At 70.3% G+C, this 461,373-nt stretch carries 349 protein-coding genes, 7 tRNA genes, 1 other RNA gene and 6 pseudogenes (2 of these 363 only partly in view); 186 read left to right on the forward strand and 177 right to left on the reverse strand.

Features of this window, described 5'->3' with window-relative positions:
- Together IPL40_02800 and IPL40_02805 are read left to right on the forward strand one after the other, a co-directional pair.
- A protein-coding gene (locus IPL40_02800; protein MBK8480095.1) for a protein kinase crosses the window boundary here: on the forward strand, positions 1-337 show its 3' portion. Its footprint begins 2,147 nt before the window's first position; only the last 337 of its 2,484 coding nucleotides appear in the window; its start codon lies beyond the left edge, outside the window; the stop codon is at positions 335-337.
- Positions 338-344: 7 nt separating this feature from the next.
- Positions 345-1,355: an RluA family pseudouridine synthase gene (locus IPL40_02805; GenBank protein MBK8480096.1), complete on the forward strand. Its 1,011-nt coding sequence runs from the start codon at positions 345-347 to the stop codon at positions 1,353-1,355.
- Here IPL40_02805 and IPL40_02810 read toward each other — a convergent pair.
- The gene (locus IPL40_02810; GenBank protein ID MBK8480097.1) at positions 1,290-3,392 is read right to left on the reverse strand and encodes a S9 family peptidase; all 2,103 of its coding nucleotides are present in this window, start codon (positions 3,390-3,392) and stop codon (positions 1,290-1,292) included. The two genes, IPL40_02805 and IPL40_02810, sit on opposite strands and share 66 nt — an antisense overlap.
- On the opposite strand from IPL40_02810, the gene IPL40_02815 reads away from it, so the two are divergent.
- Entirely contained in the window at positions 3,340-4,539 is a 1,200-nt protein-coding gene (locus tag IPL40_02815) for a TonB family protein (protein MBK8480098.1), read from the forward strand. The genes IPL40_02810 and IPL40_02815 overlap by 53 nt on opposite strands.
- 190 nt (positions 4,540-4,729) lie before the next feature.
- On the opposite strand, the gene gcvPB is transcribed toward IPL40_02815, so the two are convergent.
- Genes gcvPB through gcvT form a run of 4 tightly spaced genes read right to left on the reverse strand, consistent with a single transcriptional unit; the run spans position 4,730 to position 9,241 of the window.
- Entirely contained in the window at positions 4,730-6,226 is a 1,497-nt protein-coding gene (gcvPB, locus tag IPL40_02820; GenBank protein ID MBK8480099.1) for an aminomethyl-transferring glycine dehydrogenase subunit GcvPB, read from the reverse strand.
- The gene (gene gcvPA, locus IPL40_02825; protein MBK8480100.1) at positions 6,223-7,656 is read right to left on the reverse strand and encodes an aminomethyl-transferring glycine dehydrogenase subunit GcvPA; all 1,434 of its coding nucleotides are present in this window, start codon (positions 7,654-7,656) and stop codon (positions 6,223-6,225) included. Before gcvPA ends, gcvPB begins: the two co-directional genes overlap by 4 nt.
- 32 nt (positions 7,657-7,688) lie before the next feature.
- Positions 7,689-8,081, reverse strand: coding sequence for a glycine cleavage system protein GcvH (gene gcvH, locus IPL40_02830; protein ID MBK8480101.1), 393 nt, complete (start codon positions 8,079-8,081; stop codon positions 7,689-7,691).
- A 20-nt stretch (positions 8,082-8,101) separates the two neighbouring features.
- Positions 8,102-9,241, reverse strand: a complete 1,140-nt coding sequence (gcvT, locus tag IPL40_02835; protein ID MBK8480102.1) for a glycine cleavage system aminomethyltransferase GcvT — start codon at positions 9,239-9,241, stop codon at positions 8,102-8,104.
- A gap of 143 nt (positions 9,242-9,384) precedes the next feature.
- On the opposite strand from gcvT, the gene IPL40_02840 reads away from it, so the two are divergent.
- Both IPL40_02840 and dacB read left to right on the forward strand, forming a co-directional pair.
- Entirely contained in the window at positions 9,385-10,038 is a 654-nt protein-coding gene (locus IPL40_02840) for an NUDIX hydrolase (GenBank protein MBK8480103.1), read from the forward strand.
- 109 nt (positions 10,039-10,147) lie between these two features.
- Positions 10,148-11,626, forward strand: a complete 1,479-nt coding sequence (gene dacB / locus IPL40_02845) for a D-alanyl-D-alanine carboxypeptidase/D-alanyl-D-alanine-endopeptidase (GenBank protein ID MBK8480104.1) — start codon at positions 10,148-10,150, stop codon at positions 11,624-11,626.
- On the opposite strand, the gene IPL40_02850 is transcribed toward dacB, so the two are convergent.
- Positions 11,614-12,492 carry a decaprenyl-phosphate phosphoribosyltransferase gene (locus IPL40_02850; GenBank protein ID MBK8480105.1) on the reverse strand — a complete coding sequence of 293 codons (879 nt, stop codon included), beginning with the start codon at positions 12,490-12,492 and terminating at the stop codon, positions 11,614-11,616. The two genes, dacB and IPL40_02850, sit on opposite strands and share 13 nt — an antisense overlap.
- A gap of 291 nt (positions 12,493-12,783) precedes the next feature.
- On the opposite strand from IPL40_02850, the gene IPL40_02855 reads away from it, so the two are divergent.
- Entirely contained in the window at positions 12,784-14,469 is a 1,686-nt protein-coding gene (locus IPL40_02855) for a zinc-ribbon domain-containing protein (protein ID MBK8480106.1), read from the forward strand.
- A 116-nt stretch (positions 14,470-14,585) separates the two neighbouring features.
- On the opposite strand, the gene thiI is transcribed toward IPL40_02855, so the two are convergent.
- Entirely contained in the window at positions 14,586-15,800 is a 1,215-nt protein-coding gene (thiI, locus tag IPL40_02860) for a tRNA 4-thiouridine(8) synthase ThiI (GenBank protein MBK8480107.1), read from the reverse strand.
- Positions 15,797-16,945: a cysteine desulfurase gene (locus IPL40_02865; protein ID MBK8480108.1), complete on the reverse strand. Its 1,149-nt coding sequence runs from the start codon at positions 16,943-16,945 to the stop codon at positions 15,797-15,799. Before IPL40_02865 ends, thiI begins: the two co-directional genes overlap by 4 nt.
- 69 nt (positions 16,946-17,014) lie before the next feature.
- On the opposite strand from IPL40_02865, the gene hemW reads away from it, so the two are divergent.
- From hemW to IPL40_02915, 10 genes are all read left to right on the forward strand, one after another.
- Entirely contained in the window at positions 17,015-18,388 is a 1,374-nt protein-coding gene (hemW, locus tag IPL40_02870; GenBank protein ID MBK8480109.1) for a radical SAM family heme chaperone HemW, read from the forward strand.
- 41 nt (positions 18,389-18,429) lie between these two features.
- Positions 18,430-19,263: a nucleotide exchange factor GrpE gene (locus tag IPL40_02875; GenBank protein ID MBK8480110.1), complete on the forward strand. Its 834-nt coding sequence runs from the start codon at positions 18,430-18,432 to the stop codon at positions 19,261-19,263.
- 7 nt (positions 19,264-19,270) lie between these two features.
- Positions 19,271-21,115, forward strand: a complete 1,845-nt coding sequence (gene dnaK / locus IPL40_02880; GenBank protein MBK8480111.1) for a molecular chaperone DnaK — start codon at positions 19,271-19,273, stop codon at positions 21,113-21,115.
- Between the two features lie 41 nt (positions 21,116-21,156).
- Positions 21,157-22,239 carry a J domain-containing protein gene (locus IPL40_02885; GenBank protein ID MBK8480112.1) on the forward strand — a complete coding sequence of 361 codons (1,083 nt, stop codon included), beginning with the start codon at positions 21,157-21,159 and terminating at the stop codon, positions 22,237-22,239.
- Complete coding sequence (locus IPL40_02890; GenBank protein MBK8480113.1) at positions 22,229-23,179, forward strand: site-2 protease family protein; 951 nt, start codon at positions 22,229-22,231, stop codon at positions 23,177-23,179. The genes IPL40_02885 and IPL40_02890 overlap by 11 nt, the downstream gene beginning before the upstream one ends.
- A gap of 116 nt (positions 23,180-23,295) precedes the next feature.
- Positions 23,296-24,417: an HlyC/CorC family transporter gene (locus IPL40_02895; GenBank protein ID MBK8480114.1), complete on the forward strand. Its 1,122-nt coding sequence runs from the start codon at positions 23,296-23,298 to the stop codon at positions 24,415-24,417.
- The gene (locus tag IPL40_02900; protein MBK8480115.1) at positions 24,414-25,667 is read left to right on the forward strand and encodes an HlyC/CorC family transporter; all 1,254 of its coding nucleotides are present in this window, start codon (positions 24,414-24,416) and stop codon (positions 25,665-25,667) included. The genes IPL40_02895 and IPL40_02900 overlap by 4 nt, the downstream gene beginning before the upstream one ends.
- Before the next feature lie 76 nt (positions 25,668-25,743).
- The gene (gene larC, locus IPL40_02905; protein MBK8480116.1) at positions 25,744-27,027 is read left to right on the forward strand and encodes a nickel pincer cofactor biosynthesis protein LarC; all 1,284 of its coding nucleotides are present in this window, start codon (positions 25,744-25,746) and stop codon (positions 27,025-27,027) included.
- A complete protein-coding gene (locus IPL40_02910) occupies positions 27,027-28,685 on the forward strand; it encodes a PAS domain S-box protein (protein MBK8480117.1) in 1,659 nt (552 codons plus the stop codon). Before larC ends, IPL40_02910 begins: the two co-directional genes overlap by 1 nt.
- 27 nt (positions 28,686-28,712) lie before the next feature.
- Positions 28,713-28,973 carry a hypothetical protein gene (locus IPL40_02915; protein ID MBK8480118.1) on the forward strand — a complete coding sequence of 87 codons (261 nt, stop codon included), beginning with the start codon at positions 28,713-28,715 and terminating at the stop codon, positions 28,971-28,973.
- A 167-nt stretch (positions 28,974-29,140) separates the two neighbouring features.
- Here IPL40_02915 and IPL40_02920 read toward each other — a convergent pair whose 3' ends face one another.
- From IPL40_02920 to IPL40_02930, 3 genes are all read right to left on the reverse strand, one after another.
- Positions 29,141-30,406 carry a PEGA domain-containing protein gene (locus IPL40_02920; protein MBK8480119.1) on the reverse strand — a complete coding sequence of 422 codons (1,266 nt, stop codon included), beginning with the start codon at positions 30,404-30,406 and terminating at the stop codon, positions 29,141-29,143.
- 6 nt (positions 30,407-30,412) lie between these two features.
- The gene (locus IPL40_02925; GenBank protein ID MBK8480120.1) at positions 30,413-30,778 is read right to left on the reverse strand and encodes a hypothetical protein; all 366 of its coding nucleotides are present in this window, start codon (positions 30,776-30,778) and stop codon (positions 30,413-30,415) included.
- A gap of 104 nt (positions 30,779-30,882) precedes the next feature.
- The gene (locus IPL40_02930) at positions 30,883-31,326 is read right to left on the reverse strand and encodes a hypothetical protein (GenBank protein ID MBK8480121.1); all 444 of its coding nucleotides are present in this window, start codon (positions 31,324-31,326) and stop codon (positions 30,883-30,885) included.
- Positions 31,327-31,902: 576 nt separating this feature from the next.
- On the opposite strand from IPL40_02930, the gene IPL40_02935 reads away from it, so the two are divergent.
- From IPL40_02935 to IPL40_02970, 8 genes are all read left to right on the forward strand, one after another.
- Positions 31,903-32,172 carry a septum formation initiator family protein gene (locus IPL40_02935; GenBank protein MBK8480122.1) on the forward strand — a complete coding sequence of 90 codons (270 nt, stop codon included), beginning with the start codon at positions 31,903-31,905 and terminating at the stop codon, positions 32,170-32,172.
- Between the two features lie 18 nt (positions 32,173-32,190).
- Positions 32,191-34,479, forward strand: a complete 2,289-nt coding sequence (locus tag IPL40_02940) for a sensor domain-containing diguanylate cyclase (GenBank protein ID MBK8480123.1) — start codon at positions 32,191-32,193, stop codon at positions 34,477-34,479.
- Between the two features lie 110 nt (positions 34,480-34,589).
- Positions 34,590-35,588 (forward strand): tyrosine recombinase XerC, encoded by a 999-nt coding sequence (locus IPL40_02945; GenBank protein ID MBK8480124.1) that lies wholly within the window; start codon positions 34,590-34,592, stop codon positions 35,586-35,588.
- Positions 35,588-36,178: an ATP-dependent protease subunit HslV gene (hslV, locus tag IPL40_02950; protein MBK8480125.1), complete on the forward strand. Its 591-nt coding sequence runs from the start codon at positions 35,588-35,590 to the stop codon at positions 36,176-36,178. Before IPL40_02945 ends, hslV begins: the two co-directional genes overlap by 1 nt.
- Positions 36,179-36,198: 20 nt before the next feature.
- Positions 36,199-37,566 carry an ATP-dependent protease ATPase subunit HslU gene (gene hslU, locus IPL40_02955; GenBank protein ID MBK8480126.1) on the forward strand — a complete coding sequence of 456 codons (1,368 nt, stop codon included), beginning with the start codon at positions 36,199-36,201 and terminating at the stop codon, positions 37,564-37,566.
- 133 nt (positions 37,567-37,699) lie between these two features.
- Positions 37,700-39,301, forward strand: coding sequence for a DnaJ domain-containing protein (locus IPL40_02960; GenBank protein ID MBK8480127.1), 1,602 nt, complete (start codon positions 37,700-37,702; stop codon positions 39,299-39,301).
- A gap of 65 nt (positions 39,302-39,366) precedes the next feature.
- Positions 39,367-41,196, forward strand: coding sequence for a molecular chaperone DnaK (dnaK, locus tag IPL40_02965; GenBank protein ID MBK8480128.1), 1,830 nt, complete (start codon positions 39,367-39,369; stop codon positions 41,194-41,196).
- A gap of 213 nt (positions 41,197-41,409) precedes the next feature.
- The gene (locus tag IPL40_02970) at positions 41,410-42,393 is read left to right on the forward strand and encodes a hypothetical protein (GenBank protein ID MBK8480129.1); all 984 of its coding nucleotides are present in this window, start codon (positions 41,410-41,412) and stop codon (positions 42,391-42,393) included.
- Positions 42,394-42,503: 110 nt separating this feature from the next.
- On the opposite strand, the gene ysxC is transcribed toward IPL40_02970, so the two are convergent.
- On the reverse strand, positions 42,504-43,172 hold the full coding sequence (gene ysxC / locus IPL40_02975; protein ID MBK8480130.1) for a ribosome biogenesis GTP-binding protein YsxC: 669 nt from the start codon (positions 43,170-43,172) through the stop codon (positions 42,504-42,506).
- Positions 43,173-43,372: 200 nt separating this feature from the next.
- Here ysxC and IPL40_02980 point away from each other — a divergent pair, with 200 nt between their 5' ends.
- Positions 43,373-44,029 (forward strand): dephospho-CoA kinase, encoded by a 657-nt coding sequence (locus IPL40_02980; protein MBK8480131.1) that lies wholly within the window; start codon positions 43,373-43,375, stop codon positions 44,027-44,029.
- On the opposite strand, the gene IPL40_02985 is transcribed toward IPL40_02980, so the two are convergent.
- On the reverse strand, positions 44,026-44,508 hold the full coding sequence (locus tag IPL40_02985) for a GNAT family N-acetyltransferase (GenBank protein MBK8480132.1): 483 nt from the start codon (positions 44,506-44,508) through the stop codon (positions 44,026-44,028). The two genes, IPL40_02980 and IPL40_02985, sit on opposite strands and share 4 nt — an antisense overlap.
- A gap of 195 nt (positions 44,509-44,703) precedes the next feature.
- On the opposite strand from IPL40_02985, the gene IPL40_02990 reads away from it, so the two are divergent.
- From IPL40_02990 to IPL40_03025, 8 genes are all read left to right on the forward strand, one after another.
- Positions 44,704-45,042 (forward strand): P-II family nitrogen regulator, encoded by a 339-nt coding sequence (locus tag IPL40_02990; protein ID MBK8480133.1) that lies wholly within the window; start codon positions 44,704-44,706, stop codon positions 45,040-45,042.
- A gap of 184 nt (positions 45,043-45,226) precedes the next feature.
- Positions 45,227-46,096 carry a phosphatidylserine decarboxylase gene (gene psd / locus IPL40_02995; protein MBK8480134.1) on the forward strand — a complete coding sequence of 290 codons (870 nt, stop codon included), beginning with the start codon at positions 45,227-45,229 and terminating at the stop codon, positions 46,094-46,096.
- The gene (locus tag IPL40_03000; protein MBK8480135.1) at positions 46,093-47,556 is read left to right on the forward strand and encodes a methyltransferase domain-containing protein; all 1,464 of its coding nucleotides are present in this window, start codon (positions 46,093-46,095) and stop codon (positions 47,554-47,556) included. Before psd ends, IPL40_03000 begins: the two co-directional genes overlap by 4 nt.
- A 209-nt stretch (positions 47,557-47,765) precedes the next feature.
- A complete protein-coding gene (locus IPL40_03005) occupies positions 47,766-48,989 on the forward strand; it encodes a hypothetical protein (GenBank protein MBK8480136.1) in 1,224 nt (407 codons plus the stop codon).
- A 99-nt stretch (positions 48,990-49,088) separates the two neighbouring features.
- The gene (gene lpxK / locus IPL40_03010; GenBank protein ID MBK8480137.1) at positions 49,089-50,168 is read left to right on the forward strand and encodes a tetraacyldisaccharide 4'-kinase; all 1,080 of its coding nucleotides are present in this window, start codon (positions 49,089-49,091) and stop codon (positions 50,166-50,168) included.
- Between the two features lie 5 nt (positions 50,169-50,173).
- On the forward strand, positions 50,174-51,061 hold the full coding sequence (locus IPL40_03015) for a lysophospholipid acyltransferase family protein (protein ID MBK8480138.1): 888 nt from the start codon (positions 50,174-50,176) through the stop codon (positions 51,059-51,061).
- A gap of 503 nt (positions 51,062-51,564) precedes the next feature.
- On the forward strand, positions 51,565-52,728 hold the full coding sequence (locus IPL40_03020) for a sigma-70 family RNA polymerase sigma factor (GenBank protein MBK8480139.1): 1,164 nt from the start codon (positions 51,565-51,567) through the stop codon (positions 52,726-52,728).
- Between the two features lie 76 nt (positions 52,729-52,804).
- Positions 52,805-53,158 (forward strand): IPT/TIG domain-containing protein, encoded by a 354-nt coding sequence (locus IPL40_03025; protein ID MBK8480140.1) that lies wholly within the window; start codon positions 52,805-52,807, stop codon positions 53,156-53,158.
- A gap of 48 nt (positions 53,159-53,206) precedes the next feature.
- On the opposite strand, the gene IPL40_03030 is transcribed toward IPL40_03025, so the two are convergent.
- Both IPL40_03030 and IPL40_03035 read right to left on the reverse strand, forming a co-directional pair.
- A complete protein-coding gene (locus IPL40_03030) occupies positions 53,207-54,244 on the reverse strand; it encodes an FHA domain-containing protein (protein ID MBK8480141.1) in 1,038 nt (345 codons plus the stop codon).
- 24 nt (positions 54,245-54,268) lie between these two features.
- Entirely contained in the window at positions 54,269-55,069 is an 801-nt protein-coding gene (locus tag IPL40_03035) for an FHA domain-containing protein (protein ID MBK8480142.1), read from the reverse strand.
- A gap of 235 nt (positions 55,070-55,304) precedes the next feature.
- Here IPL40_03035 and hemN point away from each other — a divergent pair, with 235 nt between their 5' ends.
- Positions 55,305-56,759 (forward strand): oxygen-independent coproporphyrinogen III oxidase, encoded by a 1,455-nt coding sequence (gene hemN, locus IPL40_03040; GenBank protein MBK8480143.1) that lies wholly within the window; start codon positions 55,305-55,307, stop codon positions 56,757-56,759.
- 59 nt (positions 56,760-56,818) lie between these two features.
- Here hemN and IPL40_03045 read toward each other — a convergent pair whose 3' ends face one another.
- The 7 genes from IPL40_03045 to IPL40_03075 all read right to left on the reverse strand — a co-directional run bounded on the left by IPL40_03045 (position 56,819) and on the right by IPL40_03075 (position 65,783).
- Positions 56,819-58,258, reverse strand: coding sequence for a hypothetical protein (locus IPL40_03045; GenBank protein ID MBK8480144.1), 1,440 nt, complete (start codon positions 58,256-58,258; stop codon positions 56,819-56,821).
- 31 nt (positions 58,259-58,289) lie between these two features.
- A complete protein-coding gene (locus IPL40_03050) occupies positions 58,290-60,107 on the reverse strand; it encodes a glycosyltransferase family 39 protein (GenBank protein ID MBK8480145.1) in 1,818 nt (605 codons plus the stop codon).
- Entirely contained in the window at positions 60,104-61,042 is a 939-nt protein-coding gene (locus tag IPL40_03055) for a hypothetical protein (protein ID MBK8480146.1), read from the reverse strand. Before IPL40_03055 ends, IPL40_03050 begins: the two co-directional genes overlap by 4 nt.
- Positions 61,039-62,130 carry a flippase-like domain-containing protein gene (locus IPL40_03060; GenBank protein ID MBK8480147.1) on the reverse strand — a complete coding sequence of 364 codons (1,092 nt, stop codon included), beginning with the start codon at positions 62,128-62,130 and terminating at the stop codon, positions 61,039-61,041. The genes IPL40_03055 and IPL40_03060 overlap by 4 nt, the downstream gene beginning before the upstream one ends.
- Complete coding sequence (locus IPL40_03065) at positions 62,127-63,158, reverse strand: glycosyltransferase family 2 protein (protein ID MBK8480148.1); 1,032 nt, start codon at positions 63,156-63,158, stop codon at positions 62,127-62,129. The genes IPL40_03060 and IPL40_03065 overlap by 4 nt, the downstream gene beginning before the upstream one ends.
- A 69-nt stretch (positions 63,159-63,227) precedes the next feature.
- The gene (locus tag IPL40_03070; GenBank protein MBK8480149.1) at positions 63,228-63,986 is read right to left on the reverse strand and encodes a peptidyl-prolyl cis-trans isomerase; all 759 of its coding nucleotides are present in this window, start codon (positions 63,984-63,986) and stop codon (positions 63,228-63,230) included.
- Positions 63,987-64,175: 189 nt separating this feature from the next.
- The gene (locus tag IPL40_03075; GenBank protein ID MBK8480150.1) at positions 64,176-65,783 is read right to left on the reverse strand and encodes a hypothetical protein; all 1,608 of its coding nucleotides are present in this window, start codon (positions 65,781-65,783) and stop codon (positions 64,176-64,178) included.
- 715 nt (positions 65,784-66,498) lie between these two features.
- Here IPL40_03075 and IPL40_03080 point away from each other — a divergent pair.
- The 11 genes from IPL40_03080 to IPL40_03130 are packed head-to-tail and all read left to right on the forward strand — an operon-like array spanning position 66,499 to position 76,833.
- Positions 66,499-66,675 (forward strand): Flp family type IVb pilin, encoded by a 177-nt coding sequence (locus IPL40_03080; protein ID MBK8480151.1) that lies wholly within the window; start codon positions 66,499-66,501, stop codon positions 66,673-66,675.
- 26 nt (positions 66,676-66,701) lie between these two features.
- Entirely contained in the window at positions 66,702-67,208 is a 507-nt protein-coding gene (locus IPL40_03085; GenBank protein ID MBK8480152.1) for a pilus assembly protein, read from the forward strand.
- Between the two features lie 42 nt (positions 67,209-67,250).
- The gene (cpaB, locus tag IPL40_03090) at positions 67,251-68,240 is read left to right on the forward strand and encodes a Flp pilus assembly protein CpaB (GenBank protein MBK8480153.1); all 990 of its coding nucleotides are present in this window, start codon (positions 67,251-67,253) and stop codon (positions 68,238-68,240) included.
- A 19-nt stretch (positions 68,241-68,259) separates the two neighbouring features.
- Complete coding sequence (locus IPL40_03095) at positions 68,260-69,804, forward strand: type II and III secretion system protein family protein (protein MBK8480154.1); 1,545 nt, start codon at positions 68,260-68,262, stop codon at positions 69,802-69,804.
- Positions 69,801-71,027, forward strand: coding sequence for an AAA family ATPase (locus tag IPL40_03100; protein MBK8480155.1), 1,227 nt, complete (start codon positions 69,801-69,803; stop codon positions 71,025-71,027). Before IPL40_03095 ends, IPL40_03100 begins: the two co-directional genes overlap by 4 nt.
- A gap of 36 nt (positions 71,028-71,063) precedes the next feature.
- Positions 71,064-72,416, forward strand: coding sequence for a CpaF family protein (locus tag IPL40_03105; GenBank protein ID MBK8480156.1), 1,353 nt, complete (start codon positions 71,064-71,066; stop codon positions 72,414-72,416).
- The gene (locus IPL40_03110) at positions 72,413-73,360 is read left to right on the forward strand and encodes a type II secretion system F family protein (GenBank protein ID MBK8480157.1); all 948 of its coding nucleotides are present in this window, start codon (positions 72,413-72,415) and stop codon (positions 73,358-73,360) included. Before IPL40_03105 ends, IPL40_03110 begins: the two co-directional genes overlap by 4 nt.
- A gap of 6 nt (positions 73,361-73,366) precedes the next feature.
- On the forward strand, positions 73,367-74,257 hold the full coding sequence (locus tag IPL40_03115) for a type II secretion system F family protein (GenBank protein ID MBK8480158.1): 891 nt from the start codon (positions 73,367-73,369) through the stop codon (positions 74,255-74,257).
- A gap of 7 nt (positions 74,258-74,264) precedes the next feature.
- A complete protein-coding gene (locus IPL40_03120) occupies positions 74,265-75,221 on the forward strand; it encodes a tetratricopeptide repeat protein (protein ID MBK8480159.1) in 957 nt (318 codons plus the stop codon).
- A complete protein-coding gene (locus IPL40_03125; protein ID MBK8480160.1) occupies positions 75,221-75,475 on the forward strand; it encodes a hypothetical protein in 255 nt (84 codons plus the stop codon). The genes IPL40_03120 and IPL40_03125 overlap by 1 nt, the downstream gene beginning before the upstream one ends.
- A complete protein-coding gene (locus IPL40_03130) occupies positions 75,475-76,833 on the forward strand; it encodes a VWA domain-containing protein (GenBank protein ID MBK8480161.1) in 1,359 nt (452 codons plus the stop codon). The genes IPL40_03125 and IPL40_03130 overlap by 1 nt, the downstream gene beginning before the upstream one ends.
- A gap of 65 nt (positions 76,834-76,898) precedes the next feature.
- Here IPL40_03130 and IPL40_03135 read toward each other — a convergent pair whose 3' ends face one another.
- Positions 76,899-77,630 (reverse strand): superoxide dismutase, encoded by a 732-nt coding sequence (locus IPL40_03135; GenBank protein MBK8480162.1) that lies wholly within the window; start codon positions 77,628-77,630, stop codon positions 76,899-76,901.
- Positions 77,631-77,832: 202 nt separating this feature from the next.
- Here IPL40_03135 and IPL40_03140 point away from each other — a divergent pair, with 202 nt between their 5' ends.
- The 4 genes from IPL40_03140 to IPL40_03155 are packed head-to-tail and all read left to right on the forward strand — an operon-like array spanning position 77,833 to position 84,610.
- Positions 77,833-78,438, forward strand: coding sequence for a class I SAM-dependent methyltransferase (locus IPL40_03140; GenBank protein MBK8480163.1), 606 nt, complete (start codon positions 77,833-77,835; stop codon positions 78,436-78,438).
- Positions 78,439-81,252 carry a hypothetical protein gene (locus IPL40_03145; GenBank protein ID MBK8480164.1) on the forward strand — a complete coding sequence of 938 codons (2,814 nt, stop codon included), beginning with the start codon at positions 78,439-78,441 and terminating at the stop codon, positions 81,250-81,252.
- A complete protein-coding gene (locus IPL40_03150; protein MBK8480165.1) occupies positions 81,252-83,024 on the forward strand; it encodes a hypothetical protein in 1,773 nt (590 codons plus the stop codon). Before IPL40_03145 ends, IPL40_03150 begins: the two co-directional genes overlap by 1 nt.
- On the forward strand, positions 83,021-84,610 hold the full coding sequence (locus tag IPL40_03155; GenBank protein ID MBK8480166.1) for a DUF2029 domain-containing protein: 1,590 nt from the start codon (positions 83,021-83,023) through the stop codon (positions 84,608-84,610). The genes IPL40_03150 and IPL40_03155 overlap by 4 nt, the downstream gene beginning before the upstream one ends.
- A 49-nt stretch (positions 84,611-84,659) precedes the next feature.
- On the opposite strand, the gene IPL40_03160 is transcribed toward IPL40_03155, so the two are convergent.
- The gene (locus IPL40_03160; protein MBK8480167.1) at positions 84,660-85,211 is read right to left on the reverse strand and encodes a phosphatidylglycerophosphatase A; all 552 of its coding nucleotides are present in this window, start codon (positions 85,209-85,211) and stop codon (positions 84,660-84,662) included.
- 274 nt (positions 85,212-85,485) lie between these two features.
- On the opposite strand from IPL40_03160, the gene IPL40_03165 reads away from it, so the two are divergent.
- Positions 85,486-86,337: a 2-oxo acid dehydrogenase subunit E2 gene (locus IPL40_03165; protein MBK8480168.1), complete on the forward strand. Its 852-nt coding sequence runs from the start codon at positions 85,486-85,488 to the stop codon at positions 86,335-86,337.
- Positions 86,338-86,430: 93 nt separating this feature from the next.
- Positions 86,431-86,859, forward strand: a complete 429-nt coding sequence (locus IPL40_03170) for a DNA lyase (protein MBK8480169.1) — start codon at positions 86,431-86,433, stop codon at positions 86,857-86,859.
- Positions 86,860-86,960: 101 nt separating this feature from the next.
- Here the strand turns inward: IPL40_03170 and IPL40_03175 are convergent, their stop codons facing one another.
- The 6 genes from IPL40_03175 to IPL40_03200 form a co-directional block, all read right to left on the reverse strand.
- On the reverse strand, positions 86,961-87,551 hold the full coding sequence (locus tag IPL40_03175) for a helix-turn-helix domain-containing protein (GenBank protein MBK8480170.1): 591 nt from the start codon (positions 87,549-87,551) through the stop codon (positions 86,961-86,963).
- Positions 87,552-87,914: 363 nt separating this feature from the next.
- Complete coding sequence (locus tag IPL40_03180) at positions 87,915-89,513, reverse strand: PilZ domain-containing protein (GenBank protein ID MBK8480171.1); 1,599 nt, start codon at positions 89,511-89,513, stop codon at positions 87,915-87,917.
- 14 nt (positions 89,514-89,527) lie between these two features.
- Positions 89,528-90,097 carry a response regulator gene (locus IPL40_03185; GenBank protein MBK8480172.1) on the reverse strand — a complete coding sequence of 190 codons (570 nt, stop codon included), beginning with the start codon at positions 90,095-90,097 and terminating at the stop codon, positions 89,528-89,530.
- A 267-nt stretch (positions 90,098-90,364) separates the two neighbouring features.
- Positions 90,365-91,612 carry a hypothetical protein gene (locus tag IPL40_03190; protein ID MBK8480173.1) on the reverse strand — a complete coding sequence of 416 codons (1,248 nt, stop codon included), beginning with the start codon at positions 91,610-91,612 and terminating at the stop codon, positions 90,365-90,367.
- A 27-nt stretch (positions 91,613-91,639) separates the two neighbouring features.
- Positions 91,640-93,037 carry a sigma-54-dependent Fis family transcriptional regulator gene (locus IPL40_03195; protein MBK8480174.1) on the reverse strand — a complete coding sequence of 466 codons (1,398 nt, stop codon included), beginning with the start codon at positions 93,035-93,037 and terminating at the stop codon, positions 91,640-91,642.
- Positions 93,034-94,488: a HAMP domain-containing protein gene (locus tag IPL40_03200; GenBank protein MBK8480175.1), complete on the reverse strand. Its 1,455-nt coding sequence runs from the start codon at positions 94,486-94,488 to the stop codon at positions 93,034-93,036. The genes IPL40_03195 and IPL40_03200 overlap by 4 nt, the downstream gene beginning before the upstream one ends.
- A 301-nt stretch (positions 94,489-94,789) precedes the next feature.
- Between IPL40_03200 and IPL40_03205 the strand changes: the two genes are divergently transcribed.
- From IPL40_03205 to IPL40_03225, 5 genes are all read left to right on the forward strand, one after another.
- Complete coding sequence (locus IPL40_03205; GenBank protein MBK8480176.1) at positions 94,790-95,176, forward strand: cupredoxin domain-containing protein; 387 nt, start codon at positions 94,790-94,792, stop codon at positions 95,174-95,176.
- 39 nt (positions 95,177-95,215) lie between these two features.
- Positions 95,216-96,586, forward strand: a complete 1,371-nt coding sequence (locus tag IPL40_03210; protein ID MBK8480177.1) for a TolC family protein — start codon at positions 95,216-95,218, stop codon at positions 96,584-96,586.
- Positions 96,583-98,046 (forward strand): efflux RND transporter periplasmic adaptor subunit, encoded by a 1,464-nt coding sequence (locus IPL40_03215; GenBank protein ID MBK8480178.1) that lies wholly within the window; start codon positions 96,583-96,585, stop codon positions 98,044-98,046. The genes IPL40_03210 and IPL40_03215 overlap by 4 nt, the downstream gene beginning before the upstream one ends.
- A complete protein-coding gene (locus tag IPL40_03220; GenBank protein MBK8480179.1) occupies positions 98,043-101,387 on the forward strand; it encodes an efflux RND transporter permease subunit in 3,345 nt (1,114 codons plus the stop codon). The genes IPL40_03215 and IPL40_03220 overlap by 4 nt, the downstream gene beginning before the upstream one ends.
- Positions 101,388-101,450: 63 nt before the next feature.
- A complete protein-coding gene (locus tag IPL40_03225; GenBank protein ID MBK8480180.1) occupies positions 101,451-102,644 on the forward strand; it encodes a hypothetical protein in 1,194 nt (397 codons plus the stop codon).
- A gap of 15 nt (positions 102,645-102,659) precedes the next feature.
- Here IPL40_03225 and IPL40_03230 read toward each other — a convergent pair whose 3' ends face one another.
- Together IPL40_03230 and IPL40_03235 are read right to left on the reverse strand one after the other, a co-directional pair.
- A complete protein-coding gene (locus tag IPL40_03230) occupies positions 102,660-104,945 on the reverse strand; it encodes a VCBS repeat-containing protein (GenBank protein MBK8480181.1) in 2,286 nt (761 codons plus the stop codon).
- Positions 104,942-105,265 (reverse strand): hypothetical protein, encoded by a 324-nt coding sequence (locus IPL40_03235; GenBank protein ID MBK8480182.1) that lies wholly within the window; start codon positions 105,263-105,265, stop codon positions 104,942-104,944. Before IPL40_03235 ends, IPL40_03230 begins: the two co-directional genes overlap by 4 nt.
- Positions 105,266-105,440: 175 nt before the next feature.
- On the opposite strand from IPL40_03235, the gene IPL40_03240 reads away from it, so the two are divergent.
- The gene (locus tag IPL40_03240; GenBank protein MBK8480183.1) at positions 105,441-106,100 is read left to right on the forward strand and encodes a cob(I)yrinic acid a,c-diamide adenosyltransferase; all 660 of its coding nucleotides are present in this window, start codon (positions 105,441-105,443) and stop codon (positions 106,098-106,100) included.
- Here the strand turns inward: IPL40_03240 and IPL40_03245 are convergent.
- From IPL40_03245 to IPL40_03255, 3 genes are all read right to left on the reverse strand, one after another.
- Positions 106,087-106,977, reverse strand: coding sequence for a hypothetical protein (locus tag IPL40_03245; protein ID MBK8480184.1), 891 nt, complete (start codon positions 106,975-106,977; stop codon positions 106,087-106,089). The two genes, IPL40_03240 and IPL40_03245, sit on opposite strands and share 14 nt — an antisense overlap.
- A gap of 433 nt (positions 106,978-107,410) precedes the next feature.
- Positions 107,411-107,770, reverse strand: a complete 360-nt coding sequence (locus IPL40_03250) for a sulfite exporter TauE/SafE family protein (GenBank protein MBK8480185.1) — start codon at positions 107,768-107,770, stop codon at positions 107,411-107,413.
- A gap of 104 nt (positions 107,771-107,874) precedes the next feature.
- The gene (locus IPL40_03255; GenBank protein MBK8480186.1) at positions 107,875-109,116 is read right to left on the reverse strand and encodes an aminotransferase class V-fold PLP-dependent enzyme; all 1,242 of its coding nucleotides are present in this window, start codon (positions 109,114-109,116) and stop codon (positions 107,875-107,877) included.
- 219 nt (positions 109,117-109,335) lie between these two features.
- On the opposite strand from IPL40_03255, the gene IPL40_03260 reads away from it, so the two are divergent.
- The 6 genes from IPL40_03260 to IPL40_03285 all read left to right on the forward strand — a co-directional run bounded on the left by IPL40_03260 (position 109,336) and on the right by IPL40_03285 (position 115,448).
- The gene (locus IPL40_03260; protein MBK8480187.1) at positions 109,336-109,680 is read left to right on the forward strand and encodes a hypothetical protein; all 345 of its coding nucleotides are present in this window, start codon (positions 109,336-109,338) and stop codon (positions 109,678-109,680) included.
- 78 nt (positions 109,681-109,758) lie between these two features.
- A complete protein-coding gene (locus IPL40_03265; protein ID MBK8480188.1) occupies positions 109,759-110,409 on the forward strand; it encodes a MotA/TolQ/ExbB proton channel family protein in 651 nt (216 codons plus the stop codon).
- 1 nt (position 110,410) lies between these two features.
- Positions 110,411-110,839 carry a biopolymer transporter ExbD gene (locus IPL40_03270; GenBank protein ID MBK8480189.1) on the forward strand — a complete coding sequence of 143 codons (429 nt, stop codon included), beginning with the start codon at positions 110,411-110,413 and terminating at the stop codon, positions 110,837-110,839.
- A gap of 9 nt (positions 110,840-110,848) precedes the next feature.
- Entirely contained in the window at positions 110,849-111,658 is an 810-nt protein-coding gene (locus IPL40_03275) for an energy transducer TonB (GenBank protein ID MBK8480190.1), read from the forward strand.
- A gap of 29 nt (positions 111,659-111,687) precedes the next feature.
- Positions 111,688-114,387, forward strand: coding sequence for a TonB-dependent receptor (locus IPL40_03280; GenBank protein MBK8480191.1), 2,700 nt, complete (start codon positions 111,688-111,690; stop codon positions 114,385-114,387).
- Positions 114,387-115,448 carry a hypothetical protein gene (locus IPL40_03285; GenBank protein MBK8480192.1) on the forward strand — a complete coding sequence of 354 codons (1,062 nt, stop codon included), beginning with the start codon at positions 114,387-114,389 and terminating at the stop codon, positions 115,446-115,448. The genes IPL40_03280 and IPL40_03285 overlap by 1 nt, the downstream gene beginning before the upstream one ends.
- Positions 115,449-115,500: 52 nt before the next feature.
- Here the strand turns inward: IPL40_03285 and IPL40_03290 are convergent, their stop codons facing one another.
- On the reverse strand, positions 115,501-115,698 hold the full coding sequence (locus IPL40_03290; protein MBK8480193.1) for a hypothetical protein: 198 nt from the start codon (positions 115,696-115,698) through the stop codon (positions 115,501-115,503).
- A 500-nt stretch (positions 115,699-116,198) separates the two neighbouring features.
- Between IPL40_03290 and nrfH the strand changes: the two genes are divergently transcribed.
- Together nrfH and IPL40_03300 are read left to right on the forward strand one after the other, a co-directional pair.
- Positions 116,199-116,699 carry a cytochrome c nitrite reductase small subunit gene (gene nrfH, locus IPL40_03295; protein ID MBK8480194.1) on the forward strand — a complete coding sequence of 167 codons (501 nt, stop codon included), beginning with the start codon at positions 116,199-116,201 and terminating at the stop codon, positions 116,697-116,699.
- A gap of 12 nt (positions 116,700-116,711) precedes the next feature.
- Complete coding sequence (locus tag IPL40_03300) at positions 116,712-118,331, forward strand: ammonia-forming cytochrome c nitrite reductase subunit c552 (GenBank protein ID MBK8480195.1); 1,620 nt, start codon at positions 116,712-116,714, stop codon at positions 118,329-118,331.
- Between the two features lie 15 nt (positions 118,332-118,346).
- Here the strand turns inward: IPL40_03300 and metH are convergent, their stop codons facing one another.
- A complete protein-coding gene (gene metH, locus IPL40_03305) occupies positions 118,347-122,045 on the reverse strand; it encodes a methionine synthase (GenBank protein MBK8480196.1) in 3,699 nt (1,232 codons plus the stop codon).
- Positions 122,046-122,057: 12 nt separating this feature from the next.
- Positions 122,058-123,986, reverse strand: coding sequence for a permease (locus tag IPL40_03310; GenBank protein ID MBK8480197.1), 1,929 nt, complete (start codon positions 123,984-123,986; stop codon positions 122,058-122,060).
- A 261-nt stretch (positions 123,987-124,247) separates the two neighbouring features.
- Between IPL40_03310 and IPL40_03315 the strand changes: the two genes are divergently transcribed.
- Complete coding sequence (locus IPL40_03315) at positions 124,248-124,670, forward strand: hypothetical protein (protein MBK8480198.1); 423 nt, start codon at positions 124,248-124,250, stop codon at positions 124,668-124,670.
- 5 nt (positions 124,671-124,675) lie between these two features.
- Positions 124,676-126,505: a PEGA domain-containing protein gene (locus IPL40_03320; protein ID MBK8480199.1), complete on the forward strand. Its 1,830-nt coding sequence runs from the start codon at positions 124,676-124,678 to the stop codon at positions 126,503-126,505.
- Positions 126,506-126,550: 45 nt separating this feature from the next.
- Here IPL40_03320 and mtnA read toward each other — a convergent pair whose 3' ends face one another.
- Positions 126,551-127,669 carry an S-methyl-5-thioribose-1-phosphate isomerase gene (gene mtnA, locus IPL40_03325; GenBank protein MBK8480200.1) on the reverse strand — a complete coding sequence of 373 codons (1,119 nt, stop codon included), beginning with the start codon at positions 127,667-127,669 and terminating at the stop codon, positions 126,551-126,553.
- On the reverse strand, positions 127,663-128,409 hold the full coding sequence (locus IPL40_03330; GenBank protein ID MBK8480201.1) for a hypothetical protein: 747 nt from the start codon (positions 128,407-128,409) through the stop codon (positions 127,663-127,665). Before IPL40_03330 ends, mtnA begins: the two co-directional genes overlap by 7 nt.
- A 166-nt stretch (positions 128,410-128,575) precedes the next feature.
- Between IPL40_03330 and IPL40_03335 the strand changes: the two genes are divergently transcribed.
- Both IPL40_03335 and IPL40_03340 read left to right on the forward strand, forming a co-directional pair.
- A complete protein-coding gene (locus tag IPL40_03335; GenBank protein MBK8480202.1) occupies positions 128,576-129,337 on the forward strand; it encodes a hypothetical protein in 762 nt (253 codons plus the stop codon).
- Between the two features lie 312 nt (positions 129,338-129,649).
- Entirely contained in the window at positions 129,650-129,961 is a 312-nt protein-coding gene (locus IPL40_03340) for a hypothetical protein (protein MBK8480203.1), read from the forward strand.
- A gap of 108 nt (positions 129,962-130,069) precedes the next feature.
- Here the strand turns inward: IPL40_03340 and IPL40_03345 are convergent.
- Positions 130,070-130,141: transfer RNA gene (locus tag IPL40_03345), tRNA-Cys, on the reverse strand.
- Between the two features lie 200 nt (positions 130,142-130,341).
- Here IPL40_03345 and IPL40_03350 point away from each other — a divergent pair.
- Both IPL40_03350 and IPL40_03355 read left to right on the forward strand, forming a co-directional pair.
- Entirely contained in the window at positions 130,342-130,530 is a 189-nt protein-coding gene (locus IPL40_03350) for a hypothetical protein (GenBank protein MBK8480204.1), read from the forward strand.
- Positions 130,527-131,414: a UDP-3-O-acyl-N-acetylglucosamine deacetylase gene (locus IPL40_03355; protein ID MBK8480205.1), complete on the forward strand. Its 888-nt coding sequence runs from the start codon at positions 130,527-130,529 to the stop codon at positions 131,412-131,414. The genes IPL40_03350 and IPL40_03355 overlap by 4 nt, the downstream gene beginning before the upstream one ends.
- Positions 131,415-131,444: 30 nt before the next feature.
- Here the strand turns inward: IPL40_03355 and atpC are convergent, their stop codons facing one another.
- The 13 genes from atpC to IPL40_03420 form a co-directional block, all read right to left on the reverse strand.
- A complete protein-coding gene (atpC, locus tag IPL40_03360; protein MBK8480206.1) occupies positions 131,445-131,882 on the reverse strand; it encodes an ATP synthase F1 subunit epsilon in 438 nt (145 codons plus the stop codon).
- A 3-nt stretch (positions 131,883-131,885) separates the two neighbouring features.
- Positions 131,886-133,310: a F0F1 ATP synthase subunit beta gene (gene atpD, locus IPL40_03365; GenBank protein MBK8480207.1), complete on the reverse strand. Its 1,425-nt coding sequence runs from the start codon at positions 133,308-133,310 to the stop codon at positions 131,886-131,888.
- Between the two features lie 101 nt (positions 133,311-133,411).
- Entirely contained in the window at positions 133,412-134,278 is an 867-nt protein-coding gene (gene atpG, locus IPL40_03370; GenBank protein ID MBK8480208.1) for an ATP synthase F1 subunit gamma, read from the reverse strand.
- Between the two features lie 10 nt (positions 134,279-134,288).
- The gene (locus tag IPL40_03375; protein ID MBK8480209.1) at positions 134,289-135,833 is read right to left on the reverse strand and encodes a F0F1 ATP synthase subunit alpha; all 1,545 of its coding nucleotides are present in this window, start codon (positions 135,831-135,833) and stop codon (positions 134,289-134,291) included.
- A gap of 72 nt (positions 135,834-135,905) precedes the next feature.
- Positions 135,906-136,454, reverse strand: coding sequence for an ATP synthase F1 subunit delta (gene atpH / locus IPL40_03380; protein MBK8480210.1), 549 nt, complete (start codon positions 136,452-136,454; stop codon positions 135,906-135,908).
- On the reverse strand, positions 136,451-137,245 hold the full coding sequence (locus tag IPL40_03385; GenBank protein MBK8480211.1) for a hypothetical protein: 795 nt from the start codon (positions 137,243-137,245) through the stop codon (positions 136,451-136,453). The genes atpH and IPL40_03385 overlap by 4 nt, the downstream gene beginning before the upstream one ends.
- A gap of 41 nt (positions 137,246-137,286) precedes the next feature.
- Positions 137,287-137,763 (reverse strand): hypothetical protein, encoded by a 477-nt coding sequence (locus tag IPL40_03390; GenBank protein MBK8480212.1) that lies wholly within the window; start codon positions 137,761-137,763, stop codon positions 137,287-137,289.
- A 10-nt stretch (positions 137,764-137,773) separates the two neighbouring features.
- Positions 137,774-140,122: a protein kinase gene (locus tag IPL40_03395; GenBank protein MBK8480213.1), complete on the reverse strand. Its 2,349-nt coding sequence runs from the start codon at positions 140,120-140,122 to the stop codon at positions 137,774-137,776.
- A 152-nt stretch (positions 140,123-140,274) separates the two neighbouring features.
- Positions 140,275-141,462: a hypothetical protein gene (locus IPL40_03400; GenBank protein MBK8480214.1), complete on the reverse strand. Its 1,188-nt coding sequence runs from the start codon at positions 141,460-141,462 to the stop codon at positions 140,275-140,277.
- Positions 141,463-141,760: 298 nt separating this feature from the next.
- Positions 141,761-143,152: a sigma-54-dependent Fis family transcriptional regulator gene (locus IPL40_03405; GenBank protein MBK8480215.1), complete on the reverse strand. Its 1,392-nt coding sequence runs from the start codon at positions 143,150-143,152 to the stop codon at positions 141,761-141,763.
- 73 nt (positions 143,153-143,225) lie between these two features.
- Positions 143,226-144,620 carry a hypothetical protein gene (locus IPL40_03410; GenBank protein MBK8480216.1) on the reverse strand — a complete coding sequence of 465 codons (1,395 nt, stop codon included), beginning with the start codon at positions 144,618-144,620 and terminating at the stop codon, positions 143,226-143,228.
- A complete protein-coding gene (locus IPL40_03415; protein MBK8480217.1) occupies positions 144,620-146,116 on the reverse strand; it encodes a PEGA domain-containing protein in 1,497 nt (498 codons plus the stop codon). Before IPL40_03415 ends, IPL40_03410 begins: the two co-directional genes overlap by 1 nt.
- 835 nt (positions 146,117-146,951) lie before the next feature.
- A complete protein-coding gene (locus tag IPL40_03420) occupies positions 146,952-149,252 on the reverse strand; it encodes a GAF domain-containing protein (protein ID MBK8480218.1) in 2,301 nt (766 codons plus the stop codon).
- A gap of 144 nt (positions 149,253-149,396) precedes the next feature.
- Between IPL40_03420 and IPL40_03425 the strand changes: the two genes are divergently transcribed.
- The 7 genes from IPL40_03425 to IPL40_03455 all read left to right on the forward strand — a co-directional run bounded on the left by IPL40_03425 (position 149,397) and on the right by IPL40_03455 (position 160,210).
- Positions 149,397-151,169 (forward strand): hypothetical protein, encoded by a 1,773-nt coding sequence (locus IPL40_03425; GenBank protein MBK8480219.1) that lies wholly within the window; start codon positions 149,397-149,399, stop codon positions 151,167-151,169.
- Positions 151,166-152,758 (forward strand): 1-acyl-sn-glycerol-3-phosphate acyltransferase, encoded by a 1,593-nt coding sequence (locus IPL40_03430; protein MBK8480220.1) that lies wholly within the window; start codon positions 151,166-151,168, stop codon positions 152,756-152,758. Before IPL40_03425 ends, IPL40_03430 begins: the two co-directional genes overlap by 4 nt.
- 54 nt (positions 152,759-152,812) lie before the next feature.
- Positions 152,813-153,829 carry an NAD(P)-dependent glycerol-3-phosphate dehydrogenase gene (locus IPL40_03435; GenBank protein MBK8480221.1) on the forward strand — a complete coding sequence of 339 codons (1,017 nt, stop codon included), beginning with the start codon at positions 152,813-152,815 and terminating at the stop codon, positions 153,827-153,829.
- Entirely contained in the window at positions 153,826-154,827 is a 1,002-nt protein-coding gene (locus IPL40_03440; protein ID MBK8480222.1) for a hypothetical protein, read from the forward strand. The genes IPL40_03435 and IPL40_03440 overlap by 4 nt, the downstream gene beginning before the upstream one ends.
- Before the next feature lie 11 nt (positions 154,828-154,838).
- Positions 154,839-156,128, forward strand: coding sequence for a cystathionine gamma-synthase (metB, locus tag IPL40_03445; GenBank protein ID MBK8480223.1), 1,290 nt, complete (start codon positions 154,839-154,841; stop codon positions 156,126-156,128).
- Positions 156,129-156,141: 13 nt separating this feature from the next.
- Complete coding sequence (locus tag IPL40_03450; protein ID MBK8480224.1) at positions 156,142-157,635, forward strand: hypothetical protein; 1,494 nt, start codon at positions 156,142-156,144, stop codon at positions 157,633-157,635.
- A 121-nt stretch (positions 157,636-157,756) separates the two neighbouring features.
- Complete coding sequence (locus IPL40_03455) at positions 157,757-160,210, forward strand: EAL domain-containing protein (GenBank protein MBK8480225.1); 2,454 nt, start codon at positions 157,757-157,759, stop codon at positions 160,208-160,210.
- A 34-nt stretch (positions 160,211-160,244) separates the two neighbouring features.
- On the opposite strand, the pseudogene IPL40_03460 reads toward IPL40_03455, so the two are convergent.
- From IPL40_03460 to IPL40_03470, 3 genes and pseudogenes are all read right to left on the reverse strand, one after another.
- Positions 160,245-161,409 (reverse strand): annotated as a pseudogene (locus tag IPL40_03460) (thiolase family protein).
- A gap of 37 nt (positions 161,410-161,446) precedes the next feature.
- Positions 161,447-163,846, reverse strand: a complete 2,400-nt coding sequence (locus tag IPL40_03465) for a 3-hydroxyacyl-CoA dehydrogenase/enoyl-CoA hydratase family protein (protein MBK8480226.1) — start codon at positions 163,844-163,846, stop codon at positions 161,447-161,449.
- Between the two features lie 106 nt (positions 163,847-163,952).
- Positions 163,953-165,920 (reverse strand): ATP-dependent DNA helicase RecQ, encoded by a 1,968-nt coding sequence (locus tag IPL40_03470; GenBank protein ID MBK8480227.1) that lies wholly within the window; start codon positions 165,918-165,920, stop codon positions 163,953-163,955.
- A gap of 154 nt (positions 165,921-166,074) precedes the next feature.
- Between IPL40_03470 and IPL40_03475 the strand changes: the two genes are divergently transcribed.
- Positions 166,075-166,944 (forward strand): leucyl/phenylalanyl-tRNA--protein transferase, encoded by an 870-nt coding sequence (locus tag IPL40_03475; protein ID MBK8480228.1) that lies wholly within the window; start codon positions 166,075-166,077, stop codon positions 166,942-166,944.
- A gap of 468 nt (positions 166,945-167,412) precedes the next feature.
- Here IPL40_03475 and IPL40_03480 read toward each other — a convergent pair whose 3' ends face one another.
- The 4 genes from IPL40_03480 to def all read right to left on the reverse strand — a co-directional run bounded on the left by IPL40_03480 (position 167,413) and on the right by def (position 172,930).
- On the reverse strand, positions 167,413-167,628 hold the full coding sequence (locus IPL40_03480) for a Smr/MutS family protein (protein MBK8480229.1): 216 nt from the start codon (positions 167,626-167,628) through the stop codon (positions 167,413-167,415).
- Positions 167,556-169,907, reverse strand: coding sequence for an endonuclease MutS2 (locus IPL40_03485; protein ID MBK8480230.1), 2,352 nt, complete (start codon positions 169,905-169,907; stop codon positions 167,556-167,558). Before IPL40_03485 ends, IPL40_03480 begins: the two co-directional genes overlap by 73 nt.
- Complete coding sequence (locus IPL40_03490) at positions 169,904-172,324, reverse strand: protein kinase (protein ID MBK8480231.1); 2,421 nt, start codon at positions 172,322-172,324, stop codon at positions 169,904-169,906. The genes IPL40_03485 and IPL40_03490 overlap by 4 nt, the downstream gene beginning before the upstream one ends.
- An 84-nt stretch (positions 172,325-172,408) precedes the next feature.
- Positions 172,409-172,930 carry a peptide deformylase gene (gene def, locus IPL40_03495; protein ID MBK8480232.1) on the reverse strand — a complete coding sequence of 174 codons (522 nt, stop codon included), beginning with the start codon at positions 172,928-172,930 and terminating at the stop codon, positions 172,409-172,411.
- Between the two features lie 184 nt (positions 172,931-173,114).
- Here def and ribA point away from each other — a divergent pair.
- Positions 173,115-173,860 (forward strand): annotated as a pseudogene (ribA, locus tag IPL40_03500) (GTP cyclohydrolase II).
- Here ribA and IPL40_03505 read toward each other — a convergent pair.
- The 11 genes from IPL40_03505 to IPL40_03555 all read right to left on the reverse strand — a co-directional run bounded on the left by IPL40_03505 (position 173,839) and on the right by IPL40_03555 (position 188,411).
- Positions 173,839-174,417: a GTP cyclohydrolase I gene (locus IPL40_03505; protein MBK8480233.1), complete on the reverse strand. Its 579-nt coding sequence runs from the start codon at positions 174,415-174,417 to the stop codon at positions 173,839-173,841. The pseudogene ribA and the gene IPL40_03505 sit on opposite strands and share 22 nt — an antisense overlap.
- A 17-nt stretch (positions 174,418-174,434) precedes the next feature.
- The gene (locus IPL40_03510; GenBank protein ID MBK8480234.1) at positions 174,435-174,902 is read right to left on the reverse strand and encodes a hypothetical protein; all 468 of its coding nucleotides are present in this window, start codon (positions 174,900-174,902) and stop codon (positions 174,435-174,437) included.
- Entirely contained in the window at positions 174,899-176,278 is a 1,380-nt protein-coding gene (locus tag IPL40_03515) for a hypothetical protein (GenBank protein MBK8480235.1), read from the reverse strand. Before IPL40_03515 ends, IPL40_03510 begins: the two co-directional genes overlap by 4 nt.
- Before the next feature lie 30 nt (positions 176,279-176,308).
- Positions 176,309-178,468 (reverse strand): PPC domain-containing protein, encoded by a 2,160-nt coding sequence (locus tag IPL40_03520; GenBank protein ID MBK8480236.1) that lies wholly within the window; start codon positions 178,466-178,468, stop codon positions 176,309-176,311.
- 149 nt (positions 178,469-178,617) lie between these two features.
- Positions 178,618-180,990 (reverse strand): VWA domain-containing protein, encoded by a 2,373-nt coding sequence (locus tag IPL40_03525; protein MBK8480237.1) that lies wholly within the window; start codon positions 180,988-180,990, stop codon positions 178,618-178,620.
- Positions 180,987-182,948, reverse strand: a complete 1,962-nt coding sequence (locus IPL40_03530; GenBank protein MBK8480238.1) for a VWA domain-containing protein — start codon at positions 182,946-182,948, stop codon at positions 180,987-180,989. The genes IPL40_03525 and IPL40_03530 overlap by 4 nt, the downstream gene beginning before the upstream one ends.
- 340 nt (positions 182,949-183,288) lie before the next feature.
- Entirely contained in the window at positions 183,289-183,708 is a 420-nt protein-coding gene (locus tag IPL40_03535) for a hypothetical protein (GenBank protein MBK8480239.1), read from the reverse strand.
- The gene (locus IPL40_03540) at positions 183,656-184,591 is read right to left on the reverse strand and encodes a thrombospondin type 3 repeat-containing protein (protein ID MBK8480240.1); all 936 of its coding nucleotides are present in this window, start codon (positions 184,589-184,591) and stop codon (positions 183,656-183,658) included. The genes IPL40_03535 and IPL40_03540 overlap by 53 nt, the downstream gene beginning before the upstream one ends.
- Before the next feature lie 469 nt (positions 184,592-185,060).
- Positions 185,061-185,480: a hypothetical protein gene (locus IPL40_03545; protein MBK8480241.1), complete on the reverse strand. Its 420-nt coding sequence runs from the start codon at positions 185,478-185,480 to the stop codon at positions 185,061-185,063.
- Positions 185,477-186,361, reverse strand: a complete 885-nt coding sequence (locus IPL40_03550) for a thrombospondin type 3 repeat-containing protein (protein ID MBK8480242.1) — start codon at positions 186,359-186,361, stop codon at positions 185,477-185,479. Before IPL40_03550 ends, IPL40_03545 begins: the two co-directional genes overlap by 4 nt.
- Positions 186,362-186,707: 346 nt before the next feature.
- Positions 186,708-188,411, reverse strand: a complete 1,704-nt coding sequence (locus IPL40_03555) for a tetratricopeptide repeat protein (GenBank protein ID MBK8480243.1) — start codon at positions 188,409-188,411, stop codon at positions 186,708-186,710.
- A 265-nt stretch (positions 188,412-188,676) separates the two neighbouring features.
- Between IPL40_03555 and IPL40_03560 the strand changes: the two genes are divergently transcribed.
- The 3 genes from IPL40_03560 (at position 188,677) to IPL40_03570 (ending at position 190,474) form a co-directional block, all read left to right on the forward strand.
- A tRNA-Gln gene (locus IPL40_03560) sits at positions 188,677-188,747 on the forward strand.
- A gap of 23 nt (positions 188,748-188,770) precedes the next feature.
- Positions 188,771-188,842, forward strand: a tRNA-Glu gene (locus IPL40_03565).
- A gap of 180 nt (positions 188,843-189,022) precedes the next feature.
- Entirely contained in the window at positions 189,023-190,474 is a 1,452-nt protein-coding gene (locus IPL40_03570) for a hypothetical protein (protein MBK8480244.1), read from the forward strand.
- A 36-nt stretch (positions 190,475-190,510) separates the two neighbouring features.
- On the opposite strand, the gene sucD is transcribed toward IPL40_03570, so the two are convergent.
- From sucD to IPL40_03630, 12 genes and pseudogenes are all read right to left on the reverse strand, one after another.
- Positions 190,511-191,377: a succinate--CoA ligase subunit alpha gene (gene sucD / locus IPL40_03575; GenBank protein ID MBK8480245.1), complete on the reverse strand. Its 867-nt coding sequence runs from the start codon at positions 191,375-191,377 to the stop codon at positions 190,511-190,513.
- Positions 191,374-192,651, reverse strand: coding sequence for an ADP-forming succinate--CoA ligase subunit beta (gene sucC, locus IPL40_03580; protein ID MBK8480246.1), 1,278 nt, complete (start codon positions 192,649-192,651; stop codon positions 191,374-191,376). The genes sucD and sucC overlap by 4 nt, the downstream gene beginning before the upstream one ends.
- Positions 192,652-192,707: 56 nt before the next feature.
- Positions 192,708-193,643, reverse strand: coding sequence for a malate dehydrogenase (gene mdh / locus IPL40_03585; protein ID MBK8480247.1), 936 nt, complete (start codon positions 193,641-193,643; stop codon positions 192,708-192,710).
- A 50-nt stretch (positions 193,644-193,693) separates the two neighbouring features.
- A complete protein-coding gene (locus tag IPL40_03590) occupies positions 193,694-195,136 on the reverse strand; it encodes an NADP-dependent isocitrate dehydrogenase (GenBank protein MBK8480248.1) in 1,443 nt (480 codons plus the stop codon).
- Between the two features lie 267 nt (positions 195,137-195,403).
- On the reverse strand, positions 195,404-196,231 hold the full coding sequence (locus tag IPL40_03595; protein MBK8480249.1) for a tetratricopeptide repeat protein: 828 nt from the start codon (positions 196,229-196,231) through the stop codon (positions 195,404-195,406).
- 266 nt (positions 196,232-196,497) lie between these two features.
- Positions 196,498-198,099, reverse strand: coding sequence for an apolipoprotein N-acyltransferase (gene lnt / locus IPL40_03600; protein MBK8480250.1), 1,602 nt, complete (start codon positions 198,097-198,099; stop codon positions 196,498-196,500).
- Positions 198,096-199,055 carry a diacylglycerol kinase family lipid kinase gene (locus tag IPL40_03605; GenBank protein MBK8480251.1) on the reverse strand — a complete coding sequence of 320 codons (960 nt, stop codon included), beginning with the start codon at positions 199,053-199,055 and terminating at the stop codon, positions 198,096-198,098. Before IPL40_03605 ends, lnt begins: the two co-directional genes overlap by 4 nt.
- Positions 199,056-199,146: 91 nt before the next feature.
- Positions 199,147-200,145 (reverse strand): alpha-E domain-containing protein, encoded by a 999-nt coding sequence (locus tag IPL40_03610; GenBank protein ID MBK8480252.1) that lies wholly within the window; start codon positions 200,143-200,145, stop codon positions 199,147-199,149.
- A 79-nt stretch (positions 200,146-200,224) separates the two neighbouring features.
- Positions 200,225-201,670 (reverse strand): circularly permuted type 2 ATP-grasp protein, encoded by a 1,446-nt coding sequence (locus IPL40_03615; protein MBK8480253.1) that lies wholly within the window; start codon positions 201,668-201,670, stop codon positions 200,225-200,227.
- 395 nt (positions 201,671-202,065) lie between these two features.
- Positions 202,066-202,974: a transglutaminase family protein gene (locus tag IPL40_03620; protein MBK8480254.1), complete on the reverse strand. Its 909-nt coding sequence runs from the start codon at positions 202,972-202,974 to the stop codon at positions 202,066-202,068.
- Positions 202,971-205,574 carry a circularly permuted type 2 ATP-grasp protein gene (locus tag IPL40_03625; protein MBK8480255.1) on the reverse strand — a complete coding sequence of 868 codons (2,604 nt, stop codon included), beginning with the start codon at positions 205,572-205,574 and terminating at the stop codon, positions 202,971-202,973. The genes IPL40_03620 and IPL40_03625 overlap by 4 nt, the downstream gene beginning before the upstream one ends.
- A pseudogene (locus IPL40_03630) lies at positions 205,571-208,944 on the reverse strand (transglutaminase family protein). Before IPL40_03630 ends, IPL40_03625 begins: the two are co-directional and overlap by 4 nt.
- A gap of 251 nt (positions 208,945-209,195) precedes the next feature.
- On the opposite strand from IPL40_03630, the gene IPL40_03635 reads away from it, so the two are divergent.
- From IPL40_03635 to IPL40_03645, 3 genes are all read left to right on the forward strand, one after another.
- Positions 209,196-209,795: a hypothetical protein gene (locus IPL40_03635; protein ID MBK8480256.1), complete on the forward strand. Its 600-nt coding sequence runs from the start codon at positions 209,196-209,198 to the stop codon at positions 209,793-209,795.
- Complete coding sequence (locus IPL40_03640) at positions 209,795-210,850, forward strand: hypothetical protein (GenBank protein ID MBK8480257.1); 1,056 nt, start codon at positions 209,795-209,797, stop codon at positions 210,848-210,850. Before IPL40_03635 ends, IPL40_03640 begins: the two co-directional genes overlap by 1 nt.
- 134 nt (positions 210,851-210,984) lie before the next feature.
- Positions 210,985-212,418, forward strand: coding sequence for a hypothetical protein (locus tag IPL40_03645; GenBank protein MBK8480258.1), 1,434 nt, complete (start codon positions 210,985-210,987; stop codon positions 212,416-212,418).
- 188 nt (positions 212,419-212,606) lie between these two features.
- On the opposite strand, the gene IPL40_03650 is transcribed toward IPL40_03645, so the two are convergent.
- The 6 genes from IPL40_03650 to IPL40_03675 all read right to left on the reverse strand — a co-directional run bounded on the left by IPL40_03650 (position 212,607) and on the right by IPL40_03675 (position 222,696).
- Entirely contained in the window at positions 212,607-214,721 is a 2,115-nt protein-coding gene (locus IPL40_03650; GenBank protein ID MBK8480259.1) for a DUF3999 family protein, read from the reverse strand.
- Entirely contained in the window at positions 214,721-218,542 is a 3,822-nt protein-coding gene (locus IPL40_03655; GenBank protein ID MBK8480260.1) for a DUF2339 domain-containing protein, read from the reverse strand. The genes IPL40_03650 and IPL40_03655 overlap by 1 nt, the downstream gene beginning before the upstream one ends.
- Positions 218,543-218,739: 197 nt before the next feature.
- Positions 218,740-219,156, reverse strand: a complete 417-nt coding sequence (locus IPL40_03660) for a biotin/lipoyl-binding protein (GenBank protein ID MBK8480261.1) — start codon at positions 219,154-219,156, stop codon at positions 218,740-218,742.
- A gap of 98 nt (positions 219,157-219,254) precedes the next feature.
- Positions 219,255-219,611, reverse strand: coding sequence for a hypothetical protein (locus IPL40_03665; protein MBK8480262.1), 357 nt, complete (start codon positions 219,609-219,611; stop codon positions 219,255-219,257).
- Positions 219,608-221,152, reverse strand: coding sequence for an acyl-CoA carboxylase subunit beta (locus IPL40_03670; protein MBK8480263.1), 1,545 nt, complete (start codon positions 221,150-221,152; stop codon positions 219,608-219,610). The genes IPL40_03665 and IPL40_03670 overlap by 4 nt, the downstream gene beginning before the upstream one ends.
- 38 nt (positions 221,153-221,190) lie before the next feature.
- A complete protein-coding gene (locus tag IPL40_03675) occupies positions 221,191-222,696 on the reverse strand; it encodes a methylmalonyl-CoA carboxytransferase subunit 5S (GenBank protein ID MBK8480264.1) in 1,506 nt (501 codons plus the stop codon).
- Positions 222,697-222,844: 148 nt separating this feature from the next.
- On the opposite strand from IPL40_03675, the gene IPL40_03680 reads away from it, so the two are divergent.
- Positions 222,845-223,738, forward strand: a complete 894-nt coding sequence (locus IPL40_03680; protein MBK8480265.1) for a hypothetical protein — start codon at positions 222,845-222,847, stop codon at positions 223,736-223,738.
- Between the two features lie 99 nt (positions 223,739-223,837).
- On the opposite strand, the gene IPL40_03685 is transcribed toward IPL40_03680, so the two are convergent.
- Genes IPL40_03685 through IPL40_03695 form a run of 3 tightly spaced genes read right to left on the reverse strand, consistent with a single transcriptional unit; the run spans position 223,838 to position 226,290 of the window.
- Complete coding sequence (locus tag IPL40_03685; GenBank protein ID MBK8480266.1) at positions 223,838-224,377, reverse strand: hypothetical protein; 540 nt, start codon at positions 224,375-224,377, stop codon at positions 223,838-223,840.
- Positions 224,374-225,714: a hypothetical protein gene (locus tag IPL40_03690; GenBank protein ID MBK8480267.1), complete on the reverse strand. Its 1,341-nt coding sequence runs from the start codon at positions 225,712-225,714 to the stop codon at positions 224,374-224,376. Before IPL40_03690 ends, IPL40_03685 begins: the two co-directional genes overlap by 4 nt.
- Positions 225,715-225,747: 33 nt before the next feature.
- Positions 225,748-226,290 (reverse strand): YceI family protein, encoded by a 543-nt coding sequence (locus IPL40_03695; protein MBK8480268.1) that lies wholly within the window; start codon positions 226,288-226,290, stop codon positions 225,748-225,750.
- 258 nt (positions 226,291-226,548) lie between these two features.
- On the opposite strand from IPL40_03695, the gene IPL40_03700 reads away from it, so the two are divergent.
- Entirely contained in the window at positions 226,549-226,917 is a 369-nt protein-coding gene (locus IPL40_03700) for a hypothetical protein (GenBank protein MBK8480269.1), read from the forward strand.
- A 20-nt stretch (positions 226,918-226,937) separates the two neighbouring features.
- On the opposite strand, the gene IPL40_03705 is transcribed toward IPL40_03700, so the two are convergent.
- On the reverse strand, positions 226,938-229,109 hold the full coding sequence (locus IPL40_03705) for a glycosyltransferase family 39 protein (protein ID MBK8480270.1): 2,172 nt from the start codon (positions 229,107-229,109) through the stop codon (positions 226,938-226,940).
- Between the two features lie 176 nt (positions 229,110-229,285).
- On the opposite strand from IPL40_03705, the gene IPL40_03710 reads away from it, so the two are divergent.
- The 8 genes from IPL40_03710 to lpxB all read left to right on the forward strand — a co-directional run bounded on the left by IPL40_03710 (position 229,286) and on the right by lpxB (position 237,755).
- Entirely contained in the window at positions 229,286-230,302 is a 1,017-nt protein-coding gene (locus tag IPL40_03710) for a glycosyltransferase family 2 protein (GenBank protein ID MBK8480271.1), read from the forward strand.
- A 119-nt stretch (positions 230,303-230,421) separates the two neighbouring features.
- Positions 230,422-230,781 carry a GtrA family protein gene (locus IPL40_03715; GenBank protein ID MBK8480272.1) on the forward strand — a complete coding sequence of 120 codons (360 nt, stop codon included), beginning with the start codon at positions 230,422-230,424 and terminating at the stop codon, positions 230,779-230,781.
- Positions 230,782-231,063: 282 nt separating this feature from the next.
- Entirely contained in the window at positions 231,064-231,432 is a 369-nt protein-coding gene (gene yajC / locus IPL40_03720) for a preprotein translocase subunit YajC (GenBank protein ID MBK8480273.1), read from the forward strand.
- 95 nt (positions 231,433-231,527) lie between these two features.
- Positions 231,528-233,315 carry a protein translocase subunit SecD gene (gene secD, locus IPL40_03725; GenBank protein ID MBK8480274.1) on the forward strand — a complete coding sequence of 596 codons (1,788 nt, stop codon included), beginning with the start codon at positions 231,528-231,530 and terminating at the stop codon, positions 233,313-233,315.
- Between the two features lie 14 nt (positions 233,316-233,329).
- Positions 233,330-234,529, forward strand: coding sequence for a protein translocase subunit SecF (secF, locus tag IPL40_03730; protein MBK8480275.1), 1,200 nt, complete (start codon positions 233,330-233,332; stop codon positions 234,527-234,529).
- An 18-nt stretch (positions 234,530-234,547) separates the two neighbouring features.
- Positions 234,548-236,302 (forward strand): single-stranded-DNA-specific exonuclease RecJ, encoded by a 1,755-nt coding sequence (gene recJ, locus IPL40_03735; protein MBK8480276.1) that lies wholly within the window; start codon positions 234,548-234,550, stop codon positions 236,300-236,302.
- A gap of 11 nt (positions 236,303-236,313) precedes the next feature.
- Positions 236,314-236,646: a hypothetical protein gene (locus IPL40_03740; GenBank protein MBK8480277.1), complete on the forward strand. Its 333-nt coding sequence runs from the start codon at positions 236,314-236,316 to the stop codon at positions 236,644-236,646.
- Positions 236,643-237,755 (forward strand): lipid-A-disaccharide synthase, encoded by a 1,113-nt coding sequence (gene lpxB, locus IPL40_03745; GenBank protein ID MBK8480278.1) that lies wholly within the window; start codon positions 236,643-236,645, stop codon positions 237,753-237,755. The genes IPL40_03740 and lpxB overlap by 4 nt, the downstream gene beginning before the upstream one ends.
- Before the next feature lie 96 nt (positions 237,756-237,851).
- Here lpxB and IPL40_03750 read toward each other — a convergent pair whose 3' ends face one another.
- Positions 237,852-238,469 (reverse strand): PilZ domain-containing protein, encoded by a 618-nt coding sequence (locus IPL40_03750; GenBank protein MBK8480279.1) that lies wholly within the window; start codon positions 238,467-238,469, stop codon positions 237,852-237,854.
- A 259-nt stretch (positions 238,470-238,728) separates the two neighbouring features.
- Between IPL40_03750 and IPL40_03755 the strand changes: the two genes are divergently transcribed.
- From IPL40_03755 to IPL40_03770, 4 genes are read left to right on the forward strand one after another with little or no spacing between them, the layout of a single operon-like run.
- A complete protein-coding gene (locus tag IPL40_03755; protein MBK8480280.1) occupies positions 238,729-239,445 on the forward strand; it encodes a polyprenol monophosphomannose synthase in 717 nt (238 codons plus the stop codon).
- A gap of 1 nt (position 239,446) precedes the next feature.
- Positions 239,447-241,348, forward strand: coding sequence for an ABC transporter ATP-binding protein (locus IPL40_03760; protein MBK8480281.1), 1,902 nt, complete (start codon positions 239,447-239,449; stop codon positions 241,346-241,348).
- A gap of 46 nt (positions 241,349-241,394) precedes the next feature.
- The gene (locus tag IPL40_03765; protein MBK8480282.1) at positions 241,395-242,093 is read left to right on the forward strand and encodes a DUF374 domain-containing protein; all 699 of its coding nucleotides are present in this window, start codon (positions 241,395-241,397) and stop codon (positions 242,091-242,093) included.
- Positions 242,090-244,330 (forward strand): HEAT repeat domain-containing protein, encoded by a 2,241-nt coding sequence (locus tag IPL40_03770; GenBank protein MBK8480283.1) that lies wholly within the window; start codon positions 242,090-242,092, stop codon positions 244,328-244,330. The genes IPL40_03765 and IPL40_03770 overlap by 4 nt, the downstream gene beginning before the upstream one ends.
- Before the next feature lie 37 nt (positions 244,331-244,367).
- Here IPL40_03770 and IPL40_03775 read toward each other — a convergent pair whose 3' ends face one another.
- Positions 244,368-246,518 carry a FecR domain-containing protein gene (locus IPL40_03775; GenBank protein ID MBK8480284.1) on the reverse strand — a complete coding sequence of 717 codons (2,151 nt, stop codon included), beginning with the start codon at positions 246,516-246,518 and terminating at the stop codon, positions 244,368-244,370.
- Positions 246,519-246,682: 164 nt separating this feature from the next.
- Between IPL40_03775 and IPL40_03780 the strand changes: the two genes are divergently transcribed.
- Positions 246,683-247,786, forward strand: a complete 1,104-nt coding sequence (locus tag IPL40_03780; protein ID MBK8480285.1) for a CapA family protein — start codon at positions 246,683-246,685, stop codon at positions 247,784-247,786.
- A 1-nt stretch (position 247,787) separates the two neighbouring features.
- On the opposite strand, the gene IPL40_03785 is transcribed toward IPL40_03780, so the two are convergent.
- On the reverse strand, positions 247,788-249,338 hold the full coding sequence (locus IPL40_03785) for a carboxypeptidase regulatory-like domain-containing protein (protein MBK8480286.1): 1,551 nt from the start codon (positions 249,336-249,338) through the stop codon (positions 247,788-247,790).
- A 142-nt stretch (positions 249,339-249,480) separates the two neighbouring features.
- Here IPL40_03785 and IPL40_03790 point away from each other — a divergent pair, with 142 nt between their 5' ends.
- The 3 genes from IPL40_03790 (at position 249,481) to IPL40_03800 (ending at position 253,495) form a co-directional block, all read left to right on the forward strand.
- Positions 249,481-251,199 (forward strand): serine/threonine protein kinase, encoded by a 1,719-nt coding sequence (locus IPL40_03790; GenBank protein MBK8480287.1) that lies wholly within the window; start codon positions 249,481-249,483, stop codon positions 251,197-251,199.
- Positions 251,200-251,300: 101 nt separating this feature from the next.
- A complete protein-coding gene (locus IPL40_03795; GenBank protein MBK8480288.1) occupies positions 251,301-252,164 on the forward strand; it encodes an acetyl-CoA carboxylase carboxyltransferase subunit beta in 864 nt (287 codons plus the stop codon).
- An 80-nt stretch (positions 252,165-252,244) separates the two neighbouring features.
- Complete coding sequence (locus tag IPL40_03800) at positions 252,245-253,495, forward strand: bifunctional folylpolyglutamate synthase/dihydrofolate synthase (GenBank protein ID MBK8480289.1); 1,251 nt, start codon at positions 252,245-252,247, stop codon at positions 253,493-253,495.
- On the opposite strand, the gene IPL40_03805 is transcribed toward IPL40_03800, so the two are convergent.
- Both IPL40_03805 and IPL40_03810 read right to left on the reverse strand, forming a co-directional pair.
- A complete protein-coding gene (locus tag IPL40_03805) occupies positions 253,492-254,712 on the reverse strand; it encodes a homoserine O-acetyltransferase (protein MBK8480290.1) in 1,221 nt (406 codons plus the stop codon). The genes IPL40_03800 and IPL40_03805 overlap by 4 nt on opposite strands.
- Before the next feature lie 44 nt (positions 254,713-254,756).
- Complete coding sequence (locus IPL40_03810) at positions 254,757-256,073, reverse strand: O-acetylhomoserine aminocarboxypropyltransferase/cysteine synthase (GenBank protein ID MBK8480291.1); 1,317 nt, start codon at positions 256,071-256,073, stop codon at positions 254,757-254,759.
- A gap of 95 nt (positions 256,074-256,168) precedes the next feature.
- Between IPL40_03810 and IPL40_03815 the strand changes: the two genes are divergently transcribed.
- From IPL40_03815 to IPL40_03825, 3 genes are all read left to right on the forward strand, one after another.
- The gene (locus tag IPL40_03815; GenBank protein ID MBK8480292.1) at positions 256,169-258,292 is read left to right on the forward strand and encodes a hypothetical protein; all 2,124 of its coding nucleotides are present in this window, start codon (positions 256,169-256,171) and stop codon (positions 258,290-258,292) included.
- Between the two features lie 112 nt (positions 258,293-258,404).
- Positions 258,405-260,384 carry a hypothetical protein gene (locus tag IPL40_03820; GenBank protein ID MBK8480293.1) on the forward strand — a complete coding sequence of 660 codons (1,980 nt, stop codon included), beginning with the start codon at positions 258,405-258,407 and terminating at the stop codon, positions 260,382-260,384.
- 158 nt (positions 260,385-260,542) lie between these two features.
- A complete protein-coding gene (locus IPL40_03825; GenBank protein ID MBK8480294.1) occupies positions 260,543-263,401 on the forward strand; it encodes an MMPL family transporter in 2,859 nt (952 codons plus the stop codon).
- Between the two features lie 37 nt (positions 263,402-263,438).
- On the opposite strand, the gene IPL40_03830 is transcribed toward IPL40_03825, so the two are convergent.
- Complete coding sequence (locus tag IPL40_03830) at positions 263,439-266,123, reverse strand: hypothetical protein (GenBank protein MBK8480295.1); 2,685 nt, start codon at positions 266,121-266,123, stop codon at positions 263,439-263,441.
- Positions 266,124-266,279: 156 nt separating this feature from the next.
- Positions 266,280-266,822: a hypothetical protein gene (locus IPL40_03835; protein ID MBK8480296.1), complete on the reverse strand. Its 543-nt coding sequence runs from the start codon at positions 266,820-266,822 to the stop codon at positions 266,280-266,282.
- A 199-nt stretch (positions 266,823-267,021) separates the two neighbouring features.
- On the opposite strand from IPL40_03835, the gene IPL40_03840 reads away from it, so the two are divergent.
- Positions 267,022-267,591 (forward strand): DUF721 domain-containing protein, encoded by a 570-nt coding sequence (locus IPL40_03840; GenBank protein ID MBK8480297.1) that lies wholly within the window; start codon positions 267,022-267,024, stop codon positions 267,589-267,591.
- 32 nt (positions 267,592-267,623) lie between these two features.
- On the opposite strand, the gene IPL40_03845 is transcribed toward IPL40_03840, so the two are convergent.
- Complete coding sequence (locus IPL40_03845; GenBank protein ID MBK8480298.1) at positions 267,624-268,475, reverse strand: carbon-nitrogen hydrolase family protein; 852 nt, start codon at positions 268,473-268,475, stop codon at positions 267,624-267,626.
- A gap of 21 nt (positions 268,476-268,496) precedes the next feature.
- Positions 268,497-269,453 carry a 2-hydroxyacid dehydrogenase gene (locus IPL40_03850; protein MBK8480299.1) on the reverse strand — a complete coding sequence of 319 codons (957 nt, stop codon included), beginning with the start codon at positions 269,451-269,453 and terminating at the stop codon, positions 268,497-268,499.
- A 489-nt stretch (positions 269,454-269,942) separates the two neighbouring features.
- Between IPL40_03850 and IPL40_03855 the strand changes: the two genes are divergently transcribed.
- The 12 genes from IPL40_03855 to IPL40_03910 all read left to right on the forward strand — a co-directional run bounded on the left by IPL40_03855 (position 269,943) and on the right by IPL40_03910 (position 283,972).
- Positions 269,943-270,458: a ribosome maturation factor RimP gene (locus IPL40_03855; protein ID MBK8480300.1), complete on the forward strand. Its 516-nt coding sequence runs from the start codon at positions 269,943-269,945 to the stop codon at positions 270,456-270,458.
- 141 nt (positions 270,459-270,599) lie between these two features.
- The gene (gene nusA / locus IPL40_03860; GenBank protein ID MBK8480301.1) at positions 270,600-272,303 is read left to right on the forward strand and encodes a transcription termination/antitermination protein NusA; all 1,704 of its coding nucleotides are present in this window, start codon (positions 270,600-270,602) and stop codon (positions 272,301-272,303) included.
- 3 nt (positions 272,304-272,306) lie between these two features.
- Positions 272,307-272,837 carry a YlxR family protein gene (locus IPL40_03865; GenBank protein MBK8480302.1) on the forward strand — a complete coding sequence of 177 codons (531 nt, stop codon included), beginning with the start codon at positions 272,307-272,309 and terminating at the stop codon, positions 272,835-272,837.
- A 94-nt stretch (positions 272,838-272,931) separates the two neighbouring features.
- Positions 272,932-275,607 carry a translation initiation factor IF-2 gene (infB, locus tag IPL40_03870; GenBank protein ID MBK8480303.1) on the forward strand — a complete coding sequence of 892 codons (2,676 nt, stop codon included), beginning with the start codon at positions 272,932-272,934 and terminating at the stop codon, positions 275,605-275,607.
- Between the two features lie 44 nt (positions 275,608-275,651).
- Positions 275,652-275,990, forward strand: coding sequence for a DUF503 domain-containing protein (locus IPL40_03875; GenBank protein ID MBK8480304.1), 339 nt, complete (start codon positions 275,652-275,654; stop codon positions 275,988-275,990).
- The gene (gene rbfA / locus IPL40_03880; protein MBK8480305.1) at positions 275,983-277,314 is read left to right on the forward strand and encodes a 30S ribosome-binding factor RbfA; all 1,332 of its coding nucleotides are present in this window, start codon (positions 275,983-275,985) and stop codon (positions 277,312-277,314) included. The genes IPL40_03875 and rbfA overlap by 8 nt, the downstream gene beginning before the upstream one ends.
- Before the next feature lie 9 nt (positions 277,315-277,323).
- Complete coding sequence (truB, locus tag IPL40_03885) at positions 277,324-278,256, forward strand: tRNA pseudouridine(55) synthase TruB (protein ID MBK8480306.1); 933 nt, start codon at positions 277,324-277,326, stop codon at positions 278,254-278,256.
- A gap of 233 nt (positions 278,257-278,489) precedes the next feature.
- Positions 278,490-278,759 (forward strand): 30S ribosomal protein S15, encoded by a 270-nt coding sequence (rpsO, locus tag IPL40_03890; GenBank protein MBK8480307.1) that lies wholly within the window; start codon positions 278,490-278,492, stop codon positions 278,757-278,759.
- A 303-nt stretch (positions 278,760-279,062) separates the two neighbouring features.
- Complete coding sequence (locus IPL40_03895) at positions 279,063-281,156, forward strand: polyribonucleotide nucleotidyltransferase (GenBank protein MBK8480308.1); 2,094 nt, start codon at positions 279,063-279,065, stop codon at positions 281,154-281,156.
- Positions 281,157-281,173: 17 nt separating this feature from the next.
- A complete protein-coding gene (gene dut, locus IPL40_03900) occupies positions 281,174-281,665 on the forward strand; it encodes a dUTP diphosphatase (protein ID MBK8480309.1) in 492 nt (163 codons plus the stop codon).
- A 5-nt stretch (positions 281,666-281,670) separates the two neighbouring features.
- Entirely contained in the window at positions 281,671-283,017 is a 1,347-nt protein-coding gene (locus IPL40_03905; protein ID MBK8480310.1) for an adenylosuccinate lyase, read from the forward strand.
- A complete protein-coding gene (locus tag IPL40_03910) occupies positions 283,007-283,972 on the forward strand; it encodes a phosphoribosylaminoimidazolesuccinocarboxamide synthase (GenBank protein MBK8480311.1) in 966 nt (321 codons plus the stop codon). The genes IPL40_03905 and IPL40_03910 overlap by 11 nt, the downstream gene beginning before the upstream one ends.
- 45 nt (positions 283,973-284,017) lie before the next feature.
- On the opposite strand, the gene IPL40_03915 is transcribed toward IPL40_03910, so the two are convergent.
- Positions 284,018-285,616 (reverse strand): response regulator, encoded by a 1,599-nt coding sequence (locus IPL40_03915; GenBank protein ID MBK8480312.1) that lies wholly within the window; start codon positions 285,614-285,616, stop codon positions 284,018-284,020.
- A 73-nt stretch (positions 285,617-285,689) separates the two neighbouring features.
- A complete protein-coding gene (locus IPL40_03920) occupies positions 285,690-286,256 on the reverse strand; it encodes a heme NO-binding domain-containing protein (GenBank protein MBK8480313.1) in 567 nt (188 codons plus the stop codon).
- A 269-nt stretch (positions 286,257-286,525) separates the two neighbouring features.
- On the opposite strand from IPL40_03920, the pseudogene IPL40_03925 reads away from it, so the two are divergent.
- The 11 genes and pseudogenes from IPL40_03925 (at position 286,526) to IPL40_03975 (ending at position 300,142) form a co-directional block, all read left to right on the forward strand.
- Positions 286,526-287,955 (forward strand): annotated as a pseudogene (locus IPL40_03925) (amidophosphoribosyltransferase).
- Between the two features lie 11 nt (positions 287,956-287,966).
- Positions 287,967-289,086 (forward strand): peptide chain release factor 2 gene (gene prfB / locus IPL40_03930; GenBank protein ID MBK8480314.1). Its coding sequence is split into 2 segments (ribosomal slippage): positions 287,967-288,038 and positions 288,040-289,086, totalling 1,119 coding nucleotides; the frame shifts between segments, so codons are not numbered across the junction.
- A 60-nt stretch (positions 289,087-289,146) separates the two neighbouring features.
- Positions 289,147-290,811 (forward strand): lysine--tRNA ligase, encoded by a 1,665-nt coding sequence (lysS, locus tag IPL40_03935; GenBank protein ID MBK8480315.1) that lies wholly within the window; start codon positions 289,147-289,149, stop codon positions 290,809-290,811.
- Positions 290,792-292,513, forward strand: a complete 1,722-nt coding sequence (locus IPL40_03940; GenBank protein ID MBK8480316.1) for an ABC transporter permease — start codon at positions 290,792-290,794, stop codon at positions 292,511-292,513. The genes lysS and IPL40_03940 overlap by 20 nt, the downstream gene beginning before the upstream one ends.
- Before the next feature lie 349 nt (positions 292,514-292,862).
- On the forward strand, positions 292,863-293,591 hold the full coding sequence (locus IPL40_03945; protein ID MBK8480317.1) for an ABC transporter ATP-binding protein: 729 nt from the start codon (positions 292,863-292,865) through the stop codon (positions 293,589-293,591).
- Positions 293,592-293,658: 67 nt separating this feature from the next.
- Entirely contained in the window at positions 293,659-296,082 is a 2,424-nt protein-coding gene (bamA, locus tag IPL40_03950; protein ID MBK8480318.1) for an outer membrane protein assembly factor BamA, read from the forward strand.
- 43 nt (positions 296,083-296,125) lie between these two features.
- Entirely contained in the window at positions 296,126-296,644 is a 519-nt protein-coding gene (locus tag IPL40_03955) for an OmpH family outer membrane protein (protein MBK8480319.1), read from the forward strand.
- A gap of 7 nt (positions 296,645-296,651) precedes the next feature.
- Positions 296,652-297,755: a UDP-3-O-(3-hydroxymyristoyl)glucosamine N-acyltransferase gene (gene lpxD, locus IPL40_03960; protein MBK8480320.1), complete on the forward strand. Its 1,104-nt coding sequence runs from the start codon at positions 296,652-296,654 to the stop codon at positions 297,753-297,755.
- Entirely contained in the window at positions 297,742-298,176 is a 435-nt protein-coding gene (gene fabZ, locus IPL40_03965) for a 3-hydroxyacyl-ACP dehydratase FabZ (GenBank protein MBK8480321.1), read from the forward strand. The genes lpxD and fabZ overlap by 14 nt, the downstream gene beginning before the upstream one ends.
- 11 nt (positions 298,177-298,187) lie before the next feature.
- Positions 298,188-299,030, forward strand: a complete 843-nt coding sequence (gene lpxA / locus IPL40_03970; GenBank protein ID MBK8480322.1) for an acyl-ACP--UDP-N-acetylglucosamine O-acyltransferase — start codon at positions 298,188-298,190, stop codon at positions 299,028-299,030.
- Positions 299,027-300,142 (forward strand): hypothetical protein, encoded by a 1,116-nt coding sequence (locus tag IPL40_03975; protein ID MBK8480323.1) that lies wholly within the window; start codon positions 299,027-299,029, stop codon positions 300,140-300,142. Before lpxA ends, IPL40_03975 begins: the two co-directional genes overlap by 4 nt.
- Here IPL40_03975 and IPL40_03980 read toward each other — a convergent pair.
- A complete protein-coding gene (locus tag IPL40_03980; GenBank protein ID MBK8480324.1) occupies positions 300,058-300,330 on the reverse strand; it encodes a hypothetical protein in 273 nt (90 codons plus the stop codon). The two genes, IPL40_03975 and IPL40_03980, sit on opposite strands and share 85 nt — an antisense overlap.
- Before the next feature lie 149 nt (positions 300,331-300,479).
- Positions 300,480-302,858 (reverse strand): ATP-dependent Clp protease ATP-binding subunit, encoded by a 2,379-nt coding sequence (locus IPL40_03985; protein MBK8480325.1) that lies wholly within the window; start codon positions 302,856-302,858, stop codon positions 300,480-300,482.
- Between the two features lie 145 nt (positions 302,859-303,003).
- Here IPL40_03985 and IPL40_03990 point away from each other — a divergent pair, with 145 nt between their 5' ends.
- A complete protein-coding gene (locus IPL40_03990) occupies positions 303,004-303,735 on the forward strand; it encodes a metallophosphoesterase family protein (GenBank protein ID MBK8480326.1) in 732 nt (243 codons plus the stop codon).
- A 52-nt stretch (positions 303,736-303,787) separates the two neighbouring features.
- Here IPL40_03990 and IPL40_03995 read toward each other — a convergent pair whose 3' ends face one another.
- From IPL40_03995 to maf, 4 genes are all read right to left on the reverse strand, one after another.
- On the reverse strand, positions 303,788-306,022 hold the full coding sequence (locus IPL40_03995) for a transglycosylase domain-containing protein (GenBank protein ID MBK8480327.1): 2,235 nt from the start codon (positions 306,020-306,022) through the stop codon (positions 303,788-303,790).
- Positions 306,023-306,140: 118 nt separating this feature from the next.
- Positions 306,141-307,148, reverse strand: coding sequence for a D-alanine--D-alanine ligase (locus tag IPL40_04000; protein ID MBK8480328.1), 1,008 nt, complete (start codon positions 307,146-307,148; stop codon positions 306,141-306,143).
- Between the two features lie 124 nt (positions 307,149-307,272).
- Complete coding sequence (locus IPL40_04005) at positions 307,273-307,980, reverse strand: YggS family pyridoxal phosphate-dependent enzyme (protein MBK8480329.1); 708 nt, start codon at positions 307,978-307,980, stop codon at positions 307,273-307,275.
- Entirely contained in the window at positions 307,977-308,612 is a 636-nt protein-coding gene (maf, locus tag IPL40_04010; GenBank protein ID MBK8480330.1) for a septum formation protein Maf, read from the reverse strand. Before maf ends, IPL40_04005 begins: the two co-directional genes overlap by 4 nt.
- 227 nt (positions 308,613-308,839) lie before the next feature.
- Between maf and IPL40_04015 the strand changes: the two genes are divergently transcribed.
- From IPL40_04015 to IPL40_04045, 7 genes are all read left to right on the forward strand, one after another.
- Entirely contained in the window at positions 308,840-310,429 is a 1,590-nt protein-coding gene (locus tag IPL40_04015) for a lamin tail domain-containing protein (GenBank protein ID MBK8480331.1), read from the forward strand.
- Positions 310,430-310,591: 162 nt separating this feature from the next.
- Entirely contained in the window at positions 310,592-311,341 is a 750-nt protein-coding gene (locus IPL40_04020) for a YebC/PmpR family DNA-binding transcriptional regulator (protein MBK8480332.1), read from the forward strand.
- Between the two features lie 83 nt (positions 311,342-311,424).
- On the forward strand, positions 311,425-311,991 hold the full coding sequence (ruvC, locus tag IPL40_04025; GenBank protein ID MBK8480333.1) for a crossover junction endodeoxyribonuclease RuvC: 567 nt from the start codon (positions 311,425-311,427) through the stop codon (positions 311,989-311,991).
- A gap of 98 nt (positions 311,992-312,089) precedes the next feature.
- Positions 312,090-312,596 carry a Holliday junction branch migration protein RuvA gene (ruvA, locus tag IPL40_04030; GenBank protein ID MBK8480334.1) on the forward strand — a complete coding sequence of 169 codons (507 nt, stop codon included), beginning with the start codon at positions 312,090-312,092 and terminating at the stop codon, positions 312,594-312,596.
- 108 nt (positions 312,597-312,704) lie between these two features.
- Positions 312,705-313,745, forward strand: a complete 1,041-nt coding sequence (gene ruvB / locus IPL40_04035) for a Holliday junction branch migration DNA helicase RuvB (protein MBK8480335.1) — start codon at positions 312,705-312,707, stop codon at positions 313,743-313,745.
- Positions 313,742-314,362 carry a hypothetical protein gene (locus tag IPL40_04040; GenBank protein ID MBK8480336.1) on the forward strand — a complete coding sequence of 207 codons (621 nt, stop codon included), beginning with the start codon at positions 313,742-313,744 and terminating at the stop codon, positions 314,360-314,362. Before ruvB ends, IPL40_04040 begins: the two co-directional genes overlap by 4 nt.
- 28 nt (positions 314,363-314,390) lie before the next feature.
- Complete coding sequence (locus IPL40_04045; GenBank protein MBK8480337.1) at positions 314,391-315,962, forward strand: HEAT repeat domain-containing protein; 1,572 nt, start codon at positions 314,391-314,393, stop codon at positions 315,960-315,962.
- Positions 315,963-316,105: 143 nt separating this feature from the next.
- Here IPL40_04045 and IPL40_04050 read toward each other — a convergent pair whose 3' ends face one another.
- From IPL40_04050 to IPL40_04060, 3 genes are read right to left on the reverse strand one after another with little or no spacing between them, the layout of a single operon-like run.
- Complete coding sequence (locus IPL40_04050; protein MBK8480338.1) at positions 316,106-316,645, reverse strand: biopolymer transporter ExbD; 540 nt, start codon at positions 316,643-316,645, stop codon at positions 316,106-316,108.
- A complete protein-coding gene (locus IPL40_04055) occupies positions 316,645-317,262 on the reverse strand; it encodes a biopolymer transporter ExbD (GenBank protein ID MBK8480339.1) in 618 nt (205 codons plus the stop codon). The genes IPL40_04050 and IPL40_04055 overlap by 1 nt, the downstream gene beginning before the upstream one ends.
- Positions 317,263-317,300: 38 nt before the next feature.
- A complete protein-coding gene (locus tag IPL40_04060; GenBank protein ID MBK8480340.1) occupies positions 317,301-317,960 on the reverse strand; it encodes a MotA/TolQ/ExbB proton channel family protein in 660 nt (219 codons plus the stop codon).
- A gap of 770 nt (positions 317,961-318,730) precedes the next feature.
- Between IPL40_04060 and IPL40_04065 the strand changes: the two genes are divergently transcribed.
- From IPL40_04065 to IPL40_04080, 4 genes are all read left to right on the forward strand, one after another.
- Positions 318,731-319,567 (forward strand): MotA/TolQ/ExbB proton channel family protein, encoded by an 837-nt coding sequence (locus tag IPL40_04065; protein ID MBK8480341.1) that lies wholly within the window; start codon positions 318,731-318,733, stop codon positions 319,565-319,567.
- Between the two features lie 66 nt (positions 319,568-319,633).
- Positions 319,634-320,278 (forward strand): MotA/TolQ/ExbB proton channel family protein, encoded by a 645-nt coding sequence (locus tag IPL40_04070; GenBank protein MBK8480342.1) that lies wholly within the window; start codon positions 319,634-319,636, stop codon positions 320,276-320,278.
- 63 nt (positions 320,279-320,341) lie between these two features.
- Positions 320,342-320,830, forward strand: coding sequence for a biopolymer transporter ExbD (locus tag IPL40_04075; protein MBK8480343.1), 489 nt, complete (start codon positions 320,342-320,344; stop codon positions 320,828-320,830).
- Positions 320,831-320,846: 16 nt separating this feature from the next.
- Positions 320,847-322,148: a MotA/TolQ/ExbB proton channel family protein gene (locus tag IPL40_04080; GenBank protein MBK8480344.1), complete on the forward strand. Its 1,302-nt coding sequence runs from the start codon at positions 320,847-320,849 to the stop codon at positions 322,146-322,148.
- Positions 322,149-322,167: 19 nt separating this feature from the next.
- On the opposite strand, the gene IPL40_04085 is transcribed toward IPL40_04080, so the two are convergent.
- The 10 genes from IPL40_04085 to IPL40_04130 all read right to left on the reverse strand — a co-directional run bounded on the left by IPL40_04085 (position 322,168) and on the right by IPL40_04130 (position 330,900).
- The gene (locus tag IPL40_04085; GenBank protein MBK8480345.1) at positions 322,168-323,070 is read right to left on the reverse strand and encodes a diaminopimelate epimerase; all 903 of its coding nucleotides are present in this window, start codon (positions 323,068-323,070) and stop codon (positions 322,168-322,170) included.
- Between the two features lie 58 nt (positions 323,071-323,128).
- Positions 323,129-323,551 carry a preprotein translocase subunit SecG gene (secG, locus tag IPL40_04090; GenBank protein ID MBK8480346.1) on the reverse strand — a complete coding sequence of 141 codons (423 nt, stop codon included), beginning with the start codon at positions 323,549-323,551 and terminating at the stop codon, positions 323,129-323,131.
- A gap of 3 nt (positions 323,552-323,554) precedes the next feature.
- Positions 323,555-324,349: a triose-phosphate isomerase gene (locus tag IPL40_04095; GenBank protein ID MBK8480347.1), complete on the reverse strand. Its 795-nt coding sequence runs from the start codon at positions 324,347-324,349 to the stop codon at positions 323,555-323,557.
- Between the two features lie 14 nt (positions 324,350-324,363).
- A complete protein-coding gene (locus tag IPL40_04100; GenBank protein MBK8480348.1) occupies positions 324,364-325,560 on the reverse strand; it encodes a phosphoglycerate kinase in 1,197 nt (398 codons plus the stop codon).
- Entirely contained in the window at positions 325,560-326,573 is a 1,014-nt protein-coding gene (gene gap / locus IPL40_04105; protein ID MBK8480349.1) for a type I glyceraldehyde-3-phosphate dehydrogenase, read from the reverse strand. The genes IPL40_04100 and gap overlap by 1 nt, the downstream gene beginning before the upstream one ends.
- A gap of 377 nt (positions 326,574-326,950) precedes the next feature.
- Complete coding sequence (locus IPL40_04110; protein MBK8480350.1) at positions 326,951-327,151, reverse strand: hypothetical protein; 201 nt, start codon at positions 327,149-327,151, stop codon at positions 326,951-326,953.
- Between the two features lie 328 nt (positions 327,152-327,479).
- Complete coding sequence (locus IPL40_04115) at positions 327,480-327,830, reverse strand: PilZ domain-containing protein (protein MBK8480351.1); 351 nt, start codon at positions 327,828-327,830, stop codon at positions 327,480-327,482.
- Between the two features lie 76 nt (positions 327,831-327,906).
- Complete coding sequence (locus tag IPL40_04120; GenBank protein ID MBK8480352.1) at positions 327,907-328,578, reverse strand: hypothetical protein; 672 nt, start codon at positions 328,576-328,578, stop codon at positions 327,907-327,909.
- Between the two features lie 150 nt (positions 328,579-328,728).
- Positions 328,729-330,681 (reverse strand): response regulator, encoded by a 1,953-nt coding sequence (locus tag IPL40_04125; protein ID MBK8480353.1) that lies wholly within the window; start codon positions 330,679-330,681, stop codon positions 328,729-328,731.
- 15 nt (positions 330,682-330,696) lie between these two features.
- Entirely contained in the window at positions 330,697-330,900 is a 204-nt protein-coding gene (locus IPL40_04130; protein MBK8480354.1) for a TIGR04563 family protein, read from the reverse strand.
- 302 nt (positions 330,901-331,202) lie between these two features.
- On the opposite strand from IPL40_04130, the gene IPL40_04135 reads away from it, so the two are divergent.
- Positions 331,203-332,018 carry an endonuclease/exonuclease/phosphatase family protein gene (locus tag IPL40_04135; protein MBK8480355.1) on the forward strand — a complete coding sequence of 272 codons (816 nt, stop codon included), beginning with the start codon at positions 331,203-331,205 and terminating at the stop codon, positions 332,016-332,018.
- Positions 332,019-332,038: 20 nt separating this feature from the next.
- Here the strand turns inward: IPL40_04135 and IPL40_04140 are convergent, their stop codons facing one another.
- The 5 genes from IPL40_04140 to IPL40_04160 all read right to left on the reverse strand — a co-directional run bounded on the left by IPL40_04140 (position 332,039) and on the right by IPL40_04160 (position 342,183).
- Positions 332,039-333,691, reverse strand: coding sequence for a hypothetical protein (locus IPL40_04140; protein ID MBK8480356.1), 1,653 nt, complete (start codon positions 333,689-333,691; stop codon positions 332,039-332,041).
- A 59-nt stretch (positions 333,692-333,750) separates the two neighbouring features.
- On the reverse strand, positions 333,751-334,770 hold the full coding sequence (locus IPL40_04145) for a tetratricopeptide repeat protein (protein ID MBK8480357.1): 1,020 nt from the start codon (positions 334,768-334,770) through the stop codon (positions 333,751-333,753).
- Positions 334,771-334,894: 124 nt separating this feature from the next.
- Complete coding sequence (locus IPL40_04150) at positions 334,895-337,633, reverse strand: response regulator (GenBank protein MBK8480358.1); 2,739 nt, start codon at positions 337,631-337,633, stop codon at positions 334,895-334,897.
- A gap of 3 nt (positions 337,634-337,636) precedes the next feature.
- A complete protein-coding gene (locus tag IPL40_04155) occupies positions 337,637-339,973 on the reverse strand; it encodes an Rv1355c family protein (protein ID MBK8480359.1) in 2,337 nt (778 codons plus the stop codon).
- Positions 339,943-342,183 carry a PilZ domain-containing protein gene (locus IPL40_04160; protein MBK8480360.1) on the reverse strand — a complete coding sequence of 747 codons (2,241 nt, stop codon included), beginning with the start codon at positions 342,181-342,183 and terminating at the stop codon, positions 339,943-339,945. Before IPL40_04160 ends, IPL40_04155 begins: the two co-directional genes overlap by 31 nt.
- Before the next feature lie 694 nt (positions 342,184-342,877).
- Here IPL40_04160 and IPL40_04165 point away from each other — a divergent pair.
- Positions 342,878-343,132, forward strand: a pseudogene (locus tag IPL40_04165) (transposase).
- A 221-nt stretch (positions 343,133-343,353) separates the two neighbouring features.
- Here the strand turns inward: IPL40_04165 and IPL40_04170 are convergent.
- From IPL40_04170 to IPL40_04210, 9 genes are all read right to left on the reverse strand, one after another.
- Positions 343,354-343,641, reverse strand: coding sequence for a hypothetical protein (locus IPL40_04170; protein MBK8480361.1), 288 nt, complete (start codon positions 343,639-343,641; stop codon positions 343,354-343,356).
- 178 nt (positions 343,642-343,819) lie between these two features.
- Positions 343,820-344,725, reverse strand: coding sequence for a transposase (locus IPL40_04175; GenBank protein MBK8480362.1), 906 nt, complete (start codon positions 344,723-344,725; stop codon positions 343,820-343,822).
- 30 nt (positions 344,726-344,755) lie between these two features.
- The gene (locus tag IPL40_04180) at positions 344,756-344,992 is read right to left on the reverse strand and encodes a hypothetical protein (GenBank protein MBK8480363.1); all 237 of its coding nucleotides are present in this window, start codon (positions 344,990-344,992) and stop codon (positions 344,756-344,758) included.
- A 177-nt stretch (positions 344,993-345,169) separates the two neighbouring features.
- On the reverse strand, positions 345,170-348,220 hold the full coding sequence (locus IPL40_04185; GenBank protein ID MBK8480364.1) for a hypothetical protein: 3,051 nt from the start codon (positions 348,218-348,220) through the stop codon (positions 345,170-345,172).
- Positions 348,221-348,384: 164 nt separating this feature from the next.
- A complete protein-coding gene (locus IPL40_04190; GenBank protein ID MBK8480365.1) occupies positions 348,385-349,776 on the reverse strand; it encodes a sodium:glutamate symporter in 1,392 nt (463 codons plus the stop codon).
- Positions 349,777-349,892: 116 nt separating this feature from the next.
- Positions 349,893-349,965: transfer RNA gene (locus IPL40_04195), tRNA-Thr, on the reverse strand.
- A 129-nt stretch (positions 349,966-350,094) separates the two neighbouring features.
- Positions 350,095-352,839 carry a bifunctional acetate--CoA ligase family protein/GNAT family N-acetyltransferase gene (locus tag IPL40_04200; protein MBK8480366.1) on the reverse strand — a complete coding sequence of 915 codons (2,745 nt, stop codon included), beginning with the start codon at positions 352,837-352,839 and terminating at the stop codon, positions 350,095-350,097.
- 167 nt (positions 352,840-353,006) lie between these two features.
- The gene (gene thiC / locus IPL40_04205; GenBank protein MBK8480367.1) at positions 353,007-354,914 is read right to left on the reverse strand and encodes a phosphomethylpyrimidine synthase ThiC; all 1,908 of its coding nucleotides are present in this window, start codon (positions 354,912-354,914) and stop codon (positions 353,007-353,009) included.
- A 59-nt stretch (positions 354,915-354,973) separates the two neighbouring features.
- Positions 354,974-355,963, reverse strand: a complete 990-nt coding sequence (locus IPL40_04210) for a hypothetical protein (protein MBK8480368.1) — start codon at positions 355,961-355,963, stop codon at positions 354,974-354,976.
- Positions 355,964-356,177: 214 nt separating this feature from the next.
- Here IPL40_04210 and IPL40_04215 point away from each other — a divergent pair, with 214 nt between their 5' ends.
- The 3 genes from IPL40_04215 to IPL40_04225 all read left to right on the forward strand — a co-directional run bounded on the left by IPL40_04215 (position 356,178) and on the right by IPL40_04225 (position 365,037).
- On the forward strand, positions 356,178-357,305 hold the full coding sequence (locus tag IPL40_04215; GenBank protein ID MBK8480369.1) for a choice-of-anchor D domain-containing protein: 1,128 nt from the start codon (positions 356,178-356,180) through the stop codon (positions 357,303-357,305).
- The gene (locus IPL40_04220) at positions 357,275-362,431 is read left to right on the forward strand and encodes a choice-of-anchor D domain-containing protein (protein MBK8480370.1); all 5,157 of its coding nucleotides are present in this window, start codon (positions 357,275-357,277) and stop codon (positions 362,429-362,431) included. Before IPL40_04215 ends, IPL40_04220 begins: the two co-directional genes overlap by 31 nt.
- 80 nt (positions 362,432-362,511) lie before the next feature.
- On the forward strand, positions 362,512-365,037 hold the full coding sequence (locus IPL40_04225; protein MBK8480371.1) for an MMPL family transporter: 2,526 nt from the start codon (positions 362,512-362,514) through the stop codon (positions 365,035-365,037).
- 33 nt (positions 365,038-365,070) lie between these two features.
- On the opposite strand, the gene IPL40_04230 is transcribed toward IPL40_04225, so the two are convergent.
- Together IPL40_04230 and IPL40_04235 are read right to left on the reverse strand one after the other, a co-directional pair.
- Positions 365,071-366,867: a hypothetical protein gene (locus tag IPL40_04230; protein MBK8480372.1), complete on the reverse strand. Its 1,797-nt coding sequence runs from the start codon at positions 366,865-366,867 to the stop codon at positions 365,071-365,073.
- Complete coding sequence (locus tag IPL40_04235) at positions 366,864-368,669, reverse strand: peptidase U62 (protein ID MBK8480373.1); 1,806 nt, start codon at positions 368,667-368,669, stop codon at positions 366,864-366,866. The genes IPL40_04230 and IPL40_04235 overlap by 4 nt, the downstream gene beginning before the upstream one ends.
- 261 nt (positions 368,670-368,930) lie before the next feature.
- Between IPL40_04235 and IPL40_04240 the strand changes: the two genes are divergently transcribed.
- On the forward strand, positions 368,931-369,620 hold the full coding sequence (locus IPL40_04240; GenBank protein ID MBK8480374.1) for a sterol desaturase family protein: 690 nt from the start codon (positions 368,931-368,933) through the stop codon (positions 369,618-369,620).
- Positions 369,621-369,647: 27 nt separating this feature from the next.
- Here the strand turns inward: IPL40_04240 and IPL40_04245 are convergent, their stop codons facing one another.
- Positions 369,648-372,878 (reverse strand): hypothetical protein, encoded by a 3,231-nt coding sequence (locus IPL40_04245; GenBank protein ID MBK8480375.1) that lies wholly within the window; start codon positions 372,876-372,878, stop codon positions 369,648-369,650.
- A gap of 229 nt (positions 372,879-373,107) precedes the next feature.
- On the opposite strand from IPL40_04245, the gene IPL40_04250 reads away from it, so the two are divergent.
- Entirely contained in the window at positions 373,108-375,774 is a 2,667-nt protein-coding gene (locus tag IPL40_04250; GenBank protein ID MBK8480376.1) for an Hsp70 family protein, read from the forward strand.
- 78 nt (positions 375,775-375,852) lie between these two features.
- Here the strand turns inward: IPL40_04250 and amrS are convergent, their stop codons facing one another.
- Positions 375,853-376,932 carry an AmmeMemoRadiSam system radical SAM enzyme gene (gene amrS / locus IPL40_04255; protein ID MBK8480377.1) on the reverse strand — a complete coding sequence of 360 codons (1,080 nt, stop codon included), beginning with the start codon at positions 376,930-376,932 and terminating at the stop codon, positions 375,853-375,855.
- Between the two features lie 165 nt (positions 376,933-377,097).
- Here amrS and IPL40_04260 point away from each other — a divergent pair, with 165 nt between their 5' ends.
- The 10 genes from IPL40_04260 to IPL40_04305 all read left to right on the forward strand — a co-directional run bounded on the left by IPL40_04260 (position 377,098) and on the right by IPL40_04305 (position 391,205).
- Positions 377,098-378,858, forward strand: a complete 1,761-nt coding sequence (locus IPL40_04260) for a hypothetical protein (GenBank protein MBK8480378.1) — start codon at positions 377,098-377,100, stop codon at positions 378,856-378,858.
- A gap of 1,191 nt (positions 378,859-380,049) precedes the next feature.
- Positions 380,050-380,295, forward strand: coding sequence for a hypothetical protein (locus IPL40_04265; protein ID MBK8480379.1), 246 nt, complete (start codon positions 380,050-380,052; stop codon positions 380,293-380,295).
- Positions 380,296-380,426: 131 nt separating this feature from the next.
- A complete protein-coding gene (locus IPL40_04270) occupies positions 380,427-380,864 on the forward strand; it encodes a hypothetical protein (GenBank protein ID MBK8480380.1) in 438 nt (145 codons plus the stop codon).
- A 519-nt stretch (positions 380,865-381,383) separates the two neighbouring features.
- Positions 381,384-383,369, forward strand: a complete 1,986-nt coding sequence (locus tag IPL40_04275) for a hypothetical protein (protein ID MBK8480381.1) — start codon at positions 381,384-381,386, stop codon at positions 383,367-383,369.
- Positions 383,370-383,642: 273 nt separating this feature from the next.
- The gene (locus IPL40_04280; protein ID MBK8480382.1) at positions 383,643-384,503 is read left to right on the forward strand and encodes a lamin tail domain-containing protein; all 861 of its coding nucleotides are present in this window, start codon (positions 383,643-383,645) and stop codon (positions 384,501-384,503) included.
- Between the two features lie 189 nt (positions 384,504-384,692).
- Positions 384,693-385,442: a hypothetical protein gene (locus tag IPL40_04285; GenBank protein ID MBK8480383.1), complete on the forward strand. Its 750-nt coding sequence runs from the start codon at positions 384,693-384,695 to the stop codon at positions 385,440-385,442.
- Positions 385,405-387,018 (forward strand): hypothetical protein, encoded by a 1,614-nt coding sequence (locus IPL40_04290; protein ID MBK8480384.1) that lies wholly within the window; start codon positions 385,405-385,407, stop codon positions 387,016-387,018. The genes IPL40_04285 and IPL40_04290 overlap by 38 nt, the downstream gene beginning before the upstream one ends.
- Positions 387,019-387,021: 3 nt before the next feature.
- A complete protein-coding gene (locus IPL40_04295; protein ID MBK8480385.1) occupies positions 387,022-389,574 on the forward strand; it encodes an error-prone DNA polymerase in 2,553 nt (850 codons plus the stop codon).
- A 5-nt stretch (positions 389,575-389,579) separates the two neighbouring features.
- Positions 389,580-390,248, forward strand: coding sequence for a hypothetical protein (locus IPL40_04300; GenBank protein ID MBK8480386.1), 669 nt, complete (start codon positions 389,580-389,582; stop codon positions 390,246-390,248).
- Positions 390,249-390,380: 132 nt separating this feature from the next.
- Positions 390,381-391,205, forward strand: coding sequence for a PilZ domain-containing protein (locus tag IPL40_04305; protein ID MBK8480387.1), 825 nt, complete (start codon positions 390,381-390,383; stop codon positions 391,203-391,205).
- A gap of 37 nt (positions 391,206-391,242) precedes the next feature.
- Here IPL40_04305 and IPL40_04310 read toward each other — a convergent pair whose 3' ends face one another.
- The 3 genes from IPL40_04310 to IPL40_04320 all read right to left on the reverse strand — a co-directional run bounded on the left by IPL40_04310 (position 391,243) and on the right by IPL40_04320 (position 394,788).
- Complete coding sequence (locus IPL40_04310; GenBank protein ID MBK8480388.1) at positions 391,243-392,169, reverse strand: hypothetical protein; 927 nt, start codon at positions 392,167-392,169, stop codon at positions 391,243-391,245.
- 177 nt (positions 392,170-392,346) lie between these two features.
- Positions 392,347-393,624 carry an ATP-dependent 6-phosphofructokinase gene (locus IPL40_04315; GenBank protein ID MBK8480389.1) on the reverse strand — a complete coding sequence of 426 codons (1,278 nt, stop codon included), beginning with the start codon at positions 393,622-393,624 and terminating at the stop codon, positions 392,347-392,349.
- On the reverse strand, positions 393,625-394,788 hold the full coding sequence (locus IPL40_04320) for a PEGA domain-containing protein (GenBank protein ID MBK8480390.1): 1,164 nt from the start codon (positions 394,786-394,788) through the stop codon (positions 393,625-393,627).
- A 452-nt stretch (positions 394,789-395,240) separates the two neighbouring features.
- Here IPL40_04320 and IPL40_04325 point away from each other — a divergent pair, with 452 nt between their 5' ends.
- Complete coding sequence (locus IPL40_04325) at positions 395,241-398,210, forward strand: hypothetical protein (GenBank protein MBK8480391.1); 2,970 nt, start codon at positions 395,241-395,243, stop codon at positions 398,208-398,210.
- On the opposite strand, the gene cls is transcribed toward IPL40_04325, so the two are convergent.
- On the reverse strand, positions 398,196-399,644 hold the full coding sequence (cls, locus tag IPL40_04330; GenBank protein MBK8480392.1) for a cardiolipin synthase: 1,449 nt from the start codon (positions 399,642-399,644) through the stop codon (positions 398,196-398,198). The two genes, IPL40_04325 and cls, sit on opposite strands and share 15 nt — an antisense overlap.
- A gap of 165 nt (positions 399,645-399,809) precedes the next feature.
- A complete protein-coding gene (locus tag IPL40_04335) occupies positions 399,810-401,168 on the reverse strand; it encodes an FAD-dependent oxidoreductase (protein MBK8480393.1) in 1,359 nt (452 codons plus the stop codon).
- Between the two features lie 241 nt (positions 401,169-401,409).
- Here IPL40_04335 and IPL40_04340 point away from each other — a divergent pair, with 241 nt between their 5' ends.
- The 14 genes from IPL40_04340 (at position 401,410) to IPL40_04405 (ending at position 416,332) form a co-directional block, all read left to right on the forward strand.
- Positions 401,410-402,063, forward strand: a complete 654-nt coding sequence (locus IPL40_04340) for a CPBP family intramembrane metalloprotease (GenBank protein ID MBK8480394.1) — start codon at positions 401,410-401,412, stop codon at positions 402,061-402,063.
- Positions 402,060-403,022, forward strand: a complete 963-nt coding sequence (locus IPL40_04345; protein MBK8480395.1) for a biotin--[acetyl-CoA-carboxylase] ligase — start codon at positions 402,060-402,062, stop codon at positions 403,020-403,022. Before IPL40_04340 ends, IPL40_04345 begins: the two co-directional genes overlap by 4 nt.
- 148 nt (positions 403,023-403,170) lie before the next feature.
- On the forward strand, positions 403,171-405,171 hold the full coding sequence (gene dnaG, locus IPL40_04350; protein ID MBK8480396.1) for a DNA primase: 2,001 nt from the start codon (positions 403,171-403,173) through the stop codon (positions 405,169-405,171).
- Positions 405,158-407,296 (forward strand): RNA polymerase sigma factor RpoD, encoded by a 2,139-nt coding sequence (rpoD, locus tag IPL40_04355; GenBank protein ID MBK8480397.1) that lies wholly within the window; start codon positions 405,158-405,160, stop codon positions 407,294-407,296. The genes dnaG and rpoD overlap by 14 nt, the downstream gene beginning before the upstream one ends.
- Positions 407,297-407,484: 188 nt before the next feature.
- A tRNA-Ile gene (locus IPL40_04360) sits at positions 407,485-407,557 on the forward strand.
- 49 nt (positions 407,558-407,606) lie between these two features.
- Positions 407,607-408,392 carry a hypothetical protein gene (locus tag IPL40_04365; GenBank protein ID MBK8480398.1) on the forward strand — a complete coding sequence of 262 codons (786 nt, stop codon included), beginning with the start codon at positions 407,607-407,609 and terminating at the stop codon, positions 408,390-408,392.
- A 221-nt stretch (positions 408,393-408,613) separates the two neighbouring features.
- On the forward strand, positions 408,614-409,132 hold the full coding sequence (locus IPL40_04370; GenBank protein ID MBK8480399.1) for a 4-vinyl reductase: 519 nt from the start codon (positions 408,614-408,616) through the stop codon (positions 409,130-409,132).
- A gap of 72 nt (positions 409,133-409,204) precedes the next feature.
- Positions 409,205-409,579 carry a roadblock/LC7 domain-containing protein gene (locus tag IPL40_04375; protein ID MBK8480400.1) on the forward strand — a complete coding sequence of 125 codons (375 nt, stop codon included), beginning with the start codon at positions 409,205-409,207 and terminating at the stop codon, positions 409,577-409,579.
- Positions 409,580-409,586: 7 nt separating this feature from the next.
- Positions 409,587-410,213 (forward strand): OmpA family protein, encoded by a 627-nt coding sequence (locus tag IPL40_04380; protein ID MBK8480401.1) that lies wholly within the window; start codon positions 409,587-409,589, stop codon positions 410,211-410,213.
- 58 nt (positions 410,214-410,271) lie between these two features.
- Complete coding sequence (locus IPL40_04385) at positions 410,272-411,738, forward strand: hypothetical protein (protein ID MBK8480402.1); 1,467 nt, start codon at positions 410,272-410,274, stop codon at positions 411,736-411,738.
- 32 nt (positions 411,739-411,770) lie between these two features.
- Positions 411,771-413,444, forward strand: a complete 1,674-nt coding sequence (locus IPL40_04390) for a response regulator (GenBank protein ID MBK8480403.1) — start codon at positions 411,771-411,773, stop codon at positions 413,442-413,444.
- Positions 413,441-414,112: a HAMP domain-containing histidine kinase gene (locus IPL40_04395; GenBank protein MBK8480404.1), complete on the forward strand. Its 672-nt coding sequence runs from the start codon at positions 413,441-413,443 to the stop codon at positions 414,110-414,112. The genes IPL40_04390 and IPL40_04395 overlap by 4 nt, the downstream gene beginning before the upstream one ends.
- A gap of 3 nt (positions 414,113-414,115) precedes the next feature.
- Positions 414,116-415,048, forward strand: coding sequence for a DUF4388 domain-containing protein (locus IPL40_04400; GenBank protein ID MBK8480405.1), 933 nt, complete (start codon positions 414,116-414,118; stop codon positions 415,046-415,048).
- A 30-nt stretch (positions 415,049-415,078) separates the two neighbouring features.
- On the forward strand, positions 415,079-416,332 hold the full coding sequence (locus IPL40_04405; protein ID MBK8480406.1) for a serine/threonine protein kinase: 1,254 nt from the start codon (positions 415,079-415,081) through the stop codon (positions 416,330-416,332).
- A 22-nt stretch (positions 416,333-416,354) separates the two neighbouring features.
- Here the strand turns inward: IPL40_04405 and IPL40_04410 are convergent, their stop codons facing one another.
- Positions 416,355-419,441: a DUF3365 domain-containing protein gene (locus IPL40_04410; GenBank protein ID MBK8480407.1), complete on the reverse strand. Its 3,087-nt coding sequence runs from the start codon at positions 419,439-419,441 to the stop codon at positions 416,355-416,357.
- 140 nt (positions 419,442-419,581) lie between these two features.
- Between IPL40_04410 and rnpB the strand changes: the two genes are divergently transcribed.
- Positions 419,582-420,003: RNase P RNA component class A (gene rnpB, locus IPL40_04415), an RNA gene on the forward strand.
- Positions 420,004-420,057: 54 nt separating this feature from the next.
- Complete coding sequence (locus tag IPL40_04420; GenBank protein ID MBK8480408.1) at positions 420,058-420,552, forward strand: ferritin; 495 nt, start codon at positions 420,058-420,060, stop codon at positions 420,550-420,552.
- A gap of 69 nt (positions 420,553-420,621) precedes the next feature.
- Here IPL40_04420 and IPL40_04425 read toward each other — a convergent pair whose 3' ends face one another.
- The 11 genes from IPL40_04425 to IPL40_04475 form a co-directional block, all read right to left on the reverse strand.
- Positions 420,622-421,209 carry a cytochrome C oxidase subunit IV family protein gene (locus IPL40_04425; GenBank protein MBK8480409.1) on the reverse strand — a complete coding sequence of 196 codons (588 nt, stop codon included), beginning with the start codon at positions 421,207-421,209 and terminating at the stop codon, positions 420,622-420,624.
- Positions 421,210-421,259: 50 nt separating this feature from the next.
- Entirely contained in the window at positions 421,260-421,937 is a 678-nt protein-coding gene (locus IPL40_04430; protein MBK8480410.1) for a cytochrome c oxidase subunit 3, read from the reverse strand.
- Positions 421,938-422,224: 287 nt separating this feature from the next.
- Positions 422,225-423,919, reverse strand: a complete 1,695-nt coding sequence (gene ctaD, locus IPL40_04435; protein ID MBK8480411.1) for a cytochrome c oxidase subunit I — start codon at positions 423,917-423,919, stop codon at positions 422,225-422,227.
- A 13-nt stretch (positions 423,920-423,932) separates the two neighbouring features.
- Positions 423,933-424,913 (reverse strand): cytochrome c oxidase subunit II, encoded by a 981-nt coding sequence (coxB, locus tag IPL40_04440; protein MBK8480412.1) that lies wholly within the window; start codon positions 424,911-424,913, stop codon positions 423,933-423,935.
- Between the two features lie 11 nt (positions 424,914-424,924).
- Positions 424,925-425,359 carry a hypothetical protein gene (locus tag IPL40_04445; GenBank protein ID MBK8480413.1) on the reverse strand — a complete coding sequence of 145 codons (435 nt, stop codon included), beginning with the start codon at positions 425,357-425,359 and terminating at the stop codon, positions 424,925-424,927.
- Between the two features lie 10 nt (positions 425,360-425,369).
- A complete protein-coding gene (locus IPL40_04450) occupies positions 425,370-426,587 on the reverse strand; it encodes a quinol:cytochrome C oxidoreductase (GenBank protein ID MBK8480414.1) in 1,218 nt (405 codons plus the stop codon).
- Complete coding sequence (locus IPL40_04455; GenBank protein ID MBK8480415.1) at positions 426,584-427,255, reverse strand: cytochrome c; 672 nt, start codon at positions 427,253-427,255, stop codon at positions 426,584-426,586. Before IPL40_04455 ends, IPL40_04450 begins: the two co-directional genes overlap by 4 nt.
- Before the next feature lie 40 nt (positions 427,256-427,295).
- Positions 427,296-427,841, reverse strand: coding sequence for a DUF3341 domain-containing protein (locus IPL40_04460; protein ID MBK8480416.1), 546 nt, complete (start codon positions 427,839-427,841; stop codon positions 427,296-427,298).
- On the reverse strand, positions 427,834-429,321 hold the full coding sequence (nrfD, locus tag IPL40_04465; GenBank protein MBK8480417.1) for a polysulfide reductase NrfD: 1,488 nt from the start codon (positions 429,319-429,321) through the stop codon (positions 427,834-427,836). The genes IPL40_04460 and nrfD overlap by 8 nt, the downstream gene beginning before the upstream one ends.
- Before the next feature lie 29 nt (positions 429,322-429,350).
- Entirely contained in the window at positions 429,351-432,506 is a 3,156-nt protein-coding gene (locus tag IPL40_04470; GenBank protein ID MBK8480418.1) for a Fe-S-cluster-containing hydrogenase, read from the reverse strand.
- Positions 432,503-433,153: a cytochrome c3 family protein gene (locus tag IPL40_04475; protein ID MBK8480419.1), complete on the reverse strand. Its 651-nt coding sequence runs from the start codon at positions 433,151-433,153 to the stop codon at positions 432,503-432,505. The genes IPL40_04470 and IPL40_04475 overlap by 4 nt, the downstream gene beginning before the upstream one ends.
- 441 nt (positions 433,154-433,594) lie before the next feature.
- On the opposite strand from IPL40_04475, the gene IPL40_04480 reads away from it, so the two are divergent.
- Positions 433,595-434,716: a 3-deoxy-7-phosphoheptulonate synthase gene (locus IPL40_04480; protein MBK8480420.1), complete on the forward strand. Its 1,122-nt coding sequence runs from the start codon at positions 433,595-433,597 to the stop codon at positions 434,714-434,716.
- 441 nt (positions 434,717-435,157) lie between these two features.
- Positions 435,158-436,249 carry a hypothetical protein gene (locus tag IPL40_04485; protein MBK8480421.1) on the forward strand — a complete coding sequence of 364 codons (1,092 nt, stop codon included), beginning with the start codon at positions 435,158-435,160 and terminating at the stop codon, positions 436,247-436,249.
- 114 nt (positions 436,250-436,363) lie between these two features.
- On the opposite strand, the gene IPL40_04490 is transcribed toward IPL40_04485, so the two are convergent.
- The 9 genes and pseudogenes from IPL40_04490 to IPL40_04530 form a co-directional block, all read right to left on the reverse strand.
- Entirely contained in the window at positions 436,364-437,578 is a 1,215-nt protein-coding gene (locus IPL40_04490) for a YeeE/YedE family protein (protein MBK8480422.1), read from the reverse strand.
- A 3-nt stretch (positions 437,579-437,581) separates the two neighbouring features.
- Positions 437,582-438,118, reverse strand: a complete 537-nt coding sequence (locus tag IPL40_04495; protein ID MBK8480423.1) for a YeeE/YedE family protein — start codon at positions 438,116-438,118, stop codon at positions 437,582-437,584.
- Positions 438,119-438,120: 2 nt separating this feature from the next.
- Positions 438,121-441,150 (reverse strand): tetrathionate reductase family octaheme c-type cytochrome, encoded by a 3,030-nt coding sequence (locus IPL40_04500; GenBank protein ID MBK8480424.1) that lies wholly within the window; start codon positions 441,148-441,150, stop codon positions 438,121-438,123.
- 18 nt (positions 441,151-441,168) lie between these two features.
- Entirely contained in the window at positions 441,169-441,387 is a 219-nt protein-coding gene (locus tag IPL40_04505; protein MBK8480425.1) for a hypothetical protein, read from the reverse strand.
- Positions 441,388-441,646: 259 nt separating this feature from the next.
- Positions 441,647-442,406 (reverse strand): annotated as a pseudogene (locus IPL40_04510) (ABC transporter permease).
- Positions 442,403-443,341, reverse strand: coding sequence for an ABC transporter ATP-binding protein (locus IPL40_04515; GenBank protein MBK8480426.1), 939 nt, complete (start codon positions 443,339-443,341; stop codon positions 442,403-442,405). The pseudogene IPL40_04510 and the gene IPL40_04515 overlap by 4 nt, the downstream one beginning before the upstream one ends.
- A 153-nt stretch (positions 443,342-443,494) precedes the next feature.
- A tRNA-Ser gene (locus IPL40_04520) sits at positions 443,495-443,582 on the reverse strand.
- Positions 443,583-443,654: 72 nt separating this feature from the next.
- A complete protein-coding gene (locus IPL40_04525) occupies positions 443,655-444,347 on the reverse strand; it encodes an SCO family protein (GenBank protein MBK8480427.1) in 693 nt (230 codons plus the stop codon).
- The gene (locus tag IPL40_04530; GenBank protein ID MBK8480428.1) at positions 444,344-445,204 is read right to left on the reverse strand and encodes an ABC transporter permease; all 861 of its coding nucleotides are present in this window, start codon (positions 445,202-445,204) and stop codon (positions 444,344-444,346) included. Before IPL40_04530 ends, IPL40_04525 begins: the two co-directional genes overlap by 4 nt.
- An 88-nt stretch (positions 445,205-445,292) precedes the next feature.
- Here IPL40_04530 and rlmKL point away from each other — a divergent pair, with 88 nt between their 5' ends.
- Positions 445,293-447,542, forward strand: a complete 2,250-nt coding sequence (gene rlmKL / locus IPL40_04535) for a bifunctional 23S rRNA (guanine(2069)-N(7))-methyltransferase RlmK/23S rRNA (guanine(2445)-N(2))-methyltransferase RlmL (GenBank protein MBK8480429.1) — start codon at positions 445,293-445,295, stop codon at positions 447,540-447,542.
- Positions 447,543-447,575: 33 nt separating this feature from the next.
- On the opposite strand, the gene IPL40_04540 is transcribed toward rlmKL, so the two are convergent.
- Both IPL40_04540 and IPL40_04545 read right to left on the reverse strand, forming a co-directional pair.
- Positions 447,576-448,493, reverse strand: a complete 918-nt coding sequence (locus IPL40_04540) for an SDR family oxidoreductase (GenBank protein ID MBK8480430.1) — start codon at positions 448,491-448,493, stop codon at positions 447,576-447,578.
- Positions 448,486-449,031 (reverse strand): ACT domain-containing protein, encoded by a 546-nt coding sequence (locus IPL40_04545; GenBank protein ID MBK8480431.1) that lies wholly within the window; start codon positions 449,029-449,031, stop codon positions 448,486-448,488. Before IPL40_04545 ends, IPL40_04540 begins: the two co-directional genes overlap by 8 nt.
- Before the next feature lie 217 nt (positions 449,032-449,248).
- Between IPL40_04545 and udk the strand changes: the two genes are divergently transcribed.
- Together udk and IPL40_04555 are read left to right on the forward strand one after the other, a co-directional pair.
- Positions 449,249-449,857 (forward strand): uridine kinase, encoded by a 609-nt coding sequence (udk, locus tag IPL40_04550; GenBank protein MBK8480432.1) that lies wholly within the window; start codon positions 449,249-449,251, stop codon positions 449,855-449,857.
- Between the two features lie 138 nt (positions 449,858-449,995).
- Positions 449,996-450,070, forward strand: a tRNA-Val gene (locus IPL40_04555).
- An 89-nt stretch (positions 450,071-450,159) separates the two neighbouring features.
- Here IPL40_04555 and IPL40_04560 read toward each other — a convergent pair.
- The 7 genes from IPL40_04560 to IPL40_04590 form a co-directional block, all read right to left on the reverse strand.
- A complete protein-coding gene (locus IPL40_04560) occupies positions 450,160-450,801 on the reverse strand; it encodes a hypothetical protein (protein MBK8480433.1) in 642 nt (213 codons plus the stop codon).
- Positions 450,798-451,541: a hypothetical protein gene (locus IPL40_04565; GenBank protein ID MBK8480434.1), complete on the reverse strand. Its 744-nt coding sequence runs from the start codon at positions 451,539-451,541 to the stop codon at positions 450,798-450,800. The genes IPL40_04560 and IPL40_04565 overlap by 4 nt, the downstream gene beginning before the upstream one ends.
- Before the next feature lie 27 nt (positions 451,542-451,568).
- Positions 451,569-452,786: a thioredoxin family protein gene (locus IPL40_04570; protein ID MBK8480435.1), complete on the reverse strand. Its 1,218-nt coding sequence runs from the start codon at positions 452,784-452,786 to the stop codon at positions 451,569-451,571.
- Positions 452,787-452,791: 5 nt separating this feature from the next.
- On the reverse strand, positions 452,792-454,705 hold the full coding sequence (locus IPL40_04575) for a hypothetical protein (GenBank protein MBK8480436.1): 1,914 nt from the start codon (positions 454,703-454,705) through the stop codon (positions 452,792-452,794).
- Positions 454,706-454,764: 59 nt separating this feature from the next.
- Positions 454,765-456,042 carry a hypothetical protein gene (locus IPL40_04580; protein MBK8480437.1) on the reverse strand — a complete coding sequence of 426 codons (1,278 nt, stop codon included), beginning with the start codon at positions 456,040-456,042 and terminating at the stop codon, positions 454,765-454,767.
- Between the two features lie 76 nt (positions 456,043-456,118).
- Entirely contained in the window at positions 456,119-456,736 is a 618-nt protein-coding gene (locus IPL40_04585; protein ID MBK8480438.1) for an ABC transporter substrate-binding protein, read from the reverse strand.
- 152 nt (positions 456,737-456,888) lie between these two features.
- Complete coding sequence (locus tag IPL40_04590; protein MBK8480439.1) at positions 456,889-458,331, reverse strand: TolC family protein; 1,443 nt, start codon at positions 458,329-458,331, stop codon at positions 456,889-456,891.
- A gap of 163 nt (positions 458,332-458,494) precedes the next feature.
- Between IPL40_04590 and IPL40_04595 the strand changes: the two genes are divergently transcribed.
- The 4 genes from IPL40_04595 to IPL40_04610 form a co-directional block, all read left to right on the forward strand.
- Positions 458,495-458,719, forward strand: coding sequence for a hypothetical protein (locus IPL40_04595; GenBank protein MBK8480440.1), 225 nt, complete (start codon positions 458,495-458,497; stop codon positions 458,717-458,719).
- Between the two features lie 112 nt (positions 458,720-458,831).
- Positions 458,832-459,812, forward strand: coding sequence for a hypothetical protein (locus IPL40_04600; protein MBK8480441.1), 981 nt, complete (start codon positions 458,832-458,834; stop codon positions 459,810-459,812).
- Positions 459,813-459,860: 48 nt separating this feature from the next.
- Positions 459,861-461,000, forward strand: a complete 1,140-nt coding sequence (locus IPL40_04605; protein ID MBK8480442.1) for an NAD-dependent epimerase/dehydratase family protein — start codon at positions 459,861-459,863, stop codon at positions 460,998-461,000.
- Between the two features lie 77 nt (positions 461,001-461,077).
- Positions 461,078-461,373: the 5' portion of a YbjN domain-containing protein gene (locus tag IPL40_04610; protein ID MBK8480443.1), read on the forward strand. Its footprint extends 190 nt past the window's final position; 296 of the gene's 486 nt are visible here — the first part of the coding sequence; it begins with the start codon at positions 461,078-461,080; its stop codon lies beyond the right edge, outside the window.

Below are 461,373 nucleotides of genomic sequence, written 5' to 3' on the forward strand. Positions count from 1 at the left end.
GCTGCGGCTCGATCATGAGGACTTCTTGCCCTTCGAGCTGCCCGTTCGCGTCGCGGCTGGCCGCCAGATCGCCGTGCAGGCGGTGCTGCGCCGCCGCTCAGCCGAGAGCGTCGCCGCCTCACGCGAGGCGGTGTTGGTCGTCACCAGCGTGCAGCTCGGTACGGTCTACGTCGACGATCGCGCCGTCGGACAGACGCCGCGCCTCGAGCTGAGGCTGCCGGCCGGACGCTACAGCGTGCAGATTCACTATCCGGCGCTCGGCATCAAGACGTCGCAACGACGCGTCACGCTGCCCGCGCGGGCGCGGGTCAAGCTGCACTTCGATCCGACGCCCTAGATCCGTGGTGGAGACGATCGAGATCCGTTTCGTCGTGGCGCCGCAATACGCGGGCTGGCGCCTCGATCATTTCCTCAAGGCGCAGGTCCCCAGGCTCTCGCGCGCGCGAATCCAACGCATGATCGCGGCGCAGGCTGCGGGCGTCGGGCCGAGCCCCGGGGAGGCCACGGGACGCTGGCGTGCCGCGGCGCGCGTCCAGGCCGGTCAAGAGATCCGGCTGCTGCGGCCCGCACCGATCGAGCCGCCGGTGCCGCGTACCTTTGAGGTGCTGCACGAGGACGAGGCGCTGCTCGCCATCGCCAAGCCCGCCGGGCTGCCGATGCACGCGACGGCGCTCTACCACCGCAACACGCTGACGGCCCTGCTGCGCGAGCACTTCGGCGCTGAGGCGACGCCGCGGCTGGTCCATCGCCTCGATCGCGAGACCTCGGGGATCGTGCTCCTGGCGCGGACGCGCTCTGCTGAGATCGCCCTCAAAGGGCAGCTGGCGCGCCGACGGATGCATAAGGCCTACCTGGCGATCGTTCACGGCGACCCGGGGCCGAGCGGGGTCGTCGAGCTGCCGATCGGCGCCGACACGGTCGCGGGGATCCGCGTCAAGCGCGCCGTTGTCGCCGCGGGCCTGGCCTCCTGCACGCGCTTTCGCCGGCTGGCTCGTCGGGGTCCCTTCAGCCTGGTGGAGGCCATGCCGGAGACGGGCCGCCAGCATCAGATCCGCGTGCATCTGGCAGCGATCGGCGCGCCGGTCGTCGGCGACAAGCTCTACGGCCTCGATCCGCGCTGCCACCTGGAGTACCTCGAGACCGGGTGGACCGCGTCGCTCGCCGAGCGCCTGCTCCTGCCGCGCCAGGCCTTGCACGCGGCGTCGATCTGCTTCACGCACCCCGCCGATGGGGAGGTGCGGCAGCTCCGCTGTCCCCTGCCCGCCGATCTGGTGCAGTTCTGGCGCGGGTTACCCTTCGACGTGGTCGCCGACGTCGCGGCGCTGCAGCACCTGCTGATCGAGGAAGCGCTCTAGGTCGCGGTAGAAGCGGCGCAGCGTCGCGGGCTGACGGAAGCCATGTTCCTCGCCGGCGTAGAGGTGATACTCGCAGGGGATGCCGCGTCGGCGCAGCACGGCGGCGATCCGCTCCGATTGATCGGGCGGCACGACGCGGTCCTCGCTGCCCTGAAAGAGGATCAGCGCGTCCTCGATCCTTTCGGCGTGGTGGAGGGGCGAGCGCTGGCGGTAGCGCGCGGCCGTCGCCGGCAGCTCGCCGACCAGGCTGTCGAGATAGTGCGCCTCGAACTTATGCGTATCGGCGGTCAGCGCGAGCAGGTCCGAGACGCCGTAGAGGCAGACGCCGGCGGCGAAGCGGGCAGGGTGGGTGCAGAGCGTCTCCAGCACGGTGAAACCACCTGCGCTGCCGCCCATCACGACGATCCGCCGCGGATCGGCGAGGCCGGCGCCGACGAGGTACTCACGGGCGCCGAGGGTGTCCTCGACATCGACGACGCCCCAGCGGCCGTCGAGCGCCTGCTGATAGGCGCGGCCGTAGCCGCTGCTGCCGCGATGGTTCAGCTCGAGAAACACCCAGCCACGGGTGGCGAAGTACTGCGCGCGCGCATTGAACGTCGCCCCGCTCTGCGCCGTCGGGCCGCCGTGGATGCCGATGATCGCGGGCGGCAGCGCGCCGCTGGCGTCGTGGTGCTCGGCGCTGGTCGGCGTGTAGAGCAGCGCGTGGACCCGCAGGCCGTCGTCGGCCTGCCAGCTCAAGGGCTGGGCCTCGGCCAGCGCTGCTGCCGCAAGCGCTAGCCCGGTGCTCGGCCGCACGACCGCGGCATCCCCCCCGCGCCAGAGCAAAAGGCGCGGCGGGCTGCGCGACGACGCTGCCACCAGGGCCAAGGCGTCCGCGTGCGGAGCGGGTACCAAGGAGCTCACGGCGGTGTACGCCTCGAGGCCCGGCACGCGCGTGCCCTGGCCGCTCGCCAGGTCGATGCGCTCGACGCGCTGAAACCCGGCGTCATTGACCGCGGCGAGCGCGGACCTGCCGTCATGGGCGAAGCCCCAATGCCGCATCCCTTGGACCCAGGCGGGGGGCGCCAGCTCGTGGCGGAGGTGCGTGAGTTGGCGTTGGACGCCGCTCGAAAGCTCGTGCAGGTGCAGCTCGCTCCAGCCGCTGCTGTCGCTGACGAAGCCGAGGTAGCGCCCATCGGCTGAGAACTGGGGCTGCAGCACGCTGGCGCCCGGCCCGCCGGCGATCAGCTCACGGCGGACCACGGTCAGCGCCTCGCCGCTGCTTGCCAGCGTGGCGAGCAGCAGGCGGCTGCTCTGCCACGGCATGTTCGGATGGTCCCACTCGATCCAGGCGAGGCGTTGCCCATCCGGATGCCAAACGGGGTCCAGATAGAAGTCGGATCCGCTGACCAGCGGACGCGCTGTCTGCTGGCCGGCGGCGTCGACCAAGAGCAGCCGGTCGTCGCGGCCGTCATGGTGCACGTAGACGAGCCAGCGACCGTCGCGCGAGAGCGCGGGAGCGGCGCAGCTCCCTCCCGGTGGCGTCAGGGGCCGGGCGAGCGCCTGGCCGGCTGGTGCGCTGAAGAGCTGCCCGCCGCGATCGGCGAAGACGACGCGATCCGCCGCGACAGCCAGGGCGCCTCCGCCGTAGCCGACACGGCCGCGCACGTCGTGCGCCGCGCTGGTCAGCTCGCAGACTGGGCTCCGCCCGCCGAGCGTCGACATCAACACGCCGCGACCGTCGCGCGCCTCGACCCAGAAGAGCGTGCCCTCGTCGCTCCAGCGCAGCTCCTCGAGGCGTAGCGCACTGGCCAGCGCGTCGGCGTCGATCGGTGAGCGCCAGCGGCCGTAGGGGAGCTGTTGCATCGCGCGGCCGAGCATAGCGCCGCCGGCCGTGCACGACCAACCCCGGAGCGATCGGCGCGCGATCGGCGCGCGATCGGCGGGGCTGCGGGCATCGGGCAGTCCGCTGCGGTAGACTGAGGGCCTGTCGGAGCGCGCCGCGATGAACCAGCCTGGGACCGTGCAGCGCCGCGGGCGCGGCGTCTTGCTCTTCATCGGCATCTCGCTGCTGGCACATCTGCAGCTGGTGCTGGTGCTCGTGGTCGCCGCGACGCTCAACCCGGAGGGTTGCGGCGAAGAGACTCGCCAGCCACCGGCAGCCTTCGAGGTAGCGTTGGTGCCCGATTCCGAGGCGCTGTCGCGCGCGCGCCTGCGGGGTCTCCAGCGCAGCCTGCGCGAGCAGGAAGGGCGCGAGGAGCGCGAGGCGCGCCTGGTCGAGGGGCAGGTCGTCGAGCTGCCCAGACCGCGCGACGAGCAGCGCCCGGAGCGCGCCAAGTATCTCTCCGAGTACGACAGCAAGGTCGCGAAGGAGACCAGGGCGGCGCCGCGCCCGCCTGGGGCCGCGCGAAGGCCGAGCGCAGCAGCCTCGGAGCGCAGCGCAGCGCCCCGCGCCGCGCAGGGCGCGCGCAGCGGCCGCCCTGCGCCCCGATCACCCAGGGCGCCGCGGCTGGCGATGCGCAGCGCAGCGCAGCCCACGCCGCCGCAGGCGCGGGCCCCGGCGCTTTCCCCCCTGCAGGGCAGCGGCGTCGCGCCCGCCCCGCCTGCGGCGGCGAGCAGGGAGGGCCCGCTTGCCGTGACCCCTGCCGCTGCCGCCACCGCGGCGCCAGGCCAGCCGCGAGCGCCCGCGGATCGCGCGGCCGACCAGGGAGCGGCCGCGACGGGAGGGCTTGGACGCCTGATGGTCAGCGACCAGGAGATGTCGCGTGCGCTCGGGGGAGGCGCCAATGACGCCCTCAGCGATCTGGAGCAGGGCGAAGAGACGCTGCTCAATTCGCGCCGCTGGCGCTACGCGGGCTTCTTCAACCGGGTCAAGCAGCAGGTCGCGCAGAACTGGCATCCCGATCGCGTCTACCGCCGCCGCGACCCCACGGGCAACGTCTACGGCTTCAAGGATCGGTTGACGGTGCTGATCGTGACGCTGGATCCGCAGGGTGGGCTGCGCGACCTCAAGCTCGAGCAGCCCTCGGGCCTGGCGTTTCTCGACGAGGAGGCGATGAGCGCCTTTCGCTTGGCTCAACCCTTTCCGAATCCGCCGCGCGGTCTGGTCGACGACAAGAGCGGCCAGATCAGCTTCCGCTTCGGGTTCCTCTTCGAGCTGACGCGTCAGCCGAGCTTCCGCGTGCTGCGCTACAACGGCGGGTAGGTCGCGGCGCGCGTCGCCTTCCCTGCCGGCCCCCCGATGTGAGCGACCGCGCGCTATTCAAGGGTCTAGCTCAGGGGGATCTCGGGGTTCGACAGTCGCGTTCCGCTCTATCGTCTGGCGTTCCGCCCTATCGTCAATCCTCAGACGATTGACCGGCAGGAAGAGCCGCTCGATCGACCTGGTCGGTCCTCTAGGGCGTCTCTGGGTCCGGATCGGGCCGATAGCGCAGGCGCGGTTTGCGGGCGGCGCGGGCCTCATCGAGCCGACCCACGCCGGCCAGGTGCGGCGCGCTGCGCAGCAGGTCCGGACTGCTGTGCGCCTCCTCGACGATCGCGGCGAGCGCGGCGACGAAGGCATCGAGCGTCTCGGGCGCCTCGGTCTCGGTCGGTTCGACCATCAACGCGCCGGGCACGACCAAGGGGAAGTAGACCGTGGGGGGATGGAAGCCGTAGTCGATCAGCCGCTTCGCCAGGTCGACCGTGCTCAGCCCGAGTGGTCGCAGGTCGCGGTCCGAGGCCACGACCTCGTGCATGCAGTGTTGGGGATGCGGCACGTGGAGCAGCGCCCGAAGCTGCACCCGCAGGTAGTTGGCGTTCAACACCGCGAGCTCACTGACGCGGCTGAGCCCCTCGGCCCCATGCTCGCGCAAGTAGACCCAGGCGCGCAGCAGCACGAGGAAATTGCCCCAGAAGCTGCGCAGCCGGCCGATCGAGCGCGGGCGATCGTAGTCGAGGCGCAGCCGCTCGCCCACGCGCTCGACGGTGGGGATCGGGAGGAAGGGCTCGAGCGCCGCGCTCACGCCCACCGGGCCCGCGCCGGGCCCGCCGCCGCCATGGGGCGTGGCGAAGGTCTTGTGGAGATTGAAGTGCATCGCGTCGACGCCGATGTCGCCGGGCCGGAACTTTCCCATCACCGCGTTGAAGTTGGCCCCGTCCATGTACACCAGGCCGCCCGCGCGATGGACCATCTCGGCGATCTCGACGATATGCGTCTCGAAGAGGCCAAGCGTGTTGGGGTTGGTGATCATCAGCGCGGCGACCTCGTCGTCGAGCGCCGCGCGGACCGTCTCCGGCTCGAGAACGCCGCGCTCGGCGGAGGTGGGGAGCTCCAGCGCCGTGAAGCCGTTGAGCGTGCAGGTGGCGGGATTGGTGCCGTGCGCCGTGTCGGGGATCAGGACCTTGCGCCGCGCCTGCCCGCGGTCGGCGTGGTAGGCGCGGATCATCATCAGGCCGCAGAGCTCACCGTGCGCACCGGCGGCGGGCTGCAGCGTCACGCGCGAAAACCCGCCGAGCGCCTTGAGCATCTGCTCGAGCTCATGCAGCAGCAGCAGCGCACCCTGGAGCTGTTCCTCGGGCTGGTAGGGGTGCAGGTCGGCGAAGGCGGGCAGACCGGCGGCGAGGTCGGCGATCCGCGGGTTGTACTTCATCGTGCACGAGCCGAGCGGATACATCGCCGTATCGATGCTCATGTTCCACTGCGAGAGGCGCGTGTAATGGCGCACGACCTGCGGCTCGCTGACCTCGGGCAGCGCCGGTGGCTGGTCCCGCAGCAGCGCCGCGGGCCAAAGGGCCTGCAGGTCTACCGCTGGCACGTCGCAGGCCGGCAGGGAGGCACCGCTGCGACCAGGGTGGCCATAGGCGAAGATCGGTCGCTCGTGGTGCAGCAGACCGCTGAGGGGCTGGCTCATCGGCTGGCCTCGCGCAGCGCCGCCACCAGGCGGTCGATGTCTTGGCGTCGGTGCAGGTCGCTGATGCCGACGAGGAGCGTGGCGCGCTCGCGCTCGTCGAAGGCGCCGAGCGCGACGCCGGGGACGACCCCGTGTTGGTCGCTGGCATAGGCCACCAGCGCGGCCGCATCCCCGCCGGGAACGCGCACCGCGAACTCGTTGAAGAAGGGCGCGGGGAAGCGCATGGCGAAGCCCGGCAGCGCCGCGATGGCGCGTTGGGCATAGACCGCCTTGGCGAGGTTCAGCTGCGCCAGGCGCCGCAGCCCCTGGGGACCGAGCAGCGCCAGGTGGATCGTGAAGCGCAGCGCGATCAGCCCGTGGTTGGTGCAGATGTTCGAGGTGGCCTTGGCCCGCCGAATGTGCTGCTCGCGCGTCGAGAGCGTCAGCACGTAGCCGGTGCGCCCGTGGACGTCGACGGTCTCGCCGACCAGGCGACCCGGGAGCTGGCGCAGCGCCTTCGCGCCTGAGGCGCCGAAGAGGCCGACCCCGGGCCCGCCGCAGGAAGGTGGTCCGGCCAGTCCGAGACCCTCACCGACGACGATGTCCGCGCCCGCGCGACCCGGGGCCTGGAGCAGGCCGAGCGCGAGCGGTTCGGTGCAAAGCGCGACCAGCAAGGCACAGTGGTCATGCGCGGCCTTGGCGAGCGGGATCAGATCCTCGAGCACGCCGAAGAAGCTCGGCGTCTGGATCACCACGCAGGCCACATCGCGCGCCAGGCGAGCCTGCAGGCCGTCGAGATCGGTGGCGCCGGCAGCGTTAGACGGTAGCGACTCGAGCGCGACGTCGTCGCCGAGCCCCGAGAGGTAGCTGCGACAGGTCTGGAGATACTCTGGGTGGATCCCCGCCGAGATCAGAGCGCGTGGGCGGCCGGTGAGCCGGCGCGCCATCAGCAGCGCCTCGGCGGCGGCCGAGGCCCCGTCGTACATCGAGGCGTTGGCGTAGTCGCTGCCGAAGAGCTCACAGACGATGGTCTGGAACTCGAAGATCGCGGCCAGCGTGCCCTGGCTGACCTCGGCCTGATAGGGCGTGTAGGCGGTGGCGAACTCGCCGCGCGCCGCCAAGCTATCGACGGCGGCCGGAATGGCATGGCGTGGCAGTCCAGCGCCGATGAAGGGGAGGGGGCCCTCGTCGTCCGCCTCGCGCTGGTTGCCGAGCGCGCCGCCCGTCGCGCCGCTGGCGCCGCGGCCGAGGGTGCTGCTGACCGTGTTGCGTCGGCCGAGGCGCTGCAGCTCGCGGCGCAGCTCGGGCTCGCTCAGCGCTGGGGGCAGGTCGAGCGTGCCGCGAAAGCGCGCCGCCTCGGGGATGACGTCAAAGAGCGCCTCGAGGTCGGGGACGCCGATCGCCTGCAGCATCGCGCTGATCTGCTGCTCGGTATGGGGTAGGTCGCGCACTGGGTCGTCACCGGCAGCCGGAGGGCCGCACGCTAATGGGCAGTCTGAGCAGCGGCGAGCAGCGCCGTGTACGCCGCGGCGTCGAGTAGCTGCTCGAACTCCGCGCCGCTCGGCTCGAGGGCGATCATCCAGCCCTCGCCAAAGGGCGCGCTGTTGACCAGCTCCGGCTCGTCCTCCAGCCGCGGATTGATCGCGGCGACGCGCCCCGAGAGCGGGGCATAGAGCTCTGAGACCGACTTCACCGATTCGATCGTGCCGAAGGGCTGCCCGGCGCGGACCAGGTCTCCGACGGCCGGCAGCTCGACCAGCGTGATGTCGCCGAGCTGCTCGACGGCGAAGGCGGTGACGCCGATGGTCACGCGGCCTTCGTCGCGGCGCGCCCACTCATGGTCCTTGGTATAACGTCGATCGCTCGGGTTGGGCATCCGCTGCTCCTCCTCGCCGTTCACGGCTGGTGTGCGCCCGCGGACGATCGTGCCCCGGCGCGCAAGAAAGGACCCCTTACCACTTCGGCGACAATCGCCTTGCCGCGGGACTCGACCTGCAGCCGTTGGCCTGGCGCCGCGTGCGTCGTCGGCACATAGGCGAGCGCGATCGCCGTCTTCAGCGAGGGCGACATCGTGCCGCTGGTGACGGCGCCAATCCGCGCTCCGAGCGCCGTCTCGCCGCTGCCATCGTGGACGGGGTAGCCCGCGCGGGCGATGCCGCGCGAGCGCATGGTCAAGCCGACGAGCCGTCGCTTCAAACCCTGGCGCTGCTGCTCCAGGAGCGGCGCTCGGCCGATGAAGTCCTTCTGCGCGAGCTTGACGGTCCAGCCCAAGCCCGCCTCTAAGGGGGTGGTCGTCTCGTCGAGATCCTGCCCGTAGAGCAGCAGGCGGGCCTCCAAACGCAGCGTGTCGCGGGCGCCCAGGCCGCAGGGCTGAAGGTCGTGGGCGGCGCCCGCCTCGTGCAGGGCCGCCCAGAGACGCGGCGCCGCGTCGGCGCTGCAGAAGAGCTCTAGTCCATCCTCGCCGGTGTAGCCGGTGCGTGCAGCGATGCAGCTCGCGCCCGCGGCCTGCGCCGCGGCCAAGCGAAAGCGCGGGAGCGCGCTGAGGGCCGGTCCGGCCAGCGCAGACCACGTCGCCAGCGCTCGCGGCCCCTGCAGCGCCAGCAGGGCCCACTGCTCGCTCTCGTCCTCGACGCTGCAGTCCGCGCTGGCGTGGGCGCGGAACCAGTCCGCGTCCTTCTGCACGTTGGCGGCGTTGACGACGACCATCAGGTGGTCGGCACGCTGCCGATAGACCACGCAGTCATCGATCACGCCGCCCAGGGGGTTGCAGAGCGGGGTGTAGACGGCCTGGCCGTCGGCGGCGTCGGAAATCGTGTTGGTCGCCAGGCGCTCGATCGTGGCCAGCGCGCCCGGCCCACGGAGCACCAGCTCGCCCATATGGCTGACGTCGAAGAGCCCGACCGCTTGGCGCACGGCGAGGTGCTCGGCGACGATGCCGCGGTACTGCAGCGGCATCAGGTGTCCGGCGAAGGGCACCAGTCGCGCGCCGGCCTCGCGATGGGCGGTGATCAGCGGCGTGGTCTTGAGCTGGTCCATGCGGCAGAGACCGTCCGGGGCGACGCCGCCCACCGGCGATGCGACGGCATGCCAGCGACGCGACCGGCGGCGAGCATAGACGAACACCGAGCAGCGTCAAGAGTGGTCGCGCCGCGGCGGATGCGGTAACGATGCCCGGCACGATGAAGACGAATCAGCTGGACGTGAGCGCGAGCGAGACTCACGGCGCGGGGGGCTTCCTCGCCTTGCGCCGCTGCCGACTGCGGCATTGGGATGGGCAAGGCGCGGCCTCTCCGCCCTTCGTCATCGACGTCGTCGAGCGCTCGCTGGGTACGGATGCGGTGGTCGTGCTGCCCTTCGCGCGGCGGCCGGATCGCGTGTTGTTGCGGCGTGGCCTTCGTCCGGCCTTGCGCCTCGGTCGCGCGCAGGGCCTCTTGCGCGAGGGCACGGCGGCGCCGCTGCTGCAGCTCGAGGCGGTCGCGGGCGTGGTCGAGCGGGACGACAAAGGCGCAGTGGAGCTGCTGCGCCGCGCCGCGCTGGAGCTGCACGAGGAGGCGGGTCTGCAGGTAGCCGAGACAGCGCTGAGGCCGCTGGGACCGCCAGCCTTCCTCTCGCCGGGGCTGATGGCCGAGCGGATCTACTTCTTCGCGGTCGAAGCCGCGCTGACGGCGGAGCCCGCTTGCCCTCCGGCCGGCGATGGCAGCCCCTTCGAGCTCGGTGCCACGCTCGAGCTGCTCGAGCTCGACGAGGCGCTGGCGCGCTGTGGACGGGGTGAGATCGAGGATCTGAAGACCGAGTGTGCCCTGCGGCGGCTCGCCCAGTGGTTGGTGGGCTAGCGCGGTGGGGAAGGTCGGGCGGTGGCGCTGTCTCTGGCGCGGTTGGCGCGACGGCCGAGGGCCGGGAGCGGCGAGCGCGGGGCTCCGGTTAGCGCTGACGCTGGCGTGCGTGCTGGGCGCGACGGCCGGATCGGGGAGCGCGCTGCCCGCCGATGCCGAAGCGGCCGCTGGCGGAGCGGCGGGCGGGACGGCGCAGCTCGCGGCCCTGCTCGCCGATCGACGGCTCGGCGGCGCCAAGGTCGGCTTGCTCGCGGTCGACCTCGCCAGCGGCCGCGTGCTGGCCGAGCACGAGGCCGACGGTCCGTTGCTGGTGGCCTCGACGGTCAAGCTGATCACCGCGGCCGCGGCGTTGGACGTCCTCGGTCCCCACTATCGCTTTCGCACCGAGGTCTTTTCACTGCCGGTGGCGATCCGCGGCGGCGTCTTGACCGGCGATCTCTACCTCAAGGGCTTTGGTGATCCCTCGCTCGACGCGCCGGACCTCTGGCGCCTGGCCCGCCGCCTGCGCGCGCTCGGCCTCCGTCGGGTCCGTGGCGCTCTGGTCCTGGACGAGAGCTATTTCGACGCCTCGCCTCTGCCGCCGCTCTATGAAACGCGTGACACCGACGCCGCCTATCGCGCGGCGACGGGCGCCTTGAGCCTGCACGAGAACGCGGTGACGATTGGGGTGCGGCCGTCGGCGGTCGGTCAGCCCGTCGAGGTAACGCTGATTCCGGCCAGCGCCTATCTGCAGCTCGAGAACGGCGCCCTCACCGTGGGGCCGCCGCGGCGCAGCGCCCTGATCATAAGTGCGCGGTCGGCGCCCGACGGGACGGTGGTCAGCGTGCAAGGCGCGTTGCGGGCTGGTGCGCGCCCTGTCTGGACGCGTCGGCGCGTCGAGGATCCGGGCCTCTTCGTCGGCATCACCTTTCGCGAGCTCCTCGAGCGAGAAGGCATCCGCTTCGGTCGCTCGGCGCTGCGGCGTGGAGCGCTGCCACCACGAGCACGCCGGCTCCTCGTCCATCAATCCGTGCCCCTGAGCGACGTGATTCGGCGCATGAACAAGCGCAGCAGCAACCTAATCGCCGAGCAGCTCGTGCGCGTGCTGGGCGCCGAGGCCTCCGCTGTGCCAGGCACCTGGGCCGCTGGCCTGGCGGTGATCGAGCGTCACCTGGCGGCGGGCGGCCTGCGGCGCGGGAGCTATCAGCTAAAGAACGGTTCGGGGCTCTACGAGTCCGCGGTCTTTTCGCCGCGGCAGATCGTCTCCGTGCTCGCGGAGGCCTGGCGCAGCTTTCGCTGGGGACCCGAGTTCGTCGCCTCGCTGGCGATTGCCGGCGCCGATGGGACCCTCGCCCATCGTTTCGTCGGCAGCGACGCGGCGCATTGGGTGCGCGGCAAGACCGGCACGCTGGCCGACGTCGTGGCCCTCAGCGGCTACGGCGGCGAGGCCAGCGGTCAGTCGCCGATCGCCTTCAGCATCGTCTTCAACGGGCTCGCGAGCGATCGCGTGCGGGTCGCGCGGCGCGTCGCCGACGCGCTGGTTCAGGCGTTGCTGGCTGAGCAGCGCAGGGGTCCCGCGCCCGCGCAGCGGGGGCCTCAGGGCAGGTAGATGATCGCGGCGGTCGAGAGGCCCCAGAGCCCGGCATTGAGCAAGAAGGGCCAGTCGCGGAGCATCGCGTCGGTGGGGCTCTCGGCCTGGGTGTGGCGCCCGACGAGCTGCAGGAAGCGCAGGACGCCGAGGACGACGAAGGGGACCGTCCACAACAGCGTGCCGGCGCCGAAGAAGCGCTTCGTATGCGCGGAGACCGTATAGAGGGCGTAGCTCACGCAGGTCGCCGCCGCCAGCGCCCAGAGCAGCACCACGAGCGACGTCAGGTGGTAGCGCGCCAGCACCGGCCGTCGCGCCCCGGCCCGCTGCCGGTCGCCGGCATTGGCCAGCTCGTGCGCGCGCTTGCCGAAGCCGAGCAGGCAGGCCAGCACAAAGGTGCAGATCAGCAGCCAGGGCGACGCCACCACGGCGAGCGCCACCGCGCCCGCGAGGACGCGCAGCAGGAAGCCGGCGGCGATGCTGAGCACGTCGACGAAGGGCAGGTGCTTGAGATGCAGCGAGTAGGCCAGGTTGACGATCAGGTAGCCCGCGGCGCAGGCGAAGCAGGGGAGGCCCAGCAGCGCCGCGAGCGCGAGCGAGACGAGAATCAGCAGCGCGGCGGCCGTTTGCGCGGCGGCGAGCGGCAGGCGGCCAGACGCGATCGCCCGCAAGCGCTTGATCGGATGGGCGCGGTCGTTGTCGAGATCGAAGAGGTCGTTGATCAGATAGACGGCCCCCGAGAGCAGACAGAAGGCGAGGACCGCGAGCAGACTGCGGAGCAGCAAGGGTGGCGAGGTGAGCTGCTTGGAAAAGAGCAGTGGGGCCGCGACGAAGAGGTTCTTCGTCCACTGGTGCGGACGCAGCGAACTCAGGAGACCGACGACCATCAGACTAGCGCTTAGCGCCCGCTGCCACCGCTTGTCAACGGCGGGGCGGGCGGCGCCGTCTGCCACTTTTCAACGGCGGGGCGGGCGGCGCCGCCTGCCACTTTTCAACGGCGGGGCGGGCGGCGCCGCCCCTGCAGGTTGCTCGTGGCGCCGCTGCCACGCTGCCCGTGACGGCGGATCCCAGCGTCCGACTCGTGGCGCAGGCGCGGCGAGCGTGCGACACTCGGAGCCAATCGCGAGCAGGTTGACCGCGCGACCGCGGTCCGGCATCTTTGTAACGAAGAAGACAAGATGAAGTTTATCTGCGACCAGTGCAGCACGAAGTACTCGATCGCCGACGAGAAGGTTCGGCGAAAGGTTCTGAAGATCCGCTGCAAGAACTGCGGCAACATCATCGTGGTCCGCGATCCGACGCGCGGGACGGGCGCGCTGGCGGCCGTCCCGACGGAGGGCGGCAGAGCGCTCGACGAGGCGTTCCAGCAGGTCTTCAGCGAGTCACCGCCCGCGACGCGGTCCGTCACTGCGGCAGCGCAGCGATCGACCGCCGCCCGGGTGCCCACGCCCGCGCCCGCGCTCGTCGACGACCACGAGCGCGAGCCTGAAGACGACAACACCCGCATATCACTGCCCGGGGAATTGCGGCCCCATGAGGCGGCGATCGAGGACGAATGGTACCTGGCCGTCGATGGGCATCAGTTCGGGCCGATGTCCTTCGACGAACTCTGCCGCCGGGTCCGCCGCGGCGAGGCGCGCAGCGAAACCGGGGACGAGGCCTTTGTTTGGCGTGACGGCTTCGAGGACTGGATCGACGCCCATAGCGTCCCCGAGCTACGGCCCTTCGTGCCCCCGCGACCGCCCCCCCGCGGGCGCGGGTCGGGGCTGCTCCCGCTGCCGGCTGATCGCGATCGAAGCGGGGCTGCCGCCGGTTTGCCGGCCTTCGGCGACCCGCAGGTGTGGCCGGTGTCGGCCGCCTCGCTGGCTGTCTCCGCGCCGCCCGCGCGCATGCCAGCGGGGCGAGCAGCGGTTGGCGCTCGCGCCGCGTCGCCAACCGGGGAGGTCAGTGGCCCGGGCGTCTCTGAGGCCTTCTCACTCGAGGCGCTGGCTGCCCTCGGCTCGTCGGCGCCCGGCTTGGCGAGTGCCGGGCAGCAGCGCGTGGAACAGCGCCCTGAAAAGCACTATTCGGGGCAGCAGCCGATGGTTGGCGCCCCGGCGCCACAGCTCATGGCGCCGGCGCCCCTCGTCGCGCCGCCCCCGCCCCGTGTCTCGGGGTGGCTCAAGCTCGGCGTCGTGCTTTCCTTCGTGATTCTGATGCTCGGCGGGTCGGCCCTGGTCTATTTGCTCTTCTTCGACGCGCGCGACGCCAGCGGGCCTCGGGGGCTGGCCGGGATCGGGACGAATCGGCTCGGCGACCTCGACGCGGCCGACCTCGCAGGCCCCGATGCTGGTGTGGCTGCGGGCCTCGAGTTCGCGCCGGTGCAGGTCGGCCGCTCACGGGATCGTCCGGGGAGCGGCCGCGGCGGCTCGCCTGAGACGCCGGCCGAGCCGGTCGCGACCGCGAAGCCTGCGGCCCGCGAGCCGGACGACGGGATGACGCCCGAGCAGCGGCGACTGCTGGCCCTCTACGGCGAGAAGGACAACGGGGCGGTGCCGCGCACCGCGCGCGAGTCGAGCGCGACGCGCGGTCCGGCGCGCGACCTGACCGATCGCGAGATCCAGAAGGTGCTGGCGCAGCATCGCGGTCGCATTCAGAGCTGCTACGAGCGCGCCTCGAAGCGAGACTACTCGCTCGGCGAGCTGCGGGTGGACGCGACGGTCGACGTCGGTCCATCGGGGCGAGTGCGCACCGTCAGCCTCAAGGGCGTGGAGAGCGAGGTGCTCGTTGATTGCCTGCGTAGCACGCTACGACAGCTCGTCTTCAAGCCGATCGGTGGCGACGGCGCGACCTTGAGTATGCCCTTCATCTTTCGCGGCGCCTGACGCGCATGAGGCGATGCGCGCCCGCGCCCGGCCGAAAAGGTGCCATCGCTCCCAGCCGCCCGCCCGCTGCTCTCGGCGCCAGCCCGAGTCGCGCGCTAGCCAGCCCGAGTCGCGCGCTAGCCCGCCGGCAGGGCGCGATAGGTCTGCGCCTCGGCGGCGGCCTGCTCGATCAGCGGGGCGAGCGCGAGCGAGGCCTCGGCGGCCGCGGCGCGTTTGAGACTGACACGCGTCGCGGGGTGACGGGGCACGAAGAGCGAGCAGCAGTCGACATGAGGCTCGATCGAGATCTCGAAGCTGCCAAGCTGCTGGGCCAGCGCCACTGTTTCGTGCTTGTCGAAGCTGAGCAGCGGCCGCAACACCGGGAGCGCCGCGGCGTCCTCGACGCAGCAGAGGTTCTCAAGGGTCTGGCTCGCGACCTGACCGAGGTTGTCGCCGGTGACCAGTGCCCTGCAACCGCAGCGTTTGGCCACGGACGAGGCGATCCGCATCATCGCTCGGCGGTAGAGCACGACCAGTAGCTCCGCGTTCGCTTCGGCGTGAATGCGCTCCTGAATCGCCGTGAAGTGCACCAGGTGGAGCGTGACGGGTTGCTGCTGGCAAAGCGCCAGGCGCCGCGCGAGGCGTTGCACCTTGTCCTCGGCACGCGGTCCGGTATGCGGCGGCGAGTGGAAGTAGATCGCCTGGAGGGCGCACCCTCGCTTCTGCAGCAGGTGCCCGGCCACCGGAGAGTCGATGCCGCCGGAGAGCAGCAGGAGGACCTCGCCGGTGCTGCCGACGGGCAGGCCCCCGCCGCAGGGCAGCCGCTCGACGAAGACGAACGACTGCTCGCGACCGATCTCGACCCCGACGGTGACGTCCGGCGCATGGACGTCGACCGGTAGGCCGAAGGCACCGATGACCGCCGCGCCGATGTGGGCGCTGATCGCCGTCGAGGGCAGCGGGAAGCGTTTGTCACTGCGGCGCGTGGCGACCTTGAAGGATCGGATCGGGCGCTGCTGCAGCAGCCGGCCGATGGCCTCGACAGCGACGCCGGTCAGCGCCTCCAGCTCTGGAGCACAGGGGATCGCGGGGCTGAGCGAGGAGAAGCCGAACACGCGCTGCAAGGCGCTGATCGCGCGGGTCGCCGACGCCTGGGGCACGCGCGCGAAGCAGCGCCCCTGGGCGCGCTCGAGCGTGACGTTCGGCAGGACCGCCAGCGCGCGACGCGCGTTGCGCACCAAGAGCTGTTCGAAGTGATGGCGGTTGTCGCCCTTGAGGAAGATCTCGCCATGGCGCAGCACGATCAGCGCGTCGCTCGGGTTGGCGACTTCACCTTGCGGCGGAAGGTTCATGCTCGAGCCTCCTGAAGGACGCGGGTCAGCACGGCGCAGGCGTGAGTGAGCTGTTGCTCGTCGAGCCAGCGGTGGGGGGCCAGGCGCAGCACGCCATGGCTCATCGGCACCCCGAGGGCGGCGAGGACGTGGCTCTGCCGCGCGGCGCGTCCGCGCTGGCCGCAGGCCGATTGGCTCGACGCATAGACGCCCTCTTCGGCGAGGCGGTTGACCACCGTATCCGCCCGCAGGCCAGGCAGGGCCACCGCCGCGATGTGCGGGGCGCGACGCGATCGCTCGCCCAATGGGTAGGCTCCAGGCCGCGCCGCCAGCACCGTGTCCACCAGGCGATCGGTCGCGCCGCGCAGCAGGTCGGCGTTCCCCTTGCCCAGCTCGGCCGCGACCCCGAGCCCCACGATCCCTGGCACGTTCTCCGTGCCCGGGCGCCGGCCGTACTCCTGCTGTCCGCCGCCCCAGAGCGGGGCCAAGGTCACGCCGCGGGCCGCGACGAGGCAGCCCACGCCTTTGGGTCCGTGCAGCTTGTGACCGGAGAGCGCGAGCCAGTGCGCACCCAGCGCCGCGAGCCGCGTGGGAAGCACGCCGTACGACTGCACGGCGTCGACCAGCAGTCGGGCCTGGGGGTGGGTGCGGCGCAGCCGCGCGGCGATGGCCGCGACCGGCTGCACGATGCCGGTCTCGTTGTTGACGTGCATCACGCTGACGAGAAAGGTCTCGGGGCGAAGCAGGCTCGCGAAGCGATCAGGGTCGACGTAGCCGCCTGCCTCGACGGGAATCGTCTCGACAGTGTGTTCCTCGCGGCCCAGCAGCTCCGCGCTGCGCAGCACCGCCGCATGCTCGATCGCGCTGACCAGAACGTGGCCCGGGCGTGATCGCTGGCGCGCCGTGCCGAGCAATGCGAGCGCGATCGCTTCACTGCCGCCGCTGGTGAAGGTGACGCGCTCCGGCTCGACCTCGAGACGGGCCGCCACCCGCTCGCGCGCCAGGCGCAGCGCGCGTTCGGCCGCGAGGCCCAGCGCATGCGTGGACGAGGGGTTTCCCCAATGCTCCGTCAGCGCGTCGTGCATCGCGCGCACCACCAGCGTATCGGGTGCCGTGGTGGCGGCATTGTCGAGGTAGATCACGTCGGAGCGCGTCGCCGGCTGCATCGGCGCTGCCTATAGACCCGCCTCAGCGCAGGGTCAAGCCGATGCGCAACAGCCGATGCGCAACAGCCGATGCGCGGCCGGCCTTGGACCGAGCGCCGCACGGTGGTAGAGGGTGTGGAGGGTGATGCACGCGCCCGAGGGAGCGAGGCCGAAGGCAAGGAGCCGCAGCGGTTGGCCGCAGAGGGGCGAGGGATGGAGCAGGCTGCGTCGCACTTCGGCGTTTACGTCCACTATCCGCTCTGCCGTCGGCGCTGCGGTTACTGCGACTTCGCGGTCGTCGAGCAGCGCGACTTCCCGGCGGCGGCCTACACCGATCAGGTCTGCAGCGAGCTGCAAGCGCGCGCGGACGACTACCGCGCCGGAACCTTGCGCACGATCTATTTCGGCGGCGGAACGCCCTCGTTGTGGCCCGTGGAGCAGATCGCACGGGTCCTGGCGGCGATTCGCGGGAGTTTTCGCCTCGCGTCGGCGCTGGAGGTGACGCTGGAGGCGAATCCCGGCACGCTCGACGCGGCCCGACTTCGCGCCTGGCGCAGCGCGGGTGTCAATCGCCTCAGCCTCGGGCTGCAGTCGCTCGACGACGCTATGCTGCGGACACTCGGGCGCGACCACGATGCGGCCGAGGCGCGCGCTGCTCTGCGCGCGGCGCGCGACGCAGGCTTCGACAACCTCAGCTGTGACCTGATCTGCGGCGTCGGGGGACAGACCGTCGCCCATCACCTCGAGCAGATCGCTCTGCTGACGGCGCTGGCACCGGAGCACATCTCGCTCTACGCGCTGACGCTGGCGCGCGGGTCCACGCTCTGGCGCGCGGGGCTGCGCCCTGCGGAAGAGGATCGCGCTGCCGACCTGCTCGAGCGCGGGCGCGAGGCGCTGGCGGCGGCCGGCTATCCGCAGTACGAGGTGTCGAACTTCGGCCCCGTGGAGCGACGATCACGCCACAATGCCCTGGTCTGGGCGGGCCGCCCCTACCTCGGCTTGGGTGCGGCGGCGCATTCGCTGCAGCGCGTGGGCCCACGCCACCTGCGCCTGATCAACCCGCCCAGCTCGCGCTATCTCGGGGCGCGCTGCCTGCCCGCGGGCGCGCAGGGCAGCCCGGCCGTGGCGCAGGTGGCCGGCGCGCGCGTGCGGCTGCTGGAGCCCGAGACCGCACGCTTCGAGGTGATGCTGCTCGGGCTGCGCACCGTCGACGGCGTCACTCGCGCAGCGTATCGAGCGTACTTCGGCGCCGACCCCTTGGACGATTTCTCGGGCCCGCTGCAGGAGCTCGAGGGTCTCGGACTCGTGCGTATCGACGACGCGCGCGTCGCGCCGACGGCGCAGGGGATCTGGTTCGCCGACGAGCTCGCCTTGAGGTTGCTTCGTCCCGCTCGCGCCGCTCGGGCGGATCGCCGAACCCCTGCGCGCCGCGGGCGGCGGGTTGGTAAGCTTGGGGCCGAATGAGGCATTTTCGGCGGCTCGCGAGCCGTGGTAGAAGTAGGTGTATGCCAAACGATTCTGATTCCACTGCGACCGCGCGGCCGCCGGCTGAAGTTGTGAGCGCGGAGGTCGCCGCGGAGGCCTCGCCTGCCGATCCCCCCGACCCGCCCGCGGGCCTGGCTGGCGCGTCGCCGCCGGTCGATGACGCGCCCGCGGCGATCGCCCCTGAGCCTGCCCTTTCCGACGCTGCCGCCGCCGCGGCTGAGGCGGCGCCGCAGGCGGCTGCGGATCCCCTCGCTGCGCTGCAACAACAGCTGACGAAGACGAAGGATAGCTGGCTGCGCGCGGCCGCCGACCTCGAGAACTACCGGCGGCGGGCCCGTCGCGACCAGCTCGACGCGGTGAGGCGGGCCGAGAACGAGGTCGTGCTGCTCTTTCTTCCGGTGATGGATAACGTCGAGCGCGCGATCGGGCACGCCCTTCAGGCTGGCGGCGAGGCCAACACGGGCGCGCTCCTCGAGGGCGTGCGGATGGTCGAGCGGCAGTTCGCGGGCGTGCTGGCCCGCTTCGCTATCGAGGCGCAGTCCACCGTCGGTCAGCCCTTCGATCCACAGCACCACGAGGCGATTCAACAGCAGCCCTCGGAGCAGCCGCCGGGCACGGTCGTGGGCGAGTTGCAGAAGGGTTATCTGCGCGACGGCCGCCTCGTACGCCCGGCGCTGGTGGTGGTGTCGAGCGGCCCCGGCGTCGCGACTGCGGCGGTGAGCGAGTCGGCGCCCACCCCGAGCGACCTCAGCACCCCCGCAGCGGCGACCGCGGCAACGACTGAGGGTGGGGACGCAAATGCCGGCGCCGCTGTTGGCGCCGCAGCCACAGCGGGCGACGAAACGCCCGGGTAGGGGAACGATGGCAAGGGCGATTGGCATCGATCTCGGGACGACGAACTCCTGCGTGGCCGTCATGGACGGCAGCGACCCCGTCGTCATTCCGAACAGTGAGGGCAGCCGCACGACGCCGTCGATCGTCGCCTTCACGGAGAGCGGGGACCGGCTGGTTGGCCAGGTCGCCAAGCGCCAGGCGGTGACCAACCCCGAGAACACGATCACCGCGGTCAAGCGGCTGATCGGCCGCAAGCGCGAGGACGAGCAGGTGCACCGGATGCAGGAGGCCTGCCCCTACGCCATCGTCGCCGCTGACAATGGGGACGTGCGGGTGCGGGTGCGCGGGCGCGACTACGCGGCCCCGGAGATCTCCGCCATCGTCCTGACGCGGATGAAGGAGACGGCGGAGGCCTACTTGGGTGAGGAGGTCAGCGACGCCGTGCTGACTGTGCCCGCCTATTTCGACGACGCGCAGCGTCAGGCCACCAAGGACGCCGGACGGATCGCCGGGCTCAACGTCTTGCGGATCATCAACGAGCCGACCGCGGCGGCGCTGGCCTACGGGCTGCAGGACCGCGGTGCGCAGCGCGTGGTCGTCTACGATCTCGGCGGCGGCACCTTCGACGTCTCGCTGCTCGAGCTGCGCAGCGGGGTCTTCGAGGTCAAGGCGACGAGCGGCGACACCTTCCTCGGCGGGGAAGATTTCGACGCGCGGATCGTCAGCCACCTCGCCGAAGGCTTCCTGGCCGAGCATCAGATCGACCTGCGCCGCGATAAGATGGCGCTGCAGCGGCTGCGGGAGGCCGCCGAGAAGGCCAAGCACGAGCTCTCCGCCAGCCTCGAGACCGACATCAACCTGCCCTTCATCGCGGCCAGCGCCTCGGGGCAGCCCTTGCACCTGACGGGCTCCTTGACGCGGGGCAAGCTGGAATCGCTGACCGAGGACCTGATCGAGCGCACGGTGGGCCCCTGCGAAGAAGCGCTGCGCGACGCAAACCTGACCAAGGAAGCGATCGACGAGGTCATCTTGGTCGGCGGTCAGACGCGGATGCCGATGGTGCAGGAGCGCGTGGCGGCGCTCTTTGGCAAGCAAGCGAACCGCAAGGTCGACCCCGACGAGGTCGTGGCCCGCGGCGCGGCGATCCAGAGCGGCGTAATCCGGGGCGAGGTCGAGGAGGTCCTGCTGCTCGACGTCACGCCGCTGAGCCTCGGCGTCGAGACGGCGGGCGGCGTCTTCACGCGCCTGATTCCGCGCAACACGACGATCCCCACGCGCAAGACGGAGGTGTTCTCGACCGCGGTCGACAACCAGCCGCTCGTCAACGTCCACGTGCTGCAGGGCGAGCGCGAGATGGCGGGAGACAACAAGAGCCTGGCCTACTTCCAGCTCGAGGGCATTCCGCCAGCGCCGCGCGGCGTGCCGCAGATCCAGGTCACCTTCGATATCGACGCCAACGGCATCGTCAACGTTGGGGCGCGCGACCTCGGCACCGGGCGCGAGCAGACCGTGCGGGTGGTGCCGACCAGCGGACTGACCGAGAGCGAGATCGAACGGATGATCGGCGAGGCCGAGGAGCATCGCGAACAGGACCGCCGCAAGCGGGATGACGCCGAGCTGCGCGTCAACGCTGAGACCCTCGTCTACACGACCGAGGGGGCGATGCGCGAGTATGGCACCCTGCTCAGCGCCCAAGACCTCGAGGACATCCGCCAGGATCTCGAGCACTGTAAGCAGGTGCTCGAGCACGTCGGTGGCGAGGACGCGCTGCAGAAGGCGATGGAGCGGTTGCAGGATTCGTCCTATCGCTTCGCCGCTGTGATGTACGATGACGCGGGCGGCTCGGCCGGTGGACAGCAGGGCAAGCGCTGACGGCGGGCCGAGCGCGCGCGCCAAACGGCCGTTGAACCACCGTGAACGACCAGGTCGACTTCTATCAGGTGTTGGGGGTCCCGCGCACGGCGCCGATCGAACAGATCAAGGCGGCCTACCGCCGGCAGGCGCTTCGACACCACCCCGACAAGAACGCTGGTAGCCGCGAAGCCGAGGAGCGCTTCAAGCGCTGCAGCGAGGCTTTCTCCACCTTGACCGACGCGACGACGCGCGCGGCCTACGACGCGCGCCTCTGGAGCGAGCTCAGCCCCGCCGTGCTCGTCAGCGAGCTCTTCGCCGGGCTCACCGGCGGGCGCTGGCGTCGCCGTTCGGCAGGACGCGATCTTCGCCACGAGCTGCCCTTGACGCTCGAGCAGTGCGCGCTCGGCGGTCGACATCGGCTGAGCTTCTCTGTCGAGGGCGTCTGCGAACTCTGCGAGGGCTTCGGCGCGCCGACCGAGCAGCTCAGCCGCTGCAGCGACTGCGATGGTCGCGGGGAGTGGCGTGCGCCGGGCCTCCTGGCCCTGCCGCGGCCATGCCCCCACTGTGGCGGGCGTGGGCTGCGCAGCCAGAGCGCCTGCCGGCGCTGCGCGGGCGTCGGGGTCGTCGAGCTCTCGCGCACGATCGAGGTGCGCGTGCGCGCCGGTAGCGCCGACGGGGAGACGCTGACGCTCCTTGGCCAAGGCGAGCCGGGGCGCCACGGGGGTCGCGCGGGCGACCTCTACGTGATCGTGCGGACCTTGGCCCACACCCTGCTCACGCGTCGCGGTGACGATCTGATGCTCGACCTGCCCCTCGATCCGGCGGCCGCCGCCCTCGGTGATACCACCGACGTCCCGACCCTCGAGGGTGAGGTCCGGTTGCGGGTGCCGCCGGGGAGCCAGTCGGGCGAGGTCCTGCGGCTCGCCGGGCGCGGGATGCCGCGGAGCAGCGGCGGGCGCGGTGATCTGCTGGTGCGGGTGCAGGTCGAGACGCCCGTCGGGCTCACGGAGCCACAAGTCGCGCTCTGGACACGGCTCGCGCGCGCCGCCGAAGACAGGGCTAACTACCCGCGCACCCGCCGCTTCGGCGAGCGGCTGGAGCTGCTGCGCGCGCAGCGAGCGGAGGGGCGTGATGGTGGCTGAGCGACCGCCACCACGCTACCTGTTGCACCTCGGGCTCTTCCTCGGCACCTGCCTGACCACGACCTGGGCCGGTGCCAGCCAGGTCCACCCCGAGTTGAGCTGGTTCGCGCCGCGTCACGCGCTCCAGCTCTTGCCCTCCGGTCTCGCCTTTTCCAGCACCTTGATGGCGATCCTCTTGAGCCATGAGATGGGGCACTATGTGGCCGCCCGGGTCCACGGCGTTGCGGCCTCGCTGCCGCTCTTTCTCCCGCTTCCAGTGGGGCTCGTCGGCACCCTCGGTGCCGTGATCGCGCTGCCGCGGTCGGTAAGTGATCGCAACGCCTTGGTCGACATCGGTGCCGCGGGGCCCTTGGCGGGGTTGTTGGTCGCGCTGCCCCTGCTGGCCTACGGGATCCACCTCTCGCCGGTCGCGCCCTCGCAGCCCGGTGGGCTGGTCGAGGGCAACTCGATTCTCTACCTGCTGCTGAAGCTAGCCATCAAAGGTCGCATCCTGCCCGGTGGAGGGCTCGATGTGCAGCTCCATCCGGTCGCCTGGGCCGGCTGGGTCGGCCTGTTGGTGACGATGATCAACCTACTGCCGATCGGTCAGCTCGATGGCGGGCATATCGCCACGGCCTGGTTGGGCGAGCGCCAGGCGCGCTTGGCGCCATGGCTGCACCGCGCGTTGCTGCTCGTCGGCGCAGGCGCGGTGGCCTTTACGGCCTGGGAGCTTGCGCCACGCTGGCCCTTATCCGAGGCGCTCTTGGCTGCGCTCCCTGCCGGGATGCCCTGGTTGATTTGGTGGCTGCTGCTGACGGTGTTGCGGCGACTGGACGGTGGCCGTTACCATCCCCCGGTCGCCGGTGAGGCGCTGTCGCCCGGTCGCCAGCGGCTTTGCTGGGCGATGCTGGCGCTGCTGATGCTGATCGCGTCGCCGATTCCGCTGCGCATCGCGCCGTAGCGTGCGAGGACGTGCCGCGCAGGCGGCGCAGCGCGGATGCTGCGCGGGGCTGCCGTGCCCGGGCGGCGGAGGGGTTGCGCGGCGGCGCGGGCGCCCGCTGGGTTGGAGTCCGATCGTTGGGGGTGGTTGTGTTCGACGCTGAGACCGTGCTGCGGCTGGTGATCTTCGTGGCGCTGCTCGTGCTGTCGGGGTTCTTCGCCTCGGCCGAGACGGCCTTGTTCTCGATCAGCTCGGTGCAGCAGCTGCGCCTCGAGGAAGAGGGACATCCTGCCGCGTCGCGCCTGCGCCAGCTCTTGGCTCGCCCCCGCCGCTTGATCGCGACGATCTTCATCGGCAACGAGATGGTCAACGTGGGTGCCTCGGCGCTGATGGCAGCGCTGGCCAGCCGCTACCTCGAGGACCAGAACGAGGTCGTCGTCACGGTGGTATCGACGAGCATCTCGGTCATGCTGATCTTGCTCTTCGGCGAGATTGTCCCCAAGAACCTGGCGGCGCGCATCCCGGAGCGCTGGGCCCTCGCCAGCACACGGCCGATCGCCGCGATGGCGTTGGTGATGGCGCCGCTGCGGCTGGTGATCGAGCGCATCGCCGACGCCGTGGTCTACCTGGTCGGCGATCGCCAACGACCAGCAGGTCAACGCGCTGGCGTGAGCGAGGGCGAGTTTCGGGCGATGGTCGATGTGGTCAGCGCCGGCGGCGAGTTGGATCGTCGGGAAATGCAGTTGATCCACAACGTCTTCGACTTCGGCGAGCGTCGCGTGGCGGACGTCATGACGCCGGCGGCGCGGGTCTTTGCGCTGCCTGATGACCTCTCGCTGAGCGAGGTGATCGCGCGCGTGCGCGCCAACCGCTACAGCCGGATCCCCGTCTATCACGGCAGCCGCGATCGGGTAGTTGGCATCCTCTTGGCCAAAGACCTGATCCCCCCCTTGCACGCGCAGGATTTTGGGCCGCGCCTGCCCAGCGCCGGCCCTGACGAGCGGTCTCCGGCGTGGATGGTCGGGCTCCAGCGCTGGTTGCGGCCGCCGTATTTTGTGCCGCGCGCCACGAAGTGCGTCCAGCTCTTGCACGAGTTCCGCCGCCGCCGTGCCCATCAGGCGATCGTCGTCGACGAATACGGTCGCTTCTCCGGCCTGGTGACGATGGAGGATCTGCTGGAGGAGATGTTCGGCGAGATTCGCGACGAGAAGGAGATCGGACCACCGCGCGGCACCGCGCGCCCGATCAAGCGCTCATGACGCTGGGTGTCGCATTATGGATCGGCGCGATCTGCCTGCTCGCGGAGGGTCTCTTCTCCGGCGCCGAGCTGGCGCTGATCTCGGCCGATCGCGTCGTGCTACGTGGCTGGGCTGATCGCGGCGGGCGTCGCGGCAAGCTGGTGCGGCGCTTCCTCGAGGATCCGGGCCAGCTGATCTCGACCGCGCTCGTCGGCACCAACATCTGCGTCGTGCTCAGCACGGTCGTCGCGACCCTCGTGCTGCTGCAGCACTTCCCGCGGCGCGGCGAGCTGCTGTCCCTGCTCGTGATGACGCCCTTGGTCTTGGTCTTCGGCGAGATCGTGCCGAAGAGCGTGTTTCAGCACTACGCGGACCGTTGGGCGCCGCGCTTGATCTACCTGCTCTCGGTCTTCCGCCTCTTGTTCTTTCCGCTGGTGGCGCTGGGTAGCTGGATCACGCGCCAGCTCTTGCGGGTCGTGCGCCTCGATCAACAGCGCCTCTTCATGAGCCGAGACGAGCTGCGCCTGCTGATCACGCTGCCCAGCCGCGGGGGCCCCGACCGGATCACGGCCGATGAGCGGCAGATGATCAGTCGGATCTTCAAGTTCTCGACCCAGTCCGTCGCCGATGTGATGGTGCCGCTGAGTGGCGTGACGGCGCTGCCGCTCGCCGCCCCGCCCGGCGAGCTCGTGCGGGTCATGGCCGAGAAGCGGCACACTCGGATACCGCTCTACCGCGACCGCCTGGACCAGATCGAGGGCATCGTTCACTCCTTTGACGTGCTGCGCGCTGAGCCGGGGACCCCGCCCTCGGCGCTCTTTCGCCCCGCGATCTTTGTGCCCGAGAGTCAGCCCGCGGGCGATACGCTGGTGCGCTTGCAGCGGGAAGGGCAGGGCATGGCGGTGGTGGTCGACGAGTACGGCGGGGCCGTCGGCGTGGTGACGATCGAGGACCTGCTGGAGCAGGTCGTCGGCGAGATCGAGGACGAGCATGACCCGCGTCCGGTCGATCTGATTCGGCAGCTCGGGCCTGGGCATTATCGCGTCAGCGGGCGAGCGACCGTCGAGGCCTTCAACCAGCTCGCCCGCGCACAGCTCCCTGTCGGCCCCGACTACGAGAGCGTCGCTGGGCTCGTGCTCGACCGCTGCAAGACGATTCCGACGGCAGGGCAGCGGATTCAGGTCGCCGGAACGACGGTGATCGTGGTCAAGGCGACCGACCGCTCCGTCGAGGAGCTCGAGCTCGTCGTCGGGGCAAAGCCGGGGCGCTAGCGAGCCGGCGATCCATTGGGGCGGTCCACTGGGGAGCGAGCGAGGAGGGGAAGTGAGCGCAGCGGAGTCTCTTGCGGTGCCCGCATCAGCATGGCGCGGCCAGCAGCTCTATCTCGACTGCTTCAGCGGCATCGCGGGGGACATGTTCCTCGGCGCCATGCTCGATCTAGGGCTGCCGGAGGCTTGGCTGCGCCAGGAGCTGCAGCGGCTGCCGATCGACGGCTACCGGCTCGAGATCGCCCGGCGCTCGCATCATGGAATCGAGGGCTGCGATCTTCGGGTGGTGGTCGAGCAGGCGGGACCGCACCATCGCAGTTACCGTGAGCTACGCGAAATGATCGCGAGCGCGGGTTTTTCGGCAGGCGTTTGCGAGCGGGCGCTGGGGTTGCTCGCCCTCGTCGGCGCGGCCGAGGCTCGGGTGCACGGCATCGCGCTCGATCAGGTGGAGCTGCATGAGCTGGGCGCCGTCGACTCGCTGGTGGACCTCGTCGGCGCCGCCCTGGCGCTCGAGTATCTGCAGCCGGCGGCGGTCTCCTCTCGGGTGGTGCCGCTTGGCCACGGTTTCGTGCGCTCCGCGCATGGCAGCATGCCCGTGCCGGCTCCGGCCACCCTGGAGCTTCTCCGCGGCCTTCCGGTCGAGGATGGCGGCGTGGCCTTCGAGCTCTGCACGCCGACCGGGGCGGCGATCATCGCGGCGCTGGCGCCGCGCTTTGGTCCCTGTCCGCGGGGGCGCGTGTTGGCCGTCGGCTACGGTGCCGGGGATGCCAGCCTGCCGGACCGTCCCAATCACCTGCGCGCCATCGTTCTCAGCGAGGTGGGCGACCCGCTCCTGGGTGACCCGCTCCTGGGCGACCCGCTCCTGGGCGACCCTGCCTTGAGCGACCCTGCCTTGAGCGACCCTGCCTTGAGCGACCCTGTCGTGCTGCTCGAGGCCAACCTCGACGACATGCCTGCGGAGTGGTGCGGCTACCTGATGGAGCGGCTGCTGGGCGCCGGCGCGTGCGATGCGTGGTACACGCCGATCGTGATGAAGAAGGGTCGACCTGCGCTCACGGTCTCGGTGCTGGCTACCGCCGCGAGCCAGGCGGCCTTGAGCGGACTGCTGCTGACGGAATCGACCACGCTCGGTGTGCGCTACCACACGATGGGAAGACGCGCGCTGGAGCGCCGGCACGTGACGGTGAGCACGCGCTTCGGCGTACTGGGGATCAAGGAGGCGCTCGACGGCGGGCGGGTCGTCAACGCGGCGCCCGAGTTCGAGGATTGCCGGGCGGCTGCGGAGCAGCACCAGGTGGCGCTAAAAGAGGTTTATGCCGCCGCTGTCGCAGCGCACCAACAACAGGGGCAGACGGGGGCGTGATGGCGAGATCTCAGCAGGCTGGGCTGCCACGGGTTTCAGAGGCGTGCGCGCTGGTGCTGGTCGGCAGCGGACCGCTGATCGAGTCCGTCGCCGCAGTGCTGGCAGCGACGGACTGGAGCGTCGCGACGGCGAGCGAGCCGCGGGCCCTGGCTGAAGTGATCGGCGATCGCGCGAGCATCGTGTTGCTCGACGAGACTCAGCTCGCGGCCGTCCGGCGGCACCTCCGGGGCCGCAGCAGCAAGGCCGCGCCCGCCTTGCTGCTGCTCGTCGACAGACGGGTCGAGGCGACGCGGAGGCTACCTGCGGCCGCGCGCCTCGAGGAGGTGCTGTACTGGCCTAGCGAACCCGAGCTGCTCGACTGGCGGCTGAGGGCGCTCGGGGAGGCGCTGTTGGCCGAGCGCAGCGCCGCTGCGCTCGCGCAGCGCCTGGCGCTGCTGGCGGCGATCGCTGCGGCGGCTCGCTCCGACGAGGGCTTCCAGGAGGGAATCCACCGCCCGCTCGTGCAGCTCGCGGCTTGCACGGGAGCCCGCTGCGCGCGGGTGCTGGTGCCGGCGCGCGAGGCAGAGCGCTGTTACGTGGTCGGAAGCAGCCTCGATCCGAGCGCCAGCGATCGCCTCGGACGCTTGGCGACCGCGGCGGAGTGCAGGGCGGCGGTCGAGGCGGGGCAGGAGCTGCTTACAGGTCCAATCGACCTCGGGCCGCGACTGGCCTCGAGCGGCGGACAGCTCAAGCTCGCAGAGATGGGGCATCTGCTCGTCATGCCGCTGCGCCACGACGATGCGGTCCGGGGCGCGATCGAGCTGCAGTTCGTCGGCGACGCCGCGCTCAGCGAGGGCGCCCGCGAGATCGTGGGCCTCGCCGCCGCGATGATGGCTCCCTGGCTGGCGCAGGACCGGGCGTTGGGCGCCTTGGTTGCGGTCCGCGCGCCAGGGCGCCCGACGAGCGGTGAGCGCGCCGAGGCGCGCGCGCTCTCGGAGGAGCTGGCGCAAATGAAGCGTTTTCTCGATCAGCTGATCGACGCCAGCCCCGAGGCCATCGTCGCCTGCGACGAGGCTGGCGCGGTGACGCTGTTCAACAAGGCTGCCGAGTCACTCTTTGGGCTCTCGGCGCGACAGGTTACAGGTCGGTTGCCCTTCGATTTGCTCTTCCCCGAGGGCGTCGGCGCGAAGCTGCGCGAGCAGCTCGCCGGCAGCAGTGGTGCCGGTGGCGCAATCGAGCCGCTGCGCAGCGAGGTGATCGATGCCCAGCAGCTACGGGTTCCGGTACAGCTGACGGTCAGCGTCATGCCGCGAGCAGCCGGGGCGACCGGCTCGGTGGCCGTGATCAGCGACCTGCGTGAGCGTCTGCGCATCGAGCACGACCTCGTCCATGTGCGTGAGCGCCTGCTGGTCTCCGAGAAGCAAGCGCTGCTGGCAGAGCTGGCCGGGACGACCGCCCACGAGCTGAACCAGCCTCTGACCTCGGTGATGGGCTACGCTGAGCTGCTGCTGCGCCGCCTGCCGCCGCAGGACGTCAACCATCACGCCGCCGAGACAATCCTGGAGCAGGCCCAGCGAATGGCGGATATCGTCCGCAAGATCGGTCGGATCACGCGCTATGAAACCAAACCCTACGTCGGCGAGACGCAGATCCTCGACCTCGACCGCTCGACGGAGTAGCCGTCCGTCGGAGCGATGGGAGTGCAGATGAACGGACAAGCCCTACTGTCGGAGCTCGAGGGCCTGGCGCAGAAGCTCGAAGTCGAGGTGGTCTACGATCACTTCGCCGGCGACAGCGCGTCGGGGGGCGGGCTGTGCAAGGTCCGGGGGCGCTGGCGGGTGATGGTCGAACGCCACGCCTCACCGGCGGAGAAGGCGTCGGTCATCGCGCGCAGCCTAGGAGACTTCGACCTCGACGAGCACTTTGTCTCGCCCGCGGTGCGGCAGCTGATCGAGCGCCGCCGCTAGCGGAGCGATCAGCTGAAGTGGCGGGCGTGGAGCGAGAGTCGAGATCGGCGGCGCAGGGCCGTCGCCTCCCCCTCGGGCGACGACCGTAGCGTTGCGGTCTTGGCTGCTGGTGTCCCGCGCTCCAGCAGTGCCCCGAGGCAGCGTGGCGCTCGTCGGCGGCCTCGGCCTCAGTTGTCGATCGCGACGCAGCGAAACCCCGCGGGGCAGTTCTCGCCCTGCCGCGAAAGGGGCACGGCAATGGCGGTTGCCACGACGGCAGCGCCCGCGCCGATCGCTGTCCAGAACCACCAGCGACGATGGAACGCAGTCGCGGTCGCGGCCCGCGGCGGTGGTGGCTCGGGCGGCGCCTCGATTCGGCCATCGTAGGGCACGTTCGCGTAAAGCAGGTGGGCCAGCGTCGCCACCGCGCGCTGGTCGCGGCTGCCGAGCGGCAGCTTGACCTGATTGAGGCGCAGTCCGGAGCGCAGATCGTATAGATAGGCGCGCACCTCGAGCATCGAGCCGGGCAGCGGTCGAAGCTCGGCAAAGATGATCTGGTGCACAAAGAGCACGCGCCCCGCGTCGGCAACCGGCACCGGTGCCTTGGCTGCCCCGAGCTGGGTGCGGGCCTGAGCGATGGCCTGCTGCAGCAGCAAGTATTTCTCGCTGCGGCTCAGCGGCTGGACGAAGGTTTGCTGTTGCCGGGCATCGACGGTCGCGCGGCCGCCGGCGCGGACGAAGCCCGCCTTCTTGAAGGTGAGGTAGTGGTCGCCGACGGTCAGGCCGAAGGCAATTGTCGGGGTCACACCGACGAAGCGCCCGTCGACGTAGGCTTGGGCGCCCGGCGGCTGGCTATCGATCTGGAGGCCGCCGCGACCGAGGCGCTCGACAGCGGCGCGTGCCTGCTCGACGACTGGGATCATCTCCGCGGGGAACCGAGAGACGTCGTATTGGTGCTGGGGGCGCCAGACGAAGAGCCGTTGCAGGGCGGCGCGCGCGTCACGCTTGCGCCCGTCCTGGGCGAGCGCGACGCCCAGCCCCAACATGGCGTCCGCGAGTAGCTGCTTCTTGATGAAGGGCAGCACTGGAACGAGCGCTTCGACGGCCTCAGCGAGGCTGCTGGCCGCCGCCGCCGGGGGGCCCTCGGTGAGCAGGCGGAGGCCGCGCGCCGTGGCCTCCGCGGCCTCCGCGACGGCGCCTTGCGGCACCTCACCGGCGAACTCGGCGAGCAGGCTGTCGGCGTCACGCACCTCGAGGCGGCGGTTGGTCTGCAGCGCTGCCTGGAGCGCACGACTGAAGCGGCCCGTGTCCTTGGCCGAGATGCCGGCTGCGGGCAGCAAGAGCACGGTGACGCGGACGCGCGGCTCCGGCGGCGCGGCGCGCGCCAGCGAGACGCCGAGGGCGAAGGTCGCCGCCGCGGCGCAGCCCCAGCGCCCGATCGCGCCACAAGCCAAGGTGCGTTAGTCCTTTGCCCGCAGGCGCCCGACTTGGGCGGCCAGCGTGGGATCTTCGTCGAGGAGTCGCTGCAGTGCTTCGTGGAGCTTGGCCTGCGCCGCCGGTGGCAGCCCGGCCGTGCGCGTGCTGACCACCTTGTCGACCAACAGCCCGATCGCCTCGCGCCGTCCGATTTCGCCCGAGCGAATACGAGCCGCGATGCCCGCCCACTCGGCCCCGCGCGTCCCGGCCACCGGGTCCTGCGCCGTGGCGTGGCTCGCAAGCTGCTCCGCGAAGGGCCGCTCCGCTGGCCCGACCGCGCCGGCGGAAGGTGCGCGCACGGGCGGAAGCGGAGGCGTGGTGGGTGGTTTGGGACCGCCGATACGCATCATGATTGCCTCCACGACTCTTACCACTCACCGCGCGTCCGCACCATCCCGCTCGTCGTCGCGCCGGCCAGGGCTCTGCTGGGAGGGAGAGCGGCGAGGCTGGGACCTCAGGAGCGGATATTGCCGATCGCCGCTTTGGTGGTTTCGTGGCGCGCCTTCATCACGTTGGAGACCAACGCGATCTGGCGGCCTTCACGCTGGATCTGGTCCTGGAGGGCGAGGAGCTGCAGGTCATCGGTGACGCGGGACCCAAGCTGGCCGCCGCCGATGACGCCGACGCTGCCGAGGCTGCCCACGCTGCCCACGCTACCCACGCCACCTACGCTGCCCACGCCGCCGCCCGCGAGCGGCGTTCCGGCGCTGTCGAAGGCGGTCGCCGCGCCGACGGTATCGCTGCCCACGCGGCTGATGGCCGCCGAAAGCGTGGGCAGGCCGACCATCCGGGTGGCGGCCGCTGCCCCCGCGAGCAGCACCCGTGACCCCTCGGCGAGGGCGAGCTTGAAGCCCGAGGGCGTCGAGGGCGTCTGGCGTTCACGACGCCAATCGACCATTAGATTCTCCGTGCTTCCGCCGGTCGGAGAGGCACTGGCGGACCTCCCGCTGGCAAGGACGGTGTCGGAAAGAGCGCTGGCGCTTGGGATCGTGCTGGCCGGAACGGTGCTAGCCGAACTGCTGATCATTAGGCCGCTCATTTGCTTCCTCTCATTCGTTTGGCTCTCATTTGTCTGGCTCCTGTTGGCGTGACCGGCGGCATTATCGGCCGGTCGAGGCGCAGGTTGCGCCTGCGCTCTGCTCCTTGGTGCCGAAGAAAGGGGGGGGTGCGCCGGCGCGCCATCGCTGATGGCCTACGGCCTCCCACTTCACCCGACAGGAGTCAGTTTTTTTGCAGCCGCGGCCCGGTCCCTATAATCGACCGAGCGGCTTGGCCCGCTGTGGCCCGTTGCAGTAGGCGCAGCGACGGGGGCGGCGACGCGCGGGTGAGGAGCGGAGACGTGGCCCCAGTGGAGGACCCAGTGCTGGCCCCAACAGAGGACCCAGTGGTGGAAACGCAGGGCGTAGGGCGGAGAGCGGCGGGCCGCGCTGCACCTCGAGCGGAGCGAGGGGCGCGTCGAAGCGCTCGACGCTGGGTGTTGCGGCTCTCGCTCGCCGGGCTGCTTGCGGTGGCGCTCGGCTATGCGCCGCTGCCCTTTGCCGCCTCGGTCGGCGTCGGGCAGGTCCTGCAGCAGCGCCGGGAGTTGCGGGCGATCGTCGAGGGTAACGTCGAGCTCGCCGGCGAAAACCGCCGCCTCCTACGCGAGATTGAGCAGCTGCGCCGCGATCCGAGGGCCATCGAGCGCGCCGCACGGGACGATCTTGGCCTGGTCGGCACGACGGATCTCGTGCTTGAGCTCGAGTAACGAGCGGAGCTGGCAGTCGTGAGCTACCTGCTGATGGTGCTCGACAGCCTCTGGCGCCTGGTGCAGCGGCGACTCGCCTTGCTCGCCGCGTGCGCCGGCGTGCTCTTGCTCCACGCGGGGCACCTGGAGCCCGTGAGCCCCCTGGGTCCGCGCTGGCCGGCAATGGCGGCCCTCGCCGGTCTCGCCGCGGTGCTGGCCTGGCGCGTGCTCGCGGGCTGGCCCGGCCACGCTTCGCTCTTTTCGACCCAGCTCCAACGCGCCGAGCTCGGCCTGCTCCTCCTCGTCCTGGTGCATGCCCTGGTGCAGCTCGCTGGGGGACCGCGCTCGGCCGCGCAGCCCCTCGTCTACGTCAGCGTGATCTTCCTGGTCGGGTTCAATGCACGGCTGACGGCTGCAGTGCTGACGCTGGCCGCGCTCGGCCTCCAGGCTCTCCTCGCCGGCGCCTTCGAGGGGCAAGGTGCGGTCGTCTGGCGCGAGCTGCTCTGGCGCGAGGGCAGCGTCTTGGCGTTCGCGCTCGCCAGCAAGCTCTTCCTGCAGCTCGAGGTCGTGACGCGTCGCCGCGAGCATGAACGCCGACTGGCCGAAGAGGTGCGCGCCATGCGCGACGAGGCACGCGACTTCCGGCTGGTGCGCGCCTCCCTCTCCTCGGGTCAGGTCCAGGAGCGCCCGCAGGAGGAGGCCAAGCTGGCGCGCGGCGCGCTCGACTCGATACACCACTCGATGTACTTCGTCCTCGATTCGCTCAAGCGATCGCTCGATCTCCAGACCTGCATCTTGCTCTGGTTGGATGCCGGCGGGCGCCAGCTCCGGATCAAGGAGATGATCTCGGACAGCAACCTCGTGCAGGAGACGCCGATCCCCGCCGCGGTCGGCGCGCTGGGCGGTGTCGTCAAGAATCGCCTCATGATCAACCTGCGCTCGCCGCGGCTGGGGGTGCGCGGCGTGCCCTACTACAGCGGCGCCGAGCGCGTGGGTGCCTTCGCCGGTGTCCCGGTGCTGGAGAACGGCCACCTGCGTGGGGTGCTCTGCGCCGACCGACGGAGCGAGGCGCCCTTCACGCCGCAGGACGAGCAGCTCCTGTTGCAGGCGACCGAGCAGGTGTTGCGCGCGATTCAGACCGAGCGCGCCCTCGCGGCCGTCGAGCGCTCGAAGTACGAGCACGAGCGCTTTCATCGCGCATCGACGCTGCTCAACGCCGCGCTGACGCTCGAGCAGGTCTACGCCACCGCCTTCGCCGCGGCCCGCGAGGTCGCGCTCTTCGACTTGGCGGCGATCACGCTCTATGACCCGGAGCGCCGCAAGCACACCATCTGTCGCGTGGAGGAGACGAGCACCGCGCCGAAGAGCGAAGCGAGCGCTGAAACGCCGACTCGGGCAGCCAGTGGGAACGCGCGGCTGCAGGGGGTCGAGTTTGGCGAGAACACGGGCCTGGTGGCGATGGTGGTCAAGAACAAGCACTTCCTGCCGGCCGGCGGCGAGCTGCGTGAGGGCGAGATGCCCGTCTTCACGCGCAAGCTCGATCTTCGCGGCGTGCGCTCGTTGATCGTGATGCCCTTGATCGTCAAGGACCAGGCGGTGGGGACCTTCACGCTCGCCGCCAAGGCGCCGCAGCGCTATCCCAAGCATATGCGCGAGATGCTGGGCGTGATCACCAACCAGGTGGCCGTGGCGATCGAGAACGCGAAGATGTACGAGCGGATGGAGGAGCTGGCGACGACCGACGGGCTGACCGCGCTGCCCAACCACCGGACCTTCCAGGCGCGCTTCGCCGAGATGCTCGCGCGCGCCGAGCGCCATGGAAAGCCGGTTTCGCTGGTGCTGACCGACGTCGACAAGTTCAAGGGCATCAACGACACCTACGGCCATCCCGTCGGCGATGAGGTGCTGAGGCGCGTGGCCGCGACGCTGGCCGCGCACGCGCGCAAGGTCGATCTGGTGGCGCGCTATGGCGGCGAGGAGTTCGCCATCGTGCTCGAGGAGACCGGCAGCAGCGGCGCGCGCCTGCTCTGCGAGCGGGTGCGGCAGGCGATAGCGGACGAGGTGCTGGTGTCGGAGAAGGGCAACTTCGGGGTCACGATTTCGCTCGGCGTGGCGACCTATCCGGACGACGGCCTGCAGAAACAGCAGCTGATCGAGCGCGCCGACCAGGCGCTCTACCATGCCAAGCACGGCGGTCGTAATCGCACCGTCTGCCATGGGGACATGCGGCGTCCGGCGGCGCTGGGGCGCGCCAGCGCCGCGGAGCGCGGGGGTGTGACGGGGCCCGCGTCGGCGGAGGCGCTGCTGGCCAGCGGCGCCGCTCGCTGAGGGCGCCCCGAGCGCGGGGCCCCGCCGACAGGCGTGACAGTGTCGCTGAGCGTTGACATCGCGGGCCCGCCGACTTGCCGCCGACGGCTGGCGCTCGCTATGCTGCCGGCATGCGGCAGCAGATTGAGCACTTTCTCAGCAGCCTCGAGCACGAACGCCGCCTCTCGCCGCATACGGTGCGGGCCTATCGCAGCGACCTCGAGCAGTTCCTCGGCTTCGCGGAGGATCGCTTCGGCCGGCCGCTGACGCCGGCTGACTTCGACCTGCCTGCGCTGCGGGGCTTCGTCGCCGCGCTCTTTCCCACCTGCGACAGCGCGAGCGTCGCGCGCAAGCTGAGCTGCCTGCGCAGCCTGGGCGCCTATCTCGTGCGCCGGCGCTCGCGGGCGGACAATCCGGCCCGCTTGATCAGTCTGCCGAAGCGCCGTCAGGTGCTGCCCCGCGTGCTTGATGTCGACGAGACCTTTCGCCTGATCGACGCGGCGCGCGCCGATGGCGCGGCGGGCAGCCGTGACCATGCCCTCGTCGAGCTGCTCTATGGCAGCGGGGTGCGCGTGGCGGAGCTCTGCGCCGTCGACCTCTGCGATCTCGACCTCCCGCGCGACGAGCGGGCCCCCGGCGTGATGCGGGTGCGTCACGGCAAGGGCGACCGCGAGCGGCTGGTGCCCTTCGGCAGCGCCGCGCGGCGCGCGCTCGAGCTCTATCTGCAGCGGCGCGCCGAGCTCGGTCACGGCGCTCTGGGGGCGGCGTCGCCGGCGCTTTGGCTCAACAGCCGGGGCGGGCGGCTCGGTGTGCGCAGCGTCGCGCGGATCGTGGCGCGCGCGAGCCAGCAGGCGATGAACCGCACGCCGGCCAGCCCCCACACGCTCCGGCACTCCTGCGCCACCCATCTGCTCGACGCGGGGGCGGGCTTGCGGACGATCCAGGAGATCCTCGGGCATGCGAGCCTGCAGACCACGCAGCGCTATACGCATGTCAGTGTCGACCACCTGCTGGAGGTCTACGATCGCGCACACCCACGCGCGCGCCGGCCAGCGGGGCGAACGCAGGGAGCGACGACGAGGTTGCCCGCACTTGCAGCGGAGCCAGCGACGGCGCAGAGGAGGCGATGATGGGCAGGGTTGGGGGCATCCAGCGCGAGCGCGCGCGGCTAGAGGAGCGAGGTGGCCTGCGGATTCGCAGCACGACGGTGCTCGCGGTCAAGCACCAAGGGGCGGTGGTGCTCGCGGCCGACGGCCAGGTGACCCTCAACGGCACCGTGGTCAAGAACGGCGCGCGCAAGGTGCGGCGGCTGGGTGATGGTCGGGCACTCGCGGGGTTTGCCGGATCGGCAGCCGACGGCATCACGCTCCTCGAGCGCTTCGAGGCCAAGCTCGAGGCGTCGGATTACAACCTGCGACGTGCGGCGGTCGAGCTGGCGAAGGATTGGCGCACCGATAAGCTGTTGCGGCGCTTGGAGGCGCTGATGATCGTCGCCGATCGGGCCGACATCTTCCTGATCTCCGGCACCGGCGATGTGATCCAGCCTGACGACGGCGCGCTCGGTATCGGCTCCGGCGGCGCCTATGCGCTCGCCGCCGCGCGGGCGTTGATGCAGCACAGCACGCTCGGCGCGCGCGCCATCGCCGAGGCCGCGTTGGGCATCGCGGCCGGCATTTGTATCTACACCAACCACGAGCTGACCGTAGAGGAGCTGTCGTGAAGCCAGTCGAAGCGCCGCGCGTGGCCGAGCTGACGCCGCGCGCCATTGTCGCGCAACTTGATCGCTACATCATCGGCCAGCAGGAGGCGAAGCGCGCGGTGGCGATTGCGCTGCGCAACCGTTGGCGCCGCCAGCAGGTCCCCTTGCCGCTGCGCGACGAGATCTATCCGAAGAACATCATCATGATCGGGCCGACCGGCGTCGGTAAGACAGAGATCGCGCGCCGTCTGGCGCGCTTGGTCCAGGCGCCCTTCGTCAAGGTCGAGGCGACGAAGTTCACGGAGGTCGGCTACGTCGGTCGTGATGTCGAGTCGATCATTCGCGACCTGACGGAGATCGGCGTCAACATGGTCAAGGCCGAGGAGCGTGAGCGCGTGCGCGAGCGGGCACGGGAGCACGCCGAGCGCCGGCTCCTCGAGCTGCTGCTGCCGGATCCGCCAGCCCTTGCCCGTGGCGACGACCCGCCTGCCGCGGGCGCCCGCCCGGCCGACGCGTCCTCCGTCGCTCCCTCGCGCGAGCGCCTACGGGAGCTGCTGCGCGCGGGCAAGCTCGCTGAGCGCGAGGTCGAGATCGACGCGCAGGATCGCACGATGCCGGTGTTCGAGAACTTCAGCCAGGCCGGCATGGAGGAGATGGTCGTCAATATCTCGGACATGTTCGGCGGGGCCTTCCCGCGGCGGACCAAGCGCCGCCGCGTCAAGCTTCCGGAGGCGCTGCAGCTGCTGGAGGAGGAAGAGGCGAGCAAGCTGATCGACGGCGACCAGGTGGTCAAGGAGGCGATCGCGCGCGTCGAGAACGCCGGCTTGGTCTTCATCGATGAGATCGACAAGGTCACGGGGCGCCAGGGCGGTGGCGCGGGCGGCCCCGACGTCAGTCGCGAGGGCGTGCAACGCGACCTGCTTCCGGTGGTCGAGGGGTCGACGGTCAGCACCAAGTACGGTCCCGTGCGAACGGACCACATTCTCTTCATCGCCTCGGGCGCCTTCACCGTCGCCAAGCCCTCGGACCTGATTCCGGAGCTGCAGGGTCGTTTCCCGATACGCGTCGAGCTGAAGGCGCTGACCGAGGCCGACTTCGTGCGCATCCTCACCGAGCCGAAGAATGCGCTCTGCGCGCAATATGTCGCGCTGATGGCGGCCGAGCAGGTCGAGCTCGAGTTCCAGCCCGACGCGGTCGCCGAGGTGGCGCGAATCGCTGCCGAGGTCAATCGCGCGCTCGAGAACATCGGCGCGCGCAGGCTGCATACGGTGATCGAGAAGCTGCTCGACGAGCTGAGCTTCTCGGCGCCTGAGATCGGGCCGCAGCGGGTGCCGATCACCGGCGCCTACGTGCGCGAGCGGCTCGACCAGGTGCTGAGTCGGGAGGATCTCTCGCGCTTCATCCTCTAGCGCGAGCCGATCGCCGGGCCCTTGCTGGGCCCGCCCAGGATCGAGCGAAACGTGTACTGAGCGCGTAGCCCTGCGTTATAGTGCCGATCGTGTGTGGGGTGTGCAGGGATTCACGCCTTCGTAGGCAGGGTGGATGGACACGCAGGCCGATCCAATTGCCCGCAAAGACAGCCCGGTAGAGATCGCTCCGCGCCTCGACCTCTCGGCGGCGCGGCTGTCGGCGCAGGAGGGCTTCGTGCTCTCCCGGATCGCCGGCGAGACCACGATTCGTTTGCTCTGCGATGCGACCGGCCTCGGGGATGCGGCGACGGTCGCCGTGCTGCGCACGCTCTACGACAAGGGACTCGTCATCGTCGATGGCCAGCGGGCGAGGCCGGTTGCGCGGCCCCAACCCGCGGCGAAGGCGGCGGTGTCGCCCGAGGCAGTCAGCGCGGCGGTAGCGGTGAAGGAGCGCGTGGAGCTCGATCCGCGTGACCTGGCGGAGGTGGACGCTGAGGAGTCGCGCGGCATCGAGCTCAAGCGCGAGCTGCGGCTGCGCCTGAGGAGCGTGCGGCGGCGGCTCAAGGCGATGAGCTTCTTCGAGCTGCTCGGGTTAGCCCCCGAGGCTGACCTCAAGGCCCTCAGGCGGGCCTACTTCGAGCGCAGCAAGGAGTTCCATCCAGACCGCTACTACACCAAGAACCTCGGCCCCTACAAAGAGATGCTGGCCGAGATTTTCCGCCAGACCAAGGCTGCCTACGAGTACCTCCAGGATGACGACAAGCGCGCGGCCTACCGCGTGCTCGTGCTGGCTCAGCACGAAGAGGAGCAGCTCGAGCAGCAGGTGCGACGTCAGAGCGCCGAGGCGCTGGAGGCCGTGCCGACCGCGCCCGCAGCGGCGCAGTTCGGCGCGGCGCTTGGTGCCGAGGGCAGCGCCGAGCAGGCCGCCTCGCCGCGGGCAGAGCCGCTTCCGGTGGCCTCGCTCCCGCCGCGCGAGCGTCGCGCTACGGCAGGCCAGGCGCTCTTCCGGCGCCAGCTGCGCGAGCGACTCGGAACGGCGCCGATCCCCGTCGCGGCGCGATCGCCGACCGCGTCCTCTGGAGCGGGGGCCACCGGAGGCCCGGGGAGCGCTGCCGGTGAGCCCGTGCCTCCCGATAGCGCCGAGCGCGCGCTCCGTCGCGACCGCGATCAACTGCGGCAGCAGCGACATCGGCAGCAGCGCGTCGCCGGCACGCTGGGCGGTGCGAAGAATAAGGCGCAGGAGTACTTCGAGCAGGGGCTCAAGCAGCTCGAGGAGGGCAAGCTGCTCGCCGCGGCCGCAAGCCTCAAGTTGGCTGCGAGCTTCGACCCGGAGAACCTCGACTACCTTCGGCGCAGCGAGGCCGTGGGTCGGGAGGCGCGCGCGTCGACGGCCGACGGCTATTTCAAGCGCGCCTTGCTCGAGGAACAGGTCGGACGCACCGAGACGGCGGCGCTCTACTTCCAGCGAGCCGCCGACGCCTCCGGCGCGGCGCTCCACCTTCAGCGCGCGGCGGAGGGCTTCCTGTGGCTCGATGATTTGAAGAACGCAAGGGAATATGCTACCAAGGCGCTACAAGCTGAGCCAAATTCCGTTGATGCACGCATCGTGCTCGCGCGCGTGTTGCTGGCCGGTGGCCTCAAGCAGCACGCGCGTCGCGAGGTCGACCTCGCGCTGAAGATCGAGCCGGGCCACCCCGCGGCCAAGGAACTGTTGAAGCGTGTGAAGAAGGCCTGACCGCCGGGCGGGTCTCCAGCAGCGGCACGACAATGATCAACTCCAGTCAGTGAAACGGGAAGACGATGGAGAAGGTAATCGGTATCGATCTCGGCACGACGAACTCGTGCGTGGCCATCGTTGAGGATGGGGCGCCGACGGTGATCCCCAACCGGGGAGGCTATCGCACGACGCCCTCGATGGTGGCCTTGGCCGAGAACGGCAAGCGGCTCGTGGGGCACATTGCCAAGCGCCAGGCGATTACCAACGCCGAGAACACTGTCTACGCCGTGAAGCGTCTGATCGGACGCAAGTGGGCCGACGCCTCGGTGACCGCGGCGCGCGAGAGCGTGCCCTACAGCATCATCGAGGGGCCGCATAACGACGTCCGCATCGAGCTGCGCGAGAAGGTCTTCTCGGCGCCTGAGATCTCCGCCTACATCCTGCAAGAGATGAAGCTCGTCGCGCAGGAGTACCTCGGCGAGGACGTCCTCAAGGCTGTCGTTACCGTCCCAGCCTACTTCAACGATGGCCAGCGGCAGGCGACCAAGGACGCTGGACGGATCGCCGGGCTGGACGTCATCCGCATCATCAACGAACCGACCGCCGCAGCGCTGGCCTACGGCTTTGGCAAGAACCTGGAGCGCAAGGTCGCGATCTTCGACCTCGGCGGTGGGACCTTCGACATCTCGATCCTTGAGATCGGCAACGGCGTGTTCGAGGTGATCAGCACCGCCGGCGACACGCTGCTCGGCGGCGAAGACTTCGACCGGCGGATCATCGACTGGTTGGTCTTCGGCTTCGCCAAGGAGCATAAGATCGACCTGCGCAAGGACAAGATGGCGCTGCAGCGGCTGAAGGACGTCGCCGAGAAGGCGAAGTGCGAGCTGAGCGCCGTCAAAGAGACCGAGATCAACCTGCCCTTCATCATCAGCACCGCCAGCAACGAACCCCTGCATCTGCAGCGCACCTTGACCCGCGAGAAGCTCGATGAGCTGACCGTCGATCTCGTCGAGCGCACGATTCACATCTGCAAGAAGACGCTGCGAGAGGCCAATATCGATCGGTCGGAGCTGGAGGATGTGATTCTCGTCGGTGGCCAGACGCGCATGCCGAAGGTGCAGGAGATGGTCGCCGAGTTCTTCGGCCTCGATCCGTGCAAGGGCGTGCACCCCGACGAGGTGGTCGGGCTCGGCGCGGCGATCCAGGGCGCGGCGCTGCTCGAGGAGGACAGCGAGATGCTGCTGCTCGACGTGACGCCGCACTCGTTGGGCATCATGATCGTCGGCGGGCTCTTGCATAAGCTGATCGAGCAGAACACGACGGTGCCGACCAGCAAGAGCCATATCTTCACCACGATCAAGGACAACCAGACCTCGGTGAAGATCCTCGTGCTCCAGGGTGAGGCTGAGCGCGCCGAGGAGAACGAGCTGCTCGGCGAGTTCATCCTCACGGGGCTGCGACGTGCCCTCAAGGGCGAGGTCGAGATCGAGGTGACCTTCGAGATCAGCGCCGACGGCATCGTCGCTGTTCACGCGAAGGACCTCGAGACGGGGCAGCAGCAGAGCATCACCGTCACGGCGACGAGCGGCCTCACGGAGGACGAGATCCGACGCATGGTCGACGAGAACAAGGACTACTTGGTCGAGCTGCGTGATAACGAAGAGATCGAGCGCGAGAAGCAGGCGCTGCAGAAGGTCATCGACGAGGCGGAGCGACTCTTCCCCGACGTCGACGCGGTCATCGCGGGCAGCGATTTCGGCAAGGATGCCATGTCCAAGGCCCGCGTCGTGCTCGATCGCGCGAAGGGGGCGGTCGTGACGCGCGAGCGCAAGGCGATGAGCGAGGCGCGCGAGGCGCTTGATCGCACGCTCAACATGTTTCGGGGCGTCGTGTCGCGCAGCCGCGCCAGCTGAGGCTGTGGCCGGCTGAAGCTGGTCGGATAGCTCTTTGTTGCGTCTTTATTCGGAGGCCGTCGGCGCGATGCGTTGGCGTGGCAAAGCAGGCGAGCGCGGCGAGGGCGAGCCTCGCCGTCGTGCTTGGGGCCCACTGGTCTTGCCAGCGTGGCCCGCGCGCCACCTTCGCCGACTACTGCAGCCTGTCGGCGGCCAGAGCGTCACGAGGGACGCATGACTGACGGCCCGGCGAAGGCCGCGCGCCTCGTCGAAGAGGGGCTGCGGCTCTACAGCGCAGGTCGGATGGATCAAGCCTTGCGCTGCTGGCAGGAAGCCCTGCGCAGCGAGCCGCAGCATCAGCTGGCGCGCCAATACATCGATTATGTGGAGACGCACCGCCGGGCGCTCGACCAGGCCTTCGGCGGCGGCGGCGGCAGCGGCGCAAAGGGCAGCCCCGGCCCAGCGGCGCGGTCGCCGACCTCGGGCGCCGGCGCGCGTCGATCGGCGCCGGGCCTGCCACGGCTCCGCGTGCCGCCTGTGACCGTGGCTCCGCCCGAGCCGGAGCCCGCGTTTGGCGACGGACCAAACTACGAGCTGGCGACCGATGCCGCGACCCCGGCGACGATGGCGCCGCAGCGACGGACGGCGGAGCGCCTGCTGGTGGGGGCCAGCGATCCCGCTGCGCCGCTGGTGCTGGACTGGGGCGCCGATCTCCCGACCTGTGAGGTGCAACCGCACGACGAGGCGGCCCGTTTGGCGCGTGAATGGGTGGCGGAGGTCTCGGCTGGCGGGACGCCGGGCGGACGGGCGGTGGCGCCGGTGGCGCCGGTGGCGCCCGATGCGGCGAGCCCCGTCGAAGTCGCGCGGGCGCATGTCGCTGCGGGCGAGCTCGAGGCCGCCCTACCGATCTTGGAGGGTATCGCGGCGCAGGGCGCGGGCGACGCCGCCAGCGCTGAGCTGCTCGCGCGCTGTCGGCAGGAGCTGGTCCGCCAGTACGAGCGTGTGCTGGTGGACCTCCACGCCGTCCCCGCGTTGCAGGTGCCGCCGCAGCAGGTCCTGTGGCAGAAGCTCGACCATCGGGCCGGCTTCATCCTCTCGCGCGTCGATGGGGTGTTGAGCTACGAGGACATTCTCGATATCTCAGGCATGAGTCACTTCGAGGCCTGTCGTATCCTGGCGCAGCTCGTGGTTCAGGGCGTGATCGCGGCGTCGCGCTAGGTCGCCGACCGGCTGGCGCTAGGTTGGCGACTGGCTCGCCTGCGTTAACGCGCAGCCGCGGAGCCAATCGGCAGTCGCCAATAGGCAGTCGCCCGTGCGGGCACGCCCCTTCAGGCGGCGCCACCCGCGGTGCTGGCCCTCGTCTCGTCCGTCGCCGCCGCCGGCGCGGCGAGCTCGAGCTCGCGCAGCAGCACGCGGCGTAGCTCGGCGATGCTCTCCCGCAGGGTGACCGAGCAAGCCAGCGGTGGTCGTGGGAGCGAGAGCGCTCGTTGAGCCTGCGTGGCTGCGGCGAAGCGCTGGGCCTTGCTCAGCTTGTCCGCCTTGGTCAGGACCGTCAGCGTGCGGCGCTGCCGCAGGGCACACCACTCGAGCAGGTCGTGCTCCTCCTGCGCCGGCGCTCGACGAATATCGATCAGCAGCAGCACCAGGCTGAGCTGCGGACGCTCCTCGATGTAGGTCGAGATCAGGCCACCCCATTGCCCGCGCAGGCGTTGCGGTACACGTGCCCAGCCGTAGCCCGGCAGATCGACCAGATGAAAGCGGCGCTCGCGCAGCGCGAGCTGAACCGCGAAGTAGACGATCTGGCGCGTGCGGCCGGGCGTTCCTGAGCTGTGCGCCAGGCGATGTCGCCCGGTCAGCGCGTTGATCAGCGCGGACTTGCCGCAGTTGGAGCGGCCAGCGATGGCCACCTCTGGGAGCGCGCTATCGGGGAACTGGGCGGCCTTGCCGCAGGCGATGACGAAGTCAGCGGTCGTCGCGGGTGGTAGCGGATCAGTCATGTCGCGCGAACTCCGCGCCGGCGTCGCTGCGAGTCGCAGCGTCCACCGGTGGCGACGCGGACTGTCGCCGAGCTGCGCCACAAGGGCAAGGCTCTCGCGCTCGAGCGCCGCCGGCTGAGGCGCTGGCGGGTGACCGACCCCGACCGCGGATCGCAGCGTCCCGCGTCGCGACAGGAGCATTAGATCGACCGGCTGCTATGATGCGCGGCGTGGAAGACGGTGCCGCGCAGCGCGGATGGGCTCGGCCGTGGGTGATCGGCCTGACCGGTGGTATCGCCGCGGGCAAGAGCACCGTGGCGGCGATGCTGAGGGAGCTCGGCGCGGCTGTGGTCGACGCCGATGCGCTGGCGCACGACGTTGTGGCGCCGGGGACCGCGGTGTTCGCAGCGGTGGTCGGCGCCTTCGGGCGCGACGTCGTCGCCGCCTCGGGAGCGCTCGACCGCGCCGCGCTGGCGCAGCGTGTCTTCGGCGAGCCAGCTGCTCGGGGTCGGCTGGAGGCCATCGTGCACCCAGCCATCGCCCGGGCCGCCCGGGACGCGATCAGCGCGCTGGCGCGCCTGGGGGCGCGACGGGTGGTCTACGATGCCGCGTTGCTCGTAGAAACCGGACGCCACCGCGAGGTGGATCTGCTGATCGTGGTGGTGGCCGACGATCGGCGTCGCCTGCGGCGCTTGCGGCGCCGCGACGGCCTGGGCGCGGGCGCGGCAGCGGCGCGACTCGCGGCCCAGCTTCCGCAGCAGCAGAAACGAGCGCTGGCCGATTTCGTGATCGACAACTCCGGCGCGCGGCGCGCGACGCGGCGCCAGGTGCGAGCGCTGTGGACGGCGATCGAAGCGGCGACGGCGGCGCCGCCCTAAGGCAGTGGGCTCAGCTCGACGGTCAGCAGCAGCGCGTCGTCGCCGTCGGCGTAGTAGCCTCGCCTGTGCCCGACGATCGCGCCGCCCAGCGATTGATAGAGCGCGAGAGCGCCCTGCTTGCGCGCGCCAACCTCGAGCAGCAGACAGCGTCGCCCCGCCGCTCGGCCGCTCGCCAGCGCTCGTTCGAGCAGGGCGCGCGCGAGCCCCTCGCGCCGCCGCTCCGGGGCCACCGCAATCCGCTGCAGGTGCAGCTCATCGGCGACGTGCCAGAGCAGGCAATAGGCGAGGACCCCGGCGTGCCCTTGCGCGTCGTCGCCAGCGCCGAGGGCGACGAGGGTCTCGCTCAAGGGCCGCTCGAGCTCCGCGCGCCAGCTCTCGGCGTCCCAAGCTGGATCGAAGCAAAGGGCGTCGATGGCGGCGATGCCGACGACGTCGGAGGCCCTGCCACGGCGCACGAGGATGGGCGGCGTGGGGCTCATGCGCGGTGGGTTCCGTGCTGGGCGCGAAGCCTGGCAGCGGGTCGCGCGCCGCGGCGAGCCAAGGGCGCGGGCGTGAGGTTCGCTTGAAGCCGGCCGCGGGCCTTGGTATGAGATGGACAGCGCGGCAGCGCGCGGGTCGGCTCGGTGGGCGGGTGGAGCCGCTGCGGTGAGGCCGGCGAGAAAGCGAGAGCGACGGTGAAGAAGATCGAAGCGGTGGTGCGGCCCTTCAAGCTTGACGAGGTCAAAGAGAGCCTCAGCGATCTCGGCGTCCAGGGGATGACGGTAACTGAGGTCAAGGGCTTCGGGCGCACCGGCGGCAAGATGGAAGTCTATCGCGGATCGGCCTATGTCGTGGACTTCGTACCCAAGGTCAAGGTCGAGGTCGTGGTCGTCGACACGCTGGTCGCGCAGGTCGTCGAGGCGTTGATCGGCGCCGCGCGCACGGGCCGCATCGGGGACGGGAAGATCTTCGTCACGCCCGTCGAAGAGGCCGTGCGGATCCGTACGGGCGAGACCGGCGAGCAGGCGCTATAGCCGTCCCCACGAGCGCCCTGAGGGCCTTCGCCGAGGGCCAGGGCTCCGCGGCTTCCCGCTTCGGCGCCGCCGGGGGCGCCGCGCTCGGTTTTCGGCTTGGTTTGACCCCGCGCATCCACCTTCCTATAATGACTGGCCAATTCCTGGCGGATCCGGTCGGCGGGTGGCTGGTCTGAGCAATGCGATGAAGGACAACGGATCGGTACTTGCGGCGCTCTTGGAGCGCGCGCCGCTGGCCTTGTATACGCGCTTGCTCGGGCGGCTCGCGGCGATCCCGCTGCCGCCGCCGCTACGCCAGCCGATCTTGCGTCGCTTCGCCGCGCGGCTGGGCATCGACGCAGCGGAGGCTGAGCTGCCGCTCGATCAATATGCTTCAGTGGGCGAGTTCTTCGCACGGCGCCTGCGCGCGGGCGCGCGAGCCGTCGATCCCCGGGCGACGACCTTGGTCTCGCCGGTGGACGGCACGGTGACGGCCTGCGGTACGGTGCGGGGCTCCCGCCTGCTGCAGGCGAAGGGCATCGACTACGAGGTGTCCGAGCTGCTGGGCGACGCGCGCCTCGCTGCGCGCTTCGAGGGTGGCGTCTACCTCACGATCTACCTCCATCCACGCGACTACCATCGGATCCATGCGCCGGTCGCGGGATCGCTGCGGACGCTGCGGCGGATCGCCGGCGCGCTGCTGCCGGTACAGCATTGGGTGGTCGACCGCGTGCCTGGGCTCTTCGTGCGCAATGAGCGCCTGGTCTTCGAGCTGGCTGGGGCGCTCGGTCCGCTGGCCCTGGTCTGCGTCGGGGCTGCGGGCGTCGGCCTCATTACGACGACGGTGCCGGAGGGTCCCGGGTCGTTCACCGTCTTCACGCGACCGCTGGAGGTCGACAAAGGGCAGGAGCTGGCGGCCTTCCGCCTCGGCTCGACGGTGATCTTGTTGGCCGCTGCCGACCGGACGGGGCTGCTCGTGGCCCGTGGGGACGTCGTGCGGATGGGCCAGGCGGTCGCGCAGGGTGGCGTGGAGCCGAGCCCCGTGGCGGCGCCCGAGGAGCGAGCGCAACGATGACGAAGGGCGGCGATACCTTCGACGAGGGCGCGCCTCCCGTCGACCTCGGGTCGGCCGCCGTCGCCGCTGCCGAGCCCCTCGACCCGGTCAGCGAGCCCGACATCGTGGTGGACCTCCCGGGGACGTTGACGGCCCCGGCGGCGCTCGCCGGCGACTTGGAGGCGGGTGAAGAGCCTCGTGCGGAGGAGTTCGATGCCTCCCGCCGGATGGCGCTCCTGGTGGCCGCGCTGCACCGGCAGGGGTCGGAGGGGGAGGCGGCGTCAGTGCAGCAACTCGACGCGGCTGAGTCCGACGAGGTCGCGGGCGACGCCGACGTGGTGGCCCGCCCTGGGTTGGGGCTCGCCGAGCAGGAGCTCAGCGGCGACGACATGGAGGACATGGAGGACATGCCGACCCCTCCGCCCCTCCCGGAGCTCGAGCTCGATGCCAACCTCTCGCCCTGGGGCGTCGCGTCGCTCGGGGCGACGGCGGGGGAGGTGCGCCTCCCGCTCGCCGAGGCCCGGCTGGCGCAGGCTCCTGAGGATGGGGTCATCACCTCGGCGCCACCCGACTCGCTGCCTGGTGTCGCGCCGGACGACGCGCCCTTCCAGGGGCCTACTGCTGCCCCGCATGGAGCGGGCGCCGCCGAGCCGACGGCCGGCGGCCTAGCGCGCGAGGCGCAGCGTCGCAGCGAGCCGACCGCGCCGATTCGGGCGGCCGGGGCGCCCAGCAAGGCGTGGTTCGAGGTCATCTTCGACGAGGACTACCTGCGGACGCTACCGTCGCTGACGTCGGCCTCCACCCGCAGCGAGGTCGATTTCCTCGAGCGCGCCCTGCACCCCGCCAAGGAGGCGGAGATCATCGACCTCGGATGCGGCGTCGGTCGGCACGCGGTGGAGCTGGCATCCCGGGGCTACTCGAAGGTCACCGCCTTCGATCTCTCCCTGCCGCTGCTGATCCGCGGGGCGGACGAATCGCAGCGACGCGGCCTCAAGGTCAACTTCGTCCATGGCGACTTCCGCGAGATGGACCAGCAGGAAAAATTCGAGTGCGCTTACTGCCTGAACACCAGCTTCGGCTTCTTTGACGACGAAACGAACCGCCGGGTGCTGCAGTCGATGCGGCGAGCGTTGCGGGTTGGCGGACGGCTGCTGCTCGAGGTTGTCAATCGCGATTACATCAGCCGTGGCCTGCCTGCTCGCCTCGGCTGGGAGGGGGATGGCTGCCTGGTACTGGAGGAGGTTGATTTCAACTTCTACACCAGCCGACTGCATAACCGTCGCGCCGTGGTGTTCATGGACGGGCGCCATATCGAGCACGTGATCTCGATTCGCTGTTACAGCCTTCATGAGCTGGGCAAGCTGCTCCATCACGCCGGGTTTCGGGTGCTCGATGTTTCGGGCCACTGGGCCCATCGAGGGCGCTTCTTTGGCAACGACTCGGCGGCGCTGATCGTCCTCGCCGAGCGCCGCGGCGACTAGTCCGCTCGGCCGATGGAACCTCGCGCTGCGGAGCTGGACCCGGCGAGCACCGCTCCGGAGGAGTGCCCGCAGTGACTGAGGGTGACGGTGTGTTTGCTGCTGTGCGGGGCGCTGGAAACCCCAGCCGGCGGCAGCGCGCATGCGTGCGGACGATCGGCGCGCGGGTCGGGCGATGGGTGTACGAGGCTCTGTTCGGGTCGCTACTGCCCGTGTTCCTGCCGCTCCTGGCGCTCCACCCGCGCCTGCGTGGCGGCCTGGCGCAGCGGCTGGGCTGGGGTTGGCCCCCGCCGCCGGTTGATGGTCGGCCGGGGCCCGTCTGGTTTCACGGCGCCAGCGCCGGTGACCTCAGGGCCCTGCTGCCGCTGCTGCTGGGGCTACGCACCGGTGGCACGCGGGTCGTGGCCTCGTGCTTCACCCGCAGCGCCAGCGAGTTCCTCGGCGCGCAGGGCGATGCCGTGCCGCTGCTGCGCGCGCCGCTCGATTTGCGCTGGCCCGTGCGCCGGGCCCTCGACGCCATCGCGCCACGGCTGGTGGTGATCGAAGGCCTGGAGCTCTGGCCGACTTGGATCGCGGCTTGCGCCCAGCGCGGGATCGCCTGCGCGATCGTCAACGGGCGTATGTCTCCGCGCAGCCTGCGCTGGTACCGGCGCTTCGCGTTCCTCTTTCGCCCCCGCTTCGCTGCGCTCCGCCTGGTGGTGGCCGTGACCGCCGCAGATGCCGCGCGCTTCGTCGCCGCCGGCGTGCCGGCCGCACGCCTCCGCATCAACTCGAGCAGCAAGCACGCGGCCTGCGGTCCAGTCGCGCGCCTCGACCCTGCTCCCCCGCGGTCGCCGGGCGCCAACGGCGCGCAACGGCTGGTGCTCGGTAGTCTCCACCTCGCCGAGCTGAGACAGCTCCTTCCCGAGCTCGGGCGCTTGCTCAGCCGCTGGCCGCGCCTCGAGATCGATATCTTCCCGCGCTACGTGCATCAGACTGATCGGCTGCTGCGGCTGCTGAAGGCGAGCGGTCTGCCCTGCTCTCGCGCCGACCAAAGCAACCCGGGATCGTCGCGCGCGGGATCGTCGCGCGCGCGGGTCATCGTCGATGGCACGATGGGCAGGTTGGCCCGATGCTACCGCGGTGCGGTCGCTGCCTTCGTCGGCGGCAGCCTCGTGCCCCGTGGCGGCCACAACCTGATCGAACCGGCCGTGCACGGGGTGCCTGTCCTGCACGGGCCGCATGTCGAACACTGCGTGGCGGAGGCCGCGCTGCTGGCCAAACGCGGTGGGAGCACCCGGGTCGGTGACGCCGCGCACTTCGGGCAGGCTGTCGATCGCTTACTCCTCGACCCTGCGGTCGCCGAGCTGGCCGGGCGCGCGGCGCGCTCCGCCGCGCGACAGCTTCAGCTCGACGCCGAGCGGGTGGCGCTCGTGCTCGCGCCGCTGGTGCAGTAGATCGAGGGATCAGCCACCGTCATCGTGGCGGCGCCTGCACCCAGCTGCGGGGCTCCCTTCGACCCCCCTCAACGATCGCGAAGGATGGTGGGCCCGAGCATGTCACTTCCCTCGAGCGCGCCGTCGCCGCTGCTGGGCCTCCTGCGACCCCTGGGAGGCGTGCTTGGCGCCGTCAGCGCCCTGCGTCGCGCGGCCTATCGCAGCGGCTGGTGCGCTGCTCACGACGTCGGCGTGCCCGTGGTCTCGGTGGGGGCCTTGACCTGCGGCGGCAGCGGCAAGACGCCGATCGCGGCGTGGATCGCCGAGCGACTGCTGCGCGACGGGCTGCGCGTCGGGGTGGTGCTCGGGGGCTATCGCGGCGCGGCCGCAGGGCGGGTGCTTCGCGTCCGGGACGCGGAGGCCGGGGCCGCGCGCTGGTACGGTGACGAGCCGGTTTGGATGGCCCGTCGGCTGCCGCAGGCTGTCGTCGTGCGCGGGCCCGACAAGCGAGGCGCGGCCGCGCTCGCGGTCCGAGAGGGCGCGCAGGTGGTCGTGGTGGACGACGGCTTCCAGCACCTGCGCCTGCACCGTGCGCTCGACGTGGTGATGTTCGACGAGGATGGGCCCTCCCCGCCGATCCCCGCCGGTCGCGGCCGGGAGTGGGCCTGGAGCGCAGGGGCCGCGGGCCTGCGCTGGTGGCACGGGCGGGCCGGTGGGTCCCCGCAGGACTTCGACCGCTTCCGGCGAGGCAGGGGCGCTTCGTGCGCGATCGCCTCGCGCTATCAGCCGCAGGGCCTCGTCGGCCGTGACGGCGTGCTGCTGGGCCTCGCGACGCAGCTGCGAGGCGCGCGCGTGTTTGTCCTGGCCGGCGTCGCACGCCCCTGGGCCTTCCTCGCGTTGCTTCGGCGCTGTGGTGCCACGGTCGTCGGGCAGGCGCTGGCTCAGGACCACCGGCTCTGGCCGGCAAGGGCCTGGCGTCGAGCTGCGGCGTCGGGCGCGGACCTGCTCGTGTGCACGGAGAAGGACCTCGTGCGCGCAGAAATGTGGCCTGCCGCTGCGGCGCTCGTGGCGCTGCGCTGCGCGGTCGAGATCCTGTACGGTGAAGCGGCGGTGGAGCGGGCGCTGCGTCAATTGGTGAGCGCGCGCACCGAGGACGGGATTCTTGCGCAGGCGCCGCGCTGCGGCGTCGGGCGGAGCTGACTACGGTGTGGGGCGCGATCGCCTGGATGTGCTGCCGGCTCTCGCGGCGCGGGGCGGAACGGCTCGGCGCGCTGATCGGCGCGTTCTTCGGCGCCGGGTTGCGCTGGCGACGGGGCGTGGTGCTGGCGAACCTGCGCGCGGCCTTTCCGCAGCAGTCGCCGGCCGCGCTGCGCGCGCTGACGCGCGGCGTCTATGCTCATCTTGGGGCGGCCGCCGTCGCGCTCTTCCGACTGCCCCTGCTGACCCCGGGGGCCGCCGAGGCGCTGCTGGGTTCCGCGGCGCTCTTGGAGCTGCGCAGCCTGCTGGCGAACGGGCGTGGCGTCATCGTCCTCAGCGCTCATCTGGGGTATTGGGATCTGCTGGCCTGCGCTGCAGCCCAGGCTGGAATGCCGGTCAACGTGGTCACGCGGCGCTTGCGCGACGGCGGGCTCAATCGCTGGTGGATGGGTCAGCGCGCCAGCTGCGGCGTGCGCCTGTGGCCGGCGCGGGGCTCGGCCCTCGGCCTGGCGCAGTGCCTGCGGCGCGGTGAGATCGTGGCGATGGTCCTCGACCAGCATGAGCCCGGTGGTGCAGTGGTGCCCTTCTTCGGGCGGCCCGCGGCCACGCCCAGAGGCCTCGCTCAACTCGCGCGGCTGAGTGGCGCGCCGGTGGTGCCGGCCTTCCTCGTGCGCCGCGCTGCCGGTCCCGAAGTGGAGCTGCTTCCCCCGCTCCACTTCGCTTCGACGCCGGATCCCGCGGGTGCCGGTGGGCCAGCGACGCGCGAGGCGCGGCGACGCGCCGACGACTGTTTTACCGCTGAGCTGACGCGCATCCTCGAAGCGCAGGTGAGGCGGTTTCCCGACCAATGGTTTTGGGTCCACCGGCGCTGGAAGGTCCCCCTCGCGCCCGGCTGATCCCGCCCTTGCCCTGCGAGCATTAGATCCGATCGCCTGCGTGCAGCGTATGCCCCTGCATGCCGCTGGAGCGGCGGGGCAGTGGTTCCGCCGCGTTGGGCGCGCCCACGCGGGGACCCACGCGCCGCTCAGGAACGCGGAGGAATAGACAGCGTCTCGCGCTGGTTGGCCTTTCTGGGATAGGCAAAATGGTACCTGTATGGTCTGGTATGGGCTAGGGTGGGGGACCAGAGGGAACCATCATCGAGAGCAAGAGGCTCTTTCGGAGCTAGGCAATGGGCAGACAGGGAGAAAAGAGAAACCTCGTCGCCGCGAGTCGGGACGATGAATCCTCGCCGGATTTGGCGGTCGTCGGTGACTTCGAGGCAAGCGCCGCGCTCGAGTCCGAAGCCGAGGAGCCGCCAACGGAAGCGGCGCCGTCGCCTGAGCCGGGGGTCGCCCAGGCCCCCAGCCGTGTCGCGACACCCGCCTCGGAGAACTTCCTTGGACGATATTTCAAGGAGATGTCATCGCTTTCCGTGTTGAAACCTGAGGAGGAGCTTGAGGCCGCGCGGCGTATCGAGCACCTCGAGGTCGATCTCTGGGCCCATATCCTCAGCTGCCCCCTGGTCGTCGAGTCGGTGCTCGCGGCCGTCGAAGAGGCCCAGGCGCCCGGTGTTCAGATCGAAGGCGCCGTGGCGCTCCGCAGGGCCGCGCGAGCAGCCCGTGCCCCCGCCGTCTCGACGCTGGCGCGGCGGCGCTATGGCGACCTCGCCTACGCCGTCGGGCGGCGGCTGCACGACAGTGACGTCGATCGCCAGCTGCTCTTCGCCGTGCTCGCCGCGCTGCAGCAGGAGGCAGCACCGAGGGGCGCGAGCGCGCGGCCGCGGGCGCGCGGCGCAAGCCGCAGCAAGGCGCCACCGCGGGCGGTGCAAAACTACCTGCGCGAGGTCGACGACAAGTTCTCGCGCTCACAGCGGGCCCGCAACGAATTCGTCAAGGCCAACCTGCGTCTCGTCGTCAGCATCGCGCGTCGCTTCAACTATGGGCGGATGCCGCTGGGGGACCTGATCCAGGAAGGAAACATGGGGCTCATCAAGGCGGTGGAGCGCTTCGACTACCGGCGCGGCTACCGCTTCAGTACCTACGCGAGCTGGTGGATCCGCCACGCGATCAGTCGCGCGCTGGCCGATAAGGGGCGGGCGGTCCGCTTGCCCGTCCACATGGTCGATGCGCACCACAAGGTTTCGCGCACGCGGCGCGAGCTCAGCAGCAAACTGGGGCGGCAGCCGACGAGCGAGGAGATCGCGAAGGAGTCGGGAATCGCCTTCGATAAGGTCAGTCGGCTCGACAGCTATCTGATGGACCAGCCGGTGTCGCTCGACCGCGAGATCGGCGGTGACGACGGCAGGAAGTTCATCGACCTGATCCAGGACGAGGATGCGGTGTCGCCCTCGGAGAGCGTGATGCTGCAGACGATGAGCGCCCGCGTGCTCGAGCTGCTCAAGGAGCTCAAACCGATCGAGGCCGATATCCTGCGCCGCCGCTTCGGGTTGCTCGATGACCGGGAGCTGACCCTGAAGGAGATCGGAGAGGACTACAAACTCTCACGCGAGCGGATTCGGCAGCTCCAGGAGCAGGCCCTGGGCAAGATTCGCGTGGCGCTCGAGCGTCAAGACCTCTGCTGAGGGCAGCCGAGCATCGTGCTAGCATCGGGCTCCATTACCGTTTCCTCCGCCGTGGGGTGGGATGGGGAGGCCGACGATGCCGCTGTACTTCGCCTGCCGAAGGCCTCGCTTGGTGGTCTGCGGGGGACTGCTGCTGGGCTTGGCGGTGGTGGCCTGCGCCCCCGCGGCGACGCGCATCGAGCGGGCCGATCCGCCCTTTGGCAGCGTTGGTGGCAACGACGACGTGCTCCTGACCGGCAGCGGCTTCGCGGGAAGCGTGAGCGTTCAGTTCCATAAGCGGTCGGCGAAGACCGTAATCGTCGAGTCGAGCGAGCGAATTCGCGTCAAGACCCCTCCGGGGCCCGAGGGCCGCGTGGATGTCGTGCTCACCGATGAAGCTGGTCGGACCGTCGTGCTCCGGTCCGGCTTCACCTATCGCAAGGAACTCTGAGCGTCGCAGACTGGAGGCGGAACGACTGGGCGCGACGACTGGGCGCGACTAGGCGGTCTCGATGCGGAAGAGCTGCTGCCCGAGGAGCAGCAGCGTGCCGTAGGGCACCGTGCGTGGCGCGCGCAGCCGGATGAAGGTGCCGTTGGAGCTGCCGAGGTCCACGAGGCAAACGCGCCCGTCCTCGGTCAGCATCACCTTCGCGTGCATCGCGGAGACGTAACCGTCATCGGAAAAGAGGATGTCGCCGCGTTCGCGGCCGAGCGCCATTTCGTCGCCCATCAGCGGGAAGGCGCCCCCATCGCTAGCGGACCCCGTCAGCAAGCTGAGTCGGCCCCAGTAGCCGGGGTTGGGGCTGCCGAGCACCTCGGTGCCATCCGCTGTCGGCGCTGGCTCGCCGATGGCGTCGAAGCGCAGCAGCTCCTGCCCGACCCGGAAGATATCGCCGCTGCGCAGCCGCTCCTCGGCGACGATCCGGACAAAGACCCCATTCAGACTGCCGGTGTCCTCGACGAGGATCGCGGGTCCTTCGCGGTGCAGCCGCACGTGCTGCGGGCCGAGGTAGTGGTCGCCGGCGAAGGGCGGCCCCGAGTCGCGGCCGATCGTCACGCTGCTGGTCTTGAAGACGACGCTGTCGCCTTCGCTGCCGTCCGGCCGGATCAGCGCCAGGCGTCCGACCGAGCCGTTGGGCTCAGCGCCTTGGCTCGGGTCGGCCCCGGCCGCGCTGACGCGGCGCAAGCCCGGCGCCGAGGGGTGCCCGGCTGGCGCCGCGTGCAGTCGGGCGCCACAGCCGCCGCAGAAGGCGAAGGGGGCCGGGTTGGTCTGGCCACAGCCGGGGCAGGTCACCACGCGGCTCGCCTCCGCGACGAGCGGCGCTCCAGCTTGAGGCGCGCCCGCAGCAGGTGGCGCTCCAGTAGGTGGCGCTCCCGTAAGGGCGCTTGGCGTCAGCGGTGACTCGCCCGGCGGCAGCGTCGGCGCCTCTGCCTCGCCCCGCGTCAGCGGTGCAGCCTGCCCCAGCTCGGCACCACATCCGAGGCAGAAGCGGAAGTGAACCTGGTTGTCGCGACCGCACCGCGGACAGACGATCAAGGGAGCACTCCTTCGCCGCCGGCGTCAGGTGATCTCGACGCGCAGCAACTGCTGACCGAGAAATACGTAGTCGCCGTGGGTGAGCTGGTAGGGCTGATCGATGCGGACGAAGGTGCCGTTCTTCGAGCGCAGGTCAGTGAGGGTGTAGCCTTCGGCGTCGACAGCGATCGCAGCGTGGTGACCCGAGATGAAGGGGTCATCCGGGAAATTGATGTCGTTGCCCTCGCGGCCGAGGCTGACGCTCTGGGTCGGCGCCCGAAAGACCATGCCGACCGCGCCGCCGCGGAGGAGTTGTATCAACTTGAAGAAGCCCGGCCGTCGCGGGCTGGTATAGAGGTGGGTGCCTGCGGCATCCGTCTCGGCGTGGCCCTCGTTGGGGCTGATCTCGCCCAGCTCGATCAGCTGCTCCCCCACGAGCAGGCGGGTTCCGGGCTCGATGGGGACCGCGTCGTGAATGCGGACGAAGACGCCGTTGACGCTGCCTTCGTCGCGCACGCAGAGCACGCCGTCACGGTAGAAGAACGAGGCGTGGCAAGGTGAGAGGAAGGGGTCGTCGGGGAAGCGGATCTCCCCCTCGGCGCGCCCCGTCAGGTGTTCGTCGGCGTTGAGCAGATAGGAGACGCCGTCGAGTCCTTCGCCCTTGATCAGGATCAGCTTCGCGCGATTCGGTTGCTGCATCGCGCCGAAGTAGAGCGTGCGGGCGCCGGCCGCCGGCTCCTGCTGCGCCGGTGCGCCGCCCACGTTGGCGCCGCAGTTGCCGCAGAAGCGAAACCCCGGCGGGTTGTCGTGGCCGCAGCTCGGACAGGTCATGGGCGAATCACTCATGGCAGCGCTCGGAATCACTCAGCAGCAGGTTAGCGGACGGCAGTGTCCGGCTCCGGCCCAGTTGCCAGGCCAACCTTAACAGGACCCCAGGGCGCAGTTCAATATCGGGGTCCTGCGCGCTGCTGATCGTCGAAATCGCCCCGCTCGCTGGCTGTCACGCAAGTTGGGTGGCTCAGGTTGCCCCGCGGGCCGGTTCGGCTATGGTAGTCGCCTTCCTCCCCTGGAGTCGTGCTCGATGGCAGACGCAGAGTTCGCAGCAGCGCTTGGCGGGGATCCGCGCTCGTCAACGTGCTCGTCAACGTCGGCGAGCGGGCTTCCGATCGCGGATGAGCCCCTGATTCGGCGCATGGCCCGCCCTGGGCCGCGCTACACGAGCTATCCAACCGCGCCCGCCTGGCATGCCGAGGGCTTCGGCGCGCCAGAGTATGCGGAGCGTCTGGCGCAGGCCGAGCGCGAGGGAAGCGCTGCGCCGCTCTCGCTCTACCTGCATCTGCCCTTTTGCCGCGAGATGTGTCGCTACTGCGGCTGTAGCGTCGTCGTCACCGGGCAGTCGCAGAAGGTCGACCGGTACCTCGATTACCTGGCGCGCGAGATGGATCTGGTGACGGCGCATCTGCCGCGGCGGCGCCGCGTCGAGCAGCTGCACCTGGGTGGCGGGACGCCGACCTGGCTCGATCTGCGGCAGCTCGAGCGCTTGTGGCAGTTGATCGGCGCGCGTTTCTCGGTGGTCGATGGAGCGGAGCTCGCGCTCGAGGTCGATCCTCGGGTGACCAGCCCCGAACAGCTCGAGCTGCTGCGACGCTGCGGCTTCACCCGCGTCAGCATGGGCGTGCAGGACTTCACGCCGGAGGTGCAGGAGGCCATCGGACGCCATCAGAGCGTGGCGTTGACCGAGGCCCTCTACCGCGCTGCGCGCGCGCTCGGCTATCGCACGATCAACTTCGACCTGGTCTATGGACTACCGCGTCAGCGGCTCGAGACCTTCGCGACGACGCTGGACCAGGCGCTGCGCCTGCGGCCCGACCGGCTCGCCCTCTTCAGCTATGCGCATGTCCCGTGGATGCGGCCCCATCAACGCGCCATCGATGAGGGCGAGCTGCCTGACGCCGTCCAGAAGGTGCGCCTCTTCGAGCTGGCGCGCGGCAAGCTGCTGGCCGCCGGCTACGTACAGGTGGGGATGGACCACTTCGCGGTGCCCAGCGATGCCCTGGCGCAGGCGCGGCTGGTGCGCCGGCTGCATCGGAACTTCCAGGGATACATCACGCAGCCCAGCGGCGACACGCTGGCCTTTGGCATCACGGCGATCAGCGATGTGCAGGGCGCCTATGCGCAGAACGTCAAGCGGATCGCCGACTACTACCGGCAGATCGACGCTGGCGAGCTGCCGATCGAGCGCGGCTGCGCGCTGACGGCCGAGGATCTGCTGCGGCGCGACGTGATTCACGGGCTGATGTGCAACTTCGCCGTCGACCTGGGGCAGGTCGCGCGGGCCCACGGCTATCCCGAGGGTTATTTCGCCGCTGAGGTCGCGGGGCTCGACTGGGCCGAGGAGGCAGGGCTCCTGCGGCGCAGCGATCAGACGCTGGAGATCCTGCCGCTCGGGCAGCTCTTCGTGCGAAACGTGGCGATGGCCTTCGATGCCTATCTTCCCGCGCAGCAGGAGCGGCCGACCTTCTCGAGCACCGTCTGAGATGATCCTCGGCGCTGCCCGCGCGGGGCTCCGCCGCGCGCTGCAGGGGCGAGCCGGGCTCAGGGAACGGCGAGCAGATCGTCGTAGTAGAACGTCCCCGACATCCGAAAGAAGGTGATGGCGCCGAAGGTGTTGATCGCCACGGCCCAGAGGATCAGGGCCTTGGCCCGCGGGCCGAGGCGATAACCGCCGACGGCCAGGAGCATGATCAGGTAGACGGTGAAGTCGAGACTGAAGCGGAAGCCGAACTGCTGCCAGCCGCTGTTTTGGTAGAGCAGGTGCAGAATCAGAGGCAGCAGCGCGCTCAGATAGAGCGCCGGCTGCAGCGGAGAGCGGCGCTGCGGCCAGATCAGATAGGCGAAGATCGGCGTGACGAGGAAGATGCTGAGCCCGTGGTGACTGATCTGCACGAAGGGAGCGTGGGGGAGGATGCGCGGCAGCAGCACGAACAGGGCCGCGAGATTGCGCGAGAGAAAATGGTAATTGAAGAGCCCCCAGCGCTGGATCCGCTCGGTCCAACGCACGTTGAGGTAGGCGTGGCCGAACTCGAAGGGGCTGTCGAAGCGTAGGTAGTTCGCGACGCCAGCGACGCCAGCGATGGCGCAGGCAGGCAGCGCCGCGCGGAGCAGCGCACGGAGCGCGGCGGGGCGATCGAGCCGACGCCATAGGGCCACGGCGCGGACGGACCAGGAGCGCCGGGGGCCGACGAGGTCGTCGGCGCGATCAGGGTCGGCCTGTGGGCCATAGCGCCGCAGCACCTCGCCGACGATGAAGGGGAAGGCGAAGGGGATCGGCGCACGCGCGAGGAAGCCGAGTCCGAGCGCGAGCCCGGCCAGCGCCGGGCGGCGCGCGTCGAGCGCCGCGAGCGCATAGAGCGCGCTCAGCGCGGTGCCGACCATGTGCGCCATGTACCAGGTCTGGCCGATGACGGCGCTGTAGAAGTGGACGGTGCCAAAGGCGAAGAGCCCCGTCAGCCAGAGATTGTCGACCGTGCTTCGGCGGCTATGGCCGCGCTCCTGGAGCTGGCGCAGCAGCAGGTAGACCAAGACCGGATTGAGCGCGCCGAGCAGGACGTCGAAGAGCACGTCGTTGAAGAGCAGGCCCCAGAGCGCCACGAAGGGCATCAGCAGCACGGCCGGCAGCCAGGGGAACGACACATAGGAGACGCGCCGGCGCGAGCGGATCGCCTGCGGCGAAACGACGAGGCGCTGGCCGCGGGTGGTCTTGAAGCGGTGCGGGTCGCCGCCGGTTTGCAAGAAGACGCCGCGCAGCCGCCGTCCGTCGACCAGCGTCAGCTCGTCGAGCACCGCCCAATCCTCCTGATCCGGCGGCGCGCCGGCCAGCGACATGCGCCCATGCAGGAGATCCTGGGCCAGCACCACGTAGTGGATGTAGGGGCTGTGGCCCTTCAGGCGGCTGCCGCTGGCGGCCATGTAGACGAGCAGCGTGATCAGGTAGATCAACACGGGAAGCCGCTGGCGCTGCCACCAGCGACGCAACCCCGCCGAGCAGGCGCGCGGTGGCGCCGCTTCAGCGCGGGGCGGGGGGGATTGGGGCGTGGCTGGGCGCATATCGGCGGCGCTCATATACGCTGACGAGGGGCACACCGTCCAGCGCCAGCACCTCGCGCGGCGCAGGTCTGCCGTAGGCCTGCCAGATCCAGTAATCGTATTTGTTGAAGTGCAGCTCGTGAATCACCAGGGCATGGTCGGAGGCCGCGATCCCGGGCTGCTCCATCCCGGCGTCCTCGAGGTCCGGCCGCAGCAGCCCCGCCTGTTGATAGGCGCGATAGGCGTCGTGGCTGACGTCGTGGAGGTAGAGGCGCGATCGCGGCGGCAGATGCTCGTTGAGCCAGGGCAGCAGCGCGCGCGGCGCGTAGCCCCAGAACTGTCGGTTGAGGCCCAGATCCGCGGCGCCGGCCGTGCCGCCAGCGAGCGCGGTGTATTGGGAGAGGCCGAAGGGATGGGTCTGCGCGAGGTTGAGCGCGCCCGGGAGGGCGACGAGGAGCGGCAGCGCCCAGGTCAGCGGCGCCAGCGCCGGGTATGGGCGGCGCAGCGCGCGGCCTAGCGCGCCGAGCGCGAGGCCCGCGAAGAGCACCAGGAAGGGATAGGCAGGCAGCCAGTGCTTGGTCCCACCGAACTTCGGTGTCGTCGGCAGGGCGATCAGCAGCAGTGGGAAGAGCGCGTTGAGCGCGAGCAGCAGACCGGCGCGAGGGTTGAGCCCGCTCGCGGGGCGCAGCCAGCTGCGGCGCGCCGGGAAGCGCGAGTCGTCCGAAGCGCTGCCGCGGGGCTGGCGCAGCCAGCGACCGAAGGTGCAGTAGACCCAGGCGCGCAGCTGCAGCAGCGCTCCGCTGCAGGCGAGCGCGAGGGTCACCGCGGGCACGGTGAAGAGCGTCATTACAAAGGGGTAGCTCGCCGGCAGGGGTGGGCGGGCGAGGTTCCGACCGAGGAACTCGATGTTGTAATAGGCGTGGTGCAGGTGGAAGCCGACGTACTCGCGCAGGTGCGCCAGCGGCTCGAACCAGAGCCAGGGCCATAATCCGACGAAGAGCGCGGGCGCGAGCAACGCCATCGAGACGAACGCGATCGGCAGCCGCGGCAGCAAGAGCGGCCGCAACGAGCAGTCGGGGCGAACCACGACCAGGTAGTGCACGACCAGCAGCGGCGGGAGAAACCAGGCGTTATGCTTGCCCGCCAGCGCCAGCCCGAGCAGCAGGCCGGAGAGCAGGCCCCAGCCGGCGTGCTCCAGCCCGCGGTAGTAGGCGTAGACGACGAAGAGCCAGAGCGAGGCGATCGCGGCATCGAAGCAGGCGAGCTGCCCGTGAAAAAAGAGCCGGGGAAGCGTGAGGTAGAGCAGCGCGGCGCACAGGCCCGCCGTGCGGCTCTGCAGCCGCAGGCCAAAGAGGTAGAGCAGGGCTACGGCGGCGCCTGTGAGCAGCCAGGTCGGCAGGCGGAAGGCGTCGATCGCCGGCAGCAGGCCGGGCCCGCCGGCGTCGGCGCTCGGCGGCGGCCAGGGCAGGCGCCAGGCGCGCTCGTGGAAGAGGTGGTGCGAGAGCCCGAAGAGCGTCTTGAAGAGCGGCGGATGCTCGCGGTTCACGCCCCAGGCGCGCGTGATCGCGCCGGTGGTCAGCGCCTCCCGCTGCGTGCCCTTGGCGAGCCCATCGGCCAGCGCGCCGATCCAACGCGTGTAGCTCTGCGCCGCCTCGAAGTAGGTCGCTTCGTCGCGGGTGATGCCGACGGACCGCTGCGCCAGGCCGAGCGCGGCGACGCTGCCGACGAGCAGGCAGAGCGCCAGCAGGTAGTCGAGCGCGCGGGGCGTGCGGGGTGCGCGGTGCGGCCGGGTGGTCATTGCCGCGCCTCGACGTGAAAGCAGAAGCTGCGGTAGGCCTGATCAGGCGTGGTCAAGACGAAGTCCACCCGATGATTCACGCCGGCAAAGCGCCGCGTATCCGCAGTGAAGCGGGTCCAGGGCGCCGCGTTGGCGTGTTCGACGCTGGCCGTCAACTCGTCATCGACGAAGGTCTGCAGCAGGACGGGTGCGCGGCCGAGCTTGCGGCTGTCGAAGTCGTCGATGCCGGTATACCCGACGAGCGTGCGCCCAAGCGTGACGCCGCGGTAGGCGATGACGAGCTGCTCTCCGGCTCCCGGGTGCGCGTAGAGGCAGCGGTAGGGTTGGTGGTCGACCTCGGCGAGATGCGGCCCGACCCAGCGCCAGTCGGTGTCGGCGTCGCAGACGAAGCGCTCGCCGACGCGCGGGCAGGCGCGGCGGCCGGCGGGGCTCAGGCGCGCGACCGTCAAGGTCTGGCCCTTCTGCCGCAGCGCCGCTGACGTCGCCGCCGTGGTGAAATCGAAGAGCAGCCGCGCGGGCTGCGCGCTGACGAAGAGGCCAAGCTCGACGCGGCCAAAACGCCAGGCCTGCGCGGGCGCGCGCTGCGCGATCCAGCGATGCTGGGCGCCGCGCGTGCTGAGCTGCCAGACGCGGGCGAAGCGGTCGACATCGGAGAGCGTCGCTCCCTCGAGGTCGATCAGCTGGTCGAGCTTCGCGTAGGCCAGGGGTCGAACCCAGTCCGGTGCGACGAGCACCGGCTCGCCGCCGCGATGCAGGCGGCGCAGCGCGTCCGTCGCGGCCTGCCAATCAGCGGCGGGCGTGGCCTGCTCATGCTGTCGTCGCGTGGCGATCAGCTCCCAGGCCAGCAGGGCAACGAGGGCGAAGGCGAAGAGCAGCGAGGGGTGGGGCCAGCCCCGCGCCGAGGGGGCCGGATCAGCGCCTGAAGGCGCGCTCATCGGGCGACCTCGGGGTCGGTGGCATGGGGCGCGGCGCGTCGCAAGGTCCAGTCGAGCAGGAGCCAGGCTGGGACGGCCAGCAGCGCCGTGTAGATAAACGTCACGGCGGAGAAGGCGAAGCCCGTGGCGACGGCGAGCGGCGGCGGTAGGCCAACGAGCGCGAAGCCCAGCGCCCAGCCGGCCTCCAGTGGCCCGAAGGTCCCCACGCCGGCGATCGGCAGGAACCCGCTGACAGTAGACGCCGTGCCGCCGAGGATGGCCTGTGAGAGGGTGATCGACACGCCGAAGCCGCGCAGGATCACGAGCATGATGACGTAGTTGAGCAGCCAGTGCGCGACGGTCAGCCCAGTCTGGATGGCAATGACCCGCCGCGGCAGGCCGACATGGGCCTCGATCGCCCCGCGCAGGCGGGCCAGCAGCAGCTCACACCAAGGTCGCTCGGCGAGGCCGCTGCAGCGGGCGAGCCCGCCGATCCAACGCAGGCCGAGGCGAAGGAGCTGCGGCAGGGCGACGACCACCGCGCCGCCCGCGAGCGCGAGCGCGAGCGCGACCACGAGACCAACGCTGGCGCTGCCGCGGTAGATCGCTGGATGGAGCGCCAGGGTCACGCCAAAGACCACGACCACCACGGTGGCGTCGAGCAGCCGCAGCAGGACGAGCCCAAGCAGGCTCTCGCCCAGCCCCGCCGTGCGCGCGCGGCGCACGAGGAAGCCGAACGCCAGGTCGCCGGTGCGCAGCGGCATCACGCGGAGCAGCAGATTATGCAGCGCCGCGATGCAGAACATCGCCGGGAAGGGCGTGCGAGGGGCCAAGAGCACGAAGCGTGCGGTGCGCAGCGCGTAGAGCAGCACGATCAGCGCGAAGCCGAGCCCGAGCACACTCCAGCGCGCCTCACGGCGCAGCGCCGCGAGCTGCACCCAATCGACCCAATGCGAGAGCCCGGCGAAGATCAGGACCGTGATCGCCAGACCGACGAGCGCGCGCGCGGCGAAGCGCCAGCGGCCGGGGCGCGGCGCCAAGCGCGGAGGGGTGGCGCCGACTGGGGCCTCGCGCGCTGACACGGTCGAGGGCAGCGCCTGGACGGTCACGTCCCGGGCTCGGCCGGCGCCTGCTGCGGGACCGCGCCGCTGGCGGAGGGCTCGTGCAGGCAGGGCGCAGTCAGGCGCGGGGCAGCGTCGCCGTACTCGAGGCGACGTTGCCGCAGGAGGAGCTCCTCGAGCAGCTTGCGATTCGCCCCGATGAGATCGGCGAGCATCCCGAAGAGCAGCACCGTGAAGGCCAGCAGGAGTAACGTGGCCGCGAGGATCACCGACTGGATATGGCCCGCGGCGCCGGTGGCCGTGAGGTGGAAGTAGAGGAAGCGCAGGCCCAACGCCAGCCCTGGCAAGAAGAGCAGGGCGGCCACGCCGAGGAAGGCGCGCAGCGGGCGGTACATCGTGTAGATACGCAGAATCGTCGCCATCGATCGGCGCACGTACTGGGGAATGCTGCGAAAGAGGCGTGAGGCGCGGGTGCGTGGATTGGTCCCCACCGGCACCGAGCAGACCGCCAGATTGGCGTGGCCGGTCTGGATCAGCGTCTCTAGCGTGTAGGTGAACTCGTTGGTCACGAAGAGGCGCAGGGCGGCCTCGCGCGCATAGGCGCGAAAGCCGCTGGTGGCATCGGGGACGGCAGTATGCGAGGCCAGGCGCACGACCCAGCTGCCGAGGCGCTGCAGGCGCTTCTTCAGCGGCGAGAACGCCGCGACCTGTTGCACCTGCCGATCACCGACGACCACCTCGGCGCGGCCCTCGAGAATCGGCGCGATCAGCCGCGGGATGTCCGCCGCCAGGTATTGATTGTCGGCGTCGGTGTTGACGATCACGTCGGCGCCGAGGCGTAGGCAAGCGTCGATGCCAGCCATGAAGGCACGCGCCAGCCCGCGGTTCTGCGCGAAGCGCACGACGTGGTGCACCCCGCAGGCGCGCGCCACGTCGGCCGTGCCGTCGTGGCTGCCGTCGTCGATCACCAGATACTCGAGGCAGTCGATGCCCGGCAACGCGCGCGGCAACTCGGCGACGGTTTGCGCCAGGGTGTCGCGCTCGTTGAAACAGGGGATTTGAATGATCAGCTTCACGGCTCGGCGTAGCTCTCCCCGACTGACGTGACGCAGGTCGCCCCGCGACTGAGGCAGGTCTCCCGGCGACTAGCGCAGGACGCGCGCCCCGGTGAGGACGACGTCCTCCTGCGGGACATCCTGCGGGAAGGGACCCTTGGGGCCCGTCGCCAGCTTGGCGATCGCGTCGGCCACCGCCATCCCCTTCGTCACCCGGCCGAAGACGGCGTAACCCCAACCGCGCAAGCTCTTGTCGCGGTGGTTGAGGAAGGCGTTGTCCTTGACGTTGATGAAGAACTGCGCGCCGGCGCTATGGGGATCCGAGGTCCGCGCCATCGCGACCGTGCCGCGCTCGTTGCGCAGCCCGCTGTTGGCCTCGTTCTGGATTGGGGCGCGCGTCGGCTTCTCAGTGAACGAGGTGTCGAAACCGCCACCCTGGATCATGAAGCCGTCGATCACGCGGTGAAAGATCGTGCCGTCGTAGAAGCCGGCGCGGACGTACTCCGCAAAATTGGCCACCGTGCCCGGCGCCTTGTCGGCATAGAGTTCGATCGTGAGCTTTCCTCGCGTCGTGGTCAGCTCCACCTCGCGGGCCACGCCCGGCGGCGGCGGTGGTGCGGCGTTGGCCGGAGCGCCACCCGCTGTGGCCGCGGCTGCGGGGCCCTTCGCGGCAGCCACCTTTGCGGGGGTCGACGCGGCCTGCGCGACGGGAGTGGCCTGCCGGGCGCGAGGCGCCTCGGTGCCGGCGCTCGGTGGTTGATCCTTCTTGGTGCAGCCGGAGCCGGCCGTCGCCAGGAGCGAGCAGAGGGTCAGGAGCTGCAGTGGAATCCTGGGTAGGCTCTGGCGCATCGTGGCTCTCCTCCTTGCTTCCGCCCAGCTCAGCCTGAGGTCGGGCGGGCAGAGGCTAGCCATTCGGTAGGCGCGGCGCAAGCCCGCTCTGCGCCTGCTCTGCGCGCGTTGCTGGTGTGGCTCGCAGCAGGCTGGGTTGGGCACCCGGAGGGCGATCGGGGCGGGGGAGCTAGCGGCGGAGGATCCGCGCTACGGCTTCAGCCGCAGCCAGGCCTCGACGAGCGGGCGGGGCCCCTGGCTGGTGGGCAGCGCGACGCTGCTGGTGACCAACCCTTGGGCGATCCCCTGCGGCGCGAAGGCCGCCTGGAGGGGCAGGGCGCTGATGCCGTGCTCCGCCAGCGTCTGTAGCTCGCCCGCCTGCGTGCGACCATCGCCGTTGGCGTCGAGCCAGAGCTTCAGGCCGCCGAAGCCCGCGTCCTGCGCATCGACCAGGCCATCGCCCGTCCCGCCGTTAACCTCACGGTCGAGCTCGGCCAGCGCCGCGAAGCCGTCGCGACAGCGACCGTTGCCGCAGCGACCCACGTCGCCGAAGAGCTCCTGGACGGCGTTGATCCGGCCATCGTCATTGCGGTCGATCACGAGGAAGGCATCGCGCGGCCCGACCCAGCGCACCTGCTGCGGCCGCCCGCTGCCCAGGAGGTCGAAGGTCGCCCTGGGGGCTGCGCCCTCGGCCAGGCCGTCGCCGTCGAGATCGACGATCAGCGGGTCACCGCCGCCGCCACCGCCGCCGCCCGTGTCTGGTGGGACGCAGCGTCCGCCGGGCGACCAGGCTTCGAGCACCGCGGCTTCGAGCTGCCGCTGAAGAATCACGATCCGCTCGTCGATGCCGGCCGTGATGCCCTCGCGCCGGATCGTCTCGCCCTCCACCAGGCGGGGATTCACCAGGCTCAGGTCCGCGTTCTGGCACAGGCGGTTTGCGCTGACGAAGCGCTCGACGCTGCCGCGGGCGCGGGTCCGCATGCTGTCGGTGATGCGCCGCAGGTCCGTGCTACAGGTGCTGTTGACCTGCTCCAGGGCAGACGCCAGCTGCGCATCGGCGAGCGCCCAGCCCTGCTCGAGACCGAGCCGATAGGCCACGGCCTTGGCGTTGGTCTTGTCGTCGCACTGCGCCGCGGCGCGCAGCTCGTAGACCGCATAGGTGGCGGCCGCCGTGACGCCGCGCTGGGCACCCTCGACCTGCCAGGCCGTGACGAACGCCTGGGCCTGGTCGCTGAGGCAGGCGAAGCGCTCGCGCACGCTCTGCGCCACCGACTCCTCCGCGCTGGTGAGCTGATCCCTCGACTGGGCGACGGTGTCTTGGACCAGCCGCTCACAGCTCGTCCCTTCGACCTGCTCCGGCGCAAGCAGCGGGCAGTCGTAGTACTTCGAGAACTCCGACTGGGCGAGCAGCGCCAGGGAGATGCGGCCGAGCGGTTGCCGCAGCGCGGAGGTCATGGCGCCGCGCACGGGATCGGCGTTGGCCACCGTCCCGCCCGGCATCGGCGCACCGATGCGCTCGGCCGTGATCGAGGCGACGATCTGCGGGTCGATACCCTTATCCACCAGGCTCTGTTGCAGCGCGCCGATGAAGAGCGCCACGCCGCGCTCACGCCCCGTGGCGAGGCGCTCGTAGGAGCGCAGAATGGCGGTATAGGCCTCCGCCGCCGGGCTCGCTTCGAGCGGGTGTTGGCCCTGCGGGTCGGGGCTCAGCGCGGGGTCGGCCGCGTCCCTGTCGTCGGCGCCCGCACAGCCGAGGACGGGTAGCGCCGCAAGCAGCGCCAAACAAAGCCTTGAACCCGGTCGCGTGTAGCTGGGCATCCGTCTTCCCTCCATGCGATGGCCGGACCATCTGAGCGCTCATCTGTGAGCGCATTCGTTCTTCGGCCGCCCCACGCAGCCGACGCGCTTCCTATTTCGCACTCTGCCTTCTCACTCCGCATCGAAAGTGATGCATCGACCGTACCGACGACCGAAGTGCTCCGTGCCTCGTCCAATGAGACGATATCCCTTCAATTAGGTGTGGGGCCGTCGAGCGGGCACTGGGGGGTCGCGTACCGCCGAAACCCGAGGCTCAAGTGGTAGCGGCGCCGACCGGGGACCGCCGCTGGGTCGCGATAGACGCTAGAAATGAAAGAAAATACAAGGGCCTAGACTTGAAGTCAGCGGCCATGCGGATCCCCTGGGGGGTAGACCCCCTCCCTCCGGGGGACCGCCTCTCCACCGCCTTCGGGCGCATGGGCGACTCCGGCGGTGTCATCGAACCATCTGCATTTGCGCGGCATTCTTCGGACCGCGGCTGGCTCCTTGGCGCGCCGACGGCCCGCGCGCGGCCGCTTACCGATTCCCGCAGCGCGGATCGGCCGCGGCAGGCTTCGCAGCCAACCTGCCGTCGTGAAAGGGAATAGCCTTCCCGTCGACGCCCCAAAAGCGACCTGGTACAGTGGTTGCTGTCGCTGCTTCCCAACAGCAACCCGCCGCGATCGCCCAGTAAGCAGACGCGGTACAGTGGCCCGAGAGGCCGGAGGAGCGACCCATGAAGAGCCTAGTTGTCCGCCTGTGGAACGACGAGAGTGCAGTTTCCGCCACCGAATACGGCATCATCGCCTCAGTCATCGCCGTCGGTATCATCGCGGCGCTGGTGCTGCTCCGCAACAACCTGCGCACCCTCTTCAATCGCGTTTCTGGCACGGTGCAGAGCAGCGGCGGCTAGTAGCGCCTCCGGCTGGGCGCTGATGGATGGCGGGTGTGCCGCTGAGCGGGAGGCGGCTCGTTGCCGGTGCAGCGCAACGAGCCGCCACAGAGCGGAGGGAATCAGTGCGAGCCCGAAAACGCCATGGTGACCGTTCGGGGGAGCAGGGCGGGGCGGCGATCGAGTTTGCCCTCGTCCTGCCCCTCTTCCTCCTGCTCGTGGTTGCGATGCTCATTCTCGGTCAGATGTTGACGGTTCGCTCGGCGCTGGCCGGCGCCGTGTATAGCGCCGCCCGCACCTGCGCGCTGGCCCGCGATCCGAGCCAGGCCTGCGCCAACCGCGTCGTGACCAACAGGATGGGTTTCGTCGCCAATCAGGCGTGTGTTAGGCTGACCGTCGCGACGACCAATCCAGCCGAGCCGGGGTATCCTGCGGTCAATGCGTTCCAGGTCACCGCCACCTGCACGCAGCCGGGGGGCCTCGTCCAGGTGCTCCAGGCGCAGATTGGCGGGCAGCTGAATCAGGTCACCGCGCGCGCGGTGATGCCCTATTGAACCCCCTGGCGCTCGGCTGCGAGCGCGGAGTACGAGGCCAGCATGGCTCAGGTCACGACGCGCCGCGCTTCATCAGCAGCGACTGTCTTCTTCATGATCGCGGCCGTCGCCTGTGCGGCGGCCGCCGCCTGGGTGCTCTCGACGGTACTGGAGCGCAAGTACTCGGGCGATCCGGTTCAGTCGCTCGTCGTGGTCAAGTCGGCGCTGCCGGCGGGCCAAACCGTCGCTGCGGAGGCGCTGCGGCTCGCCGAGTGGCCGAAGAGCGCCATTCCTGACGGCGCCTTCAGCCGCATCGAGGATGCGCTGAAGGATGGGCGCGTGCCGCTGATTCCGCTCGTGCGGGGCGAGCCCTTGCTGCGCAGTCAGCTCTCCAAGGCCCACGCGGGCTTCGGGATCGCCGCCCTGATGGAGCGCGGTAAGCGCGCCGTCGCGGTGCCCTGCGCGGATCAGGTGACCCTCTCCCGGCTGGTCTACCCGGGCGCGCGGGTCGACGTCCTCAGCACCATCAACGACGAGGACGCCGAGGGGCATGCCTTGCTCAAGACCCGGGTCGTGCTGCAGGACGTCAAGGTGCTGGCGGTCGGGGAGGACATCGACCCCGTGACGATCGCCGCGCGACGGGCGAGCGCCGCGCGAAAGGATGACGACGCCGCGGCCGCTTCGACCCAGGACGACGCCGCTGCGGAGCGGCAGGCGCGGGGCGTCGTGACGCTGCTCGTGACGCCCGAGCAGGCCTCGATCCTCACCTTGGCCGCTCGTGACGGCCATCTCGACCTCTCGCTGCGCCATCCGGACGACCATGCTGAGGTGGTGACCAGCACCTTCAGCCGCCTGCGTTTCGCCGGGGACGAGCTGGACGCCGATCCCGAGGCCGCGCTATCGGGCGCGGGGCCTGGCGCCACCGGCGCGCGGGCGTCGGTGATTCAGCGCCGGCGTGCCAGCCCAAACACGGCCGCCGGGAGGGAGCGTCGCGGCGCGACGTTGCAGGAGAGTCCCGCGATTCGCATTCTGCGCAGCAGCGATGGACAGTAAATCTCGCCACGGAGAAGTCATGCCCTGCTCTTTCGCCGAGCCCTTCGCGCCCCGCCGGCAGCCTGAACTCGCGGCAGTCGCAACCACGCACGAGGCGCCGCGCCGGCGGAGACCTGCGTGGGCGCGCTGCCAGCTCCTGGTCGCCGCGCTGGCGCTTCTGCTAACCGAGACGGTGGCTTCGGGCGCGCCCCCGCTGGTGGTGCCTTTGCAGGACTCGAGGACGCTGCCCCTCTCAGCCGGGGTGGCGGAGATTAGCGTCTCCAGCGCCGATATCGCGGACGTCAAGGCGCTCGGTGGCGGCCGCCTGCTGGTCAACGGAAAGCGCCTCGGGCAGACACGGATCACGACCGTCGACCGCTCCGGCAACGTCGAGCATCACCTCGTCCAGGTCGTGCTGCCGGTCAACGAGCTGGCCGAGCGCTTGCGCGCGATCCTGCCCCGGCAGCGCATCGCCGTGCGCGCGGTCGGCAGCTCGCTCGCGCTGACCGGTGTCGTCGACGATGTGTTGGTTTCCCAACGCGCCGAGCGCATCGTGCAGGCGCACCTGGCGACGCTGGGCCTGGATCGCGAGCGGGCCTCGGTCCTGAACTTCCTCTCGATTCGGGGCAAGCAGCAGGTCCAGCTGCGGGTGAAGATCGCCGAGGTGTCTCGCACCGCGCTCCGTCAGATCGGTGTCAACGCCTGGTACCGTACGGCGGACCGTACGGGGGGATTGATGGCACCCGGTACGCAGCTCGGTGCGGCGCTGGCGCCCGATCTGGGCGAGACTGGCTCGGGACTTCAGATCGGGGGGGGGCAGAGTCCGGGCGCGGGACAGCTCTCCCCGCTGCCGCTGCTGACGCCGCCCTTCGCGACGGACGCCTTTGGCCTGCTCTTCGCCAGTCAGGACAGCTCGTCCTTCCCGCTGAGCATCGCCCTCAATCTCCTGCGCGGCAAAGGGATGGCTAAGGTGCTCTCCGAGCCGACGCTCGTCGCCTTCAGCGGCCAGAAGGCTGAATTCCTCGCTGGAGGCGAGTTCCCGGTGCCGATTCCGCAGGGGCTCGGCAACACGGGCATCGAGTTCAAGCGCTTCGGCGTGCAGCTCTCGTTCACGCCGACGGTGCTCGCAGATCATGCGATGCGCCTCAAGGTCGCCGTATCGGTCAGCGAGCGCGACCAGGGCAGCGCCGTGCTGATCCAGGGTACGAGCGTGCCGGGCCTCTCGACCCGCTTGGGCGAGACGACGGTGCAGCTGAAGAACGGGCAGAGCTTCGCCATCGCCGGGCTCTTGCAGGACAGGATCGAGAACAGCTCGAGTCGTGTGCCCCTGCTCGGCGATTTGCCGGTGATCGGCATGCTCTTTCGGCGCAATTCGTTTCGGCGCACGGAGACGGAGCTCGTGATTCTGGTGACCGCGAATCTCGTGCAGCCGCTGAAGGCCGGCGAGGTCCCTCCGCTGCCCGGCGAGGATGAGATCAGCGACCCGGGCGATGTACGCTTCTTCTTGCTCGGTGACATCGAGGTCAACAAGCGCATCAAGCTGAGCGGTCGCGGTGCCGCGGGACCGGTTGGATTCAATCCATGAAGCCGCCGGGGCGCGAGCCCAGCCGCCCGCTGGCCGTGCAGCCGGGCCTGGCCGGCGCCCCGCGGCCGCCCACCGGCGAGGCTCAGCGCGCGAATGTGCCCATGCGCCGCCCGGGCAACCTCGACCAGGTTCCGACGACCATTCTGCTCGAGCACGTGACGGGTCGCTCGCGCCAGGCGCGACGCGAGGTCAGCGCTCCTCTTCGCGCGGCGCCGCAAGAAGATGTCGTCAGGCGCAGCGCCGGCGGGCCCGAGCGCTTCGAACGCCCGCTTGCGGCGCCATTGACCGAGCAACAACCAAGCCCACTGGGACCCCGCGAAAGCGGCCACCACCAGCTAACGACGGTTCGCGCCAATCCCTACCAGACGGCGCAAGGTCAAGGAGCGCAGCCGGAGGCGGCAGCGACGCCGGCGATGCCAGTGGAAGCGCCCACGACCGCTGCGCGCGTCGGACAGGTCGTTGCCTTTTTCGCCACGCATGGCGGCACGGGCGCGACGACGCTGGCCTGCAACGGCGCCGCGGCGCTGGCCCGCCGGCAGCAGGCCACCTGCCTGGTCGACCTCGACCTTCAGCTCGGCGATGCCTTGACCGTGCTCGGCCTGGAGCCCAAGTGCGCGATGTCGCGGCTCGCCCACGAGATGGAGTCCTTCGACTGGGAGATGCTCGAGCCGATGCTGCCGCGCCACGGGTCGGGGCTGAGCGTCGTCTCGCAGGTCGGCAACCTCGAGGAGCTCGGCGAGCTGACCGTAGGCCGGATGCCGCAGGTGTTGCGCTACCTGCAAGGGCACTTCGCCTGCGTCGTCGTCGATGGTGTGCGCGACTTCGGCGATCACGCGCTGGCGACGCTCGACGTCGCCGATCGCGTGGTGCTGGTCGTCACCCAGGGTGTCTCGGCCGTGCGCGGCGCGTCGCGGCGACTGGCGATCTTTCGCCGCCTCGGCTACCCCGCGAGCAAGATCCAGATCGTCGTCAATCGCTACTCGCCGCGCCATCCGATCAGCCTTGCGGCCTTCACCGAGGCGCTCGGGCAGGCCCCCGTGGCGGTGATTCCAGAGGACGCCGCGACGGCGGGTCGAGCGGCCATGAAGGGGGCGCTCTTGCACGAGGTGGACGCTGGCGGTGCGGTCGATGGCGCGATCGAGGGGATGATTCACGGCCTGTTTGGCCTCGCCGCGCCGACGCGGCCCGTGGCCCGGCGTTGGTGGTCGCGCCGCCCCCGCTGAGCGGGGGTGGCGAGTTGAGGGGAGAGAGGTCCGCGGATGCGCATCTCGGAGCGAGTCAGTGGTCCGCCCAAGCCCGTGGCGGCGGCGCGCAGCGACGATCGGCTGGCCGAGGCCGGCGACCTCGATCCCCTACTCGAGCGCTTGCATGCCCAGGTCGTCGATCGCCTCGATATGACCCGCATCCGCGATCTCGACGCGGCGGGGCTGCGCGAGCGCATCGCGGCGCTCGTCGATCAGCTCCTGGCGCAGGCCGGGGTCGCGCTCTCTGATCGGCAGCGCACGCGCGTGGTCGGAGCGGTCGTCGACGAGATCATCGGCCTCGGGCCGCTGGAGCCGCTGCTCGCCGATCCCGCGGTCAGCGACATCCTCGTCAATACGGCGAGCAAGGTCTACATCGAGCGCAAGGGCGTGCTCGAGCTGACGCAGGTGCGCTTTCGCGACAACGCGCACCTGCTCAACACGATCAACCGCATCGTCGCCCGCGTCGGCCGCCGCATCGACGAGTCGTCTCCGATGGTCGATGCGCGCCTGCCCGACGGTTCGCGCGTCAATGCCGTGATCGGGCCGCTGGCGATCGATGGCCCCCTGCTCTGTATCCGGCGCTTCGGCACGGGGCCGGTGAAGGCGGCCGACCTGGTGCAGCGCGGCGCCCTCGACGAGGCGATGCTGCAGTACCTGCGCAGCGCGGTGCGGGCCAAGTGCAACGTGCTCGTCTCGGGCGGCACCGGCGCGGGCAAGACCACGCTGCTCAACGCGCTCTCGAGCTTCATCCCCGCGAGCGAGCGCATCTTGACGATCGAGGATGCGGCCGAGCTGCAGCTGCAGCAGGCGCACGTCGCGCGGCTCGAGACGCGTCCGCCGAACACCGAGGGTCGCGGTGAGATCAGCATTCGGGATCTCGTGCGCAATGCGTTGCGCATGCGCCCCGATCGCATCGTCGTCGGCGAGGTGCGCGCCGCCGAGGTGCTGGACATGATGCAGGCGATGAATACGGGCCATGAGGGCTCGATGACGACGATCCACGCCAACAGCGCGCAGGAGGCGACGACCCGCTTGATGGCGATGCTGGCGCTGGCGGGCACCCAGCTTGGCGAGCCGATGATGCGCCAGATGGTGGCCCGATCACTGCACCTGGTCGTCCACGTTGCGCGCTACATCGACGGTCAGCGCCGGGTGGCGATGATCGCCGAGGTCGTGGGATCGGACGACGCTGCCGTCAAGCTGCAGCCGGTCTTCGCCTTCGATCAGAGCGGAATCACCGCCACGGGCGCCGTCGTCGGCGCCTTCCGCGCGGTCGGCAGCAGCGCGCTCGGCGAGCGCTTCCGCGCCGCCGGCGCCGGCGCGCAGGGGAGTCGGCCCGCGCCCGCCGGCGAGGGGGCGCGTCGATGACCGCCTTGCGCATGCTCGCCATTCTCAGCGGGCTGGCGCTGCTCTTTCTCCTGCAAGCGGTCTTCTGGTGGCGGCGAAGCCTGCGCCAACGCCGCGCGGACGCGCTTCAGGAACAGCTTCGCCCACGCGAGTTCTCCCCGGCGCTGCCGGGGCAGAGGGCGGAGGAGGGGGGCGCGGGTTGGCTCGGTCGGCAGGATTGGGTCAAGCGCCTGGCGCCGGTGCTAGCGCAGGCGGGCATCGAGGCGTCGGCCGAGCGCTTCGTCTTCCGCGCGGCTGCTGCCCTGGTCGGCGTAATGCTTGTTGGATCGCTGATCGGTCGCGGCCCGGTCGCGGGCGTCCTGCTTGGGCTGATGACGGCGATCGGTGTTGGTGGCTACGTCGCCGCTCGGCGACGCTCGCGCCTGGCAGCCCTGGATGGCCAGCTCCCCCAGGCGCTCGATTTGATGGCCCTGAGCCTACGGGCCGGGCAGACCCTCGAGGGCGGGATTCGCCTGATCGGCGTCGAGACGGCAGACCCGCTCGGCGGCGAGCTACGCCGCTGCTACCACGAGTATGAGTTGGGTCGCCCGATCGAACAGGCGCTGGTGCAGATGGGTCAGCGGCTCGACGCCTCGCGCTCGCTCTCTACCTTCGTCGAGGCCGTGCTCGTGCTGAAACAGACTGGCGGCAACCTCGTCGAGGTGATCGACAAGATCGGGAGCACGCTGCGCGCCCAGGCCAGCTACGAGGCGCGCTTTCGTGCGCTGACCGCCGAAGGACGCCTCTCCGGCGTGATCTTGGCGGCGATGCCGTTGCTCGTCGTCGCCGGGGTGCTGCTCTCGGAGGGCTCCTATTTCGCGCCGCTCGTCGCGCGAGAAGGCGGACGCTGGTTTCTCGGGATCGCCGTGGTGCTTTGGGGCCTGGGAGTGTTCTGGATGTCGCGGCTGCTGCGACCGAGGGCCTAGAGAGAGATGCTGAACGAGCTCGTGATCGGCGGGACACTGGCGGCCTTTGCGCTGATCAGCCTGGCCCTTGCGGTCCGCGCGGTGCGTCGGCGAAGGGCGAGCCTTCCCTTCACTGATTCCTCCCCGGCCGAGCAGGTGCCCGCGACGCCGCTGGGGCAGCTCGGCGCTCGGCTGCGCCCCGCCGACGCGCACGAGCTCGGCGCGCTCAGATCGCGCCTCGCGCGCGCCGGGTTGCATAGCGAGGATGCCGTCGATCTCTACCTCAGCGTTCGCTTGCTGCTGTTGATCCTGCTCTTCATCGCCGTCCCCGTGGTCTTGTTTGCGCCCTTGAGCAACCTCGCGGTCAAGGTGCTGATCCTCGGCGCGCTGGTACTCTCGGTCGGCGTCGGACCCTCGATCTGGCTCGATGGTCGCACGAGGGAGCGCCTCTTCGCGCTGGGACGCACGTTGCCCTCGACCCTCGATCTGCTGGTGACCTGTCTTGACGCAGGGCTCAACCTCGAGCAGGGCCTGGCACGCGTCGTGGCGCGCGGGACGCAGCGCGGAGATATCTTGGCGCGCGAGTTGGGTATCGCGCTCGAGGAGATGCGCGCCGGGCTCTCGATGGGGGAGAGCTTTCGCCGGATGGCACAGCGCCTGGACCACCCCGATGTGCAGAACCTCGCCGCGTTGATCGGCCAGGCCAGCGCGCTCGGCGGCAACGTCTCTAGCGCCCTGAGGGCCCATGCCGAGGCGATGCGTGCGCAGCGGCTGGCCTTCCTCGAGGAGGAAGCGGGCAAGACCAACGCCAAGCTGACCCTTCCGCTCGTGCTCTGCCTGCTCGTGAGCATGCTGCTGATGCTCTTCGGGCCGGCGATTCTCGCGATCGCGAGCTTCTTCCAAGGGCAGGGGAGCTGATCAGTCGATGAACTCGTTTCGGGCCCTTGGACTGGTGGGATGCGCGCTGCTGCTCGGCGCGCTCGGCGCCTTTGGCTGTGCGACCGCTGCCGTGGCACCCGAGATTGGCCCGCCGTCGGCGATGAAGGCGGCCGACGTCGAGCAGGTCCAGCGCGCGATGGTGTGGCGGCTCGTCGAAGAGGGCGACTACGACCGAGCCCTGCCGCAGCTCCGCGGCTTGCTCGCCCAGTACCCACGCGATCCCGGGCTGCGGCTGCTGCTGGGCATCGTCTTGCGGGAGAAGCAGATGCACGGGCCGGCCCTGGCCGAGCTGAAGCTGGTCGTCCGCTGGCGTCCCGATAGCGCGCGGGCGCACGCCGCGCTCGGCGTCCTGCTCGATCAGCTCAGTCGCCACGACGAGGCCGAGCGGCATCACCGTCGCGCGGTGGCCCTGCGGCCGGGTGTGGCCGCGTACCACAACAACCTCGGCTTCTGTCTCTTCCTCAACCGCCGGCGTCCCGAGGCCAAGGAAGAGCTCGAGCTGGCGATCCGGCTCGATCCGACGCTGCGCCGCGCCTACAACAACCTCGGCTTCGTGCGCGGGCTCGATGACGACGAGGAAGAGGCGCTGCGCGCTTTTCGTCAGGCGGGCAGTCAGGCGATGGCCTGGACCAATATGGGCCTGGTGGCCGAGCTGCGCGGCCGCCCTCAACGGGCGCGGCTCTATTACGAGCGGGCGCTGCGGGAGCAGCCGGGTTTTTCCGCGGCGCAGCGCAATTTGCGCGCGCTCGAGCCCCAGGTCGACCGCAACGACGCGGCTGGGCCTTCCGGCGCGACGGTCCCTGCGGCTCTGCTCGGCGCCGAACCGGACGACAATGATCTCGAAGGCGCCGAGCCGGCCGTCGAAGGCGGCGCGACCTCCACTGCGGATCCGGCGCCGGCAACTGCGAAAACTCCCGCCGCGGGCGAGAAGGAGAAGCTCTAATGCTGCGAGTCGCTCTGTTGTTTGGCTTAGTGCTGGGCGCTTGTGCTGGCCCGCGCCACCTCAACCCGCGCACCGGCGAGGCCTACGCGGCTGCGGTCCAGCGGCAGGCGCGCATCGATAGCGAGGCGACGACCGTCGAGGCCACCGCGGAGGACGGTCAGGCGATCCTCGCGGGGATGCGCTCCGAGGGTGGCTCGGAGGGCGAGGCGAGGCAGCGCTCGGGCGGCCTTCAGCTCATGCCGCTGGCGCGCTGATGAACGCGGCGCGCCAGGGCGAGCAGGGCGGTATCGCGCTGATGACCGCGTTGATGCTCACGGTGCTCGTCGCCATGGGCGTCGCCGTGGTGCTCTTCGGCCAGCTCTCTTTTCACCGGCGCACCCTGCAGAGCGCCGCCGATGCCCTGGCGCTCGCCGCCGCCTATAGTCTCGAGCAGAATGGCCTGCCCTACAGGGCCCCGCGCGACGCCCTCCGTTTCGCCACCGCCAACAGCCAGCTCGCGCTCCGCCCGCAATTCGGCGCCCGCACAGAGAACTTGGCTAACAACGTGGCCGACGTCGACGTCGGGCTGAGGGCGACCTTCGACTTCGGCGCCAGGGTGCCGCTGCTCGATCGGATCTTTCAGATCAACGCCACGGCTCGAGCCCAGATCAACGTCGCGCGCTTCGGCACCGTCTGGCCGGCCGTGGTGATGGTCCTGGACGCTTCAGAGTCGATGCGCTACCCGATCCTGGCCGCCAACGGGCGTTCCGCCTTTCAGGTGATGCAGTCGGTGCTGACAGCCTATACGGCGCTGACGCTGCCGGTGCGCAACGGGTTGATCGTCTTCAGCGACGGCGTGACCCAGAACGTGGCGCCCTCGGCCGCCAACCTGAGCAACGCACGGGCGATCGGCAACGCCCTGACCGCTGCTGCGCCCAACGGGCGCACGAACGCTGCAGCCGCGTTGGACGCCGCCCGCGCCCAACTCGCCGGGATTGCCGGCGGGCATAACGCCGTGCTGATCTCCGACGGCGAGCCCACCCTGGGCGGCCCTTGTGCGCCGCACGCGGCCTGTCATTTCAATGCGGGGACGCAGGCCGGAGCCCGCTTGCGCGCCCGCGCCCAAGGGGCCGCGGCGATCTTCACCGTCGAGATCAGGCGCACCAACTACGCCACTCAGGCCTCCGACTTCCTGATCGGGGTCTCCGGGCTGCCCGGCAGCGCCGGCGGCGATGGTTCGATGCGCTACCTGGCGCAGGATACGCTGGGCATCACGATGTTCATCGCCGGGCTGACGCGTGCCATCTGCGCCTTCGGACCGCTCGTCCCTGGCGCTGGGGCACCCGCGAGCGCGCGTCGCCCGCGGGCCGTCACGCCGAACTTGCTCACACCGCGCCAGCGCGTCTTCACCTTCATCCGCCAGCCGAATGGCAACGAGGTCGCGGTGCCGCTGCTGGCGGACAATGACCGCGATCGCCATCCACGGGATCCCGGCTTCCAGTACTGGCGCGACGCCGTGCGCGGGGAGGATTGGGTCATCCTCACCGAGCGCTCCTGCCAATTCCTCGGGGGCGACGGGGCTCGGACGGTGGTCGTGCGCTGGGATGATGCGCAGCTCATCCCGAGCACCTGAGGCGGACCAGCTGAGGCCCCCCGCGGCTGCTCGCGGCGCGGGCGGGCCTCAGCGCGTGCCCCGGGTTAGCCGAGGTTCTCGGCCGCGAAATCCCAGTTGAGCCGCGTCTCGATCAGCGCCTTGACGTAGTCCGCGCGGCGGTTCTGGTAGTCGAGGTAGTAGGCGTGCTCCCACACGTCGATCGTCAGCAGCGGCTTGAGTCCCGCCGTCAGCGGCAGCTCGGCATTGCCAGTATGCGCGATGCTGAGCTTGCCCGCGGGGTCGGCCACCAGCCAGGCCCAGCCGCTACCAAACTGCCCGACGGCCGCGGCGGCGAGCTGCTCCGTGCAGGCCTCGCTGCTGCCGAAGGCCTCAGCGATGCGCTCGGCGAGCTTGCCCCGCGGCTTGCCGCCGCCCTTGGGCTTGAGGCTGCGCCAGTAGAAGGCATGGTTCCAGGCCTGCGCGGCGTTGTTGAAGATGGCCTGGTGCTTGGGCTGGCCCGCAGCCCCGCGGATGATCTTCTCGAGCGGCTGGTCCGCAAAGGGCGTGCCCGCGATCAGCTTGTTGAGGTTCGCGACGTAGGCCTGGTGGTGCTTGCCGTAGTGGACGCCCAGCGTGCGTGCGGAGATCACGGGGGCGAGCGCGCTCAGCGCGTAGGGCAAGGGCGCCTGGACGATCGCCGCCGCCCCGAGCGCCAGGCTCGGCGTGGCCAACGCAGCCAGCGCGGCGCCGGCGCCCGCCGCTGCCAGCAGCTCGCGCCGCGTAACGCCCTCGGCCCCCGTCTGCCTCGTCACTGGCGACCCTTCGTCATGTGCCATGGTGTTGCCTCCTGCCTTGCCGTGGGTTGGAGCGGTGACTCTAACGGCGCGCTGGACCAGCGGCAATGACGCGCTCGCGGCGTGACGCGCTCGCGGCCAGCGCGGGTGACCCTGCGTTGACAGCCGCGCGCGGGCTCTGTTAAGCGCTGCCCTGACCTCGTGGTCGGTTGGCCTCAAGCGCAGCTGCCGGGACCCCTACGCCATGCTCCAGGATCGCGGCATCATCGCCGGCAACGTCACGGATAAGTACAACAGCCGCAACCCGCTTGTGCGCCGGATGATGCGGGGCTTCCTCGCGGCCGTCGGCGAGTGCTACCGCCTGACCGGCGCGCAGAGCCTCCTCGAGGTCGGCTGCGGCGAGGGGGAGCTGCTGCGGCGGCTCGTGGCCCTAGAGCCCGCGCGCTGCGTCGGCACGGACTTCTCGCCGTTGATCCTGCGCGATGCTCGGCAGCGTCAGCCGCTGCTCGCCCTCGCCGCGCAGTCAGCGACGCGGCTCGGCTTCCCGAGGCGCAGCTTCGACCTCGTCGTCGCCTGCGAGGTCCTCGAGCATCTGCCTGATCCCGCCGCTGCCCTCGAGGAGCTGGCCCGCGTCAGCCGCCGCCACGTCCTGCTCAGCGTGCCGCGCGAACCGCTCTGGCGCGCGCTGAACCTCGCCCGCGGCGCCTACTGGCCCGCAGGCGGCAACACCCCGGGGCACGTGCAGCATTGGGGCACGGAGGGCTTCGTGCGCGAGGTCGGGCGGGTCCTGCAGGTGCGCCGTGTGCTGACGCCCCTGCCCTGGACGGTCGTCCTGGCCGAGGTGCCCTAGGTGGCCAGGCAGGCGGACGCAACGCTGCCGCCCGAGACCCCGGTTGCGGCCCGGCCGCGCTGGCTCGGCCCGGCGCTGGGGCTAGGCGCCGTGACGCTCGGGCTGGCGCTCGCCTGGCGTGCCGCGCTCTACGCGCTTCAGCTCGGCGGCATCGCGCTCCTGATCTGGGGCAGCTACGCGCTCTGGCTCGGCGTGGGCGCGCGCGTCGCCGAGGCGGACTTGGCGCGCTGCCGTGGGGCGCGCTGCCGTGGACGGCTCGCTGCGGCCTTGCCCTGGCTTGCGCTGATCGGCGTGGCGGCGGCGCTGCTCTGGCCCTGTCTGATCGGCCGCATGCCCTTGTCGGCGGATCATCCCGTGCACCTCACGCGCGCCTGGCACTTCGTGACGCGAATGCTGGCCCGGGGTCGGCTCAGCGGCTGGAGCGACCTGTGGTTCGCCGGCTGGCCCGCGGGCGAGGACTACCCGCCGCTCGGCGACTACCTGATCGGGGCGACCTACCTCGGGAGCGTGGGACTGCTGGGGTGGGAGGGGGCCTACGCGCTGGCCTTCTTGATCATGTTCGCTGGCTCGGCCTGCGCCATCTACGCCTTCGGCCGGATGCACTTCGGGCGCCTCGCCGGCTTTGTCGCTGCGCTCTGCTTCCTGCTCGACCGCGGGGCCTATCGCGAGGGTGGTTGGTCGTACACGGTTTGGTGGGGGGTCTGGCCGCAGGTCTTGTCGACGGCCTTCACCTTCGCCGCGCTCGCCGCGCTCGATCCCGTCTTGCGGCGCGGGCGCCCGCGCGACTTCGTCCTCGCCGCGTTCTGCACCGCGCTCGCCCTGCTCGCACATCCGGCCGCCGTGATCTGCTTCGGCCTCGGCGTGCCGGTCTACCTGCTGGTGCGCTCGCTCGATGCCGAGCTGCGCCCCGGCGCGGTCTTGACGCGCGCCCTCGCTGCGCTGGGCTTGGGCGCCGCCCTGGCAGCCTATTGGCTCTTGCCCTTCATGACCAAGGGCGCCTGGATGGCCCGTTACGGCGAGACCTGGAAGTCGCTGCCCGTGATGGCGCAGGACCTCTGGCGTGGCACGCTCTTCACCAACGGCACGCCGATCGTCGTCTGGCTCGGCGTCCTCGGCGGGCTGGTCGCTTTGCGGCGACGCCAGCTCGCCGGCGTCTTCCTGCTCGTCTGGGTCGCGGTGCTGCTCTTCCTGGCCTCGAGCACCGCCTTCGAGCGCCTCGACCTGCTCGCGCTCTCGCCGGCCTTCGGGCAGGTGCAGTTTCAGCGGCTCTCGATCCCCGCCAAGCTCTGCGTCTTTCTGCTGGCCGGCTATGCCGTGGCCACGCTCTTCGCGCGCGTCGGCCGGGCGCCGCTCCCAGTTCGCCAGCAGGTGGTGGGGCAGGGCGCTCTCTGGCGGCGCTGGGCCCTCGGCGCCGTCGCGGCGCTGGCCGCCGCGCCCTTCATCATGCCCTTGGCGCAGGCCTGGCGCAGCGCGCATGGCGCCGATCTCGGCCATCTGCGCACGCGCGCGTCGATCCCCGAGTGGGCCGACTACCAGCGCTTCCTCGCCTATAGCCGCGAGCTGGCGCGTAAGGAGCGCGGCTTCTTCCGCATCGCCTACGTCGCCGACTACAACGATCACTTCTTTTCGGCGGCGCCGCTGAGCAACGGCCTCCCGGCGCTGAAGCTCGGCTTCACGCCCTGCACGAACTTCATTCATAAGCCCGATCAGGCCGACCCCGAGCTCTACCGCGCGCTCTCCGTCAAGTACGTGGTCACGCGCGGGGCCGCGCCAGGGCCGCGCACGCGCCTGCTCGAGCGCTTCGGCCCGATCGCCGTCTACACCTTCGAGGACTACAGCGCGCGCCGCTGGACGCTGCAGGGGCCGGGCGTGGTGCGTGAGCTCGCCTTCGAGCCCGAGCGCGGTGGAGTGCGCCTGCAGGTCAGCGGAGCGGGGCCCTCGTCGCGGCTGATTCTTCATTTCTCCAACTATGCCAACTGGCGCGCCCGGCTCGTCGGCGGGCGGGCCTTGCCGATCACGACCGCTGGCCTCGCGCACCAGCCGATCTTCGTCGGCCTGCCCGCGCCCAATGGCACCATCGCCGTCGACTACGCCTGGCCGCTGGTCAATGGCCTCGGCTCGCTCTTGTCGTGGGGTGCGGTGGCGCTGCTGCTGGTGCTCGGGCTGCGCCCGCTGCGTCGGCGGGTCGCGGCGCGCTGGGGCGGGCCGCTGGCGCGCGCCGGGGCCGCGCTGGAAGCGCGCGGCGTCGTGCTGGTCCTCGGCGCGCTGGCCCTCGCGCTGGTCGGTCTGGGGGCGCGCGCGGCGCTGAGCGGGCGCGGCGCGCCGCCGATGCTACGCGAGCAGCTCGCGCTGGCACGCGTCGAGCTTCGCCCGCGGGACGGGGCTAGCGCGGAGGCCTGCGGCAAGACGCGCGTCGATCGCTTCCAATGTTCGCGCGGGAGCTGGAACTACGTGGGCCCGACGGCGGAGCGCGTGGGCGGCGAGTTGCGCCGCTGCATTTGGGCCCATCCGATCGACGGGGCCGGGCTGCGAATCGTCTTCCCTGGCGTGCGGCTCGGCCGCGCCGTCGTCGGCCATCATGGCCTCAGCGATGAGGCCGTCGCCTCGTTTCCGACCGGCGCGGCCGTGCGCCTCGGTCTGTGGGTCGACGGTGAGGCGGTGGCGACGCGCGAGCGCTCGAACGCTGTCGGCTGGGAGGCCTGGCGCGTGGATACGTCGCGTTGGGCGGGTCGGCGCGCTGAGCTGGCCTTCGAGGTCAGCGCCGCGGCCTCAGGCGGGCGCCACTACTGCTTCGCCGCGCAGCTCGAGCCCTAATGGCCCGCGCAGCCCCCCCCCACCCGAGCTCGCCCGCGAGCGGCAGCACCGGCTCGAGCGCAGCGGAGGCGACCTGCTGGTGGGCGGTTGGCGGCGCGCTGCTGGCGACGGTGGCGCTCTGGCTGCACGCGCGCTGGTACACCTTCGTCACCGACGACGCCTACATCACCTTTCGCTATAGCTGGAACCTCGCGACCCACGGCCAACCCGTCTTCAACCTCGGCGAGCGCGTCGAGGGCTACACCAACTTCCTCTGGATGTTGCTGCTGGCGCTTGGCCTCAGGCTCGGCGTCGCGCCGGAGCTCGTCGCGCGCGTCCTGGCGACGCTCGCGGCGACGGCGGTCTTGGGCTTGGTGGTCGCTTTGAGCCGCCTCTATCGCGGCGGGCGTGCCACGCCCTGGGACGCCCTCGGCGCGCTGTGGCTGGCCAGCGCCGCGCACTTCGCCGCCTGGTGCGGGGGCGGGCTGGAAACGCAGCTCTTCAGCGCGCTGGCGCTCGGCGGCATAGTGCTCTACGCCGCCGAGCTCGCGGCGCGACCGCGAGATCAGCCGCGGCGGGCGGTCGCGGGTGGGCTGCTCTTCGCGCTCGCGACCTTGACGCGGCCGGAGGGCGCGCTGCTCTGGGGTCTGACGAGCCTCCACCGGCTGGCCTGCAACCTCCGCGAGGAAGGGCGTCTGCGGCCGAGCCGCGCCGAGTGGTCGGGCGCCTTGGCCTTTCTGCTGCCCTGTGCCGCGTTCTTCGTCTGGCGTTGGCGCTACTATGGCTATCCGCTGCCCAATACCTTCTACGTCAAGGCGCAGGGCCAGACGCTCGTGATGCTGCGCCAGTGGGGCTGGCCCTACCTTCGCGACTTCTTCGGCGAGACCAAGCTCTGGTGCCTGGCACCGCTGCTCCTCGCCCTGCTAGCGCTGCGCTGGCGCGTCGTCGTCGCGCGGCGCGCAGGCCAGCGTGCGCGCGCCGACGAGCGTCCGGCTACAACGAGCTGCTGCGCGGCGCGCAGCGCGACCCCGGGCGGCGCCCTCGCGCCCTCGCGCTGGTGGAGCTACTGGGCGCTGCTGGTCGTCCCCTATGTCGGCTACATCGCGATGGTGGGCGGCGACTTCATGACGCTCGGTCGCTTCTTCGTCCCGCTCTTGCCGCTCTTCGCGCTGCTGGGCCAGGAGCTGCTGCGCGAGCTCTGCGATCGCCCGACGGCGAGCCAGGCGCGCGGCTGGCGCCCCGCGCGCGCCCTGCCGGTGATCGCTGGCGTGTTGGCGTTGAGCGCCTGGAACAGCGTCGGGCTCGCGCGGCAGAGTCGGGCGCCGTCGTACTATCGCTGGGGGCTCGACACGCCCGGCTATCTCGAGAAGTTCGCCGCCGACCGCATGATCATCGGGCGCTGGTTGCGAGCCCACCTGCCGGCGGACGCGCTGCTGGCGGCGGGAGGCGCCGGCTCGATCGCCTATGCCTCGCGCCTGCCGGTGCTCGACGCCTTTGGGCTCAACGACGCGTGGATCGCCCACCACGCGCCGATCAGCGGCACCCGGCCGGGTCATGCCAAGGCGGCGCCGCTGGACTACGTCCTGGAGCGCCGCGCCGACCTGATTTGCCACCTCGGCCATCACCAGGACCTGCCCTACCGCCCGGATGCGGCCGAGGAGCAGGCGTGGCGGGCGCGTGGCTACCACTGGATCTGCCTCGACCCGGGTTCGGGTTTGCGCCCGCGCTACTATTGCTGTCTCAAGCGGCTCGATCGCGAGCTCGGGCCCTTCCCCGCCGAGCTCGGCTCGTGACGATCCCCGCCCCCCGGCTGCGTCGTCTAGGGCGGCGGGAGCTGGTCGCCGCGCTGCCCGCCGCGCTCTGCTGGCTCGGCGCGGCGCTGGCGGCTGCGGGCGGCGCGCTGCACGTCGTCTTGCTCGGCACGGTGATCGCGCGGCGTATCGGCTATCCGCTCGACCTGGAGTGGATGGAGGGCGGCATGCTCTGCCACGCGCTGCGCGTGCTAGAGGGGCAGCCGATCTACGCGCCGCCCTCGGCCGACTTCATCCCGCACCTCTATACGCCCCTCTATCCCTGGGTCGTCGCGACCGTGGCGCGCTTCACGGGGCTGGGCTACGGCGTGGCCCGGGCCGTCTCGGTGGCCTCCTTCGTCGTCGCTTGCGCGCTGCTTGGGCGGACCGTGTGGCGCCATGCCGGTGGTCGCCTCTGGGGCGCCCTGTGGGCGCTGGCGGCGGTCGGTCTGGCGGCCTCGACCTTTCCGCTGACGGGCTCGTGGTACGACCTGGCGCGCAACGACTCGCTCCAGCTCGCCCTGATCACCGGCGCGCTGGTGCTGCTCGCCGAGCATGCGCCGAGCCGGCGCGCTGTGCTCGCGGCCGGCGGGTTGATGGGCTTGGCCTTTCTGGCCAAACAAACGGCGTTGATCTTTGTCTTGGCGTCGGGCGCGCTGCTGCTCTGGCGGGCGCCGCGGCGCTGGCCGCTCTACGTCGCCGCGGTCGGGCTGGTGGCCGGCGGCACGACCCTCTGGCTCCAGCACCGCACCGGGGGCTGGTTCTGGCGCTACGTCTTCGAGCTGCACCAGGGGCACGATGTCTACTGGACGCGCATCTGGCCGCAGAGCGAGGTCGCGCTCTTCAAGCGCTTCCCCGCGGTAGCCGTGCTGATCGGCGCGTGGGGTGCGGTCGCGCTGGCCAGACTGCTGATTCGAAGTCGGCGCGCGTCGCAGCGCGAGCGTCGCGGGGGCTGGTGGCTGGCGGTGGTCGCGACCGGGGTCGCCGCCGCGGCGATCGGCTTCGCGACGCAATGGGCCGAGACCAACGCCTACATCCCGGCGCTCTTCTTCGCCGCCCTCCTGGCCGGCCTCGCCGGCAGCGATCTGGTGCGTTGGGCCTGGCGCCGAGGCCGCGGTCGCTGGCTCGCGGCCGCGCTGGCGCTGGTCGTCGGCGGCGGCCTCGGCGGGCAGCTGATCCACCAGCGTTACCGCGTCGCCACGCAGCTCCCGACCGTGGCGGATTACGCGGCCTCTGGCGCCCTGCTGCGGCTGCTCGCGTCGGTCGGTGGGCCGGTGTTGATGCCCTATCATCCCTTCTACCCGCGCCTGGTCGGCCAACCCGCGCATTACCACCAGATGGGGACCAACGACGTGCTGCGCGCCGGGTGGCCCCTGCCGCCCGGGATCGCCGCGCGCGTTGCGCGGCGCAGCTACCGCGCGATCATCCTCGATCGCGGCCTCGACGATCGCTACGCCTTCGTGCTGCGGGACTACGAGGTCGCGCGGCAGCTCGTGCCGATGGAGTCGCCGGAGGTCGTCACCGGCTACCGCGTGCGCCCGAGCGTGCTGCTCGTGCCGCGGCGCGCGCCCGGAACGCAGGCGCCCTGACCCGCGGATCGCGCGGCCGACGCGGTCTTGGGGGCCGCCCTGCGATCGCTCAGCCTCGCCAGGGCGCCAGCCCGAGCCGGGCCAAGATCGCCAGCAGGGCGGCCCCGAGCAGGCCGGCCGCGAGATCGTCGAGCATCACCCCGAAGCCACCGGGTACGCGGCGGTCGAGCCAGCGAATCGGTGGCGGCTTGAGAATGTCGAGCAGGCGAAAGACGACGAAGCCGGCCAGCAGGGGCCCCCAGCGAGCGCGGTCGACGAGGGCGACCGTCAGCAAATAGCCGGCGACCTCGTCGATCACGATGCGTCCGCTGTCGTGAGTGCCCCAAGCGCGGTCGGCCACGCTCGCCGCCCAGGTCCCGACGACCGTGATCAGGAGCACGACCGCGAGGTAGGCGCCGAGCGTCAGGCCTGCGAGCCCGAAGGCGAGGGCGACGGCCAGCGCCGTGCCCCAGGTGCCCGGCGCCCAGGGCAGATAGCCCAGGCCAAGGCCGGTGGCGATCAGGCGCGCCAGGCACGAGACCCAGTTCGAGACCCAGCGCGAAATGCAGCTCCAAAGGCAGTTCGAAATGCAGTTGGAAAGGCGGGAGCTACGCGTCGTCATCGCTGATCCACTCCGAGGATTCGGCGCGCCCGTGGCCGCGTCTGCCGGCCGCGGGTTTCAGGTCCAGTGCTACCCGCGGCAGCGCGCCAGCCTACAACACCCAGGGCGCGACGGTAGCGGTCGAAGCTCGGCCAGCGGCAGCTTCGCCGCCGGGGCGCTCTGGCCTCCAGCGCGGTGCCCAGGGCAGGGGCGCGCGCGGCCCACTCCAGGCAGCGGGCGTGACCGGCTGGGTGATCGTGCGGCGCTCGCCAGCCGGGTCGGTTATCATCGCGCGATGCGCCTACCGCCTACCCGCGCGGCTACAACGAGGGACGCCTGCCGTCGTCTGGCCTTCCCCCCCGAGCGGCGCCTGGTGCTCGATAGCCTGCGGCTGGGTCGCCATAAGCCGATGATGCATGGGCTGTTGGAGCTCGACGTCACGCAGGCGCGCGCGCTCTTGGCGGCGCATCGCGAGCGCAGCGGCGAAGCGCTCTCGTTCACAGCGTTCGTCCTCGCCTGTCTCGGCCGAGCGGTGGTCACGCACCCGGAGGTCCATGCGCTTCGTGACGCCCTCGGCAGGGTGGTGATCTTCGAGGAGGCCGACGCGACCGCGATCGTCGAGATCGAGGTCGACGGGCGGCCCTTTCCCTTGGCCCACGTGCTGCGCGGGATCAACCGGCGCAGCGTCCGCGAGCTTCATGACGAGCTGCGGGCGGTAAAGGCCGCCGGCCTGCGGCTCGTCTCAGCGCGCCGGCGCCTCGGGCTGCGGCTCGCCCTGAGCGTGCCGGGCTGCTTGCGCAGGTTGGTCTATCGCGCCTTGCTCAGCTTCCCACGGCTGGCCAAGCGCTACACGGGAACGATGCTGGTGACGGCGGTCGGTCGGTTCAGTGGGGGCGCTGGCTGGGGCTTCAGCGCGCCAGGTCTCCACAACCTCTCGGTGGTCATCGGAGGCATTGCGTCGCGGCCCACCGCCACCAGCGGTGAGCCGGGGCCGCGCGCGGTGCTCTGCCTGACGGTGAGCGCCAACCACGAGCTGGTGGATGGCGCGCCCCTGGCGCGCTTCACGCGTGACTTCGCCCGTCGCCTCGAGGGCGCCGAGGGCCTGACCGAGGCCATCCAAGGAGACGGGCATGCCGAGCGAGGCTAGCGGGCGCTCGGGCGCGCAGGCGCTCGGGCTCGCTCAGGTCGGCCTGGCGCCGGCGCGCGAGCGTTGGCGCGCTCGCGCCGACCGGTAGGCCCGATGCGGCTCTGGTCGATCCATCCACGCTATTTGGATTCGCGCGGGCTCGTCGCCCTCTGGCGCGAGGGCCTGCTCGCGCGCGCCGTGCTCAGGGGCCTGACGCGCGGCTACCGACATCATCCGCAGCTCGAGCGCTTTCGCGCCCAACCCGATCCACTCGCCGCGATCGACTGCTACCTCGCGCGCGTGCTCGACGAGTCCCGCGCGCGCGGCTACGCCTTCGATGCCTCGAAGCTCTGCTACCAGCGCTGCCACCACGCCGCCCTGCCGCTGACCAACGGGCAGCTCGAGTACGAGTGGCAGCACCTGCTCGCCAAGCTCAAGACCCGTGATCCCCTCCGGTGGCAGCGCCAACGCCCGCTGCAGCCGAGCCAGCATCCATGCTTCCAGCTCGCGCCCGGCCCGGTCGCCGTCTGGGAGCGACGGTGAGCATAGTCGGGCGCGCCTGCGTGGCGGCCGCGGCTACGACGCTCGCACATGCGTGGCAATCCAGAGGCTATGAATGGCGCGCCGCGACACGACCATCGGCTTCAGCTCCGGGTGCGCGGGTCGTAGCTGGACGCGATTCCCTGGACGAGGGTAGTAGAGGCGAACGATCGGGCCCGTCTTCGCCACCTCGACGACGACGACGTCGCCCTCCTTGGCCTGGCCGCGATGCGCCGCGACCATGTCACCAACCTTGATGCCCTCGCTGGTGAGACCATCATCTGCGACGACGAAGATCTGATAGGCTGCGGGGCCCACCGCGCTCGGGTCCTCTTGCGCCGCCGTCGGGGCGATCCTCCGCCAGGCCCGCCTAATCCGGGTCTTCCGCGCGACGACGTTGCGGCGAGGCGGCCGACCATCAGCAGCAGCAGGCGTTCGACCTGAGTGCGATCCACGGGCGACGCTGCGCGATAGAGCGTGAGGATCTCCTCTTCGGCCTCGGTCAGGGCCGACGCGCCGTTCGCGGCGTCGGCCGCGCTGGTCGTCTCGTCGCCCATGAACCCACAGAGCGGGACATCCAGCGCGAAGGCGAGCTTGGTCAGCGCCGACACGCTGGGGTCGGTCTTTCCGGCCTCGATGCGGGAGAGCTGCGAGTGAACGATCCCCGCGCTACGCGCGAGCTCACGCTGACTCACTCCGAGCGACTGCCTGAGCTCACGGACCCGTCGCCCCAGACCCCGAGGCGTCAGGGGTGGTGCTGTTGGGTGTGGCATCCGCAACTCTTTCGGAGGGCGAAGAGGAGCGCGCATTTGTCATGCGCCGCGCGGCAGCAACCGATGCACCTCTCGCGTGGCGCCCGATCAACCTCTTCGCCGGCCGTCCAGAATAGCCCCGCGCGCTCGCAGTGTCGAGCACGCGCAGAATACGCGGCCCGGGCCGTCGCCGCCGGCTCTCCTAGCATCGATCGTGGCCCGGGCAAGCGGATGCAAGGGGAGGCGAGTCGGCCTGCGCTCGGCCCCTGGGGCCTGGCGTTCGCCCTGCCGACGACCTGGGCATGATCACATTTGCACGAGGCGTCGGATCAGCTCGCGGTGCTGCTTAGCGCCGCGGCCGCTGCCGTTCGCCGCGAATTGAATTCCGTATTGCGGAGTGCTCGCGTAGACGACCGTGCCGTCGAGGCCGACGGGCTCCGTCGCACCGGGAGCGGTAAAGCGAAGGTTGACGTTCGACCCGAGTGCGAGGTCCGCGGCAGCCACCAGCCGCGTCCCGCCGATGCTCAGGTCGCGAAGCGCTCCCTCTGCCGGTTCCCTCATCTCGAGCGCGCTCCATTGCACCGCGATGTCCACCGGCAACCTCACGTGTCGTCGTCGCGCCACCGCTAGGGCCTGGCTCCTGGCGAGGCGCAGCAGGAAGTCCCGTTTCGCTGCCTCCGTGTCGTCGAAGGCCACCAGACCACCCGCTCGAAGCGAGCGCTTCGTGCCGAGGGCGCGCCGTGCTACGATCTGACCTCGCACGAGGACGGGGTTGGGCAGCTCGCGGAAGTAGACGTCGGCGAGAATCGGCGTGCCGACCGCACAAGTCGCCAGCGTGGCGCAATGCACGCCCCCATGCTCCAGCGTCGCCTCATAGAGTTCGAGGAAGTGCTTTCCATTCCTCGGGCGCACCTTAACGATTTCCATCTCAGCCTCCAAGCGCTGAACGATCGCCGACAGGAGTCCGGGCACCGACTCTCGCCAAAGCGCCGGGTGGAGGGTGCGGCCGAAGCCGTTTCGCAGGCGGGGGGCAAAGTGCAAGCCGAGTCTGCCGCAGACGAGGCCTACGACGAGCGCTAGCGCCAGGGTGAACACGGTCGGCGGGCGCGACGGGCGGGTGGGCACCACAGCGGCGGTGACCACCCGGGCGCCTTGAGGGGTCCGCCGCGCGGCGCGCTCCTCGCCGCGCAAGGCCCCTACGACGCGCCAGCGACGCTGCGCATCCCCGAGCGCGCGCGCCAGCGCTTCGCGCTCCGAGACCCCACCCGCGGGGCGCTCGGGGCTCGGGCGCTGGGAGGCCTGCAGGGCCGCCCGGGCCTGCGCAACGGCGGCATGGGCCTGAGCGAAGCGCCGGTCGAGGAAGCGTGCCGCGCTCCGCTGAGTGGCGCGCGCCTGCTCGCGGCTGAGGCCGACGTAGGCGCTGGCGATGGCCCTCGCGATTCGGGCCGCCATGCCGGGCGTCGCATGCTCGACGGCGACCTCGACGCGCCCGGCGGTCTGGACGTCCGGGCGGCAGTCGATCCGCTCGGCCAGGGGCGCTGCTGCGCCGGCGACGCGATCAACGCCTGTTCGCCGTCGTGCCCATGGCTCTGACCAGCCGTCGCCCGGCTGGCCCTGGCGCAGCGCGCGAGCCGCGCGGCGCAGGACGGGCGCGCTGCAGGCAAGATAGGCCTGGGTGCTGACGTAGGTACTGGGGCGCGCGCCCTCCGGTCGATGGGGGCCTGAGCGCTCGGCGGACGCGCCCTGCGAACCCACGGACACGGTCGTCGAGGCGCGGTAGACCCGCGGCTGCAGCGCGGTCCAGGCGAGCGCAAGGCCCATCGCGCCGACGACGGCAGCCATGAGGAAGCGCCCGTGGCGGCGGGCGATCGAGAGCTCGGCGCGCAGCGTCGAGGTCAGTTCCATCGCTATTCCCATCGCTATTCCATCTCGTACCGGGCGAGCTCGGCCTCGATCTCGTCCACCAGGGTATCGAGATTGATCGCGTCGGAGCTGACGCAGATCGATCCCTTGGACGTGCGGTGGACCGCAGTGATGCCGGGATGCTCGACCTCGAGGGCGCGGAGCGCCTGCGACTGCCGCCGACTGACCTGGAGCAGGCGCCGGCTCTTGACGGCCAGGTTGCGAACGGTCAGGGCCTCTCGGATGGCCGCCGTGAACTCCGCCGTTGGGCAGGGCTTGGTCAGGTAGCGGAAGATGCGCCCGTCGTTGATTCCGCAGAGGGCGGACTCCAGGGTCGGATTGCCGGTCAGGAGGATGCGGACCGTTTCGGGCGAGGTCTGGCAGACCTCGGCCAGGAACTCCGATCCCGACATCTGGGGCATCCGCTCGTCGGAGACCACGACGTCGACCTGGTGCCGCTTGAGCAGCATCAGCGCTTGAGGGGCCGACGAGGACATCAGCACCCGATAGGACTCCCGAGCGAGGGCACGCCGTAGGACGTTGAGCATGCCGACTTCGTCGTCGACAAGGAGGATCGTGGGCGTCATAGTGCGCAACCCCCGAGTGTGGTAGCAGTGTCCGGACGAAGCAGAGCGCCTGCGCTTTGGCGAGCAGCGCCGTTGCACGTATGCACCACTGTGCCATAGGTGTTGCGTGTGAGCAACGATCGGCGCGGCGATCGGCGCGCCGATCGTTGCGCCGGTCAGCGATCACCGCTACGGCTCCAGGCGATGCTCCAGGCGATGGGGCGTTCCGGCTGCAGGCGGTGTGGCGAAGGGGCGTCGTCGCTGAGCGCAGGGTCTGCGCGGGCGCCCTCAACGTGCGGCGGTGAGCGCGTCGAGGGTGCCCAAGAACTCCGCCCAGGCGGGCTTCGCCGCGCCGCTCGCGAAGCTGAGCAGGCCCAACGAGGCGAGGGTCTCCTCGACCTTCGCGCCGAGCGCGGGAAAGCCTTCGGCCGCGTAGGCGTCACCGAAGGTCTTCGCCAGCGCGGGCGACCAGTCGACGAGCTGGAAGGCGAAGGCCGCGCGCAGGCTCGGCGCTGTCCGGAGGACCGTGCCCAGCTCGGCGAGAAAGCTGGCCTGGGCCGCGCCCGAGCTGCCAAGCACCGAGGGCGCGCGTCCAGCGGGGCAGCCGACCTCTTGGAGGACGAGGGGACGTCCGGCGGCGAGGGTCGTCATCGCCTTGACGTCGCTGGCGACGCTCCCAGGGGCGCGCAGCCGGTAGGCCTTGTCGAGGCAGTAGTAGTTGAAGGCGGCGAAGTCTCCGGCTGCGACGAGCGGGGCGAGGGCTGCGGCGTGACCGTCGTCGAGCGACCCCTGACGCAGGGTCATCGCCACCGCGACCTCGGGAAGGGCGTCACGAATCCGCGTGCGCGCCTTGGCGAGGAAGCCGAGGAGCGAGGCGGCCCAGGACCTGCCCGCCGCTGAGGTGGGGCTGGTGTCGTCGTAGAAGGTGTCCGGCTCATTGCCCACGCTGAGCGCGAAGACGCGATGCGTGGCGAGCAGCGGAAGGACCCTGTCGAGCAGCGCCGCGAAGCGGTCGACGATCAGCGGATCGTCGAAGGCGCGGCCGGCCGCCAGCGTGTACTGCGCTCCGGCCAGGTCGCTCGGTATCGAGAACCCGTCGCTGTCGACCGTTTCGATCAGCAGGTGCACGGCCTGCCCCTGGGCCGTGGCGGCCGCCAACGCTCGCTCGAGGACGGAGGTGTCGATCGTCGTCGCCGAGGGCTCGAGCTCGGCCCACGAGACATGCACCCGCGAGACCTGCATGCCGTGGGCGCGAGCCTCGGCAAGTCGCGCGTCGACGGCCGAGGCGGTGGCCGTGGGCAGGCTCTCGTAGGTCGGAAAGACGCCGAGATGGTTGCCCGGCGGCAGCCGCGGCAGCGCGTTAGCGAGCGCGCTGCCGTCGGCACCGGCGACCGCGTCCGGCCCGGTCGCCCGATCGGCGGCGCCGGCATCGCGCAGCCCCGCAGCGTCGCCTCGCGCTGGGGACGCCGATTCGAGCGACGAACAGCTCAGCGTGGAGGTGCCGGCGAGGAGCAGCAGCAGGCAAGAAAAGCGCATTGAAGCAGTCTCCTTCGAGGATCGCCCTCAGCCCAGGCCCTTGAAGTCCTCCGACCGTACACCATAGCGCTTGAGCAGGCGGTGGAGGCTTTCTCGCTCGACGCCGGCCCGCTCGGCGGCGCGCGTGACATTACCCTCGAACGCCCGCATCAACGCCGTCAAGTAGTCGCGAGAGACGCGCGCGCGCGCCGCGTCGAGCGCCTCGCGATAGGGCAGCGTGGCGAGGAGCTCGGCCGGCAGCGGACCCTCGTTCGCGCTGACCAGCTCAGGCGGCAAGTCACGCGCCTCGACGAGCGGGCCGGTTGCGACGGCCACCGCGCGCTCGAGGGCGTTCTCCAGCTCGCGCACGTTGCCGGGCCAGTCGTAGCCGGTGAGCGCGCGGAGGGCCTCTGGTGTCAGCCCGCTGAGCGCGCGGCGAACGGCGCGGGCATGCTTTCGCAGGAAGTGCGCCGCGAGCAGGGGAAGATCCTCGCGGCGCTCGCGCAGCGCGGGCATGCGCAGGGGGAAGACGTGCAGGCGGTAGAAGAGATCCTCGCGAAAGCGCCCGGCCTGCGCCTCGGCCTTGAGGTCGCGATGCGTGGCGGCGATCACGCGGACATCGATCTTGACCGCAGTGTTGTCGCCGACGCGGCGGATCTCGCGCTCCTGCAGCGCCCGGTTGAGCTTGACCTGCACGGGCAGCGGCAGCTCGCCGATCTCGTCGAGGAAGAGGGTCCCGCCGCGGGCCTCCTCGAAGAGACCGGTCTTGGCTCCGCTGGCGCCGGTGAAGGCGCCGCGGGCATGCCCAAAGAGCTCGCTCTCGACCAGCTCGGTGGGCAGCGCCCCACAGTTCACCGGGACGAAGGCGCGATCCTTACGCGCGCTCTGGTAGTGGATGGCCCTCGCCGCCAGCTCCTTGCCCGTGCCGGTCTCGCCGGTGAGCAACACTGTGATATCGAGCGCGGCCGCCTGCTCGAGCAGGCGATAGACGTCCTGCATCACGCGGCTCTTACCGACGAGGCTGTGGAAGGCATGGACTCCCTGCAGCGCCTTGCGCAGGCTCGCGGCCTGCTCCTTCAGCCGCTTGCGCTCGAGGGCGCGCGCGACGACGAAGGCGGCTGCGTCCGGATCGAAGGGCTTCTGCAGGTAGTCATAGGCGCCTTGCTTCATCGCCTCGACGGCGTCCTGCACCGAGGCGTAGGCGGTCATCATCACCACCTCGGTGGCGGGCGAGCGCGCCTTGCTGGCCTTGAGCACCGCGAAGCCGTCCGCTCCGGGCATCCTGAGGTCGGTGACGACGACATCGAAGTCCTGCACGAGGAGCAGCGCCAGCGCGCGACCGCCATCGGCGGCGGTGGTCAGGTCGTGCTCTTCGCCAAGGATCTTGGAGAAGAGCTTGAGCAGGTTCTCCTTGTCGTCGACGACCAGGATGCGGCCGCGGCTCATGCGGCACCTCCCTCTGGATGGCGGGGCACGCGCAGGCGGAAGCAGGTGCCCGCCGGGCCTGCGGGGTCGAGCGTGATCTCACCCCCATGGGCATGCGCGATCGCCTGGGAGACGGCCAGCCCGAGTCCCGTGCCCCGGGGCTTGGTCGTGAAGAAGGGCTGAAAGAGGCGCGCGCGCGCGGCGGCGTCGACGCCGCTCCCGGAGTCGACCACCAGGAGCTCCACCTGGTCGGCGCGCTCAGTGATCGAGAGCGCCACCTGGCCCGTCGGCCCCGCGGCCTCGATCGCGTTCTTGATCAGGTTGACCATCACCTGACGCAGCTTGGTGGCGTCGCCGCTCGCCCGGCCGTGGCCGTGGATCGCGACGCGCGCTGAGCCCGAGGGCTCCGACTCCGCCAGTCGCGTGGCGACGTCGTCGCAGAGCTCGCGCAGGTCGACGGCCTGCGGGCTGGGCGTCAGCGGTCGCGAGAGATCGAGGAGCCCGACGACGATCTCCTTGCAGCGCAGCGTCTCCTCCTCGATCACGCCGAGATCGTCGGCGAGGCTCCCCGCCGCCTGCTTCCTCAGCACCCGCGTGTAGCCGAGGATCACGCCCAGCGGATTGTTGATCTCGTGCGCGACCCCCGCGGCCAGCGCGCCGATGCCGGCGAGCCGCTCACTCTGGACCAGGCGCTTCTGATGCTCGCGGAGCGCGGTCGTCATCGCGTTGAACTGGTGCGCGAGCGCGCCAAACTCGTCCTCGGCGTCGATGTCGATGCGCGTCTCGAGGTCGCCGGAGGCCAGCCGCTCCGCGCCCTGCTGCAGCCGGGCGATCGGACGCGCCACGGAGCGCCCGATTGCCAGCCCGACCCAGGCGGCGACGAGCGGCGCCACGAGCAGGAAGAGCAGCGCCCAGCCAAAGGCCCGCCGCTCGACCACGCCGACGAAGGTCTGTAGCTCGGCGATCGACTGCTCGAAGCGACGGGTCAGGCGCTCGGTCCGCTCTTGAATGCGAGCCACGAGCCGCAGCACCGCGTGATGCTCCTGCTGGACGCGCGCCTCGTCGCCACCGACGACGTTGGGCAGGATCTGGTCGCGGAAGACGCTGTCGAGCTGGCCGGTGGCTTGATCGATCGCGTTGACCCAAGCTTGCTCGTCCGCCTGCTCGAGATGGCGGCGCATCTCCCGCGAGAGGCTCAGCACGCGGGCCCTGGCCTCGGCGTAGAGCGCGGCATGGCTCGCGTTGCCGATGATGATCGTGTGCGCGACGTGAGCGTATTGGTCGCGGACCGCGCTGGCGAGGTCGAGGGCCACGCGCATCCCTTCGACTCTGGCGCGGGTTCGCTCGAGGTCGCGGTGAATGCGCGTGATGCCGAGCAAGGCGAAGGACGAGGCCAGCGCGTAGAGCGCGATGAAGGCCGAGAACGCCAGGAAGAGCCGGCGGCCCGTGCCTGACCAGGTTCTGGGCCGCATCGGACCTCCAGCGCGTCGCTCGCGCGCGCCCAGTATCCCCCGCGACGCCGCTTGGCGGCGGCGGCGGGCTGTGGCGTAGCCGCCAAGGTTACAGTGTACCCGTCGCCGTCGTCGAGGCCTTGCAACCCAACGCTCAGCCTGGGTCAGGCCAAGGGCGTAAGCAAGCGCAATGAGGAGAGAAGAGGCGAGCCAGCGAGGATGGCGCGCCTGTTGCTTTGTGGCTTCCCCTGCCGGGTCTCGACCCGGCGCTGGTCTTCAATGAACGAATCCAAAGAAGGAAGAAGGAAGGGAGGCGAGGGTCATGCGCAGACCAAGGTGGTGCGTGGTGGTTGTGGTGCTGGCCATGGGCTACGCGGGGCTAAACGCGAGGGAGGGCGAAGCCAAGGCGCGGCCCGGTGAGGGCGCGGCGAGGAAAGGCCGTCAGCCTCAGGTCGTCGCGCTGACGGTCACCTCCGAGGGCTTCGTGCCGGCGCAGGTCAAGGCGAGCGCGGGTCGCCCGCTCGAGCTGGTGGTGACGCGGACGGTCGAGCGCACCTGCGCCAGCGACCTCGTGATCAAGGACTACGGCATCAATCGACCGCTACCGCTCAACCAGGCGGTGAGGGTCAGCTTTACGCCGACCAAGCCGGGCCGGATCCGATACGCCTGCGCGATGGACATGATCGCGGGGGTGATCGTTGTCGAGTAGGCGGCCTGGCCGCGCCGCCGGAGCCGAGAGGAGTCGCTGATGGCGCCGAAGACCGTCGCCGAGCACGCGCGCCCGTGGCTGCGCTCGCTCCTGCTGGCGCTGCCCTGGCTCCTCGGGGGCGCCGCCTGGGCGGGCGGGCCGGTCGTCTCCCCAGCGGGCGTCGCCCTCGAGGACGACCCGCTCCTGGCGGGCCTCATGCGCGAGGCGCTCGAGCGGCGTCCGGAGCTCGCCGAGCTGCGAGCGACGATTCGCGCGGAGGGCGAGCGTGTCCCGCAGAGTCGCGCGCTTCCCGACCCAGCGCTGGCGCTTGGCCTGCAGAACGACGGCTTTCGCAGCCTCCGCCTCGGGGAAGCACCGACCAGCTTTGTCAGCATCGCGGCCTCGCAGACCTTCCCCTGGTACGGCAAGCGCCGGCTCCGCGGGGAGGTGATCCTGCTCGGCACGCGCCAGGCAGAAGCTGAGCTGGGGCGCCTCCAGCTCTCGATCCGGGCCGAGGTCGCGCGCGCCTACGTCGACCTGCTGCTGGTGCGCGATCAGCTCGCTTTGCTCACCAAGGTCGAGGCGCTCTGGACCCAAGCCGCGGGGCTGGCTCGCGCCCTCTACGAGGTCGGCACGGCGGCGCAGACCGATCTGCTGCGGGCTCAGCTCGAGCGCAGCCGGTTGAGGCAGCGGCGCTGGGCGCTCGTGGCCGAGGACGCGCGCCGCGTCGTGGTCTTGAACCGCCTCCGCGGCCGCGCCCTGGGCGACGCCATCGGCACCGAGCGCTCGCTGGCCACCATCTCGGACCCGGTGCTGCAGGCGGACCGGAGCGCGTTCGAGGCGGCCGAGGACCGCAGCCCGGAGCTGCTGCGCTCGCGCTTGGCGCTGGCGAAGGCGGCCAAGCAGGTCGTCCTCGCGCAGAAGGACTGGCTCCCTGATCTGACCGTGAGCGCCGGCGTGATGCCGCGCGGAGGGAGCCTCGACCCGATGTGGCAGGTGGGCGTGGCCGTGCCGATTCCGCTCTGGGGGAGCAGCAAACAGCGGCGCGCGGTCGACGAGCAGCGAAGCAGAGAGGTGGCGGCCCGGCACAGTGACGACGCGACACGGCAGCTGCTGCGCCAGCGCGTCGCCGAACGCAATCGCTTGCTCGCGGCGCTGCTCGCGACCAACCGCCTCTACCGCTCCGGCCTGCTGGTCCTCTCGGAGACCACGGTGTCGAGCACGTTGGTGCAGTACCAGGTCGGCCGCGTCAGCTTCGCTGCGGTGCTCGAGGCGCTCGATGGCTATCTGAGCGACGTCAACAGCTTCTACGAGTCGCTCGCCGCCACCCAGCGCGTGGCGATCGCGCAGCGCGAGGTCAGTCTGGACGCCCCGGCCACCCTGGCCGCGAGCGGCATGCGGGGGCCGATAGCGCAGGGAGGGCAGCCATGAGCGCGCAGCGCGCGAGTCAGCGGGAGGGGGAGCCGCGGCGCGCTCGCGGCGCGGCGGCGAGGGCGGCGGCCGCGTCGCTGCTGCTGGCGCTTGGCGCGTCGCTCGGCGCTGTGACGGTCTGGCTGGCCATGCGCGAGCGTCCGAGCGCAAGGCCTGCAGCCGTCGCCGCCAAGAAGAATCCGCTCTTTCAATGCCCGATGCACCCCGCGATCACCGCCGACCATCCGAGCGACTGCCCGATCTGCGGCATGAAGCTGGTCGAGGTGAAGCCCGCCGTCTCGTCCGGAAGGGCGACGGCGCCACCCGCCGAGCGGAAGATCCGCTTCTACCGCTCGCCGATGGATCCGCGGCAAACCTCGCCGACGCCGCGCAAGGACGCGATGGGGATGGACTATCTCCCGGTCTACAGTGAGGAGGCGCCGGGAGCGGGGGTCGCGCCGGTCGCGGGCCTGGCGGGGGTGACGATCGACGCCGCGCGGCAGCAGCTGATCGGTCTGCGCACCGCGCCCGTCACCCGCGGCGCCGTGGCCGCGAGCTGGCGCACCGTCGGCCGCATCGAGCGCGATCCGACGCGCGTGCGCATGACCAACATCAAGGTCGAGGGCTACATCGAGCGCCTCTACGTCGACTTCGTCGGCCGCCCCGTGCGCAAGCACGAGCCGCTCTTTTCGCTCTACAGTCCCTCGCTGCTGGCGGCCGAGCACGAGTATCTCCTGGCTCTCCAGGCCAAGGAGGCGCTCAGCGCGGACGTTGCGCTGCGGCGGGACGGCGACACGTTGGTTGCTTCGGCGCGGCGCAAGCTCGAGCTCTGGGACGTGCCGCGCAGCGAGCTCGCGCGCCTCGAGCGGACGCGCGAGCCCTCGCAGACGCTGGTCTTCCTCTCGCCGATCGCCGGTGTCGTCACGGCGAAGAACGTCGTCGAGGGGGCGCGCGTGAATCCGGGCGACACACCCTACGAGATCACCGATCTCAGCGTCGTCTGGGTGATGGCCGACGCCTACGAGCTGGACTTGCCGCGCGTCAAGGTGGGCATGCCGGCGTCGCTCACGCTGCAGGCCTATCCCGAGCAGCGCTTCAAGGGGAGGGTCGCCTTCGTCGATCCCCTGCTCGACCCGCAGACGCGGACCGCCAAGGTCCACCTGCACTTCCCGACGCCGCAGCGACGGCTCAGGCCGGGAGGCTTCGGCGAGGTCGTGCTCGAGGGGTCGGCGCGCGAGGGCCTGCGGATCGCGCTCGATTCCGTCCTGCGCTCGGGCACGCGCGATGTGGTCTTCGTGGCGTTGGGCGACGGAAGGTTCGCGCCCCGGGAGGTGCAGCTCGGCGCGACGAGCGGCGCTCAGGTCGAGGTCGTGGCTGGTCTCGTGGAAGGCCAGCAGGTCGTGACGCGGGCCAACTTCCTCGTCGACTCCGAGTCGCAACTCCGCTCGGCCCTGGCCGCGCTCGGCGGAGCCGGACCGTGATCAAGCACCTGATCCGCTTCTCGGCGGAGAATAAGTACCTCGTCGTCGCGGGCACCCTCGTCGCGCTGGTCATCGCCTACTGGACGATGAACAACATTCCGCTCGACGCCTTGCCCGACCTCTCCGACACGCAGGTCATCGTCTACTCGCGCTGGGATCGCAGCCCCGACGTCCTCGAGGACCAGGTCACCTATCCGATCATCGCGTCGCTGCTCGGCGCGCCCAAGGTCAAGGCCATCCGCGGCTTCTCCGACTTCGGCTTCAGCTACGTCTATGTGATCTTCGAGGACGGCACGGACATCTACTGGGCTCGCACGCGCGTCCTCGAGTACCTGTCGAAGATCACCGCCCAGCTGCCAGCGGGGGTGAAGACCGAGCTCGGTCCGGACGCCACCAGCCTGGGCTGGGTCTTTCAGTACGCCCTGGTCGATCGCTCGGGCAAGAACGCCAGCGATGAGCTGCGCAGCTACCAGGATTGGTTCCTGCGCTATGCGGTGCAGAGCGTGCCGGGGGTGGCGGAGGTGGCGACGGTCGGTGGTCAGGTGCGGCAGTACCAGATCACCGTCAATCCCTCGAGCCTCGCGGCCTACAAGCTTCCGCTCGATCGGGTGATCGCGGCCGTACGCCAGGGAAACAATGACGTCGGCGGCCGTCTCGTCGAGCTCGCCGGACGCGAGTACATGGTGCGCGGGCGCGGCTACGTCAAGTCGATCGCCGATCTCGAGCAGTTGGTCCTCAAGACGGAGAATGGCACGCCGATCACCGTCAAGGACGTCGCCCGCGTCGCGCTCGGGCCGGAGCTGCGGCGGGGCATCGCCGACTATAACGGCGAGGGTGATGTGGTCGGCGGCATCGTCGTCATGCGCCAGGGCGAGAACGCGCTCAAGGTGATCGAGCGGGTCAAGGCGAAGCTCGATCAGCTCAAGCCCTCGCTGCCGGAGGGCGTCGAGCTGGTCACCACCTACGACCGCTCCGAGCTGATCGAGCGGACGATCCACACGGTCAAGAGCAAGCTGATCGAGGAGATGATCGTCGTCTCGCTGATCATCCTGCTCTTTCTCTGGCACATTCCGTCGGCGACGGTGCCGATCCTGACGATCCCGATCAGCGTGGCGCTGGCCTTCATCCCGCTGTACCTGATGGGCCTCAACGCGAACCTGATGTCGCTCGCCGGCATCGCGATCTCGATCGGTGTCCTCGTCGATGGGGCGATCGTCGAGGTCGAGAACGCCTATAACAAGATCTACCACTGGGAGGCGGGGGGGCGGAAAGGGGACTTCCACCAGGTGCGGCTCGCGGCGCTGCTGGAGGTCGGGCCCTCGGTCTTCTTCTCGCTGCTGGTGATCGCGGTGGCCTTCCTGCCGGTCTTCACGCTCGTTGACCAGGAGGGTCGGCTCTTCCGGCCGCTCGCCTATTCCAAGAACCTGGCGATGGCGATCGCCGCGCTGCTCGCGGTGACCCTCGACCCGGCGATGCGGATGCTCTTCGCGCGCTGCGACCCCTTCCGCTTCAGACCGCGGCCGCTGGCCTGGATCGCCACGCAGCTCTTCGTCGGCAAGTACTACTCCGAGGAGCGGCATCCGATCAGCATGCTGCTGCATCGGATCTACGAGCGACCCTGTCGCTTCGTCGTGCGGCACGCCAAGACCACGGTGGTCGCGAGCCTGCTCGTTGTCGTCGCCACCCTCCCGGTCTACTGGAAGCTGGGGTCCGAGTTCATGCCGCCGCTGCGCGAAGGATCGCTGCTCTACATGCCTTCTGCGGTGGCACCGGGGATGTCGGTGGCCGCGGCGCAGGCGGCGCTGCAGGTGCAGGATAAGCTGCTCGTGGCCTTCCCCGAGGTCGAGCGCGTCTTCGGCAAGGCGGGGCGCGCCAGCACCCCGACCGATCCCGCGCCCTTTTCGATGATGGAGACCACGATCCTGCTGAGGCCGGAGGCGCAGTGGCGCGAGCGCCCGCGCTGGTACTCGAGCTGGGCGCCCGAGTGGTTGAAGGGCGCGCTGCGGGCCTTCTGGCGCGATCGCATCAGCGAGGACGCCTTGATCGCCGAGATGAACGACGCGCTGCAGCTGCCGGGGATCAGCAACGCCTGGACGATGCCGATCAAGGGGCGGCTGGACATGCTCTCGACGGGCATCCGCACCCCCGTCGGCCTCAAGGTCAGCGGCGCTGATCTCAAGGTGGTGCAGAAGGTCGCGCTCGAGGTCGAGGCGGCGCTGCAGCAGGTGCCAGGGACGCGCAGCGTCTTCGCCGAGCGCGTCGCCGGTGGCTACTTCCTCGACTTCGTGCTCAAGCGCGAGCAGCTCGCGCGCTACAACCTCTCGGTCGACGCGGCCAACATGATGGTGATGACCGCGGTCGGTGGCGACAACCAGACCACGACCGTCGAGGGCCGGGAGCGCTATGGCGTCAACGTGCGCTACGCCAGAGCCTTTCGCGAGGACCTGCAGGCGCTCGAGCGCGTGTTGCTCCCCTTGCCCGATGGTCAGGGGCAGATCCCGATGCGCGCGATCGCCGACCTCCGGCTGGTCGAGGGTCCGTCGATGATCCGCGACGAGAACGGGCTGCTCAGCGGCTACGTCTACGTCGACTTCGACACCTCGAAGGTCGATGTCGGGCACTACGTGACCGAGGCGAAGCAGGCCGTGGCCGCCGCGGTGGCGCTGCCGACCGGCTACGCCCTGGCCTGGAGCGGTCAATACGAGAACATGATGCGCGTCAAGGAGCGCCTGCGGCTGATCCTGCCGCTGACGCTCGTGCTGATCTTCGCGCTGCTCTATATGAACACGAGGTCGAGCTTCAAGTCGGCGTTGGTGATGCTCGCCGTGCCCTTCTCGGCGGTGGGTGCGATCTGGCTGCTCTACGCGCTGGACTACAATGTCTCGATCGCGGTCTGGGTCGGGATGATCGCGCTGATGGGGCTGGACGCCGAGACCGGCGTCTTCATGCTGCTCTTCTTGGACCTCTCCCACGATGAGGCGCGGGCCCGCGGAGAGCTCAGGACCACGGGGGATCTGGTCGAAGCGATCATCCACGGGGCCGTCAAGCGCGTGCGCCCGAAGGCGATGACCGTGACGGCGGCCTTTATCGGCCTGCTGCCGATCATGTGGTCCACCGGGACGGGGGCCGACCTGATGAAGCGCGTGGCCGCCCCAATGGTCGGTGGGCTGGTGACCTCGTTCTTGATGGAGCTCCTGGTCTATCCGGCGATTTACTATCTCTGGCGGCGCAAGGAGGTCATCGAGGGGCCGCCGACCGCGGGGACGCCCGGCACGGGCGCAGCCGGCGATCGGTCGCTGGCGCCGAGCGCTGCCGCGGGGGCGGAGGCAGTGCCGGCCTAGGGCGCCCCCTCGGCGGGCCGCTGGCCCCAGGGCCAGGCCGTGGCCTCATGTTAGGATGCCGCGATGCTTCAGCGCTCCAGACCGGTCATGGCTGCATGCGCTGCGCTCTTCGTGCTCGCCTGCGGGCAGGGCGGGTCGCCGCTCCCCGATGGCGGCGGGGCGCCGGTCGTCGTCGACGGGAGCGTGACGAGCGCGCCGCGGCGCTATGCGCAGGTCGCGGTCGGCCAGGGCCACGGCTGTGCGATCGACGCCGATGGCGGCCTATGGTGCTTTGGCAGCAATGACTTCGGCCAGCTCGGTCTCGGCGACACGGTTGCACGGGCGCTGCCGACGCGCGTCGGCGACGCCTCCTGGTCTAGCGTCTCCTGTGGGCGATTTCATAGCTGCGCGATCCGATCCGACCGGTCCTTGTGGTGCTGGGGCGGGTCTGCCCTGGGCCAGGTGGGCGGCGGAGCACGAGAGGCCGCGCTCACGCCTGCGCCGCTGGGTTTCGAGGCGTCGACGGTCGAGGCCGGCGATTGGCATAGCTGCGCGATCGCCAGCGACGCGAGGCTGTGGTGTTGGGGCTTCAATGCCTTCGGACGGCTTGGCGATGGCTCTGAGGACGACGCGCTGCGTCCGGTGGCGATCGACGGTGGCCAGGCCTACCGCGCGATCAGCGCGGGTGGCTCCCATACCTGCGGCATCCGCGAGGACGGCACGCTTTGGTGCTGGGGCCTCAATGCGCAGGGCCAGCTCGGGCATGCCAGCGCCGAGACGTGTTCCATGGGCCGGAGCGACGCGCCTTGCTCGTTGCGCCCCGGCGTGACCTCGGCTGTCGGCGACTGGTTGAGCGTGGCGGCGGGTGCTGGGCATAGCTGCGGTCTGCGCGCCGGCCGGCGCGCAGCCTGCTGGGGCGATGGCGTCGACGGGCAGCTCGGTCTGGGCGCCCAGGTCACGCGGGCCTCGACGCCAGGCGAGTTGGGCGACGATTGGGCGGCGGTCGTCGCCGGTGGGTTTCATAGCTGCGGTCTGCGCCAGGATGGGACGCTCTGGTGTTGGGGTCGGCACGCGAGCGGGCAGCTCGGCGTGGGTGGCCTGGCGAGCGAGGCCTTCGCGCCGCTGCAGACCGGCTCCGAGAGCGCGTGGGAGGCGGTGGCCGCGGGAGCGTCGGGGTCCTGCGGCCTGCGCCAGGGAGGTGCGCTGTGGTGCTGGGGGCAGCTCGGCGCGTTCAGCGCGACCCTGCCAACCTACCGCAGCGAGGCCACCGATCGCTAGCGAGTCAACGGGCTGCTAAGGATTGCAGCCACCGCCCTCGAGGCCCTGTGGGTTCTTGGCAAAGCTGCCGCCGGAGCAGGGCTTGGCGCTCGTGTAGGCGCTTTGGAAGTGCTGATGCGCGCTGGCGTAGTTGCCCGCGTTGTAGGCAGTGAGGCCGGCGCTGAACTCCGTCTCGGCGGTGACCAGGGCGCTCGGATCGAGCGCGGTGAACCAGACGGTAACGTTGTCGAGGAAGAGGCGCGTGTTGTTCATCAGCGCGAAGGCGAGCTGCTGGCGCAAGCTGGTCGTGTTGGTCGCGGTGACGGCGCCGAGATCGCCGTCGGCGCTGCGGCAGGCGGGATAAACGCTGTCGAAGACGAGGTCGGGATACCAGACCAGACAGGTGCGGAGGTTGGCGATCGCGTTGTCCAGCCTGTTGTCTGCCGGGAACTGCCGCTCCAGCGCGATCGTCTGGTCGCGCACGCTGTTAATCCGGCACTCCCAGAAGAGGAAGGTCTCGGCGATCGGTGGCGGGCAGTCATTGACGACCGTATGAGGTCCGTTGTTGTCGAGGTAATTGCGCAGGGCGAGGGCCCCGTTGTCGGCGCGCTCGATCGCTGTCCGGTAGCTGCCCGCATCGAAGGCGGACTGCGACGAGGCGAGGGCTGCCAGCGCGGTGGTGATCGGCGCGATCGAGGAGCCGAGCACCGCGCCGGTGCGGTCGATGTACTGCTTGAACATCATCAGGCCGGTATAGGCCGTGCGCTCGATCAGCAGCGAGGGATTGCCGCTCCCTGCCAGCAGGTGAATCAGGGCCTGGCGCAGTCGGTCGATCGAGAGCTGGGGATTGCCGCGCAGGTACTCACGGTAGGCCAGATCCATGTCGTCGCGCGCGCTGCTGTAGTCCTTATCCTTCGTCGTGGCGAACGCATCGATGATCGCATGCTGGACGACGATGCAGGCGATCGCCGGATCGTTGCCGAGCGCGGCCTGGGCGTTGGAGCCCAGCGATCCCTTGTGGCTCGGCGATCCGCCGTAGGCGGTCCAGGACGCGCCCAGATAGGGCAGGTTGATCGCGAGCAGCTGCGGCGGAAACCAGGTACCCGTCACCATCTCGAGCCGGCCGTCGCCGTCGATGTCGCCCATCACGGGTGCCGGAAAGATCGCGCTATTCGCGTTGTCGTAGCGATCGAGCTCGGAGAAGGTCCCGCTCAGCACGACGACCTTGGAGAGCGTCGAGGCGACCACCTCGTAGGTCCCATTGCCGTCGATGTCGAGGAAGGCCGGAGTGCCCCAGCTCGCCGAGCCGAAGTCGAGTGAGCGAACGATCGACCCGTTGCTGCCCGCGAGCTGGTAGAGCTTGCCCTCCAGCGTCTGGGCGATGACGTTGGGCTTGCCGTCGCCCGTCACGTCCGCCGCAGAGGGACTGCTGAAGGAGAAGTCGACGCCGGCGATCGGCCTGCGCCAGAGCTGAGCGCCCGTGCTGCTGAAGGCCAGGATGGCGGCGCTCGTGCTTCCGCTCATCGAGGCGACGACCTCGAGCCGACCGTCGCCGTCGAGGTCGACGAGCACGGGTCCACTGTTGACGAAGTAGTTGCCGTAGGTGGAGTAGAGGTCCGGCACGCTCCACTGCTCGGTGCCGTTCTCGGCGTTGATGACGAAGATCCCGCCTTGGATCGCGCCACCGACCACCACCTCGAGCCTGCCGTCCTTGTCGATATCGGCGACGGCCGCGTGCCCGAGGATGCTGTCGCCGTGGGCGGCGTAGAGGTTATAGCTCCAGAGGGAGGCGCCGCTCGGTCCCTTCGATGCGTGAACGAGGCCGCCCCAGGTCGGCACGGCCAGGTCGGCAAAGCCATCGCCGTTGAGGTCGGCGACGGTCGGCCCGCCGTTGGTCATGGCCGGGAAGTAATAAGGACCGACCGAGAAGATCAGCTGCTTGTCCTTGTTGTAGACGTAGCAGTAGGCCTCCGGGCTGACCTCACAGAAGGCGATGTCCTTGAGGCCATCGCCGTCGAAATCGCCAAAGGCCGGGAAGCCGGCCAGCTCGCTGCCGGTCTTCAGCTCCCAGCGCAGCGAGCCGTCATGATTGAGCAGCACCAGCGACCCCTCGCCGGAGGTCGACTGCTCGACGGTGTAGGTTCCCCCGCGCAGGATGAAGGCGATCTCCATGCGACCGTCGCCATCGACGTCGCCGAGCGCCACCCCGTCGGGGCTGCCCGCGGCCGCTGTGGTCCAGCCCTCTGTGAGCACGGCGCCGCCAGCGAGCCGCGGGGGCGCGAGGAGCGCAAGGCCGACGAGCAGACCGAGCGCGCCTCTCATGGCGCCACCTGTCGACGGAGGGCCTCGCCGGTCAGCAGTCCCAAGGGCGGCGCAGGCTGGCCTGCAGGACCACGGGGCGGCTTCTTCAGCCGCGGATCATCAACGCAGACGATCTGGCGCGGCGTCAACGCCACGCAGACGGTTGGATCCGGACATTGGTCCTGGGTGATGCATGCCCCTGCGGGCAACTGCGACGCGCGCTCGATCCGCGCCACCCTCGCCGGGGCGCCTGGCCGATCGGAGCCGTCGCAGGCCGCCACGGCCAGGCAGGCGATCACGACGCACACGAGCACGACGCAGACGAGCCGCGCGGCCTTCAAGGAGGACCTCCGTTTATAAAGCAGATTACGAAGTCTAGCCGATACAAAACGCACAGGCCACGAAAAACTCGAGTTGAGCGCCTTTGTTCGTGGGCCAAACGCGCGATAGGCTGACTCGGCAGCGCGACGCCCTGCGCGTTGCGCGCGAGAGGCCGGAACGAGACCAGGAGGAGCTGTGGTGGCAGACCAAGAGCGCTTTGCGACGCCGCGGGTGGTGATCGGCCGCGTCTATACGCGCGGGGGTGATCAGGGCGAGACCTCGCTCGTCGGTGGTGAGCGAGTGCGCAAGAATTGCAGCCGCATCGCCGCCTACGGTGCGGTCGACGAGCTCAACGCCTTCTTCGGGGTGGCGCGCGTCGGCGTCGACGAGGCGCTGAGCAGCTACCCGGCGCTGGCAGCCTTGGCGGCGATCCTGCTGCGCGTGCAGCACGAGCTCTTCAACCTGGGGGCGATCCTCGCCACGCCGCCGGCGCAGGTGCGCGCGGACCAGGCGCGGATTCGCGCGGCGGAGGTCGAGCGGCTCGAGCAGGAGCTCGATGCCTCGCGCGCGACGCTGCCGACGCTGCGCTCCTTCGTGCTGCCGGGCGGCAGCCGGATCGGTGCGGCGCTGCATGTGTGCCGCACCGTTTGCCGCCGCGCCGAGCGCGCGTGCGTCACGCTGGCCGGCGAGGCCACGGTGGAGGCGGAGGCGTTGGCCTATCTCAATCGGCTCGGCGACGCGTGCTTCGTCTGGGGCCGTTGGGCGGATCAGGTGCAGGGTGTGGCCGAGACGCTCTGGGATCCCAACCAGGCGGCGTCATCGACGCAGGGTGAGCCGGAGGTCAGGGGTCCGTAGGGCCCTGGGGCTCGCCGCGCGCCAGGCGCGGCAGCTCGCGCAGCAGGAGAAAGCGCTCGAGCGCGTCGCGGTAGGCCGCGCGGCCGAAGTGCAGCAGGTGGCCGCCAGGAAACCAATGCAGCGCCGGCTGGCCCCAGTGCTCCCAGAGCGCCTCGGCGTGCGCTGGTGGCACGACGCGGTCGACTTGACCGGCGATCAACAGCACCTGCTCGCGGGGCACCAGCAGCCGGTGGGCCAGGGGCGCATGCGCCGCCATCAAGCGGCAGTGCGTGTCGAAGTCGAGACGCGCGCCATCGTCCGCGCCAGCGCGGACGGGAGGCGCCAGCGCCCAAAGCAGCGCGGTCAGGTCGGCGATCGGGAGGATCGGCACGACGAAACGCAGCTCTGGGGCCACCGAGGCCAGCACTGCCGCAGCATAGCCGCCGAGGCTGATGCCGATCACCCCGCCCTCCGCGGCGCGTTCGGCGCGATGGTGCGCCAGCAGCGCGCGCACCTCCCAGACGGTCTGGAGCATCGCCTCGTTCGTGCGGCTGATGCTCGCCGAGGGGTGGAGGCTGACGCTCGGTGGCACCCCCAGGGGGCGCCGCGGCCCATGGTAGGGGTGCACATAGAGGTAGACATCGAAGCCGAGGGCGTAGAGGCGTTGGGCGCCGAAGATCGCCGCTTCGAGCCGAAAGTGTCCGCCGCGCCAGCCGTGGAGGCAGATCAGGGCAGGGTGTCCCGCCGCGTCATGGCCGTAGCGCCGCGCGTAGGCGGTGGCGTTCTCCGGGTAGCGGCGCAGGAGGTCGAGCGCCGTCGGGCGCCGCGCCCCATCGTAGCTCGGGAACTGCAGGTCTTCGATCAGCCCGCCCGCGAGCCGCCGGCGCGTCACGCTCACGATCCGCGGCGCCGTGGGCAAGGGGAAGAGCGTCGCTGCTGCGCCCGCGGGGTCGCCGGCCGGCAGGGCCCAGGCGCTGGCGTGCCCATGGGCTGCACCGGGCAGCAGATCGGCGCGCGGCGGCGAGGGGCTGCGCCGACCGGTGGCGCGCTAGGGCCAGCACGAGACCGTCGGCGGCCTTGCCCAGCCGTGGGCGGAGACCCACGGCCCAGGGCGATCCGCCGACGCCGACCTCGCGCAAGGCGCGTGCACGTGCCAGGTAGCTGGCCTCATCGAGCGGCGGTTGGGTCACGGCGCCGAATCCCTCGTTTCCCGCCCTGCGGTGGCGGTCCCGTCACTCTCTTCCGTCGCATCGCGGTACCCTCGCGTCGGGGGGCGCGCTTGGCGTCTCGCTCGGCCTTTGACCCGGGCTGCGGCGCCTGCCTCGCTCTACTCAGAACAACAGCATCCTGACGCCAATCGCTGTCAACACCGCGCCGAAGACCCGCGTCAAGGTCGGATTCGAGAGCTGCGTGGCGACCCGGGCCCCGATCAGGCCGCCGAGCACGAAGCCGAGGCAGATGAAGGTCGCCATGCGCGGCTGCACGTAGCCCTGGCGGTAGTAGGTCCAGGCCGCCAGGATGCCGATCGGTGGCACGAGCACGGCGAGCGAGGTGCCCTGCGCCTGGTGCTGCGTGAGCCCGAAGAAATAGACCATCGCCGGCACGAGGACGATTCCGCCACCAACCCCCACCAGTCCGCTGGCGGCCCCGGCGGTCAGCCCGAGCAGCACCCAACCCATCATCTCCAGCATCGGCATTACCTCGCTACGCCGCGTCGCTACGCCGCGCTCATTGCCCGCGCTCATCGCCGCGGACACCACCCTAGCGCGGCTCGAGGGGGCTGCTAAGGCCCCTTTCAGGGCTCCCGGGTCGTCGGCAGCCCGGCGCCGTAGCCATCGACCACCACGCCTTCGGGGCCGCGGGCCACGGCCCGGACGATGGCCTCGACCAGCCGATCGATCTCGGCCTCGGTGTTGAACCAGCCGCAGGACGCGCGCAGCGCGAAGGGCGCGTGCGGCAGGGCGCGAATCACGATGCGCTCGCGGCGGGCGAGCTCGGCCGCGAGACCCCAGAGCCGCGGCGGCGAAAAGCTCGGTAGGTCGAAGGCGACGAGCTGGCTGGCCTGCGCGGCCGGCGTGATGATCTCGACGCCGGGCAGCGCAGCGAGGGCGGAGCGTGCGCGCGCGGCCAGCGCCGACGCCTGGACCCATGCGCGCTCGAGGCCGACCTCCTCGAGCAGCCAGCGCGCGCTGGCGCTGAAGCCGGCCAGCGCCGGTCGGTAGACCATCGCCGTCTCGAAGCGCTTGGCGCCCGCCTGTAGCTCGACGCCGCCGCGGTGGTCGTGGCGGCTAGCGCTGAAGTAGCTGGCGAAGGTTGGCTGCAGCGCCTCGAGGCGCGTGCGGCGGACGTAGAGGGCGCCGGTCCCCTCGGGGCCGCAGATCCATTTCTGGCCCGAGAGCGTGTAGTAGTCGACGCCGAGGGCGTGCACATCGAGGGGACGTGCGCCGCAGGTCTGGGCGCCATCGACGAGCACCGCAGCGCCCGCGTCATGGGCCAGCCGCGTCAGCGCGGCGAGCGGTAGCTCGGCGCCCGTGCCGTAGGCCACGTGCGAGAGCACGAGCAGCCGCGCAGGAGCTGCGGCGAGGGCCTGCGCGAGGGCCGCCAGCGCTGCTTCGCCCCGCCCGATCTCGACGAACGCGACCTCGACGCCATAGCGCGCGCGCAGCAGCCCGAGGGGGATCGTGACGGCGTCGTGCTCGAGGGTCGTGGTGAGGATGCGGTCGCCAGCGCGCCAGTCGTGGCCCGCGAGCACGATGTTGATCCCCTCGCTGGTGTGGTGCGTCAGCGCCACCTCGTCGCTATCGGCGCCGAGCAGCCGCGCCGACAGCGCGCGCGCGCGCGCGCGCTGGGCGAAGAAGGGCCCCCAGCTGTTGAGGTCGGCGCGGCCCTCCCGCAGCTCGCGGGCGGCCTCGCTGGCGCTGACGCGCGCGGCGACCCGCGGCAGCGGCCCGGCCGTCCCGCTGTTGAGGTAGACCTGCGCCGTCGCCGCGGGCAGCTCCTGCCGCAGCGTCTCCAGGGATCGCGTCGTGCTGATCATCGCCTGCTCCTGCATGCTGCCGAACGCGCGCTGTATAGCGCGCAGGCGCGGCGCCCGCGAGCCCAGCCTAGGCGAGCCCAGCAGCAGGCGAAGCCCAGCAGTGGCCGAGCCCAGCCCTAGGGGCTGCGCTGGCGCCGCCCAGGTCCGGCCCGGCGCCAGCGTGATCGGCGATGCCCTGGGGCTCGAAGCGGCGTATGATGCCCCCCATTGGAGCGACGCATGCAGCCGATCGCAACTCGGTCTTCGCTTGGTGGATCGCGCCGCTGGCCTCGCGTCGGCGCTTGGGTGCTCGCGGGGCTGCTCGGCGGCGCCTGCGGCCACGGCGCGCGCGGCAAGGCGGAGCCCGGATCCGACGCCGTCGAGCATGTTCGTGGCGGTCGGCGCGCCGGTCCCAAGCAGGGGGTCGTCGACGACGCGCCGCGCGCCGACGGCGACGAGCGGACCCCCTTCGGCGGCGATCGCTTCGGCCTCGGCGCCCAGCGCGTGCGCGAGGACCTCGCGCACGACCAGCACCATCGACGCAGGCGCGCGCGGGCCGCCGATGCCGGTCCTAGCGCGCGCTGAGCCCCGCCCCCGGGGTAGCAGAGCCCTTCACGCTCATGCATACTGCGCGCGGCCCGGTTGGCCGGAGGGGATGACCCTATGCTCACTGAGCGTCTGTTACGTCTGACGATCGCCGGCGGGAGCGAGTGGGTGATGGCGCTCTTGCTGGCGCTCTCGGTGATCTCGATCTCGGTCGTGGTCGAGCGCGCGCTCTTCTTTCGCCGCCGTCGCCGCCAGCTCGATCGCGTCGACCGCGCGCTCCTCCCGCTGCTCAGCGGTGCGGCCGGTGAGCAACTCCGCCAGGCGGTAGAGGAGCTGCAGGATCCGCTGCTGACGGTGGCGCTGGAGAGCGCGCGAACGCGGGATCCGGCCGATGCCGAGAAGATCGTCGCCAGCCTGCTCAGCCGCGAGCGCCTGGAGCTGGAGCGGCGCCTGACCTTCCTCGGCACGCTCGGCAATAACGCGCCCTTCATCGGGTTGTTCGGCACGGTGCTCGGCATCATTCGCGCCTTCAACGACCTGTCGGTCAGCACGCGCGCCGGCTCGAGTGCCGTGATGGCGGGGATCTCCGAGGCGCTGGTGGCGACGGCGATCGGCTTGTTCGTCGCGATCCCGGCGGTGATCGCCTTCAACTACTTCCAGCGGCAGGTCGACCGGCTGCTCTCGACCACCGAGGCGCTCTCGCAGGCGCTGCTGGCGAGCGCGCGCGACGTGGGTGCTGGCCTCGGCACCAGCTCACGGACGAGCTGAGATGGCTGGCGGTACGCTCAGGGGCGGCAATGGTCGGCGCATCATCAGCGAGATCAATGTCACGCCGCTCGTCGACATCATGCTGGTGCTGCTGATCATCTTCATGGTCACCGCGACCTACATCGTGCGGCAATCGCTCGAGGTCAGGTTGCCCGAGGCGGCCACCGCCGAGCCGACCAAGGTCACGCTGATCGCCGTGACGATGGACGCGCAGGGGCGCCTCGGTCTCAACGGCGAGCCCAGCAGCGAGGCGGCGGTACGGGCGCTGATTCGCCAGCAGCGTAGCCAGCGAGCCTCACTCGAGGCCGTGGTCGCCGCCGATCGCACGGTTCAACATGGGCGCGTCGTCGCGCTGATCGACCTGCTGCGGCAGGAGGGCGTGACCAAGCTGGCGATCAACGTGCTCAAGCGCGAAGACCCGCGTAGGTAGGGGTCGGGCATGCTTGAGATGGGCAGCCGCGGGCGCGGCGGCGGCAGCGGCGCCTGGCCACTGGCCGCGGGCAGCTCGATCTTGCTGCATCTCGGCCTCGCTGCGGGCCTCGCGCTGATGCCGCAGCAGCCGCCGGCGGAGCGGCGCGAGGCCTTCGAGCTGACCGAGCGCCAACTTCCGCCGCCGCCGAAGCCGGAAGCGCTGCCGCCCCCGCCCTTGCCGGCCGAGGCGCCGCCCGCCGAGGCGCCGCCCCCTGCGGTGAACCGACCGCGCCGGCGTCGGGCGCAGGAAGCGCCGCCACCCGCGCCGCCGCCGGGGCGACCCGAGGCAGTGGCGCCGCCGGCGCCGGATACGGGTCCGCGCACCTTCGGCATCGAGCTCGAGGGCCAGACGGCCGCGCCGACTGGCCTGGGCGTCGCCTTGCCCCGAGGGGATTCGCTGGCCGTGAGCCCCGCTTCGCGACGCGTCGGGCGCGGCAGCCCGGCGGGCAGGCCCGGCGGCACGGGCGTCGCGGGCGGAGCTGCTGAAGCCCCCGTGCCTCTGACGGCGGTCACGACGCTGCCGACGGTGCTCCAGCGCGCCCAGCCCGCTTATCCACAACAGCTCCGCGATCAGGGGATCGAGGGGCAGGTGGTGGTCGAGCTGCGCATTGACACGCGCGGACGGGTCAGCGCGGTGAAGGTGCTGCGGGGCCTGCACCCGCTGCTCGACCGCGAGGCGCTGGTCGCTGCGCGCGCCACGCGCTTCGCCCCCGCGCGCATCGGCACGCAGGCGGTGCCGGTGCAGATCGCCTATACGTTCACCTTTGTGCTCGACTGATCGACCCCATGGGATACAGGAGACGAGCATTGCACCCCCTCGCCACCGCACTCGCGCTGCTCGCCGGCTGCGGCGCAGGGCTGATCGCGCCGGGTCTTGCGGCCGCCCAGACCGACGTCAGCCGCGAGCAGCTCGTGCGCCGCGCGCCGCCGCAGCTGACCAAGGCGCCGGTGCTGCTGCGCTTCGTCGAGGCCGACTATCCCGCGCTGGCCCAGCAGCGCGGGCTGGCGGGGCCCGTCGCGCTCGAGGTGACGATCGACGCCGGAGGGCAGGTGACGACGGCGGCGGTGTTGAGCGCGCCCGATCCGAGTCTTGGTGCGGCAGCCCTCGCCGCGGTCCGCCGCTTCGTCTTTTCGCCCGCCGAGATCGACGGCCGGCCGGCGCCGCTGCGCCTGCGTTACGTCTATCGCTTCGTGCTGCAGGCGACCTTCGAGCCGCGCCTGCCGGCGTGGCTGAACGACCTTCCCGCTGGGTCGGGCGGGGCAGCGGCGGCTGCGCCTCGCGCGCCGGAGGTGGTCGTCGGGCGGGTGCGCGAGCAGGGCACGCGCTTGCCGCTGGCCGGCGCCGCGATCGCCTTGCCCGAGCTCGGCCTCGAGCTCCGCGCCGACGCGCGAGGCCGCTTTGGCGTGCCGCGCGTGGCGCCCGGCCTCTATCGCGTGCGGGCGGTTTCGCCGACGCACAAGCCCGAGACGGTGCTCGCTGCGGTCCGTCCGGGCGAGCAGACGACGATCAACTTCTACCTCGAGCCGCTCAACGACGATCCCTTCGTCACCGTGGTGCGCGGCGCCCGCCGCAAGACCAGCGTCTCGCGCGTCACGCTGGCCGGTCGCGAGCTGACGACCGTGCCCGGGACCTTCGGTGATCCCGTGCGCGTCGTGCAGAATCTCCCCGGACTGGCGCGCGCGCCCTACATCGCTGGCGCGCTGCTGATTCGCGGCGCCGCCCCCGAGGACTCCGGCACCTATCTCGACGGGATCGAGATCCCGCAGCTCTTTCACTTCCTCGGCGGGCCTTCTGTGCTCAATCCCGAGTTTATCGAGCGCGTCGACTACTATGCCGGCAACGCGGACGCCCGCTACGGGCGGCTGATCGCCGGCGTCGTCGACCTCAGCAGCCGGTCGACGCAGACGCGGCGCCTGCGCGGCGCGGTCGACGTCAACCTGCTCAACGCGGGGATCTTCCTCGCGACGCCCGTCAGCGAGCGCGTCAGTGTCGCCGCCGCCCTGCGTCGCTCCTATATCGACGCGCTCTTGCCGCCGATCCTCGCCGCGAGCAGCCGCAAGGCCACCACGGTGGTCCCCGTCTACTACGACTATCAGGGGCGCGTGGAGATCCGCCTGCGCGGCAGCGACCGCCTTTCCTTGCTCGCCTTTGGCTCCGATGATCAGCTCGATATTGCGACGAACGAGCCCGAGGACGACACGGCGATCAATTTCGACTCGAAGCTGCGCTTTCATCGCTTGGTGGCGAGCTGGCAGCATGCCTTCGCCGGCGGGCGCGGCAGCTCGCGGCTGCAGCCCTTCATCGGCGTCGATAGCGTCGGCTTCGGCGCGGGGAGCGCCCGCGTGAAGATTCTCAGCCTCGGCGGTGGCCTGCGCGAGGACGCCGAGCTGCGGCTGGCGCCGGGCGCGCTGCTGCGCTTCGGCGCCGACATCGCCTTGCGCCAGGCGTCGTTCGACGCGCAGATCCCGCTGCCGGCGCCTTATCGCAACCCCGCGGCGCCCGCGGGCGGCAACGAGGGTCCCGGTGGGGGCTCCGGGCTGACGGCCGAGGTCCAGCCGGTGCGCGTCGACCAGCTCCTCGGCAGCGTCGGTACCTACGTCGGTGCGGTGCTCGACCTCACCGGCCGCTTGCAGCTGCTGCCGAGCGCGCGCGTCGAGGCGTTCTTCTACTACGATCAGAACCTGCGGCTGGCCGTCGACCCGCGACTGACGGCGCGCTACCGACTCGATGCGGCGACGGTGCTCAAGGGCGGCGCCGGTCTCTACACCAAGGCGCCCGAGCCGCAGGAGTCGAACGCCTTCACCGGCAATCCGAACCTGGTGCTGGCCCACGCGGCCCAGTTCTCGGCGGGGGTCGAGCGCACGCTCTTTCGTCCCGAGATCCTCTTCGACGCCCAGGTCTATTTCAACTACCGCTACGACAACCCCGTGCCCACCGAGGAGGTGATCGTCGGCGCGGAGGGCGTGCGACCGCGGCGCTGGGTCAGCGATGGTGAGGGCTACTCCTACGGGCTGGAGCTCTTGCTCAAGCATGACGTCACGCGGCGCTTCTACGGCTGGGTCGCCTACACGCTGTCCTGGGCGCGACAGCAGCAGCTCGCCAGCGATCCCCCGGCGCGCTTCGTCTTCGATCAGCGCCACATCCTGACGCTGGTCGGCAGCTACCGCTTCGGGCGCGGCTGGGAGACGGGGTTGCGCTTCCGGCTGGTCAGCGGCCGGCCGCGCACGCCGGTATTGGGCGGGTTGCTCGACGGCGACGGCGGGTTCTATCGCCCGATCCTCGGCGCCGAGGGTGGCGCCGACGAGCCGCTCTTTCACCAGCTCGACCTGCGCGTGGAGAAGGGGTGGCTCTTCGACCTATGGCGCTTCTCTGTCTACCTCGACGTGCAGAACGTCTACAACGCTGAGAACCCGGAGGCGACGCTCTACGACTACCGCTTCCGGGAGGCCGGGCCCCTGCGCGGCCTGCCGCTGCTGCCAACGCTCGGCATCAAGGGGAGCTTCTGATGGGATCGCGCGCTGCGTGCCGGCGAAGGGGGATTGTGCTGGCGGGGGTGCTGGCGGGGGCGGGGTTGGCGGCCTGCACGCCCGACTTCGAGGAGCCCTGGGCCGTGCGCGATCTGCGTTTGCTGGCGCTGCAGGCGGAGCCGCCCGAGCTGCTCTACCGTGAGCTGCCACCTGAGCTGCTGAGCGCGGGCGACGGGGCGGCGCCCGTCGATCCGATTCGCCTGAGGGCATTGGCCGCCGACCCGCGCGAGCCCGGCCGCGAGGTGGAGTGGGAAATTTGGGCCTGCACGCCCGAGGCTAGCGGTTGCCGCGAGGCCGAGCGGCGCTGGCCCGTGGCGATCGACGCCGCGGGGCGCTGCCAGCCGCTCGCGGAGGATGCCGCGCCACCGCGCCAGCGCTCCCGGCTCGACGCCATCACCTGCGACTTCGTGCCGACGATTGCGTCGTTGTTGGCCAGCCTCGAGGCCGATCCCTACCGCGGCTTCGGCGGTCTGCCGCTGGTGGTCGAGCTGCGGCTCTTCGACGGGTCGCAGCTCGTGCCGGCCTTCAAGCGCCTGGTCTATACCGTGCCGCTGCCCTATTCGCCGGTACCCGCGGCCAAGCAGGCCAACCGCAATCCCGAGCTCGTCGCGATCGAGATCGACGGCGCGCGCTGGACACGCGATCGGCTGGCCACAGAACGGCCGCGCGTTGGGGCGGGCGCCGAGCGCGAGCTGCTGCCGATCGTGGCCGAGGGGGCCAAGGAGTCCTATCTCGTGTTGACGACGGGTGCGGCGGGCGAGCGGGCCGAACTCGGCGGCGATCCGCCGGTGCAAGAGCTCGAGGAGGCCCTCAGCTATGAGTTCTACGCGACCGCGGGCGAGCTGTCGCACGGCCGCACGGGAGGCCGCGGATCGACCTTCATCATCGACAAGAAGGTCGATGACCTGACCTCGAGGTGGACGGCACCCACGCCGGCGCCGAGCGCGACGCCGACCCTTTGGATCGTCGTCCGCGACGATCGCGGGGGATCGAGCTGGCTAAGCTTCAGCGTGGAGGTAGTGGCGAGCGCCGAGCAGTAGCGGCGGTCCCGATGATCCGATAATCATGTTCCGCCGCTAGCGTGCTGCGCTGCTACTTGCGGACCCACTCATGCGGGAAGTCCTTGTAGCCGCCCTTGCGCACCGGAAAGGCCTCGCCGGTCTTGTCCGCCACGTAGAACATGCCGCCGGGCACGCGCTTGACCATCCGTAGCTCCTCGCCGGTCTTGGGCGAGCGCACAACCAGACGCTGGTTGTCGCGGACAGCGGGATTGTTTTTTGAAACTGCCATGGGGCCTCTCCTCAAGGTGGCGCCGACGGCGCCACGCAGCGCCGCCGAGCTGGGGCATCTTCCACTACTCTTGCGCCCTGTCAAGGACGCGCGCGCAGGGAAGCGCGGGGGCGCTTCGTCCTCCCCGCCTCTCCCCCTCTCGTCCTCCCCCCCGACGAGGGCAGCCTTGCGGCTCGCCTTCGCTCGTGGCGCCTGATAGAAAGGGCCGGGAAGCGAGGCGTTGGCCGCTCGGTCGGAGGCGGGGTCGAGGGCCAGGCGCGGGAGCTGCCCGCTGAGCGAGCGATTAGGAGTCGTGTTGACGTCCCTCGGTCTTGCGTTCGAGCGCGCTCCGGACTCGATCCATGCGGCTCTCGTGGCGCGATGAGCGCAGGCTGCGCCTGCTGGTGGCCCTGGGACGAGCCCCTCGCGCTCCGGTCGCGTTCATCGCGTTCATCGCGCGGCGGCGGGTGGCGAGGCGAGGCGGGGTGCGGGCTGGGCGCCGTTGATCGCTGGGGCCTTCGATGAGCCGGCGTGCCATCACCGCGAGTGGGCTGACCCTCGCCATGCTCGCCGGCGCGCTGGGAGGGATCGGCGGCTTCACCTTTCGCTATGCGGAGGGGCTCTCCTATCTCAGCAACGACTCACGGGCCTGCACCAACTGTCACATCATGAACGAGCAGTTCGAGGCCTGGCGCAAGGGACCGCATCATGCGGTGGCGAGCTGCAACGATTGTCATGTGCCGCCGGAGTTCTTTGCGAAGTACCTGGCCAAGGGTCGCAACGGTTATCACCACTCGATGGGCTTCACCTTGCAGGCGGCCGCACCCGCCGATCCGGGGGCGCGTACGGTTTTCGAAGAGCCGATCCGGATCAAGCCGACCAATAGCCAGATTCTGCAAGACAACTGCCTGCGCTGTCACGGCGAGCTGGTGCATCAGCTCGTGCGCGGCAGCACCTCGGCAAAGAGCGCGGTGCGTTGTGTCCATTGCCATCGGGCGGTGGGGCACGGCGCCTACCGATAGGTGAGCGCGATGATGCAACGGACCTTCAAGCGCCGAATGCTCGCCTACGCCCTCGTGGCGGTAGCCACGGCTTTGGCCACCGCCGTCGTCGCGGCACTGCTGGTCAACATCTTCGAGCGCAAGCAGGAGGCCAAGAGCACCTTCCTCAAGCTGGTAGAGGTCGGTGAGGAGGACGTCGACCCGAAGCGATGGGGGGTGAACTGGCCGCGGCAGTACGACGGCTATCGCCGCACCGCCGAGCCGACGGCCACCAAGTACGGCGGTGGCATCGTGGGCGCCGAGGGGGGGATGCCGCCGGCAAAGGCGCTGCGCGACCCCTGGCTGCCGCGGGTCTTCGCGGGCTACCTCTTCGCGGTGGACTATCGCGATCGCCGCGGTCATGCGTTCATGCTGCAGGACCAGGCGGTCACCAAGCGCAACGTCCCCAGTGAGCACACGCAGTCGGGTAACTGCCTCCACTGCCACGCCTCGATCATGCCGCTCTATCGCCGCCTGGGTCGCGAAGCGCTGCCGCAGGCGGAGCCCGCCGAGCAGCTCCGGCGCGGTTTCGAACGGGTCGGCGCGATGGACTACTGGGAGGCCAAGAAGCTGCTCGCGGCGCTGCCGCAGGGCGCGCATCCGGTCTCCTGCGTCGACTGCCACAACCCCGAAACCATCGAGCTGCGGGTGACGCGACCAGGGTTCATTGCCGGGATCCAGAAGCTGGCGGCCTCCGCGGCCGCGGTGCCGCACCTGCCGAGCATCGAGCGTTGGCGTCGCGGCGACCGCGCGAAGCCCTATGACCCCAACGTCGACGGCACGCGCCAGGAGATGCGCTCCTTCGTCTGCGGGCAGTGTCACGTCGAGTACTACTGCGGCAAGGGCATGACGCTCTTCTTTCCCTGGGGCGAGGGTCTAAAGGTCGAGGCGATCGAGCGCAGCTACAACGCGCTGCAGGTGCACGGGCAGCGCTTCAAGGATTGGGTCCATGCGGAGACGGGCGTCGAGGTGCTGAAGGCGCAGCATCCGGAGTTCGAGGTCTGGAGCCAGGGGGTTCATGCGCGGAGCGGCGTCGCCTGCGCGGATTGCCATATGCCCTACAAGCGTGAGGGCGCGCTGAAGGTCTCTGAGCACTGGGTGCGCAGCCCGCTGCTCCAGATCAATCGCGCCTGCGAGACCTGCCACCCCTACGGGGAGGAAGAGCTGCGGCAGCGCGTTGAGGGGATTCAGGATCGGCACTATGCGCTGCTCAGCCGTGCCGGCGACGCCGCGGTGGCGATGCTGGACGCCTTCGCGGTCGGGCGCCAGGCGCACGCTGCGCGGCAGCGACCGCAGGCGTTGGCCGAGGCGCGCGCGGCGCTGGCGCAAACGCCAGCTTGGGCCGGGTTGAGCGCGGCGGAGCAGCAGAGCAGGATCGCCGCACAAGCAGAGCAATTGCTGCTGGCGCGCTGGCAGACGAAGGTCGCCGAGACGCCGCAGCTCAAGGCCTATGGCGAGCTGCAGCGCGCCGCGCAGTGGCGGCTCGACTTCGTGGCGGCAGAGAACTCGATGGGCTTTCACGCGCCACAGGAGCTGGCGCGGATCCTCGCCGAGTCGATCGACCTGTCGCGGCAGGCGCAGCTCCAGGCGGTCGCTGCCGGCGCGGGTCCCTAGCGCGCTTCGGGGTCCCTAGCGCGTTTCTGGGTCGTAGCCGAGGTTCGGCGCGAGCCAGCGCTCGGCGGTCTCGAGGCTGATGCCCTTGCGCGCGGCGTAGGCCACGAGCTGGTCGCGGCCGAGCTTGCCGACGGCGAAATAGCGCGCCTCGGGGTGTGCGAAATAGAGCCCACAGACGGCGGCCGCGGGCAGCATCGCGTAGCTCTCGGTCAGCGTGATGCCGGTGGCCTCTTCGACGCCGAGCAGCTCGAAGAGCGCGCGCTTCTCGGTATGGTCCGGGCAGGCCGGATAGCCCGGTGCCGGTCGGATGCCGCGGTAGCGCTCCTTGAGCAGCTCGGCTGGGCTGAGCCGCTCCTCCGCGCCATAGCCCCAGTCGCGGCGGGCGCGCTGGTGGAGCGCCTCGGCAAAGGCCTCGGCGAGGCGATCGGCGAGGGCCTTGGCGAGGATCGCCGTGTAGTCGTCGTGGGCGGCCTCCAGGCGCGCGACCAGGCTATCGACGCCGAGGCCCGCCGTGACGGCGAAGGCGCCGAGGTAGTCTTCGAGGCCGCTCTCACGCGGCGCGACGAAGTCGGCGAGGGCCAGGCAGCCGCGCGCCTTGTCGCGGGAGGCCTGTTGTCGGAGCGTGTGCAAGCGCAGCCGCTCCTCCCTGCGCGTGTCATCCGTGAAGATCACGATGTCATCGCCGTCGGCGCAAGCCGGGAAGAAGCCGTAGACGCCGCGGGCCTCGATCAGCGCCTCGTCGACGAGGCGTGAGAGGAAGCGCTGGGCTTGGGCGAAGAGGTCACGCGCGGCGGGCCCCGTCTGCGCGTGTTCGAGCAGGTCGGGGTAGACGCCGCGGAGCTCCCAGGCATGGAAGAAGGGCGTCCAGTCGATGTAATCGACGAGCGCCGCCAGTGGATAGGGCGCGAGCGAGCGCGTGCCGAGCCAGGCCGGACGGGCGCAGCTCCCTGGATCCCAAGCCACCGGAGCCCGCCTGGCGACGGCCTCGGCATAGGAGAGGAGGGCCGGCGCGGCGCTGCGCGCCTCGTGTTGGGTCCGAAGCTGCTCCTGCGAAGTCCGCGTCTCGGCGACGAAGGCACTGCGCTTGCTTTCGCTGAGCAGGGCTGCGACCACGCCGACCGCGCGCGAGGCATCGGCGACGTGCACGGTCGGGCCGGAGTAGCGTGGCGCGATCTTCACCGCGGTATGCGCGCGACTGGTCGTCGCCCCGCCGATAAGGAGCGGCACCGTCAGGCCGTTGCGCTGAAGCTCCCCGGCGACGTGGGTCATCTCGTCGAGCGAGGGAGTGATCAGCCCGCTGAGGCCGACGGCCTGCACGCCCTCGGCCGCCGCCCGCTCCAAGATCTTCGCCGTCGGCACCATCACGCCGAGATCGACCACCTGATAGCCGTTGCACTGGAGCACGACGCCGACGATGTTCTTGCCGATGTCGTGGACGTCGCCCTTGACCGTGGCCAGCAGGATCTTCGGGATCTGCTGGCGTGCTTCCGCGGGGCGTGCTCGCTCCTCCGCCTCCATCACGGGCTCGAGCTGGGCCACGGCCTGTTTCATCACGCGGGCGCTCTTCACCACCTGCGGCAGGAACATCTTGCCGCTGCCGAAGAGGTCGCCGACGGTGCGCATCCCGTCCATCAGCGGCCCCTCGATCACCGCCAGCGCGCTGCCGAAATGCTCCAGCGCCGCCGCGACGTCGCCCGGCAGGTGCTCGACCAGCCCGTGGACGAGGGCGTGGGCCAGGCGCTGGTCGATCGGCAGCGCGCGCCAGCTCTCCGTGCGCAGGGCCTCGGGTTGGCGGGCGCCGAGCGTCGCAGCGTGCGCGATCAGCCGCTCGGTGGCGTCAGGACGGCGGTTGAGCAGCACGTCCTCGACGTGGTCGCGCAGCGCGGCGGGCAGCTCGGTGTAGATCGCGAGCTGGCCCGCGTTGACGATCGCCAGGTCGAGGCCCGCCTGGCGCGCGTGAAAGAGAAAGACGGCGTGCATCGCCTCGCGCAGCAGGTCGTTGCCGCGGAAGGCGAAGGAGACGTTGCTGACGCCGGCCGAGACCTTGATGTTCGGCAGCTCGGTCTTGAGCTGCCGAGTCGCGGCGAAGAACGAGAGCGCGTAGTCCGCGTGCTCCTCGATCCCCGTGCCGACGGTCAGGACGTTGGGGTCGAAGCAGATGTCCTGCTCGGGGAACCCGACCTCGCGCGTCAGCAGGCCATGCGCGCGCCGCGCGATCGCCACGCGACGCTCGGTCGTGGTGGCCTGGCCGTCCTCGTCGAAGGCCATCACCACCACGGCCGCGCCGTAGCGCCGGATCAGCCGGGCCTGCTCGCAGAAGGTCGCCTCGCCCTCCTTGAGGCTGATCGAGTTGACGATGCCCTTGCCCTGCAGGCAGCGCAGGCCCGCCTCGAGCACGCTCCACCTGGAGCTGTCGATCATCACCGGGACGCGCGCGATGTCGGGCTCGACGCCGATCAGGTTGAGGAAGGTGGTCATCGCCTGTTCGGAGTCGAGCAGCGCCTCGTCCATGTTGACGTCGATCACGTTGGCGCCGGCCTCGACCTGCGCGCGCGCGACGGCCACGGCCTGGTCGAAGCGCCCCTGCTTGATCAGCCGGGCGAAGCGGCGCGAGCCGGTGACGTTGGTCCGCTCGCCGATCAGCGTCAGGTTGCTCTCGGGGCGCAGGGTCAAGGGCTCGAGGCCGGCGAGCTGGGTGTAGCGAGGCGCCTCCGGCAGGCGGCGCGGCGCGCAGTCGGCGACCGCGGCGGCGATCGCGGCGATGTGCGCGGGGCGGGTGCCGCAGCAGCCGCCGGCCAGGTTGAGCAAACCCTCACGCGCCAGCTCGCGCAGCACGCTCGCCATCTGCTCCGGGCTCTCGTCGTAGCCGCCGAAGGCGTTCGGCAGGCCGGCGTTCGGGTAGCAGGCGACGTGCGTGTCGGCGACGCGGGCGAGCGCCTCGACATGGGGGCGCATCTGCAGCGCGCCGAGCGCGCAGTTGAGCCCGACGGCGAGCGGGCGGGCGTGGGCGATCGAGATCCAGGCGGCCTCGAGCGTCTGGCCGGCGAGCGTCCGACCGCTGGCATCGATCACGGTCAGGGAGGCCAGCACGGGCACGCGCCGGCCCGTCGCGGCGAAGACCTGCTCGATCGCGAAGAGCGCGGCCTTGAGGTTCAGCGTATCGATGCTGGTCTCGGGCTGCAGCAGATCGACCCCTCCCTCGAGCAGGCCACGCACCTGCTCGGCGTAGGCGCTGACGAGCGCCGCGAAGGTGACGGCGCGGAGGGCCGGGTCGTTGACGTCGGGGGAGAGCGAGGCCGTGCGGTTCGTCGGCCCGATCGACCCGGCGACGAAGCGCGATCGCTCGGGCGACTGGCGCGCCACGGCGACGACGGCCCGCCGCGCGACCTGGGCGGCGGCGAAGTTGATCGCGTGGCTCTGGTGCTCCAGTCCGTAGTCAGCGAGCGAGATCGCCTGGGCGTTGAAGCTGTTGGTCTCGATGATGTCCGCGCCGGCCTCGAGGAAGCTGCGGTGGATCGCCTCGATCAACGCCGGCTGCGTCAGCACGAGGACGTCGTTGCAGCCCTTCAGCTCGCGCGGATGGTCGGCCAAGAGCGTGCCGCGGTAGGCAGCCTCGTCGAGACCGTGAGTTTGAATCATCGTGCCCATCGCGCCGTCGAGGACGAGGATGCGGCGGCGCAAGAGCTCGGCGATGGGAGATCGTTCGCTGGTCATCGGGGTGCTCGGTCAGTGTATATGCGGGTCGTTGCCGCGCGGCGCAAGCTCGGAATCGCCCTGGCAGCAGGCGTGATCGGCCTCCGCGGCGCCGGCGTGGGCGGCCGGCAGGCGGAGCTTGAGGCGCGCGGAGGCGGGGAGCGCTCGAAGCGGGTGGCCGCCCGCCGGGCTGGGCGCAGCGCCGCAGCAGGACGCTGCGCTCGCCGGCGCCGCGGAGGCCGGTGCCGCGGCGGCGAGCGCGGTTAGCCGCGCGAGGAAGCGCCGGGGGCCTTGTCGTAGCAATGAGGCGGCGTAGAGCAGCGCCAGCGCGCCGAGGGCGATCAGGTCGAGCGAACTCAGCGCCCCGTGACCCGCGTGGCTCGCCAGGGTCGTGGCCAGCGTGCGCGGCGCGGGCAGGAGATTGAGCAGCCAGCCCAACCCGAGGGCCAGCCCCGCCACGCTGAGCCCGAAGGTCACGGCGGCGCGGCGGCCATGGAGCTGGGTGAGCACGCCGAAGGTGCTGACGTTGGTGGCTGGCCCGGTCAGCAGGAAGGCGATCGCCGCGCCGGGCGAGACGCCCTTGGCCAGCAGCATCGCGACAATCGGGGTCGCGCCGCTCGCGCAGACGTAGCTGGGTACGCCGATCAACGCCAGCAGCGGGACATCGAGCCCACGCGGGAGCGCCGCGATCCAGCGTGCATCGATCAGCTGCGCGCCAAGCGCGGCGATGGCGAGGCCGAGCAGGATCCACGGCGCCGTGCCGTCGACCATCTCGCCGAAGCCGGTCGCCAGCGCGGCGCGCAGCCGCTCGCCCTGCGTCGCTGGTGCGGCGGATGAAACCTCGGGCAGCGTGACCGGGGCCGCGTCGGGGCCGAGCGTACGGCTGACGAGCCACGCGGCCGCGACCGCGACGATCGCGGCGCAGCCGATCCGCGCCAGCGCGAGATCGACGCCGAGCAAGGCGAAGGAGAGCAGGGCGGCATCGACGCCGATCTCAGGGGTCGCCACGAGGAAGGCCAGCGCTGCCGCGGTCGGCGCGCCGCGGCGCACCAGACCGCGATAGAGCGGGAGGACGCCGCAGGAGCAGATCGGCAGCGGCATCCCGAGCGTCACCCCCCGGATCGCCTGCTGCAGCGGCCGGCCGCGGCCGAGCCAGCTCACGCTGGCCGCCGGCAGGAAGCGCTCGAGCAACCCCGCGCCGAGATACGCCAGCAGCAGGGCCGGCGCGCTCTGGGCGGCCAAGCGCAGGAAGACCTGGGCCACGCCGTGGGGGTCGGGCGTCGCCGCCGCGCCGTGTTCGGCGACGAGCGTGTGCAGCCCCACCAGCAGGAGCACACCGGCGAGGGCGCCCGCCCCGGCTGCCAGCGTGCCCCGCGGCGACTCCGGGCCGCTGGGCTGGGTGCGATGCACCAGCACATGCAGGAGCGAGCCCGAGACGAGTCCCTCGAAGATCCCGACGAAGGGCAGGTCTCCTTGCAGCAGGGCGCCTGTGGCGATGAAGCCGACCAGCGTCGCCGCCGCCATGCTCGCAAGCACGGCGATCCGCACGGGCCGCCGGTAGGACGCGAGCAGCAGCCACAGCACGAGCCCGACCGGGAGGTTGTGCAGCGCGACCGCCAGGCCGAGCATCGCGCTGCGCGCCATCGCGGCGCCGTCGAAGACCGAGTGCAAGGCCAAACCCGCCAGGGCCAGGACGAGGGCGCCCGTGTGCGCTTGGTGGGCCGCGCGATGCATGCGGCGCTCGAGCCAGCTCGGCCCGAAGAACCCGGCGACGGCTGCGGCTGCGGCGCCCCAGCCCGCGTGGCTGAAGGCATCGGGCAGGCCGTGGAGGAGCACCAGACCACAGACGCCGACAAGGCTGAAGCCGTCGATGGCCCCTAGCATCGCTGGCCTGCGGCGGACGAAGCCGTGCACCAGGGGGCCGGCGACCAAGGCGAGCAGGCTGAGGAGGAGGGTGTACATGGCTCTCTCGTGGCCGGCGCGCCTCGCGGTTGGCGCGCGCGGAGCATAGCTGCGGCCGATAGCCTGCGCAACGCAGTGGCCTGCGCAACGCGGTCGCCTGCGCGATGGGGGCTCCGCGCGCGAACCACCGCTGGCCGTGTCTCCGGCGCCGGCGGCCACGAGCCGAGATAATGCGGCACCCCAAGGCGGGCACGCTGTGCTAGGTTCGGCGGCAGTTAGGGTTTATCGAGCGCCGCGCCCGTGGCGCAAGGAGGACAGCAAATGATCACAGTAACGCGTACAACCGGGTTGGTCTCCGTGGTGGCGGCTGCCGCCCTCGCCCTCGCGGCTTGCGCCCAGACGATCGCCGTCAATCGCTCGACGATCGTGCCGGGAGCGGTTGGCAAGCTGACGGTGGAGAAGGACGACAGCGGCAACGCCAAGGTCAAGCTCGAGGTCGAGCATCTGGCGCCTTCCACGCAGCTCTCGCCGCCGCGCGCCGCCTACGTCGTCTGGGCGCAGACGCGCGATGGGCGGGCCTTCATGCTGGGCCAGCTCAAGGTCGACGACGATTATAAGGGGGTCTTCGAGGGGACGGCGCCGGTCTCGCAGCTGCGCCTCATCGTTTCGGCCGAGGACTCCACCGCCGCGACGCAGCCGAGCAGCCAGGTGGTGCTGACGACTGATAACTTCGAGGCGGACTAGCCGCCATGCACGGACCATTTCTCGGTGGAGCGGTGGGGCGATCGCTCGTCGTGCTGCTCGCGCTCTTTGGGTCGTCGGCTGCTTGGGCCGCGCGAAGCGTCAGCGTGCGCGTGCGGACCGTGCCGCCTGGCGCGGTGATCTACGTCGGCACGCGGGCGGGCGGCGCCGTGGGCACGACCCCCACGCGGCTGCGTTTGCCCCGTGGGCCACACCTGCTGATCGCGGAGCTCGCAGGGTATGACCCCCTGGAGCAGGCGATCAGCGTCACGCGTCGCGACACCTTCACCTTCACGCTGGTGCGGAGCGTGCCGAAGGCGACGCTGCGTCTGTCCACGGCAGCGGGTGATCAGGCCGCCGGCGCGGCGCTGACGGTCAACGGCAAGCCGGAGGGTGGGCTGCCGAGCAGCTTGACCCTGGCGCCGGGCAATTACCTGGTCGCCGTCAGCAAGGCCGGCTTTCGACCGTGGCAGCAGTGGGTCACGCTCGGCAGCGGCGACGAACGCGCCTTGACCGTCACCCTCGAGGCGCTCGCGCCGCAGACGGGAACCCTGCTCGTCGCCACCAATGTCGCCGGGGCCCAGGTCCGCGTCGACGACCGGCTGGTGGGAGAGGCGCCGGCGCTCGTGGGAGACCTCACCGTCGGCACGCATGCTGTCTCGCTGCGCGCCGAGGGGCGCGCGGAGCAGCGCGCGTCAGTGATCATCGAGGCCGGAAAGACCACGAAGTCGGTCCTGAACTTCGAGCAGGTGCCGGTGGCGAAGACCGGAACGCTGCGGATCGTGACGGCTCAGCGCGGCATCGACATCTATGTCGACGGCGAGTTCCGAGGCAAGGCGCCGCTGACCCTGGCCGAGGTCGCGGAGGGGGCGCATGTGGTGATCGCCGAGCTGCCCGGTCATCAGACCGTCGAGCAGCGCGTGGTGCTGCCGGCCGGGCAGGTCTACGCCCTGCGCCTCGATCTTCAGCCCGCGGCCGTGACAGCGACGCCAGCGCCGGTGGTGCCCTCCGTGGATGGAGCCGTCGCCGCAGCGCCTGCAGCCCCGATGGCGGCGGCGGGGGTCCTTTCCTCGGACGCGGCGGCGACGGCCTCGACTCCCGCCACGGTCGGCCCTCCGGTGACGGCGATCCCGGCCCTTCAGGGTCCCGCGGGCGGCGCGCAGCTGGGGGCCGCAAATGAGGCAGATGAGAGCGACGAGCCGCGGCGGGTGCGCAGCCAATCCTCCTATGGCGCGCAGCTCGTCTCGCCACGGAACTTCACCGCCGACGTCTCGCTCGGGTTCCCCTACTGGGGCGAGGGGCGCCTGACCACGGGCGTCCTCAGTCGCGGCCACTATGGGATCGACGCCGGCGTCGAGCTGCGGTCGACGGGGGCCTTCACCGAGTTCGACGCGATGGCCAAGCTGCGCTTCCTCAACCACGAGGCCATCGCCGTCGCGGCGCTCGTCTCGTTGGGCGGGGGCGGCGGCCCCAAGGCGCGCAACACCTTCTTCCTCAACGCTGGGGTCGTCGCCTCGCTGATCTTCAAGCGGGTGCTGACCTTCAGCGGGCGGGTCTATGCCAACTTCTACACCGACCGGCATTGTCCCAGCTCGGCCAAGAGCGGTGAGCTCGGCTTGTGCGCCGTCGACGGCGCGCGCGACCGCGACGGGGGGGCGCGCCTGATGCTTTCAGGCGTGCTCGAGATCCCCGTGACGACAAACCTGGGAATCGTCGGCCTGGTCGAGGGGGCGCCCTTCCAGGCCCAGCGCAAGGCGTTTCGCGACGCCTACTCCAGCCTGATGTTCGACAGCGATCCGCGCCTCTACGGCCGGCTCGGCGTTTCCTTCAAGTTCTAACGCCGCGGCCACTGGCAACGCGGCGCATGGCGCCAAGACGCACCCTCAGAGCAGGGCGGCGATCGAGTCCTCCGTCGGTGGGGCCGCGACGCCCGCGTCGGTGATCAGCGCCGTAATGAGCTCGGCTGGGGTGACGTCGAAGGCCGGATTGCGGACGGCGACGCCGCGCGGTGCGAGCTGCTGCCCGGCCAGCGTGGTCACCTCGGCGGGTGAGCGTGTTTCAATCGGGATCGCTGCGCCGTTGAGGGTGGCGCGGTCGATGGTCGAGCGGGGCGCGGCGACGTAGAAGGGCAGGGCGTGCCGCTGGGCGAGCACGGCGACCATGTAGGTGCCGATCTTGTTGGCGACGTCGCCGTTGCGCGCCACGCGGTCGGCGCCGACGATGCAGCAGTCGATCTCGCCGCTCCGCATCAGGGCCCCCGCCATGTTGTCGCAGATCAGCGTCACCGGGATGCCGCTGCGTTGCAGCTCCCAGGCCGTCAGGCGCGCGCCCTGCAGCACGGGGCGGGTCTCGTCGGCGAAGACCTCGAGGCGCTTGCCTGCCTCGACCGCGGCTCGGATCACGCCGAGCGCCGTGCCGTAACCGCCCGTGGCCAGGGCTCCGGCGTTGCAGTGGGTCAGGACCCGCGCGCCGTCGGGGATCAGCGGGGCGCCATGCTGGCCGATCGCCCGGCAGGCGGCGAGGTCCTCGCGCCAGATCGCGAGCGCCTCGCGCTCCAGGGCTTCGCTCACCGCGCGCTTGCCCTCGGCGACGTGGCGCTCGAAGGCCCGCGTTTGCCGATCGAGGGCCCAGAAGAGATTGACGGCAGTCGGCCGTGAGGCCCGCAGCAGGGCTACCCCCTGCGCGAAGGCGTGGCGAAGGCCTGGCTGATCGCTCGGATAGGCGCGCGCGCCGGCGGCGAGGCCCAGCGCCGCGGCGCAGCCGATCGCGGGGGCCCCACGGACAACGAGCGAGCGGATCGCCTCGGCGACCTCGGCCTCGTCGCCGTAGCTGCGCCAGAGCTCCTCGCTGGGCAGGGCGCGCTGGTCCAGCAGCTCGAGCCTCCCCTCGCTCCAGCGCAGCGGCGAGAGCACCTCTTCCCAGAGCGCCTCCGAGGTGGGTGGTGACGAGATCTTGCCCTGGTCGAGGGCTGCTAGATCGGGGGGGAGAGCAGCGTTCACCATTCGGGGATCTCACCGGCCAGCAGCGCCTGCGGGCCGTCGATCAAGAACTGGCGCGCCCCGGCTGTGCCGAGGCGGCGCTGCAGCCAGGTCAGGCCAGCTTCGCAGTAGCGAAGGTCCGCGAGCCCGTGCGTGTCGCTGGTGAGGGCGTGAACGCGGCCTTCGAGCACGAGCCGCCGCGCGCGCGCGCGGGCGCCCCAGCCGCCGATGCCCCCGAGTGAGCCGAGATTAACCAGCAGGGCGGCCTTGCCGGCGAGCTCCGCCAGCCGTCCGCGATCGTCGGCCAGCTCGGGCCAGCGCTCGACGTGGGCGATGATCGGAAGGGATCCCCGCAGGCGCAGCTCGAAGAGCCGGTCTGCGAGCTGGGGGGGCAGCGCGTCGCGGGGAAACTCGACGAGGAAGGCCCGCGCGCCGGTGTAATGCGGTTGGGCCCGATCGGGGTGACGTGCAGCCAACAGCTCGTCCCACATGTTCTCAGCGGCGGGGTCGGCGATCACGGTCCTGCTGCCCGCTTCCGTCAGGGCCGCTCGCAGCGCTTCCGCGGCCGCGCCGCACTGCGCGCGGTCCGGCGTCCAGCGCCCAGCGTATTGATGCGGCGTCGGATGCAGGGTGGTGAAGCCGAGCCGCTCGAGGGCCTGCACGAGGGCTACAGCCTGATCGAGCGCCGTCGGGCCGTCGTCGAGCCCGGGCAGGATATGGCAGTGAAGATCAATCCAGCCCTGCTGCGCGTTAGCCTGAACCATGACGCGGGCGATTCTAACTGCGCGGGTCCGAGGCGCAAGCCTGCGTGAGGGATGAGCTTCGGTTCGCCGTGGCAGCCTGACTGGCGTTGGAGCCGTCCGCGAGATTATGCTAGACGACTGCGTTGGCGGTTGGCGCGGCCACGCCGAATAGAGAGGGCAGGCGAACATGGCGGAACGTGATCCGAACTCGGTGTTGTTTTCCCTGAAGGAGCTCCGGAAGATCGAAGAGCAGCGCACCGCGGAAGAGAAGCAGGCGGTCCAGGACCGGATCGATGCGGCGCGGCGGGCGAAGGAACAAGAGGAGCAGCAGCTCAAGGCGGCTGAAGCGCGCCAGCGGCAGGAGGAAGAGGCGCGGACGCAGCGCGAGCGGGAGGCGCGTGAGCGCGCCGCGCGTGACGAGCGCATCCAGGTCGCCGAGGCCGAGAACAGGGCGCGGATCGAGGCCGAGATGCGCCTGCAGCAGCACCGCGTCGTCGTCGAGGCGGAGGCGCAGGCCCGAGCGGGTGCCCACACCCTGCGGAAGATCGTGGTGACCGTCGTCGCGCTGGCCGTCGTGGTGGCGGTCGGCTTGGGCTACTTCCTCAAACAGAAGTCGGAGGAAAAGCAGCGCGCCGAGGCCGCGCAGCAGCGCATCGCCGAGGAGATCAAGGCGCTCAAGCAAGACTTCGAGCAGCGCCAGGCGGCCTTCGCGCGCGAGCAAGAACAGAGCGACGAGCGCGTCAAGGAGCTCGATGAGCGGCTGAAGAGCGCGAAAGACGTGGCGACCCGCGAGCTGCTGCGCAAGCAGCGCGCCGAGGAGCGGGATCGCGCGACCCAGCGCGCCGCGGCCCAGCGTGCCGCCGCGGATAACTACAGCCGCAGGGTCAGACAGGGGATCGGGGCCAGCGCCAGGAAGTGCCCGCCAAATGATCCCCTCTGTGGAATCTAGGCCCTGGCGCCGGGACCATTCGACCCCACCGCCGGCCCTTTGGCCCGCCCTCTCCAGGCCTCAGCCTCTAAGCGACTCCGCGCTGCCGAGCGCCTAGCCCCCCGGACCGTGGCAGCACTTGCTCCCGTCAGGCGCTTTCGACGCTGGAGGGAGGAGTAAAAGAACAACAATAGCGATGGCTTGTCAGTCACTCCCGAAGGGCGGGGCGCCGCCGCGCCTGGTCGAGCCTGGGACGCTGGGAGGGCGAGATGCTTGGCTTGGTTCTTGAAAGAAACGAGGGGCAAGAGAGACTTCGTCGTAGCAGGAGCCGACGTGGCTGTTTTTAGCGAGATCACCTGCGCCGCCTGCGATACCGTGCACCGCAGTCGGCGCGAATGGGCACGTGGCCCCATTCACTACGTCTACCGCTGCAAACACTGTGGGGCGTCGATTCAATTTTCGGTGGCGCAGCTCCGCTGGCGTTTCTATCCGACAGCTCAGACAGCCGGCCTGACGGCGGCACAGACCATGCCGCTGCCGCTGGAGACCATCGGCGGTGAGGTTGAGAGCGGGGGCGGTACCGCTGTCAGGCGCAAGTGGACGCGGCGCCCCACGCGTCGCGGCTTCGGTGCCGAAACGCTATGAGGCCTCTCGCTGGGGCTTCTCACTGGGGCTTCTCACTGAGCTGGCCGGCTCGCGGGGCCCTTCGGATGACTTGCCTAGGCCAGCTCCGCAAGAGCCTGGGAGGCTGGGAGGCGGCGACCAGAGTCGAACTGGTGCGTGGAGGTTTTGCAAACCTCTGCCTTACCACTTGGCTACGCCGCCAAAATCCACGAGCCAAAATCCACGAGCCCCTGGTCTAGCCTCGGATGCCTTGAGCCGTCAAGTTCCGATGCGCGCTCGGCGCTTTGCCCTGCGCACCCGCCTGGACAGGCTTTCTTCGGGCGTGCTACACGACCAGCTTCAGCCCAGCTTCATTCTACGAGCGCATCCCGCTTCAACTGCCGAAGCGGGGAGGGGGAGCGATGTCGTGCATGGGGGTGAAGGTCTTCTCGGCCACGAAGGCGCGAGACAGGGAGGAGCTCGGCGGCCGCGTCACAACCTGGTTGCGCGAGCACCCTGAGCTGACGGTCTTCGACAAGTCAGTCAGGCAGAGCTCCGACCGGGAGTTTCACTGCCTGACGATCACCGTCATGTTTAGAGATCGCGCCTGAGCGCGGGCGTCGCCAAGGCGACCTGGCCGCCAGCCGAGCGGCGCCTGCTACGTGCCACGCCTGTCTTCGCCGGCCTGGGGCTGCACGGAGCCGCGCCGGTGCGCGCCTGGGTCGAACCCGCGCGGCGCCCAGGGGCCGGAATCCTCGTGCGGCGCCTTGACCGACAGCCTCTCCGCGAGCTCCCGGCGACCTTCGAGCATGCCACGCCCGCGTTGGCGCAGACGCGCCTCGGCAGCGCCGATCACGGCGTTGCAACGATCGAGCATCTGCTCTCGGCGCTCTGCGGCTACGGCGTCTGGGATGCGGTGATCTGTGTCGACGGCCCCGAGCTGCCGATCCTCGACGGCAGCTCGAGCGTCTGGGCTGCGGCCTTGGTCGAGGCCTGCGCGCCGGAGCCCTTCCCGCGCGCGGGGCTCTCGTGGTCGGTGGCGCGCCCCTGGCAAGACCAACCCGGGCGGAGCCGCCTTCGCCTGACGCCCGCTCCCGTCGGGCGCATCTGCTGCGAGCTCGACCACGCGCATCCGGCCATCGGCAGGCAACAGGCGGCCTGGTCCGTCGGCGACGCCGCGGGCTACCTGGCGGAGATCGCCGCTGCGCGCACCTTTGGCTTTGCAGCCGACGCCGAGGCGCTGCGGCAGCGTGGCCTGGCGCGGGGCGCGGGGCTGCACTGCGTGCTGGTCTTCGATGAACGCGGCATTCTCAATCCGGAGGGCGAGCGGCTCGTCGGCGAGCCCGCGCGGCACAAGCTGCTCGACGCGATCGGTGATCTGGGGCTGCTCGGGGGCCCGCTGCGCGGCAAGGTCGAACTCAGCGGGTCGAGCCACCGCCATCTGCTGCTGGGCCTGCGCCGAGCAGTGGCAGCCGGGGTGCTGCGCCGCGACTGATGGGAGGAGCGCTGGCGCGGCCAGCCGCCGCTACCGGCGGGCGCCGCCGAGCCCGGCGACGGCGAGCTGAGCCTCGGCCCAGCGCACGCGGTCGAGCAGTTCCGCATACTCGGCAGCGCCTGGTTCGCTGGCGTTAGGCAAGGGCGCCGTCCACTGCCGCAGCGCGGCCTCGCCCTCGGCCAGCGCGTGTTGGGCGGCCTCGACATCGATTTGTTCCGCGCGCAGCGCGCGTTCGGTGACCACGAGCACGCTATCCTTCGCGCCGATCCGGGAGAAGCCAGGCCCGATCGCCAGCGCGGTCTCCTGCGTGCCGCAGCGAAAGGCGAACATCCCCGATCGCAGGGCCGCCAGCATCGGCCGATGGCCGGGCAGCACGCCGAATTCGCCGAGCGTGCCCGGGAGGCGCAGCTCCTCGACCGGCGTGTCCGCGATCGTGCCACTGGGGGTGACGAGCTCCAGCTGAAGCATCAGCTAGCCGCCCCCTTCTTGACGTAGGCGCTCGGCCTTGGCGCGGGCCTCGGCAAGGTCACCCACGTAGCGGAAGGCGTCGAGCGGCAGGTCGTCGCCTTCGCCGTCGACGATCGCCTTGAAGCCGCGGACCGTCTCGGTCACGTCGACCAAGCGCCCGGCCTGGCCGGTGAACTGCTCGGCGACGTGGAAGGGTTGGGAAAGGAAGAGCTGGAGGCGCTGGGCCCGTCGGACGGTCGTCTTATCCTCCTCCGAGAGCTCATCCATCCCGAGAATCGCGATGATGTCCTTGAGGTCCTTGTAGCGCTGCAGGACCTGCTGCACCCGTCGCGCCACCGTGTAATGCTCCACGCCGACGACATCGGGGCTGAGGTTGGTCGAGGTCGAGTCGAGCGGGTCGACCGCGGGGTAGATTCCCATCTCGGCGATCTGCCGCGAGAGCACGGTCGTGGCGTCGAGATGCGCGAAGGTGGTGGCCGCCGCCGGATCGGTCAGGTCGTCCGCGGGGACGTAGATGGCCTGGACGGAGGTGATCGAGCCGCGGTCGGTGGAGGTGATGCGTTCCTGCAGCGCGCCGAGGTCCGTCGCCAGCGTCGGCTGATAGCCGACCGCGCTTGGCATGCGCCCGAGCAGCGCCGAGACCTCGGAGTTGGCCTGCGTGAAGCGGAAGATGTTGTCGATGAAGAGCATCACGTCCTGCCCTTCTTCGTCGCGGAAGTACTCGGCGACGGTGAGGGCCGAAAGCCCGACGCGCGCGCGCGCGCCCGGCGGCTCGTTCATCTGGCCGTAGACCAGCGCGATCTTGTCGAGCACGCCGGCCTCTTGCATGTCACGCCAGAGGTCGTTGCCCTCGCGCGTCCGCTCGCCGACGCCGGCGAAGACCGAGACGCCGCCGTGGGCCTTGCCGACGTTGTTGATCAGCTCCATCAGCAGCACGGTCTTGCCGACGCCCGCGCCGCCGAAGAGGCCGACCTTGCCGCCCCGGCGATAGGGACAGAGCAGGTCGACCACCTTGATGCCGGTGGGAAAGGTCTCGATCTTCGTCGACTGATTGACGAACTTCGGCGGCGCCGCGTGAATCGGTCGGTACTGCTTGGCCCCCAGCGGCCCCGCCTCATCGACGGGCTGGCCGATCACGTTGATGATCCGGCCGAGCACCTCGCGCCCGACCGGCACGCGAATCATGTCGCCGGTATCCCTGACGAGCATGCCGCGGACGAGCCCATCGGTGCTCGCCATCGCGATCGTGCGGACGATGTGCTCCCCGAGGTGCTGCGCGACCTCGAGGACGAGGTTGTCCGGTAGGTCGCTGAGCTCTGGGTTCGTCACCGTCAGCGCTCCGTAGATGTTGGGCAGGTGGTCGTCGAAGGCGACGTCGACGACCGCGCCCAAGACCTGGTTGATCCGTCCTTGCTTCGTCCGGTCCATGCTTCCTCTATCCTCTGCTCGCCACCACGAGGGGTTGGCGCGCTCTGGCCCAGCGGCAGGCCGCTGGGCCACTCACCACCGCTCGTGTCTCCGACGCGCTCCTAGCGCAGGGCCTCGGCGCCGGCGATGATCTCAAGCAACTCCTTGGTGATCGCCGTCTGCCGCGCCTTGTTGTACTCGAGCGTCAGCGCTCCGGCCATTTCGGCCGCGTTCGTGGTCGCGTTGCCCATCGCGGTCATCCGCGAGCCATGCTCGGAGGCGACCGCCTCCAGGGCGGCGCGCTGCAGCTCGACGCGCAGATAGATCGGCAGCATCGTCGCCAACAGCGCCTGCTGGTTCGGCTCATAGATGAAGTCGACGGACAGCGCGTCGTCGCTCTCGTGCGCGAGCGGCGCCACCGGCAAGAGCTGCTCGATCGCCACCGCCTGGCTCATCGCGGACTTGAACTCGTTGTAGACGAGGCAGACGCGATCCGCCTGCGCGCTGGTAAACCGATCGCGCACGATCTGGGCGAGCGTCGTGGCGCGCTCGAGGGCGCTCTGCGTGTCGACGCCGGGCAGCCACTCCGCGAGCTCGATCTGGCGATAGCGGTAGAAGTCGCGCCCCTTGCGCCCAATCACCACGAGCTGCGCGTTTTGCCCCGCCTCGTGCAGCTCTTCGCGGAGGTGCTCGGTGGCGCGGAAGACGTTGGTGTTGAACGCGCCGCAAAGCCCACGGTCGGCGCTCAGCACGATGATCATCACGCGCTTCGCTTCGCGCTCGGCCAGCAGTGGATGCTGCGAAGGGTCGGCGCGTCGGGCGAGCTCGGCAACGAGCTGGCGCACCTTGCGAGCATAGGGGCGCGCGCCGACGACGGCAGTCTGCGCGCGCCGCAGCTTCGACGCGGCGACGAGCTTCATCGCGCGCGTGATCTTCTGCGTGCTTCTTACCGAGGCGATTCGCCGGCGAATGTCTTTGAGCGCGGCCATGATCGCGTCCTCAGCGGGCGCCGGTCTTGGCGCTGGCGACCTGATTGCCGGCGCCAAACTCGGCAACGAAGGCCTCGATGGCCTGGCGGAGCTGTTGCTTCAGCTCGCTCGACAACTCGCCGGTCGCGCGGATCTGCTCGAGCAGCGCCGGGTGGTGCTGGTCGAGCCAGTGCAGGAGCTCGCGCTCGAAGCGTCGGACCTCGGCGACGGGAACGCTGTCGAGCATCCCCTGGGATCCGGCGAAGAGCACCACGACCTGCGCTTCGACGGGCAGGGGCGCGTACTGGTCCTGCTTCAACAGCTCCATCAAGCGCGCGCCGCGGTTGAGCTGGCGTTGCGTCTCCTTGTCCAGGTCCGAGCCGAACTGCGCGAAGGCCGCGAGGTCACGGTAGCGCGCGAGGTCGAGGCGGAGCTGGCCCGCGACCTGCTTCATCGCCTTGATTTGGGCGGCGCCGCCGACGCGGCTGACCGAGAGGCCGGCGTTTACCGCCGGACGCTGGCCGGCGTAGAAGAGGTCGCCCTCGAGGTAGATTTGGCCGTCGGTGATCGAGATGACATTGGTCGGGATATAGGCCGAAACGTCGCCGGCCTGCGTCTCGATGATCGGCAGCGCCGTCAGCGAGCCGCCGCCCTCGGCGTCGCTCAATTTTGCCGCGCGCTCGAGCAGACGACTGTGCAGGTAGAAGACGTCTCCGGGATAAGCCTCGCGCCCGGGCGGTCGGCGCAAGAGTAAAGAGAGCTGACGGTAGGCGACGGCGTGTTTGCTCAGGTCGTCGTAGACCACCAGCGCATGGCCGCCGTGGTTCATGAAGTATTCGCCGATGGCGACCCCGGTGTAGGGCGAGAGGAACTGCAAGGGCGCTGACTCGGCGGCGCCGGCCAAGACGACCGTCGTGTACGCCATTGCTCCGACATGGCGCAGCTTGTCGACGACCTGCGCGACAGTGGACTGCTTCTGGCCGATCGCGACGTAGACGCAGTGCACGTGCTTGCCGCGCTGGTTGATGATGGCATCGACCGCGAGCGCCGTCTTGCCGGTCTGGCGATCGCCAATGATCAGCTCCCGTTGACCGCGGCCGATCGGGATCATCGAGTCGATCGCCTTGACACCCGTCTGCAGCGGTTCATGGACGCTGCGCCGCTTGACGATGCCGGGCGCCTTGATCTCGATCTTGGAGAAACTGGGATGCTCCAGCGGCCCACCACCGTCGACCGGTTGCCCGAGCGCGTCGACCACCCGGCCGACCAGCGCCTCGCCGACGGGGACCTGGGCGATCTCGCCCGTGCGGCGCGCCAGGTCGCCCTCCTTGATCAGCGTATCCTTGCCGAGCAGCGCGACCCCGACGTTGCCCTCCTCGAGGTTGAGCGCGAGTCCCTTGACGCCGTTGGGGAACTCCAGCAGCTCGCCGGACATCGCGCCCTCGAGTCCGAAGACGCGCGCGATGCTATCGCCGACCGTGAGCACGGTGCCCGTTTCGACCACGGCGACGCGCTGGTCGTAGTGCTCGATCTGTTGGCGGATGATGTCGCTGATCTCCTCGGCGCGTATCTGCATCTTCGTTCCTCGGCCGTCGCCCAAGCAGGGGCGAGTCGTTGGTGGCGTAGCCTCGTTGGCGCCCGATCGCGCCTAGGCCCTTTCCTCCAGCAGCGCCTGGCGCAGCCGCGTCAGGCGGGCTCGCAAGCTGTCGTCGAAGAGGAGCGACCCGACGCGGGTCGCCAGGCCGGCGATCAGTCCGGGATCGACGGCCGTCGTCAGCAGGACGCGCTGGCCCGTGCGCTGCTCCAGCGCGCGCTTGATGCGCTCGGCGAGCTCCGGCGCGAGCGCCGCGGCGCTGGTGACCTCGGCGCGCACACGACCTGCGTGGCGGTCGGCGCCCGCGGCGTAGCTGCGGGCGATCTCCGGCAGCAAGGCGATGCGGCCGCGGTCGAGTAGCAGCCGCAGGCAGTTGCGCAGGGCTGGCAGCAGTCCGAGACGGTTCGCGAGCTGATCGATGAGCTTCCGCCGGTGGTCTGTACCGTAGGTCGGATTCTCCAGGGTATCGCGCAGGTCGCCCTGCTCGCGCAGGAGCGCCGTGAGCTGCGCGAGTTGATCGCCGAGGGAGTCCAGCTGCGCGTGGTCGATGGCGATCCGCAGCAAGGCCTGCGCGTAGCGTTGGCTGATCCGACCCGCGATCACGACGGGCCCCCGTCCGCTGGCTGGAGCAGCTGCAGCAGGCAGGCCTCGTCCAGCCGCTGGCGGTCCTCCGCCGTCACCCGATCGTGCAGTAGGCGCTCGGCCGCCTCGAGCGCCGCCGCGATCGCGCCGACCTCGAGCCGCCGCTTGATGCGCTCGACCTCCTGCTCCAGGCTGCGCTCCGCGACCGCGATGATGCGCTGCGACTCCGCCGCGGCCTCGGCAAGCAGGCGCTCGCGCTCGTGATCGGCATCGCGGGTCGCCTGGGCGCGGAGCTCGGCGACTTCACGCTCGACGCCAGCGAGCAGCCGCTGCGCTGCCGCGAGCTGCTGTTCGGCCCGTACGCGCAATTGGGTCGCCTCGGCGATCTGCTCGCTCAGTTCGCGCCGGCGAGTGTCGAGAAAGGTCCTCAGGGGTCGGCGGCCGAGGCGGACCAGCAGCAAGAGCAGCAGCGAGAAATTGAGCAGCGCGAGCGCGAGCGGAGGCCCGCTGCGCGCCACCGCGTCCGCGCCGCAGCCGAACCAGTTGATCGGGGCCGGCTGGGCGGGCTCAGCGTGCGCCTGGGCGGGATCAGCGTGCGGTTGCGCGCGCCCGGCGTGTGGCTGCAGCTTGGCTTCGGACTGAAGGGCCGTCGGCGCGGCCGGCTGCGGGCCGCTGGCCCTGGCGCGGGGCGCGCTGAGGTTCGCGCCGAGCATCAGCAGGGCGAGCGCGCAGGTCGCGACCGGTCCCCGGCGCAGGGTGCGGCGGGGGAGCGGGGCCAGAGGGTTGAGCTGCTGGGCAGGCGCTAGGGGCAAGGGTCGAATCTCTCTCTATTTCGCCTTGAGGGCGGGCGCCGCTAGGGGCGTCGTCCAAGCACCTTGGCTGCGATCTCCGCGGCGAGCTGGTCTGCGCGCGCGCGCAGGGCCAGGGCCGTGGCAGGAGCGCTCTGATTGAGGGCCGTCCGCGCGGCAATCAGGCGCTCTTCCGCCGCGCGCCGCGCGGCCGCGACCTGTTGCTGTGCTGCGGTTTCGGCCTCGAGGCGCTGCGCTGCGCGCTGGGCACTCGCCGCCTGGCGTGCAGCCGCGAGGCGCTGGGCGTGGGTGCCCGCGGCCGTCGTGCCCTGCGTGGTGAGTTGCCCCGCCTCCGCGCGCGCGCCGTCGACCAGCGCGGAGCGCTCGCGGCGCAGGGCGAGGTGCGGGCGGAAGACGAGCTGGCGGAGCACCAGGAAGAGGAGACCGAAGAGCGCGAGCTGCAGCACGAGGGTGCCGTCGATATCGATCACCGGCGGGGAGGCGTGAGCGGCGGCGCTGAGCAGCGTGAGCGAAAGAGGCACGTCCGGGCGCCTAACACGGCCTGGAAGGGGCTGTCAAACGCCAAGATAAACACGGAGATGTGCCTGGGCCGTGGAGGCCGCTGTGGCGCCAGAACGCTGTTCCCCGGTGGTCTGGGGCAGGGCCCCCGGGAGCCCTTCGGCGAGGGCGGCGAGGCGGCGCTGTGGAAGCAGGGTGGCCGCTGTGCCGGCTCATTCCGAGCGGCGGAGCGAGATACTCAGCTTCTGCTCCGTGGCGCTCTCCCAACGCAGCACGCGGCGCCTCGAGCTGGTAGCCCCGGTGGCGCAGCTCGATCGTCAGGCGATCCGTCAGCGTCAGGTTCGAGAGGGTGAGGGGCGTGATCCCGCGTCGCGTTTGATTGACGTAGACCGCCGCGCCCTGAGGATTCGAATCGACCGTCAGGCTCCCGGTGGCGGGCGTCAGCGAGGCGACGAGCCGCTGGCGACGCTCGCGTGGCCGAAAGGACGTGCGCGTGCTCCAGCGCTGGTAGCCCTCCAGGGTCAGCGCGACCCGCATCGCTTGCAGCGGGGGGGAAAGGCCGACCGTCACCGGAGTGGGTTGGCCCAAGGGGCGCCCATTGATCGTCACCGCCGCGCCGCTGGGCACGGAGATAATCTCCAGCACGGCACTGCCCGGAAAGGGATCCCAGCGCTCGATCGCGACCCAGCCGCCGACGACGGCCGCGCTCGCCAGGGCCAAGAGCAGCAGCGTGCGTCGCATAATCCGTCGCGGGCGCACTCGCAGTCCCGTCGGCAGTCCGATCCCGGCGCCGGTCAGTCGCCGGCCTGGCGCGTGGGCGGCGCTCGAGGGCGTGGATCGCGAGGCGAGCGCGCGCTCGGCTGTCTTGCCAGCGCTCGCTGCGCGCGCGCTGGTCGGGCGGCGAGCGTGCTGGCGCAGGGCCTGATCGAGTGGATGCAGCCCCGTGCTGCGCCGGGCGCGGGAGGCGAGCAAGGGCGTAGGCGGCGTCCCCTTCCCCTCCCGCTCCTCAGCCGAGCGGCGGTGGCGCGCGGTCGACGCGGGGCCCGCAAGGGGCGAGGGCGCGCGGTCCCCGGCGGCGCTGACGCGCGGGCGGTACCCCTCGACGCTGGAGGGCGCTGCGCCCGAAGGCGCGCGATGTCGCTGCTGGAGAGGCGTTGTGCCCGTGTCGTGGGCCGCGGCGCGGGCGCGTGTCGGGCCGGCATAGGGCGGAAAGTCGAGCACCTGATGCAGCGTGGGCGTTGGCCGCTTGCCCTCGTCGGGCTGTGGCGCGGGCGTCGTCGCCTCGTCCTCCCCTGAGGAGAGCGCGTCGAGCAAGCCAAAGGTGGCGTCGGCCAGTGTGGGATCCCCGGCCATCGACGTACCGGCGAACTCGGCCGCGAGCGCGCGTTCGTCGAGCAGCCCGAGGGGATCGTCGCCGATCATGGTCGGGACGTCGTCGGGGCCTGCGGAGGTCAGCTCGGTGGGCGGGCGAGGGGGGCGCGGCGCCCCGTCTGGGACGCTGCCGATCGTCGCTTGGACGAAGCGGGCCGCTCGCTCCGCGGTGAAATCCGGCGCATAGGACGAGAGAAACGAGGTCAGGCGGGCCTGGAACTCGAGCGCAGAGGGCCAGCGATCGTCCGGATGGCGCGCCAGCGCCCGCAGGACGATCGCTTCGAGCGGCGGGGGGATGTCGCTGCGCAGTCGGCTGGGCGGCGGCACGTCGGCCTCGCGTACGAGCTGCAGCAGCGCTTCAGCACCCTCCTCGGCGTAGAGCGCGCGTCCGGTCAAGATCTCCCAGAGGATCGCGCCCGCCGAGAAGATATCGGCCCGATGGTCGAGGCGGCCCCCGCGCGCCTGCTCGGGCGCCATGTAGCGGAACTTGCCCTTGAGGACACCGACCTCGGTTTGGCGCCGGCTGTCTGCTGCCTTGGCGATGCCGAAGTCGACGATCTTCACCTCGCCGGCGTACGAGAGCAGGACGTTCTGCGGGCTGATGTCGCGATGGACGATGTTGCGCGGGCGACGGGCCTCGTCGAGCTGGCTATGGGCATAGTGCAGACCGGTGGCGACCTGTTGGCCAATATAGGTCGCGACGTCGAGCGGGACGAGTGCGTGCTGCCGGTCGAGGCGCTGCAAGATGCGGTAGAGGTCGGCGCCCTCCACGTACTCCATGGCGATGTAGTACGTGCCCTCGAGCTGGCCGAGCTCGTAGACCTGGGCGATGTTGGCGTGCGAGAGGCTGACGGCGATCTTCGCCTCCTCGATCAGCATCTGCGCGAAGCTCTCGTCGCTCGCGAGGTCGGGGTGGATGACCTTCAGCGCGCAGTACTTCTCGAAGCCGGCGACGCCCTCGCTCTTGGCCAGGAAGACCTCGGCCATGCCGCCGACAGCGATCCTGCGCACCAGCTTGTAGGGGCCGAATCTATGGTTCGGGGCGAGCACTGCCGTGATTATTTCACACTATCGACGGGCGTGGCCTGTTGCGGTGCAGGCCGCGCCGTGGCCCCGCGGCGGCGGCGACGGCCGCGGCCTGGTGACGCGGTTGGCCGGGCGGCTCAAAACATCGCGACGGCGCCGAGCGAGAAGTCGAAGGTCGTCACGTCCGAGATGCGAAAACGGCGGCCCACGGTGTCGACCAGCGGCTGGAAGCTCGGGTTGACCTGAAAGGGGTCGGATATCTGAATTTCCTGGTTCGGATCACTGCCGCGGCCGACGCTGGCGAAGGTGATGTAGTGGCCCTGCTCATGACCGAGCGCCAGCCCCAAGCGAAGATGGGCCCAGCGCGTGAGCTGCGCGCGCACGCCGAGGGTCCCCGTCACGCTTAGGTGGTTCTCGATGCTGGTGATCCCCGGATAGGGCAGGGTATCGCCGGCTGCGGCGCAGTAGTTCCCGTTGTCCCAGGGGGTGAGCTGGTCGGCTCCGCCCGGCGCGGGGTGGCAGGCACGACCCAGCTGCGGGCTATTGGCGAAGACCTCCCACATCGGCGAGTAGCCCCTTCCCTCGAAGGTCGCCTGCAGGGCCGTGCTCGCCTCGATGGTCACGGCGTAATGCTGCGCGGGTCGCTCCCAGGCCACGAAGGCAGCGCCGACCTCTCCGCCCGCGCTATGTTGTGGCTGGGCGCGTTGCTGTCCGGAGCGCGGGAACTCTGTCTTGGCGAAGAGCGAATCCTTCGCCGCAATCGGCAGCAGGTAGTGCGCGCTGAACCAGGGCTCGACCCAGCGGAAGCGGCGCGAGACGCTGGTGTGGAAGCGCAGCTCGTGGAGGCCGCGGCCGACCGAGGTGTTGCGGCGCGGGTCGGTGGTGGCGTCGTATTCCATCGGCGACCCGACCGCGAGGCGCGCCTCGAAGCCATTGACCCAGGTTGGCTTGCTCGGATCGCGGCGTTGGTTGACCGCTGCCCAGGCGATGCCCAGGTAGAGCTGATCGACGCCGCTGCGCGTCGGCAGCACGCGCCCACCCGGCGGGCCGCTGGCGTTGGCGACCGCGACCTGATTGGGCGTCATCTGGCCGCCGTCGAGCAGCCCGTCACGCACCAGCGACGAATTCTCGGAGGTGACGCAGCTCGTCGTCCGAGGGTCCCCGCAGGGCGCGCCGCCGTTCTGGGCGAAGTTGAGGCTGCGGTCGTCGGCCACGACAATCGGCAATTCGAGGTGGAGCTGGAGGTCGCGCCAAATGCCGACCTCGACGCGCGGCGCGAGGACATGCCGTGTCTGGCTGAAGCGCAGCTCCTTGATCCGCTGCACACTCGCCTGGCCGGCGACCCGGCCGACGGCCTCGCGATCGATCGCCCCGCGATAGGCCGACGGCGGTAGTCGAGTGAGACGCGCGCGTCGAGGGCGTCGCCGGGCTCGAAGCCGCTCGCCAGCTCGGTAGCGTCGGCGGCCTGCGCCGTCGGCAGGCGCGCGCCGAGCATCGAGGCCGCGGCGCAGAGGCAGGCCGCGAAGCCTCGCACCCGACGAGGAAAGATCAATGACACTGAAGAGATATACATGACGTTGGCCCAGGCTCGCAGTCGTTAGTAGCGTGCGGCTCGATTATTCGTCAACCTTTTTGGGCTCCTCCCTCGGGGTCTCGCAGGGCCAGCTCCTTCATTTTGGTCTGCAAGCTCTTCCGGCTGATCTTGAGGCGCTTGGCCGCGTGGGTCACGTTTCCGCCCGTTTCCTCGAGCGCGCTGAGGATCAGTTGCCGCTCCACGCGCTCGGTCTCCGCGCGGACGATTTCCTTCAGACTGGAATCACCCGCCACGAGCGCGGGCCGCTCGCTGGTCCCGCCGCCGAGCGGAGCAGGGAGATCCTTCGCCGTGATGATCTCATGCTCACAAAAGAGCACGCTCCGTTCGAGCAGGTTCTCGAGCTCGCGGATGTTACCCGGCCAGTCGTGTTGCGCGAGCACGGCGAGCGCCTCGGGGTCGAGGGCGCTGATGCTCTTGCCCAGGCGCGTGCGAAAGCGCTCGAGGATGTGATCCACCAGCAGCGGGATGTCGGACCGGCGCTCGCGCAGGGGCGGCAGGTGAATCGGGACGACATTGAGCCGGTAGAACAGGTCCTCACGGAAGCGTCCGCTCTCGACCTCCTTGCCGAGGTCGCGGTTCGTCGCCGTCACCAGACGCACGTCGACCTTGACGGTCTTGATGCCACCCACCCGATCGAACTCGCCCTCCTGCAGCGCCCGCAACAACTTGACCTGCATCTCGAGCGGGATCTCGCCCACCTCGTCGAGGAAGAGCGTGCCGCTCTCGGCCAGCTCGAAACGCCCGGGTTTGGCACTGACCGCACCGGTGAAGGCCCCGCGCTCGTGGCCGAAGAGCTCACTCTCGATCAGTGCCTCGGGGATAGCGGCGCAGTTGACCTTGATCAAGGCCTTCTCGCGGCGGGCGCTCTGCTCGTGAATCGCCTTGGCGACCAGCTCCTTCCCCGTGCCGGACTCGCCCGTGATCAGCACGGTCGAGGGGGTGTCGGCGACCTTCTCGATCACGTTGTAGACCGTGCGCATCGGCGCGGAGGTGCCGACCAGGCCGAAGCGCCCATTGATCGTGGTCGCGCCCCCCAGTCGCATCTCGCGCCGGCGCAGCTCGTTCGTTCGCAGCGCCTTGGCGATCACGTCCTGGATCTGTTGCTGCTCGAAGGGCTTCTCGAGGTAGTCGAAGGCGCCGAGCTTGACGGCGGCCACCGCGCTGTCCACCGATCCGTGGGCCGTGAGGATGACGACGGGGACGTCGGGGTATTCAGCGATGGCCCGGCGCAGCAGCTCCATGCCGTCCACCTGCGGCATGCGGAGGTCGGTGACGATCGTGTTGACCTCCGCCTTGCGCAGCGCAGCCAAGGCGCCCTGTCCGTCGCTGGCGGTGATCACGCGATGTCCCTGGCGTTGGATGATGCTGCCAAGGACCCGCCGCAGGCTGGGTTCATCGTCGGCGACGAGGATCGTCTTCAGGTCGGGCATTCGTCCGCCGTCTTGCTGTTGGGCGGGTGGCGGCCCGCTCGTGCCCGCCGTGCCGGCACGGGCGCTAGCGCACGCGCAGGTCGAGCTGCTGGTCGGTGAGGTTGGCGAAGAAGACGAGGGCGGCGTCCGTGCCGTTGGTCGCCAGCAGCTCGGCAGTGGCTTCGCCGCGGCGAAAAGGCACGACGGTCAGCGTTTGCCCGAGCAGCTGCCCCGCCGCGGCGTCGCCCAGTTCGGCGCCGCGCAGCTTGACCGGCGGCTCGGTCGAGGCCTCGAGCTTGAAGAGATAGATCCGGCCGGCGCTGGTCGCGTCGTTGACCTGCGCGGCTGGCGCCCCGACGGCGAGGAGCACGCGCTCGGAGCCCTCGAAGCGGCCGATCGCCAGGGCGTGGCCGAACGCCTCACCGGCCTCGGGCGCCTCGAGCGTGAAACGCAGCGTGGCCTTCGCGTCGCTGTCGAAGTCGAAGGCGTAGACGGCGCCGCTGCCGCCAGCGCTCTTGGGCGCGCCGACCAGCAGCTCGGGCTCGGGATCGGCGTCGATGTTGGCGACGAGCAGGGCGCGACCGAAGCCCGTTGCGCCCGTCGGGGCCGGAATCACGGTCAGCGGACAGCCCCCCGTCGAGCTGCCCGCGCAGCCCGTCAGGCCCGCGCTCGGTCGCAGCACGGCGACGAAGTTGCTGTCGGCCGCCGCGACGATCAACTCATCGGCGCCGTCGGCGCTGCCGTCGAGGTTGCCGGCGGCCAGCGTGGTGAAGGTGCTCTCCGGCGCGGCACTCGAGGGCCAGCTCGCGCCCACCTCGGCGATCAACTGCTCGGCCGGGTCGCGCGGCCAGTCGGCGAAGCGGTAGGCCCACAGGCGGCCCCGTCCGCCGACCAGCAGCCCGCTCGACTTGGCCTCGCCGTCGCCGAGGGCGAAGCCGACGACCGCAGCGCCGAAGTCCACCGCCTGCGCGAGGTCGGCGGGGCGAAGCGTCGCCAGCGCCTTGAAGGCCGCGAAGTCGGCGAGGACGACGCGCCCCTCCTGGCCGCTGGTGGCACCGACATAGGCCAGTCGGGCCTCCACAGGGGCCAGCGGCGCGAGGCTCGCCGGCACGGCGGCCAGGCTCCGCGGCTGGGCCTCCTCGAGATCGAGCGCGGTCCGGTATTGGCTGCCGCTCGACGCGGTCGTGCGGTGCTCGCCGTCGATGCCGAAGCGGGCGCTCAGCAGCCCGGGTCGGCTGCCGCTGCCGGCCGCCAGCAGCGCGCCACCCTCGTCGCCCTCGGGCAGGCGCAGGCCGAGAATCAAGCCGCCGAAGAAGTCGGCGTTGAGGCCGCCGCCGCGCTCGACGCGGGCCACGGGCACCTGTTGCTCGAGATCGTCGAAGGGCCCGAAGCTGCAGCCGGCCGTCGCGGTCGTGGTAGCGAGCAGCAGCCCCAGCGCCGAGCAGCGGCGCGCCCTGAGGGAGGTGCGTGAAGGTCTCATCAGAACCTCACTTCCGTGGTGACGCCGGCAAAGGTCGGGCCGAGCAGCGGGGTCAGCGCGATGTGACGCGTCTCGGTCTCGCCGTAGGAGTCGGGCCCCTCATTGCGCACGAGGTAGTAGACGCCGAGGATGCCGACGACGCCGCCCAGCGCGAAGAGCGAGTCGGCGACAACGGCCGCCACGCGCCCCTCGAGGAAGCGGCCGTCCGAGCGGTCGATCAGCACGCCGCCGTTGATGTCGCCCTCGATCGCGTCCTTGCGCTTGTTGCTGACGATGCCGGCGCCGATGCCGGCGCCGAGCAGCGCGGCGGCCATGCCGAAGGAGACGTAGGCCTTGGTCCGCGAGGGTTTGGGGTGCAGCCGCACCGCGAGCTGGACCTCCTCGGCCTTGGCGACGGTGATCCGCGTCTCGTAGGGCTTATGGCCCTCACGTTCGACGCTCACGCGATGGTCGCCGACCGCCAGCTCCGAGCGGCAGGGCGTGCCGCTGCAGACCACGACCTTGCCGTCGACGCGGATTTGGGCCCCACGGGTCGTGCGGCCGGTGACCCGCAGCCAGCCGTGGCGGACCGCCTCGAGCTCGAAGTTGACGACGTGAGTCTGTCCGGCGACCACGTTGACCTCGCGCTCGAAGTCCGCGTAACCGTCGCGCGCCACGGTGACCTTGCGGCGCCCGGGCAGGAGGTACCCGCTGTAGGGCGTGTGCCCGACCGCGCCGAACTTGCGCTGGTCGAAGTAGACGCTGGCGCCGGGGATGTTGCCCTTGACCTCGATCCAGCCGAGGTTCCGCTGGGGCGTCAGCGCGAAGTAGAGGTAGGTCAGGCGGTCGGTCCGCACGCCGACGGTCTTGCGCACGGTGGTGAAGTCCTTGAGCTCGATGATCAGGGTCTGTTGGCCGGGTGGCAGGCTGCCCGTGTAGGGCGCGCGCGTGAAGATGCCGGCCTTCTTGTCGCCGAGATAGATCGCCGCCCCCTCCGGGCTGGACTCGATCACCACCAGGCCCTTGGGCTGCACGGGCGGCAGCGTCGGCAGGCCCGGTCGCACGGGCTGGCTGGTCGGCTGCGAGGTTGGAGCGGACGAAGCGTCCGTCAGCGCCGGGGGGCTGAGGTAGCTGCGAATCGCGCTGATGCGCTGCTCGACCAAGGTGTGATCTTGGCTGCGCGGCTCGGCGGCGAGGAAGCGCTCGTAGAACTCCAGCGCGCGCTGGTAGTCCTTATTCTTCTCGTAGCAGACAGCCACGTTGAAGAGGAAGGCGCTGAAGGGCTTGGCCTCATAGGCGCCGCGAAAGCGCAGCGCAGCGGCGAGGAAGTCGCCTTGCAGGTAGAGGTTCTGCCCCTCGTCGAAGTGGTCTTTTGCCTGCTGAGTGGCCGCATCCTGCGCCAGCGCGGCGCCGGCGCTCAGCAGCGCGACCAGCGCTGCGGTGAGCTGCAGCAGGCGACGAAGACCGCCTCCCGCGGGGGTGCGTGGTCGAGCTGCTCCGTGGTGGCAATAGCGCATGAACCAACCTCGTCTCGTTGGGGCCTGGCGATCCGGGCGCGCCGCGGTTGACCCTCAATGCGGTGGACGGCAATGCGGTGGACGGCGGCATTATTGACTGCCGTCGGCCGGCCCTGTCAACGGCGATGGTTGCAGCCCGATGCGCTGCCGGCCTGAGGAGCTGCGCGACGATCGTGCCGGCTCGAGGTCAGTAGCTGGTGGAGCCGCCCGATCCGGAACCGCTGCAGCCACCGCTGTTGGCGGAGTGCATGATGAAGCCAGCAGGAAAAAGCAGCATGCCAATGACGGTGGCCGAAGCACATGCCGTAGCGGCACGCTCGGCGGGGGCCTCCCGCGCATCCAGGTGCATGCATCCTGGCAAGGTCACCAAGGCGGTGCTGAGCGCAACGACTCCCAGACCGCGCCCCAGTGACTGTTTCGCGCTGGCGAGGCGTGCAAGCGGCCTCGACCGAATGGGTTCGTGCGTGATTGTTTCGTGCCTGGGCCCGACCTCGCCGCGCGCGGCCGACCATGCGTCTCCCCGGAAACCCATCCCGGAGAAGCCTCCCCACGCCTCAGCTTTCGCCCCGCTCGCGACCAGCCCGAGCACGATCGCTGGGCTCAGGACCCAGCGAAAATTTCCGATCGCCGCTCGCAGACCGACCGACCTCGTTGTAGCGCCCTTCATCGATCGCCCCCCCTTTTTAACGCCCTTCATCGCAACCCCCTCGTTCCGACCCCGGATACAGCGCTCCGACCATTGCAGTGCTCAGCGAGCTGCCGTCCGCGCGGAAGCCTCGCTCCTGGCGTCTAAGCAGTTCTGCCGCGATCGTCAAGCGTCGCCCGCCAGCGTGAATCACGCTCCGTCGCTCGGAGTCGGCGTTGTCGTTGGTGTCGGCTCGGGCGTCGGCGTCGGCGTTGTCGTTGGTGCCGGCGTCGGCGCAGGCGCCGGCGCGGCGGCGCCTGCGGGCGTGGCCGTCGGGCGCAGGCGCAGCGTGCGGGTGCTCGGACTGAGCTGGCGGCCCGTGCCGTCGCCCTCGTCGGCGGTCGGCAGCACCACGGTGAAGGTCGATCCCTGACCTGGGGTCGACTGGACCTCGATCGTCCCCCCGTGGCTCTCGACGATGCGCTGACAGATCGGCAGCCCGAGCCCCGTCCCGCGTTCGCGCGTGGTGAAGAAGGGAATGAAGATGCTGTCGAGGTGCTCGGACGGGATGCCGCGCCCGCTGTCGGAGAAGGAGATCTCCACGAGCTGGGTCGATCGTCCCCCGCGAAACGCGTGGCGGGCGCGCGTCTCGAGCTGGAGCTGGCCCTGGCCGCCCATCGCCTCGAGGCCGTTGATCGCCAGGTTGAGAAAGACCTGATGGAGCTGATCGGCGTCGACGCGCACCTGCGGCAGGTCCGGGGCGAGCTGGGTCTCGAGCGCGGCGTCCTGGTGCTGCGAGCGCAGGAGCTGGGCGCTGCGCTGCAGCACCTGGTTGATATGCAAGAGCTGGCGATCGCCGCGGTCGGGTCGCGCGTAGCCGAGGAACTGCGCGACGACGTGATCCAGGCGGTTGACCTCCTGGACGATGATGTCGATCAGCTCCGGCTCGTCGGCGCCCGCGTCAGTGTTCGCGGCCGCGTCGTCGCCGCTCGCGCCGGTTTCGGGATGGGGCGCCTCGGCAGGCGGTGGGGGCACGGCGCCGCGCAGGAGCTGGGCCGCGCCCTTGATCGCGCCGAGCGGGTTGCGGATCTCATGCGCCAGGCCGGCCGCCATCTGACCGAGGGCGGCGAGTCGGTCGCGCTCCTTCATCTGCTGATAGACCTGCGAGTTATGGAGCGTGATCGCCGCCTGAGCGGCCACCTCGCGTAGCAGCTCGAGCTCGTCGGAGGCGTAGGCCTCGCGCATCCGATCGTCCCGCAGCGCCAGCATCCCGAGCACCTGACCGTCGGCCAGCAGCGGCAGACAGACATCGGCGTGCAGCTGCTCCATCGTGTCGAGGATGTTGCGCGTGACCGTGGTCGCGTCCTCCTTGCCGTCGGCGAGCTGCTGACCGAGCGTCCGCTCCTGGCCTTCGACCGTGAAGAGGCCCGCCTCGCGCAAGCGCTCGAAGAAAAGCCGGCGCGTGCGCGCGTCGAGCTCGGCCGGTGGTGCCGGGCCGAGATGATCGGCGAGGCGGAAGGTCGTGCCCGCGGGGCTGGCGAGGTAGATCGAGCCGTGCGTCACCCGCCCCGAATGCTCGAGCTCGGTCAGCACGTTGAACACCAGCGTGCGCACGTCGATGACGTTGGCCAGCTCGCGGATCAGCTGGCGTAGGCGCCGCGAGAACTCGTACTTCTCGGCGAAGAGCCAGCGATTGACGCGATCCTCGAGCAGGCCGCGCATCGGCTCGAAGATCACCAGAATCACGAAGGACGCGACGATCGTGTTGAAGAGGAAGACGCCGGGTCGATCGGGGCCGACCCAGGCCAGCAAGAGGCCGTAGATGACGCTGAGGATCAAGACCAGCGCCGTCAGGGTGACGACCTTGGCCAGCAGCTCCTTGATGTCGAGCAGCCTGTAGTGAAAGAGCGTCTGCGAGATGAAGTAGAGGTAGAGCACGGTCAGCACGCTGCCGATCGGCGGGAAGGCGACCCCCATCAAGGGCAGGAAATCCAGACCGGCGAAGGTCACGGCGGCCGCGCCGCCGACCAGGAGGTAGGTCAGGCGCGTCCGCTCGGGACGCGGTGGCATCGTCTGCTGACGGGCCCAGATCAGCCAGACGCAGTGATAGAGCGACGCGAAGATGAAGGCGAAGACCGGCGCGAGGAAGAGCATCGACCGATGCAGCGGAGAGAAGAGATCGACGACCAAGAGCGCATAGAGCAGCAGGGTACCGCCCAGCACCGCTCGCGCGGGGGGCGGCGGGTAGCGCGGATCGGCGGCCAGAAACGAGCGAAAGAAGCGCTCGGTGTTGAGGGGAATTGCCGCCGCCACGAAGAGTCCGAGGCGAAAGGCGAGGTCGCTATGGAGCGTGGCCGTGAAAAACCGCGCGAGATACCAGCAGGCGAGGTTGAAGCTGAGCACCGTGAAGGTGACGTAGGGGCGGTGGCGGTGATCGCGCAGGACCACGCTCCAGCCGATGACGAAGGTCAGGATGGCGACCAGCAGGGCACCGAGGGTAGGGAGGCTCATCGGCTGGGCATCATACTATCGTTGGCCCGCGCTGCGGCGGCTCGGTGGCGACCGGTGGCGCCCCGCGCCGCGAGCGCCCCGGCCAGGCGCCGAACGCGAGGGCCTTTTCGCGCCGCGGGGCGCTGCGCTAGAATGCGCGCTACCTTGCCCTCGCGATCACATTCACCGCGGGTCGTCGCGCGCGCGTTGCTGCTGCTGCTCGTGGTGGGCGGGGCCGCGAGCGCGCGGGTTCACGGGGCCGCTGCCGCCCCGCGCGACGCGGTCCTCGAGCCGGTGGCCGACGAGGCTCCGCGCGCGGCGCCACCGACACCCGAGCCACCGCCCCGCGCTTCACCGGCGATCGTGGCGCTCTTCGAGCTGGGGCGGGAAGGGGCGATCGACTGCTGGGCCTGGCTGCGCCAGCGCTTGCCCGGCGCGCTGGTCTGGCCCGTGCTGACCGCGCCGCTCTGGGTCGGCCTGCTCGTGCTTGGGCTGCTGCGCGTGGTGCGCGCGCGGCGCCGCGGGGGCGCGGTGCGCGGCGCTGGTCTGGCCGGACGCATGCCAGCCGCGCCCAATGAGGAGGCCGGGCCCACGCCGGCCGCCGCGCCCGACGCCGCGATCGAGCTGGCGCCGCCGCCCGAGCTCTCGCGGCTCGAGCAGCTGCTCCTCGCCCCCGATGGTGCGCAGCCCTCGCTGCACGAGACGCTGGTGGTGCTCGGCGCTCGCGCGGAGGTCATGGTCGCCCTGCACGAGCAGGCCGCGCAGCTGCTCGACGGCCCGCGCTGGGCGGCGCTCGCCGCGGAGGGTCGGTCTGAGCACCTGCGCCCGCTGCGCGCGCGCTGGATCGCCGCGGTGGCGACGGACCGCGTCGTGCAATGGCTGGCGACGCAGCCGAGCGTGGCCCAGCCGCGCCTGCAGGTGAGTCGTCCGGCGCGCTTCGAGGTCGCGGAGGTCGTCAACCTCGGGCTGACCCAGGCCAACGGTCTGGGCGTGACCTTGAAGCCCGAGCAGCGCGCGCTGCTGCAGCAGGCGCAGCAGGCGCTGAGCCTGGTCTACGAGCGCCCCGGCGACCCCTATGTGCTGATCGCGGCGGCCGAGCGCAGCGGCGTCGGCGGGCTGCGTGCACTCCCCGCCGGGGTCGTGAACGAGGGCAGCGCGCTCTCGCTGCCGCTCTTGCTCCACGGCATGGCGGCGCTGACCCATGCTAGCGGCGCGGGCTTGATCGACCTCGCGGTGGGGCGCGAGCTGGCGACGGCGCTGAAGGAGCACCAGCGCGTGGTCGGAGCGCCGGTCGCCAACGAGGGCTCGGCGGCGCATGCGCTTGAGCGCACGCGAGGCGCTGCGGCGGAGGGCATCGGCACCTTCCTCGCGGCGGTCGCCGGCGCCGCCTACAGCCCCGCGGCCGTGGTGATGCGCCTGAGCAAGCTGGCGGGCGAGCGCCCCGACCCGACGCGCCAGCTCGCGCTCGGCCGCCTCGGCGATCGCGTGGCCGTGGCCCTGCGGGACGCGAGCGAGGGGTCAGGTGCCGCGATCTACGCCAACCTCGGGCGCGTCCTTGGTCTCGAGTTGGTGCGCGTGCATGGCGCGGAGCTGGCCGAGATCGAGCGGACGACCAAGACCCTCGCCCTGCGGCAGCCACTGTGGGGCAAGGAGGGGCGAGGCGCGACGCCGCCCGATCTCGCGCTGCTGCAGCTGCACCGGAAGCGGATCGATCAGCAGGAGCAGCAGGTCGTCGCGGCGCAACAGCTCGGCTGGGCCATCCTGCAGCAGCTCGCCTACACCGGCAAGGCGGGTGACAATCTGGCCAACGCGCAGCGCCGCTTGGGTTACGCGATCGCCGGCTTCGGCGCCGAGCTGGTGCGTGGCTGCGACCTCGAGGTCGTCTCGGCGGCGCGCGAGGTGCTTGCTGGCGCGGCCGAGGCGAGGGGGCTGGCATGAGGCCGGCCGACCGTGGACGCGTGCGGGCGGAGGTGGTCCAGCGCGTCGTCGACGGCTATGTGCGTCAGGCGCGGGAGGGCTCGGACGGCTTCCTTCAGCGGCTGGTCAACGACACGCTCTACCAGGAGCGGCGGCGGCTCGAACAGGCGAATCCGCGCAGCAAGCGCACGAAGGCCGAGCTGGCGGTCTACCAGGACGTCCAGCGGCGACTGCACAGCGCCGCCGAGACGACCGCGCGCGCCCTGCTCGAGCAGCTGGCGACGCGCTTCGTCGATGAGGTGATCGGAAACTTCGACGACCGCGTCTACCGGCTATCGACGACCCTGATTCCGCCCGGGCTCTCGCTGCTGGTCAACGCGATGAGCCCACGGCGCCTGCTGGATCTGCGGCGCATCAACCGCGGCCTGGTCGACCAGCTGCATGTCCAGGGCGAGCTCGAGCAGGTCAGGCGCCTGGCGCAACACGGCACGGTGGTGGTGGTGCCGACGCACTCGTCGAACCTCGACAGCATCGTGCTCGGCTACGCCGGCTACCTGATCGGCCTGCCGCCGCTGCTCTACGGCGCCGGGATCAACCTCTTCAGCAATCCGATGATCTCCTACTTCATGCACCACCTCGGCGCCTACAAGGTCGATCGCAAGAAGACCGCGAAGCTCTATCGCTCGGTGCTCAAGGAGTACACCACCTGCGCGCTCGAGATGGGCTATCACCAGCTCTTCTTCCCGGGGGGCACGCGCAGCCGCAGCGGGGCGATCGAGCAGCAGCTGAAGAAGGGGCTGCTGGGCACGTTGATCCGCGCCTATACGAATAACCTGATCGCTGGGCGGGAGCCGGCGCGGATCTACCTCGCGCCCTGCACCATCTCCTATAAGTTGGTCCTCGAGGCCGAGGCGCTGATCCGCAGCCACCTGCAGGAGACGGGCAAGGCGAGCTATATCGTCGAGGACGATGAGTTCTCCCGCCCGCGGCGCGTGCTCAACTTCCTCCTCAACCTGACGTCGCTCGACGACGAGATCGCCGTCACCTGGTCGCCGCCGCTCGACGTCTTCGGCAACCCGGTCGACGCTGACGGCAACAGCCTCGATCCGCGGGGCCGTATCGTCGATCCGCGCTCCTATGTCAGCCGCGACGGCGTGCCCTACGTCGATGAGCAGCGCGACGTCGAGTACACCAACGAGCTGGCCGCGGCGGTCGGCGGCGCCTTTCTGCGCGACAACGTCGTGATGTCGACGCACGTCGTGGCGCGGGCGGTCTTCGCGCTGCTGCGTCGTCGAAATCCGACGCACGATCTCTACCGGCTGCTGCAAACGGGCGGTGACGCGCCCTCGTTCGCGATGGCCGAGGTGCACCAGGAGGTCGAGCGCTTGTTGGGCGAGCTCAGGCGCGGCGACGTCACGCGACCGCGCTTATCGGCCCTGCTGCTGGCGGGCGACGTGCAGGAGATCGTCGCCGATGCGCTCAGGCACTTCGCCATCTACCATACGCGGCCGGCGGCCGAGCGACGGGGCGATCGGCTCTTTCACGAGCATCGCAATCTGCTCTGCTACTACGGCAATCGCCTGGAGGGGTACGGGCTGTGGGCCGAGTAGGTCAGCAGCCAGGGCGGGCCGCAGACGCGGCGAGACCGGAATCGAGGGCGCCGAATGGATAGTCGCGAACGCGTTGGAATCGTCGGTGCCGGGAGCTGGGGCACGACGCTCGCCAAGATCGCGGCGGAGAACGACCACGAGGTGCTGCTCTGGGCCCGTCGCGCCGAGCTGGTCGCCCAGCTCGAGGCGCAGCGGGAGAACCCGCAGTATCTGCCGGGCATCGCGCTGCCCGCGGGCGTCCGCGCGACGGCCGAGCTGCAGCGGGTCTGCGAGGGCTGCCGCTTGTTGCTGATGGCCGTGCCCTCCCATGGCTTCCGCGCCGTCGCCAGGGAAATGGCGCCCTTCCTCGACGGCGAGCACCTGATCGTGCATACGACGAAGGGGATCGAGGAGGGGACGCATCGGCGGATGAGCGAGGTGCTGCGCGAGGAGACGCCGGTGCGCAAGATCGGCGTGCTGGCCGGCCCCAACCTGGCGCCCGAGCTGGCCTGCGGGCAGCCGGCTGGCACCCTGATCGCGTCGCGCTTCGGCGACGTCTTTCGCCGCGCCCAGGCCGCCTTGAGCACGAGCTACTTCCGCGTGTTCTCGGGACAGGATGTGATCGGCGCCGAGATCGGCGGGATGTTCAAGAACATCGTCGCGCTCGCCGCGGGGATCGTCGACGGGCTCGGGCTTGGCGACAACACCAAGGCCTTCCTGATGACGCGCGGCCTCAACGAGATGGCGCGCCTCGGCGTATCGATGGGGGCGAACGTGCTGACCTTCGGTGGGATGGCGGGGATCGGGGACCTGGTGGCGACCTGCGCCTCGCCACACTCGCGCAACCATCAGGTCGGGGTGCGCCTCGGCCGCGGGGAGCCGCTGAGCGAGATCCTCGGCCAGACGCGCATGGTGGCCGAGGGCGTGCGCGCGACGCGCGCCGTGCGGGCCTTCGCCGAGCAGCAGCACCTGCGCCTGCCGATCGTCCAGGCGCTGCACGGCGTGCTCTACGAGGAGAAGGCGCTGGCCGACGCGATGCGTGACCTGATGGCGGCGCAGTCGGGTGACGAGTTCATGGGGTTGATGCTGTGACCTTCCCCGTCGATCGCGTCAACTACCGGAGCTTTGCCTCGGACTGGGCCGGCGAGGTCTTCGTTTGCGACATCGACCGGACCTACCTCGCCACCCGCTTCTCGACGCTGAAGGGCCTGCTGCGCATTCCCTTCGAGTCGGCGGTGGACAAGGTGGCGATCGCCGGGATGGCGCCCCTGCTCAAGGAGGTGCGGCGGGGACCGGCCGCGCAGAGCCGACACACGCCGCTGTACTTCGTCTCAGCCAGCCCCGCCGAGCTGCGACCCGTGATCGAGCGCAAGATGCTGCTCGACGGCCTCGAGTACGATGGCACGACCTTCAAGAGCTGGAGCGGCGTCGCGCGCGGGCTGCGCCCGAGCCGGCTGCGCGAGCAGCTCGGCTACAAGCTCACCGCCCTGCTGCAGGCGCGCCTCGAGCTGCCGCTCGGCGCGCATGAGGTGTTGCTCGGCGACGATACGGAATGCGACGCGCTGGCCGCGGCGATCTATGCCGACCTCTTGTCGGGACGGCTGGCCTCGGCGCAGGCGCCAGGGTTGCTCGTCCGGCAGGGCGTGCTCGCGGCCGATGCGGAGGCGATCGCCGAGCTGAGCGCGCAGGTCGGGCAGGGCAGGGGCGTGGCGGCTGCCTTCATCCGCCTCGAGTTGCGCCAGCCGCGCGACCTGATCGAGTACGCGCCCTGGGTCCAGCCCGTGCGCGGGGCGTTGCAGATGGCGGCGGCGCTCTTCGGTCGCGGCAGCATCGGCCTGCGGGGGCTCGTGCGCGTGGCGGCCGAGCTGCTGCTGCGCGGTGTGGGGCGCGCCGAGCTGGCCGCGCTCTTGGTGGACGCCCTGCGGCGCGGGGTGCTGCCGCTGACCCTGGGCGCGACGGTGCAGGACGCGCTGCTGGCCGAGGGCCTGCTGGTCGCAGCGCAGGCGCTGCCGGGAAGGGTTGATCCAGAGTGGGCGCGCGTGTTAGCGCGCGATCCTGCCGAGCCGTGGAGACCGGCCCGCTACCGTTGAGGGAGACGCCAATGGATGAGCGAAAGCCAGTGGATGAGGAAGCGCTAGTGGAGCGCGCGCTGCCGAGCCTCGGGTCGAGCGGTGGGGCCGCAGCGGCAGCGAACGCGAGCGCTGGCGCGACGGGGGCGGGCGGCACGCTCGCGCCGCGGACGCGCGCGGTGCGCGCCGGCATTGGCGGCGACCTGCACCACGGCGCCGTGATCTCGCCCTTGCATCTCTCGACGAACTTCACCTTCGCCGCTTTTGGCGTCAAGCGCGCCTACGACTACACGCGCTCGGGCAATCCGACGCGCGACGAGCTGGCCGGCGCCCTGGCGTCGCTCGAGGGCGGCGCTGGCGCGGTCGTGACCGCCTCGGGGATGGCGGCGGTCAACCTCGCCCTGCAGCTGCTGCGTCCCGGGGAGCTGCTCGTCGCCCCGCACGATTGCTACGGCGGAACCTACCGTGCGCTCGAGGCCTTGGCGGAGCGTGGGCACTTCGCGCTGGCCTTCGTCGATCTGACGGATCCAGCGGCGGCTGCCGGCTGGCTGGCGCGCGAGCCGCGCATGGTCTGGATCGAGACGCCGAGCAATCCGCTGCTGCGCATCACCGACGTGCGGGCGGTGGCGGCGCAGGCACGCGCGATCGGCGCGACCGTCGTCGTCGACAACACCTTCCTGACGCCCGTCCTGCAGCAGCCGCTGGCGCTCGGGGCCGATGTCGTCGTGCACTCGACGACCAAGTACATCAACGGCCACAGCGACGTGGTCGGAGGGGCGGTCATCGCGGCGACGGCGGAGCTGCACGAGCGCCTGGCCTGGTGGGCGAATTGCCTCGGCTTGAGCGGCGCGCCCTTCGACAGCTACCTGACGCTGCGCGGGTTGCGGACCTTGCACCCGCGGCTGGCCTTGCACCAGCAGAACGCCGTCGCGCTGGTCGGGGCGCTGACGCAGCATCCGGCCGTGCGTTGCGTGCACTATCCGGGGCTGGCGAGCCATCCCGGCCACGCGGTCGCCAAGCAGCAACAGAGCGGCTTCGGCGCGATGCTCAGCTTCGAGCTGGAGGGGGATCTGCGGCATGCGCGCGCCGCCGCCGAGGACCTGCGCTGCTTCTCGTTGGCCGAGTCGCTCGGGGGCGTCGAGAGCCTGATCGCCCATCCGGCGACGATGACGCACGCGTCGATGCCTCCCGAGGCGCGCGCGCGGGCCGGGATCACCGATACGCTCCTGCGCATCTCGGTCGGGATCGAGGCCAGCGCCGACCTGGTGGCCGACCTGCAGCGCGGCCTCGATCGCGCCGCGGGCGTCGCGGCGGGCGCGTAGCTGGCCGGGGCTGATGCGCGTCGCGCCAAGAGGCCTGGCTGCGCCAGAGCGGGGCAGCCCGCTGAGCCCTGTCGTCGCGCGCGCGGACCGCTGGCGTCGTGGGGGCGCGTGCCGCCTGCCCTTCCTGGCTGCTGCTGCCCTGGCGCTCCTCGCCTGCGGTCAGGAGGCGGGGGAGCTGCAGGGCCTCTGTGACCCGCGCCTCCGGGCCTGCCAGAAGGGGGTCTATCGCGAGCTGGTGGAGCTGCGCGGTGGTCTGGTGGTGCCCAGCCTTCCGCGGGTCCGGCTGATCGGCCGGGCCGCGCTCGAGCAGCTCGCGCGGGCGGGGGAGGGCGAGGGCGCCGGCACTGCGCGGGAGCCGAGCTGCGTCGCCCAGGCCTTCTCGCACGGGCTGCAGCAGCTGGGGTTGCTGGCGCCGGCGACGCCGGTCGGGGAGGCCGCCGCGGCGACCTTCGCCGAGGGTGTGGCGGCCTTCTATTCCTCGGCTGACGACACGATCACCATCATCGACGAGCCGAGCGCCGAACCAGCGCTCGACCTCGGCACGCTGGCCCATGAGCTGACCCACGCGCTGCAGCAGAGGGAGGGGCTGGCCGAGCGCCTCGACGGCTGGCGGATCGACGGCGAGCCGATCGCGGGCACCGACGCCGCGACGGCGCGACTGGCGCTCAGCGAGGGCGAGGCGACCTTCCTCGGCTTGGCGGTCGCCGTCACGCGCGGCGGGCGCTCGTGGCGTGAGGCGAATTGGGAGGCCGCGTTTGCGCAGCTCGAGACCTTGGTCGGCGACGACGTCCGAGCGGCTGCCTCGCCCTACGTCGTCGCGCAGTTCGAGCTCCCCTATGCTCTGGGGGGGCGCTATTTCAGTCGGCGCTTTTTCGAGCAGGAGCGCGTGGACCTCGAGGCGATCTACGAGGCGTGGCCGCGCTCGACGATCGGGCTGGTGGCCGCCCTCGACGACGCTGCCCCCGCCGAGCGCGTGCCCCTGGCCTGCGGGCGCCTGCCCGCGCCCGCCGAGAGCCGGGTTGTCGACGATGACCGGCTGGGCCTGGTGGCAGCGTACGCCCTTGGAGCGAGCGCCCTCGAGCTGACCGACCCCTGGTCGCTGGCCCGCGAATGGCGCGACGACCGGATGCTGCAGCATGCTGCCTCCGGGGCGATTTTCGCCACCAGTTGGCGCCTGCGCTTGGCGCGGTCGGCGAGCGCACAGGCGCTCTACGAGCAGGCCTCCGCCAGGGCTGCGGCCCGCGGTTGGCAGGTCCTGCGCCTCGCCGACGAGGAGCTTGCGCTGCTGGGCGCCTGGCCGGAGCCGGCGACGAGGGCCTGTGTCGCCAATGATGAGCCGGCGGTCTTCGGGCCGGTGGAGGCCTTCGAGGCCGAGACCGTCTGTCGCGCGCTGGAGCGTGCCACCTCGCCGGCGAATACCTCTCTCGGTGGCGTCGCGCCCGCTCGACCGCGCCTCCCGCATTTGCCGCCGCCGTCGCGTCGCTTGTTTGCGGCGGCGTTGCGCTGAGCAGCCTGCGCACTTTTCCTTTCCGCTCTGTGGGCGCTCGTGTCACCGTTGAGCCTCAATCCATGCTCTTGCCTGCTAGGCCTTTTGCCGCAGGCCGACCCTCGCCTCCAGGTGCCCCTTCATGCCGACCGCGCCAGATTGCCTCGAGCTGATGGACTGCCTCGCCGACGCGATATCCACCTACTGCTTCGCCTATCGGCGCGATTCGGAGGGCCGCTTCACCGCCGTCAGTCCGGCCGTGCGCAAGGTGCTCGGCTACGCGGAGTCGCAGTTCCTGGCCGGGCAGGAGAGCTATCGTCGGGCAACGGCGAGCGCTTCGGCTGCACCGCTGCGCCCAGGCCCCGAGTTGCAGGCCGCGGCAGCCGCGCAAGGGGCGTCACCATGGACCGTGGCGTTTCTGCATCAGGCGGGCGGCCTCGTCCGCTTGGAGCTCAGAGAGCGTCCGTGCTTCGACGCCGCGGGACGGGTGGAGGCCTATGAGGGCGTCGCCCGCGATGTCACCGAGCTCTGGCGCACCGCGGAGGCGCTGCGCGAGAGCGAGGAGAAGTATCGCCACACGATGGACGCCTCGCTCGTCGGGATCTACGTGATCCAGGACCTGAGGTTTCGCTACGTCAACAGCACGATGGCGACGCTCTTCGGCTATGCGCCGGAGGAGATCGTCGATCGCCTCGGACCGGCGGACCTCGTCTTGCCCCAGTATCGTGAGCGCGTCAGCAGCAATCTGCAGCGCCGGGCGGGCGGCGAAGAGGGGACTCCCTACGAGATCGGCTGCCTGCGCCGTGACGGCACGACCTTCGACGGTGTCGTCTGGGGCAAGCGGATCCTCTACCAGGGGCAGCCGGCCTCGGTCGGGACCCTCGCCGATGTCTCGCACCTCAAACGCGTCGAGCGCGAGCTGCGCCGGCAGAAGGACCGGGTCGAGGTCACGCTCGGATCGCTCGGCGAGGGCGTGGTCGCGACCGACGCCGAGGGCAGGGTCGAGTACCTCAATCCGGTGGCCGAGGCGCTGACGGGTTGGCGCGCCGCCGAGGCCGGGGGACGGCGGCTCTCCGAGGTGCTGCGCGTCGTCGACGGCGTGACGGGCGAGCCGCCGCCCGATCCAGTCGCCGCCTGTCGCCGCGACGGCGCGCGCATCTCGCTCGGGGGGCAGAGCGTGCTGCTCGGCCCGCAGGGCGCGGCGATCCCGATTCAGGCCTGCGCGGCGCCGATCCGAGGGCCCGCGGGCGAGCCCGAGGGCGTCGTGATCGTCTTTCGCGACGTCTCCGAGGCCCGGCAACTCGCGGCGGAGCTCTCTCATCAGGCGACGCACGATGCCCTGACCGGGCTGATCAACCGGCTGGAGTTCGACCGGCGGCTCGAGCTCGCGCTGGCGAGCGCGCGCGCAGGCGACGCGGTCAGCGTGCTCTGTTACATCGACCTCGACCAGTTCAAGTTGGTCAACGACACCTGCGGTCACGTCGCGGGCGATGCCCTGCTGCGCCAGGTGGGTCAGGCGATTCGCGAGCTGGCGCGGCGCACGGACGCGCTCGCCCGCCTCGGAGGCGATGAGTTCGGGCTGCTGCTCGCTCATTGCACGACCGATCAGGCCCTGCGCGTGGCGCAGCAGATCATCGCGCGGCTGGCGCGCTCGCGTTTCGCGTGGGACGGGCAGGTCTTTCTCACGACCGTGAGCATTGGGCTCGCCGTCGTCGACGCGACGACGGAAAGTACCGTCAGCGTGCTGAGCGCCGCCGACGCGGCCTGCTACCTGGCCAAGGACCTGGGGCGCAACCGCATCCAGGTGCACCACGAGGCCAGCGCCGAGGTGGCCAAGCGCGAGGGTGAGATGCGCTGGGCAGTCGCGCTGCCGCGCGCGATCGAGGAGGATCGCTTCGTGCTCTTCAGCCAGCCGATCACCAGGGTGCTCGGCGCGGCGACGGGGAGGGAGCACTACGAGATCCTGCTGCGGCTGAAGAACCCGGCCGGCCAGATCGTCTACCCGGGCGACTTCCTCCCCGCCGCCGAGCGCTACAGCCTCGCCAGCAGCATCGATCGCTGGGTCATCCGCTCGACCTTTCGCTGGCTGCGTGCGCAGCCACAGCGCCTCGACCGCTTGGCGACCTGTGCGATCAATATCTCCGGCCAGTCGCTGGGGGAGGAGTCCTTCCTCGGTGATGTGCTCGAGCAGCTCAGCGCCTTCGGTATCCCTGGCGCGAAGATCTGCTTCGAGATCACGGAGACGGTGGCGGTCGCCAACCTCTCGGCGGCGACGGCCTTCATCGAGGCGCTGAACCGGCGCGGCTGCCGCTTCGCCCTCGACGACTTCGGCAGCGGGCTCTCGTCCTTCGCCTATCTCAAGCGGCTGCCGGTCGACTTCATCAAGATCGACGGCTTCTTTGTGCGGGACATGCTGGACGACGCGATGGGCTACGCCATCGTCAAGTCGATCAACGAGATCGGCAAGACCCTCGGCAAGCGCACGATCGCCGAGTTCGTCGAGACCCCCGCGATTCTCGACGCCCTGCGCACGCTCGGCGTCGATTTCGCGCAGGGCTACGGCATCGGCCGGCCGCAGCCGCTGCCGGAGGCGTAGGCTCCCGCCCCGGAGGCGTCGGGCCAGCGCGCCCTCAGCGCACGCGCTCGAAGAGCCCGGCGGCGCCCATGCCGCCGCCCACGCACATGCTGACCACACCCCAGCGCCCGCCCGTGCGCTCGAGCTCGTGCAGCAGCTTGGCCGTGAGGTTGGTGCCGGTGGCGCCGAGGGGGTGGCCGAGCGCGATCGCCCCGCCGTTCGGGTTGACGCGCTCGGGCGGGAGCGCCAGCTCGCGCACGCAGTAGCAGGCCTGGGCGGCGAAGGCCTCGTTGAGCTCGAAGACGTCGATGTCGCCGATGCGCAGCCCGGCGCCGGCGAGCAGCTTGCGAATCGCCGGCACGGGGCCGATGCCCATCAGCTCGGGCGCGACGCCGACGGCGACGAAGCGGCGAAAAATCGCGAGCGGTCGCAGGCCCAGCTTGTCGGCCGCGCGGCGCTCGATCAGCACTGCGGCGCCCGCGCCATCGCTAAGCGGTGAGGCGTTCCCAGCGGTGACGGACCCCTCGTTGGCGAAGGCGGGCTTGAGCTTGGCCAGCGCCTCCAGGGTGGTGTCGCCGCGCACGGTCTCATCGTGGCGCAGGGTCACCGAGCGCTTTCCGGTCGCTTCGAAGACGCTGGTCGTCACCGGCACGAGCTGCGCGTCGAAGCGGCCGGCACGCTGCGCGGCGGCCGCGCGCTGGTGGCTGGTGTAGGCGAACTGGTCTTGCTCTTCGCGGCTGACGCCGAAGCGGCGGGCGACGTTCTCCGCGGTGATCCCCATGCTGGTGTAGGCCTCGGGATAGCGCTCGAAGAGCTCCGGATGGGTCGAGGGCTTATTGCCCCCCATCGGCACCATGCTCATCGACTCGACCCCACCGGCGATGATCGCGTCGTTGCCGCCGAGCGCGATGCTGCCGGCGCCGATCGCCAGCGCTTGCAGCCCGGAGGAGCAGAAGCGGTTGATCGTCAGCGCCGGAACCTCCGCCGGCAGCCCGGCGAGGAAGCCGGCGATGCGCGCGACGTTCATACCCTGCTCGCCCTCCGGCATCGCAACCGAGGATCACGTCACCGATGCGGCGGGGATCGAGGCCCGGGCAGCGCCGAAAGGCCTCGGCGATCGCCAGGCCGGCCAACGTGTCGGGGCGCGTGTCGCGCAGCGCGCCCTTGTGGGCGCGACCGCAGGGCGTGCGGGCGATGGAAACGATGGCTACTTCGCGCATCGGCTGTCTCCTCCGTCGGGCGCTGCAGGGCCGTCTGTCAGTTGCGTAGCGGCTTGCCGTGCTCGAGCATGTGCTGGATGCGCTGCTGCGTCTTCGGTTCGGCGACCAGGGACATGAAAGCCTCGCGCTCGAGCTCGAGGATCCGTTGCTGGTCGACCGGGCAGCGCAGCGAGGTGTCGCCGCCGCAGAGCACGTCGGCGATCTTGCCCGCGATCTTCGCCTCGTGCGCCGTGACGCGCTGGCCCTGCCGCAGGTCGTCGACGAACCAGCGGAAGTTCGCCGCGCCATTGGCGCCTGGCAGGCGGAGTCGCAGCGGTCGCGGGCGCCGGTAGCCAGCGCGCGCCAGGCCGAGCACCCGTTGCTTCGCCTGGTAGAGCAGCAGGTCGCGGTTGAAGCCCACGCTGTCGTGGGGGCGCAGGAAGCCGAGGCGCCGCGCCTCTTCGGCGCCGGTGGAGACCTTGGCCATCGCGATCGCGCTGAAGGCCTGCCGTAGCTGCGGCAGCGGGTCGATGGCGGGGTCGTCGGGCAGGGGGCCGCACCAGCGCTCAAGCAATCCCCAGCATCCGCCCCCCGCCGGCAGCAGGCCGACGCCGAGCTCGACCAGGCCGATATAGCTCTCGGCGTGAGCATGGACGGCATCGGCGCCCATCAACACCTCGGCACCGCCGCCGAGCGCCAGCCCCGCGGGCGCGGCAACGACTGGGATGCTGGACTGGCGCATGCGCTGGGTGGCGCGCTGCAGCTCACGCAGCAGCTGCTCGATCGTCGACCACTGCTGCTGCCGGGCGGCGACGAGGATGGCGAAGAGGTTGGCGCCGGCGCAGAAGGCGCGGGGATGCTCGTTGCCGACGACCAGACCCGCCCAGTGCTCGTCCTCGGCGCGATCGATGGCGCGGTGCAGCAGCGCGATCACCTCGCCGTCGAGCGCGTTCATCTTGGTGTGGAACTCGAGGCCGAGCACACCCTCGCCGAGGTCGTAGAGCGAGGCGCCCGCGTTGCGCTCGATCTCGCCCTGGGTGGCGCGGAGGGCCGGAAGCGCGATTTGGCGCGGGTCGCGCGGACAGGGCTGCGGCGCGTCGGCGCTGAAGTCGAAGTAGGTCGGTTGGGCGGCGTCGCCGCCGTAGAAGCGCTGAGCGCCAGCGCTGAGCAGTCGCTCGACGCTGCGGGGCACGGTGAGGCCGTCGCCACGCATCCGCTCGACGCTCGCGGGGACGCCGAGGGCGTCCCAGAGCTCGAAGGGACCGAGTTCCCAGTTGAAGCCCCAGCGCAGCGCGCGGTCGATGTTGACGACGTCGTCGGCGATCTCGCCCAGGCGGTTGGCGGCGTAGATCAGTGTGTGCGCGGTCGTGCGCCAGGCAAGCTGCGACAATCGGTCGCCGTGCGCCAGGAGCTTGGCGACCCGCGCGCCGACCGCCTCGATCTTGCGCACGGCGCCGATCGACTCGGCGCGGATTTTTTGTGCCGGGCGATAGCTCAGCGTCTGCAGGTCGAGGGCGAGCAGGCTGGAGCCCTCCTTCTTATAGAAGCCCTGGCCGGTCTTCTGCCCGAGCCAGCGGCGCTCGACGAGCTGGCGCAGGAAGCCAGGAATCGCGAAGGTCTCGCGGCAGTCGTCCTCCGGGAGCGCCGCGTAGCAGTTGTCGGCGACGTGAACCAGCGTATCGAGGCCGACCAGATCGGCGGTGCGAAAGACCGCGCTCTTCGGCCGGCCCATCGGCTCACCGAAGAGCGCGTCGATCTCCTCGACGGTGAAGCCCTCGCGCTCGGCCTCGTGGAGCAGATACATCAGGCCATAGGTGCCGATGCGATTGGCGACGAAGTTCGGCGTGTCCTTGCCCCAGACGATACCCTTGCCGAGGACGTCGCGGCCGAGCTGAGCCACGTCCTCGAGCACCGCGCGCTCCGTGCGGGGACCCGCGACGAGCTCGAGCAGGTGCATGTAGCGCACGGGGTTGAAGAAGTGCGTGACGAGAAAGTGCCGCGCGAAGTCCTCGCTGCGCTCCGCGGTCAGCTCCGCGATCGGCAGGCCGGAGGTGTTGGAGCTGATCCAGCTGCCCGGTCGACGAAGGGCGTCGACGCGCGCGAAGAGCGCGCGCTTGATGTCGAGGCGCTCGGCGACGGCCTCGATCACCCAGTCGCAGTCGGCGATGCGGCCGAGGTCGTCGTCGAAATTGCCGGCCTCGATCAGCGCGGCGTCGCCGGCGTCGTGAAAGACGGCTGGTTTGGCCGCGCTGGCCCGCTGCAGTGCGCCGAGCGCCAGGCGACTGCGCGCCGCGTGGCCGCCGCGGTCCTCGCGCCGGGAGTCGGCGGGCCCGGCGCTGGCGGGCGGCACGAGGTCGAGCAGCAGCACCTCGAGGCCCGCGCCGCGCAGGTGCGCGGCGATGCCCGTGCCCATCACCCCTGCGCCGAGCACAGCCACGCGCCGGATTCTCTTGGCCATCATGGTCCTCCGCAATCGCTCTCGGGGCCGATGCCTTCCCCTTTGGCGGGGCACTCAGCAGGCGCTGGCCGGCTTCCCGTCCGAACCAGCGCCGCCGCCGAGGATATCAAGGTCCCTCGGAGCTGAACAGCAGGGGGCGCGCCGCGGCAGCCGCCGGCTGCGCAGGCGCCTGCGCGGCGATCACCCGGAGGAAGGTCGGACCAAAGCGTTCGGTCTTCTGCGGGCCGAAGCCGGGGATCTGGAGCAGCTCGGCCTGATCCCGGGGTCGCTGGCGCGCCAGCTCGCGCAGCGTACGGTCGTGCGCCACGACGTAGGCCGGAACGCTGAGGCTCTGGGCCAGCTCGAGGCGCGCGGCGCGGAGGGCCTCGAAGAGCGTCTGGGCGGCAGCGTCGAGCGCACCCTCGGCGGCGCCGGCCGGCGAAGCGACCGATCGCGGGCCAGCGCCAGCAGGCCGGCCCGCGCGGGGTGGGGCAGCGCGCGCGAGGAGCGGTGGCGCCTGCCAGCGTGCCGGCCGCTCCCCCCGCATCACGGCGACGCCATCGGGGGTCAGGTGCACGAGCGGCCGCTCATCGCCCGAGAAGGCGACCCATCCCGCGGTGACGCAGCGTGAGAGGGCGCGGTGGATCCACTCTGGCGGTCGATCGCGCAGCCGCCCGAAGGTCGGCACCTCGGTCAGCGCGAGGCGCGCCAGGCGCTCCTCGGGGTCGCCGTGCAGCAGGCGCACGGCCTGCTTGAGGCCGAAGCGGCGGTCGACGCGCGCGACGCCGGACAGCAGGATCCGCGCGAGCTGCGGGTCGGCCTCCACGGTCGCTGTCGGCGCGTCGATGGCCTCGCAGACGTCGCAGCGCCCGCAGCCGGCCAGGGTCTCGGCCTCGTCGCCGAAGTAGCGGAGAATCGCGTCGTGGCGACAGGCGCCGCCTTCGGCCCAGCGGATCAGCTCGAGGAAGAGATTCCACTTATGCGCCACCACCTCCGCGTCGGGCGTGACGCCGTCGACCTGGCGTTCGAGCAGGCGCCGCCGTAGCGGCAGATCCTGCTGCGACCAACAGAGCAGGCCGAGCGCGGCTTCCCCGTCGCGACCGGCGCGTCCGACCTCCTGGTAGTAGGCCTCGATCGACCCGGGCGGGCCGAGGTGGATCACCGCCCGCACGTCGGCGCGGTCGATGCCCATGCCAAAGGCGTTGGTGGCGCAGACGACTTCCGCGCTACCGACGGTGAAGGCGCGTTGCGCCGCGGTGCGCGTCGCGGGGGGCAGGCCCGCGTGATAGACGACCGCCTGCCAGCCGGCGCTCGCCAGCCGCGCGCCTGAGGCCTCGGCCAGGCGGCGCGTCGGCGCGTAGACAATCGCGGCGCCGCGGCCACGCTGCGGGGCGAGCAGGGCCTCGCCGAGGGCGGCGGCGACCTCGTCCAGGCGTTGCCGGCTGCCCGCGACCTCGCTGGCGCGCAGCGCGAGGTTGGGTCGCGCGAAGCCGTGCACCACCTGGGGGGTGTTCGGCGGCAGGCCGAGGCGAGCAACGATCTCGTCACGCACGACGGGCGTGGCGGTGGCCGTGCACGCGAGCACATGGCGTGGCGCGAGCTCGCGCACCAGCGCGCCGAGCTGGAGGTAGTCCGGGCGGAAGTCGTGCCCCCACTCGCTGATGCAGTGGGCCTCATCGACCGCGAGGAGCGGGCAGGCAAGCGCGGCGAGGGCCCGGCGGAACTCGCTCGAGGTCAGGCGTTCGGGCGCCACGTAGACCAGGCGAAGGGCGCCGCTCGCGAGCTGCGCGAGGCGCGCGCGGAGCGTCGCCGGGTCGAGCGTCGCGGCGAGATAGGTGGCCGCGACGCCGCGCGCCTCGAGCGCGGTGACCTGATCCTGCATCAGGGCGATCAGCGGAGAGACGACCAGCGTGGTCCCCTCGAGCATCAGGGCGGGGAGCTGATAGCAGAGGCTCTTGCCGCCGCCCGTCGGCGCGACGAGCAGCAAGCGTCGGCGCTCGAGGAGCTGCTCGATCGCCTCACGCTGGCCGCGCCGAAAGGCGGCGTAACCGAGGCGCTGCAGCGCCTCGTCGATGCGGTCTGGCGTCGGTGTCATGGGTTGCGGGTACTATCGGCTCGGGTCGTGGCTCGGGTTGCGACGCCCCTTGCGAGCCTTCGTACACGAAGAGCGGCTGGCGCACCAGGGCGAGGGTCCGCCGCGGCGAGGATGCGCGGGCACAGCGCGCGACGCTCGCAGTACACTAGGCTGCATGGCAGCTCGCACCCTGAGGCCCGCTCGCTCGCCCGAGCTGGGCCCGCATGGCTTCGGCGACCCGCGCCTGGCGGGCGAGGAGGGGATCGTGGCCGTCGGTGGTCCCTTCACCGTCGAGCGGTTGCTGGTGGCCTATCGCCACGGCATCTTCCCCTGGGATGGGGATCCGGTGCGCTGGTGCTCTCCGGATCCGCGGTCGATCTTCTGGAAGGTGCGCGTGCCGCGTCGGCTGGGCAAGGTCGTGCGCCGTCACGGGTTGCGGGTCACCTTCGATCAGGCCTTCGAGCGGGTGATGCGCGCCTGCGGGCAGCACCACGGCCTGGAGACGACCTGGATCACGCCGCAGTTCCTCGCGGGCTACGCCGCGCTGCACGAGGCGGGGCATGCCCATAGCGTCGAGGTTTGGCAGGACGACGCGCTGGTCGGAGGCCTCTACGGCGTGCAGGTCAATGGGCTCTTCGCGGGTGAATCGATGTTCTATCGGGTTACGGACGCCTCGAAGGTCGCCTTCGCCGCGCTGGTGCAGCAACTGACGGCGGTCGGCACCGTGCTCTTCGACTGCCAGGCGATCAACGCGCATACGCAGCGCCTCGGTGCCGCGCTGGTCTCGCGTGCCGACTACCTGCGGATGCTCGCCTTGGCGGTCGCTGTGGCGACACGCGGCGACGGTGCGCGCTGGCCGCGAGCGGGCTACTGCGACCTGCGGGGCGGGGCGCTAAAGGACGCCGCGCCAGACCAACCCGGGGAGGGGCTGGGCGCCCTGCCGGTCGGCCTGCAACCAGGCCGGACGGAGGCGCCAGCGGCGCCAGAGCGGGGCCTGCGCTTCTGGTCGCTGGAGACTGAGCCCGGCGAGACCCACGCCGACTGAGAGCACGCCGACGGCGATGGTCAAGTGACCGCCGACCTGCGTCGCCAAGCCCCCGTGGTCGACCAGCAGCACCCCGCCCCCGAGCATCAGCGTGCCGGCCAGGAGGTTGATCCAGCCCCAGACGCCGCTGTGCTCGCGCCTGACGAGGTGGCTCAGGCTACCGAGGCCCGCGCCGAGGGCCGCAGCGGCGCCAAACGCGCCCAGCGTGGCCCCCGCGATGCGTCCCGCGCTCGCGCCGCGCGGCAGCGGATCGCTGGTCTCCGCCCCGTGCGCGGTGCCGCTCGAGCAGCACACGATCGCCAGCAGCAGGGCGACGACGAGCTCGCCGCCGCATCCCCTGCGCCCTGGGGTTCGATCTGCGCTGGTGCTCGCCGCCGCCATGCCGGCTCAGCGTAACGCTCGGGCCTGCCGCTGCCAACTCCGGCGCTGCGGCAGGCGCCGGCGGCGCTCCCTCGGGCGCTCGGGTCGTCAACGCAGGCGCACGACGGTCAGCGCGTCGCCGCCCTGGTCTGGCGCGGCGGCGCTGTAGCGCTCGACGGCCCTCGAGCGCTGCAGCGCGGCGCGCAGGGCGGCGCGCAGCGCACCGCTGCCGTGGCCGTGAAGCAGGTAGATCACGTCGCGGCCCTCGAGCAAGGCGCGGTCGAGGAAGTGCTCCGTCGCCCGCAGCGCGTCGTCGACGCGCATGCCGCGTAGGTCGAGGGTGTTGTCGTCGCCCCGCCCCGGCGTCTCCAGCGCCGCGGCCAGCGCTGGCTTGCCCTGCCGCTTCGCTGCTCCCCCGGCCGCGGCCGGGGCGGGGGCCAGCAGCGCGCGCAGCTGCTCGAGGGGCACCTGCGCGCGGAGGCCCCCGAGCTGCACGGTGACGCGACCGCGCTGTGGGGGCCCGACGACCGCCGCCGCCGCGCCGAGGGCAGATGCACCTGGGCTCCGGCGACCAGCGCGTCGCCCGTGAGCGGCGTGCTCGGCGGCGCGGGCGGTCGCGGCTCGTGCGTGGCGACCGTGCGCGCGAGCGCCGAGAGCTGGCGATCGAGGACGCTGATCTGTTCGCGGTCGGACGCCTTCCGCAGTCCGCTGCGCAGGGCCTTGAGCTCCGCACGCGCGCGTCGCAGCTCGGCCAGGGCGTCGCGATGCGCCAGCGCCAGCGCCTGCGCTTCGCGTTGGCCCAGCGCCGCGCGCAGGCGCTCGTAGGACTGGCGCGCGGCGGCGGCCTCCTGCTCGGCTGCGCGGTGCTGATCGCGGGCCCGGCGCAGCCCCGTCTGCTCGTCGGCGAGGGCTGCGAGCAGCTCCGTCGTGCGCGCGCCCTGCTCACCGAGCAGCTCGCGCGCGCGGCCGATCAACGCGGCGGGCAGGCCGAGGCGCTGGGCCACGGCCAGGGCGAAGGAGCTGCCGGGCAGGCCGCGATGGAGCTCGAAGGTCGGTCGGAGCTGTTGCAGCTCGAAGCCGACGCTGGCGTTGATGAAGCGTGGATCGGCGAGCGCCAGCGTCTTGAGGCGCTCATAGTGCGTGGTCACGATCAGCTGCCCGACGCGTTGCACCAGGGCCTCGAGCAGCGCCTGACCGAGGGCCGCGCCCTCGCCGGGGTCGGTGGCCGTCGTGATCTCGTCGATCAGCAGCAGCGTGCCACGATCGGCGCGCGCCAGAAACGCCAGCAGCCGAGCGAGGTGCCCCGTGAAGCTGGAGAGGCTGCGCTCGAGGCTCTGTTCGTCGCCGATATCCGCCCATATCTGATGATAGAGCGGCAGGCGGCTCTCGGCCGCGACCGGCAGATGCATCCCGCAGCGCAGCATCAGCGCGCAGAGCCCCACGGCCTGCAGGCAGACGCTCTTGCCGCCCGCGTTGGGCCCCGAGATCAGCAGCGCTTGCTGCGGCAGCAGCGTGAGGTCGTGGGCGACGACCGCGCCACCAGCCAACACCAAGAGGGGATGGCGGAGGCCAATCAGCACGATCTGGGCATCGGCGGCCACCGCGGCCGGTCGCGCGCCGAGGCGTTGCGCCAGGCGCGCGCGCGCGGCGATCAAATCGAGCTCGCTCGCCAGCTCGAGATCGGCCGCGATGCTCAGGCGCTCGGCGTTGACCCGCGCGCTCAGCGCCAGGAGGATGCGTGCCGCCTCCCGCGCGACAGCGCCCTGGACCAGGCTGAGCTCGTTGCTCAGCCCTCTGACGGCGCTGGGCTCGACGAAGACCGTTGCGCCGCTCGCCGACGAGCCGAGCACAAGGCCGTCGAAGGGCCGCTCGGCATCGGCGCGGAAGGGCAGGACGTAGCGGCCCTCACGCTCCGTGAACAGGCGCTCCTGGAGCTGCCTGGCGAGGCGCGGCGTCTCGATCAGCCGCTTGAGCTGCTGAACGATCTGCTGCTGCAGCTCGCGGCCCCGTCGGCGCAGCCGGCTCAGCTCCGGGCTGGCGTGGTCGGCGAGCGCGCCGCTCGGCTCGCAGCAGTCGAGAATCGGCCGCCAGACCTGTTCGAGCGGATGCAGCGCGGCGGCGCGCGCGGCGAGTCCGGGGGCGACAAGGCTCGCGTCGGCGCGTCGGCGCGTCAGCGCGTCCCGCACCTCGGCCAGCGACTGCAGGGTCAGCGCCACCTCGTAGAGCGCGGGGCCGCTCAGCGCCCCCTCCTTTGCCAGCCGGAGCAGCGTTGGCGCCAGCTCGGCGATCGGCCCGAAGCTCAGCGCCTGATTGGCGTCCGCGAGCGCCGTGGCCTCGCTGACGAGGCCGATCGTCTCGGTCACCGCGGCGGCGTCGGCGAGGGGCGCGAGCCGCAGCGCCCGGGCCTGACCGCGCGGCGTGCTGCAACGCTCGGCGAGGTGGGTCAGCAGGGTTGGCCAACCCAACGCCGCGGCGCTCGAATCCCAGGGCGGATCCGGCGCTGCCGCGCCACTGGCCCGGGCCTTCGTCGCGTCGCGGCGCTCGGTCGTGGCGTTGGCCGCAGCAGCGTCGCCGGTGCGGGGACTGCCGGCAGTCGGGCTCATCGTGGCGTGGCGTCGCGTCCGTCGCTAGCGGCGTCCGGGGCCGCGGCTCGTGGCGCGCTGGCAGGCGTGGGCCGCGCCGCGCCGGCTGGGGCCGGAAGCGTCGCCGTCGGCGCTGGCGGGCTGAGGAGGCGGAGGAAGCCGGTCTCGCGCCCGATCGCGAGCGCGCCGGCGATCAGGCCCAGGACGCCGAGCGCGACCGCGGTGAGCAGCCGGGAGATCGAGATGCGCGCGAGGGGGAGGCTGGCGCGTGGCGGCGCGGCGTCGGAGGGAGCGAGCCGCGCTTCCCGCACGACGACCGGCGGGAGCGGGATCGCGATCGGCGTCAGGCTACCGGTCTCGGCCAGGCTCCCCGGCAGTGTCCCGCTGGCGCCGGGCGCGCCGCTCGTCGCGGTGCTCAGGCCGAGAATCGAGGCTACGGCGCCAGCGCGGCCGCTGGCCAGCTTGTTCAGCTCATAGGCCAGGTGTGCCATGCTCTGCGGTCGATCGGCGGGGTCGGGCGCCAGCGCCCAATGAATCGTCTGCGCCAGCGCTTCGGGCAGCTCGGGGCGCTGATCGCGAAGGGGCGTAATCGAGCCGTTGGCCATGTGATCGAAGATCTCGACCACCGTCTCGCCCCAATGCGGCGGTTGGCCCGCCAGCATCTCGTAGAGCAGCGAGCCCACCGAATAGATATCGGAGCGGTGGTCGCAGGCGCGACCCGTCGCCTGCTCGGGTGCCATGTATTCGGGCGTGCCCATCGCCACGCCGTCCTCGACGGGCAGGGCCTGAGCGATGCCGAAGTCGAGGACCTTGACGAAATCGACGTTGCCTTCGCGCGCCGTGAGAAAGACGTTTTCGGGCTTGAGGTCGCGGTGGACGATCCCGGCCTGATGCGCGGCCGCGAGCGCCTCGCAGATCTGGGCGCCAATCCGGACGGTGCGCTCGACATCGAGACGCCCCTCGACGCGCAGCACGTCCGCGAGATCCTGCCCGTCGAGGTGCTCCATCGCGAAGTACACCGCGCCGTCGTCGGTGGTGCCAGAGTCGTAGATCGCGATGATGTTGGGGTGTCCGATGCGACTGGCGGCGCGGGCCTCGTGGCGAAAGCGCCAGACGGCGTCTGGTTGCTGGCCGTAGAGCTCGTGGAGCACCTTGACCGCCACGTGCTTGTCGAGCCCGAGGTGCGTGGCGCTGTAGACCATCCCCATGCCGCCCTCGCCGATCAAGCCGTCGACCCGATAGCGGTCCCCGAGGATGGTGCCGAGCGCGAGCCGCGGCGCCATCACCGCGCGCGGGCTCGTGCTGTCGCCGCGCAGTGCCATCGGCAGGGTGGTGGCCTCGGGTCCGTGGGGCGAGCGGCGGGGGAGGGGCGAGCGCGGCTGCTCTGCGGTGATCGCCTGGCGAATCGGCGCGGTCAGCGTGGTGCGTCCCGCGGCCAGGGCCGCGGCGACAATGGCGCCGCGCTCGCGCCGCTCCTGCTCGATTTGCGGGCCGTAGAGGTCGACCAGGAGCTGCTGCACGGTGGTGGCGTCGGTCGTCGGCGCGAGGCGTGCCAGCAGCGCGGCCAGATCCTGGCGCATCAGCTCGGCGCTGGCGTAGCGGTCGTCGCCCCGCGGTGCGAGCGCGCGCGCGACGATCGCGTCGAGCTCCGGCGGCAGCGTCGGGTCGATCGTCGAGGGCCGCGGTACCTGCGGGTAGGCGGCGCGGTGCAGCCGATCGCGCTGGCTGCCCTCGCGCGGGAAGAGCCGCTGGCCGGTCACCAGCTCCCAGAGGATCACGCCGGTCGCATAGACATCGGTGCGCGCGTCGAGCGTGCCGCGCAGCGCCTGCTCGGGCGGCATATACGAGAGCTTGCCGAAGAGGATGCCGGGGGCCGTGTGCTGCACCCGGACCCGGCGCACCGCCAGACCGAAGTCCGTGATCCTCACCTCGCCGGAGTAGGAGAGCAGCACGTTGGGTGGGCTGATGTCGCGATGGACCAGCCCCAGGTCACCCCAGGTGTGGACATACTCCAACGCGCGGCAGACCTCGCGCACGAGGTGCAGTGCTACGGGCAGCGGGCAGCGCTGTTCGAGCTGGCCGAGCCGCGCCCAGACCGTGCGCAGGTCCTTGCCCTCGATGTACTCCATCACGAGGTAGTAGCGGCGCTCGAGCCTGCCGCCTTCGAAGACGGGCACCAGGTTGCCGTGGCTGAGCTGGGCCGCCAGGCGGACCTCCTCGGCGAAGCGCGCCGCGAAGTCCTGATCCGTGAGCTGGGGCAGGATCTGCTTGATCACATAGAGCTTGCGCAGATCGGACTGTGCGTTGACCGCGAGATGAAGCTCGCCCATGCCGCCGCGCGCCAGCGGCGCCAGGAGCAAGTAGGCGCCGAAGGGTCGCGGGTAGGGCGCAGGCTCGGGCTGCGTGTCGGCGCGGTCAAACGGGGACGGTGCGCTCATCGTGCTTGGTCTGCCGGGGCGGTGGGGTGCAGGCCTCGCTATCGTACCATCGCGGCGACGACGACGCGCCTTTCGTCGCCGCCCTCAGTCCTCCTCGCTATCCCCGCGCTCGAGCCGCCGCTGGATCATCTTGCGCTTGAGACGGCCGACATAGTCGGCGAGCAGCCGCCCATTGAGGTGATCGTTCTCGTGCTGCATCGCCCGCGCGAAGAGCGCCTCCCCCTCGACCTCGAAGGGTTGGCCCTCGAGGTCGAGGGCCTTGGCCCGGCAGCGCAAGGCGCGCTCGATCGGGACGTAGATGCCGGGGAAGGAGAGGCAGCCCTCGTCGCAGAGCTCCTTGGCGCCGCCGAGCGGCTCGATCTCCGGATTGATGAAGGCGAGGGGGGCAGCCGTCGCGGCCTGTCCGGCGACCTCCGCGTCGACGATGAAGAGGCGCAGCGGCTCGCCGATCTGGATCGCCGCTAGCCCCGCGCCATGCGCAGCGAACATCGTCTCGGCCATGTCGCTGACCAGCTGACGCAGGCCCGGAAGCTCGTGGCGCTCGACCGGGCGACAGACTTGCTTCAGGCGCGGATCGGGGTAGCGAACAATCGGTAGCAGCGGCATCGCTCAGGCTCCCATTTTGTTTGACCGCGAAGGTCTGTCGCCTCCGGTCGTCGGCAGCGCGCCGGATGCTGTGGCGCAGTTTGACGCCCTCTGCGCGGCGGCGCAACGTGGCCCAACCCAGTGACCCAGAAAAGGCGCTCGCGCCTGCGTCGAGGCGCCGGCGGGCGTAGCGCCAAGGGCGCAGATGAATATAATCCCCCCCGTGACCGGAGGAGCGTGCGTGGCTGCCCTGAACTCATCGATCACCCGGGTCACGGCTGCTGCGCCGCGCCTCGTGCGCGAGGGCGAGGCGCAGATCCGCACCGACTTTGGCGAGTTCTGGTTCCTCGGCTTTCGCGACCGCAGCGGCTTGGAGCACCTCGCCGTGCTGCAGGGCGACGTTCGTGGTGAGGGCGTGGTCTGTCGCATCCACTCGAATGCCTGACCGGCGAGGTCTTTCACTCGCGCCGCTGCGATTGTGGGGCGCAACTCGACCTGGCGCTCGAGCGCATCGCCGCCGCCGGCAGGGGCGTGCTGATCTACCTGCGCCAGGAGGGGCGCGGGATCGGGCTGCTCAACAAGATTCGCGCCTATGCGCTGCAGGACCAGGGCGCCGACACCGTCGAGGCCAACCTGGCGCTGGGCTTCGCCGGCGACCTGCGGAGCTACGGCGTGGCTGCCGAGATGCTCCGCGAGCTCGGCGTTGCCTCTGTCCTTTTGATGAGCAACAACCCGGAAAAGGCGCGGGGTCTGCAGAGCGCCGGGATCGACGTGCAGCAGCGCCTGCCGCACGTCGCTGGCGTGCACGCCGAAAACAGCGACTACCTTCGCACCAAGAGCGCGCGCATGGGGCATGACTACCCCGAGGGCACGCTCAGCCCGCACGCTGGAGCAGGCGCTGGAGCAGGCGCTGCGGCCGTGCCGAGGCCTCAGGGCCGCGAGGGGGCCTGAGGCCCCGGCAGGGGGGCCCCTCGGAGCAGGCGCTCGCGCAGGTCGCTGCGTGGTTCCAGCGCCCCGAGGAAGGCCGTCGTCACCACCTGGCTGTGGCGGTGGCGGTCGTCGGGGAGGCTGAGGCAGAGTTGCGTCGTTTCCAGCACGCAGCCCGCGCCGCGCGCCCCGAGGTGCTCGACGAGGTCCTTGGCGATGGCCGCGGTGGCCTGCTCCTGCAGGGTCAGGCGCTGGGTGTGGCAGGCCACGAGTTGCCCCAGCCGTCCCAGCCCGGCCAGCCGATCGCCCGGCAGGTAGACCACATGCGCGCGGCCGAAGAAGGGCACGAGGTGGTGCGGACAGAGGCCGTGACAGGACAGGTCGAAGGCGAAGACGGCGTCGGCGCCGGCGACTGCCGGCAGCGTCTCAGCGAGGATCGTCGCCGGATCGGCCTGATAGCCCGCCAGCAGGTCGCGGCGCCAGAGCTCGCTGACCGCGCGCGGCGTGTCGAGCAGCTCGGCGCTCTGCGGGTCAAGACCGGCAGCGCGGAGCAGCTCGCGGATGGCGTGTTCGAGGGTCATGCCGCGCAGGCTCGCCGCTAGAACGCCGCGCGCTCGACCGTGCCCGAAAACGTGCCGTTGAGGGTGCCCCCACCGGCGAAGATCGCGAAGAACTCACCGGCCGCGTGTTGGCCCGGGTTGCCTAGCGTATCGAAGACGATGCTGCCGCGCTCCACCTGCGGAAAGGCTGCGCCCGAGATCACGATATGCTCGACGGTGCCCTCCTGCGCCACGAGGTCGACGCTGACCCCGGCCTCGAGCGGAAAGGGCACCACCACCTTGATCGGCTTCTCGAACTGCGCCGGATCCGAGCGAGGGATCGTGCGCAGGTACTCGACGACCATCGCCGTCGGCTGGCCGCCGCTCTCCTGGCGCTGAATCACGACACGATCGTAGGAGAGCTGGTACTCGTTGACGAAGGTGCCGCTCAGCTCGCCCTCGCTGCCGCAGGCGAGCGCGCCGGCAGCGAGCAGCAGCGTGGCGACGATGTTCCAGCTTCGCTTCACTTCCAGACTCCATGCGCCACCTTGGCGCCGCTGAGAAACGCGTTGCCCTCGTTGCGGAGACCGACGCATTCGTAGGCCACCATCGGCTCGTTGTTCGGCGCGAAGGCCAGCGAGGTGTAGCGGCCGCAGAGCTGCTCGCCGCCGTCGTCGACGACCCAGGTGCGCCACTCGCCGCCGAGCCGATAGGCTAGCATCACGGCGTCGTTATCCGGTTCACACTGCGTCGCGCCGGCGCGGGAGCAGCGGTAGTAGCTGATGGCGGGGTTGCCGGCGGCGTCGAAGGCGAGCGACGAGTAGAGCCCGTGCTGCGTCGTGCTGAGGTCGACCAGCTCGGGGCTGCTCCAGCCCTCGAGGTCGCTCGACTCGATGTAGCGCAGCGACTTGTCGCGCGAATCGAAGTAGGCGATCGCGTAGCGCCCCCGGCCGTCGCTCGCCAGGCTGGGCCGCTCCTCGATGCCCCCGGCTACGAGCAAGCGCGGTTCCGTCCAGCCGCTGCTCTCGCGCACGGCGATCCGCAGGCCGTGACGCGCCGGGGATTGCGCCACCAGGTTAGCGGCCAGCGCGACGGCACGGCAGTCGGGCGCTGGCGTGAAGAGCATCGTGGCGTACATCCCATCGCCATAGCCTTGGCTATTCAGGTCGAGGCCGCCGACGTCTTCGCCGCCGTCGTAGCGCCATTCGGCGCGGGCGTTGCCGTCCTGCTCGTAGTAGCCGAAGTGGACGTCGCGATAGGTCGCGTGGACCTCTCCGGCGCAGTCGACGGCGAGCGTGGTCCAATGCCCCACGGTATCGCCTGTGGAGCCCGCGGCGGAGAAGGTGCGTTTGCTCCAGGTCGCGCCCTGGTCGGCGGACTGCGAGGCGACGGCGTCCGAGCTGTCGCAGCCGCGCTGGCTCGGCGCGCCGCCGAGATAGCCGACATTCGGTCGCCCCTGATGGTCGAAGACCAGCGAGAGCCCGTGGGTCGGTCCGATCGTCTGGTCGACCTTGACGGCGGGCTGCCAGCTCGTGCCATCGAAGCGCGCATACATCACGTCCTGCGCGGGACGCTGGCGGTCGACGAAGCCCGAGCCGAGCGCCGAGGGCGGGCAGCTCACCGTGGGCTCATTCTCGACTGGGACCTTGCGGAAGTAGGCCAGGCCGAGCTCAGTGCCATGCGCGGCGAGCGCGCCCTGAATCCCTGCATTGTCGGCGTCGATCACCAGGCGCGAGACGAAGCTGAGGGTCGCGCCGGCCGGTGGGCCGCCGTCGGCGGTGCCGCCGTCGCTGCGCAGTCGGGCATCACGCCGGAGCGGGTCGCCGCTGTCGCTGCAGCCCAGCAGGGCGAGCATGACCAGCAGCGCGATTGAACGCGGTTCAGCGGTGGAGACGAAACGCATGGATCCCTCCCTGATTGACGGCCCCCGCGCTCAGGGCGCGTAACAGACGCCGCTGGTGACCTGAGTGGCGCAGGGCGGCACTGGGCAGCCGTCAGCCCCGATCTTGACGAGCCTCACGCGGTAGCGGCAGCTCCAGGACCAGCTATTGTGCAGCAGATCGGAGACGTAGAGCCGCAGGGTGTCCGCGCTGCCGGAGGCGCCGCCGCCGGGCGGTCGCAGCAGCACCCGGCAGCCGGCCCCGGCGAGGTGACTGAAGTGCTGCTGGCCGGGCGTGCCCGCGGCGAGCTGGAAGTCGCCCCCGCCTTCGCCGGTGCTGATGACGAAGTTAAACTGCAGCCCGTTGCCCGACGCGCCGCCCGCCGGACAAGTTCCGACTGTCTCGTAGTCAGCGCCGAGCATACAGGTCGCGCCCTTGCAGGGGTTGTCGAAGGTGTAGCTATCCTCGTCGTGCTCGTAAGCGATGCTGCCCTCGACCCAGGCCCCGGTGCCGACGAGGTCGCCCTTGGCCTTGGCGCGGTCCCGCGACCCGGAGGCGAAGAGCCGGCCGACCTTCCCCGCGTCGAGCTCCGTGCCGTCGAGCTGGGGCTCCTCGCTGGCGGAGGTGATCAGGCGCGGGTAATAGCCGTTGTCGGTCGCGCCGTCCGGATCCATGCAGACCTTGACCGTCAGCGTGTAGGTGGCGTCGTAGTCCCACTCGTCGCCGAGGAAGTCGGCGACGCGCAGATACCAGGGCCCCGGATGGAACATCGGCTGCGCCGTCAGCACGGTCGCGCCGTTGTCGGCCCGACGCGCGAACTGCTGCGCGGCGCAATGCGCCCCCGGCACGCAGAGCACGGCGCCCGCGCAGCGCTTCTCGGTGGCGCAGGTGGCCGTCGGCGCGGCCTGACAGAGCGTGTCGTTGCAGAAGACCTCCGTCTTCGGAATGCAGCTGAAGCTGCTGTCGGTGCAGTCGAGCGCGTCGGCACAGGAGCGCGCCGCAGGCTCGGCGAGCACGCGACAGCATTCGTCCTTACTGCAAGACGTCGCCTCGTGGGCGAAGAGCAGCGCCAGGCTGCTATCGACGACGGTGGCGCGATCGAAGGCGAGCTTGACCTCCATCACGGCAGGGTTGGCGACGCTGAGGTTGGCGGGGGCGTCGATGCGGTAGTAGTCGACGTCCGCGAGCGAGGCCAGTCGACCCTGCACGCTCAGCTCCAGCGGCGCCGTGCAGGCCTGACCGGTGAAGCTGCCGATCGTCCGCGCCGTGCCGAGGCCCTGACCACCTGGATGGTCGTTGCGCGTGCCGCGATCGTTGGCATCGGGCTCTGGGCGCGCGGCGACGCGCAGCGTATAGGGCGTGGCCACGTCGCTGTCGTTGCTCTCGGCGTCCTCGACGGCGACGTAGTAGGTCCCGGCGCTGGGCACCGCGTAGATCGTGCTCAGGTCGGTGGGGGCCCGCGAGCCGTCGGGGTTGCTGTCGCTGGCGACCTCGACCAACCGGCCGCCCTCGAGGCGGTAGACCGTATGCTTGTAGTCGACGGGCGTCGGCGCCGCCGTCGTCAGCGCGACGTCGAGGAGCTGGTCGGCGGCCACGTTGACCTTGTAGAAGTCCCGGTCCCCCGTGCAGGAGATCCGACCGCTGTTGCTCGCGCCGACCGTCGTGGCCTTGGCCTCGTCGTCGTTGGGCTCCTGGCTGTCGGGGTCGGCCTCCGTGCTGTAGCTGAGCCTGTAGCTGTTCTTCTCGTCCCGGGCGTCATTGCCCTGGTCGAGCACCTGCAGGTAGTAGCTGCCGGGCGCGAGACAGTGCAGCGCGTTGAAGGCGTTGTTCTGGCCCTCGGGGGCGCGGGCGACCACCGTGTTGGCGTCTTTCAGCACGAGGTAGGTCAGGTTGATCGGCGAGACCGGCGCGGAGAGCTGGAGCTTGACGCGCAGCAGCTGCTTACCGGCTGGAACCTCGATCCGGTAGTAGTCATTGTCCAGCCGCGGGCAGATGTAGTTGACGGTCTCGTCGCCCTCCGCCAGCGTATGGGCGGTGTCGAGGTTGATCATGCGATCGACGCCATCCGGGCACGATCCCTGGCCACCACCACCGTCGTCGCCGCCGCCACCACCGCCGTTATTTTCGCTGCAGCCGACCATTGCGGTGGCGAACTGAAGCGTTAGCGCCAGCAGCGCTGCCAGGCCGAGCCCATACGATGCACGCTTGATCATCAGGTCCTCGTGCAGCGCGACGCTCGCGGCGCGCTGGTGATTTCCGCGCTCGCGCCAGCCCAGAGGCGGCGCGGGCGCGAGCCGAGCCGAAACTACGCCTCTCGTCTACCGCGGCGCCGCCCCGAGTGGCGAGGGCAATGATGGCGACGCTAGGGCGCGGGGCACGCCAGATCCTGCGCGGGGCAGACGCAGTCCTTCGCCGCGTCGAAGAGGCGCGGATCCTTCCACGCCGACTCCGGTACGCGAATCTGGCCGTTTGGCGGCAGCTTGGCGCCTGTCTGCGCGTCGTAGCGCGCGCGCACGCAGGCGATGCTGAAGACGCCATAGTCCTTCGGGTTGTCGAAGGGGACCTGGCCAAAGGCGATCTGTAGGGTATTCCAGCCGTCCTGGCTGACGCCGCGTGGGTCGACGAGGGTGATGTTCTCGGCCGTCCAGTCATAGCAGGTGACGTGGCGCTGCCAGGTGCAGATCGGTTGATCGCCGGCCAACGCGCGCTGGGTCTCGCAGCGCTGGCTGCCAACGCAGTGACTGCTCTGACAGCGCTCGCCGCGCAAGGTGCACTCCCCGTCGGCGCTGCAGGCGGTCAGCGAGCTGCAGTCCCCCACGGCGCTGCAGCGGCAGAAGCCATCGCCGCAGTCGCGCCCCTGGGGACAGTCGGCATCCGCGCTGCAGCGCGTCGGCTCTTGCTCGATGCCCGTGCCCGTGCGCTGGATGTCGTAGCGGTAGCCGATCCGCGAGCGGTGGGCGGCGTCATCGCTGCGGGGATCGCTGTGCAGGCGCAGCTCGTCGCCGTTGGGCATCCCATCGAAGTCGAGGTCGTCGAGGGTGTCGTCGGCCACCGGATTGGTGCCGAAGCGGACCTCGACGTTATCCGGGATACCGTCGGCGTCGCTGTCGAAGAGATCGCGGCTCGTGCCGAGAAAGCGCTCCTCGCAGTCATGCAGCCCGTCGCCGTCGGAATCGTCGGGCACGCCATCGCCGTCGAGATCGCTGGCGGCCGCGTTGCAATCGGCGTCGCCAGGGTTGAGTGCGTCCGCCCCCGAGGAGCGAAAGAAGTGCTCGAGCGCGTCGCCGAAGCCATCGCCGTCGCTGTCGCCCGAATAGACCTTGGTGCCAATCGTGCGCTCGAGCTCGTCGTCCAGGCCGTCGCCGTCGCTGTCGGTGACCGTCGTCGTCGCCGTCGGTCGGCCGTTGAGGTTGCTGGCGATCAGGTTCTTGAGGCGGAAGACGCGGCGCAGCGTCGAGAAATCGACGTGGAGGAAGTTGATCTCCTCGCCGTTGAGGAAGTTGCGGAAGGTGCCCTGGCCGACGTCCGCCATCTGCTTCAGCAGCGCGATCGCCTGATCCTGAAAGACGCCCGTCGTCGTCTGGCTGGCGAGGTAGGCGGTGTGCAGCTTGAGATCGCCGATCGGATAGAGCGCCTTGAGGCTCATGATGTCGTTGACGCGCCGCAGAATGCCGGTGGGGACGTTGTACTGCGGGTAGCGGCCGGCGTACTGGGCCTGATCGCCGAGCAGCTCACGGATGATCTCCGGCGGCACGTCGCCCCAATCCTCGCGGTCGTTGATCCGCGGATCGGGCTGCCCGTCGGAGAGGAAGATCACGACATAGCGGCTGCGGTTCAGCGCGCCCGTGTTGTTGCGGCGCATCTCGGCCATGTCGCGCGAGAGCAGCTGGAAGGCCTCCGAGAGCGCGCCCTCGTAGTCGGTGACGGAGCCGCCGTTGTTGATCTGCGGCAAAGCGGTCAGCAGCTCGCGCGGATCCTCGGCGAAGCCCGGCTGGCCGTTGGGCAGGCGCGTGACCACCTGCTTGGCCGAGCCGAAGCGCTCGATCGCGAAGGCCACGCCGGGGTCGATCTGCGCGGCGCAGACGCCGTTGACGCAGCCGGTGCCTGGCGTCGGGCAGTCGGCGCAGGCGGTCTCACCGGGGCCGCAGCCGGCCTTGGCGACGTCGCAGAGCGGCAGGCAGACGCCGTTGGTGCTGGTCGGCGCCGGGCAGCGGCGCAGGCTGCCACATTCCTTGGCGTCGGTGCCGATCGGGCAGCAGTCGGGGCCAACGCACATCGCCGGCCCAGCGCCCGTGCAGGCCGGGCAGAGCGTGCTGCCCTTGCCGCAGCTCGGCTCGCCGGTGTTGCAGTAGAAGGGCGAGTAACGCACGCCGAGGTTGATGAACTGGGTGATCACCTGGCGCACGGCGCGGCTGCGCCCCGTGGCCTGCGTGGGGTCGACGACCGTCGTCTCGCCGTAGCGCGGTTCGGGCGTGGTGCGGCCCGGGTCGTTGACGTTCATGCTCTGCGAGGTGTCGATGATGAAGAGCACCTTGAGCGGGAACTCGAGCTCGGCGGGGTCGGCGGTGCAGACATGCCCGGCCAGGCGCAGCTTGTTGTCGAAGGGCGGCGGCGGCGCCTCCGTGATCAGGTTGAGCGCGACGTCCGTGCAGCCGACGGTTAGGCTCGCGCCCAGCGTCAGGACGGCCAGCAGCACGTGGGACCGCCCGCCGCAGCAGCTCGTGCCGTGCCTCATGGCAGCTCCACGCCAACGCAGGGGTCGAGCTTGCGGTCGCGCTGCGCCGCGGCGCGGCGCGTGGTCAACTCGCCAAGATCGTAGAAGTCGTCGACGGTCAGCGTGACCTTGCCGGTGGCTGGGCTCTTGAAGCCGCAGGCCTGTTCCTTGCCGTCGTCGGCGGTGCAGGTCTGGCGCACGTACTGCGCCCGCACGCAAGCGCCCTTGTAGCTGCCGAAGTCGCGCGGGTCGTCGGCGGGGCCCTCTCCGAAGAGCAGCGTGACCTCGTTGTAGCCGATGGTGCCGGCCGCCGCGCGCTGTGCGGTGCTGACCAGGCGCAGGCGCCGCACGGCGAAGTCGAGGCAGCTCCGTCGGTCGACCCGCTCGGCCTCCTCCTCGCGGTCATAGATGTAGCGGAAGTTGGCCTGGATCTCGGGGTCGGCCTGCGTCGGCGACGAATGGGTCTTGATCTCCTCGTCGTTGCGCTTGCCGTCGAAGTCGCTGTCGTCCTTGGCGTCGGCGACGATTGGATCGGTGCCGAAGGCGAACTCGACGCCGTCCGGGATGCGGTCGCGGTCCGAGTCGACGAGCTTGGGATCGGTGCCGAGGATCGCCTCTTCGCAGTCCAGTAGGCCATCGCCGTCGCGGTCGATGCGCTCGCTCGCCGTGCAGCGACGCACCGGCAGGGCTGGGTCGTTGGGGTCGAAGCCACTCTTGAGGCGATCGAGCTCGAACTTGTCGTTGTAACCGTCGCCGTCGCTGTCGCGCTCGCGGTCGTTCGTCTTGGCCTCGAACTCGCGCCCGTCGTCCACGCCATCGCCGTCGGTGTCGACGAGCAGCGAGGTCAGCCCCGGGAGGGCGTTGTCGCTGCTGGCGATGAAGCTGGTCATGCCGAAGGGCCGCGAGACCGACGAGTAGTTGATGTCGAGGAAATCGATCTTCTGGCCGGCGTTGAAGCTGCGGTAGAAGCCGCCGCCGGCGATCGCCATCGTCTTCAGCAGCTCCTCGCTCTTGGCCTTGTCGATCGCGAAGATGTCGAGCACGGCCTGCGGGAGGCTGTCGATGAAGAGGAAGGCGGTATGCAGCCGCAGCTCGCCGGCGTTGTACTGCTGGCCGAGGGCGACGATCTCGTTGACCTTGCGCACGAGATCCTCACCGGAGTTGTAGGATTGGCACTGCTCGGTCATCGCCGGATACCACTCGCGCATCTTGGCGCAGAGCTCCGGGTTGGCGTTGAAGTTGTCGCACCACTCCTCGCGCGGCACGTCGCACCAGCTATCGACGATGATCCCGACGTTGACCGTGTCGTTGCCGCAGCCCTTCTGGCAGACAGGGTCGGGGGCGCCGTCCGAGAGGAAGATCAGCACGTACTTAGTGCGCGCGCGCTCCACGGGATCCGTCTCGACGAGGTCCTTCTCGAGCACCTGGTAGGCCGTGCTCAGCGCGCCCTGATAGTCCGTGGTGATGTCGGCCTGGCCGAGGCCGGCCGCCGCCTGGTTCAGCACGGAGGCGTCGTTGGTGAAGCCGCCGCCCGTGGCAGTGGACGAGCCATTGACGGTAATCCGGCCGTTGAAGCGGATGATCGCGAAGGACACCGCCGGGTTGTTGCGGAAGCGGTCGACGACCCGCTGCACGGCGGCCTGCCGCCCGGGATTCTGGGCGCCGGCGCAGAGCGTCGCGCACTGCGCCGGTGGTAGGCCGTAGCCATCGGGGGCGGGCTGCGGGCAGAGCGTGCTGCAGCCCGAGGCCGTGGCGTCGGAGGGGTCGGTGAACTGCATCGACCCCGAGCTGTCGACGATGAACATGATCTTGACGGGGAAGACCTGCTCGTTGGGCGGCGAGGTGCAGACGCGCCCCTCGATATCGAGCCGGTCATCCACCAGGTCGGCGACCTGATGGCTAATGGGTTGCAGCCCCGCCTCGCTACAAGCGGCGCCACAGAGCAGCAGGACTCCCATGGCCCAGCGTCCTAGGTTCATCGCGCTTCTCCATGCTCACCTTCACCGCCGCGCCGCCGCGCCCGGGCGGAGGCCGGGCCGGGGGACGAGGCGGTGGCTGAGCTGAGTGGGAGCTGTTCGGCTCCCGGTGAGTATAGACGAGAATCGCTGCGCTGCCGACGTTGCTCGGCCGTGTGTTGCTCGGCCGTGTGTTGCTCGGCCGTGTGTTGCTCGGCTGCGTGTTGCTCGGCCGTGGCGCCGGAGCGCGGGCGACCGGGCCGCGGGAGCGAGCGCAGGGGTCGGGCTTGAGCGAGGGCTTCCGGGCCCGCAGGGCCCGGAAGCTGCGGAGCGTGGGCTGGTGAGCCGAGGGACACTCGCTGCTTTAGCTCTCGCGGCGAGCGCGGCGGAGGCCGAGGAGGGTGAGGGCGAGCAGGAGGCCGAGGCCGGCGCTGCTGCCGTGGCCGCCGACGCTGCAGCCGCCGGTGGACCCGCCATCCGCCGTGACGGTCATGACGTAGCTGTTGGCGCTGGGGAAGTCGGGGTTGACCTGGTCGGCGAAGACGAGCTCGCCCTGGACCTTGATCTTGTAGGTGCCGGGCTCGTCGGCGGCGAAGGTGGCGACGTTGTTCTTGAGGTAGAAGTACTCGTGCGGGCTGGAGAGGCGGACCGAGCCGCGGGGGTTATTGACGGTGGCGGTGGAGCCGCTGGGGCGCTCGACGACGGTCCAGGTGTAGCGCAGGGCCGTGTTCTCACGGTTGGCGAAGAGGCGCAGGCGGAAGTCCTCGCCGGTCTTGACCTTCATCGAGGGCGAGTAGACCTGGAAGGCGGTGGTGCGGTCGAGGCAGTTCTTCTCGTCGCCGTCGACGACGAAGCAGGAAGCGCTCGTCACAGCCGTTGCCCTTGTTGTCGCGGTCGTCGTCGGCCTGGTCGGGGTTGGAAAGTGAGCGGCAGTTGTCGCGGCCGTTGACGATGCCGTCGCCGTCGAGGTCGCTGTCACAGGCGTCACCGATCCCGTCGCCGTCGGTGTCCTTCTGATCAGCATTGGCGACGCTGGGGCAGAGGTCACGGCTGTCGGGGATGTTGTCGAGGTCGAGGTCCTCGTCACAGCCGGAGGGCAGCGCGGCGCCCTGGTCGGTGTTGGCGACGAGGGGGCAGTTGTCGAGGATGTCGAGGTGCCCGTCGTTGTCGTCGTCGGCGTCGCAGGCGTTGCCCTGGCCGTCGCTGTCGGCGTCACCCTGGGTCGGGTTGGCGACGGCGGCGCAGTTGTCGGCGCCGTTGGCGAGGCCGTCATTGTCGAGGTCGGCGTCGCAGGCGTCGCCGAGGCCGTCGCCGTCGGTATCCTTCTGATCCTTGTCGGCGGCGTTGCTGCAGAGGTCGCAGGCGTCACCGTGGCCGTCGCCATCGCTGTCGGTCTGATCGACGTTGCTGACCTGCGGGCAGTTGTCGACGTCGTCCTCGCGGCCGTCATTGTCGTAGTCGTCGGCGTATTGGTACGTGTCGCCGAAGTCCGTGTTGGCGATCAGGATCGACCCGCCGCCGCAGCCGCAACCGCCGCCGCCGGAGGTGTCCGGGGTGCCGCAGGCGCCGCCCGTACACTCGCCGAGCGCCTGGGCGTAGGCCGCGCTATGGGTCACGAGCAAGCCCATCGCGCTAAGAGCCGCTACCACCAAAAATTTGCGCATCATGGTCGATCCCTCCCCGTGTTGCCGTCGTCGTTGCTGGGTTTGTTTCGGCGCCTGGTCGGCACCGTGATTCACTGAGTCTTGTGTAGGCCTTCGCGTCTTCATCGCTGCGCTGAGGTTATGCGAGCGCCGGGCCAACTCGATAGATCCTCGCATCCTCTCGAAATTGCTTGGCGCTTGGCCGAACCTCAGGTCCTGACTCGCGCTCGATCCTGCGTCGACCGTGGGGTGGACGCCACGGTCGGCGCTTTGACGAGGGCAAGGCTGGGCCCGAGTCGGCGGAAAATAAGCTAGCAATAACAGAGTTTAAGCAGGTGAGTTGCGCGGAAAGGACGAGGTGTGGAGTCGATCCTACGGGGAGCTTGGCGGGGTCGTGCGCTGGGAGTCGGGGCGAGGGGCTTCCGGGCCGCAGGGCCCGGAAGCTGCGGAGGGCGCGAGGGGCGAGTGGAGGAACCCTCGTCGCTTGGCTCGCTTAGCTCTCGCGGCGAGCGCGGCGGAGGCCGAGGAGGGTGAGGGCGAGCAGGAGGCCGAGGCCGGCGCTGCTGCCGTGGCCGCCGACGCTGCAGCCGCCGGTGGACCCGCCATCCGCCGTGACGGTCATGACGTAGCTGTTGGCGCTGGGGAAGTCGGGGTTGACCTGGTCGGCGAAGACGAGCTCGCCCTGGACCTTGATCTTGTAGGTGCCGGGCTCGTCGGCGGCGAAGGTGGCGACGTTGTTCTTGAGGTAGAAGTACTCGTGCGGGCTGGAGAGGCGGCCCGAGCCGCGGGGGTTATTGACGGTGGCGGTGGAGCCGCTGGGGCGCTCGACGACGGTCCAGGTGTAGCGCAGGGCCGTGTTCTCACGGTTGGCGAAGAGGCGCAGGCGGAAGTCCTCGCCGGTCTTGACCTTCATCGAGGGCGAGTAGACCTGGAAGGCGGTGGTGCGGTCGAGGCAGTTCTTCTCGTCGCCGTCGACGACGAAGCAGAAGCGCTCGTCACAGCCGTTGCCCTTGTTGTCGCGGTCGTCGTCGGCCTGGTCGGGGTTGGAAAGTGAGCGGCAGTTGTCGCGGCCGTTGACGATGCCGTCGCCGTCGAGGTCGCTGTCACAGGCGTCACCGATCCCGTCGCCGTCGGTGTCCTTCTGATCAGCATTGGCGACGCTGGGGCAGAGGTCACGGCTGTCGGGGATGTTGTCGAGGTCGAGGTCCTCGTCACAGCCGGAGGGCAGCGCGGCGCCCTGGTCGGTGTTGGCGACGAGGGGCAGTTGTCGAGGATGTCGAGGTGCCCGTCGTTGTCGTCGTCGGCGTCGCAGGCGTTGCCCTGGCCGTCGCTGTCGGCGTCACCCTGGGTCGGGTTGGCGACGGCGGCGCAGTTGTCGGCGCCGTTGGCGAGGCCGTCATTGTCGAGGTCGGCGTCGCAGGCGTCGCCGAGGCCGTCGCCGTCGGTATCCTTCTGATCCTTGTCGGCGGCGTTGCTGCAGAGGTCGCAGGCGTCACCGTGGCCGTCGCCATCGCTGTCGGTCTGATCGACGTTGCTGACCTGCGGGCAGTTGTCGACGTCGTCCTCGCGGCCGTCATTGTCGTAGTCGTCGGCGTATTGGTACGTGTCGCCGAAGTCCGTGTTGGCGATCAGGATCGACCCGCCGCCGCAGCCGCAACCGCCGCCGCCGGAGGTGTCCGGAGTGCCGCAGGCGCCGCCCGTACACTCGCCGAGCGCCTGGGCGTAGGCCGCGCTATGGGTCACGAGCAAGCCCATCGCGCTAAGAGCCGCTACCACCAAAAATTTGCGCATCATGGTCGATCCCTCCCCGTGTTGCCGTCGTCGTTGCTGGGTTTGTTTCGGCGCCTGGTCGGCACCGTGATTCACTGAGTCTTGTGTAGGCCTTCGCGTCTTCATCGCTGCGCTGAGGTTATGCGAGCGCCGGGCCAACTCGCAGGAATCCGCTAAGTCATCGAACGAAAAGGTCTTGCTGCGCGCTGCCGGCCGGGGACTCGGCGCGTGCGCTGCCGCAGGCGTGGGTCCGACGCCACGGGGTGTGGAGTGGATCCCACAGTTCGGCGCGCCCGCGGGAGGTGGGGGCCATGCGGGGCGGGCGCAGCCGGGGAAGGCCCGAGGCTTCAGGGCGTGAGGCGTGAGGGCGTCAGGGAGAGGGTGGATCGGGCGCCAGTCGAATGCCCAGCGCATTCAGGCGCTCGACGATCGCGCCGGCGCGGCCAGGGTCGTGGCCACGGTAGTAGCTCAGCAGCTCGCCGAGCGTATCGACGTTCGTCGGCTCGAGCGCGTGGGCGCGCTCCCAGCTCGCGGCCGCTTCCGCCAGGCGTCCGAGCTGGCGCAGGGCCAGTCCGAGGTTGAAGTGGGCGCGCGCATAGCGCGGGTTGATCACGGTCTCGGTCCTCAGGAGCCGCTCGGCCTCGGCCGTGCGCCCCTGCTGCAGCAGGAGCACGCCGAGGTTGTTGTGGGCGATCGGCTCGTTCGGGTCGAGGCGAACCACCTCACGATAGGCACGCTCCGCGCCCGTGGCGTCGCCCGCGCGCTGCAGCGTCGTGCCGAGGTGGACCCAGGCGAGGGGCGCATGCGGCGAGCCGCGCACCGCCGCCTCCGCGAAGGGCAGCCTGCCCGCGAAGGCGTCGCTGTAGCGCCAGGTGAGCAGCGCGAAGGCGCCCAACAACACGGCGGCGGAGGGCGCTGCCACACGAGGCCACCGGCCTGCCAGCGCGTCGATTGACGCACAGGCGACGATGATCACGCCGACCGCCGGCATCACCAGCCGGTTCTCGAGGATCAACGTGTCGGCGACGAAGATCCCTGGGAGCACGAAGGCGAGGGCGACGACGCCGCCGAGCGCCGCGACCGCCCGGCGCGAGCCTGGAAGCAGCAGCGCCGCCAGCGTCAGCGCGACCGTGGCGGCGATGCCTGGCCAGACCGGCGTGTCGCGAATGATGGCCAGCACCGCGAGCTGGGCGGGCAGCACGATCTTACCCAGGCTGGTGAAGACCACCGAGAGCCGCGCGAGCAGCAGGGCCGCCGTCAGACCGCCGCCGCGTGGCAGCGGACTGCTGAGGACGTTGAAACGCGCCAGCGTGTAGATCGCCAGCACGAGCGCCCAACCGACCCAGAGCCAGGGCACCCGCAGCTCGCGCCAGCTCCGTCGCTCGACCCACCTGAGCTGGGCCAGGACGGCGAGCGGAAGGGCGACGGCAGGCTCCTTGCTCAAGAGCGCGGCGGCGAAGCAAAGCAGGTGAGCGAGGCGCGCCCACCACGAGGGCGTATCGAACGCGCGCAGGGCCAACAGCCAGCCGGCGAGCGTGAAGAGGGTCAGCAGGGTATCGTTGCGCCCCGGGATCCAGGCGATGGCCTCGGTCAGCGCCGGATGGAGCGCGAAGGCGAGGGCGCCGGCCAGCGCCACCCCGGGTCGCAGCGGCAAGCGGCGCAGCAGCGCCAGCACGAGCAGCGCGCAGCCCGCGAAGAGCAACAGGTTGGTCAGGCGATAACCCCAGGCGTCTTCGCCGCTGCGGCGCGCGTCCAAGGCGTAGCTCAGGGTGACGAGGGGCCGGTAGTAGGCCTGATCGCGATCGACGGCTTGAAGATACCCGCGCCCCAGCGCCTCCTTGAGGCTGGTGGCGTCGGTGAGCCAGGCGAGCTGGTCGAGGATCAGCGTCTTGTCGTCGAGGTAGGTGAAGTCGAAGCGCACCGAACGCCCGTGAAGGCCGAGCACCGCCGCCAGCACCAGCGCATAGGGCAGCCAGCGGCGCCGGGAGCTCAGGGGCGACCCTCCGCGCGGTCCCGCAGCCCTCGGCGACGGTGCTGGTGAGCGCGGCTGCCGAGCCCTTCGTCGTCGACTCATCGGCTCTTTCGCATCGTCTCTCGCTGACCGTCTCTGGCTCGCCGTCGCTCGCTCACCGTCTCTCGCTCGCCCGCGCAGGCGCTGCCGTGCGTTCTGCTGGCTTCGACCTCGCGGCACGGCGAACGCCCGTTACTCTACACCAGCAACAAGTCGGCGCGGCAACGCGAGCCTCGCGCCAGGGCTACCGGCGCTCCGGTACGGCCCCAACGCTTGCGCCCCGTTGACACGGTTTTGGGCCTGGGCTATAGGCACGAAGCGTTGCCGTTCGGGGATCGTCTAATGGCAGGACGCAGGATTCTGATTCCTGCTATCTAGGTTCGAATCCTAGTCCCCGAACCCGATTCGTTGGATCGAATCGCGGCCCCATAGTCTAGTGGTTAGGACGTCGGCCTCTCACGCCGATAGCCCGGGTTCAAGTCCCGGTGGGGTCACTATCTTGGCAGCGCGCTTGGCGCGGCGGCCGATCCGTCGCGGTCGTCCAGGCAAGAATCGATGCGATCGAGGCGATCGAGGCGATCGAGGCCGGCGGAGACGTCGGCCTTTTCTCTTTCTAGCCCCTTTTCTCTTCGTGGTCTCTTCTTGGGACTTTTTCCCTGCTGGAGGGCATAGCGATGACTCAGTGGCACGGCTTCTTCCTGGTCTGGATCGCGTTGGCTGCGCTGCCGACTCCCGCCCGGGCCGAAGCAAGCGCTGGCGCCTGGCGCTATGTGCCGCGCGGTACGTCGCTGGCGGTGCTCGCGGCTGGTGCGTCGCCGGAGAGCGCCGCTTCGGGGCAGGTCGAGCTCGGTTGCGCCGCTCAGGCCCTGCTCGAGCACGAGGCACAGCTCTACGTCGCTTGTGGCACGGCAGGCATGGTGCTGCTTTCGATCGCTCAGCCCGAGCGGCCCGTGGTGGTGGCGCACCGGCTGCTCGGCGGTGAGGTCCTGGGCTTCTGGGTCGCCGACGGCACCGTCTGGGTCAAGCTGCGGCGACTCGAGGCGCGGCCCGTGGGCGAGATCAGGGCCGGCGCCGGGGACGAGGCAGCCCCGCGCCCCCTGAGCGCGCCCACCCCGCTGGCGACCAGCCGGATGGCCGCGGCTGGAGGCCCTGAAGCGAGGCGCCCGGTAGTGGCCGGCGCCGCAAAGGCTGATCGCGAGGGCAGCGATCCCGACGCGACCGGCCGGGTCGTCGAGCTCGGCGTCGGTGATGTGCTGATCGATCTTGGCGGCGCGGCCGGGCTGCGTCGCGACGATCGCGTCGAGCTCTTTGTCCGCGAGCGGGTGGCGCTGGGTCGGAGAGAGGCGGCCGAGCAGGAGCAGGTCGTGGCCGTCGGCGTGGTGACCGTCGTCTCGCCGCAGCACGCGCGGGTGCGCCTCGGCATGAACGAGCGTGTACCGCTGGGGGCGGGGGCCAGGCGCAGCCGCCTGCCGGTGACGCAGAGTATCGTGGCGCCACCGCGGGTCGGCGGGACCTACGAGCTGAAGGCCACCGTGCGGCCCTTCTTTACCCTGGGGGCCGTTGGCTTCGGGATGCTCAATGATCTGGCACTCGGCTACCGCTTCGAGCGCCCGATCTACGTCGGCGTGACCTTGTCTCCGATCGGCTTCGCCGCCGGCGGCGGCCGCACGATCGTCGCGGCGCTGGCGCAGGCCGTGGCGGCGCTCGACCTGCCGCTCTTCTCCGTCGGCTTTGGGGTGGGGCTCGGGACGCCGAATGCGCAGTTCGGAGGGGGCAATGCGGCCTTCGCGACGATGCAGCTCGTGCGCCTGGGCGCGCTCGACGGCCTGAACGTCGAGGTGCAGAACACCCTGCTCATCTATGACGACGAGTTCCGCCACGGCGCGACGACCGGGGCGATTCAGATCCCCGTCAGCCCGCGTTGGTGGTTGCTGCTGCGCGGCGGCGGCGGGCGGGTCGGCTACGGCTATGGCGAGGCGGGGCTGCGGGTCCGCGTGCAGGGCCACGGTCGGCATGGCTCCGTCTTCCTCAACGCCACCGTGGGTGGGGGGGCTCTGGTGGAGGGCGGAGGCTGGGGCTCGCGGGGCGGGCCGCTGGCGGGCATCGGTGTCGAGTGGCGGCCCTGAACTAGGCGCTTCAGGCGCTTCAGGCGCTTCGGCGGGCTAGAGCAGCGCCGCCAGAGTGCTGCCGATCTCGTTCGGATTGGGCGCGATCCTCGCGCCCGCGTCCTGAAGGGCTGCGATCTTTTGCGTCGCTGCCCCGTGCCCTCCGGCGATGATCGCGCCGGCATGGCCCATCCGCTTGCCGGGAGGCGCCGTCTGGCCGGCGATAAAGGCCACCACCGGCTTCTGCCGCAGACGATCCTTGATCGTCGCTGCCGCGGCCTCCTCGCCAGCCCCTCCGATCTCACCGATCATCACGACCGCCTGGGTGTCGGGATCATCGGCGAAGGCCTCGAGCACCTCGACGAAGCTCGTACCCACCACTGGATCGCCACCGATTCCGACGCAGGTGCTTTGTCCCAGGCCAAGGCGCGTGAGCTGATGGACCGTCTCGTAGGTCAGCGTGCCCGAGCGGGAGACCACCCCGACAGCGCCCGGGCGGTGAATATAGCCCGGCATGATGCCGATCTTGGCCTTGCCGGGGCTAATCACCCCGGGACAATTGGGTCCGATGATGCGCGAAGGCCGACCTCCCGCGGCGCGCCGGACGCGGACCATATCGAGCGCGGGGATGCCCTCGGTGATGCAGATGATCAGCGCGATCTCGGCATCGACCGCCTCGAGCAGCGCATCGGCGGCGAAGGGCGCCGGGACGAAGATCAGGCTGCAGTTGGCGCCGGTCGCGGCGACGGCCTCGCGCATCGTGTCGAAGGTTGGCTGACCAAGGAAGTCCTGCCCGCCCTTGCCGGGCGCCACGCCCGCGACGATGCGGGTGCCGTAGTCCTTGCATTGCGTGGCGTGGTAGGTCCCCGCTTGGCCGGTGCCCTGCACGATCACGCGCGTGTTCTCGTCGCAGAAGATGCTCATCGTCCCGGTCGCTTCTCCGCGGGCTGCGCGCCGGACGCGAGGGGCGCCTGACTCGCGCCGGGCGGTGGATCGTCCGCTCGTCGCGTCAGCGCCACGGCCTGCCGCGCCCCGTCGGCCATGTCGCTGGCGGTCGTCAGGTGCAGGCCGGCCTCGGCGAGGATGCGGCGGCCCGCTTCGACGTTGGTGCCCTCGAGGCGGACGACCAAGGGCACAGCGAGTCCAACCTCGCGCACGGCATCGACGATCCCCTGGGCCACGAGGTCACAGTGGACGATGCCACCAAAAATGTTGACGAAGATCCCCCGCACGTTGACATCGGCGAGGATGATCTTGAGCGCCAGCACGACCCGTTCCTTGCTGGCGCCGCCGCCGACGTCGAGGAAGTTGGCCGGGCTGCCGCCGAAGGCGCGGATGATGTCCATCGTCGCCATCGCCAGGCCGGCCCCATTGACCATGCAGCCGATCGCGCCGTCGAGCTTGACGTAGGCCAGGTTCGCGGCCTGGGCGCTCAGCTCGCTCGGATCCTCCTCGGCGCTGTCGAGAAAATCGGGCCAGCCTGGATGGCGATAGGCGGCGCTGTCGTCGAGGGTGACCTTGGCGTCGAGCGCGACCACGTCATTCGTTTGCGTGATCACCAGCGGGTTGATCTCGAGCAGGGTGCAATCCTCCTGCTCGAAGGCGCGGGCGACGCCGACGAAGGCCTCCGCCGCGCCCTTGGCGGCCCTATCCTGCAGCCCGAGCCCGTAGGCCAGGCGACGGGCCTGGTAGGCGCTCAGCCCGATCACCGGGTCGACCCACTCGCGGAGGATCTTCTCTGGGGCGCGCGCGGCGACCTCTTCGATCTCGACCCCGCCCTCGGCGCAGGCCATCACGCAGATGCGCTGCTGGACGCGGTCGAGGACGGCGGCGACGTAGAGCTCCCGCGCAATCGGTAGCACGGGCTCGATCAAGATCCGGTTGACCACCCTGCCGGCGGGGCCCGTCTGCAGCGTGACCAGGGTTCGTCCGAGCATCCGCTCGGCGACGCTGCTGACCTCGGCCGTGCTCTCGACGAGCTTGACGCCGCCCAGCTCAGGGTCCTCCATGAAGCGGCCCTTGCCGCGACCCCCGGCGTGGATCTGGGCCTTGACCACGAAGCGGGCGGCACCGGTTTCGTCGAGGAGCTGCTGGGCGGCGCGCAAGGCCTCGCCAGGTCGCAGCACCGCCCGATGGGGCGGTACACGCACTCCATGCGGCCGCAGCAAGGTCTTGGCCTGGTGCTCGTGAAGATTCATGGCCTCTCTGCCTGGCGACCCTTATATCTGGCGACCCTTATCTTATCCGTCGACCCTTACCCGTCCACCTCGGCCGAGGACTCGCGCACCGCGTCGACGGTCTTGGCCAGGAGCGCGCGCTCTTGCTCGTCCAGAGGGATGTCGTAGATCTTCTCGATGCCGCCGGCGCCGATGCGGCAGGGCACGCCGATGAAGAGGTTGTGGACGCCGTACTCACCCTGGCAGAGCGCGGCGCAGGGTAGCACCCGCTTCTTATCCTTGAGGTAGCTCTCGACCATCACCAGCGCGGCGCCGGCCGGGCTGAAGAAGGCGGAGCCCTTGCCGTAGAGCTTGACCAGCTCGGTCCCGGCCTCGCGCGTGCGTTGGGCAATCCGCTCGATCGTCTCGGCGTCGAGGAGCGCGGTCAGGGGCACACCGCCGACGGTGGTCAGGCGGGGCAGGGGCACCATCGTGGGGCCATGCCCGCCGAGCACGGTGCCGCTGATGTCCTCGACGGAGACGCCGAGCTCGAGCGCGAGGAAGGCCCGCCAACGCGCACTGTCGAGCACGCCGGCCATGCCGCAGACCTGATGCTTGGGAAAGCCGCTCTGCTTATGGAAGGCGTAGACCATCGCATCGAGCGGATTGGTCACGACGATCACGAAGGCCTTCGGCGCGTGGACGCGCACCTGGTCGGCCACGCTGCGGATGACCGTCAGGTTGGTCGAGAGCAGGTCCTCGCGCGACATGCCGGGCTTGCGCGGGATGCCCGCCGTGATCACCACGACGTCGGCGCCGGCGATGTCGCGGTAGTCGCTGGTGCCGGTGATCGTCGCGTCGAAGGGATCGGCTGGCGCCAGCTCCGTCAGATCGAGCGCCTTGCCCTTGGTCGCCTGCTCGACCTCGGGAACATCAAGAATGATGACATCGCCGAGCTCTTGCTTGGCCGCGAGCAGGGCCAGAATCTGGCCGATCTGGCCGCCGCCGATCAGCGCGATCTTCTTTCGAGTCATGGAATGAACCTCCGTCGAGCGTGGAGCATCGAGCGCCGAGGGGCGAGGCCCTAGGCGCTGGTTGTGGGGAAGCGGCGAATGATCGCCTCCGCGAACTGAGAGCACTTGAGCGGCGGCTCGAGCGGTGGCTCGAGCAGGCGCGCCAGATCATAGGTCACCTCGCGCTGCGCGATCGCGGCGCCGAGACCCTGCTTGATCAGCGTGGCGGCCTCTTGCCAGCCCAGATACTCGAGCATCATCACGCCCGAGAGGATCAGCGAGCCCGGGTTGACGCGATCGAGGCCCGCGTGCTTGGGCGCCGTTCCATGGGTGGCCTCGAAGATCGCGGCCCTATCGCCGATGTTCGCCCCCGGGCCCATGCCGAGCCCGCCGACGATCGCCGCCGCGGCATCCGAGAGGTAGTCGCCGTTGAGATTGGTCGTGGCGAGGATCGAGTACTCGTCGGGGCGGGTCTGAATCTGCTGGAAAATGCTGTCGGCGATCCGGTCGTTGACCATCACCTTCTGCTTCCAGCGACCCTCGCCGTGCGAGGCGCCGATCGACTGCAGGACGCCCTCGACCTCGGCGATCGCCTCCTGGCGCTTGCCGGGGGTCAGGTTGTCGAAGCCGGGCTCGATCTTGCGCGCGTTCTCCGCGGCCGAGAGCTCCGGCTGGCGCGCCTTGTTGTCGAGGATCCACGACTCGCGCTCGGTCACGCATTGCGCGCGAAACTCGGTGGTCGCGACCTCGTAGCCCCAGTCCCGGAAGGCGCCCTCCGTGAACTTCATGATGTTGCCCTTATGGACCAGGGTCACCTGCTGCTTGGCCGGTGGTAGGCGCAGGGCGTGCGCGATGGCGCGCCGCACGAGGCGCTTGCTGCCGGTGACGCTGATCGGCTTGATGCCGATCCCCGAGTCCAGGCGGATCTGCTTCTTGCCGAGGTCAGGGCTGCGCGGAATCAGCTGCTCGTTGAGGTAGGCGATCAGCTCCTGTACCTGGGGTGTGCCTTCGCGCCACTCCACGCCGAGATAGATGTCCTCGGTGTTCTCGCGATAGATCACGACGTCGAGCTTCTCCGGCGTGCGATGGGGCGAGGGCGTTCCGGGATAGTAGCGGCAGGGCCGCACGCAGGCGTAGAGGTCGTGGATCTGCCGCAGGGCGACATTGAGCGAGCGGATGCCGCCGCCGATCGGCGTGGTCAGCGGCCCCTTGATCGCCACGCCGTAGGCGCGAATCGCCGCCAAGGTATCCTCGGGCAGGTACTGATAGGTGCCGTAGCGCTCGCAGGCCTCGTCGCCGGCATAGACCTTGAACCAGTTGATGCGTCGCCGATCGCCATAGGCCGCCGCCACGGCCGCGTCGATGACCCGCTGTGTCGCCGGCCAGATGTCGACCCCGGTGCCGTCGCCGCGGATGAAGGGGATGATCGGGTCATCGGGCACCTGCGGCTGCCCATCGCTGAAGGTGATCGTCGATCCGGTGCTCGGTGGGATCAGCTTTTCAAAGCGGCTCATGGTGTCCTTCAATCGCGCTGGGGCTGCGCGCCGTCGACCTGCGCCCCGTCGACCTGATGGCCGTCGACCTGACGGATGGCGTCGGATACCTCAAGGGCTGGGGGAAGAGAGGAGAAATATCCGTGTAAATCTGAGGCCAAAGTGCGCCTCTTCTAGCACGAGCCGCTACCTCGGTTCAACCCCAGTGGTGCACCGCGGGCGGCCCAGCGGAGCGCCCAGCGGATGGCCGCTGCCTGCAGCAGGCGCAACTGGCGCGCCCGCTCGCGGTCAATGCTGAGAGGCGATCAGCTTCAGTTCCAGCAGGCGCACGAGCGTCCGTAGGGCGGCGGCGCGCGGCATGCCGCTGACCGTCAAGACGTCGTTATAGGAGAGCAGCCCATCGATGCGCGAGAGCACGAAGCCGGCCTGGTGATCGAGCTTATGCCAGGTGATCTCGTTGGCGGGCACGCGCACGATCGGAATCGACTCGAGGCTGCCGATGCGGGACTCGGCGTCCTCGACGATCACCAGCTCGAGGCGTTGCGCGAGGGCGGTGGCGAGCGCATGGCCCGGCGCGAGCTGCAGCGCGCGCCGGCAGAGCTCGAGGGCCTCCGTCGGCTGGCCCTGGTTGTGGAGCTGTGCGGCACGCCCGAGCAGCGCCGTCAGCGCCTCGCCGCGCGAGCGGGCCGGCTGCGGCGCCCCCTGCGTCGCGCCAGGGCCGGCGCCGGCCTGATCGCGCAGCGCGTCGACCCCTGCCGACTGCCGCCGCGGCGGGGGGGCGGCGGCGGGACGCGCCTGACTGCGCGACACGGGCGTGGCCGCGACGTCCCAGTCCTGGGGCGGGACGGCGGCGCGATGGCTGGCCGTGACGGAGGCGAGCACCTCGTGCAGGCTGCCGCCCTGGGCAGCGAACTCCTCCACCGCGTCGTCGGTGAGATCCGCGATCTCCGGCTCCGGAGCTGAGCCCCCTGCTGCCCCACGCCGGCGGGCGCGGCTCTCCGCTGGGGCTGCGCTCGGAAGGCTTGCGTGGCTGGCCCAGGCGCTCTCGAAGGCCGGCTGCTCGCGCGAAGGCGCGCGCGCCTTGGCTACGACGGGATGCGAGGCGGTCGCGGCCAAGAGCGGCTGCAGTGCCTCGGGCGCGATGGGGATGGTGGTACGCGAGGGGCGGCGATGGCGCCGGGGCGCTTCGCCCGGCGGCGCGCTCTCGTCTTGGTCCCGGCGTTCCGTCGTCGCCGGTGGCTGGCGACGGCCCCCCGATGGCCCATCGTCCCTACTGGAGCCCATGGCCGGAAGCATAAGGCGCGGCGGCGAGCATGTCTATGTAAGGGCTCGAAGCGCGTGGAGCGGGTCAGCGAATCACGGCGCGCGCTGCGGGGCAGCGATTAGCGCGTGCGCTGGCGGCCGCGCTTGACGCCCCGGCGCGCCTGGCGCCCGCCCGAGCGGCGCAGGGCCACCAGGCAGTAGAGCGCCACGATCGCCAGATTGGCATAGCCGAAGGCGTCGCCCACCCGCGCGTAGACCGTCGTGTGCGGGGGCATCAGGGCCACGCTGTGGAGGAGCGTGCTGGGAGGCCTGTTGGGCGTCAGGGCAGGGTCGACGACCTGCGTCGCGGCGCGGACCCTGCCGGTGGCCTCGATCACCGCGCTCACGCCGGTATTGACGGACCGCACGAGATCGAGCCGCAGCTCGACGCTGCGGAAGACCGCGAGCGCCAGGTGTTGATAGGGCTCCGCGCTGGCGCCGAACCATGCATCGTTGGTGAGGTTGACGAGGAGCTGGGGCTGCAAGGCGGCCAGGCGCCGGCCGAAGGCCGGGAGGAGATCCTCGTAGCAGATCATCGGCCCGATCCGGTGCGGCCCCAGCGGAAAGGTCGTCACGCGCGTGCCGCGCGCGAGATGCGAGGCCGCCGGGAACCAGCGCCGGAAGCGCGGGATATGCTCATAGAAGGGGATGTGCTCGCCAAAGATCAACGGGTAGTTCTTGTCGTAGCGGCCAGCGAAGCGCCCGTCGGCGCCGAGCATGAAGGCGCTGTTGTAGGGATAGGGCTCCCAGCGCGAGTAGCTGGTGGCGCCGAAGATCAGCGGCACGCGCAGGCCGCGGCTGACGCGGCGCGGATCGTTGGGGGCGAAGTCGCGTCGCTGCGTGCGCTCAATCGCGTAGGGGTAGGCTGACTCGGGCCAAAGGATCAGCTCGGCGCCCGCCGCCTGCAGCTTGCGGCTCTCCGCCAGGTGCATCGCGTGGTGGCGCGCCGCGGTCGCGGAGTCGAGCCGCTCGACGATGCCGACGTTTCCCTGCACCGCGCCGATGCGCAGCTTCGGCGCCCGCCGTCGACTGGCCTCGATCTGGGGCAGGCGCAGATAGCCAAAGGCCAGCGCGGCGAGCAGCAGCGCGGCGCCGGCGAGCTGTGGGCGCCACGAGCCCTTCGCGCCCGAGGCCCCAGGACGCAGCCGCCGCAGCAGGTCGTCGAGCAGACCGTTGCTGACCATGATCAGAAACGTCACGCCGAGCGGACCCGTCAGCTCGGCGATCTGGATCGCGGGCGGGACCCAGGCCTGGGTGATCGCGAGGTACCAGTCGAAGACCATCGGGGTCAGCAGCTCGGCGGCGGTCATCAGCGGCGGCGCGAGCAGCACGGTCGACCAGCCGCGGCGGCGCTGCAGCCAGCTCAAGAGCGCCGCAAAGGCGGCCCAGGGCAGGCCCTGGTAGAGCGCCAGGAGCAGGAAGAGCGACCACGACCCCGCCAGTGGGATGTGGCCGAAGCGCAGCAGGAGCTGGGGAACCCAATAGAAGCCGCCGACGTTGGCCACGAGCCCGGCGGCCCAGCCATAAAGCCAGGCGCGGCCGATCGGCTGGTCGCGGACGGCGGCGAAGAGCGGGAGGAAGGCGACCCAGGCGAGCTGCCAGAGGTCGAAGGTGGCCGTGGCGAGGACGATCGCGGCGCCGCTCGCGGCGCTCAGCGCCAGCCGCAGGAGCACGGCGATCATCGGCCCACCGGCTCGGCGATCTTCAGCCGCAGCGCGCCCGGCACGATCTCGAAGCGCGCGGGAAGCTGCCCCGGCGCCTCGCCGTCGACATCGAGGAGCACGGGCGGGTCGCTCACCAGCGGCAGCGCCTCGACGCGGCGCGCGCGCTGGACCCGCACCTGCGGCAAGCCGAGGTGGGTCCCGCGATAGAGGCGGTGGCCGTGGCGTAGCATCGCCAGCGCGCTGAGCGCCTCGACGACCACGACGTCGAAGAGGCCATCGTCGAGCTCGGCCGCGGGCGCGATCTGCATGCCGCCACCAAAATAGCGGCCGTTGGCGACGGCGACGTTTTGCACCGTCAGCGCCACGCTGGGCCCCTCGTCGAGGCGCAGCGCCACGCGCGCCGGTTCGTAGCGGCGGAGCGCGCGCGCCGTCGCGAGCGCGAAAGAGAGGCGCCCGCCGAGTGCCTTCGAGCTGCTGTTGGCGAGCTGGTCGACCAGCCCGGCCAGACCGAAGCTCGCGATGTTGGCGAAGTGCCGAGCCTGCGGCCGGCCGTCGGCGGCTTGATAGGTGACGCGCCCGACGTCGATGCTGCGGTAGGCCTGGCCACGCAGCGCGCGGATGCCGCGGCGCAGCTGGCGCGGCGTGCCGGTGCTACGACAGAAGTCGCCGCCGGTGCCGAAGTGGACCAACCCGAGCAAGAGCTCGGGGCGCAGCGGCCCCGCGTCGTCGAAAAGCCCCGCCACGACCTCGCTGATCGTCCCATCCCCGCCGACGGCCACGATCAGCTCGAAGCCCTGATCGATGGCCGCGCGGCTGAGCGTGCGCGCGTCGCCCCGCTGGCGCGTGAAGCGCACCTGATGCGCGCCGAGCTGCTCCTGCAGCAGCGCCGCGACCTGCGACCAGCGCCGCGCGAGCGCGCCGCCGGCAGACTGCGGGTTGGCGATGACGAGGGCGCGCAGGGCTGGCTGGGCCATAGGGCCTCCGCGGCAACAGGGATGCACCTTGTAGCCAATCGGCGGCCGCGCGGCAACCGCAAGCCGATGGCGCCACGGCTTGCCGCGTCGATCAATCCGCGCGCAGGGCCCCGTTCTGGACGGAGGGACGGGCGGCGAGATCGTCGACCGGGCGCAGGGCAAAGAAGACCTGCTCGATCGCGTCGTTGACCTGATTGAGCTTGAGCTGGAGACCGTCGATGAACTCGTGCAGGCCGCGGTCGACGATCTCGTCGACGCTGGCGAAGGCCAGCTCGCTCTGGAGCTGCCCGAGCCGCTGCTCGGCCGGGTTATGGAAGGTGTCGCGGGGGGTGCCGGAGATGGCGCGCAGCGACTGGTCGGCGGCGTTCAGGCAGTGCCGCACGGCGCGCGGGAACTCTCGGTCGAGCAGGAGGAACTCGACCACGCGCGGTGGGGTGATGCCGTGGTGCCGTCGGCGGTACATCGCGAAGGCGCTGACCGACTTCAGCACCGCCGACCACTGCAGGTCGTCGAGCGGCCCGCCGACGTCTTGCACCTGCGGCAGCAGCAGGAAGTACTTGACGTCGAGGATGCGGGAGGTCTTGTCGGCGCGCTCGAGCATGCGGCCGAGGCGCGCGAAGTGCCAGCCCTCGTTATGCGACATCGTCGAGTCGATGATGCCCTGAAATAGGTGCCCGGCCAGGCGCACGCGCTCGAAGAGGTCGTCCGGTCGTTCGCCGGGCGGCTGCGCCGCGGCCTGCGCCACGAAGCCCTGAAACTCGTTGAGCTGCTCCCAGGTCTCCGCCGAGATCGTCTCGCGCACCGAGCGCGCGCACGCCCGGGCCTGCGAGAAGCAGGAGACGATCGAGTGCGGGTAGTCGGCGTCGAAGGCGAGGAACTGAAGGACGCTGGCGCGCGTCGCCGGACCGTAGCGCTTGGCGAAGAGCGCCTCGTCGCCGGTGATGCTGACGAGCGGCTGCCACTGCTCGTCGGTCGCCTGCGGCAGGTCCAGGGCCAGGTTGTGATGAACCTCGATGAAGCGCGCCAGGTTGTCGGCGCGCTCGACGTGGCGGCTCATCCAGTAGATCGACTCGGCGACGCGACTGAGCATCGATGTTGTCCTTCCTTCAGATTCCCTTCAGGTTCCCTTCGAGTTCGCCTGCGTGGCCTCGAGTGCCGGCGCGCTGGGCCTAGCTGGCGTCGGCGATGACCCAGGTGTCCTTGCTGCCGCCGCCCTGGGACGAGTTGACGACGAGCGAACCCTTGCGCAACGCCACGCGCGTCAGCCCCCCGGGCAGCACAAAGAACAGGTCGCGTCCGCAGAGGATGTAGGGGCGCAGATCGACGTGGCGACCCTGCAGCTCGCCATCGATCAGGGTGGGCACGCGTGAGAGGGCGAGCGTTGGCTGAGCGATGTATTTGCGCGGGTGCTCGGTGATGCGGCGGGCGAACTCGCGACGATCGTCGTCGCTGGCGTGGGGGCCGATCAACATGCCGTAGCCGCCCGACTCGTCGGCCGCCTTGACCACGAGCTGGTCGAGGTTCTCGAGGACGAAGCGGCGGTCAGCGTCGCGCTGACAGACGTAGGTCGGCACGTTGGGGATCAGCGCCGGCTCGCCGAGGTAGTAACGCACCAAGTCGGGGACGAAGGGATAGAGCACCTTGTCGTCGGCGATGCCCGTCCCGGGGGCGTTCGCCAGCGCGACCCCTCCCTGGCGATAGACCTCCACCAACCCGGGGACACCCAGCAGGGAGTCGGCGCGGAAGGCCTCCGGATCGAGGAAGTCGTCATCGATGCGGCGGTAAATCACGTCGACCCGCTCGAAGCCGGAGGTCGTGCGCATCCAGACCAGCCCATCGCGTACGACCAGGTCACGTCCCTCGACCAGCTCGACCCCCATCTGTTGCGCGAGGAAGGAGTGCTCGTAGTAGGCCGAGTTGAAGACGCCTGGCGTCAGGACCACGACCGTCGGCGCCCGCACGTTGGGCGGTGCCACCGACTCGAGCACCTGCAACAGGCGGCTGGGATAGTCCTCGACCGGGCGCACTGCCACGCTCTCGAAGAGGCGCGGGAAGCTGCGCTTCATCGCTCGGCGATTCTGCAGCACATAGGAGACCCCGGAGGGGCAGCGCAGGTTGTCCTCGAGCACGTAGATCTGGCCGTCGCGGTCGCGGACGAGGTCGGTGCCCGTGACGTGACACCAGACCCCCGCGGGCGGCTCGAGACCGATACATTGCCGCCGGAAGCTGCTAGCGGTCTGCACGAGCTCTGCCGGCACGACGCCGTCACGGACGGCACGCTGCTCGTGGTAGGTGTCGGCGATGAAGCGATTGAGGGCGCGGACGCGCTGGATCAGGCCGCGCTCGATCCAGTTCCACTCGGCTGCGGCGACGATCCGCGGCACGATGTCGAAGGGGAAGATGCGATCGGCCCCGCGATCGTCGCCATAGACCGCGAAGCTGATCCCCATCCGTTGAAAGAGGCGCACCGCCGCGCCCTGACGCGCGAGCAGCTCGGCGCCGCTCAGCGCTTCGAGCGTCTCGACCAGCAGCCGGGCCTGAGGCCGCGGCCGGCCGTCCTCGCCGATTAGCTCGTCATAATGGTTGGTCGTGTCGTAGGCCGCGAAGCTGAGCATCGCGAGCGGCTCGCGCGACGCTGCCGCGGACGAGTATGCCGAAGCGGAGGACTCGGAGGCGGTCTCGGTTGCTACGGCCGGCTGGCTGCCCTGCGCGCCGCTCGCTTGGTTCTGATCCATCATCAGTCTCCTGCAGACGCGATGCGCCCTGATCGTTGGCGACGCGTCGTTGACGACGCGTCGTTGGCGTTGGCGCGTTGGCGCGTTGGCGCGCTGGGCTGCCGCTCCCGGCGCCGGAGGCGGCTCGCGGTGTCGCCGCGAAGCAGCTCCCATGCCAGCTCGGGCTGGCGCTGACGATTCCGCCCCCGCCGATGAAAACGCGATTGGAATCAGTGGGCCAGCTTTGGTGCGCTGCGCCCTGATCGGCTCGATCCGACGCCGGCGCAGGGGCAATCCTACCGCAATGTCCCCTGGCCCGCACGCGCTTCCTCGCCCGCGGCCGCCACGTCGACGGCGACGTCCAAGGTCTGGTGGTCACCGCCGACGTAGATGCCGGTGATCGGGGCGACGTCGCCGTAGTCGCGACCCCAGCCCACGGTGACGTGGTCGAGCGAGGGCAGCACATCGTTGGTCGGGTCGAGATCGACCCAGCCGAGCTCGCCGCAGTAGACGGAGACCCAGGCGTGGGAGGCGTCGGCTCCGATCAGCCGCGCCTGGCCGGCCACCGGGCGCGTGCGCAGGTAACCGCTGACGTAGCGGGCGGCGAGCCCCAGCGCCCGCAGACAGCCGATCTGCACCTGCGCCAGGTCCTGGCAGACGCCGCGGCGCAGGCGGAAGACCTCGTCCACGGGGGTCGTGACCGTGGTGGCGCGCTTGTCATAGACGAACTCTCGATGCATGCGGCGCGTCAGCGCCGTCACGCCTTCGACGATCGGCCGGCCCGGGGTCAACGAGCCCTCGGCGTAGGTCCGCAGCTCGGCCGATATGGCGACGCGCGGCGAGTCGTAGACGAAGGCCAGCCGCTCGATCGCCTGCGGATCGCGCTCGGCGCGCAGGCGATCACGCACCGCCTCCCAGGGGAGCGAAGGACCTGCCGTCGCGGCGCCGCGCGGCGAAAGCTCGACAGTGCTCTGCGCGGTCACGATCATCTGCCGGTGCGGCTCGGCCACCGTGAAGTAGGCCACCGTGTTGCCGAAGAAATCGCGGCGTGTCTGCACCGTCGTCTCCCGCGGCTCGATGCTCAGGCTGTGCGAGAGGCAGCGCTGATGCGGCTCGTCGCGTGGACGCAGGCGCACGACGTTGTGGCAGAGCAGGACGGGGGATCCGTAGTCGTAACGGGTGCGATGCTTGACGGTCAGCTTCATCGGCGTGCGCCCAGTTCCGGCGAGCTCAGGGTCATCGGTTGAATCTCGGCGAGCTGGTGGGCGGGCGCGGCGTGGACGAGGTAGCGCTGCACCACCGCATCGGAGAGCGCGGGCAGCAGCTCGGCGAGGTGCTGCAGCAGCTCACGCAGCCGCTGCCGATCCTCGGTGCTGGCCGCGGCGCCGGCCATCGCCAGGACGTCGACGAGGCGCAGCTCATGCAGCAACGTCAGGGCCAGCCGCTCGTCGGCGTCGCGGAAGGCCTGGGGGCGGTCGCGCGGTAGCTGCTCGACGTGGTTCGCGGCGGCGATCAGCTGAAAGGCGACGGAGCGCGGGTTCTGCTCGTCCGTCAGCAGCAGGTCGACGACGGGCGCCAGTCGCACGCTGGCGCGATAGCGCGAACGATAGGTCATCGCGCTGTCGGCGACCTCGAGCAGCGCATTCAGCACGGCCGCGTCGGTCGGGTCGTCGTGCTGCAGCAGGACCTCGTCGAGGAGCACGAGCATGTTCAGCGCCCGCTCGATGCGGCGACCGAAGTCGAGGAAACGCCAGCCAAGCGCGCGCGTCATGCTCTCGGTCATCATCCCGGCGAAGGCCGCGAGATTGATCAGCAGCTGATCGAGGAGCGCTCGCAGCTCCATCAGCGCGAAGCCATCGACCGCGTCGGCGGGCGGCAGGAAGTCACGGTCGATGCGATTGATGATGCGCCAACTGTCGAGCGAGATGCGATCGCGCACGATCGAGGCCAGCCGGTGGACCTCGCTGATCGTGGCGCGCAGACTGCTCGGCCGCGTGGGATCGAAGATCGACGCGGCCAGCCGCTGATCGAGGCCCGCGGTCTCGAGCGCGGCCGCGGGATCCGCCGGCTCGACCTGCCCTTGGGCCACCAGCCCGCGCCAAAGCGCCTGCAGCTCGGCGGTCGCGCGCAGCTCCAACTCGCCGTCGAGCTGCCCCAACGTCGTGCGGAGCAGGCGGGCTGCCCCCTCTGCGCGCTCGATCTGGCGACCGAGCCAGAAGAGGTTGTCCCCCACGCGGCTGGGGAGCTCGGCGCCGCCGCGCTTGAGCTGAACCGCCTGCCCGATCGGGGTCAACAGGCTGACCTCGCGCACGGTCTCCGCGGCGAGCATCCAGACGTCCTTGCGTCGCTCGGTGATCACGCGCGAACACTCGATCGCGCTGGGGTGATCGGCGACGCGTCCGAGCCCGCCGAGGAGGGGCTCGTAGGCGGTGGGCCCGGCGACGGCGAAGCCGCGCAGACCGACATGGGCGGCTTTGACCTGCCCGCCCTGCCAGGAGGGGGCGCAGGCCGGCCGAAGGGCCTCTTGGGCGGCGTAGTGCTCCGGCCGCGCGGCGATCCGCGCGCGCCACGCTTCGAGCTGGGCGGCGCTGAGCTCGGCGCCGTCAATGGGTTTGCCCCAGCGATGCGCAGGTCGCAAGACGAGGTCGCCGAGGCGCTCGAGGACGAAGCTGCAGGCCTGCGGATCGCCGCACCAGTAGCTCTCTACCGTCGGCAGCAGCAGCGCCTCGCCGAACCACTCGCGCGCGAGCCTCGGCAGCAGCGCCAAGAGCGCCGGCGCCTGTGCCAGGGCGCTGCCGAGGGCGTTGGCGAGCAGGACGTTGCCCGCGCGGACGACCTGCAGCAGTCCGGCAACGCCCTGCGCCGAGTCGCTGCGTAGCTCGAGCGGATCGCAGTCGTCGTCGCCCTGCTGGCGGAGAATGACGTCGACCTCGAGCAGCCCCCCCAGCGTCTTGAGCAGCACGCGGTCGCCGCGCGCGGTCAGGTCCGCGCCGTCGACCAAGGTGTAGCCGAGATAGCGCGCGAGCTGCGCGTCCTCGACGTAGTACTTGCTCGCGGGACCCTTGGTCAGCAGCACGACGCGGGGGTTGTCGCGGTGGCGCGGCGCCTGGCGCCTCAAGGTCTCGCGCAGCGCGATGAAGAAGGGCGCGAGGCGTTCGACGTGGCATTGGCGGAAGACCGCCGGCAGCATCCCCGAGACGAGGACGCGCGTCTCCAGGGCGTAGCCCAGCCCCGCGGGGGCGTCGGTGCGGTCGGCGAGGACGCGCCAGCGGCCATCGGGTCCGCGGCCGAGATCGGCGGCGTAGAGCTGCAGGAAGCGGTCGTCCGGGGGGCGGTAGCCGTGGCAGGGATGCAGGAAGGACGGATTGCCGAAGACGAGGGAGGGCGGCAGGAGCCCGCGTTGCAGCAGGCGCTGCGGGCCATAGAGATCGGCGAGGACCTGGTCGAGCAGCCGCGCGCGTTGGGCCAGACCGTCGGCCAGCAGCCGCGTCTCGTCCGGGGGAATCAGCAGCGGCAGCGGATCGAGCTCGGGGAGTCGGCGATCGTCGTCGTGGTCGCCGTCGTGGTCCTGCGGGGCGCTATCGCGGACCTGTCGCTGCGCCAGCTCCCAGCGGCGCTCGAACTCTGCCGGGCCGATCGGCGCCAGGGCCGCGGCGAAGGCCTGCCAATGCGGCCGCAGCTGACCGGCGGAGCAGAGCTCGTCGTAGCCCGCGGAACGCGTTGCGTAACCGGCGAAGGGCGCCTTCCAGGGCGTCTGGGGCGACGTTCCTGGGGCGCTTTGAGCGGGGGCCAGCGGCGCGGTCATCCGGCGACCGTGGGACGGCGCAGGTCGAGCGTCAAGGGGAAGGAGACATCGACCTCGGGGGGAGGCGGAGGCAGTCTGCCGCCCGTATGCCCGAGCTGAAAGAAGCGGGCCGCCCGGCGCGCCTCGGCCTCGTTGGCATTGACCGGGAAGGTGGTGTGGTTGCGGCCGCCCGGATGCGCCACGTGGTAGGTGCAACCGCCTAGCGATCGCTCGTTCCAGCAGTCCAGCAGGTCGAATACCAAGGGCGCGTGCACGGGAATGGTCGGCTGCAGGCAACTTGGCGGCTGCCAGGCGCGAAAGCGCAGCCCGGCGACCCACTCGCCGCTGGTCCCGGTCGGGTGGAGCGGCAGCCGGCGCCCATTGCAGCAGACGAGATGGCGATCGCTCGTCATGCCGCGCACCTTGACCTGCAGTCGCTCGAGCGAGGAGTCGACGTAGCGCGAGGTGCCGCCGCCGGCAGGCTCTTCGCCGAGCACGTACCAGGGCTCGATGGCATGGCGCAGCTCGAGCTCGAGGCCGCCCTGCTCGACCTTGCCGATCAGGGGAAAGCGGAACTCGAGGTGCGGCGCGAAGTGGCGCGGCTCGAGCGCGAAGCCCGCCAGGCGCAACTCCAGCAGCACGTCGGCGAGGTCGCTGGCGACGAAGTGCGGCAGCATGAAGCGATCGTGGAGCGCTACCCCCCAATGGACCAGAGGCTGAAGATAGGGTGCCTCCCAGAACCTCGCCACCAGGGCGCGTAGCAAGAGCTGCTGCGCCAGGCTCATCCGCTCGTGCGGCGGCATCTCGAAGGCGCGCAGCTCCACCAGGCCGAGCCGACCGGTGGCGCTGTCGGGGGAGTAGAGCTTGTCGATGCAGAACTCGGCCCGATGCGTGTTGCCGGTGACATCGACCAGCAGGTGCCGAAAGAGGCGATCGACGAGCCAGGGCGGGCAGGTCGCCTCCGGCTCTGGCACCTGCGAGAAGGCGAGCTGCAGCTCGTAGAGCGCGTCGCGCCGGCCCTCATCGACGCGCGGAGCTTGACTGGTCGGACCGATGAAGCTGCCCGAGAAGAGATAGGAGAGCGCCGGGTGGTTGTTCCAGTAGGCGACCAGGCTGCGCAGCAGGTCGGGTCGGCGCAGAAAGGGGCTGTCGAGCGGCGTCGCCCCGCCGAGCACGACGTGATTGCCGCCGCCGGTTCCGGTGTGCTTGCCGTCGAGCGCGAACTTCTCGGTGCCCAGGCGCGACTGGCGGGCGTCCTCGTAGAGCCCCGCGGTATGGGCCACCAGCTCGTCCCAGTCGCGGGATGGATGGATATTGACCTCGATCACGCCGGGGTCGGGCGTGACCTTGAGCTGCTGCAGCCGATGATCGGGCGGCGGCGGGTAGCCCTCGATCAGCAGCGGCGTCGCGCACGCGCGCGCCGTGTCCTCGACCGCGGCAGCGAGGTCCAAGTAATCCTCGAGGCGCACGAGCGGCGGCATGAAGACGTGCAGCCGGCCATCGCGTGGCTCGACGCAGAGGGCCGTGCGCGGCGGCGAGGCGACGATCGCGTCGTGCGCTGGCGTGGCCGCGGCCCCGTCCGCGGGCCCCGAGAGCGGGTAGGTCGCGGCTGAGCGCCCGCGCCACTGCCTCCGCACGGTCGCCGCGGCGGACCACGCGGAGCGGCTGGCGCCGGGCCCGACGAAGTGCCCTGGCTGTGCGGGGAGGGCCGGTCGCGGCCAGGTGGCATCCCAGGGCTCGATCGCCAGCTCGTCGGTCTTGGGGACCCACTCGAGCGACTCGAGCGGCAGACGCAAACCCAGCGGCGAATCGCCGGGCACGAGGTAGAGGTGACCTGCCGCGTGGCCCAGGTCGCGCTGGACCAGCGCGGCGCCGTCTGCCACCAGGCGCGCTGCAGCGGGAGCACCGCGCCGACGGGGCGGGTCGCGCCGCGGGCCAGCAGGCGAGCGAGGCGCTGACGCTCTGCCGGCTGCTCGAGGTCGAGGGCGAGCGGGTCGAGGTTGACCGGCAGGTGCTGTTCCTCGCTGATCAGGTGCAGGGGATCCTCGAAGGCCGGGATGACGTTCGCCTTGTCGAGGCCCAGCCGCTCGGCGAGGGTCTCGGCGAAGGTCTGCGCGGCGGCGGCGTCGTGCCCGTAGTCGCGCTGCAGGTCGGCCTGCAGGCTCGGCTCGCGCCAGAGCGGCTCGCCGTCCGTGCGCCAGTAGCAGGTCAGGGCCCAGCGCGGCAGCGGCTCGCCCGGGTACCACTTGCCCTGTCCGAGATGCAGCAGCGCGCCCGCCGTGAAGCGCCGTCCGAGCTTCTCGATCAGCGCGCGGGCCAGGCGACGCTTGGCGGGCCCATCGGCAGCGACTGTCCACTCCTCGCCGTCCATGTCGTCGATCGAGACGAAGGTGGGCTCGCCGCCCATCGTCAGCCGGACGTCCCCGGCCGCCAGGCGCGCGTCGACGGCCTTGCCGACCTGGTCGATCGCGCGCCAATCCTCGTCCGTGTAGGGCTTCGTCACGCGCGGCGCCTCGTGGATCCGCGTCACGGTCATCGTATGGGAGAACTCGGCCTCGCAGCGCTCGACGGCGCCGCTGACGGGCGCCGCGCTGGCGGGGTCGGGCGCACAGGCGAGCGGAAGGTGCCCTTCGCCCGCGAGCAGGCCGGAGGTCGGGTCGAGGCCAACCCACCCCGCGCCGGGCAGATAGACCTCGGCCCAGGCGTGGAGGTCCGTGAAGTCCTCGGTGGGTCCTGGCGGGCCATCGATCGGCTTGAGGTCGGGCGCGAGCTGAATCAGGTATCCGGAGACGAAGCGCGCGGCGAGACCGAGGTGGCGCAGGAGCTGCACCAGCAGCCAGGCGCTGTCGCGGCATGAGCCGGAGCGTTTGCGCAGCGTCTCCTCGCAGCTCTGGACGCCGGGCTCGAGGCGAATGAGGTAGCGGATGGCCTGCTGCAGCTGGTGGTTGAGGGCCACGAGGAAGTCGACGCTGCGCGTCTCGCGGCGATCGATTGACGCCACCAGCGCCTGCATCGCTGGCCCGCTCGGCTCGAGCGCGAGGAAGGGCGCGAGCTCGCGCAGCAGGGCCGGTGCGTAGCTGAAGGGGATCGACTCGGCGTTCGGCTCGAGGAAGAAGTCGAAGGGGTTGACGACCGTCAGCTCGGCCACGAGGTCGACCTCGACGGCGAAGTGGCGCGTCCGTTCCGGGAAGACGACGCGCGCGAGGAAGTTGCCCTGGGGATCCTGCTGCCAGTTGATGAAGTGCGGCGTTGGCTCGACGCGGAGCGCATAGCTCGTCGTCGGCGTGCGGCTATGAACGGCCGGCCGCAGCCGGATGCTCTGCGGCGAGAGCAGCACCGGGCGGTCGTATTCGTAACGCGTGCTGTGGTGGAGGGCGATCCTGATCGACATGCTTGCACGACTCCCGCGCGCCGGGTTTGCCGCCGGCCGCTGCCTGCAGATGGTCCGAGGGCGGCCCATCTGTCAAGCGCGCCGCGGCCCATTGGAGGGGCCCAGTGGGGGGCCCAGTGGAGCGGTCCAGCTCGCGCGGGCCTTGCGTGCCGCGGCGCGGTCGACCAGACTGGGGCCGCGCCGCGGCGCGGGGGGGTAGGGCTGTGGCGCGTGCGATCTCCGACCTGGACCGACTGGCGGTCAAGCTCCTCATGAGCAGCAAGCGGCTCAAGCCGCCGACCAAAGAGGTCTTGCGGCCGGCGCTGATCGCGGCGATCGAGCAGGCCGAAGCAACGCGTATGAGCCTCTTCGAGCGCTATATCTGGGATGGGGGCGGCCAGGGGCCGGGGCAGATGTATGAGCCCGCCTTTGTCGAGGTGAGACGCGCCTTCGCGCCGGAGCTCGAGGCCTACCTCGTGGTGGCGCTGGCGACGCCCGGCGGCGGGGGCGGCGTCGCCGCGGGCCGCAGCGCCCCGTCGCCCGCCGCGCTAAAGTTCCAGCCGGCCGTGACCGACCCGACGCTTGCGCCTTTCTTCATTGCGGGCTACCTGGCGCTGATGATCGACCGCGCGCAGAAACCGGGTCGCAGCGCCGAGGACGCGCTGCAGTTCGGCATCGGGCGCTACTACGGCGCCTTCCAGTCGCTGAAGGAGGCGCAGGATCAGCTGGCGCGCCAGGCGGCGGATGGTCGCGTCCCGCTGGCCTTCGCTCCGCTGCAGCAGCACATCCTCGCCGCGGGAAATTCGAAGCAGCAGGGCGCCCTGAGCTACATCGCCGAGGTCATGCAACTTTGGCGCATGAGTCCGGCCTGATGCAGCGGTTGCGCCGCGGCTGGCGCTGGGCGGGAGCGGCGCTGGTCGTCGGACTCCTGGCGCGCTCGGCGCAGGCGGGCGCTGGCGCCGGGGGGCAGGGGCGCTCCGACGCGGCGCGCGCCGGTGGAGGGTCTGCGGCGGTGGGAGCGGTGGGATACGAGCAGGAGGCGGGAGAGGCGCGGCGGGGCAGCGGGCGGCGGCGCTTCCTCGGCCGGCTGCCGGCCCTCGCCCTCGCCACCTTGGCCGCGCTGCCGGGCTGCGCGCAGGCCGCGCTGGCGCCAGCCCTTGGCACCTCGGCTACGGGTGCCGACGGCGCTCGATCGCGCAGCGCGCTGAAGGCGCTGGAGCGCTTCGGCGCGCTGGAGGCCTTCACGGCGCGCCAGCTCCTCCCGATCAGCCTTTGGCTCCCGCGCGCGGAGGCTGAGGACGCGAGCGCTGACGTCGTCGCCTCGCGCCGCAAAGCGGCGCTCAACGCGGGTCTTTGGTTGTTCGCCCTGCGCAGCGGGGCGGCGGGCTCCCACTTCTTCGATCCTCCCACCGCTCAGCCGCAGCTCAGCGGGGAGGTGCGGCTGGTCCTGACCGAGACCGGGGATCCCTGGGTCCGAGAGACGTTCACCGGAGGCGCGCTCGACGCGCGCATCGATGCGGCGACGGTCGCCACGCTCTCGCCGCCACGGGCTGGTGCGAGCGGGCGCGAGCCCCCGCGCCTCGAGGCCACCGTCGCCCTCTTCTTCGATCGCTTGATGGGCGACGCGGTGGGCGCGCCAGCGCTGCGCACCGCCGTGGCGCTGGCGCGTCAGCTCGATGGCGTGATCCTCGGCGCGGCCCGAGCCGCGCTTGAGGTCGGCCCCGCGCGGGAGGCGATGCTCGCGCGGCGTTCGGTGGAAGCCCGAGCGCAGGTTGCCGCGCTGCGCTTCGCCGAGCAGAAGCTGGCGGTAGCGGCGCAGACGGGCAATGTCCCCGCCATCGCGACCTGGAAGGCGGAGCTCGCGCAAGCGCGGGCGGTGGCCGCGGCGGGGACGGGAGCCTTCGCCTTCGTCAGCGTGGCGCCCTAGCCCTGCGCTCGCGGTCGTCGGGGTAGCTGCCGCCTCCAGGTGACTTCTGCAGCGGATCGATCACACTCGCGTCTCGTTGGGTCGCGTGGCTCCACGGAGGGACGGCGCGCGAAGGCGCCCGTAGAGAGGACAGCATGAAGGACGCACTGGGGGGGCTGGCAGCCGTCGCGGGAGCGGCGCTGGTGGCGCTGGTGGGCTGCTCCGATGCCGCGCGGAGCGGCGACGGCGGCGCCGACCGTGGCCTGCGTGACGGTGGCGTTTCGGACGCGCTTACCCGTGACGTGGCCGCAGACGCAGGTCATGAGCTGAACACGCTGCGGCTGGTGGGCCGATTGACGATCGCTTCGAGTCCCGCCGTCAACGTCGACATCACGGCGCGCTGTGGCAGCAAGGTCGCGCGGGCCACCTCGGATGACGCGGGCGCCTACAGCCTGGTCGCCGACGTCGCCGGCTGCAATCCCCTGGTCGTGGAGTTCAGCCAGCGCGCCTTCGTGCCGAACTTCCGCGTGATCCACCTGCCGCCGCCGGCCTCGCCCTTGACCCTGAATCTCGAGCTCTCGCCGGCGTCGCAGTTCGTCTGCGGCGATACGGAATGCCGCTTCGAAGGCTATTCCGGGCAGAATCTCACGATCCAGCGCGATGGGGTGCTGAGCCAGGGCTGGGGCATGCTCCAGACGGGCTCGACGGCGCTGCCCTTCGTGCCCGGTGAGTTCCGGCAAGCCGATGGCACGCTCGCGCGGATCTTCAGCTTCGGCTACTACGATTTCCAGGACGCGGCTGGCCACACCCTCGGCGCCGGCGTCTACCCGGATCCATTGCTGGGCTCCGATAGTCGGCAGTTCTGCGCGGCCGTCGATGGCGAGGTGCAGGATTGGTTCGGCGACCTGGCGGGCGGCGCAGGGAGCTCGGAGGCGGCCGCAGAGCTGAATAGCTACACCTTCGATCCGCCCTCCGGGCGCTGGACCGCAAGCGGCCCGACCGGGCGGGTCGGCTTCACCTGCGGGTATGACGAGCAGAGTCGGCCGAAGATCCAGTTCGCGCCGGCGAAGGCCCTGGATGACATCCGGGCTTCGACCTTCTTTGTCGACGAGGAGAGCTGCGCGCAGGTCTCGGGACCTGGCGAGGGGCATGTTGCCATCTCGGAGTACTGGGCCTGCGGCGCGGTCAGGGGCAGCGGGTGGTTCGCGGTTGGGCTTCCTGTGCCGACGAAGACCTGTCTCGCGGTCAGCGCCACGGACGCTTGCGGCAAGCCGGCCCCGGGCACGGCGGTCATCATCACGGGGATCGATGACGGGTTTCGGGCGGAGGCGTGGACCGACAGCGCCGGTCGGACCTGCCTCGAGACGCCGCAAAGCGAGCGCGTCGGCGTCGATCTCGACTTCGACGGATTGGGTGGCGAGACCTTCCGCGTCGCCGTCACCGCGGAGCGGCAGGGCAGCGTCTACCCGGTGGTCAATTCGCTGGCGATTGTCGCACCCGAGAGCGCCGCGCCAGCGGCCACCTGCGCCGATCCCTCGCGCTGCCAGCAGCTCACGATCACCGACGACACTTCGTTTTGCGGCGAGTAGGTCGTTTGCGGGGGTCGTTCGGCGGGGGGGGCGCGGGGTGGTCGTTGCGGCGAGTAGGTCGTTCTGCGGCGAGCAGGTCGTTCTGCGGCGAGCAGGTCGTTCTGCGGCGAGCAGGCCTTACTGCGGCGAGTCGGTCCCACTGCGGCGCGTAGCGCAGGCCGAGCGCTCCGCCCGGGGTTGAGCGACGATTAGCGGGCCGCGCCCTCGCGCGCTTCGGGCGGGTCTGCGTCTGGCGGGTCGGGCTCGCTCTTGCGGACGAGGTGGACGATCAGGGCCAGCAGGATCAGGACAGTCACGATCAGCAGCGCCAGAAGGTAGCGCTGCGCGTGGTCGGCCGGCGCCGCGGGGAGCGCCTGTGCATGCTCGGGGCCGAGGGCGAGCTCCTCGGCCGGCGCGTTCAAGACCAGCGGCGCGAGCAAGGATAGGTCGTACTGCGGGGCCGGCAGCGCCGGATCGCCGTAGAGGAGCCGCACGCGGGTCCGCGCGGGGCGGTAGAAGCGCAGGCGACGCGCGGGCAGCAGCAGCCGCACGGCGGCGAGCGGAAGCGGCGTGTTATCCCCCTCGGCGAGCATGATCCGCAGCTCGCTCGAGCCTTGCCGGGGCAGCTCGAAGTAGAGCGCGGGCGCGCGCTCCTCGGGGTCAACGCTCGACCAGTCGCTGGCGGCGATCAGCGCTGGCTCGCGCGGCCGAAGGCGAGCGTGGCTGAAGCGACGGGTCGTCTTGGAGGCCACGCCGGTGGGGGCCGCGACGAGGAGCTGGACCTGTCGGCGGAAGACCCTCGCCTGGGTGCTGAGGACGAGGCGGCCGGCGGGCAGACCGGCAAAGGGCAGCCGCAGGCGATAGGCCGAATGCCGCGGCGGGGCGCTCAGCCGCTCGGGATGCAGCGTGATCACGATCGGCTCGTCGCGGGCCTCGAGCAGGTAGGGGAGCTGTCGCTGCTCGGCGTCGACGAGGCGCAGATCGCGCAGGCCATGGGCATGGGCCAGCACGGCGGCATCGAGGGGCACCGCCCGGAGTCCGCCCGGGCCGGCAGCGAGCTCGCGCCGGTAGCGGAAGCGCTGCAGCGGCAGGGGCGGCCCCGCGGCGCGGACGTCGCGCGGCGCGTCCTCGGTGGCTGGCGCCCCTGCTGAGCGGGCGAGCCTGGCGCTGCCCCCGCTGCCTCCGCTGCTCCGTCCGAGGTCCCCGCTCGGGCGGAAACGCGCCGAGGGGGCGCCCCAGCGAGCGGAAGCCAGGCTGAGCCGATCGAGCGTGCCGCGGGCGGCCTCGAGATCGTAGCGCGGCGCCTTCAGCCTCGCGTGGCCGTAGCGCGCCGTCAGCGCGGCGCCATCGGTCGATTCGAAGTAGATCCAGGGTTGCGGGGTGAAGACGGCTTGCAGCGTGGCGAGTGCCAGGGGCGGGTTGTTGCCGTCGTCGACCACGAGATCCAGCTCGCGTCCGGAGGGCGCGCTGATCGGAATCCGCAGATCGGCGGCCGCCGAATCGCCTCGCACCGCGCGCCGCAGCACCGCCCGGCCGAGCAGAACCGGTGCGAGCGCGCCGCCGCGGATCCGCGACTCGAGGACCCAGGCGAGGCGCAGCAGGTCGCCCTTGGCACCCTCGAGTTCGAGGGCCTCGATCGGCAGGCGCGCCGCGGGCAGGCGGACGCGAAAGCGACTGCGACCCGGCTCGGCGCGGAGCCGAGTGAAGGGCAGGCTGGCCCTCAGGGGCGGAGACCCCTCGGCAGCGCGCACAGCGCGCACCGCTGCGCGCCGCGGCAGGCCGAGCAGTGCGCTGGAGCGGTCGTCCCAGGCGAGGCGCAGATATTGGAACGCACCGGCGGCGAAGGCCAGCTCGCGCCGGCGGAGCCGCTCGTCGGGAAGGTCGAAGAGGGTGGCGCTCTCGACCAGCACGACCCAGTGGCGGCGATCGGCGCTGCCCTCGAGCCGCACGCGCTTCAGCCAGGGCGCAGCCAGGCCCTCGAGGCGCAGGCGATCGAGGCGCAGGGGCCTTCCGAGCTCGAGCTCGAAGCCGGACGAGGTCTTGGTCGCGGGGGTCGCTCGGATCCTGCCACCGACCCACTGCGCGGGCGTGGGCCGCACGAAGATCAACAGATAGGGCACCTCGCGCCCCTGGCGGTCGACGAGCCGCAGGTCGGCCAGTCCCCCGGCGGCGCGAGCCCCGGCGAGCAGCTCGGCATCGACGGCGAGGCGCTGCGGCCCTCGGCCTCCCGGCAACACCTCGCGCTCGCGCGCGAAGCCGTCCTCCGCCGCGGCGCTGGCGACAAGGTGCAGCAAGATGCAGCTCGCGAGGGCGAGGCGACGCATCATTCACCAGCCTTCGGGCGCGCCAGGACGAACTTCTGTAGCGCGATCGCCACCAGCGCCAGACAGATGGCCAGGCCGACGAAGGATCCGACGCGGAAGAGGCCGCCGAGCCGCCAGAGATCGTGCAGGAAGCACTTGGCGACGGTGATGACCAGAAGAATCAGCGCCGCGATCCGCGGCACGCGCCGCCGATAGGCGATGCCGGCGACGAGCAGTCCGATCGCGAAGAGTGCCCAGGCCAGGGTGTAGGTCAGGTCCTGGGCCAGGCTCGCGGAGAAATTGAAGGTGATCTGCGTGCCCGTCGCGTAGAAGTCGGCGATCTCGATGTTGATCAGCAGGAAGAGCAGCAGCGTTGCCCCGGCCGCCTGCAGGTCGGAGGCGCGCGGCCAGCGCGGGAAGATGCGGTCCTCCGTGCGTCGCAGCCAGACGCTGGCGGTGAAGAGCGCCGCGGCGGCCACCAGGTAGGTGTAGAGGTAGAAGTTGAGCAGGGGCGTGGCGCTGCGCGCGTGGTAGGCGAGGACCGCGTGATTGAGCGTCAGCCGCACCACCACGGCGGCGGCGAGCCCGAACGAGGCGCGGAGCAGCCCCCGATGACGCAGGCGGAGATAGAGCCAGGCGAGCGCTGCGGCCTCCAACGCCCAGCCGAGCGTGATCCATTCGTTCGCGAGCTGCAGCGGAATCGCGACGGTGATGAAGGCCAGCGCCGCGCCCGCGGTCAGCGCGACCGGGCCGCGGTCCTCTGCGGTAGCGGCCTTGTCGCGCAGCAGGCGCAGCAGCAGCCCCCCCAGCAGCAGGGCCTGGCTGAGGGGCAGGACGCCGATCACTGCGCCGTGGCCGCCGCGCAGGATCGCCTCGCGGGCGAAGAGGAAGAATGGCAGCGCGCCGAGCACGGCAACCCAGTAGGGCGCCGACCGGTAGGGCGCCGACCGGTAGGGCGCCGACTGTGGGCGGAAGAGCAGCGGATAGGCGGAGAGCAGCAGGTAAGGTGCGGCAGCTAGGCCGACCGGCTGCCACCACGCGGCGGGGTCGAAGTGCGCCCCCGTCCAGGCCCAGGTGCCCAAGGCTGCCGCGGCGAGGGCGCCGAAGGCGAGCGCATGCGTGCCACCACGTCGGACCAGCCAGGCGAAGCCCAGCAGCGGTAGCGCGCTGAGCAGCGCAAAATATGGCCAAGAGGGCGTCTCGCGGGCGGCGGCAGCGAAGGCCAGGACGAGCTGGGCGCCGTAGAGCCCGGCAGCCGCGCCGCGGTGAAACCAGGGGTCCGCGCCTGGTCGCCGGCGGGCCAGCGGCAGCACCGCGAGACCAAGGGCGGCGAGCGCGATCGCGCTCAGGGTGGTGGCGACGAGCGCGGGAAGCGCCTCGCTCGGTGTCGCGCGCAGGGTCTCGATCAAGACGACCAGGATCAGCTGTGAGGCGCCAAGAGCAGCCGCGTAGAGCTGCCCACGCCCGATCCACAGGGCCGCGGCGACAATTGCCAGGTCGAGCACGCCGAGCACCCCGAGCAGCGGCCAGGGCGGAAGCGCCAACGCGGGCTGGCTGGCGACGTGACAGATGAAGACATGCCCGACCAGGCCGAGGAGCACGCCCTGGCGCGAGGGCAGTGCGGCGCCCTCGGCGAGCTGCGGGGCGGCGCCGAGGTTGCTCCCGACGACGAGCAGCGCGAAGCCCCCGACGACGACGAGCGCAGGCCAGAGCAGCGAGGCAATCGGCGCCATCGACCACCAAAAACCGAGCACGGCCCAGGACAGCAGGGCGCCTGCGAGCACCGTCAGGGCGAGCTTGGGTCGCCGCCGGCCCTCGACGATGAGGCCGAGGTTGAGGACGAGGAGGAGCAGCGCAAGACCGCCCAGGGCGGCCGCCGGGAGCCTCCTGCCAGCCAGGAAGAGCAGCAGGGGTAGGCTGGCGAGCAAGGGGGCCACGCCGCTGCCGGCGGGCCGCAGCTGCTTGCCGAGACGCCGCGCCAACGCGGGGAAGCCGGCGTAGAGCAGGCCAAAGAGCGTGTAGATGGTCAACGCGGCGTAGAGGCGCTCGGGCGTCAGATGCTTCGCGGACCAGAGCGCCTCGGTGGCGACGGCGCTGCAGGCGACGAGGATGTAGAGCACCCCGGCTTCCGTCCGCACGGCCACCTGCGTGACGATAACCACCAGCGCGAAGAGCAGGGCGAAGGGCAGCGCGGGCGGGGCAGCCAGCGGCTCGACGAAGACCAACACGGGAAAGACGAAGAGCAGCAGGGCGGCTGGCAGGGTGGCGATCGCCGACAGCCTGAGGCTGGCGAGGCGATGGCCCGCGGCCACCCAGCGCGACGGCCAACCCAGCTCGCGCCCGAGGCGCCGCGCCACGAAGGGCGCGAAGGCGTAGAAGAGTACGAAGCTCGCCACCCATAGCAGCGCTGCCGGCCAGGCCTCGGGGCGGTAGGCGGCGGGGATCCAGCCGGCGAAGACCAGCACGGTGGTCAGGCCGCTGGCGAGGTGCAGCAGCGCGGGCCCGAGGGTGATCGCCAGGACGAAGAGGGCGAGGTCGAGGAGCAGCAGCCAGCCGAAGAGCAGGTGGAAGCGCTGGCCGAAGGCGGGTACCCAGGCCAGGCAGAGCGCGAAGAGCAGCGGCAGTGCGGCGCTCGCCGTGACAATCTGCGCGAAGATCGGCCCCGCAGCGCGCCCGGCGGCGGGCGTCTGCGGGCGCCGGCCGAGCGCCTCCGCGACGACGATCACGGCTGGGAAGAGCAGGAAGACGCCCGCGGCGAGCGGCAGCTCGGCGAGGTTGTGGATCACGAACCTGGCGATCCAGCCCCATTGATAGAGCGCCGTGAAGCTGACACTGGCGGCCAGCAACCAGGGCCAACGTTTGCGATGCGCGACCCACGCTAGGCCGACGTTGAGCAGCAGCAGGTAACCAAAGAGCCCGATCGGTCGGTCCTCCCCGCTGGAGAGCAGCATGGGCGTGGCGAAGCCACCGACCAACCCCAAGAGCGCGATGAAGAGCGAATCGTGCCGCAGGGCCAAGAGCACCGCGACCGCGGTGACCAGGATCATCAGCCCGAAGGTCGGCAGCGGTGGCACGAGCGCCCAGAGCGCATGGCCCGCGAAGCAGGTCGCGAAGAGGATCGCGATGCCCGCCGCGTCGAGCGCATTGGCGGTGACGCGATAGCGGCGCCCCTTGAGTTCGGAGCCGACGAGCAGCCCGACGCCAGCGAGCAGGCCGATCGCCATCCGCAGCGGCGCGCCGAGCCAGCCCTGATCGACCGAATAGCGCAGAAAGAAGACGGCGCCGAGGACCAGCGCGAGTCCCGCGATCCACGAGAAAAGCCGGACGCCGATCAATCCTTCCCAGTCGAAGCCGGGCGCCGCGGGCGCGCTGTCGCCGCCGGGGTCGAGGGTGGGGGCCGGCATCGGCCCTGGCGCGGCGGCGGCAAGCTTGGGGGAGGCTGCGGCTTCGAGCGGGGCCGACGCCCTCGCTTCGGCTCCGCTGAGGAGGAGGGCCGGCGCGGGCGGCTCGGTACTCGTGTGTGGTGCCTCGGTCGGCGGCGCCTCGGTCAGGGGCGCGGCCTCGACAGCGCTGGGATCGCCGGTGAGGCTCGCTAGCGGCGCTGCTTCGGTGGCGGTCGTCGGGTCGCGGGCGATCAGCTGCGCGCGCAGCTCGAGGAGGCCGCCCTCGGCGGCCTCGAGCCGTCGGGCGAGGGCAGCCTCGCGGCGGCTCAGCTGCTCGATTCGGTGGTGTGCGGCGTCGAGGCGCAGGCGTTCTTCGGCCAGCTCGCCCTGCAGCCGGGCACTGCGCCGCCGCTGAGCGATCGACGCGACGACCACGACCGCGATCAGTAGCAACTCCATCGGCACCTCCAGCGAGCGGCTGAATGCGCCGCCCCGCACCTCGACGGCGCGGCGAAGCATAGCTGATTCGAGGGCTGTTCCAACGGCAAGGTCAGCCGGGTGGGGAACGAGCGGCGGCGTTGGGGGTGCGGAGCGGCCGAGCGCTAGGGCGAGGGGCCCTTTCGCGGCGCCGCCGCTGCCTGCGGCGGCGCCGGGGCTCAAGCGAGCTGTATCAGGGCCTGGCCCTTCTTGACGCTCTCGCCGCCGACGACGAGGATCTTCGCGACCGTGCCGCTGATCGGCGCCGTCACGTTGCTCTCCATCTTCATCGCCTCGAGCAGGAGCAGCGGCTGGCCCGCCTCCACCTGCTGGCCGACCTCGACGAGCACGCGCACCACCAGCCCCATGACCACGCTGCGGCAGAGCTTGGCCTCGTCGACCCCTTCGTCGAGTCCCCCGGCGGCAGGCGTCGCCGCCGGGTGCGCGCTGCCCGTCCCAGACGTCGCGGCGTGCGGCTTCGCGCTGACCGCCGCGGGGATACTCGCCGGCACCCCAACGTGCGGGACGAAGGGCTCGTCGAGGATCTCGATCTCGGCCTCGTATTGCGTGTCGTCGATCGTGATTTGGAGCTTCATCCGCTTCATCCTTCAGACCGGGCGCATCCGGCGCCGGTGCGCGCTGCGCGGCTGCTTCGTGGAGAACGTGTCGCTGCTCGCGGCTGTGGTCTCGTGCGCTAGGTGCGCGGCAGGTTGCGCTGGTGCAAGCTGGCACGCCCCGCCTGCGCCCAACCGCTGTGCTTGCCAAGCTGCCGCGCCGAGCGGATGCGCACATGCTTGCCGATATAGGCGGCAAAAACCGCGCTCATGATCGCCAGGTGCTCTGGCGGGATCTCACCCTCCGGCGCCAGCCGATCGAGGCGCTTGGTGAGCTTGGCCACGATCGCCCGCAGCTCGGTGAGCTCCCGGCGCTCGGCCTCCCTCGCGTCGTCGACGGCGTCGCGGGCGCCGCGGAGGGCGTCGCTGAGCGCCTTGACCTGCTCGGTCGCGAAGACGCGCTGCAGGGCGGCGTCGTGCTCGCTTGCGCTGCTCATAAGGGGATCAATCCGTGCTTCTTGGCCGGTCTCAGCTCGCGCTTATTGATCAACGACGCGAGGGCCCGGGCGAGGAAGACGCGCGTCTGGCTCGGCTCGATGATGTCATCGACGAGGCGGCGCGAGGCGGCGACATAGGGCGAGGCGAAGGCGCTGCGATACTCCTCGATCAGCTCCTTGCGCCGCGCTTCCTTATCCGAGGCGGCCTCGATCTCCTTGCGGAAGACGACGTTCACCGCGCCTTCGGCGCCCATCACCGCGATCTCCGCCGTCGGCCAGGCGACGCTGGTGTCGGCGCCGAGATCCTTGGCGCACATCGCCAGGTAGGCGCCGCCGTAGGCCTTGCGCAGGACCACCGTCAGCTTGGGCACCGTCGCCGCCGAGTAGGCGAAGAGCATCTTGGCGCCGTGGCGGATGATGCCGCCGTACTCCTGCTGCAGCCCTGGCATGAAGCCGGGGACATCGACGAAGGTCACCAGCGGGATATTGAAGGCGTTGCAGAAGCGAATGAAGCGCGACGACTTATCCGAGGCGTTGATATCCAGCGCCCCACCGAGCACCGCCGGCTGATTGGCGATCACGCCGACGCTATGGCCCGCGATGCGCGCGAAGCCGACCACGATGTTGGTGGCGAAGCTCTTCTGCACCTCGAGGAAATCAGCGTCGTCGACCGCGAGCGCGATCACGTCGCGCACGTCGTAGGGGCGCTTGGGGTCGTCGGGGACGACGCTCTCGAAGGCCTCGTTGGGCAGCAGCGCGTCCTCGCGCGGGTAGTGCGGCGGGTCTTCGAGGTTGTTCGAGGGCAGGAAGCTCAGCAGCCGCTTGCAGATCCGCACGGCGTCGCGATCGTCCTCGGCGACGAAGTGCACGACCCCCGAGTAGCTCATCTGCGCGTCGGGTCCGCCGAGTTCCTCCATCGTCACGATCTCGCCGGTGACCTGCTTGATCACCGACGGCCCGGTGATGAACATCTGGGCCTGCTGCGTTTGAATGATGAAATCGGTCAGCGCGGGGCTGTAGGCCGCCCCGCCGGCGCAGGGCCCGCAGATCAGCGAGATCTGGGGCACCGAGCCCGAGAGCATCACGTTCTGGTGGAAGACGCGGCCATAGCCCGAGAGGCTGTCGATGCCCTCCTGCACCCGCGCCCCGCCGGAGTCGTTGATGAAGACGAAGGGCGTGCCGGTCTTCTGCGCCCGCTTCATCATCTCGGCGATCTTCTCGCAGTGGACCTCGCCCGCGGCGCCGCCGGCGACGGTGAAGTCCTGGCTGGCGAGGTGCAAGGAGCGGCCGTCGACGGTGGCCACGCCCGTGACCACGCCGTCAGCCGGGAAGCTCTTGCCAGCGAGGCCGAAGAGCGTGGCGCGATGCTGTGCGAAGGCACCCGACTCTTGGAGGCTGCCGGCGTCGACCAGCAGCTCGATCCGCTCGCGGGCGGTAAGCTTGCCGGCCGTGTGCTGCTTCTTGATCCGTTCCTCGCCGCCGGCGGCCAGCAGCGCTTTGCGGCGCTCTCGTAGCTCTTGAACCTTGGCTGTCATGCTCATCGTGGATGCCCATCACGCGGCCTCTTCGGCCGCGAAGGTCAGCTCGGGCTGACGGTGACTTTATGCGTGCGGCCGTGAATCGTGACGCTGTAGTTGACGGCGGCCGCCAGAGGGACGGCCGCGGGGGCGCCCGCGCCAGCGCTCGCGCCGGTGGGCGGCGAGGTCGCCGGCTTCTTGCCGACGTTTTTCGGACCCTCGGCGCGCGAGGCGAAGAACTTCGGCGCCACCTGCGGGAACATCGCGAAGGTCAAGACGTCCTCGTCGCTGCCATTGGCCCCTGGCAGCGCATTCGCGGCGCGCTGCAGCGCCTCCCACTCGGGCTTGAGGAGATCGGCGGGGCGACAGGTGATCGCGGCCTTCTTCGCGTGCTGCTCGGCGCGCTGCAGCACCTCTGGGTCCTTCGGCGCCGCTGTCGTGCCGTAGTAGCCGAGCATCAGGTCGGCGAACTCACCCGTCATCGCCTGGTAGGGTCCCATCAGCACGTTGAAGACCGCCTGGGTGCCGACGATCTGGCTGGTCGGCGTGACCAGCGGCGGGTAGCCCGAGACCTTGCGGGCGCGCGGCACCTCTTCCAGCACCTCTTGCAGCCGGTCGGCGGCGTCCTGCTGCCTGAGCTGGCTCTCCATGTTCGAGATCATCCCGCCGGGGATCTGGCTCTTGAAGATCTCGGTGTCGACGCCAGTGATATTGGAGAGGAACTCGGCGTAGCGCGGACGAATCTGCGCCATGTGGTTGCGTACCTTGGCCACGCGCGCGAGGTCGACCTGCGTCGTATAGCCTGTCCCCTCGAGCATCTCGACGAAGCTCTCGGTGGGGTTGTGCCCCGGCCCGAGCGAGACCGAGCTGACCGCCGTATCGACCATGTCGGCGCCGGCCTCGACCGCCTTCATCAGGCTGACGAGCGTGACGCCCGTGGTCGCATGCGTATGCACGTGGATCCGCACCTCGCGCCCGCAGCGCTCCTTGATCGCCTTGACGATGTCGTAGGCGGGCTGCGGCTTGAGCAGCGCGGCCATGTCCTTGAGGCAGATCGAGTCGGCGCCCATCTCGATCAGCTTCTGCGCCAGCTCGACGTAGCCTTGCACCGTATGCACTGGGCTGATCGTGTAGCAGATGGTGCCCTGGGCGTGCTTGCCGCTGCGCTTGACGGCCTTAATCGCGACCTCGAGGTTGCGCGCGTCGTTGAGCGCGTCGAAGACGCGAAAGACATCCATGCCGTTGGCCGCGGCGCGCTCGACGAAGCGCGAGACGACCGAGTCCTCGTAATGCCGATAGCCGAGCAGGTTTTGCCCGCGGAGCAGCATCTGCAGCGGCGTCTTGGGCAGCAGCTTCTTGAAGCTGCGCAGGCGCTCCCAGGGGTCCTCGTTGAGGAAGCGGATACAGGCGTCGAAGGTCGCGCCGCCCCAGCACTCGAGCGACCAGAAGCCGGCGTTGTCGAGATCCTCGCAGACGGGGACCATGTCCTCCATCGCCAGGCGCGTCGCCATCAGACTCTGATGCGCGTCGCGCAGGGCCAGCTCGGTGACGTGAATCAGCTTGTTCATGGCGCGTACTCTTTCGACGAATGACGCGCCTTGTCAATTGCTGACTCGTCCGCGCCGTGAGCGCTGCGGCGACGCTCGCCGATCAAGCCTGGCGAAGCCCGCCGAAGGGGGCTATGAGGCTGCTAGACCCTCACCCCAGGAGCCCCCGATGCGGAGCAGCAGCGTTGTTGGACCCAAGATTCTTAGGTTGTTCGGCGCCGCCTTCGGCTGTTGCGCGCTGCTCGCCTGCGGCGCCTCGGGGGATGCGGGCGCTGACCTCGAGACCGACCTCGACCTCGTCGCCGAGCGGGCCGCCTTCCTGCCGCACGGCCAGGCGCCGACCGTGGCGGCCACGGCCAAGGGCGTCGCCGCGCTCTTCGTGCAGGAGGATCCGACGCTCGAGCCCGGGGCGAGCGCCGCCACCAACGCCGAGAACGTCAGGGCGCAGGTCAGCCTCGCGCTGACCACCTGCCCCGCGGCGAGCATCAGCCTGAGCGGCGAGGCCAGCCTGGTGGTCGACTTCGGCGCCGGCTGCAGCGTGCCGGGGGTGGGCTCGCTCAGCGGATCGGTAGGCGTCGCGCTCACGGTCCCGGCCACGCACACGATCAAGGTCAGCTTCGCCTTCGACGCGGTGCAGGTCGATGGGCGCCTGTTGAGCGGCAGTCTGGCGGTTACGACTAGTGACGGCACGAGCTTCAGCTTCGATGCCGCGCTGCAGAGCACGGGGGGCGCGTTGACCCTCGACGGCGCGATGCTGCTGCTGGACGTCGACGGCCACGGGGCAACGCTCGAGGGCAAGGGCAGCTATCGGCCCACGGCAGGGTCGCCGAAGGCGCTGACGTTTGCGGGCGTGCATCACGGCTTCGGCGACTGCTACGCGGACGCCGGCAGGATCACGAGCACCAAGACCACGGTCGGGCGCAATGGGCGCAGCTCCACGGTCACCGAGACGATCGCCTTTGGCTCCAGCACGCCGACGACGGGCGAGGTGCAGATCACCGTCGGCAAGGCGGCCCCCGTGGCGGCCATGCTGCCGAGCTACGGTGCCTGCCCGCAGCCCTGAAGGCAGCGCCGAGCCCAGTCTGAAGTGCGACTGAAGCGGCGGCTGAAGCGACGAGCTCGGGCCCTCGACCGAGGCGGAGCAGCAAAGCCCCGGTCTGCGCTAGCCTCGCGGAGCGGCCCGGATCGCCAGCGCGAAGTGCAGCACGTCCTTGGGGGTCCAAACCAGCTTGAAGGGCCGCAAGCGGCGGGCGCGCGCCTCGCCGAGGCCGATCGACAGGGCCTCGGCCACCACCGTCGAGCAATTACGGTCGAGCGTGCTCCAGGCCTGCAGGGGGCCCTGGTAGCGTACGCCGTCGCGCATCAGGCCGAAGGACTGCCACCAATCCTTGATCGCCAGCTCGTTGAGCTCGCGCAGCTCGATCTGATGATCGGGGAGCTGGCGCTCGGCCGCGCAGTCCGCCGCGAAGAGGCGGTCGCGGAAGGGCGGCGACTGGTAGATGTTGCGGTGCAGCTTCGAGGGCACGGCGCCGGGGCGCTCGGGCCACCACGAGACGTAGGTCTTGGGGTCGACGATCAGCGAGGCATGGCCCCAGGCCTCGGCCTTGCCGCGATACTCCCAGACACAGACCGTCGCCATCGCCGCAGGCCCCCCGTCGAGGGGGCATACTAGCGCATGTCGCGCCCAGGGGGATCCGCTCATGCTCCGCTCGGCTCCGGGGGATCCGCGACGTGGGCGGGAGGCGCGCGCTGCGGCAGGATGGTGCGCAACCAGGTCAGGAGCTGCAGGACCTCGGGCTCTTCCAGCACCAGGCTCGCGCGTAGCTCGCTCCCGCGCCGCCACAGGTGCAGGCGTTCGATCAGCGCGCTGACGCCGAGCACGCGCAGCATCAGCAGCGACTGCAGGCGCGTCAGCTCGAGCGCCGCGGCGCGCAGCGCCGTCGCGGCGTCGGCGGCGTCCGCGAAGCTGAGGACCACCTTGACCCGGGCGTTGGCGCTCGCGGCCATCGCGAGCCGACCCGCGGTCGGCGTCGGCAGGCCCGCGGGCAGTCGAATCAGGCGCGGGAGGTTGATGGCCTGCACGAGCAGCGCGGCCGCGCCGTCCTCGCTGGAGCCACGCGCGGTTGGCGTAACGCCCTCGAGCAAGCGCTCGACCCAGGGCCGGGTCGCCGCGCCCTGCGCGGCTCCAGCGGCAGGTGGGCCGGTGGCGGCGGTGGGGCGTTGGAGCTGCTCCAGCAGCTCCGGCGCGGCGAAGACGATCAGCCCCTCGAGCAGCGTCAGCAGGCGCCGATCACCGGGCAAGCGCGGCGGAGCGGAGAGCTCGCCCTGCAAGCTGCCCTCGTGCTCGGTCCAGCGCAGGGTGCCCGCGTTGGCCTGGACGCTGGCCTCGAGCGCCGTGCGCGCCGCCGCCAGGGAGAGCGCATGACGCGCGACCAGCAGCGTCTCGGTGATGCGGTAAGGGTTGGGCGTGGCGATCAGCAGCCGATCGAAGTCCCGCAGGGGATCGAGCGGGGCACCGGCCAGCAGCGTGCGGTAGTCGTAGAAGGCCGCGAGGAGCTCGCGCACGCCGGCGGCGTAGGGCGAGTCGCGCACGCGGTCGCAGCGCAGCAGCACGAGCAGGGCGGCGTCGCCCGGTGCGACCTCCGCGAGCGCCGCCGTCGGATGAGGTGCCGGGGGTAGCGCCGCCGCTGGCGCTGGCGAAGGGCGCGGCGGCGCCTTGCGGCGGGGCGCGCGGCCGGTCGCGGTGGCCGCAAGCCCCGGCGCGTCGTCGGCGCGTTTGGTGGCGGGCGCTGGGGCCTGCGGCGGCGCGGCGGGGGGCGACGCAGCCGGCGCGCCGAGGCGGTTGTCGAGGTCGAGCCAGATCGGGCCGAGGGGCGGCGCGGGCAGCGCGAGGGCCGAAAGCGTGAGCCACAGCGCCACGCCGCCGTGCAGGGCGAAGGAGGTCAGCAGGGCGATCGCCCAGCGCCCCGCGGGGCCGCCATTTGGGTCCGGGCGCGGCGGCCTGTCGCGGGGGCTCGCAAGGCGCGGGGCAGGCTGCATGGCGGTCGGCGCTTCGGGGGACCTTGGCGCGGGCTACCTGGCGCCGTTGCCGGAGGCGCCGGGATCCGGCAGCTCGAAACGGATCTCGACGCGATCCTGCAGGCGCAGGGCCCCGAGCAGGGCCTTATAGGGCGCAATGCCCCAGCGGCTCGGCACCAAGACGACGCTGCCCCGCAGGTGGCCATCACGACGCTCGACCGCGAACTCGATCTCGCGCGCTTGCCCGACCAGCTCCAGCATCCCGCGCACGAGCACCTCGTGCTCCCCCTTGAAGGTCAACGTGGCGTCCAGGTGGGCGTCGGGGAACTTGCCCGTGAGCAGGACCTTGGACTGCATGGCCTCGCGAATCTCGGCCTGTTCACGCGCCGAAAGCGCCTCGCGATCGACCACGCCCCCAGGGCGCGCGGCGCCCTCGACGACAATCTCGCTGGTCTTGAAGCGGCCCTCGACCTGCCGCTGATCGATCGTCAACTCGAGCGCCGGCAGCCTCAGCTGCAGGTCGTGTCCGAGGCGCGAGAGCAGCCCGTCCTTGAAGGTCAGGATCGTCAGCGATCCAGCGCGAATTGTTTGCTCCATCGGCGACTCCGGGGGCGGCTGATCGGCGCCCGGCGCGCATCATAGGGGTGCCCGCGCCCATCGACAAGGCGCGCGAGACGCGCTGTCGTTCCCCGACCTGGGCCGAGCGCGGGAGCGGAGCGTGGCCGGGCATCGCGTCGCCCCGCGCTCGCGCCCGCCCGGGACGGATCGCGCCGTCGATCGCCAGCCAAAGGTCAGAAAATTAGGTTGGTTCATCCGGGGCCGCTAGCATCAGCCATGCCGTCAAGGAGGTCTGGGATGCAGGTCGAGCGCCGCAGGAAGAGGAGCAACTACCGGGGCCTTTCGCTCCACTATTGGCTCGCCGCGGTAGCCGCGCGGACGCGCGCGCTCGCCTTCGTCTTGGCGGACCCCTCGGGGCTGCTGATCGCGTCGAGCCTGCGCGGACCCGAGGCGGAGGAGCTGGCGGCGATCGTGCCGCTGCTGCATCGCGATGCTGCCGCGCCCTTGGCGGGGGTCAAGTGGCGACAGATGCCGATCCAGGTCGATCAGATCACGATCGATGGCATGCCGCTCTTGCTCTGCGCCGTCGGCGACCGGCCGGCCTGCCACAGCGCGATGGCGCAGGCGGCGGGCGGCGTCGAGCGGATCTTGGCCGCGCCGGCCTAGCAGCCCGGCGACTGCCGCCGCTAGATTCGGGCCTCGGCCAGCACGAAGTGCACGTTCGAGTCGTCGACGATGCGCAAGGACTTGCGCCCCTGCTCGGTCGGTAGCACGCCGCGCAGCCCCGGGTAGCGGCCCCGCTCAGTGATGAAGAAGAAGCGTCGCCCGACGCGCTCGCCGAGCCATTTCCGAATCGCGGCGTCGTCCAGGCTCTTGGCGACCACGACCTGCGCCGCCGTGTACCAGGTCTCGCCGCGCCAATTGAACTGCCAGGCCACGAGCTGCTCCTCCGGGCCCTTGCGCAGGCGATAGTAGGTCTGCAGGACCTCCTTCTGGCTCCAATGCGGCGCGCAATGGAGCTGGTAGGCATTGAGGAGAAAGCCGCCGCCGCCGAGCGTCAGCAGCAACATGGTCGCGACCGCTGCGCTGCGCAGGCGGCGCCAGAGCAGTGCCGCCAGGGGCAGCGCGAAGGCGGCGCCGTAGATCGCCATCAGCAGCCCCTCGGGCGTGCCGGTCCTCCAGCCTTCCTCATAGAGATAGGTGAAGAGCCAGACCCAATGAGCCGGTTGGCTGTAGAGGTCGATGGTGATCAGCACCAGGAGGCCGCCCGCGGCCAGCACGGAGGCCCCGAGGGCCCGAACCCGCCCGGCGAGTAAATCGTCGAGGTAGATTGCGATCAGGATCGCGGCCGGCGGCAGGGCCGGCAGCAGGTAGTGGTGGTACTTGGTCACGCTCATCGTGAAGAGCAGCAGCACCACCACCAGCCAGAGCGCGCAGAAGAGCTGCACCCGCGCGCGCGCGTCGCGGGCGCCGGGCGCCGGGGGCGCCAGCAGCCGGGCAAAGGCCGCGGGGAGCAGGGCGACCCAGGGGAAGAAGCCGTAGCCCAGTTGCTGGAGGTAGTACTCCCAGGTTCCCTTGGCCTGTGACTGCTCGCCAATCGTCAGGCGCCGCAGCTGCTCAGTACCGATCAACTCGTTGAGGAAGCGCGTGCCATGGGCCAGCGCCATCGCATGCCACCAGGGAAGGAAGGCCGTCCCCGCGATCAGCAACCCGCCGCCGAGGCGGAGCTGCCGCAGCAAACGCCATTCGCTGCTGACGAGCACGTAGACGAGCACGATCAGCCCCGGCTGCAGTGCGCCGACCAGGCCCTTGGCCAGCCCCGAGAGCGCGACGGCGAGATAAAAGCCCCAGAGATACACGTCGTTCTTGGTGGCGGTCTTACGCGTCGCCCAGAGCGCGACCACGGCGACGAGGCCGTAGAGCAGCATGACGATCGCGGCGCTCAGCGTCTGCCCGCCGAGCCGCAGCGGCAGTGGGACGCGGAGCAGCGGCGGCACGACGGCGATCAGCATCAGCGTGATCACCAGGACGAAGGCCGCGACGAAGACCCAGTAGCTGGTGGCGCTCGGCAGCTCGAGCACTCGCTTGCCAAGCTGCCAGCGGCGCCGGGGCAGCGGCTCGTCCGCGCCGAAGACCGCCAGCGCCAGCAGCGCGATCCCGCCGGTCAGGAGGCCCACGTAGGGCATATCCGTCATCGCCTGGCGGGTGATGAAGAAATAGATCGGCGAGGTCGCGAGCACGACACCGGCGAGCAAGCCGACGCGGCGGCTCAAGAGCCGCGCGCCCAGGAGATAGATGCCGAAGACGCCGAAGAGCCCGCAGAGGAAGAAGGGCAGCCGGACGATCCACTCGACGGCGCCGTTGGTCAGGGTCGCCCCGGGATCCGGTCCGGTGCGGGCTTGAGGCGGGCCTTGCACGGGATCCTCGAGCGAGCGTCCGGTGCGGCGGAGCGTGATCTTCCCCTCGAGGCCGGCGGCCTTGAGAAAGAGGCCCGAGAGCCAGAAGCTGCCCACCGGCTTGGACCAGAAGTCGGTCTCGGACCAGCCCTCGGGGCCGACGCCGTTATGCCAGTAGGGTGAGAGCCAATCGTCGCGCTCCATGAACTGGCGCGCGACCTCCGTGTAGATCGTCTCCCATGGGTCGAACATGCCGTAGCTGCCCATCACGGGCAGGTAGATGCCGCAGCAGAGCAAGAGCAGCAGGAGGGTGTGACGTCGGCGTGTGCGACGAAGCGGCCCGCGCTGCAGCGCCGTTGCGGCGGCGGGCTCGGCCGCGGCGCCCGCAAGCGCGGCGTCCTCGTCCGTGGCTGAGCGCGCGACGTCGCGCGATTCCCCGGCGACGGGCGTGGAGCGAGTCATGATCCCCCTCGGCGTTCGGCGGCGCGTAGCATCGTCGATCGGGTCGGCAGTGGGCAAGGGGTTGCCGCTGATGCCCGAAAGGTTTTCGCAGCGGCCGATTGACGGCGGCAGTGGGCTGGCGCTATGAGCGAGGCAGATCCCAGCCAGGAGGCCCCTTGTCCGCCGAAGCCACGGTTTTGCAGCAGGCGGAGCCGGCCGGTCGTCCGCGGCTCTCAGTCGTCATTCCCTGCTTCAACGAGGAGGACTGCCTCGGCGAGCTATGCCGGCGCGTGACCGCCGCCTGCGTCGACTGCGTGGCGCAGGACTACGAGCTCGTGCTGGTCAACGACGGCTCAGGCGACGGAACATGGGCGGCGATCGCCGAGCTGGCGCGGCAGGACGCGCGCGTCGTTGGCGTCGATCTATCGCGCAACCACGGTCACCAACTCGCCTTGACCGCGGGGCTGACGGTCTGTCAGGGCGAGCGCGTGCTGATCATCGACGCCGACCTGCAGGATCCCCCCGAGCTCGTCGGGGCGATGATGCAGGCGATGGATCAGGAGGGCGCGGACGTCGTCTACGGGCAGCGACGCGAACGCGCCGGCGAGACGGCGTTCAAGAAGGCCTCTGCCGCGCTCTTCTACCGCGTGCTGCGCAGCATGACCGACGTCGACATCCCGCTCGATACCGGCGATTTCCGCCTGATCAGCCGGCGGGCGCTGGAGGCCTTGCTGGCGATGCCGGAGCAGCACCGCTTCGTCCGCGGCATGGTCAGCTGGATCGGCTTTCATCAGACGCCCCTGCTCTATGATCGCGCGGAGCGCTTCTCCGGGGTGACCAAGTATCCCCTGAGCAAGATGGTGCGCTTCGCGCTCGACGCGATCACCGGCTTCTCGATCCGCCCGCTGCGGCTGGCCAGCTACTTTGGACTGCTGCTCGCCGTGCCCGCCTTCCTGCTGTTGGTCTACACGCTCTATAGCTGGCTGGCGGGCCATACCGTGCAGGGCTGGACCAGCTTGATGGTCGTCGTGCTCTTCCTCGGCAGCGCCCAGATGATCGTGCTCGGCGTCTTCGGCGAGTACGTCGGCCGGCTCTATATGGAGGCCAAGCGGCGACCGCTCTTCGTCATTCGCGCCATCGTCGGCGCGGCGCGGCGCGGCGGAGCCTCCCACGCAGTGCCCCGACTCGGGGTCGGCCCCGACAGTGCGGGCTGAGCGTGCAGATTAATCGCGCGGTGGCGTCAGGGCCCGGCAGTCGACCCGACAGGCCCGGGTTGCGGCGCGCGCTGAGGGCTGCAGCGCGGGGCCACGGCCGACACGCGGGGCGTTTTGCCGTGGTGGGCGCGCTCAACACCCTGCTCGATCTCGCGCTCTTCAACGCGCTGCACTACGGTCTGGGGCTCGCCCTCGTCGTTGCCAACACGCTGAGTTACGGCGCGGGGATCGCGCAGAGCTTCGCGCTCAACCGCCACTGGACCTTTGCGGATCGCCGCGACGCCGGTCGCCCAGTTGGACGACAGCTCGCGCTCTTCGTGGCGCTCAACCTGCTGGCGCTCGGTCTCTCCAACCTGACGATCTGGCTACTGGTGCGGCGCTTCGGCCTGCCGGCCTACGCAGCCAAGCTCGTGGCGGTCGGCGTCACCTTCCTCTGGGGCTATGCAACCAGTCGCCGCTACGTCTTCCGCCAGCGATGAGCGCGCCGCCCCGGTCGCCCACAATCGGCGCTGGCGACCCGCGCCCTCGGCCCGGCGGAGGCCCCCTGCCTGGGGGCTGACTGCTCGCGTTGAAAGCCGCTCGCCGCGAGGCGCTGCGCGCGCGCAGCGCGGGCCGACGTGCGGGCCGACGTTGACCCGCCGAGGCAGATTTGCTAGACAACGCGCGCTCTGCGCGCTCGTAGTGGCGCTAGCCGTATTCTCGTGCTTGCGGTCGCGCACAGGCGCCAACCCCAGGAGGTTCAGGTGACTTTCACTTCATGGATGCTCGGTCTCGCTCAGGCCTCGGGCGCGGGCGGCGGTAGCGCGGTGCCTGGCGGCGGCGGCGGCGGATTGATGTCGATGATGCCGATCCTGCTGATGGTCGTGGTCTTCTACTTTCTGCTGATCCGTCCGCAGCAGAAAAAGGCCAAGGAGCATCGGGCGATGCTCTCCGCGCTCAAGGTCGGCGAAGAGATCGTGACCAGCGGCGGGGTCATCGGCCGCATCACGGGCCTCAGCGAGCGCATCCTGACGATCGAGGTGGCCGAAAAGATCCGCCTGCGGGTACTGCGCTCCCACATTCTCGGCCGCAAGGACGAGGTCAAGGAAGGCGAGGCCGAGCGCCCGAGCCCGGCGACGGCGTCGTCCTAGGGCGCTGAGGCTCTGGGTCGAGGTCGAGATCCCCGCAGTCCAACTCCGGCATGCCGGACGCCGCCCGCGGCGCCGCGCGCTGAACGGTTGAATCCATGGAACGAAGCTGGTGGTGGAAAGCAATTGGTCATCTGCTGCTGATCGTCGTGGCGGTCGTCTATCTCATCCCCACACTGGTGGGCGAGGAGCGGCTGCCCGGCTGGTACAGTAAGCACGTCAAGGCCAAGCTGCAGCTCGGACTCGATCTACAGGGCGGGATTCACCTGGTCTACGAGGTCGAGGTCGACAAGGCCGTCTCCGACAAGACCGACCGGCTGGCGGCCGACATCGAGGAGCGGCTGACCCGCGACAAGAAGCTCAAAGGGGTCAATGTCAGCCGCGAGGGTCGCGACGAGATCGCCGTCCGCTGCGCCAGCGCCAGGGATTTGGCGACGATCGACCGGACCTTCCTCTCCGAGTTTCGCAGCAACCTGGACGAGGTCGGGCGGGATCTCGCGACGCACACCGTGCGGCTGCGGCTCAACTCCGCCTACGTCAGCGAGGTCGGCGAGTACGCCATTCGCCAGGCCGTCGAGACGATCCGGGGCCGCATCGACGAGTTCGGGGTGGCCGAGCCGACGATCTTGCGCAAGGGCAGCGACATCGTCGTCGAGCTGCCTGGCCTGACGCGCCGCAGCTTCGACCGCGTCAAGCGCCAGATCGGGCGTACGGCGCAGCTCGAGTTCAAGATGGTCGATGACGAGAACGACTTCATGGCCGCCGCGGCCGCGAAGCTGCCGGAGAAGAGCCCAATCACGGTCCGCAGCGAGACCTACGATGGCAAGCAACACGGCGCCATCACCTACACCTACCTCGAGTCGCGCGACAAGCGCGCGCTGCGCCAGTTCCTCGACCAGCTCAAGCTGCCGAAGGACCGCGAGATCCTCCTGGGGGAGGAGTACGCCAAGGACAAGAAGGGCAACCGCCTGCCCGACAAGATCTGGATCACCTACTTCATCAAGCGGCGCACCGAGCTGACCGGCGAGTACATCAGCGACGCGCAGGTGATGTGGGAGGATCGCACCGGCCGGCCGGAGGTCTCTCTGACCTTCGACCGCACGGGCGCCGAGGTCTTCGAGCGCCTCTCCGGCGACAACATCGGCCGGCGGATGGCGATCGTGCTCGACAGCAACATCAACTCGGCGCCCGTGCTCGAGAGCCGCATCGGCGGCGGGCGAGCGCGGATCACCCTCGGTGGGCTGCGCAGCCCCCAGGAGCTGCAGGAAGAGGCCAACGATCTGGCGGCGGTCCTGCGGACGGGCGCCTTGCCCGCGCCCTTGCGCAAGTCCTTCGAGAGCCAGGTCGGTCCGACGCTCGGGCGGGACACGATCAACCGCGGGATGGTGGCCTTTGCGGTCGGCGCCGGGACGATCATCCTCTTCATGCTCTACTACTATCACCTCGCCGGCGTCTTCGCCGACCTGGCGCTGCTCGTGAATATGCTCTTCGTGTTGGCGTTGATGGCGGCCTTCCACGCCACGCTGACCCTCCCCGGCATCGCCGGGCTGGTGCTCACGCTCGGTATGTCGATCGACGCCAACGTCTTGGTCAACGAGCGCATCCGCGAGGAGATGCGCCTGGGCAAGAGCGCGCGGGCGGCCGTCGACGCCGGCTACGCGCATGCCTTCTGGGCGATCTTCGACTCGCAGTTGACGACGGGGATCGCCGGCATCGTCCTGCTCCAATACGGATCCGGGCCAATTCGCGGCTTCGCCGTGACGATGCTGATCGGCATCGCGACCTCGATCTTCACCGGCGTGTACGTGACCCGCATGCTCTTCGATCTCTATGTGGCCAAGGCCCGGCCCAAGGTCATCAGCGTCGGGCTGCCGCGGACGGTCTGAGGGGAGATTACGCGATGCCGCAATGGATCAAGCCAGGCACCACCTACGAGTTCTACGGGCCTCGTCGGCGCGCCTATGCAATTTCTTGGGGCCTGACGCTGGCCTCCTTCGTGGCCCTTGGCGTCAACGTCTTGTGGCGCGGCTCGGCGCTCAACTATGGCACTGACTTCACCGGCGGCTCGCAGCTGCAGGTGCAGTTCTCGCGTGCGGTCCGTCCGGCGGAGGTGCGCGGTGCCCTGGAGAAGGGTGGCTTCGGCGGCAGCGAGGTCGTGGCGATGACCGTCGGCGCACCGCCCAATACCTTCATGCTGCGCATGGGTGAGGTTTCGGCCTGCTCGGCCGCCGAGCGCGAGAAGGCGACGGCCGAGCTCAAGCGTGCCTTCGGCGCGCCGATCCGCAAGCTCGACTACAAGGAGGGCAGCGACAAGATCTACGTCCTGCTGCCCGCGCGGAGCGACGTGACGAAGAAGGTTGCCGAGGAAGACGCGGCGCGCCAGATCGAGGCCGCCTTCACCGCGGCCGGCGTCGAGGTGCAGCAGGTGCGCCTCTTCGGCCGGGCGCGTGATGGATCGTTCGAGGTCAGCCTCGGGGGGCTGGGCGGCGGGGTCGAGCGGGCGCTGACTGCGGCGTTGGGCGCGGGCAGCGTACGCGACATTCCCCAGGTCGAGACGGTCGGCAGTCGAATGGGTCGGCAGCTCCGCGACAGCGGCATCAAGTCGCTGATCTACTCGATGCTGCTGATCCTGCTCTACATCACCTTGCGCTTCGATCTGCGCTACGCGCCGGGGGTGCTGATCGCGCTGGTGCACGATGTCGTGATCACGGTGGGGCTCTTTGCTGTCCTCTGGCACGAGTTCTCGCTCTCGGTGGTCGCCGCGCTGATGACGATCGCCGGCTATTCCGTCAACGACACCATCGTCGTTTTCGACCGCATCCGCGAGGACGTGGCGCGCTTTCGCGACCGGAAGTTCGATCGCGTCGTCAACGGGGCGATCAATGAGACGCTCAGCCGCACGCTCCTGACCTCGCTGACGCTGGTCACCTGTCTCGCGCTCTGGGGGCTCGGCACCGGGCCGATTCGCGAGTTCGGCTTTGCGCTCTCGATCGGCATCCTCCTCGGGACCTACTCGTCGATCTTCGTCGCCAGCCCGATGGTCGTCTACTTCAACGAGCGCGTGGCTGCGATCGGCCGCAAGGGCGCCGTGGCCCGCTAGGTTCGAAGGGGCTGTCGATTGCAGGCGGCAGCGACGACCGGGCCAGCTTGGCGCTTTCACCCGCCCGCGGGGGACCACGCCCTCGCGCTCGGTGCTGCACTGGACCTGCCGCCGGCGGTGGCCCAGGTCCTAATCAATCGCGGCTTCGGTGACCTCGCGCGCGCGCGCGGCTTTCTGCAGCCGCGACTGGCCCAGCTCACGCCACCGACAGCGATGGCCGGTCTACAGGTCGGCGTCGAACGGCTGGCGCAGGCGCTGCGGCGTGGCGAGCGGATTGGTGTCTTCGGCGATTACGACGTCGATGGGGTCAGCGCCGCTGCCGTGCTCGGCGACTATCTGCGCGGCTGCGGGGCCGACCTGCGCCTGCGCGTGGCGCGCCGCGACGAGGGCTACGGGCTGCATCCAACGCAGGCCAACGAGTTGGTCGCGGCGGGCTGTCGGGTGTTGCTGCTGGCCGACTGTGGCACGGCTGACGTTAACGCGGTTGCCGCCGCGACCGCCGCCGGGGCCGACGTCGTGGCCCTCGATCATCATCGCGTGCTCGAGGGCGCCTGGCCCGGCCTGGCGCTGATCAATCCACAGCGCCCCGACTGCGGGTTCCTCTACAAGGGTCTCTGCTCGGCTGGGTTGGCCTTTTACTTTACGGGCGCGCTGCGGCGCGTGCTGGCCGCGGAGGGGCGGGCGGCGCCGGACCCGCGGGCGGGGCTCGACCTCGTCGCGCTCGGCACCGTGGCCGACGTGGCACCCCTCGACGGGGTCAACCGCATCTTGGTCGCCCGGGGGCTCGAAGGGCTGGCGGAGACGAGCCGCCCTGGGCTCCGTGAGCTGCTGCGCCTCGCGGCGATCGAAGGGCGCGCGGTCACAGCAGAGGATGTCGCCTGGCGGCTGGGACCGCGCCTCAACGCGCCAGGACGGCTGGGGGATGCGGGGCTGGCGCTCGAGGCCCTGGCCGAGCGCGACCCGGCCCGCGCGGTCGCGGCGGCGCGACGCTGCGACGCCCTCAACGGCGAGCGCAAGGCGCTGCAGGAGCGACTGCTCGCCGAGGCGCGCGCGCAGGCCCAGGAGCAAGGCGAGCGGAGCTTCTATCTGCTGGCCAGCGAGGGTTGGCATCCGGGGGTCATCGGCATCGTCGCGGGTCGGCTGGCCGCCGAGCGGCGCCGGCCGGTGGCCGTCGTGGCGATCGAGGGAGAGCTGGGGCGTGGAAGTGCGCGCAGCGTGCCGGGGCTCGACCTGGTCGAGGTGCTGCGTTGCAGCGCGGCTGCGCTCACGCGCTTCGGCGGGCATGCGGCGGCTGCTGGCTTCACCGTCGAGCGCAGCAAGTTGGCTCTGCTGGCGGCGTCGCTGGAGCAGGCCACGGCGGGGCGTCTCGCGGGGCTGGAGCCGCCGGGGCTGACGGTCGACGCACTGGTCGAGTTGGAGCGGGTCGATGAGCCGCTCTGTGGCGCCTTGGCGCGGCTGGCCCCCTTCGGCCAACAAAACGCCGAGCCGATCCTTGCGAGCGCCGCTGTCGCCGTGGTCAGCGTCCGCAGCGTGGGCAGCGGGCATCTCGCGCTGACGCTGCGTCAGGGTGAAGGTGTGCCGCAGCAGGCGATCGCCTTTGGGTTCAACCGCGCAGCACCGGCAGTTGGGTCGAGGGTGGACCTCGCCTTCGTGCCCGAGCTCGACAGCTATCGGCGGCGCGGGGTGCGCCTGCGGGTTCAGGCGCTCCTGCCGGCCGGCGAGGGGGTCGAGCTCGCCTCCCTGCGCGAGGCGTCAGCGGCGGCGCAGCCCTAGCGGAGAGACAGATGTCACGAGCAGCTGACGAAGACGCGCGGGCGGGCGCTTGGCGCGGCGCCGACGAGCCTGCAGACGGCGGAGACGAGCAGCTGGGCGACGCGCTAGGGGATGACCCGGCCGGGCCGATCGCGTTCAGCCACCACCTCTCGCGCCGCCAGCGCGGTCTATGGCCGGCCTTGCTGCGGCTCTTCTCCCTCGTGATGATGCTCGGGGCGCTCCTTCTCCTCGTGCTCTACAAGGACCGCTGCGCCGCGGAGGTGGCGCGCGCGATCGGCGTGGCCTCGCAGCCCCCGGGGGGCCCCTCGCGCGGAGCGGCGTTGCTGCCGGACGGCGGCCGTTGATCGGGGCACCGAGCGTCTTTGTCTGCGCCGGTGAGGTCTCCGGTGATCGCGCAGCCGCCGCGGTCGTCGTCGAGTTGCGCGCGCGCTTCCCGCGGCTGCGCTGTTGGGGCGTGGGCGGTGCCGCGCTCGAAGCCGCGGGCGTCGAGCTGATCGCGCGCAGCGAGGCGCTGGCGGTGGCCGGCCTGAGCGAGGCCGTCGGGCTCTTGCCGCGGCTGGCTGGCCTGCGCTGGAGGCTACGGCGCGCCTGGCGCCTCCGTCGCCCCGACCTGGCCTTGCTCGTCGACTATCCCGGGCTCAACCTGCGGCTCGCCTGCGCCTTGCGCCGCGCCGCTGTGCCTGTGCTCTACTACGTGGCGCCTCAGCGCTGGGCCTGGCGCGAGGGCGGGGCGGCGCGCGTCGGACGCTGCACCGATGCGCTCGCGGTGGTGCTGCCCTTCGAGGCCCCCTGGTACGCGCGGCGCGGCGTCGCGGCAACCTTCGTCGGCCACCCCGCGCTCGACACGCGATCGACGCTGCCGCGCGAGGCCACGCGCCGCGCGCTCGGGATCGAAGGCGCCCGCGCGGTGGTGGCTATCTTCCCTGGGTCGCGCCGCCACGAGCTCGAACGCCACCTGCCGCCGCTGCGCCGCGCTTTTGCGCGCCTGCCCGGCGTCGAGCCGCTGCTCGTTCCGGCGACGGCGGCGCTGGCTGCTCGCTGCCGTACCCTCGTGCCGGCGTGGCGTCAGGCTGGCACGAGGCAGGCCTTGGCGGCAGCGGATGCCGCGCTGTGCAAGGCGGGAACGGTGACGCTCGAGGTTGCGCTGGCGGGCATCCCGCTGGCGGCGTTCTATCGGCTCTCGGCGTTCTCCTATGCGCTCCTCCGTCGGGCGGTCAAAGTGCCCTACGTGGCGCTGCCGAATATCCTCGCGCGGGCGCCGGTCGTGCCCGAGCTGCTGCAACACGAGTTGACGCCCGAGGCGATCGTGGCGGTCGTCTCGCGCTTGCTGCAGCCGCGCTACGCGGCGTGGCAGCGCGCGCGCCTGGGGCAGCTGGCCGCGCTGCTCGGCCCGCCTGGTGCAGCCCGGCGGGTTGCCGACCTCGCTCAGCAGTTGCTTGGCAGCGGCGCGTAGCTGCCAGGTTGCGCGTGACTGGCAGGTTGCGCGTGACTGAAGCGTTGCGCGCCTGAAGGCGCCTCGCTGCCGAGCGCCGTGCTGGCGCTCAGCGCGCTAGCCGCGCGTCAGGCGGCGGACCATCTCGCGGAGGCGTCGCGAACCGCCACCATCGCGATAGATGAAGCTGATGCCGTAGCCGTTCGGCTTGGCATTGGAGATCTGGCTGGCGATGGCGACGGCCTGGGCGCCGCCCGGCGCCGTCAGCTCGACGACGATATCCTCGCCGATGTCGAGCGTGTCATCGGTCAGCAGCTGGGCGCCACCGATGCTGATGTCGCGCAGTCTCGCCTTGCGCTGGTCGGTGGAGTTGATCAGGCGCCAGCGCACGGGCAACTCGATCGGCAGCCGTGCGTGCCGACGCTTGACGGCCCCCTTCACCGCGCCGGTGGCCACCGCCAGCAGGAAGTCGCGCTTCTCCGCGTCATCCTTGTGAAACGCGATCATCGCCCCCGCGCGAACCCCGAGCCGGGGCAACGCGGTGCGCCAGCTCAACACGGTGCCCCGCAGCAGCGTCTTGTTGGGCAGATCAGGAAAATGAACCTCGACCAGCACTTCATCGTCGCGCTCGAGCGGTAGGGTCGTCGCGCAGAACATGCCACCGGTCGCGAGCTCGGCGTTATAGGCCTGGAGGAAGGATGGATTGTCGCGAAAGCGAGCCTTGAGCAAATGCATGACGCCAACACCTCACACGCAGCGCCTGTATCATAGCATACGAAGGTGCGCGCTCTCATTTCCGGGCCGCCCAAGGGCCCAGCCCCCGCACCCAACTGGTTTGAGTCCTTACACCTAGAAGCCGTTTCGTTCAAGTCTCGCCTTAAGGTACGCCGGGGCTGGGCGAGGCCGGCGCGGCTCGGTAAGCGCGACGCGATGGCGCGACGAAATGACGAAATGCAGTTGCTCGCGGTCGCGCCGACTCCGTATCATGCGACCCATGCCTGCCGACGTGTTGGTCATCGTTCCGACCTACAACGAGCGCGAGAACCTCGAGGCGCTGACCACCGCGATCCTGGCCGAGTTACCCACGGCCGACATCCTCGTGGTCGACGACGGGTCGCCCGACGGCACGGGAGCCCTCGCGGACGCGCTACACGGGCGTGAGCCGCGCATCGACGTGCTCCATCGCCCCAGCAAGCAGGGGCTGGGCACCGCCTACTTGGCGGGTTTTCGCCACGGGCTGGCGCGAAACTACGCCTACTTCATCGAGATGGACTGTGACTTCTCCCACGATCCGCAGTACCTCCCTGCTTTGCTCGAGCGCGCGCGAGCGGGCGCCGACCTCGTGCTCGGGTCGCGCTACATCGATCAGGGGGGCACGCGCAACTGGAGCCTGGCGCGGCGCGCGATCAGCCGCGGCGGCAACCTCTACGCGCGGGCGGTCCTCGGCCTTCCCTTCGATGATCTGACTGGCGGCTTCAAGTGCTTTCGACGGGCCGTGCTCGAGCGGATCCGGCTCGAGGCCGTGCGCTCGGAGGGCTATGCCTTCCAGATCGAAATGACCTACCGCGCCTGGCGTCGAGGCTTTCGCATCGAGGAGGTGCCCATCATCTTCGTCGATCGTCGGGTCGGCCAATCGAAAATGTCGCGTCGCATCGTCGGCGAGGCCGTGTGGATGGTCTGGCGCCTGCGCTGGGCGCTGCGCCGGGGCTGAGGTGCGCATCGCTCCCCGCGACGGGCTCGCGTCGCTCGTGCGGCCCCATCGCGGAGGGCTGCTTGCCGGTGTCTGCTGCGGGTTGGGTTTGGCGATCGTCGGCGGCCTCTACGCCTTCCTGACGGGTCCCTTGCTGCAAACGGTGCTCAGTGGCGGGGTGCGGGGGCCGCAGCATTTCCTGCGCTTGGTGCCGGCGCTGGCGACCCTGCAGGTTGGCGTGGCGGGCGCGCTCGGGGTCGTGGCTGCGGCGCTCGTGGGTCTGGCGCTGCTCAAGGGGCTGCTCCACCTGGCGCAGGCGGCGTTGATCGAGCGCACCAGCGAAGACGTCGGTCATGCGCTGCGCGTGCGGGTCTTCGAGCAGCTGATGCGTTTGCCCCTGCGCACGCATCGCGAGCGAGCCAGCGGCGAGCTGCTCGCGCGCCTGCTCGACGATACGCGTCAGGTCCGTGGGCTGCTGGTCGACCTCCCCCTGGCCATCGCGCGTGAGAGCGCCGCCCTCGTCGCCCTGGCGCTGGCCGCCATCTGGACCGCCCCACGGCTGGCGCTGCTGGCGCTGCTGGCGCTGCCACCGGTGGTGATCGCGGTCGCGCGGATCGCGCGGCGCGTGCGGGGCGCTGCGGCGCAGGGGCAGGTCGCCCTGGGGGAGCTCGCGAGCCGAGCGGAGCAGGCGCTGCGGGCCCTGCGAGAGATCAAGTCCTGCCGCGCCGAGGCGCGCGAGGTCGCGCGCTTCAGCAACCTCAGCGAGCGCTTGGCGCGGGCTGCGGCGACGGCGGTGTTGGCCCGGGCGCTGGGGCCGCTGGTCAATGAGGTCAGCGCTGCGGGCGCCTTGGCCTTGACCCTGGGCTACGGCGCCTGGCAGGTGCGCACGGGGGCCGTGGCGCCGGAGGCGTTGGTGTCGTTCATCGCGGCTGTGCTCCTGACCTATCGGCCGATCAAGGGGCTGACCCAGGCGCTGCACGCGCGCGCGGCGGCCCAGGCCAGTCGCGCGCGGCTCGGCGAGCTGTTGGGCTGGACCGCCGAGCCGCAGGCCAGCGTGGTCTGGCCGCCCGAGACCGGTCATCGAGCGTCGTCGCCCGCGGTACCCGCGGTGAGTGCAGCGGGCGAGGGCTGGCTCCCCGCGCTGGGCCACACGCTCGAGCTGACCGACCTGCGCTTTCGCTACGCGGCCCCCTGGGTGCTCGACGGGCTCGCCCTACGGCTACGCCTCGGTGAGATCGTCGGAGTGGTCGGGCGTTCGGGCGCCGGCAAGAGCACGCTCGCCGACCTGCTCGCGGGCCTGGAGCGGTGGGAGCAGGGGGCGCTGCGCTGGGACGGGCAGGTGGTCGGAGGCGGCGCGGGCGCGGAGGGAGGAGCGGCGGTCGGGCAGGCGCTGCGCGCACAGGTCGCCTTGGTGCCACAACAACCGCTCTTGCTCGATGGCACGCTGGCGGAGAACCTGCGCTTTGCGGCGCCGGGGGCGACGGAGGCGGCGCTCTGGGAGGCCCTGCGGGAGGCCGGACTGGAAAGCCGCGCGGCGCAGTTGCCTCAGGCGTTGCAGACCCGCCTCGGCAGCGGGGGAGAGGGGCTGAGCGTCGGTGAGGTGCAGCGCCTGGCCGTGGCGCGGGCGCTGCTGCGGCGAGCGCCGGTGCTGCTGCTCGACGAGCCGACGGCGGCGCTCGATGCCGAGACCGAGGACGGCCTGCTGCGAACGCTCGACGGCCTGCGCGTCGGGCGCGCGATGTTGCTGATTACACATCGACCGGTGGCGTTGGGCATCGCCGATCGGGTGCTGCGCCTGGAGGGCGGACAGCTGCGGGAGCTACCGCGCGCAAGGGTGCCCGCTGCGCGGACACTCGAAGATGGGGTGCCTGGGGCCGCGCCGGCCCGCGCCGCCACCTGGCCAGGACTCGCCGCGGAGGGCTGACGTGCTCGCGCCGGTCTCGCGAGGGAGGGGCCGCCACGGTGGGCGCGTGCGCGCTGGCGCAGCGCGCCTGCTGCGATCGGTGCTGGCCGGGTTGGCGAGCGCGGCGCTGTTGCTGCTGCGCCTGAGTTGGCGGCGGGTGATCGTCGGAGCGGGGCAGTGGCCGGCGACCGGGGTGCTGGCCTTCTGGCATGGGGACCAGGTGGCGCTATCCGTCTTGCCACGGGCGTGGCTGCGCGGCACGAGCGTATTGGTGAGCCAGAGCGCCGACGGGCAGCTGGGCGCCGCCTACGCTCGCGCTCTCGGCGCGCGGGTCGTGCGCGGCAGCAGCAGTCGCGGGGCGGTGGCGGGTGCCCTTGGGCTGCGTCGGGCGCTGCGGAGCGGGGGACGGGTCGCGCTGGCGCTCGATGGACCGCGCGGCCCTCGTCAGCAGGCTGGACGCTCCAGCGTGCGTCTGGCCGCCGCCGCGGACTGTCCGCTCGTCGGGGTGGTAGCCTGGCCGCGGCGGGCCAGGTGGCTGCGCTCCTGGGATCGGTTGGCGCTTCCTTGGCCGGGGACGACGATCGTCGTGGCGTGGGAGACGCTGCCGGCAGGCGATCCAGCGGCGGCGCTGCGCGCGCTCTGGGAAGGGGTGGCGGCGGCCGGTCAGGCTGGCCCGCGGCGGCCCCTTCCAGTTGAGCCAGTTGAGCCAGTTGAGCCAGTTGAGCCAGTTGAGCCAGTCGAGCCAGTCGATCGGGTGAAAGCGTGAGCCTTGAGACCAACCCTTTGAGCGCGTCGCCGCCCCTTGGCTGCCCTAGCCGCGTCCGCGCGAGGCGCTGGCCGAGCGGTCGGTCGCCCGCCTGGCGGCGCCCGCTGCTCGTCGCGCTGGCGCTGGGCCAGGCCGCGGCAGCGCTGATCGCTTGCGATGCGGAACGGGTGCGCGCGCTGGAGCAGCTGCGCGATCGCGAGGCGAGCGCGCGGGTGCAGGCGCTGCGGGTGCTCGCCGCGCGGCCGGACCCGGCGCTGGCACCGAAAATTCTGCCGCTCTTGGTCGATCCAGTCGGGCGCGTGCGCCACGCCGCGCTGGTGGCGCTGGGCGTCGTGGGGACGCGCGGGCATCTCGACGCCGTGATAGCGCGCCTGCGCGATCGCGATCTCGAGGTGCGCCTGGTCGCTTTGCGTCTGCTCGGCGACAGCGGGCGGGCGCGCGCGGTGCCGACCCTGCTGCCGCTCTTGGGCGATGCCAGCGCCATCGTGCGCAATGCCGCCGCGCAGGCGTTGCAGGCCCTCGGGCGCAGCCCGCTGCAGCAACGCCAGGCTGAGGCCGCGGCGCGCTTCGACGCCGAGCTGCTACGCTTGGCCGACCCGGCGCCCCAGGTGCGGGCCGAGGCCGCACGCGAGCTGGGCCGCAGCGGAGCGGCTCGGGCCGCGGGGCCGCTCCTACGCCGGCTCGCCGTCGCGGGCGAGAGCACCCTCGTCATTGCCGCCGTGCTGCGGGCGCTCGTTCGCGTCGATGCCGCGGCGGCGCGGCGCACGCTGCGCGAGCTTGGCACTGCGGCGGATCCAGGGCGTCGGTTGGTCGCAGCCCGCGTGCTTGCGGCACTGCGGCCGCCGGCCTGGGCACTGCTGCGCGCGGCGCTCTCGGATCCCCAGCCGGAGGTGCGCGGCGCCGCTCTGCGCGGCATCTCCCGGCTGCGCGCCGCTCCGGCTGCCGCGCTCGATCCGCCCGCCGCCCTGGCCACGGTGCTCTGCGCGGCGCTGGAGCTCGAAGGCGCGGGCGCCCTGCGCTTGTTGGCGGCGGAGGCCGCGGGGGGGCATCGGCTGGGCTGTGCGCCGCAGGCGCAGGCCGCGGCGGCGCGCGCCCGGCAGGCGCTGGGCGTCGTCGAGCCCTCGGCCGGCCTGACGCGGGCCCTGCTCGAGGCCTTCGATCTGCTGGCCCGGCTGCGTCGCCAGGAGGACGGTGAGTTGCTGATCGCGCTGCTGCAGCGCGCGATGACGGTGCTGCAGTGGGAGGCGGAGCCCTGGATCGGCGCGGAGCGTTGGCGTGAGGGGGCAAGCGCCGCGGCGCCCTGGTCCGCGCCACGGGCGACGGCGATCCCCAGCGCCCGAGCCTCGGCGAAGGCCTCCGGCGAGGCCTTGCACACCTTGCTGTCGCGCTTTCACCTGCGCGCGGCCGATGGCCAGGAGCAGCCGCTGATGCCGCCGACGAGCAGCGCCGAGGCGGTGGCGTCGCGTTTTGCCTGGCTCCCGCGGACGGTCGAGACGGAGGCGTGGCTCGCGCGCGTGGCCCGCGACGCCGAGGACGCGGTGTTGGCGGCGGCGGCCCTCGATCGACTGGCCGAGGGGGCGCTGCCCGCCAGCGGGGCGCGTCGCGCCGCGTTCGTCGTCGGGGCGGGTGCCGATGGCCGCGGTGGCGGGGCTCGGCCCGAGGCTTCGTCGCCGCTGCAGCAGGCGGTGGAGGTGGGGCTCGGCTCAATCGATCGCCAGCGCCGGCGCGCGGCCACCGGCGCTTGTGTGCAGCTGCCGCCGCCGCAAGGGGAGGCCCGGGCCCTCGGGCTGCTCGGCGACGCCGACGGCGCCGTTCGTGAGGCCGCCGCGCTGGTGTTGGGGCGCCTGCGGGCGCATCAGGCGCTGCCGGCGCTGCTGGTGCTCCTGGCCCGGGATCCGTCGCCCGCGCTGGTGCACGCGCTCGCGCTCCTGAGGGATCGGCGGGCGACTCGCCCCTTGCTACGGCTGCTCGAGGAGGACCACCCCGCGCCCCGGCTCGGCGAGCGCCGGGTGGTCGTCGAGGCGCTGGGCGCGCTGGCCGATCAGGCGGCGGCGCCTGCCTTGGAGCGCGAGCTCGGCCATCCCGATTGGCGCCTGCGCCGGGCCGCCGCGAGCGCTCTGGCGCGGGCTGGGCGCGCGCGCTCGCGCGAGCTGCTCGGGGATTGCGCGGCCGACTACTACGGCGCCGTGCGGCAGGCCTGCGCCGAGGCGCTCGCGAAGCTGGCCGCGGCCCGCTGAGCCGCGTGCAGGGGGCGGGGTCCCGCGGCCGGCGGTCTCAGCGGCGGAGAACCGTGCGCACGTAGAGGCTGGAGCCCCGGCGCTTATCACTGACCCGGAAGACGATATCGTTTCTTCCGGGCACCAACGCCAAGCGGTGGAGGAAGCGCGCGCTGTGGTCGAGCTGCAGCGCTTGGCCATTGATCTGAATCGCCGTCCCCGGCCTGATCGCCCCGCGAACCTCGAGCTCCGCGGTCGTCACGACCGTACCGTTGCGCGGATAGACGATCTGCAGGTCAGGGGTCGCGTTGTCGTAGGCGACGCGCAGGCGCCGCTGTTCGCTGGTCCGCACGAGGGTCTCGCCGGCGCGGCCAACGACGTACCAAATATAGGTGCCCTCGCCGAGGTGGCCCGCGGGGAGGGTGAGCGAGGTGCTCGACGTCGTCTCGTTGACCAGCACGGTGCCGACGTCGCTCTCGCTCACGACCTTCACCGCATAGCTGGTCGCACCGGCGATCGCGTCCCAGGTGAAGACGAAGCGCGGCAAGCTGTTCTGGTAGTAAACGGTGGTGTTGCCGTAGTCCTCGCGGATCAGGTTGCGGGGCGGACGCAGATTCTCCAGGGCGCGATGCGAGGTGTCGGGCACGAGGGTCAGCCGTCCCGCGGTCGCGGCGCCGAGGCGACCGGTGCTGTTCACGGGGCGCAGGCGCCAGAAGTACACTGTTTCGCGCGCGCCTCGATCGAGCTGCAGCGTCAGCTCGCGCCGGCGCAGCGCGTCGGCGAAGAGCGGTCGCTGAAAGGCGCTCGAGCGGCTGACCTCGACGACCGTGCGTTCAGCCGGCGCTGAGCGCCAGTCGAAGGTGACGGGGAGCGTGCGGCCGGCGACAAAGACGCGGGTCGGGCCGGGCTCGGTGATGCGCAGCGCGGAGGCCGTGGCGCGCCGGCTCGGGCCGATCTTCCCGGCGCTCAGCAGCACCGACTCGCCGGCCTCGAGCGTGCGCGGCTCACCCTGCTGGGCGATCAGGCCCGCCTCGCCGCGCAGCACCTCGAGCTCGGCGTCATGCTCGCGCTGGTGCACGGCGATCGAGGAATCACGGAAGCCCGCGCGAGGCGTCACCGTTACCCCCTCGACGACCGTGGGCAGCGGGTTCTTGGGGGCCTGCGCGCTGCCGCTCAGCGTCCAGCGCCCCGTGCGCGCCTCGAGCCGCAGCCCCGGGCCTGCGCCGCGGCGGTCGCGCCGCAAGACGAAGAGCCCAGGGCCTGTGAGCTGCGTCTGGGGCCCGTCCCGGCGGCCCACGAGCGCCCGCGCCTGCGTCCCGAGGCGCAGCGCGCTGCCGAACGCCACCGGCCGGGGCTGCGTCCCGCGGAGGGCCGCGAAGGCGCCCTGCTCACCGAGGCGAAGCTCGACGGCGCCACGGCCAACGCGGCGCACAAAGAAGCCGTCGGTGCGCCCGGCATCCTCCGCGGGTGGCTCGGCGATCGGGCCGCGAGCGTCGTCGCCGAGACCCCCATCGGCCGGCGTGGCGCCGTCCGCGGTCGCGGTCGCGGAGGCAGCCGTGGGGGTTGGCGTGGGCGCAGCAGGGCGGGCCGTGGCCAGCGTCAGCTCCAGCGTGCCCCCAGCCACCACCTGCGTGCGCTCCCCGTCCGCCCCCTCGACGCGAGCCTCGCCAAAGACCACCTCGAGTCGCGCCGGCGTGCTGGTGCTCGCGGCGGAGAGCGTGGCCTGAGCGGCCTGGCCCAACGTGATCTGGCGGCCACCGACGCGAATGACCAAGGTCGCAGCCTCGACCGCGGCGGCCGTCCCCTCGAGCTGGCCTTGTGCCAGTTCGAGCGTGACCTGGTCGCCAGTCGAGGACCGGGGCGAGAACTCGACGACCGAGAGGGGCGCGACCCGCAGGCGGCCACCGCTGCGGAGCGCCAGCGTCGCCCGGCTCGCCTCCGCCGTCTCGATCCGTCCGCCGCTGCGGATCAGCGCGCCGACGGTCGCCGCGACCAGGGGGTGCTGCCGCTGCGCGGCGACGTTGACGTGGCCGCTGCTGGTCGCCACCTCGGCGACCCAATCCACCGGACGCGCCGGGGTGCGGACGCAGGCGCCGAGGCATAACGCGAGCGCGGTGAAGAGCGCGCGGCCGACCCGCTGGTGGTCCGGGCCCCGGCGCTCGCCAGCGAGCTTGCGCGCGATCCGCTGCGGTCTCGATCGCCCGCGCATGCCCTCTCCCACGGCAATCCCCACGACTCAGCGGCTCCTTCGCGCGCCCAGCGCCGGGCGCCAGGGCACGCCTGGAAGGGCGTTGAAACCTGCGAGGAAGGTTGCATACTCGCGTCCCTGTCGCAATCTTCGCGGGGCTCGAAGGCGCCGCCGGAAGGGGCTCGATGCGCTGGGTCGCGCTGCTCTCGCTGACGGCAGTCGGTTATCTAGGGCTGCTCTGGCTCTGGAATCCGCTCGTCGCGCCCGGGCCGCCCGAATGGCGCTCGGGCGCTGCGCGCCGGAGGGCGGGCGACGTGGTGATCGTGATCGGCGGCGACACGGCGCCGACCGACGCGGCCGACCCCTGGCTGCGTCGCCATGGCTACCGCTACCCCTTCGCGGGCACCGCCGCGCTGCTCCGTGATAGCGACCTCGCGCTGGTCAATCTCGAGAGCGCAGTGGGCGACGCGCCACGCGGCTGGCCGCTCTACAAGCGCTACCGCTATCGCACCGCGCCGCAGGCGCTCGCGGCGCTGCGCTGGGCTGGCATCGATGCCGTGACCCTGGCGAACAACCACGCGCTGGATGATGGTCGCGAGGGTTTGTTGGTCACGCTGGGGCTGCTGCGCCAGGCCGGCCTGGCGGCGATCGGTGCCGGCGCCGATGCCGCCGCCGCGCGACGCGGGACGATCTTCACGCTTCGCGGCACGCGGGTCGGTGTGCTGGCCTATCTCGAGGATTCGCTGATGGACAGCCTCTACTGGCCCTCGTTCGCCTGGGGCGCGCGGCCCGGTTGTGCGCGGCTCGAGGCGCGGCACGCCCGCGATGACATCGCGCGCCTGCGGCGGGCCGGCGCCGATGTCGTCATCGTCATCGCGCATTGGGGACGGACCTACGCCGACGTCACGGCCGTGCAGCGCTTCTATGCCTGGTACCTGACCGCGGCGGGGGCCGATCTCGTCGTCGGCCACCATCCGCATCTGCCGCAGCCGCTCGCGCGCTCGCACGGACGTCCGGTGGTCTTCAGCCTCGGGAATTACGCGTTTGGTACGCCCGGGCGGCGCTTGCTGCGCTATGGGCTGCTGCTGCGGGTGGTGCTGCGCGAGCGCCGCCTGCAGCGCCTCGAGTTGCTTCCGCTCTTGGTGCAGAACCGCCAGGTCGACTTCCAGCCGCGGCGCCCCGCGCCGGCCGAGGCGAGGGCGCTGCTCCGGCGCCTGGCGCGGCGTTCTGCCGCCTACGGGGCCCCCTTGCGCGTCTTGGCCGATCGCGCCGTTTTGGATCAGCGATGAGCTAGCGATAGAGCTCGACGTTGAGGATCACCGTGCTGCCCTCGAAGACGCGCAGCTTCTTGCGCTGCGGGCGATAGCGCGGCGCTGAGATCACGATCTCGTACTCGCCGGGCTTCAGCTCGAGCGAGAACTGGCCGCGGGCGTCGACCGCGAGCGTCCGGTCGATCCCTGGCAAGAGGACCGTCGCCTTGGCCAGCGCGGCGCCGCCGCGGGCGCTGACAATGCCGCGCAGCGTACCCAGGCTGATCGTGGCCTTGCGCAGCAGCCGCAGCTTCAGGGGCGGTGCGTTCGCGCGCACCGTGGCCTCGGTCTCAAGCGGCTCAAAGCCGGGGGCATCGGCCCGCAGCGTGGTCGCGCCGAGGGGCAGGGGGAAGGTCAGGAAGGCCCCCGTCTTCGGCGCCACGGCCAGCGCGGAGGACGCTGCGCCCTCGACGCTGATGCGCGCATCCCAGACCGGCTCGCCGCTGTCATCGGCGACGACGGTGCCGCTGAGCGCGAAGCGTGCGGGCTCGACGGGCGCGCGCGCCCCGATCGCCGACGCCTCGTCGCGCGCTGGGCGACGCGGGTGAACGGGCGCGGCGGGCCAGGGGTCGAAGCGATAGCTGAGGCCGACGGTCAGTGCCCAGGGCGGGATGGCAAAGGCGTAGCGCTGCGCAGGCAAGGTGCTCGGAGCTCCGTCGCCGACGCCCGTCAGGCCGAGGTCGACGGCCGCCAGTAGCTGCAGGCCACGCCGCGGGCCCAGCCAGGCGCGGACGCCGAGCGTCAGCGATCCCGGGCTATCGCCGAGGCCTGGGGCGCCAGCACCGACGAAGGGCTGCAGGCTCAGCTCGAGGAAGGGGCCGACCCAGCGCGTCAAGTACTCGACGCCAGCCCGCGCCAGCACGCGGTGGAACGAGCTGACCTGGGCGGAGAAGCGTTGCGCCGGGCTGAGCGCGGCGAGGTCATCGAAGAGGTTCTCGGAGCCGTCGAAGTGGAAGCCGAGGTTGACGTGTGCGCGTAGCGGCAGGGCCTGTGGCCCCTGCCAGGTCGCCAGCGCGGCTACCGTCGTGTTGAGCGCCGAGCCCGAGAGCTTGAAGAATCCGGCAGCGGAGGGCAGCCGGAAATCCAGCAGGCCGCCGACGTGAAGCCCGTGACCGAGGGCAAAGCCCGTCTTGATCGCGAGCTCCGGATCGCCCACCGCGACCTGGAGCTCGTCGCGTGGCGCACCGGTCGTCTCGTCAGAAACCACGTGCACCGCGAAGGCCGCCGCGAGGAAGCGCCAGGGCGTCCAGGCCACGCTGTAGCTCGCCGCCATGCGCGCGTGGTCGGCCTTGGCGTCGTCGATCGCGAGGAAGTTATGCGCCGCGTAGAACTCATAGCTCGAGCCGACGACGAAGAAGCCGGGTGGCTGGAGGTCGGCGGAGACGACCCGCAAGAGGCCGCGCAGGCCGATCCGATCAGTCCCGCCGAGCAGCGTCGCGCGCGTCGTCTGGGCTGCGCCGATTGCGCAGGGGGCGCAGAGGGCAATCCCGACCAGGAGCCCAAGCAAGAAGCGACGAGGGGCGAGTCGCATGCGCTGTGTTCCTTCCCAAAGGACCGTGCGCGCCGGGACGAGCTGCTCAGGGAACTCGGCGCACGTGGTCGGTTTGCGACGGTAAGTATTTAACTGTACAATCGTTTTGCTCTTCACTTCAACCCTTGCGATGGAGCCACAGGTGGAAGCCGGCGGTGCGGCGGCGGGGGCGGATCGCCCGGTGAGGGGCGATCGCCACGGACGCTACGAGATCATCGACCGGCTCGCGACCGGCGGCATGGGCGAGGTGTACCTGGCGCGGGTCGTCGGGGCCGCCGGCTTTCAGAAGCTGGTGGTGATCAAGAAGATCCTGCCGCATCTGGCCGAGCAGGCGACCTTTGTCGAGGGGCTGGTCAAGGAGGCGAAGCTCCTGACCGAGCTGACCCATCCAAACATCGTCCAGGTGCTCGATCTGGGACGTGATGGTCGCGACTACTTCATGGCGATGGAGTACGTCCCCGGCTACAACCTGGCGACGATCGCCCATTACTGCGCGCAGAAGCGGATGGTGATCCCGGCGTCCGTCTGCACCTACATCGGCCTGCAGGTCTTGGCGGCGCTCGAATATGCGCACGGGATGGTCGATGCCGAGGGCAATCGCCGCAACGTGATCCACCGCGATGTCAGCCCGCAGAACGTGCTGGTCGACCGCGGCGGCCCGGTCAAGCTGACCGACTTTGGCATCGCGAAGATCGTCAGCGAGGCGGAGGGCGAGCTGACGACGACGCTGAAGGGCAAGTTCCGGTACATGGCGCCCGAGGCGATCGACGGCGGGCGCGTCGACCAACGCTACGATCTCTTCGCGGTCGGCATCATTCTCTTCGAGGCGCTCTGCCGCCGGCACCTCTTCGGGGGCCGCAGCGACGTCGAGATTCTGGCGCAGGTGCGCGCGGCGAAGGTGCCCTCGATCGATCGCTACCACCCCGCGATCCCGCGCTTACTGCAGGAGGTCATCGAGCGCTCGCTGCGCCGCGATCCGGCCGCGCGCTTCCAGAGCGCCGGAGAGTTCGCCAGCGCGCTGCGCGAGGCCCTCTGGCCCCAGGCCGAGGGGGAGGCCGCCAAGGAGCTGCGCGCCTTCATCACCGCGCTCTACGATCAGCCCGACTTCCCGCTCAGTCGGCCGAAGCTGCCGGTCGCGCCCAAGCTGGATGCGCCGCTCGTGGCGACGCGCTCGATCGTGCTGCGCTCCGATGTCGTCGCTGCCGCCGAGGGGACGCCGGAGCGTGGCGCCCGCCGACGCGAACGCTCGCGGAGCGCCCGCGAGGGCTTGTTATGGGCCGCCGTGCTGGCCATCACCCTGGTGCTTGGCTTCCTCGTCAGCGCGCAGCTTCGGCGCCCGCTGGCGCCGGTGTCGCTGCCGGCGGGGTCGGCAGGGGCGCTCGGTGGGCCGGGCGCCGCGGGTCGCTTGCGAGGCCCGAGGGAGGGCGCCGGCGCGGACGCCGGTCGGCCCGCCAGCGCCAGCACCAGCACGGCGGCAGCCGCTGCCGGCCGAGACGGCAGTAGCGGCCGTGAGCATGATCCCGGGCCGGGTCGGAGCCAACGTCAACCCGTCGCGCGGCGCGAGGTTCCCTTCACGCAGGCGATGGGCAGTCGCGCGCTGGCGCGACAGGGCGGCGCGATCACGGCCTGCTTCCGGACGCACATGCCCGCCGGTCGGGCAGAGGTCACGTTGCGCGTGATCTCGACGGTGCTCGGTGATGGACGGGTGGCCGCGGTGACGATCGAGCCGCCCGAGGAGGCGAGCTCGCCGATCGGCCGCTGTGTCTCGGGGTTGGCCCGCCGCGTCCGCTATCCCTCTCACGACCGTCCGCAGGTGACCTTCGTGCAACCGTTGACCGTTCGTCGCGCCGCCGCCCGTTGAGCGCCGCTCGGCGCCGGCCGCCCTTGCTCCGCCCTTGGGGGCCGCCCTCGGGCCGCCCTTGGGCCGCTTGACTCGCCACCGGGCGCGGGTATCGTTCGCCGATGAACTGGTGGCAGCGCGATCCGAATGGGCGCACCGCGGCGGCCGACGAGAAGAAGTCGGTGCCGAGCGGCGTCTGGACCCAATGCGATGGTTGTGGCGAGCCCCTGGTCGATACCGACCTGCAGGCGGAGCTCGGGGTCTGTGCCGCCTGCGGACACCATCACTATCTGGCGGCGCAGCGCCGCATCGCGCTGCTGCTCGATGCCGAGAGCTTCGTTGAGTTGGGCGCGGGCGTCGAGCCCTTGGACCCCCTCGGCTTCGAGGACACCAAGCCCTATCAAGAGCGGCTGAAGGCGGCGCGCAAGCGGAGCGGCTATAGCGAGGCCGTGATCGTCGGCCTGGGCCGCCTCGAGGGGCGGCCGGTGGCGCTCGGCGTGTTGGTCTTCGAGTTCATCGGCGGCTCGATGGGATCGGTGATGGGCGAGCGCCTCGCGCGCCTCTTCGAGGCGGCCGCCGCGCAGGGCTGCCCGGCGATCGTCTGCTCGGCCTCGGGCGGCGCGCGGATGCAGGAGGGCGTGCTCTCCCTGATGCAGATGGCCAAGACGACGGCGGCGCTGGCGCGCCTGAAGCGCTGCGGGCAACCCTACGTCTCGCTGCTCTGCCATCCGACCACCGGCGGGGTCGCGGCCAGCTTCGCCATGCTCGGCGATCTCAACCTGGCCGAGCCGGGTGCCCTGATCGGGTTTGCCGGGCCACGCGTGATCGAGCAGGCGCTGCGCCAGACGCTGCCCGAGGGCTTCCAGCGCGCTGAGTTCTTGCTCGAGCATGGGATGATCGACGCGATCGTAGCGCGCGCCGACCTGCGGGCGACGCTCGCGCGGCTGCTCGGCTTGCTGCTCGATCCGGTCGAGCCCGCGGCGTGATCGTCGGCCAGGCGGCGCGTCAGGTCGCCGAGCGCCTGCTCGGGCTGCGGCGCTTCGGCGCGCAGCTCGGCCTCGAGCGTATGGCACGCGCGCTGGCCGCGTTGGGCGATCCCCAGCGCAGCCTGCGCTGCGTCCACGTCGCGGGGACCAACGGCAAGGGCTCGACCGCGGCGATGCTGGCGTGGGCGCTGCAGCTCGCCGGCCACCGCGTCGGGCTCTATACCTCGCCGCACCTCTCTCGCTTCAGCGAGCGCATGCGCATCGATGGCGTCGAGATCGCGGCGCCGCAGCTCTTGCGCCTGCTCGATCGGGTCCAGGGCTGCGGTCTCGAGCTGACCTTCTTCGAGACGCTGACGGCGATCGCCTTGCTCTGGTTCGCCGAGCAGCGCGTCGCTGTAGCGGTGGTCGAGGCTGGCCTCGGCGGGCGCCTCGACGCGACCAACGTCGTGCAGCCCGAGGTCAGCGTGATCACCTCGATCGCGCTCGACCACGCCGAGGTGCTCGGCGCGACGCTGGCGCAGATCGCCGGCGAGAAGGCCGGGATCATCAAGGCGGGGGTTCCGGCCGTGGTCGCGGCCGGGGCGGAGGTCGAGGCCGTCTTCGCCGCGCGTTGCGCCGCGCTCGGCGCGCCGCATTGGCGCGAGGGGCGAGACTTCGCCTGCGCCGCGGACGAGGCTGGCGAGCTCGCCTATCACGGCCTCGACGGCAGCACGCTGCAGGCGCTGCGCCTGGCCTTGGCGGGCTCGCACCAGCGGAGCAACGCGGCGCTGGCCTTGGCGACCCTCGAGCTCTTGGGTGAGCGCGGGCTCGCGGTCAGCGCCGACGCTCGGCGCGCCGCGCTGGCCACGGTGCGCTGGCCCGGACGGATGGAGTGGATCGGCTCGCAGCACCTGCTCGATTGCGCGCACAACCCGGCTGGAGCGCGCGCGTTAGCCGCGGCGCTGGCCCCGCGCCGCGACTTCGTCGTCGTCTTCTCGGCGCTGCGGGAGAAGGCGGCGGCGGCGATGCTGGAGGCGCTGCGCCCCTGCACCGCGCGGCTCGTGCTGACGCGCGCCGCTGTCGATCGAGCCGCTCTGCCCGCGGCGCTACGCGACCTGGTCGGCGCTGGCGAGGTCGCGGCGAACCTTGGGGCCGCGCTGGCGAGCCTGGCCGATGACCCGCGGCCGCGACTCGTGACGGGCTCGAGTTATCTGGTGGGTGAGGCCCGGGTTCTGCTGCTCGGCGAGGCTGCTGACGCGGTGGCGCTGGCGGATCCCGCGCAAGCCGAGCCAGCACCGCAAGCGCGCGGCGCAAGCGGCGAGCCTCGCCCGCTGCGCGCGTCCCGGACTTAGCGCGCGTCGCGCCGCGATCCACCCGCCTTGGTCTCGTGGGTCTCGCGCAGGGCGAAGGCGAGGTGCGGCTGGAAGAGCTCGGGCTCGAGGAGGAAGGCGTCGTGGCCCTTGTCACTATGCACGGTGACGTACTGTAACGAGATCCCGAGCTCGCGCAGGGCCTCGGCGATCTCGGCCTGCTCCGTTGGATAAAAGCAGGCATCCGAGTCGATCGAGAAGAGCAACCAGCGCTGCGCTTGGCAGGGCGCCAGCGCCTGGCGCGGGTCGCCGGCGCCTCGATCGCGCGCGAGGTCGAAGGCCTGCCAGGCGTTGCTGATCCGCAGGTAGCTGTTGGCGTCGAAGCGGCGCACGAACTTTCGACCCTGATGCAGCATGTAGGACTCGATAGGATCCTGCAGGCGATAGGTCGGCAGGTAGTCATCGGGCTGGACGATCTCGGCGCGCGCGCGGGCGCGGAGCACCTCGAGCGAGACGAAGGTCTTGTGGCTGATCATCCGCGCCAGCGCCAGGCCGCGCTGGGGCGCTGGTCCGTCGTAGTAGTCGCCGCCGCGAAACTCGGGATCCTCCTGGATCGCGAAGATCTGCTCGAAGTTGAGCGCCTTGCTCAGCACCGTCGCGCGCAGCCCGCTGGCGATCGGGATCACGCAGCGCACGCGCTCTGGATAGCGACAGGCGAGATCCATCGCGCACATGCCGCCGAGCGAGCCGCCGGTCGTCGCCAAGAGCCGCTCGATGCCCAGCCGGTCGAGCAGCCGGATCTGGCTATCGACGATGTCGGCCAGCGACGGCCAGGGGAAGCGGCTGCCCCACGGCTGGCCGGTCAGCGGGTCGATGGTGCTCGGCCCGGTCGAGCCGTAACAACCCCCGAGGTAGTTGGCGCAGACGACGAAATAGCGGCTGGTGTCGAGCGCGCAGCCCTCGCCGATGAAGGGATCCCACCAGCCGCGGTGGCATTCCTCGCTCCAGAAGCGGTTGCCTGGGCCGACCGGATCGTAGCCGGCGGCGTGCTGGTGGCCGGTCAGCGCGTGGAACACCAGGATGGCGTTGTCGCGCGCCGCGTTCAACTCGCCGTAGGTCTCGTAGGCCAGCGTGCAGGGGCCGAGCGTCTGTCCGTGCTGCAGCCGCAGCGGAGCGTCCGCCGTGGCGATCTCGCAATAGCGCGTCCGCGACGCATGACGCGTCCCGGCGGTCAGGCGAGGGTCGGCGCGAGCGCTCATTTTCCCGCATGCTCCGTCGGCGACCTGGGGGCGCGCGCGAATCTTCAGCGCACCTGGACCTGCGCGCCGCCGCTGGCCGCCGCGAGCGCCTGGTCGAGGTCCGCGATGATGTCGTCGATGTGCTCGAGGCCAACCGATAGCCGCAGCAGCTCGGGCGTGATGCCACCCGCGCGCTGCTGTTCGGCGTTGAGCTGGCTATGCGTCGTCGTCGCCGGGTGAATCGCCAGGCTCTTGGCGTCACCGACGTTGGCCAGGTGACTGAAGAGCCGCAGGCTCTCGATGAAGCGCTGACCGCCGGCCGCGCCGCCGTGGATGCCGAAGACGACCATGCCGCCGAAGCCGCCCTGCAGGTAGCGCTGGGCGTTGGCGTGGGTCGGGTGATCGGGCAGCCCGGGGTAGCGCACCCACTCGACCGACGGCTGCTCACGCAGCCAGCGCGCGACGGCGAGCGCGTTCTCGCAGTGGCGCTGCATCCGCAGCGGCAGCGTCTCGATCCCCTGCAGAAACATCCAGGCATTATCCGGCGCGAGGCAGGCGCCGAGGTTGCGCAGGGGCACCAGTCGCATGCGCAGAATGAACGCCAGCGCGCTCAGCTCGCCGAGGTCGTGCGCGTAGCGCAGGCCGTGATAGCCGGGATCCGGCTCGTTGAAGAGGGCGAACTTCGGATCCTTCCAGTCGAAGCGCCCGCCGTCGACGCAGATTCCGCCGATGCCGGCGCCGTGGCCGCCGAGCCACTTGGTCAACGAGCTGCAAACGAGATCGGCGCCGTGCTCGAGCGGTCGCAGCAGCGCCGGCGTGGTGAAGGTGTTGTCGACCACGAGCGGCAGGTGATGCGCCTGCGCGATCGCGGCGATGGCGGCGAAGTCGGGGACGTTCAGCGCTGGGTTGCCGCAGGACTCGACGAAGAGCAGCCGCGTCTTGGGGGTGATCGCGCGCGCGAACTGCTCCGGATCGGTCGGATCGACGAAGCGCGTGGTGATCCCGAGCTGGGGGTGGATCGTGTCGAACATCGTATAGGTGCCGCCGTAGAGGTCGTTCGCGGCGACCACCTCGTCGCCCGCTCTACAGGTGTTGATCACGGCATAGTGGATGGCGCTGGTTCCCGACGCGAGCGCCAGCGCCGCCGCGCCGCCCTCGAGCGCGGCTACCCGCTCCTCCAGTACGGCGGTGGTGGGGTTCATCAGCCGGGTGTAGATGTTGCCGAGCTCTTTGAGCGCGAAGAGGTTGGCGGCGTGCTCTGTATCGCGGAACGTGTAGGAGGCGGTGCGGTAGATCGGCACGGCGCGCGCGCGCGTCGTCGGGTCGGGCTCGTGACCCGCATGCAGGCAGAGGGTCTCGAGATGATAGCGGCGTGGGTCCATGGTGCGCTCAGCCAGCCTTTCTGTGTCGAGTCCGTCCAGGCTCGGCCGCGAAACGTAGACCGTTCGCGTGCGCCCGGCAAGGCCGCGGCGTGGCGATGAGGGAGCGCGCGCGGGGCCCGACGCGAGGCGCTCGCGCCGCGCTGACGCGGGCGCTGGTGCTGGCGCTGGCGCTGACTGGCAGCGCTGGCGGCCGGGTGTGCAGCGCCGCTGCTGCGGGCCGCGCCCTGCGCTTGCGAGCCGAGCGCGTCCGCCTCGCGGGCGAGGGCTGGGAGGCCGAGGGGCGCGTCGAGGCGCAGCTTGGCCCTTGCCGCTGGGAGGCGGATGCCCTGCGCCGTGAGGCCGGTGGCGCGGTCGGTGCCGAGCAGCTGCGGGTCACGCTCTGCGCTGAGCCCTCGAGCTGTCGCGGCCCCTGGGTCGAGGCGCGGCGCGTGACGCTCGACGGCTTCGGCGGGTGGCGCGCGCAGGGGCTCCGGACGGCCCTCTGTGGCTGCTGGCCGGCGCTGCGGCTGGAGGCCGCGCGAGCCGCGCTCTCCGCCACCGACGGGCGGCTCTATCTGGTCGCGCCGCGCTTGCGCTGGGGGCGCCTGCCGCTCGCCTGGGCGCCCTTTTGGGCGCTGCCGACGCGGGCGGGCACCAGCGGCCTGCTCTGGCCCGTGATCGGCTACAGCGGTCGCGACGGGTTGCGCGTCGAGCAGGGGGGCGAGGTCTTCCTCGGGCGGCAGGTGGATGCGCGACTCTCCCTCGGCTGGATCGCCACGCGCGGCCTCGGCGCACGCGCCCGTTTGCGCTATTTCACCGCGGCGCAGGGCGACGGGGCGCTTCACCTCCAGCTCCAGCAGGACGCGAGCTCGCTCCAGCGCTGGCGCGGTCGGCTGGCCGGTCGCCTGCTCTGGCAGGGGTCGCCGGGGGCCCTTGGCCTGGTGCCCGCGCTGGTCAGCGATCGCCAGGTCCTCGCCGATCTGGCGCGCTCGCCGCGCCTCGTCTTTGCCCCCTATGCGCGCAGCCGCGCCTGGGCCAGCACGGCGCGGGGGCCGGTCGTGGCGACGGTGGTCGCCGATCGTCTCCAGGGCCTGCGCGGGCTCCCGGTTGCGGGCGCGGCCGCGGGCGCGGAAGAGGGCGCTCGTCTCGCCCTGCGGACCGACCTCTTGCCACTGCGGGTGCTCGGGCCGCTGCACCTGCTCGGCGCGGTCGAACTCTCGCGCAGCTTCGGGCTGGGGGCCAGCATTGTCGAGCGCGGGCCATCGCGCAGCGCCGAGCAGGCGCCGAGCGCGGCGCTGGCGCCAAGCGCAGCCGACCTGACGGTCTGGCGCCTGGCGCCGAGCCTGGCGGCCGCCGGGTTGTGGGGGCCCTGGGTCTGGTCGGGGCTGGCCGGCTATCGCCTACAGGCCTTGCTGCGCGAGAGCGCCGACGCTGAGGGGCGCCTGGTGGCGCGGCAGGGCGCGGTGGCGTCGTGGGCGTTGGCGCTGCCCCTGCGTCGCACCTTCCGCCGCGGCAGCAGCCGTTGGCTGCATGGCGTCGAGCCCTTCGTCGGTGGCCGGTGGCGTCGCGGGACGCGCGCGGTCGATCCCGCCCTGGTCGGGTTGGAGCCCTGGGCCTGGGCCGGCGGGGCGCTGCTCGAGCTCGGTGCCCGCAGCTCACTGCTGCGCGTCGACCAGCGGAGGGGGATCGCGCGGCTGCTGCATGCCGAGGCGGCGCTGCAGCTCACCACCGGTGGCGTCGATCGGCGCACGCGGGCGCTGGCGACGCAGCTCACGATCGGGGCGCTCAAGGGGCTGCGCGGTTCGGCCCAGGGCTGGGTCGACTGGCAACGCCGCCGCTGGGTGCTCGACGCAGAGCTCTGTCGTGAGCATGCCCTGGGCGAGGTCTGCGCCGGGTACTGGCGGCTGCGCGGCGCGCGGGCCGACGCGCTGCGTCTCTGGGATGACGCGGCATGGCCCACCCTGGGGACGCGCGCGACCGCCCTGCTCGGTGCCTCCGCCGATCAGCTCGGCGCGAGCGCGCTGCTGCGTCTCGGCCTCTGGCGCGCTGAGGTCCTGGCGCGGCTCGACCCGCTGGCGTGGACCCTGACGCAGGGCCAGGCTCGTCTGGCTAGCGCGCCGATCTACGGCTGTCTCGACCTGGCGCTCGCCGCGCAGCTCCGGGCCGGACAGCGTCGCCCCGATATCCTGGCCCAGCTCAGCTGGCGCGGTGCAGCTTTGGCGCGCTGTGGGCGCTGGTAACGCGCGTTCGCTCTGCTTTTGCCACCCGAACACGAAACTCGTCGCGCTCCCGTTCGCCGTGCCATACTGCCCGCGACCGATTTCAGCTCGTCATCGCTCGATGGAGGCCCGCATGCGAAGCTCGGCTCGGCTGCGCCGCTTACTGCCAGTGCTTGGATCGATGCTCCTCACCATCGCCTGCGGCGACGGCAAGAAGCCCTTCAAGCCCGTCGTGCTGCCGGATGGCTTCGGCTTGCGCGACGCCTCGATCTACCTCGACGGTCGCACCTCCGACCTCGGCGCCAATCCGGACCTGCGCGTCAGCCTGGAGGGGCCCGAGATCACGATCCAGACCCCGGAGGAGGCGCAGATCATCGTTGGCGACCTGCTCAAGGTGCTGGTCAAGGTCACGGACCCCGACGGTGTCGAGGCGCAATCGCTGCGGCTGACGCTGCAAGGCTCCCAGCCCGTCGCGCTCGGCCTGACGACGACGCCCGACGTCTACGAGGCCCTCCTCGACATGCGCAAGATCGTCGGCAAGGGTCGGCTCTGGGTCGAGGCCACGGACCTCTTGGGCAACGCCAATAGCCAGGTGCGGCTCTTCGAGCGCGACCCGGGCCCCATCGTGCTCTTCTTGGCGCCGAGCGAGGGCGCGCGCTTTCCCCGCAGCGTCTCGGTGCAGCTGGTGGTGGCCGACCGCGTCGAGGTCACGGCCTTCGAGACGCGCATCGGCACGCAGCCCTTGACGCTGGCGACGACGGCCTCGACGGCCGACCGCACCGTTTACGTCGGTCAGGTGCAGTTCGACGATCCGATGTTCCCCGTGCCGCTCTCCGGCCAGCAGGTGCTGACGGCCTCGGCGACCAACGCCAACGGCGCGCGGACGATCGTCAAGCGCACCTTCTTCGTCGACGATGAGGGGCCGAGCATCAGCATTCGCAGCCAGCAGGCCGGCCAGCTGATCGGGCGGGTGATCGACCTCGCCGCCGAGGTCAGCGATCCGGCGGGTGTGCAGGCGGCCTCGGTGCGCTGTGTGATCGGCAACGAGCTGCAGAAGCGCGAGGTCACGCTCGAGCCCGATCCGACCAACCCCGCCATCTATCGCGGCCAGTTCGATACGCGCAATTTGACGCTGCAGATGCTCTGGCCCGTGCTCTCGTTCCGCGCCGTCGACCGCCTCGGCAACGAGAGTCACCGCGAAATCGAGGTCGCGCTCGATGACCGCCAGCCGATCCTCTCGCTCGATCCGGCCGAGGACTTCCGCGCGCTGCGCGAGAAGGACGACACGATTCAGTGCTCGCTGCCCTTCGATCCTGTCGGCCGCGACGCCGCCGATGACCTCGACGCCGTGCCGCAGGTCACCGAGCTCCGCGCGCGAATCGAGGACCGCGGCAACGGGGTGCCCGGGGCGCAGATCGTGCCGATCGGCACGGTCGACCCCGCGACCGTTCGGCTCTTCGTGCTGCCGGGCGCGGTCGGCAAGCCGATCGTCGTCGATACGGATGGCGATGGCTTCTGCGACGCGATCAACCCCGCGGTGGTGCCGCTGGGGAGCCGACCGGATCCGGGTCAGGCCGTGGCCGTCGACCTGGCGCCGATCCCCGGATCGGGGATAGCCGACTTCACGCCGCACCTCAACCCGCCGCTGCCCACCGGTCTGGGCTGCGTCAACGGCGACGAGGCGAAGTCGCCGCGATCGCTCTGCGACACGACCCCGGCGAGTATGTCCTCGATCATCACTTATTCGACGAAGCTGCCCGCGATCTGGACGATTCCCCCTGTGCGCCCTTCCGACGACGACTACTGCGTCGGCATCGGCTTCGACTTCCGAGCCAACGAAATACCCGCAGGCTGGGCCTGCATCGCCGCGGAGGCCCGCGACGAGCTGGGAAATCTCGGGGTCTCGCGCCCGATCCGCGTCGCCGTCGAATACGGCACGAGTCGCTTTCTCCCGGGGCCAGCGCCGGCGACGGCCGGAGCGGCGCCCAACTGCACCGGCACCCTCGATGCCGCCACTGGCAAGGTGACGGCCCAGCCCTGCGCCTTCCGCGAGTGGGACCTCGACTTCGCGCAGGAGTTCCAGCCCGCGCTGGAAACGCGCTTCTTCCGCTGATCGGACGCCAGGGGGGCTGCGCGCGCCTCGCCCTCCTCCGCGCCGCGCGCCTGCGATCGGCCGCGCTAGCGCTCCCGCGCCGGCTGCAAGGGCAGGTCGGGGTATTCTCTGTTGACGGCGCGCGCGGTCTGCGGCACCTCTGAGCGCGGACGCTCCTTATGCGCGAACGCCTCCTCGCTCTCATCAGCCGCACCGTGGTGCACCGGCCGCTGCGGGTGCTCACGATCGCGGCGCTCGCCGCGGTCGCCGGCGCGGCGCTCGTCCCGGGCCTGCACGTCCGTGCGGGCCACTCGGCCGTTGTCTCGAGCGACAGTCCCGACCAGCGGCGCTTCAACCAGTTCCTCGAGCGCTTTGGCTCGCCCAACGTGCTCTTTGCGCTGATCGAGGGCGGTAATGCGCCGCTGCGGCGGCAGCTCGTCGACCGCCTCGGCGCGCGGCTTCCCGCACCGCCGCTGGCGGCCGGCGCGCCGCGCTCTCCTTGCTCGACCGCGGCCCGGGAGCGGGCGAGTGGCTGCGTGCGGGACGTCTTTGGGCGGGTCGCGCTCGATCGCCTCGAGCGCTACGGCTTGCTCTTCTTGCCGCAGGCGGCGCTGCACCGGCTGGTCGCGGCCTTGGCGGATCCGCAGCTCGGCTTCCGTGGGCTCGCGCAGGTCGGGGACTTGTCGGGACTGCTCGGGCTGGCGGCGCAGGAGGTCACACGTCGCGCGCAGCTACCGGCACCGACGGGGGCCGAGGCCGCCGAGGCTGGGCGCGCGCTGGTGCTGGCGACGCAAGCGATCGACGCCCTGACAGAGTCGCTACGCGCCGCCGAGCCGCGGGCGCTCGATCTGCGGGCGGCCTTGGCGCAGCTCGCCGGATCTGCCGCGCAGCTCCAATCCGGCGTGGATGACGCCGGCTACCTCCGCTCGCGCGACGGACGGATGGCGGTGGCGATGATTCGGCCGATCGACGAGTCGGACGAGCCAGCCGTCGTCGTGCCCTTCGTCGGCTATGTGCAGCGCCAGGCCGACGGTCTCGCCGCCGCGCTGACGGCGGCTCACTGCGGGGCGGAGCAGGCGCGCGCCGGGGCGGCAAGTGCGGCCTGCAGCGAGGGGCCCCTTCGCGTGCGTCTCGCGGGCCTGCCGGCGCTGATCGTCGCCGAGCAGTCGATCCTCGACCGCGACACCGTGATGACCAGCGCTGTCGCCGCCCTGGCGATCGTGCTGATCTTCGTCTTCGGCTTCCGCTCGCTACGCCAGAGCCTGATCGGCATCGTGCCCTTGACGATCGCCATGCTTTGCACCTTGGCGGCGGTGCGCCTGACCGTTGGCGAGCTGAACCTGATCACCACCGCCTTCATCCCGACCGTGCTCGGCATCGGGATCGACTTCAGCGTCCAGCTCTTGGCGCGCTACAACGAGGCCCGGCGTGGCGGCGCCGAGGCGGTGGCGGCCGTACAGACCTCGATCGCCAGCGCGGGCCCCGGGGTGCTGACCGCCGCGCTGACGATGGCCGGGGCGTTCGTCGCGCTGACGGCCTGTCGGTTCAAGGGTTTTGCCGATCTCGGCGCCATCTCGGCGATGGGGCTGCTGATCGCGCTCGCGAGCGCCCTCTTCGTCGGCTCCGCGATGTTGACCTGGAGGCCGCTGCGCTGGCTCCAGCGCCCGCCGCGCTTGCGGCATGCGCCCGAGCACGATCCAGCGTTGGCGCTGACGCGGCGGGTGTTCTCGCCGCTCGGCCGGCGCTTGCTGCTCGGCGGCGGGGTGCTGGTGACGGTCCTGATGTTCTGGCGCGGGCAGAGCATTCCCTGGTCCTACAACTACCTCGACCTGCTGCCCGCGGATGCCGGGGCGGTGCAGGCGGTTAGCGCGCTGGCGGAGCATACGGACTTCTCCTTCGAGGTGGCGGCGCTCGACACGCCCTCGCTAGCAGCGGCTCGCGACCGCGGTGAGCGCCTGGCACGCCTCGCCACCGTCGGGCGCGTCGAATCGCTCGCGAGCTATCTGCCCGCCGACCAAGAGGCCAAGCGTCGCGAGCTCGAGCGGCTACGTCCGGTGGTTGGCGCGCTCACGATCACGCCCTACGCGCCGCCGTCGACCGGCTTCGCGTTGGCGCGCTGGCGCGAGGGCCTCGACGCGTTGCTCGATGCGCTGCAGGACATCAGCTTCACCGCCGAGCGCGCGGGTCAGCAGGAGGCGGCGCGGGGGCTGGCGCCGACGGTCGCGGCCCTGCAGCGCCTGCGCGAGGCGAGCGCGACGTTGCCGGCCGAGCGCGTTCAGCGTCGGCTGGCCGCGCTCGAGGCCACGGTGATAGGCGGGCTTCGTGCGGCCCTGAGCTTGGTGCAGCAATCGGTCGGTCTCGAGGCGCTGACCGAGGCGAGGCTGCTCGAGCTGCTGCCCCGCGCGGTGCGCGATCGGCTCCACGCCAAGGGCCACTACGCGCTCTACGTCTATCCCAAGGGTTCGCTCTGGGCGCCCGGCTTTCTGCCGCGCTTCGTCGACGACCTGCGCAGCGTCGATCGCGGCGCGACGGGCTTTCCGGTCTCGCATTGGGAGTCGAATCTGGCGATTCAGAGCGGCTTCCGCTCGGCGACGGCGCTGGCCGGGCTGGCGATCGTACTGCTCTTGGCCTTCGACTTCCGCAGTGTGCGCTACACGGCGCTGGCGCTCTTTCCGCTGAGCGTGGGAATCGCGTGGATGTGGGGCAGCATGAGCCTGCTCGGCATGTCGTACAATTTCGCGAATATCGTCGGCTTTCCGATGATCGTCGGCATCGGCGTGGCCTATGGCATCTACATCCTCCACCGCTTTCGCCAGGAGGGCGAACGCAATGTGCCCGCGGTGGTCCGTAACACTGGTCTGGGCGTGCTGCTCTCCGCGCTGGCCAATATGGCGGGCTTTGGCTCGATCGCGCTCGCCACCCACCGCGGCGCTCGCTCGCTCGGCCTCTTGCTCTTCTTCGGCTGCTGCTTCTGCCTGATCGCCGCCGCGCTGTTGTTGCCGGCGCTCCTCGGCGAGCTCAAGCGCGAGCGGCGCTAGCGGTCAGGCGCGAGGGGCGACGGGAGCTGGGCTGCGTTCACTCTAGCGTGCGGCGAGCGGAAGGGCGGGCAGGCGGCTGGAGCTCGCCCCCGGTGCGCGGGCCGCCCCGCGTTTCCGCTCGCGCGCTTCGTCGCAGGCCTGGTGGGCTCGCCGAGGCGGGGGCCGCCGTTGCCGGTGGGGCCCGGTCCGCGAGGCGGAAGGGAATGAAGAAGAGCCGCAGGGTGCGCTTGCGGCCCTGCCGCTGATAGCCAAACAAGCCACCGAGCACCGTGACACTGAGATCACGATCGCGGGTCGCGGCCTTGGGCGCTTGCTTGGCCTGCAGCAGCGGGAAGACCACGAGGTCGTAGCCCCCGCTTTGCTTGTCGCGTCGGAAATAGGTGTTGAGCACGACCGTGGTGCGATGCTCGCGACGGTCGAAGCGCCAGTAGAAGGGGAAGACGATGGTCGAGCGCCGATGCGGCCGGCGGAAGTCCCAATAGAGGGGAAAACCCACCGTGCTGCTGCGCCGCTGTCCGCCAAAGTGCCAGACCACCGGAAAGACCACGGTATCCGTGCCCCCGGGCCGGCGCCGCACCCAGATTCCCGGTGGTGCGAGGTAGGAGGTCGTGTGGTGGGCCAGGTTTCGGTGGCGCAGGAAGAAGGGAAACACGGCGGTCGTGCGCTCGAGGTGCCGGTCGTGCAGATCCCAATAGAAGGGAAAGACCACCGTCGTCGTTTGGTCGACGCGGCTGAGCCGCCAGAAGATCGGAAAGAACACGTGCTCGCTGCGGCCCGGGCGCGACTGCGCGAAGTAGCCGGGGAGCGTAAAGAAGAGGCCATGGCGTCCGCGCTGGTCGCGCGCGCGGAAGCCCAGGGGCAGCAGCACGTCCCAGGTACGGGCCGGGCCGCGCCAATGGAAGAAGGGCAGGGCGTACCAGCTCGTCCCCGCCTCACGGCGATCGAAGCCGAAGAGTGGCGTCAAGAGCGCCTTGCGTTGCGCCTCCTTGCGCCAATAGAAGAGCGGCGCGACGGCGAGCGACCGGCCGCCCCGGCGGTCGACGGAGGTATAGAAGACGGGTGCCAGCGCCAGGGCGCGGCGCTCCGGTGTGTGCCAGTAGGCCAAGGGGCCAAAGATGCTCAGCGCCTGTTGCGCCTGCGGCCGCGCGAAGTGCCAGACCAGCGGCGGGATGACGGTGTAGCCGCGCTCCGCTGCGCGGCGGTGGAAGAAGAGCGGAACCAGGCCCGTGGCGTAGCCCGCACGCTCGCTGCGCCAATAGAAGGGTCCGCAGACCCAGAGGCGCTCGGCGCGCTTGAGCTCGTTGCGGTAGTAGAAGAGGGGCAACACCACGAGCTGGCGCCGCCGCGCGTTGGCGCTGTAGTAGACCAAAGGAGCCGCGCCCCAGCTCTGCCCCTGCGGCGTCTTGCGCCAGAACGCCGGCCCGACGACGCGCAGCGAGCGCTGCTTGTCGCGCAGATGCCAGTAGAGCGGAAAGAGCACGTCCGCGTCCTTGCCCTCGCGCCCGCGCAACCCCCAATAGAAGGGAAAGACGACGAGGCTGCGCTGCGTCGAATCGCTAACCTTCCAGATCAGGGGGAAGAGCACGTCGACGTTGAGCGCCGGACTGCGATGCCGAAGGGCGAGCGGGAGGATCGCCGTGGTGCGCGATCCGCTGCCCGGGCGCTCGAGGTCGACGAAAAAGGGCAGCAGCAGGTGTGCGCGAACATCGGGTCGCCGGTACCAGACATAGGGGCCCCACAGCCCGCGGTCGAGGCCGCGCGCGCTGTCGCGGTGTAGCCCGCCGACGGGCGTCAGCAGCAGGCGCCGCGTCGCGCTGCGCTCATGGAAGTAGAGCGGCACGACGGTATCGACGCGTCGCTCCCCGTCCCGAAGCCCGACGTAGGGGCCGGACCAGAGGAGCCACTGCCGGCTGCCGGGCCCACCGTCGCGGCGGTAGAAGAGCGGCGGGAGGATCGCCAGGTAGCGGCTGCCGCCGCTGCGGCCGGCCGCAAAGATCGGTAGCAGCCCGAAGAGCCGCTCCTGCCCCTGACGCCGGTAGAGCAGGGGGAAGGCGAGCAGCGTACGGCGCTGCGCGGCGGGGTCGTGAAAGTGCCACCAGAGGGGAAAGAGCACCTGATGCGTGCGACCACCCTCGCGGCCAGCAAAGAAGAGCGGTAGGAGCGCGGTCGACCAGCCTCGCCGATGCCGCCGCAGGTACCAGGGGCCGAGCGCGCTGGTGTCTCCATCAGGCGTGCGCCGATGCCACAGCAGCAGCGGTGGCACCACGAGGTGGTGCCTGCCGGGCGCCTGTCCGACCCAGAGCAAGGGGAGGATCGTGGTGCGCCAGTGCTGCGGGCCGCGATCGAGCGCCGCGAGCAACGGCAAGGCCACATCGAGCGTGCTGCCGTCGCCCCGCTGGCGGTGGATAAAGAGCGGCAGCAGGGCGGTGGTGCGGGTTTGCGGGCGGCCGGCGACGAAGCGCCAAAAGATTGGCGCCAGCACCTGTGTGCTCCCCTCGGAATCGCGCTGAGAGATCCAGGGTCCGACGACCGTGGTCTTGCGCTGCCGCGCCGGGTCGTCGCTTCTCCAGAAAAAGGGCATCACGCCGGTGCTCCGCGGGCGCATCGCGGGTTGGGCCCTCGGCTCCGGCTTGCGCGCCACAGCGGGCGTCGGCGCGGGCGTCGGCGTTCGGGCCGGCGCGGCCACGGCGCTTCGCGCGGCGGCGGGCGGGATCGCGCCCATCCCCGCGCTCCAGGCCGCGAGCACGAGGCTGGTCCAGGCGAGAGTCGTGAGAGCCCCCCGCCGCGGTCGCAGCCGGCGCGCGTGCAGCGGGCGGGGGAGGCGCTGGTTGAATGAGACGGGCACGTGAACTCCGCGAGGTCCCGAGTCCTGCGCCGGCTAAAGCGGCAGGATCATCTTCCACTCGCTGTTTTCCTTGAGGAAGCGAAGCTCGCCCTCGTCGCCCTTCGCGTCGCCCCCGCGCCGAATCTTGAGCACGGCGCTCTCGCCCTTGATCTCGGTCCCGACGATCTCGAGCTGGACGTTGCTCCACTCTTGCTTGAGCTGGGCGCGGAACTTCTCGGGCGTGGCCTGCGCCACCTGCTGGCCGAGGAACATCTGGTAATAGGCCGAGTGCGCGTCGATGTAGGCCTCGAGGTCGCCCCTGATGCCCGCGGCGCGCAGCTGCGCGAAGGCCTTGACGGGGGTCGCAAACTCCGCGCGCGGTTTGGGTAGCTGGAGCGCGATGCGGGCGACCTTCTCGCGCGGCAGATGCAGCAAGGTGCCATTCGGCAGGCGCAGCGTCAGCATGCCCTCGTAGAAGTGCACGAGCTGACCGATCAAGCGCGTCTTGTCGAGCAACTCGACGGCGTCGTCGGCCCTTGCAGGGCGCGGGGCGCCGAGTCCGAGGCCGAGCGCGAAGAGCAGCGCAAGGGGTGCCACGCCAAGCCCTCGGCGGCGCTCTGGCCGCGTCGCATCCCCTTGTCCGAAGCGTCGTTCAAAATGCCGCATGCAAGCCCCCGCGCAGTCGTTTAGCCCGGGGGGGCGCTGGGCGTCAAGGCAGCCGCCGGGGGCTCTCGCGGCGCCGACGAGGGGCGCTGCTGGCCGGCTCGCGCGCGGCTGCCGTGGTACCCTGCGAACGATGAAGCAGGTCGCCAAGCGAGGGACGTTGGCGCCGGTCGAGCAGGCGCTGCGACGGCTGATTAGTCGCCGGGGCATGTCGATGTCGCTGCGCCAACACGCGGTGGCGGCGCGCTGGGCCGAGCTGGTCGGCCACCGCATTGCCTCGCATTGCTGGCCCCTCGAGCTGCGCGACGGCGTTCTGCTGGTGGCGGTCGCCGACAGCGCCTGGCTGCAGCAGCTCAGCTTCCTGCGCGCCGAGCTGGTCGTGCGCATCAAGACAGAGCTGCCCGACTGCGAGCTCGAATCGATTCGCCTCGTCGCCGCGGCGCAGGGGCAGGGGATGCGCCCCCGGGCCCGCCTCGGGACAGCGCGCGTGCCGGAGGCGGAGACCTTCGTCGTTCCCCCTACCGAACGCCACCGCGCCGAGTCTTGCGCCGAGGCGGAGCTGCCGCCCCTGCCGGACGACGAAATCAGAAGGCGCATCGTCTCGGCGCGAGCGGCGCAACTCGCCCTCCAGCGTGCGCGGCCCGAGACGACGCAGGCTCCGGCCTCGGCAAGCGCGCGGCCGGGGGCGCGTGGCGGTGGGTGAAGGCGCGGGTCGCGTCGCCCCAGCGGTGCGTCTCAGAGACGCCGGTGCTCGAGGCAGGGGAGCTGCCGCCGGACACGCCGCAGGTAGCTCAAATCGAGCTCGCTCACCGCAATGCCTGCGCCGTCTGAGACCTGCGCGATCACCGCGCCCCAGGGGTCGACGATGCAGCTCTTGCCGTAGCTGACGCGCTCGCCCCCATGGTGGCCGAATTGCGCGGGGGCGAGCACGAAGGCCTGGTTCTCGATGGCTCGCGCCCGCAGCAAGGGGAGCCAGTGGTCCTTCCCCGTATGCTCCGTGAACGCCGCCGGGATGCAGAGCACCTCGGCGCCCTGCTCGGTCAGCGCGCGGTAGAGTTCGGGGAAGCGCAGGTCGTAGCAGATCGACAGGCCGATTCGCGTCCCGCCGAGCGGCGCGGTGACGACCTCCCTGCCGGGGGCCACATGCGCCGATTCGCGGAGGTTCGGGCCCCCCGCGATCGCCACGTCGAAGAGGTGAAGCTTGTGATAGACGGCCGCCACCACGCCCGTGGGGTCGAGCAGCACGGCGCTGTTGTGCACCCGCGCGGCGTCCTCGCCGCTCGGGGTCGGCAGGCCACCCAAGAGCAGGTGGAGGCGGTGGCGTCGAGCGAGCGCGCTCAACGCCGACATCAGCGGGCCGGGCGTGCTGCCGGCGCCGAGCGCTTCGGCGATCGCCGCCAGCTCACCTGAGGGGCCGAGGAAGGCGAAGTTCTCGGGCAGGGCGACCAAGGCCGCACCGCGAGCCGCCGCCTCCGCGACCAGGCGTTCGACCGTCTGGAGGTTTTGATCGACGTCGCGACCAGAGCAAAGCTGCACCACGGCGACGCGCAGGCGCTCGCTCTCCTCCGCTGCGGCAGGGGTGTTCATTGCGTCAGTCCTCGCGGCCGCTCAGGCGACCCGGTTGCGCACGCAGCCGGCGCGAAAGGCCTCGATGTTCTGGGCCACCTCGTCGACGAGTCGCTGGCGGGCCTGGCGCGTGCCCCAGGCCACGTGCGGCGTCACGATGAGCTGGGGAATCGACGGGTCGAGCAGCGGGTTTCCGCCCCGCGGCGGCTCCTCGGAAAGCACGTCGACGCCGGCGCCGCCGAGGGTGCCGCGGCGCAGCGCGCTGGCCAGCGCGGCCTCGTCGACGAGGCTACCGCGGGCGGTGTTGATCAAGAGCGCGTTCGGCCTCATCGAGGCCAGCTCGCGCGGGCCGATCATCCCCTCGGTCTGTGGCGTCAGCGGGCAGTGCAGGGTCAGCGCATCGACCTGCGGCAAGAGCTCGAAGAGCGGCAGGCGGCCAGCGCGGGCGGCCGGTCGCCCGGGTCGCGCGGCGATCAGCACCCGCATGCCGAAGGCCGTGGCGATCCTCTGCACGCGGCTGCCGATGGCGCCAAGCCCGACGATGCCGAGCGTCTGACCGGCGAGCTCCTCGAGCGGATGATCGAGCCGGCAGAAGAGGGAGCTGCGCTGCCAGGCGCCGGCGCGCACATCACGGTCGTAGGCCAGCAGCCGCGAGCGCAGCGCCAGCAGCAGCGTGAAGACGTGTTGCGCCACCGAGTCGCTGCTGTAACCAGCCACGTTGCATACCGCGATGCCGCGTCGCCGCGCGGCCTCGAGATCGATATTGTTGACCCCCGTCGCCGCGACGCAGATCAGGCGTAGCAGCGGCGCCTGATCGAGCACCGTCGCGTCCAAGGGCACCTTGTTGGCGACCGCGACCGTGGCACCCTGCAGGCGCTCGACGCGCGACTCAACTGCTGTATTGTCGAAGGTCGACCATTGGGGCAGGCTGCGCTGCAGTCGTCCGAGATCGAGGTCGGCCGGGGCCAGGGTGTCGCGGTCGAGCATGACGCCAAGCATTGTTTTTGACCCTTGTCGCTTTGACCCTTGTCGCTTTGACCCTTGTCGCTCTCGGAGGCCCTGCGCCGTGGTAGCCGCGGTCGCGGGCGCGACCTTCGCCGCCCGAACGACCGGCGGTGGTTCGGGCTTGCACTGCGCCACGAGCCGTGTTAGCGAACTGCCACCTCCTGTGGGAAGTAGCACGAGTGGGCCCGCAGGTCGGCCCACTTTTTTTTTGGGCAGTACTCCGGGCAGGTTTTCCTTTCGGGGCGGGTCTCGTGCAGGGCGTCGGGCGTGCCTAGGGCGCGCGTAGGGCTGGAGACCGCTATGGCGGGACCGCGATTCCGGGACCGCAAGCCTGGCAAGAGCGCCAAGAACGCCGCCAGGAAGGCCAAGGGACCCGGCGGTGGCGGGGCCGGTAGTGGGCCTGGTAGTGGGCCTGGTAGTGGGCCTGGTAGTGGGCCTGGCGCGGTGGCGGCGCGGCGCTCGACCGAGGTGACCGAGGCGGCCGTGGCGGCAGAGCCCGTCGCGGGCAGTGCGCCGGTCGACCTGGAACGGCTCGATCGCTTATGCGAGAGCGCGCTGCAGGCGGTTGGTTATCAGCTCGTCGAGCTGGAGCTCGTGCGCGAGCGGACCGGGTGGTTGCTTCGAGTCTTCCTCGACCACCCGCAGGACGGTCCGGCGGACCGCTCCGTGGCACCGCGTCGTATCAACCACGACGACTGCCGGCGCGCGAGCCACCAGCTTGGTACGGTGCTCGATGTGGAGGACCCGATTGGCTTCGCCTATCGGCTCGAGGTTTCGTCGCCGGGCGTTTTTCGGCCCGTGCGCAAGGAGCGCGACTTCGTGCGCTTCAGCGGCTTTCAGGCGCGGATCAAGCTGCGCGAGCCGCTCGAGGGGCGCAAGAGCTTGGCCGGGGAGCTCCGCGGTGCGGAGGGTGGCGTGGTGACGCTGCTCGAGGATGGGCGGGAGTGGCGGTTGCCGCTTGGACTGATACGCAACGCGCAGCTGGCCGAGGAATACTGACGAGCGCACGTGGCAGTCGGATGGCAGTCGGATGACACCATCGGATGACACCAGTCGGATGACAGTCGGATGACAGTCGGATGACAGTCGGATGCGCGCGCGGCGGTAGTGGAACGCAGAAGGGAAGGGACCAAGAGGATTATGTCGCAGCCGAACCTCAACATGGTCATCGAGCAGGTCGGGAAGGACAAGGGCATCGACCGCGCCGTGCTGATCGAGACGCTTAAACAGGCGATCGTGACGGCGGCCAAGCGGGCCTTTGGTCAACACTTCGAGCTCGAGCCGCAGTACAACGAGGAAACGGGCGCCGTCGACCTGTTCCAGATCGTCAACGTCGTCGAGACCGTGACGCAGCCGGGGCGTGAGATCGAGTTGGCCCAGGCGCGCAGCCACGGACTCGACGCCGAGCCCGGCGACGAGCTGCTCTTCCAGGTCTTCTACAGCAACGACGACAGCGAGCAGGCGCGCGAGCAGGACGAGAAATACGGCGACATGCTCGGTCTGCGCACCTACAAGAAGGGCTTTGGCCGGATCGCGGCGCAAACGGCCAAGCAGGTCATCATCCAGCGCGTGCGCGAGGCCGAGCGCGAGTTGATCTTCAACGAGTACAAGGACCGCAAGGGCGAGCTGATCAACGGCATCGTGCGGCGCTTCGAGCGCGGCAACCTGATCGTCGATCTCGGGCGCGCCGAGGCGGTGCTACCCTCTCGCGAGAAGGTGCCGACCGAGTCCTACCGCGTCGGTGATCGGCTGGTCGCCTTCGTGCTCGATATCGACCGCGCCGCTCGCGGCCCGCAGATTATCCTTTCCCGCACCAACAAGGGCTTGTTGATCAAGCTCTTCGAGCAAGAGGTCCCGGAGATCTACGAGGGCATCGTGCGGATCGAGTCCTGCGCGCGCGAGCCGGGCGCCCGGGCGAAGATCGCCGTCTCCTCCCGCGACTCCGACGTCGATCCAGTCGGCGCCTGCGTCGGTATGAAGGGCTCCCGCGTCCAGGCCGTCGTCGGGGAGCTGCGCGGCGAGAAGATCGACATCGTGCCCTACGAGGAGGATCCGGCGCGCTTCGTCTGCAGCGCGATCCAGCCCGCCGAAGTGTCGCGCGTGCTGATCGACGCGGAGAATCACGCGATGGAGCTGATCGTCCCCGACGACAAGCTCTCGCTGGCCATCGGCAAGCGTGGACAGAATGTGCGCCTGGCGTCGCAGCTCACGGGGTGGCGCATCGACATTCACAGCGAGAGCAAGGTGCGAGAGATCGAGCAGCGCGCGCGCCTCTCGATGGCGGAGATCGAGGGCGTCCCGCAGGAGCTGGCGGATACGATGTTCAAGCTCGGGTGGCGCTCTGTCGCGGACGTCGCGACCACGGCGCCGGAAGAGCTGATGTCGATTCCTGGCCTAGGGGGCATCGAGGCCGCGCAGCGCATCGTGGCGGCGGCGGTCGTGACCGCGGCCGAACACCGACAGCGCGCCGAGATCGAGCGGCAGCGCGTAGCGGCCGAGGGGAAGAAGTCGGACCTCGAGCGACTGCTCTCGGTCGAGGGCATCGACGAGGCACTCGCGGCCAAGTTGGTGGCGCAGTACGGGCGTGCCGAGCAGCTGATCAAGGAGCAGGACATGCGCCGGCTCGGCTTCGCTGCCGGGACCAGCACCAGCGGGGCGCGTGCCCTGCTCTACAAAATTCGCGTCTATCTCGGCGATCTGGATCCACGCTACGCGCCGCCGCCGGAGGTCGATCTCGAGGAGCCGGCCGTAACCGAGGATCAGCTGCCGCCGCCGCCGCCGCCGCCGGGTACGCCGCGCGAACGGACGATGCTGACTGCGGGAGCCCGCGTTCGGCTGGATTGAGCGATGGCGCCGCTGCGGGGCCCGCTGCGCAGCTGCGTCGCCTGTAGACAGCGACGCCCGGGCAGGGAGCTGCTGCGCTGGGTCGTCGATGGGGGAGGCCGGCCGCGGCCGGATTTGCGGCGGCGATCGCGGGGGCGAGGCGCGCATTGCTGCGCACAGCCAGGGTGTTTGGGGCGCGCGTTCGCGCGCGGGGCGTTGGGGCGCGCGTTGAAAACACCCCTGCCGGCGCTCGAGCCGGCGCGGGTGCTGGGCGAGCTGCTGCAAGCGTTGGCGCTGGAGCGCCTCGCGCTCCTGCGGCAGTGTCTGGGCGACGGTCGCGCGCGTTGGTGCTCCGGAGGCGCCGGGGATGGCGCCGGGGACAGCGCTAGGGATGGCGCCGGGGGCGGCGTCAAGGCTGGCGCCGAGAGGGGCCTGAGGGCCGCCGACGACGCCGGCCGGACGCTCTGGCTGGCGGACCCGCGGGCTGCTGCGCAGGTCGAGCAGTGGGAGCGTTGGATGCAAGCCCTGGCGACGGAGCCCCGTGGGGCAGTATAAGTGGCCGACCGAGATCGGCGGCCGACCGAGGCCCTCTTGGGCCTGGGCCGTGAGTTGAGCGGAAGCAACGAGCTGTGGGGGTAGAGGACCGATGATGCAGGGACGGCAGAGCATCGGCGACGGCGCCGCCGGCGACGTGGCGGGCAAGGTGCGGATCTACGAGATCGCCAAAGAGATCGGCCTCGCGAATAAGGAGCTGGTGGACAAGGTCCGCGGGCTCGGGATCGACGTGCGCAATCACATGAGCATGATTGACGTCGAAGAGGTGCAGCGGATCAAGCGCGCCCTGGAGAAAGAGCGCTCCGAGGGACGCGAGGTGCAGCGCCTCGGGGCGACCGTGCTCCGTCGACGGTCCAAGGGACCGGCCGAAGCGCCGGCTGTGGCCGCAGCCCCTGCATCGGCCTCGGCCCCGCTCGCTGTGACGGCCGCAGTCGCGGCGCCCGCCGAGCCTGATCCCAGCCCGTGGACGCCCGTCGCGGAGCCCGGCATCGCGGCGGCGCCGAGCGCCGAGGCCCCCGCGGCTCCGGCGCTCACGACCAGCGAGGCCGCGCTGCCGACCGAGCCCTCCGCTGCCCTGCCGGAGCCAGCGGCTGCAGGCCCCGTCAGCGAGCCGCTCGCTGCACCCCTGGCCGTCCGCGCGCCCGCGCCGACGACCGAGGGCGGGCCGACCGCGCGCAACATCGTGGAGGTGACGCCCCCGCCGCGCCGCGAGATCCGCTTCGCGCCCGGCTACGGGCCCAACGCCCGGCCGCCGGCGCCGCCCGCGCACCACCCTGGCGCGCATGACACGGCCCGGCCTCAGGTCTCCGCCGCCGAGGCGGCGAAGATGCTGGTCCCCGGCGGCATGCGCCGCCCCAAGGTCGTGATCACCGACCTCGACAGCATCCGGCGCGACGCTGGGCGGAAGGACCTGTTCCAGGATCGGCGTAAGGCGGCCGCGCTGCGCGCGCGCAAGAAGCGCCCGACGGCGGTGAAGAAGGGCAAGAAGACCGAGATCACGATGCCCGCGGAGCACAAGCGCGTGATTCGCGTCGAGGATGCCGTCACCGTCGGGGAGATGGCGCGCCAGATGGGTGTCAAGGCCACAGAGGTGCTGAAGAAGCTCTGGGCCGAGGGCATGACCAACGTCACCATCAACCAGAGCATCGACGCCGACACCGCCAGCATCATCGCCTCGGGCTTCGGCTATGAGGTCGAGGACGTCGCCTTCCGCGAGGAGCATGTCCTGCAGGCCGTCGAGGACAACGTCGAGGATCTGCGCCCACGGGCGCCGGTCGTGACCGTGATGGGTCACGTCGACCACGGCAAGACCTCGCTGCTCGATGCGCTCCGGGGCGCGCGGGTAGCGGCGGGCGAGGCCGGTGGTATCACGCAGCACATGGGCGCCTACCGGGTCGCGACGCCGCGCGGCGACATCGTCTTCCTCGACACGCCCGGCCACGAGGCCTTTACGCAGATGCGCGCGCGCGGCGCGCAGTGCACGGACATCGTCGTGCTCGTCGTCGCCGCCGACGATGGCGTGATGCCCCAGACGCTGGAGGCGCTCGACCACGCGCGTGATGCCGGCGTGCCGATCGTCGTCGCGATCAACAAGATCGATCGCGCCAACGCCAACGCCGAGCGCGTGCGGACGCAGCTCGGCGAGCGCAACCTGATACCGGAGGAGTGGGGCGGCGAGACGATCTTCGTCGAGGTCTCGGCCCATACCAAGCAGGGCGTCGACCGCCTGCTCGAGTCCCTGCTGCTGCAGGCCGAGCTGCTCGAGCTGCGGGCGAATCCGAGCAAGCACGCGATCGGCACGGTCGTCGAGGCGCGGATGGACCGCGCGCGCGGCGCGATGTGCACCGTCTTGGTGCAAGAGGGCACCCTGCGGGTTGGCGATGTCGTCGTCGCCGGCGAATACATCGGCAAGGTGCGTGCGTTGCTCGACGACCGCGGCAACAGCCTGGAGCTCGCTGGGCCGAGCATGCCGGTCGAGGTGCTCGGCATGGGCGGCGTACCCGACGCGGGCGACGACTTCAACGCGCTGGTCGACGAAAAGGCGGCGCGCCAGTTGGGCGAGTTCCGCCACGGTCAAGCGCGACGCAAGGAGCTTGGCAGCGCCAGCGCCAAGACGACCTATGAGGAGATCCTCGGCAGAATCCAGAGCGGCACGGGCCAGGATCTGAAGCTGCTGATCAAGGCCGACGTCCACGGATCGGCGCAAGCGGTGCGCGATGCGGTGAGCAAGCTGGCCACCGAGAAGGTCGCAGTCAACGTGATCAGCGCCGGCGTCGGCGGGATCCACGAGACCGACGTCAATCTGGCCAAGGCCGCCGGCGCGGTGATCCTCGGCTTCAGCGTTCGACCGGCCGGCAAGGCCTCGCAGCTCGCGGAGCGCGAGGGTGTCGAGATCAAGATCTACGACATCATTTACGAGTTGCTCGACGACGTGAAGTCCCTGATGCGGGGCCTGCTGCCGAAGCAGCGCACGGAGAAGGCGATCGGGCGGGCCGAGGTGCGCGAGACCTTCACGATTCCGCGGCTGGGCACGATCGCCGGCTGTGGTGTCTTGGACGGCAAGGTCACACGCTCGGCGCATGTGCGGGTGATTCGCGACAGCATCAAGGTCTACGACGGCCGGATCGGCTCGCTGCGCCGCTTCAAGGACGATGTCCGCGAGGTGGCTCAGGGTTATGAGTGCGGTCTGTCGATCGACGGCTACAACGAGCTCAAGCCTGGCGATGGGCTCGAGTTCTACGACATCGAAGAGGTCGCGCCCGAGCTTTGAGCGAGCGTTGAGCCGCGGCAAGACGCTGGTGGAGACCGCATCCCATGGTCGTCGGCGTTTGTCGGCTGAGCCTGTATTTCCGCGGCAGCGCCTCGCTCAAGGATAAGCGCCAGGGTCTCCGGCGCCTGATCGACCGCCTGCGCGCTAAGTTCAACGCTGCCGTGGCCGAGGTCGGGCATCACGAAAGCTGGCAGCGGGCAGCCGTGGGGCTGGTCGTGGTCGGCAACGACGGGGCGCATCTACGCGCGATGCTCGACACGATCTGCGCCTTCGCCGAGCAGCTCTACGTCGCAGAGATCCTCGACCGCGATCTCGAACTGCTGCAGTACGACGAGGCGGCGCCCTTTGGGCGGCCCCTGAGCGGAGAGTGCGCCGATGGCTGATCGCCTGGCCCGTATCAACCGACAGCTCGTGGTCGCCTTGGGCGAGCTGATCAGCGAGCGCCTGCGCGACCCGCGGCTGCCAGCCTCAGCGATCATCTCCGTCTGCGGCGTCGACGCGAGCCCTGATCTCCGCCACGCCAAGGTGCGGGTGCTGATCAGCGGCGACGCTGTCGCGCAGCAACAGGCGCTGCAGGTGCTGCAGCGGGCGCGCGGCTTTCTCCGGGCCGAATTGGCGCAGCGGGTCGAGCTGCGCAACACGCCGGAGCTGCGCTTCCAGCTCGACAGCAGCGGCGTGGCCGCGGCGCGCGTGGACGCGATCCTGCGCGAGCTCGCCAGCACGGGGCGAATGGTCGAGACCTCCTTGGGCGAGGCCGCGGAGCTGCTGGCGGGGGCGGCGCGCGTCTTGGTCACGACGCATCCCGATCCCGACGGCGACGCGATCGGCAGCCTGCTGGCCTTGAGCCGCGGGCTGCGCTCGCGTGGTCAAGAGGTCGTGGCCCTCAGCGTCGACGGGGTGCCGCCCTCGCTGCGCTTCCTCGAGGGCAGCGACGAGGTGGTCGAGACGCTCCCGGAGCGGGGCTTCGATCTGACGGTGATCGTCGATTGCGCGGACGCGCGGATGTTCGCCGGGCGACTGCCGCCGCGCAGCTACCTCGGGGCCCTCTTGGTCGTCGATCACCACGCCACCGTGGGCCAGGTGGCGGACTGGCTCTTTCGCGACCCGACGGCGGCGGCCACCGGCGTCTTGATCCACGCGCTGTTGCAGGCGCTCGAGGTCGCGCTGACGCCCGGCCTGGCCGAGGCGATCTACTGCGCGGTCGTCGCCGATACCGGCTCCTTTCGCTATCAGAACACGACGCCAGAGGTGCTGCGACTGGCCGCCGACCTGGTGGCGCTCGGGGTCGACCCGTGGCGCGTGGCCTCGCAGCTCTTCGAGAGTCGGCCACGCGCGCAGCTCGACCTCCTCGCCCGCGCGCTGGGCACCTTGGAGCTCGGAGCGGCGGGGCGCGCCGCGGCGCTGACCGTGACAGACGCGATGCTGCGCGAGAGCGCCTGTGGGCCCGAGGCGACCAACGGCCTGATCAACTTCGCGCGCAGCGTCGCGGGCGTCGAGGTGGCGGTGCTGCTCCGTCCCTGCGCCGATGGCTGGCGGGTCAGCCTGCGCTCGCGCGGGCGCGTCGACGTGGCGGGCATCGCTCAGGCACAGGGCGGCGGCGGGCACCATAACGCCGCGGGCTTCACCTCCTCGCTTTCGGCGACCGAGCTCTTGCGCCTGCTCTTCGACGAGACCGGCCGGCGCTGCGCGGCCTTGGAGCCGGAGTAGAGGTGCTGCGTGACGACGCCCTCTACCGCCAGCGGGGTGCTGGTCGTCGACAAGCCGGCGGGCATCAGCTCCTTCGCGGTCGTGCGCTGCGCGCGGCGCGCCTTCGGGGGCGCGAAGGTGGGTCATACGGGCACCCTCGATCCGCTGGCCACGGGGGTATTGCCGCTGTGTATCGGCGAGGCGACGAAGATCGCCGGGCTGCTGCTCGCCGGCGACAAGGTCTACCGCGCCGAGGCGCAGCTCGGACTCGTCTCGGACACCGGCGATAGCACGGGCAGCGTGACGCCGGGCCCCGATCCGGGGCGCGTGGCGACGATCGATCCCGCGACGATCGAGCGCGCGCTGAGCCGCTTTCGCGGCACGATCAGTCAGATCCCCCCGGCCTATTCGGCGCTGCGTCAGGGCGGTCGCCGGGCCTATCAGCTCGCGCGCGCCGGTGAGGCGGTGGTGCTCGATCCCCGCACCGTGACGCTGCACGAGCTGCGCCTCGAGCGCTGGTCGCCGCCCCACCTCGAGCTGTGGCTCCGCTGCTCGAAGGGCACCTATGTCCGGTCGCTGGTCGCCGACCTGGGGGCTGCCTTGGGTTGCGGGGCCCTGCTGACGGCCCTGCGACGCGAGGTCAGCGGCGCCTTCAGTCTGGCCCAGGCCGTGCCGCTGACGGCGATCGACGAGGCGACCCGTGACGGCCTTCCGCTCCTCGACCTCGATGCCGCGCTGCCCCATCTCCCAGCGCTGGCGCTCGCGCCCGAGGAGCTGCAGCGCCTGCGCTGGGGCCAAGTCGTAGCCTCCACCGCCCCGGCGGCGGATCCCGTGCGCTTGCATTTCGCGGGCAGCCTGGTGGCGCTGGGCGCGGTGGCGGAAGGCGCGCTGCGCGTTCGGCGCCTCCTTAGCGCTGCCTGGAGCGTGCCGGGGCTGCGAGCTACGCGTGCCGAGGCGCCCTAGCGCAGCGAGCAGGCGCACCGTCGCAGCGTCGACCCGCCGCACCGTCGCACCGCCGCGCCGTCGCACCGCCGCACCGTCGCACCGTCGCACCAGCGCGGTTGACAGGCGAGGTCAGTTAGATCAGGATGCGCCACCTACGGAGCCAACCGGGCTGCCGCGTGTGGCGGCTGTCCGTGCTCTCGCAACCCGCCAGGTGGAAGGTAACTTCTGCGGGCGTGGACAAGGAGATTCCGATGTCCCTGGCATCGGCTCGCAAGCAAGTGGTGATCGAGCGCTTTCGTCACCATGCGTCGGATACGGGTTCGCCCGAGGTGCAGATCGCGTTGCTGACGGAACGCATCAACCACCTCACCGAGCACTTCAAGACCCACAAGAAAGACCATCACAGCCGTCGGGGCCTGCTCAAGCTGGTCGGCAAGCGGCGCCGCCTCCTGGACTACCTCAAGGTCCGCGAGGTCGAGCGTTACCGCGGCGTGATTCAGCAGCTCGGCATCCGCAAGTAGCCTGGGGCGCTTCCGCCGGCTCGCGTGGGCGGCGCGCCTGAGGCGCTCCCGCGGAGGGGGCGCGCGCGAAGGGCTTGCCCTGGCGGTCAGACCGCCCGAAGCCCCTGCCGGTGGCGCGACAGCCTACTGCGAACACGGGTCCTCCGCGGCGGGCTCCGCGCCGAATGGCGCTGCCGAATGGCGCTGCAGTGAACCTCGATTGTTCGACGACTGCTAAAGCGAAGATTGTTGAAGCGAAATGGCTCAGAGGCAGTGGAAGCGGGCGTAGAACCCCTTCCAGCGGCACAGATGGGGAAGATAAGCATGGTGATTCGAGAAAGTGTGGAAGTTGGCGGACGCGAGCTCTCGCTCGAAACCGGACGCGTGGCCAAGCAGGCCGACGGCAGCGTGGTCGTGCGCTACGGCGATACGATGGTGTTGGTCACCGCGGTCTCGGACAAGACGCCGCGCGAGGTCGACTTCCTGCCGCTGACGGTGGAATACACCGAGCGCATGTACGCGGCGGGGCGCATTCCCGGTAGCTACTTCCGCCGCGAGGGGCGCCCCTCCGCCAGCGAGATCCTCTCCTGTCGGCTGATCGACCGTCCGATCCGACCGCTCTTTCCCAACGGCTACCGCAACGAGACGCAGGTCATCGCGATGGTGCTCTCCTGCGACCGGGAGAACCCCGCCGATGTGCTGGCGTTGACGGCGACCTCGACCGCGCTGCACCTCTCTGACATTCCCTGGAGCGGCCCGATCGCCGCCGTGCGGGTCGGCCGGGTCAACGGCGAATTCGTCGCCAACCCGACGCAGACGCAGCAGCTCGCGTCGGACTTGAGCATCGTCGCTGTCGCCAGCTTCGAGGCGCTGGTGATGGTCGAGGGTCATTGCCGCTTTTGCAGCGAGCGCGACCTCGTCGCTGCCCTGCAATTCGCCCAGGAGCAGGCCCGTCCGCTGCTCGATCTGCAGGAGCGCCTGCGCGCGGCGGTGGGGCGCGAGAAGCGGCCCTTCACTCCGGTGGCCCCCGACGAGGCCCTGGTCGGGCGCGTTACCGAGCTGAGCCGACAGCGCCTGGTCGAGGCTCTCGGCGTGCGCGAGAAGCGCTCGCGCGGCGCCGCGCTCAAGCAGGTGGCGAGCTGGCTCGGCGAGCAGCTTCCCGAGACCGAGAAGGCGGCGCTCTCGGCGGCGTTCTCAGAGGTCAAGCGGCGCCACGTGCGCCGGATGGTCGTGCGCGACGCGATCCGCCTCGATGGTCGACGCCTCGACGAGATCCGCGAGATCAACTGCGAGGTCGGCGTCCTGCCGCGGACCCACGGCTCTGCGCTCTTCACGCGCGGCGAGACCCAGGCCCTGGCCACCGCGACGCTCGCCACCCAGCGCTCCGACCAGCGGATCGAGTCGGTGATGGGCGACTACACCAAGAGCTTCCTGCTGCATTACAACTTCCCGCCCTTCTCCACCGGCGAGGCCAAGCGCTTTGGACCGCCCGGACGGCGCGAGATCGGTCACGGCAACCTCGCCGAGAGCTCCTTGGCGCAGGTGCTCCCGGATCCCGAGCAGTTCCCCTACGTCCTGCGCGTCGTCAGCGAGACCCTCGAGAGCAACGGCTCGTCGTCGATGGCCAGCGTCTGCGGCGGCAGCCTGGCGCTGATGGATGCCGGCGTGCCGATTCAGGCGCCCGTCGCGGGGATCGCGATGGGGTTGATCGCGGAGGAGGGGAAGCATGCGGTCCTGAGTGACATCCTCGGCGACGAGGATCACCTCGGCGATATGGACTTCAAGGTCACGGGCACGCGCGAGGGCATCTGCGCGATTCAGATGGACATCAAGCTCGAGAGCGTCCCGGCGCAGGTGCTGGAGACCGCGCTCGAGCAGGCGCGCGTCGGCCGGCTGCATATCCTCGATCGCATGGCCCAGGCGATCGATGCGCCACGGTCGACGCTCTCGGCGCATGCCCCGCGAATCCTGACCTTGAAGATCAAGCCCGATCGCATCCGCGACGTGATCGGACCCGGTGGCAAGACGATCCGTGCGATTCAGGATCAGACCTCCTGCGAGATCAATGTCTCCGACGACGGCACCGTGACCATCGCTGCCTTCGATGCAGAGGGTGGCAAGCGCGCGCTGGCGCTGGTCGAGGGCCTGACGGCAGAGGCCGAGATCGGCGCCTACTACAGCGGTCGGGTGCGCCGGGTCGCCGACTTCGGCGCCTTCGTCGAGATCATGCCGGGCATGGACGGCCTGATCCACATCAGCGAGCTCGACCGCAGCCGCGTCGAGCGCGTCGAGGACATCTGCCGCGAGGGCGATGAGGTGGTGGTCAAGGTGATCAACATCGACCGTGAGGGCAAAATCCGGCTGAGCCGGAAAGAGGCGCTGGGCGTCGACCCCTCGCTGGTGCGCTCGATGGTTTGAAGGTCGTAGTCGCTAAAGTGTCCCCTCCCTCCACGCCTCCGGTGACGCACGCGCTGCGGGTCAAGCGCGTGCGCGCGGCGGCCGAGCTGCCACGCTACATGTCTGCCGGGGCTGCCGGCCTCGATCTCGGGGCGGCCCTCGAGCAGCCGGTCGAGCTGCGCCCACTCGAGCGCGCGCTGGTACCGACGGGGCTCGTCGTCGAGCTGCCGCCGGGCCACGAAGGGCAGGTGCGGCCGCGCTCCGGGCTGGCCGTGCGAGAGGGACTGACCGTGCTCAACGCGCCGGGCACGATCGACAGCGACTACCGCGGCGAGCTCAGCGTCGCGTTGATCAACCTCGGTAGCGAGGTGGTCATGATCACGCCGCGGATGCGCATCGCGCAGCTCGTGGTGGCACCCGTCAGCCGCGTCGAGGTCCAGGAGGTCGTCGACACTGAGCTGTCGGGCAGCGCCCGCGGCGCCGGTGGCTTCGGTCATACCGGCCGGGCCTTTGGGGAGAGCGAGGGCTAGAAGAGATGATCGAGCGCTATTCACGCGCGCCGATGCGGGCGTTATGGAGCGATCAGGCGCGCTACGACACCTGGCTCGAGGTCGAGCTGGCGGCCTGTCGCGCGATGGAGCGGCTCGGCCGGGTGCCCAAGGGCACGGCGGATCAGGTGCAGGCGAAGGTCAGGCTCGACGCTGCGCAGATCCTGCAGATCGAAGAGCGCGTGCGCCATGACGTGATCGCCTTCCTGACCCACGTCGAGCAGCAGGCTGGGGAGCCCGCGCGTTGGCTGCACCTCGGGCTGACCTCCTCCGATATCCTCGACAGCGCCTTCGCCCTGCAGCTCGGCCGCGCCGGCGCGCTCTTGCTGACGGCGATCGATGGGCTGCTGGAGGCCTTGGCTCGACGCGCCGACGAGACGCGGCACCTGCCGATGGTCGGGCGCAGTCACGGGATCCACGCCGAGCCGACGGCCGTCGGCCTGGTCTTCGCCGGGGCCTACGCGGAGCTCGGACGCCAGCGGCGTCGCCTGGTCGCCGCGCTCGAAGAGGTCGCGGTCGGCAAGCTCGCCGGGGCGGTCGGCGTCTATGGCAACGTCTCGCCCGAGGTCGAGGCCGGCGCGCTCGCGGCGCTCGGGCTGCGTCCGGAGACCTGCGCGACGCAGGTCGTGGCGCGCGACCGCCACGCCGCTCTCTTCGCCGCGCTGGGCCAGCTCGCCTCGTCGCTCGAGCGGCTGGCGCAGCAGGTGCGTCATTGGCAGCGTACGGAGGTTGGTGAGGCCTTCGAGCCCTTCGGCCGCGGTCAAAAGGGCTCGAGCGCGATGCCCCATAAGCGCAACCCGATTCTGACGGAGAACGTCTGTGGTCTGGCGCGCCTCGTGCGCGGCGCGGTGGTGCCGGCGTTGGAGAACGTGGCGCTCTGGCACGAGCGGGACATCAGTCACTCCTCGGTGGAGCGCGTGATCGCGCCCGACGTCACCACGCTGGTCGACTTCATGCTCTATCGTATGACCCAGGTCATCGCCGGATTGGAGCTCGACGAGGCCCGGCTGGCGGCCAATCTGGCGCTGACGGGGGGGCTGATCTTCTCCGAGGCGGTGCTGCTGGCCTTGATCGGCAAGGGCCTGGCGCGGCAGCGGGCCTATGAGCTGGTGCAGCGCTGCGCGATGGCGGCGCAGTCCGGAGCGGGGGACTTCCGCGCCTTGCTCGGCGCCGACGCCGAGATCCTGGCGGTCCTGAGCTCCGTCGAGCTTGACGGCTGCTTCGACGTCCAACACCACCTGCGCTTCGTCGACGTGATCTACGAGCGCGTTTTCCGCGCCGCGGCCGCGAGCGGCGCGGCGGCGCCTGAGGGGAGGAAGCCCGATGATCAGTGAGGCGACCCTGCAGCGCGGCATCGAGCTCGCGCTCGACGAGACGCACTTCGAGGACCTTGGCACGCTCGAACGCGGCAAGGTGCGTGACTGCTACGTCAGCGGCGGCCGTCGGGCCATCATCGTCACCGACCGGCTGAGCGCCTTCGATCGCATCGTGGCGACGATCCCCTTCAAGGGACAGGTCCTCAACGGCGTGAGCGCCTACTGGCTCGAGCAGACGCGCGCCATCTGCACCAATCACCTGATCAGCGTGCCCGATCCGGTCGCCAGCCTGGTCCGCGAGTGCCGGCCCTTTCCCGTCGAGATGGTCCTGCGCGGCTACCTCACCGGCAGCAGTCCGACCTCGATCTGGACCTGCTACGCACGCGGTGAGCGTAAATACTGCGGGCACCGCCTGCCGGAGGGACTGCGGCAGCACGAGCGGCTGGCGGCGCCGCTGATCACGCCGACGAGCAAGGCCCCCAAGGGCGAGCACGACGAGCTCCTGAGCGCCGATGAGGTGATCGCGGGCGGACTCGCCACGGCGGCGGAGTTCGCCCAGCTCAGCGAGCTCAGCCTGGCGCTCTTCGCCTTCGGCCAGGCGTTGGCGCTGCAGCGCGGGCTGATCCTCGTCGACACCAAGTACGAGTTCGGCCGGCTGCCGGACGGCACGATCTGCTTGATCGACGAGATCCACACGCCCGACTCGTCGCGCTACTGGTACGCCGACTCCTATGACGAGGCGCTGCGCGTGGGCAGTGACCCGCGCGCCCTCGACAAGGAATACGTTCGCCGCCACCTCAGCGGGCTCGGCTTTCGCGGCGAGGGGCCCGTGCCGCCGCTGACCGACGCAGTTCGCATCGAGGCCGCGCGCCGCTACATCGAGATCTACGAGCGCATGACCGGCCAGCCCTTCGTGCCGAATCTCGACCCCCCGCTGCCCCGCCTCCACGCCGCGCTGCGCGCCGCGCGCTAAGCGTCGACGACGAGCAGCGAGAGTCCGCTTGCTGCGCTCAGGAGCTCAGACTCCCTCGTGCACTCGCGCTTGGGGCGGGACGCCGCTCTCGGCGGCCCTGGCGTAGGCCGGCAGGCTAACGCGAAAGGTCGTCCCCTCGTCGACGACCGAGTCGAACGCGATTTCTCCGCCGTGGCTCTGCACGATCTGCATGCAGAGAAAGAGCCCAAGGCCGGTCCCCGCACCCGGATCCCGGGTGGTGAAGAAGGGCTCGAAGAGGCGCCCAGCTTGCCTGGGCGCGATCCCGCAGCCGCTGTCGCTGATGCGCACGGTGACGGTCTCCGCGTTGCTGCCATAGCTGATGCCGATGGCGGCGCCGTCAGCCGTGGCCTGGGCTGCGTTGAGCAGGAGGTTGAGGAAGACTTGGCTCAGTCCTGCCGCATCGCCGTACACCACCGCTGAGCCTGTTGGGCGCAGATGCTTGACCTGCCTGGTCTTGAGCTGATTGGCCGCGAGCGTGAGGGCGGTCTTCATCACCTGCTCGAGGTCCGTCGGCCGCCGCGAGTCGCTATCGTGCGGCCGCGAGAAGATGCCGAGGTCGCGCACGATCGTGGCCGCCCGATCGACGCCTGTCGTGATTTCGTTCAGCAGCTTGGGGAGGTCGCGCTCGATCGAGGGGAGGCGCGCCGCGCGCTCGAGCCGGCCCAGACGCGTCGCCAGCGCTTCGTTGCCGCTCACGGCCTTTCGATAGTGCGCCAAGGTCTCGCTGAAGACAGCGACGTATCCGTCGAGGTGTTCGACATTGCCGTAGACGATGTTGAGCGCGTTGTTGAGCTCATGGGCGATGCCGGCCGAGATGCGACCGAGCGTGCTGAGTTTCTCCGTCTGAACCAATAGGCCCTGCTGCTCCCGTAGGCGCGTCAGCGCCAGATAGAGCTCGCGGGTCTTCTCCTCGAGGAGATGCTCCATCTGGTCGCGCGCCAGCTTCGCCCGCGCCAGGCGCCGCTCAAGGCGTGTCACGCGGTCCTGGGGGGAGATCGCGCTGGCCGGCGCCGTCGGCGCGGCGGGCTCGGAGGCGCGATCGACGGCGGCCAGGGTGCGGGCGCAGGCGATCGCGTCGCGCCCGCCGGCCTTCGCTTTCAGCAGGGCAGGGTCGGCCTGGAGCAGCAGGTCGCGAGAGCGCGCGTCGAGGTCCAGCGCGACCGGTCGCTTGGCCTCCGCGAGCTCAGCATTCTGCTGCGCAAGGTCGCTGCTGATCCGGCGGTTGTTGCGTTGCAATCGCGTCTGATCGAGGCAGCGCGCGATCTCGCCGAGGAGTCGCGTGGTGTCGATCGGCTTGCGCAAGAGGCCGCTAACGCGCCCGCGGTTGACGGCCTCCTGCGCTGTCTCGAGGTCGGCAAAGCCCGTCAGCAGGATGCGCGCGGCGTCCGGGGCCTCATTGCTGGCGCGGCCGAGAAACTCGATGCCCGTCATCTGCGGCATCGGGTGGTCGGCGATCACGAGGTCGACGGGTCGTCGGGCGAGGCTCTCCAAGGCGAGCTGGGGCGAGCTGAAGCTCTGCACCTCATACTGCACGCCGAGCGTGCGCTCGAGCAGCGCCAGGTTGTCCAGCTCGTCAGCGACGACCATCACCGTGGCGACGGTCTCTCTCGGTTCTGCGTCCATCGTGCCCTGCCTCTCCTGTCGCGTGCGACCCTCGGCGGGCGGCTGCGTGCTCGCTGCTCCCCGCAGGCGGCCCTTAGGGTGTTGGGCGCTTGCCCGGCCTGAACCTGAGCTCGAAGTGGCAAACCTCGTCACCGCGATGGACGCAGCGGTCATGCTCGACTTGCACCTCTTCGTGGAAATGCTCGGCTACACCGTCGATCATTCCGGCGACCAGCGCGCAGAGCCTTCGCGGCGAGGCGTAGGTGATTTCCAGTCGGTCCGCCGCGGGGTCGACGAAGTCGAAGCGAGGCAGGCCCGCATCCGGATAGAGCTTCCTGACCTCGAGGTGGATCGTGGCCTCGACCGTGACGAGGAAGCTCTTGGCCGTCATCTCGGGCCGGAGGAAGATCGGGAAGCGCTCCGCGAGGCGCGGGAACAAGTAGCGGCCGAAGGCCGGGACGAGTTGTTCGAGCGGGGTCTTCAGCGCCTTGCCGGTCGCGACGACGATGGCGACGAATTCGCTGTCCGGATAGCTCTGCGGGCCGAGAAACACGCCCTCGGGAGTCTCGAGGGGCGTCGTTTCGAGGATCTCTTCCCAAAGATCCTCGCCGGCCGCGGCGACGACCATCCTCTCGAGCTCGTTGAACACCATGCCTTTCATGGTCGACGCCCTCCCTGCTGCCTACCGTCGGCGTCGCCATCAGGGCGCCTCGGGTGGAACCCGTGAGCCGTTCTCATGGCCACGGTACAGGAGTTGAGGCACGACTGCACCCTAGACCCAGGCGCTGGCGGGCTGAGCCAGGCGTCATCGCCCTCGCTCTTGGCGCGAACGAGCGGAAGTGCGCCCCTTCTTGGCGGCGTGCTTCTTGGCGGCGTGCTGTTGGCGGCGTGCTTGACGCGCCCTGGAGCGCGTGCTACATGCGCCCTGAAATGTGCGGAATTTTTGGCGTATATGGCCATCCTGAGGCGTCCAACCTAGCGTATTTGGGGCTCCATGCGCAGCAGCACCGGGGCCAGGAGAGCGCCGGGATCTCGGCCAGTGACGGACAGCGTCAGCGCTCGTGGCGCGGGATGGGGCTGGTCGTCGATGTCTTCAACGAGACACGGCTGAAGCAGCTCCTGGCCGCGCGGCAATCGGCCATGTCCGCTACTCGACGGCGGGCGACTCCGACCTCGCCAACGCCCAGCCCTTCGCGGTGCGACACGGCCGGGGCCAGCTCGCCGTGGCCCATAACGGCAATCTGGTCAACGCCGCCGCGCTGCGCCGGGAAATGGAGCAGCGCGGCTCCATCTTCACCTCGACCGCCGACACCGAGGTCATCGTTCACCTGCTGGCGCGGCGCCAGGAGCGCCGGATCGTCGATCGCATGCGCGCTGTGCTGGGCGAGATCCGCGGCGCCTATTCGCTCGTGCTGCTGACCGAGCGGGTGCTGGTCGCGGCGCGTGACCCCTGGGGCTTTCGCCCGCTGGCGCTCGGACGGCTGCGGCGCCCCGATGGCGGCGAAGCCTGGGTCTTCGCCTCCGAGACCAGCAGCTTCGACCTGATCAACGCGACCTACGTGCGCCCGGTGCGGCCGGGGGAGATCATCCTCGTCGACCGTAATGGGTTGCACAGCTTCGAGGGGCTGCCGCCCGAGCAGCCGCGCTTCTGCGTCTTCGAGCATGTCTACTTCGCGCGGCCCGATTCGCTCTTGGGCGAGACCAGCGTCTACGAGAGCCGTGACCTCTTCGGGCGGCAGCTCGCGCGTGAGCAGCCCGTGTCGGCCGATATCGTGATTCCCGTCCCTGATTCGGGGACGACGGCAGCCCTCGGTTATTCGCGCGAGTCCGAGATCCCCTTCGGCCTGGGTCTGGTTCGCAGCCACTACGTCGGGCGCACCTTCATCGAGCCGCAGGAGAGCATTCGCCACTTCGGGGTGCGGCTGAAGCTGGCGCCCGTGCGGCATCTGATCGATGGCAAGCGCGTCTGCGTGGTCGATGACTCGCTGGTGCGCGGCACGACCTCGCGCAAGATCGTGACGATGTTGCGGCAGGCCGGCGCACGCGAGGTGCACCTGCGCATCAGCGCGCCGCCGACGCGTCACCCCTGCTTCTACGGCATCGACACGCCGAGCTACGAGGAGCTGATCGCCTCGCAGAAGACACCGGCGGAGATCGCCGACTACATCGGCTGCGACAGCCTCGGCTATCTCAGCCTCGAAGGCATGCTCGGCGCACTCGGCGAGCGCCGAGGGACGTCCTTCTGCGATGCGTGTTTTTCCGGCGACTACCCGGTGGCGGCCGATCCGCCGGCGCCCGTGCGCGCGCTGCGCTCGGCCGCGCGCGCTGCGATCGCGCGGCCGTCCCGGCCGGAAGCCTGAGGGAGGGCCCCATGTCCTACGGTGAGACGATTGAGGTGCTGCGCGGGTTGCGGCGACGGCTTGACGATCTTCGAGGTCATCTTTGACTTGGAGACGCAGGGCCGTCGCGTAGCCCAGATCGACGCGCAGGCCGCCGATCCCGAGTTCTGGAATGACGCGCCTCGCGCGCAGGACCTGCTGCGGGAGCAGGCGCGTGCACGTGGGACGATCGAAGAGGTGCAGCGCCTCGACCGCCTGGTCGAGGATGCGGCGACCTTGCTCGAGCTGGCCCGCGAGGTCGGGGACGCGAACAGCGAGGACGAGGCCGCGCGCCTGGCCGAGCAGGCCCTCAGCGCGCTCGATGCGCTCGAGCTGACGCAGATGCTGAGCGGTCCGCACGATCGGATGGCGGCGCTGGTCAGCATCAACTCGGGCGCCGGCGGCACGGACAGCCAGGACTGGGCGGAGATGCTGCTGCGCATGTACCTGCGCTGGTGCGAGCGCCGCGGCTACAAGGTCGAGCTGCTCGACACGCAGCAGGGCGAGGAGGCTGGAATCAAGTCGGCCACGTTCTCAGTGGAGGGCGAGTACGCGTTCGGCTTCTTGCACGCCGAATCGGGCGTGCACCGGCTGGTGCGCATCTCGCCCTTCGACGCCAACGCCCGCCGGCATACGGCCTTCGCCTCGGTCGCCGTCTTCCTCGACGTCAGCGACGACCTCGAGATCGACCTGCGGGACGAGGATATGCGCTTCGACTTCTTTCGCGCGGGCGGCGCCGGCGGCCAGCACGTCAACAAGACGGAATCCGCGGTGCGCATCACCCACCTGCCGACGGGCATCGTCGTGCAGTGTCAGAACGAGCGCTCGCAGCATAAGAACCGCACCCAGGCGCTGCGCGTGCTGCGCGCGCGCATCTACGAGCACGAGCGGCGCAAACGCGATCAAGAGCTGGCGGGGATCAGCGGCGAGAAGAAGGCCATCGAGTGGGGCAACCAGATCCGCTCCTATGTGCTCGCGCCCTACCGGCTGGTGACGGACCATCGCACTGAGCTCAAGGTCGGCAATGTCGATGCCGTCCTCTCCGGCGACCTCGACCCCTTCATCCACGCTTACCTGCTCGGCGAAAGCCGCTCGCGGCCGCCAGCGCACTAGGTCGCGCGCCGCTGGCGCAGCAGGCCGACCGACGCGAGCGAGAAACGGACGGACGAAACGATGGGCGACGACCCCGCAAGCGAGCTGCCATGCCAGCTCGATCCTTTGATGATCCCGCGCCAGCAGAAGGCCGATGAGCTGCGAGCGCTGGGGCATCCTCCCTATCGCAACGACTTCCAGCCGACGCATACGACGCGCGAGGTGCGCGAGGCGGTGGGCGCGCTGCCGGCCGACGGCGCGACGGGCGCAGCGCTGGCGGCGGGGCAGCGCTTTCGCGTCGCCGGGCGCATCGTCGAGTACCGCGGCTTTGGCAAGGCGACCTTCGTCAAGCTCGCCGATCGGCACGAGCGACTGCAGGTCTATCTGCGGCGCGACGTGCTCGGCGACGACGCCTACGCCTTGTTCAAGAAGGCCGAGTCGTGGGACGTGATCGGCGTGGAGGGATACGCCTTCGTCACCAAGACCGGTGAGCTGACGCTGATGGCCGAGCAGTGCGTGCTGCTGACCAAGACGCTGCGGCCGCCGCCCGAGAAGTGGAGCGGCCTGAAGGACCACGAGACGCGCTATCGCCAGCGCTACGTCGATCTCGTGGTTAACGCCCCCGTCGCCGAGGTCTTTCGCCGCCGCTCGCGCATCGTGCAGCGCCTGCGCGCCTACCTCGACCAGCGCGACTTCCTCGAGGTCGAGACGCCGATCCTGCACGGCACGCTGGGCGGCGCGGCGGCGCGGCCCTTCTGCACGCACCACAACGCGCTCGACCTGCCGCTCTATTTGCGAATCGCGCCGGAGCTCTACCTCAAGCGCCTGGTCGTCGGCGGCTTCGAGCGGGTCTACGAGCTCGGGCGCAACTTCCGCAACGAGGGGCTCTCGCGCAACCACAACCCCGAGTTCACGATGCTCGAATTCTATCAGGCCTACGCGACCTACGAGACGCTGATCGACCTGACGGAGGACCTCCTCAGCGGCCTGGTGCTCGAGTTCGCCGGCGGCAGCACGCTCACGTATCAGGGGCAGGCGATCGACTTCCAGCGCCCCTGGCCGCGCCTCAGCGTCGAGGAGGCGATCGTGCGCGGCGCTCAGCGGGCCGGTCTCGCCCTCGCGGCGGAGCAGCTCGGCGAGCCCGCGAGCCTGCTCGCCTACTGCGAGCGCAGCGGGCTGCTCCAGCGGCAGGACGCGCTCGGACAAGGGCTGCGCGCGGCGGGCAGTCACGGGCACCGTCTGGGCGTGCTCTTCGACCAGCTGGGCGAGGCGGCGCTGCCGCCGGATCGCCCGGCCTTCGTCGTCGGCTATCCGGCGGCGACCTCGCCCCTGGCGCGCCGCAACGACGTCGACGGCGAGCGCGTCGACCGCTTCGAGCTCTTCATCGCCGGTCGTGAGATCGCCAACGGGTTCTCCGAGTTGAACGATCCTGTCGACCAGCGCGAGCGCTTTCGACGTCAGCTCGAGGAGCGGCAAGCCGGCGACGAAGAGGCGATGGAGTACGACGAGGACTACTGCCGTGCGCTCGAATACGGCCTGCCGCCGACCGCGGGCGAGGGGATCGGCATCGACCGGCTGGTGATGCTCCTCTGCGATCAGCCGACGATTCGCGACGTGCTGCTCTTTCCGCACCTGCGGCCCGAGGCCTCCCTGCCGCGCGGCGCACCGGCGACGCGAGCGGCCGGCGAAACCCGCGCGGAGCAGCTCCCTGACCGACGGCCTGGCGATGTCGATCGCGACGCATAGCGGCGAGCGGGGCTGGCGCGCGCCCGTCGCGCTGATGTCGCTCGGGGCGCTGGTCGGGCTGATCGCGTTGGCGCTCCGGCTCGGTCTCCTGACCTCGCGCCCCGGGCTGCTGCAGTGGTCCTGGATCATCGCACTCGTGGCAGGGGTGCTGGTCTCCGGCGGGGGCGTCAGCCTGCTCTTCTGGTGGGCCAATCAACGACGGCTCGAGTGGTTTCTCGCCTGGCACTACCTGCTGCGCAGCCGCGGCTCGCGAGGGACCCTCTTCGCCGGCTTGGCGCTCCTGGCGGCCGCCGTGCTGCTGTATCGCGGCGTCTACCTCAACCTCGTGCCGCCGCCGATCGCCGGCATCGGCATCGAGCCTCCAGGCTACCTGGCTTACGTCCTCTGGGCCTGCATCGGCCTCGCCGTGGCCGGCTGGCTGGTCACGCTCTTCGGCGTGCTGATGCTCTTCTTCTCCGTCTTCACCTGCATCTCGATCTTCGGGGTGCATCTCGGGACCGCCGCGCTGGTGGTGGTGATCTCGGTGATGGGTGGTTTCGAGCAGGACCTGCGCGGGAAGATCCTCGGCACTCGGGCTCATGTCGTCGTCACCAAGCCGCGCGGCGTCTTTGCCGAGTACCGCAGCGCGGCGCGCGCCGTGGCGGCGACCCCAGGGGTGGTGGCGATCTCGCCCTACCTCGAGGGCGAGGTGATGATCACCAGCCAGACGAATTTGGCGGGGGTCGTGGTCCGCGGCATCGACCCGCAGGCCCTCGACCGCGTCACCGAGCTTCGGCGCTATCTGCGCGCCGAGGGCGCGGCGGGGAGCCTGGCCAACCTGCGGCATCCGGAACGGCTGGCGGTGATTCCGGTGGCGCAGCGTCCGGCGGGCGAGGGGCAGGAGCCGACGGTCGGCGGCCGGCGCGCGGTCTACCCCGGCGTGGTGATCGGCGCCGAGCTGGCGCGCAACCTGCGGCTCTATCTCGGCGAGGACGTCAATCTGGTGGCGCCGCTGGGTGGGATGAGCCCGGCGGGTCCGATTCCGCGGGCGATGGCCTTTCGCGTCGCCGGGATCTTCTACTCGGGGATGTACGAGTACGACAGCAAGTATGTCTACACGTTGCTGCCCGCGGCGCGGCGCTTCCTCGGCGTCGACGACGAGATCACCGGCCTCGAGCTCAAGGTCGACGCGAGCGAGCACGCCTCAGCTGTAGCTGCGGCCGTCAGCGCCCGTCTGGGCAGTCGCTTCACCGTCAAGGATTGGCGTCAGCTCAACGCCAGCCTCTTCGCTGCGCTAAAGATGGAGAAGGCGGCGATGTTCATCGTCCTGACCTTCATCGTGCTGGTCGCCTGCTTCTCGATCGCCACCAACCTGATCATGCTGGTGCTGGAGAAGGGGCGGGAGATCGCCGTGCTCAAGGCGCTCGGCGCCGCCTCGCGCTCGCTGCTGGCGACCTTCATCTACGCGGGCATCTATATCGGCACGATCGGCATGATGCTAGGGGTCGTGGTCGGCCTCGCGATCTGTAGCTACCTCTCCCAGGTGGGCGTGCCGATCCCGCAGGACCTCTACTATATCTCCCGCTTGCCGGTGCGCGTGACCGCGCCCGATCTGGCGGCGATCGCCGCGGCCTCGGTGGCGCTGGCGCTCTTGGCCACGATCTACCCGGCGCTGCGCGCCGCCGCGCTGGACCCGATCGAGGGACTGCGACGGGAGACCTAGCAGCCCCCGGCGAAAATCGCTCGGTCGCGACGCATACTCGGTCGCGACGCATTGGTGTCGTTGACAGTGCGGGACGACTTGAGTAGGCTGGCGCGGATTTTCTATGTATTTGCGCTCATTGCACTTTTCTCGACGTAGCGGGGCTCGGCACGGGGCGACGGTCCCGGACGGCGCGATTGTTTCGGTAGCCCCGATGGAGCCCGCGGGCGCCACCTCGAGCGCCGAGCGCGCCGCTGGAGCGGCGCTCGCGCCGGCTGGGCGTGGTGCCGTCAGCGTGAGCCGATTGACGACAGCGAGCCCACTGACCGCCGATCCAGCATCGATCGACGCCGCGACGCCCGACGCAGCGATGCCCGACGCGGGGGTGAGCGCGGCGGCGCCGCTGATCAGCGTCCGCGGCCTGACGAAGAACTTCAATCATGGGGGTCGCGAGCTGCCGGTGCTGCGGGGCATCGATCTCGATGTCGGCGCCGGGGAGCTGCTGTCGATCGTCGGCAGCTCCGGTGCGGGGAAGTCGACCTTCCTGCAGATCCTCGGCACGCTCGATCGCGCGACGGCCGGCTCGATTAACTTTGGCGGCCGCCGGCTCGACACGCTGGGCGCCGGGCAGCTCGCCGCGCTGCGCAATCGCGAAATCGGCTTCGTCTTTCAGTTTCATCACCTGCTGCCGGAGTTCACGGCGTTGGAGAACGTGATGCTTCCGGCGCTGATCGGGCGCCTGCCGCGCCTCGAGGCGCTACAGCGTGCGGAGGCGCTCCTAGTCGAGGTGGGCCTCGCCGAGCGGCTGAGCCACCGCCCGGGTGAGCTCTCGGGCGGGGAGCAGCAGCGCGTCGCGTTGGCACGCGCGCTGGTGTTGCGGCCAAAGTTGCTGCTCGCGGACGAGCCGACGGGAAATCTCGATAGCGCGACCGGCCAGAGCATGCATGAGCTCTTCTTCGCGCTCAACGAGCGCTTCGGCACGACGATGTTGACCGTCACCCACAACCCCGAGCTCGCGCTCCGCATGCCGCGCCGCCTGCGCATGAGCGATGGTCGACTGACCGAGGACACTGGGCCGCCGCGGCCGAGGGCGCTCTGATGCTGCAGCCCGCGCGCCCCTGCGCGCGGGGCGCCGCGCTGCTCTTGCCCCACCCACCATGACCGCCATGGAATACCCCTTCGAGCTCCATCCTGCTCGCCGCCGCCTGGCCCCCGGCCGCGGATCCGCGCGCGGCGCCCTTGCCCGGCGCGTGGCCGTGCTGCTGCTGCTGGGCGCGCCCTTGCTGGCGCTGCCTGCCGCGGCAGCGGATGCGGTGGTGGGCGGGCGCGTCAGTCGGGTGGCGATTCAGGGCAACCGCCGCGTGGAGAGCGACGCGATTCGCGCGGTCCTCGGCACGCGGGTCGGCAACCCGCTGAGCCCGCAGCAGCTCGCCAGCGACGTGCAAGCGATCTGGCGACTGGGCTACTTCGATGACGTGCGCGTCGGGCTCTTCGGCGGCGAGGCTGCGCGCATCGTCGTCTTTCTGCTGCGCGAGAAGCCGGCCATCGCCAAGATCTTCGTCTCCGGCAACGACGAAATCGAGCTGGAGAAGATCAACGAGGCGCTCGACCTCCAGCGCGGCGCGATCCTCAACATCGCGCAGGTCAAGCGCAACGTGGAGAAGATCCGCGAGCTCTACATCGAGAAGGGGTTCTATCTCGCCGAGGTGAGCTACCGCCTGCGCCGCGTGGCCGACGAGCGGGTCGATATCCTGCTCAAGGTCACCGAGCACGCGAAGGTGACGATCCGGCGCATCACCTTCATCGGCAATCGGCGTATTCCCGCGGCCGAGCTGGCGCAGTACATGGAGACGCGCGAGGGAGGCCACTTCTCCTTCGTCACCTCCAGCGGCACCTATAAGCAGCAGGACCTCGAACGCGACATGGCGGCGATCGCCGCGCTCTACTACGACCGCGGCTTCGTCAATGTGCGCATCGCCGACCCGCTCGTCGTGCTCAGCCCCGATCGTCGCTACATGTACCTGACGATTCACATCCGCGAGGGTGAGACCTTTCGCCTCGGGCGGGTCGACGTCAAGGGCGACCTGCTTTGGCCGCGGGCGCAGCTCCTGCGCGAGCTCAAGGTCAGGCCCGGGGAGACCTTCAGTCGCAGTCGGCTCGGCCTCGACGTCGTCGAGCTGACCAATCGCTACAAGAACCGCGGCTACGCCTACGCCAACCTCACGCCGCTGACCAATATCGACGCCGACAAGCGGGTCATCGACCTGACCTTCGAGGTGCAGAAGGGCCCCGTCGTCACCATCGAGCGCATCAACGTGCTCGGCAACAGCAAGACCCGCGACAAGGTGATTCGGCGCGAGCTGCGCATCGCCGAAGGTGATCGCTTCAACCAGTCGCAGATCGACCGTAGCCTCGGGCGCGTGCGCGCGCTCGGCTACTTCGAGAGCGCCGACCTGTCGACCGAGCGCGGCACGGCGGACGATCGGATCGTCATCAACCTCGAGGTGCGTGAGCGCCCGACCGGCACGTTCCAGATCGGCGCTGGCTTCTCCTCGGTGGAGAACTTCATCGCGCAGGCGCAGGTCTCGCAGGAGAACCTCTTCGGCCGCGGTCAGCGGCTCTCGCTCCAGGCGCAGGTCTCGGGCCTGCGACAGATGTTCGCGCTCTCCTTCTCGGAGCCCTACTTCATCGATAGCCGCTGGACCTTCGGCTTCGAGGTCTACAACTCCTTGCGCGTGTTCGAGTCCTTCGATCGCAACGCGGTCGGTGGGACCCTGACCTGGGGCTATCCCGTGCTCGAGGACGTGCACCTCTTCGCCTCCTATCGCGGCGAGCAGGTCGACGTGACCACGCGCGGCCGGCGCGGACTCTTCGGCGCGGGTCTCTCGCAGTCCCTGCCCTCGGGGGTGCGACTGGCCAACCTCTTCAACGACGGCTTCACCTCGAGCGCGCGGGTGACGCTGCAGTGGGACCGAAGGAACAACCGCCTCTTTCCCTCCAAGGGCTTCTTTCAGGCCGCCTGGGTCGAGGCGGCGACGAATCTGCTGGGCTCGCAGAACCGCTTCAACCGCTATGGCGCCTTCTCGCGCTGGTACTATCCGCTCTTCGGGCCGATGATCCTCAAGCTCAACGGGCAGATCGGCGTGATCACCAGCCCAGATCCGAACGGCGTGCCGATCTTCGAGCGCTTCTTCACCGGCGGCATCTTCGATGTGCGCGGTTTTCGCCCGCGCTCGCTCGGACCGCGCGTCTTCGTGCTCGAGAGCCCGAGCCCGAACGCGCGGCTCTTTGCCTTCAACAAGGGCGGCAACAAGGAGCTCGTGCTCAACGCCGAGGTTGAGTTCCCGATCTTCGAGAAGGTCGTGGCATTCGCGGCGTCGTCTTCACCGACGCCGGCCAGGCCTTCGACGACGATCAGTCGATCTCGCTGGCGGGCTTGCGGCATAGCTGGGGCTTCGGCTTACGCTGGTTTTCGCCGATCGGGCCGCTACGCTTCGAGTGGGGCTTGCCCTTCGCGCCAGAAACGGGTGAGAAGCCGATCGTCTTCGAGTTCACGATTGGCAATTTTTTCTAGCGCAGTTTTTCTTTAGCGGTCGTCACGGCGACGCCGTGCCGCAGAGGAGTCTGGCCATCATGAGAATGACGCATTGGGGTGTGGTGGGTGCTTTGACGCTGGGGTTGGCGCTGCCGGCCCAGGCCTCGGACAAGCTGCGCATCGGCGTGGTCAACCTGCAGCGTGCCGTCGAGGAGAGCCACGAGGGCAAGGCGGCGGAGGCGGAGCTCGAGGGGCTGAAGAAGAAGCTCGAGGACACGCTCAACCGCAAGCTCAAGGACTTCTATGAGCGGGAGAAGAAGCTGCGCGAGGCCTGGCAGGTGCTCAAGGAGGGCGAGCGCAGCAAGCGCGCGCAGGCCTCCCAGCAGGAGATGGAGCAGCTGCAGAAGGAGTACGCCGAGGCCGAGCGCGAGCTGATGCAGCGCAAGACCGCGGTGATGATGAAGATCAGCCGCAAGCTGAACAAGGTGATCGAGGGCGTCGCCAAGAGCGAGAAGTTCGACTACATCTTCGCCAACGCCGCTGTGCTCTGGGCGCCGCGTCACGTCGACCTGACCAACGAGATCATCCGCCTCTACGACGGCACGCGCGGGAAATGATTCAGCCTTGCTGGCGTTGCCCCTGCTAGAGCTGGCGCGGCGGATCGGCGGCGCGCTGACCGGCGGCGACGAGGCGCAACGGATCACCGGCGTCGACGCGCTGGGCGCCGCCGGGCCGGGCGCGATCGCGCCTCTGCTCGACGATACGCTTTGGGACGAGGTCGCCAGCAGCCGCGCTGGCGCCTTGCTCGTGCGCCGCGCGCGGGCGGGTTTGGGGCGCGCGCAGATCGCCAGCGCCGAGCCGCGCCGGTCGCTCGGGCTGCTGATCGAGCTCTACCGCCCGCCGCCGCGCTGGCGTCGGGGTCGCCATCCGACGGCGGTGGTCGATCAGGCGGCCGAGGTGGCCGAGGACGCGTACCTCGGTCCGCATTGCGTGGTCGAGGCTGAGGCGCGCGTCGGCAGCGGCAGCCAGCTCGAGGCCGGATCCTTCCTCGGCCCTGGGGTCGTCGTCGGTGCGCGCTGCCGCATCGGGCCGCATGCCGTGATCCTCGCCGACTGCCAGCTCGCCGACGACGTCGTGGTCGCCGCCGGTGCCGTCATCGGCGCGGCTGGCTTCGGTTATTGGCGCGATCAGCACGGCCAGTGGCAGTCGGTGGGATCGCTCGGCAGCGTGCGGATCGAGCGCGGCGCCGAGCTGGGGGCCAATAGCTGTGTCGACCGCGCCACCGTCGGCGTGACGCGCGTGGGCGTCGGCAGCAAGATCGATAACCTGGTCCAGATCGGCCATAACGTGCAGCTCGGGCGCGATGTGCTGCTCTGCGCCCAGGTCGGGCTGGCGGGCAGTGTGCGCATCGAGGATGGTGCGCAGCTCGGGGGACAGGTGGGGGTCGCCGATCACCTCACCGTCGGTCGCGGCGCACGCGTGGCTGGCGGCAGTGGGGTGGTGCGTCGGGTGCCCGCCGAGGCCACCGTGGGCGGCTATCCCGCCATCGATCAGCGGCAGTGGTTGCGCAGCAGCGCGCTCGCGGCGCGGCTGGTTCGCACGCGCGCGCGGGTCGCAGGCGTGCAGGAATCGCCGGGGCTGGGGCCTGAGCGGCCCGCGCCTAGCAGCGCGGGTGGATCGGTCCATCCGCCGGACGCTGACGAGGGAGCAAATAATGCTGACGATTGAACAGGTGATGAAGATTCTTCCCCATCGCTACCCCTTCTTGTTGGTCGACGGGGTCAGCGAGCTGAGCAGCGAGCGCATCCTGGCCTTCAAGCAGGTGACCTTCAACGAGCCGCACTTCGCCGGACACTTTCCGGGCAAGCCGATCATGCCGGGCGTGCTGATCATCGAGGCCCTTGCGCAGGCCGGGGGCATCCTGGCGCATCACTGCGGCGGCTTCGATCCGCAGCATCAACTGCTGCTCTTCCTCGGCATCGATGGCGCCAAGTTCCGCCGGCAGGTCGTGCCCGGAGACCGCCTGGACCTCGAGGTGCTGCCCTTGCGCAAGGGGCGCATCTGGAAGCTGCGAGGCGTCGCCCGCGTGGGCGAAGAGGTCGCGGCGGCGGCGGAGTTGCTGGCCACGGTCGCCGCCCGTCCGGAGTGAGGCAGGGCGAGATGGCCGCGAGCGCGCGCAGTCAAGCGCCGGGCATCGATGCCAGGGCCCTCGTCGACCCCGGGGCAGCGCTGGCTGCAGATGTCGAGGTGGGGCCCTTCGCCGTGATCGGGGCCGGCGTGAGCCTGGGTAGCGGGTGCCGCGTGGGCGCCCACGCCGTGCTCGAGGGCGCGACCAGCGTTGGCCCGCGGACGCGCATCGGCGCCCATGCGGTCGTCGGTGGTTGGCCGCAGCTGCGCGGGGTGGTCAGGGCGGGAGGGCTGGTGATCGGCGCCGATAACGAGCTCCGTGAGCACGTCACGGTCCATCGGGGTGGCAGCGCCGGCGGGCTGACGCGCTTGGGTGACAGCAATCTGTTGATGGCCTATAGCCACCTCGGCCACGACGCGCAGCTCGGTGACGGCTGCGAGCTCGCCAATGGCGCGCAGATCGGCGGGCATGTCGTGCTCGGTGATCGCGTGACAGTGGGCGGGTTGGCCGCCGTCCACCAGCATGTGAGGGTCGGTGCGTTGGCGATGGTCGGGGGCGGCTCGATGGTGACGCAGGATGTGCTGCCCTTCAGTCTCGTCTGCGGCGATCGCGCCCGCTGCTACGGCAGCAACGCGGTGGGCCTGCGGCGCCACGGTTTCTCCGCCGAGCGGCGCAGGCGCATCGCCGCGGCGCTGAGGACGCTGCTCCAATTCGATGCGCGCGCCGACGCGCTCGCTCGACTCCTCGCCGCGCACGGGGACGATCCCGACCTCGCTGTGTTGGCGGACTTCGTCCAGCGCTCACGGCGGGGCCTCTGCCCGCCCGCGCGTCGATCCCGCCAGGCGCCGGTCGCGCCCCCGGAGGTCTCGAAATGATGCGCCCGGATCGGGCGGACGGGGGCAGGCTCGGGCCCAGGGCCCCGCGCCGGCTGCTGTGCCTGCTGGGGCTGGCCCTGCTCGCGGCGGTGGCCTGTCGGCGTGTCCCCGCGCCGGCGCCACGCGATCAGCCCGCAGTGGTCGTCGTCGAGAGCGACGAGGACGACGGGACGACACCCTCCGTCGCCGAACATGAACCCAACGACGAGCCGCGGCAGGCCCAGGCGCTGAAGGTCGGCCAGGCGATTCGAGGTACGCTGAAGGGCCGCGGCCGCGCCGATCGCGACTGGTACGCGCTCGAGGTCGATCGCCCGAAGCAGATCACGCGCCTGCAGCTTGGGCCGCTCGGGGACGAGGACCTGCGGCTCGACCTCTACACCACGCCGGGCCAGCGGATCGCCGTGGCCGACAACGCCGGGCCCGGCGCCGGCGAGGTCCTGCCGAACCTCGCGCTCGAGGTCGGCCCTTACCTGGTGCGCGTGCGCGCTCGCGTCGGCGCCAGGCACAAGACCAAAGCGGTCGCCGCCAAGGCCAGGAGCGCGCGGGCCGCCGGCGCCAGCTCGGCGGTCGCCAGCGGCTCCTATCGCCTGCTCTTTGCGCTCCGCGATCGCGGTGAGCAGGAGGAGATCGAGCCCAACGACCTGAGCGCGCGCGCGACGGATCTGCGTTTCGGCGAGTCGAGCGGAGAGGCCGTGGGGTACTGCGGTGCGCGCAAGGATGTCGATTGGTACCGTCTCGCGCCGCGTACTTGGCCTGCCGATCGCCTGCTGCATCTGGCCGCAGATGGCCTCGACGGCGTGCGCTTCGACCTGGCCTGGCGCGACGCAGGTGGGCAGGTGATCGCGCAGCGTGAGGCTCGCGCGAACGAGGGTGCAGAGCTCGCGAACCTTCAGCTCCCGCCGCCGGGGCTGGGCGCGACGCTGACGGTCGACTGCCGCAGCGGCTACGACCTCGACGTGCCCTATGTGCTTCGGTTAGGCCTGCAGCCGGCCGTCGACACCGAGCGCGAGCCGAACGATCGCTTCGATCAGGCGACGGCGCTCGCCGTTGGCCAGCCGCTGGGCGGATCCTCGCCGATCGCCAGGATGTCGACAGCTACCGCCTGGCGCTGACGCAGGCGGGGACGCTGCGCGTCGAGGTCACGCCGCCGGCGCAGCTCGACGTCGCCATCGAGCTGCTCGACGCGCGCGGCCAGGCGATCGCCGCGGCCGATGCGGGCGGCGCGGGGCAGGGGGAGGTCCTGACCGAGCTGGCGGTCCTGCCGCCGCAGGCGCTGCTGCGGGTGCGGGTCGGCGCGCACGCTCGGCGCGGAAATCCGACCGCTCGCTATCGCATCCGGGCCCTCTTCCAGCCCGCGGCGCCCACGCCGAGCGAGGAAGAAGGCGTGGCACCCCTCGGGCCGCCGCCGCTCCAGCCGCCGCCCTGATCAGCGCGCGGGCTGCCGACCGATCAGCGCGAGCCCTGCCGGATCGTCAGCGCGTCCTCGGCGACGTCGGCGGCGAGCGTGTCGCCGGCGACGACCCCACCGGCGAGGATCAGCTCGGCCACCGGTCCCTCGATCAGGCGCTGGATCGTCGTGCGCATCGGCCGGGCGCCGAGCAGGGCGTCGTAGCCGCCGTGATCGATCAAATAGTCGAGCGCCGCCTCGCTGGCGGTGATCGCCACCTTGCGCTCCTGCAGCAGGCGCCGGCTCGAGTCCTCGACGAGCAGGCGCGCCACCGAGCGGATCTGTTGGCGCGTCAGCGCGCGGAAAACCAGGCGCTCCTCGATGCGGTTCCAGAGCTCGATCGGTAGCGCGCGGCGCGCGCTCTGCAGCACTGCGCTTGCCAGAGGATCATTATCCTTCACGGCAGCAGGAGCCGCGTCGTTGGGCGCCGGCGCGAAGCCGATGCCGCCCGGACGGCGCTCGTAATGTTCGCTGCCGAGATTCGAGGTCATCACCACCAAGGTGTTCGAGAAGTCGACCGTGCGCCCGCGACCGTCGGTCAGCCTGCCGTCGTCGAGGAGCTGGAGCAGCAGCTGCAGGACGTCGCGGTGCGCCTTCTCGACCTCGTCGAGCAGCACGATTTGATAGGGTCGGCGGCGAATCGCCTCGGTGAGTTGCCCGCCCTGCTCATAACCGACGTAGCCCGGCGGCGAGCCGATCAGCCGCGCCACGTTATGCGGCTCCATGTACTCGCTCATGTCGAAGCGGCAGAGCGCCTCGCGGCTCTGGAACATGAAATCCGCCAGCGCCTTGACCAACTCGGTCTTGCCGACGCCGGTCGGGCCGAGCAGCAGGAACGAGCCGATCGGTCTCTGGCTGCGGAAGCCGGCGTAGTTGCGGCGGAGGACCTGGCCGATGCGTTCGAGAATCGCCTGATGGCCGACGATCCGCTGCTGCAGAAACGTCTCCATCTGCAGCAGGCGCTCGTTGTCTTGCAGCAGCAGCCGCTGCACCGGCACGCCGGCGGCCTCGGCCACCAGCTCGGCGATCTGCGCCCGCCCGACGGACTTCTCCGCGCTGCGCCGCGCGCGGCTGCCGGCAAGATCGAGCAGCGCGATCGCCTTGTCCGGGAGCTGGCGATCGGTCAGGTAGCGCTGCGCCAGCTCGGCCGCCGCCGGATAGGCCTCGTCGAGCAAGGCAATCCCGTGATGCCTCGCGTAGGCCGGCCCGAGCGCGCGGAGAATCGCCACGGTCTCGTCGAGCGTGGGCTCGGGCACGAGGATCGGCTGCAGGCGGCGCTTGAGCGTCGGCTGCGGCTCGATCACCCGGCGAAAGTTATCCGTGCTCGTTGCGCCGATGCACGGGAAGTTTCCCTGCGCCAAGGCACCGCTCAGCTCGCCGACCGCGTCGAGGGCGCCGTCGCCCGCCGCGCCGGCGCCGACGAGCGTGTGGATATCGTCGAGGAAGAGCACAACCTGGCCCGCCGCTGCCTCGACCTCCTGGCGCAGGCCGGCGACGCGCTCGGAGAAGGCGCCGCGAAGCTGGGTCCCGGCGACCAGCGCGCCGACGTTCAGCTCGACCAGGCAGCGGCCCGCCAGTTGCGGCACGGCCTCGGGTTCGTGGACCTGCAAATAGGCCAGTCCCTCGACCAGCGCGGTCTTTCCGACCCCGGGCTCGCCGACCAGGCAGGGGTTGTTCGCGCGGCGCTTGCCGAGCACGTCGAGGAGCTGCTGCACGAGCGCCCGGCGGCCGATCAACGCCTCGATCTCACCGTGCGCGGCCGCGGCCGAGAGGTTGCGGCCGAGCTGCGTCAGAATCGGGAAGCGCTTGGCGTCGAGCGCGTAGGGGGCCGCCGCCGCGGGGGCCGCCGCCGCGGTCGGGGCGAGCGTCGCGGACTCAGGCGCGTCGGTTGCGGCCAGGCGACGGGTGACGCGGGGATCGTTGCGCGTGCGCTCGCGGCGGCGGACGCGCGGGGTGGTTGGGGCGCGCTGAGGATTGGTCACCAGGGCCAGCGCGATGCTCCGCAACTGCGGCAGATCGAGTCCGCAGGCGGTCAACAAGCGTGCGGCCACGCCGTCGCGCGCGCCGGCCAGCGCGAGGAGCGCGTGGAGCCCGACCTGCGGCGCCGCAAGCTTCGCCCGCGCGAGCTGGCGACAGCGCTGGCGCACCTGCTCCGTCCAGTCCGCGGGCTCGCTGCCGGCAAGGTCGCCAGTGAGCTTGCCGGCGACCTCGGCGCCGCCGAGCCCGCGGTCGTGGAGCAGGGGGCCGGCGAGCGCGTCGCTGCCGAGCAGCGCCAGCAGCAGGTGTCCACTGCAGAGCGGCTGCGCACAACGCTCAGCGATGACCTGCGCCTGGGAGAAGAGTTGCTCGAGCGCGCGCTCGTAGTCGCTTGGGGCAGCCATCGGCGGTCGGGAGGCTAGCATGTGACCGTCGTTTGGCGCCAAATCTCCCTGCGCTTGCCCCTCGGGTGTACGTCACCGTATAGTCACGCTCTTTCCCTGCATCCCTGCGCCGCGGTGGCGCAGGCCGTGACGACCCTTACTGATCATGCGCATCGGCCTGTTTTCGGATGTACATGCGAACCTCGAGGCGCTGGAGGCGGTCCAGCGGGCCTATGAGCGCGAGCGCATCGATCGCCTGGTCTGCCTCGGAGATGTGGTGGGCTATGGCGCCGACCCGCAGGCCTGCGCAGAGGCGGTGCGCGGCCTCGCCGCGGTGACCACGCTCGGCAACCATGATGCCGCAGTCGCGGGGCGCATGGATTACTCCTACTACTACGAAGCCGCCCGCATCGCGCTCGACCGTCACTTCCACCAGCTCAGCACGGAGAACGTCGAGTGGCTGCGTTCGCTGCCCTACGAGCACCGCGAGCTCGGGTTGTCCTACTGCCACGGGTCGCCGATCAATCTCGAGGAGTTCGAGTACGTCTTCGCCCCCGAGCAGGCAGAGCTGCTGCTCGAGAGCTACGACGAGCTGGCTCGCGTCACCTTCATCGGGCACTCGCATCTGTGCAAGGCCTTCGCCTTGCCGCCGAACGATGTGCATGAGGTCGTGGCGACCCGCTTCGTCTTGCGTGAGAACTACAAGTACGTGATCTCGGTCGGCAGCGTCGGGCAGCCTCGCGACTACGATCCGCGTGCGAGCTACACCATCTTCGATAGCGACGAGATGGTCTTCGAGTTCAAGCGGGTCGAGTACGACGTCAGCAAGGCCGCGGCGAAGATCTTCGACGCCAAGCTCGAGCGTAACTTCGGCAATCGGCTCTTCCTCGGCGTCTGAGTCCTCGGCGTCTGAGTCCCCTCGCCCTGCCGCGGCGCAATGCGCGCGGGTCCTATTGGGCGCGCAGGTGTTGAGCCAGCGTCAAGGGGCGCCCGGCCCAGTGTTGCCGCTCGTCGGGCGATAGGCTGCCGCTGCGCTGCATCAGGGCGAGCAACATGTGCAGCCGGCGCATCCAGGCGCGGCCCGGGGCGGAGCGCGCGAAGCGCGCCGCGAGCGACCGCGGGCTCGGCGCCAGCGCGGCCAGATGTACCGCCTCGAGCGGCGTCAAGCGGGCCACCGAGCGTCCGAAGTAGTACTGCGCCGCGCGCTCGACGCCGTAGACGCCTGGACCGAGCTCGATTCGATTGAGGTACGCCTCGAGGATCCGGCGCTTGTCGACGACCTGCTCGAGGCGCCAGGTCAGCACGGCCTCCTGGAACTTGCGCGCGATCGTCCGTTGTTGGTCGAGGAAGACGTTCTTCACCAGTTGCTGGCTGATCGTGCTCGCGCCGCGCAGCGCGCGTCCCTGCGCCAGGTTGAAGAAGAGCGCGCGGCGGAGCTGCTCGGGATCGAAGCCTTGGTGGTCGAAGAAGTGCGTGTCCTCGGCGACCACGAAGGCGGCGCGCAGATGGCGCGGGATCCGCGCCAAGGGGCGAAAGCTCGGGTTCTCAGCGCCAACGGTCCAGCGTTCGCGCTGCCCGCCGTCGGCGTGGGTGATCCAGTTGGTGAAGCTGCGCTTGATCAGGTGCACGTCGGCGCCCGGGGGGTCGACGAGGACGCGACATGCCAGCGGCGCGAGCGCCAAGGTCACCTGGCCGTGCTCGAAGTCGCCGGCGAGCGCGTCGATCGTGCCGCGTAGCCCCACCTGACCGCTCAGCGCCATCCCGGCCAACTTGGGGGCGAGACCGGGTGGAATCGCGGCCAGGACCTGCTGGCAGGGGCTGGGGGGCAGGTTGGCGCTGAGCGTGACGCGCCGCTCGCCGGCGCCGAGGCGCAGCTCTCCGCTGAGCTCGATCGCGACGGTCGCCGCGGTCGTCAGCCGAAGACCCGGGCTGGCCAGTCGGCCGGTCGGGGCTTCGAAGGTCAGCTCGCCGGCCACCCCAAGGTCGAAGGGGCCGACCGCGTTGCGCGCCAGCAGCGGGTGGTCGACGACGAGGTCGACGAGCGTCAGCGAGCTGTTGAGCCGCCATTGACTGCCGTCGCGCCAGGCGCGCAGCGTGCCGTCGGCCGTCCCGCCGCGCAGGTGAGCGCCAGCGGGATGCAGCAGCCGCGCCAGCCTTCCGAGGGCCAGGTGATCGAGGGTGAGCGTGAAGCCTCCGGGATGCAACAGCCCCGCGGGGAACGCCGCGGCGAGGCGGAGGCTGCCGCCGTCCTCAGAGGCTCCGCTCGCGCGCAGCTCGGCGCGGAAGGCGCCCGCCGGCAGCGCGACGAGGCGCGCCGATTGTAGGCGGAGCGCTTCATCGTCCCTTCGGCCCCCGGGCGTCGCCTGGTCGCTCTGTCGCACCCGCCCGCCGAAGAGCGCGGCGCGGCGCAGCGTGCCGCGCTGCGGATCGAGCTCCAGGGCGGTGCTCGCCAGCTCGATCACGGCGTGGCCAGGGAGGCGCAGCGCGGCTGGACCGACGATCAAACGCAGCGCGCCGCCGACCCGCGGCTGCAGATAGATCCCCGTCAGGCGGGCCTCGAGCCAGGGGCTTGGTTTTCCGAGGCGCAGGGCGACGGCTCCATCGTGGACCGAGACGCGATGCGCCTGGCAGCGGCGCAAGAGCCGCGCGAAGCGTGGCAGCAAGCGCGCGAGGCGGTCGGCGAGGGGAGCGGGGATCGCGGACCCTCGCTGCAGCAGCGCTGTGCCCTCGCGCAGCCGACTCGGCCCAGGGCGCGGCGCGTCGGGCCGTGGCAACGCTGCAGCGCGGGGGCGGGTCGCACCAAGGTTCAACAAGAGGCGTGGCTTGACGACCCGCACGGCACCGAGGTCCACGCGCGGGGGCCAAAGGCGGGCGAGTCGGCCGTCGATGTCGATGCGGCGAATGCGCAGATGCTCACCCACCTGCACATCATGGACGCGCAGGCCGAGCGGGAGGGCGAGGTGAATGGCGCGCGTGCTGACCGAGACGCCGAGCGAGCGGCTGAGCGTGGCGTCGAAGCGCAGGCGGGCGAGATCCTCGAGGCGCCCGAGGCCCCAGAGGGCCGCGGCGCTGAGCGGCAAGAGCAGAAGGGCGCCGATCCAAAGGGCGAGCCGCGTGCGACGCAGCGGCCCTGGGTGGCAGCCGAGGTCCGCCGCTGCGGTGCGAGCGCGGGAGATCAGGCGCATGCGAGCCTGCATGATAGGGAGGCGGCGTAGGCGCGCCAACTTTTGCTGCGCGGCGGAAGCGCTCGAGGTTTAGCCGCGCGCGCCACCGGCCGATCGCCGCCTGGTCCGTCGCGCGCGGTCAGGCGCGGGCCGCGGCGGCGCGGCGCAGGTCCTCGACGGCGGAGGCGGTCTCCGCCGCGGGGGGGGCGAGGGTGCGGGGCCGCGCGCCGGCCCGCAACGCGGCGCTGGCGAGGATCTCCTCGACCAGCGCTCCGTAGCTCAGACCCGCGTGCTCGCCGAGGCGCGGCAGCAGGCTGCGCGGCGTCAGGCCCGGCAGCGTGTTGACCTCGAGCACGTACTCGTTGCCGAGATCGCTGACGATCATGTCGACGCGCGTGGCCCCGCTACAGCCGAGCGCCTGGTGGGCCCGCTGGGCCTGGGTCAGGACACCGCGGTAACGCTCGGCCGAGAGCTTGGCTGGGACGTGAAAGTGCGCCTGTCCCGCCGTGTACTTCGCGTCGAAGTCGAAGAGCTGGTTATGCGAGACGATGCCGATCGCGCCCAGCGCGCGTCCGTTGAGGATGCCGACGCAAACCTCTTTCCCGCCGATGTGACGCTCGATCAGCAGGCAATCGTCGAGCAGCGCGGCGCGTTCACAGGCCGCCTTCAGCTCGCTCGGGTCGCCGGCAATCGAGACGCCGAGGCTCGAGCCCTCGCCGGCGGGTTTGACCACCACCGGGAAGCCGAAGGAGCCGTGGATCGTGGCGAGCTCGTTGATCTGCGCCGCTGGCAATACGTAGTAGGGCGGCGTCGGAAGATTGTGCAGGCGGAAGATCTCCTTGGCCTTGACCTTATGCATCGCCAGCGCGCTGGCGAGCACGCCGCTGCCGGTATAGGGGAGGCCCATCAGCTCGAGCAGCCCCTGGACGCAGCCGTCCTCGCCCCAACGCCCGTGGAGCGCCAGGAAGACGACGTCGACGGCCGCAGCGCGCAAGACCCGATCGACCTGCGCGTCAGCGATAAGTCCCTCGGCCTGGTAGCCCCGCTCGCGCAAGGCGGCGAGGACCGCCTCGCCGCTGATCAGGGAGATCTCGCGCTCGGCCGACAGGCCGCCCATCAGCACGCCGACCCGCTTGTCCTTGAACATCCGCGATCCCCCCATTGAACGACTCTCTACTATGCGGTCCCCCTGACTACAAGTCCCTGACTGCAAGTAATGAGGAGAGCGATACGCGTCGAGTGGGGACGGTCGCCTGCCGGTGCGCGCTCAGCTAGCGCTCGCCAAAAATGGCACTGCCGATGCGCAGCAGGGTCGCGCCCTCGGCGATCGCCACGGCGTAGTCGGCGCTCATCCCCATCGACAGCTCCGCAGCTCGCCGCGGCGGGGCGAGCTGCGGGGCGAAGCGGTCGCGAAGCTGGCGCAGCGCAGCAAAGTGCGGAGCGCTGCGCGTGGGGTCGTCCGCGAGCGGTGGCATGGTCATCAGACCGACGCAGCGCAGCCGCTGCTGATGGGCTCCGATCGCCGCCAGCAGCGCGGGCAGCGCCTCCGCGCCGGCACCCGACTTACTCGCTTCGCCGCTGAGGTTGAGCTGCAGCAGCAGGTGCTGCGTGCTGCCGCCGCGCTCGGCGAGGGCGGCCAGTCGGTCGATCAGCGCGGTCGACGCAACGGTGTGGATCAGCGCCGCGGTACCGACCACGTGTTGCGCCTTGTTCCGCTGCAGGGGCCCGATGAAGTGCCAGCGCAGCTCCGCGAGGTCAGCGAGCTGCGCTGCCTTCTCGCGCAGCTCCTGCACGTAGTTCTCGCCGAAATCGCGCAGACCGAGGGCGTAGGCCTCGCGCACCGCCGCGGCGGGTACGGTCTTGCTCACCGCCACGAGCGTGACCTCGGCCGGGTCGCGTCCTGCCCGCGCACAGGCGAGCGCGATCTGTCGGCGGACGGCGTTGAGGCGCTCCGCGAGGGTGGTCAAGGGCTCGCTCATCGCGTGGGGGTGGGCGCGGGCAGAGGCCTGAGGGCGGCGTCGAGGAGGCCGAGGCGCTGCAGCGCCTCGATCGTCTCGCAGATCGGTAGTCCGACGACGTTCGTGTAGGATCCGTCGATGCCGCGCACCATGTACGCCGCGTGCTCCTGCACCGCGTAGGCGCCGGCCTTGTCCTGCCACGCCGCGTGGTCGAGGTAGTGCTCGAGCTCGGCGTCGCCGAGCGGCTTGAAGCTGACCCTCGTGCGTACGAGCTCTTGGGCGCTGCGCGGGCCCCAGAGCACGCAGAAGGCGGTGAGCACCTCATGGGTCCGACCGGCGAGGGTCCGCAGGGTCTGGCGCGCAGCGTCGCGGTCGGCAGGCTTGCCGATTACCTGCGCGTCAATCACGACGATCGTATCCGCGCCGAGCACCGGTCGCCCATCGCCCACCGCCGCGCGGGTGCGCGCCACCTGCTCGGCCTTGGCGCGGGCGAGACGCGAGGCGAAGGCGGCGGGATCCTCGCCCGGCAGGCGCGTCTCGTCGACCTCGCTGACGACAACATCGTGCGCGACCCCTGCGGCGAGCAGGAGCTGTCGGCGGCGGGCCGAGGCCGAGGCTAGAACCAGCGGGGCATGCTGCGAGGGCTTGGACATCGGGACGCCTGGGCCCCTTTACCACGTTCATCGCGGGCCGGGGAGGGCGCCTCGAAGGCCGCCGGTCTGTCGGCGGTCTCGGTCCGAGATCCGGCCGCGGGCGCCGCGCTGCGCTCGAATGCCTGGAAATCACAGCGCGCGGATCGCCGGCACGCGCCTTGCGATCTCCGCTGGCCGAGTGCTGCGGCGCGGTGCTCTCGGGATCAAGCCTCTGCTGGAGGTTCGTCATGACACGAAGGCCGGTCGTGGCTTGCGCTGCGCTCTTGGCGGCGTTCAACCTGCTCTGCATCGCCTGCGGCGCTGCCGTCGCGCCCCAGGGGGATTTTCGCGCGCCGAGGATCGTCGCCGTCAGTCTCGGCGACGACGAGCCGCTGAGCCCGACCGCGGCCATCACCGTCGATTTCAGCGAGGCGGTTGAGGCTGCCCTCGCCCTGGTCGACCTGGTCGCCATCGTGCCGCATGCGCTGGGAGCAGGCTGCTCGGTCGACCTGGGCTGCGGCGGCGGGGCCTGCTTCGCCGGGCGCTGCCAGGCGTCGCCCGTCGACGGCGCCTGGCTCGCCGACTTCGCGCACCCGCCGCTGACCGCCGGTCGAGCCGCGGCGACGGCGCCGATTCGGGTTGAACTCCTTGCCGGCGGCGAGCGCTTGCGCGTGCAGCCCGCGCTGCCCCTGGCTCCTGGCCGGCTGCACACCTTGCTCGTCGCTTCGGGGTGGATCGACGGCGCGGGCCATCGCCTCGCACTTGAGCCGGACCTGCCGGTGGCCTCGCGCCGCGTCTTCGCCACGGGCGACGTCGATCGCGCGCGGCCCGTGCTCGAGCTGCTGGCCCCGCTGCCGGCGAGCACCGACGTCGCTCCCAACCTCAAGCGTTTAGTCGTGCGCTTCTCGCATGCGGTGGCGCCGCTCGACCTCGGTAGTCTCTGGCTTGCTGCGGCGAACGGACGTCGGGTGGCGCTGCGTCCCCTCGCGGAGACGGGCCCCTGCGCGGCAGCCAGCGTGCAGGACTGCCATTGGCTCGCCGTGACCGAAGCGTTGCCAGCGCTGACTGTCTGGTCGCTGAGGGCAGCGCCGGGTCTAAGCGACGCTCAAGGCGCGACGCTGCTGCAGGAGCAAGGGATCGAGCTGGCGACCAGCGCCCTGCTCGATACGACGCCGCCGGCGCTCGGCGAGGTTCGCCTCGTGCAGGCCGACGGCTGCGTCGTCGTGCGGACGCGCAGCAGCGAAGCGGCTGACGCGCGGCTGAGCGCGAGCTGGACCGGCTCAGTGCAGCGGAGCGCGGGCGTGCTCGCGCATGAGCTGGCCCTCGCGGTGCCCGCGGCACCGGCCGCTGGCGCGCAGCTTCGCCTCGACCTCAGGGACGGGGCGGGGCAGGCCGCGGCGTCGTGGTTGCACCGGATCGACCTGGCGCCGATCGCGCCGCTCGTCATCGCTGAGGTGCTGGCCGATCCTCTCGGGGCGGATCCCGATCAGGAGTGGGTCGAGCTCTACAATCGGAGCGAGCGCGCGGTAGACCTCGATGGCTGGGCCCTTCGCGATCTCGATGGTGGGTCGGAGGGCGGCGCGCTGCCCGCGTTGCGGGTCGCGCCCCACGGCTACGTGCTGGTGGTCGGTCCGCGCTACCGACCCGGCAGCGGGCCTGACCCCTTTCCGGCCGAGAGCGTTCCGTTGGCCCGCCTGCGCTCGCCTCTCGGTGGCCGCGGATTGCCCAATCGCGGCGACCCCGTCTTCTTGTTTGGACCCGATGGCGTGCTGGCCTCGAGCGCCAGCGGCAGGGTCGGCGTGGCGGCCGAGACGCCCGGCCCCGGGCGCAGCGTTTAGCGCAGGTCACCGCTCGCCTGCGACCTGGCGACGAGCTGGCTCCGCAGCGCTGAGACCGGCCCCACGCCGGGCCGCTGAGCGAAGCGGCGACCAGCCCGGTTGCCGGCCGCTGGGGGTGCATGCTACGAATTTGCCGCGCGACGCGCGCTGCGGGAGACGGGCATGTCCGGCCACAATAAGTGGAGCACGATCAAGCATAAGAAGGGCGCGGCGGACGCTAAGCGCGGTCGGATCTTCACCCGCATCATCCGCGAGGTGACGATCGCTGCCCGCACCGGTGGAGGTGATCCGGGTCATAACGCGCGGCTGCGCTCGGCGATCACCGCGGCGCGAGCTGCGAACATGCCCAGCGACAACATCGAGCGGGCGATCAAGCGGGGCACTGGCGAGCTCGAGGGCGTCAACTATGACGAGGTGACCTACGAGGGTTACGGACCGGGTGGGGCCGCGGTGCTCGTCGAAACGCTGACCGATAATCGCAACCGCACGGTGGGCGAGGTGCGCCACATCTTCACCAAGCATAACGGAAATATGGGCGAGAGCGGCTGTGTTGCCTGGATGTTCTCGCGGGTTGGCGTGATCGCCGTGCCCAAGGATAAGATCGGCGAAGAGGAGCTCTTCGAGCGCGCGCTCGAGGCTGGCGCGGACGATGTGCGAGAGGAGGGCGGGCGTTTCGAGGTCCACTGCGCCCACGCCGGTGTGCACGATCTCGCCGAGCGCCTGCGGGCCGCCGGGGTCGCGGTCGAGTCGGGCTCGGTGGCGATGGTGCCCCAGACGACGATCAAGCTGCAGGGGCGAGAGGCGGAGGTGATGCTCCGGCTCTACGAGGCACTGGAAGACAACGACGACGTGCAGAACGTCTGGTCTAATTTCGACATCGATGACGCCCTGCTCGAGCAGCTCGCCGGTTGATCGGGTTGCCTGTCGCCCTCGCTCGCGCTTGCTCGGGGCGCTCCCCGGGTCTGTCGGCGCTCGCTCGTGGCCGGCGCTGAGCCGTGACCCGCATTCTGGGCATCGACCCTGGCACTCGCATCACCGGCTTCGCCGTGATCGAGCAGGTCGGGCGGCGCCTCAGCGTCTGCGACAGCGGCACCATCCGCCTGCAGCCACAGCTTGAGCTGAGCGAACGCCTCGCGCTGCTCGATCGCGCCCTCAACGAGGTGATCGAGCGGCAGCGGCCCGTGGTCGTCGCGGTCGAGGATATCTTCACCCATCAGAACGTACGCAGCGCGCTGGTGCTCGGCCACGCGCGCGGGGTCGCTTTGGCTGTCGCGGGGCGCGCCGGCCTGCCCGTGCAGGCCTACGCGCCGGCCACCGTCAAGCAGGCCGTCGCCGGGCACGGCCGTGCCGACAAGCAGCAGATTCAGCGTATGGTCCAACTTCTGCTCGCGCTGGAGCAGACGCCGGTCGTCGACGAGGCGGACGCGCTCGCCGTGGCGGTCTGTCACGCGATGAGCCGCGCCGCCGCGCACGTCGCGTCGCCGGCGGTGGCGGCGGTCTTGGGGTCGCGCCCGCGCGGCGGGCGTGGCCTGCGTCGCGCGCGAGACGGAGGAAGCGCATGATTGCCTCGTTGGCTGGCGTGGTACAGCAGAAGGCGCTCGACCGCGTCGTCGTCTAGGTCGGCGGCGTTGGCTACCTGGTTTGGCTGTCGGCGCAGAGCATGGCCGAGGTGCCGAGCGAGGGCAGTCCGGTGCGGATCTTCTGCCACACCCACGTGCGCGAGGATGCGCTGCAGCTCTTCGGCTTCTGCCAGGATCTCGAACGGCGCACCTTTGAGCTCTTGATCTCGGTCTCCGGCGTCGGTCCGCGCCTGGCCCTGACGATCCTCTCCGGCATGCCGGTCGCCGAGCTGCTTCAGGCGATCGCGGGCGCCGACGTGCGACGGCTGCAGACCCTTCCTGGCGTGGGCAAGAAGACCGCCGAGCGTCTGTCGCTGGAGCTCAAGGAACGCTGTGCGCGGCTCGGCGCGGCTAAGACGGCGGCGTCGCCAACGGGCACCGCCAGCGCGCGCGTCGACGTGACCGAGGCGCTGGTGGCGCTCGGCTACCGCCGGGCCCAGGCCGAGCGCGCAGTCGAGACGGTGCTCGCCGATCGGACCGAGGGGGCCGCGGCGGTTGTCGCCGAGCGCCTCTTGCGCGATGCTCTGTCCCTGATTGCAGAGCTGTGAGCGCCTGCGGAGCGCTGAGCCATTGCGGAGCGCTGAGCCATTGCGGAGCGCTGAGCCATTGCGGAGCGCTGAGCCATTGCGGAGCGCTGAGGGAAGGGAGCTTGGAAGGTGAGTGAGCGGCGGGAAGAACTCTCCCCTGCGCGCTTGGCTGGCGATGAGCCCGTAGAGGCCGTGCTGCGCCCCCAGAGCTTCGAATCCTTCATCGGACAGGGTCGCCTCAAGGCTAACCTCCGGGTCTTCGTGCGCGCGGCGCGGCAGCGCGGCACCGCCCTCGATCATCTCCTCTTCTGCGGTCCGCCCGGGCTCGGCAAGACCACGCTGGCTCACATCATTGGGCAGGAGCTCGGAGTCGAGGTCCACGTTACGAGCGGACCCGCGATCGACCATCGCGGCGTGCTCGCCGGCCTGCTGACGCAGCTCTCCGCGCGCGCCGTGCTCTTCATCGACGAGATCCACCGACTCAGCCCCGTGGTCGAGGAGTACCTCTACCCGGCGCTCGAGGACTTCGCGATCGATGTCCCGAGCGGGACTGGCGCCTTCTCGCAGACGCTGCGGCTGACGATCAAGCCCTTCACCTTGATCGGGGCCACGACGCGCAGCGGCCTGCTGACCTCGCCGCTGCGCGACCGCTTCGGCATCGTCGAGCGCCTCGAGCACTACGATGGTCGTGAGATCACCGAGATCGTCGAGCGCTCGGCCGGGATCATGGCCCTGCCGGTCGATGCGGACGCCGCGCAGGAAATCGGTCATCGCGCGCGCGGCACGCCCCGGATCGCCAACCGCCTCTTGCGGCGCGTGCGCGACTTCGCCGAGGTCGAAGGTGACGGTCGCGTCACCTTGCCGCTGGCCCGCCGGGCGCTCGAGGCGCTGCAGATCGACCATCTGGGCCTGGACAACCTCGATCGTGTCCTGTTGCGCAGCGTGATCGAGCAATACGACGGCGGCCCCGTTGGCATCGAGACGCTGGCGGCCAGCCTCCACGAAGATCGCGACACGCTGGAGAGCGAGGTCGAGCCCTTTCTGATCCAATGCGGGTTGCTTCAGCGCACGCCACGCGGGCGCATGGCGCTGCGGCGCGCCTACGAACACCTCGGTCTGCCCGGCGCGCACGGGGATGGCGCGCGCGCGCAGGGGAGCCTCTTCCGGTGAGCGGCGCGCGACCCTGGCTGGTGCGCTCGAATGCGCTGCTGCTGATCAGCGCGGGTCTGGCCTTGGCCCTGGCGCATGGGCGCGTCGGGGGGGCTTCGGTCGGTCCGCTCGTCGCCGGGGGCCCGCTGGTCCAGCGGCGGCTCGTCGAGCTGAAGCGCGACCTCGCGCGCTGGCCTGCGGACCTCGGACGCGCGCTGCAATTGGCGCAACTGCTGATTCACGCCGGTTTGCGCCAAGAGGCACGCGACGTCCTCCGGGCGCTCGAGCGACGGATGGCCCCCGAGCCCTTGCTGCAGCTCGAGCTCGTCGCCGCCTATGCGGAGCTCGACTGGCCGCTGGAGGCCCTCCGCTCGCTCCGCGCGGCCGTCGCACGCTGCGCTGTGGCGGCCGTCACCTGCGGCAGCGGCGATCGCGCTCGTCTCGAGCTCGCGCTGCAGGCTGGGGAACTGATGTTGGTGCGCGGTGACGCGCCGCCGCTCGCAGCGGCCGATCGGTCCCCTGCGCTTCGGTCCCCTGCGCTTCGGCCCCGCCGCGATCTCTGGCGTGAGGTCTTCAAACCGGCACGGGCGGGTAGCGCGCTGGGGCAGCCCCGACCCCGCGACGCCGCTTCGCAATGACGCAATTTCGAGCAAGGAGAGAGCAGCGATGATGCACGTCGGACAGCAATCGAGTCGTCTGGTGCTGATGCTTGCAGCGGCGTCGCTGCTGCTAGCGTGCCGCGATCCCAAGAACCCACAGACCTGGATCAAGCGCCTGCGCGATCCGGAGCACGCGGCGGAGGCTGTGCGGCAGCTGCGCGCGCTCGGCGATCCGGTGGCCGTGCCGGCGCTCTGTGAGCTCTTCAAGGATTACCCGCATACGGACATCTTGCGCACGATCATCACCTTCAAGGATCGGCGCGCCGTGCCGACCCTGATCAGCGCGCTGGACTTCGACGAGGCGACCTACCACAACGCGACCCTGGCCGCGCAGGCGCTGGTCGAGCTCAAGGCAGGTGAGGCCGTCCCCGCCTTGCTGCGCGTCCTCGAACGACCGTTGCCGATCAAGTCGCGCGCCAACCTGGCCAAGCAGGAGGCCATCCGCGCGCTCGAGAAGCTGGGCGACCGCGCTGCGCTGCCAGCCTTGATCAAGGTGCTCGAGGCACCGCCCGAAGCGCAGGACTTCTACCTCAACAAGCTGGCGGCGATGGTCTTGGGCTCCTTCGGCGACTCGGCGGCCGTGCCGGCGCTGATCCGCGCGCTCTTCCGTTCCAGCACAGTCCAGGGCTCGCTCTTTCCCCAGGCGGAGGTGGCCCTGGTCCAGATCGGTGCCCCGGCCGTGGCGCCCCTCATCGACGCGCTGCAGGGCAAGGATGAGGCGCTCAACGCGCTGGGCAAGGCGCTCGAGTTCCGCCCCGGCGTCGTCGTCAACAAGACGGCGATCGTGCTCGGCAGCCTGCGGGCGCGCGAGGCGGTGCCGGTGCTGATCGAGCGCCTCACCGTGACCGATGCGCTCCGCGACCCGGGCACGGCCGGCGTGATCGAGGCGCTGGGGAAGATCGGTGACCGACGGGCGGTCCAGCCGCTGATCGCGCTCCTCACCGACGCGCAGGCGGATCAGGGACTGCGCGTTCAAGCGACCACCGCGTTGATGCTGATCGGCGACAAGCGCGCGCTCCCTGCGCTGCTGACGATGGCGGAGAAGGGCTACCTCGAGGGGGGGCTCTGGGACCTGCGCGTCAAGGCAGCCGACGCCTACAGTGGTCTGGTGGGCGCCGAGGCTGCCAGCGGCGTGCCCGTGATCGAGGCGATCCTCGCCGATCCGCAGCTCAGTCAGCCTGGGTACCAGACCGTGCGCCAGTTCTTCGTCGCGGCGCGAGAGCGGATCAAGCTCGCGACCGCCTGCCGCGACGAGGTTGCCTGCTATGCGGCTCGCCTCAGCGCCGCCGGCGCCACAGCGGCGGAGCGCGAGAAGGCAGCGATCATGATCGGAGCGCTTCCCGACGGCCGGGGAGCGCTGGCTGAGGTGGTCAAGGCGTTGCCGCTGCGCGACCCGGTCACCTTTCGGCAGTACATGCTGGAGGCGGTCAAGCGCATCGGTCGCGCGGAAGACAGCGCGCTCCTCGCGGCGCTGCGTCAGGCGGTCGAGCGCGACGGTCGCATCAGCCCGCGCTTCCTCGGCGCAGACCTCGCCAGTCTCGACCGGATCGCGCTCGCGGTGGTGCAGCGCGCCCGCTAGAGACGCCCGGGCGGCGCCCGGCCGGATCAGGGTGAGTGGGGTGTTGCCTGGCGTAGGGGCGCGGACCGCGGGTCCGCGCCCTGGGAGAGCCTTCCGCGTGGTCTGGGAGCGCTCTTCCCAGGGTCTGGGAGCGTCCCTGTGGTCTAGGAGCTCTTGAGGACCATCAGCCGGTACTTGGCGAACTCGGCTTGGCCGGCGGTGTAAAGCACCTCGCTCAGCAAGCGGTAGGGCACGGTCTGGTCGGAGACGATCACGACCTCGCCCTCAAAACGGCCGCCCCCCCGGCGCTCGTGCGTCTTCAAGCGGGTGGCGTGCTTCTGCAGCTGCTCCAAGAGCGGATTGATCAAGAAGCTGCTCGGTCCATCGCGCTTGATCGAGGCGTCGACCTCGCCCTTCTTGACCGCTGCCACCTGATCGTCCTCGACGAGGATCGCCCGGCGGGTGATCGTGACCTTCACGGCCTCGTGCGTCTTGACCAAGGCTGACGATCGCGGAAGCATCAGGTCATCGCTGAGGCTGACGTTTTCGGCGCTGACGGAGAAGCTCTTGAGGAAGAAGACGATGAGAATCGTCATCATATCCATCATCGGCGTGATGTTCAGGTGCGAGACGAAGTCGGGCTCGGGCAGCCCGCGTCGCAGCTGTCGCAGGCGCTTATGCGCCTTGATGCGCACGGAGACCATCACTCGACCCCCGCGCTCAGAATTACCTGGTCGAAGAGGCAGCCGTCCGCGCCGGTACAGTCGTTGGTCGGCGTTCCCCGCAGCACGTCCATCGCCTTCACCACCGCCTGATAGGGGATGTTGCGGTCGGCCATCAAGATGACCTGCCGTTCCTTGGGATAGGTCTTCTTGATCTGCCGAACCTTGGCCACCAGGCCGACGTAGTTGAGCTTATCGATCCACACGGGCTCCGCCTGACCGTCGGCGTTGGTGCGGCTTCCCAGGTAAATCGGACAGCGCCGCTGCTGCAGCGGGGCGAGGCACTTGATCGTCGGCAGCTTCCCGTCATCGCCGGTCAGCACCGCGCCAGAGCCGGCGATGATGAAGCCGGTGTAGGAGACGGTGACGGTCAGATTGAGCTTGGGCGTGTCGTCGCCGTCGCGCTGCTCGCTGCCGGCCGCGACGGCGGGGTCAGCGTAGCGTGGCGCGTTGACGTTGATGTTCGCCATCGCGATCACGCTCGCCGTGGTCGCCAGCAGAAAGATGACCGTGTTGGTGATGATGTCGAGGTAGGGGACGAGGTTGAGCTCGCCGCCCTCGAACTCGGCCTCCTCGGCCGCGGCGTGCTCGCGACGCATCCGCGCACGCACCTTGGCGAGGGCTGCACGCTCGGAGATCACTTCTTGGCCCCAGTCCCCGAGCTCAGGGCGCCCCCACGCGTCTGAAGCACCAGCAGATTCTCGAGCTTCATCGAGAAGAGCTCGAGATCCCCGGTGACCTTCTTCGCCATTCCGCTCAGCACCAGGTGGAAGATAATGGCCGTTACGGCGATACCCAACCCCATGGCGGTGTGGTGCAGGGCCTGCGAGATGCCCTGGGCGAGGAACTCCTGCCGCTTGGCGGGGTCCGCCGCGCTGACGGCGGCGAAGGCCTTGATCAGCCCGATAACGGTGCCGAGCAGCCCGACGAGGGTGGCGATGTTGGCCAGCGACCAGAGCGCCGGGATGCGCTTCTTGACGTCGGGTGTCGTCTCGACGAGGGCCTCCTCGACTGAGGTGGCGATCGCCTCCTCGCCGCGGTGGACCTGGACCAGCCCGGCCTGGGCGACCCGCAGCAGCGGCGCATTCGTCGACCCGCAGAGGCGGATCGCGCGGTCGACGTTATTGGCCTGGATCAGCTTGTGGAGCTGATCCAACAGCCCCTTGGCGTTGATCTGCCCCTTGAAGAGCAGAAAGATGAAGCGCTCGACCACGACCGCCAGCACGGCGATGAAGATCAGGACGTTGATGTAGATCAGTACATCGCCCTCTTTGAACAGGTGCGCGAGTCCTTGCATGCTAAGCGGCCTCCGGTGGCTCCCCTGATTGCGAAGGGGAGGAAAACAGCAAGCGAGCCCCGACGAGTCGCGGCCCCGACTTGATTCAACCCCAGACCTAAACGAGTCCAGACCTAACGAGCCCTAACCCTAAGACCCAGACGCTCAGTCGGAAGAGCGGCTCCAATTCGCCCTGCCGGCTCGCGCGAGGCTCAGGATCGCCCTGATGCCCTGATGCCCTGATGCCCTGATGCCCTGATGCCCTGATGCCCTGACGAAGCTCGCCTCGCCATGACTCTCGACGAAGCCCCGACGAAACCTCAACGAACCCTCGATTTGGCGCCCGATTTAACTTCACCCGGTTAACTTCAACCGGGCCAAGCCGAGGTCACCTCGGAAACCGGCGTCGGGCGCATCTCAGCGAACCCAACCGCGAGGCGCAAGCCGCGACCCGCATTCGCTCCCAGACCTAAACCGGCGTGAATTGACGACGGCCTCTCTACCACAGCGCGCGATGGGCTGTAAAGGAAGTGCCTCTTCGCCGGTTGCGCATCCTTTTTTGCCACGGCGCAGCCGGAGTTGATATAGTCCGCCCTGGATTACTGCGGAAATCCTCGCATGCTCCGCTGGTGCCTGCCGTTACCAGCGCACCTCGGCGACGAGGCGCGGCGACGTGTATACATCGTACATCGACGGAATTTGCAGCGACGAAATTTGCAGCGACGAAGTCAACGGCGAAGTTCGGTTTCCCGCAACCCCAGTGCCGGGAAGCGCCCAGGAGTGACCGCCCGATGGAGCTCGTAGCGAAGCCCGTGGGTCTCGGAGTAAAGGCTGCCATCGCAGGGGCGTTCTTCGCCGTCTGGCTCGGCCTTTCCTTCCTCTTACACAGCAGCACCAGCTTCTTCCGCGAGGGTGGATGGGGCATGTGGCCGATTCTGGCCGCGGGAATGGCGTTCCTGCTGATCACGGTCGAGCGCGTCCACTTCCTCTTCTACCGCTTGCGGCGCGACCGGCGCGTCTTTTCGGCAGCCGTACGCCGGCACCTGTTGGCCGGCGACGTCAGCGCCGCGGTCGAGGCCTGTCGCCGCAGCGAGGCGCCGCTGGCGAATATCGTCAAGGCGGGTCTGAGCGAGCTGCACCGCTCCGACCGTGACGTTCAGGAGGCGGTGGACGAGGCGGCGCTCTCTGAGCTGCCCCGCATCGAGACCCGGACCGGCTACCTGGCAATGATCGGCAACATCGCCACGCTGCTCGGCCTACTCGGAACGATTGTCGGGCTGATCACGTCCTTCGCCGGCGTTTCGCTCGAGAACAAGGACGATCCGCACGACCAGCAGCGCGCCCGCGCCTACGTCCACCTCGTGCCAAGCTGCCAGACCCTGGCGGACGGGCCGCTGGTCGAGTGCATCAAGCAGAACAAGGCCTCGATCCTGGCCCGGGGCATCAGCGAGGCGATGCACTGCACCGCCTTCGGCCTGGCGGTTGGTATCATGGCGCTGTTGGCCTTCTCCGTGCTCAATGGCCGCACCCAGCACCTGCTCGACGACATCGCCGACGGGACCGTGCGGCTCGTCAATCTCGCAGTTCTGCACCGCTCCGCCATGAACACTGAGGGTCTGGCGGGCTAGGCGCTCATTTGCGATGGCGCGCCGGGCCGGCAAGACCGCGCCGCGACGCCGCCAGGAGGACTACCGATGGGGTTCATTCAGACCGTGAACGAAGCCTTCAAGGAGGGCGGCTGGGGCATGTGGCCGATCCTGCTGCTCTCCATCGCCGCCGTCGGTGTGATGGTCGATCGCGCCGTCTACTTGATGCGCTCGGCGATCGACAAGCGCGAGTTCCTCGGCTTGATGCAGCGGCTGATCGCCCAGGGCAATGTCGCGCAGGCGATCAAGGTCTGCAGCGGCACCTCGCGCCCTTTGACGCGCATCGTGCAAGCGGGCCTGACGCGCGTCAACCGCTCCGACGCCGAGGTCCAAGCGGCGATGGACGAGGCCGCGCTGCACGAGATGCCGCTGCTCGAGCGGCGAACGGGCTACCTGGCGATGATCGGTAACGTCGCGACCCTCGCCGGTCTGCTCGGCACGATCGTCGGGCTGATCCACTCCTTCGGCGCGGTCGGCTCCGTCGACCCGTCGCAGAAGGCATCGCTGCTCGCGCGCGGTATCTCCGAGGCGATGAATTGCACGGCCTTCGGGCTGCTGGTCGGAATCGTCTCGCTGCTCGCGTTCTCGGTCCTGAACGGCAAGACCCAGGCGATCCTCGACGACGTCCATGAGGTGACCGCTCAGGTGATGAACCTGATCAGCGGCACTCGCCAGGCACCCCCGCAGAGCTGAAGCAGGACGCAGCACGACGGTGAGGGCGCTCAGCCCTCCGCGTCGCGCCGCAGCGAGGTAACGATGGGCGTTTCAATCGAAAGCGCGGGCGGTCGCGGTGGGAAGAAGTCGCTCGATGCCGAGCTCAACCTCGTTCCCTTCATCGACCTGCTGGTTTGTTGTATCTGCTTCTTGCTGATCACCGCGGCCTGGAGCGCGATGTCGAGCATCGAGGTCAACCAGAAGGGCCAGGGCTCGGCTGGTAAGCCTCCCACGGAAGAGACGAAGCAGCTCGAGGTGGCGGTGACGGTGCTCGTCGGCCAGGACGGCTACGTCGTCAGCGCTGGCAGCGTGCGCGACCCGATCGCCAAGCAGGCTGAGACCGTCTACGACGTCGAAGCGCTGGGCAAGCGTCTGCGCGACCTCAAGGGCGAGCTGCAGACCCGCGACGAGCTGACGATCGCGGTCGAGGACGGTGTGGTCTATCGCTACATCGTCGAGGCGATGGATGTGGCACTGCAGCAGAACTTCACCAGCATCCGCCTGACCGACGCCGCCGCGGCGAGAATGTAGCCGGAGTAAAAACGGAATGACCGGAATCGTCAACGCCGTGCCTGTGCTGCTCGCCGTCCTGATCGCGGCGCTCTTGCCGCTCGGGGTCCTACCCCCAGCGGTGGCTGCCGCCTTCGCTGAGGGCGGTTGGGGCATGCGCCTCATCCTCTTCGCCTTGGTCGTCAGCCTCTGGCTCGTCGCCGACCGTGTGCTGATGATGCTCCGATCGGTCTCCAGCGGGCATCGCTTGCTGGAGCGACTGCGCCCGCACCTCGCACGCGGCGATGCGGCGGCAGCCGGCGCGGTTTGCGCGGAGGTCGACCGCCCGCTGGCGCGGATTATCGGCGCTGGGCTCGCAGCGAGCGCAGCGGGCGAGCATGACGTCCGCGTCGCGATGGACGCGATGGCCTACCGCGAGCTGCCGGCGATCGAGCGCCGTACGGGCTACCTCGCTTTGATGGGCAACGTGGCCACGCTGATGGGGCTCTTCGGTACCATCATCGGGCTGATCCATTCCTTCGGCGCGGTCTCGATGAGCTCCGGCGCCGAGAACGCGACGCGCCTCGCCGCCGGCATCAGCGAGGCCATGAACTGCACAGCCTTTGGGCTGTTGACCGGCATCCTCGCGTTGGTCGCCTATTCGGCGCTCAACGGCCGGACTCAGGCCTTGCTCGACGAGATCAACCTCTGCTCCTTGCACGCATTCCGTCTCTGGAAGCGGGGCTGGGCGGCGAGCGGCGGCGAGCTGGCGACGAACGCGGATCGCGGACCGATCCACGCGCCAGCGGGGAAGCTGATGCAGAGCACGGGCCTGCTCAAGGGGACGCGCCACGGCCACGGGAAGAAGTCTACCTTCGCCAGCCTGCAGCTGACCCCGCTGATCGACATGTTCATCGTGCTCGTGATCTTCCTGCTCCTGAGCTTCTCGGCCTCGGGTGACATCGTCGCGGCGAACAAGGACATCAAGCCGCCCTTCGCGACGAACGTCCAGGAGCTGGAGCGCGTACCGATCGTCTCGATCTCCAACATGCCGGACCATCCGAGCAAGGGGCTCGTGACCCTCGAGGATCGCGAGGTAGCGCTGGTCGGGGAGCTGACGGCGCCCGAGTCCGGCGGTGACCTGCGCATCGCCCGCCTCAGCACCCAGCTCGAGCGGCTGCGCAACGCTTGGAATCTTCGTCACGCCGACGAGCCCTTCGATGGCAAGCTGATCATTCAGTGCGACCGAGACATCGACTTCCGCGTGATCAAGCGGGTGATGTATTCGGCGGGCGTCGCAGGCTACGGCAACCTGATGTTCGCGGTGCGCAAAAAGGCCGAGGCTCGCGCCGCGCCCTGAGCGCGCTCCGAGCTGCTGCTCAGGCGCCCCGCTGGCTTCGAGCAAGGCGGTCGGGGGCGGGGAGCTCGCCGCTGTAGACCTCCTCGGCCGGGCCCGCCATCCAGATTCTGGCCAGAGCGGCCTCAGCCTCGATCATCAGCGTGCCCCCCGGTAGCCGCACCTCGATCGCGGCATCGCCCGGCACGCGTCGCGTGGCGATCGCGGCGGCGGCCGCCGCGCAGGCGCCAGTGCCGCAGGCCTCCGTCAAGCCACAGCCGCGTTCCCAAACCGAGACCTCGAGCGCGCCCTCCGGGGTCACGCGGACGAACTCGACATTCGTGCGCTGTGGAAAGGCGGCGTGTTGTTCGACCCGCGGTCCAGCGCCCGCGGCCAGGGCCCGGAGGTCACGCTGATCCTCGACGAAGGTGACGAAGTGCGGATTTCCGAGGCTGAGGGCGGTGCCGATCAAGGGCAGGCCCTCAAGGTCCAGGGCTTCCTCCACGAAGGGTCCACTGCCGCGCATCGGCAGCGTTTCCCGCGCAAACTCGGGGCGACCCATGTCGGCCCGCACGATGGCGACGAGGCCGTTCGGAGCGAGCTGAAGCTGGCAGGGCCGAATGCCGGCCTGAGTCTCTATCCGCAGCAGGAGCTCGGCGTTCGGCCCGGGCGCGTGGTCATGCAGGTACTTGGCTGCGCAGCGCAGGCCGTTGCCGCACATCTGGGGTTCGCTGCCGTCGGCATTGAGGACGCGCATGCGCGCGTCCGCGAGCTCGAGGATCGTCGGCAGGACGAGCAACAGGCCGTCTGCGCCAATTCCACGCCGGCGATCGCAGAGGCGCTTGACGTAGCTGGGATCGCCGACCCACTCGGGCAGCGGATGCTCGCGCCCATCGAGCAGGATGAAGTCGTTGCCGAGACCGTGAAGCTTTGTGAAGGCGAGCATCTTTGGGGCGAGACGATAGCGAGGCCCGGGATCAGTGTCTAGGGGAACGCGTGCGTCCCTAGGGCGCCGGTGCCGCCGCGTCCGCCTCGGGTGAGCCCGAGAGCCCGCCATCCGGCTGCAAGGGAGCGACCGGGAGGGTCGCGGGAGCCGGGGACGCCTTGCTCTTGGCGGTGGCGATCTTCTTGAGCTGGGCCGCCTGGCGTTCTTGCTTCTGGCGGGCGATCTCGGCGGCGCGGGCCCGCAGGACGCGGTCCTCCTGCTGACTCGAGGCCCAGGCGAGATAGGTCGCCCCGGAGACGAAGAGCACGGCGGCGAGGGCGGTTAGCTTGCCGAGAAAGCTCGTCGCGCCGCGGCCGCCGAAGACGGTTTGTCCGGCGCCGCCAAAGATACCCATGCCGGCCCCGCGACCGGCCTGGAGTAGGACGACGAGAATCAGGAAGAGGCAGACGAGGACGTAGATGACGGTGACGAGAGTTTCCATGGGTTAGCTGGTCCGGCGGTATTCCAGGATGCCGAGGAAGGCCTCGGGCTTGAGGCTAGCGCCCCCGACCAGGGCGCCGTCGACGTCTGGTTGAGCCATCAGGCCGGCGGCGTTCTCGGCCTTGACGCTGCCGCCGTACTGAATGCGGAGCGCGCCGGCGGTGGCGCCGTCGTAGAGCTCCCCGACCAGGCGACGAAGGAAGGCGTGAACCTCCTGCGCTTGCGCGTCGGTGGCGGTGCGACCGGTGCCGATCGCCCAGACAGGTTCGTAGGCGACGACGGCGCGTCGCGCCGCGGTCGAGTCGACACCAGCGAAGGCCGCGCGGAGCTGACGCTCGACGACCTCGAAGGTCTGGCCGGCCTCGCGCTCGGCGAGCAGCTCACCGACGCAGATCACCGGCGTCAGCCCGTGCGCAAACGCAGCCCGGGTCTTCTTGTTGACCAGCTCGTCGGTATCGCCGAAGAACTGCCGCCGCTCGGAGTGGCCGACGATGACGTGGGTGCAGCCGACCTCCTTGAGCATCGGTGGCGCGACCTCGCCGGTGAAGGCGCCTGCGGCCTCGAAATGGCAATTCTGCGCCGCGAGCAGGAGACTGCCGCCGCTCGCGCTCTTGCTGCCCTCGATCTTGCGCGCCACGGCAGCCAGCGCGGTGAAGGGAGGGGCCACCCCGACCTCGAGGTCGGCGATGCGTGGCAGCGCCTCCAAGAGCGCGCCTACGAGGTCGAGCGCCTCGCCGACCGTCTTGTACATCTTCCAATTGCCAATGATGATTGGCTTGCGCTTGGCTGCTTCGGCCACGACAGAATCTCCTCTCAGCTCTCGAGCGCGCTGATGCCAGGCAGGGTCTTGCCCTCGATCAGCTCGAGCGAGGCGCCGCCGCCAGTCGAGATGTGACTGATCTTCTCGGCGACCCCACTGCGATTGATAGCCGCCACGGAATCGCCACCACCGACCACGGTGAAGGCGCCCGAGGCCGCCACCGCGCTGGCCGCGGCCAAGGTGCCCGCGGCGAAGGGGGCCTTCTCGAAGACCCCCATCGGTCCGTTCCAGAACACCGTCTTCGCCAGGGCAATCGTCTGGGCGAAGCGCGCGCGCGTCTGCGGCCCGATATCGAGCGCCATCTGTCCCGCGGGCACCGCGTTGGCGGACGCGAGCTGACCGGCGCCGGCGTCCAGGGAGGGCGCCACCACCACGTCGATCGGCAGCAGCAGCTCGACGCCGCGGGCGGCTGCCTGCTCGAGGATTCGGCGCGCAGTGTCGAGATGGTCATTCTCGACGAGGGATGCTCCCACGTCGCCGCCCTGGGCCTTGAGGAAGGTGTTCGCCATCGCGCCGCCAACCAGCAGCGCGCTGACCTTCTTGAGGAGGTTCTCGATCACGGCGATCTTGTCCGCTACCTTCGCGCCGCCCAGCAGCGCGACGAAGGGCTGCTCGACCGCGCCGAGGAGGCGGCCGAGCATCTCGATCTCTTTCATCATCAAGAAGCCTGCGGCGCGCTCCTTGACCAGCCCGACCATGCCTACGGTCGAGGCATGCGCTCGGTGCGCCGTGCCAAAGGCATCGTTGAGATAGACGTCCGCGAGGGAGGCGAGCTCGCGCGCGAGACCCTCGTCGTTCTTGGTCTCGCCTGGATGAAAACGTAGGTTTTCCAGCAAGGCCACGCTGCCGGGTCGCAGCTCACTGACCAGCTTGCGCACGCCGTCGCCGACGATGTCTTCGGCCGCGATGACCTCGCCACTGTGGCCCGCCTGATCGAGCAGGCGGGCCAACTCGGCGCCGACCGGTTCCATCCGTAGCTTCGGCACCACCTGGCCCTTGGGGCGGCCAAGGTGCGATCCGAGCACGAGCTTGCCACCCGCCCTGAGGACGTGCAGCAGCGTCGGCAGCGCGGATCTGATGCGCGTGCTGTCGGTCACCTGCCCCTGATCATTCAGGGGCACGTTGAAGTCCACGCGGCAGAACACGCGCTTGCCGCTGAGCTCAAGCTGGTCGACGCGGCGAATCGTCATTAGAGCTTACCCGCCACGAGCTGGCAGAGCTCCCAGAGGCGCGCGGCGTAGCCGATCTCGTTGTCGTACCAGGCCAGCACCTTGGCGGTCGTGCCAGCGGAGACCATCGTCGAGGGCAGATCCACCGACGACGAGAAGTGCGAGCCCGTGTAGTCGATCGACACCAGCGGCTCGTCGACAGCCGCGAGGATGCCCTTGAGGCTGCCGGCTGCGGCCGTGCGCAGCGCCGCGTTGATTTCCTCCTTCGTCGTCGCCTTGGCCAGGTTGACCGTCAGGTCGACGAGCGAGACATCGGGGGTGGGGACGCGGACGGCAATACCGTCGAGCTTGCCCGCCAACTCGGGGAGGACGAGGCCGATCGCCTTGGCGGCGCCGGTGGTCGTCGGGATCATCGAAAGCGCGCTGGCGCGGGCCCGACGCAGGTCGCTATGGGGGGCGTCGAGCACGACCTGGTCACCCGTGTAGGCGTGAATCGTCATCATCAGGCCGTTGACGATGCCGAAGGACTCGTTCAACACCTTGGCCACCGGCGCCAGGCAGTTGGTGGTGCAGGACGCGTTGCTGATCACGTGGTGCTTGCTGGCATCGTAGATCTCGGTGTTGATGCCGATGCACATCGTCGCGTCGACGGCGCCCTTGGCCGGCGCGCTGATGATCACCTTCTTGGCGCCGGCTGCGAGGTGGAGCGCTGCGGCGTCACGCTTGACGAAGCGGCCGGTGCACTCGAGCACCACGTCGATCTCCAGCTCCTTCCAGGGGAGCTTCGCGGGATCCCGCTCGGCCAGGCTGCGCACCTTGTTGCCGTTGATCAGCAGGTAGCCATCCTCGGCCGTGACGCTGCCGGGAAAGGCGCGATGGACCGAGTCGTACTTCAGCAGGTGCGCCAGCGTGGCGTCGTCGGTCAGATCGTTGACGGCGACGAGCTGGATGTCTGCGTCCTTCTTCTGCTCGGCGATGCGGGTGACGCAGCGACCGATGCGACCGAAGCCATTGATTGCGACGCGAACTGCCATGGGAAGGACTCCTTTTTATGATGGGCGCGTTGCCGCGCCTCAAAGAACGATGACTCCACGAGCGATGGCCCCTGCGAGGGAATGCCCTGTGAGCGATTGCCCTGTGAGCGATTGCCCTCTGAGCGATTGCCCTGCGGGGTGCCCTACCGGCCAATTGCTTGATCGAAGGGGCGACGAACGGTGCGGAACTTACCCACCCGCCAGCCGCTTTGCAACTGGGAAGTTTGCCGCGCTGCAACTGCGAAGTGATCGAGCTCGGATCGATCGCAGGGGCCTGGTGGCGGGCCTCGGCGCGCTGCCTCGGGGCGGAGCGGGAGCGGGCGTCAAGGTCGGAGGGGGGCGGAAGGATTCGGCCCCCCTCCGCAGCTGGCGGCGGCCTAGCTCGCGGCTGGGCGCGGCTCGTTCTGGTCGCGGAGATCGGTGGTCACGAGTCCGATCAGTTCGGAGCTAATGGAGACGATGTCGCGGCTGTCGAAGCCGTTCTGCTTGAGCTCGCGAAAGATTGATCGCGCGAGGATCTGCAGCGACTTGGCATTGTGCTGCTTGGTCTGCGCTGAAGTCACGATGATCTCGCCCATGGATGTATCACTTCCCTCTGCGGCAGCTTGAGGCGCGGCTTGGACGGTGGCGTCCGGGGCACGCTGGTCGCGGACTTGGCGACCAATGGAAGCCTCTGTTGTGAATCGCAGCGTTTTTAAGCACACTTCGTGCCATCCGATGATTCGCGTGATTGCAAGGGTTTGCGATGGTCGTCGCGCTGGGAGGTGTATAACCCTCAACGCACGTGTCGGCCTAAGTCCCATCAAGTGCGAAGGGCGCTGCGCAGCTCTGGGCCTGGGGAGATCTCGCGCCAGGCTCGCGCTTGGCTCGCGCCAGGCTCGCACCAGGCCCGCGTGAGGTGCCGCGCTAGGTGCGTGGGATCAGTCGATTGAGGAAGTCCTGCAGCAACCGGGCGTGGGCCGGCTGGATCGGCGCGAAACGCACCCCGCCTTCGTAGCCACCGCGCTCCAGCGGCGCGATCCAGATCAGCTGGCCGTGGACCTCGAGCGCGCCCACGGTGGCGTCCTCGATGCCGTCCTCGACGAGGAACATGCTGATCGCGATCAGGGTCTGCGCCTCGACGGGTCGGTCGAGCTCGAGTCCAACGCCGCCCATGCTGAGGTTCTTGGCCCAGGCGCCGAAGGTCTCCTGGCCGGTGTTGACCTCGGCCGCGAGCCGTGTCGGGAAGCGTTGATGTTCACGCTGCTGCTCGGTCATCGCGCGGCCTCTCCTCTGGCTGATGCCCGCGCCTCGCGCCCGCCGGTGTTGCCAGCGATGCGCGACGCTACGGCCATTATCTCCGGTTCCCGGCGGAGGGGAACAACTGATCACCGCAGAGCGCCGCCAGCAGCGCGCCGGCGCGGTTGAAGCGGGCGACCGCCCGCGCTTCGCCTTCGGGGTCGCCTGTCGCTGCGCGCAGCGTCGCGCGCAGTCGCCTGCGCTCCGCATAGAGCTCCACCACGCGGGCGGCCAGCGTGCGTCGTGCTGACTCGAGCTCCGCCAGCGCGCGCTGCACCTGCAGCTCTCGCTCGGCGAAGCAGATCGCGCCGAGCTCCCAGCTCAACGCCAGATCGACGCGCCAACCGACGCGCGCGCTGGCGTCGAAGCGGTCGGGAACCTCGCTGCGTAGATCGACATATTGGGCCAAGCCGCGCGCGTGCTGCAGGCGCGCCGTCAGGCGCGGCAGGGTCGCGGCCCAGCGGGCGCGCTGGCGCCACGAGAGCGTTGCCGCGGGGGGAAGATCGGCGCGCCCGAGGGCGGCCGCGATCGCTCGGGGCAGGGGAGGATCGTCGGCTGTCGTCAGCACCTCGGCGGCGCTTTCGCCCCAGTCTTGCGCGGGCGACGCGGAGGCCGCGACCACGACCGTCAGCGCGACCCCAAGGGCGAGCTGACGCCGCAGCGGCGGCAGCCGGGACCGGTTGCCCTCTGGACTCTGCGGATCACGTCTCCACGGTGTCGGCTGCATGCCCGCCGGCAAAGCATGGGGCGTGCCGAGATCCGGAGGGCGCGGCGCCGCTCTGCTTTCGCGCTCTTCGCCGAGAACACCCGGCCGCGATCCGGGCTACCGGCGCCGGCCGATCCGGTGGGACGGCGGAGCGCGGGGCAGGGAGAGCCTTCAGCCGCCGCGCTCGCGCCGCGCGGCCGCCGCGGCGATGATTTGCCGCGCCCGCGCCACGAACCCGTGGAAGGCCAGGGGCTTGTTGGCGAAGTCTGCCGCGCCCCCCTGAATCGCACGCTGGCGCAGGAGGGGGTCGCTGCTGTGCGAGACGATCATCATCGGTATCGACCCCACCCCGGGCTCGCCGCGCAAGCGCTGCAAGAACTCGATGCCGTCCACCGGATCGACCTCGGCCTCGCAGATGATCAGGTCGAAGGGGTGGGTCAGCACCTCGCGGGCCGCCTGCGCTGTGTTGGTCGTGAGCGCCACGGCCAGCCCCGCGGCGACCAGGCGACTCTGCAGCACGCGGCCGCCTTCGGCGTCGGGATCGACCACCAGCACCGAGCATCGAAGCCCGGCCGCCGTGGCCACCGAGGCCTCCTCGTCCAGCGTTTGCTCGAGCACGTCGAGCGCGCGCGCGGCGAGGGCCCCCCGCGCCGCCGCTGCCCGCAGGCGAGTCCGGGCGGCCGCGGCGTTCGGGGCGCAGCCTTCGCTCGTCTCTGGATTGCCGAGCACGTCGAGGTAGCAGTCCGCCGCCGCGAGCAGGGTCGCCGCCAGCGGAAGCTGCTCACCACGAAGGGTGCCCGGCACGCCGCGTCCATCGGGCCGCTCGTAGAGCGCGCCGAGGATCAGCAGCACATCGCGCGGCAACTTGCTGCGCCCGAGCAGATGCAGCGGATAGGTGTGGACCCGCTGAGCGGTGCGGCGCGCCTCGACCGAGGACTCGAGCAGGAGCGCTGTCAGATGCGGCGTGGCGGGTTTGCCGAGCTCATGCAAGAGGGCGGCGAGGTAGAGTTCCCAGGCGCGCCGCGGGCCGAGGCCGGCGGTCACCGCGAGGGCGCGCGCGAGCTGGGCGACGCGCAGCGAATGACCCTGGCGCCACCCTCGCTCGAGCTCCAGCAGCCCGACGAGCGCCGCCGCTGTTTCAGCCCACGCATCGCGTTCCGCGCCGCGATCCGCGCCGCTGGTCACGGCGATGCGTGCCAGCGCCACGGGGGGCGCGCCCGTGCTGGGTGGCGCCGAGGCGACTGAGGCGACAGGGGGGGCGACCGCGGCGGGCGCCGCCTCTGCTACCGCCGGGCGCGCGGCGTCGGCGCCGGCCAAGCCCTCGGTTGGCGAGGCGATCGCGATCGGCTCCGAAGCGCCGGAATCCGGCGCTTCAGCCGCCGCCGGCGGTGGGGCTGGCGGCGCGGCTGGCTGGGCCGTGGCTGCAGTGGTGGGGGCGGCGGGCCGCGGTGCGGAGGCGACCGTGAAAGCGTCCTCGGTGAGGTCGATCTCCGGGCCGAGCGGCGGTGGGGCCTGATCCGCCGCGCCGCTGATCGGAGCGTCGACGGTGGCGAGCTCGAGGTCTGAGTCGTCGTCGCCGCGCTCGCCGCTGGAGCCGAAGTCGATCGCCCGCTGGTCATAGATGTCGAGCAGATGTGTGTAGCTGCGCCCCACCGCGCTCGCGACGCGGGCGAAGGCATCTGCATCACCGGCGTACCACTTCTTGCGCGCGGCCTCGACCGCATGCGCGAGCGCGACGTAGGCGACGATGCAGGTCGCACCGGTGGCCTGCTGGAGGGCGGGGACGAGGCGCGGATCGGAGGGGTCGCCCGCGATCACGCTCAGCAGGCTGCGCTCGGCGTCGTGGCGAATCGGGACGAACGCGAGCTGCTCGCAGAGGGTCGCGGGGACCATCGCCAAGAGCGCGGCCGGCACCTGCGCCTGGCTCAGCTTCTCGGTGGTGACGTACTGGGTCTGGAAATGGAGCCCGAGGAAGCGCAGCAGATCGTCCTCGACGATCGCGCCGCTCTGCAGCAATGCGAGGCCGAAATCCTCGGCGCCCGCGGCCTGCGCGGCGAGCACCTGCGGCTCGGCGACGAGGCCCCGCCGCTGCAGCTCTAGGGCGAGCCAGCCTGCATCGATCATCGGTCAGCCGTCCGATCAGGCCATCTCTTCTTTGTCGTCTTCGGCGCCCGGGAACTCGTTGACCGAGGGGTATTTCTGGATCTCGCGGCGGGCGATCTTCAAGGCCTTCTGCACGATCCAGGACAGCGATCGATCCTGGCGCGCCGCCTCATCCTGGATCTCTTTCAGCATGTCCTCTGGAAAATAAAGACTTTGTTTCCGTTTATCCGAACCGGCCATGGTGTCGCATCCCCCTTCCGCGCGGACTGTGCTTATGGTGTTGGGGCTACCGCTAGCCTGCGGCACGCCGAATGACTGCTGGGTCGCTTGGAATCCACTAGGTCGCTTTTTCCCAGGTCACGTGAGCTTTTTGCGTCGCTTGGATTGTTTAATGATTCTAACGCGTCGGAGTCTAGACGGGGGGCGGGACGGGTGTCAAGGCTAGTGCTTCTCGGCCCCCGATTCGCCCTCGGCGTGGCCAGGCGTCGCGGCGCTTGCGGCCAGGGCTGGGGGCGGGCTATGTCAGGGCGATGAACCCGGAAATGAAGCCCGCAGCCCCGACCCGAAGGCGCGTCGTCACGCTCAATCTCTGGCAGGAGCAGGGCCCCTGGGAGCGCCGCTTGGCCCTCACGGCCGAGCGCCTCGCGGCCCTCAGGCCCGACGTCGTCTGCCTGCAGGAGGTGCGGCAGGTCCCCGGCCGCGTGCCGAATCAGGCCGAGACACTGGCGGCGGCGCTCGGCCTCGCGTGGACCTACGAGACCGCGCAGCCCTGGGGTGGGGGCGACGAGGGTTTGGCGATTCTGGGCCGTGGGCGCCTCGTCCAGCGGCACTGCAGCGCCTTGCCCGGGCCCGCCGACCAGACGCGCCGCATCGTGCTCGGCGCGGCGCTCGAGTTCGCCGATGGCGCCGCCTGCTGGGTCTTCACCACGCATCTGGCCTATCGCCTCACCGATGGCGCCGTGCGCGAACGCCAGGTTCAGGCGGTCGATCGCTTCGTGCGCGACAGCAGCGAGGGTCCGGCGCTGCTCTGTGGTGACTTCAATGCGGTGCCCGAGTCGGACGAGATCCGCTACCTGACGGGGATGACCAGCATCGACGGCGCGCGCACCTACTACCAGGATGCCTTCGCCCTTTGTCACCCCGGCGAGCGGGGCTGGACCTGGAGCTCCGATAACCCCTACACGCCGCAGCTCTCGACGCTGCCGGCCGATCGCCGTCTCGACTACATCTTCGTCACGCCACGCCGCAAGGATGGCCGCGGGCGGATCCGTAGCTGCGAGCTCGCCTGCGACCAGGCCGATGCGACGGGGGTGCACTGCTCCGACCACCACGCCGTCGTGGCCGACGTCGATCTCTAGTCCCGTCCCGACGCGCCTGCTCAGAGCAGCGGCCGGCAGACGACGCGCGTGTGGCTGACGCGCAGGCTGGTGAGATTGCTGCCGCCGAGCGGCTGCCGATGCCAATAGACGAGCTCGAAGACAGATCGGCCGCCCGTGGTCGAGGAGGCGACGACCTCGACCTGGTAGGCGCCGTTGTCGCCCTCGGTGCCCGGCAGGCAAAGCGACCTCGTCCACTGGCCCTCGCGCTGCTTCGTCGCCGCCGTGAAGCAGACCTGGCCGAACATGCCGGTCGCGGCGGCCTCGCCTGCCCGGGCGAGGTCGCCCTCGAAGGCGATGAAGGCCACACCTGTAAAGCCGTCGCGGCTACTCACGGCCGGTCGGATCGCGTTCGGGATCGCCGACGCTCCAGCTCGAAGCGCCTGGGGGGCACCCTTCGGCGGAAGGCTCTGCTCATAGAGCCCGGACCCATCGACTCCGGCGCTGCTGCCGCGCGCCGGGAAGACGACGCCGGGTCCGCTCGGCGTCAGCGCGAGCGGCACAGTGGCAAAGCCGCGCACGGTGAGCTGCGGCTCCGTGAACCACGATACCGTGGGCCGCGGGCCATCGCTGCCGAGCAGCCCGTCGAGGTCGAGCTGGCTGACGAAGAGCAGGGTCGCCTGCAGAGACCCGACGGGCGGCGCGCTGGCGCCGCGGGGCAGCAGCTCGCCGAGTTGGCCGAGGAAGATCTGGCGCGGTGTCGTCGCCGCAGTGAAGAGCAGACGCTGGGCCAGATCGCTCGCCGTCACCTGAGACTCGCTCGCGGCGCGTGCGGGCGGTGGTAACGGGATCATCGCCTTACGGACACCGGACGCCGGATCGACGACGACGAGGACGGAGGAGGGCGCCGAGCTCGCGGCCTCGGGGAGGGCCTGGCCGGCGACCACCGCATAGGTGCGGTTATCGGCGGTCTGGGCGATCGCGACCGCGGGGGCTGCGCCCGTGAAGACCGGGCCACCGGTAAACTCGCCGCTCAGCTCGGTGATCCTTCCCGCCTGGGCCGAGGTCGCGTTGGCCGGGCCGGTCCACAGCGTCAGCGGCGCTTGATTGCCGTTGGTTCCGCCGGCGCTCGCGTTGAAGGCGACCGCGAGCTGGCCGGCGCGCGTGTCCAGCGCGGAGTAGTAGAGCCCCACGCTCTGGTTGGTGAGCGCGAAGACGGGCTGGTTGGCTCGGGTCCAGGCCACCGTAGGCGCTCCGTCGCCGGCGCTGACGGAGGGACGCCGCGCAATCACCAGCTCGCGACTCCGCTCCCGGGCTCCGTCGAAGATCGCTGCTGGATAGCTGACCGCCAGCGCACCATTGTCGTCGCTCACCAGCCCGATCATCCCGATCGCGCTCTCATTGAACTGCGTCACCAGCGCCGGCGCCTCCGCCGTGCAGGCCAACGCGCCCTCTTCGCCGCCGCCGTCAGCCCCGCCGTCGCGACGCCCGCCGCCCCCCTGGTCGGCCCCCTCGTCGTCCTCCACGCGCTCGCAGCGCTGCTGCGCGTTGCAGACGAAGCCGTCTGGGCACTTCTCGTCCGGGCAGAGAAAGAGGCCGGGACCGACGAGCTGCGGGTTGTAGCAAGCCCCCACGACCGTCAGCGTGGCCGCGGCCCACCATCGGGGCCAACCCAGTCGGGGCCAAGTGGCCCCTGCGTCTCGAAACCGGCTCATCGCCATGCTTGCACCACTCACTTCGTTGACGGTACCGTCCCTGAGGCTTCCCGGGCAGTTTAGAAGGTCACGCTGCCGGCAAGGGCCACGGCGTTTGGCCCAAGCGAGGGCGTAAGTCGCACGCGCCCCTCGGGCTGCACGCTACGTGGCGCAAAGACCAACACGGCGGCGCCACTGCCCGCTGCGAGCAAGCCCACCAGCAAGGTCGCCACCTGCGCCCGCCCCAGCGCGCGGCCGCCGTCGTCGATGCTGGTTTGGATTTGCGTCCAGGAATAGGGCGTCGCCGGGCAATCCTGGCTGACCGTGGGGTCCGCCCCGCAGCGGTAGGCCTTCTCCGTCAGGTCGGCCTTGGCCTTCGCGCGGACGCCGAGCACGATGCTCGTGACAATCGCCGCTCCACCCAAGCCGACCAGGCTCCAACCCACCACCGTGCTCGCGCGCGTGCGCCTCGCCCCCTGCTGCCCCGAGAGAGCGGCCGCGGGCGCGCGAATCGGGGGCGGCAGCGGCGTCGGCGCCGTGAGCAGGGGGCGGCCGGCGGTGGCCGCAGGTGCGACGGTAACGGGCGGCGTCGGTGGCGCGATGACCGAGGGTATCGGCGCAGGGACCGGATCGCGGAAGAGGGGCCGTGGCGTTGGCGTTGGCGTCGGCGTTGGCGTCGGTGTTCGCGCTGCGGTCGTCGCGGCGGCGCTCAGGGCCGCGGCCCGCTGGGCGGCCAGCCGCGCGCGCAGGTTCCTGATGCGAGCATCGATCTTGGCGTCGGGCTTGCCGCTCTCGCTCAGGAAGCGCTCGTAGCTGGCAATCGCCGACTCGATGCGTCCGAGCGACTCTTGGCATCTGGCGATGTTGTGGAAGAGCGCCGGCTCTTGGCTCAAGCGGTAGGACTGCTCGAAGGCATCGAGCGCCTTTTCGTAGGCGCTCTGGTCATAGTAGGTGCGACCGAGATCGAAGAGCTGACTGGCCAGCGCGCGGTCGGTGGGCGAGGTGCGCTCGGCCTGCACCGGCGCCGCGAGCGCGATCAGACAGAGGACCCACGGCAAGTGGGCCAGGAGCGCAGGTGCGCGCGGTCGCAATCGATCCATGAGAGCTTGCCTCGTCCGTTCGGAGCGGAAGACCGGAGTGTGCGGGAGCCCAACGATTCTAAACAGGTTGGTCCGATCAATCAACGAAGCCCGCCGGCCCCGGGGCCGGCGCCGAAAAGAAGCACTAGGCGGAGGGGGCGGGCGTGGGCGTGTCGAAGGGGGGCGGCGTCAGCTCACCGGTGAAGCCCGGTTGCAGGCCGCCGCCACCGCTGACGGTGACGGCGGAGTCGCGGTCGCGCGCGAGGGGCAGCGTGATGCGAAAGGTGGAGCCCTTGCCGACGACTGTATCGACGGCGACGACGCCGCCAGCGAGGTCGACGATCTGATGGGTGATGGCGAGGCCGAGGCCCATGCCCTTGCCCTGGGCCTTGGTGGTGAAGAAGGGCGTGAAGATGCGCTGCAGGTGGTCGGGTGCGATACCGGGGCCATCGTCCTCGACCTCGAAGTGGAGCAGCTCGCGCTCGACGCAGGTTCGCACCCAGACGTGCCCATGGGCCGGCGCGGCATCGATCGCGTTCTGCCAGAGGTTGCGAATCGCCTGGTGCATCTCCTCGGCGATGCAGAGCACCTGGGCGCCGGTCGCCTGCAGCTCAAGGATGCTCTCCACCGGGTCGGCGTCCTTCGGCGCGATCAGCCGACCGATGTCCTGAACCGCCGCATCGAAGTCCATCGGCAAGGGGTCACTGGGGTAGCCCTCGCGGGAGTAGCGGCGCACCAGCTTGACGACCTCGTCGATGCGCGTGACGCCCGTTTGCGCGATCGTGCTCATGCGGCCGATCTGCTCGCGCCAATGCTTCAGGCGGGCGATGCGCTCGGCGTCGGGCGCCTCGAGGTTGCCGAGCAGCGCGATGATGCCGTCGACGCGCTCGTTGATCACGTGGACGGCGTTCCTGATGTAATTGAGTGGATTGTGGATCTCATGCGCCAGCCCGCCGGCGATCAGCTCGAGGCTGCGCACATGCTCGCGAATAAGGAGCGAGACCTGCCGGCCGCGCTGCTGCAGCAGGTGACGAATCGCCGCGCGTAGCTCGCGCGGGCTGAAGGGCTTGCTCAGATAGACATCGGCGCCGGCCTCGCGCGCCTCGAGCCGATCGTCGAGGTTGCCCCTGGCCGTCAGCATGATGATCGGGATCTGGGCGGTCTCGCGCGCGGCGCGCAGGGTCTTGATCATCGACAGGCCGTCGAGCTCGGGCATCATGAAGTCGGTGACGATCACGTCGGGGCCCTCGGCCCGCGCCATCTCGAGCCCCTGCAGCCCGTTGCGCGCCAGGAAGACCTCGTGCTGCTCCTGGAGCTGCAGGTGCAGGAAGCGCAGCACCTCGAGGTTGTCCTCGACCACCAGCACCTTGGTCGCCTTGGGCTTGGCGTGGCGGTCGCGGCGGGTGACGCGGCGCTCGGTGGCATCATCGAGCTCGAGGAAGCGGAAATCGGCGCGCTCGAGCAGGCTGCGCGTCCACTCGCGCGGCTCGCGATCCTCAGCCCGCGCGGCGCGCTCGCTGAGCTGCTCCGCGCTGCGCCGCTCGAGGATATCTGTGGCGAAGTGCTCGCGGCCCGGGAGCAGGTGGATGCAGAAGGTGCTGCCCACCTTGGGCGTGCTCTCGAGGCTGATCCGGCCGCCGTGCAGCTCGACGATGTCCTTGGCCAGCGCCAGCCCGAGGCCCGTCCCGCCGTAGCGGCGCGTGACCGTACCGTCGGCCTGGCTGAAGCGCTCGAAGACCGCCTGATGCTTCTCCGGGGCGATGCCGATCCCCGTGTCGCTGACGCTGATGCGAGCCTCCACGGCGTCGGCGTCGAGCGCCAGCGTGACCTTGCCGCCCGCCGGCGTGAACTTGAGCGCGTTGGAGAGCAGGTTGACCACCACGCGGTCCATCTGCTCCAGGTCGACGAAGATGTCGTCGCGGCTGTGGTCGAGCTGCAGCGTCAGCTCGATGCGCTTGCGCCGAGCCAGCGGGGTGGCGTGCTCGACGATCTCCGTCAACATCCCGCGAAGGTCGCTGGCCTCGATGCGCAGCCGCAGGTAACGCTCCTCGAGCTTGGCGACATCGAGCAAATCGTTGATCAGCTTGAGCAGGCGCAAGGCGCTGCGCCGAATCGGCACCAGATACCGCTTCTGCGCCTGATCCAGATGCCCCATCTCGCCCTCGAGCAGGCCATCGATTGGCGCCAAGATCATCGTCAACGGCGTCCGCAGCTCGTGCGTGATGTTGCTAAAGAACTGGACCTGAAAGCGGTTGAGCTCGGCGATGCGGGTGCGGTCGGCGGTCTCCCGCTCGAGGACCACAGCGTTGCCGGTGAGCGAGAGGGCGAATACCGTGAGCAAGGCGATCACGAAGCCGATGGAAGCTGCCGCGGGCTTGTCGCGCAAGAAGGGGAAATCGAGATTGTGGGCGGCAAAGAAGAACGAGCTCACGATCAGTGCTCTCGCGGAGGAGCCGAGCGGGCGCGTCGGATGATGGAGAGCGCGGATTCCAGTTTCGATTGTTGGCCAAGCAACGGCCAGCGCGGTCGGCAGCGCGATCCAGAGGAAGGGCTGGCGAGTGGCGGCGCAAAGGATGCTAGTCGCGACTGCGCTCCCGTAGATCGCTGCAAAGCGCCGCCAGGGGAAGTCTACGCCGCCGATCGCCGAGATCAGATTCGCCAGCGCGAGGTTGATGAAAAAGGTGCACGAGAAGCCAAGCGTGATGACGAGGCTGCCCTTGGCGGCCGCGCCCTGCGCGAGGAAGGCGAGGAAGGCGGCACCCCAAAGCAGCACCAGCCCACGCTGCAGTGGATTGCGCTGCTTGCGCCAGAGTACGAGCGAAAGGATCAGATTGATGAAGAGCACACCGGCGTAGGTCGCCAGGAGACTGCCGAGACCCTGCATGCTTCAGCTTTCCAGATCGAGGAGCAGGATATCCTCGGCATGTCGCCGCAACGAGCGCTTTCGGGGCTCCGGGGCGTGACCGACGCGGAAGAGCAGCACCTCCGCGCGAGGATCCGTCCCGCCGAAGAGCTCACGGTGCCATTGGCGAAGCTCGGTCAGCTCGCGAACCTCGCCGGGATCGAAGCCCTCGCCCCCTCCGCGCTCCAGGCGGGCGTACAAATAGGGAGCCACCGCCAGCGGTTGGAAGGCGAGGCCCAGTCGCGTTGCCTCGAGCCAGACCCGCTCCATCGCGATACCGCCGGCGAGGTAGTCCGCCGCAGCGATACCGGGCACGCTCAGCAATCCGATCGCCGCCGAGGCCCGCACGGTGCGTTGGCCCAGGTCCTCGACCCGCCGGCCACCGATGCGCTTCATCAGCTCGACGGTCGACCATTTGGAGAGGAGATGCATGCCTGCGGTGTCGATGGCGTCGAGCTCCAGGGTCGCGAGGTCGATGCCGTCCCTCGTGCGTTCCGCCTCTGCTGGCGTCCAGCGGACCTCCTCGATCATCTCGCGATAGAGCCGCCGGCAGAAGAAGCGGAACCGGTCGACCCTCCCGATGTAGCTGGCCAGCGCCTCGAGTGCTGTGTCGTCGTCACCGAGCAGCAGGAGCTCGGCGCCGGCGCTCACGGCGGACTTCGCGAGGGCGCCGTGCTCTTCCGCAGTTAGGTGTGTGCGGTGGCCGAGGCGGCGATTCGTGCAGCGCGCCTCCAGGACCTGCAGGGCAGCGCTGCGTTCGGCGCGCGAGCCGCTCTGCGTCAACTGCGTCTCCCAGGCAACCGTGGGGTCGCCGGCATTCGGGAAGCGCACCACCTGCGTGGTGAACCCGAGGCTGTGGGCCGCTACGCAGAAGTTCTCGAGCGCCGCGCCACATGCCGCGTAGGCGGCGCTCAGGCCGTAGTCGAGGAAGGAGTCGCCGGCGCGCACGGTGTCGAGAACGCAGCGAATGCGGTTGTCTGCCAGCAAGTGAAAGCGCCACGGCTGCCGATTTCCACCCGAGGGCGCGAGCGCGGCCATCTCGACCAGGAAACGAGCGTCCTCGACCGATATGGCGCCTGGCGCCCCGCCGTAGCGCTCGTGGCTCGAGGTCATTCGGCCGACGGCGGCGGCCAATGCCTCCGAGGCCGCACCGCCCTCCGTCGTGTCTTCAGTCGCGATCGCGGTCCCGTTGACGAGCGCACCCGCGCCGTCGGCGACGAGGTTCTGCACGTCGATGTAGAAGCGCCCGGACTCGTTGAGCTCGCCGAGCAGTAGGCGCCGCGCGACGTCGGTGGCGACCGCTCCCCCGAGCATCGTGCCAGACCCCAGCTGAGACCACCCGGTGATGGTCTCATCGATCTCGGCCAGGGAGGCCGCGAGGCGCGTCGACATCGCCGTTCCACCAAGCACCCGAAAGATGATCGGCACCTTCTGCCTGACCGTCAGGCCGCGAACGGAAGTGGCCGACACGCCGTCCAGTAGTCCGTGCAGCAGCCGTCGGTCGGGTTCCTTGTCGAAGCGCTCGATATCGAGCAGGCCGCGGTCGTTGGTCTCCATCAGCACTGGGACGCCACGTGCGCGCGCCTGCTCGCGCAGGAGGATCTTCATGAAGAGGTCATCGCACTCCTCGATCAGCAGCGTCAGCGGCTCGGGGTGGCCGAAGAAGCGCTCCAGGTTCTCCGCCGTCAGCCCCTCGCGATAGATCTCGATCTTCAGGTAGGGGTCGAGCTCGAACATGCGCCGGGCGGCAATCACCGTCTTGTTGGTGCCCAGGGCGGCGACGCCGCAGGGGACGCGATTGGTGTTGGAGAGGGACATGACGTCGAAGTCGGCCAGGCGAAACTCCCCGCCGACGCCCTCCATCGCCAACGTCGTGGCGATCGCATAGCCGACGGAGAGACCCACGATGCCGATGCGGTGCTGGCGCAGCGCGTCCTGCTCCTCCGGGGTGATCTTGTAGCGATTTCTGCTCAGGCGGACCTCGCGGAACTCGGGCTCAGGAAGGGTGCGAACGAGCTGTTCAGTCCACGGGAAATACACCCAGCGCCCGTAGGTCTCCTGCGTCGAGCCGCCCAGGTGTGCCGTGATGAGCTGCTGGGCCTGGCCTCCTGTCAGCTTCTCCTTCGGGTGCCGGACCTCCATCAGCTCGGTCAGCTGCTGCTGCAGCACATCGGCGATCTGAATGCCTGGCACTCGCGAGAGCAGCGCGGCGAGCTGTTCGCGGTCCTCCCCGGCCGAGGGGTCGAGGATCGTGGGTTGCCATCGGTCCCGGTCCAGGGTGGGGACAGCGCTCAGTCGCTCGTGGTGACTGGGGGAAGACATGAGAGCTCCTTTTCGAGCGCCAGGCTCGCCAAGAGGTCATCGAGGTAGGCGATCCAAAGCGGCAGGACCTCCTTGCGCGAGAGCCAACGGAGTCCTTCCGAGACGTAGGCGTAGCCGAGCGCGCCCAGTACGGCGCGGTCCTCCGCACTCAGAGATGGGGGGGCAAGGAGCAGGTGTTGTTGCACCTGCGCTCGGTCGAAGTGCGCACGGGCCTGCGTCAGCAGGGCTGCGAGCGTCTCAGCGTCGGGCCAGCCTCCGTTCAGGGGTAGGATCCTGCAGGTGTTCATCAGGCCAAAGACGTTGATGCCTTCGTCTCCCGTCTCCAGCAGCAGCGCGGCCGTGGGTCCGTGAGGATCAAAGGCGACGTATAGCGAGCGGGCGCGACGGTGGCCTTGCTCGCGGCAGCGCGCGCTGAAGTCCGCGAGATCGACGGATGCGTCGTCGAAGCCGAACGCGGAGCGCTCCAGCGGGGTCAGCTGCGTTTCCGCGTAAACGAGCACCAGTGACCAGAGTTCCGGGGCAGCGTCCGTGCCGACGACGTGAGGCGTGGCGGGGCGCTGGCCGAGAGGGGGCGCCGGTGACGCGTTACCGATCGCGCGAAAGACCGAGAGTTCCGTGTAGGTCAACCGGCCCGGCGCGGCGTAGCGCCGAGCGAATTCACCGTAGACCAAATCATTCCAGCTCTTGCCGGCAGCGAAGTAGATCAGCAGATGCTCCAGCGCGCCGAGATGCTCTAACAGGTAGGTCAGGCCGGCGTAAAGCTCGACGACGTAGCTGAACCAACTGCGATCGCCCCGCCGCCGTTCGGCTTCGACGACCCCGATTTGATGGATCATCCACGTTCCCGGGTAGAGCAGGGTCGCCATCATGCCGGCCCGGTGGGTATCAGCGCTTCGCAAGATCAGGCGGTGGTTATGCTCAGGCGACGCCTCGGACCAGGAACCGACGAATCGAGCGCGAAGGTTGCTCCGTGCCTCGGGGTCCGTCCACATCACGAGGTACCGCGAGGCGTCGAGGAGGTCCCAGGCGTCCCTCGCCCCTGTCTCGCTGGTGCCCGCCAGCCGAGGGAAGGCCGTGCGAAAGACATAGTCGTGCCAACGCCTGCTGTCCTTGGTTCCGCCGAAGTCGAGCAATTCGACGCCGCAGATTATCTGGCCCGTGGATGGATCGCCGGAGGTCCCCCGCACGATGCCCGCCGCCTCGACGGGACCGGTTGGCAGCGTGACCAGTAACTGCGGGAGGTGGTCGCCGGGCACCAGAGGGCGGCCCGAGGTGTCGAGGGAGAGCGACAAGCCCCGCGCCGCTACGCTGGCCAGTGGCCCTCGTATCGCGTTCTCCGGATAGCGATCGTGGGTCAACGCGACCTCGCCGCGATCTTGCGGACTCGGGCGCACGCGCGGCGATTGGCGAAAGCCGGTTTGAAGGACCTCGTCGGGGAAGTCGACAATCACCTGGCCGTGCCCGACGCTTTGGACGGCGCTTGAGAAGAGCGTGACGGCCATCGGGCCTGAGAGCTCGAAGGTGAAGGGGCCCTCGTCGCGAAAGGCGCGTGCTGGAGTGTCGGCCTGGTCCGGACCAAAGGGTTGAAGGGCCAGGCGACCAGGTGTGCTCTCGACGTCGAGACCGACCACTCGAAAGGACCAGGGGATGCGCTTCTGCCCGTGGAAGGCGTGGACGGGGCGGCCCTCCGCCGCGTGCCGTCGGAGCAAGAGGCTGATCAGGTGGCGCTCAGTGGAACGCAGCGCCGTCGGGGCGGAAAGCAACCGGCCGAGCTCAGCGTCGCGCCCCTGCAACTCGCGGATCATGAAGTTGGCGAGCGAGCGCTCCGCTTGCAACGTCAGTGACTCGAACCGGACCCCGAGGTGAAGGGTGCGGTCGTCCTGGCGATCGACTCGCATGATGCGCAGCGCGCTGCTGAACGAAGTACCGTCGGGGAGATGCATCACCACCGAGCTGATGTCGGCGCCACCGGCATCGGGACGGCGCCAAATGACGCTGCTCCCCGTGGTGCTGAGATCGCGCAGATCAAGCTCGACGCCGCCGGCGGTGACGAGGCGCGGTTGACGATCGGTCGCGGGACGAATGCGGTACGATCGCCGGTGGTCCGGGCCCCTGGGGCTACCTTGCGACGACGCGCCGGGTGCCATGCCGTCGCTGGTCTCCAGGCTGCGGAAGAGCTCCTCTTGCCGCGGCTGTACCCGGGCAGTCACGTCGAGGTCGGTGCCGCCAGCCCGACCTTGTGAAGCGCGCTCGCGGTGATCCGCTGCGCCGGTGGCGAAAGGGGAACTGACTGGCTTCGCGCGTTGCACTGCTTGCTGCTCCGCTCCTGCTGCTTCGGTCGGCGCCTGGGCGTCGAATCGATCGAGCGGTCTGCGGCCTCTCGGTCGCCCTGACCTGGGCGGCGCGCCGTGCGCCGCGCGCGGACCGCTCGCGACCTCCGCCCGGCGCAAATCGCCCGCCCTGGACGCACCCCGATCTCAGGCGGTTGAAGAAATCCCCGGTGGCTCTCCTCCCGTGGGTCGTCAATCGCCGACGACGGCGCGTCTCGCATAGGGCCTCTGACAGGCGTACGCTAGCTCAGGGCGGCGTGGGACTCCAGTATTCGCTCTTGCCTAGACTAGCGCTGGCTGGTCGGGGCTTCTCAGCGGCCAGCGCCGCGCGCCAAGCCATTCGACCGCCGATCTTCGACCGCCGAGCAAGAAGCACTAGGCGGAGGGGGCAGGGCGATCGCAAAGTCCGGACGGTCGACGGAAACCCCTTGGGGCGAGGAACCTAGCGGGGACCGGCACGTCGCGATGGCTGGGTGGTTTGAGGCTCAAGCAGAGCGATCGTGATTGACCGCCGATCGCGACGGTGATCCAAGGGAGGTGCTGGGCGGAGTTGCGTCCAGCACTGGAGCCTCTGCAATACCTGTCGATTCGCTACACCGAGCGCCTCGCCGAGGCCGGCATCGAGGGCTCGGTCGGCACCGTCGGCGACTCCTAAGACAATGCGCTCGCCGAGTCGGTCATCGGCCTGTACAAGACGGAGCTCATTCGCAAGCGCGGTCCTTGGCGTCACGCCGAGGCCGTTGAGTTTGCCACCCTCACCTGGGTCCACTGGTTCAACACACCGGCGGCTGCTCGAGCCTCTTGGCTGGGTCCCGCCGGTGGAGTATGAGCGTGCGTTCTACGAGTCTCAGGCTACCCAAGGCAGGGCCGCCTGACTCAGACAACCGAGTCTCCGGCGAACCCGGGGCGGTTCAGTCTGGGCCATCTCCCGAACCCGGGTCGGGGCCATCTCCCCGGTCGGGGCCATCTCCCCACATCTCCCCACGAACGCAAGAACGTCCTCGTAGAGGCGGTTCATGGCGCCGTGAATGTCTCCAGCCGCGCCGATGATCATGGCGTCCAGGCGTCGAGAAGGCGCAGTGCGAGCGCCTCGCAGGAGATGGCGATGGCGAGCTCGTCCTCGAGTCCGACGCTGGCGCGAACGGCCATCTGCGCTCCGACGCTCGCGCAAGCGCCGAAGAGAGCTTCGAGGAGAGTGCGGGCCTGCTGCGTGACATCCCCGGAAATGGGATTTGCTGCCAGCTTCGTCAGCGTGCTGGCGAGGTGCCCGGTGTCGGCAAATCGAAGCAGACGCAGGACGTCGAGGCCGTCCTTGTCTTGAATACGTTCTGGGACCATGCGTGATCAGTTAAGCGAAGCGTGGGCAACACGGAGCCGTTTGGGCTGACCTGGGGAGATGCGCCAACCGCGCATTTGGTCGAGGACGGAGGGGCGGCGCCGCCAGTTGGGGTCGGTCTCGCCGTTGAATAGCTCGGCGAGGCGACGCCACTCGAGGTCGGCCTCGCGGCCGGAGAGCTCAAAGGCCCGGCCAATGGCAAAGGCGGCGACGGCGACCATACGCGCGAGGGCTTGTGGATGCAGCGGCGGCTTCGTCCGCTCGGCCCTGCCGCGAGGGGGAGGCGCCTCCCGGCGGCGGTGATGGTGCGCAAGCATGCAAACGATGACCGAAGCGACCATCGCGGCGTGCACCAGGGCACGCACCGCAGGGCCTGTCTTGGCGCCGATGTCGTCCAGGCGCAAACAGGACTTGTCGAGCTTGTTGTCGAGTTCGATCTCCCAGCGCACCCGATAGAGGTCGGCGACAGCACGTGGCGCAACGTCGGGAGCGAGGTTGGTTAGATAGAAGCAGTACCCCTTTGGGGTCGAGACGCCCACCAGCCGTGCACCGACCACGCGCGACCCATGGCCAGAGCTCGACGTCGGCGTCGATTACCTTGCCGTCGAGCTTGAGCACCTCGCGTTGCAGCAGGAGGTCGAGGTCTGTTCCGGGCGCAAACGTGCGGCTGACGCTGCCACGCGCGACGTGCAACACCTTCGGCTTCCAATTCTCTTTCAGCCGCAGCACATACGAGACGCCGTAGCGGTCGCAGCTCGACAACAGCTTCAGCGAAGCATAGCCCAGGTCCACCAACAGCCCGAGGCCACGCCAGCTCTCGTCGAGCTTTAGATGCGGCGCGTCGTGCTCGCGTGCGGGGCTGAGGTGATACGCCACCGTGGTCCCCATCCCCACCGAATAGCGCTTGTGCACCTTCAACGCCGCATATGCCCCGGCGCCCGGATACTCGTCCATCAGCGCATCGGCGAGCCGCACCGTTGTCGCGTCGACGATGTGCCAGTCTCGCGCCGTACGGCCCAACAGCCCCGGCAGGTCCAGCGCCTGCCCCGCGACATATGCAAGCGCGCGGTCCCGCACCCCCTCCATCGCTCGCTCCAGCGCCGGCCCAAACCACCCTTAGAAGCCACCACGCACCACCCGCGGCCCCCCAGACTCGAAATACATCTTCATCGCGTCCGCTTGCCGCCCGCCCCTCCCCGTCGACGCCGACACCACCATCGATCGCAATAACACCAGCGCGTTCAGGCGCCGCTCGCGCTGCTGCAGCCCAGCCGCCTGCACCACCGCCGTCAGCGCCTCGTCCGGCAGAATCGCCTCGAACACCTCCCGCACATCGCTGCCTTGCATGCTCATCCGCCGAGCTGATCACGCCCAGCCCTGCTCTTCAAGCCCCTCGCTCAACCGATCGTTCTTGCACCGCTTTCCTCCTAACTGGACAGCCATGGATGAGGGGCATCGAGGAGCCGGGTGGCGACCGGGCGCGCGTGGCCAGCTCAGGGGGAAGGGGACGAGGCGATCAGGAAGGACGTTTCAGATCGGCGAAGGGGCCGATATTTCGACGGCGACCGTCGCCGGCAAGACCTGGGGTCCGGAGGCCGTGACCACCATCCCACGGGGATCGACCTCGCCCAGCGGAAGGCTCACACTGCCGTCCGCCGCCGCGAAGCCGCGCGCGACCACGTTGCCCTTGGCGTCCTGCACGACCACGGCGATCTGCGAGAGGTCGAGGGGCGGGCAGGTCAGGCAGGGGTTCGGCCCGGGAGGGTACTTCGGGGGCGGAATGGTCGCTCGTAGCGCGCCGCTGACGATGGCGGGGCCGACGACGATCACCGGTAGGGGACCGCGCGTGCGGAACAAGACCGTCGGGTCGCCGAGCAGGTTGTAGATCGTCATCTCCTGCTCTAGATCGGCGGCGCCATAGCCAAGCGAGGTCAGATAGCCCTTGCCAGCGTTGAGCACATCGCCGAGTCGGCGCACGCTGGTGGCCGCGCCGTAGGCCAGCAGGTTGGGGAAGATGGCGTCGACGAGGCCCTTGGCCAGGTCGCTGTTGATCGACGAACCGCTCGAGCGTTGATCGCCGATCACGGCCAGGGCACCGTCCGCCTTGCGCAGGAAGGACTCCGCCCAATAGACGCTGCCCGCGTTCGAGTAGCCGGAGCCCGAGGTCTCGCTCGCCTCGTTGTCGAAGATCCCGCTCGCGCAGTTGATGCTGAGCACGAAGGGATACTCGTGGCCTGCCACGGCGACCGCGGCGAGGGTGCCGGTGCCAAAGCTCGGCGTGCCCCAGCCATCCCACCAGCCGTGGTCGCGGTGGAAGAAGAGCGCGCGCCCGTCGTTGAACGCCGCGGTCACATCGGCGGTCGTGCCCGTCCAGGGGAAGGTCGGCTTGCGCAGGTACCAGGGGACCGCCACGCCGTCGTAGAAGGTGGTCGGATTGGTGGTCGGTGCATCCCGGTAGATGCGCTGGACGTTCCAGCCGAGGCCCGCGACGTGCGCCCGAATGACCTCTGCCGTGCGCGCGAAGGTACGGTCTTCGAAGCCATTGACGTCGTTGTCCTGGAACTGCGCGGCGAAGCTGTAGTTGTCATAGAAGGCATTGAAGACGCTCGGCGGGGCGTTTTCGAACGCCTTAACCTTGTCGACGATGACCTGCGCCTGGGCATTGGTGTCGACCGGGAAGCGGCCGATGCCCAGCAGCGGCACTGAGGTGCTGCCGCCACCAAACTGGCCGTAGTGCTGGTCGCCGCCGTTCTTGACGCCATCCCAGCTATTGTTGGCGCCGGGATAGTGTGTGGGAATCAGCTCGGCGTCGCCCATCAGGAGCAGGTAGCGCGGGCGAATCCACCAGTTGCTGTAGGCATTCTGCAGGTAGCTGCGGATCCCCGCTGCCGTGGCGCCGGTGGTCGTCGTCGTGACGACCACGGTGCTGAGACCGCGGGCGATCTTGTGTGCTGCGAGGTCGTTGGCCGCCGCCACTAACGCCGGCGCGGTGACGATCACGAAGCGCGCGCCGAAGAAGATCGGCCGGACCAAGATCGGACAGGTTGAGACCTCCCACAGCGCGCGGTTGAGCGCCGTCGAGGCCAGCGACGAGGGTGCGCGCTCGATCCGCTGATCGATCGCGTCCATGTCGAAGCCGGAGGCCGTGCGGACGCGCTTGAAGCAAGGGGCACCCTTGAACGTGACATCGACGAGCAGGGAGCTGTACTGGACCAGTCGTTGCTCGCTGGCCAGATACTCGGCTGCAGGAAGCTCAATCGCCACGAAGCTGCCGTCCTCGCTCTGCTGCACCGCGCGCTGCCGCACGTCCTTGATCGAGGTGGCGCTCGCGTCGTAGGCCTGGGCGTCGAAGACGAAGCGCACGGGCTCGGCCGTCGGCGCGCCTTCACCGCCGGGATCGCGGTGCTGCGGCTGAATTGGATAGAGCCGAGCCTGGCTCGCGCTGCCCTCGCCCTCCGGCAGGACAGTGACGGTAGCTGAACCCTCGAGCGGCGCGGCGACCATCGCCGTGTAGGTCGGCACCTCAGGCAGCGAAGGGGCGTCCTGTCGCGTGCCGAAGCCTTGGTCCTGCTCGACGATCCGCTCAAAGGTGCCTGCGTCCGTGGCGACGGTCGCCAGCTTGAGCGGCGGAAGCGTCAAGCGGAAGGTGAGGCGCTCCGGCGTCGAGGTCAGGATTTCGACGCGTCGCCGCATGATCACGGTGGCGACGAAGGTGCCCTGAGTGGCGCCGAGCCCGCTGGCGACCCAAAGCGCGTCCTTGGAGGCCGCGGCGTACACCGGGTGGCGGCACTCCAAGCGCAGGCTTGGGGTGCCAGGAGGCGCCTGGATGTCCGCGTCGATCACCCCGAGCGTCGCCGCATCCGAGCCGCTGACGACGGTGCCCAGCGGGTCGGCGCCGGCAAAGACCTGGCAGGAGGCCCCGGCGACTGGCGTCGAGATCGGGTCGACCACCTCGGCGTGCAAGCGCCGGATCTCGACCGACTCGGCGCGCACGACGACCGAGCCCGTGAGCTCCTCGCTCCCACCGGCACGCAGGACGAGCTGGACGATGGTTACGTCACCCTGGCGGATCTCCACGCCAGAGGCGCTGCCGTACCAGTCGGCCCCTTTGAAATCCGGGTCGCAGCTACCATCGCGGAAAATTCCGAGCTCGACCTCGCGGTCCGTCCCCACCGGGAGGTTGGGCATCACCGTCTCGATCACGACCGTGCCGGCGGGGTAGGACTGCTCGGCCCGCATCGGCGCCACTCCGGCCGCGCCGACCTGCAGGGCGACGCAGAAGGGGGCGGTGAAGCTCTCGGGGCTGCGCAGACTCAGGCTGACGCTGCCGTTGGCGTAGTCTCCGGTCTTCTTCTTACTGTCGCAGCCGCTGCCCAGGCCAACGAGGGCCAGGGCTACCAGGGCTCCCTGGGTCAGGCGGCGGGCTCTCGTCTCGCTGGTGCCTCCCAGAGCTGGACGTGCGGACCAGGGTTTCGGGGGTGAGGAGCTGCGCGCGCTGTCGCCGCCTGTCGGGTCGGTGTCGGGCCGGTCTCCGACCACGAAGGGGTCGCAGGGACGGGCCATGGCTTTGAATTTCGACATGACGAACCTCCACAGTTGCATTGCTTGCGTCGCGCTCGGCTAACCCGAGAGCTTTCCCGCGGTCCGCACCTCCTCGTTGTGGTTGACCGGCGAACAACAGCACACTTTTTATCCTATTTCTAGCTCGATCTGGAGCGCTTCGCCCGGGAGGGCGGATGGCTCGGCTAGCGCAGGTCCTCGACGGGATGGTCGTGGGGGGCTTCGAACACGAGCGCGGGGTCGCGGCGCGTCCAACCGCTGAAGTGCGAGATCGCGCCAAAGACGGCCATGATGGCGGCGGAGACGGCCATCGAAACCCAGGGGCCCAGCTCGTGAATCAGGATCGGGCTGAGGGCCGTGACGAGGCCACCGCCGAGGAAGGGCTCGTAGATCATCTGCTTGAAGCCAAAGGCCGTGGCGGTGTCGGTCTTGTACATCGGGTCGACGAGGCGCAGCAGCAGCAGGCCGATCGCGGTCACGCCCGTCTGCATGCCGTACTCGGTGATCGCGCGCTCGAACCAGTAGTTCGGGAACATGCGCGGCGCGACGAAGGCCGTGGTGAAGACCACCCAGCCGATTCCCGTCGCCATCACGATCAGGAAGGGCCAGAGGTGATCGAGAAAGAGGTCGAGGCGGATCGCCGCGATCGCCGCGATGACCAGCACATCGAGCGAAAAGCCGAGCAGCCGGTCGAAGGTGTCCCGGTCGAAGTACAGGGTAATCTTCAGCGGCGTGGCGACCGCCTGCACGAGCAGGCCGCCAAGCATGGCCAAGGGGAAGAGCGGAAAGGCCTCCAGTCGCGGGTGGAGCAGCTTGAGCAGCACGAGCAGACCCCAACCGATCAGCACGGCCACGGCGATGATGGCAAAGTGAAAGGTCAAGGGCTCGATCGCCTCCGTCGCCACCGTCGCGGTCGCGATCGAGTAGCGCTTCTTCTCCGGGATCAGGCCGAGCCGCTTGTAGGCCGGGATGCCGTGTCGCTCGTTCAAACACGCGCAATAGCCGCGGCGAATCGCGACGTTGATCATCACCACGCCGAGCACCACGGCGGCGATGATCCCGACGGTGGCGGACATCTGCGCGAGATCCGCCCCAGCGGGGAAGCCCAGCTTATGGAACGTGGTTCGCATGCCGGCGGCCGTGCCGTGGCCCCCCGAAAAGCCGATCTCGACGATGGTCGCGAAGATCGGCCGCGTGCCGAAGAGCGGCGAGAGCACGAGGGTCGTGGTCAAGAGCGCGACCAGGTACTGGCCCATTCCGGTGACCACGCCAAAGCAGAGCTGGGGGCCGCCGATGCTCCATAGGCGCTTGGGTGAGGGCAGGCGCACCCCGAGAAAGAGCGAGGCAAAGACCACGCTGATCAGGATGCCGGGAATCTGGCGCCAGTAGCCCAGAACCCAGGTGGGGATGGCCTTGAGCACATAGGGGCCGAGCGCCAGCGCGACGAAGCCAGCGATGATCGACGAGGGAAGAAAGAGCCGCTGGAGCAGCGGAACATGGACGCGCAGCGCCTTCCCCAGCAGGAGGAAGACCGCCAGCAGGCAGAAGCTGAAGAGAAATCCGTCAGCGCCCCGCATCGGCCCCTTTCCGTCGCGACCAAGCCATCCGTGAGGGTCTCGCCCGTCGAGCGTGGTCCGCTCCCGAGGGCAGAGGCACGCAGGCAGGCGGAGCACCGATCCGTCGGAGCAAGCGGAGCCACCCACCGGACTTGAACCGGTGACCTGCGGTTTACGAAACCGCTGCTCTACCAACTGAGCTAGGGTGGCAGCGCCAGGGGCGCAAGTGGGCGGCATTATGCCGGTGGGGTCAGTCTGGCGTCAAGCGCGAGCCAGTGGGGCCAGTCGGCGCGCGACCTTGCTGGCCACGCCCTCGAAACTAGCCCACGTCGCGAGCGCCTAGAGCTCGATCGTGGCGCGCACGACTTGGCGCTCGGGCACCTGGCGCACGGTGAAGCCGGCGCGCTCGGCGATGCGCTGCATGCCGAGGTTGTCGGGCTGGATATCGGCGCCGATGCGCTGGAGGTGCTCGTCACGGCCGAAGCGCACCAGCTCCTGGAGGAGCTTGGTGCCGAGCCCGCGGCGCTGGGTGGGATCGGCGACGACGATCGCGAACTCAGCCTCGTCGCGACCGGGCAGCTTGCTCAGGCGACCGACCGCCAGGATGGAGCGGCCCTGCGCAGCGCCCTGCTCGGCGACCAGCGCCAGCTCGCGGTCGTAGTCGTTGAAGCAGACGCGCTGCAGTCGCTCGTGCGCCACGCGATGGCTGAGGTGCATATCGTGGAGGTAGCGCTGGCGCACGGTGTCGGCGGAGAGCGTCTCGTGGAACCTCACCATCAGCGGCTCGTCGTCCGGGCGGATCGGACGGATGGTCACGCTCGCGCCGTCGGGCAAGCTCCACGGCATCACGTATTGCTGTGGGTAGGGGCGAATGGCGGCGCGCGGTAGCTCTTCCTCCGTGAGCTCGGGGCCGTGGAGCACGACGCGCGCGTCCAGCGCAATCAGGCCCTGGGGCGAGGCCAGCAGCGGGTTGATGTCGCATTCCTTGATCCAGCGCTGCTCGACGACGAGCTGGCTGAAGCGAACGATCAGCGCCTCGAGGGCCGGGAGATCGACCGGGGCGCGGCCACGGACCCCGCGTAACGCCTCGACGATCTTGGTGCGCTCCATCATCCGGCGCGCCAGCGTGGCGGTGAGCGGTGGCAGCCCGAGCGCGCTGTCCTTGAAGACCTCGACGAGCTGACCGCCGGCGCCGAAGAGCAGCACGGGTCCGAACTGCGGATCCTGCGAGCTGCCGAGGATCAACTCGTAGCCCTCATGGCGCACCATCGGCTGAACCACGACGCCCTGGAAGTGGCTCGCGCCGAGCCGCTCACCGACGGTGCGCTCGATGGTCGCGAAGGCCTCCTCCACGGCGCGCTCATCTTGGAGATTGAGGCGTACCCCGCCCACGTCCGTCTTATGCGTGATCGTCAGCGAGTGGATCTTGAGCACGACCGGATAACCGAAGGCCTTGGCCGCCACGACGGCCTCCTGCGCCGTGCTGGCGACCGCGGCCGGCGTCGTCGGGATGCCGTAGGCCGCCAGGAGTCGCTTCGATTCGATCTCCGTCAGCAGCGTGCGTCCGGCGGCGCGCGTCTCCTCGATGATCTGCGTGGCGGCCTTGATGTCGGGCGCGTTGGTGGTGGCAACGCCCGACGTGCCCGGTGTCTCGTAGATCGCGCGCAGCGCCTGGGCGTAGCGCGCCATGTAGCAGAAGGCCCGCGCCGCGTCGTCGGCGTAGCGGAAGGTGGCGATGTCGGAGCGGTTGAGGATGTCGGTGCCGGCGTCGACGCTCGTGCCACCCATCCAGCTCGCGAGCACGGGTTTTCCTGTGGCCCGGGCGTAGGGTACGAGGCGCTCGGCCGTCTGCGTCGGATCCGTCATGTCCTGCGGTGTGAGCACGACCAGCAGGCCATCGCTGTTGGGGTCGCGCGCAGCGATCTCCAGCGCCTTGGCATAGCGTTCGGCGTCGGCGTCGCCGAGGATGTCGACCGGATTGCCGTGGCTCCAATGGGGCGGGAGGAGCTGATCGAAGGCCGCGATGGTCTGGGGGGCGAGCTCTGCGAGTTGACCGCCAACGGCGATCAGGGCGTCGGTCGCCAGCACGCCCGGCCCGCCCGCGTTGGTCAGCACGGTCAGGCGCGGACCCTTCGGCGTCGGCTGCTTGGCCAGCACCTCGGCCATGTTGAAGAGGTCTGCGATGCGGTGGATGCGCAGCACCCCGACGCGACGGAAGGCGGCGTCGAGCACAGCATCGCTGCCAGCGAGCGTGCCGGTGTGGGAGGCGGCTGCCTTGGCCGCCTGTTCGCTTTGCCCAGCCTTGATCACGACGATCGGCTTGCTCAGGGCGACCTCGCGCGCGGCCGAGAGGAAGGCGCGCGCATCGCCGATCGACTCCATATAGATCACGATGCTCTTGGTGTGGGGATCACTGCCGAGATGGTCGATCAGGTCGCCCCAGCTGACGTCGAGCATCGAGCCGATCGACACGAAGGCGCTGAAGCCGACGCGCTCGCGGAAGCTCCAGTCGAGGATGGCCGTGCAGAGCGCGCCGCTCTGGCTGATGAAGGCGACATTGCCGGGCTGGCCCATTCCGGCAGCGAAGGTGGCGTTGAGGCCCGTCCGTGGGCTCATCACGCCGAGGCAGTTGGGGCCGATGACGCGCATCTTGGCGAGCCGGGCGTGCTGGAGGATTTCCTGCTCGAGGGCCACCCCGGGAGCGCCGAGCTCTTTGAAGCCGGCGGAGATGATGACGGCGTTCTTAATGCCGGCCGCGGCGCATTGGCGAATGACGTCCGGAACCACGCGCGCCGGCGTGATTACGACCGCAAGATCGATCGGCTCGGGGACGTCGGCGACCGTGGGATAGGCGCGAATGCCGAGCACGCTCGAGCGCCCGATGTTCACCGGGTACACAGTGCCCCCGAAGGGGCTAGCGATCAGGTTCTTGAGGACGGTGCGGCCGACGCTGCCGGGCGTTTCGCTGGCGCCGATCACCGCGACGCTTTGCGGCGTGAAGAAGGCGTCGAGCGGCCGGCGTCCATGACCGAGGTAGTCGTGAGCGGGGTCCCGCGTGGTGAGGGGCTGAGATGGGTGGCGCATGGCGACGTTTTTATCACGTGCGCGGCCTTGTGCGCATGGGCGCTGTGGCGATCGGCTTGCCCGCGGGGACCTCCCGGCCGAGGGGGTCGGCCAATCAGGTGACGGATGCATTCGTGGCCGCGGCGGGGATACGATCGCAGGCCAGGCCATGCGCGTGCGCTTGCGCCTCAGGCCTCGCGGTAGAGGGCGAGGCCCTCGCGTCGAAACTCGGCGGCCTTGTCGGCCAGCGCGGCGTCAAGCGCTGCCTCGCTGGCGGGCGTCGTCGCGGCGGCGGTTTCGAGGGCGGTTTCGAGGGCGCTGGCCGCATCGCGCAGCTCCTGCGAGATCCGCATCGAGCAGAACTGGGGGCCGCACATCGAGCAGAAGTGGGCGAGCTTGGCGGCGGGTGCCGGCAGGGTCTCATCGTGGAAGCTCTGGGCGCGCTCGGGGTCGAGCGCGAGCGCGAACTGGTCGGCCCAGCGGAACTCGAAGCGAGCCTTGGAGAGCGCGTTGTCGCGCTGTTGCGCCGCCGGATGGCCCTTGGCCAGGTCGGCGGCATGGGCGGCGATCTTGTAGGCGATGATGCCTTCCTTGACGTCGTCGCGGTCGGGGAGCCCGAGGTGCTCCTTGGGCGTGACGTAACAGAGCAGCGCCGTGCCGAACCAGCCGATCATCGCCGCGCCGATCGCGGAGGTGAGGTGGTCGTAGCCGGGGGCGATGTCGGTAACCAGCGGGCCGAGCGTGTAGAAGGGCGCCTCCTGGCAGACGCGGAGCTGGCGCTCGACGTTCTCGCGCACGAGCTGCATCGGGACGTGGCCCGGCCCCTCGATCATCACCTGGACGTCATGCTCCCAGGCCAGGCGGGTCAGCTCGCCCAAGGTATCGAGCTCGGCGAACTGCGCCTCGTCGTTCGCGTCGGCGATGCTGCCGGGGCGTAGACCGTCGCCGAGCGAGAAGGCAACGTCGTAGGCCTTCATGATCTCGCAGATCTCGGCGAAGTGGGTATAGAGGAAGTTCTCGCGGTGGTGCGCCAGACACCACTTGGCGAGGATGGACCCGCCGCGCGAGACGATGCCAGTGACGCGGCGCGCGGTCAGCGGGATGTAGGGCAGCCGCACGCCGGCGTGAATCGTGAAGTAGTCGACGCCCTGTTCGGCCTGTTCGATCAAGGTGTCGCGGAAGAGCTCCCAGGTCAGCTCCTCGGCCCGTCCGTCGACCTTCTCCAGCGCCTGATAGATCGGCACCGTACCGATCGGCACCGGCGCGTTTCGCACGATCCATTCCCGTGTCTCGTGGATGTGCTTGCCGGTGGAGAGGTCCATCACCGTGTCGGCGCCCCATTGGATCGCCCACAGCAGCTTGCCCACCTCGTCATCGATGCTCGAGGCGAGGGCCGAGTTGCCGATGTTCGCGTTGATCTTCACCAGGAAGCTGCGGCCGATCACCATCGGTTCGAGCTCCGGGTGATTGAGGTTGCAGGGGATGATGGCGCGGCCGCGGGCGACCTCGTCGCGCACGTACTCGGGCGTGATGCTGCGGGGGATCACTGCACCGAGGTGCTCGCCCGCGTGCTGACGCAAGAGCACCGGATCGCGCAGCGCCTCGCGCCGCTGGTTCTCGCGGAGGGCGATGAACTCCATTTCCGGCGTCACGACGCCGCGTCGCGCGTAGTGCAGCTGCGTGACGTTCGCGCCGCTGCGCGCCCGCCGCGGCGCGCCGGAGGCCGGGAAGCGCAAGCCGTCGAGGGCCGGGTCGCCGAGACGTTGTCGCCCGAAGGCCGAGCTGAGGCCCGCGAGAGGCTCGCTGTCGCCGCGGGCCGCGATCCACGCGCGGCGTAGCGCCGGCAGGCCACGCCGCAGATCCGCGTGGTAGGCCGGGTCCCCGTAGGGTCCCGCGGTGTCGTAGACGCAGATGGCCTCGTTGGCCTCGCTGCCGCTACGCGTGGGCGTCGCGGAGATCGCGATCTCGCGCAAGGGGACGCGCACGCCCTCCTGGCGGCCTTCGACGTAGATACGGCGCGAGCTGGGAAATGGCGCGGTGGCCAGCGGTAGACCCGTGGGGGCGGTCGCTGGTGCGCTGCGCGGTGTGGTGCTCATGGTTGGTGCGTGCCCTTTCCGGGCGGCAAAGGGTGGTCTCGGCGCCGACGATGACGACGTCAGGGGAGACTCGCCTTGCAGCCCCCAGACCAGTTGGCCGAGCAGTCGTAGTCCGTCTGCTGCGGCGTGACCACGGCCCCAGGCCAGGCGATGGTGGCGGCGGTCCAGACGTGTCGCGGCGCCAGGTTCTCCTTGCGCAGCACGATTGGCGCGCGGCCCTTGAGATTGATGATGAGCTGCCCATCCGACGCGGCGTCACCGCCGCCCCAGTGCTCGACCATCACCGTATAGACGCCCTGCTCCGGCTTCGAGAAGTAGATGTTCTCGGGGCCGAAGGCGCCGGTGTTGTCGACGTCTTTCTTCGGATTGTCGCTGGCGTCATCGACGACACCCCAGTCCGGCGTTGTGTTGATGCACGAGGTCCAGGTGCAATCGGTGGCGTTGTCGTTGATGTGGCCACCCGGCTTGATCAGGTGCAGCTCCCAGTCATCGCCGATTTCGTCCCAGGCGAGCGTCAGGCGCAGATCGGCGTCGACGCAGCCTGTTGTGGTCACGCGGTAGACCAAGGCGAGGAGGCCCGCGCCATTGGTCCAGACCAGCTTCACGAGCTGGGCACCGCAGAAGAGTGGGATCGCGACGCCGAAGCTTCCAGTTGCCCGGGTGGGCACGGTGCCGCTCGCCGCCTGGCCGGCCTCGCTGACCACGTAGAACTCGCCATCGCCCGTGGCTCCGCTGACCGTGCCCTCGAAGCTGCGCGAGGTCTGCGTCGCGCTGATCGTGAAGTTGCTCTCGGTGCTGTCGGGGCAGGCCGAGCAACGCTGCTTGCCGGCAGTGGCAGCGTTCGGCGCCGGGTCTACGACGCCCTTGGTCGCGGCGTCGGCGAGGGTGGCGTCGCGCTGGCCGGCGGCGCCATCGCGTCGAGTAGTGCCGCCGTCGCGCTGAGTGGCGCCACGGTCGCGGTTTGCGCCGTTATCCTCGCTGTCACTGCAGCCCCATGTCATCATGGCGCCGGCGAGCATCAGAGCAAAGATCGATGATGTGCGGGTCATGCGTCGACCTCCGAGGTTAGGCTTGGTCTGCGGCGAGCAACCCGGTTCTTACCGCTCGTGGCTGCAGTGTCAACCGCTGAATTGTCAACCGCTGAATTGGCAACCGGTGAATTGGCAACCGGTGAATGGAGCGCGATCGCTCTACTGCGCCTCAATTCGCGACGCCGCTCGTCGATGAGGGTCCTACTGTCTTATGCCGGGAGGAGTGAGCTCCATGGGTCACCGCAAGTGCATCACGTTTTTTTTCGCCGCCTTGTTGATGGCTGCTCAGCCGCTGCTTGCGGGCTGCGGCGACGGTGACCTTGTCCTGGGCGATGGCGGGACGGTCGATGGCGGACGCTCCACCAGAGATGGGGGCGGCGCGAAGGCCGATGGTGGTGCTGCGCGGGGTGATGCGTCGAGCGGCGATGGGAGGGCCGGCCCCGTCGCGCTCTTGGAGCTTGCGGGCGCGCCGGCGATCGCCTTCACCGCCGTGGTGGGGGGGGCCGCAGACGAGCAGACGATTACCATCGATAACGGCGGTGGGGCTGCGGCCACGGCGCTCGTCGGCACCGTAGGTGCTCCCTTCGTCTTCAAGGGAGGCAGCTATCCGGGCGCCGGTGGCACCTGCGGCGCGATGTTGGGCGCCGCCACGAACTGCACGGTGGTGATCGCCTTCGCTCCAGCGGCTCCCGGCGAGGTCCTCGGCACCCTCGCCTTCGACTACTGGGATGGTCAGCGTCAGCAGCGTGCGCAGCGCTCACTGGTCGGCGGTGGCCGGAGACCCGCGGTTCTCGCGATCAGCGACGGCCCGACGTTTTCGTTTGGCGCTGGGGTGATCGGGACCACGACCGAGCAGATCTTCACCGTGAACAATGCAGGGGGCAGCGAGGCGAGGGCCTTGGCCGCCGGCGCGCTCGCCGCGCCCTTCGCCTTCAAGGGAGGAAGCTTCCCGGGCGGGGGGAGCTGTGGCGCGACGCTGGCCGCCGGTGCGAGCTGCACGCTGGTGGTGGTCTATACGCCGGCCGACGCGGCGGCGCATGGAGGGACGGTCAGCCTCGCCTATGACAATGGAGCGCTGGGGCAGCAGGCGGTGCAGCCGACCACAGTGGGGTTGGCAGGGGCCGGGATCACGCCCGCGGCGCTGTCGATCTCGGAGGGCGAGCCCTATGACTTCGGACCTCAGCCGATCGGCGTCAGCGTCGACAAGACCCTGACCGTCCACAATGGCGGCGCTGCCGCGGCCGCGAGCCTATCCTCCGCGGCGCTGGGCAATGGCTTCGACTACAAGGGGGGCGTCTATCCCGGCACAGGTGGAGCTGCGCGGCGGCGTTGGACGGGCTGGCCTCGTGCACGGTCGTGATCACCTTCGCGCCCTCCGAGACCGGGGACGCTGGGGCGACGCTGACCCTGCACTATGCCAGTGGCCTCGGCAGCGAGAGCGCGACGCGCACGCTCGCCGGGCGCGGGCTCAGTCGCGCGGAGCTGGTCTTCGATGCGGGCGCCAGCTTCGATTTCGGCACGGTCGCCGTGGGGGACCTGATCGAAGAGAGCTTCGTGATTACCAATCTGGGGCAGGTCAGCGCGACCGCGATCACCCCGTCGGCGGGGCCGACGGCGGCCTTTGCCTACGCGGGAGGCAGCGCTCCGGGCAGTGGCGGAACCTGCGGACCGGTGCTCCTCCCCTTTGCCTCGTGCACGATCGTCCTCAGCTATCACCCGTCGGCCAGCGGCGAGGTCAGCTCGGCGGTGAGTCTCAGCTACCACGATGGGGTCGAAGCCAAGGCCGCAGCGCTGCAGCTGCGTGGGGCGGCGACGGCTGCGGCCTTCCTCGTGCTCTCGGATGGCCCGACCTACGACTTCGGCACCATCGCCCTGAGCAGCGCCCGGGCGCACGCCTTCACCTTGAGAAATAGCGGCGCGGTGGCGGCGACGGGGATGCTGCCCGGGTCGATCGACGCGCCCTTTGAGCTGTCCGGCGGGTACCCTGGCGTCGGGGGCGATTGCGGCACGACGCTGGCACCCGCTGCGAGCTGCACGCTGGTCGTCGCCTTCGCACCGACGGAAAACGGAGGCGCGAGCAGCACGCTGACCCTGGTCTACTACGACGGCGCGGCCACCCAGGAGGCGACGCGCGCGCTGGCTGGAAGCGGAACGACTGGCGCGGCGCTGAGCTTCGAAGCGGCGCCGACCTATGACTTTGGCCGCCAGTCCGTTGGCGCCTCCAGCGAGGTCGCGCTGACGCTAACCAATAGCGGCGCGCTGGCTACCGATGGCGCACTGGAGAGCGCGACCACCCTCTCGAAGGGCTTCGCCTTCAAGGGGGGCGCGTTCCCGGGCAGCGGTGGAACCTGCGGTCCGGCGCTCGGCGCCGGGGCGAGCTGCACCGTGGTCGTGACCTTTGCACCCGCGGGCAATGGGCCGGCAAAGGCGCGAATGGTGGTCGTCGACGGTGTCGGCGGCGATCCGAATCATGCCGAGCTGGCGCTAGAGGGCCTTGGCGTCGCGCCAGCCGCGCTGTCGATCTCCGACGGACCGTCTCACGACTTCGGCGATCGCACGGTCGGGACGAGCACGCGCAGGCAGCTTTCGATCAGCAACAAGGGCGGGGTGACGGCGACGGCCATCAGCGTCAGCGGGCTGACGGCCCCCTTCGCGGCGGTGGGGGGCAGCTGTGGTGCCACGCTCGACCCGTCCGCGAGCTGCACGATTTCTGTCGACTACCAACCTGCGGCGCCGGGTGAGCATGCCGATGCCGTCTTGCTCGACTTCAACGACGGCGCGGCCATGCAGCGCGTGACGCGCGAGCTGACAGGAAGGGCGCTTGCGCCTTCAATCTTGACCATCTCCGATGGTCCGACGCTCGAGTTCGGTGCGCGAGCCACGGGGTCGGTGAGCGAGGCGACCCTGACCGTGACGAACAGCGGCGCCTCGGCGGCCACGAGCCTGAGCGCGGCGGCCCTCGCCGGGCCCTTCAGCTTCAAGGGTGGCGCCTACCCCGGGACCGGCGGCACCTGCGCTGAGGCCCTCGCGCCGGGCAGCGGCTGCCTCCTGGTCGTCGCATTTGCACCGACCAGCGTCGGCCTGGGCAGCGCCAGCCTCGTCATCGACTACAACGATGGCGCGGCGGCCGGGCGTGCGGAGAGGGCCCTGTCTGGGACGGGTCTCTCGCCGGCGCGACTCGAGCTCGCGCCGGCGGGCGCACTGGACTTCGGCACGGTGGTGGTCGGGTCGATGCGCCTGGCGTCCTACTTTGTGCGGAACAGCGGAGGGGTGGCGGCGACGGACGTCGCGCTCTCGGGCGTGACAGGGCCCTTTAGCGCCAGCGCCACGACCTGCGCCCCGGCGCTGGCTCCGGGTGCGAGTTGCGACATCTCCGTGACCTTTGCGGCCCCGGTTGCGTTTGGTGCGGCAACGGGCGAGCTGGTGGTCGAATACGGCGATGGCGTGGCGACGCGGACCACGCGCGGTGTGCTGAAGGGCGTTGCTGCTGCGCCGGCGCTGCTGGCGCTCTCTGACGGGCCCACCTTCGACTTCGGCACGGTTGGCCTCGGCGCCGGCGCGCAGCACATCTTCACGGTGACCAATACCGGCGGCGTTTCCCCCGCGGGGTTGGCGGCGCTGAGCTTGACGGCCCCCTTTGCCTTCTCCGGCGGGGCCTTCCCCGGCGTTGGTGGGAGCTGCGGCTTCGGCCTGGCGCCGGGCGCCAGTTGCACCGTGGTGGTGACCTTCACGCCGACGGTGGCCGGCCCGGCCACGGATAACCTCGCGCTGGTCTACCACGACGGTGCGAGGGATACGGCGGCGGCGCGGGCCCTGCGTGCCGTGGCGACGCAGCAGGCTGCGCTGACGATCAGCGACTACCCGCAGGAGTACTACCAGCAGTACGGGCTGCAGCCAGACGGGGCAGTGCATGACTATGGCCGCAGCGGCGTCGGTCGCGCTGCCCAGCACGTCTTCGTCGTCACCAACACCGGGGCGGTCGCGGCTACGGCCCTGAGCGCGGCGACACTGGATTCGGGCTTCAGCTTCGCAGGCGGCGGCAGCTTCCCGGGTCAGGGCGGTAGCTGCGCGGGCACCTTGGCGGTGGGCGCGAGCTGCACGGTCGCGGTCGCCTTCAGCCCGCCGGCGGCGGAGCCTTACACCTCGCAGCTCGCGCTCGACTACCACGACGGGGTCGCGACGGTGACCGCCACGCGCGCGCTCGCCGGCGAGGGCGTCACGACCGCCGTGCTGACGCTCTCGGACTTCGAGGGACGTGTTCGGCTCGGGCCGGCGTACGACTACGGCACGCAGGGGATCGGCAGCGCGACGTCGCATGCCTTCTACCTGGAGAATCAAGGTGGCGCGCCGGCGACGGGGCTGGGCGCGCGGCTCAGCGCGGCGTTCGCGCTCCGCGGCGCTGGCTTCCCCGGAGCGGGCGGGAGCTGCGGTGCCACGCTCGCACCGGGCGAGGCCTGCGAGCTGATCGTCGACTTCGAGCCGACGGCCGAAGGCCTCCAGAGTGGAGCGCTGGCGGTCGACTATCACGATGGTGTCGAGGCGCAGGTTGCGACGCGGGCGCTGGCCGGAGCGGGCACGGCGCAGGCGCTGGTGCGTGTGGCCGAAGAGCACGGCTCTCCCTTGCCGGTGGCCTTCGACTTCGGCGTGGTGGGCGTCGGCCGACAGGTCGTGCGGCGCTTCGTGCTCTTCAACGTTGGTGCCGAGAAGGCGGAGGGCGTGTGGGCGAATCCCAGCGGCGCGGCCTTCGCCGTCCATCAGGCGGATCCGGATCCGAGCGGCGGCGGTGGATCGCCAGACGACCCCCCAGCCTGCAGTGGCGAGCTCGAGCCGCGAGCGAAGTGCAGCATCTGGGTGGCCTTCGCACCGACGGCGGACGGAACGCAGCAGGGCAGGGTCATCGCGACGTACTTTCGCGGTGGCGGGCTCATCGCGGCCTCGGATACGCGCGCGCTCATCGGCACCGGGACAACGCGAGCGGAGCTTCTCATCGTCGATTACCGCGAGCGAGAGGATGCCCACCGCGACCCGCACGACTTCGGCATCGTCGGCCTCGGGCGTACGGGCGACCGAACCTTCTACGTGAGGAATCTCGGCGCCCAGGCGGCGACCGGCCTCAGTGCCCAAGGGCCTGGCGCCCCCTTCAGCTATCCGGACGGTTACCCGGGAACGCTCGGTCCCGCGGCAGGCGCGGCTTCCTGCGGCACGACCGTGCCCGCGGGCGCGACCTGCGCGATCGTTTTGCGCTTCACCCCGAGCGCGAGTGAAGGGAGCAACGACGCGATCACCTTGGAGTACCACGATGGCGCCGAGCTCCGATCGGCGCGGCGTGAGGTCACGGGCCGGGGCACGGCACGGGCCTTCTTGCGCGTGGCGGACTACTCGGACGGATGGCCCAGCGGCAGCCGGCCCTATGACTACGGGCTGCGCGGCCAGGCGCTCGACCATACCTTCTACGTGATCAACGATGGCGCCCTCGCGGCCACGCTGAGCGACGCTGGCCTCCTCGCGGGAGCCTTCAACTGGACGGGTGGCAGCTTCCCGGGGACGGGTGGAACCTGCGGCGCCGCGACGCTCGCGGCGGGCGCGAGCTGCACGGTGGTCGTGACCTTCACGCCGAGCGGGGAGGAGGCGCAGACGGGCCGGCTCGGCCTGCGCTACGTCGATGCGGGCGGGGAGCAGCTCGCGGAGCGCGCGCTGGCCGGTACCGCCACGACCGCTCCCGTGGTCCAGCTCCATTCGTGGGCCGGGCAAGAGGAGCAGCACGGGGGCTTCGACTTCGGCCTCGCCGGGAAGCCGCGCGAACAGAGCTTCTTTGTCGCCAATCTCGGCGGCAGCAGCGCCTCGATCACGGGCGCGACGCTGACGGGTTCAGCTTTCGCCTTCAAGGGGGGCGTGTTTCCCGGGAGCGGCGGCACCTGCGCGCTCAACGGCAGCGTCGCTGCGGGCGCGCGCTGCGAGGTCGTCGTCACCTTCGACCCGCGCTTTCGGGACAGCGGCGTCACCACCGGCCTGCTCGAGGTCGCGTGGACGCCGGCGGCAGGGACGGGGCCGGGGGGGCTGTCCAGGCTCGCGCTGGCAGGGCTGGTTACCGGTCGGCCAGCGATCGTGGTCAGGGCCTTCCCCGGGGAGTCTGACCTCGCTCGGCCGATCGACCTCGGGGCGGTCGCGGCCGCGCCCGATGGCAGCTCGACGCGTACCCAGACGCTCTACGTCGCCAACCTCGGCGCCACCGACCTCGACGACCTTGCACCGGTAGCGACGGCGCCGGCCGGTCCGGCCATTCGCTACCTCGGCGGCGCCTTCCCCGGAACCGGAGGGAGCTGCAGCGCGGCCTTGCCCGCGAGCTCGACGGATCATTGCACGATCGTGCTCGAGCTCGCGCCGCTTGCCGCTGCGGTGATCAGCGACGCGATTACGCTCGGCGGCACCGATCTGGGCGGCGGCGCGATCTCCTTCACGCGGAGTCTCGTGGGGCGCGGTCTCTAAGCTGGCAGGCCGTCGCGGCGGGGCACCCCCCGGGCTGCAGCTTGACCGCGAGCGGGCCCGCTGGCAGCGTAGCGCCCGCAATGACAACAGAACCATCTACCAGCGATCCGGGCGCTGCGGCCTCCGGTTCGAGCCCTTCGAGCTCTCCCGACCCGAGCGACGCGCGCGGCAGCACCCGGCTCGCCGATGCGATCGTGCGTCACCATCGCGCGATTCTAATCGGGGCGTTACTCGTCACCGCCCTCGGTGTCTGGCGAGTCAGCCGCCTGCAGTTGCGCTCCGACCTCGCCGAGCTGCTCCCCGCACGCGATCCGGCCGTGGTCGTGCTGCACGAGATGGATCGTCGAATCGCGGCGCTGGCGACCCTGATCGTCGGCATCGAGAGCCCTTCGCCAGCGGCGAACGAACGCTTCGTCGGCGTGCTCGTGCAGCGCCTGCGCGCACGGCGCTCGGCCGACATCGTCGCGATTCAGGCCGGCGTGCAGGATGAGCAGCGCTTCTTCAGCGAGCACCGTTGGCTCTATGCGGAGCTCGAGCAGCTCGAGGATGCCCACGATCGCCTCGAGCGCTCGATCGCCAAGCGCAAGAACCCGCTCTTCGTCGACCTCGATGATCAAGGCGGCGACGAAGCGCCGCTGAGCGAGCAGGCCAAGAAGCTCGAGCAACGCTCGCGCGAGCGCTTCGCCAAGTTCCCCGGTGGATACTTCGCGACGCGGGACCGCCAGACCTACGCGGTGGTCATCTCGGTGCGCGGCTCCGTCTTTGGTGGTGGGGCAGGCGAGCGGGTCGTGCGGCTGGTGCGCGAGACGACCGCGGCGCTGCAGCCCGCGCGCTTTCACGCGGCGCTGAACGTCGAGCTGACCGGGGGGGTGATTTCAGCGCTGGCCGAGCGCCATGCGCTAGAGAAGGACCTCGTCTGGGCAACGACGGTAAGCGTGGTGCTGATCTTCCTGGCGATCGTCTTATTCTACGGGCGCCTCGCGGCCGTGCCGCTCTCGACGGTGCCCGCCTTGATCGGCGTGATCCTCGCGCTGGCCTTCGCCCAGCTGGTCTTCGGCTATCTCAACTCGTCGACGGCCTTCATGGGCTCGATCATCGTCGGCAACGGCGTCAACTACGCGCTGATCCAGCTCGCGCGCTACGAGGAGGAGCGGCGCTTCGGCCGCAGCGTCCGCGACGCGATCGCGATCGCGCTGCGCACGACCACGCGGGCCACGGCGACGGCCTCGCTCGGGGCGGCGGTGGCCTACGGTTCGCTGGCGATGACCAGCTTCCGCGGCTTCAATCAGTTCGGCTACATCGGCGGCGTCGGGATGGTGCTCTCGTGGGTCGCCACGGTGCTGGTGCTGCCGGCGCTATGGGTGCTGACCGATCGGCGGCAGGGGGAGGCGACGCGACCGCGCGTGCGTGGCTTCCGCGTCGGCGCGCCACTCGCGCGCTTCAGCGTCGCGCATCCACGGCTGCTGCTGGCCTTCGGCGCGGCGCTGACGCTCGCCGCGGTGATCGCGCTGCCGGGCTATGCACGCGATCCCTTCGAGTACGACTTCCGCAAGCTCCGCAACCAGGTCTCGCGCGATTCGCCGGCCGAGCGTCTCAACCTGCGCCTGGGCCCGGTCTTCGGGCGCTCGCTCTCGCATAACTTCATCGTCGCCGACGACCCGTCCCAGGTGGAGGAGATCCGCGACAAGCTGCGGGCCAAGGATCGGGGGATCGGCGCGCTGGGCGCGGTGCGCACGATCAACGATTTCCTGCCGGGGGCACCCGAGCTGCAGCGGCGCAAGCTCGCCCTGCTCGGCGATATCCGCGGGATGATCGATCGCAACCTGCGCCTGCTCGACGAGGGCGAACGAGCCGACGCGCTACGCCTGCGACCGCCCGAGCGGCTGCGCGTGCTGCGACCCGCGGACCTGCCCTATGGGCTGCGGCGCGCCTTTACGGAGGTCGACGGCACGATCGGCCGGCCGGTGCTCTACTACGCGCGCGAGAACGTCACGGTCTGGGACGGGCGCTATCAGATGAGGCTGGCCGAGGTCGTGCAAAGCGTGCGGCTCGCGGACGGGCAGTTGATTCGCTCGTCTGGATCGGCGGTGATCTTCGCGGCGATGCTGCGCGCGATCGTCAATGACGGGCCGCTCGTCACCGCGGCTTCGCTGCTCGGCGTGGTGCTCTTGGTGGTGATGTTGACCTGGCGCCGGGGCGGCTCGCTGTTGATCCTGCTGACGCTCTTCGCCGGCGTGCTGTGGATGGTCGGCGCTGCGGCCGCGGCCGACGTGCGCGTGAACTTCCTGAACTTCATCGCGCTGCCGATCACCTTCGGCATCGGCGTCGACTATGCCGTCAATCTCTACCTGCGCTATCAGTTCGAGGGGCGTGGGCGGGTACGCGAGGCGGTGGAGGCCACGGGAGCGGCAGTCGCGCTTTGCTCCCTGACGACGATCATCGGCTACGGGGCGCTCCTGGTCGCCGACAACCAGGCACTGCGATCCTTCGGCGCGATGGCGATCCTCGGCGAGTTCGCCTGCTTCGCCGCCGCGCTGCTGCTGCTGCCCGCGGCCCTGGTGATGCTCGAGCGGCGCCGCGCGCGCGCGGAGAGCGGCGCGGCCTGATCGCCCAGCAGCGAGCGTTGGCAGCCCGTTGAGTTAGCGCTCCGGGCGTGGGAGCAGGCTGGCCGGCGCCGGTCGCGGCGGGCGGCGCTTCAGGTCGAGCTCGGCGAAGAGCAGCGCGGGCGTCACCACGGAGGAACTGCTGCGCAGCGGGCCCGCGCGCTGGTCGGCGAAGCTCGGCGCCACCGCGTGGTCGATGGCCGGGGTGGAGCCCGTGGCGATCAGGCGCTTGAAGGCGCTGAGGGGAATGGGCGCCAGCCCGATCCCGCGCAGTGGGGTTTCTCTCCCGTCCCGACCGACCGCGACCACGACCAAGGGCAGCAGCGCGGCAGTCTGCGTCGAACGCATCAGCTCCTGGAAGGGACCGGTGCCGCGATCGTCGAGCAAGCGCACGATCAGGCCGTAGGGCTCGCCGGCGCGCTGGGCGAGCGTCACCAGGCGGCGCACGAGGGCGGCGTGGCTCAGGCCGCCGCGGCCGCTGACGAGCAGATTGGCGGGGCGAGCGGCCGCAGGCCCGAGCAGCGTGAAGCGGCCGTGACCATTCGAGCCCCGCTCGCCGCGCCGAGGCGCGAGCGACATCAGCAGCCCCTGTAGCTTCCCACGGGTCACCAGTGTCACCCGTCGTGGTGAGATGCCCTCATCGTCGGCGGCGTAGCTGCCGAGGAGGGGCTGACCGCGAAAACGCAGCAGCGTCGGGTCGTCGACGATGTCGAGGCGCTCGTCGACCACGAGGCGCCCGCGTTTGTCCTCGAAGGCGCTGGCGCTGCTCAGCTCAGCGGGTAGGCCGAGGGGCGCGGGTGTTCCCGTCAGCTGGGCCGCCAGTAGTGTCCGTACGAGCTGAGCCGCCGCGCGCCCCTCGAAGAGCACGGGGCCGCTGTAGTCACGGCCGAAGTCTGCCGTGCGTCGCCGAACGAGCTCCTCCAGCGCTCCGCGCCAGGCGGTCTCGAGCACGCTGTCCGGCGGCAGCGTGGCGAGGGTGGGTGCCGCCTCACGCCAGTGCTGGGTCAGGGCGGGGCCGTCAGGCGGTCGCGTCGAGGCGGTGGCGTCGAGGGTAACGACCGACTGTAGGTCCCGCACCAGGTTCCCACTGCTGGCGAGGAAGGTGCGCGTGGTGCTACTGGTCCAGAGGCGGACGGCGCTCTCGTCGATCGCCGGGAACTCCCAGCAGCGCGCGCCCAGCCGGCGGACGAGCGCCAGGCCCTGCTCCGGCGATCCCGCTTTCGCCGGATCCGCCGCGGCGGATCCGGCCTTCGCGGAGCCCGCGCTGCCAGCAAGCGGCGTTGCTCCCATCGCGGACGCCGCCACGATGCGCGTCGGGGCGGGCAAGACGAAGTCATCGGGGTGGTCGCTTTCACGCGGCGCGCGCGCCACCGCCGCCCGCTGCGCCTCCAGCGCCTCGGTGGCCCGCTTGTAGGCGCCATCGGTGGCCAGCCAAAGCTGGCGCCGCAGCGTCGCGTAGTTGTCGTCAAGAGTCAGCGCGATCGGCCCGAGCGCTTCCGTCGCCCCGCCGGCAATGCCCGTGTTGTCGAGGCGTGGGCTGCCCGTGCGCAGGCTGATCGTGAGCAGGCGCTGACGTCCCTCAGCGTCGCGCACGATTCCCCCGAACTCGCCGGCGACCTCGCGCCAGCGCACGTCGCGCACCGTATAGGCGACGTAATAGGGCTGCGACATGCCGGGGAGCTGCAGCGTGCGGCTGCGCGCCAGCTCGTCGCGCAGCGCGCGGACGAGGGGCTCCTCGTCGAGGCTCGTGGCGTCGGCCTGTCCCCTCGCCGGCTGGAGGGCGAAGAGCGACGCCAGCACGATCACCTGCGCCGGCGAGAACCGGAGGCTCATGGCGTCACCGTCGGGGTGGCGGGCGGGGGTGGCAGCACGGGGGCGCTCTGGCGTCCGTTCGGAGCGCGAGCGAGCTCGATTCGTGCCAGCAGCACGCTCGGGCTGGCGATCGATGCGGGTACCAGTCCCGACTCGGCGCCGCAGTATCCGTTGAAGATCGCGACATCGTCGCCGGCCGCCAGGATCTGCGACAGCGCGGTGAGCGGCGTGCCCTCGATGTCGGCGCCGCGCACGAGCTCCTCACGGCCATCGGCGTAGACGCGATAGACCAGGACGGGCTTGACCTTGAAGGCCTGCGGGAGCTGGCGTCCAGTGGTTGTGAAGCCCCCGCTGACGGCGGCCAGACGCAGTCCGTAGGGCTTGCCCTGGCGTTTGATCTCCGCCAGCAGCAGCGCGCGCAAGGCCGCGCGCGAGACCGTGGCGCGGGGTTGGACGACGAGGGTCCCTTGGCGGGCCACCACGGGATGGCCTTCCTCGCGCCGGCCGTGGCCGTTCGAGCGCGGGAAGCCGGCGATCGGCGTGCGCGAGAGCAGGAAGCCCCGCAGCACACCGGCCTGCACCAGGTCGACGCGTTGGGGCAAGACGCCCTCGTCATCCACGCGGTAGTGCCCCGCCAGCGGCACCCCGTTGATCGTGCGCAGCGTCGGGTCGTCGTAGATGTCGATGAAGGCGGGCATCACCTGCCGGCCGATCTGCTTGGTGAAGGTCTGCCCCTCCGCATCGCCGCGCTGGCGGTGGCCCTCGACCCGGTGACCGAAGACCTCGTGAAAGAGCACGGCCGCGGCGCGGCCCTCGAGCAGCGCCGGACCGCTGTAGGGCTCGGCGAGCGGGGCGCGCTGCAAGGCCGCGAGGTCGGAGGTGAGGCCCCGCGCCAGCCGCTCGACCTCGGTCTCGGGCGGGAGCTCTTCGGGCGTCTCCACGAGCACGCTCTCCTCGAGCGCCAGTGTCATGCCGTCGGCGGCCCGCGCGAGGCCGGCGATGCGGAGCTGGGCGAAGCGTCGGCTGGTCTGCGCTAGGGTGCCCTCGCTGTTGGCGAGGTAGCGGGTCACCTCTCGGATCTGCAACGAGACGCGGCTGTCGAGCAGTCCGGGTGCTCGCGCGAGGCGCGCTGAATAGTCCCGGAGCCGGCGTTCCCAAGGCTCGGTGTCGAGCTTTGAGACGGGAACCGGCTCGAGGTGGCGCGTCGGTGACTCGCGCGAGAGATCGTCCGATCCGTCTTCGGCGCCCGCGCGCACCGCCTGCGCGCCGCGCGCGCGCGCGAAGGCCTCTTGAGCCTGGTGGTAGGCGCGATCGGTGGCCCACCAGATCGTGGGGCGCAGCAGGGCCGGGTCGTCGTCGAGCGGCAAGACCCAAAGCCCTGCCAATCGCCGAGGCCTCCCGTCGTGGGTATTGTCGAGGCGATGGTCACCGACCCGCAGCTCGACATCGAGGGCCCGCTGCGCGCTCAGCTCACGCTGCAGCAGCGCGCCCCGCGTGGCCGCAAGCTCGAGCTCGCGGCGATCGGTGATCTGGTAGGCGAGGAAGTAGGGCCGTGGCGCAGGCAGCGCGGCGAAGCGCCGTTGGTAACGCGCCAGCTCTTGTTGTAGCGCGCGCGTGGGCGCCGCCGGTTCAGCAGGGGGTAGGGTCGGGCCGCGGGTCACGCTGAGCCGCAGCGCCGTTGATCCGGCGGGGCCGCGCTGCAGGCGCGGGGCCGCGCTGCGCAGGCTGCAGGCGAGCCCGCTGACCAACAGGCCGACGAGCAGGAGGGTGCTTCGCAGGAGGGTGCTTCGCGGCAGGGATCGGATCATCACGCCGCGCAGCATGCTACGCGCTCGCAGGCCTGTCGAGGGCCTGTGAGGCCCTGTCGCGGGCCTGCCGAAGGCCTGCCGAGGGGCCTGCCGCCGAGCCCTCGTGGCCGAGCGCGGCGTTGCGGTTGCAATGCGCGCGGTTCGGCATTATTCACACTTCAGCGCGGCCTAGGGTTCGGGGCGGTTCCGAGCGCGCGGCCGCAGGACCGAGGCTCGGCTGGCGATCGCGAGGACGCCGCGGGCGGCGCCGCGTAAGCGCAGGGGAGGCAGGGCGAGATGACACTGATCGTGATGTTGGTGACGGTCCTGGCGCTTTCAGGGCTGGCGATGCACGGCCTGACCCGACGCTACCTATCCCCAGCGGGCCAGGAGCAGCATCTGCGCGAGAGCAAGAGCCGGCCCATCAGCGAGGCGCAGTTCCAGCGCTACGCGCGCATCAACTCCGTCCTCTCGTTAGCTTTGGTCTTTGGCCCCGCTTGGGCGCTGCACGGCGTCGTGCTGCACAGCGGGCCGGTTTCGCCGCTGCGCGTGGTCGTCGAGGGCTTGGTCGTACTGCTCGTCTATGACTTCGGCTACTACTTCGTGCACCGCTATCCCTTCCACCAGTGGCGCCTGCTGCGCAGCGTGCACGCCGTGCACCACACGATCAAGAACCCGAACGCGAGGGATAGCCTCTATCAGCACCCGCTCGAGAACTTCCTCGGGTTGACCCTCTTCTGGCTGACCTTCGCGCTCGTCGCGGTGGTCGGCGGCAAGATCAGCGTCTACTCCTTCGGCTGGACCTTCCTCGTCTACTCGCTGATCAACGTCCTGAACCACGCCGGGCTGCGCTTCAAGACCTTCCCGCTGACGGCGCTGAATTACCTCGGCATGCGCCACTACAAGCATCACACCAGCATGAAGTCGAAGAACTACGGCTCGCTGGTGCCCTTCTACGACTGGATTTTTCGCACCGAAGAGGCGTGAGTCCGCGGTCGGCGCCCGCCCGCGCGGCTAGTGGACGACCGCCGTCGTCGGGGCTGCCGTCGCGCCGGAGGCGACCCGGCCGAGGTCCACATAGGCGTGGTCGTTCATCACGACGAAGGGGCGCGTGTCGAAGCGCAGCTTGCCCTGGCCATCGTGGCTGATGACCTCGAGGCGGCCCATGCCGTAGCCCATCGGCCCGCGGCTGTAGTAGTGGGCTGAGAGGCGATAGGGAAACGCGGGCGCGGCGCCGCGAATCGTGAAGCACTCGGGGCCGTAACCAGTGGTCACATCGGCGTAGAGCTCGCCCCCCGAGGTGAGGCGCCGCTGACCGTAGTAGGCATGGCCGCCGCGAGCATCGCGGATGTGGAAGTCGACGTCGTTGGCGTCCGTCTCCCAGGTCAAGACGAAGCGTAGCGAGGGCGCTGCCTCCAGTCGGCCCGTGTTGCGCTGCAGGCGATCGCGGATCGCGCTGGCCTCAGTCGGGCGCTGACGGGTCCAGGCAGCCGCGGCGAGACCCAGATCCTCGCGCAGGATTACGTCGGAGCCTGCGAAGCGGCCGGCGGGGAAGCGGACGCCTAGCGCCTGCTCGATCACCTCGAAGGCCTTCTTGGCGTGGCCTCGCTTGAGCAGCGCCATCGCGTAGAGATGGTGGCTCGACGGATGATCGGGCCGGTCGGCCAAGGCCTTCTGCAGGCTGTCCGTGGCGAGCTCGAGGGCCTCCCGCGTGCCCAGCGCCTCGAGCTCGCCGGCGACGAAGCGCCGCAGGTCCGCTCGCGAGGGAAAGAGGTCGATGATCGACCCGAGGACGCGCGCCGCTTCTTCGCGCCGGCCGCTGGCCGTCAACGCGCGCGCCAGGGCGACGATCGCGAGCAGCTCACCGGGCTCACGTTGGCGCCAGGCGAGCGCACGCCGCAGAGCGACGTCGCGTTGGCGGGCGGCGATGAGTCGCACGATTTCCGCGAGCTCACCGGTCAACGCTGGTGGCCCCTGATCCTTCTTGGCCGCAATGGCGACGACCGTGCCGCGTGCGCGACGGGCGCTTGAGGTCGGTGCCAACACCGTGTTGGCTCGGCGACTCCCGGCGGCCACGCTTTCGCTTGCGCTGGAGTCCTCGTCGCGCGCCCCCAGGGAGGGGGTCGGGCGTGGCGCCGAGCGTGCCGGCGAGGCAGCCGGCGCGGCGACCTCGCGCTCCAGCAGCCGGGCAGCCGGCGCTGGCCTCGCCGCCCCTTGCGCCGTCGCGCCGACCACTGCCTGTTGTCTGTTGCCGTCGCTGCCTTCGCGCCGCTGATCGCCTGGCGGGGCGTTGTCGACCTGTGGCGCCGCTTGCCCGCGGGGCGGAGGCGCGGCGTTCGTGCTGAGGTCATCGCGCTGGTCGCGCTCGGCGGCTCGCTCGCCGCCCTTTGCTCGCTCGGCGCGAGCTGGCGGCAGCGCCGCGGCCCTGCGGGCAAGCACCTCGAGGCCGTTAAGCCCGACCGTCAAGATGTCGGTCAGCGCACGTCGGTCGATGTTGAAGCGTGCGTAGTCGGCCTCGCTTTCCAGCACCAACAGGGCGGTGTAGTCGCAGAGCACGCGGAAGCGCGTCGAGAGCGCGATCATCTGCTGCTGCAGCGCGGCGCGCAGATCGGTGTCGCCGGCGGCGAGCGTGTCGCGCTGGTGCGCCAGGCGCGCGAGGCGCGCCTTGACCCAGGCGCGCTCGAGCAAGGGCCCTTCGGCGGCGACGAGGTCGCTACCCTTGGCCTCGGCAGCGACCGTCACGCCGTCGACGGCGATCCGCAAGGGTTGTCCGGCCGGCAGGTCGGCGTAGACGAGGACGTCGTCGCCGGGCTGTACGCCGTCGATAGTCGTCGGCCAGCTCCAGCGGGCCCCCGGCACCTCCACCTTGAGGCCCGAACGGGCGGCGAGCCCGAGGCGCGCGGCAGCCTCCGCGGCACTCGTCTCCGTGCGCAGCACAATGCCGGCACGGGGCAGGCCGGCCGTCGCGAGCGCTGCGAGGCGGGCATCGTCGCGGATGCCCCCGCTGGCCAACACGTCGAGGCGCTTGATCCCGACCGCCGCGAGCGCCTTCGTCCGCGCGCGCAGGGTATCGCCCTCGAGGTTGCCGGCTGTGACGACGCCGTCGCCGACGATGAGTAGGCGCTCGGCCTTGATCAGCGCGTGACTCCGCCCGAGCGCGGCAAGCCGCGTCAGCGCGTGACCGAGATCCGAGGCCCCTTCGGCGCGACGCGCGAGGAGCTGGCTAGCGGCGGAGGGCCAACCACTCGCCTTGCCGCGAAAGAGCGGCCTGATCTCCTGATCGAAGGCCAAGACCTGCAGCTCGAAGTTTCCGCGCGCACGGAGGGCCTCCAGCACGGCGCCGAGGCGCTCGATCTCGGTGGCGAAGCCGAGTGCGCGCGAGGCACTGCTGTCGAAGAGGACGACCAGCGCGCCGATCGGGTCGCTGCCCGAGCCGCCCGAGAGCGGGGTGACGCGGGCGACGAGTTGGTCGCCGTGGCGTAGCCCCAGGCGAGCGTCCGCGCCGCGCTGGGCGACGACGAGGTCGGTGTCGGGCCGCCAGTTTCGCTTCTGCACCTCGACCACCTGCTGCTCGACGACCGCGCCGCCGAGCGACGAGGCCGGGCCCGCCGCCTGCCCGCGGCGCGCGACCAGCACGCGGATGTCGACGTGCGCGATCGCCGGTAGGCCGATCAAGGGCAGACGGTAGGGGTCCTGGCGGCGCACGAGCTCTTGCGAGTAGGAGACGATCAGCTCCTTCTCTCCGCGCGCCGGGATCGGGAAGATACGGGCGGCGAACTCGTTGCCGCCCTCGTTCTCCAGCAGCGCGGGGTCTTGGCGGCGGTGAAGGAAGTCCTCGTAGGCCACGCGCGCGGCCTGGCGCTCGACAACCTCGCCCTCCTGCCAGGCGCCGCCGATCTTCATCGCGAAGCGGCTGATCGCCGCGCTGCTGGGCAGCGCGATGCGAAAGCGACCCTCGAGGACGCGGTCCTGAGGGTTGCGAAAGATCAGCCGCAGCTCAGTGAAGGCGAGCGGGTCCTCGACCTGAGCGCGCACAGCGTAGGAGACCAGCTCGAGGCCGGTGCCGTCGCTGGCGGTCAAGCCGAGCGGTGGGGCGACGTCCTGCGCGATGATGGCCGCGGCGCGGGCCGCGGGCAGGGGAAGGGGTCGGTCGCCCGCGAGCACGAGCAGCGCAAAAGCAAGCGCAGAGAGAGGGCGAAATAGCCTGCTGGCGTGGTCGGGGTAGCGTAGCTTTGCTCTTCGCATCAGTCCTCTCCCGCGTTGCGGTTGCTCAGTTGGCTGCTCAGTTGAGGTTGCTCAGTCGCTCAGTCGTCGTTCGGGTTGCTCGGGGCCGTCGTCCGCGGGCTCGGGCTTCAACGCACGGCCGGCGCGACCGGATCTAAATCGTCACGTGGCGTCAAAGGTCCCCCATCGTACCGCTGCGGCCGAGGCGAAAGGGAGCCGGATTTCCGATTTTCGGTTAGAGTTTTTCCCTATGCTGATTCCAGGCGAGCTACCGGCCGGGCATGTCGTGGCCGCGAAGTATCGCGTCAAGCGCCCGATCGGTGCTGGTGGGATGGGCGCGGTCTACGAGGCCGAGAACATCTGGACCGAGCGTCGGGTGGCGCTCAAGCTCCTGCGGCCGGACATGGCCGACAACGCGGAGGTCCTCGACCGTTTCGTGCAGGAGGGGCGCAGCGCGACGATGATCGCGCATCCGAACGTCGTGGAGGTGCTAGACATGGGTCGCGACGCCGATGGCGCGATCTACATGGTCCAGGAGTACTTGCAGGGCAGCCGCCTCGATGCGCTGCGGCTGAAGCGCGGGCGGCTGCCGGTGCGCGACGCACTCGACCTGATCGTCCCGGTGATGGGCGGCTTGGTGGCTGCGCATCAGCGGGGCATCGTCCACCGCGACGTCAAACCCGAGAACATCATCATCACCCAGAGCGCGCGCGGGCGGCTGACGCCGAAGCTGATCGACTTTGGAGTGGCCAAGTTGATCGGTCACCTGCGCGCCCACCAAACGCAGCCTGGCATGGTGATGGGTACGCCCTACTACATGGCGCCTGAGCAGCTCAGCGCCTCGGGTGAGGCCGATCACCGGGTCGATATCTGGGCGATCGCCGTCGTGCTCTACGAGCTCCTGGCGGGTCGCCGCCCCGTTGACGCCGTGGGTCTGCCAGCGATCTGGGCGGCAGTCGTCAAGGGCACACCGCCGCCCTTGCAGGACCTCGCGCCGGAGACACCGCCGGCGCTGGCGGCCGCCGTTCATCGTGCGCTGGCCAAGGTGCCGGCGGACCGCTTCTCGTCGATGGAGGCCTTTGTCGACGGCCTGTTGGGCTGTGCGGGGTTGGAGCCGATCGCGGCCTGGGTGCTCGAGCGCCACCCCGAGGCGCTGCCCTATCGGCGGCGGCATCACCGCTTCGACGTGCATTGGCACTGCGAGCTCTCGTGCCCGCAGTGGAAGGTCGCGCTGCAATTGGTCTCGGCGAATTTCAGCGCGGGGGGGCTCTTCCTCGCCAGCAGCAATCCGCCTGCCCTTGGCACGGCAGCCGAGATTGGACTGACGCTGCCGGACGGCTCGCACGTGCGCTTGCGCGGCAGGGTGCTGCGTATCGTGGGCGTGGATGCCGCAGTCAGCGGCGGTACGGCAGGGTTCGCGCTGCGCTTCGATGAAGAGCACGCCACCGAGCTGGCCGTGCTCGAGCAGATCGCCGCCGCGCACGAGGCGCCCGGCTATCAGGCGCTGCCGGCGCATGGGCCACCGCCGCCTCCCGCCGAGGTCGTTGGGGGGCCCCCTCCGGCGCCGACCGCCGGCGCGCCGAGGAGTTCCGCGCCCACCGCAGCGCGGGTTCCGCAGGCCGGCGGCGCGCGATTGCCGCCGTCGGCGGATACCATGCCGGGCCCGACGAAGCCGGCCTCCGGGGCAGCGGCCGACCGTGGCCCTACGCGGCCGCGCGTCAGTGCGGCGCCGCGCGAGCCGCTCGCCGAAGCGGTCGGGATCGACTTCGGCACCAGCTACAGCAGCGTCTCGATCGCGCTCGGGGACAAGGTCTACGTCATCCCTGATGGCAAGGAGCGCACGCTGCACCCGTCGCTGGTGGCCTATCCCGCGCGGGGCCAGCCGATCGTCGGGTGGGACGCCCGCCAGCAGCAGGTCGCGCATCCTGAGCGGACGGTAGCGTCGGTCAAGCGTCTGCTGGGTCGCAGCATCAACGATCCGGCCCTCCAAGGGTTTCTGCGCGGGTTGGCCTTTCCTGCCGTAGCGGGGCCGAACGAGAGCGTGGTGCTCAGGGTTGGCGAGGCCGAGCTCGCGCCGGTGCAGGTCGCGGCCGAGATCATCGAGTTCCTGCGCCGCACGGCCGAGGCCCGAACGGGTCGCGCCCTGCGCCAGGCGGTGCTCTCAGTGCCCTTGACCTTCAGCGAGGTGCAGCGGCAGGCGATCAAGCGCGCGGCGACGATGGCGGGCGTCGAGGTGTTGGAGCTGATCGGTGAGCCCATCGCGGCGGTGCTCGCCTATGGCTTCGGTCAGGGCAAGCAGGAGACGGTCGCCGTCTATGATTTTGGCGGCGGGACCTTCGATTTCTCGGTGGCAGTGTTGCACGGCAACCGACATCGGGTGCTGGCCAGCGGCGGCGATCCCTGGCTCGGCGGTGACGATTTCGATTTGGCGCTGGCCCAGGGGGCGGCCAACCGCTTCTGGCGCGAGAGCAAGGTGGACCTGCGTCAGCGCGCCGTGGAATGGCAGCGCCTGCTCTTCGCCAGCGAGCACGCCAAGCGCATGCTCTCGACCCAGGAGCAGACCGAGTTGGTCTTGGCCCAGGCCATCGCGCATCCGCAGCCCCGCGATCTGCGCTGGTCGCTGACGCGCAAGGAGCTAGAGGAGCTCTGCGCGGACGCCGTGGCGCAGTCGCTGGAGGTCTGCCGGCGGACGCTGGCGTCGATCAAGCTCGCGCCGGAGAAGATCGACCGCGTCGTGATCACCGGCGGTACCGCGCGCATACCCTTCGTGCAGCGTGAGCTCTCGCGCTTCTTCGGCCGCCCGCTCGCCGTGATCATCGACCCGGAGCTGTCGGTGTGTGTCGGCGCCGGCCTCCGTGCGGCGGTGCTCACGCGCCACCGAGTCAAGCAGGGCGCGCATCGTTCGACTGCGAGCTAGAGGCCGCGCGACCCGCGCTGAGCGCCATGCGCTCAGGTCTGGCGGTCGTTTCGCACTCGGTTGAGCTCTTGCGGAAGCTCAGCGGGTTGTCAGGCGCACTGGCTGACGCCGCCGGTCCCAATGACCGGGCGGGCCGTCGAAGCGGCCGCTGAGCACGCGCCCGCAGGCGGTGCAGGCCCCCGCGTCGCTGAGGGCGTAGCGCCCCAGCGCATACCCGTCGCGCTCAATGAGCAGCGCCTTACAACCTGCACAGCGCGTGCTCTGGCCGGCGCGGTCCCGCACATTGCCGGTATAGACGTGCTTGAGACCGGCCGAGAGCGCCTGCTGCCGCGCCCGCGCCAGGGTCGCCGGGGGGGTCGGGGGCGCATCGCGAAGGGCGAAGTCGGGATGAAACGCGGTCAGGTGTAAGGGCACCTCGGGGCCGAGCGCCTCGGCGAACCAGGCGCAGAGGCGCGCGACCTCGTCCTCGCTGTCGTTCTCGCCTGGAATGAGCAGCGTCGTCACCTCGAGCCAGACCGGCGTCTCGCGGTGTAGCCAGGCCAGCGTGTCGAGGACCGGACTCAGCTCGGCGAAGCAGAGCCGGCGGTAGAAGTGCCGGCTGAAGGCCTTGAGGTCGACATTGGCCGCGTCGATCGGCTCGAAGAACGCACCGCGGGCCGCTGCCGTGATGTACCCCGCCGTGACCGCAACCGTCTTGACGCCAAGGGCCCGGCAGGCCCACGCCGTGTCGATCGCGTACTCCGCGAAGATCACCGGGTCGTTGTAGGTGAAGGCAACGCTCTTGCAGCCGAGCCGGACGGCGGCCTGGGCGATCGTCTCGGGCGCGGCTTCTTCGCTCAAGATTGCGGTCTCGCGGGCCTTGGAGATGCTCCAGTTCTGGCAGAAGCGGCAGCCGAGGTTGCAGCCCGCCGTGCCGAACGAGAGCACGCTGCTGCCCGGAAAGAAGTGATTCAGCGGCTTCTTCTCGATCGGGTCGATGCAGAAGCCGGTGCTGCGCCCGTAGGTCGTCAGCACCAGCGCTCCGCCGACGTTTTGCCGCACGAAGCAGAACGCGCGCTGCCCGTCCCGGAGGCGGCAGCCCCGCGGGCAAAGCGTGCAAGCCACGCGATCACCCTCGCGGTGCCACCAACGACCGACGTAGGGCGTCCGGTTCGGCATCGGGAGCAGTCTACCGCTGTTGGGCCCGGCAGGCAGGGGCAGGCCGATTGCGGAGGCGGCGGGCAGTGAATTACCCAGAAAAAGCGCCATGTGTGTAAGCGGTAATGCAGAGGGGCTTGATGTTTTCTGGCCATGCGCGCATCGTAGCTAAGTCGAGATGTAAGAATGCGCACACTAACAAATGGCGGCTTGGCCTTCGCTCTTGGCGGCAGCTTCGTCGCGGCCCTGGCGCTCGGCGTGGGCTGCAGCAGCGGAGGTGACCAGGCGCCAGCGTTGGTCGGGGTGGTGGCGCGGGCGGCGACGAACGCGGCCAACAGCATGAACTCGATGAACGCGCTCAACTCGATGAACGCGCTCAACGCGACAAATTCGATGAACTCGATGAATTCGATGAACGCGCTCAACGCGCTCAACTCGATGAATTCGATGAACGCGCTCAACTCGATGAACGCGCTCAACGCGCTCAACGCGCTCAACTCGATGAATTCGACGAACAGCGTGCTCACCGGGGCCGCGCTGGATGCGGGCGAGCTGCGCATCCCGTCGACGACGCTGACGGACTTCGGGCGCTACACCCTGGCGCAGACCGAGCTGCTCTGCCCGGCGACGCGGCTACCGCACGTCTTCGATCAGGGCACGCCCGGGGACGCATCGGATGACATTGCGGCGCACGTGACGGTGCCGCGCTGGTTGGTGCTGAAGGATCAGGTCGAGCTGGTGCGCGAGGCCTGCGCCAATCCGGTGCCGGCGACCTGCGGCAACGGCGTGGTCGATGGCGGCGAGAGCTGCGACACGGGCATCCCGCTCGGAGAACCGGGGGCCTGCCCGGCCGTGACGGTGGCGATTGACGAAGACTTCGACGGCGACGGCAGCTTCAACCCTGGCGGCGGCGTCGACCAGAGCGTGACCTACGAGGTGCTCTCCGCGATCGGCCTAGCCTGCGGCGACCGCGCCTATCGGCCCTTCCTCTTGCACCCGACGACAGGACCGGAGGCCACCGCCAACCCCGAGACCTTCAGCACCTACTTTCGCTACCTCTGTCTGCAGAGCTGGGACGAAGCGCAGAGCAAGCCCGTCTACCGCTGCGGCAAGGGGATGCTCGCCGCTGGCGTCTCGGGCTACGCCGTCCGCGACGGCACGCTCTCCGCGCGGCCGATTTACCTCTCCGAGCTCGATTGGGGCGGCAATGTTTGGAGCCGCCACTGGCAGTTTCGCGAGCATCACATCGGCTCGATTCCGGAGGCAATCGCCGCGGGGCAGCAGATCGGCTACGCGCTGGACGCCGCCTGGGGCCTCAACCCGCGCGAGACGCACGCCGGCGGCGGCAGCAAGGAGCCCGACTACCTGGCCGCGCTGGCGCTTAAGACCGCGACCAACCGCACGGGTGTGACCGTCAGCCCCTACAACCGCGCCAACGCTACTGGTGGCGTCAGCTTCGAGAGCAGCGAGCTCAATCAATGCGAGCCGGGCTACCACAGCTACCCCGACCTCGCCTCCAGCGGCGCCCTCGAACAGGGAATGCTGCTCAATCTCAGCGTCGCTGGCTGGTACCAGGACGGCTGCACCTGGGCCCGCGACTGGGGCCTGCCCACGCTGCCCACCCAGCAGGCGGGGAGCTGCCAGGTCTTCGATATCGGCGCGGGCCCGCTGCAGACCCGCATGGGCCTCAACCTCGGCGACGCCACGCCTCGGCGCTGCCCCAGCTTCGCCACCTGCGAGCCCGGTAAGAGCTGCTGCATCGGGCGCTTCGCGCTCGGCGGGTACCATTCCTGCGCGGTAAAAGCGGACGGTACGGTGTGGTGTTGGGGAATGAACGAGATGGGTCAGCTCGGACAAGGCACTGGCGGTCAGCTCGGACGGCTGGCGCCGACCCAGGTAGCGCTGTCGCCAGGCCGGTCCTCATCGCGCCGGCGGGCGCCCGCCTGACAGGCGTCCTCGAGGTCGCGCTGGGAAGGTCCCACACCTGCATTCGACGCTCTGATGGCAGGGTCTGGTGTTGGGGATCGAACTACGCGGGCGAGCTCGGCGATGGCAGCACCATTGAGCGCTGGTCCCCCACGCTGGTCACCGCGCTCGGCACCGCAGCCGTCGAGCAGCTGGCTCTGGGCGGGTCGCACAGCTGCGCCCGGCGTACCGATGGCACCCTGTGGTGCTGGGGCGAGAACAGCTATGGCGGGGTCGGCGATGGCACGACCATCGACCGCCTCGCCCCGGTGCTGGTGACCACTCTCGGCTCCACCGTCACCTCCGTCAGCCTCGGCGAGTACCACAGCTGCGCGGGGCGCGGCGATGGCACGCTTTGGTGCTGGGGCGTGAACTGGCAGGGTCAGGTCGGCGACGGAACAGGCGTCGATCGGCTTCGTCCTGTGAGAGTCACGGCGCTGGGCACGAACGTAGCGGAAGTCGCGCTGGGATCCCGCCATAGCTGTGCCCTGAGGAGCGATGGCACGGCGTGGTGTTGGGGGCGGAACGATGCGGCGCAGCTGGGCGACGGCACGACGCTAGACCGCCTCAGCCCAACGATGGTTAGCACGCTGGCGACCTCGGTCGCTGCGATGGCGAGCGGGGGCTCGGGGAGCTGTGCGCAGCGTGCGGATCGCAGCCTCTGGTGCTGGGGCGATCAGGCCCTGGGCGACCCGTGGGTGGAGGGGCGATTCCCGATCGCGGTCACTGCTCTTGGCACCACGGTGGCCGAGATTGCGATGGCCCAGGATGGGCACAGGTGCGCGAGGAGTACGGAGGGCGCGCTTTGGTGCTGGGGCCCGAACGAGTGGGGGCAACTCGGCGACGGGACGGTTCTGGGTGCGGAGGCGCCGACGCGCGCGCTGACTTTGAACTGCGAGTGCGGCGACGGGGTGTGTAGCCGCAGTGAAGGCCCTGAAACGTGCCCCGCCGACTGCCGGCAGGCGAGCTGCGGTGACGGACGCTGCTCGGAAACGGAGGCGAGCGGCACTTGCCCCATCGATTGCCGCCAGAAGGCCTTCGACCGCCTTTTCGGCGGGCCATATCGTGTCTGCGCGCGGCGTACGGACGGCGCCATGCGGTGTTGGGGTGAAGGTGCCACGAGCCCAGTGACGTCACGACTGGCACGCAACTGATCCCCCCAGTGGTGACGCGCTGGGAAGCAATGGTCGAGCTGGGGCCAGCGCGCGCGCGGATGGCAGTCTGTGGTGCTGGGGCCAGAACTCGAAGGGCCAGGTCGGCGACGGCACCACGGGTGGGACAGCCAGCCCGGCGGCCGTGACCACCCTCGGCACCGCGGTCGCGGACACGCGGCTCGGAACGGTACGCCCACACGTGCGCGCGGCGCACAGACGGCACGCTCTGGTGCTGGGGGAACAACAGCAGCGGACAGCTTGGTGATGGCACCTCCGCCAACCGCTCCACTCCGGTGCGGGTCACCACCCTGGGCACCACGGCAGCCCGAGGTGTCCGCCTGCTCCGGCTGCACCCCTGCGCTCGCGCGAGACGGCAGCACCTGGTGCTGGGGGGGAATGGGAGCCGGCAGCCTTGGCGATGGCACAACCATCAACCGGCTCAAACCCGTACGTGTCACAACCCTTGGCACCAACGCGACCGCCCTCGCGGCCGGCTATGAGCACAGCTGCGCTCGCCGCAGCGACGGAACGGTCTGGTGCTGGGGCAATAACCTCTATATGGAGATTGGCGACGGCACGACCATCAGACGGCTGAAGCCAATCCGGGCCACGGCGCTCGGGACCGACACTCGGACTTCATGGCCAGCGCCACTCACAGCTGCGCGCGGCGCACCGATGGAAGCCTCTGGTGCTGGGGCGCGCCCATCGGCAGGCTGGGGACGGGCTGGTGCGGGGATCCGGCGTACTCCTGGCGGCCGCGGAGTTGCGGGACTCGGCACGCAGGTCGCTGAGGTCGCGCTTGCCTCGAAAATTGCACCCGCCCTGGACGTTTGACGATGGCCGGCCGTGGTGCTGGGGGAACGATTCCTTTCCGCTCCGGTCCTACCCGCGGCCACGCCACCGCCACATGGCGCTGATATCTGCGGCGACGGGCGTTGCTCGCCCCTGGAGCGCCGAGACGGCGGTTGCCCGGGCGACTGCGCGACCACCTGCGGGAACTGCGTCTGCGATGGCATGCTCGAAGATGCAGTTAGTTGCCCTGCGGACTGCCCGCCCGGGGGCCTGTGCACGCCGAGCCAATGCGGCAATGCGCGCTGCGAGGCGGACGAAACGTGTGCGCTCTGTCCAGGCGACTGCGGTACTTGCTATACGACCTGCGGCAAGCACGGCTGCGAGCCGGGGGAGACGTGTACGAGCTGCCCTGACGACTGCGGCGCGTGCGCGGCGCCGGCCTGCGGCAATGCGAGCTGCGATGCGGGCGAGAGCTGCGGTTCGTGTCCGAGCGACTGCGGGGCGTGCGGGGGCACGGCCTGGGGCGCACCCGCCGGGGCGCTGAGCGCGACCTTGCAGGCGGTGACCTTCCCTGTCGATACGACTGTGGGCTACGCGGCGGGCACCAACGGCACGCTGCTCAAGAGCAGCGACGGCGGGGCGAGCTGGACGGCGCTGAGCGCGGGGACGGCGGCGACGCTGCGGGCGCTGGCTTTCGCCGATGCCCAGACAGGCCTCGCCGCGGGTGACGGCGGCGTGCTGCTCAAGACCAACAACGGCGGCCTGGCGTGGACGGCGCAGAGCTCGGGCACGACGGCGACGCTGCGGGCCCTCGCCCTGCTCGATGCGCAGACGGGCTTCGCCGCGGGCGATGGCGGCGTGCTGCTCAAGACCACCAACGGCGGCACGAGCTGGAGTGCGCTGACCTCGGGCACGGCGGCGGCGCTGCACGCGCTGCGCTTCGTCGACGCGCAGACGGGCTTCGCGGCCGGGGACGGCGGCGTGCTGCTCAAGACCACCAACGGTGGCACGAGCTGGAGCCCGCTCAGTTCGGGCACACCGGCGACGCTGCGGGCGCTGGCCTTCATCGGCCCGCAGACGGGCTTCGCCGCCGGTGACAACGGCACCATCGTCAAGACGATCAACGGCGGCAGCAGCTGGAGCACGCTGACCACCGCGGTCTACGGGACGCTGTACGCGCTGAGCTTCCCCCTCGGTGCGCTGCAGGGCACGGCGGTGGGCGAGGGGGGCCTGGTGCTGCGCACGACGGATGGCGGCACGACATGGACGCAGGAGAGCTCGGGCACCTCGGAGACCTTGCTGGCCGTGACCCTGCCGGCGGACTGGACGATGGGCGTGGCGGTGGGCGCCAACGGCGCCGTCATACGGCGCATCCCGCCCTGGGAGCCGTCGATCCTCTACGACACGGAGGTCGCGAGCCTGGCGCCGCCGACGGTGTTGCCGAGCACGGACCTGACCAAGCGCGTGGCCTTCGCCGGCAATAACAGCGGCTGGCTCTATGCGCTCAGCCCGACGGCGCGCGTGCCGCGCTACAGCCCGGCGCGGCTGGCCGATGCGGTGCAAGGCCGCAGCCCGGTGGGTAAGCTACCGGGCGACAGCTTCAACACGCTCTATGCCGCGACGGCCTCAGGCCTGGGCTATGCGATCAACGCCGACACGGGCGCGCTGCGCTTTACGACCGATGCCGATAGCGGCCTCGCCGGCGACCAGCCGCTGGGCGCGGCGCTGGTCGCCGCGCCCGTGGTCTCGCCCACGCGCAACCTGGCGTTCTTCGCGACGCGCAACCTCAGCGGCGCGCAGAATCGCATCTTCGCCTTCGACGCCAAGACGGGCGTGTGTCGCTGGGTGCTCAACGGGAGCTGCGCCGGCGCCACCGGCGCCCTCAATGTGGGCCAGATCAGCGGCAGCCCGATTCACGATGCGACGGCCCGCAAGCTCTTTGCGACGAGCACGAGCCTCAGCGGCGGTAGCACGCTCTGGGCGGTAGATGCGGGGGATGCGACGCCGGGGACGGTGAGCTGGAGCCGTAACCTCGGCGACAGCGACGCCTCGCCCAGCTTCGCCGAGACCACGCGCACCAGCCTCTATGTGGGCACCAATGCCGGCCGCCTGCATCGGGTCCGCGCGGCAGACGGCGTGAGCTGCTGGAGCACGCAGGGTAACGGTTGCACCAGCTTCAAGGGAAACGAGCGGGCCTTCTGCACCGCCACCGACGCGCTCGGCACGAGTTGCGCCGCTGGCAGCGCCATTGCCTCGGGGGTGGTCGTGCTCTGGAGCGGCAGCCACCTCGGCCGCTTGCTCTTCGCCACGGCCGACGGCCACCTGCGCCTGCTCAACGCCGACGGCTCGCTGGTCTGGAAGACCAGCAGCGCTATCCTGGGGCGAGTCTGCCCTTGGCCATCCCCGAGCGCGACAGCCTCTTCGTCGGCGCCAGCGACGGCAAGCTCCGCGAGCTCAGCCTCACCACCGGCGCCCTGCTCAACACCCAGACCGTCGGCAGCGGCAGCGCCGCCGTCGGCAGCCCCGCCTACGACACCCGGGCCCTGATGCTCTACGTCGGCACCAGCACCGGCACCCTCTTCCGCTACAACCTGGCACCCTAGAGCGCCGATCCGGCTGACTGCCGCAGGCTAGCTCCCGATCAGCCTTCGAGGCGACCGCCGGCTTGGACGGTGGGCCGCCGCGGCGGATCCGGATTTCGGTTCGCGCAGGCCACGCCTTGGGCAAGGGCGCGACTTTCAAGGATCACGGTTCGGCACAGCGCGTGCTTTTGAGGTGGCGTTGGGCCGCGACTGCGACTGGCGGCCAAGGGAGGTGGTGGTGAACGCGACTTGGCGTTCAGCCCTGGGGCTGATTGGCACCTTGCTCGGTGCGCTGCTCGGTGGTGGCTGTGCCAGCGATTTCTGGTTGCTGCCGATCGAGGACAGCGGCGTGACAGCAGCGGCGGATCTCGGTCGCGCGCAGCTATCGCAAGCGGCGGGGACGGTTGGAGCCGGGGCGTCCTTGGGCAGCCCGAGTGCTGGCGGTGGATGGTGGTCGGACCTCGGCGGTTGGCCCGATGTGGGGGTGGGTGAGGCGGGCGCTCGTGGCCCTCGTGATGGCGGAGTGGCGCCGCCGATGTCCCCCGACGGTGCCGCGGAGGAACCGCGCGCGGCGGGCGATCTGATCTTCACTGAGTGGATGCAGAATCCAGAGCTAACGACAGATAATGATGGAGAATGGGTCGAGCTGTTCAACCCGGCCTTCGATCGCGCTTTGACGCTGCGCGGGTGCGTGCTGCATGACGGCGGCCTCGACCGACACGCGATCATGGCGGAGGTGCTGGTGGCGCCGCGCGGGTTCGTGGTGTTGGCGGCCAGCGCCGCTGCCCTCGGTGAGCGCCAGCCGGCCATCGATTACGTCTACTCCGGCTTCGTGCTCAGCAACAGCGCTGACGAGTTGATGTTGAGCTGCGGCGGGCAGGTCATCGATACGGTGGTCTACGGCGGAGTCCGGCGCTTTCCCAACGCGGCGGGGGCCAGCGTTAGCCTCGATCCAGCGGCCTTCGATGCGCTGGCCAACGATGAAGGCGCGCGATGGTGTGTGGCGACGAGCGTCTATCGGCGCGGGACGGATGGGCAGGGTGATCGCGGGACGCCGGGGATGCTCAATGATCGCTGTGCGGTCCCGGTGGCGCGCTGAGCGCGGACCGTGTCGCCGAGGGCAGGGCGAGCGCATGCTCGATGAGCTGTGATGGCGCGGTGACCGCAGGCTCGCGTGGTCGTTGACGGGCAGAGCTCGGATCGCTAGACTGAACACTTGTTCAGCGATGCGAGCTCAGCGAGGAGTGCTTCTTCCGACGGCGAGGCCGTCGGGTTGGGGAGCGATCGTGTGGCAGAGGGTCTACGCCCCTGGCGCGAGCTTGGTCGTGGCGCCTCTGTGGTAGCGGGCCTGGCCGTGGTGCCGACGGGCATCGCGGCGCTGGACCTGCTGCTACCCCATCGGGGCCTGCCCGTGGGTCGCCTGGTCGAGGTGGAGGGCGGTCGGTCGAGCGGCAAGCGCGCGCTGGTGGCGGCGATTTGCGATCGTCTGTTGCGGCGGCGGCAGCGCGTGGCTTGGATCGACACCAGCGGCTGTTTCTATCCTTTACCTGCGTTGGAGCACGGCGCCTGGTTGGACCGGCTGCTGGTGGTGCGACTAGGTCAGGCCGCAGCACGCGCTCCGATAGCCGCTGCACTCAAGGCCGCCGAGCTGCTGCTACAGGCCAGTAGCGCGTTGACCCTCGTCGTCATCGATGCGCCGTTGAGGCCGCCTCGCGGGCAGCCACTGGCCCAGCTTGCGCGACTGCGCTTCGCCGCCGAGCGCGGTGGAACGACGGTGTTGTTCATCAGTGAGCAGGCCACCCCGAAGCTGGCGCTCGGCACAGCGCTCGGCACAGCGCTCGGCACCTTTAGCTGCTTACGACTGCGCGTGGACTATCAGGAGAAGCAAGGCCTACGGGTCGTGATCGTCAAGAGCAAGCTCGGGCAGATGGGGCAGCGGGCCCAGGTGAAGAGCGACAGGCTGCAGAGCGACAGGCTGCAGAGCGAAGAGGAGCGGATCGATGGGTCGCACGGCGTGTTTGTGGATCGCACGGTTTGAGCTGCAGGCGCGGTTGTTGGCCGAGCCGTCGTGGCGTGGCCAGCCGCTGATCCTCGCCGATACGGCAGCGCTGCACCCGGTCGTGATCGCGACCTCGTCCGAGGGCGAGGCGGCTGGACTGAGCTGTGGCATGTCGCTGGCTACCGCGCGGGCGGTTTGTCCCGCGGCGCCGATTTTGCCGCCTGATCCGACCTTCGGGCGGCGCCTCGCGCGACGGGTGGTCGAGACGCTGTATCAGCTCGCGCCGGTGGTGGGCCGCGATGTGGAACGCGCAGCGGAGGGGACCTTCTTCGTCGAGCTGGACGGTCTGACGCAGCTCTATCCCGACGAGGTGGCGCTGGCCGCACGGCTGCAGCGAGCGCTGGTGGAGGACTGTGGGCTCGAGGCGGTGGTGGTGGCGGTAGCCGATCAGCCGACCAGTGCCTGGGTGGTCGCCCGCAGCGCTCTCGCCGCGTTGCCCCCGGCGCGGGTGATCGTGCCACGGGGCGAAGATGCGGCCTTCCTCGCTCAGCTGCCCTTGGAGGCGCTGCCACTGCCCCCGGCGCTGGCGCGGTTGGCGCGCTTGCTCGGCTGGACCCATGCCGGCGAGCTGCAGCGCTTGCCGCCGGGGGCGCTGTTGCGGCGCTTCGGTCAGGCGGGTGTCGAGCTGGAGCAGCGACTGCGCGGTCGTTGGGCCCAGCGCTATCGCGTCGAGGTGCCCGAGCTGATCGAGAGCAGCGAATTGCACCTCGACTATCCGACGGCCGAGCTCGAGCCGCTGCTCTTTCTGCATAAGAGCGTCCTCGATCGGCTGATCAAGCAGGTGGCGGTGAATCGGCAGGCGATCGCGGCGCTCGAGGTCACGTTGCGGCTGGCCGACGGCGCACGCAGCGTGCTGACGCGCCGCTTCTGTCCGCTGCGGCCGACGCTCGACGGGCGAGCCTTGCTCGAGTTCCTGACGCTGTGGTTATCCGAGGCGCCGGCCGCTGATGCCGTCGAAACGATCACCATGCGCGCGGTCGAGGTCGGGGTGGCCACGCTGCGTCAGCTGCGGCTGTTCGAGCGTCAGGAGGATCTGGCCGAAGAGGCCCTCAGTGCGGCGCTCGGCCGGTTGGCGGCGGCCTTCGGTAGCGAGGTGATTGTGCGGCCAGCGCTCAGCGATCGCTATCTGCCCGAAGGGCGGCTGAGCTGGAAGCTCGTGGAGCAGCCAGCGGTAGAGGTGGTGGCGGTGCCGTCACGGACGCGCGCCGTGCGGCAGCGGCAGCAGACGGGGACGGGAAGGGCGGGAAGGGCGGAGACGATCGCTCAGGCCGAGGGCCCCGCCCGTGGTTCAGAGGGTGTATGGCCCGTGCTGCAGCTGCTCGAAGCGCCGCTGGCCGTGATTTGGCAGGGCGACCGCGTGCGAGTCGGCGCGCATGGGCCATGGCAGCGCGTGATCGCCAGTGATGGGCCCTGTGCCCTCGAGGGCGAGTGGTGGGCCGAAGGCTTTCAGCGTGAGTACCTGCTGCTCACCACCGCCAGCCCTGGCGGCGATCGCGAGCGCTGGTGGGTCTATCGCGATCGCTCGGGGTTTCACCTGCAAGCGTATCTGGACTGAGCGATGGCAGGGCGGGGAGCTGCGCTAGCGCCCGTGGCCACGGCTGCCGCCTATGCGGAGCTGCACTGCCGCAGCAACTACAGCTTCCTCGATGGGGCCTCTCATCCGCAGGAGCTGGTCGAGCGCGCCGGCGAGCTGGGCCTGAGTTCGCTGGCGCTCACCGACCGCTCGGGCCTGTACGGCGTGGTTCGCGCCTGGGAAGCGGCACGAGAGCTGAGCGCTCGCGGTGCCGCTGCCGTGCCGCGGTTGATCTATGGCAGCGAGCTCGAGCTGAACGGTGATGGACAGCCCGGCGGGCTTGCTCCCGATGATGCGCTGGTGCTCTTGGCCGGCAATCGCGAGGGCTATGCGACGATCTCGCGCCTGATCAGCCGCGGGCGGCTGCGTGCGACCAAGGGCGCGTTCGCGTTGGCGCAGGACGAGGTGCTGGCAGCGCTTGGCGCGACGCGTGACGTGGTGGTGCTCTTCGGTGGCCCGCGCAGTCGCCTGCTGCGTCGCCTGTCCGAGGGACGCGACGAGGAGGTGCGACAGACCCTCGGTCGCTGGCGCGAAGCCTGTGGTGATGCGCTCTACCTCGAGCTGACGCGCCACCGCCGTCCCGGCGAGCACGAGCGCTCGCTGGTGCTCGCTGCGCAGGCGCAGGCGCTCGGGGTGCCCGTCGTGGCGACCAACGACGTCTGCTTTCACATCGCACCGCGCAAGAAGCTGCACGACGTGCTGAGCTGTATTCGGCGCGGCTGCACGCTGGCCGCGGCCGGCCGCACGCTGCTGCCCAACGCCGAGCGTCGGCTCAAGTCGGCGACGCAGATGCAACGGCTCTTCGCCGATCTTCCCGCTGCGCTGGCGCAGACGGTAGCGATCGCCGAGCGCTGTCGATTTACGCTCGACGAGCTGTGTTACGCCTACCCGGTCGAGTCGCTGGCGCCGGAGGAGGACGCGGACGCCAGCTTGGCGCGGCTGGCATCCGCGGGCCTCGTCGCGCGGCTCGGCTCGGCGCGTGCCGTGCAGCTCAGGCCGCAGCTCGAAAGGGAGCTGCGAATCATCGCGCAGCTCGGCTATGCCGGCTATTTCCTCACGATGTGGGACGTGGTGCAGTTCTGCGGCCAGCAGCACATCCTCTGTCAGGGACGCGGCTCAGCGGCGAACTCGCTCGTTTGCTATGCGACGGGCATCACCGCCGTCTCGCCCGATCAGATCGACATGCTCTTCGAGCGCTTCGTCTCGCTGGAGCGCCGCGAGCCGCCGGATATCGACCTCGACATCGAGCACGATCGTCGCGAGGAGGTCATCCAATACGTCTACGGCAAGTATGGCCGCGAGCGGGCGGCGATGGTGGCCGAGGTGATCCGCTATCGCCACCGCTCTGCCGTGCGTGATGTTGGCAAGGTGTTGGGGCTGAGCGAAACCGCGCTGGCGCGCGTCTCGCGCTTCCTCGCGCATGGCTGGCGAGGCGTGGAGGGTGAGGCCGCGCGCGCCGCGGGGATCGATCCCGAGGGCCGCAGCTGGCGTCAGCTCCTGCTGCTCTCGGCGGCGCTGGTCGACTTTCCGCGGCACCTCTCCATTCACGTCGGTGGCTTCGTGCTGTCGCGCGAAGCGCTGGAGCGCATCGTGCCGCTCGAGCGCGCACGGATGGCGGGGCGCACGGTGATCGCCTGGGACAAGGACGATCTCGACGCGCTCAAGATCTTCAAGGTCGACCTGCTCGGCCTGGGGATGCTCAACGTGATCGCCCGCGCCTTTCGGCTGATCACCGCGCGCCACGGCGTCGCCCTCGAGCTCGGCACCGTGCCGCGCGAAGATCCAGCGGTCTACGCGATGCTGCAGCGCGCCGATTCGTTGGGCGTGTTCCAGGTCGAGTCACGCGCGCAGATGAACATGCTGCCGCGGCTGAAGCCGCGCTGCTTCTACGATCTGGTGATCGAGGTCGCGCTGGTGCGGCCCGGGCCAATCGCTGGGGGCATGGTGCATCCCTACCTCCGTCGCCGTCGCGGCGAGGAGCGAGTGGAATACCCGCACCCCAAGCTGCGGGCGATTCTCGATCGCACGCTCGGCGTGCCAATCTTCCAGGAACAGGTGATGCGCATCGCCGTCGCCGTCGGCGGCTACAGCCCCGGCGAGGCCGATCAGCTGCGGCGTGACATGGCGGCCTGGCGCCGCCATGGGCGGATGGAGCAGCACCAGCAGCGACTGCAGGCGGCGATGTGCGCCGAGGGCATCGCCGAACCCTTTGCGCGGCGCATCATCCAGCAGATCGAGGGCTTCGGCAGCTACGGCTTTCCCGAGTCGCATGCGGCCTCGTTCGCGCACCTGGTCTATGTCTCGGCCTATCTCAAATGTCATTACCCGGCGGAGTTCGCCGTGGCGCTGATCAATGCCCAGCCGATGGGCTTCTACTCGGTGGCCTCGATCGTCGCCGACGCGCATCGTCACGGCGTGGCGATCTTGGGGGTCGACGTCGAGCAGAGCGAGTGGGAGGCGCAGGTCGTGGATCGGCCGCTGAGCCCTTCAGCACCGGCGGGCAGGGCCGACGGTCTGATGCGATCCGCCTCGGGTTAGGGGCCGTGCGCGGCCTAGGCGCGAGCGTCGCGCAGCGCATCGTCGACGAGCGCGGTCATCGGGGGCCCTATCGTTCGATCAGCGAGCTCGCCGCGCGCTGTGCGCTGGCGCGACCTCAGCTCGTCAGCTTGGCCTTGGCGGGGGCGTTGCGCGGTCTGCAGCCCGAGCGGCGGCGCGCGATCTGGGAGGCGACGGCGCTCGGCGGCAATGATCTGGTGGCCAATCTCGAGCTCGGTGAGGCCGCCGTGGCCTTCGCCCCGCTGCCCGCGGCGCTCGAGCTAGAGCTCGATTATGCGCACGCGGCGAGCTTCGTCGAGGGACACCCGCTGCAGCTCCATCGCTCATGGTTGCGGCAGCGCGGCGTGCTCGCCAGCGCCGAGCTGGAAGCGCAGCGGCCGGGTTCAAACGTGGCAGTAGCGGGCCTGGTCGTGGTGCGACAGCGGCCGGGCAACGGCCGGATGATCTTCATGGCGCTGGAGGACGAAACGGGCCTGGTCGACATAGCCGTGCCGCTCGCGCTCTTCGAGCGCCAACGGACGTTGATCCTGCTCTCGGGCCTGCTGCTGGTGCGCGGACGCCTGCAGCTCGATGGCGCTGCCCGAGCCGTGCTGGCGCAGCGCTTCGAGCGCTTCGGCGACGATGCGGTGCCCGCACGCGCACGCGATTTTCACTAGGCAAGGTTCACCGGGCGTCCGCCCTTGCAAATGGGGGTGCGACGCAGCACCCGCCGACGCCGCCACCTCACAAACGTTGGCGCTCGCCCGCCATCCGCGACTACACTAGTCGCCTGCTGCGGTGACGCCCAGATGCGCTATACGACAGACAAACGGATCAGCCCCCGACTGCGACGCAAGCTGCGCGTCGTCTTCGACCACGATCCGCACCTCGCCGCGGCGACGATCGACCTCTCGCGGCATGGTCTCTGTGTCGCTTCCGACTTCGTAGCGCCGCAGGCGAGCGAGGTGAGCGCCACGCTGGTGCTGCCCGACGGGCAGCGCATCCCCTTCTCAGGTCTCGTGCGCTGGATCCGTAAGGTGCGCGGGGAGTCCACGCTCGGCGGCACGAACAGAATGGGGATCCGCTTCGCCGCACCCTTGGGCGGCGCTTATGCCGACTTCATCGACCAGACGCTCGGCCTCTCGGGTCCTGCGATCGACGAGCTGGCGTCCGTGCCGACGATGCCGGGGACCGCAGAGGAGGCGCCGGCTCAGGTGACCTTTTCGCCGGCTGTAACCGCGGCGGAGGTGGCGGAGCTCGAGTGGCCCGTTCCGCCGCTGGGACAGGTCGAGCGCATGATGGCCACGGTGCAGCTCGGAGACCTGGCGACGAACTCGGAGAAACATCCGGCAGGGCTCGCGCTCGGTCGCGCCGCGCAGTGGATCGACGAGGCCGCCTCGCGTTGCCTGATGGCGCTCTTGCCGCCCGGCCTGCACAGCGCGGGCGTGGGGCTCTCCTTGACCCTGACCCATCGTCCACCGCTCGCGGTGGGCGCCCGAATCAAGGTCGAGGTCAAGGTCACGAGGGTGACGGCGCGCGGGCGTACGATCAGCCTCGAGGCGCGCATCAGCGAGGGCGCGCGCGAGCTGGCGAGCGGGCAGCTCGCGAGGATCGTCGTCGAGCCGGAGGGCTAGCGGCGCTGCTTCAGGCCGCGCCCCCGTGGTGGCGGGCCTAATCGTCCCAGCCAGCGGGTGGGGCGGCGAAGCCGCGCTGCGCGGGGAAGGGCGAGGCATAGCGGCGGCGCTGCGTCTCATCATAGGGGCGCCGCCATGGCCTCAGCTCGACCCCAAGCGCCAGCAGTCCGCGCTCGTCATCGTAGCGCAAGCCGAGCAGGCAATCCGGAACGGCGCGTCTGGCGCGCTCGAAGGGCACGTCGGTGACCGGCGCGTAGTGACGCTCACCGAAGGCCGTGCCGAGACCGGGGCGCTCCTCACTTCGCCGCCATCGGGAGCGGGCGCTCTTGCCTTCGAAGACGTCACTGTTGGCCGACTCGGCCGCCGCGCGGCCAGCGCCGGGTCGCGACAGGCTCTGCCGACTCGGCCGCCGCGCGGGAGCGGGGGCGCGATTCAGCCCGCCGCTGTCCTCTGCCGCAGAGGGGAGGTAAACCTGCGGTGGAGGCACGCGCTCGGGGAAGAACGCTACGCCGATCACGCCAACCTGCAAGGCATCGCCCGTGCGCGCTGCATAGGAGTTGCGCACGCTCGAGAAGCGAAACGCCGCGATCTCGTGATGCGAGAGGCGCCAGCCCTCGATCGTCAGCGAGCCCCAGGCGGGCAGCAGGTAGCCACGCTTGGCGAAGCTGCCGGAACGCCCGTCGAGCACGTCGCGCCCGTCGACGGTGGCGACGACCTCGACGCGCTGCCCGGAGTTGTTATGGACGCGCAGCGTGTAGCGGCGACCGCGCTGGCCGAGGAGGTAGCTCTCGCCCCGGTGCGCGTAGACTCGTGCCGGGCGGCCATCGACGAGGAGCTCCACGCTGTAGGGGCCTTGGCGGCTTTGTAGGCGCGGCGCCGCAGTGGCACAGGCGGCCGCGAGCACGATGGCGAGGGTGAGCAGCGTGGTGGCGAACGACAGACGCAGCAAGGATCCGTGTTTCATCGGCAGTGTCCCCCTTGGCAAGGGTCTACGCGCGGCAGCGAAAAACGATCTCGCGGCGCGATCAGCCGGGGTGCCCGGCGTTTGCGCGACCGGAGCGACTGGGCGACTGAGCGACTGGGCGACTGGGCGACTGGGCGACTGGGCGACTGGGCGACTGGGCGACTGGGCGACTGGGCGTCAGGCGAGCTGGGAGGGTTGGCCGGTGCTGTTGATGACGCTGCGCCAGAACGGGCCGTCGAGGGAGATGCTCTTGCGACCCGCGGTGGCGACGGTCAGGGGGAGGTGCGTCAGCCGGTTGAGCCAGAGCCCGACCACGAGGCCCGTCTTGCCGGCCATCGCCGCGTGGGCCGCGCACTCGGCCAGGTCACCGCAGAAGATGGCGTCGCTCGGGGTCGCGGCCGCCGCGCGGATGATGTAGCTCGGATCGATGTACTTGAGCTGGACATCGCGGGAACGGCCAGCGGTGAGGATCTGATCGCGCAAGAAGGTCCCGATGTCACCGAGCTTGGCGTTGCCTGAAGCGTCGGCCTCGGCGCCGCCCGCCAGGTGCTCCTGGCCCGCGCCCTCGGCGACGACGATCACGGCGTGGCCGCGGCGGTCGAGGCGTTCCCAGAGCCACGCCAATAGCCCGCGCTCACCCTCGAGCGTGAAGGGCAGCTCGGGGATCAGCACCAGGTTGGCCTCGCGCGAGGCCAGCGTTGCGGCGGCGGCGATGAACCCCGCGTGGCGGCCCATCAGGCGCACCAGGCCCACGCCCCGCGGCGCGCTGCGCGCCTCGACATGCGCCGCACGAATCGCCACGCTGGCGATCGAGACCGCCGTGTCGAAGCCGAAGGTGCGCTCAATGTAGGGCAGGTCGTTGTCGATGGTCTTCGGCACCCCGATGATCGCTATCGGCGCTGCGCGGCGCCGCACCTCCTGCTCGATCGCCAGGGCGCCCTGCATCCCGCCGTCGCCGCCGATGCAGAAGACCATGTCGATGGCGCGTTGCTGCAGCAGATCGACGACCTGCGCGACGGGCTGCGGACCGCGCGACGAACCGAGCATCGTGCCGCCCTGCAGGTGAATGTCCCGCACGACGCCGGGGTCGAGCCGCTGCAGGGGTTCGCGAGTGTCGGGCATCAAGCCGCGGAAGCCATAGCGCGCGCCGAAGATGCGCCGGACGCCGTAGCGGTGCCAGAGCGTCAACACCAGCTCGCGCACGACGTTGTTCATCCCCGGACAGAGGCCGCCGACGGTGACGATGGCCGCGGTGACGTCGGGGCCGCGAAAGAAATTCAGCGCACGCGGGCCGGCCAGCTCGAAGCGCGGTTGCTCTGCGCTCGCTTGCGTCGGGTCGAGGCAGAGGCTCGCGTCCGCGCGCGTGAAGTCCGCGACACAGTCGCCGCTGACGGTCGAGAGCTGGAGCGGTGAGGGATGGAGCGCCGGTCCGAGCGCGGCGATTGATAGGTCCATCTAGCGCACCTCGATCGTGACCTTCTGCGGCAGCACGAAGGGCAGCGCGATGCCGGTGGCGACGGCCGCTGCCGAGACACCGATCGCGGTCCAGAACCACCAGCGACGCGTGATCGAGTTGGCACGTCGGCAGACGCCCCCGCGGCAGCGGAGGTTGAGGGGGCACTCGCCGTCGCTGATGCAGGTCTTCAGGGCCCCGCCGAGCGGCTGGGTGCTCGGCTTAACGCCGGCCGCGGACCACGGGGTGCCGTGCAACAAGCGCGTGGCGGTGCCCGCGAGCGGCCGATCGAGGGGGGCGAAGACCTCGGACTTCCAGCGGCCGCCGCTGGCGTAGCCGACGACGATGGTGCAGGCGCGGGAGCTGCATCCCGGCCGGGCATCGACGACAAGCAGCTCCGAGGCCTCCTCCTTTGCCAGCAGCTCACGGACGGGCGCGGGCAGCACCTGGCCCTCCTCGCGGCGACGCGCGCTCGCCACGACGGGAGCCTCTGCTTGCAGTGAGTCGATCTCGAGCGTGACGGAGAGCTGCCGCGGTTCGCCCGGCTCCACGCGCACCCAATCGCGCCAGGGCGCATGGCCAGGGCGAAAGACGGTGACCCAATACATACCGGGGCGCAGGGCGCGCGTCTCGCTGGCAGGGCCGACGAGGTGCCCGTTGAGCCAGAGCAGGCCATCTGGGCTGCTCGTGACGCTGAGATGGCCGTCGGCCTTGGGCTGCTGCAGGACCTGCTTGTGGAATTCCTGGACCGTCGGGTTGAAGCGGTCCTGCGCTGGCGGCCGCGGATCGAAGAGGATCGCGTTATTCATCGCCCGCTCGGCGGCGTCCTGCTGCCCGTCGAAGAGCTCCGTCGCCGCCAACAGATGCAACGCGTCGACGTAGCCCTCGCCGGCGCTGCCAGCGGCCACGTCTGCCCGGAAGACCTCGAGCGCCGCCGTCACATGCTGGCGAACAGCGTCGAAGTCCAGCCCCTGGAACGCCTCCACGGCTTGGTCCATGTGCTGGCGCGCGTCCTGCGGATCACCGGTCGCGGCGATCTCCTGCGGCGGCGGATAGACCAAGCGGGGCAGGGCGCTGCCGCCGCGCTCGATCAGCGTGGCGAGCGCGCGCGCGGCCTCCGTGGTGGGAAGCAGCGCAGCGTCCTGGCCCACCGGAAGCAGCAGCACGAGGGGTCTGTCGGCCCCCGCCGCAAGCGGGAGCGCCAGCGCGAAGATGGCGGCGCCCCAGCTCCAAGGGATCGCCGTGCGCCGAGGATTTCGCGTGCGCGTGGAGCTGCTGCCGCGCCACTTCGCCGAATAGCTCGACGAATAGCGCGACGAATTGCTCGCTGAAGGGTGGCTCGCTGAAGGGTGGCTCGATGATCGGCAGGGCAAGGGGGGCCTCGATGGGTGCTGGCTCCGCGGGCCGTGGTCGGTTCCGCGGCGGCCAGCATAGCCTTCGCGCGTACCGCAGATCAATGCGGGGCCGCAATCGAGGCGCTGCGCCGGAGCGCAAGGGGTTCGTCGGTTGTCTCCGGGGCCCAGCGTCGCCTGCTGCCGGCCGCAGCTGCCTTGACCCGTTTCGGGGCGCCCGCTAGGGTCGGCGCACGATGGGGCGCGGCCTTCGTCTATGCGAAAGCGTGACCCTGGCGTTGCTGTTGGGGTGGGCCGGGGCGTCGCGTGCCCAGAGCGGGTCGTCCGAGTTGCGTGGCAGCGCGGACGGCAGCGCGGTGCACTACACGCTTACGCTTTGCGCCGCGTCTGGCGGGAAGCTCGGCCTCTTCTTCGACAGCCCCATGGCGCCCGAGGCGGCGGCCACAGCCGATGTAACGCAAGACGCCCCGCCCGCCGCGGTCGACGCCTGCGCCGACGTCAGCTTTATGCGCGAGGCAGTTCCGGTGGGCGTCTACCGCAGCTGGGCCCGGCTCGGCGATCAATCCCTGCTCGGGCCGGTGGAGATCTGCGTCGGGCCCGATCTGCAGGTGAGCGCGCTGAGCGGCACGGGCGACGGCGCGGCGGTCACGCTGAAGGCGCGGGTCTGCAACGTCGGGTCCGCGCCTTCGGGGCAAACGCGCGTCGTTTTCTGGCCGAACCGGGCGTCGGCGCCGGCGCCGAGCGACCCCGGCCCGGTCTTCGAGCCCCTCGGGGGGCTGGCCGTCGGTTCTTGCAAAGACGTAGAGCACGCCGCGGGCCAGCGCCCCAACGGCAATGCGGTGGCCTGGGCGGCGGTCGATCGCGGCGTGCTGGTGGTCAGCGAGTGCCGCGAGACGAACAACCTCAGCAGCCCGCTGCGCTACGGCGTGCACAACGCCGATCCGGCGCTGGGTGCGTTTCGCGCGACGGTCGACGGGACGACGGTGCGCTACGAGCTCGAGGTCTGCAATCGCGGTGACGCTACGGCGTCGCTAATTTTCGTCGACTTGTTTTACAGCGATCGGACGACCGACGATGCGTCGGGGGGCCGAGCGCCCGGCGATCAGACGCGCGCCTTGACCGGCCTGGCGCCAAATCAATGCGTCGCGCTCTCGCTGCAGCGCACGGGCACGCCCCCGGGCACCTATCGCTCCTTCGCCGTCCTGGACGCGGATCAGCTCGTCGCCGAGCCCGATGAAGGCAACAACGTCAGCCAGGCCATCGAGCTTCGCGTGGGCGGCGCCGGGCAGCAAGGTGGTGAGCAGGGAAGCGACGCGGGTTGCATCGACCGCGATCGCGACGGCGTCGGCGTGGGCCCTGGTTGCACGGGTGTGCCGGACTGTAATGACCAGGACGCGGCGCTGCGTCCTGGTGCCACAGAGCTCTGTGGCGACGGCATCGACCAGGACTGCGACTTGACGGCGGACGACGGCTGTCCGGGGGTCGCCTGCGTTGACGCGGATGGCGATGGTTTCGGAGTCGGCGAGGCGTGCGTCGTGGCAGATCCCAACGACGGTGACCCGAACATCTATCCCTGGGGTCCCTCGCAGGGTGAGGCCAGCAGCTCGCTATGTGTCGACCGCGACGGCGATGGCTGGGGGGTCGGACCAGGGTGCCCCGGGGTGCCCGACTGCGACGACGGTGATCGGCTGCGCCATCCGGGGATCGCGCGCGAGCGCTGCGGCAATCGAATCGACGACGACTGCGATCTGACGGTCGACGACGGCTGCCCAGGGGTGGCCTGTCGTGATGGAGATGGTGACGGTTGGGGCATCGGTCCCGACTGTGCGCTGGCCGACAGCAATGACGCCAACCCGCAGATCCACCCCTACGCGCGCTGCAGCGATGCGGACGGCGATGGGGCCGGGGTGGGGCCCGACTGCCTCGGGCCCTCGGACTGCGACGACGGCAATCCGGAGGTCCGGCCTGGAGCGCACGAGGTCTGTGGCAACGGCTTTGATGAGGATTGCGATCTGACGGCGGACGACGGCTGCCCCGGCGTCGCCTGTGTCGACAGCGACGGTGATGGTTGGGGGCGCGGCCCGGGCTGTGTGCTCGAGGACTGCGACGATGGCAATGCGCGGGTGTTTCCCACGGCGCGCGAGAGCTGCGGTGACGAGGACGACGACAACTGCAACGGGATCGCCGACGACGGTTGCCCTGGACGCGCCTGTGTCGATCGCGACGGCGATGGCTTCGGCGTGGGCGAGGCCTGTCCGCGACGGCAGGACTGCGATGATGAGTCGTTCGCCATCCACGCCGGCGCGACGGAGATCTGCGGCAACAGCCTCGACGACGACTGCGACGGCACGATCGATGAGGGCTGTCCGGGTGCCTTGGACGGCGACGGTGATGGGGCGGGCGTCGGTCGCGACGTGATCGGACAGCCCGACTGCGACGATCGCAACCCGAATCGCGCGCCGGGTCGGGCCGAGATCTGCGGCAACGACCTCGACGACGACTGCGACGGCACGATCGATGACGGCTGTCCGGGCGTCGACTGCCGCGACGCGGATGGCGATGGCTGGGGCGTCGGCCGTGCTTGCCGGGTGGAGGACTGCCGTGACGATGCGGCGGCAGTTCATCCTTGGGCCGCCGAGGTCTGCGGCGACGGGATCGACAACGATTGCGACGGGACGGTGGACGAGGACTGTCCAGGCGTCGCCTGCAGCGACGGCGATGGTGACGGCTGGGGCACGGGCGCGGCCTGTGCCGAGGCCGACTGCGATGACACGGATGGAGCCATCCATCGGTGGGCGGCGGAGCTATGCGCCGACGGTGTGGACAACAACTGCGATGGATCGATCGACGAGGGCTGTCTGCTTTGCCGTGACCGGGACGGCGACGGCGCGGGTGTCGGGCCGCAGTGCCCGCACTGGGACTGCAACGATCGTGATCCGCAGGTCTTCCCCGGAGCGGACGAGATCTGTGACCTCGTGGACAACGACTGTGACGGTCTCGTGCCCGCGGCCGAGCTCGAGTGCGCCGGTGGCGGTGACGAGGGTGGTTGCAGTTGCCGCGCGCAGGGGCGCTGGCAGGCTGCGGGGTTAGTGTGGCGCCTGCTGAGCGCCGCGGTCTTGCTGCTCGTGCTCGGCCGCCGGCTGCGGCGGCGATGGCGCCAGCGATCAGCGCAGCAGGGCCGGCGCGAGGATCGGCTGCCGCGAGGGCCCGCGGCCGCGCCCTCAGAGCATCGGTGAGAGGATTCGCGCCAGGCTCTCCGCGAAGAGCTGCAGCGGCGGCTTGTTGAGCAGCTCCTCGCTGCGGATCTCATGGGCCAGCCGGAGGTCGCGCTCGAATACGGCCGTCAGCTGATCGGCGAAGTCCGCGCCGTAGATCGCCGCGTTGATCTCGAAGTTGAGGCGAAAGCTGCGCATGTCCATATTGGCCGAGCCGACCGTCGCCCAGGTGCGATCGACGACCATCGTCTTGGCGTGCAGGATTCCCCGCTCGTACTCATAGATCCGGACGCCGCTGCGCAGCAGCTCCTGGTAGTACGAGCGTCCCGCGTGCAGGATCAGCGGCGCGTCGGATTTCTGCGGCAGCAACAAGCGCACGTCGACGCCACGCATCGCCGCCGTCTCGAGCGCCATCAGCAGCGCCTGATCGGGCGCGAAATACGGCGTGGTGAGGTAGATGCGCTCAGTCGCCGCGCTGACCGCAGCAAAGAAGATGCGCTGAATGGGCGGCGTGTCGCTGTCGGGACCGCTGGCGACGATGTGCACCATCGCCTCCCCGCGGGCGGGGTTCTCGGGGAACCAGGTGCGCTCGTCCGGCTCCTCGCCCGCGGCGAAGAACCAGTCGTCGGCGAAGACCTCCTGCACGTGCGTCACCGCCGGCCCCTCGATGCGCAGATGCGTGTCGCGCCAATGGCTCGCCGGGCGCCGGCGACCGGTGTACTCGTCGCCGATGTTGCAGCCACCGGCGAAGGCCACCGCGCCGTCGACGACGACGACCTTGCGGTGGTTGCGCAGGTTCGGATGCCAATGCCGGCTGAGTCGTCCGACCGGTTGGAATTGGGCGTGCTGGCCTCCGACCTGGACGAGGGGCTGAAGGAAGTCCTCGATGCCCCAGCTGCCGACGCCGTCGGTCAGCACGCGCACCTGCACGCCAGCGCGCGCCTTGCGAACCAACAACTCGCGAAAGCGGCGACCCGTATCGTCGGGCTGGAAGATGTAGAACTGGAAATGGATGTGCTGCTGAGCCGCCTCGATCGCCTGCTCGAGCGCGGCGTAGGTCTGCTCGGCATCGACGATCAGCGTGACCAGGTTGCCGACGGTGGGCCAGCGGCAGCCGACGCGGCTGCTCAGGCGCGCCAGGATGTTGACCTCGGCGCGGGCGAGCATCGGTCGCTGTTCGCCGGTGAGGCGATCCTCGTCGTCGACCAAGGCGCTCGCCAGTCGCGGCTCGATCGCGGTCGCCTGCGCTCGCCGCCGGCGGAGCTGCCGATTGAGGCGGCGGCGGCCGATCAGCACATAGATCAGCACGCCGAGGTAGGGAATCAGGACAATGCCGAGGATCCAGGCCATGGTCGCCGTGGGCTCGCGACGCTGGAGCACGATGTGCATGCTGGTGAAGAACGCCAGCAGATAGCCGACGACGATCAGCAGCCAGTTGACGGTTGAGAAGCTCACGGTAGCGTGCGGCCCATACCCATTGCGGCCGCGATCTTACCGCGAGAGCCGGGTGCCGCGTGCGCATTTTCGGCTGGCGCCTCGCGCGCGCCGGCGAGCAATGGATTCACGGACTGATTCACGGACTGATTCACGGACTGATTCACGGACTGATTTACGGACTGATCAGTGCTCGGCTGCGGCTGGGTCGTCGGCCTCGAGCCGCCGCACGGCGCTCTTCGCCGCGCAGGCGCCGTCGCCCGCGGCAGCCGCGAAGGATGCGGCGGCCGGATGGCGGAGGTCACCGGCCACGAACGCCGAGGACTCGCCGACCACGCGCAGCTCGTGGTCAGAGCGCACGAAGCCGTGCGCATCGAGCCAAGCGTTGGGAAGCCCCTCGTTGTTGGGCTGCCAGCCGATCGCCACCAAGAGCCAGGGCGCCGGCAGCATCCGGCCATCGCGCAGCTCGACGGCCTGCAAGTGCGCCGCTCCATGGAGGCGCGCGACCTCGGCCCTCGTCAGCACGGCGATGGCTGGGCGCTCGAGCACGGCTTGCCGCAGTGGGTGGCGGGCGGAGAGCTGCCCGCCGCGGTGCACCAGCGTCACGGAGGCCGCGACCGGCAGCAGAGCGAGCGCGGCGTCGCAGGCGGTGTCACCGCCACCGACGATCACGATCGCCTGTTCCCGCAAGGTGGCCGGATCGGGGGGCAGCCTGGTCAGCACGCCCCGATCGAGCAGCTCGACGGCGCCGGGCGCCGACAGGGGGCGGCGCCGCAGGCCCGTGGCGAGGATCAGGGCTCGGCAGTCGAGGGTCAGCGCGCCGCCGTCCGGCGCCAGTCGCAGCGCCAGTCGCAGCCCCCCGGACCCCGCGAGGGCTCGGTCGATGCGCTGCACGCGCGCGCGCAGCCAGCGGCCACCGTGCGCAACGAATTGGCGCCGCAGCTGCCGCGCGAGCACGGGGCCCGCCAGCGGCGCGTGGGCGGGCAGGTCCGGCAATGGCTCGGTCGCCAGCAGCAGCTGCCCACCGAGCTGCTCGGCCGGATCGACCAGCAGCGCGGGCTGCCCGAGGCGCCAACACCAGAGCGCCGCGCTGAGCCCTGCAACGCCGCCGCCGGCGATAACGATCGGCGCCAGTGTCGTTGCCACGGCGTCCGGGCCGATCGCCTCGCAGGCCGCATCATCGGTGTCGGCAGTACAGCTCACCTCGACGCCGGCGGCGTGCGCGTGCGCAACGCAGTGCAGCTTGCGCAGCCGGATGCGCGCGCGCTGGACGCCCGGCAGCCCCAGCATCGCGTGCGCGAGCTCATGGGCCAGGCTCTCGACGAGCGGGTAGTGGCGCAGGGCGACGACGCGTTCGGCGAGCTCGGCGATCGTGCGGTAGTCGAGCGCGTCGCGCAGGCGCTGACTGGCCGCGGCGGCGGCGAGCTCGGCGTCGCCGACGGTCACTTCGATGTCCAGGCTGATCAACTGCTGGCGCTGCCGCTCTTCCGGCCAGACGCCGATTGAGGCGGGGAGGGCGAGTTGCTCGACGAAGACGGTGGCCATCGTGGACTCGGCGGCGCCCCTTGGGCCGCGACGCGAGATGGCGCAGGGTAGCACAGCCAGGCGCCAGCGCGCGCGCTCGCCGGTGCGGCGATGCTATGCTCCGCGCGATGGACGGCCGCGAGCCAGAGCCAGAGCAGCGCGAGGCGCTGGCCGGGGGCCGAGGGCGCCGCTCGCCTCGACGCTGCTGGTCTATGGCGCGGTCGTCGGCGCCTGCGTAGCTACTGCGCAACTCGGTGCGTTCGTGCCGCTGCTGCGCGACAACCTCCAGCTCATCGTCGCGGCGCTCTTCCTCTTCGTACCGACCGAGCTGCTGACGCGCGGCGGCGAGAGCTTCGCGCCCTATGGCTTGACCTGGCGGCCCTGGCGGCCGGCGCTGGGCTGGTTCGCGCTCGCCTCGCTGCTCTGTTTCCCGGCCTTCGCCGGCGGACTCGTCGTCTACTATCGGCTGGTCTGCGGCCGCCTTGCCGGGCGCTTGGGCATTGGAATGCCGACGGTCTATCGGCGACTTTGTCCGCGCTTCGTCGGCGCCTGGGCGCGGGCGCGCTGGCAGCCGGCAGCCGCGCTTGCTCAGGCCTTCTTCGAGCAGCTCGTCGTCGTGGCGTTGCCTGAGGAATATTTCTTTCGTGGATTCCTGCAGACACGGCTGGATCGGCGCTGGCCGGCGCGTTGGCGGCCGGGGGGCGGCGCGGTCGGCCAGGCGCTGTTCGTCAACGCGCTCCTCTTTGCGCTCGCGCATCTGGTCGTGGACCTCAACCCCTTGCGGCTAGCGGTGTTTTTTCCCGCGCTGGCCTTCGGCTGGTTGCGATCGGTCAGTGGAACGATAGGCGCGAGCACGCTCTTTCACGCCGCCTGCAACGTGGTCAGCGCGACCTTGCATCGGGCGCTCTTCCGATGAGCAGTCAGGGCGCGGCGACGGACAGCGCGACGGACAGCGCGACGGACAGCGCGACGGACTGCGCGACGGACTGCGCGACGGACTGCGCGACGGACTGCGCGACGGACAGCGCGACGGACTGCGCGACGGATGATGCGCTCGAGGCGGCGAGCGTGAGGTCTCGCCTCGGAACGCGGTGGCTCGGTCGCCAGTACCACCACCACGTCGAGGTTACGAGCACCAACGATGTGTTGACACGACTGGCGCAGGAGGGTGCGCCGGCAGGGACGGTGGTTGTTGCCGAGTCGCAGCTGCAAGGGCGCGGGCGGCGCGGGCGCAGCTGGCAGGCCGCCCCCGGCACGAATCTCACGCTTTCGCTGCTGCTTCGGCCGTCTTGGCGTCCGCCCGCGATTCCGCCCCTCAGTCTGGCTGTCGGTGTGGGCCTGGCACAGGCCTTGGCACGGTGGTTGCCAACTCCACCCCGCTTGAAGTGGCCCAACGACCTGCTCTGTGAGGGCAAGAAGCTGGCTGGGGTGCTGGTCGAGCTGGCGGCGGACCCGCAGGAGGTGCGGCATGCGGTGGTGGGCATCGGGATCAACGTCAATCAACTAGACTTCCCCGACCCGTTGAGTGCCACCGCGACCTCGCTGCGGCGCGAGCACGGCGCGCCGGTGGGTCGCGCCACCGTGCTGGCTGCTGTCCTCCGCGCGTTGGAGCCGCCCTTGGAGGCGGCGCTACGCGCCGAGCTCGGTCCTGTGCTGCGGCAGTGGACCGCCGCCGCCGCAGGCCTCGGGGAGTCCGTCGTCGTGCACACGCCAAGTGGCCCAGTGGCGGGTGTCTTGACGGGTGTCGATCCGGACGGCGCGCTGCGCTTGTGCGACGGGCAAGGAGGTGAGCGGCGGGTGCTCGCCGGCGACGTGCTGCTCGGTCCGCGTCCCGCCGCGATCACCGCTCGTGAGGCGGCCAGCGAGCGTGGTTGACAAGCAAGGCTTGGGTGCTACACACGGTCGTTTAGCTGGAAATGCGTCGCTGTCGGCTCTGGACCTAGCTGGTTCTTGACGTCTGTTGACGTGGTTCTTGACGTGGTCTTTTGACGTTGGTGCTTGACCTCGGGGTGTGGCGCACGTGGTGAGCCGGATTGCCGAAGACGTCGTCGCGCAGATTCGCGACCGCACCGACCTCGTCGAGGTCGTCGGGCGCCACGTTCAGCTCAAGCGGGCCGGCGCGAGCTTCAAAGGCCTCTGCCCCTTTCACGAGGAGAAGACGCCCTCGTTCAACGTCAACCCGGTGCGCGGCTTCTTTCACTGCTTCGGCTGTCACACCAGCGGTGATGTGATCGCCTTCTTGATGCAGATCGAAGGCCGGTCCTTTGCCGAGGTGATCGAGGATCTCGGTCGCCGCGCCGGGGTCGAGGTGCTGCGCGAAGGGGGCTCCGCGCCCGATGAAGCGCGCGCCCGCGTCCGCGCGGGGCAGCGTAGCGAACGCGAGCAAGCGCGCGCGCTCAACGCGCGGGTGGCTGCGCTCTACGGCCGCTGCCTGCGGGCGACGGGCGGCGAACCCGCGCGCGCCTACCTCGAGCAACGCGGGATCGACGCGCCGACCGCCGAGGCGTTCCAGCTCGGCTACGCGCCGGCGGGCGGCAGCCTCCTGGCGCAGAAGCTCCCCGAGGCCGGCGTGGCGCTCGAGCTCGCCGAAGCGCTCGGCTTAGTCGTCCGTCGTAAGGGCGGCGAGGGCTTCCGTGACCGCTTCTGGAACCGCATCATCTTTCCGGTGGTCGCCCCGGGCGACGAGGTTCTGGGCTTCGGTGGTCGGCTGATCGTTCGCGACGACCCTTCAGGTGCGCCACGCGCCGACACGGGACCCAAGTACCTCAACACCCCCGAGACCGTGGTCTATCGCAAGGGCGAGGTGCTCTATGGCCTGGCGCAGGCGGCGCCCGCGATTCGCCGTGGCGGCCAGTCGCTGCTCGTCGAGGGCAACTTCGATGTGATTCAGCTCTACCAGCATGGGTTTTGTTCGGCGGTGGCGCCGATGGGCACAGCCCTGACGACGCAGCAGGTGCGCCTGCTCGGTCGCTTCGCGCCTGCGGTGATCGCTGTCTTCGATGGCGACGAGGCCGGGCGAGCGGCGGCGCGCAAGGCCGTTCGCAGTCTGTTGGAGGGCCGCCTGGAGGCCAAGATCGGCGTCATGGCCGCCGGCGACGATCCGGACAGTTTATTGCGGCAGCGCGGCCGCGAGGCAATGCAGCAGGTCTTGGACGCCGCGGTGCCCGCCGTAGACTACTTGATCGACGAGCTGCGCAAGACGGTCGACGACTCGATCCCCGGGCGGGCGCGCCTGCTGGAAGAGGTGGCGCCGATCATCGCCCTGCTGCCCAGCAGGGTGGCCCAGGACCTCTATGTCGATCGGCTCAGCTTCGCGGCGCGGCTCGAGCGCGGCGTGGTCCTGCGCGCCGTGCGCGAGGCCGGAGGCGAGGCGACCTCGCCCCATGGCGGCCGCGCGCAGCCCGCGCACCGAGCGTCGACGCTGGTCGGGGTGCGAGCGGACGGGCGCCCGCAGTACGCGGAAGCCGCGGGAGCCGCGCTGGATCCCTCCGACCTCGCGCCGGATCCCTCCGACCTGGAGCTGCTCAAATTGTTGCTCGGGAATCCGCTTCTGCTGCCGCGGGTGCAGGACGCTGGACTGCCGTTCCTTTTGACAAACGAGCAGTTGCGGGCTACCTATGCGGCCGCGGAGGCGGCCCCGCGCGATGGGAGCGGACGGATCGACGTGGTGGAGCTGCTTCGCGCCGTGCCGCTGGCGATGCGTGACGCCGTAGCGTCAGCCGCGTCGGCGAAGGATTATCTCGCGGACGGCGATGCAACCAAGGCTTTCGATGACTGTGTGGCCTCGATGGCGGCGCGGCGAGCCGATCGGATCCTCGCGGCGATCAAGCAGCGGATCGCGCGCGCCGAACAGCAGCGAATTGGCGACGGGGAGGCAGCGGCGCAGGACAAGCGGCGGCTGATCAGGCTGACCGGCGCTCAGTCGCGCATCAGGCGAGCGCGCGAGGAGCACCAGGCCGAGACGGTCTGGGGCCTGATTCGCGAGCTCGTCGAGGTGGAGCAAGAGATCCATGAAACGCAGTGAGCAGCAGGGAACGAAGAAATCCAGCAAAGCGGCTGGCGCTGGCGTGGCGCGCAAAGCGCCTGCCGCGCGTGCCAAGGCGCCGGCCGCAAAGAGCGCGGAGTCGCCCGCGCCACCGGCGAAGGGGGCACGGCGATCCAGAGGCCGGGCCGCGGCGCAGGAGAACCCTGCGGTCAGCGCGCGCATGCCCGAGGCCGGCGACCACGACGGCGAAGAAGAAGACGACGACGATGACGACCTCAAGCCGCCACCCCGGGCTACCCGCCGCGGTGGGGCCTCGAAGTCCAGCGCCTCGGGCAACGGGGTGTCGGCCGCGGGAGGGCCGGCGATCGGCGAAGAGCTGCTCGAGATCTTCGACGACGACGAGCCCGAGGTGCGCGCCGTCGTCGCCGGTCAGAGCGCCGACGAGCAGCGCGAGCGCCTCATCGCGATGGGCAAGCAGAAGGGCTATCTGACCTACGAAGAGGTGAACGACCACCTGCCGGAGAGCATGAGCTCGCCCGAACAGATCGATGAGTGGCTCGAGGTGCTCGGGGAGCAGGGGATCGAGGTCGTAGACGCACCGGCGGCCCGCGCCAAGAGCGCTGCCGCGCCGGTCAAGGAGGTCGAGGAGAAGGAGGAGGAAGAGGACGCCGCCTACTCCAAGACGAACGATCCCGTGCGCATGTACCTGCGCAAGATGGGATCTGTCTCGCTGCTCACCCGTGAGGGTGAGGTCGAGATCGCCAAGCGCATCGAAGAGGGGGAGCGCCGCGTGCTGCAGGTGGTGCTGAACTCGCCGATCGCGGTGCAGGAGATCCTGCGCATGGGCGATGCGTTGAAGAAGGGTAAGCTGTGTGTCAAGGATGTCGTGTGTGGCTTTGATGAGGAGGATGTCGAGTTCGACGAGGCCTGGCACGTCGAGCGCGTGGTCAAGGTGATCGAGAAGGTCCGTCGACTCGATCGCGAGTGCGTGCGGCTGCAAGAGAAGCTCGGGGATAAGCGGGTCAGCGACACCCGGCGGAGCAAGCAGCAGCAGGCGATCGACGCCAATCGCGAGGAGATGTTCGATCTGCTCTCGGACCTGCGGATCAACAAGAAGCAGATCGAACAGATCGTCGCGCGACTCAAGGAGCTGGTGGCTCGCATCGAGAAGAGCGAGCTGCAGATGCGCGAGATCGCTGAGAAGACAGGCATGACGACGAGCGAGGTCCGACGAACGCTGCTCGAGATGCGACGTTCACCGAAGGACGAGCGCCGCATCATGAAGAAGCTCGGCTTCACGGCCAACGACCTCGTCGAGATGGACCGGCAGATGAAGGAGTCGCAGCGCGAGGTCAAAGAGGTCGAGGAGGTCGCGGACCTCTCCGTCGAGGACCTGCGGCGCACCTACCAGGAGATCGCCGAGGGCGAGCGCATGGCCGAGAAGGCCAAGGGCGAGCTGGTGGAGGCCAATCTGCGCCTGGTGGTCAGCATCGCGAAGAAGTACACGAACCGCGGGCTGCAGTTCCTCGACCTGATCCAGGAAGGCAACATCGGGCTGATGAAGGCGGTCGACAAGTTCGAGTACAAGCGCGGCTATAAGTTCTCGACCTACGCGACCTGGTGGATTCGGCAGGCGATCACCCGTGCGATCGCGGACCAGGCGCGGACCATCCGCATCCCTGTCCATATGATCGAGACGATCAACAAGCTCGTGCGCACCAGCCGCTATCTGGTGCAAGAGCTGGGGCGCGAGCCGATGCCCGAGGAGATCGCCGACAAGATGGAGCTGCCCCTCGATAAGGTGCGCAAGGTGTTGAAGATCGCCAAGGAGCCGATCTCGCTGGAGACGCCCATCGGCGAGGAGGAGGACTCGCACCTTGGTGACTTCATTGAGGATAAGAGCGTTGTCAGCCCCTCCGAGGCGGTGATCAACATGAACCTCGCCGACCAGACGCGGAAGGTGCTGGCGACGTTGACGCCGCGCGAGGAGAAGGTTCTGCGGATGCGCTTCGGCATCGGCGAGAAGTCCGACCACACCCTCGAAGAGGTCGGCCAGGACTTCGAGGTTACGCGTGAACGCATTCGGCAGATCGAGGCCAAGGCGCTGCGTAAGCTGCGCCATCCCTCGCGCTCACGCCAGCTCAAGAGCTTCGTCGACAATTGATGCAGCCCACTGGTAAAGATCCGCTGGCGGGTCGTTGTTGCGCCTCGGTCGGGGGTGGCCGGAGCCCGCGCTGGGCGCGGCGGCTGGCGTTGACATTCGCCGGAAGGCGCGACAGATTGTCGCCGTTCTTGGTCGGCCGTCGCCTTCGGCGGTGGTCGTCGACCGGGGCAGGTTTCGAATAGGGCTCAGGGCCCATAGCTCAGCGGTTAGAGCCACCGGCTCATAACCGGTTGGTCCCTGGTTCGAATCCAGGTGGGCCCACCGTGCTGGCCAGTGCTGGCGAGACGGTGGCTGCGAGGGGAGCCGATCATTGCGCGAGGAGCTGAAGTTACTGGAAGAGCTGCAGGGGGTTGACCTCGAGCTGCAGGAGACCGACAAGGCCCTTCAGGCACTGCCTTTGCGTTTGCAGGAGCTGAAGCACGACGTCGAGAGCGTCGACGCCCTGCTGGTCCGCGAGCGCAAGCAGCTCGAGGACGTGCAGCGCTACCGCGGCGAGCTCGAGCAGAGCCTTCAGCGCGATCAAGATCAACTCAACAAGACCAAGGCGAAGCTGACCCAGGTCAAGACCTCGCGCGAATACATGGCGGTGCAGCGGGAGTTCGAGTCCAGTCGGCGGCTGATCAACGAGCGCGAGCTCGAGTTGGCCAAGCTCACCGGCGCGATCGATCAAACCCAGGAATCCGTCTTGCGCCACGAACAAGAGCTGGAGGGGTTGCGGACGCACTTCGGCGAGGAGGAGCAGGCCACCGCCACCCAGATGGCGGCGCTCGAGCAGCAGGTCGCCGGTCGCCGCGGCGAGCGCGCCGCCCTCGCGACGCGCGTCAGCAAGACCGTCGTCCGCAAGTACGAGCAGATTCGCCGCCAGCGTGGTGGCCTCGGTCTCGCGGCTGCACGGGAGGGGGTCTGCGGCGGGTGTCGCATGCATCTGCCACCGCAGCTCTACAACATCCTGCAGCGCGCCGAGACGCTGGAGCAGTGCCCCAACTGCCAGCGGATCGTCTACTTCCCCGACCAGAGCGAGGCGCCCGCGAGCGCGCCGTTTGAAGCGGACGCTGCGCTGAGCGCGGCCGTCGCCCCGGTTACCCTCGAAAGCTGAAGCGCCGGGCCCGCGTTGCCGCGCGCGCGTGCTCGACGAGCGCCGGCATGCGGCAGCGCCCACCCCGCCGTCGTTGCTCCCACCCCCTCCTTCATTCCTTCGTGCTGCGAAATCCCCGCGCGCCTTAATCATCGCCCGCACCGGTCGATGAGGAAGGCTAAGCAGGCATCAGGCCGGCCCCCGGGAGGGGCCGCCGCACGTCGCCGCTGGAGGAGCGCTCAATGTCTCAAGAGCAGACGAAGATCGAACAAATCTCGAAAATCTGTCGGCCGCAGACCGGAGAGGACGTCCCGCTGGTGCTCTTTCGGGCCTTTCGTCACTTCACGGCGGACTACGTCGCCCAGCTGCTCGGTAGGCGGGCGACGCTGGTGTTCCAAAACGGTGGCCGCGAGCTCGGCCGCGAGGCAGGCAAGCTGCTGAAGCAGGAGAGCCTCGACGACTACCTGCGTGCAGTCATCGGCTTCGTCCGCGACATGCGGATGGGCATCCTCCAGCCGCGCGAGCTGAGTGATAAGGCCATCATCCTCGGGCTCGAGGAGTGCCTGACCTGCGCCGGGATGGACAGCATCGGCAAGCGCATCTGCCACTTCGAGACCGGCTTCGTGGCGGGAATCGTCGAGAGCTTTCTCGGCAGTCGGGTGCGGGCCTTCGAGAGTAAGTGCAACGCCGCGGGTGAAGGCATCTGCGAGGTTACCGTCGATCTGACCAACAGCATGACCAACGACGCGCCCGGCGCCTGAGCGCCGCGGGCTGGATCACGGTTCGAGAACACCCAAGTTGATGCCCCATAGCGGGGGGGAGCGGGAGACACCATGGCAGTCGTGACCAAAGTCGAGCAAATGAACGGCGTGCTGCGCAACCTCGGCCACTCGTCGGCGGATATCATCGGGTCCGCGATTCTCACCTCCGACGGCTTCGTCGTCGCCTCGATGCTCCCCGCGGAGCTCAACGAGGAGATGATCTCGGCGATGGCCGCCACGCTCCTCGGCGCCGGCGAGCAGATCGCCAACGAGGTCGTCAAGTCGGGCCTGGAGCAAACCTTCGTCAAGGCGAAGGAAGGGTATGTCTTCGTCAACGCGATCACCGAGCACGAGGTGCTCTTGGTCCTCACGACCTCGCGCGTGAAGCTTGGCCTCATCTTCATGGAGGCCCGCAAGCGTTCCGAGGAGCTGCTCAAAGTCCTGTGACATGCTGTTGCCGACGAGAAAGACTCAGCAAGCTGCCCTGAGCGCCGTGCTTGGCTTCGGCTTCGCGGATCTCGCGCTGCTGATAGTGGTGCTCGGTCCGGCCATGCAGCGCGAGGACGACCTGGCCCGGTCCCGGCTGCCGGCGCCCGGGAGGCTGGCCGCCGTGCTGCGCGACGACCCGAAACGAGCTGCGACGCGGCTGCCTGAGGGGCCATCGGCAAGCGAGGAGGGTTTGACTCCCGCCGGCGCGCCGGCGGTTGCGCCGGCGGTCGCGCCGGCGGTCGCGCCGGCGGCGGTCGTCTCCGAAGGCCTGCCGGTGCTGCTCTTCGGGACGGGCGCCGCAGGGTTGACCAGGCCGATGCGGCAGACCCTGCGGGCCGTCGCCGCGACGATGCGCGCCTCGGACGACCTGCGGCTGCTGTGCCGCAGCCACGCCGATGCTCGTGGCACGACAGAGGCCAATCTGCGGCTGAGTCAGCGCCGCGCGCAGTCCGTCGCGGCCGCGCTGGTGCAACTGGGCGTGGCGCGCGACCGTCTGACGCTGGAGGCCCTGGGGGCCAGCGAGCCGGTGGACGCCGCGTCGACGCCAGCGGCGTGGGCTCGCAATCGCCGCGTCGAGCTGCGGTGGCAGTAGAGAGCGCGGCAGAGAGTGCAGTAGCGGCGGGTCTGAAGGCAGGTCTGAAGGAAGGTCCATGGATATCACCCAGACTGTAGCTGCAGCCTCGGTCGCCGGTGCAGCGCTCTTTTACGCGGGCGGCTATCTGACGCGCGCCCTGCGTCGTGGCGGCGGCCTGCCCGCCGACGATCCCGCTGCCGCCGCCGAGCCCGGGCCGCCCGCTGCGGAGCGCGACCGCCTCGAGCGCGAGCTGGCGCGTGCGCGCTCCGGGGTCCAGGCGGCGCAAGAGGCGCGGGATCGATTGCAGGCGGAGCGCGACGCCGTCGCTGGGCAGCACCAAGCAGCGACGAGCGAGGCGCAGCGCGAGCTGGCGCGCCTGCGGGCCGCCCTGGTGCAGCAAGAGGAGACCTCGGCAGCGCGCGGCGACGAAGCCAAACAGGCGCGGGTCGAGCTGCAGCGCCAGGTAGACGAAGCCAAACAGGCGCGGGTCGAGGTCAAACGCAAGGCAGAGGAGACCGCCAGGCTGCAGGCCGAGCTGCAGCGGCTTGGCGGTGAGGCCGAGCGCGCGCATGGCGCGCAGGAGCAGCAGGCGAAGGAGTTCGCGCAGGCGCGGCGTCGAGCCGAGCAGGCGTTGGCCGAGGCCGAGCGAAACGAGCGGCGCCGCCAGGACCTCGAGGTGGAGCTGGAGGCGCAGCGGGGCGCCCTACAGGAGGCCGTCAGCGCCGCGCAGCGGGCGAGCGCCGAGGGGCAGGCGCGAGCGGCGAAGCTGCAGGAAGACCTGAAAGCAGCGGAGGCGCGCGCGGCGCTGCGTGGCGCGGCCAACGACGCTCAGCGCCTCGAGCAGCTCCAGAACGAGCACGCCGAGCTGACGCAGCAGCTCGCGCAGCTCCGCGCCTCCAGCGTTCCGGCCGACGAGGTCGAGCAACTTCGTGGCAAGCAGCGCCACATGCTGGTCCAGGCGCGCATGATGCAGCAGCAGCTCGGCGAGATGGAGGAGCACGCCCGCGAAAACGTTGGCCTCAAGCAGCAGCTCGAGCGGGCGCAGACCGAGCTGGCCACGGCTGAAGCGCGCAGCCAGGCGCTGCGCCGCGCCGAGGCCCGGCTCTTGGCCGCTGGCCTCACGGTGGACGATGCGGCGCCGCCCCGACCGCTGACGGCCTCACCGACTTCGGCCACCGCACCACGCGCCAACGCCCTCGAGCAGCAGCTCGCACGGCTGGTGGCGCCGGGGGCGGCCCATGCGGTGGTGTTGGCGGACGAGCGCGGCCTGCAGCTCGCCGCGGCCGGTGTCGAAACCTATCATGAGGCGCTGGCCGTGCTCTCCGCCCACGTTGCGGAGCTGCATCATCGGGCCAGCGAGCTGCTGCCCTTCGGTGACGCGCGTTCGCTGCTCTTGGTCGATCGCAACGGGCTGAGCATCGGCGCTCAGCTCTTTCACGCGGCAGGCCAAGGCTTTCTGGTGGCTGCGTTGGGCTCCAGCCTGGAGCAGCGACAGGAGCTCGGGGAGGTTCTGGAGGCTGTCACGGAGATCGTCGAGCGCTGAGCGCGTCAAGGTCAGCGCGTGAAGGTGAGTGCATGAGATCCTATCGCATCCTCGTCGTCGAGGACGATGCCACCCTCGCCGAGCTCTTGCGCTGCATGTTGGAAGGTCGCGGCCACCGCGTGCGGGTCGCCTATGATGGGCGCCAGGGGGCGGACCAGGCGCATGCCTGGCTGCCGGACCTGGTGCTGATGGACCTGCACATGCCGGTGATGGACGGCCTGGCCTCGGCGGCCGCGATTCGGCAGCATCCGGCGACGCGCTGGGTGCCGATCATGGCGACCACCGCGCTCGATGATCCGGGCGACCTGCTCCGGGCGATGATGGCGGGGTTCAACCGCTACATCCGCAAGCCCTTTCGAGAGGAGCAGCTCTTCGCCGAGATCGAGGACCTGATGCTGACGTCGGAGCGGCGGCGCCGGTTGGCCGCGCTGGCCCTGACGCCCGCCCAAGCCCAGACCCAGGTCACGCTCGATCGCGACCGGCAACAGATTCTGCGCGAGCTGCTGGTGACGCTACAGCGTCGGGTGCACTGCGACTTCTTCGCCGTCGGGTGGACGCGGCCGGCGAAGTCCGGCCTGGTCCTGGTGGTGGCTGGCGAGACGGCGTCTTGTGAGCTGGTCGACGCCCTCGAGCAATGGGTCTGGGGCGAGGGGCGCGACGAGCTTCGACCCGAGCGCCTGGTGGTGACCGCCTCGCCGGCAGCTTCCGCTGGCGCTGAGACGGCGAGCGCCGAGCAGGGCCCGCGCGCGGCGGCGGCCTCGCCCCTCGAGCAGTCCGTGGCGTCCCTGGTCCACGTGCCCCTGCTGGTCTCGAGTGAGAGCAGCGGCTTGCTCCTGGTCGGGAGCTTCAGCACGCATGATTACGACGCGGCGGAGCTCGAGGCGATCGACGCCTTTTCCCAGGAGGTGGCGCGCGTCTGGCAGCACGATGTAACAGTCGCGGGGCAGCTCCTGCAGGCGAACGCCGACGATTCGATCGACGCGCTGATCGGCGAGATCGATGTTGCCGTGGTCGGACCGGTCGATCAGGCCAGGCGTTGGGCGGAGGCGATCAGCTGCGCGATCGGCGGTGTGCGGCTGAGCGCGGTGGCCGACAGCGAGTCGCTGGTGGAGACGGTCGATCCGCCCCTCCTGGCGCTGGTCGACCCGCGCTTGATGCCGGCGGTCGAGGAGGTCGCGAATCGTCGCGCGCGAGCGGGGCGGCGGGTGCTGCCCGCCATCGCGCTCGAGCCCGCGCTCCTCGAGGGCCCCGAGCGGCGGATGGGCGCCTTCGTGATGATGAGCCTGCTGCTGGCGCTGATGGACGGCGGCCGCAGCGGCTGTCTGCATGTCGAGCAGCGCGGCGGGGGCCCGGCCGGGATGATGGTGTTTCAGCGCGGGCGGGTGGCCTGGGCCATCTCCTTGGCCAGCGGCGTCTCGTTGCTCAAGATCATCTCCGAGGTCTGCGGCATCAACCCGGAGCAGCTGCGGTCGGTGGTGCGTCGCAGCGTTGCGGCGCGTGAGCGGCTGCAGCAGGTGCTGGTGGCCGAGGGTCTGGTCTCCGTCCCGAGCTATTCGGCGGCGCTCAAGACCTACCTGACGGCCAGCGTTGGCCATCTGCTGCAGGTCCCCCACCCGGACTTGCTCTGGTCGCGCGAGATCCGCGTGGCGCCGACCGACCTGACCTTCGATGGCACCGAGATCGTCATGTCGAGCGTCTTCGCGTGAGCCCCCCGGAGGCCACCGAGACTGAGCGGCTTCGGGCGCTGGCGCTGGCCCTGGTCCACGCCCTGCGCAGCCCACTGGCCGCGATGAGGGCCGCGGCAGAGGAGGGGCGCGACCAGCCGGCTGCTGCTGCCACGGGAGCCGCTTTCGCGCTGATCGACGAGCAAATCGAGCGCATGGACACGATGCTCGGCGACTTCGCCCTGCTCGCGCGCGCCCGCGCCGCGCGCCGCCGGCCGGTCCACCTCCGCGGCCTGCTCGACCGGGCCTGTCCGGCCATCGCGCCCCGTGTCACCACCGCTGCACTGCCTGTCGCGATCGAGGCGCCCGACGACCAAGAGGTGACGGTCGATCCCGCCCAGATCGAGCGCGCGCTGACTGAGCTCTTGACGAATGCTCTCGAGGCGCCCGGGGTGAGCCGCGTGGCGCTCAGCGCCGTCTACGAGGCCGACGAGCTGCGCTTGGCGGTGAGCGACGACGGAGCGGGGATCCCGGCGTCGATCAAGGCACGGGACGGCGAGCTATTTGTCAGCACCAAGCCGTGGGGGACGGGTCTCGGGTGGGCGGTCTGCCGAATGAGCGCGCGGGCGCACGGCGGCGAACTGACGATTGACAGCGCAGGAGGGCGAACGACTGCCAGCGTCGTGCTTCCCTCGCGCTCAGAGGGGTAGCCGATGCCCAAACGACGCAAGGTGCTGATCGTCGACGACGACCCTGGAGTGTTGCTCAGCGTCGCGCGCGCGCTGCTCGGCGACAACGAGCGCTACGATGTGCTGATGGCGGTGTCTGCCGAGGTGGCGCAGCAGATCATCAACGAGATGACGATCCATGCGATGATCACGGACATCTCGCTGCCGGGGATCAGCGGCATCGATCTCCTCTGCTGGGTCGCCTCGCAGTCGCCGGAGACCCAGGTCGCTGTCCTGACCGGTGCCGACCTCGAGGAGGTCCGCGGTCAGGCCTATCGCGTGGGCGCGCTGAGCATCATCAAGAAGCCCTTTCAGGCCGTCGCCGTGCGCAGTTTGGTCGTCTCGATGATCGACAATACTGGCTCGCTGAGCGGGCGCCTCTCACGGATCTCGGTCGCGGATGTGATCCAGATGCTCTGTCTCAGCCAGCAGACGGCCGCGCTCCACGTCGTCGATGGCAGCGAGACCGGCGTGATCCTGATCGAGAACGGCGAGATCTGCCATGCGATCTGGGGCAGCCTCAGCGGCGAGGCCGCGGTCTTTCGCGCGCTGGCGGCCCGCGACGGGAGTTTTCAGGCCCGCGATGCCCCGAGCGATACCCAGCGCTCGATCACAGAGAACTGGCAACATCTCTTGATCGAAGGCATGCGGCGACAGGATGAGGCGTCGGTGGGACGCGATCCGGACCTCGATAGCGTCTTCGCCGAGGGTGCGGCGACGACCGCGGTTGAAGCCCCGGCACGCGCGAGACGCCTCGATCCGGCGGCGGCGGCGCGGCTGCTGCAAGAGGGCTTCGCCAGTCTCAAGCGTGGCGACCGCGCGGAGACGCAGCGTCTCTGGCAGGAGGCGCTGGCCCTCGATCCCGATAACCACGTCATCGCCGTCAACCTGCGACGACTCGATCAGCAGAGGTCCTAGTCGGCGGCTGGGGCAGAGGGGCAGGGCGAGTTGTTGCAGCCCGGATCACGCCTGGGCCCGTATCAGATCGTCGCCCCGCTGGCGCGGGGTGGCACGGCGCAGATCTTTCTGGCCCAGCTCCCCGGCGCGCAGGGAGAACCGCGAACGGTCGTGCTCAAGGTCCTGCTGCCGCACCTGGCGCAGGATCCCGCGTTCGTCAGGCACTTCGGCGCGACAGCCGTCTTGGCAAGTCGGCTCGATCACCCCAACCTCACGCGCGTGACCGACTTCGGGGAGGCCGACGGACGGTGCTTCATGGTGATGGACCATGTCGTCGGCCGCGACCTGCGTCAGATCCTCGAGGCGCTGCGTCGGCGCCGCGAGACGATGCCGATCTGGGTCGCGCTGCGGATCGTCGGCGCGGTCTGTCGTGGGCTGCACCACGCGCATGAGCTCCGCGACGAGGCCGGCGTGCGCCTCGGACTCGTGCACGGGGATGTCAGCCCTGACAACGTGGTGGTGTCCTACGCTGGCGCGATCAAGCTGATCGACTTTGGGCTTGGGCACGCCGAGCCGTGGGTCGATGCCCCGGGGAGCTCGGGGCTACCGCTCGGCAAGCAACGCTACATGGCGCCCGAGCAGATGTTTCGCCTGAGCATCGACCGCCGCGCTGATGTCTATGCTGCCGGCGCGGTGCTCTATGCGTGCCTGACGGGCTTCCCGCCCTACGGTGGAGCCAACGGCGCGACGCTGCGCCGGCAGGTCCTGCGCGGCGCCCCTGTCCCCGTGCGCCTGATCAATCGAGAGGTCTCGCCCCGCCTGGAGGCCGTCGTGCTGCGCACCCTGGCGCGCGATCCCGGCGCGCGGCACGGCGACGCGCGCTCTCTCTCGGCCGAGCTCGAGGAGATCCTCGGTGCCGGGGAGGATGCCGAGCGTGGTCTGGGTTTCTATGTCGAGTCGCTCTGCGTCGAGGAGGAAGAGGCGGAGGGTCGAAGTGGGCGTCCGGTTGCTCCTCTAAGCGCCGGGCCCCTTCGCGCGGCGCGCGCTGCGCCGGGCTCTCGGGCCCTGCGCGGCCCCCGCGGCGGGAGGGAGGTGCCGCTCGTCGCGGGCTCGCCGGGCGCGCGCGATGCGGCGGCCGAGCACTTCGTCACCGGCCTCGAGCTGGTGCGTCGCCGCGCCTACGCCGAGGCGCTGGTCGAGTGGGAGCGGGCACTCGCCCTCGTCCCAGACGATCGCATCTACCGCCTCAACGTCGACCGGCTGTGCTGCAAGCTCAGGGCGCTGGCGCAGGCCACGCCCGACTAAAGGGCCGACGGGCGCGAGCGATCTAGGCGCGTGGGGGCAGCAGCTCGGCTCGGCTCAGCTCGCCGAGCAGCGCGTCGACGGCGCCGCGGAGGGCCGCGATGCGCGGCTCGGCGAGCGCCAGGCGCGGGTCGTGCTCGAGCTCCCCGGCGAAGGCCACGACCGTGCCGGCGGCGAGGTTGCTCGCCGCGCCCTTGAGCTTGTGGGCGGCGGCCCGCAGCGCCGCAGGATCTGCGGCAGCGAGCGCGCGATCCAGCCCATCCAGCAGCGCCGGGGCCTCCTCGCTGAAGACCGAGGCGAGCAGGCTGACCATCGGGACGTCGCCTTCCCAGCGCTGCAGCAGCGTCTCGGCCTCGAAGGTCTCGTAGCTCGGTGGCGCGGCGACGGGCTCGCGAGGGGGGACCGACGCCGGCTGGGCAGCGATCACAGCCTCTTCTGTACCGGGACCGAGGCCGCCAAGGCAGCGACCGAGGACGGCGGCGATTTCGGCGCGGCTGACCGGCTTGCCGAGGAAGTCGTTCATCCCCGCCTCGAGGAAGCGCCGGCGGTCGCTCGGCAGCGCATGAGCCGTCATCGCCACGATCGGCACCTGGTGATCGAGGACCGCGGACTGCGGATCGCGGATGCGCGCGGTCGTCTCCAGGCCGTCGAGCACCGGCATCTGGATGTCCATCAGCACGGCGTCGTAGCGCCGACGGCTCAGCGTCGCGAGCGCTTCGGCCCCGCTGGAGGCGACGTCGACCCGATGCCCCAGGCGCACGAGGTGCGTCGTCGCCACGAGCTGATTGGTCTGGTTGTCCTCCACCAAGAGCAGGTCGAGCCGGCGGGTCGGAGCGAGCGCATGGCGCATCGTGGTCCGTCGCGAGGAGAGCGCCGTTACGCGCTCGCCGCGCTCGACGCGCGCGAGGATGCGACTGAGGTCGCGGCGCTTGAGCGGCTTGGTGAGCTGAGCGTGCGCCACGGAATCGTCCGGACTGGAGGCGCGGGCGGCAGTGGCCAGTGGGACCATGCTGACGATCGTCAGGGCGCGATCCGCCTGGCGCAGCGCCGCGGCTACGGCGGCGCCGCCGGGCGCGTCTTGCGCCAGCAGGAGGACGATCGGACCGATCCCCGCCTCGCGCAGGCGCTGATGCGTCGCGGCTAGCGCGGCAGCGTCCTCGACCGTGCTGCAGGCGCTCCCACCACGGCGGAGCAGCGCAGCGCAGGCGGCGCGGCTCGCCGTGCGCGGCTCGAAGAGCATGACGCGGGGCGGCGACGCTGGTGCGCGGGGCGCTGGCTCGGCGGAGGGCAGTGGGTCCCCTTGTGTCGTCAGCGGCACCGCGAAGGAGAAGGTGCTGCCGCGGCCCTCCTCACTCTCCGCGCCGATCTGACCGCCCAGGAGCTCGACCAGGCGCCGGCTGATCGACAGGCCGAGACCGGTGCCGCCGTACTTGCGACTGGTCGACGCGTCGGCCTGGGTGAAGGCGGTGAAGAGCGTGCCGAGCGTCTGCGGCGGAATGCCAATGCCGGTGTCCCTGACCGCGCAGCGCAGCTCGATTCGGTCGCTGCCCAGCGGGGCAGCGCTGACCGAGAGGACGACCTCCCCCGTCGCCGTGAACTTGATCGCGTTGCCGGCGAGGTTGGCGATGATCTGCCGCAGGCGGGCGGCGTCGCCGTGGAGCCGCAGCGGCATGCTCGGATCGACGATGCAGGCGTAGTCCAGGCCCTTATGCTGCGCGCGCACCGCGAGCAGGTCGTTGATGCCCTCGAGCAGCTCGAGCAGCTCGAAGGGCTGCTCGTCGAGGTCCAGCTTGCCGGCCTCGATCTTCGAGAGATCGAGGATGTCGTTGAGCAGGCCGAGCAGCCCGGTGGCACCCGCATGCAAGGTGGTCGTGTAGCGCTGCTGAAGCTCGTCGAGCGCCGTCTCGCCGAGCAGATCGGTCATCCCGATGATCGCATTCATCGGCGTGCGGATCTCATGGCTGACGTTGGCCAGAAACTCGGCCTTGGCCCGATTCGCGCCCTCGGCCTGCCGCCGCGCCTGAACGAGCTCGCTGACATCGACGAGGTTGATGACGACGCCCTGGTAGCTGTTGTCGCGGTAGATCGGCTGGATCCGTACGATGGCATCACGCGCGGCGAGGCGCTGCTCGACGACGACGGGGGTCGAGTTGGGCCGGCTGGCAAAGGTTGGAAGCAGCAGCGCCAGGCGCTCGCTCAGCAGCGCGTCGGGCAGCTCGAGCAGGGGTCGGTCGATCGCCTGCTCGGCGCTCAGGGGCAAGAAGGCCGCGAGGCTCGCGTTGGCGGCGACGACCGTACCTTCGCGGTTGGCGAAGACGACGCCCTGATCCATGCCGGTGATGATCGCGTTCAGCTTCTGGTTCTCGCGCAGCGCCGCGTCCTGCGCGGCCTGGATCCGCTGATGACCGAGGCCGATCGCCAGCAGACCGATCAGCAGCAGGCTGAGGTGGGCGACCGTGAGGGCGCCAATGCGCGCGGCGAGCAGCGCTTGGTAGGGCTTGTAGGGCACGCTGACGCTGATGCCGCCGCGGACATCGCCGACGCTGTAGCCTTGCCGTCGATGGCAGGCCAGACAGGAGGCGTCGGTCAGCAGCGGACGGAGCAGGCGCAGGTGCGGCTCACCGTGCAGGGGGACGATCCCCGCCACCTGCAAGGCGCCCTCGTTGAGGCGCTCGAGGGCGCGGCGCTCCCAGGGATCGGGGGCGTTCTGTGGGCGTAGGGGACGCAGGCTCGTGATGCGTCCAGAAACGGCATGCGCCTGGTTCTGTAGATCGAGCACGGCGCGGGTCATGTACGAGGGGTTGATCAGCGTCAGCTTCTCACCCTTCGGGGTGACGATGTCGCGCTCTTCGACCAATCCCATCAAGTAGGGATTGGGCGGCGTCGCGGCACTCACCCGCGCATAGACGCCGCCGAGCTTGGCGTTCCAGGCGCGGTAGAGCAGGTCCTTGTCGAAGAGGGCGCGGGCCTTGGCGATGGCCGTCTCTTGTACGGCCTCGGCCGTGCCGTGGCGATTCCAGTAGAGCGAGGCCGCGATCACCGCGATCCAGGCTGCCGCCAGCCCCCAGGCATAACGATTGAGCCTTCCGATCGCTGGCCGTTTGGCTGCCATGAGCGTGTCCTTGGTCGGTAGATCGAGCCGAGAACGATTCTATACGGCGGTCTTGGCGCGACAAAGTGCGCGCCCGAATGGCGATCGGACGCTTGACTTGGCGCGCGCTCCGCGCATGCTAGCGCCGCGTTGCTTCCGCCGCAGCCGGCAGGGTGATCGCTGCCGGGTCGCGCTCGCGCGGCCAGGGGGAGGAAAGTCCGAGCTCCATAGGGCAGGGTGCCGGGTAACGCCCGGTGGGGGTGACCCCAAGGACAGTGCCACAGAAAGCAAACCGCCGGAGGTCGCCGGCCCGCGCTCTCGCGGGACGCCGGCCGCGGTAAGGGTGAAAGGGTGCGGTAAGAGCGCACCGGGGGCCTGGCAACAGGACTCGCATGGCAAACCCCACCCGGAGCAAGACCGAACAGGGAGGGCCCGATCCTCGTGGTCGGGCCGGGGCGGCCCGCTCTCATCCCAGGTAAGGTCGCTCGAGCCGGCTGGTAACAGTCGGCCTAGAGGAATGATCGCCACGCGCGGCGGGCAACCAAGGCGCGGACAGAACTCGGCTTACGGCCGGTCTGCGACGGAATGCAACGCTCTCGCAGCTTCTCGTTGAAGACTCGTTGACGAAGAGGAAACCATGATCAATCAGAAAATCGAAGACGCCCTGAACCGACAGATCAACCTCGAGCAGGCCTCGGCCCAGCTCTACCTGGCGCTGAGCGCGCACTGCGAGGCGAAGAGCTTTCGCGGTTTCGCCCACTGGCTCCGTCAGCAGGCGCAGGAGGAGACGGCTCACGCGATGAAGCTCGTGACCTTCCTGCTCGACCGCGGAGGCCGCCTCGATCTGCGGGTTATCGAAGCGCCGCCGAAGGAGTTCGGGACGGTCACGCAGGTCTTCGAGCAGGTGCTCGAGCACGAGCGGAAGATCACCGGCAGCATCAACGCGCTCTTTGAGTGCTCGCGCCAGGAGAAGGACTTCGCCAGCGAGATCACGCTCCAGTGGTACGTGACCGAGCAGGTAGAGGAGGAGGCCACGGCGAGCCAGATTGTCGATCAGCTGCACGCGATCGGCGAAAAGGGTGGCGGGATCTGGTATCTCGACTCGAAGCTCGGCAAGCGCGGCACGAAATAGGCGCCCGCAGCAGGAGGCGCGACGCTTGGGCTCAAAGCTGAGCGTCGTGCCTCAGCTCGCAAGCGGGGATCATTGGGGGCTCACCCCAGCGTCGGCGCGCGCTGACCCCGTGGATCGCGCGCCGAGGGCCTTGGCGCCCGCGACGGGCCTGGCCTCCGCAGCATCTCCTGGCGTCGCATCCGCGCTCGCGGTTGCCGCTTCCGGCGCAAGACTCGGCGCAGCACTCGGGGCGGGCGAGGCAGCGGCCTGCGCCGCGGCCAGCCGGCGCCGCAGCTCGGCCTCTTCCTCGGCATTCTGCCGTTCCTGCGCCAGCACGAGGCTACCCTGCTCGGCGAGGATCGCCGGCCGGCTGATCAGATCGATGAAGGTGAAGCCGAACATGAAGATCAGAAAGACGCCCGACGCGAAGAAGACCAGCTGGTGCAGCCGCGGGTCGTACTTGAGGTGCATAAAGTAGCCGACCACGAGGCCGGCCTTGATCAGCGCGACGAAGAGCGCCAAGTAGAGCGCGCCGGAGCCGAGGTCCGCGTAGGAGATCCCTACGGTGACGCCGGTCAGGGCGATCAACGCGGCGTAGATCCCCAGATAGACGCGCACGGGCGTGATTGGGTGGGCGCCGGGCGCGGCGCCGCCGTCGAGGACGACCTGCTCGCTCATGGTTCGAGGCTCCTCATCGCATCAGCTCGATCTGCTCGTCGCACCGGCGCTCATCGCACCAGATAGAGGAGCGGGAAGAGGAAAATCCAGATCAGGTCGACGAGGTGCCAGTAGAGCCCGACGTTCTCTACCGGCGTGAAGTACGCGCGCGAGAAGTCAAGCCTTCCCGCGCGCCGCCAGACCCAGGCCAGGAGCAGAATGCCGATCAAGACGTGCAACCCATGCAGCGCCGTCATCGCGAAGTAGAGCCCGAAGAAGATGTGCGGCTTACCGGCGAAGGTGAGGGCGAAGGTGTTCGCCCCCGCCCGGGCGCCCCAGACCTCTGGGTCCTCGGCGGCGCCGTTGAAGGCGGCGCTGTGGGCGAGCTGCGCGCCGCTGACTGTCAGCGTCGTCTCGGCGCGCGTGATCGCGCGCACGGGCATGTGATGAGCGGAGAGGGCCCGCAGCAAGGCATCACGACTGACGGAGTAGCTGGGGTCGAATTGGAAGTGGACCTGCTCCGGCGCCGAGCGCAGGCGAAAGGCGTGCTGCAGTCGCGCGCGCTGCGCGTCGTCGAGCATCCCCTGCGCCGTCAGGTAGCTGCCGGGAAGCAGCCCATCGTGGAACTTATGAGCGTACTCGACGTACTTGACGCCGAGGAAGGTGCAGGCGAGGGCGATCGTGACGAGAAGGTTGCGGCGCAGCGAACGCAAGGCGCCGCGTTGCGCCGCGTGCACCGCCAGGACCATCGTCAGGCTGCTCGTGATCAGGACGACCGTATTGAGCGCGCCCATCGGTACGCTGAGGTGCTCGTGCGCGCTGAGCATCGTCTCCGGATAGAAGAAGCGCACGGCGCCATAGGCGAGGAAGATCCCGCCGAAGAACATCAGCTCCTGCGCGAGGAAGAGCCACATCCCGAACTTGGCCGACGCTTCCTGCTGCGCCGCCGTATGGAAGTGGTGCTGCAGGAAGGGCGCCTGGTCGCCTGTTGGCTTGCTCACGGCTTGCATGTCCTCGTGCGCCAACGGATCGGCGACTAGCTCGCCGCCGCCGTGGCGGTCTGTGAATCGTCTCGGAAATCATAGGGTCCTCGGCTGCAGACCGGATCGTCATCGAAGTTGGAGGTCGGTGGCGGGCTCGCCGTCTGCCACTCCAGCGTGGCCCCGCCCCAGGGGTTGGCAGGGGCGCGCTGCCCGTAGAACAACGAATGCAGCAGATAGCCGGCCATGATCAGGAAGCCGAGGGTCAGCAGCTGCGAGCCGAACGAGGAGAGGCGGTGCAGCAGCTCGAAGAGCGGTAGCTGGTCGGGAGCGACGAGGTCGTAGCTGTGGTAGCGCCGCGGCATGCCCTGCGCGCCCAGGAGGAACTTGGGGAAGAAGGTGCCGTTGAAGCCGACGAAGACCAGCGCCGCGCCGACTCTGCCCCAGCGCTCGCTGAACATCCTCCCGGTGAACTTGGGCCACCAGTGGTGCAGTCCGCCGAGGAAGGCGATCACGGTCCCGCCCATCATCACGTAATGGAAGTGGGCGACGACGAAGTAGGTGTCATGCAGATGGATGTCGGGGGTCAGCGAGCCGAGGAAGATGCCGGTCAAGCCGCCGATGGTGAAGGTGAAGAGGAAGACCAGGGCGTAGAGCATCGCCGTGGTCAGGGCGATCGATCCCTTGTAGAGCGTAGCGACCCAGGAAAACACCTTGATCGCCGTGGGCACCGCCACGGTGAAGGTGAGGAAGGAGAAGATCATGCCGGCCAGCTCGCTCTGGCCGCTGACGAACATGTGATGACCCCAGACGAGGAAGCTGAGCAGCGCGATCGCCAGCGACGAGTAGGCGATCGCCCGGTAGCCGAAGATCGGCTTCTGGCTGTGCACAGCGATGATCTCGCTGATAATGCCGAAGGCCGGAAGGATCATGATGTAGACGGCCGGATGTGAGTAGAACCAGAAGAAGTGCTGATAGAGCACCGGGTCGCCGCCCATCGCCGGGTCGAAGATGCCGATGCCCAGCACGCGCTCGGCCAGCAGCAGCAAGAGCGTGATCGCCAGCACCGGGGTGGCGAGCACCTGGATGATCGCCGTGGCATAGGTCGCCCAGAGGAAGAGCGGCAGCCGCATCCAGGTCAGCCCCGGCGCGCGCAGCTTGTGGATCGTGACGATGAAGTTGATCCCGGTGAGGATCGAGGAGAAGCCGAGCACGAAGACGCCTAAGGTGGCGGAGATGACGGCCGTTCCGGTCTGCGTGCTGTAGGGCGTGTAGAAGGTCCAGCCGGTGTCCATCGCGCCGGCGAGAATCGAGTAGAGCAGGAAGACGCTGCCGACCAGGTAGATCCAGTAGGAGAGCAGGTTGAGCCGCGGAAAGGCGACGTCCTTGGCTCCGATCATGATCGGCAGGAAGATGTTGCCGAGCGAGGCGGGGATCGACGGGATGATGAACACGAAGATCATGATCGCGCCGTGCAGGGTGAATAACTTATTGTAGGTGTCGGCGCTCAGCAGGTCAGGCTTCGCCGACATCAGCTCGAGGCGCAGGACGACGGCGAGCAGCCCGCCGATGAAGAAGAAGGTCAGCACCGAGATCAGGTACATCACGCCGATCCGCTTGTGATCGAGCGTGAAGAGCCAGCTCAGGAGGCCACGTTGCGCCGTCAGGTAGTTGGCGGGCGCCGCGCCCGCGGCGGTCGCAGCGAGCGCCTGGTCAGCCGGGGCAGGCCCCGCTTGATCGGCCGTGGTCATCGCTTCACCTCGGTCATTTCAGCGTCTTGATGTAGTCGATCAGCGCGTTGATCTGCGGATCTGTGAGCAGGCCCGAGAAGGTCGGCATCAGCGGCTGGAAGCCCTTGACGACCTTGGCGCTCGGGTTCATCAGCGACTCCCGAATGTAGTTGTCGTCGATCGTGACCGACGTGCCGTCGCTCATCTCCTCGGTCTTGCCGTAGCGCCCGGCGAGCGGTGGACCGGGCAGGCCCATCCGGTCGGTGGTGCGGCTGTGACAGGTCACGCAGGCCTTGGCGACGAAGAGCTTTTCGCCGTCCGGCGGGCCGCCGCCGGTCTGCGCCCACTGCTCGAAGTCCGCCGTGCTGACGACCTTGACGCGGGCGTGCATCTGCGAGTGCCCGCGGCCGCAGTACTCGGCGCAGAAGATGTCGTAGCTGCCGAGGCGCGTGGCCTCGAACCAGGCTACCGTGTAGCGGTTGGGGAGGACGTCCTTCTTGATGCGGAAGGCGGGCACATAGAAGCTGTGGATCACGTCGGCAGCCGACATCGTTAGCTTGACCGGCCGCCCCTGAGGCACAACGAGCTCGGTCGCGCCGACCACCCCATGCTTGGGGTAGTCGAAGGACCAGCTCCATTTTTGCGCCAGCACGCGCACCTCGATCGCTCCGGCGGGCGGCACGCTGAGCGTGACGTAGTCGCTGAAGCTCCAAAAGAAGATGCCGACGAGGATCAGGGCGGGGACGACCGACCAGGCGATCTCGAGCCGGTGGTTGCCCTCGATCTGGCTCACCTTCACCGGCTGGCCGCGCCGCCGACGGTACTTGATCACGAAGGCGATGGTCAGGCCGACCACCAGCAGGAAGAAGAACGCGCTCAGGTAGTAGATGAAATAGAAGAGCACATCGCCGCGCTCGGCCGCCGTCGAGGCCTGTTCGGGCAGCCAGAGCGTGCCGCGGCTGGCAGCGCCTTCGGTCGCCGTGGCCGTTGCGGTGAGCAAGGGGTAGATGGTCATCAGCTCGGGGCCTAGCGTGCTGCGGCTGGCAGGATCACACGCGCTGCAGCCGGTGGAGCGGGGGTAGGTGAGGGGGCCAGCGGCGCCGGGGATGGGCTCGCCAGCTCGAGTGGCGCGATCAGCGCCGGGTCGGCCGCGAGCAGCTCCATCGCGCGGGCGACGGGGATGCGGAAGAGGCCGCGCGGAGCGTCCACGACCTCATAGTGGTTGAGCAGCCGACGGTCGCGGGCGCGCAGCTCGGGCAGCGCCGGGGGCACCTGGGAGAGGTCCTGGGCGACGAGCTCACGCTGCGAGACCGCGTCGAAGTACTGCCAGAGCGCGAGCACGACGATCACCACCAGGCCGAGTAGGGCTAGCACCCAGAGGCCGACCTGGACGACCGGCAGCGCATCCGCTTCGACACCGGGGCTCGCGGAGGCGGCGGGAGCTTCTTGTCGCTCGGTCATCGTGTCGTCCTCAGTAGTTCTCGAAGGCCAGCGACTCGGCGAGGCGCGGGTCGCGCATGGGCACCAGCGCATGGCGCTGCAGCTGGCGCAAGAAGAACGCCACGAACAAACCGCCGATGCCGAGGAAGGCGGTCAGATCGAGCAGGTCGAAGGCGGCGCCGGCCGGGTGGAGCACGGGCATCACGAGCCAGTAGAGGTCGAGGTAGTGCAGCGCCAGCAGCCAGAGCGCGGCCGGCAGCAGGGTTGCGCCGCGCCGTTTGGTCGCGCGGGTCATCAGGTAGAAGAAGGGGACGACGAAGTGACCGAGGCCGAGCGCCAGGGTCACCTGACGCCAGGAGCCCGCGAGGCGCCGCGCGTACCAGATCGTCTCCTCGGGTAGATTGCCGTACCAGATCAGCATGAACTGCGAGAAGGCGATATAGGACCAGAAGACCGTGAAGCCGAAGAGCAGCTTGCCGAGATCATGGTAGTGCTCGACGCTGATGACGTCGCCGAGCACCCCGGCGCTACGCAAGAGCAGCCCGACCAGCGCGAGAAAGGCGAAGATCGCGACGACGCAGCCGGAGAAGTAGTAGACGCCGAACATCGTCGAGTACCAATGCGGATCGAGCGACATCAGCCAGTCGAAGGCCGCGAAGGTCACTGTAAGCGCGAAGAGAATAATGGCCGGGCCGCTCAGTCGCTGCAGGCGCAGGGTCGCCTCTGGGGCACCGTCCTGATCCTGTCGCAGGGAGCGCCGATAGAAGGCCCAGGCCAGGGCGGTCCAGATGCCGAAATAGCCCAGCGCGCGCGCCACGAAGAAGGGGATGTTGAGGTAGGGCGTCTTGCTCGCCAGCAGCGCATCGTGCCTGAGCGCGTCGGGGTGGGTCCAATGAAAGAGCTCATGGAGACCGCCGACGACGGGTAGAAAGAGCAGGCCGAGCAGGGGCAGCGTGATCATCGCGTGCTCGGCCAACCGCCGCACGACGACGCTCCAACCCGCCCTGGTGGCGAACTGCACGATGACGAAGAAGAGCGCACCGAGCGCGATGCTGAGCCAGTAGAGCAGCGCCACGAGGTAGGAGAAGTGAGCCTGGCGTGCAGCGCCCGCGCCGCGACCAAGCAGCCAGTGGGCCATCAGCGCGAGCAACCCGACGCTAGCCGCCGCCAAGGAGAGCGCGCGCCAGGTCTTGGAGCGGGGCAGGCGGAGCTGCTCAGGGCGCAGGGTCGAAGGGGCGGCGTGCGTCACGGCGTCCTCCAGCCGCGTCGCACGACGACGTCAGGCGGTAGCTGATCGAGGGTGGCGTGGCCGGCGAGCTGGAGCGCGCGGACATAGGCGGCGATGGCCCAGCGATCGGTGACCGGGATGGCCCAGGCGTAGGAGGGCATGCTGCGCACGCCCTCGCTGATGACGCCGAAGAAGTGACCGATCGGCGCCTGGAGCAGACGCTGCTCGTGGTAGGAGGGCGCGGGTACGGCCATCTTGCGCGCGCGCAAGATCGACTCCCCATTGCCACTCGCTCCATGACAGGGTTGGCAGTAGATGTCGAAGCGCTCGCGGCCGCGCTGTAACAAGTCGGCGGTCAGCGCCACGGGCAGGCGATCGGCTGGCTTTCCGTCAAGGGTGCCGCGATAGAGATGCTCGCTCTCGCGCAGCGCGCCGTGGGCGATGGTGTTGGCCGGTGGCGTGCGCATCGCCCGCCCGTCGGCGAAGAAGGCATTGCTCTGCTGGGCGCCAAAGCGCGCCTGTGAAGCCATGTTCTGCTGCAGATGAACCGGCGGTGAGCTCGATCGCCCACCGCGACAGGCGGAGAGGCCGAGCAGCAGCAGCGCCGCGACCCGAGCCGCCGCAACGAAGCCGCGTGCGTGGCGCCATCGCCGCGCCAAGAGCCTTGCTGCTTGCCTCAGCACGCCCATCGGGGGCCTCCGTATGAGGGGGTCATTGGGCTTGGGGGCATCATTGGGCCAACAGCTCGACGTGCGTCGCGCCGAGCTCCTTCAACCAACCGGGGGTCTGGTCGGGATCGAAACGCGGGTCCGCCGCCTCGACCGAGATGAAGAAGCGATCGTCGCCGACCCCGGCGAAGCGCTCGCTGCGAAACACAGGATGGTAGTGGCGAGGGAGCCGGTTGAAGTGCAGCATCCCCAGAACGCAGGTCAACGCGGCCGCCAGCACGCCGACCTCGAAGGTCACGGGGACGAAGGCGGGCCAGCTAAAATAGGGTTTGCCAGCGATCACCATCGGATAGGCGATGGTGCTGGTCCACCACTGCAGGCCGAGGCCGCCGGCGGCCCCGAGCATGCCGCCGACGAAGACGACCCAGGGCAGGCGCGAGGGGCGCAGACCCATCGCGCGGTCGAGTCCATGCACTGGAAAGGGGCTATGGGCGTCCCAGCGCGAGAAGCCGCCATCGCGTAGGCGCTCGCAAGCGCGATAGAGCGCCGTCGGGTCGGCGAATTCCGCCAACACGCCCCAGGTCTCGGTGGCTGGCGTTTCAGCCATGGATCAGGTCTCCTGTGGGCGGCGGCAGGTTGCCGCCGCTTGCCAGTGGCGCGGTCGCGGCGCTGTCGCTCGTGGGGGCGGGTGTCGGGCCGTGGACGTGGGCTGCCGGCACGATCGCCTTGACCTCCGCCATCGCCACCTGCGGCAGGAAGCGCACGAAGAGCGAGAACATCGTGAAGAAGAGCCCGAAGCTCCCGACCAGCGCGCAGACGTCCCAGAAGGTCGGCGAGTAGTAGTCCCAGCTCGAGGGGAGGAAGTCGCGGTGCAGCGAGGTCACCGTGATGACGAAGCGCTCGAACCACATGCCCACGTTGATCAGAATCGAGGAGACGAAGAGCCAGGGCAGCGACCGGCGGGCGCGCTTGAACCAGAAGCTCTGCGGCACGATGACGTTGCAGGTGACCATGATCCAATAGGCCCAGGCATAGGGGCCAAAGGCGCGGTTGATGAAGACAAAACGCTCGAAGGGGTTGCCGCTATACCACGCGATGAAGAACTCCATCGCATAGGCGTAGCCGACGATCGAGCCGGTCAGCAGCATCACCTTCGCCATGTTCTCGAAGTGGCGGAGGGTGACGATGTGCGTCAAGCCGAAGAGCTCGCGCGCGATCACCATCAGCGTCACGACCATCGCGAAGCCGGAGAAGATCGCGCCGGCGACGAAGTAGGGCGGGAAGATGGTCGTGTGCCAGCCGGGGACCTGCGAGACGGCGAAGTCGAAGGAGACGATCGAGTGCACCGAGAGCACGAGGGGCGCCGAGATCGCCGCCAGAATCAGGTAGGCCCGCTCGTAGTGCTGCCAGTGCCGATTCGAGCCGCGCCAGCCGAGGGCGAAGATGCCGTAGGCGATGCGCCGGACGCGGCTCTTGGCGCGGTCGCGGACGGTCGCCAGGTCGGGCAGCAGTCCGACGTACCAGAAGAGCAGCGAGACGGCGCCATAGATGCTCACGGCGAAGACATCCCAGAGCAGCGGGCTACGGAAGTTGGGCCAGACGCCCATCTGGTTGGGGTAGGGCAGTGCCCAGTAGATGACCCAGACGCGGCCGACGTGGATCGTCGGAAAAAGCAGCGCACACATCACGGCGAAGATCGTCATCGCCTCCGCGAAGCGGTTGATCGACGTGCGCCAGCGCTGGCGAAAGAGGAAGAGGATCGCGGAGATCAGCGTCCCGGCGTGGCCGATGCCGACCCAGAAGACGAAGTTGACGATCGCCCAGCCCCAGCCGACGGGGTTGTTCAGACCCCAGATCCCCGTGCCCATATAGAAGAGATAGGCGGTGCTGAGCACGAGCACGCCGAGGAGCGCCAGCGACACACCGAAGAAGATGTACCAAGCGCGCGGCGGCACCCACTCGACGGGGCGGCAGACCGCCTCGGTGATGCCGTGGAGGCTGTTGTCGCCCAGCAGCAGCGGCGCCCGCTGATCGACGGGCTCGTCGAGGTTGAGGCTCAGCTCGGTGGCGGTGGGCTGCTGCGACATACGATGTGAACCTAGATCAGCGAGCCGGCTCAGCCGAGCTTGGGGTTGGGGTTGCGCACGCGCGCGAGGTAGGTCGTGCGCGGCTTGAGATTCATGTCGCCCAGCACCGCGTAGTTGCGGTCGCGCTGCTTGAGCTGCGCGACGCGGCTCCGCGGGTCATTGAGATCGCCGAAGACGATCGCCTCGGTCGGGCAGACCTGCTGACAGGCCGGCACCACCGTGCCGTCGGCGATGGTATCGCTGCCCGCGGCCTTGGCCGCGAGGCGGGCGCCGTTGATGCGTTGCACGCAGTAGGTGCACTTCTCCATCACCCCGCGAAAGCGCACGGTGACGTCGGGGTTGCGCTGCATCGCCAGCAGCGCGTTCTGCCGGTCGTGCTCGGCCTGGTAGTTGAAGAAGTTGAAGCGCCGCACCTTATATGGGCAGTTGTTGGCACAGTAGCGTGTGCCGATGCAGCGGTTGTAGGCCATGTCGTTCAGCCCCTCGGGGCTATGCGCGGTGGCGCCGACCGGGCAGACGCTTTCGCAGGGCGCCGTCTCGCAATGCTGGCAGGCCATCGGCTGCGTGACGGGCAGGGCGTCGTCGCTCTCGCCGCTGAAATAGCGATCGAGGCGAATCCAATGCATCTCGCGGCCGTTGAGCACGCGCTCCTTGCCGACGACGGGGATCGTGTTCTCTGACTGGCAGGCGATCGTGCAGGCGTTGCAGCCGATGCAGCTGCTGAGGTCGATCGTCATGCCCCATTGCCGACCCGTCGTGGGGTTGGGCGGCTCCCAGAGCAGGGTCTTGACCTCGGCGTCGGGCAGGAGCTGCGCGGCGCGGGCGAAGTCAGGGTCGCGCTGGTACTGCGCCAGCGTTGCCTCCTGCACGATCGGGCGGCGCTGGCCGGTCAGGGGCTCGATCAGCGTGCCGTGGTCCTGCGTGCAGGCGAGCGCGTAGTGCCCGCGCAGGTGGCGCAGCCTGACGCCTTGGGCGAAGCGCGAGGCGTCGACGGTGCGCAGCGCGTTGGCGTTGAAGCCGCGGCCGTCGGCCACCGGGCCGCTATGCTGGCGACCATAGCCCAGCGCCAAGGCGACGCAGCTCTCTGCGACGCCCGGCGTGATCCAGACGGCGGCCTGCAGGCGGCGACCATCATGTTCGAGCTCGATCAGCTCCTCGGACTTGAGCCCGAGCCGGCGCGCCGTGGCTGCCCCGATCAACGCCGCGTTATCCCACGTCAGCTTGGTCACCGGATCGGGCAGCTCTTGCAGCCAGGCGTTGCCGGCGAAGCGGCCGTCGTAGAGCGTCGCGTCGAGCTGAAAGACCAACTCCAGGCGTTGGTCGGTGGGGGCCGGTCTATCGAGGGCGTCCTGCGGGCGCGCCGTCCGGGCGTCCCGATCGGCCGAGCCGCTCGAGCCCTCGAGCGTTGGTCGCGCTGCGGGCCTGCCGGCGAGCTGGGTCGCAAGCGCCTGCCACTCGTAGGTGGGGCTGAGCGCGGCGAGCTCAGCCGGGCGCTGCCCGTCATGGACCAGCGCGCGCCAGCGACGCTCGTGGCTGGCCTCATCGGCCCCGGCCGGCAGCAGGCCTGCATAGGCTGCGGTCGCCGGGCGGCGCAGCAGCGTGTAGCCATCGTGGAGCTTAGAGGCGATCAGGCGCGCAACGAGCTCGATCGGCGAGAGCGAGGCGAAGAGGGGCGCGATCAGCGGCTGCTGCACGCTGATCGTGCCGTCGGCGGCGCGGAGATCGCCCCAGGCCTCGAGGAAGTGGCTTTGGGGCACGACCCAGCGCGCCAGCGCCGCGGTCTCGTTGGCCGTGGGGCAGAGGTAGATCGTCGACGGGACGCGGCGCAGCAAGGTGCCGAACTCGAGATCGGCCGGCGCGTCATAGACCGGGTTTCCGCCGACGATGACCAGCGATGAGACGGTCTCGGCCCGCAGCGCCGCGGCGAGGGCCTCGATCCCCTCGCAGTCCGCTGCCAGGTCGGGGTAGTAGCTGACCGTCTGGCCGACGCTGCCGAGCAGCGCGTTGGTCAGCTGGCCGAGCGCATGGACCAGCGGCGGCTGCCCTTCGCCAACGATGATCAACGCCCGCCCGCGATGGGCGAGGAGGTCCTCGGCCAGCGCGCCAATCCAGCGCTGATGCGCGGCGCTCGGCGCGCGCGCCCGCAGGCGCGCCAGGAGCTGCTCGGCGCCGGCGGGCGCCGGCAGGGAAGGCGCGAGCTTGGCGACCAGGTCGGCGAGAAAGCCACCCACCTGCGAGGCCGCCAGGCGCAGGCGATTGTCGGCGTTCATCCCCGTGACGGTGAAGGCTGGCTCGACCACGTAGAGCCTGTTCATCCCGTCGCGCGGGCTGGTGAGGCGCCGTCGTTGGGCAAAGGCGCGGGCCTGGCGGACGACGTCGCCCTCGAGGCCGAGCGGATCGGCGTCGAGGGCTAGCACGACATCGGCGCGATCGAGCGCATAGCAGGGCCGAGCCCCCTTCAGCCCGACGAGTGCTGCGCCGGCCAGGCTCTGCCGTGGTTGGGCCGCGTCGTGGACGTAGAGGCGTGCGTGCGGGTAGCGAGCGCGAAGCTCGCCCAGCAGCGCGTGGAGCGTCGGCGAACGGAGGTCCTGCAGCAGCAGCGCCAGGCCGCGCCCCTGCTGCCGCTCGAGGCGCGCCGCGAGCCCGGCCAGCGCGGCATCGCGCTCGCGCGTGGAGACCGAGCGGTCGCCGAGGCGCGTGCGCCGCAGGCGCTGCGGGTCGTAGAGATCGAGCACGCTCGCCTGCAGGAAGGTGTCGGTGGCGCCGCGACTCATCGGATGGTCGGGGTGGCCCTCGATCTTGGTCGGGCGTCCGTCCTGGCTCTCGACGAGCAGGCCGACCACCCCCCCCGTGAGCTGGGCGGCGGTGGCGTAGTAGCGCGGCTGTCCAGGGACCAGATCCTCGGGCCGCTGGTTGAAGGGCAGGATCAGCTCGCGTGGCTTGCGCACGCAGCCGCTCAGCGTGGCGCCGGCGAGGGTTAGCGAGGCGCCCATCACCCCGAGGAAGTCGCGGCGCCCGACGTGGTCGAGGTCGAGCTGCGCGGCATTGGGCGGAAACTCGTCGCGCTGGGCAGCCTGCGCTGGATCGATCGGCGCGCCCTCGGCATTGAGGCTGCGCCAATGACGCGGGGCGGTGGCGTTTCCCTCGGCGGTGGCAGCGGGGGCGTGCACTCTAGGCGTAGTCATCGGTGGCACCCCGAGCAGTGCAAGGGCGGCTCGAGCTGGCGCTTGCGCCGCGGATCGCGCGCGGCGACGTAGCCCGCGGCCGCCGGGTCGTAGCCGAGGTCGGTGACTTTGTCCAACGGACCCACCCGGCCCGCTGGGTTGCGGTGGCAGTCCAAGCACCAGCTCATGCTCAGCGGCTGGACCTGGCGCACGACCGTCATCTGGTCGACGCGGCCGTGACACTGCACGCAGCCGACGCCCGCGGCCACGTGGACGCGGTGATCGAAGAAGGCGTAGTCGGGCAGCAGGTGAACGCGCACCCAGGGGAGCGGCAGCCCGCTGGCATGGGCGATGCGCAGGGGCGCGAGCTTGACGGTCTCGGGCAAGATCAGCTTCTCGTGACAGCCCATGCAGGTCTGCGTCGGGGGCACGGCGGCGACCGGCGCCCGCTCGACGGTGCTGTGGCAGTAGCGGCAGTCGAAGCCGAGCTCGCCCGCGTGGAGCTTATGGCTGAAGGGGACGGGCTGGATCGGCTCGTAGCCGACGTCGGTAAACGAGGGAGAAAACCAGTACCAGATCGCGCCGACGACCGTCGCCAAGACCACGGGCAAGGCCAGGCCGAGGTAGAGCGGAAGACGATTGGTCCAGCGCGGGAAGAGCGGGGTCACGGCTTGTCGACGCTCCCTCGGTAGCAGTAGTCGCCGGCAGTCGCCCCAGCGGCTTCGATCCCGGGCGACCTCGAGCACACGATGCAGCGGCCTCTGCGTGCCCGCGCCACGAACTCGACCGACGGGGGCGGCCGCGCTCGTCTTGGGCTCAGGAAGGCCGCAGGGCGGAGCGTCGGCTTGCCCCGCCGGAACGCGCGCACCCTAGCGATAACGCCCCGCGTTGGCAAGGGCCAGCGGCGACGGCCAGCGGCGACGGCGGAGGTGCGGCGACGGCGGACATGCGGCGACGGCGGACGTGCGGGGCAGCTGGTGGTGCGGGGTCTGCAGCGGTGGCGCTGGCCTCCCTCGCGCTGCCGAGCCTCGACGGGGTGCGCGCGGGCGGGGGAGGGAGGCTGACTTTCGCAGTAGACAGCCGGGGCGCGCTGAGTAGACTGTGCGGCGATGATTATTGTGATGCGCCCCGAATGCGGGCCTGAATCCCCCGAAGTGGCCGAGGTCGTGCGCCTGGCGCGGACCTTCCCCGACGTGCAACCAGAGGTACGGCAAATCCAGGGCGCCACGCGCTCGCTGACGGAGGTCTACCTGATCGGATCGACTGGCCAACTGCCGCTCGATCGCTTCGCCGACAGCCTGGGCGTCGAGCGCGCGATCCGCGTGCGAGAGAAATATCGTGCGATTGGCCGCCACGAGGGGCAGGTCGAGGCGCTGGGCTTCGAGTACAACGGGCTCCGCTTCGGCGATGATAGCTTCCATGTCTTCGCCGGGCTCTGCGCGGTCGACACCCGTGAGAACGTCGAGCAGATGTTCCGCGCGCTGAAGCAGCTCGGGCTGCAGACGACGCGTGCCGGGGCCTACAAGCCGCGCACCAGCCCCTACGATTTCCAGGGGCATGGCCGCGCCTGTCTGCCCTACGTCTTCGAGCTGGCCGGCAAGTACGACATCAAGTGCGTGGCGATGGAGATCACCCACGAGACGCAGCTCGACGAGATCCGCGAGGCCCTCGAGCGCGCCGGGCAGCCGACGGGTGTGCTGATTCAAATCGGCACGCGCAACGCGCAGAACTTCGAGCTGCTGAAGCACGTTGGGCAGCAGCAGGACTTTCCCGTGCTCTTCAAGCGCGGGATGGGCATCACGCTGGCCGAGTCGCTGAATGCCTGTGAATACATCGCCAGCGGCGGCAACCATCGAATCATCTTCTGCCTGCGCGGGATGAAGACGAACCTCGGCGATCCGCACCGAAACCTCGTCGACTTCGCGCATGTGCCGGTGGTCAAGCGCCTGACGCGCTTGCCGGTCTGTATCGACCCGTCGCATTCGGTCGGCCAGCGCCTGGTGGCGTTGGACGGCTTGCTCGACATGCATCACGCGGCAGCGCAGGGCATCGTCGCCGGCGCGAACATGGTGCTGGTCGACTTCCATCCGACGCCAAAAGAGGCGCTCTGCGACGGCCCGCAGGCCCTCTTGCTCAAGGAGCTCGAGCACTTCGTCGCCGACACCCAGCTCGTGCGCAAGGCCTACCTCGACCGGATAGCCCTCGGTCGGCGCCTGCTCCAAGAGCGCTAGACACTCGTTCGCCGCTGCGGCCCCGCGGGGCCCGCCCTGCGCACGCCACGCACGCCACGCACGCCACGCACGCCACGCACGCCACCTTTGGCGGGCCCGGCGTGCGCCCCTGTGCCCGAGCCGCCAGCTCAGCGCGAAGGCCAATTGCGAGCCACGGGTATCTGGGGTTGAATGGCCCCGCTTTCGAACGAGCGATCTCGGGAGCTTGCGGTCTCATGTCCCCAGGTAGCGCTTCGCGATTACTGCAACCATCCGGAAGGACAATGGTCATGCCATGGCACGAGAGCTGCTTCTAATGCTTCTCGGCAGCGTTCCTAGGAGGGGCAAGCGATGACGAATCAAGACGCTCGACCAGATGCTCGACCAGATGCTCGACCAGATGCTCCACGCGACGGCCGAGGCGTTGGCGTGCAGGCGCTGAGAGCCAGGCGGTGGGTCGCAATGCTCGGCCTTTGCGCACTGCAACTTGGCTGCGCGGGCAGCGTCGACTCGGGTGCTGCGGGGGGCGATGCCCTGGGCACCGGTGGGTCGATCTACGACGTCACCAACACCGCCGGGGCCGTCGGGTCGACCGCCAGCGAGAGCGCTATTTCGAGCGGCACGAAGCTCTTCGTCATCGCCGACGGGGCACGGGTCAACGTGACGGTGGCCGGCAGCAGCACCCCGGTGATCTGGGGCAAGCTGTCGACGGGCGACGTGCTCGGCTTCGGCTATCTCGACAAGGCCTATCGCTATGAGCACGGCGGCACGGCCACGGAGCTGCTGCCCAGCGGTTCTGCGGGCGGGATGGTGACGAGCTCGATGGTCGCGCCGGGCGCGGAGATCGGGCTGCCCAGCCTCAACCTCACGGGGACGACCCAACCCTACGTGCTGATCGTGCGGGGACCGGAGGCCAGCGGTGCCTACGGTTATATACTTTCGCCCTGCGGCGACGCTGCCTGCTCCAACGGCCCGACGGATGCCACCGTGCGGACCGCGGTGGCCAATCAACCGGTCAACGTCGGGGGTGATTACACGCTCGAGTTCCGCCCGGTCGAGCTGAACGGCGTTGCGAAGACGCTCTTCTCGCTGCGGAGGACGACGGCCGTCGCCACCAGCGCGAGCACCAGCGCGAGCACCAGCGCGACCACCGCGGCGACCAGCAGCGTGGCCCCGGCCGCTCCCACCCCGCCACCCCCGCCGCCCACGGCCCCCACGGCCCCCACCGCGCCGGCAAAGGCCGCCGACGACGGCTGGTCGATGACCGATTGGCTGCTGCTCGGTGGCGCCGCGGTGGGCGGGTACGTCCTGTGGATGAAGAAATGCGACTGGTTCGATATCGCCTGCAACGGCGCACAGACGAACGCTGCCGGCGGCGGTCCCAACTGGGGTGGTAATGATCCTAGCCTTCTGAACGGGACGGTGGGAGGCAACACAGCCGCCTTTCCTTATGGCTATCAGTCCGCGACGGGAGCTGGCTGCTACGTCGATGCGAATGGACAGGTGCGGCTCAGATCGACGCACCTTCTCGGCGACACTTGGAGCTGCTACTAGCGAGGCATGCTCACGGTTGTTGCCCCCCACAGGCCACGCCCTCGTCCACCCCAATCTGCTCAGCCGGCCCAGCTCAGTATCCGCGGCGCCCAGCGTCCACCGCAGGGCGCCGAATCAGCCGCAGCCGCCACTCTTCTTGCCCTTCGGTCGCAGCTTCACCGTGGGCGTGTAGGGTAGCTTCGGCGCATGCTCGGGGTCGAGCGCGGCCGCCGGATGGCGATCGCCGAGGGCGGCCGCGAAGCGCCAATGCAGCCGGTCGTCGCCGGCGACGGCGGTCGTGATCGGCTCGACGCCGGTCGATCCCGCTCCATAGGTCGCGATCCAGCGGTTGAGGCCGCCGGCGAGGACGTAGACATTGGGCACACCGAGCAGCGCCAGGTGGCGCCAGGCGGCCGTGGCGGACGTCTCGTCATTCGAGATCAGGATCACGACGCTGGGATCCGGTAGGCTGATCAGCCTCCGCCGCTGGCTCGGCAACGCCGCGATCGAGACGCGCTCGGCGTTGGCGAGGTGAAAGCGGTTCCAGTCGCTCTCGGGCCGCAAGTCGAGCGTCACGAGCTTCAGATCGCGGTCGCCCTGCAGGGCCAGCAGCTCGGCCGGCACGATGAAGACCTCGCGGCGCGCGAGCTGGGGCTGGTACTTGGCGCCCAGTCGCTCCCACTTGGCGTCGAGTGAGGGCTGGCCGAGCGCTGCGACGGCGCCCACGCCGCCGAGGAGCAGCGCCGTGCCGGCCATCGCCTTGGGCCAGTGGACGGGCCGCTCGTGACCGAGCCGTCGCGCCACGAATTTCAGGCCGCCGAAGAAGGCGAGGGCCAGCAGAGCGACCAGCCCCACCGCGGTGGCCGTCGAAACGCCGAAGAGGTCGGTGAGTTGGAGTGGACCGAAGTGGCCGGCGTAGTAGAACGCGCGGAAGTAATCGGCCGTCTCGCCGAAGGCGAACATGCCGAGCAAGCTGCCGAGCACGAAGAAGAACCCGTCGATCTTACCGGTAGCCAACGAGGCCAGCGACGTTCCCGGGCAGTAGCCGCCGATCGCGAAGCCGACGCCAAAGATCAGCCCGCCGAGGGCTACCGAGGGGACGTAGGTCGGATTGACCCAGAGCTGGTCGAGGTCGAGCCAGCGCAGGCCCGAGCTGAGATAGAGCAAGAGCATCGCCGTGACGATCGCCGTGAACATCGCCTGCACGACGCGCAGCTCGCGGAAGTAGAACTGCGCCGCGAGTCGCCGCGCGTCGCCGAAGCCGGTGGACTCGAGCACGAAGCCGAAGGCCAGCCCGATCAGCACCTCGACCAGATGGGCCGACCAGCCGCCCAACGCGAAGGGGCCCATGGCTTAGCCTTCCTCGCGGCCGGGGGTCCATAGTCGCCGCACGAAGAAGGCGCAGCCGTAGGCCCCGGCAAAGCAGGCGAAGAGGAAGATCCACGAACCCACGGCGAGCGTCGCTCCGCCGCTGAGGCCCTGCCCCGAGGTGCAGCCACGCGCCAGCCGGGCGGCATAGCCCACCAGCGCGCCCCCGACGAGGGCGGCGATCCAGCGCACGCGCGCTGTGATCCGCGGACCGTGGAAGGTCTCGAGGCGCACGCGCCGGCGGAGCAGGCCAGAGGTCAGGCCGCCGAGCAGCACGCCACCGATCGACCAGACGATCCAGTGATCGAGAGGCCCGCCGGCGCCGCGCATGAACTCGGCCACGGCCGGGGTGCGGGCCACATGGCGCGGGGCGACGCGCTGCTCGGCCGCGGCCACGAGGCGCGCCGTGCCGCCCGAGCTGCCCAGCCCGTGGCCCGTGACGAAGAACGCCGCAAAGAGCACCAGTCCGAGCATCAGCCCGCCGAAATAGGGATTCCAATAGCGTGGGTTTTCGCCCGGCATCGTCACTCCTTCGGCTTCGGTCGCAATGGGCCGCGTTGGGCGGCGGTGGCCAGCGGTCGCGCCGGCCGATAGGCTAGCGCGCCGTCGCTGCCGCGCTCGAGCGCGCCGTCGAGGGCGACCGTCTCGGCGCTGGCAGCGGCGGCCAACGTCGGCCTCAGGCCACCGGGCAGATAGGGGGCGACGACGAAGGATCGCCGCGCCGCCTCTGAGCTCGGGTGGCAGCGCGCGCAGGCCCGGCTCGCTGCCGCCCCGAGCCCCACGCCGTGGTAAATCGGGTAGGGGCGCAGCTCACCCTGGATGACGGCGCCGGCCGCGCCGAGGGCCGCGATCCCTTTGGCGACCAGCGCCACCTTGGCGGCGGTGTCGAGTCGTAGCTCCCTGTCGGTGACGCGGCCATCGTGGTTACTGTCGAGCGCGGCGATGATCTCGGCGCGATAGCCGTCACGGTCGCGGAAGACCCGCTGCACGAGCGCGGGTGGCACCGGCCGCTTACCGACGATCCAGCGATAACTGGCCACGAGGTTCGCGGGCGTCAGCCGCGTGATCCCGTCGCCACCGCGCGCGCGCACGAGCGCTGGTTCGTAGCCCGCGAGGTAGAGCGTCGCCGGATCGACGACCTCGCCAGCGGCGGGGTCAGCGGCGGCGCTAGCGATGCCGCGGTAGAGCAGGCGAGGGGAGCCGTCCGGGCGCACGACGGTGGCGTCGACGAGCGATCGCGCGGGGAGCGCGAGGCGTGGCACGTGGCAGGCCTCGCAGGCGACCTTGGCGAAGTGCTGCTGCTGGGCCGGCAGCCAGGGGTGCAAACCCTCCAGGCTGTGGCAGCTCTGACAGCGGCGTCGCTCGCCGGGCTTGGCTGCCCGCGCCTTGGCGATCGCGCCGCCGAGCTGCGCGGGCCGTCGGCCGCTGTAGTGGCAGGCACCGCAGCTCACCAGCCGCTGGGCGTGGATATCCCAGGGCTGCCCCTGCTGGTCTTTTTGCATCAGGTTCAACGCCGAGCGGCGTATCGCCTGCCAGGAGAACACCTGGCCGGTCGTTTCCGTCACCCACTGCGTGCCGTCGAGGACGACGTTCAGCGGCGCGCTGCCGTTATCGACCAGGCCATGGCAGGCGCCGCAGCTCGCTTCGCCCGTCCGCCCGAGCTTTAGCTCTACCGCGCCCTCGGCGTCGAAGGCCGCGGGACGCCAGCGCCAGCGTTGCGCGGCCGCCTCCTCGATCAGCGCGGCGGGCAGCGTGGCGCCGATCGACCACTCCGGCTGATCGCTGGCCAGGGCGCGCCCTCGCGCCGCGTGATCGGCGGCCTCGAGATGACAGAGGAAGCAGTTGGTTTCTTCGCCCGTGGCGGGGGGCAGGCGGGGCCCCCAGCGCAAGAGCTCGCTGCGTGGCTGCGGCAAGGCCTCCAGCGCGAGCCCTGCGTGCAGGCGGTGGGTCGCCACGAAGCTCGCGTCCGCCAGCTCATGGCAGCCGCCGCAGGTCTGGGCGGTAGAGAGCGGCGCGGCGCTCTCAAATACCGATTGTCCGACGCGGTCCTTGAGCGTGATTCGCGGATGCTCCACGGCCTCGCGCGCGAGCGGGTCACGCGGATAGCCCAGGGCCCGCCAATCGAGGCGTCCGCGCTCGCCGTGACAGTCGCGGCAGGTCAGGGCCGCTTCCTTCCGTTGCACCATATGCGAGAGCGGCCAGAACATCTCCGTCGCCGCGAAGCCGTAGCGTCCGCTGTAGGGCAGCCCCGTGGCTTTCGCCCCCTCACGCGCCGCGAGGTCCCAGTCGAACTTGGTCCAGTAGCCCTTCGGCCCGCTGGTATTGGGCAGCAGCAGGTGGCGATGGTCTTGGTCGTAGAGCTGCTTGCCCAGATGGCGCTTGAAGGGCCAGAGCTTGGCGCTGGGATCGTGGCGGTCGCCGAGCGGTGAGGTGATCGCGGTCACGCCGCCGGGGTCGATCTTGTCGCCCAGCAGGTAGCGCGTCGAGCGCCCGTTGTACCAGCGGTACTCGGGGAGGGCGCCCTTGGCCCAGGTGAAGCGGCCCTTGATCTTGAGATAAGCGTGTGGGTCCGTGCTCGGGAGATCCTTTCCGGCCTCGGACCAATCCCAGCTCAGCTTCGTGCCCTCGGTCACGGACATCGACGGGATGTGGCAGGCCTGGCAGGCGACCCGGGCGGTGTGTCGGTTGAGCTGGCTATCGTGATGAGGCTGCGCCGCGTGGCAGTCGCCGCAGCTGACCTGGTGGGCGCTCTCGACGCTGACCGACATCGCGCGTCCGCGCAGCCGATGGTTCTGGGTGCGGTGGCAGTCGACGCACTGCAACTCCAAGCGACCCATATGCACATCGACCCCTTCGCTGGGAAAGAGCAGGCTGCGGTCCATGTCGCCGTGCTTGACCGCGTCGCCGCCGCCGCCCATGAAGTGGCAGGCACCGCAGTTGGCGCGTCGCGGCCGGCCCACCGAGCGCGCCACCGCCAGCAGATCGACGCTCGGATCGGGCAAGCCGGCGCCCTTTGCCTGCTTGCTGTAGGTGCCGCTCTGGTCGTGACAGACGAGGCAATCGACCAGGCTCGGGTTGTTGAAGTCGAAGTCCGGTCCGTTCCAGCCGAAGCCGGCATGGCAGCTCGTGCAGGCGCCCCAGTTGGAGCTGATGCCGATGCAGAAGTTGTTGATCGCGTTCTTCTTGCCGATGCGATGCAGGCCCCGATGCCCGGGAACCGAGACCGGGTCGCCCTGCCAGGTCCAGTGCACCGTGCTCATCAGCTCGCGCGCCGCCCTCGGGTGGCACTCGAGGCAGGCGCGCGTCACCGCCGGCCCGTCCCGAAAGGGCGTGTCGAAAAACGTGCTGTGACTGACGGGCGGCGGCCGCAGCGGCAGTTGTGCGAGCCCAAGGCCAGCGGTTGGGTTGCGCTCGCAGCCGGCGGCGTAGCAGACGAAGCAGGCGGCGCCGACCACGAGCGCGCCCGCGCGAAAGGAACGCGGGCGGCCATCGCGTCGCGCGAGCTCGCCGCGCCGAGTACGGGTGCTCTTCACGATCAGCCCATGCGGGTCCACGTTGGGCGCTGCCTACGATCAGCCCTCGGTCTCGTTCGGTCGCTCGACGCGCACGGCCTTCGGTTTCCCGAGGCGCGAGACTCCGACGCGCACCCGCACCGGGTCGCCGACCTTGGGCTCGTAGGTGCAATTGAAGGCATCGAAGGGGATCTGGCGACCATCCTCGAGCTCGACGGTGCCAAAGCCCTGTTCGCGGGCGAAGCTGAGCACCTTTCCGGGAAATAGCTCATCAGACACGAAGCACCTCCGTCGGCTGAGGAGGAGGGGATCCGCACCCACGCCTCCCCAGCAAAGCACCTGAGGCAGTACGCCTCCGCATTCCATTCATACCTGCAAGGTCCGCGCGCCACAACTCCGCCGCGCGCCCTCTGCCGGGAGCCCGCCGCAGATCGTGCCCGACCCCAACGACGGGGCCGGCCAAGGCGCGGTGCCCTGTTCGTCACCGTCCAAGGGGGGGAAGAGGGCCTCAGGTAACTCGGGCGCGAGTGGCCGCAGCTCAGGCCTTCAGCCGCCAGCCGGTCTTGAAGATCCACCACACCGCGGTGAGGCACGCGCCGAGGAAGCCGAGGATCGCCACGAGGCTGATCCCGATGCGCACGTCAGAGATGCCGTAGAAGCTCCAGCGGAACCCGCTGATCAGATAAACCACGGGATTGAAGAGCGTCACCTTCCTCCACAGCGGGGGCAGCATGTTGATCGAATAGAACGCGCCACCAAGGAAGGTCAGCGGGGTAATCACCATCAGCGGCATGACCTGGAGCTGCTGGAAGTTCTCCGCCCAGAGGCCAACAATGAAGCCCAGGAGGCTGAACGAGATCGCCGTCAGCAGCAGGAACGCGATCATCCAGAGTGGGTGGGCGAGCTCGTAGGGCACGAAGACGCGCGGTGAGCAGGATCAGGGTGCCCAGGATGACCGACTTGGTGGCTGCGGCGCCCACGTAGCCGAGCACGACCTCGACGAAGGAGACCGGAGCGGAGAGGAGCTCGTAGATGGTGCCCGACCATTTGGGCAGGTAGATGCCGAAGGACGCGTTCGAGATGCTCTCGCCGAGCAGCGAGAGCATGACCAGGCCTGGAATGATGAAGGCGGCATAGCTGACGCCGTCGATCGCGCCGACCCTCGATCCAATGGCCCCGCCGAAGACCACGAAGTAGAGCGCCGTCGAGAGCACCGGCGACGCAATGCTCTGCATCAGCGTGCGAAAGGTGCGCGCCATCTCGAAGCGGTAGATCGCGCGGATGCCGTACCAATTCATGCTGGCTGCTCCGCCGGCTCGTGCACGAGGCTGACGAAGATGTCCTGAAGCGAACTCTGGCTGGTATGGAGGTCTTTGAAGTCGATGTCGAGCGCGCGCAGTCGCTCCAGCAGCGAGGCGATGCCCGTCTCCTCTCGTTGCGCGTCGAAAGCATAGACCAGCGCGCGATTGGCATCGGCGAGCTCGAGCGCGAAGTCCGAGAGCTCGGCCGGGAGCTGGTCGAGCGGCGCTCGCAGGGTCAGCTTGAGTTGCTTCTTGCCGAGCTTGGCCATCAGCGTGTTCTTGTCCTCGACGAGGATCAGCTCGCCCTTGTGGATCACGCCGATGCGGTCAGCCATCGCTTCGGCCTCCTCGATATAGTGCGTCGTCAGGATGATCGTGACGCCCTGTTCTCGGAGGCGGCCCACCATCGTCCACATGTCGCGTCGTAGGTTGACGTCGACGCCGGCCGTCGGCTCATCGAGAAACAGGATTCGCGGCTCGTGGGCCAGGGCCTTGGCGATCAAGACCCGTCGCTTCATGCCACCCGACAGCGTCATGATCTTGCTGTCTCTCTTTTCCCACAGCGAGAGCTCCCGCAGCACCCGCTCGAGGTAGGCGGGGTCCGGGGCCTTGCCGAAGAGGCCGCGGCTGAAGTTGACCGTGGCCCAGACGTTCTCGAACGCGTCGGTCGAGAGCTCTTGCGGCACCAGGCCAAGCTTGGAGCGCGCGGCCCGGAAGTCGCGGATGATGTCGTGGCCGTCCGCGTTGACCGTGCCGCTGCTAGGGTTGACGATGCCGCAGACGATGCTGATCAGCGTCGTCTTGCCAGCGCCGTTTGGGCCCAGCAGCGCAAAGATCTCCCCACGCCGAATCTCGAGGTCGAGCGCCTTCAGCGCGCGGAAGCCGGACGCGTAGGTCTTGCTCAGCTGACGAATGCAAACGATCGGATCCACGCGAGCTCCGGCGGCAAGGGCGCAGCGTAGGGGAGGCATAGCCCCGGACGCTGGCGAAGGCGAGCGCTCGCGCCGATCGCGCCGAGCGCGCCGAGCGCGCCGAGCGGCTGGTGCGTCAGGGCCAGAGCGCTGGGACCGGGTCAGGCAAATACCTGGCGGAGGAGGAGGGATTCGAACCCCCGGTGAGTTGCCCCACAACGGTTTTCAAGACCGCCGCCTTCGACCACTCGGCCACTCCCCCGCGGGGGGCTGATTGTGCCGGTCTCCGCGGCTGGCAGCAAGCCTGCCGTGCGCTTGAGCTCGCTCCCTTCGCTCAGCGGCGATCCTCGAGCAGGACGTGCATCGAGCGATGCAGCACCTCCTCCAGTCCATCGAGGTCGGTGCCGTAGCGGCCGCGGATCCAACCCTGCTGATCCACCAGCACCAGGCCCGCGCTATGGGCGATGTCGATCAACCCGCTGCCCTCTGGCACCGGCTGGCCCATGTGGGTCTGGAAGCCAGTGCCGACGAGCGAGCGGATGGCCTGCTCGGTGCCGGTGAGGAAGGTCCAGCGGCTCGCGTCGGCGCCGTAGCGCGCGGCGTAGGCCCGGAGGCGCTCGGGCCTGTCGTGCTCGGGATCGACCGAGATGCTGACCAGGCGCACGTCGACGGCATAGCGATCGTACTGCTGCTGCAGCCGATGAAGGGCTTGCATGAGCTTGGGGCAGACGGAGGGGCAGCGCGTGAAGAAGAAGCTGGCGACGTAAACGTGTCCACGCAGCGCGCTGCTGCCGAAGCGCCGACCTTGCTGATCCAGTAGCGTGAAGGCCGGGAGCTGAGCCAGGCGCGGCGGTGGCGGGGGCACGCGTCGCAGCAGCGGGCGCAGCGCCGGCAAGGTGAGCAGAGCGATGACGGCCGCCCAGAGCCAGGGGTTGCGGTACCACGGGGCGCGATGCGCGGGGTCGAGCGTAGGGGTCGACGGGTTCGCGGCTGAGGTCGGCGCCGTCGCCGCGGGCGCTGGGATCATGTCTGGGACCCCGCCGGGCGGCGCCCGGTGGCCCAGACGGCCCAGGCCAGCCCCGCGATGGTCATCCCGCCGAGCACGAGGCAGCTCGTGAGCAGGCCGATCGGCGAGCCGACGCCGCCGAGGGTCAGCCGCACCGCGGCGACGATATAGGTCAGCGGATTGAGGCGCATCACCACCCCGAGCCAACCGTCGGGCACGGGAAACATCGCGCCCGAGATCACCCAGAGTGGGAGGAGCACGACGCTCATCAGCGCGTGATAGCCCTGCGACGAGTTGAGCAGCCAGGCCATCGCGAAGTTGATCGCCGTCAGCCCGGCACTGCCGAGGACGAGGACCGCGGCCAGCGGCAGCCAGCGCACCTCTGCCCACGGATAACCGGCGAGCGGCGCCAGCAGCAGCAGCAGCGCGGCCTGGATCAGCGCCAGCGAGGTGACGCCGGCGGTCTTGCCCAGGACCGTCGCGGCGCGCGATCCGGGCGCGACGAGCACGCCCTGCAAGAAGCCGGACTGGCGATCTTCGATGACCGAGATGGTCGCGAAGATCGTCGTGAAGAGCAGCACCATGACGATCGTGCCGGGGAAGAAATAGACCAAGTAGCTTGCGCCACCATGCTGGGGCGCGCGGAAGCTGCCCGAGAGGCCGCTGCCGAGCAGGAGCCAGAAGAGCAGCGGTTGCAGCACTACCCCGAGCCAGCGCGAGCGCTCGCGCAGCAGGTGCAGCATGTCACGCCGCCACAGCGTGCTGATCACGCTGAGCTCCTCCGCGAGGCAGCTCCGCGCCTCGGGGCTGGCGCCGCTCGGGGCGAGGGCGCTCGTCATGCCGGCCGCGGATGGTTGACTCGTTGCTTGCTCAGACATGTCTCCCCCCAACTAGGCCGCCCTTATAGCGCGCTCGCCGCCACCTGTGCACCTGCGCCTCGGGGCGGCATAGGCTAGAGTCCGCGCCGTGGAACTCGTCGTCACCGGCCCCATCAAGCTCGAAGCCGTGCTCGCAGCCGAGCTGCGCGCCTTCGGCGCGAGCAGCGTCCGCGAGCTCGAGGGCGCAGTGGCGGCGACGGGTGGGCTCGAGCTGGCCTACCGCGCCTGTCTCTGGTCACGCGTGGCCAGCCGCGTGCTCGTGCCCGTGGCGCGCTATCGCGCCGAGAACGCCGAGGCGATCTATCAGGGCGCGCGGCGGGTGCCGTGGGTCGAGCACCTCTCGGTCGACGCCACGCTCGCGCTCGATGTCGACGGCAATACCGCCACGAACGTCGATAACACGCGCTTCGCGATGCTGCGGGTCAAGGACGCGATCGTCGACGAGCTGCGCCAGCGCACGGGGCGACGTCCGACGATCGATGCGCGCGACGCTGCCCTGCGGGTTCACGTCTACCTGCGCGGCGACGAGGTCCAGCTCGGCATCGACCTGGCGGGGCGAGGGCTGCACCGGCGCGGCTATCGGGAGTCCGTCGCTGCACCGCTGAAGGAGAACGTCGCTGCGGCGCTCTTGCTCTTGGCCGAGTGGCCGGCGCTGGCAGCCGAGGGCGGCTGGCTGGTCGATCCGATGACGGGGTCGGCGACGCTGCCGATCGAGGCGGCGCTGATGGCCTGCGATGTGGCACCGGGGCTGCTCAGTCAGCCGCGGGGCTTCCTCGCCTGGCGTGGCCACGACCCTGCCCTCTGGCAGCGCCTGCAGCGCGAAGCGCGGGGGCGCGACCTGCGCGAGCGCCTGCGCGGCGATGGACGCGGGCGGCGTTGGAGATTGACGGGCCTCGACCGCGATCCCGGCGCGCTGCGCGCCGCACGCCGCGCTGTCGAGAGCGCTGGCCTGCAGCAGCTGGTGCACCTCGAGCGACGGGGGGTCGATGAACTCGCGACCTGGCCGGCAGGGGAGGCGAGCGGTCGCGCGACGCTGCTGGTCTGCAACCCGCCCTATGGGGAGCGACTGGGTGAGGCGGCGGCGCTCAAGGGACTCTACCTGGCCTTCAGTCGGCTCTTGCACCAACGCTTCTCCGGCGCCACCGCCTGGGTCCTGAGCAGTGATGCCAAGCTCACACGCTGCCTCGGGCTGAAGGCGACGCGCAGCCAACCGGTGAGCAACGGCGGAATTGCCTGCCGTTGGCTGTGCTACCCGATCGCCCGGTCGCCTGCGCCTGCCGCGACACTCGCGCCCTCGGCGCTGTCCGCGCCAGCGGAGACGCCGACGCCCGCCGACGCGCCTGCGCCGCGCGCCCTGGGGGAAGCGGGCGGACCGACCTTGCTGCGCCTGGCGCATAGCGCCCAGGCGGAGGCCTTCGCCAACCGCTTGCGCAAGATGGCACGCCACTGGCGGCGCTGGGCGAAGCGCAGCGGGGTGCAATGCTATCGCGTCTACGACGCCGACATCCCCGAGTATGCAGCGGTCATCGACGTCTACGAGCAGTGGGTGCATCTGCAGGAGTACGCACCGCCGGCGACGGTCTCGCCGGAGCGAGCCGAGGAGCGGCTGCACGACATGGCGCTGCTGACGGCGGAGGTGCTGCAAGTCGGCGCCCAGGATCTCTTCGTCAAGGTGCGGGAGCGCCAGCGTGGGGGCGGTCAGTACACGCGACTGGCGCGCAGTGGAGCGTTCCACGTCGTGCGCGAGGGCGGCCACAGATTCTGGGTCAACCTGGCCGATCGGCTCGACACGGGGCTCTTCCTCGATCAGCGGCAGGTGCGCGCGTTGGTTGCGCAGGAGAGCGCCGGCAAGCGCGTGCTCAACGCCTTCTGCTACACGGCGGCGACGACGGTCTATGCGGCCAAGGGCGGCGCAGTGGAGTCCGTGTCGGTCGACCTCTCAGCGACCTATCTCGATTGGGCCCGACGCAACTTCGTGCTCAATGGCGTCGACGAGGGGCGGCATCGCCTCGAGCGCGCTGACTGTCGCGAGTGGCTGGCACACGATCGTCAGCGCTACGATCTGATCTACCTCGACCCACCGACCTTCTCGCGCTCGAAACGGATGAGCGGGGATTTCGATGTTCAGCGCGACCAGCTGCCGCTGATCGCCGCGGCGCGTGCCCGGCTGGCGCCGGGTGACGTGCTGATCTTCGCGACCAACGCGCGTCGCTTCCGCCTGGAACCCGAGGCCGTCGCCGGCGCCGATTGTCGCGAGCTCACGGCCGCCACGCTGCCGCCTGACTTCGCGCGCAGCCCGCGACTGCGCCAGGTGTGGCGCATCGGACCGGCCCGCTGAGCGCCGCGCGCGGGACGCGATCGGGGCGCTTCGTCAGCGGGATGGCGGGTCGCCTGGCAGCGCGCGCTCGCCGAGCAAGGCCCCGTAGCCCTCGCGAAAGGTCGGATAGCGGAGCGCGTAGCCTGAGGCGAGCAGTCGGCGATTGCTGCAGCGCTTGTTTTGGCCGCTGCTATGGGCCGTCTCCGAGGGGGTCGCTTCGCTCGTCGGTGGCGATGCAACGCCGAGCTGCTTTGCGATCCACGCCAGCACCTCATTCTGCGGTGCTGGGTCGCTGTCCGTGCCGAGATAGAGCGGCTGTGGGTCGGCGAGCGTCAGCAGATGCGCGAGCAAGCCCGCGCAGTCATCGCGGTGAATCCGGTTGGTGAAGCTCGGTGGGCCCCCGTGAAGGCGCGCGGCGCCGCTGCGGACCTGATCGACCAGCCGCGTGCGTCCCGGGCCGTAAATGCCAGTCAGTCGCACGGTCGTGCCCGGGAAGGACGCGTTGGCCAGCAAGGTCTCGCCGGCCAGCAGGTGCCGGCTGGCTGCTCGCGCGGGCTCGGCGGGGCTCTCCTCGTCGACCCACTCGCCCTCGTGCTGCCCGTAGACGCTGGTGCTCGAGACGAAGATCACGCGCCGTGGGCGCTGGCGTTGGGCTCGCAGCGCGTCGAGCAGATGCGCCAAGCCGTCGCGGTAGGTCGCCGCGTAGGCAGCGTCGTCGCCGCGATCCGCCGCGGCGGCGTAGACCACCGCGTCGAGGGCGGGCGGCAGCGCGCCCAGGGTGCTGGGTCGCGCGAGGTCGGCCTGCAGAGGTTGGATACCCGCGGGTAGGGCGGCGGGCTGGCGGCGCAGGCCCCAGACCTGATGGCCCGCGGCGGCGAGGCGGCAGCCGAGCTCGGTGCCGACATAGCCGCAGCCAGCGATCAGCACCCGCCAGCAGGCGCTTGGGCTGTAGCGTGTGCCGGTCTCAGGCATGGGATTGGCCGTCGCTGGGGTCGAGCTCGATCTGCAAGGCCAGCTCCTCGCCGAGGCGCTCGAGCTGCACCGCGAGCGTCTCCACCGCCGCGTCCGCGGGCAGCTCCACCTCGGCATCCAGGTTGAAGACCGGCGTCCCGCTGAAGGCCGCATGGGTGAGGCGCGACTCGAGCGAGGCGATGTTGGCGCCATGCCCGGCGATGAGATCGCCGATGCGGTGGACGATGCCGGGCTGGTCCGCGCCGGCCAGCCGCACGCGATAGCGGCGTCGCGGGAGGGCGGTCGCTACGGCCCGCGTATCCTTGAGGGCGATGCGGAACTCGAGCTTCTCGGCCAGCGCTGCGGTGGCCTGCTCGGCTCGCAGGACAGCCTCGGCGGCGCCGCTGAAGAGCAGGATCAAGGCGAACTCCCCCGCCAAGACCGCCATGCGGCTGTCCTCGAGGTTGCAGCCGGCGGCGTGGATCGCGCCGGAGAAGGCCTTGACGATGCCCGGGCGGTCGGAGCCCACGGCGGTGAGGACGACGTGACGCTGGTTCATCTCTTGCCTCGCGCCGCCACTCTGCCAAATTCCACGGCTGCTGGCGAGCCGGGGAGGGCGGTGCGGGCGAGCGCGGCCGCTCACGCGCACTGGCTCGCCTGCGGCGGCTTGGTGTAAGCAAGGGACGAGTCTTGCTGTCGTCTACTGGCGCGTTGCAGGCGCGCTCGGCGCGCGCGAGGAGCGGGTGAGGGACATGGTTGGGAGTGAGCGGCGGCCGATGGTGATCGCGATCGCGGGTGGCACCGGTTCGGGCAAGACGACGGTAGCCCGCGAGCTGGCGGCGGCCTTGCCGGCAGGGAGCGCGGTGATCCTGGATCACGATGCGTACTATCGCGATCAGCGGACGCTGCCCCTGGCCGAGCGCGCCCAGCTCAACTTCGATCATCCCGATGCGCTGGAGACAGAGCTCCTGGTGACCCACGTCGAGACGCTGCGGCAGCGTCAGCCGGCGGAGCTGCCGGTCTACGACTTCAAGACCCATCGCCGGCGCGCGGAGACGCGCCGCGTCGAACCGGCGGCCGTGGTGATCGTCGAGGGCATCCTCGTGCTGGCGCACGAAGCGCTCCGCGCCCTCTGCGACCTCAAGGTCTTCGTCGACACCGATGCCGACCTCCGCGTGATGCGGCGCGTGCGGCGCGACATGGAGGAGCGCGGGCGCAGCTTCGCGAGCATTCGCGAGCAGTACTATGGCACCGTGCGCCCGATGCATTTGCAGTTCGTCGAGCCCTCCAAGCGCTGGGCGGATCTGATCATTCCCGAGGGCGGTCGCAACGCCGTCGCGCTCGACACGATCGTCGGCAAGCTGCTACATGTCCTCGGCGGATGAGCCCCCCGCGCGCTGGCCTCGGCGCCAGCGGCGGCGAGGGATGATGCGAGCGCGATGGATGCCAGCGAGCGCGATGGATGCCAGCGAGCGCGATGGATGCCAGCGAGCGCGATGGATGATGCGGCAGAGCAGCAGTAGGGGCGGTTAGCTCAGCGGTAGAGCGCCTGGTTTACACCCAGGTGGTCGGGGGTTCGAACCCCTCACCGCCCACCAGCAGCGGTGCCCCAGCAGTGGTGCCGCCAGTGGCGGCGCAGCGGCGCGCGCTGCGCGGACGCGCGTGTCCTGCCGCCAACGGTGTCCTGCTAGGAACCGAAGGCAAAGCGCAAATAGCCCAGCGCCTGGAAATCCCAGCCGGCCGAGTTCAGGTCGGTCTCGGTCGGATCGTCGTCTGCCCCGCCGAAGAAGTAGTGGTAGCCGAGCTGCGGCGTCACGCCGAGCGAGAGGACGCGCCAGAAAGAATAGCGTAGACCGATCCCGCCGCGTCCCCCCACGCCGCGCGTATTGACGCGTTGGCTGTCGACCAGCTTGCCGTCGAAATCGTGCGTCTGGGCCTCGAGCGAGCCGAGATAGAAGGTGCCGACCAGGCGCATCACGACGCTGAGCCCGTGGCCGATATCGATCGAGCCATCACCGCCGAGGTTGAGCCCGATCAGATGCGCGTCGGCATCGCCGTCGAAGAAGCGCAGGTAGTCGAGATAGGCGCTGATGAAGAGCAGTCGCGCACCGACCTCGAAGCCTCCGGCCGGGCCTCCGGCCCAGCGGTAGAAGTCGCGGCCGGTCTTCCCATTGCCAGTGGCGGCGCCGACGAGGCCCGAGCCCCAGAACTCGAGCACGCGCGCCCCCGCGACGCTGGGTGCGATCAAGAGCATGCCCGCGAGGAGCGCGGCGCAGGCCGTCCGCGAGCGGCGATCGAGGCAAGCAGTGCTGCACGGGCGGTGTTTCATGTCAGTCGACCTCCAAGCAAAGCCGTGATCCGCGCCGCGTCGAACCCCTCGATCAGGGTGCCACCGACGTCGAGCACGGGCACGCCCGACGGCGAGATGCCTTGGCGCTGGGCCTTGGTCATCAGCTCAGCGCTGGCCGCGGGGTCGCGCTCGATGTCACGTTCGACAAAAGCCACGCCATGCGCCGTCAGCCAGGCGCGAGCCGCGCGGCAGGCGGGGCACCACGAGGTCGCGTAGAGCACGACGCGAGGCTTGCTCGGAGGCTTGCCCGGCGCCGGCGTGCCCGTGGCCGCGCTGCCGGTCGTCGGCGTGCCCGTGGCCTCGGCGCCGCCGAGCGCCCGCCGCGGCGCGAGCTGCTCGAAGGTCGCCCGTGGCAGCACGACATAGGGATAGCTGGCGTCGGCTCGCGCGGCGCGAAGATCGGCGACGTAGACGAGTTGATGGTCCTGGCGCTGACCTGGGCGCAGCGCCAGATCGACGACGCGGACCCAGTCTCGGCTGGCCACGGGAACGTCGGCCAGCCGGGTCGTCGACGCGAAGGCACCCTGCGCCGCGGCGAAATAGGTGAACAGCAGCTTGCGATCGGCCTTGATTGCCAAGCGCGGCAGGGATGAGGCCTGCGGCGCCGTGGCTGGGGCGGGCGGGGTTGGCTCCCGGCAGCCGACCAGCGCCGCGAGCATGCTCAGGGCTAGGGGCAGCCCGAAGCCGACCTGTCGGTGGGCCGTGAGGGCGATAGGCATAGCGGCGAGCTTATAGCACCGGCGACCTCAGCGCACCTGCCGTAGCAGCGCCAGCAGGCGGCTGGGATCGAGTCCCTCGCCGCCGCGCGCCGCCTCGTGGCCGTCGCTGCCGAGCAGGACGAGCTGCGGCAGCTCGTGGGCGCGGTACTTGGCTTGCAGCGCGCGGTCGAGGGCGGTGTCGCGTGAGACGTCGACCTTCAGCAGCACGAAGCGGCTGAGCGCGCGTCGCACGGCCGGATGCGTGAGTACGCGGCTCTCCAGCAGCCGGCAGGGGCGACACCACGAGGCCGAGAAGTCGATCAATATCGGTCGCCGGCGGCGCGTGGCCTGCGTCAGCGCGGCGCTCTCGTCGTGCAACCAGGGCAGCTTGACGGGTGGTGTCAGCACGAAGTTCAAGAGGCCCAGCAGCGCCAGACTCGCCAGCAGGATGCCGGTGGTCTTGCGCACCACGCGCCAGAGCGGCGCCGCGCGGAACTCGCGCTGGAGCTGGGCCAGGAGCAGGCCGCCCAGAGCGAGGGCTGCGTTGAAGGCGGCGAAGTGCCACGCGCTCGAGGTGTAGCGCGCCAGCGGGGTGACGAGGTCCTGCAGGTAGTAGAGCGCCGTCGTGACCAGGGCCACGCCGAAGATCCCGCTGACGAAACGCATCCAGGGGCCGGCCTTCGGGAGACTGACGGCGAAGGTCGCGAGCAACCAGAAGAGCACGCCGATGCCGCTGGCATAGCTGAAGAGCAGACTGGCGCCGAGGGCGACGTTGCGGGTGCTGGCGACGTAGGCCAGCAGGCCAGCGAGCACCGGGCCGGTGCAGGGCGCGATGATCACACCGCCGACCAACCCCATGGCGAAGGCGCCACGCTTGCCCCGTCCTCCGACCAACGCCATGCGACTCGTCAGCCAGTGCGGCAGGTGGATCTCCCAGAGGCCAAACATCGACGCGGCGAGCGCCAGCAGCAGCGCGCAGAGCGGCAGCACCACCCAGGGCGACGCCAGCAGACTGCCGGCCGCCCAGCCGCCGAGGGCAGCCAGCACGCCCATGGTCGTATACATCGCCGCGATGCCCATCACGTAGCAGGTGGCCAACCAGAAGGCCGCCCGGCGCGTCGGCGCGCGGCGCGCGCCAAAGATGCTGACGGTGATCGGTATCATCGGGTAGACGCAGGGCGTCAGGCTCGTCGCCACGCCGGCGCCGAAGACGCTGAGCAGCGCCCAGCCGGTGCCCCGCGCCAGGGCTTCTTCGAAGGAACCCATCGGCGCTACTCGCTCGCGCCGGCCAGGCGGTAGACGGCGACCTGCTTCGGCGCCAGCGCCAGGCGTGTCTGGCCCGCGTGCAGCGCCGGCGCGCCGATGGTCAGCGCGCCGCCGCCGGGGCTGTCGATCAGCGGCGCGCGCGCCTCCCAGCTCCGATTGAGCACCCACAGCAGGGGAGCTCCGTCCGTGGTTTCCACCTCGCGCAGCTGTACCAACGGGTCGCTGGAGCGCAGCGTCGGCTGGAGCCCCGCGGCGGCCGCCAGCAGGCCGTAGAGCGCTTCGCTCTGGTCCCGCGCGTTGATGTCGGACTGCTCGGCCAGGTAGTACTCGAGCGGACAGTGCAGCAGCAGCATTTGGCCTGCGCCGTGGCGCTTTCGCGTCAGCGCCGGCCGACCCCGCTGGTCGTGGGCGAGCACCACCGTGCCATGGCCGGAGAGCGGCTCGATCGGCAACACGGCCCGCGGATAGGGCCGCGCGCCGACCTTGGTCGCGAGCGCCAGCGCGAGGCCGTCGCCGCGCAGCAGGAGCTCGTCGTCGGGCAGGTCGAAGCAGCCATAGCGCAGCGCATGGCGACAGCCCGTCAGCTCCTCGAAGTTGCTGCACCAGGCGCCCTGATGGAAATTGTAGTCGCCGCCGAAGTACGACCAGTAAACCGTGGCGCCAGCGCGCGCCGCTTGGAGCAGGGCGCTCCAGGTCGGACTGAGCAGCTTCTGCGTCGCCGGGGCGAGCAGTAGCTGGTAGCTCCGGTTGGCCAGCGCCGCTTCGGGCACGAGCTCGACCTCGAAGCCGGCCTTCACGCAGAGCACATAGGCCTGCAGCAGCGTCCGCCGCATGCGGTCGCGCTCTTCCCAGCTGAAGGGGTAGGTGGTGTTGAAGTAGGAGGGCACGATGATCGCGGCCCGCGGGGTCGGCGGGATCAACGTCGCGGCGTCCACGGCGCGCAAGAGCGCTGCGACTGCGCGGAGCTCGTCACAGGCGGGCTTTTCGCTGCCGTCGGCGCGCGTGATGCCGAAGGTCAGCTCGAAGGCGTGGTGGTCGTAGGGCGTCTCGTCGGCAAGGTCGAAGTCGCTGTAGCACCAGCCCAGCGCGCCCGCCGCGCCGACGGAAAGACAGCTATGCACCACCTCGCGGTAATAGAGGGCCTGCTCCTGCTCGCCGGCCTGATTGGAGGAGCAGCCGAACTCCTCGAAGAGCACGGGCAGCCCGAGATAGCGCAACGAGCGCACGCAGAATTCGACATTGAGCGCCTGGCGCAGCGGGTCGCTGTCGCCGTAGTAGCTGTGGGGTCCGACGAAATCGAGCGTCCCGCGCAGGGCGTCGACGTCGAAGCCATTCTGCCCGCCCTTGAGGTTCATCACGCCGTCGCCGAGGCTGAAGGGCCGCGCCGGATCCGCGCTGCGCAGCGCCCGACGCAGCGTCTCGGCCCAGGCCACGATCGTCTCCGGGCTGCTCTTGCCGCCCCAGAGCGGCATCTCGTTGCTCGCCAGGTAGGCGGCCACCGCCGGGTGGCCGGCGCCCGCCGTGCCCAGCGCCCGCATCAGCGCCACCTGCCACTCGATCACCTCGCTGGCGCTGTAGGGAGAGCGCCCGTGTTGCCCGGGGAAGTCGAAGTTCTGACCCGACATGTGCCCCACGAGGGCCGAGGGAATCGTGTGCAGCCCGCTGGCCTGGCAGATATCGAAGAACTGACGCAGGCGCTCGATGGGGGCCTGGGCCAGCACCCCGGGCTGCGGCATGAAGCTCGGAATGAAGGCGAAGCTGCGGCAAACATTGAGCCCGATCGCTCGCATCTGATCGGTCTCGGCGCGCACGCGCTCGGCGTCGAAGCGCTCCCACATCCGCGGCCCGCCGGCCCGTGACCAGTAGTTGACGCCAAGCAAGAAGGCCGGTCGGCCGTCGAGCGTGAGCAAATGGGACATAGCGTCGGCTCCATCAGCGCTGCTAGCGCGACAGCGGCGCGCTCGGGCGCCGAAGGGGTTCAAGGCATCGCCACCGAGGGCCCGCAGGGTGGGCGTTGGTCCTGGCGACAGAAGGGCAGCGTGCGGCAGACCGCGCTGCTCGCCGCGGCGGCGGTGCAACGTAGCATCATGCGGCTCGCCGGGTAGTCGAGATCAGTCTCGAAAAAGGACAGCCACTCGCCGCCCAGCACGATGTCGAGATCGGGAACGCGAGGCCGCAGCTCCTGGCGCAGACCCTGGAGCAGCGGCGAGCGATCGTCGACGATCGCGAAGGCGATCGGGGCGCCGACCCAGGCCACCGCCGCGCCTCGTTCGTCGCGATCCTGCGCCGCATCGAGCGCAAAGCGGTCGAGACGCAGCAGGCGCCAGCGCCGCGCGAGCTCGCCGCAGGGGCCAAAGTTACGCCGCGGGTCGTCGAGCGTGCGGGTCATGTCGGCCACCAGGGCGGCACGCGGAATCGACACCAGCGAGACGATCTCGCTGCCGGTTGGCAGATAGAGCGTGTGCCCGGGCGCTTCCTGCAGCTCGGGATGGCGCGCCTGGAGCTGCTCGAAGGCCGAGCGAGCGATCAGCGGAGTGCCCACCCCCGAGGCCACGATCGCCACCGCGTCGAGACCGCTGGCCGCGGTCGGTGGTGCGGCGTCACCGGTGGGATCGTAGTCGTCGGGCAGCAGGCAGAGCGGCGCGATCACGCGGCGGCCGGGGAGCACCGTGCTCTCGCCGGCGATCGAGGCGCGCCCGCCGCCGCGCAGCCCGCCGGCGAAGACGGCCGCGCAGCGCTCACTGCGCAGGCCGTCGGCGGTGACAAGGCGCGTGACGTCGCAATCGGCTGCCAGCTGGTCGTTGCTGCCCGCCAACTCGGAGCGCAACGTCAGCGCGCGGGGCGCGGCCGTGGCGCTGCCTCCGTCTGCTACCCCCAGGTAGTTGAGCGTGACGGCGAAATGCGCGAGGACGTCGACGCCGAGCAGCAGGTCGACGGCCAGCGGCGCATCAAGACCAATCGGACCGGCGCTGGCCTCGAGCAGCTCGAGGTCGTGAAAGACGAAGCGCGTGACGGTTGGACGCAGCGCATCGAGCAGGCGCAGCGCCACGCGCCGGCGACGACTGCGGAAACCCTCGCTCTGCCTGAGTAAGGTCAGCGACGCGGCGTTGTCGACGACCGCGCGCAGCGGGGGACCGTCGTCGACGCGCACCCGCGCGACGAGCACGCCCTGTTCGAGGGTGGCCGGAATCGGCTCGCCAAGAAAGCCCTCGTAGCGCAGCTCACCGCAGCCGCCGAGGCCCAGCGCGAGCAGCACTGCGCATGCTGCGCATGCCGCGCATGCTGCGCACGCTGCGGAGCGTCGCCCTGGTCGGCCAGCGCCTTGAGGCGCTCTAGGCCGGGTCCTTGAGCTTGCTCCGCAGCTTCTCGACGAGTGCGCCATACGACTGCCGCTGGATGATGCGGTTGAACTGCGAGCGGTAGTTGCGGACCACGCTGACGTCGTCGGTGATGACATCGTAGACCATCCAGCCATCGGTGCCTTGGCGCATCTTGTACTGGATCTGCAGCGCTTCGCTACGCCCCTTGCGCTTGACGTCGATCGCCGTGGTGATCGCGGCCTTGTCGCCGACGATCTCCTCTCCGAGGTAGCGGACGGCGTAGTTCAGATTCGAGCGCAGCTGCTTGAGGTAGTTGCGTTCGATCAGCTGGCGCAGCAGCTCGCTGAACTCCTGACGCTCGGCGTTGGTGCGCTTCTCCCAGTGTCGGCCGAGGGCCAGCCGCGCGAGCTCGGGGAAATCGAGGAACTGCGCGACGACGCGAGTCAGCTCGCGATCGATCGGCTTGGGGGCGCGGCCGCGCGTCTGTTTGCGCAGCAGCATCGCGATCTGGTCGTTGGTGCGCCTTACCTTGATCAGCGGCCCGTCGGTGCGCGCGGCCGCCGCGTGCCCCGTGACGCCGATCAACGAGAGCGCTGCCAGCAAGATCAGCGGATGCCGGGCGTGGCGCATCGTTGGCCCCCTTCGTGTGGTGTGCATAGTCTAGTTCATACACGAGGGGTGGCGACTCAACAACGTGTGGCGGCGGGATTTCCCGCCAGCTGCTCAGCGCGCGAAGCGAGACAGGAAGGCGATGCGCGCGACCATGTGCCTCGGCGCGGCGCCTAGCGGGCGGCGCTGGGCGCGGGGGTCCGAACCAGGGTGCGTTGCAGCTCGGCGGTCGCCAGGCCGACCTTGCGGGCCAGCTCGGACCAGCCCACGTTGACGTCGAAGCTGGACTGAAGGGAGGTCAGCCGCAGGCGGAAATACGCGACGAGGGCGTCGGTCAGCTCCTTGGGCTCGGCCAGGCCGGCGCTGAGGTTCTGCGAGGTGGCGACCAGCCAGCTCCGCGCGCTGCGCGTTCCACGCTCGGCGACGACAAGGCGCTGCTGAGCCTCCTGCAGCTCGAGGTAGGCTTTTTCGAGCTCGAGCGTCATAGCGCTCAATGCCGCTTGTCGCTGCGCCGCCAGGCGGCGCGCGTCGGCCAGCGCCTCGCGCAGGCGGCCCACCTGTTGCACAGTGTCGAGCTGCCAGTGCAGGGCGAGCCCGAGCGCCGCGCTGCTGAAGTTGAAGGGGTTGTTGAAGAAGGCGTTCTGCGGGAAATCGACGTTGGTTGCGCGGCCGATCCCGGCTCGGCCGACGAGGAGCAGATCCGGCCAGAGGCGCGCGCGCTCGAGGGCGCTACGGGCAGCCACCGCGCGCAGCGCCGCCTCGAGCAGGTGCAGCTCCGGTCGCTCGTGCATGGCCGCGCGCTGGTAGTCGGCGCTGTAAAGCAGCTCGGCGCTCGAGGCCTCGAGGGGGAGGGCATCAAGCGTGAGCTGATCGGCGCGGAGGCCCGTCAGCGCGGTCAGTGAGCGCAGGGCGAGCTGCTCCAGCTTCTGCGCCTCCAGGGTGCGGGTATCAATCTCGACGGTGTAGGTCTTGAGTCGCAGCTCATCGGTGACGGTGGCGTCGCCGGAATCGTCCTCGAGCTGTTGGGCGATGCGGGCACTGGCCTTGTCGAGGTGCTCGCGCCCTTCGTGAATCATCTCCAAGATCGCGCGGGCCAGCTTGGCTCCCCAGTAGGCCTTGGTGACGTTGAGCTCGAGGTCCCGCCGCGCTGCCACCAGGCGGGCCTGCTCCGCCGCGACGCCAGCGTGGGCCGCGTGGCTCAACGCTGAGAGCTTGCCAAAGGTGTAGAGCGGCATCCCGAGCTCGACCTGCGCCCGCCCGAACACGCCGTTGAGATTGAAGGCGATCTGTTTGATGTTGGTGCGCACGCAGCTCTGCTCGTCGGGATTGCCCGCGGCGTCAAAACAGCGGATCTCGGGCGTTGGCGCGAAGAGCGCGTTGAACTCGCCGCGTGGCGCCCAAGCCCAGCGCGCCTGAAAGAGCTTCTGCTCCATCGCCGTCACCGCATGCTCGGCCGCCTCGATGCCGGGATAGTGGCTTTGGGCGCGGGCGATCAGCGCGGCGAGCGCATAGCCTGCGCCAGGGGACGGGGCCGGCTGGGCGGCGAGGGGGCCGCCAAGGGCAAGCGCGGTGAGCAGTATGGCGGAGCCAAAAGCGATCGACGAGCGGCGCGGCATGCTGAACTCCGGCGCGGGCATGCCCCGATGGGCGGGTTAAGGTGGCTTGTAGCGCGGCCGACACGCGGGCAGCAAGGGGCGGGCCGGCACCTCTTCGGGCCGGCACCCTTGGCTGCCGGCTGACGCGCTTGCGGCGCCTGGGTCGCGCTGCTATGACGCGCCGATGTCGGCAAGCTTCCATGAGTACCTTGAACTCTTCGACTACTTCGGTCGTGGGGGAATGGTGCGGCTCAACCGCGGGGAGTTCGAGGCACGGACGGCGGAGCTTGAGGGGCTATTGCGGCAGCAGGAGCCTTTCAGCGACGAGCAGCTGGCCCGCCTCGTCGCGCTGCGGGCGGCGCTCTTCCACGAGCGCCCGAAGCTCGAGCAGCTCGTACGGGGCCGCTGAGGTGGCGCCGCGCGACGAAGCGGGGCCGCGCGAGCCCGGCAATCCGGCGGCTGGGCGCCCGGCTGCTGGCGTTGCGCTGCAAGCCCAGTTGGCGGCGCTGCGCCAGGGCCTCGTGAGCTGTAGGCGCGAGGATCTCGGCCGGGTCGAGGTCAGCGGCCCGGGCGCGCGGGCCTTCCTGCAGCGCCTCGTGACCGCGGACCTGCGCGCGCTTGCGCCGGGCGACGCGGTGCCCGCCGCGCTGCTGACGCCGAAGGCGCAGGTCGTCGCCTTGCTCCGCGTGATCGTCCGCGGCGAGGAGGCGCTGAGCTGCGTCGTCGATCGCGCGCTGGTGCCGACGGTCTTGGCGCTGCTCGACCGCTACAGCATCGGCCACGCCGTCAACCTCGAGGCCTCCGCCGGCGAGGTGGTCGGGCTCTACGGTCCCGGGCTCCGTGCTTGCACCGCGCTCGGCGCGGCGGCAGCGCTCGCGCCCTACGCGCAGGCGACGTTGGTGGCGGGCGGCGCATGCTGGCTCGCCCTGGGTGATGATGAGCTCGGCGGTGCCGGGCTGCTCTTGTTCGGGCCTGCGGACAGCCACGCGGGAGCGGCGCTCAGCGAGTGGCTGCGGCCCGCGCCGGTGCTGGCGCTGGAGCCGGCCGCGTTTGAGGTCGCGCGGCTCGAGGCCGGCGCGCCGCGAATGGGCGTCGACGTCGACGCTGAGACGATGCTGCTCGAGGCCGGGCAGCTCAGCGCCGTGAGCTTCGAGAAGGGCTGCTATCCGGGACAGGAGCCGGTCTGTCGCGTGCATAGCCGTGGCCAGGTGAACTGGCGGCTCTTGGCCCTCCGGGCGGCGGCGGACCGCCTGCCCGCGGCGGGTGAGACGCTGCGGCACAGGGCCCTTGCCGAGGCGGGCCGCATCACCTCGGCGGCCTACTCGCCGACGCTCGACGCCATCGTGGCCCTGGGCTACGTGCACCGCCGCGCGCTCGAGAACCCCGGAGCGCTGGAGCTGGCCGGTGGTGGCCGCGCGGAGGTCGTCGCGCTGCCGCGCGTCCCCGGCTTGCTCGTCCCGCTCAGCGCTCCGCGCTACGGGGAGGGCGCGGCAGCGCGCTGATCGCGCAGGGCCTGCGACGCCCTCGCGGTGGACAGCGCGCCGCGGGCGATGGTAAGCGACCAGGACTTCAGTGGTGAGGGCGTGATGGCTGAGCTCGAGCAGGTTCCGGCGGCGATGGCGATGGGCAAGGTCCTGGTGACCGGCGGCGCCGGGCACCTCGGGGCGAATCTGGTGCGGCGATTGTTGGCGGATGGAGTCGTCGTGCGAGCGCTCGTGCGGCGCGACAGCAACAACGCCGCGCTGCACGGCCTCGATGTCGAGTGGTGCTTTGGCGATCTGCGCGACGCCGAGGCCACCGCGCTGGCCGCGCGGGGCTGCACCCACGTCTACCACTGCGCGGCCAGTCTCTCGACGGTCTACGGCAGCGTGGACGCGGCGCGCGAAATCTATGAGAGCAACGTCCTGGGCACGCGCAACCTGCTGCGGGCGGCGCGCCTCGCCGAGGTGGCGCGGGTGGTTGTGACCGGATCGTTCAGCGCCACGGGCTACGACCTCGACGATCCGAGCCGTCCGGCCAATGAGACGATGCCCTTCTTCCCCTTTGCGCGACCACTGCCCTACGAGCAATCGAAGGCCCTCGCCGAGCACGAGGCGCTGAAGGCCTTTGCCGACGGCCTCGACGTCGTGGTGGCCACCTCTTGCGCGATTCTCGGCCCCCACGACCACAAGCCCTCGCGGATGGGGCAGGTGCTCTGCGACTTCGCCCGCGGGCGCGTGCCGGCCTATATCCCGGGCGGCTTCGAGTTCGTCGCCGCGCGCGACATCGTGCAGGGTCATCTGCTGGCGATGGCGCGCGGACGCGCCGGACAGAAGTACATCTTCGCCACGCGCTTCTGCACGATGGACGAGCTGATGGGTTGGTTCGAAGAGGTGACCGGGCGGCGGCGCCCGCGGCTGCGGCTGCCGCCGGCGCTGATGGCCGGCATCGCCGAGCTCGTGACCCCCGTGCTGGCGCGCCTACGCCCCGACGCTTCGCAGCGGCTGACGCCGGGCGCCGTGCGCATCCTGCGCATGCAACGGCACGCCGACTGCACGAAGGCGCGGCAGGAGCTGGGCTACGAGCCGACCGCGATCGTCGACGCGATTCGCGAGGCCTATGACGACTTCGTGCGCCGAGGGCTGATCGATCGCCCGCGCAGGGCGGCCGGGGGGGAGTCCGAGGCCAGCGCGTCGGCCAGCGCGGGCTAGCGCACGACAGGTCGGCGCCTCGACCGACGGTCGGCGCCGTGGCATGGTGTGAGCTGACGCGGCAGGAAGTAGCTCGGATGAGTGCCTCGGTCCAGACCATCCACGACTTCTTCGAGCGCTACGGCTGGCAGTGTGACTTCGACGGTGCGACCGCGACCTGGGTCACGGGCTTTCGCGGCAAGACCGCGAACTTCAACATCATGGTCCACCTGACGGAGAACTGGCTCTACTTCATCGTCAGCCCCTTCGCGAACGCGCCGCAGACCGTCGTTTGCGAACAGCGCCTCAGTCAGTATCTGCTGCGTCTCAATCACACGATCAACCTGGCGAAGTTCAGCGTCGACGGCGAGGGCGACGTCGTGCTCACGGTGGA

Source organism: Pseudomonadota bacterium (assembly GCA_016711215.1).
Classification (GTDB): Bacteria; Myxococcota_A; Polyangia.

Bases quoted from the DNA above. Each gene is read 5' to 3' on its own strand.
- IPL40_03530 (MBK8480238.1), bottom strand. From the start codon at position 182,948: ATGAACCTAGGACGCTGGGCCATGGGAGTCCTGCTGCTCTGTGGCGCC.
- IPL40_03470 (MBK8480227.1), bottom strand. From the start codon at position 165,920: ATGACACCGACGCCAGACCGCATCGACGAGGCGCTGCAGCGCCTCGGT.
- IPL40_03685 (MBK8480266.1), bottom strand. From the start codon at position 224,377: ATGAGCGGATCCCCCTGGGCGCGACATGCGCTAGTATGCCCCCTCGAC.
- IPL40_03985 (MBK8480325.1), bottom strand. From the start codon at position 302,858: ATGGCTGCCCCAAGCGACTACGAGCGCGCGCTCGAGCAACTCTTCTCC.
- IPL40_04590 (MBK8480439.1), bottom strand. From the start codon at position 458,331: ATGCCGCGCCGCTCGTCGATCGCTTTTGGCTCCGCCATACTGCTCACC.
- IPL40_04530 (MBK8480428.1), bottom strand. From the start codon at position 445,204: ATGTCTGAGCAAGCAACGAGTCAACCATCCGCGGCCGGCATGACGAGC.
- IPL40_04080 (MBK8480344.1), top strand. From the start codon at position 320,847: ATGACCGGAATCGTCAACGCCGTGCCTGTGCTGCTCGCCGTCCTGATC.
- IPL40_03135 (MBK8480162.1), bottom strand. From the start codon at position 77,630: ATGGCACATGACGAAGGGTCGCCAGTGACGAGGCAGACGGGGGCCGAG.
- IPL40_03180 (MBK8480171.1), bottom strand. From the start codon at position 89,513: ATGGAACTGACCTCGACGCTGCGCGCCGAGCTCTCGATCGCCCGCCGC.
- lnt (MBK8480250.1), bottom strand. From the start codon at position 198,099: ATGATCGCCGTGCTCCTGCGGCTGGCGCTGAGCGCCGCGAGCGGCGCC.
- IPL40_03700 (MBK8480269.1), top strand. From the start codon at position 226,549: ATGCAGGTCGAGCGCCGCAGGAAGAGGAGCAACTACCGGGGCCTTTCG.
- IPL40_03455 (MBK8480225.1), top strand. From the start codon at position 157,757: ATGCCGACCGCGCCAGATTGCCTCGAGCTGATGGACTGCCTCGCCGAC.
- IPL40_03865 (MBK8480302.1), top strand. From the start codon at position 272,307: ATGGCGCCGCTGCGGGGCCCGCTGCGCAGCTGCGTCGCCTGTAGACAG.
- IPL40_03315 (MBK8480198.1), top strand. From the start codon at position 124,248: ATGATCACAGTAACGCGTACAACCGGGTTGGTCTCCGTGGTGGCGGCT.
- IPL40_03795 (MBK8480288.1), top strand. From the start codon at position 251,301: ATGAACTGGTGGCAGCGCGATCCGAATGGGCGCACCGCGGCGGCCGAC.
- IPL40_03920 (MBK8480313.1), bottom strand. From the start codon at position 286,256: ATGAAAGGCATGGTGTTCAACGAGCTCGAGAGGATGGTCGTCGCCGCG.
- IPL40_04335 (MBK8480393.1), bottom strand. From the start codon at position 401,168: ATGGCCACCGTCTTCGTCGAGCAACTCGCCCTCCCCGCCTCAATCGGC.
- IPL40_04290 (MBK8480384.1), top strand. From the start codon at position 385,405: ATGGGTCGCACGGCGTGTTTGTGGATCGCACGGTTTGAGCTGCAGGCG.
- IPL40_04430 (MBK8480410.1), bottom strand. From the start codon at position 421,937: ATGGTCCTGGCGGTGCACGCGGCGCAACGCGGCGCCTTGCGTTCGCTG.
- IPL40_04150 (MBK8480358.1), bottom strand. From the start codon at position 337,633: ATGCAGGGTCTCGGCAGTCTCCTGGCGACCTACGCCGGTGTGCTCTTC.
- IPL40_03020 (MBK8480139.1), top strand. From the start codon at position 51,565: ATGTCATCGCTTTCCGTGTTGAAACCTGAGGAGGAGCTTGAGGCCGCG.
- IPL40_03875 (MBK8480304.1), top strand. From the start codon at position 275,652: ATGGTCGTCGGCGTTTGTCGGCTGAGCCTGTATTTCCGCGGCAGCGCC.
- IPL40_03435 (MBK8480221.1), top strand. From the start codon at position 152,813: ATGGATAGTCGCGAACGCGTTGGAATCGTCGGTGCCGGGAGCTGGGGC.
- IPL40_03615 (MBK8480253.1), bottom strand. From the start codon at position 201,670: ATGCTCAGCTTCGCGGCCTACGACACGACCAACCATTATGACGAGCTA.
- IPL40_03895 (MBK8480308.1), top strand. From the start codon at position 279,063: ATGGTGATTCGAGAAAGTGTGGAAGTTGGCGGACGCGAGCTCTCGCTC.
- IPL40_02810 (MBK8480097.1), bottom strand. From the start codon at position 3,392: ATGAAGAGCAAGACGCCGCGCCCGCGGCGCTGCACGGTCCCAGGCTGG.
- IPL40_03640 (MBK8480257.1), top strand. From the start codon at position 209,795: ATGCAGCGGTTGCGCCGCGGCTGGCGCTGGGCGGGAGCGGCGCTGGTC.
- IPL40_03225 (MBK8480180.1), top strand. From the start codon at position 101,451: ATGCTTCAGCGCTCCAGACCGGTCATGGCTGCATGCGCTGCGCTCTTC.
- IPL40_03035 (MBK8480142.1), bottom strand. From the start codon at position 55,069: ATGAGTGATTCGCCCATGACCTGTCCGAGCTGCGGCCACGACAACCCG.
- IPL40_04185 (MBK8480364.1), bottom strand. From the start codon at position 348,220: ATGTCGAAATTCAAAGCCATGGCCCGTCCCTGCGACCCCTTCGTGGTC.
- IPL40_02890 (MBK8480113.1), top strand. From the start codon at position 22,229: ATGGTGGCTGAGCGACCGCCACCACGCTACCTGTTGCACCTCGGGCTC.
- IPL40_03150 (MBK8480165.1), top strand. From the start codon at position 81,252: ATGGCCCGCGCAGCCCCCCCCCACCCGAGCTCGCCCGCGAGCGGCAGC.
- IPL40_04245 (MBK8480375.1), bottom strand. From the start codon at position 372,878: ATGCGAAGAGCAAAGCTACGCTACCCCGACCACGCCAGCAGGCTATTT.
- IPL40_03915 (MBK8480312.1), bottom strand. From the start codon at position 285,616: ATGGACGCAGAACCGAGAGAGACCGTCGCCACGGTGATGGTCGTCGCT.
- sucD (MBK8480245.1), bottom strand. From the start codon at position 191,377: ATGAGCATCTTCTGCGACGAGAACACGCGCGTGATCGTGCAGGGCACC.
- IPL40_03120 (MBK8480159.1), top strand. From the start codon at position 74,265: ATGAACTCGTTTCGGGCCCTTGGACTGGTGGGATGCGCGCTGCTGCTC.
- IPL40_04155 (MBK8480359.1), bottom strand. From the start codon at position 339,973: ATGTCTTCCCCCAGTCACCACGAGCGACTGAGCGCTGTCCCCACCCTG.
- IPL40_02945 (MBK8480124.1), top strand. From the start codon at position 34,590: ATGCGGCAGCAGATTGAGCACTTTCTCAGCAGCCTCGAGCACGAACGC.
- IPL40_03525 (MBK8480237.1), bottom strand. From the start codon at position 180,990: ATGAGGCACGGCACGAGCTGCTGCGGCGGGCGGTCCCACGTGCTGCTG.
- fabZ (MBK8480321.1), top strand. From the start codon at position 297,742: ATGCTGACGATTGAACAGGTGATGAAGATTCTTCCCCATCGCTACCCC.
- yajC (MBK8480273.1), top strand. From the start codon at position 231,064: ATGCTCGGTCTCGCTCAGGCCTCGGGCGCGGGCGGCGGTAGCGCGGTG.
- IPL40_04210 (MBK8480368.1), bottom strand. From the start codon at position 355,963: ATGACCCGCACATCATCGATCTTTGCTCTGATGCTCGCCGGCGCCATG.
- IPL40_03195 (MBK8480174.1), bottom strand. From the start codon at position 93,037: ATGAGCCGCGGCCGCATCCTGGTCGTCGACGACAAGGAGAACCTGCTC.
- IPL40_04485 (MBK8480421.1), top strand. From the start codon at position 435,158: ATGCTCGGCCTTTGCGCACTGCAACTTGGCTGCGCGGGCAGCGTCGAC.
- IPL40_04375 (MBK8480400.1), top strand. From the start codon at position 409,205: ATGGCAGTCGTGACCAAAGTCGAGCAAATGAACGGCGTGCTGCGCAAC.
- IPL40_04085 (MBK8480345.1), bottom strand. From the start codon at position 323,070: ATGCTCGCCTTCACAAAGCTTCACGGTCTCGGCAACGACTTCATCCTG.
- IPL40_03605 (MBK8480251.1), bottom strand. From the start codon at position 199,055: ATGGCCCAGCCAGCCCTGCGCGCCCTCGTCATCGCCAACCCGCAGTCT.
- hemW (MBK8480109.1), top strand. From the start codon at position 17,015: ATGCGCGGCCGGCCTTGGACCGAGCGCCGCACGGTGGTAGAGGGTGTG.
- psd (MBK8480134.1), top strand. From the start codon at position 45,227: ATGAAGGACAACGGATCGGTACTTGCGGCGCTCTTGGAGCGCGCGCCG.
- IPL40_04385 (MBK8480402.1), top strand. From the start codon at position 410,272: ATGGATATCACCCAGACTGTAGCTGCAGCCTCGGTCGCCGGTGCAGCG.
- IPL40_03955 (MBK8480319.1), top strand. From the start codon at position 296,126: ATGAGAATGACGCATTGGGGTGTGGTGGGTGCTTTGACGCTGGGGTTG.
- IPL40_03430 (MBK8480220.1), top strand. From the start codon at position 151,166: ATGAGGCCGGCCGACCGTGGACGCGTGCGGGCGGAGGTGGTCCAGCGC.
- IPL40_03115 (MBK8480158.1), top strand. From the start codon at position 73,367: ATGCTGAACGAGCTCGTGATCGGCGGGACACTGGCGGCCTTTGCGCTG.
- IPL40_03105 (MBK8480156.1), top strand. From the start codon at position 71,064: ATGCGCATCTCGGAGCGAGTCAGTGGTCCGCCCAAGCCCGTGGCGGCG.
- IPL40_02865 (MBK8480108.1), bottom strand. From the start codon at position 16,945: ATGCAGCCGGCGACGCGCTCCGACGTGATCTACCTCGACAATGCCGCC.
- IPL40_04605 (MBK8480442.1), top strand. From the start codon at position 459,861: ATGGTAAGCGACCAGGACTTCAGTGGTGAGGGCGTGATGGCTGAGCTC.
- IPL40_03845 (MBK8480298.1), bottom strand. From the start codon at position 268,475: ATGAACACCCCTGCCGCAGCGGAGGAGAGCGAGCGCCTGCGCGTCGCC.
- IPL40_04345 (MBK8480395.1), top strand. From the start codon at position 402,060: ATGAGCAGTCAGGGCGCGGCGACGGACAGCGCGACGGACAGCGCGACG.
- IPL40_03820 (MBK8480293.1), top strand. From the start codon at position 258,405: ATGCGAAGCTCGGCTCGGCTGCGCCGCTTACTGCCAGTGCTTGGATCG.
- rpsO (MBK8480307.1), top strand. From the start codon at position 278,490: ATGTCCCTGGCATCGGCTCGCAAGCAAGTGGTGATCGAGCGCTTTCGT.
- IPL40_04490 (MBK8480422.1), bottom strand. From the start codon at position 437,578: ATGGGCCCCTTCGCGTTGGGCGGCTGGTCGGCCCATCTGGTCGAGGTG.
- IPL40_03420 (MBK8480218.1), bottom strand. From the start codon at position 149,252: ATGAGCCTCCCTACCCTCGGTGCCCTGCTGGTCGCCATCCTGACCTTC.
- IPL40_04000 (MBK8480328.1), bottom strand. From the start codon at position 307,148: ATGTTCAAGGACAAGCGGGTCGGCGTGCTGATGGGCGGCCTGTCGGCC.
- IPL40_03270 (MBK8480189.1), top strand. From the start codon at position 110,411: ATGGCTGGCGGTACGCTCAGGGGCGGCAATGGTCGGCGCATCATCAGC.
- IPL40_03140 (MBK8480163.1), top strand. From the start codon at position 77,833: ATGCTCCAGGATCGCGGCATCATCGCCGGCAACGTCACGGATAAGTAC.
- IPL40_04470 (MBK8480418.1), bottom strand. From the start codon at position 432,506: ATGACTACGCCTAGAGTGCACGCCCCCGCTGCCACCGCCGAGGGAAAC.
- IPL40_04305 (MBK8480387.1), top strand. From the start codon at position 390,381: ATGCGCTATACGACAGACAAACGGATCAGCCCCCGACTGCGACGCAAG.
- IPL40_04460 (MBK8480416.1), bottom strand. From the start codon at position 427,841: ATGGCTGAAACGCCAGCCACCGAGACCTGGGGCGTGTTGGCGGAATTC.
- IPL40_03705 (MBK8480270.1), bottom strand. From the start codon at position 229,109: ATGACTCGCTCCACGCCCGTCGCCGGGGAATCGCGCGACGTCGCGCGC.
- IPL40_04225 (MBK8480371.1), top strand. From the start codon at position 362,512: ATGACAACAGAACCATCTACCAGCGATCCGGGCGCTGCGGCCTCCGGT.
- IPL40_04565 (MBK8480434.1), bottom strand. From the start codon at position 451,541: ATGCCTATCGCCCTCACGGCCCACCGACAGGTCGGCTTCGGGCTGCCC.
- gcvT (MBK8480102.1), bottom strand. From the start codon at position 9,241: ATGGACCAGCTCAAGACCACGCCGCTGATCACCGCCCATCGCGAGGCC.
- IPL40_04015 (MBK8480331.1), top strand. From the start codon at position 308,840: ATGACACGAAGGCCGGTCGTGGCTTGCGCTGCGCTCTTGGCGGCGTTC.
- IPL40_03190 (MBK8480173.1), bottom strand. From the start codon at position 91,612: ATGCGCTTTTCTTGCCTGCTGCTGCTCCTCGCCGGCACCTCCACGCTG.
- IPL40_03940 (MBK8480316.1), top strand. From the start codon at position 290,792: ATGTCGATCGCGACGCATAGCGGCGAGCGGGGCTGGCGCGCGCCCGTC.
- dnaK (MBK8480128.1), top strand. From the start codon at position 39,367: ATGGAGAAGGTAATCGGTATCGATCTCGGCACGACGAACTCGTGCGTG.
- IPL40_04390 (MBK8480403.1), top strand. From the start codon at position 411,771: ATGAGATCCTATCGCATCCTCGTCGTCGAGGACGATGCCACCCTCGCC.
- IPL40_03505 (MBK8480233.1), bottom strand. From the start codon at position 174,417: ATGACCCTCGAACACGCCATCCGCGAGCTGCTCCGCGCTGCCGGTCTT.
- IPL40_02915 (MBK8480118.1), top strand. From the start codon at position 28,713: ATGAACGGACAAGCCCTACTGTCGGAGCTCGAGGGCCTGGCGCAGAAG.
- secG (MBK8480346.1), bottom strand. From the start codon at position 323,551: ATGGAAACTCTCGTCACCGTCATCTACGTCCTCGTCTGCCTCTTCCTG.
- IPL40_03780 (MBK8480285.1), top strand. From the start codon at position 246,683: ATGCGCTGGGTCGCGCTGCTCTCGCTGACGGCAGTCGGTTATCTAGGG.
- IPL40_03610 (MBK8480252.1), bottom strand. From the start codon at position 200,145: ATGCTCAGTCGCGTCGCCGAGTCGATCTACTGGATGAGCCGCCACGTC.
- IPL40_03210 (MBK8480177.1), top strand. From the start codon at position 95,216: ATGGCGCCGAAGACCGTCGCCGAGCACGCGCGCCCGTGGCTGCGCTCG.
- IPL40_04370 (MBK8480399.1), top strand. From the start codon at position 408,614: ATGTCTCAAGAGCAGACGAAGATCGAACAAATCTCGAAAATCTGTCGG.
- IPL40_03070 (MBK8480149.1), bottom strand. From the start codon at position 63,986: ATGCGCCAGAGCCTACCCAGGATTCCACTGCAGCTCCTGACCCTCTGC.
- ctaD (MBK8480411.1), bottom strand. From the start codon at position 423,919: ATGACCACGGCCGATCAAGCGGGGCCTGCCCCGGCTGACCAGGCGCTC.
- IPL40_04140 (MBK8480356.1), bottom strand. From the start codon at position 333,691: ATGAGCCGGTTTCGAGACGCAGGGGCCACTTGGCCCCGACTGGGTTGG.
- IPL40_02960 (MBK8480127.1), top strand. From the start codon at position 37,700: ATGGACACGCAGGCCGATCCAATTGCCCGCAAAGACAGCCCGGTAGAG.
- IPL40_04250 (MBK8480376.1), top strand. From the start codon at position 373,108: ATGCTGATTCCAGGCGAGCTACCGGCCGGGCATGTCGTGGCCGCGAAG.
- IPL40_04115 (MBK8480351.1), bottom strand. From the start codon at position 327,830: ATGACCGAGCAGCAGCGTGAACATCAACGCTTCCCGACACGGCTCGCG.
- IPL40_03250 (MBK8480185.1), bottom strand. From the start codon at position 107,770: ATGCTGGAGATGATGGGTTGGGTGCTGCTCGGGCTGACCGCCGGGGCC.
- IPL40_02910 (MBK8480117.1), top strand. From the start codon at position 27,027: ATGGCGAGATCTCAGCAGGCTGGGCTGCCACGGGTTTCAGAGGCGTGC.
- IPL40_04175 (MBK8480362.1), bottom strand. From the start codon at position 344,725: ATGGAGGGGGTGCGGGACCGCGCGCTTGCATATGTCGCGGGGCAGGCG.
- IPL40_02815 (MBK8480098.1), top strand. From the start codon at position 3,340: ATGAACCAGCCTGGGACCGTGCAGCGCCGCGGGCGCGGCGTCTTGCTC.
- IPL40_03125 (MBK8480160.1), top strand. From the start codon at position 75,221: ATGCTGCGAGTCGCTCTGTTGTTTGGCTTAGTGCTGGGCGCTTGTGCT.
- metH (MBK8480196.1), bottom strand. From the start codon at position 122,045: ATGACCAGCGAACGATCTCCCATCGCCGAGCTCTTGCGCCGCCGCATC.
- IPL40_04045 (MBK8480337.1), top strand. From the start codon at position 314,391: ATGATGCACGTCGGACAGCAATCGAGTCGTCTGGTGCTGATGCTTGCA.
- IPL40_04560 (MBK8480433.1), bottom strand. From the start codon at position 450,801: ATGAAACACCGCCCGTGCAGCACTGCTTGCCTCGATCGCCGCTCGCGG.
- IPL40_03480 (MBK8480229.1), bottom strand. From the start codon at position 167,628: ATGCGCGTCGACGACGCGCTGCGGGCGACGGAGCACTTCCTCGACCGC.
- IPL40_03695 (MBK8480268.1), bottom strand. From the start codon at position 226,290: ATGGAGCAAACAATTCGCGCTGGATCGCTGACGATCCTGACCTTCAAG.
- lpxA (MBK8480322.1), top strand. From the start codon at position 298,188: ATGGCCGCGAGCGCGCGCAGTCAAGCGCCGGGCATCGATGCCAGGGCC.
- IPL40_04005 (MBK8480329.1), bottom strand. From the start codon at position 307,980: ATGAGCGAGCCCTTGACCACCCTCGCGGAGCGCCTCAACGCCGTCCGC.
- IPL40_04240 (MBK8480374.1), top strand. From the start codon at position 368,931: ATGACACTGATCGTGATGTTGGTGACGGTCCTGGCGCTTTCAGGGCTG.
- IPL40_03545 (MBK8480241.1), bottom strand. From the start codon at position 185,480: ATGAAGGTCAAGACCGGCGAGGACTTCCGCCTGCGCCTCTTCGCCAAC.
- atpC (MBK8480206.1), bottom strand. From the start codon at position 131,882: ATGCTTCAGCTGGAGCTCGTCACCCCCAGTGGCACGATCGCGGACACG.
- IPL40_02840 (MBK8480103.1), top strand. From the start codon at position 9,385: ATGAAGACGAATCAGCTGGACGTGAGCGCGAGCGAGACTCACGGCGCG.
- secF (MBK8480275.1), top strand. From the start codon at position 233,330: ATGCCGCAATGGATCAAGCCAGGCACCACCTACGAGTTCTACGGGCCT.
- IPL40_03165 (MBK8480168.1), top strand. From the start codon at position 85,486: ATGCGCCTACCGCCTACCCGCGCGGCTACAACGAGGGACGCCTGCCGT.
- IPL40_04595 (MBK8480440.1), top strand. From the start codon at position 458,495: ATGTCGGCAAGCTTCCATGAGTACCTTGAACTCTTCGACTACTTCGGT.
- IPL40_03660 (MBK8480261.1), bottom strand. From the start codon at position 219,156: ATGAAGCTCCAAATCACGATCGACGACACGCAATACGAGGCCGAGATC.
- rbfA (MBK8480305.1), top strand. From the start codon at position 275,983: ATGGCTGATCGCCTGGCCCGTATCAACCGACAGCTCGTGGTCGCCTTG.
- IPL40_03330 (MBK8480201.1), bottom strand. From the start codon at position 128,409: ATGGTTCAGGCTAACGCGCAGCAGGGCTGGATTGATCTTCACTGCCAT.
- IPL40_04400 (MBK8480405.1), top strand. From the start codon at position 414,116: ATGCCCAAACGACGCAAGGTGCTGATCGTCGACGACGACCCTGGAGTG.
- IPL40_04120 (MBK8480352.1), bottom strand. From the start codon at position 328,578: ATGCAGCCGACACCGTGGAGACGTGATCCGCAGAGTCCAGAGGGCAAC.
- IPL40_03290 (MBK8480193.1), bottom strand. From the start codon at position 115,698: ATGGCAGTTTCAAAAAACAATCCCGCTGTCCGCGACAACCAGCGTCTG.
- IPL40_04060 (MBK8480340.1), bottom strand. From the start codon at position 317,960: ATGCAAGGACTCGCGCACCTGTTCAAAGAGGGCGATGTACTGATCTAC.
- atpD (MBK8480207.1), bottom strand. From the start codon at position 133,310: ATGGACCGGACGAAGCAAGGACGGATCAACCAGGTCTTGGGCGCGGTC.
- IPL40_04495 (MBK8480423.1), bottom strand. From the start codon at position 438,118: ATGCCGGGCGAAAACCCACGCTATTGGAATCCCTATTTCGGCGGGCTG.
- IPL40_02855 (MBK8480106.1), top strand. From the start codon at position 12,784: ATGAAGTTTATCTGCGACCAGTGCAGCACGAAGTACTCGATCGCCGAC.
- IPL40_03520 (MBK8480236.1), bottom strand. From the start codon at position 178,468: ATGATCAAGCGTGCATCGTATGGGCTCGGCCTGGCAGCGCTGCTGGCG.
- bamA (MBK8480318.1), top strand. From the start codon at position 293,659: ATGGAATACCCCTTCGAGCTCCATCCTGCTCGCCGCCGCCTGGCCCCC.
- IPL40_04075 (MBK8480343.1), top strand. From the start codon at position 320,342: ATGGGCGTTTCAATCGAAAGCGCGGGCGGTCGCGGTGGGAAGAAGTCG.
- IPL40_03550 (MBK8480242.1), bottom strand. From the start codon at position 186,361: ATGATGCGCAAATTTTTGGTGGTAGCGGCTCTTAGCGCGATGGGCTTG.
- IPL40_03450 (MBK8480224.1), top strand. From the start codon at position 156,142: ATGCGCGTCGCGCCAAGAGGCCTGGCTGCGCCAGAGCGGGGCAGCCCG.
- IPL40_03230 (MBK8480181.1), bottom strand. From the start codon at position 104,945: ATGAGAGGCGCGCTCGGTCTGCTCGTCGGCCTTGCGCTCCTCGCGCCC.
- IPL40_04125 (MBK8480353.1), bottom strand. From the start codon at position 330,681: ATGATCGATGCAGGCTGGCTCGCCCTAGAGCTGCAGCGGCGGGGCCTC.
- IPL40_03260 (MBK8480187.1), top strand. From the start codon at position 109,336: ATGCAGCCGATCGCAACTCGGTCTTCGCTTGGTGGATCGCGCCGCTGG.
- IPL40_03810 (MBK8480291.1), bottom strand. From the start codon at position 256,073: ATGGACCCACGCCGCTATCATCTCGAGACCCTCTGCCTGCATGCGGGT.
- IPL40_03535 (MBK8480239.1), bottom strand. From the start codon at position 183,708: ATGAAGGTCAAGACCGGCGAGGACTTCCGCCTGCGCCTCTTCGCCAAC.
- IPL40_04310 (MBK8480388.1), bottom strand. From the start codon at position 392,169: ATGAAACACGGATCCTTGCTGCGTCTGTCGTTCGCCACCACGCTGCTC.
- lysS (MBK8480315.1), top strand. From the start codon at position 289,147: ATGGGCGACGACCCCGCAAGCGAGCTGCCATGCCAGCTCGATCCTTTG.
- IPL40_03850 (MBK8480299.1), bottom strand. From the start codon at position 269,453: ATGCTTGGCGTCATGCTCGACCGCGACACCCTGGCCCCGGCCGACCTC.
- IPL40_03310 (MBK8480197.1), bottom strand. From the start codon at position 123,986: ATGTACACCCTCCTCCTCAGCCTGCTCGCCTTGGTCGCCGGCCCCCTG.
- metB (MBK8480223.1), top strand. From the start codon at position 154,839: ATGGATGAGCGAAAGCCAGTGGATGAGGAAGCGCTAGTGGAGCGCGCG.
- IPL40_04525 (MBK8480427.1), bottom strand. From the start codon at position 444,347: ATGATCCCAGCGCCCGCGGCGACGGCGCCGACCTCAGCCGCGAACCCG.
- IPL40_03785 (MBK8480286.1), bottom strand. From the start codon at position 249,338: ATGCGACTCGCCCCTCGTCGCTTCTTGCTTGGGCTCCTGGTCGGGATT.
- nrfH (MBK8480194.1), top strand. From the start codon at position 116,199: ATGAGCCGGCGTGCCATCACCGCGAGTGGGCTGACCCTCGCCATGCTC.
- IPL40_03590 (MBK8480248.1), bottom strand. From the start codon at position 195,136: ATGAGCCGCTTTGAAAAGCTGATCCCACCGAGCACCGGATCGACGATC.
- IPL40_02980 (MBK8480131.1), top strand. From the start codon at position 43,373: ATGCGCGGCGTGGAAGACGGTGCCGCGCAGCGCGGATGGGCTCGGCCG.
- mtnA (MBK8480200.1), bottom strand. From the start codon at position 127,669: ATGGTGAACGCTGCTCTCCCCCCCGATCTAGCAGCCCTCGACCAGGGC.
- IPL40_03815 (MBK8480292.1), top strand. From the start codon at position 256,169: ATGAGGGAGCGCGCGCGGGGCCCGACGCGAGGCGCTCGCGCCGCGCTG.
- IPL40_03975 (MBK8480323.1), top strand. From the start codon at position 299,027: ATGATGCGCCCGGATCGGGCGGACGGGGGCAGGCTCGGGCCCAGGGCC.
- IPL40_03650 (MBK8480259.1), bottom strand. From the start codon at position 214,721: ATGCGTCGCCTCGCCCTCGCGAGCTGCATCTTGCTGCACCTTGTCGCC.
- IPL40_04170 (MBK8480361.1), bottom strand. From the start codon at position 343,641: ATGGTCCCAGAACGTATTCAAGACAAGGACGGCCTCGACGTCCTGCGT.
- dnaK (MBK8480111.1), top strand. From the start codon at position 19,271: ATGGCAAGGGCGATTGGCATCGATCTCGGGACGACGAACTCCTGCGTG.
- IPL40_03670 (MBK8480263.1), bottom strand. From the start codon at position 221,152: ATGAGCATGACAGCCAAGGTTCAAGAGCTACGAGAGCGCCGCAAAGCG.
- IPL40_04145 (MBK8480357.1), bottom strand. From the start codon at position 334,770: ATGGATCGATTGCGACCGCGCGCACCTGCGCTCCTGGCCCACTTGCCG.
- IPL40_03350 (MBK8480204.1), top strand. From the start codon at position 130,342: ATGTCGTGCATGGGGGTGAAGGTCTTCTCGGCCACGAAGGCGCGAGAC.
- mdh (MBK8480247.1), bottom strand. From the start codon at position 193,643: ATGACTCGAAAGAAGATCGCGCTGATCGGCGGCGGCCAGATCGGCCAG.
- ysxC (MBK8480130.1), bottom strand. From the start codon at position 43,172: ATGACTGATCCGCTACCACCCGCGACGACCGCTGACTTCGTCATCGCC.
- IPL40_03080 (MBK8480151.1), top strand. From the start codon at position 66,499: ATGAAGAGCCTAGTTGTCCGCCTGTGGAACGACGAGAGTGCAGTTTCC.
- IPL40_03000 (MBK8480135.1), top strand. From the start codon at position 46,093: ATGACGAAGGGCGGCGATACCTTCGACGAGGGCGCGCCTCCCGTCGAC.
- IPL40_02930 (MBK8480121.1), bottom strand. From the start codon at position 31,326: ATGGTCGATTGGCGTCGTGAACGCCAGACGCCCTCGACGCCCTCGGGC.
- IPL40_03800 (MBK8480289.1), top strand. From the start codon at position 252,245: ATGGCACGCGCGCTGGCCGCGTTGGGCGATCCCCAGCGCAGCCTGCGC.
- IPL40_04480 (MBK8480420.1), top strand. From the start codon at position 433,595: ATGATTATTGTGATGCGCCCCGAATGCGGGCCTGAATCCCCCGAAGTG.
- IPL40_04070 (MBK8480342.1), top strand. From the start codon at position 319,634: ATGGGGTTCATTCAGACCGTGAACGAAGCCTTCAAGGAGGGCGGCTGG.
- IPL40_04065 (MBK8480341.1), top strand. From the start codon at position 318,731: ATGGAGCTCGTAGCGAAGCCCGTGGGTCTCGGAGTAAAGGCTGCCATC.
- IPL40_04315 (MBK8480389.1), bottom strand. From the start codon at position 393,624: ATGGACCTATCAATCGCCGCGCTCGGACCGGCGCTCCATCCCTCACCG.
- lpxK (MBK8480137.1), top strand. From the start codon at position 49,089: ATGTCACTTCCCTCGAGCGCGCCGTCGCCGCTGCTGGGCCTCCTGCGA.
- IPL40_03555 (MBK8480243.1), bottom strand. From the start codon at position 188,411: ATGAGTCGACGACGAAGGGCTCGGCAGCCGCGCTCACCAGCACCGTCG.
- IPL40_04260 (MBK8480378.1), top strand. From the start codon at position 377,098: ATGCGCACACTAACAAATGGCGGCTTGGCCTTCGCTCTTGGCGGCAGC.
- IPL40_03680 (MBK8480265.1), top strand. From the start codon at position 222,845: ATGCGGAGCAGCAGCGTTGTTGGACCCAAGATTCTTAGGTTGTTCGGC.
- IPL40_03635 (MBK8480256.1), top strand. From the start codon at position 209,196: ATGAGCAGCAAGCGGCTCAAGCCGCCGACCAAAGAGGTCTTGCGGCCG.
- IPL40_03625 (MBK8480255.1), bottom strand. From the start codon at position 205,574: ATGACCGCGCCGCTGGCCCCCGCTCAAAGCGCCCCAGGAACGTCGCCC.
- IPL40_04420 (MBK8480408.1), top strand. From the start codon at position 420,058: ATGATCAATCAGAAAATCGAAGACGCCCTGAACCGACAGATCAACCTC.
- IPL40_04100 (MBK8480348.1), bottom strand. From the start codon at position 325,560: ATGACGATTCGCCGCGTCGACCAGCTTGAGCTCAGCGGCAAGCGCGTG.
- IPL40_03375 (MBK8480209.1), bottom strand. From the start codon at position 135,833: ATGCAGATACGCGCCGAGGAGATCAGCGACATCATCCGCCAACAGATC.
- IPL40_04540 (MBK8480430.1), bottom strand. From the start codon at position 448,493: ATGCCTGAGACCGGCACACGCTACAGCCCAAGCGCCTGCTGGCGGGTG.
- IPL40_04200 (MBK8480366.1), bottom strand. From the start codon at position 352,839: ATGCGCCACCCATCTCAGCCCCTCACCACGCGGGACCCCGCTCACGAC.
- IPL40_03205 (MBK8480176.1), top strand. From the start codon at position 94,790: ATGCGCAGACCAAGGTGGTGCGTGGTGGTTGTGGTGCTGGCCATGGGC.
- IPL40_03485 (MBK8480230.1), bottom strand. From the start codon at position 169,907: ATGAGCCCGACTGCCGGCAGTCCCCGCACCGGCGACGCTGCTGCGGCC.
- IPL40_03750 (MBK8480279.1), bottom strand. From the start codon at position 238,469: ATGCATTTGCTCAAGGCTCGCTTTCGCGACAATCCATCCTTCCTCCAG.
- IPL40_03320 (MBK8480199.1), top strand. From the start codon at position 124,676: ATGCACGGACCATTTCTCGGTGGAGCGGTGGGGCGATCGCTCGTCGTG.
- IPL40_02875 (MBK8480110.1), top strand. From the start codon at position 18,430: ATGCCAAACGATTCTGATTCCACTGCGACCGCGCGGCCGCCGGCTGAA.
- IPL40_03490 (MBK8480231.1), bottom strand. From the start codon at position 172,324: ATGAGCGCACCGTCCCCGTTTGACCGCGCCGACACGCAGCCCGAGCCT.
- ruvA (MBK8480334.1), top strand. From the start codon at position 312,090: ATGGCCGAGGTGCCGAGCGAGGGCAGTCCGGTGCGGATCTTCTGCCAC.
- IPL40_02925 (MBK8480120.1), bottom strand. From the start codon at position 30,778: ATGATGCGTATCGGCGGTCCCAAACCACCCACCACGCCTCCGCTTCCG.
- IPL40_04230 (MBK8480372.1), bottom strand. From the start codon at position 366,867: ATGAGCCTCCGGTTCTCGCCGGCGCAGGTGATCGTGCTGGCGTCGCTC.
- IPL40_03265 (MBK8480188.1), top strand. From the start codon at position 109,759: ATGCTCACTGAGCGTCTGTTACGTCTGACGATCGCCGGCGGGAGCGAG.
- IPL40_03645 (MBK8480258.1), top strand. From the start codon at position 210,985: ATGAAGGACGCACTGGGGGGGCTGGCAGCCGTCGCGGGAGCGGCGCTG.
- gap (MBK8480349.1), bottom strand. From the start codon at position 326,573: ATGGCAGTTCGCGTCGCAATCAATGGCTTCGGTCGCATCGGTCGCTGC.
- IPL40_02850 (MBK8480105.1), bottom strand. From the start codon at position 12,492: ATGGTCGTCGGTCTCCTGAGTTCGCTGCGTCCGCACCAGTGGACGAAG.
- IPL40_04410 (MBK8480407.1), bottom strand. From the start codon at position 419,441: ATGGCAGCCAAACGGCCAGCGATCGGAAGGCTCAATCGTTATGCCTGG.
- atpG (MBK8480208.1), bottom strand. From the start codon at position 134,278: ATGGCCGCGCTCAAAGACATTCGCCGGCGAATCGCCTCGGTAAGAAGC.
- IPL40_02985 (MBK8480132.1), bottom strand. From the start codon at position 44,508: ATGAGCCCCACGCCGCCCATCCTCGTGCGCCGTGGCAGGGCCTCCGAC.
- IPL40_03025 (MBK8480140.1), top strand. From the start codon at position 52,805: ATGCCGCTGTACTTCGCCTGCCGAAGGCCTCGCTTGGTGGTCTGCGGG.
- IPL40_03335 (MBK8480202.1), top strand. From the start codon at position 128,576: ATGGCGGAACGTGATCCGAACTCGGTGTTGTTTTCCCTGAAGGAGCTC.
- IPL40_04585 (MBK8480438.1), bottom strand. From the start codon at position 456,736: ATGCGCCACGCCCGGCATCCGCTGATCTTGCTGGCAGCGCTCTCGTTG.
- IPL40_03255 (MBK8480186.1), bottom strand. From the start codon at position 109,116: ATGATCAGCACGACGCGATCCCTGGAGACGCTGCGGCAGGAGCTGCCC.
- IPL40_03160 (MBK8480167.1), bottom strand. From the start codon at position 85,211: ATGACGACGCGTAGCTCCCGCCTTTCCAACTGCATTTCGAACTGCCTT.
- IPL40_03805 (MBK8480290.1), bottom strand. From the start codon at position 254,712: ATGAGCGCTCGCGCCGACCCTCGCCTGACCGCCGGGACGCGTCATGCG.
- IPL40_04190 (MBK8480365.1), bottom strand. From the start codon at position 349,776: ATGCGGGGCGCTGACGGATTTCTCTTCAGCTTCTGCCTGCTGGCGGTC.
- IPL40_04295 (MBK8480385.1), top strand. From the start codon at position 387,022: ATGGCAGGGCGGGGAGCTGCGCTAGCGCCCGTGGCCACGGCTGCCGCC.
- IPL40_03465 (MBK8480226.1), bottom strand. From the start codon at position 163,846: ATGGCCAAGAGAATCCGGCGCGTGGCTGTGCTCGGCGCAGGGGTGATG.
- IPL40_04570 (MBK8480435.1), bottom strand. From the start codon at position 452,786: ATGGGTTCCTTCGAAGAAGCCCTGGCGCGGGGCACCGGCTGGGCGCTG.
- IPL40_04130 (MBK8480354.1), bottom strand. From the start codon at position 330,900: ATGGCCGGTTCGGATAAACGGAAACAAAGTCTTTATTTTCCAGAGGAC.
- IPL40_03285 (MBK8480192.1), top strand. From the start codon at position 114,387: ATGGGATCGCGCGCTGCGTGCCGGCGAAGGGGGATTGTGCTGGCGGGG.
- IPL40_03755 (MBK8480280.1), top strand. From the start codon at position 238,729: ATGCCTGCCGACGTGTTGGTCATCGTTCCGACCTACAACGAGCGCGAG.
- IPL40_03905 (MBK8480310.1), top strand. From the start codon at position 281,671: ATGATCGAGCGCTATTCACGCGCGCCGATGCGGGCGTTATGGAGCGAT.
- def (MBK8480232.1), bottom strand. From the start codon at position 172,930: ATGCCGCTGCTACCGATTGTTCGCTACCCCGATCCGCGCCTGAAGCAA.
- IPL40_03095 (MBK8480154.1), top strand. From the start codon at position 68,260: ATGCCCTGCTCTTTCGCCGAGCCCTTCGCGCCCCGCCGGCAGCCTGAA.
- IPL40_03775 (MBK8480284.1), bottom strand. From the start codon at position 246,518: ATGCGCGGGCGATCGAGACCGCAGCGGATCGCGCGCAAGCTCGCTGGC.
- IPL40_03170 (MBK8480169.1), top strand. From the start codon at position 86,431: ATGCGGCTCTGGTCGATCCATCCACGCTATTTGGATTCGCGCGGGCTC.
- IPL40_04445 (MBK8480413.1), bottom strand. From the start codon at position 425,359: ATGACCGAGCGACAAGAAGCTCCCGCCGCCTCCGCGAGCCCCGGTGTC.
- IPL40_03990 (MBK8480326.1), top strand. From the start codon at position 303,004: ATGCGCATCGGCCTGTTTTCGGATGTACATGCGAACCTCGAGGCGCTG.
- IPL40_04545 (MBK8480431.1), bottom strand. From the start codon at position 449,031: ATGAACCAGCGTCACGTCGTCCTCACCGCCGTGGGCTCCGACCGCCCG.
- cpaB (MBK8480153.1), top strand. From the start codon at position 67,251: ATGGCTCAGGTCACGACGCGCCGCGCTTCATCAGCAGCGACTGTCTTC.
- IPL40_03130 (MBK8480161.1), top strand. From the start codon at position 75,475: ATGAACGCGGCGCGCCAGGGCGAGCAGGGCGGTATCGCGCTGATGACC.
- thiI (MBK8480107.1), bottom strand. From the start codon at position 15,800: ATGAACCTTCCGCCGCAAGGTGAAGTCGCCAACCCGAGCGACGCGCTG.
- IPL40_03185 (MBK8480172.1), bottom strand. From the start codon at position 90,097: ATGACGCCCACGATCCTCCTTGTCGACGACGAAGTCGGCATGCTCAAC.
- IPL40_04455 (MBK8480415.1), bottom strand. From the start codon at position 427,255: ATGGGCGTGCTGAGGCAAGCAGCAAGGCTCTTGGCGCGGCGATGGCGC.
- gcvH (MBK8480101.1), bottom strand. From the start codon at position 8,081: ATGCCCAACCCGAGCGATCGACGTTATACCAAGGACCATGAGTGGGCG.
- IPL40_04180 (MBK8480363.1), bottom strand. From the start codon at position 344,992: ATGAGCATGCAAGGCAGCGATGTGCGGGAGGTGTTCGAGGCGATTCTG.
- secD (MBK8480274.1), top strand. From the start codon at position 231,528: ATGGAACGAAGCTGGTGGTGGAAAGCAATTGGTCATCTGCTGCTGATC.
- IPL40_03100 (MBK8480155.1), top strand. From the start codon at position 69,801: ATGAAGCCGCCGGGGCGCGAGCCCAGCCGCCCGCTGGCCGTGCAGCCG.
- IPL40_03740 (MBK8480277.1), top strand. From the start codon at position 236,314: ATGTCACGAGCAGCTGACGAAGACGCGCGGGCGGGCGCTTGGCGCGGC.
- amrS (MBK8480377.1), bottom strand. From the start codon at position 376,932: ATGCCGAACCGGACGCCCTACGTCGGTCGTTGGTGGCACCGCGAGGGT.
- IPL40_03085 (MBK8480152.1), top strand. From the start codon at position 66,702: ATGGCGGGTGTGCCGCTGAGCGGGAGGCGGCTCGTTGCCGGTGCAGCG.
- hemN (MBK8480143.1), top strand. From the start codon at position 55,305: ATGGCAGACGCAGAGTTCGCAGCAGCGCTTGGCGGGGATCCGCGCTCG.
- IPL40_04575 (MBK8480436.1), bottom strand. From the start codon at position 454,705: ATGTCCCATTTGCTCACGCTCGACGGCCGACCGGCCTTCTTGCTTGGC.
- IPL40_03200 (MBK8480175.1), bottom strand. From the start codon at position 94,488: ATGCGGCCCAGAACCTGGTCAGGCACGGGCCGCCGGCTCTTCCTGGCG.
- IPL40_03840 (MBK8480297.1), top strand. From the start codon at position 267,022: ATGAAGCAGGTCGCCAAGCGAGGGACGTTGGCGCCGGTCGAGCAGGCG.
- gcvPB (MBK8480099.1), bottom strand. From the start codon at position 6,226: ATGAGCCAGCCCCTCAGCGGTCTGCTGCACCACGAGCGACCGATCTTC.
- nrfD (MBK8480417.1), bottom strand. From the start codon at position 429,321: ATGTCGCAGCAGCCCACCGCCACCGAGCTGAGCCTCAACCTCGACGAG.
- IPL40_03675 (MBK8480264.1), bottom strand. From the start codon at position 222,696: ATGAACAAGCTGATTCACGTCACCGAGCTGGCCCTGCGCGACGCGCAT.
- IPL40_03515 (MBK8480235.1), bottom strand. From the start codon at position 176,278: ATGCGTTTCGTCTCCACCGCTGAACCGCGTTCAATCGCGCTGCTGGTC.
- IPL40_03055 (MBK8480146.1), bottom strand. From the start codon at position 61,042: ATGAGCGCGCCTTCAGGCGCTGATCCGGCCCCCTCGGCGCGGGGCTGG.
- IPL40_03995 (MBK8480327.1), bottom strand. From the start codon at position 306,022: ATGCGCCTGATCTCCCGCGCTCGCACCGCAGCGGCGGACCTCGGCTGC.
- IPL40_03275 (MBK8480190.1), top strand. From the start codon at position 110,849: ATGCTTGAGATGGGCAGCCGCGGGCGCGGCGGCGGCAGCGGCGCCTGG.
- thiC (MBK8480367.1), bottom strand. From the start codon at position 354,914: ATGAGCACCACACCGCGCAGCGCACCAGCGACCGCCCCCACGGGTCTA.
- IPL40_03690 (MBK8480267.1), bottom strand. From the start codon at position 225,714: ATGCAGCCTGCCCCGCGCCTTGCGAGCCCCCGCGACAGGCCGCCGCGC.
- nusA (MBK8480301.1), top strand. From the start codon at position 270,600: ATGTCGCAGCCGAACCTCAACATGGTCATCGAGCAGGTCGGGAAGGAC.
- IPL40_03050 (MBK8480145.1), bottom strand. From the start codon at position 60,107: ATGACCACCCGGCCGCACCGCGCACCCCGCACGCCCCGCGCGCTCGAC.
- IPL40_03475 (MBK8480228.1), top strand. From the start codon at position 166,075: ATGGCAGCTCGCACCCTGAGGCCCGCTCGCTCGCCCGAGCTGGGCCCG.
- IPL40_04050 (MBK8480338.1), bottom strand. From the start codon at position 316,645: ATGGTCTCCGTGCGCATCAAGGCGCATAAGCGCCTGCGACAGCTGCGA.
- rpoD (MBK8480397.1), top strand. From the start codon at position 405,158: ATGAAACGCAGTGAGCAGCAGGGAACGAAGAAATCCAGCAAAGCGGCT.
- infB (MBK8480303.1), top strand. From the start codon at position 272,932: ATGCAGGGACGGCAGAGCATCGGCGACGGCGCCGCCGGCGACGTGGCG.
- IPL40_04110 (MBK8480350.1), bottom strand. From the start codon at position 327,151: ATGGGCGAGATCATCGTGACTTCAGCGCAGACCAAGCAGCACAATGCC.
- IPL40_04235 (MBK8480373.1), bottom strand. From the start codon at position 368,669: ATGCTGCGCGGCGTGATGATCCGATCCCTGCCGCGAAGCACCCTCCTG.
- IPL40_03415 (MBK8480217.1), bottom strand. From the start codon at position 146,116: ATGCGCTATTGCCACCACGGAGCAGCTCGACCACGCACCCCCGCGGGA.
- IPL40_03540 (MBK8480240.1), bottom strand. From the start codon at position 184,591: ATGATGCGCAAATTTTTGGTGGTAGCGGCTCTTAGCGCGATGGGCTTG.
- coxB (MBK8480412.1), bottom strand. From the start codon at position 424,913: ATGACCATCTACCCCTTGCTCACCGCAACGGCCACGGCGACCGAAGGC.
- sucC (MBK8480246.1), bottom strand. From the start codon at position 192,651: ATGAATCTTCACGAGCACCAGGCCAAGACCTTGCTGCGGCCGCATGGA.
- IPL40_03215 (MBK8480178.1), top strand. From the start codon at position 96,583: ATGAGCGCGCAGCGCGCGAGTCAGCGGGAGGGGGAGCCGCGGCGCGCT.
- IPL40_02970 (MBK8480129.1), top strand. From the start codon at position 41,410: ATGACTGACGGCCCGGCGAAGGCCGCGCGCCTCGTCGAAGAGGGGCTG.
- IPL40_03945 (MBK8480317.1), top strand. From the start codon at position 292,863: ATGCCCGACGCGGGGGTGAGCGCGGCGGCGCCGCTGATCAGCGTCCGC.
- IPL40_03910 (MBK8480311.1), top strand. From the start codon at position 283,007: ATGATCAGTGAGGCGACCCTGCAGCGCGGCATCGAGCTCGCGCTCGAC.
- IPL40_03665 (MBK8480262.1), bottom strand. From the start codon at position 219,611: ATGAGCAGCGCAAGCGAGCACGACGCCGCCCTGCAGCGCGTCTTCGCG.
- IPL40_03410 (MBK8480216.1), bottom strand. From the start codon at position 144,620: ATGAGACCTTCACGCACCTCCCTCAGGGCGCGCCGCTGCTCGGCGCTG.
- IPL40_04425 (MBK8480409.1), bottom strand. From the start codon at position 421,209: ATGAGCGAGCAGGTCGTCCTCGACGGCGGCGCCGCGCCCGGCGCCCAC.
- hslV (MBK8480125.1), top strand. From the start codon at position 35,588: ATGGGCAGGGTTGGGGGCATCCAGCGCGAGCGCGCGCGGCTAGAGGAG.
- IPL40_03655 (MBK8480260.1), bottom strand. From the start codon at position 218,542: ATGGAGTTGCTACTGATCGCGGTCGTGGTCGTCGCGTCGATCGCTCAG.
- IPL40_04270 (MBK8480380.1), top strand. From the start codon at position 380,427: ATGGGAGCCGGCAGCCTTGGCGATGGCACAACCATCAACCGGCTCAAA.
- IPL40_04055 (MBK8480339.1), bottom strand. From the start codon at position 317,262: ATGCGTCGCGAGCACGCCGCGGCCGAGGAGGCCGAGTTCGAGGGCGGC.
- IPL40_03300 (MBK8480195.1), top strand. From the start codon at position 116,712: ATGCAACGGACCTTCAAGCGCCGAATGCTCGCCTACGCCCTCGTGGCG.
- IPL40_03825 (MBK8480294.1), top strand. From the start codon at position 260,543: ATGCGCGAACGCCTCCTCGCTCTCATCAGCCGCACCGTGGTGCACCGG.
- IPL40_04215 (MBK8480369.1), top strand. From the start codon at position 356,178: ATGGGTCACCGCAAGTGCATCACGTTTTTTTTCGCCGCCTTGTTGATG.
- IPL40_04020 (MBK8480332.1), top strand. From the start codon at position 310,592: ATGTCCGGCCACAATAAGTGGAGCACGATCAAGCATAAGAAGGGCGCG.
- IPL40_03570 (MBK8480244.1), top strand. From the start codon at position 189,023: ATGACTCAGTGGCACGGCTTCTTCCTGGTCTGGATCGCGTTGGCTGCG.
- IPL40_02900 (MBK8480115.1), top strand. From the start codon at position 24,414: ATGACGCTGGGTGTCGCATTATGGATCGGCGCGATCTGCCTGCTCGCG.
- udk (MBK8480432.1), top strand. From the start codon at position 449,249: ATGGTGATCGCGATCGCGGGTGGCACCGGTTCGGGCAAGACGACGGTA.
- IPL40_04135 (MBK8480355.1), top strand. From the start codon at position 331,203: ATGAAGCCCGCAGCCCCGACCCGAAGGCGCGTCGTCACGCTCAATCTC.
- IPL40_03830 (MBK8480295.1), bottom strand. From the start codon at position 266,123: ATGGGCGCGATCCCGCCCGCCGCCGCGCGAAGCGCCGTGGCCGCGCCG.
- IPL40_03075 (MBK8480150.1), bottom strand. From the start codon at position 65,783: ATGCCCAGCTACACGCGACCGGGTTCAAGGCTTTGTTTGGCGCTGCTT.
- maf (MBK8480330.1), bottom strand. From the start codon at position 308,612: ATGTCCAAGCCCTCGCAGCATGCCCCGCTGGTTCTAGCCTCGGCCTCG.
- IPL40_03110 (MBK8480157.1), top strand. From the start codon at position 72,413: ATGACCGCCTTGCGCATGCTCGCCATTCTCAGCGGGCTGGCGCTGCTC.
- IPL40_03620 (MBK8480254.1), bottom strand. From the start codon at position 202,974: ATGAAGCTGACCGTCAAGCATCGCACCCGTTACGACTACGGATCCCCC.